Origin of the sequence: Pseudomonas nunensis, from assembly GCF_024296925.1 — a bacterium.
In the GTDB taxonomy this organism is placed as follows: Bacteria; Pseudomonadota; Gammaproteobacteria; order Pseudomonadales; family Pseudomonadaceae; genus Aquipseudomonas; species Aquipseudomonas nunensis.
Genome location: NZ_CP101125.1, coordinates 6,378,573 through 6,836,438 on the forward strand (window position 1 = coordinate 6,378,573; position 457,866 = coordinate 6,836,438).

The 457,866-nt window shown below is 59.9% G+C and carries 415 protein-coding genes, 1 other RNA gene, 9 pseudogenes and 1 riboswitch (1 of these 426 cut by a window edge); of the genes and pseudogenes, 243 read left to right on the forward strand and 182 right to left on the reverse strand.

Translation table 11 applies throughout. The annotated features are described in order from the left end of the window. Window positions 1–11: 11 nt before the first annotated feature. From tssE to NK667_RS28145, 21 genes and pseudogenes are all read left to right on the forward strand, one after another. Window positions 12–419, forward strand: a complete 408-nt coding sequence (tssE, locus tag NK667_RS28045) for a type VI secretion system baseplate subunit TssE (RefSeq protein WP_054048360.1) — start codon at window positions 12–14, stop codon at window positions 417–419. A gap of 10 nt (window positions 420–429) precedes the next feature. Then, window positions 430–723 (forward strand): annotated as a pseudogene (locus NK667_RS28050) (PAAR domain-containing protein); the annotation flags it as partial. A gap of 1,144 nt (window positions 724–1,867) precedes the next feature. Next, window positions 1,868–2,251, forward strand: coding sequence for a hypothetical protein (locus tag NK667_RS28055; RefSeq protein WP_054617063.1), 384 nt, complete (start codon window positions 1,868–1,870; stop codon window positions 2,249–2,251). Between the two features lie 11 nt (window positions 2,252–2,262). Continuing rightward, window positions 2,263–2,667, forward strand: coding sequence for a hypothetical protein (locus NK667_RS28060; RefSeq protein WP_054617062.1), 405 nt, complete (start codon window positions 2,263–2,265; stop codon window positions 2,665–2,667). A gap of 29 nt (window positions 2,668–2,696) precedes the next feature. After that, window positions 2,697–3,113: a hypothetical protein gene (locus tag NK667_RS28065; protein WP_054048368.1), complete on the forward strand. Its 417-nt coding sequence runs from the start codon at window positions 2,697–2,699 to the stop codon at window positions 3,111–3,113. Window positions 3,114–3,137: 24 nt separating this feature from the next. Continuing rightward, entirely contained in the window at window positions 3,138–4,925 is a 1,788-nt protein-coding gene (gene tssF, locus NK667_RS28070; protein ID WP_054617061.1) for a type VI secretion system baseplate subunit TssF, read from the forward strand. After that, the gene (gene tssG, locus NK667_RS28075; RefSeq protein ID WP_054617060.1) at window positions 4,889–5,896 is read left to right on the forward strand and encodes a type VI secretion system baseplate subunit TssG; all 1,008 of its coding nucleotides are present in this window, start codon (window positions 4,889–4,891) and stop codon (window positions 5,894–5,896) included. The genes tssF and tssG overlap by 37 nt, the downstream gene beginning before the upstream one ends. Window positions 5,897–5,909: 13 nt before the next feature. Beyond that, a complete protein-coding gene (gene tssH, locus NK667_RS28080; RefSeq protein WP_054617059.1) occupies window positions 5,910–8,564 on the forward strand; it encodes a type VI secretion system ATPase TssH in 2,655 nt (884 codons plus the stop codon). 10 nt (window positions 8,565–8,574) lie between these two features. Continuing rightward, on the forward strand, window positions 8,575–10,095 hold the full coding sequence (locus tag NK667_RS28085) for a sigma-54 interaction domain-containing protein (RefSeq protein ID WP_054617058.1): 1,521 nt from the start codon (window positions 8,575–8,577) through the stop codon (window positions 10,093–10,095). A gap of 297 nt (window positions 10,096–10,392) precedes the next feature. Then, window positions 10,393–10,533, forward strand: a complete 141-nt coding sequence (locus tag NK667_RS28090) for a hypothetical protein (RefSeq protein ID WP_008030659.1) — start codon at window positions 10,393–10,395, stop codon at window positions 10,531–10,533. Between the two features lie 17 nt (window positions 10,534–10,550). Continuing rightward, a complete protein-coding gene (tagH, locus tag NK667_RS28095) occupies window positions 10,551–11,747 on the forward strand; it encodes a type VI secretion system-associated FHA domain protein TagH (protein ID WP_054048378.1) in 1,197 nt (398 codons plus the stop codon). 5 nt (window positions 11,748–11,752) lie between these two features. After that, entirely contained in the window at window positions 11,753–12,253 is a 501-nt protein-coding gene (tssJ, locus tag NK667_RS28100; protein WP_054048380.1) for a type VI secretion system lipoprotein TssJ, read from the forward strand. Window positions 12,254–12,255: 2 nt separating this feature from the next. Further along, entirely contained in the window at window positions 12,256–13,587 is a 1,332-nt protein-coding gene (gene tssK / locus NK667_RS28105; RefSeq protein ID WP_054048381.1) for a type VI secretion system baseplate subunit TssK, read from the forward strand. A 5-nt stretch (window positions 13,588–13,592) separates the two neighbouring features. Further along, complete coding sequence (gene icmH, locus NK667_RS28110) at window positions 13,593–14,468, forward strand: type IVB secretion system protein IcmH/DotU (protein ID WP_054048383.1); 876 nt, start codon at window positions 13,593–13,595, stop codon at window positions 14,466–14,468. Window positions 14,469–14,481: 13 nt separating this feature from the next. Next, window positions 14,482–18,021, forward strand: coding sequence for a type VI secretion system membrane subunit TssM (tssM, locus tag NK667_RS28115; protein WP_054617057.1), 3,540 nt, complete (start codon window positions 14,482–14,484; stop codon window positions 18,019–18,021). Beyond that, on the forward strand, window positions 18,021–18,749 hold the full coding sequence (locus tag NK667_RS28120; protein WP_054048387.1) for a PP2C family protein-serine/threonine phosphatase: 729 nt from the start codon (window positions 18,021–18,023) through the stop codon (window positions 18,747–18,749). Before tssM ends, NK667_RS28120 begins: the two co-directional genes overlap by 1 nt. Further along, on the forward strand, window positions 18,746–19,747 hold the full coding sequence (locus NK667_RS28125; RefSeq protein ID WP_054617056.1) for a serine/threonine-protein kinase: 1,002 nt from the start codon (window positions 18,746–18,748) through the stop codon (window positions 19,745–19,747). Before NK667_RS28120 ends, NK667_RS28125 begins: the two co-directional genes overlap by 4 nt. Before the next feature lie 28 nt (window positions 19,748–19,775). Continuing rightward, window positions 19,776–21,818, forward strand: coding sequence for a type VI secretion system Vgr family protein (locus NK667_RS28130; RefSeq protein WP_054617055.1), 2,043 nt, complete (start codon window positions 19,776–19,778; stop codon window positions 21,816–21,818). A gap of 50 nt (window positions 21,819–21,868) precedes the next feature. Next, window positions 21,869–24,703, forward strand: coding sequence for an SH3 domain-containing protein (locus NK667_RS28135; protein ID WP_254744506.1), 2,835 nt, complete (start codon window positions 21,869–21,871; stop codon window positions 24,701–24,703). Then, window positions 24,696–25,553: a tetratricopeptide repeat protein gene (locus tag NK667_RS28140; RefSeq protein ID WP_054617053.1), complete on the forward strand. Its 858-nt coding sequence runs from the start codon at window positions 24,696–24,698 to the stop codon at window positions 25,551–25,553. Before NK667_RS28135 ends, NK667_RS28140 begins: the two co-directional genes overlap by 8 nt. A gap of 100 nt (window positions 25,554–25,653) precedes the next feature. Beyond that, window positions 25,654–26,415 carry a lysozyme inhibitor LprI family protein gene (locus tag NK667_RS28145; protein WP_236708654.1) on the forward strand — a complete coding sequence of 254 codons (762 nt, stop codon included), beginning with the start codon at window positions 25,654–25,656 and terminating at the stop codon, window positions 26,413–26,415. A gap of 81 nt (window positions 26,416–26,496) precedes the next feature. Here NK667_RS28145 and NK667_RS28150 read toward each other — a convergent pair whose 3' ends face one another. After that, the gene (locus NK667_RS28150) at window positions 26,497–26,886 is read right to left on the reverse strand and encodes a DUF6124 family protein (RefSeq protein ID WP_054617052.1); all 390 of its coding nucleotides are present in this window, start codon (window positions 26,884–26,886) and stop codon (window positions 26,497–26,499) included. Between the two features lie 387 nt (window positions 26,887–27,273). On the opposite strand from NK667_RS28150, the gene NK667_RS28155 reads away from it, so the two are divergent. The 10 genes from NK667_RS28155 (at window position 27,274) to NK667_RS28200 (ending at window position 39,894) form a co-directional block, all read left to right on the forward strand. Then, window positions 27,274–28,551 carry a hypothetical protein gene (locus NK667_RS28155; protein ID WP_054617051.1) on the forward strand — a complete coding sequence of 426 codons (1,278 nt, stop codon included), beginning with the start codon at window positions 27,274–27,276 and terminating at the stop codon, window positions 28,549–28,551. Between the two features lie 109 nt (window positions 28,552–28,660). After that, window positions 28,661–29,146: a hypothetical protein gene (locus NK667_RS28160; protein ID WP_054617050.1), complete on the forward strand. Its 486-nt coding sequence runs from the start codon at window positions 28,661–28,663 to the stop codon at window positions 29,144–29,146. Further along, window positions 29,139–30,581: a TIGR01777 family oxidoreductase gene (locus tag NK667_RS28165; RefSeq protein ID WP_054617049.1), complete on the forward strand. Its 1,443-nt coding sequence runs from the start codon at window positions 29,139–29,141 to the stop codon at window positions 30,579–30,581. The genes NK667_RS28160 and NK667_RS28165 overlap by 8 nt, the downstream gene beginning before the upstream one ends. A 10-nt stretch (window positions 30,582–30,591) precedes the next feature. After that, on the forward strand, window positions 30,592–33,027 hold the full coding sequence (locus NK667_RS28170) for a PEP-utilizing enzyme (RefSeq protein WP_054617048.1): 2,436 nt from the start codon (window positions 30,592–30,594) through the stop codon (window positions 33,025–33,027). Window positions 33,028–33,051: 24 nt separating this feature from the next. Further along, window positions 33,052–35,016: a tetratricopeptide repeat protein gene (locus NK667_RS28175; RefSeq protein ID WP_249574179.1), complete on the forward strand. Its 1,965-nt coding sequence runs from the start codon at window positions 33,052–33,054 to the stop codon at window positions 35,014–35,016. Window positions 35,017–35,050: 34 nt separating this feature from the next. Beyond that, window positions 35,051–35,599, forward strand: a complete 549-nt coding sequence (locus NK667_RS28180; RefSeq protein WP_054048414.1) for a hypothetical protein — start codon at window positions 35,051–35,053, stop codon at window positions 35,597–35,599. Beyond that, window positions 35,586–36,071, forward strand: a complete 486-nt coding sequence (locus NK667_RS28185) for a hypothetical protein (protein ID WP_330220022.1) — start codon at window positions 35,586–35,588, stop codon at window positions 36,069–36,071. Before NK667_RS28180 ends, NK667_RS28185 begins: the two co-directional genes overlap by 14 nt. Beyond that, the gene (locus NK667_RS28190; RefSeq protein WP_236708652.1) at window positions 36,068–37,786 is read left to right on the forward strand and encodes a tetratricopeptide repeat protein; all 1,719 of its coding nucleotides are present in this window, start codon (window positions 36,068–36,070) and stop codon (window positions 37,784–37,786) included. The genes NK667_RS28185 and NK667_RS28190 overlap by 4 nt, the downstream gene beginning before the upstream one ends. Window positions 37,787–37,984: 198 nt before the next feature. Next, window positions 37,985–38,371 (forward strand): hypothetical protein, encoded by a 387-nt coding sequence (locus tag NK667_RS28195; RefSeq protein WP_054048418.1) that lies wholly within the window; start codon window positions 37,985–37,987, stop codon window positions 38,369–38,371. A gap of 149 nt (window positions 38,372–38,520) precedes the next feature. Next, on the forward strand, window positions 38,521–39,894 hold the full coding sequence (locus NK667_RS28200; protein ID WP_054617047.1) for a delta-60 repeat domain-containing protein: 1,374 nt from the start codon (window positions 38,521–38,523) through the stop codon (window positions 39,892–39,894). 113 nt (window positions 39,895–40,007) lie between these two features. Here NK667_RS28200 and NK667_RS28205 read toward each other — a convergent pair whose 3' ends face one another. The 6 genes from NK667_RS28205 to exbB all read right to left on the reverse strand — a co-directional run bounded on the left by NK667_RS28205 (window position 40,008) and on the right by exbB (window position 46,913). Further along, the gene (locus NK667_RS28205; RefSeq protein WP_054048422.1) at window positions 40,008–41,408 is read right to left on the reverse strand and encodes an aminoacyl-tRNA deacylase and HDOD domain-containing protein; all 1,401 of its coding nucleotides are present in this window, start codon (window positions 41,406–41,408) and stop codon (window positions 40,008–40,010) included. Window positions 41,409–41,486: 78 nt separating this feature from the next. Continuing rightward, complete coding sequence (gene recG, locus NK667_RS28210; RefSeq protein ID WP_054617046.1) at window positions 41,487–43,562, reverse strand: ATP-dependent DNA helicase RecG; 2,076 nt, start codon at window positions 43,560–43,562, stop codon at window positions 41,487–41,489. 9 nt (window positions 43,563–43,571) lie between these two features. Further along, window positions 43,572–44,501, reverse strand: a complete 930-nt coding sequence (locus tag NK667_RS28215) for a hydrogen peroxide-inducible genes activator (protein ID WP_054048426.1) — start codon at window positions 44,499–44,501, stop codon at window positions 43,572–43,574. Window positions 44,502–44,766: 265 nt separating this feature from the next. Then, complete coding sequence (locus NK667_RS28220; RefSeq protein WP_054048428.1) at window positions 44,767–45,513, reverse strand: TonB family protein; 747 nt, start codon at window positions 45,511–45,513, stop codon at window positions 44,767–44,769. After that, window positions 45,510–45,938 carry a TonB system transport protein ExbD gene (gene exbD, locus NK667_RS28225; RefSeq protein WP_008150131.1) on the reverse strand — a complete coding sequence of 143 codons (429 nt, stop codon included), beginning with the start codon at window positions 45,936–45,938 and terminating at the stop codon, window positions 45,510–45,512. Before exbD ends, NK667_RS28220 begins: the two co-directional genes overlap by 4 nt. A gap of 6 nt (window positions 45,939–45,944) precedes the next feature. Next, window positions 45,945–46,913 carry a tonB-system energizer ExbB gene (gene exbB / locus NK667_RS28230; RefSeq protein ID WP_054617045.1) on the reverse strand — a complete coding sequence of 323 codons (969 nt, stop codon included), beginning with the start codon at window positions 46,911–46,913 and terminating at the stop codon, window positions 45,945–45,947. A 189-nt stretch (window positions 46,914–47,102) separates the two neighbouring features. Here exbB and NK667_RS28235 point away from each other — a divergent pair, with 189 nt between their 5' ends. After that, the gene (locus NK667_RS28235) at window positions 47,103–47,960 is read left to right on the forward strand and encodes an SDR family oxidoreductase (RefSeq protein WP_054617044.1); all 858 of its coding nucleotides are present in this window, start codon (window positions 47,103–47,105) and stop codon (window positions 47,958–47,960) included. Between the two features lie 140 nt (window positions 47,961–48,100). Here the strand turns inward: NK667_RS28235 and NK667_RS28240 are convergent, their stop codons facing one another. From NK667_RS28240 to NK667_RS28265, 6 genes are all read right to left on the reverse strand, one after another. Next, window positions 48,101–48,841 carry a putative periplasmic lipoprotein gene (locus NK667_RS28240; protein ID WP_054048434.1) on the reverse strand — a complete coding sequence of 247 codons (741 nt, stop codon included), beginning with the start codon at window positions 48,839–48,841 and terminating at the stop codon, window positions 48,101–48,103. Between the two features lie 56 nt (window positions 48,842–48,897). After that, a complete protein-coding gene (locus NK667_RS28245) occupies window positions 48,898–49,278 on the reverse strand; it encodes a RidA family protein (RefSeq protein ID WP_003229509.1) in 381 nt (126 codons plus the stop codon). A 24-nt stretch (window positions 49,279–49,302) separates the two neighbouring features. After that, the gene (gene spoT, locus NK667_RS28250) at window positions 49,303–51,408 is read right to left on the reverse strand and encodes a bifunctional GTP diphosphokinase/guanosine-3',5'-bis pyrophosphate 3'-pyrophosphohydrolase (protein WP_054617043.1); all 2,106 of its coding nucleotides are present in this window, start codon (window positions 51,406–51,408) and stop codon (window positions 49,303–49,305) included. 57 nt (window positions 51,409–51,465) lie between these two features. Next, window positions 51,466–51,729, reverse strand: coding sequence for a DNA-directed RNA polymerase subunit omega (rpoZ, locus tag NK667_RS28255; RefSeq protein WP_007894670.1), 264 nt, complete (start codon window positions 51,727–51,729; stop codon window positions 51,466–51,468). Between the two features lie 167 nt (window positions 51,730–51,896). Beyond that, window positions 51,897–52,517, reverse strand: coding sequence for a guanylate kinase (gene gmk / locus NK667_RS28260; protein WP_054048438.1), 621 nt, complete (start codon window positions 52,515–52,517; stop codon window positions 51,897–51,899). A 12-nt stretch (window positions 52,518–52,529) separates the two neighbouring features. After that, window positions 52,530–53,393 (reverse strand): YicC/YloC family endoribonuclease, encoded by an 864-nt coding sequence (locus NK667_RS28265; protein WP_054048440.1) that lies wholly within the window; start codon window positions 53,391–53,393, stop codon window positions 52,530–52,532. 269 nt (window positions 53,394–53,662) lie between these two features. Between NK667_RS28265 and rph the strand changes: the two genes are divergently transcribed. Continuing rightward, window positions 53,663–54,385: a ribonuclease PH gene (gene rph, locus NK667_RS28270; RefSeq protein ID WP_054048442.1), complete on the forward strand. Its 723-nt coding sequence runs from the start codon at window positions 53,663–53,665 to the stop codon at window positions 54,383–54,385. A 30-nt stretch (window positions 54,386–54,415) separates the two neighbouring features. Next, the gene (locus NK667_RS28275) at window positions 54,416–54,784 is read left to right on the forward strand and encodes a DUF4870 domain-containing protein (protein ID WP_054048444.1); all 369 of its coding nucleotides are present in this window, start codon (window positions 54,416–54,418) and stop codon (window positions 54,782–54,784) included. A gap of 167 nt (window positions 54,785–54,951) precedes the next feature. Here the strand turns inward: NK667_RS28275 and NK667_RS28280 are convergent. After that, window positions 54,952–55,364, reverse strand: a pseudogene (locus NK667_RS28280) (endonuclease/exonuclease/phosphatase family protein). A 374-nt stretch (window positions 55,365–55,738) separates the two neighbouring features. On the opposite strand from NK667_RS28280, the gene NK667_RS28285 reads away from it, so the two are divergent. Continuing rightward, window positions 55,739–56,119 carry a hypothetical protein gene (locus tag NK667_RS28285; RefSeq protein WP_152981138.1) on the forward strand — a complete coding sequence of 127 codons (381 nt, stop codon included), beginning with the start codon at window positions 55,739–55,741 and terminating at the stop codon, window positions 56,117–56,119. Between the two features lie 138 nt (window positions 56,120–56,257). Here NK667_RS28285 and NK667_RS28290 read toward each other — a convergent pair whose 3' ends face one another. Next, entirely contained in the window at window positions 56,258–57,037 is a 780-nt protein-coding gene (locus NK667_RS28290; RefSeq protein ID WP_003176915.1) for an exodeoxyribonuclease III, read from the reverse strand. Window positions 57,038–57,119: 82 nt separating this feature from the next. Here NK667_RS28290 and pyrE point away from each other — a divergent pair, with 82 nt between their 5' ends. After that, window positions 57,120–57,764 carry an orotate phosphoribosyltransferase gene (pyrE, locus tag NK667_RS28295; protein ID WP_054048446.1) on the forward strand — a complete coding sequence of 215 codons (645 nt, stop codon included), beginning with the start codon at window positions 57,120–57,122 and terminating at the stop codon, window positions 57,762–57,764. A gap of 267 nt (window positions 57,765–58,031) precedes the next feature. Here the strand turns inward: pyrE and NK667_RS28300 are convergent, their stop codons facing one another. The 7 genes and pseudogenes from NK667_RS28300 to coaBC all read right to left on the reverse strand — a co-directional run bounded on the left by NK667_RS28300 (window position 58,032) and on the right by coaBC (window position 63,722). Further along, on the reverse strand, window positions 58,032–58,415 hold the full coding sequence (locus NK667_RS28300; protein ID WP_054617042.1) for a hypothetical protein: 384 nt from the start codon (window positions 58,413–58,415) through the stop codon (window positions 58,032–58,034). Beyond that, on the reverse strand, window positions 58,402–58,974 hold the full coding sequence (locus tag NK667_RS28305) for a hypothetical protein (protein WP_054048450.1): 573 nt from the start codon (window positions 58,972–58,974) through the stop codon (window positions 58,402–58,404). The genes NK667_RS28300 and NK667_RS28305 overlap by 14 nt, the downstream gene beginning before the upstream one ends. A gap of 17 nt (window positions 58,975–58,991) precedes the next feature. After that, window positions 58,992–59,204: a hypothetical protein gene (locus NK667_RS28310; protein ID WP_054048452.1), complete on the reverse strand. Its 213-nt coding sequence runs from the start codon at window positions 59,202–59,204 to the stop codon at window positions 58,992–58,994. 191 nt (window positions 59,205–59,395) lie between these two features. Further along, window positions 59,396–60,301: an acetylglutamate kinase gene (gene argB, locus NK667_RS28315; protein WP_054048454.1), complete on the reverse strand. Its 906-nt coding sequence runs from the start codon at window positions 60,299–60,301 to the stop codon at window positions 59,396–59,398. Window positions 60,302–60,326: 25 nt separating this feature from the next. Then, a pseudogene (locus NK667_RS28320) lies at window positions 60,327–61,703 on the reverse strand (phosphomannomutase/phosphoglucomutase); the annotation flags it as partial. A gap of 349 nt (window positions 61,704–62,052) precedes the next feature. Further along, window positions 62,053–62,508, reverse strand: coding sequence for a dUTP diphosphatase (dut, locus tag NK667_RS28325; protein WP_054048458.1), 456 nt, complete (start codon window positions 62,506–62,508; stop codon window positions 62,053–62,055). 5 nt (window positions 62,509–62,513) lie between these two features. Continuing rightward, entirely contained in the window at window positions 62,514–63,722 is a 1,209-nt protein-coding gene (coaBC, locus tag NK667_RS28330; RefSeq protein ID WP_054048460.1) for a bifunctional phosphopantothenoylcysteine decarboxylase/phosphopantothenate--cysteine ligase CoaBC, read from the reverse strand. A 135-nt stretch (window positions 63,723–63,857) separates the two neighbouring features. Here coaBC and radC point away from each other — a divergent pair, with 135 nt between their 5' ends. Continuing rightward, window positions 63,858–64,532 (forward strand): RadC family protein, encoded by a 675-nt coding sequence (radC, locus tag NK667_RS28335; protein WP_054048462.1) that lies wholly within the window; start codon window positions 63,858–63,860, stop codon window positions 64,530–64,532. A gap of 130 nt (window positions 64,533–64,662) precedes the next feature. Here the strand turns inward: radC and NK667_RS28340 are convergent, their stop codons facing one another. Beyond that, complete coding sequence (locus NK667_RS28340; RefSeq protein ID WP_054617040.1) at window positions 64,663–66,249, reverse strand: ABC transporter substrate-binding protein; 1,587 nt, start codon at window positions 66,247–66,249, stop codon at window positions 64,663–64,665. A 445-nt stretch (window positions 66,250–66,694) separates the two neighbouring features. On the opposite strand from NK667_RS28340, the gene rpmB reads away from it, so the two are divergent. Both rpmB and rpmG read left to right on the forward strand, forming a co-directional pair. Beyond that, window positions 66,695–66,928: a 50S ribosomal protein L28 gene (rpmB, locus tag NK667_RS28345; protein ID WP_007894701.1), complete on the forward strand. Its 234-nt coding sequence runs from the start codon at window positions 66,695–66,697 to the stop codon at window positions 66,926–66,928. A gap of 11 nt (window positions 66,929–66,939) precedes the next feature. Continuing rightward, window positions 66,940–67,095, forward strand: a complete 156-nt coding sequence (rpmG, locus tag NK667_RS28350; protein ID WP_007894709.1) for a 50S ribosomal protein L33 — start codon at window positions 66,940–66,942, stop codon at window positions 67,093–67,095. Window positions 67,096–67,284: 189 nt separating this feature from the next. Here the strand turns inward: rpmG and NK667_RS28355 are convergent, their stop codons facing one another. After that, on the reverse strand, window positions 67,285–67,647 hold the full coding sequence (locus tag NK667_RS28355) for a cupin domain-containing protein (protein ID WP_054617039.1): 363 nt from the start codon (window positions 67,645–67,647) through the stop codon (window positions 67,285–67,287). Window positions 67,648–67,884: 237 nt separating this feature from the next. Between NK667_RS28355 and NK667_RS28360 the strand changes: the two genes are divergently transcribed. Both NK667_RS28360 and NK667_RS28365 read left to right on the forward strand, forming a co-directional pair. Beyond that, the gene (locus NK667_RS28360; RefSeq protein ID WP_054048467.1) at window positions 67,885–69,378 is read left to right on the forward strand and encodes an aldehyde dehydrogenase; all 1,494 of its coding nucleotides are present in this window, start codon (window positions 67,885–67,887) and stop codon (window positions 69,376–69,378) included. 163 nt (window positions 69,379–69,541) lie between these two features. Beyond that, window positions 69,542–70,687, forward strand: a complete 1,146-nt coding sequence (locus NK667_RS28365) for an MFS transporter (protein WP_054617038.1) — start codon at window positions 69,542–69,544, stop codon at window positions 70,685–70,687. A gap of 172 nt (window positions 70,688–70,859) precedes the next feature. On the opposite strand, the gene NK667_RS28370 is transcribed toward NK667_RS28365, so the two are convergent. Further along, on the reverse strand, window positions 70,860–72,428 hold the full coding sequence (locus tag NK667_RS28370; protein WP_054617230.1) for a phospholipase D family protein: 1,569 nt from the start codon (window positions 72,426–72,428) through the stop codon (window positions 70,860–70,862). 282 nt (window positions 72,429–72,710) lie between these two features. On the opposite strand from NK667_RS28370, the gene NK667_RS28375 reads away from it, so the two are divergent. The 3 genes from NK667_RS28375 to NK667_RS28385 all read left to right on the forward strand — a co-directional run bounded on the left by NK667_RS28375 (window position 72,711) and on the right by NK667_RS28385 (window position 76,662). Continuing rightward, window positions 72,711–73,361, forward strand: a complete 651-nt coding sequence (locus NK667_RS28375; protein ID WP_054617037.1) for a DUF1120 domain-containing protein — start codon at window positions 72,711–72,713, stop codon at window positions 73,359–73,361. A 176-nt stretch (window positions 73,362–73,537) separates the two neighbouring features. Next, window positions 73,538–74,242 carry a fimbria/pilus chaperone family protein gene (locus NK667_RS28380; RefSeq protein ID WP_054617036.1) on the forward strand — a complete coding sequence of 235 codons (705 nt, stop codon included), beginning with the start codon at window positions 73,538–73,540 and terminating at the stop codon, window positions 74,240–74,242. Further along, window positions 74,242–76,662, forward strand: a complete 2,421-nt coding sequence (locus NK667_RS28385; protein ID WP_236708651.1) for a fimbria/pilus outer membrane usher protein — start codon at window positions 74,242–74,244, stop codon at window positions 76,660–76,662. Before NK667_RS28380 ends, NK667_RS28385 begins: the two co-directional genes overlap by 1 nt. Here the strand turns inward: NK667_RS28385 and NK667_RS28390 are convergent. Then, window positions 76,659–78,089, reverse strand: a complete 1,431-nt coding sequence (locus NK667_RS28390) for an aminotransferase-like domain-containing protein (protein ID WP_054617035.1) — start codon at window positions 78,087–78,089, stop codon at window positions 76,659–76,661. The genes NK667_RS28385 and NK667_RS28390 overlap by 4 nt on opposite strands. Before the next feature lie 179 nt (window positions 78,090–78,268). Here NK667_RS28390 and NK667_RS28395 point away from each other — a divergent pair, with 179 nt between their 5' ends. After that, on the forward strand, window positions 78,269–78,514 hold the full coding sequence (locus NK667_RS28395) for a DUF1127 domain-containing protein (protein WP_054048478.1): 246 nt from the start codon (window positions 78,269–78,271) through the stop codon (window positions 78,512–78,514). A gap of 134 nt (window positions 78,515–78,648) precedes the next feature. Here NK667_RS28395 and NK667_RS28400 read toward each other — a convergent pair whose 3' ends face one another. Next, window positions 78,649–79,941, reverse strand: a complete 1,293-nt coding sequence (locus NK667_RS28400; protein ID WP_054617034.1) for an NAD(P)/FAD-dependent oxidoreductase — start codon at window positions 79,939–79,941, stop codon at window positions 78,649–78,651. A gap of 147 nt (window positions 79,942–80,088) precedes the next feature. Between NK667_RS28400 and NK667_RS28405 the strand changes: the two genes are divergently transcribed. Further along, window positions 80,089–80,442, forward strand: a complete 354-nt coding sequence (locus NK667_RS28405; RefSeq protein ID WP_007947437.1) for a YkgJ family cysteine cluster protein — start codon at window positions 80,089–80,091, stop codon at window positions 80,440–80,442. A gap of 124 nt (window positions 80,443–80,566) precedes the next feature. Here the strand turns inward: NK667_RS28405 and NK667_RS28410 are convergent, their stop codons facing one another. Further along, entirely contained in the window at window positions 80,567–81,055 is a 489-nt protein-coding gene (locus NK667_RS28410) for an Lrp/AsnC ligand binding domain-containing protein (RefSeq protein WP_003177284.1), read from the reverse strand. Window positions 81,056–81,211: 156 nt separating this feature from the next. Between NK667_RS28410 and dadA the strand changes: the two genes are divergently transcribed. The 6 genes from dadA (at window position 81,212) to NK667_RS28440 (ending at window position 87,358) form a co-directional block, all read left to right on the forward strand. Then, the gene (gene dadA, locus NK667_RS28415; protein ID WP_054048753.1) at window positions 81,212–82,516 is read left to right on the forward strand and encodes a D-amino acid dehydrogenase; all 1,305 of its coding nucleotides are present in this window, start codon (window positions 81,212–81,214) and stop codon (window positions 82,514–82,516) included. After that, the gene (locus tag NK667_RS28420; protein ID WP_054048481.1) at window positions 82,488–82,841 is read left to right on the forward strand and encodes a RidA family protein; all 354 of its coding nucleotides are present in this window, start codon (window positions 82,488–82,490) and stop codon (window positions 82,839–82,841) included. The genes dadA and NK667_RS28420 overlap by 29 nt, the downstream gene beginning before the upstream one ends. Window positions 82,842–82,951: 110 nt before the next feature. Further along, window positions 82,952–84,028 carry an alanine racemase gene (gene alr / locus NK667_RS28425; protein WP_054617033.1) on the forward strand — a complete coding sequence of 359 codons (1,077 nt, stop codon included), beginning with the start codon at window positions 82,952–82,954 and terminating at the stop codon, window positions 84,026–84,028. Window positions 84,029–84,156: 128 nt separating this feature from the next. After that, a complete protein-coding gene (locus NK667_RS28430; RefSeq protein WP_047226150.1) occupies window positions 84,157–84,705 on the forward strand; it encodes a cupin domain-containing protein in 549 nt (182 codons plus the stop codon). Between the two features lie 181 nt (window positions 84,706–84,886). Beyond that, complete coding sequence (locus tag NK667_RS28435) at window positions 84,887–85,300, forward strand: c-type cytochrome (protein ID WP_305728988.1); 414 nt, start codon at window positions 84,887–84,889, stop codon at window positions 85,298–85,300. A 135-nt stretch (window positions 85,301–85,435) separates the two neighbouring features. Continuing rightward, the gene (locus NK667_RS28440; RefSeq protein WP_054617032.1) at window positions 85,436–87,358 is read left to right on the forward strand and encodes an acetyl-CoA hydrolase/transferase C-terminal domain-containing protein; all 1,923 of its coding nucleotides are present in this window, start codon (window positions 85,436–85,438) and stop codon (window positions 87,356–87,358) included. A gap of 128 nt (window positions 87,359–87,486) precedes the next feature. On the opposite strand, the gene NK667_RS28445 is transcribed toward NK667_RS28440, so the two are convergent. Beyond that, on the reverse strand, window positions 87,487–88,059 hold the full coding sequence (locus NK667_RS28445; protein WP_008439415.1) for a xanthine phosphoribosyltransferase: 573 nt from the start codon (window positions 88,057–88,059) through the stop codon (window positions 87,487–87,489). 56 nt (window positions 88,060–88,115) lie between these two features. Next, a complete protein-coding gene (rep, locus tag NK667_RS28450) occupies window positions 88,116–90,125 on the reverse strand; it encodes a DNA helicase Rep (protein ID WP_054048492.1) in 2,010 nt (669 codons plus the stop codon). Window positions 90,126–90,388: 263 nt separating this feature from the next. Here rep and NK667_RS28455 point away from each other — a divergent pair, with 263 nt between their 5' ends. Further along, complete coding sequence (locus NK667_RS28455; RefSeq protein ID WP_054617031.1) at window positions 90,389–92,062, forward strand: putative bifunctional diguanylate cyclase/phosphodiesterase; 1,674 nt, start codon at window positions 90,389–90,391, stop codon at window positions 92,060–92,062. Between the two features lie 149 nt (window positions 92,063–92,211). On the opposite strand, the gene NK667_RS28460 is transcribed toward NK667_RS28455, so the two are convergent. Beyond that, complete coding sequence (locus NK667_RS28460) at window positions 92,212–93,606, reverse strand: NorM family multidrug efflux MATE transporter (RefSeq protein WP_054617228.1); 1,395 nt, start codon at window positions 93,604–93,606, stop codon at window positions 92,212–92,214. A 158-nt stretch (window positions 93,607–93,764) separates the two neighbouring features. Here NK667_RS28460 and NK667_RS28465 point away from each other — a divergent pair, with 158 nt between their 5' ends. From NK667_RS28465 to NK667_RS28475, 4 genes and pseudogenes are all read left to right on the forward strand, one after another. After that, complete coding sequence (locus NK667_RS28465) at window positions 93,765–94,685, forward strand: LysR substrate-binding domain-containing protein (protein WP_054617030.1); 921 nt, start codon at window positions 93,765–93,767, stop codon at window positions 94,683–94,685. A 174-nt stretch (window positions 94,686–94,859) separates the two neighbouring features. Further along, window positions 94,860–95,933, forward strand: a pseudogene (locus NK667_RS32955) (Cache 3/Cache 2 fusion domain-containing protein); the annotation flags it as partial. Between the two features lie 180 nt (window positions 95,934–96,113). After that, complete coding sequence (locus NK667_RS32960) at window positions 96,114–96,836, forward strand: methyl-accepting chemotaxis protein (protein WP_430624340.1); 723 nt, start codon at window positions 96,114–96,116, stop codon at window positions 96,834–96,836. Window positions 96,837–97,100: 264 nt separating this feature from the next. Continuing rightward, window positions 97,101–98,315 (forward strand): aldose 1-epimerase family protein, encoded by a 1,215-nt coding sequence (locus tag NK667_RS28475; RefSeq protein WP_054617029.1) that lies wholly within the window; start codon window positions 97,101–97,103, stop codon window positions 98,313–98,315. 52 nt (window positions 98,316–98,367) lie between these two features. On the opposite strand, the gene NK667_RS28480 is transcribed toward NK667_RS28475, so the two are convergent. From NK667_RS28480 to NK667_RS28490, 3 genes are all read right to left on the reverse strand, one after another. Next, window positions 98,368–98,670 carry a hypothetical protein gene (locus NK667_RS28480; protein WP_054048502.1) on the reverse strand — a complete coding sequence of 101 codons (303 nt, stop codon included), beginning with the start codon at window positions 98,668–98,670 and terminating at the stop codon, window positions 98,368–98,370. A gap of 50 nt (window positions 98,671–98,720) precedes the next feature. After that, window positions 98,721–100,214, reverse strand: a complete 1,494-nt coding sequence (locus NK667_RS28485; protein WP_054617028.1) for a YifB family Mg chelatase-like AAA ATPase — start codon at window positions 100,212–100,214, stop codon at window positions 98,721–98,723. 375 nt (window positions 100,215–100,589) lie between these two features. Continuing rightward, on the reverse strand, window positions 100,590–100,760 hold the full coding sequence (locus NK667_RS28490) for a hypothetical protein (protein WP_177331480.1): 171 nt from the start codon (window positions 100,758–100,760) through the stop codon (window positions 100,590–100,592). Between the two features lie 249 nt (window positions 100,761–101,009). Here NK667_RS28490 and NK667_RS28495 point away from each other — a divergent pair, with 249 nt between their 5' ends. Next, window positions 101,010–101,288 carry a type II toxin-antitoxin system RelE/ParE family toxin gene (locus NK667_RS28495; protein WP_054617026.1) on the forward strand — a complete coding sequence of 93 codons (279 nt, stop codon included), beginning with the start codon at window positions 101,010–101,012 and terminating at the stop codon, window positions 101,286–101,288. A gap of 8 nt (window positions 101,289–101,296) precedes the next feature. Next, complete coding sequence (locus NK667_RS28500) at window positions 101,297–101,602, forward strand: HigA family addiction module antitoxin (RefSeq protein WP_054617025.1); 306 nt, start codon at window positions 101,297–101,299, stop codon at window positions 101,600–101,602. 53 nt (window positions 101,603–101,655) lie between these two features. Here the strand turns inward: NK667_RS28500 and NK667_RS28505 are convergent, their stop codons facing one another. Together NK667_RS28505 and NK667_RS28510 are read right to left on the reverse strand one after the other, a co-directional pair. Continuing rightward, window positions 101,656–102,183: a BRO-N domain-containing protein gene (locus tag NK667_RS28505; RefSeq protein WP_054617024.1), complete on the reverse strand. Its 528-nt coding sequence runs from the start codon at window positions 102,181–102,183 to the stop codon at window positions 101,656–101,658. Window positions 102,184–102,626: 443 nt separating this feature from the next. Next, a complete protein-coding gene (locus NK667_RS28510; protein ID WP_054048512.1) occupies window positions 102,627–102,887 on the reverse strand; it encodes an accessory factor UbiK family protein in 261 nt (86 codons plus the stop codon). Window positions 102,888–103,302: 415 nt separating this feature from the next. Here NK667_RS28510 and glnK point away from each other — a divergent pair, with 415 nt between their 5' ends. From glnK to sutA, 4 genes are all read left to right on the forward strand, one after another. Continuing rightward, entirely contained in the window at window positions 103,303–103,641 is a 339-nt protein-coding gene (gene glnK / locus NK667_RS28515; RefSeq protein ID WP_002555808.1) for a P-II family nitrogen regulator, read from the forward strand. A gap of 35 nt (window positions 103,642–103,676) precedes the next feature. Next, window positions 103,677–105,014, forward strand: a complete 1,338-nt coding sequence (locus NK667_RS28520; RefSeq protein ID WP_054048514.1) for an ammonium transporter — start codon at window positions 103,677–103,679, stop codon at window positions 105,012–105,014. Between the two features lie 213 nt (window positions 105,015–105,227). Next, window positions 105,228–105,653, forward strand: a complete 426-nt coding sequence (locus NK667_RS28525) for a secondary thiamine-phosphate synthase enzyme YjbQ (RefSeq protein WP_054048516.1) — start codon at window positions 105,228–105,230, stop codon at window positions 105,651–105,653. A gap of 102 nt (window positions 105,654–105,755) precedes the next feature. Then, on the forward strand, window positions 105,756–106,079 hold the full coding sequence (gene sutA, locus NK667_RS28530; RefSeq protein WP_054617023.1) for a transcriptional regulator SutA: 324 nt from the start codon (window positions 105,756–105,758) through the stop codon (window positions 106,077–106,079). A 324-nt stretch (window positions 106,080–106,403) separates the two neighbouring features. Here the strand turns inward: sutA and NK667_RS28535 are convergent, their stop codons facing one another. Genes NK667_RS28535 through lptM form a run of 6 tightly spaced genes read right to left on the reverse strand, consistent with a single transcriptional unit; the run spans window position 106,404 to window position 111,017 of the window. Next, window positions 106,404–107,111 carry an HAD family hydrolase gene (locus tag NK667_RS28535; protein WP_054617022.1) on the reverse strand — a complete coding sequence of 236 codons (708 nt, stop codon included), beginning with the start codon at window positions 107,109–107,111 and terminating at the stop codon, window positions 106,404–106,406. Further along, a complete protein-coding gene (xerC, locus tag NK667_RS28540) occupies window positions 107,108–108,007 on the reverse strand; it encodes a tyrosine recombinase XerC (protein WP_054048521.1) in 900 nt (299 codons plus the stop codon). The genes NK667_RS28535 and xerC overlap by 4 nt, the downstream gene beginning before the upstream one ends. 2 nt (window positions 108,008–108,009) lie before the next feature. Further along, a complete protein-coding gene (locus NK667_RS28545; RefSeq protein WP_054048523.1) occupies window positions 108,010–108,735 on the reverse strand; it encodes a DUF484 family protein in 726 nt (241 codons plus the stop codon). A gap of 13 nt (window positions 108,736–108,748) precedes the next feature. After that, window positions 108,749–109,579 (reverse strand): diaminopimelate epimerase, encoded by an 831-nt coding sequence (gene dapF, locus NK667_RS28550; protein ID WP_054048525.1) that lies wholly within the window; start codon window positions 109,577–109,579, stop codon window positions 108,749–108,751. 4 nt (window positions 109,580–109,583) lie between these two features. After that, window positions 109,584–110,831, reverse strand: a complete 1,248-nt coding sequence (lysA, locus tag NK667_RS28555) for a diaminopimelate decarboxylase (protein WP_054617021.1) — start codon at window positions 110,829–110,831, stop codon at window positions 109,584–109,586. A 12-nt stretch (window positions 110,832–110,843) separates the two neighbouring features. Continuing rightward, window positions 110,844–111,017, reverse strand: a complete 174-nt coding sequence (gene lptM, locus NK667_RS28560; protein ID WP_010465096.1) for an LPS translocon maturation chaperone LptM — start codon at window positions 111,015–111,017, stop codon at window positions 110,844–110,846. 328 nt (window positions 111,018–111,345) lie between these two features. Between lptM and cyaY the strand changes: the two genes are divergently transcribed. From cyaY to rnk, 3 genes are all read left to right on the forward strand, one after another. After that, complete coding sequence (cyaY, locus tag NK667_RS28565) at window positions 111,346–111,678, forward strand: iron donor protein CyaY (RefSeq protein ID WP_017341439.1); 333 nt, start codon at window positions 111,346–111,348, stop codon at window positions 111,676–111,678. A gap of 4 nt (window positions 111,679–111,682) precedes the next feature. Further along, window positions 111,683–111,901: a DUF1289 domain-containing protein gene (locus NK667_RS28570; protein WP_082356654.1), complete on the forward strand. Its 219-nt coding sequence runs from the start codon at window positions 111,683–111,685 to the stop codon at window positions 111,899–111,901. Between the two features lie 294 nt (window positions 111,902–112,195). Beyond that, a complete protein-coding gene (rnk, locus tag NK667_RS28575) occupies window positions 112,196–112,606 on the forward strand; it encodes a nucleoside diphosphate kinase regulator (protein ID WP_054048529.1) in 411 nt (136 codons plus the stop codon). Between the two features lie 6 nt (window positions 112,607–112,612). Here the strand turns inward: rnk and NK667_RS28580 are convergent, their stop codons facing one another. The 3 genes from NK667_RS28580 to NK667_RS28590 form a co-directional block, all read right to left on the reverse strand. Beyond that, window positions 112,613–115,459: a class I adenylate cyclase gene (locus NK667_RS28580; protein WP_054617020.1), complete on the reverse strand. Its 2,847-nt coding sequence runs from the start codon at window positions 115,457–115,459 to the stop codon at window positions 112,613–112,615. A 193-nt stretch (window positions 115,460–115,652) separates the two neighbouring features. Continuing rightward, complete coding sequence (locus tag NK667_RS28585; protein ID WP_054048532.1) at window positions 115,653–115,898, reverse strand: TIGR02647 family protein; 246 nt, start codon at window positions 115,896–115,898, stop codon at window positions 115,653–115,655. A gap of 313 nt (window positions 115,899–116,211) precedes the next feature. Further along, entirely contained in the window at window positions 116,212–116,496 is a 285-nt protein-coding gene (locus tag NK667_RS28590) for a hypothetical protein (RefSeq protein WP_007894899.1), read from the reverse strand. 124 nt (window positions 116,497–116,620) lie between these two features. Here NK667_RS28590 and NK667_RS28595 point away from each other — a divergent pair, with 124 nt between their 5' ends. Then, window positions 116,621–117,280, forward strand: coding sequence for a glutathione S-transferase family protein (locus NK667_RS28595; protein WP_054048534.1), 660 nt, complete (start codon window positions 116,621–116,623; stop codon window positions 117,278–117,280). A 93-nt stretch (window positions 117,281–117,373) separates the two neighbouring features. Here NK667_RS28595 and argH read toward each other — a convergent pair whose 3' ends face one another. Further along, window positions 117,374–118,768, reverse strand: coding sequence for an argininosuccinate lyase (gene argH, locus NK667_RS28600; protein WP_054617019.1), 1,395 nt, complete (start codon window positions 118,766–118,768; stop codon window positions 117,374–117,376). Between the two features lie 460 nt (window positions 118,769–119,228). Here argH and NK667_RS28605 point away from each other — a divergent pair, with 460 nt between their 5' ends. From NK667_RS28605 to NK667_RS28635, 7 genes are all read left to right on the forward strand, one after another. Continuing rightward, window positions 119,229–119,975 carry a LytR/AlgR family response regulator transcription factor gene (locus NK667_RS28605; protein ID WP_054048538.1) on the forward strand — a complete coding sequence of 249 codons (747 nt, stop codon included), beginning with the start codon at window positions 119,229–119,231 and terminating at the stop codon, window positions 119,973–119,975. A 138-nt stretch (window positions 119,976–120,113) separates the two neighbouring features. Further along, the gene (gene hemC, locus NK667_RS28610) at window positions 120,114–121,055 is read left to right on the forward strand and encodes a hydroxymethylbilane synthase (RefSeq protein ID WP_054617018.1); all 942 of its coding nucleotides are present in this window, start codon (window positions 120,114–120,116) and stop codon (window positions 121,053–121,055) included. After that, entirely contained in the window at window positions 121,052–121,819 is a 768-nt protein-coding gene (locus NK667_RS28615; protein ID WP_054617017.1) for a uroporphyrinogen-III synthase, read from the forward strand. Before hemC ends, NK667_RS28615 begins: the two co-directional genes overlap by 4 nt. A 16-nt stretch (window positions 121,820–121,835) precedes the next feature. Beyond that, a complete protein-coding gene (locus tag NK667_RS28620) occupies window positions 121,836–122,978 on the forward strand; it encodes a uroporphyrinogen-III C-methyltransferase (protein ID WP_054048543.1) in 1,143 nt (380 codons plus the stop codon). Beyond that, window positions 122,975–124,213, forward strand: coding sequence for a heme biosynthesis protein HemY (locus NK667_RS28625; RefSeq protein ID WP_054617016.1), 1,239 nt, complete (start codon window positions 122,975–122,977; stop codon window positions 124,211–124,213). Before NK667_RS28620 ends, NK667_RS28625 begins: the two co-directional genes overlap by 4 nt. Window positions 124,214–124,618: 405 nt before the next feature. Beyond that, window positions 124,619–125,170, forward strand: coding sequence for a disulfide bond formation protein B (locus NK667_RS28630; RefSeq protein WP_054617015.1), 552 nt, complete (start codon window positions 124,619–124,621; stop codon window positions 125,168–125,170). 177 nt (window positions 125,171–125,347) lie between these two features. Next, window positions 125,348–125,806, forward strand: a complete 459-nt coding sequence (locus NK667_RS28635) for an Rsd/AlgQ family anti-sigma factor (protein WP_007899333.1) — start codon at window positions 125,348–125,350, stop codon at window positions 125,804–125,806. A 62-nt stretch (window positions 125,807–125,868) separates the two neighbouring features. Here NK667_RS28635 and NK667_RS28640 read toward each other — a convergent pair whose 3' ends face one another. Further along, entirely contained in the window at window positions 125,869–126,534 is a 666-nt protein-coding gene (locus NK667_RS28640; protein WP_054617014.1) for an FKBP-type peptidyl-prolyl cis-trans isomerase, read from the reverse strand. Window positions 126,535–126,726: 192 nt separating this feature from the next. Between NK667_RS28640 and NK667_RS28645 the strand changes: the two genes are divergently transcribed. Then, window positions 126,727–127,944 (forward strand): AlgP family protein, encoded by a 1,218-nt coding sequence (locus tag NK667_RS28645; protein WP_054044700.1) that lies wholly within the window; start codon window positions 126,727–126,729, stop codon window positions 127,942–127,944. Here the strand turns inward: NK667_RS28645 and NK667_RS28650 are convergent. After that, window positions 127,941–128,405, reverse strand: a complete 465-nt coding sequence (locus tag NK667_RS28650) for a TIGR02444 family protein (RefSeq protein ID WP_054617013.1) — start codon at window positions 128,403–128,405, stop codon at window positions 127,941–127,943. The genes NK667_RS28645 and NK667_RS28650 overlap by 4 nt on opposite strands. A 50-nt stretch (window positions 128,406–128,455) precedes the next feature. Between NK667_RS28650 and NK667_RS28655 the strand changes: the two genes are divergently transcribed. From NK667_RS28655 to NK667_RS28665, 3 genes are all read left to right on the forward strand, one after another. Further along, on the forward strand, window positions 128,456–130,366 hold the full coding sequence (locus tag NK667_RS28655; protein WP_054617012.1) for an ATP-binding cassette domain-containing protein: 1,911 nt from the start codon (window positions 128,456–128,458) through the stop codon (window positions 130,364–130,366). Beyond that, window positions 130,366–130,947, forward strand: coding sequence for a mechanosensitive ion channel family protein (locus tag NK667_RS28660; RefSeq protein ID WP_054617011.1), 582 nt, complete (start codon window positions 130,366–130,368; stop codon window positions 130,945–130,947). The genes NK667_RS28655 and NK667_RS28660 overlap by 1 nt, the downstream gene beginning before the upstream one ends. A 238-nt stretch (window positions 130,948–131,185) precedes the next feature. Continuing rightward, window positions 131,186–131,818, forward strand: a complete 633-nt coding sequence (locus tag NK667_RS28665) for a LysE family transporter (protein WP_054044690.1) — start codon at window positions 131,186–131,188, stop codon at window positions 131,816–131,818. A gap of 177 nt (window positions 131,819–131,995) precedes the next feature. On the opposite strand, the gene NK667_RS28670 is transcribed toward NK667_RS28665, so the two are convergent. The 5 genes from NK667_RS28670 to NK667_RS28690 all read right to left on the reverse strand — a co-directional run bounded on the left by NK667_RS28670 (window position 131,996) and on the right by NK667_RS28690 (window position 136,754). After that, on the reverse strand, window positions 131,996–132,739 hold the full coding sequence (locus NK667_RS28670) for a hypothetical protein (protein ID WP_054617010.1): 744 nt from the start codon (window positions 132,737–132,739) through the stop codon (window positions 131,996–131,998). A gap of 3 nt (window positions 132,740–132,742) precedes the next feature. Then, window positions 132,743–133,330 (reverse strand): penicillin-binding protein activator LpoB, encoded by a 588-nt coding sequence (gene lpoB, locus NK667_RS28675; RefSeq protein ID WP_054044687.1) that lies wholly within the window; start codon window positions 133,328–133,330, stop codon window positions 132,743–132,745. A 36-nt stretch (window positions 133,331–133,366) separates the two neighbouring features. Then, a complete protein-coding gene (locus tag NK667_RS28680) occupies window positions 133,367–133,738 on the reverse strand; it encodes a YcfL family putative periplasmic lipoprotein (RefSeq protein WP_054044685.1) in 372 nt (123 codons plus the stop codon). Between the two features lie 15 nt (window positions 133,739–133,753). After that, entirely contained in the window at window positions 133,754–135,148 is a 1,395-nt protein-coding gene (locus NK667_RS28685; protein WP_054617009.1) for a COG3014 family protein, read from the reverse strand. Window positions 135,149–135,353: 205 nt separating this feature from the next. After that, a complete protein-coding gene (locus tag NK667_RS28690) occupies window positions 135,354–136,754 on the reverse strand; it encodes a COG3014 family protein (protein ID WP_054617008.1) in 1,401 nt (466 codons plus the stop codon). 153 nt (window positions 136,755–136,907) lie between these two features. Here NK667_RS28690 and NK667_RS28695 point away from each other — a divergent pair, with 153 nt between their 5' ends. Beyond that, window positions 136,908–138,806, forward strand: a complete 1,899-nt coding sequence (locus tag NK667_RS28695; RefSeq protein ID WP_054617007.1) for an FTR1 family protein — start codon at window positions 136,908–136,910, stop codon at window positions 138,804–138,806. A gap of 123 nt (window positions 138,807–138,929) precedes the next feature. After that, window positions 138,930–139,385 carry a YaiI/YqxD family protein gene (locus tag NK667_RS28700; protein WP_028623832.1) on the forward strand — a complete coding sequence of 152 codons (456 nt, stop codon included), beginning with the start codon at window positions 138,930–138,932 and terminating at the stop codon, window positions 139,383–139,385. Window positions 139,386–139,504: 119 nt separating this feature from the next. On the opposite strand, the gene elbB is transcribed toward NK667_RS28700, so the two are convergent. Then, window positions 139,505–140,173 carry an isoprenoid biosynthesis glyoxalase ElbB gene (gene elbB / locus NK667_RS28705; protein WP_054617006.1) on the reverse strand — a complete coding sequence of 223 codons (669 nt, stop codon included), beginning with the start codon at window positions 140,171–140,173 and terminating at the stop codon, window positions 139,505–139,507. A gap of 115 nt (window positions 140,174–140,288) precedes the next feature. Here elbB and NK667_RS28710 point away from each other — a divergent pair, with 115 nt between their 5' ends. Then, complete coding sequence (locus NK667_RS28710; RefSeq protein WP_054617005.1) at window positions 140,289–141,524, forward strand: sterol desaturase family protein; 1,236 nt, start codon at window positions 140,289–140,291, stop codon at window positions 141,522–141,524. Here NK667_RS28710 and NK667_RS28715 read toward each other — a convergent pair. Beyond that, window positions 141,505–142,137, reverse strand: a complete 633-nt coding sequence (locus tag NK667_RS28715; RefSeq protein ID WP_054044671.1) for a DedA family protein — start codon at window positions 142,135–142,137, stop codon at window positions 141,505–141,507. The genes NK667_RS28710 and NK667_RS28715 overlap by 20 nt on opposite strands. Before the next feature lie 208 nt (window positions 142,138–142,345). Between NK667_RS28715 and hemB the strand changes: the two genes are divergently transcribed. After that, entirely contained in the window at window positions 142,346–143,359 is a 1,014-nt protein-coding gene (gene hemB, locus NK667_RS28720) for a porphobilinogen synthase (protein WP_054044669.1), read from the forward strand. Between the two features lie 18 nt (window positions 143,360–143,377). Then, window positions 143,378–145,600: a polyphosphate kinase 1 gene (gene ppk1, locus NK667_RS28725; protein ID WP_054044666.1), complete on the forward strand. Its 2,223-nt coding sequence runs from the start codon at window positions 143,378–143,380 to the stop codon at window positions 145,598–145,600. Between the two features lie 171 nt (window positions 145,601–145,771). On the opposite strand, the gene ppx is transcribed toward ppk1, so the two are convergent. The 5 genes from ppx to NK667_RS28750 form a co-directional block, all read right to left on the reverse strand. Next, window positions 145,772–147,274 carry an exopolyphosphatase gene (gene ppx, locus NK667_RS28730; protein WP_054044664.1) on the reverse strand — a complete coding sequence of 501 codons (1,503 nt, stop codon included), beginning with the start codon at window positions 147,272–147,274 and terminating at the stop codon, window positions 145,772–145,774. A gap of 235 nt (window positions 147,275–147,509) precedes the next feature. Next, the gene (locus NK667_RS28735) at window positions 147,510–148,247 is read right to left on the reverse strand and encodes an amino acid ABC transporter ATP-binding protein (protein WP_054617004.1); all 738 of its coding nucleotides are present in this window, start codon (window positions 148,245–148,247) and stop codon (window positions 147,510–147,512) included. Continuing rightward, window positions 148,234–148,884 (reverse strand): amino acid ABC transporter permease, encoded by a 651-nt coding sequence (locus NK667_RS28740; protein WP_054044660.1) that lies wholly within the window; start codon window positions 148,882–148,884, stop codon window positions 148,234–148,236. The genes NK667_RS28735 and NK667_RS28740 overlap by 14 nt, the downstream gene beginning before the upstream one ends. Beyond that, window positions 148,881–149,549: an amino acid ABC transporter permease gene (locus tag NK667_RS28745; RefSeq protein WP_054044658.1), complete on the reverse strand. Its 669-nt coding sequence runs from the start codon at window positions 149,547–149,549 to the stop codon at window positions 148,881–148,883. The genes NK667_RS28740 and NK667_RS28745 overlap by 4 nt, the downstream gene beginning before the upstream one ends. Window positions 149,550–149,570: 21 nt before the next feature. Continuing rightward, on the reverse strand, window positions 149,571–150,356 hold the full coding sequence (locus NK667_RS28750; RefSeq protein WP_054617003.1) for a transporter substrate-binding domain-containing protein: 786 nt from the start codon (window positions 150,354–150,356) through the stop codon (window positions 149,571–149,573). A 256-nt stretch (window positions 150,357–150,612) separates the two neighbouring features. On the opposite strand from NK667_RS28750, the gene NK667_RS28755 reads away from it, so the two are divergent. The 7 genes and pseudogenes from NK667_RS28755 (at window position 150,613) to NK667_RS28785 (ending at window position 158,807) form a co-directional block, all read left to right on the forward strand. Next, the gene (locus NK667_RS28755; RefSeq protein WP_054044654.1) at window positions 150,613–151,320 is read left to right on the forward strand and encodes a FadR/GntR family transcriptional regulator; all 708 of its coding nucleotides are present in this window, start codon (window positions 150,613–150,615) and stop codon (window positions 151,318–151,320) included. 120 nt (window positions 151,321–151,440) lie between these two features. Beyond that, window positions 151,441–151,770: a thioredoxin TrxA gene (gene trxA / locus NK667_RS28760; protein ID WP_003177349.1), complete on the forward strand. Its 330-nt coding sequence runs from the start codon at window positions 151,441–151,443 to the stop codon at window positions 151,768–151,770. 242 nt (window positions 151,771–152,012) lie between these two features. Then, the gene (gene rho, locus NK667_RS28765; RefSeq protein WP_007942421.1) at window positions 152,013–153,272 is read left to right on the forward strand and encodes a transcription termination factor Rho; all 1,260 of its coding nucleotides are present in this window, start codon (window positions 152,013–152,015) and stop codon (window positions 153,270–153,272) included. A 148-nt stretch (window positions 153,273–153,420) separates the two neighbouring features. Next, window positions 153,421–155,424, forward strand: a complete 2,004-nt coding sequence (locus NK667_RS28770) for an acyltransferase family protein (RefSeq protein WP_054617002.1) — start codon at window positions 153,421–153,423, stop codon at window positions 155,422–155,424. A gap of 69 nt (window positions 155,425–155,493) precedes the next feature. Beyond that, window positions 155,494–156,960, forward strand: coding sequence for a 4-hydroxy-3-polyprenylbenzoate decarboxylase (ubiD, locus tag NK667_RS28775; protein WP_054044650.1), 1,467 nt, complete (start codon window positions 155,494–155,496; stop codon window positions 156,958–156,960). Then, window positions 156,960–157,928 carry a CDP-6-deoxy-delta-3,4-glucoseen reductase gene (locus tag NK667_RS28780; protein ID WP_054044648.1) on the forward strand — a complete coding sequence of 323 codons (969 nt, stop codon included), beginning with the start codon at window positions 156,960–156,962 and terminating at the stop codon, window positions 157,926–157,928. Before ubiD ends, NK667_RS28780 begins: the two co-directional genes overlap by 1 nt. A 209-nt stretch (window positions 157,929–158,137) precedes the next feature. Further along, window positions 158,138–158,807, forward strand: a pseudogene (locus NK667_RS28785) (gamma-glutamylcyclotransferase). On the opposite strand, the gene glpT reads toward NK667_RS28785, so the two are convergent. Next, on the reverse strand, window positions 158,783–160,132 hold the full coding sequence (gene glpT, locus NK667_RS28790) for a glycerol-3-phosphate transporter (protein WP_054044644.1): 1,350 nt from the start codon (window positions 160,130–160,132) through the stop codon (window positions 158,783–158,785). The pseudogene NK667_RS28785 and the gene glpT overlap by 25 nt on opposite strands. 286 nt (window positions 160,133–160,418) lie before the next feature. Continuing rightward, a complete protein-coding gene (locus tag NK667_RS28795) occupies window positions 160,419–161,396 on the reverse strand; it encodes an NADPH:quinone oxidoreductase family protein (RefSeq protein ID WP_054044635.1) in 978 nt (325 codons plus the stop codon). 150 nt (window positions 161,397–161,546) lie between these two features. Between NK667_RS28795 and NK667_RS28800 the strand changes: the two genes are divergently transcribed. After that, on the forward strand, window positions 161,547–161,957 hold the full coding sequence (locus NK667_RS28800; protein ID WP_054044634.1) for a flagellar basal body-associated protein FliL: 411 nt from the start codon (window positions 161,547–161,549) through the stop codon (window positions 161,955–161,957). Window positions 161,958–162,071: 114 nt separating this feature from the next. On the opposite strand, the gene NK667_RS28805 is transcribed toward NK667_RS28800, so the two are convergent. Continuing rightward, window positions 162,072–162,524: an EVE domain-containing protein gene (locus NK667_RS28805; RefSeq protein WP_054617001.1), complete on the reverse strand. Its 453-nt coding sequence runs from the start codon at window positions 162,522–162,524 to the stop codon at window positions 162,072–162,074. A 195-nt stretch (window positions 162,525–162,719) separates the two neighbouring features. On the opposite strand from NK667_RS28805, the gene NK667_RS28810 reads away from it, so the two are divergent. Beyond that, window positions 162,720–162,872 carry a hypothetical protein gene (locus NK667_RS28810; RefSeq protein ID WP_008024268.1) on the forward strand — a complete coding sequence of 51 codons (153 nt, stop codon included), beginning with the start codon at window positions 162,720–162,722 and terminating at the stop codon, window positions 162,870–162,872. A gap of 34 nt (window positions 162,873–162,906) precedes the next feature. On the opposite strand, the gene NK667_RS28815 is transcribed toward NK667_RS28810, so the two are convergent. The 4 genes from NK667_RS28815 to NK667_RS28830 form a co-directional block, all read right to left on the reverse strand. Then, on the reverse strand, window positions 162,907–163,512 hold the full coding sequence (locus NK667_RS28815) for a 5-formyltetrahydrofolate cyclo-ligase (RefSeq protein ID WP_054617000.1): 606 nt from the start codon (window positions 163,510–163,512) through the stop codon (window positions 162,907–162,909). 85 nt (window positions 163,513–163,597) lie between these two features. Further along, window positions 163,598–163,776, reverse strand: a non-coding RNA gene (gene ssrS / locus NK667_RS28820) — 6S RNA. A gap of 30 nt (window positions 163,777–163,806) precedes the next feature. Beyond that, the gene (locus NK667_RS28825) at window positions 163,807–164,124 is read right to left on the reverse strand and encodes a cell division protein ZapA (protein ID WP_007942435.1); all 318 of its coding nucleotides are present in this window, start codon (window positions 164,122–164,124) and stop codon (window positions 163,807–163,809) included. Next, window positions 164,121–164,330, reverse strand: coding sequence for a TIGR02449 family protein (locus NK667_RS28830; protein ID WP_007942437.1), 210 nt, complete (start codon window positions 164,328–164,330; stop codon window positions 164,121–164,123). The genes NK667_RS28825 and NK667_RS28830 overlap by 4 nt, the downstream gene beginning before the upstream one ends. Before the next feature lie 128 nt (window positions 164,331–164,458). On the opposite strand from NK667_RS28830, the gene NK667_RS28835 reads away from it, so the two are divergent. From NK667_RS28835 to gcvH, 9 genes are all read left to right on the forward strand, one after another. Beyond that, entirely contained in the window at window positions 164,459–165,016 is a 558-nt protein-coding gene (locus NK667_RS28835; protein ID WP_054044628.1) for a YecA/YgfB family protein, read from the forward strand. Window positions 165,017–165,043: 27 nt separating this feature from the next. Continuing rightward, window positions 165,044–166,378, forward strand: a complete 1,335-nt coding sequence (gene pepP, locus NK667_RS28840) for a Xaa-Pro aminopeptidase (protein ID WP_054616999.1) — start codon at window positions 165,044–165,046, stop codon at window positions 166,376–166,378. Further along, window positions 166,375–167,562, forward strand: coding sequence for a 2-octaprenyl-6-methoxyphenyl hydroxylase (ubiH, locus tag NK667_RS28845; protein WP_054616998.1), 1,188 nt, complete (start codon window positions 166,375–166,377; stop codon window positions 167,560–167,562). Before pepP ends, ubiH begins: the two co-directional genes overlap by 4 nt. Beyond that, window positions 167,555–168,040, forward strand: coding sequence for a DUF4442 domain-containing protein (locus NK667_RS28850; protein ID WP_054616997.1), 486 nt, complete (start codon window positions 167,555–167,557; stop codon window positions 168,038–168,040). Before ubiH ends, NK667_RS28850 begins: the two co-directional genes overlap by 8 nt. Window positions 168,041–168,049: 9 nt before the next feature. Further along, window positions 168,050–169,267, forward strand: coding sequence for a 2-octaprenyl-3-methyl-6-methoxy-1,4-benzoquinol hydroxylase (locus NK667_RS28855; RefSeq protein WP_254744646.1), 1,218 nt, complete (start codon window positions 168,050–168,052; stop codon window positions 169,265–169,267). A 217-nt stretch (window positions 169,268–169,484) separates the two neighbouring features. Continuing rightward, the gene (locus tag NK667_RS28860; protein WP_054044618.1) at window positions 169,485–170,489 is read left to right on the forward strand and encodes an extracellular solute-binding protein; all 1,005 of its coding nucleotides are present in this window, start codon (window positions 169,485–169,487) and stop codon (window positions 170,487–170,489) included. 144 nt (window positions 170,490–170,633) lie between these two features. After that, window positions 170,634–172,250: an ABC transporter permease gene (locus NK667_RS28865; protein ID WP_054616995.1), complete on the forward strand. Its 1,617-nt coding sequence runs from the start codon at window positions 170,634–170,636 to the stop codon at window positions 172,248–172,250. Between the two features lie 156 nt (window positions 172,251–172,406). Continuing rightward, complete coding sequence (gcvT, locus tag NK667_RS28870; protein ID WP_054616994.1) at window positions 172,407–173,489, forward strand: glycine cleavage system aminomethyltransferase GcvT; 1,083 nt, start codon at window positions 172,407–172,409, stop codon at window positions 173,487–173,489. Between the two features lie 51 nt (window positions 173,490–173,540). After that, entirely contained in the window at window positions 173,541–173,924 is a 384-nt protein-coding gene (gene gcvH / locus NK667_RS28875) for a glycine cleavage system protein GcvH (RefSeq protein ID WP_054044613.1), read from the forward strand. 117 nt (window positions 173,925–174,041) lie between these two features. On the opposite strand, the gene NK667_RS28880 is transcribed toward gcvH, so the two are convergent. Then, the gene (locus NK667_RS28880) at window positions 174,042–175,181 is read right to left on the reverse strand and encodes a DegT/DnrJ/EryC1/StrS family aminotransferase (RefSeq protein ID WP_054616993.1); all 1,140 of its coding nucleotides are present in this window, start codon (window positions 175,179–175,181) and stop codon (window positions 174,042–174,044) included. Between the two features lie 154 nt (window positions 175,182–175,335). Here NK667_RS28880 and gcvP point away from each other — a divergent pair, with 154 nt between their 5' ends. Continuing rightward, window positions 175,336–178,209, forward strand: coding sequence for an aminomethyl-transferring glycine dehydrogenase (gcvP, locus tag NK667_RS28885; RefSeq protein ID WP_054616992.1), 2,874 nt, complete (start codon window positions 175,336–175,338; stop codon window positions 178,207–178,209). A gap of 178 nt (window positions 178,210–178,387) precedes the next feature. Here the strand turns inward: gcvP and NK667_RS28890 are convergent, their stop codons facing one another. The 5 genes from NK667_RS28890 to NK667_RS28910 form a co-directional block, all read right to left on the reverse strand. Then, on the reverse strand, window positions 178,388–178,708 hold the full coding sequence (locus tag NK667_RS28890; RefSeq protein WP_169843014.1) for a DUF2388 domain-containing protein: 321 nt from the start codon (window positions 178,706–178,708) through the stop codon (window positions 178,388–178,390). Between the two features lie 66 nt (window positions 178,709–178,774). Beyond that, the gene (locus NK667_RS28895) at window positions 178,775–179,224 is read right to left on the reverse strand and encodes an NfeD family protein (protein ID WP_054616991.1); all 450 of its coding nucleotides are present in this window, start codon (window positions 179,222–179,224) and stop codon (window positions 178,775–178,777) included. Between the two features lie 8 nt (window positions 179,225–179,232). Then, window positions 179,233–180,153, reverse strand: a complete 921-nt coding sequence (locus NK667_RS28900; RefSeq protein ID WP_054044604.1) for an SPFH domain-containing protein — start codon at window positions 180,151–180,153, stop codon at window positions 179,233–179,235. Window positions 180,154–180,497: 344 nt separating this feature from the next. Further along, window positions 180,498–182,282, reverse strand: a complete 1,785-nt coding sequence (gene tfpB, locus NK667_RS28905; RefSeq protein ID WP_054044602.1) for a type IV pilus assembly ATPase TfpB — start codon at window positions 182,280–182,282, stop codon at window positions 180,498–180,500. A gap of 114 nt (window positions 182,283–182,396) precedes the next feature. Next, on the reverse strand, window positions 182,397–182,735 hold the full coding sequence (locus NK667_RS28910; RefSeq protein ID WP_054616990.1) for a hypothetical protein: 339 nt from the start codon (window positions 182,733–182,735) through the stop codon (window positions 182,397–182,399). A 126-nt stretch (window positions 182,736–182,861) separates the two neighbouring features. Between NK667_RS28910 and NK667_RS28915 the strand changes: the two genes are divergently transcribed. Then, window positions 182,862–183,332 carry an Lrp/AsnC family transcriptional regulator gene (locus tag NK667_RS28915; RefSeq protein WP_054616989.1) on the forward strand — a complete coding sequence of 157 codons (471 nt, stop codon included), beginning with the start codon at window positions 182,862–182,864 and terminating at the stop codon, window positions 183,330–183,332. Window positions 183,333–183,489: 157 nt separating this feature from the next. On the opposite strand, the gene NK667_RS28920 is transcribed toward NK667_RS28915, so the two are convergent. After that, the gene (locus NK667_RS28920; RefSeq protein WP_054044596.1) at window positions 183,490–184,857 is read right to left on the reverse strand and encodes a CYTH domain-containing protein; all 1,368 of its coding nucleotides are present in this window, start codon (window positions 184,855–184,857) and stop codon (window positions 183,490–183,492) included. Window positions 184,858–185,013: 156 nt separating this feature from the next. On the opposite strand from NK667_RS28920, the gene argE reads away from it, so the two are divergent. After that, the gene (gene argE, locus NK667_RS28925; RefSeq protein WP_054616988.1) at window positions 185,014–186,183 is read left to right on the forward strand and encodes an acetylornithine deacetylase; all 1,170 of its coding nucleotides are present in this window, start codon (window positions 185,014–185,016) and stop codon (window positions 186,181–186,183) included. 269 nt (window positions 186,184–186,452) lie between these two features. Then, window positions 186,453–187,751: an amino-acid N-acetyltransferase gene (gene argA / locus NK667_RS28930; RefSeq protein ID WP_054044593.1), complete on the forward strand. Its 1,299-nt coding sequence runs from the start codon at window positions 186,453–186,455 to the stop codon at window positions 187,749–187,751. A 132-nt stretch (window positions 187,752–187,883) separates the two neighbouring features. On the opposite strand, the gene tauA is transcribed toward argA, so the two are convergent. Next, window positions 187,884–188,870 carry a taurine ABC transporter substrate-binding protein gene (tauA, locus tag NK667_RS28935; protein ID WP_054616987.1) on the reverse strand — a complete coding sequence of 329 codons (987 nt, stop codon included), beginning with the start codon at window positions 188,868–188,870 and terminating at the stop codon, window positions 187,884–187,886. 366 nt (window positions 188,871–189,236) lie between these two features. On the opposite strand from tauA, the gene NK667_RS28940 reads away from it, so the two are divergent. The 8 genes and pseudogenes from NK667_RS28940 (at window position 189,237) to NK667_RS28975 (ending at window position 196,531) form a co-directional block, all read left to right on the forward strand. Continuing rightward, window positions 189,237–190,598, forward strand: a complete 1,362-nt coding sequence (locus NK667_RS28940; RefSeq protein ID WP_054616986.1) for an OprD family porin — start codon at window positions 189,237–189,239, stop codon at window positions 190,596–190,598. Between the two features lie 298 nt (window positions 190,599–190,896). Beyond that, window positions 190,897–191,535, forward strand: coding sequence for a peroxiredoxin (locus NK667_RS28945; protein WP_054616985.1), 639 nt, complete (start codon window positions 190,897–190,899; stop codon window positions 191,533–191,535). A 319-nt stretch (window positions 191,536–191,854) separates the two neighbouring features. Further along, window positions 191,855–192,448 carry an NADPH-dependent FMN reductase gene (gene ssuE, locus NK667_RS28950; RefSeq protein WP_054044585.1) on the forward strand — a complete coding sequence of 198 codons (594 nt, stop codon included), beginning with the start codon at window positions 191,855–191,857 and terminating at the stop codon, window positions 192,446–192,448. Window positions 192,449–192,549: 101 nt separating this feature from the next. Further along, window positions 192,550–193,515, forward strand: coding sequence for a sulfonate ABC transporter substrate-binding protein (locus NK667_RS28955; RefSeq protein ID WP_054044583.1), 966 nt, complete (start codon window positions 192,550–192,552; stop codon window positions 193,513–193,515). 25 nt (window positions 193,516–193,540) lie between these two features. Then, window positions 193,541–194,686 (forward strand): annotated as a pseudogene (gene ssuD / locus NK667_RS28960) (FMNH2-dependent alkanesulfonate monooxygenase); the annotation flags it as partial. A 12-nt stretch (window positions 194,687–194,698) separates the two neighbouring features. Next, the gene (gene ssuC, locus NK667_RS28965; RefSeq protein WP_054044580.1) at window positions 194,699–195,481 is read left to right on the forward strand and encodes an aliphatic sulfonate ABC transporter permease SsuC; all 783 of its coding nucleotides are present in this window, start codon (window positions 194,699–194,701) and stop codon (window positions 195,479–195,481) included. Beyond that, window positions 195,478–196,281, forward strand: coding sequence for an aliphatic sulfonates ABC transporter ATP-binding protein (gene ssuB / locus NK667_RS28970; RefSeq protein ID WP_054044578.1), 804 nt, complete (start codon window positions 195,478–195,480; stop codon window positions 196,279–196,281). Before ssuC ends, ssuB begins: the two co-directional genes overlap by 4 nt. Before the next feature lie 34 nt (window positions 196,282–196,315). After that, window positions 196,316–196,531 carry a TOBE domain-containing protein gene (locus NK667_RS28975; RefSeq protein WP_003229256.1) on the forward strand — a complete coding sequence of 72 codons (216 nt, stop codon included), beginning with the start codon at window positions 196,316–196,318 and terminating at the stop codon, window positions 196,529–196,531. Window positions 196,532–196,735: 204 nt separating this feature from the next. Here the strand turns inward: NK667_RS28975 and NK667_RS28980 are convergent, their stop codons facing one another. Together NK667_RS28980 and NK667_RS28985 are read right to left on the reverse strand one after the other, a co-directional pair. Further along, on the reverse strand, window positions 196,736–197,374 hold the full coding sequence (locus tag NK667_RS28980; RefSeq protein WP_054616984.1) for a TetR/AcrR family transcriptional regulator: 639 nt from the start codon (window positions 197,372–197,374) through the stop codon (window positions 196,736–196,738). Window positions 197,375–197,601: 227 nt separating this feature from the next. Beyond that, complete coding sequence (locus tag NK667_RS28985; protein ID WP_054616983.1) at window positions 197,602–198,978, reverse strand: glutamine synthetase family protein; 1,377 nt, start codon at window positions 198,976–198,978, stop codon at window positions 197,602–197,604. Between the two features lie 278 nt (window positions 198,979–199,256). On the opposite strand from NK667_RS28985, the pseudogene NK667_RS28990 reads away from it, so the two are divergent. From NK667_RS28990 to NK667_RS29025, 8 genes and pseudogenes are all read left to right on the forward strand, one after another. Next, window positions 199,257–199,574: pseudogene (locus NK667_RS28990) on the forward strand (gamma-glutamyl-gamma-aminobutyrate hydrolase family protein); the annotation flags it as partial. 99 nt (window positions 199,575–199,673) lie between these two features. Next, window positions 199,674–201,032, forward strand: a complete 1,359-nt coding sequence (locus tag NK667_RS28995; RefSeq protein WP_054616981.1) for a glutamine synthetase family protein — start codon at window positions 199,674–199,676, stop codon at window positions 201,030–201,032. A 58-nt stretch (window positions 201,033–201,090) separates the two neighbouring features. After that, complete coding sequence (locus NK667_RS29000) at window positions 201,091–202,455, forward strand: aspartate aminotransferase family protein (protein ID WP_054044568.1); 1,365 nt, start codon at window positions 201,091–201,093, stop codon at window positions 202,453–202,455. A 184-nt stretch (window positions 202,456–202,639) separates the two neighbouring features. Further along, complete coding sequence (locus NK667_RS29005; RefSeq protein WP_054044566.1) at window positions 202,640–203,734, forward strand: polyamine ABC transporter substrate-binding protein; 1,095 nt, start codon at window positions 202,640–202,642, stop codon at window positions 203,732–203,734. Between the two features lie 244 nt (window positions 203,735–203,978). Then, complete coding sequence (locus NK667_RS29010; protein ID WP_054044564.1) at window positions 203,979–205,076, forward strand: polyamine ABC transporter substrate-binding protein; 1,098 nt, start codon at window positions 203,979–203,981, stop codon at window positions 205,074–205,076. 74 nt (window positions 205,077–205,150) lie between these two features. Continuing rightward, complete coding sequence (locus NK667_RS29015) at window positions 205,151–206,293, forward strand: ABC transporter ATP-binding protein (RefSeq protein WP_054044563.1); 1,143 nt, start codon at window positions 205,151–205,153, stop codon at window positions 206,291–206,293. A 35-nt stretch (window positions 206,294–206,328) separates the two neighbouring features. Next, a complete protein-coding gene (locus NK667_RS29020; RefSeq protein ID WP_177331485.1) occupies window positions 206,329–207,210 on the forward strand; it encodes an ABC transporter permease subunit in 882 nt (293 codons plus the stop codon). After that, window positions 207,207–208,100 carry an ABC transporter permease subunit gene (locus NK667_RS29025; RefSeq protein WP_054044560.1) on the forward strand — a complete coding sequence of 298 codons (894 nt, stop codon included), beginning with the start codon at window positions 207,207–207,209 and terminating at the stop codon, window positions 208,098–208,100. Before NK667_RS29020 ends, NK667_RS29025 begins: the two co-directional genes overlap by 4 nt. A 139-nt stretch (window positions 208,101–208,239) precedes the next feature. Here NK667_RS29025 and NK667_RS29030 read toward each other — a convergent pair whose 3' ends face one another. Beyond that, entirely contained in the window at window positions 208,240–208,881 is a 642-nt protein-coding gene (locus tag NK667_RS29030) for an HD domain-containing protein (RefSeq protein WP_054616980.1), read from the reverse strand. Window positions 208,882–209,259: 378 nt separating this feature from the next. On the opposite strand from NK667_RS29030, the gene NK667_RS29035 reads away from it, so the two are divergent. After that, complete coding sequence (locus NK667_RS29035) at window positions 209,260–210,225, forward strand: GlxA family transcriptional regulator (RefSeq protein ID WP_054616979.1); 966 nt, start codon at window positions 209,260–209,262, stop codon at window positions 210,223–210,225. Between the two features lie 128 nt (window positions 210,226–210,353). On the opposite strand, the gene NK667_RS29040 is transcribed toward NK667_RS29035, so the two are convergent. Next, window positions 210,354–210,695 carry a carboxymuconolactone decarboxylase family protein gene (locus NK667_RS29040; protein WP_054616978.1) on the reverse strand — a complete coding sequence of 114 codons (342 nt, stop codon included), beginning with the start codon at window positions 210,693–210,695 and terminating at the stop codon, window positions 210,354–210,356. Window positions 210,696–210,805: 110 nt separating this feature from the next. On the opposite strand from NK667_RS29040, the gene NK667_RS29045 reads away from it, so the two are divergent. Then, window positions 210,806–211,711 carry an AraC family transcriptional regulator gene (locus tag NK667_RS29045; RefSeq protein ID WP_054616977.1) on the forward strand — a complete coding sequence of 302 codons (906 nt, stop codon included), beginning with the start codon at window positions 210,806–210,808 and terminating at the stop codon, window positions 211,709–211,711. A 113-nt stretch (window positions 211,712–211,824) separates the two neighbouring features. Here the strand turns inward: NK667_RS29045 and NK667_RS29050 are convergent, their stop codons facing one another. Then, window positions 211,825–214,227 carry a penicillin acylase family protein gene (locus NK667_RS29050; RefSeq protein ID WP_054616976.1) on the reverse strand — a complete coding sequence of 801 codons (2,403 nt, stop codon included), beginning with the start codon at window positions 214,225–214,227 and terminating at the stop codon, window positions 211,825–211,827. A 103-nt stretch (window positions 214,228–214,330) separates the two neighbouring features. After that, window positions 214,331–214,909 (reverse strand): DUF6436 domain-containing protein, encoded by a 579-nt coding sequence (locus tag NK667_RS29055; protein WP_054616975.1) that lies wholly within the window; start codon window positions 214,907–214,909, stop codon window positions 214,331–214,333. A 96-nt stretch (window positions 214,910–215,005) separates the two neighbouring features. Here NK667_RS29055 and bipL point away from each other — a divergent pair, with 96 nt between their 5' ends. Further along, on the forward strand, window positions 215,006–215,953 hold the full coding sequence (bipL, locus tag NK667_RS29060) for a phospholipase BipL (protein WP_054616974.1): 948 nt from the start codon (window positions 215,006–215,008) through the stop codon (window positions 215,951–215,953). 105 nt (window positions 215,954–216,058) lie between these two features. On the opposite strand, the gene NK667_RS29065 is transcribed toward bipL, so the two are convergent. Next, window positions 216,059–216,802 carry a DUF2059 domain-containing protein gene (locus tag NK667_RS29065; RefSeq protein WP_054616973.1) on the reverse strand — a complete coding sequence of 248 codons (744 nt, stop codon included), beginning with the start codon at window positions 216,800–216,802 and terminating at the stop codon, window positions 216,059–216,061. A 108-nt stretch (window positions 216,803–216,910) separates the two neighbouring features. Here NK667_RS29065 and NK667_RS29070 point away from each other — a divergent pair, with 108 nt between their 5' ends. Both NK667_RS29070 and NK667_RS29075 read left to right on the forward strand, forming a co-directional pair. Next, on the forward strand, window positions 216,911–217,543 hold the full coding sequence (locus tag NK667_RS29070; protein WP_054044541.1) for a 2OG-Fe(II) oxygenase: 633 nt from the start codon (window positions 216,911–216,913) through the stop codon (window positions 217,541–217,543). Window positions 217,544–217,545: 2 nt separating this feature from the next. Beyond that, on the forward strand, window positions 217,546–218,031 hold the full coding sequence (locus NK667_RS29075; protein ID WP_054616972.1) for a 2-thiouracil desulfurase family protein: 486 nt from the start codon (window positions 217,546–217,548) through the stop codon (window positions 218,029–218,031). Between the two features lie 142 nt (window positions 218,032–218,173). On the opposite strand, the gene NK667_RS29080 is transcribed toward NK667_RS29075, so the two are convergent. After that, entirely contained in the window at window positions 218,174–218,758 is a 585-nt protein-coding gene (locus tag NK667_RS29080; protein ID WP_054616971.1) for a transporter substrate-binding domain-containing protein, read from the reverse strand. 135 nt (window positions 218,759–218,893) lie between these two features. Here NK667_RS29080 and NK667_RS29085 point away from each other — a divergent pair, with 135 nt between their 5' ends. Beyond that, window positions 218,894–219,319: a DUF4399 domain-containing protein gene (locus NK667_RS29085; RefSeq protein WP_054044530.1), complete on the forward strand. Its 426-nt coding sequence runs from the start codon at window positions 218,894–218,896 to the stop codon at window positions 219,317–219,319. Between the two features lie 62 nt (window positions 219,320–219,381). On the opposite strand, the gene serA is transcribed toward NK667_RS29085, so the two are convergent. After that, a complete protein-coding gene (gene serA / locus NK667_RS29090; RefSeq protein ID WP_054044528.1) occupies window positions 219,382–220,611 on the reverse strand; it encodes a phosphoglycerate dehydrogenase in 1,230 nt (409 codons plus the stop codon). A 204-nt stretch (window positions 220,612–220,815) separates the two neighbouring features. On the opposite strand from serA, the gene NK667_RS29095 reads away from it, so the two are divergent. The 6 genes from NK667_RS29095 (at window position 220,816) to NK667_RS29120 (ending at window position 226,442) form a co-directional block, all read left to right on the forward strand. Then, window positions 220,816–222,210 carry an FAD-binding oxidoreductase gene (locus NK667_RS29095; protein WP_054616970.1) on the forward strand — a complete coding sequence of 465 codons (1,395 nt, stop codon included), beginning with the start codon at window positions 220,816–220,818 and terminating at the stop codon, window positions 222,208–222,210. Between the two features lie 38 nt (window positions 222,211–222,248). Then, window positions 222,249–222,926, forward strand: coding sequence for a fumarylacetoacetate hydrolase family protein (locus NK667_RS29100; protein ID WP_254744514.1), 678 nt, complete (start codon window positions 222,249–222,251; stop codon window positions 222,924–222,926). 155 nt (window positions 222,927–223,081) lie between these two features. Further along, window positions 223,082–223,384: a transposase gene (locus NK667_RS29105; protein ID WP_054055342.1), complete on the forward strand. Its 303-nt coding sequence runs from the start codon at window positions 223,082–223,084 to the stop codon at window positions 223,382–223,384. A gap of 8 nt (window positions 223,385–223,392) precedes the next feature. Beyond that, window positions 223,393–224,217 carry an IS3 family transposase gene (locus tag NK667_RS29110; protein WP_236708662.1) on the forward strand — a complete coding sequence of 275 codons (825 nt, stop codon included), beginning with the start codon at window positions 223,393–223,395 and terminating at the stop codon, window positions 224,215–224,217. 200 nt (window positions 224,218–224,417) lie between these two features. Continuing rightward, window positions 224,418–225,347 (forward strand): SdiA-regulated domain-containing protein, encoded by a 930-nt coding sequence (locus NK667_RS29115; RefSeq protein ID WP_054616968.1) that lies wholly within the window; start codon window positions 224,418–224,420, stop codon window positions 225,345–225,347. Window positions 225,348–225,524: 177 nt separating this feature from the next. Further along, window positions 225,525–226,442, forward strand: a complete 918-nt coding sequence (locus NK667_RS29120; protein ID WP_054616967.1) for an SdiA-regulated domain-containing protein — start codon at window positions 225,525–225,527, stop codon at window positions 226,440–226,442. Between the two features lie 127 nt (window positions 226,443–226,569). On the opposite strand, the gene rpiA is transcribed toward NK667_RS29120, so the two are convergent. Then, window positions 226,570–227,244 (reverse strand): ribose-5-phosphate isomerase RpiA, encoded by a 675-nt coding sequence (rpiA, locus tag NK667_RS29130; RefSeq protein ID WP_054044518.1) that lies wholly within the window; start codon window positions 227,242–227,244, stop codon window positions 226,570–226,572. A 302-nt stretch (window positions 227,245–227,546) separates the two neighbouring features. On the opposite strand from rpiA, the gene ilvA reads away from it, so the two are divergent. Both ilvA and NK667_RS29140 read left to right on the forward strand, forming a co-directional pair. Next, the gene (ilvA, locus tag NK667_RS29135) at window positions 227,547–229,061 is read left to right on the forward strand and encodes a threonine ammonia-lyase, biosynthetic (protein WP_054616966.1); all 1,515 of its coding nucleotides are present in this window, start codon (window positions 227,547–227,549) and stop codon (window positions 229,059–229,061) included. Window positions 229,062–229,100: 39 nt separating this feature from the next. Beyond that, window positions 229,101–229,526: a DUF2269 family protein gene (locus NK667_RS29140; protein ID WP_054616965.1), complete on the forward strand. Its 426-nt coding sequence runs from the start codon at window positions 229,101–229,103 to the stop codon at window positions 229,524–229,526. A 122-nt stretch (window positions 229,527–229,648) separates the two neighbouring features. On the opposite strand, the gene NK667_RS29145 is transcribed toward NK667_RS29140, so the two are convergent. Continuing rightward, window positions 229,649–230,305: a histidinol-phosphatase gene (locus tag NK667_RS29145; protein ID WP_054044512.1), complete on the reverse strand. Its 657-nt coding sequence runs from the start codon at window positions 230,303–230,305 to the stop codon at window positions 229,649–229,651. Window positions 230,306–230,448: 143 nt separating this feature from the next. Here NK667_RS29145 and NK667_RS29150 point away from each other — a divergent pair, with 143 nt between their 5' ends. After that, window positions 230,449–230,928, forward strand: a complete 480-nt coding sequence (locus NK667_RS29150; protein ID WP_007945562.1) for an RNA pyrophosphohydrolase — start codon at window positions 230,449–230,451, stop codon at window positions 230,926–230,928. A 22-nt stretch (window positions 230,929–230,950) separates the two neighbouring features. Beyond that, window positions 230,951–233,230, forward strand: coding sequence for a phosphoenolpyruvate--protein phosphotransferase (gene ptsP / locus NK667_RS29155; RefSeq protein ID WP_054616964.1), 2,280 nt, complete (start codon window positions 230,951–230,953; stop codon window positions 233,228–233,230). A gap of 160 nt (window positions 233,231–233,390) precedes the next feature. Here ptsP and NK667_RS29160 read toward each other — a convergent pair whose 3' ends face one another. Next, window positions 233,391–234,137, reverse strand: a complete 747-nt coding sequence (locus tag NK667_RS29160) for an NRDE family protein (RefSeq protein WP_054616963.1) — start codon at window positions 234,135–234,137, stop codon at window positions 233,391–233,393. 133 nt (window positions 234,138–234,270) lie between these two features. On the opposite strand from NK667_RS29160, the gene NK667_RS29165 reads away from it, so the two are divergent. The 3 genes from NK667_RS29165 to NK667_RS29175 all read left to right on the forward strand — a co-directional run bounded on the left by NK667_RS29165 (window position 234,271) and on the right by NK667_RS29175 (window position 236,970). Next, a complete protein-coding gene (locus tag NK667_RS29165; protein WP_054044506.1) occupies window positions 234,271–235,053 on the forward strand; it encodes a sulfite exporter TauE/SafE family protein in 783 nt (260 codons plus the stop codon). Window positions 235,054–235,135: 82 nt separating this feature from the next. Beyond that, window positions 235,136–235,948 carry a prolipoprotein diacylglyceryl transferase gene (gene lgt, locus NK667_RS29170; RefSeq protein WP_054044504.1) on the forward strand — a complete coding sequence of 271 codons (813 nt, stop codon included), beginning with the start codon at window positions 235,136–235,138 and terminating at the stop codon, window positions 235,946–235,948. A gap of 50 nt (window positions 235,949–235,998) precedes the next feature. Further along, complete coding sequence (locus NK667_RS29175) at window positions 235,999–236,970, forward strand: thymidylate synthase (protein ID WP_054616962.1); 972 nt, start codon at window positions 235,999–236,001, stop codon at window positions 236,968–236,970. 126 nt (window positions 236,971–237,096) lie between these two features. Here NK667_RS29175 and cadR read toward each other — a convergent pair whose 3' ends face one another. Beyond that, entirely contained in the window at window positions 237,097–237,546 is a 450-nt protein-coding gene (gene cadR / locus NK667_RS29180) for a Cd(II)/Pb(II)-responsive transcriptional regulator (protein WP_054044502.1), read from the reverse strand. A gap of 85 nt (window positions 237,547–237,631) precedes the next feature. On the opposite strand from cadR, the gene NK667_RS29185 reads away from it, so the two are divergent. The 10 genes and pseudogenes from NK667_RS29185 (at window position 237,632) to NK667_RS29230 (ending at window position 248,532) form a co-directional block, all read left to right on the forward strand. Continuing rightward, a complete protein-coding gene (locus tag NK667_RS29185) occupies window positions 237,632–239,911 on the forward strand; it encodes a heavy metal translocating P-type ATPase (protein WP_054616961.1) in 2,280 nt (759 codons plus the stop codon). Window positions 239,912–239,927: 16 nt separating this feature from the next. Then, window positions 239,928–240,791, forward strand: a complete 864-nt coding sequence (locus NK667_RS29190; RefSeq protein WP_008026094.1) for a LysR family transcriptional regulator — start codon at window positions 239,928–239,930, stop codon at window positions 240,789–240,791. Window positions 240,792–241,067: 276 nt separating this feature from the next. After that, complete coding sequence (locus NK667_RS29195; protein WP_054616960.1) at window positions 241,068–242,144, forward strand: putative 2-aminoethylphosphonate ABC transporter ATP-binding protein; 1,077 nt, start codon at window positions 241,068–241,070, stop codon at window positions 242,142–242,144. Then, window positions 242,144–242,662, forward strand: a pseudogene (locus NK667_RS29200) (putative 2-aminoethylphosphonate ABC transporter permease subunit); the annotation flags it as partial. The gene NK667_RS29195 and the pseudogene NK667_RS29200, both read left to right, overlap by 1 nt. Before the next feature lie 46 nt (window positions 242,663–242,708). Further along, complete coding sequence (locus NK667_RS29205; RefSeq protein WP_054616958.1) at window positions 242,709–244,379, forward strand: recombinase family protein; 1,671 nt, start codon at window positions 242,709–242,711, stop codon at window positions 244,377–244,379. Between the two features lie 730 nt (window positions 244,380–245,109). Then, window positions 245,110–245,520: a hypothetical protein gene (locus NK667_RS29210; protein ID WP_152981132.1), complete on the forward strand. Its 411-nt coding sequence runs from the start codon at window positions 245,110–245,112 to the stop codon at window positions 245,518–245,520. A 165-nt stretch (window positions 245,521–245,685) separates the two neighbouring features. After that, the gene (locus NK667_RS29215) at window positions 245,686–245,889 is read left to right on the forward strand and encodes a hypothetical protein (RefSeq protein WP_054616957.1); all 204 of its coding nucleotides are present in this window, start codon (window positions 245,686–245,688) and stop codon (window positions 245,887–245,889) included. Continuing rightward, entirely contained in the window at window positions 245,886–246,131 is a 246-nt protein-coding gene (locus NK667_RS29220) for a hypothetical protein (RefSeq protein WP_054616956.1), read from the forward strand. Before NK667_RS29215 ends, NK667_RS29220 begins: the two co-directional genes overlap by 4 nt. After that, window positions 246,131–246,619, forward strand: coding sequence for a hypothetical protein (locus NK667_RS29225; protein ID WP_054616955.1), 489 nt, complete (start codon window positions 246,131–246,133; stop codon window positions 246,617–246,619). The genes NK667_RS29220 and NK667_RS29225 overlap by 1 nt, the downstream gene beginning before the upstream one ends. A gap of 1,358 nt (window positions 246,620–247,977) precedes the next feature. Beyond that, the gene (locus NK667_RS29230; RefSeq protein WP_054616954.1) at window positions 247,978–248,532 is read left to right on the forward strand and encodes a tyrosine-type recombinase/integrase; all 555 of its coding nucleotides are present in this window, start codon (window positions 247,978–247,980) and stop codon (window positions 248,530–248,532) included. Between the two features lie 338 nt (window positions 248,533–248,870). Here NK667_RS29230 and NK667_RS29235 read toward each other — a convergent pair whose 3' ends face one another. Continuing rightward, window positions 248,871–249,191, reverse strand: coding sequence for a hypothetical protein (locus tag NK667_RS29235; RefSeq protein WP_054616953.1), 321 nt, complete (start codon window positions 249,189–249,191; stop codon window positions 248,871–248,873). Between the two features lie 226 nt (window positions 249,192–249,417). Between NK667_RS29235 and NK667_RS29240 the strand changes: the two are divergent. The 6 genes and pseudogenes from NK667_RS29240 to NK667_RS29265 all read left to right on the forward strand — a co-directional run. Then, window positions 249,418–250,635 (forward strand): annotated as a pseudogene (locus NK667_RS29240) (ABC transporter permease subunit); the annotation flags it as partial. A 52-nt stretch (window positions 250,636–250,687) separates the two neighbouring features. After that, entirely contained in the window at window positions 250,688–251,713 is a 1,026-nt protein-coding gene (locus NK667_RS29245; RefSeq protein WP_054044493.1) for a putative 2-aminoethylphosphonate ABC transporter substrate-binding protein, read from the forward strand. Window positions 251,714–251,830: 117 nt separating this feature from the next. Next, window positions 251,831–252,964, forward strand: a complete 1,134-nt coding sequence (locus tag NK667_RS29250; protein WP_054616952.1) for a TIGR03364 family FAD-dependent oxidoreductase — start codon at window positions 251,831–251,833, stop codon at window positions 252,962–252,964. Then, the gene (locus tag NK667_RS29255) at window positions 252,964–253,518 is read left to right on the forward strand and encodes a phosphonate degradation HD-domain oxygenase (protein WP_054616951.1); all 555 of its coding nucleotides are present in this window, start codon (window positions 252,964–252,966) and stop codon (window positions 253,516–253,518) included. Before NK667_RS29250 ends, NK667_RS29255 begins: the two co-directional genes overlap by 1 nt. A 96-nt stretch (window positions 253,519–253,614) precedes the next feature. Next, on the forward strand, window positions 253,615–254,148 hold the full coding sequence (locus tag NK667_RS29260) for a hypothetical protein (protein ID WP_054044487.1): 534 nt from the start codon (window positions 253,615–253,617) through the stop codon (window positions 254,146–254,148). After that, window positions 254,139–254,579 (forward strand): hypothetical protein, encoded by a 441-nt coding sequence (locus NK667_RS29265; protein WP_054044485.1) that lies wholly within the window; start codon window positions 254,139–254,141, stop codon window positions 254,577–254,579. Before NK667_RS29260 ends, NK667_RS29265 begins: the two co-directional genes overlap by 10 nt. A gap of 133 nt (window positions 254,580–254,712) precedes the next feature. Here the strand turns inward: NK667_RS29265 and NK667_RS29270 are convergent, their stop codons facing one another. Next, a complete protein-coding gene (locus NK667_RS29270) occupies window positions 254,713–256,077 on the reverse strand; it encodes a GTPase/DUF3482 domain-containing protein (RefSeq protein WP_054616950.1) in 1,365 nt (454 codons plus the stop codon). After that, entirely contained in the window at window positions 256,070–257,440 is a 1,371-nt protein-coding gene (locus NK667_RS29275; RefSeq protein WP_054616949.1) for a DUF2868 domain-containing protein, read from the reverse strand. Before NK667_RS29275 ends, NK667_RS29270 begins: the two co-directional genes overlap by 8 nt. A gap of 85 nt (window positions 257,441–257,525) precedes the next feature. Between NK667_RS29275 and NK667_RS29280 the strand changes: the two genes are divergently transcribed. Continuing rightward, on the forward strand, window positions 257,526–258,038 hold the full coding sequence (locus NK667_RS29280; RefSeq protein WP_054616948.1) for a dihydrofolate reductase: 513 nt from the start codon (window positions 257,526–257,528) through the stop codon (window positions 258,036–258,038). Window positions 258,039–258,143: 105 nt separating this feature from the next. Here NK667_RS29280 and NK667_RS29285 read toward each other — a convergent pair whose 3' ends face one another. Continuing rightward, window positions 258,144–259,535 (reverse strand): L-cystine transporter, encoded by a 1,392-nt coding sequence (locus NK667_RS29285; RefSeq protein ID WP_054616947.1) that lies wholly within the window; start codon window positions 259,533–259,535, stop codon window positions 258,144–258,146. A gap of 250 nt (window positions 259,536–259,785) precedes the next feature. Here NK667_RS29285 and NK667_RS29290 point away from each other — a divergent pair, with 250 nt between their 5' ends. Next, window positions 259,786–260,841, forward strand: a complete 1,056-nt coding sequence (locus tag NK667_RS29290; RefSeq protein WP_054616946.1) for an HAD family hydrolase — start codon at window positions 259,786–259,788, stop codon at window positions 260,839–260,841. A gap of 213 nt (window positions 260,842–261,054) precedes the next feature. On the opposite strand, the gene ilvD is transcribed toward NK667_RS29290, so the two are convergent. The 5 genes from ilvD to NK667_RS29320 form a co-directional block, all read right to left on the reverse strand. Next, complete coding sequence (gene ilvD / locus NK667_RS29300) at window positions 261,055–262,896, reverse strand: dihydroxy-acid dehydratase (protein ID WP_054044474.1); 1,842 nt, start codon at window positions 262,894–262,896, stop codon at window positions 261,055–261,057. Window positions 262,897–263,153: 257 nt separating this feature from the next. Next, a complete protein-coding gene (locus NK667_RS29305) occupies window positions 263,154–264,359 on the reverse strand; it encodes an MFS transporter (RefSeq protein WP_054616945.1) in 1,206 nt (401 codons plus the stop codon). Continuing rightward, window positions 264,352–265,317, reverse strand: a complete 966-nt coding sequence (locus NK667_RS29310) for a diiron oxygenase (RefSeq protein WP_054616944.1) — start codon at window positions 265,315–265,317, stop codon at window positions 264,352–264,354. The genes NK667_RS29305 and NK667_RS29310 overlap by 8 nt, the downstream gene beginning before the upstream one ends. Continuing rightward, on the reverse strand, window positions 265,314–266,390 hold the full coding sequence (locus NK667_RS29315; RefSeq protein WP_054617227.1) for a SagB family peptide dehydrogenase: 1,077 nt from the start codon (window positions 266,388–266,390) through the stop codon (window positions 265,314–265,316). Before NK667_RS29315 ends, NK667_RS29310 begins: the two co-directional genes overlap by 4 nt. Window positions 266,391–266,828: 438 nt before the next feature. Then, on the reverse strand, window positions 266,829–268,025 hold the full coding sequence (locus NK667_RS29320) for a class I SAM-dependent rRNA methyltransferase (RefSeq protein ID WP_054044466.1): 1,197 nt from the start codon (window positions 268,023–268,025) through the stop codon (window positions 266,829–266,831). A gap of 339 nt (window positions 268,026–268,364) precedes the next feature. On the opposite strand from NK667_RS29320, the gene NK667_RS29325 reads away from it, so the two are divergent. From NK667_RS29325 to NK667_RS29335, 3 genes are read left to right on the forward strand one after another with little or no spacing between them, the layout of a single operon-like run. Further along, complete coding sequence (locus tag NK667_RS29325) at window positions 268,365–269,180, forward strand: HDOD domain-containing protein (protein WP_161807689.1); 816 nt, start codon at window positions 268,365–268,367, stop codon at window positions 269,178–269,180. Window positions 269,181–269,205: 25 nt separating this feature from the next. Beyond that, window positions 269,206–270,018, forward strand: a complete 813-nt coding sequence (mutM, locus tag NK667_RS29330; protein WP_054044464.1) for a bifunctional DNA-formamidopyrimidine glycosylase/DNA-(apurinic or apyrimidinic site) lyase — start codon at window positions 269,206–269,208, stop codon at window positions 270,016–270,018. Window positions 270,019–270,072: 54 nt separating this feature from the next. Then, window positions 270,073–270,396: a hypothetical protein gene (locus tag NK667_RS29335; RefSeq protein ID WP_054616943.1), complete on the forward strand. Its 324-nt coding sequence runs from the start codon at window positions 270,073–270,075 to the stop codon at window positions 270,394–270,396. A 161-nt stretch (window positions 270,397–270,557) separates the two neighbouring features. Here the strand turns inward: NK667_RS29335 and NK667_RS29340 are convergent, their stop codons facing one another. The 5 genes from NK667_RS29340 to NK667_RS29360 form a co-directional block, all read right to left on the reverse strand. Then, entirely contained in the window at window positions 270,558–270,809 is a 252-nt protein-coding gene (locus NK667_RS29340; protein ID WP_054044460.1) for a YfhL family 4Fe-4S dicluster ferredoxin, read from the reverse strand. Window positions 270,810–270,911: 102 nt separating this feature from the next. Further along, entirely contained in the window at window positions 270,912–271,391 is a 480-nt protein-coding gene (gene coaD / locus NK667_RS29345) for a pantetheine-phosphate adenylyltransferase (protein ID WP_007945531.1), read from the reverse strand. A gap of 115 nt (window positions 271,392–271,506) precedes the next feature. After that, window positions 271,507–273,102 carry a GMC family oxidoreductase gene (locus tag NK667_RS29350; RefSeq protein WP_054616942.1) on the reverse strand — a complete coding sequence of 532 codons (1,596 nt, stop codon included), beginning with the start codon at window positions 273,100–273,102 and terminating at the stop codon, window positions 271,507–271,509. A gap of 133 nt (window positions 273,103–273,235) precedes the next feature. After that, window positions 273,236–273,781, reverse strand: coding sequence for a hypothetical protein (locus tag NK667_RS29355; RefSeq protein ID WP_054616941.1), 546 nt, complete (start codon window positions 273,779–273,781; stop codon window positions 273,236–273,238). Between the two features lie 28 nt (window positions 273,782–273,809). Then, window positions 273,810–275,240: a coniferyl aldehyde dehydrogenase gene (locus NK667_RS29360; RefSeq protein WP_054616940.1), complete on the reverse strand. Its 1,431-nt coding sequence runs from the start codon at window positions 275,238–275,240 to the stop codon at window positions 273,810–273,812. A gap of 146 nt (window positions 275,241–275,386) precedes the next feature. Between NK667_RS29360 and NK667_RS29365 the strand changes: the two genes are divergently transcribed. Next, window positions 275,387–276,058 carry a TetR/AcrR family transcriptional regulator gene (locus NK667_RS29365; RefSeq protein WP_054044453.1) on the forward strand — a complete coding sequence of 224 codons (672 nt, stop codon included), beginning with the start codon at window positions 275,387–275,389 and terminating at the stop codon, window positions 276,056–276,058. 33 nt (window positions 276,059–276,091) lie between these two features. After that, complete coding sequence (locus NK667_RS29370; RefSeq protein WP_054616939.1) at window positions 276,092–276,946, forward strand: sulfurtransferase; 855 nt, start codon at window positions 276,092–276,094, stop codon at window positions 276,944–276,946. A gap of 130 nt (window positions 276,947–277,076) precedes the next feature. On the opposite strand, the gene NK667_RS29375 is transcribed toward NK667_RS29370, so the two are convergent. Genes NK667_RS29375 through NK667_RS29395 form a run of 5 tightly spaced genes read right to left on the reverse strand, consistent with a single transcriptional unit; the run spans window position 277,077 to window position 282,431 of the window. Further along, the gene (locus tag NK667_RS29375; protein ID WP_054616938.1) at window positions 277,077–277,916 is read right to left on the reverse strand and encodes an AraC family transcriptional regulator; all 840 of its coding nucleotides are present in this window, start codon (window positions 277,914–277,916) and stop codon (window positions 277,077–277,079) included. Between the two features lie 4 nt (window positions 277,917–277,920). After that, the gene (locus tag NK667_RS29380; RefSeq protein WP_054616937.1) at window positions 277,921–278,919 is read right to left on the reverse strand and encodes a hydrolase; all 999 of its coding nucleotides are present in this window, start codon (window positions 278,917–278,919) and stop codon (window positions 277,921–277,923) included. Window positions 278,920–278,975: 56 nt separating this feature from the next. Further along, window positions 278,976–279,593 (reverse strand): 16S rRNA (guanine(966)-N(2))-methyltransferase RsmD, encoded by a 618-nt coding sequence (rsmD, locus tag NK667_RS29385; protein ID WP_054616936.1) that lies wholly within the window; start codon window positions 279,591–279,593, stop codon window positions 278,976–278,978. After that, complete coding sequence (locus tag NK667_RS29390; RefSeq protein ID WP_054616935.1) at window positions 279,593–281,083, reverse strand: M16 family metallopeptidase; 1,491 nt, start codon at window positions 281,081–281,083, stop codon at window positions 279,593–279,595. Before NK667_RS29390 ends, rsmD begins: the two co-directional genes overlap by 1 nt. Then, on the reverse strand, window positions 281,076–282,431 hold the full coding sequence (locus NK667_RS29395) for a M16 family metallopeptidase (protein ID WP_054616934.1): 1,356 nt from the start codon (window positions 282,429–282,431) through the stop codon (window positions 281,076–281,078). Before NK667_RS29395 ends, NK667_RS29390 begins: the two co-directional genes overlap by 8 nt. Window positions 282,432–282,774: 343 nt before the next feature. Between NK667_RS29395 and ftsY the strand changes: the two genes are divergently transcribed. The 4 genes from ftsY to rpoH all read left to right on the forward strand — a co-directional run bounded on the left by ftsY (window position 282,775) and on the right by rpoH (window position 286,965). Then, a complete protein-coding gene (gene ftsY, locus NK667_RS29400) occupies window positions 282,775–284,310 on the forward strand; it encodes a signal recognition particle-docking protein FtsY (RefSeq protein WP_054616933.1) in 1,536 nt (511 codons plus the stop codon). Continuing rightward, the gene (gene ftsE, locus NK667_RS29405) at window positions 284,307–284,978 is read left to right on the forward strand and encodes a cell division ATP-binding protein FtsE (RefSeq protein WP_054044439.1); all 672 of its coding nucleotides are present in this window, start codon (window positions 284,307–284,309) and stop codon (window positions 284,976–284,978) included. Before ftsY ends, ftsE begins: the two co-directional genes overlap by 4 nt. Next, window positions 284,975–285,997, forward strand: a complete 1,023-nt coding sequence (ftsX, locus tag NK667_RS29410) for a permease-like cell division protein FtsX (RefSeq protein ID WP_054044437.1) — start codon at window positions 284,975–284,977, stop codon at window positions 285,995–285,997. The genes ftsE and ftsX overlap by 4 nt, the downstream gene beginning before the upstream one ends. Before the next feature lie 113 nt (window positions 285,998–286,110). Further along, complete coding sequence (gene rpoH, locus NK667_RS29415; protein WP_003176698.1) at window positions 286,111–286,965, forward strand: RNA polymerase sigma factor RpoH; 855 nt, start codon at window positions 286,111–286,113, stop codon at window positions 286,963–286,965. Window positions 286,966–287,147: 182 nt separating this feature from the next. Here rpoH and mtgA read toward each other — a convergent pair whose 3' ends face one another. Then, window positions 287,148–287,870: a monofunctional biosynthetic peptidoglycan transglycosylase gene (mtgA, locus tag NK667_RS29420; protein ID WP_054044435.1), complete on the reverse strand. Its 723-nt coding sequence runs from the start codon at window positions 287,868–287,870 to the stop codon at window positions 287,148–287,150. A 74-nt stretch (window positions 287,871–287,944) separates the two neighbouring features. Between mtgA and NK667_RS29425 the strand changes: the two genes are divergently transcribed. The 4 genes from NK667_RS29425 (at window position 287,945) to trmB (ending at window position 290,288) form a co-directional block, all read left to right on the forward strand. Further along, window positions 287,945–288,316 (forward strand): DUF423 domain-containing protein, encoded by a 372-nt coding sequence (locus NK667_RS29425; protein ID WP_054616932.1) that lies wholly within the window; start codon window positions 287,945–287,947, stop codon window positions 288,314–288,316. Window positions 288,317–288,497: 181 nt separating this feature from the next. Then, the gene (gene thiS, locus NK667_RS29430; protein WP_054044430.1) at window positions 288,498–288,698 is read left to right on the forward strand and encodes a sulfur carrier protein ThiS; all 201 of its coding nucleotides are present in this window, start codon (window positions 288,498–288,500) and stop codon (window positions 288,696–288,698) included. A 60-nt stretch (window positions 288,699–288,758) separates the two neighbouring features. Beyond that, complete coding sequence (locus tag NK667_RS29435; RefSeq protein ID WP_008068101.1) at window positions 288,759–289,553, forward strand: thiazole synthase; 795 nt, start codon at window positions 288,759–288,761, stop codon at window positions 289,551–289,553. Window positions 289,554–289,562: 9 nt separating this feature from the next. Further along, window positions 289,563–290,288 carry a tRNA (guanosine(46)-N7)-methyltransferase TrmB gene (gene trmB, locus NK667_RS29440; RefSeq protein WP_054616931.1) on the forward strand — a complete coding sequence of 242 codons (726 nt, stop codon included), beginning with the start codon at window positions 289,563–289,565 and terminating at the stop codon, window positions 290,286–290,288. 133 nt (window positions 290,289–290,421) lie between these two features. Here the strand turns inward: trmB and NK667_RS29445 are convergent, their stop codons facing one another. From NK667_RS29445 to NK667_RS29485, 9 genes are all read right to left on the reverse strand, one after another. Next, window positions 290,422–290,745: a DUF3392 domain-containing protein gene (locus tag NK667_RS29445; protein ID WP_054044425.1), complete on the reverse strand. Its 324-nt coding sequence runs from the start codon at window positions 290,743–290,745 to the stop codon at window positions 290,422–290,424. A gap of 22 nt (window positions 290,746–290,767) precedes the next feature. After that, window positions 290,768–291,973, reverse strand: coding sequence for a radical SAM family heme chaperone HemW (gene hemW, locus NK667_RS29450; RefSeq protein ID WP_054616930.1), 1,206 nt, complete (start codon window positions 291,971–291,973; stop codon window positions 290,768–290,770). Continuing rightward, complete coding sequence (rdgB, locus tag NK667_RS29455) at window positions 291,970–292,566, reverse strand: RdgB/HAM1 family non-canonical purine NTP pyrophosphatase (RefSeq protein WP_054616929.1); 597 nt, start codon at window positions 292,564–292,566, stop codon at window positions 291,970–291,972. The genes hemW and rdgB overlap by 4 nt, the downstream gene beginning before the upstream one ends. Continuing rightward, window positions 292,563–292,997 (reverse strand): DUF4426 domain-containing protein, encoded by a 435-nt coding sequence (locus tag NK667_RS29460; protein WP_054044419.1) that lies wholly within the window; start codon window positions 292,995–292,997, stop codon window positions 292,563–292,565. The genes rdgB and NK667_RS29460 overlap by 4 nt, the downstream gene beginning before the upstream one ends. Window positions 292,998–293,023: 26 nt before the next feature. After that, on the reverse strand, window positions 293,024–293,644 hold the full coding sequence (gene metW / locus NK667_RS29465; RefSeq protein ID WP_054044417.1) for a methionine biosynthesis protein MetW: 621 nt from the start codon (window positions 293,642–293,644) through the stop codon (window positions 293,024–293,026). A gap of 7 nt (window positions 293,645–293,651) precedes the next feature. Further along, complete coding sequence (gene metX / locus NK667_RS29470; protein ID WP_054044416.1) at window positions 293,652–294,791, reverse strand: homoserine O-succinyltransferase MetX; 1,140 nt, start codon at window positions 294,789–294,791, stop codon at window positions 293,652–293,654. Between the two features lie 197 nt (window positions 294,792–294,988). Then, complete coding sequence (locus tag NK667_RS29475; protein WP_054044414.1) at window positions 294,989–295,576, reverse strand: YggT family protein; 588 nt, start codon at window positions 295,574–295,576, stop codon at window positions 294,989–294,991. Window positions 295,577–295,600: 24 nt separating this feature from the next. Continuing rightward, a complete protein-coding gene (proC, locus tag NK667_RS29480; protein WP_054616928.1) occupies window positions 295,601–296,419 on the reverse strand; it encodes a pyrroline-5-carboxylate reductase in 819 nt (272 codons plus the stop codon). A 35-nt stretch (window positions 296,420–296,454) separates the two neighbouring features. Beyond that, window positions 296,455–297,153 carry a YggS family pyridoxal phosphate-dependent enzyme gene (locus NK667_RS29485; protein ID WP_054616927.1) on the reverse strand — a complete coding sequence of 233 codons (699 nt, stop codon included), beginning with the start codon at window positions 297,151–297,153 and terminating at the stop codon, window positions 296,455–296,457. Between the two features lie 195 nt (window positions 297,154–297,348). Between NK667_RS29485 and NK667_RS29490 the strand changes: the two genes are divergently transcribed. Next, entirely contained in the window at window positions 297,349–298,383 is a 1,035-nt protein-coding gene (locus NK667_RS29490) for a type IV pilus twitching motility protein PilT (protein WP_054616926.1), read from the forward strand. A gap of 129 nt (window positions 298,384–298,512) precedes the next feature. Here NK667_RS29490 and NK667_RS29495 read toward each other — a convergent pair whose 3' ends face one another. Next, on the reverse strand, window positions 298,513–299,133 hold the full coding sequence (locus NK667_RS29495) for a C40 family peptidase (protein ID WP_054044406.1): 621 nt from the start codon (window positions 299,131–299,133) through the stop codon (window positions 298,513–298,515). A gap of 250 nt (window positions 299,134–299,383) precedes the next feature. Here NK667_RS29495 and NK667_RS29500 point away from each other — a divergent pair, with 250 nt between their 5' ends. After that, a complete protein-coding gene (locus NK667_RS29500; RefSeq protein WP_054044405.1) occupies window positions 299,384–299,818 on the forward strand; it encodes an NINE protein in 435 nt (144 codons plus the stop codon). Window positions 299,819–299,922: 104 nt separating this feature from the next. Here the strand turns inward: NK667_RS29500 and NK667_RS29505 are convergent, their stop codons facing one another. The 7 genes from NK667_RS29505 to gshB all read right to left on the reverse strand — a co-directional run bounded on the left by NK667_RS29505 (window position 299,923) and on the right by gshB (window position 305,978). Continuing rightward, on the reverse strand, window positions 299,923–301,194 hold the full coding sequence (locus NK667_RS29505) for a dihydroorotase (protein ID WP_054616925.1): 1,272 nt from the start codon (window positions 301,192–301,194) through the stop codon (window positions 299,923–299,925). Beyond that, a complete protein-coding gene (locus NK667_RS29510; protein WP_007897943.1) occupies window positions 301,191–302,195 on the reverse strand; it encodes an aspartate carbamoyltransferase catalytic subunit in 1,005 nt (334 codons plus the stop codon). Before NK667_RS29510 ends, NK667_RS29505 begins: the two co-directional genes overlap by 4 nt. Before the next feature lie 27 nt (window positions 302,196–302,222). Then, window positions 302,223–302,729, reverse strand: coding sequence for a bifunctional pyr operon transcriptional regulator/uracil phosphoribosyltransferase PyrR (gene pyrR, locus NK667_RS29515; protein WP_054044401.1), 507 nt, complete (start codon window positions 302,727–302,729; stop codon window positions 302,223–302,225). A gap of 81 nt (window positions 302,730–302,810) precedes the next feature. Further along, window positions 302,811–303,248, reverse strand: a complete 438-nt coding sequence (gene ruvX / locus NK667_RS29520) for a Holliday junction resolvase RuvX (protein ID WP_005792259.1) — start codon at window positions 303,246–303,248, stop codon at window positions 302,811–302,813. Then, window positions 303,248–303,820, reverse strand: a complete 573-nt coding sequence (locus NK667_RS29525; RefSeq protein ID WP_054044400.1) for a YqgE/AlgH family protein — start codon at window positions 303,818–303,820, stop codon at window positions 303,248–303,250. Before NK667_RS29525 ends, ruvX begins: the two co-directional genes overlap by 1 nt. Before the next feature lie 181 nt (window positions 303,821–304,001). Further along, window positions 304,002–304,901 (reverse strand): energy transducer TonB, encoded by a 900-nt coding sequence (locus NK667_RS29530; RefSeq protein WP_054616924.1) that lies wholly within the window; start codon window positions 304,899–304,901, stop codon window positions 304,002–304,004. A 105-nt stretch (window positions 304,902–305,006) separates the two neighbouring features. Then, the gene (gshB, locus tag NK667_RS29535; protein ID WP_054616923.1) at window positions 305,007–305,978 is read right to left on the reverse strand and encodes a glutathione synthase; all 972 of its coding nucleotides are present in this window, start codon (window positions 305,976–305,978) and stop codon (window positions 305,007–305,009) included. A gap of 225 nt (window positions 305,979–306,203) precedes the next feature. Between gshB and pilG the strand changes: the two genes are divergently transcribed. From pilG to NK667_RS29570, 6 genes are all read left to right on the forward strand, one after another. Continuing rightward, window positions 306,204–306,608 (forward strand): twitching motility response regulator PilG, encoded by a 405-nt coding sequence (pilG, locus tag NK667_RS29540; RefSeq protein ID WP_008152601.1) that lies wholly within the window; start codon window positions 306,204–306,206, stop codon window positions 306,606–306,608. A 57-nt stretch (window positions 306,609–306,665) separates the two neighbouring features. Continuing rightward, complete coding sequence (gene pilH, locus NK667_RS29545; RefSeq protein ID WP_007897961.1) at window positions 306,666–307,031, forward strand: twitching motility response regulator PilH; 366 nt, start codon at window positions 306,666–306,668, stop codon at window positions 307,029–307,031. A gap of 10 nt (window positions 307,032–307,041) precedes the next feature. Continuing rightward, complete coding sequence (locus NK667_RS29550; protein WP_054044395.1) at window positions 307,042–307,596, forward strand: chemotaxis protein CheW; 555 nt, start codon at window positions 307,042–307,044, stop codon at window positions 307,594–307,596. Window positions 307,597–307,753: 157 nt separating this feature from the next. Beyond that, window positions 307,754–309,811, forward strand: a complete 2,058-nt coding sequence (locus NK667_RS29560; RefSeq protein ID WP_054044393.1) for a methyl-accepting chemotaxis protein — start codon at window positions 307,754–307,756, stop codon at window positions 309,809–309,811. Between the two features lie 51 nt (window positions 309,812–309,862). Then, on the forward strand, window positions 309,863–315,757 hold the full coding sequence (locus tag NK667_RS29565; protein WP_054616922.1) for an Hpt domain-containing protein: 5,895 nt from the start codon (window positions 309,863–309,865) through the stop codon (window positions 315,755–315,757). Further along, complete coding sequence (locus tag NK667_RS29570; protein ID WP_054616921.1) at window positions 315,750–316,205, forward strand: chemotaxis protein CheW; 456 nt, start codon at window positions 315,750–315,752, stop codon at window positions 316,203–316,205. The genes NK667_RS29565 and NK667_RS29570 overlap by 8 nt, the downstream gene beginning before the upstream one ends. A gap of 133 nt (window positions 316,206–316,338) precedes the next feature. Here NK667_RS29570 and NK667_RS29575 read toward each other — a convergent pair whose 3' ends face one another. Further along, complete coding sequence (locus tag NK667_RS29575) at window positions 316,339–316,710, reverse strand: DUF6124 family protein (RefSeq protein ID WP_054044387.1); 372 nt, start codon at window positions 316,708–316,710, stop codon at window positions 316,339–316,341. 587 nt (window positions 316,711–317,297) lie between these two features. Between NK667_RS29575 and NK667_RS29580 the strand changes: the two genes are divergently transcribed. The 11 genes from NK667_RS29580 (at window position 317,298) to madM (ending at window position 325,757) form a co-directional block, all read left to right on the forward strand. Continuing rightward, complete coding sequence (locus NK667_RS29580) at window positions 317,298–317,927, forward strand: nucleotidyltransferase domain-containing protein (RefSeq protein ID WP_054617226.1); 630 nt, start codon at window positions 317,298–317,300, stop codon at window positions 317,925–317,927. After that, window positions 317,890–318,315: a hypothetical protein gene (locus tag NK667_RS29585; RefSeq protein WP_054616920.1), complete on the forward strand. Its 426-nt coding sequence runs from the start codon at window positions 317,890–317,892 to the stop codon at window positions 318,313–318,315. The genes NK667_RS29580 and NK667_RS29585 overlap by 38 nt, the downstream gene beginning before the upstream one ends. Before the next feature lie 228 nt (window positions 318,316–318,543). Continuing rightward, on the forward strand, window positions 318,544–320,214 hold the full coding sequence (gene mdcA / locus NK667_RS29590; RefSeq protein WP_054044381.1) for a malonate decarboxylase subunit alpha: 1,671 nt from the start codon (window positions 318,544–318,546) through the stop codon (window positions 320,212–320,214). After that, a complete protein-coding gene (locus tag NK667_RS29595) occupies window positions 320,215–321,066 on the forward strand; it encodes a triphosphoribosyl-dephospho-CoA synthase (RefSeq protein ID WP_054616919.1) in 852 nt (283 codons plus the stop codon). Next, window positions 321,066–321,365, forward strand: coding sequence for a malonate decarboxylase subunit delta (locus NK667_RS29600; protein ID WP_054044377.1), 300 nt, complete (start codon window positions 321,066–321,068; stop codon window positions 321,363–321,365). The genes NK667_RS29595 and NK667_RS29600 overlap by 1 nt, the downstream gene beginning before the upstream one ends. Further along, window positions 321,358–322,200, forward strand: a complete 843-nt coding sequence (locus NK667_RS29605; protein WP_054616918.1) for a biotin-independent malonate decarboxylase subunit beta — start codon at window positions 321,358–321,360, stop codon at window positions 322,198–322,200. The genes NK667_RS29600 and NK667_RS29605 overlap by 8 nt, the downstream gene beginning before the upstream one ends. Continuing rightward, window positions 322,197–322,985, forward strand: coding sequence for a biotin-independent malonate decarboxylase subunit gamma (mdcE, locus tag NK667_RS29610; protein WP_054616917.1), 789 nt, complete (start codon window positions 322,197–322,199; stop codon window positions 322,983–322,985). Before NK667_RS29605 ends, mdcE begins: the two co-directional genes overlap by 4 nt. Beyond that, window positions 322,979–323,599: a malonate decarboxylase holo-ACP synthase gene (locus tag NK667_RS29615; protein WP_054616916.1), complete on the forward strand. Its 621-nt coding sequence runs from the start codon at window positions 322,979–322,981 to the stop codon at window positions 323,597–323,599. The genes mdcE and NK667_RS29615 overlap by 7 nt, the downstream gene beginning before the upstream one ends. Further along, entirely contained in the window at window positions 323,596–324,507 is a 912-nt protein-coding gene (mdcH, locus tag NK667_RS29620) for a malonate decarboxylase subunit epsilon (protein WP_054616915.1), read from the forward strand. Before NK667_RS29615 ends, mdcH begins: the two co-directional genes overlap by 4 nt. Before the next feature lie 67 nt (window positions 324,508–324,574). Continuing rightward, a complete protein-coding gene (madL, locus tag NK667_RS29625; RefSeq protein ID WP_054044368.1) occupies window positions 324,575–324,991 on the forward strand; it encodes a malonate transporter subunit MadL in 417 nt (138 codons plus the stop codon). A 1-nt stretch (window position 324,992) separates the two neighbouring features. Further along, window positions 324,993–325,757: a malonate transporter subunit MadM gene (gene madM, locus NK667_RS29630; protein ID WP_054616914.1), complete on the forward strand. Its 765-nt coding sequence runs from the start codon at window positions 324,993–324,995 to the stop codon at window positions 325,755–325,757. 137 nt (window positions 325,758–325,894) lie between these two features. Here the strand turns inward: madM and NK667_RS29635 are convergent, their stop codons facing one another. After that, the gene (locus NK667_RS29635) at window positions 325,895–326,809 is read right to left on the reverse strand and encodes a LysR family transcriptional regulator (protein WP_054616913.1); all 915 of its coding nucleotides are present in this window, start codon (window positions 326,807–326,809) and stop codon (window positions 325,895–325,897) included. Window positions 326,810–327,034: 225 nt separating this feature from the next. Between NK667_RS29635 and trhA the strand changes: the two genes are divergently transcribed. Further along, complete coding sequence (trhA, locus tag NK667_RS29640) at window positions 327,035–327,652, forward strand: PAQR family membrane homeostasis protein TrhA (protein ID WP_054044362.1); 618 nt, start codon at window positions 327,035–327,037, stop codon at window positions 327,650–327,652. Here the strand turns inward: trhA and NK667_RS29645 are convergent. Further along, a complete protein-coding gene (locus NK667_RS29645; protein ID WP_054616912.1) occupies window positions 327,640–328,593 on the reverse strand; it encodes a LysR family transcriptional regulator in 954 nt (317 codons plus the stop codon). The two genes, trhA and NK667_RS29645, sit on opposite strands and share 13 nt — an antisense overlap. Before the next feature lie 107 nt (window positions 328,594–328,700). On the opposite strand from NK667_RS29645, the gene NK667_RS29650 reads away from it, so the two are divergent. The 3 genes from NK667_RS29650 to NK667_RS29660 are packed head-to-tail and all read left to right on the forward strand — an operon-like array spanning window position 328,701 to window position 331,247. Next, a complete protein-coding gene (locus tag NK667_RS29650) occupies window positions 328,701–329,942 on the forward strand; it encodes a D-amino acid dehydrogenase (protein WP_054616911.1) in 1,242 nt (413 codons plus the stop codon). A 24-nt stretch (window positions 329,943–329,966) separates the two neighbouring features. After that, the gene (locus NK667_RS29655; protein WP_054616910.1) at window positions 329,967–330,317 is read left to right on the forward strand and encodes a RidA family protein; all 351 of its coding nucleotides are present in this window, start codon (window positions 329,967–329,969) and stop codon (window positions 330,315–330,317) included. A gap of 27 nt (window positions 330,318–330,344) precedes the next feature. Then, window positions 330,345–331,247 (forward strand): transporter substrate-binding domain-containing protein, encoded by a 903-nt coding sequence (locus NK667_RS29660; protein WP_249574159.1) that lies wholly within the window; start codon window positions 330,345–330,347, stop codon window positions 331,245–331,247. Between the two features lie 131 nt (window positions 331,248–331,378). Here the strand turns inward: NK667_RS29660 and NK667_RS29665 are convergent, their stop codons facing one another. Then, a complete protein-coding gene (locus NK667_RS29665) occupies window positions 331,379–332,098 on the reverse strand; it encodes a 16S rRNA (uracil(1498)-N(3))-methyltransferase (protein ID WP_054044356.1) in 720 nt (239 codons plus the stop codon). 154 nt (window positions 332,099–332,252) lie between these two features. Next, on the reverse strand, window positions 332,253–333,659 hold the full coding sequence (locus NK667_RS29670) for an adenosylmethionine--8-amino-7-oxononanoate transaminase (RefSeq protein ID WP_054616908.1): 1,407 nt from the start codon (window positions 333,657–333,659) through the stop codon (window positions 332,253–332,255). 221 nt (window positions 333,660–333,880) lie between these two features. On the opposite strand from NK667_RS29670, the gene NK667_RS29675 reads away from it, so the two are divergent. From NK667_RS29675 to NK667_RS29685, 3 genes are all read left to right on the forward strand, one after another. Next, the gene (locus NK667_RS29675) at window positions 333,881–335,647 is read left to right on the forward strand and encodes a flavin monoamine oxidase family protein (RefSeq protein WP_054616907.1); all 1,767 of its coding nucleotides are present in this window, start codon (window positions 333,881–333,883) and stop codon (window positions 335,645–335,647) included. 267 nt (window positions 335,648–335,914) lie between these two features. After that, window positions 335,915–336,466, forward strand: a complete 552-nt coding sequence (locus tag NK667_RS29680) for a cytochrome b (protein WP_054044351.1) — start codon at window positions 335,915–335,917, stop codon at window positions 336,464–336,466. Window positions 336,467–336,498: 32 nt separating this feature from the next. Further along, window positions 336,499–337,092, forward strand: a complete 594-nt coding sequence (locus NK667_RS29685; RefSeq protein WP_054044349.1) for a YceI family protein — start codon at window positions 336,499–336,501, stop codon at window positions 337,090–337,092. A gap of 390 nt (window positions 337,093–337,482) precedes the next feature. Here NK667_RS29685 and NK667_RS29695 read toward each other — a convergent pair whose 3' ends face one another. The 4 genes from NK667_RS29695 to ahcY form a co-directional block, all read right to left on the reverse strand. Continuing rightward, window positions 337,483–339,366, reverse strand: a complete 1,884-nt coding sequence (locus NK667_RS29695) for an RNA helicase RhlE2 (RefSeq protein WP_054616906.1) — start codon at window positions 339,364–339,366, stop codon at window positions 337,483–337,485. Between the two features lie 223 nt (window positions 339,367–339,589). Continuing rightward, entirely contained in the window at window positions 339,590–340,405 is an 816-nt protein-coding gene (locus NK667_RS29700; protein ID WP_054616905.1) for a substrate-binding periplasmic protein, read from the reverse strand. A 193-nt stretch (window positions 340,406–340,598) separates the two neighbouring features. Further along, window positions 340,599–341,444 carry a methylenetetrahydrofolate reductase [NAD(P)H] gene (gene metF / locus NK667_RS29705; RefSeq protein WP_054044345.1) on the reverse strand — a complete coding sequence of 282 codons (846 nt, stop codon included), beginning with the start codon at window positions 341,442–341,444 and terminating at the stop codon, window positions 340,599–340,601. A gap of 159 nt (window positions 341,445–341,603) precedes the next feature. Further along, window positions 341,604–343,013, reverse strand: coding sequence for an adenosylhomocysteinase (gene ahcY / locus NK667_RS29710; protein ID WP_054616904.1), 1,410 nt, complete (start codon window positions 343,011–343,013; stop codon window positions 341,604–341,606). A 23-nt stretch (window positions 343,014–343,036) separates the two neighbouring features. Continuing rightward, window positions 343,037–343,138, reverse strand: a riboswitch (S-adenosyl-L-homocysteine riboswitch). Window positions 343,139–343,336: 198 nt separating this feature from the next. Between ahcY and NK667_RS29715 the strand changes: the two genes are divergently transcribed. Continuing rightward, window positions 343,337–343,741 (forward strand): acyl-CoA thioesterase, encoded by a 405-nt coding sequence (locus NK667_RS29715; RefSeq protein WP_054044341.1) that lies wholly within the window; start codon window positions 343,337–343,339, stop codon window positions 343,739–343,741. A gap of 181 nt (window positions 343,742–343,922) precedes the next feature. Further along, a complete protein-coding gene (locus NK667_RS29720; protein ID WP_054616903.1) occupies window positions 343,923–344,804 on the forward strand; it encodes a formate/nitrite transporter family protein in 882 nt (293 codons plus the stop codon). Here the strand turns inward: NK667_RS29720 and NK667_RS29725 are convergent, their stop codons facing one another. Continuing rightward, complete coding sequence (locus NK667_RS29725; protein ID WP_054616902.1) at window positions 344,805–346,070, reverse strand: cation:proton antiporter; 1,266 nt, start codon at window positions 346,068–346,070, stop codon at window positions 344,805–344,807. Window positions 346,071–346,225: 155 nt separating this feature from the next. Continuing rightward, the gene (locus tag NK667_RS29730) at window positions 346,226–347,395 is read right to left on the reverse strand and encodes an MFS transporter (RefSeq protein WP_054616901.1); all 1,170 of its coding nucleotides are present in this window, start codon (window positions 347,393–347,395) and stop codon (window positions 346,226–346,228) included. A 284-nt stretch (window positions 347,396–347,679) separates the two neighbouring features. Here NK667_RS29730 and NK667_RS29735 point away from each other — a divergent pair, with 284 nt between their 5' ends. Both NK667_RS29735 and NK667_RS29740 read left to right on the forward strand, forming a co-directional pair. Continuing rightward, entirely contained in the window at window positions 347,680–348,513 is an 834-nt protein-coding gene (locus NK667_RS29735) for an EamA family transporter (protein WP_054616900.1), read from the forward strand. 40 nt (window positions 348,514–348,553) lie between these two features. After that, the gene (locus NK667_RS29740; protein WP_054044268.1) at window positions 348,554–348,937 is read left to right on the forward strand and encodes an MAPEG family protein; all 384 of its coding nucleotides are present in this window, start codon (window positions 348,554–348,556) and stop codon (window positions 348,935–348,937) included. A gap of 128 nt (window positions 348,938–349,065) precedes the next feature. Here NK667_RS29740 and mltA read toward each other — a convergent pair whose 3' ends face one another. Further along, entirely contained in the window at window positions 349,066–350,244 is a 1,179-nt protein-coding gene (gene mltA, locus NK667_RS29745; RefSeq protein ID WP_054616899.1) for a murein transglycosylase A, read from the reverse strand. Window positions 350,245–350,372: 128 nt separating this feature from the next. On the opposite strand from mltA, the gene NK667_RS29750 reads away from it, so the two are divergent. Next, on the forward strand, window positions 350,373–350,822 hold the full coding sequence (locus tag NK667_RS29750) for a c-type cytochrome (protein WP_054044264.1): 450 nt from the start codon (window positions 350,373–350,375) through the stop codon (window positions 350,820–350,822). A gap of 130 nt (window positions 350,823–350,952) precedes the next feature. Here the strand turns inward: NK667_RS29750 and NK667_RS29755 are convergent, their stop codons facing one another. From NK667_RS29755 to NK667_RS29770, 4 genes are all read right to left on the reverse strand, one after another. Continuing rightward, the gene (locus NK667_RS29755) at window positions 350,953–351,348 is read right to left on the reverse strand and encodes a DUF1090 domain-containing protein (protein ID WP_054044261.1); all 396 of its coding nucleotides are present in this window, start codon (window positions 351,346–351,348) and stop codon (window positions 350,953–350,955) included. 99 nt (window positions 351,349–351,447) lie between these two features. Next, window positions 351,448–353,121, reverse strand: coding sequence for an NAD-dependent DNA ligase LigB (ligB, locus tag NK667_RS29760; RefSeq protein WP_054616898.1), 1,674 nt, complete (start codon window positions 353,119–353,121; stop codon window positions 351,448–351,450). A 202-nt stretch (window positions 353,122–353,323) separates the two neighbouring features. Then, window positions 353,324–354,514, reverse strand: a complete 1,191-nt coding sequence (gene metK, locus NK667_RS29765) for a methionine adenosyltransferase (RefSeq protein WP_054616897.1) — start codon at window positions 354,512–354,514, stop codon at window positions 353,324–353,326. Window positions 354,515–354,532: 18 nt separating this feature from the next. Beyond that, a complete protein-coding gene (locus NK667_RS29770; RefSeq protein WP_054616896.1) occupies window positions 354,533–355,528 on the reverse strand; it encodes an ArsR/SmtB family transcription factor in 996 nt (331 codons plus the stop codon). A 273-nt stretch (window positions 355,529–355,801) separates the two neighbouring features. Between NK667_RS29770 and tkt the strand changes: the two genes are divergently transcribed. The 7 genes from tkt (at window position 355,802) to NK667_RS29805 (ending at window position 362,962) form a co-directional block, all read left to right on the forward strand. Then, entirely contained in the window at window positions 355,802–357,799 is a 1,998-nt protein-coding gene (gene tkt / locus NK667_RS29775) for a transketolase (protein ID WP_054616895.1), read from the forward strand. 196 nt (window positions 357,800–357,995) lie between these two features. Then, window positions 357,996–359,060 carry an erythrose-4-phosphate dehydrogenase gene (gene epd, locus NK667_RS29780; protein ID WP_054044253.1) on the forward strand — a complete coding sequence of 355 codons (1,065 nt, stop codon included), beginning with the start codon at window positions 357,996–357,998 and terminating at the stop codon, window positions 359,058–359,060. Window positions 359,061–359,077: 17 nt separating this feature from the next. After that, entirely contained in the window at window positions 359,078–360,241 is a 1,164-nt protein-coding gene (locus NK667_RS29785; RefSeq protein ID WP_033060390.1) for a phosphoglycerate kinase, read from the forward strand. A 34-nt stretch (window positions 360,242–360,275) separates the two neighbouring features. Then, window positions 360,276–360,500, forward strand: a complete 225-nt coding sequence (locus NK667_RS29790; RefSeq protein ID WP_054616894.1) for a hypothetical protein — start codon at window positions 360,276–360,278, stop codon at window positions 360,498–360,500. A 56-nt stretch (window positions 360,501–360,556) separates the two neighbouring features. Continuing rightward, window positions 360,557–360,889 carry an MliC family protein gene (locus tag NK667_RS29795; protein WP_054616893.1) on the forward strand — a complete coding sequence of 111 codons (333 nt, stop codon included), beginning with the start codon at window positions 360,557–360,559 and terminating at the stop codon, window positions 360,887–360,889. Between the two features lie 269 nt (window positions 360,890–361,158). Then, window positions 361,159–362,223, forward strand: a complete 1,065-nt coding sequence (gene fba, locus NK667_RS29800) for a class II fructose-bisphosphate aldolase (protein WP_054044249.1) — start codon at window positions 361,159–361,161, stop codon at window positions 362,221–362,223. A 328-nt stretch (window positions 362,224–362,551) separates the two neighbouring features. Then, window positions 362,552–362,962 carry a hypothetical protein gene (locus tag NK667_RS29805; protein WP_249574160.1) on the forward strand — a complete coding sequence of 137 codons (411 nt, stop codon included), beginning with the start codon at window positions 362,552–362,554 and terminating at the stop codon, window positions 362,960–362,962. A gap of 174 nt (window positions 362,963–363,136) precedes the next feature. Here the strand turns inward: NK667_RS29805 and NK667_RS29810 are convergent, their stop codons facing one another. Next, entirely contained in the window at window positions 363,137–363,805 is a 669-nt protein-coding gene (locus tag NK667_RS29810) for a polysaccharide lyase family 7 protein (RefSeq protein WP_054044247.1), read from the reverse strand. Window positions 363,806–364,127: 322 nt separating this feature from the next. On the opposite strand from NK667_RS29810, the gene NK667_RS29815 reads away from it, so the two are divergent. Genes NK667_RS29815 through NK667_RS29825 form a run of 3 tightly spaced genes read left to right on the forward strand, consistent with a single transcriptional unit; the run spans window position 364,128 to window position 367,096 of the window. Further along, the gene (locus NK667_RS29815) at window positions 364,128–366,251 is read left to right on the forward strand and encodes a putative bifunctional diguanylate cyclase/phosphodiesterase (protein WP_054616892.1); all 2,124 of its coding nucleotides are present in this window, start codon (window positions 364,128–364,130) and stop codon (window positions 366,249–366,251) included. A 45-nt stretch (window positions 366,252–366,296) separates the two neighbouring features. Further along, window positions 366,297–366,788, forward strand: a complete 492-nt coding sequence (locus tag NK667_RS29820; protein WP_054044717.1) for a M48 metallopeptidase family protein — start codon at window positions 366,297–366,299, stop codon at window positions 366,786–366,788. Window positions 366,789–366,799: 11 nt separating this feature from the next. After that, window positions 366,800–367,096, forward strand: a complete 297-nt coding sequence (locus NK667_RS29825) for a winged helix-turn-helix domain-containing protein (protein ID WP_054044245.1) — start codon at window positions 366,800–366,802, stop codon at window positions 367,094–367,096. A 124-nt stretch (window positions 367,097–367,220) separates the two neighbouring features. Here NK667_RS29825 and NK667_RS29830 read toward each other — a convergent pair whose 3' ends face one another. After that, entirely contained in the window at window positions 367,221–367,673 is a 453-nt protein-coding gene (locus NK667_RS29830) for a GNAT family N-acetyltransferase (protein ID WP_054616891.1), read from the reverse strand. 257 nt (window positions 367,674–367,930) lie between these two features. On the opposite strand from NK667_RS29830, the gene NK667_RS29835 reads away from it, so the two are divergent. Next, complete coding sequence (locus NK667_RS29835) at window positions 367,931–368,668, forward strand: substrate-binding periplasmic protein (RefSeq protein ID WP_054044243.1); 738 nt, start codon at window positions 367,931–367,933, stop codon at window positions 368,666–368,668. A gap of 182 nt (window positions 368,669–368,850) precedes the next feature. Here the strand turns inward: NK667_RS29835 and yccS are convergent, their stop codons facing one another. The 9 genes from yccS to betI form a co-directional block, all read right to left on the reverse strand. Next, window positions 368,851–371,034, reverse strand: a complete 2,184-nt coding sequence (gene yccS, locus NK667_RS29840; RefSeq protein WP_054616890.1) for a YccS family putative transporter — start codon at window positions 371,032–371,034, stop codon at window positions 368,851–368,853. A gap of 266 nt (window positions 371,035–371,300) precedes the next feature. Then, complete coding sequence (locus NK667_RS29845; protein ID WP_054616889.1) at window positions 371,301–372,479, reverse strand: BaiN/RdsA family NAD(P)/FAD-dependent oxidoreductase; 1,179 nt, start codon at window positions 372,477–372,479, stop codon at window positions 371,301–371,303. A 159-nt stretch (window positions 372,480–372,638) separates the two neighbouring features. Beyond that, window positions 372,639–374,024 carry an ATP-dependent RNA helicase DbpA gene (gene dbpA, locus NK667_RS29850; RefSeq protein WP_054044240.1) on the reverse strand — a complete coding sequence of 462 codons (1,386 nt, stop codon included), beginning with the start codon at window positions 374,022–374,024 and terminating at the stop codon, window positions 372,639–372,641. 407 nt (window positions 374,025–374,431) lie between these two features. Continuing rightward, on the reverse strand, window positions 374,432–375,859 hold the full coding sequence (gene mdtD / locus NK667_RS29855; RefSeq protein WP_054616888.1) for a multidrug transporter subunit MdtD: 1,428 nt from the start codon (window positions 375,857–375,859) through the stop codon (window positions 374,432–374,434). A gap of 155 nt (window positions 375,860–376,014) precedes the next feature. Continuing rightward, complete coding sequence (locus tag NK667_RS29860; protein WP_054616887.1) at window positions 376,015–377,352, reverse strand: TldD/PmbA family protein; 1,338 nt, start codon at window positions 377,350–377,352, stop codon at window positions 376,015–376,017. Next, window positions 377,352–378,794: a TldD/PmbA family protein gene (locus tag NK667_RS29865; protein ID WP_054616886.1), complete on the reverse strand. Its 1,443-nt coding sequence runs from the start codon at window positions 378,792–378,794 to the stop codon at window positions 377,352–377,354. Before NK667_RS29865 ends, NK667_RS29860 begins: the two co-directional genes overlap by 1 nt. A 257-nt stretch (window positions 378,795–379,051) precedes the next feature. Beyond that, window positions 379,052–380,755 (reverse strand): choline dehydrogenase, encoded by a 1,704-nt coding sequence (betA, locus tag NK667_RS29870; RefSeq protein WP_054616885.1) that lies wholly within the window; start codon window positions 380,753–380,755, stop codon window positions 379,052–379,054. Window positions 380,756–380,910: 155 nt separating this feature from the next. Further along, window positions 380,911–382,383 (reverse strand): betaine-aldehyde dehydrogenase, encoded by a 1,473-nt coding sequence (gene betB / locus NK667_RS29875; RefSeq protein ID WP_054616884.1) that lies wholly within the window; start codon window positions 382,381–382,383, stop codon window positions 380,911–380,913. A 108-nt stretch (window positions 382,384–382,491) separates the two neighbouring features. Beyond that, the gene (betI, locus tag NK667_RS29880; protein WP_054616883.1) at window positions 382,492–383,085 is read right to left on the reverse strand and encodes a transcriptional regulator BetI; all 594 of its coding nucleotides are present in this window, start codon (window positions 383,083–383,085) and stop codon (window positions 382,492–382,494) included. 379 nt (window positions 383,086–383,464) lie between these two features. On the opposite strand from betI, the gene NK667_RS29885 reads away from it, so the two are divergent. Then, window positions 383,465–385,414 carry a BCCT family transporter gene (locus tag NK667_RS29885; RefSeq protein ID WP_236708660.1) on the forward strand — a complete coding sequence of 650 codons (1,950 nt, stop codon included), beginning with the start codon at window positions 383,465–383,467 and terminating at the stop codon, window positions 385,412–385,414. Window positions 385,415–385,626: 212 nt separating this feature from the next. Here NK667_RS29885 and choV read toward each other — a convergent pair whose 3' ends face one another. The 3 genes from choV to NK667_RS29900 all read right to left on the reverse strand — a co-directional run bounded on the left by choV (window position 385,627) and on the right by NK667_RS29900 (window position 388,661). Further along, a complete protein-coding gene (gene choV / locus NK667_RS29890; RefSeq protein ID WP_054044233.1) occupies window positions 385,627–386,805 on the reverse strand; it encodes a choline ABC transporter ATP-binding protein in 1,179 nt (392 codons plus the stop codon). After that, complete coding sequence (choW, locus tag NK667_RS29895) at window positions 386,802–387,647, reverse strand: choline ABC transporter permease subunit (protein WP_054044232.1); 846 nt, start codon at window positions 387,645–387,647, stop codon at window positions 386,802–386,804. Before choW ends, choV begins: the two co-directional genes overlap by 4 nt. Window positions 387,648–387,713: 66 nt before the next feature. Then, complete coding sequence (locus NK667_RS29900; protein ID WP_054044231.1) at window positions 387,714–388,661, reverse strand: choline ABC transporter substrate-binding protein; 948 nt, start codon at window positions 388,659–388,661, stop codon at window positions 387,714–387,716. Between the two features lie 435 nt (window positions 388,662–389,096). Here NK667_RS29900 and NK667_RS29905 point away from each other — a divergent pair, with 435 nt between their 5' ends. Beyond that, window positions 389,097–390,473 carry an L-serine ammonia-lyase gene (locus NK667_RS29905; RefSeq protein ID WP_054616881.1) on the forward strand — a complete coding sequence of 459 codons (1,377 nt, stop codon included), beginning with the start codon at window positions 389,097–389,099 and terminating at the stop codon, window positions 390,471–390,473. Between the two features lie 517 nt (window positions 390,474–390,990). Next, window positions 390,991–392,094 (forward strand): choline metabolism transcriptional regulator GbdR, encoded by a 1,104-nt coding sequence (gbdR, locus tag NK667_RS29910; RefSeq protein WP_017341204.1) that lies wholly within the window; start codon window positions 390,991–390,993, stop codon window positions 392,092–392,094. A gap of 100 nt (window positions 392,095–392,194) precedes the next feature. On the opposite strand, the gene NK667_RS29915 is transcribed toward gbdR, so the two are convergent. The 6 genes from NK667_RS29915 to choX form a co-directional block, all read right to left on the reverse strand. Further along, the gene (locus NK667_RS29915; RefSeq protein ID WP_054044229.1) at window positions 392,195–392,458 is read right to left on the reverse strand and encodes a hypothetical protein; all 264 of its coding nucleotides are present in this window, start codon (window positions 392,456–392,458) and stop codon (window positions 392,195–392,197) included. 371 nt (window positions 392,459–392,829) lie between these two features. Beyond that, complete coding sequence (locus NK667_RS29920; RefSeq protein WP_054616880.1) at window positions 392,830–393,993, reverse strand: gamma-butyrobetaine dioxygenase; 1,164 nt, start codon at window positions 393,991–393,993, stop codon at window positions 392,830–392,832. A gap of 13 nt (window positions 393,994–394,006) precedes the next feature. Continuing rightward, window positions 394,007–394,483 carry a thioesterase family protein gene (locus NK667_RS29925; RefSeq protein WP_054616879.1) on the reverse strand — a complete coding sequence of 159 codons (477 nt, stop codon included), beginning with the start codon at window positions 394,481–394,483 and terminating at the stop codon, window positions 394,007–394,009. 124 nt (window positions 394,484–394,607) lie between these two features. Next, window positions 394,608–395,573: an L-carnitine dehydrogenase gene (locus NK667_RS29930; protein WP_054616878.1), complete on the reverse strand. Its 966-nt coding sequence runs from the start codon at window positions 395,571–395,573 to the stop codon at window positions 394,608–394,610. Between the two features lie 141 nt (window positions 395,574–395,714). After that, on the reverse strand, window positions 395,715–396,602 hold the full coding sequence (cdhC, locus tag NK667_RS29935; RefSeq protein ID WP_054616877.1) for a 3-dehydrocarnitine:acetyl-CoA trimethylamine transferase CdhC: 888 nt from the start codon (window positions 396,600–396,602) through the stop codon (window positions 395,715–395,717). An 86-nt stretch (window positions 396,603–396,688) separates the two neighbouring features. Further along, window positions 396,689–397,633: a choline ABC transporter substrate-binding protein gene (choX, locus tag NK667_RS29940; protein WP_054616876.1), complete on the reverse strand. Its 945-nt coding sequence runs from the start codon at window positions 397,631–397,633 to the stop codon at window positions 396,689–396,691. 210 nt (window positions 397,634–397,843) lie between these two features. On the opposite strand from choX, the gene NK667_RS29945 reads away from it, so the two are divergent. Continuing rightward, entirely contained in the window at window positions 397,844–398,788 is a 945-nt protein-coding gene (locus tag NK667_RS29945) for a GlxA family transcriptional regulator (protein WP_054044222.1), read from the forward strand. Window positions 398,789–398,915: 127 nt separating this feature from the next. Here the strand turns inward: NK667_RS29945 and NK667_RS29950 are convergent, their stop codons facing one another. Both NK667_RS29950 and NK667_RS29955 read right to left on the reverse strand, forming a co-directional pair. Further along, window positions 398,916–399,332, reverse strand: a complete 417-nt coding sequence (locus NK667_RS29950; protein WP_054044221.1) for a DUF3010 family protein — start codon at window positions 399,330–399,332, stop codon at window positions 398,916–398,918. Window positions 399,333–399,394: 62 nt separating this feature from the next. Then, window positions 399,395–399,796, reverse strand: coding sequence for a lysozyme inhibitor LprI family protein (locus NK667_RS29955; protein ID WP_054044220.1), 402 nt, complete (start codon window positions 399,794–399,796; stop codon window positions 399,395–399,397). Window positions 399,797–400,027: 231 nt separating this feature from the next. Between NK667_RS29955 and NK667_RS29960 the strand changes: the two genes are divergently transcribed. The 10 genes from NK667_RS29960 to NK667_RS30010 all read left to right on the forward strand — a co-directional run bounded on the left by NK667_RS29960 (window position 400,028) and on the right by NK667_RS30010 (window position 416,591). Further along, window positions 400,028–401,005, forward strand: a complete 978-nt coding sequence (locus NK667_RS29960) for a dipeptidase (protein WP_008033250.1) — start codon at window positions 400,028–400,030, stop codon at window positions 401,003–401,005. A gap of 161 nt (window positions 401,006–401,166) precedes the next feature. Further along, the gene (locus NK667_RS29965) at window positions 401,167–401,697 is read left to right on the forward strand and encodes a DUF5943 domain-containing protein (RefSeq protein ID WP_008083165.1); all 531 of its coding nucleotides are present in this window, start codon (window positions 401,167–401,169) and stop codon (window positions 401,695–401,697) included. A 15-nt stretch (window positions 401,698–401,712) separates the two neighbouring features. Next, entirely contained in the window at window positions 401,713–403,773 is a 2,061-nt protein-coding gene (dgcA, locus tag NK667_RS29970; RefSeq protein WP_054616875.1) for a dimethylglycine demethylation protein DgcA, read from the forward strand. A gap of 163 nt (window positions 403,774–403,936) precedes the next feature. Beyond that, window positions 403,937–405,886, forward strand: a complete 1,950-nt coding sequence (gene dgcB / locus NK667_RS29980; protein WP_054616874.1) for a dimethylglycine demethylation protein DgcB — start codon at window positions 403,937–403,939, stop codon at window positions 405,884–405,886. After that, window positions 405,886–407,106, forward strand: a complete 1,221-nt coding sequence (gene etfA / locus NK667_RS29985; RefSeq protein WP_054616873.1) for an electron transfer flavoprotein subunit alpha — start codon at window positions 405,886–405,888, stop codon at window positions 407,104–407,106. Before dgcB ends, etfA begins: the two co-directional genes overlap by 1 nt. Before the next feature lie 15 nt (window positions 407,107–407,121). After that, on the forward strand, window positions 407,122–407,892 hold the full coding sequence (etfB, locus tag NK667_RS29990; protein WP_054044216.1) for an electron transfer flavoprotein subunit beta: 771 nt from the start codon (window positions 407,122–407,124) through the stop codon (window positions 407,890–407,892). Between the two features lie 142 nt (window positions 407,893–408,034). Next, window positions 408,035–408,601 (forward strand): GNAT family N-acetyltransferase, encoded by a 567-nt coding sequence (locus NK667_RS29995; protein ID WP_054616872.1) that lies wholly within the window; start codon window positions 408,035–408,037, stop codon window positions 408,599–408,601. Window positions 408,602–409,833: 1,232 nt separating this feature from the next. Continuing rightward, window positions 409,834–413,286, forward strand: a complete 3,453-nt coding sequence (locus NK667_RS30000) for a GMC family oxidoreductase N-terminal domain-containing protein (protein WP_054616871.1) — start codon at window positions 409,834–409,836, stop codon at window positions 413,284–413,286. A 158-nt stretch (window positions 413,287–413,444) separates the two neighbouring features. Beyond that, complete coding sequence (locus NK667_RS30005) at window positions 413,445–415,313, forward strand: c-type cytochrome (RefSeq protein WP_054616870.1); 1,869 nt, start codon at window positions 413,445–413,447, stop codon at window positions 415,311–415,313. 27 nt (window positions 415,314–415,340) lie between these two features. Beyond that, window positions 415,341–416,591, forward strand: coding sequence for a metallophosphoesterase family protein (locus tag NK667_RS30010; RefSeq protein WP_054616869.1), 1,251 nt, complete (start codon window positions 415,341–415,343; stop codon window positions 416,589–416,591). A 100-nt stretch (window positions 416,592–416,691) separates the two neighbouring features. On the opposite strand, the gene gbcA is transcribed toward NK667_RS30010, so the two are convergent. Next, window positions 416,692–417,987 carry a glycine-betaine demethylase subunit GbcA gene (gene gbcA, locus NK667_RS30015; RefSeq protein ID WP_054616868.1) on the reverse strand — a complete coding sequence of 432 codons (1,296 nt, stop codon included), beginning with the start codon at window positions 417,985–417,987 and terminating at the stop codon, window positions 416,692–416,694. Window positions 417,988–418,283: 296 nt separating this feature from the next. On the opposite strand from gbcA, the gene gbcB reads away from it, so the two are divergent. Next, window positions 418,284–419,384, forward strand: coding sequence for a glycine-betaine demethylase subunit GbcB (gene gbcB, locus NK667_RS30020; RefSeq protein WP_054044210.1), 1,101 nt, complete (start codon window positions 418,284–418,286; stop codon window positions 419,382–419,384). 179 nt (window positions 419,385–419,563) lie between these two features. Here gbcB and NK667_RS30025 read toward each other — a convergent pair whose 3' ends face one another. Together NK667_RS30025 and NK667_RS30030 are read right to left on the reverse strand one after the other, a co-directional pair. Continuing rightward, on the reverse strand, window positions 419,564–420,388 hold the full coding sequence (locus NK667_RS30025) for an SDR family oxidoreductase (protein WP_054616867.1): 825 nt from the start codon (window positions 420,386–420,388) through the stop codon (window positions 419,564–419,566). Window positions 420,389–420,590: 202 nt separating this feature from the next. Then, the gene (locus NK667_RS30030; RefSeq protein ID WP_054616866.1) at window positions 420,591–421,631 is read right to left on the reverse strand and encodes a threonine aldolase family protein; all 1,041 of its coding nucleotides are present in this window, start codon (window positions 421,629–421,631) and stop codon (window positions 420,591–420,593) included. Between the two features lie 131 nt (window positions 421,632–421,762). Between NK667_RS30030 and NK667_RS30035 the strand changes: the two genes are divergently transcribed. The 8 genes from NK667_RS30035 to fdhA all read left to right on the forward strand — a co-directional run bounded on the left by NK667_RS30035 (window position 421,763) and on the right by fdhA (window position 431,870). Continuing rightward, window positions 421,763–422,479, forward strand: a complete 717-nt coding sequence (locus NK667_RS30035) for a TraX family protein (RefSeq protein WP_054616865.1) — start codon at window positions 421,763–421,765, stop codon at window positions 422,477–422,479. A 277-nt stretch (window positions 422,480–422,756) separates the two neighbouring features. Then, complete coding sequence (gene glyA, locus NK667_RS30040; RefSeq protein WP_054616864.1) at window positions 422,757–424,010, forward strand: serine hydroxymethyltransferase; 1,254 nt, start codon at window positions 422,757–422,759, stop codon at window positions 424,008–424,010. Between the two features lie 23 nt (window positions 424,011–424,033). Beyond that, window positions 424,034–425,284 carry a sarcosine oxidase subunit beta gene (locus tag NK667_RS30045; protein WP_007947735.1) on the forward strand — a complete coding sequence of 417 codons (1,251 nt, stop codon included), beginning with the start codon at window positions 424,034–424,036 and terminating at the stop codon, window positions 425,282–425,284. 14 nt (window positions 425,285–425,298) lie between these two features. Continuing rightward, window positions 425,299–425,628 carry a sarcosine oxidase subunit delta gene (locus tag NK667_RS30050; protein WP_054044205.1) on the forward strand — a complete coding sequence of 110 codons (330 nt, stop codon included), beginning with the start codon at window positions 425,299–425,301 and terminating at the stop codon, window positions 425,626–425,628. Then, window positions 425,625–428,642, forward strand: coding sequence for a sarcosine oxidase subunit alpha (locus NK667_RS30055; protein ID WP_054044204.1), 3,018 nt, complete (start codon window positions 425,625–425,627; stop codon window positions 428,640–428,642). Before NK667_RS30050 ends, NK667_RS30055 begins: the two co-directional genes overlap by 4 nt. A gap of 190 nt (window positions 428,643–428,832) precedes the next feature. After that, complete coding sequence (locus tag NK667_RS30060) at window positions 428,833–429,465, forward strand: sarcosine oxidase subunit gamma (RefSeq protein ID WP_054044203.1); 633 nt, start codon at window positions 428,833–428,835, stop codon at window positions 429,463–429,465. Window positions 429,466–429,604: 139 nt separating this feature from the next. Then, window positions 429,605–430,462 (forward strand): formyltetrahydrofolate deformylase, encoded by an 858-nt coding sequence (purU, locus tag NK667_RS30065; protein WP_054044202.1) that lies wholly within the window; start codon window positions 429,605–429,607, stop codon window positions 430,460–430,462. 208 nt (window positions 430,463–430,670) lie between these two features. After that, complete coding sequence (gene fdhA / locus NK667_RS30070; RefSeq protein WP_054044201.1) at window positions 430,671–431,870, forward strand: formaldehyde dehydrogenase, glutathione-independent; 1,200 nt, start codon at window positions 430,671–430,673, stop codon at window positions 431,868–431,870. Between the two features lie 214 nt (window positions 431,871–432,084). Here the strand turns inward: fdhA and NK667_RS30075 are convergent, their stop codons facing one another. Then, window positions 432,085–432,759: an anti-sigma factor gene (locus tag NK667_RS30075; RefSeq protein ID WP_054616863.1), complete on the reverse strand. Its 675-nt coding sequence runs from the start codon at window positions 432,757–432,759 to the stop codon at window positions 432,085–432,087. Then, the gene (locus tag NK667_RS30080; protein ID WP_054616862.1) at window positions 432,756–433,430 is read right to left on the reverse strand and encodes a sigma-70 family RNA polymerase sigma factor; all 675 of its coding nucleotides are present in this window, start codon (window positions 433,428–433,430) and stop codon (window positions 432,756–432,758) included. The genes NK667_RS30075 and NK667_RS30080 overlap by 4 nt, the downstream gene beginning before the upstream one ends. Before the next feature lie 236 nt (window positions 433,431–433,666). On the opposite strand from NK667_RS30080, the gene NK667_RS30085 reads away from it, so the two are divergent. Then, the gene (locus NK667_RS30085; RefSeq protein WP_054044199.1) at window positions 433,667–434,224 is read left to right on the forward strand and encodes a DUF2780 domain-containing protein; all 558 of its coding nucleotides are present in this window, start codon (window positions 433,667–433,669) and stop codon (window positions 434,222–434,224) included. 1 nt (window position 434,225) lies between these two features. Here the strand turns inward: NK667_RS30085 and NK667_RS30090 are convergent, their stop codons facing one another. After that, window positions 434,226–435,113, reverse strand: coding sequence for an acyltransferase (locus NK667_RS30090; RefSeq protein WP_054616861.1), 888 nt, complete (start codon window positions 435,111–435,113; stop codon window positions 434,226–434,228). Between the two features lie 299 nt (window positions 435,114–435,412). On the opposite strand from NK667_RS30090, the gene rloA2 reads away from it, so the two are divergent. From rloA2 to creC, 3 genes are read left to right on the forward strand one after another with little or no spacing between them, the layout of a single operon-like run. After that, window positions 435,413–435,919 (forward strand): retropepsin-like aspartic peptidase RloA2, encoded by a 507-nt coding sequence (gene rloA2 / locus NK667_RS30095; protein WP_054044197.1) that lies wholly within the window; start codon window positions 435,413–435,415, stop codon window positions 435,917–435,919. Window positions 435,920–435,978: 59 nt separating this feature from the next. Next, a complete protein-coding gene (gene creB / locus NK667_RS30100) occupies window positions 435,979–436,659 on the forward strand; it encodes a two-component system response regulator CreB (RefSeq protein WP_054616860.1) in 681 nt (226 codons plus the stop codon). Next, window positions 436,659–438,077: a two-component system sensor histidine kinase CreC gene (gene creC / locus NK667_RS30105; protein WP_054616859.1), complete on the forward strand. Its 1,419-nt coding sequence runs from the start codon at window positions 436,659–436,661 to the stop codon at window positions 438,075–438,077. The genes creB and creC overlap by 1 nt, the downstream gene beginning before the upstream one ends. Here the strand turns inward: creC and NK667_RS30110 are convergent. Next, window positions 438,074–439,093 carry an acyltransferase family protein gene (locus tag NK667_RS30110; protein WP_054616858.1) on the reverse strand — a complete coding sequence of 340 codons (1,020 nt, stop codon included), beginning with the start codon at window positions 439,091–439,093 and terminating at the stop codon, window positions 438,074–438,076. The genes creC and NK667_RS30110 overlap by 4 nt on opposite strands. Before the next feature lie 237 nt (window positions 439,094–439,330). Here NK667_RS30110 and creD point away from each other — a divergent pair, with 237 nt between their 5' ends. Next, complete coding sequence (gene creD, locus NK667_RS30115; protein WP_054616857.1) at window positions 439,331–440,701, forward strand: cell envelope integrity protein CreD; 1,371 nt, start codon at window positions 439,331–439,333, stop codon at window positions 440,699–440,701. A gap of 193 nt (window positions 440,702–440,894) precedes the next feature. Here creD and NK667_RS30120 read toward each other — a convergent pair whose 3' ends face one another. From NK667_RS30120 to NK667_RS30160, 8 genes are all read right to left on the reverse strand, one after another. Continuing rightward, window positions 440,895–441,524 (reverse strand): glutathione S-transferase, encoded by a 630-nt coding sequence (locus NK667_RS30120; protein ID WP_054044712.1) that lies wholly within the window; start codon window positions 441,522–441,524, stop codon window positions 440,895–440,897. A gap of 193 nt (window positions 441,525–441,717) precedes the next feature. Beyond that, window positions 441,718–441,897, reverse strand: coding sequence for a hypothetical protein (locus NK667_RS30130; protein ID WP_054044191.1), 180 nt, complete (start codon window positions 441,895–441,897; stop codon window positions 441,718–441,720). After that, window positions 441,894–443,024 carry a PepSY-associated TM helix domain-containing protein gene (locus tag NK667_RS30135; RefSeq protein WP_054617225.1) on the reverse strand — a complete coding sequence of 377 codons (1,131 nt, stop codon included), beginning with the start codon at window positions 443,022–443,024 and terminating at the stop codon, window positions 441,894–441,896. The genes NK667_RS30130 and NK667_RS30135 overlap by 4 nt, the downstream gene beginning before the upstream one ends. Before the next feature lie 72 nt (window positions 443,025–443,096). Further along, the gene (locus NK667_RS30140; RefSeq protein ID WP_054616855.1) at window positions 443,097–445,535 is read right to left on the reverse strand and encodes a TonB-dependent siderophore receptor; all 2,439 of its coding nucleotides are present in this window, start codon (window positions 445,533–445,535) and stop codon (window positions 443,097–443,099) included. Between the two features lie 226 nt (window positions 445,536–445,761). Beyond that, window positions 445,762–446,733, reverse strand: coding sequence for a FecR domain-containing protein (locus tag NK667_RS30145; protein WP_054616854.1), 972 nt, complete (start codon window positions 446,731–446,733; stop codon window positions 445,762–445,764). Next, on the reverse strand, window positions 446,730–447,248 hold the full coding sequence (locus NK667_RS30150; RefSeq protein ID WP_054616853.1) for an RNA polymerase sigma factor: 519 nt from the start codon (window positions 447,246–447,248) through the stop codon (window positions 446,730–446,732). The genes NK667_RS30145 and NK667_RS30150 overlap by 4 nt, the downstream gene beginning before the upstream one ends. Window positions 447,249–447,526: 278 nt before the next feature. Beyond that, window positions 447,527–448,234 (reverse strand): 3'-5' exonuclease, encoded by a 708-nt coding sequence (locus NK667_RS30155; RefSeq protein ID WP_054616852.1) that lies wholly within the window; start codon window positions 448,232–448,234, stop codon window positions 447,527–447,529. Further along, window positions 448,231–450,165, reverse strand: coding sequence for a DUF294 nucleotidyltransferase-like domain-containing protein (locus NK667_RS30160; protein WP_283777136.1), 1,935 nt, complete (start codon window positions 450,163–450,165; stop codon window positions 448,231–448,233). Before NK667_RS30160 ends, NK667_RS30155 begins: the two co-directional genes overlap by 4 nt. 259 nt (window positions 450,166–450,424) lie before the next feature. Here NK667_RS30160 and NK667_RS30165 point away from each other — a divergent pair, with 259 nt between their 5' ends. Continuing rightward, window positions 450,425–450,871 carry a response regulator gene (locus NK667_RS30165; protein ID WP_054044186.1) on the forward strand — a complete coding sequence of 149 codons (447 nt, stop codon included), beginning with the start codon at window positions 450,425–450,427 and terminating at the stop codon, window positions 450,869–450,871. A 191-nt stretch (window positions 450,872–451,062) separates the two neighbouring features. On the opposite strand, the gene NK667_RS30170 is transcribed toward NK667_RS30165, so the two are convergent. After that, window positions 451,063–453,240, reverse strand: coding sequence for a malate synthase G (locus tag NK667_RS30170; protein WP_054616851.1), 2,178 nt, complete (start codon window positions 453,238–453,240; stop codon window positions 451,063–451,065). 591 nt (window positions 453,241–453,831) lie between these two features. On the opposite strand from NK667_RS30170, the gene NK667_RS30175 reads away from it, so the two are divergent. Further along, entirely contained in the window at window positions 453,832–454,350 is a 519-nt protein-coding gene (locus NK667_RS30175; RefSeq protein ID WP_054044184.1) for a glycine cleavage system transcriptional repressor, read from the forward strand. Between the two features lie 216 nt (window positions 454,351–454,566). On the opposite strand, the gene rarD is transcribed toward NK667_RS30175, so the two are convergent. From rarD to NK667_RS30190, 3 genes are all read right to left on the reverse strand, one after another. After that, window positions 454,567–455,454 (reverse strand): EamA family transporter RarD, encoded by an 888-nt coding sequence (rarD, locus tag NK667_RS30180; protein WP_054044183.1) that lies wholly within the window; start codon window positions 455,452–455,454, stop codon window positions 454,567–454,569. 177 nt (window positions 455,455–455,631) lie between these two features. Further along, window positions 455,632–456,606, reverse strand: a complete 975-nt coding sequence (locus NK667_RS30185; protein ID WP_054616850.1) for a serine/threonine protein kinase — start codon at window positions 456,604–456,606, stop codon at window positions 455,632–455,634. Window positions 456,607–456,769: 163 nt separating this feature from the next. Further along, window positions 456,770–457,866: the 3' portion of a PhoX family protein gene (locus NK667_RS30190; protein WP_054616849.1), read on the reverse strand. It continues 805 nt past the right edge of the window; only the last 1,097 of its 1,902 coding nucleotides appear in the window; the start codon falls outside the window, past its right edge; its stop codon occupies window positions 456,770–456,772.

A 457,866-nucleotide genomic window follows, 5' to 3' on the forward strand; every position in this document is an offset into this window, starting at 1 on the left:
GAGCCTAACTCATGACTGGATACGGCAGCCTTTTCGAACGCCTGGGTGGCGACGCGGAAAAACGCGTCGGCTGGAGCCGCGAGGTCTCCGCCATGGCGTCCGTGGCTGCCCATCTGGCCAAGATGCTCAGCACCCGTGCGGGCAGCGTGCAAACGCTGTCCGATTACGGGCTACCCGATCTCAATGACATGCGTCTGAGCCTGCACGACTCTCTGAGTCAGGCCCGTCTGGCCATCGAAAATTTCATCGAAGCCTACGAGCCGCGCCTGAGCAATGTGCGTGTCATCTCCCTGCCGCGTGATCACGATCAGCTTCGCCTGTCCTTCAGCATCGAAGGCCTGCTGGAAGTTGATGGTTTCAAGCGTCAGGTCAGTTTCGCCGCGCGCCTGGATGGCAGCGGTCAAGTGAAGGTCAACTAAGGAGATCCGTATGCCTGGCAAACCCGCAGCACGTGTATCCGACCCGACCGCTTGCCCGCTCCCCGGCCACGGCACCAACCCGATCGCTGCCGGTTCCGGCGACGTGTTCTTCGACGGCCTCCCGGCCGCCCGCCAAGGCGATGCCTCGGCGTGTGGTGGTGCGATGGTCGGCGGGTTGGCGACGACCGTGTTGATTAACGGTAAAGCGGCGGCGACCGTGGATTCCGTCGGGACCCATGGCAACAAGGTTACGGCGGGTTCCGGGACGGTGATTATCGGGAATTCGCATTCGGCGGCACCGTTCTCCGGGATTATCGCGAGCGCCCTTGGGGCTGTAGTCGCGGCACTGGTTCCGGAAGCCAGCGCCGATGAAAAGAAACTCGATTACCGGCTGAAGCTGAAGTCCGGCGGCAACTCGATCCTGACGCCGCTGGAGGTCCCGGATTACGATGAAATCAAAAGCGGCGCCACGAAAAACCGTGAGCTGATCGACTTCGTTATCGACAACCGCAAGGCTGCGGCCGACACCGTGAAGCTGGAAGTGCTGGACGGTGAAAAACTGATCTACGCCGAAGCCAACACTGCGCCGTTCCTGCCGAGCGGGGAGCATCCATGGCAGTGGGACGGCTACGACACTGCCGGCATTCTCGATACCCGCGTACTGAAAAGCCCGAACCTGAAAGTGCGTCTGACTGCGACTCAGGGCGGCGAACAACAGGTCACCGATCTGAAGCTTGAGTGTTCGGCGCAAGAAGTGAAGTGGGTGGATGTGCGGGTTGATCGGAATGCGAAAACGGTTGATGTGGTGTTGCGGCCCAAGTTTTCCGATGGTGGTTCGACAGGTTCTGTCGCGGGCGCACCGCACACACCGTATGCAACCCTGGAAGGCTTTGCCAAAGAAGGCATTGAGCGTTACTGGTCGCGCGATGGCAGCCGAGGGCAGGGCATCTCAAGCGGTATCACAACTGGCAAGGGTGTTTACAAGGTCAAGGTGAAGGCTGACGTTAATGCCCAGCCTGCGGCCGGCAACTTTCCTCTCGTCGACAACTTGTCGAAAGAGGGTGGTCGCTCTACCAGTCTGGCGCTGTTTCGCAAGATTCATCACAACATGGGCATGTACTACGCGGCCGCTGTAAACAGCGGACTGAGCGGTATCGCCTCTGCCACGAGCACCGCTAACGACGACTTCAAATACACCGCCGCGCATGAGTTTGGGCATTTCATCCTGAACGAATATGGCGGTGGCGTGATCCCGATGTATTCCTGGACCCATAAGGATTCTTCGACGCTGGGGCAAAGCATTAAGCCCGATCATCCTGAGCCGACGTCCGGTGAAATCGATGTCATGAACTACTACAGCGGTTATCGCTCCGTTGATTTCTTCAGCCGCGTTGCTGCTGCCGAACAAGACGTAAAAAGCCTGCTGTGGCTGGCCAGGGTCGAATTCGATGATTAATTTCGCCGGCTCCAGCCTGCTTTTTGTCTCAATGACCAGCTACGCGGCACAACAGGTTTACAACAACCATGTGTATGTCGAGAACCGCTGCGGTCAGCCCTTGGAAATGAAAATTTCCAACAGCTCCAACATGCATTCGCTGGAACGCAACGTGACATCCGCCGCGGGTTCCCGGGCGCTGGTTGCGAGCTTCGCCTCTTATGGCGAAGACGTGATCGAGCAAATCCCGGCCAACTATTCGCTGAAAATCACCGATACCGTCGGCAGCAAAGTGATTGACGGCGCTCAGTTGAAACAGCGCTTGAACGGCGTGGAAAAAATCAGTGACGGCACTCAGCGTGAGTGGACGATCAACGATCCGTCGGTGTGCCCATGAAACTGCCAGGGATGATCAAGTACACCGGCTGCGCCGCCCTGCTGTTCCCGCTGACGGCTTGCACTTCGCAGCAGCTCTACCGTGACGAAATCTATCTGCAGAACAGCTGCGCCACCCCGCTGACGCTAAAGGTTTCGCACTTTTCAAACTGGGGGCCGGCTGTTGGCGATTACGTAACGCCGGTCGGCGCCCGGCAAATTATCGGCAGCTATATCTCGTACGAAAAAGAATCAGTGGTACGGATTGCCGATGACTACGAACTGCTGATCAACACCACTCATGGCTCGAAAGTCATTCATGCGCCGGCATTAAGAACGGCGCTGGAAGGCAAAACACCGGTGAGACAAGGTGATGTCAGTTCATGGACGATCGCTGACGGTTCTTTTTGCCCAACCGCACAGCAGGGCAATCAGTAAATGACGAGCCCCTCCAAAGGTGTTTTTCAGTGATCAGCCCGAACCGTCGCCAATTCCTGGTGATCGCCCTCTGGGTTCCGCTAGCCATTATCGTCCTCGGGGCGCTGATTGATCAGGCGTACGGCCGCACGACAGTGCTGTTGTTTGAAACGTACGCGTTGGTCTACGGCATTCCCGCCTACTTCGTTTTTGCCCTGTTGCAAATGCGTGGCCTCGGCGGCAAAACCGAACAGCAGTTGCTCAAGCGCGTCTGGCTTGGCCCTTTGGTACTCAGCCCTTTCTACCTCTTTGCGTGGGTGCCCTACGGGTTGGTACAGATGATCGGCGGCGCCTCCGATGGTGTTGCAACGATGTTCATCGGGCTGAATTTTTTGCCGTTCCTGCTCATCGCGGGTTACGTGGTTGCTGGCTTGACGGTCGCGCTCTACAGGACAGTTTTTTCATGAGATTTCATACCAGGCAGGTAACCCGTGTCCTTTAACCACTACTACCAAAGCGAACTCACCGCACTTCGCCAGTTGGGTCGTCGATTCGCCGAGCGTAGCCCGGCGTTGGCGCCTTTCCTGGGTCAGGCCGGGCGGGATCCGGACGTGGAGCGGTTGCTTGAGGGCTTCGCCTTCCTGACCGGGCGCCTGCGCCAGAAGCTTGATGATGAGTTGCCGGAACTCAGCCATTCGCTGATGCACCTGTTGTGGCCCAACTACATGCGGCCGCTGCCGGCGTTCAGCATTTTGCAGTTCGACCCATTGAAGCGCTCGGGTCCTGCGTTAATGGTCGAGCGCGATACGCCGGTAGAAAGCGTGCCGATCGACGACGTGCGCTGCCGTTTCCGCACCTGCTACCCGACCGAAGTCTTGCCGCTGGATTTGGCCGCGCTGAATTACTCGGTGAAGGGCGACGGTTCGCTGTTGAGCCTGCGTCTGGAAATGAGCGCCGACGGTCACCTCGGCGAGCTGGAGCTGAGTCGCTTGCGTCTGCATTTTGCCGGCGAGCGCTACATCAGCCAGATGCTCTATCTGAGTCTGCTGCGCAACCTGGAAGGCATCGAGCTGATCCCGCTGGACGGCGCCGGCAAGCCGATCAAAGGCGTCAACGGCACGCCAATGGCGTTCAAGATGCCCGGCGACCGCGTGCAGCCAGTGGGTTTTGCCGAAGAAGAAGCGTTGATTCCGTATCCGCTGAACACCTTCCGTGGCTATCGCTACTTGCAGGAATATTTCGCCTTCCAGGACAAATTCCTGTTCGTCGATATCAACGGTCTGGACCTTCTCAAGGCCTTGCCGGAAGACACCCTCAAGCAAGTGCGCGGTCTCGAATTGCGCTTCGACATTCGCAAGAGCGGCATCCAGCGCCTGCGTCCGACCCTGGACAACGTGAAGCTCTACTGCACGCCCATCGTGAACCTGTTCAAGCACGATGCACTGCCGATCCGCCTCGACGGCAAACAGGATGAATACCTGCTGCTGCCAGCGGAGTTCGATCTGGAAAACTGCGGCGTGTTCTCCGTGGAAACGGTGACGGGCTGGAAGCCGGGCGGTCTCGGTTATCAGGAATACGTGCCGTTCGAATCCTTCGAGCACGACCCGAGTTTCGACGTGCCCAACAGCCGTCCGCACTACAGCATCCGCCAGCGTTCGTCTTCGTTGCATGACGGCCTCGACACCTACCTGAGCTTCGGCATCCGCCACACCGAAGCCCACGAAACCCTGTCGATCGAGCTGATGTGCACCAACCAGAACCTGCCGCGCAAGCTCAAGCTCGGCGACATCAGCCAGGCCTGCGAAGAGACGCCGGAGTTCCTGAGTTTCCGCAACATCACCCCGGCCACGCCGAGCTACGCGCCACCGCTGAACCGTGACTTCCTCTGGAAGCTGATCAGCAACATGTCGCTTAACTATCTGTCCCTGGCCGACGTCAACGCGTTGAAGGTGATTCTCGAAACCTACGACTTGCCGCGCTACTACGACCAACACGCTGAAAAAGTCAGCAAGCGCCTGCTGGGCGGGCTCAAGTCGATCAAGCACCAGCACGTCGATCGACTGCACCGAGGGTTGCCGGTACGCGGCTTGCGCACCGAGCTGACCATCGACCCGGAAGGGTATATCGGCGAGGGCGACCTGTTCGTTTTCGCTTCGGTTCTTAACGAGTTTTTCGCGCTTTACGCCAGTCTCAATTCGTACCACGAGTTGCGCGTAAAAAGCACACAGGGAGAGGTGTACCAATGGACACCACGTATGGGCCTTCAGCCGCTGCTTTAAGCGGACTGACCCGAGGAATACGCGAGTACTCGCTGTTTCAGGCCGTGCTGCTGGTGGTTGACCGGCTGCGCGAGGCCCACCCGCACCTGAGCCAGGACGATTTGTACGACCAGCTGGAATTCCAGGCCAACCCGAGCCTGGGTTTCCCTGGCAGTGACGTCGATCGCGTGGAGTTTTTCACCGAGCACGGGCACCTGCGCGCGCGTATGCGTTTCAACCTGATCGGCCTGGTCGGTTCCGGTTCGCCGCTGCCGGCGTTCTACGGTGAACAAGCCCTGGGCGACAGCGAAGACGGCAATCCGACGCGACACTTCCTCGACCTGTTCCACCATCGCCTGCAACGGCTGATGCTGCCGATCTGGCGCAAGTACCGCTACCGCGCCAGCTTCGAGAGCGGCGCGCTTGATCCGTTCTCGGCGCAGTTGTTTGCGCTGATTGGCCTGGGCGGCGAAGAGATCCGCAAGGCCCAGGAACTGAACTGGAAACGCCTGCTGCCGTACCTCGGCCTGCTCAGCTTGCGGGCGCACTCGGCGGCACTGATCGAAGCGGTGCTGCGTTACTACTTCAAGCACGCTGAACTGACCATCGAGCAGTGCATCGAGCGTCGTGTGGAAATCCTCGACGAGCAGCGCAATCGTTTGGGCCGCTCCAACAGCATGCTCGGTGAAGACCTGGTGCTCGGCGAACACGTCCGCGACCGCAGCGGCAAGTTCCGGATTCACATCCGCGAACTCGACTGGCTGCGCTTTCACGAATTCCTGCCGATCGGTTTCGGCTACCAGCCGCTGTGCGCGCTGGTGCGGTTCACCCTGCGTGACCCGCTTGATTACGACATTCGCCTGGTGCTGCGCCAGGAAGAAATCCGCGAACTGCGAATCGGTGAGCAGAACGCCTGTCGCCTGGGATGGACCAGTTGGCTCGGCCGCGAAAAAGCGGACGGCGTGGTAACCCTGGGCAGCAAAATTCATTAAGGACAGATGACCAATGAGCAACGTAGACCTGCAACAACTGATTCAGGCGCTGGACGCCGAAACCCGTCGCGACCTGGAAAGCTCGGCCGAGCGCTGCGTCGCCCGTGGCGGCAGCAAAATCCTCGTCGAAGACTTGCTGCTGGGCTTGCTGGAGCGCCCGAATGGTCTGCTCGCACGCGCGCTGCAAGATGCTGAAGTGGACGCCGGCGAACTGAGCGCCGCCCTGCAATCGCGGGTTGAGCACAGCGCTTCGCGCAACCCGGTGTTTGCCCCGGAACTGGTGCAATGGCTGCAAGACGCCTTGCTGGTGGCCAACCTTGAACTGGGCCAGACCCAGGTCGAACAAGCCGCGCTGATTCTCGCCCTGTTGCGCAACCCGATGCGCTACGCCGGCAGCCGCTACCAGGCGTTGCTGGCCAAGCTGAACATCGAGCGCCTGAAAGAATTTGCCCTGTCGCAGAAAGAGCAACCGGCCACTGGCAAATCCGCCGTGCAGGGTGAATCCCTGCTGGAGCGCTTCACCCACAACCTGACCCAACAGGCCCGCGACGGCAAACTCGACCCGGTGCTGTGCCGCGATGGCGCGATCCGCCAGATGGTCGACATCCTCGCCCGTCGCCGCAAAAACAACCCGATCGTGGTTGGTGAAGCCGGTGTCGGTAAAACCGCCATCGTCGAAGGCCTGGCCTCGCGCATCGCCGCCGGTGAAGTGCCGCAAGTCTTGAAAGGCGTTGAATTGCTGTCGCTGGACATGGGCCTGTTGCAGGCCGGTGCCAGCGTCAAAGGTGAATTCGAGCGTCGCCTCAAAGGCGTGATCGACGAGGTCAAAGCCTCGCCAAAACCGATCATCCTGTTCATCGACGAAGCCCACACGTTGATTGGCGCGGGCGGCAATGCCGGCGGCTCCGACGCGGCCAACCTGCTCAAGCCAGCCCTGGCCCGTGGCGAGTTGCGCACCATCGCCGCCACCACTTGGGCGGAGTACAAGAAATACTTCGAAAAAGACCCGGCCCTGGCCCGTCGTTTCCAACCGGTGCAACTGCACGAACCGACCGTCAGCGAAGCGGTGACCATCCTGCGTGGCCTGGCCCAGGTCTACGAGAAGAGCCACGGCATCTACCTGCGCGATGACGCGGTGGTCGCCGCTGCCGAATTGTCGGCGCGTTACCTCGCCGGTCGCCAACTGCCGGACAAAGCCGTCGACGTGCTCGACACCGCGTGCGCCCGCGTACGCATCAGCCTCGCCGCCGCCCCGGAAAGCCTGGAGCGCCTGCGCGGTGAACTGGCTGAAGGTGGCCGTCAGCGTACGGCTCTGCGTCGCGATGCCGAGGCCGGTTTGCTGATCGATCACGAAGCGCTGGATGCATTGGAAGCGCGTCTGGAAGCAGCCGAAGACGAAAGCGTTGCCCTGGAAGCCCTCTGGACCGAACAGAAAGAACTCGCCGAGCGTCTGCTGGACCTGCGTCAGCAACTGGCCAAGGCCCGAGTAGCGGTCGCCGTCGAACCAACCGTCACGGTTGAAGAAGACGCCGAAGGCACCGTGATCGAAACCCTCGAAGCGCCTGTCGACGAAACCCAAACCGTCGAAGCGCTGGAAACCGCACTCAACGAAACCCACAAAACCCTGACGGCGCTGCAAGTCAAAGAACGTCTGGTGAGCTTCGAAGTCTGCCCGCGTCTGGTGGCTGAAGTGATCAGCGCCTGGACCGGTGTGCCATTGGCGCAACTGGCCCGTGAGCACAACGCCAAGGTTGCGAGCTTCGCCACCGACCTGCGCGTGCGCATCCGTGGTCAGGAACAAGCGGTTCACGCACTGGATCGCTCGATGCGCGCCACGGCTGCCGGCCTGAACAAACCGGATGCGCCGGTCGGTGTATTCCTGCTGGTCGGCCCGAGCGGCGTCGGCAAGACCGAAACCGCACTGGCCCTCGCGGACTTGCTGTACGGCGGTGATCGTTTTATCACCACCATCAACATGTCCGAGTTCCAGGAGAAACACACCGTCTCGCGCCTGATCGGTGCGCCGCCGGGCTACGTCGGTTATGGCGAGGGCGGCATGCTCACCGAAGCCGTGCGCCAGAAGCCGTACTCCGTCGTGCTGCTCGATGAAGTCGAAAAAGCCGACCCGGACGTGCTCAACCTGTTCTACCAAATCTTCGATAAAGGCGTGGCCAACGACGGGGAAGGGCGCGAGATCGACTTCCGCAACACGTTGATCCTGATGACCTCGAACCTGGGCAGCGACCTGATCGCCGAACTCTGCGAAAACGGCGAGCGGCCGAGCGCCGAAGTCCTCGAAGAAACCATTCGCCCAGTGCTGAGCAAACACTTCAAACCGGCGTTGTTGGCGCGGATGCGCGTGATTCCATACTTCCCGGTCGGTGGCCCGGTATTGCGCGAGCTGATCGAGATCAAACTCGGTCGTTTGGGCGAGCGCCTGAACCGTCGTCAACTGGAATTCACCTGGTGCCAGAACCTCGTCGATCACCTGTCTGAGCGCTGCACCCAAAGCGACAGCGGCGCGCGCCTGATCGACCACTTGCTGGACCTGCACGTGCTGCCGCTGGTGGCCGACCGCTTGCTCGATGCAATGGCCACCGGTGAAAGCCTCAAGCGCGTTCACGCAACGCTCGATGGCAACGCCAGCGTGATCTGCGAGTTTGCCTGAGGTGGGTGTGATGTTCACTCAAGTGCCGCAACCACTGGTCTACGCCGAAGCCTTGCTGGCGCAATTCGCCAGCCTGTCGCGGGCGGCGGACGGTGCTGCGCTGCTGGGTGACTTCGTGCGCGGCCTGGCCGAACTCAGCGGTTGCGAGTTGACACAGTTGTACCTGCTGGACGCGACTCACACGTGCCTGGGAATGAACGCCGAGTGCCTCAACGGCATCCTGCAACCCCGGGAAGCGGAGAGCCTGCCGGCGGATTTCAACGGTGAACAACTGCTGCAGTTTGCCTTGTGCCAGAACCGCGTGGTGTGCCTCGGTGAATTGAGCGGAAGCCTGCACGAAACCAGTTTCCTGCCGCCCCAGCTAAAGCCCTGGCAATCGCTGCTGTGCGTGCCACTGGTCAATCAGCAGAAGGCCGTCGAAGGCTTGTTGCTGTGCGCGAGCCACCGGCATATCGACTTGCAAGGCTTTGCTGATTCCCTCGGGCAACTGGGGTCGTTCGTGCTTGGCCAATTGCATCTGCTGCAACGGTTGCGCCGGCCGGTGGGCCAGTCATTACCGACACCGGCCAGCGTCCCGAGCGTCAGTGGCTATGGGCTGATCGGCAAGAGTTCGGCGATGCGCCAGACGTATTCGCTGATCAGCAAAGTCCTGCACAGCCCGTACACCGTGCTGCTGCGCGGCGAAACCGGCACCGGCAAGGAAGTCGTGGCCCGGGCGATTCACGATTGTGGCCCGCGCCGCTCCCAGGCGTTCATCGTGCAAAACTGCGCGGCGTTCCCCGAGAACCTGCTGGAAAGCGAACTGTTCGGCTATCGCAAAGGCGCCTTCACCGGCGCGGATCGCGACCGTGCCGGGCTGTTCGATGCGGCCAATGGCGGCACCTTGTTGCTCGATGAAATCGGCGACATGCCGTTGTCCCTGCAAGCCAAGCTGTTGCGGGTGTTGCAAGAAGGCGAGATCCGCCCGTTGGGTTCCAACGACACGCACAAGATCGACGTGCGCATCATCGCCGCGACGCACCGGGATTTGGCGGTGCTGGTCAGCGAAGGCAAATTCCGCGAGGACTTGTACTACCGCCTCGCGCAGTTCCCGATCGAGTTGCCGGCCCTGCGCCAGCGCGAAGGCGACATCCTCGACCTGGCCCGGCACTTCGCGGAAAAGGCTTGCTCGTTCTTGCAACGGGACGCGGTGCGTTGGTCCGACGCGGCGCTGGATCACCTGGCCGGCTACAACTACCCCGGCAACGTACGGGAACTCAAAGGCCTGGTCGAACGCGCAGTGCTGTTGTGCGAGGGCGGTGAGTTACTGGCCGAGCATTTTTCCCTCCGCATGGAAGCCATGCCGGAAGACACCAGCGGCCTGAATCTGCGCGAACGCCTCGAGCAAGTCGAACGCAGCCTGCTGGTCGATTGCCTGCGCAAAAACGACGGCAACCAGACCCTCGCCGCCCGCGAACTCGGGCTGCCACGCCGCACCCTGCTGTACCGCCTCGGGCGCCTGAATATCAATTTGGGTGATTTCGATGGCTGATCTCAATTTCCGCATTCTGATTGGAATGCCACCTGTGGCCAGCGAATTCCCTGTGGCGAGGGAGCTTGCTCCCGCTGGGATGCGCAGCAGCCCCAAAAACCTGCGCCGCGGTGTTTCAGTTAAACCGCATTTGCTGTTTTACGACTGCTTCGCAGCCGGGCGGGAGCAAGCTCCCTCGCCACAGGGATTTGCGTCAAGGCCTCTGGCTAGAGCGCTTATACCCACCTCATTCGCTTCTAACAGCGCCGCCCGAAAGGGTCGGCGCTTTGTGCTTTGTCTACCCATGGAGACCCTCTGATGTCTGTTCGTCACTGGCAAGCCGTCCTGCTGACCCTCGTCGTTCTATGCGGCCTCGGCGGCTGCAGCGGCAATTACAAATTCAACGACAACACCTATCGCCCATTGGGTGATCCGCAGGCGGTCAATCGCGGCAAGTGACCGCAAGGAGCATCATCATGGAACTGGTTTTCGAAATGCTGAACACCAAGCAGTTCGTGCCCACGGATTTGTGCCAGAAGACCTTCAAACAGGCTGGCGGCGTGATTGGCCGGGGTGAGGATTGCGACTGGATCATTCCGGACCGCAAGCGTCACCTGTCCAACCACCACGCGTTGATCAGCTACCGCGAAGGCACGTTTTACCTGACCGATACCAGCAGCAACGGTATCCAGGACAGCGAAAGCGGCGCGCGCCTGCGCAAGGGCGAAGCCATGCGTATCGAACACGGCAGCGTGTACGTGCTGGGTGACTTCGAGATTCGTGCGCGACTGGTGCGCGACCCGGCGACCTTCGACGTCGAAGTCGGCCGTCCGCAGGCGGCGGGCAGCATCATTCCTGATGATGCGTTCCTCGACCTCGACCCGCTGAACGCCCTCGATCAGCAAGAGCGCGTGTACTCGGAAATCGACGAGTTGATCTCCCCGCGCGCGGCGCCTGAAGACACCCGTCAACGCGCCGACTACGCACGCATCGACATGGAAAGCCTGATGGTCCCGGAGCTGATCGAAGCCCCGGCCGAACCTGCGCCAGCGCCGCCGCCGAAAGCCGTCGAGCGTCAGAGCGAAGGCTTCTGGGAGCACTTCGGTGCCGCCCTCGGCGTAGACCTCAAAGGCCTCGACCACGACGCCCGCGAAGCCCTGGCACTGAACGCCGCGCGCCTGCTCAAGCAAAGCGTCGGCGGTTTGCAGCAGAGCCTGCGCACCCGCAGCGAGTTGAAAAACGAACTGCGCCTGGCCCAAACGATCGTTCAGGGCACCAACAAAAACCCGCTGCGCTTTGCGGTGGATGCTGGTGAAGCGCTGGGCATTTTGCTGCAGCCGAACAAGCCGGGGCAGTTGCCGGCGGAGCAGGCAATCGCCCGTTCGTTCCGCGATTTGCAGGCGCACCAAGTGGCCTTGCTGACCGCCAGCCGCGCTGCGGTTCGCGGCACGCTGGAGCACTTTTCGCCCGAGCAATTGACCTTGCGTTTCGAGCGCGACAACAAGCCGATCCTGGCCACTTCCGGCAGCCGCTGGAGAGCCTACGGCCGTTATCACCAGGCCCTGCGTCAGGACGATGACTGGAGCGAGCGCCTGCTGGCCCGCGACTTCGCCCAGGCCTACGAAGAACAGATCCGCCTGATTTCCTCCCTTCACAACGACCACCAAGGATGATGCGCATGTCTCGCTGCTCGACCGCTTTTTTCAAGACGCTGACAGCGCTCACAGCCCTGGTGCTGCTGGCTGGCTGCTCGTCGCTGTCGCCGTACTCCCATGTGACAAAACTCAACCTGAAGCTGACCGCCAGCGATCAACTGAACCCGGACCTTAACGGTCGTCCGTCGCCAATCGTCGTGCGCCTGTTCGAACTCAAGCACCCGGTGGCCTTCGAGAACGCTGACTTCTTCAGCCTGTACGAGCGCGCCAAGGAATCCCTGGCCCCGGACATGGTAGCCACCGAAGAACTGGAGCTGCGTCCGGGCGAAACCGTCGAGCTCAAGCTCAGCGTGGAGGAGGGCAGCCGCTACGTTGGCGTCCTCGCCGCCTACCGCGACCTGCCGGAAACCAAGTGGCGCTACACGGTGCAAGTCACCCCGGTGGAAGTCACCGAGGCTGACCTGACACTCGACCAGTCCGGCATCCGCAACACCAATGAAACGCTCGCCAAGGCGGTTGACTGATCATGAACTCCCATAAAGTCATTTGGCAGGAAGGCATGCTGCTGCGTCCGCAGCACTTCCAGCACAACGATCGCTACTACGAACACCAGATGAAGACCCGCACCCAGTTGCTGGGCAGCTACACCTGGGGCTTCCTGAACCTGGACATCGACTTGCAGTTCCTCAATATGGGCAAACTGGTGATCAGCCAGGCCTCGGGGATTTTGCCGGACGGCAGCCTGTTCGAACTGGGCGGCAACACCGAGCCATTGGCCCTGGACGTACCGCCGAACACCGGCAATACGCCAATCTACCTGGCGCTGCCGCTGGTCACGGGCAACCACATCGAAGCCCGTCGCCCGGAGCAATCCGACGTGCTGGCGCGCTACACCGCGTATGAATCGGAAGTCGCTGACTCCAACGCGGGCGATGATTCGTCCAGCCAGGTCAGCTGCGCGCGCCCGGACTTCAAACTGTTGCTCGGCGAGCAGCAGAGCGACCAGGCCTACGTGAAGCTGAAGATCTGCGAAGTGCTCGACACCACGCCGGACGGCGTGATCAGCCTCGACCCGGACTTCGTGCCGACCTACATCCAGGCGCATTCCTCCAGCTATTTGCTGTCGTGCCTCAAGGAAGTGATCAGCATGCTCGGCCACCGGGGCGATACGATCGCCGACCGGATCCGTTCCAACGGCAAGGTCGGTGGCGCGGAAGTCGGCGACTTCATGATGCTGCAACTGATCAACCGCACCGAACTGCTGCTGCGTCACTACCTCGGCCTGGAGCAGGTTCACCCGGAAGAGTTGTACCGCACGCTGCTGACCATGCTCGGTGATTTGGCGACGTTCTCCAGCGACAGCAAACGCCCGCGCCTGGACAGCCGTTATCAGCACAGCGATCAGGGCGCGAGCTTCCGCAAACTGATGGAAGCGATTCGTCAGGTGCTGTCGATGGTGCTCGAACAGCACGCCATCGAACTGGTGCTGCAGGCGCGTCAGTACGGGATCATCGTGTCGCCGTTGCACGACCACAAACTGCTGGGCTCGGCCTCGTTCGTGCTCGCGGCCAGTGCCAACTGCGATTCCGAAGAACTGCGCCACCGCTTGCCGGCGCACCTCAAGGTCGGCCCGGTGGAGCGCATCCGCCAACTGGTCAACCTGCATCTGCCTGGCATCAAGGTCAAACCGTTGCCGGTGGCCCCGCGGCAGATCGCGTTCCACTCCAACAAAACCTATTTCATCCTCGAACTCAGTTCCGAAGACCTGGCACAACTCGAGCGCTCCGGCGGCTTCGCGTTCCATGTGTCCGGCGAATTTGCCGAGCTTGAACTGAAATTCTGGGCCATCAGGAACTGACCGACATGATCAAGGACACGGAATACAACCAGGACGACAAAACCGTCCTGCTCGACCGCCAGGGCCACGGCCCGGCGCAGAGTCCACTGACAGACTTCGCTGCACCGCCGCGTTTCGAACAGCTCGAAGAACGCATGATCTACGCCGCGCGTTTGCGTCCGGCCGAAGCGTTCAACATCAGTCTCAATTCGCTGGTGGCCGCAGGCTCTGACCTGTTGTCGGAAGTGGTTCGCCTCAAGCACAGCGACACCCGCGAAGATATGTACGCGCTCAACGAGCGACTGACCTCCGCGCTGAAGCTGTTTGAAGTGCGCGCGCTGCACAACGGCGCCGAAAGCAGCCAGGTGATGGCCGCCCGTTACGTGCTCTGCACCGTGGTCGACGAAGCCGTCGTGACCACGCCGTGGGGCAACGAAAGCGAGTGGTCGCAGATGAGCCTGCTCAGCAGCTTCCACAACGAAACCTTCGGCGGCGAGAAGTTCTTCCAGCTGCTGGATCGCCTGTCGAAAAACCCGGTCAAGCACCTGCCGATGCTGGAGCTGATGTACCTGTGCCTGTCCCTGGGCTTCGAAGGCAAGTACCGGGTGCAAGCCCGCGGCATGCTCGAGCTCGAAGGTATCCGCGACGCCTTGTATCGCCAGATTCGTCAACTGCGCGGCGACGTGCCTCGCGAACTGTCGCCGCATTGGGAAGGCTTGAACGATCAGCGCCGCAGCCTGGTGCGCATCGTGCCGGCGTGGATGGTGGTGCTGTTCACGTTGGTGTGCCTGGTGGTGATGTATTCGGGTTTTGCCTGGGTATTGGGCGAGCAACGCGAAACCGTTCTGCAACCTTATCAGCAGCTAGATCCGGCCGCGGTCCAGCCGCAGTCGCAGCCGTAAACAGGGACGTGTGATGAAAAAGTTTTTCAAGAAAGTCGGCGCATTCTTGCGCAAGACCTGGGTCTGGACCCTGCTGGTGGTGTTGTTCCTCGCGCTGCTGGTGTGGTTCGTCGGGCCGCTGCTGGCCGTAGATGACTACAAGTTCTGGGAAGGTTCGACCTCCCGCCTGCTGACCATCAGTGTGCTGTTCCTGATCTGGGGCCTGACCATGGTCTTCGTCAGCTGGCGCGCGGGTGTTCGCAAGAAAGCCATCGAAGACACCGAAGACGGCCAGGATCGTATCCGCCGTGAAGAGCTGATCGACGAAGAGCAGAAAGAACTGAAAGTGCGTTTCAAGGACGCGCTGAAAACCCTCAAGACTTCGAGCCTGTATCGCGGTCGCAGCGAGCGCTGGCGCAGTGATTTGCCCTGGTACTTGCTGATCGGTCCACAGGGCAGCGGCAAGACCAGTTTGCTGGACTTCTCGGGCCTTGAGTTTCCAATCAACAAGATCGACCGCAAACTGACCCGCGACACCCTCGGCACCCGTCATTGCGACTGGTACTTCGCCGACCATGGCGTCCTGATCGACACCGCTGGCCGTTACCTGACCCAGCCGGATGCCGAAGTCGATGGCAGCGCCTGGAGCACTTTGCTCGACCTGCTGCGCAAGCGTCGCCGCAACCGTCCGTTGAACGGCGTGCTGGTGACCATTCCGGTGGAAACCCTGCTGGGCGGCAGCGAGCAAGACCTCGACACCCTGGCACGCCAGGTCCGTGCGCGTTTGCAGGATGTGCATCAAAAGCTGCACGTCGATGTGCCGGTTTACCTGGTGTTGAGCAAGGCTGATCGCCTGCTCGGCTTCGACGAGTTCTTCGATCAACTGACCCGCGAAGAAAGCGATCAGGTGCTCGGCACCAGTTTCCGCAAAGAGCAAAGCGGCACCGACGTGGCGGTATTGCGCGCCGAGTTCGAAGAGCTGCTGCGTCGCCTGAACAGCCAAGTGATCATGCGCATGCACCAGGAGCGCGACACCCAGCGCCGTGGCCGCATCCTCGACTTCCCGCATCAACTGGGGCAGATCGGCGAGCGCCTGTGCCTGTTCGTCGACATGGCGTTCACCGGCAACCGCTATCAGCGTGTCAGCCAGTTGCGTGGTTTCTACCTGACCAGCGCACCGCACCTGACTCAAGAGATGGACCAGACCACCGCCGGCATCGGCGCCAATCTGGGCATCAACTCTGGCGTGCTGCCGACCCTGCGCAGTGGTCGTTCGCGCTTCATTCACCATTTGCTCAGCCGCGTGATTTTCCCGGAAGCCGATCTGGCTGGCCTGGACAAGCGCGAACGCAGCCGCATCCACTGGGGCCAGCGTGCCTTGTACGTGGGCGCACTGGCGGCGTTGGCACTGTTCGGCATGCTCTGGGCTGGCGGTTTCTCCGCTAACTACGAGCGTCTGGAAAACCTGCGGACCCTGGCACAAAACTGGACCCAATCACGCTCGGCACTGACCCCGCGTGATGATTCCATGGCAGTGCTGAAAACCCTCGACAGCAGCTACGCGGCGACTCAGGTGTTCCCGAAAAAGGGCGACGTGAGTTACCACGAACGTGGCGGTCTGTATCAGGGCGAAGAGTCTAACCCGGTGGTCAAGGCCGCCTACGAGCGTGAGCTTCAAGCGCAGCTGTTGCCACGGGTCGCGACCCTGCTGGAAGGGCAGATCCGCGCCAACATGCAGGACCGCGAGCGCTTGCTCAACAGCCTGCGTGCGTACCTGATGCTGAACATGAAGGATCGCCGCGACGCCGGTTGGCTCAAGGATTGGGTCGCCACCGAGTGGTCCCAGCGTTACACCGGCAACACTGCGGTGCAGAACGGCTTGAACACGCACTTCGAGCGTTTGCTGGAGCAGCCGTTTATCTACCCGCTGAACGATCAACTGGTGGCCCAGGCGCGTCAGGTCTTGCGCAGCGAGTCCCTGGCCAACGTGGTTTACCGGATGCTCCGCGAGCAGGCCCGCAACCTGCCGGAATACCGTTTGAGCCAACACATGGGGCCGCAGGCTTCGTTGTTTGTCGGTACTGACTATGTGATCCCGGGGTTCTACACCCAACAGGGTTATCAGCAGTACTTCTCGGTGCAGGGCGCTACGCTGGTCAGCGATATGCTGCGTGACAACTGGGTGCTGGGCGAAGGCTCGGGCATCAGCGGCATGGACTTGCGTCGCCTGATGGTCGAACTGGAACAACTGTATTTCCGCGACTACGCCAACTTCTGGAGCGAAGCCGTGGGCCAGGTTGCCTTGCCGGCGATCAGCGACTTCAGCGAGGGCGCCGAGCAACTGGCGGGCCTGACCTCGGCCAACTCCCCAGTCCTGCAACTGCTGGTGGAAGTGCGCGAGAACACCCGGTTCCCGGCAGATGCCGAGCCGGTTGATCAAGCCGCTGACGCCGCTGGCGCGCTGGCCGATCAGAAAGGCAAGTTGGGCAAGGTTGGCAAACTGGCGTCCGCCGTGGCGGACAAGGCGTCCGACATGGCCGCCGCCAAGAACCTGCCGGACACCGCGAAGAAATCCCTGCAACGGCGCTTCGAACCACTGCACCGTCTGCTGGATGACAACAACGGCCCGGCTGCTGATCTGACCCCGGCACTGACCGCGCTCAACGACCTGCAACTGCAAGTCGCAAGCCTGGCCCGCGCCAGTTCGCCGGAACAGGCTGCTTTCGAAATGGCCAAGACCCGCATGGGCGCCCAGCGTGATGCGCTGAGCAACTTGCGCAATGCGTCCAACCGTTTGCCGCGTCCAGTCAGTGTCTGGTTCAACGTGTTGGCCGAAGACACCTGGCGTCTGGTGCTCAACGATTCCTACCAGTACCTGAACCAGCGCTACCAAAGCGAGCTGTACGGTTTCTATGGCAAGGCGATCAACAAGCGCTATCCGTTCAGCGCCCACAGCACCAGTGATGTGGCGATCAGCGACTTCCGCGAGTTCTTCAAGGCCCAGGGCATCGTCGATCGCTTCTTCGACACCTACATGCGTCCCTTCGTCAGCGGCGATCCGGGCAACTACCGCATGCGCAGCGTCGATGGTCACAGCCTGCCGATCTCCAAGGTCTACCTCGACCAGATGGCCGCGGCGCAAACCATTCGCCAGAGCTTCTTCGCCGAGAACCCGGCCGAGCCGCAAGTGCAGTTCAAACTGGAGCCGTACACCCTCGACCCGGCCGTCAGCCGTTCCGAGTTCAAGTTTGGCGACAAGACCATGGAATACCGTCACGGTCCGATCCTGCCGATGGCCTTCAAATGGCCGACCGATGCTGAAGACGGTCGCACCAGCCTGGTCCTCGACAAAATGGTCGGTCGCCCGATCGGTATCGAGAAGAACACCGGCCCATGGTCGCTGTTCCGTCTGTTCGACCTGATGCAGACCGAGTACCTGAACGGTCGCGATGTGCTGGTCCTGAAAGCGGACGTGGGTGGCCTGCGCGCCAACTACCTGCTGTCGAGCCAACGCACGCCGAACCCGTTCGACATGGGCGTGCTGCGTACCTTCCGTATGCCGGTGCAACTCTGATGCTGGTTGCCAGTCCCTGGCGCAGCGCTGCGCGTACCGATCCGGGCAAGGTTCGGGCGCGCAACGAAGATGCTTTCCTCGACGCTCCACAGCACGGGCTGTGGGTGGTCGCGGACGGCATGGGCGGTCATCAGGGTGGCGACATCGCCAGCCAGTTGATCGTCGCCAGCCTGGCGGAATTGCCGGTGCAGGAAGACTTCGACGAACGACTCAAAGGCATTCGCCAGTGCTTGCACTGGATCAATCGCCGCTTGGGCCAGGAGTTGACCGTCACCGCCGGGCGCCACGACAGCATCATGGGCAGCACCGTGGTGGCGCTGCTGGTGGAAGGCAGTCGCGCGGCCTGCATCTGGGCCGGCGACAGCCGTTGCTATATGTGGCGTGGCCAGCGCTTGTATCAGCTGTCCAAGGACCATTCGCTGCAACAGCAACTGATCGACGAGCAAAACATGAGTGTCGAAGACGCCCGCGCCCATCCATCGGCCCATGCCCTGACCCGTGCGGTCGGGGCGGCCGATGTGCTGACGCTGGACGTGCTCGAACTCGAGGTTTACCCCGGCGATACGTTCCTGTTGTGCAGCGACGGTTTGTACCAAGGGCTCAGCAGCGATGCCCTGGGCAACGCCCTGAGCCTGACCGCGCCGCACGTTGCGCTGGAGCGTCTGTTCGACGGCGCTTTGCGTGGCTCGGCCCGGGACAACCTGACTGCCGTGGTGATCCGCCAATGACTGAACTCATGCGACCGATCGACGACCTGCTGGTGAGCGAAGAGCAGGACAACAACCTGACCTACTTCGCGTTCGCCAAGCCCAATCCGGCTTCACCCGCGCTGGCGCCGACCCGGGCCAGCGTCGGTGAATTGCCCGACGTGCTGGCGGGCCGTTACCGCATCGAGCGCCTGCTCGGTGCCGGTGGCATGGGCGCGGTTTACCGCGCACGGGACTTGCTGAGCGAACAGTTCGGCGATCCCGACCCTTACATCGCGCTGAAAATCCTCAGCGAAGAATTTGCCGAATCGCCGGACGCCAGTGCCTTGCTCTACAGCGAGTTCGCCCTGACCCGACGCCTGCGCCACGACAACGTGCTGCGCTTTCACACCTTTGAAGTCGACACCGACTGCCAGCGCGCCTTCATCACCATGGAACTCATGCGTGGGCTGACCCTGGACAAATTACTCTGCGAGCGGCCCCTGGGCCTGCCGTGGAAAGAACTGCGCGACATCGCGCTGCCGCTGCTCGACGCGCTGGCCTACGCCCACGCTCGCGGCGTGCTGCACGGTGACATGAAGCCGAGCAACGTGATGCTCAGCGAAGAAGGCGTGCGCCTGTTCGACTTCGGCCTCGGCCAGGCTGAAGAGGGCATCCTGCCCGGCCTGCCGCACCTGAGCCGCAGCCGCTTCAACGCCTGGACCCCAGGCTACGCCGCCCCGGAATTGCTCGAAGGCCAGCCACTGACCGCCAGCGCTGACGTTTACGGCGTGGCGTGCGTGCTCTACGAACTGGCCGGCGGCAAACACCCGTTCCGCCGCTTGCCTTCGACCCAGGCCCGCGACGAACGCCTGGAGCGCGAACTGCACGCCCCCCGCAATCTACCGAAACACTGCTGGCCAGCCTTGCGCAAAGCGCTGACCTTCAACGCGGCTGATCGAACCATCAGCGCCGCCCAATTACGTAGCGCCATGGGCGCCACTTCGTCTTTGCTGCAACGCCTGCGACTGCGGGCGTAACGGATGACTGCCGAACAGGGAGCAAACAATGTTCAACCCCGCTAACGAAACGCACTTCAGCCTCACGGTCGAAGATTACGTGGGCGACCTGCAAGTGCTGTCGTTCACCGGCACCGAAGGCATCAGCCAGCCGTATCGCTTCGACCTCGAACTGGTCAGCGAAAACCCGGACCTGGACCTGGAAAAACTCCTGCACAAACAGGCCTTCCTCGCCCTCGACCCGCAAGGCTCCGGCATCCACGGCCAGATCTACCGCGTCGCCCAAGGCGATGCCGGCAAACGCCTGACCCGCTACAAAATCTCCCTGGTGCCGCAACTGCAATACCTGCACCACCGCACCAACCAGCGCATCTACCAGCAAATGTCGGCGCCGAAAATCATCGCGCTGATCCTCGACGAGCACGGCATCAAGGCCAATGCCTACAGCTTCCAGCTCAGCGTCGTATGCCCGGACCGCGACTACTGCGTGCAGTACGACGAAACCGACCTGCATTTCGTGCAGCGTTTGTGCGAAGAAGAAGGCATTCACTACCACTTCCAGCACAGCGAAAAAGCTCATTTGCTGGTATTCGGCGACGACCAGACCGTGTTCCCGAAACTCGGCCAGCCCACCGCGTATGTGCAAGGCAGCGGTTTGGTCGCAGATGAGCCGGTGATCAAAGGCTTCAAGCTACGCCTGGAAACCCGCACCAGCCGCACGACCCGTCGCGACTACGACTTTGAGAAGCCGCGCCTGCAACTTGAAGCAGCGTACAAACCCGACGGCGAAAGCACCGAACCGGACCTGGAAGACTATGACTACCCGGGCCGCTTCATCGACCGCGCGCGCGGCAAATTCCTCAGCCAACGCGCCCTCGAACGCCATCGCGCCGACTACCAACAAGCCGAAGGCTGGGGCGACCAGACACGTTTGATCAGCGGCCACTTCCTGGAAATGTCCGACCACCCGCGTACCGAGTGGAACGACCTCTGGCTGCTCACCGAAATATTCCACGAAGGCAAACAGCCGCAAGTGCTGGAAGAATCGGTGCCCAGCGACACCACCGACAACAAAGACGACTTCCACCAGGGCTACCGCAACCGCTTCCTCGCCACGCCGTGGGCCGTGTTCTACCGCCCGGCGCTGGAACATCCGAAACCCCGCGTCCTCGGCAGCCAAACGGCGATGGTCACCGGCCCCAAAGGCGAAGAAATCCACTGCGACCAATACGGCCGCATCAAAGTGCAATTCCACTGGGACCGCGAAGGCCAGGCCGACGACAAAACCAGCTGCTGGATGCGCGTCTCCTCAAGCTGGGCCGGCGACCGCTACGGCGCGATCGCCATCCCGCGCATCGGCATGGAAGTCCTCGTCACCTTCCTCGAAGGCGACCCCGATCAACCGCTGGTGACCGGGTGCCTGTACCACAAGGAAAACCTCGTCCCCTACGAACTGCCGGTGAACAAAACCCGCACCGTGTTCAAAACCCTCAGCTCACCGGGCGGCGGTGGATACAACGAACTGCGGATCGAAGACAAAAAAGGCGCGGAACAGATCTACCTGCATGCCCAGCGCGATTGGGATGAAAACATTGAGCATGATCAGAAAATTCGCGTGGGAAATGAACGTCACGACACGGTGGAGAAGAACACCTACACCGAGCTAAAGGCGGAAGAACATCGCACCACGATTTCGGATCGCAAGACTGAGACGCGGATGGATGACCACCTGACGATTGGGCAGAACCAGCATGTGAAGTTGGGGACTGCGCAGCTGACGAGTGTCGGGAAAGAGATACATCTGAAGGCTGGGGACAAGATTGTTATTGAGGCTGGGATGGAGCTCACCGTGAAGGCGGGTGGGAGCTTTATCAAGCTGGATGCGGGTGGGATTACGGTTGTTGGGCCCGTTATCAAAATCAACGCTGGTGGGTCGGCTGGGTCTGGCACGGGGATCGGGATTAAACCGCCGGTGCTGCCGGGGGCTGCGGATCAGGATAAGGCGGGGAGTTTGATGGATCAGGCGTTGATGAATGCGCAGGAAGAACAGGTCAAACGCAAGCCGCACAGAATGTTCAATTTTTCTGGCTGATAGATACTAACGGCGCATGCCTCCAGGGATCAGGGTTCAGGTAATTAGCAATGACTGAGACAACTAGCAAAGTAGAAAAATGGTCGTATCCCTTGAGAATGGCGGCCGCAGAAGGGACTGATCCACAGCAGTTTTATATGGCGTTGGCGAAGGCTAAAGATGGTTACTACCCCATAGGTGCCAACGGTATTTGGCATGGTGGCATTCACTTTGACGAAGATACTGGTTTGGCGAAGGACTTGACTGAGGTCAAATGCATTGCTGATGGTGAGGTCGTGGCTTATCGAATTGATGAGTCTTACCCAAAGTCCGACTACGGATCGACGCAATCAATTTATTCAACTGGGTTTGTGTTGGTTAAGCACCGACTTGAAGTCCCCGCACCTCCCGTACCACCTCCGGCGCAGGGTGCGGCGCCCGGTGCATCGCCAGCAACTGGGCCGAGCCTAACTTTTTATAGCTTGTATATGCACTTGCTCGATTGGGATAACTATAAGAAAAATCCGACGTTGACGCCTCCAGGCTTCTGGGGGAAAGGCCTATATAAGGTTAAGGCGAGTGCGCCAGACAAAGCCTTAGGCCTCCGGGTACGTAGCGGCAACTCTGGGCAGCACCCAGTCGTGGCGGTATTGCCGCGTGGAACTATTGTGTTGACTCAACCTGCACCAGCCTCTGAAAAGTGGGTGAAGATTGTCAGCGTCACCCCTGAAGTCGCTGGATTACCCGCCGACACAGGCTGGGTATTTAAGGGACAACTCACAAACCAGGGAGATGACAAATACCTCGTAGGTAATGACGCCCCAGACTCGGTGCCCGGAGGCGCACAGCATGGCGCCAACGTACGTAGTGCCCACACAGCCGGACTGCCTCTCAGTCATCTTCCTCCGGGTACGCAAATAAGACTCGGTGATGACGCAACGCCGAATAATTTTAAAAAATTAGTAGAGATTGTAAGTGGTTCATCGAACCCTGCTTTGACGCTAGGTACGGATGGAAAATTACCTGGTTTCGTTTGGTCGGGATCGCTTGAGCCAATGAGTGCACCTCATAGTCCAATTGGAAGCGTCATTTCCTTGAGTGCGCCATTCAAGATAAAGGCCGGCCAAGTTTTGGGGCATATAGGGAAGTATCAGAGTCATTCAGATGCGTCGCCAAAAAACTTGCTGCATTTCGAAGTCTTTTGTTGTGAGGACATTCCCTCCTTCGTTACTCAAAGCCAAAGCAAAGCTGGAGCCATGTCTGCGGATCAGAAAAATCTGATGAAGGCTTATAAGGGCACCAAACTTATTACCCACCGTGCTGACATCACTAGCAGTAATCCGCCCAAGGTCAATGATGATGGGGTGTTGATTGGTTATGATCTGGTTATACCCGCCAGCGTGCTGGAGGCAATGCCAGCCCAAAAGAAAATCAAGGAAGGAGCCATCCGGTGGTGGCACCTAGAAGGCTTGCTGGGCGACGACCAAGGTAATCCCATCAGCGGGTGGCTGCGTGAACAAGATTTGATGACTACTCGCCACAATCCGTGGGAATGGGAAGGCTTCGAATTTGTTGAGGAAAAATCTAGCAATACTGATCATCTGGCGGCCTATTACCACGATCTAAACCTGCTTACTGATGACGAAAAGGTTACGTTTGTCCCCAAGGTCAGCGCGTCCACTAATGGACCTGTCAAGGAAAGGCTGTACAGCATTATTGATACCGATAAGAACGAAAAACTTACCGTCAACGAGATTCGTGCGGCATTGGCCAAACCTTGGTTTGCGCAATCTATTTCAATGCTAGCAACGAAATATGAAAGTGAGTGGCTCTTTAAAGCCGAGAAGTGGGATGCGCTAGATGAATTGATGGGACATACAGCCGCCCACCCCAATCTGAATTGGGTTGCTGAGAAGAAACGGATTGAGACGTTGGCTTGGTGGAATGATCTTGCAGGAAAGGAGGGGCTTAGTGCGGACGGAAGGATTTGGCATATACATGGAATAGGGTTAATAGCAAATTTTGATCGGAAAAAACGATGTGATTGTAATCCCACCGTGAAGGTTACACGTTGGAAAACACATTATGGACCTATCGTATTTGGAGAGGGGAAGTTGGGTGATTGCCCCCAATGGAGTGCTCTTGAAAGTTCTGGGCAAGTAACAGCATCTGAGAAAAAAATTATTTCTGTTATGTGCGAAAACGAAGGGGCGATAAATTCCGTGCAGGCTTATGATAGCGAAATCGTAAGTGCAGGCGCGATGCAAAAAACGATGAGTCCGGATGGTGCAGGTGAGTTCCCCACTCAGGTCGAAAGATTAAAAAATCTTTACCCCGATGAGTATTTGGAACTGTTTGAAAGTCAAGGTTGGTATGTCTATAACGCATCAGGCGTGTCAAAAATGTACTATCAAAATCCGCAGTTTTCAGGCGGAGAAAAGCTTGAAGGAGACACTCTTAGAGAAACGCTACGCCTAGGCTGCAACGAAGGGACTTTCGGGGGGGTAGTTCAATGCAAACCAATGTCGGCTCTGTCTTGCGCTGTAGGCTCTCCTTCATTTGTTGAAGTTCAAATTTTAGATTTTATAGACCGCTTGAGAGGAGTTCTTCTCCTCGTACCCAAAACATATCACTTTACGGTTGGCCAGCTTTTTCTATCCGAGCTTGGCCGCGCTACGGCTCTGGATGAACGGGTCAATAGGCCTGGTAATGTAGTTAGAAATATTAGACGAGCTTTAGATAAATTTTTCAAGCTGAATCCAAGTGTTAGTAAGGATGTTTCAACTTGGGGTGATAACCATGCAGCATATGAATCTAAAATTGTAGAGATTTACGGTAAGGATCGTCCCGAAATGACTGAGCCGGAAGATAGGTACCAAAAAATAAAGGACGCTCTAAATGTTTGATAAATATAAAGTTGTGTCATTATTGTTTTTGTTGGTTGTTCGTCCGTGTTCTGCGGGTGAGGAATCTTTGGTTATTGATGGAGTTCAGCAAAGCTCGTTGATGTTTAGAAGTTTTGACAAAAAATATGGAGGCTGGAGCGACATCGAATATAAAGGAAGCGGCGGAACATTCAGGTTATACGCGCTTCCAAATAAAACGGGGCCATCAGAGGAGGGGGTCGTAGGTAACTCCGACGTTGATATGGTTTCCCCTGATAAAAAATATGTGATAGTGCAACGAACAAATGCCGGAGAGACTGTTGATGAACAAGGTAAGAATATAATCTCCGAACAAGCATACTGTGATGTAGTGTCTCTTGAAAGCGGATGTGTAGAGAACATTGGCTCGGTAAATCAATGTGATGGTGCATGGCAGGGGCAGAACTGGAAAGTTGCGGAAGGAGAAATTTTTAATTTTTCTAAAGGAGGAGTTTCTCCTCGACAGTTGATATCAAAAGTCTCTAATTTATCCTCCGATGAGTTCCGGGCAAGCTCGTTGCGAGATTGGATTTTTATGGGTGTCCCTTCCTATATGGCATGCTACCCGCCAGAAAAAAATATCTCCGAATATAATGATATTGGGTTCTATTTTGCCCAGGGCGGTGAACATCTATTGGCGATGCAAATTTACAATAAGTTGTTAAGTTTTGCTCCTGATCGTGTTCCATTAAAGCTTAATATTGCTGACTCTCTTTGGGCTTTGGGTAAGAAGGAAGAGGCTATATCATTTTATGCAGACTATAGAGACTCCATGCTAAAGAAAGGGAATGAAAAAAAGGTTCCCGCGCGCGTTGAGGAGCGATTGCATTAATTGTTGATGGGCGCTCTGGCCGTAGTTAAGTTTTTTCTGGGCAGATTTATTTACTTCTAAAAATAAATCTGTCCCAATTTCCTAAATTAGAGACTGAAACGTGAAATCATTCAGTGGATTTGGGGTACTCATAATCGGACTCCTAGCGACTTCAGTCGTTTTTTCCGAAGAAGATTGCAAGGTCATCACCGCGAGCGCACAGGTCGATAAATGTGCCGCAATCGCCCGCAAAACCGCTGATGAGAAACTCAATACCAGCTACAAAAAATTGCTAGTGCGGCTTGAATCTCAGCAAAAGGCGGACCCCGAGCAAGGGAAGGCCTTCATGGCCTTGGCCAAAGACGCCCAACGTGCCTGGATCAAATTGCGGGACACCAATTGCCCGCTCGAAGCCACGAATATCGAGTCCGGCGTAGCGGCGCATACCACGACGATTAATAACTGCATTACCAGAATGAGTCAGGAGCGCTCGGCTTATCTGGACGGGATTGTGACTGATGGTTCGGGCGATGAGATCAACTTCACCAAGGTTTCAAGCGCCGGTATCAGTCGCTTCGGTGACGTGGTGTCTCGTTATGTAAATATCCTCGGTAGCCCGTGCCTCAACGTCCAGATCCTTGCACCTGACGGAGGGTGGAGGGTGCTGTCGTCCGCCCGTTTTTGCAGCTTTGATGGCAAGTCGTTTTGGGACGGTTATGCCGATGCTGGGTTTGATGGGTATGTGTTTGCTGCTGATGGGCTGCACCTGACGCTAAGCCTCACGGAACTTCGTGGAAATGGCGAGGAACACCGCGAATGTGTAATCCCGATTCAGGGTTCGGCAATCAAAGAGCTGAAATGCAGCGCGCCGAAACGTGCGTGAGCTGGACTGGAATGCGGTTTACCGAACCCGTCTAGATACTTATCAAAGAGCGCGCCGTTTAAGCGCGCTCTTCTGTTGCGTTTACGCCTTAGCTTGGCGCGACCCCGGATCCGGCGAATCAATCTGATCCAGTGCTCGTTCCACCATCAGATGCACCCCATCTGCCAATCGACTCAGCGCCAACGCTACCGAGCGGCGTGTGCCTTCCACGTCGTCGGCCAGATCTGCAGCGATGGCGCTGATGGATAGCAGGTCTTCGGATGCATTGGCCAATAGTGTTTCGGTTTGGTGGTCGGAGGAGGCGGTGAATAGGGCGCCTTTGCGGGGCTTGGGCTTGGTTTTCGTTTCGGGGTTTGGGCCGAGGTGGTAGTCGAGGGCGCGTTCGGCGGCTTCGTGAAGTTTTCTGGAATCGAGGGATTCGTAGGGGGATGTGGATAAGTCGTCGGGTGGGTTTGGTGTTGGTTTGATCATTAATGGCACCGATTTTTTGAGCTATCACCATTCGCTCGCACTTCGAATGGGGTGGCAGCTGTGTATAGGTGTGCAAGACCGGAATCGGTAAACCGGCAGACCCGAAGGTCTCCCACACACAGCCGCCATAACGATTCGCGAGCATAAGAAAACGCTCGATGAATAGCCATAACCGATGTGTACCAATTCCGGACTTGCACGTCTGGGTCACCGTTTTTTGCGATGACGAGAAGAGGTTATCGGTGAACGCAAACGACGCCTAGTTCACGAACACCCCCGCGTATCGAAGGAAATATCCGATGGTTTTGCAGGCAATGTAAGCGGATGATCCAACACTTTTAAACGCAACCAGCGCACCGCTTAAACAAGGGCTTTCGAGTGATCGACATGGATTGTTTTTTGAAACAGCGTGGCTTCGGCGCAGCGCTGAAGGCTGCTTTTGTACTGAGCCTGTTCCTGGGTGGCGCGAATGCATTCGCTGAAGACCAACCTTGCCCGTTCGATGTCCCGCAAACAGACCTGAAAGTCGCAAGCTGCGTGCAGGAAGGGAACGTGAACATCCTGAAACTCGTGCCCCGCAACGAACCCGGGTCCACCAACGACTTCGACAACCTCCCCACCTACGTCGTCTCCGGGAAAAACCTGCAGGATATTTTGGCGGTTGTCGGAATCGACAGTGCACGGCGCTACAACAAGCTGATCGAAGTGCCTCATGCTGAGGAACTCAAAGAGTTTTCGGACGCTGCGCCCACCGCAAAAGCGTTAATGAAGCAGCGAGGCTGGACGCTGTTGGACATGAAAAACGTTATCTACCCTGGCCCGGATGATGTTGAGGGGTTTTCATTAACCTGCAACACACTTCAAGCAGAAACAGCCCAGGGTTTTGTCGTGGTTTCGCAGTGCAACACCTTTTATGAAGAAGGCGTTTCCGACTTGAAAAAACTCCTGGCCCGAATCACCTGCGAACCCCCAAAAAGCGAAGCCTTCCCAGCGCTGAACACCGACTCAGGCACCATCGTTTTCAACTACACCAAACTGCCCGAAAACGAGTCCCAAGACCCCGATGACGTGGCCATCGACGTCGATTTTGTGAATTGTGCTGACGGCGCTAAAAAGAACATCGCGGGGCTACCATTTTTGGCGGCCACGGGCGCGGTCAAAGCCGCTTTCTTAGCCACGACCAAACCCGGTGCAGAACCCGAGCTAATCATCATTCACGCGGTCGGAATCAGAGCCGATACCGGCGTTAATTACTTGGGCGATTACTACACCGTTCACGTCTACGCCAACGCGCCAGCGGGTTACGTCAGAGATGAGCGACTGTCGACCTACTTCGGCAATGGCGACGATATTGCGCGCGATGCCGAGTCTGAGGAGTTGGTCTACACGTTCCCCTACAAAACCGCCGATGCCATCGTCGCCAAGCTCAACTCCGCCGCCTACAAACACTGGGCAGCGGGCGACGAGGTGAAGCTCACGATCAATAAAAAGACCTCGATTTACAGTTCGCCGGTTTTAGCCGAGGTGACGAAGATGTATCTGATCAATGGCGATTCGGTCTTGCAGGAAGGGGCTGAGGCCGGGTTCCTGAAAATCATGTTCAAAACGCCGAAGGGGAAAGCTATTCGCGGCTGGGTTCTGTGCGGTGATGCCGACGGTTGTTAGTCGAGGCCCCGGTTCCACGGTCTGAGGCGAAACGGGCTCGGTGATTCATCACTAAGCCTTGCGTTTTCCTTTAGACTTGCGCCCCTCAAGGAAGACCTCAGGACACGGAATGCCAGTCCCTTCAAACACGCTTCGCAAAGCCCTGGTTGCCTGGCTGTCCGCCGCGGCCTTGGTGCATTTGTTCGTCAGCATCATCCTGACCTGGGTCGGCCCTTCAGGATGGCTCGACGTCTACCTGCAAAACGTCGACTTCGCCTTCTGGACGGACCTGCCACCGCGCGCCGCCCGCGAGCAACAACTCTGGTGGCTCGCCGTGTTCGGTGCGACGCTGCAAAGCTATTCCCTCTACATGTTCGCCCTCGTGCGCATCGGCAATCGCCTGAAAACTCCGATGGCGTGGGGTTGGTTGATCGCCGGCATCGTGATCTGGGCGCCGCAAGACATGTGGTTTTCCCTGACGGCGCAGCTCTGGGTGAACTTGTGGATTGACGGTTTCGCACTGCTGACTTTATTGCCGCCGCTGTTCTGGCTCTATTGCCACGACCGCCGCACCGCCTCTTCAAACATCACACCGAGTGACGCCGACCATGCCTGATTTTTCTCTTCTGGATTGGGCGGTCGCGCTGCTGATTGCCCAGGCGATTCTGGGTGCGCTGGACACTATTTATCACCACGAACTGACGGTCGCGCTGCCGTATCGGCACAGTGCGCGGCTGGAGTTGTCGATCCATGCGCTGCGGTCGTGTTTCTACGGGATTCTGTTTCTCGGCATGGCGCATCTGGCGTTTCAGGGCACATGGGCGATTGTGATTGCGCTGCTGTTTGCCCTGGAAATTTGCCTGACGCTGTGGGATTTCGTGGTCGAGGATCGCAGCCGCAAACTGCCGGCCATCGAGCGGATCATGCACACCGTGTTGGCGGTGAATGGCGGGGCGTTTTTCGCGTTGTATGGCGTGCAACTGGCGCAGTGGGCGAGTCTGCCGACGGGCCTGTCCGCGATTGATCTCGGCTGGCGTGGCTGGTTGCTGACGTTGTTCGCCGTCGGTGTTACCGCGTCGGGAATTCGCGATGGCTTGGCGGCGTTGCGCATGCAGCGCGAGGGCAAACCTTCTAACCCGTTCGCGGGTGGTGCTTATAAACGCGTGCTGGTGACCGGCGGCACCGGGTTTATCGGCGAAGTGCTGGTCAATCAATTGCTCGATGCTGGCCACACGGTCAGCGTGTTGGCGCGTGATCCGTTGAAGGCCGCGTACCTGTTCGACGGGCGCGCCCGGTGCGTTCGATCGCTGAGCAAACTTGGCTATGACGAAACCTTCGATGTGGTGATCAACCTCGCGGGCGCGCCGGTCGCCGGGCCGCGTTGGAGTGCCAAGCGTCAGGCGCAATTGATCGCCAGTCGGGTCAATACCACCGAAGCGCTGATGAGTTGGTTGAAGAACGCCAAACATAAACCGGCGCTGTGGGTGCAGGCCTCGGCCATCGGCTATTACGGCGTGCGTGATGCCAGCGAAAGCCTGGATGAAGGCGCGAGCAAGGGCGACGGTTTCATGGCCGAGTTGTGCGCCCAGTGGGAAGCCGCTGCACAACCGGCGACCGGGTTCGGCGTGCGTCAGGTGGTGTTGCGGCTGGGCGTGGTGTTCGGCCCGGGCGGCGCATTGTTGCCGTTGCTGATTCCGTTTCGTTTGGGCTTCGGCGGACGCATGGGCGATGGTCAGCAGATCATGAGTTGGGTGCACCGCGATGATGTGATGCAGGTGATCGCTCGAACCTTCAACGACAACAGTCTGAGCGGCACGTACAACCTGGTGGCGCCGGATGCGATAAGCCAAGGCGTGTTCGCCGAGCGCGTCGGCAAAGCCCTGAAGCGTCCGGTGTGGTTCCACATTCCCGCAGCGCCGGTGCGCGCGCTGGCCGGTGAGATGGCGCAGTTGTTTTTCGACGGTCAACGGGTGGTGCCGAGCCGATTGACCGAGGCGGGCTACACCTTCCGTTACCCGACCCTCGACGCTGCCCTGCGCGATCTGGCTTGAGGATTTGTTCATGAACAAGCCTGTGATGTACCTGCTGGCCGGCAACGGTGGCGCCGCTGATTGGTGGGATGACGCGCTGCCGCACTTTCAGCGTTATCAGGTGGTGCCGCTCGAATTGCCGGGCTTCGGCGACAATCCACAGGCGCCCTGCGAAGACCTCGCGGCGTACGCTCAGGCGTTGCTGGCGATGACGGTTCAGGGCAGCGCGATCATGGCGGTCGGGGTCAACGCGCTGCTGGTGCTGCATGCGCTGCAACGTCAGCCAGGGCACTTTTGCCGCAGCGTGTTGCTGGCGCCGGTCGGGGCATTTTTGTGGCAGCGACGGTTGCCGGCGCTGATGTCGCCGCTGCCGATTCGCAAGACCATTCATTGGCTGCTGGCGAATAAACCTGCGCTGTTCAAACACAAATTCTCTAACCAGACCTGGACGCCCGCGCAGTATCAGCGCATGGGCGCCGGGTATGCCCGTTGTCGCGCGTTTGTGCCGCATTGGGACTTGGTGCGGGCCGACACGGCGTTGCCGCTGCTGGAGTGGATCACCGATCCGGTCGAGTTGGTGTGGGGCGATCAGGACAACGTGCTCGGCATCGCCCAGGCTGCGGCGTGGTCGGCGATTCTGGCGCGTGCTGATCTGACTGTCTGCCTGAAAACCGGCTGGGGTCATTACCCGTGGATCGACTCGCCCGCCGAGTTCGCCGCGTGGTTGGAGTCGGGCGAGCGCGGATTCGTCGCGCACACCAAGGGAGGTCGCTTGCGTCTGGCCGAGTTGGCCGGGCAAGCGGTGCCGCCAGCGCTGTCACTCAACGATGCTCTCGATTCGCGGTTGCCTGCGTTCCTTGCCAGCCAACCGGACGCCACGTGGGCGGTGCGTTCTTCCAGTTATGGTGAGGACCAGGCCGACGCGGCGAATGCAGGGTTGAGCACCACGTTCCTGCGCGAACTGACGACCAACGTGCCGGCGCGCATTACCGAGTTGAGCGAGGCGGGCGTGGAAGAAGTGGTGGTGCAGCGCTTCATCACGCCCAAGGTGTCCGGGATCGGGTTTGTGCGGCATCTGTCGGTGGAACTGGAGTGGGTCGAAGGCCATCTCGAATCCTTGGCCGATGGCCAGGTGAGTCCCGAGCGCTCGATCATTTCGCGCCTCGGTGAATCGTGGAGCAGCGACACGTTCAAGCCCTCCCACGGTCTGACGGCGGACCTGTTGTGGCGCTTCCTGCAAGGCGTATTGCGGGTCTTTCACTACGTGCCCGGCGACGTCGAATGGGCCTGGGACGGCCAGCAGCTCTGGCTGCTGCAATACCGGCCGATCAGCGATTACGGCTGGCGCCGGCACCTGACCGCCGCCCACATCGCCGAGATCCTGCCGCCGCAACCGAGCGTGTTCGTGGAGTACGCCCAGCGGCGTGCGGCGGCGAGTATTCCGGCGATCATGGCGCGTTGGGATTCGCGGGTGTTGCAGGACAACGAGCCATTCACCGCGGTGTTTGGCGGCGCTTCGTATATCAACAATGATCTGTTTCTGGCGCGGCTGGCGGACTGGGGGATTTCTGCCAGCAGCTATGCCGGTGAAGTCGGCGGTGCGACGCCACATCTGCCTTGGCGACCATTGCGAATGCTGCGTTCGTTGCCCTTGTTTCTACGGATGCAACGCATTGCGCGCGGGCATTTGCTGACACTGGAAAGGGGGTTGCAACGCTTCGATCAGGAACTGTCTGAGCTGATCGCACAAGGCGCCGACGGTCAGCAACTCGCCGATTGGTTCACCCGGTTTTATGTGTTCGTGGTGCAGGGCAATTTGTGCATCGCTACCTCGTTGGCCAGCAGTGGCGGTGATCTGTTGGGGCGGCCGCCAACGGCGTATGACGATCTTGAAAACAGCCCGCATCGATTGCCGTGGGAGACCGATCCAGGCACGCCGCGTCCAACGTCGACTGATCTTCCGTTGCAGGCCTTCCCGCAATGGTCGGGGCTGATCCGTGTGGTTCATTCGACCGGCCTGCCGGGCCTGCGCGGTTACTACCTGCAAGTGCGCGAGTGGTATCGCGACAACCTGATGCGAATCTTCTTTCGCCTGCACCATGCGATGCCGGCGGCTGATCGAGCGCACTGGTTCGCGCCGCATCCCGACATTCGCAGCCGCGACGGCAGCTTCTGGCAGGACGGTCGCGAAGGCACCGAACACGCGACGGGATTCATGATTTATCCAGGGCAAGTGCAGGGCATTTTGGGCGATGACATTTTGCTCGAAGACACCCTGGACCCCGGTCGCCACGCGCACTATCAGGCTGCGCGGGCGGTGATTGCGCGCATGGGTGGGCGCTTGTCCCACGGCTCGACCTTGTTGCGTGAACTGCGCAAACCTTCGGCGGTGCTGCCTCAGGTCGATGTGGCGTGGCTGGGGTGTGAGGTGCTGTATCGCGATGGTGAACTGACGTTGGTGAAGTAGTTTTTGATGAAAAGGAATTCTCTTGTGGCGGGTTTGAAGCGTGGGTGCCTGGCGCTGGTGGCGGCGGTGATGTCGTCGGCGGCGTTCGCGACGGAGCCGGTTGCGGTGCAATGCCCCAGCGCTAATTTTGCGGAGTTCGTCACCGCGTTTACGGCGAATGCTGACACTCAGCCAGCCTTTATCGCTTCTCCGGTGATTGAGTTGTCAGTGGTTTCCACCGGGTCGAAACCCCGGGTGGTGCAACGCCAAGTGCCGATGCTGAGCCCGCGATCATTGGTCGAACTGTCTGCGGATTACATCGCCAAATCCGGGCTGAGCCTGCAGGTTCAGTTGCCCAACTATGTGTTCGTCCGCGACCGCAAAGGCGAAGTGCTGAAGGTCCTCACGTTCAAGTTCGGCGACTGCTGGAAATTGGTGCGGGTCGAAGACTGGTCACTGGAAAAAGTGCTGTCCGCGCAACAAGGGGAACTGCGCGCTGCGCCGGGTGCCCGCGCCCTCAAGCGAGGCGCGCTGTATGACGCGCTGACGAACGAGTCGGGGTATCCGGCTGATGTGCAATTGTATATTTCGTCCCTGGACAGTTATCTGGACGGTGCCGCCCAAGGTAACGATCAGGCCGCGTATGCCGCCGCGTCGGTCAGCCTTTCAGGGCAGGCGCCGCGTCTGGACAACAGCAAAATCCTCGAACTTTATATTCAAGGTTCCCGAACGCTCGCGCAGGCCAGCCATGCACTTTCCGGGTTTTATTGCGACGAAGGCGAGTATGGCGACCCGCGCCCCTGCGCCGACCCGGCAAAGTCCCTGGCGGCGTTGAAAAGGTCCGCTGCGCAAGGTGCGCCCTATGCGCTCAACGACCTCGGCAGCGCCTTTCAGCGCGGCACGCTGGGCATTCAGGATTCGCAACGGGCATTGGCCTGTTACCTGGCGGCGGCCAACATGGGGCAGGAAGGTTCGCGCACCAACGCGGAACAACTAATTGCTCAGGGCATAACGGTCGACGCGGCCAAGCCGTGCCTGGCGCAAGAACCTGCTGAGGAACCCCAGGCATTGGCCTGCCCGTCGAAGAATTTCGAGGCGTTTTTAGCCGACTTCATGGAAAGCCCAGCCATTCAAAAAGCCTTCACCCACGTCCCGATGAAGAAGCAGATCACGGTGGACGCCGAGCCTGAGCCGAAGCAGGTCAGTACGTTGCTGGATCGCAGCGAGCTGGTATTTCCGCTGATCCCGGAGGCGAAGGCGCGCGAGACGCAAGGGCTGACGCTGCAGGTCGTGGACAAGAGCGACACGTCAGCGACGGTGAAACTGCAAAAGCCGGATACGGGTTATCAGGTTATTTACCGGTTCAGTTTTGATGGGTGTTGGGGACTGGACGAAGTGCAGGATTTCTCGATTGAATGCCGGGGTCTCGAATGGCAAGCAGTACGACTTTTCTCACAACTGGAGTATCGACTTTTCTCCGGAGAAGGGATGCCAATGGGAACAGTGAATTTACTCAGGAGTTACAGCATGAAAGGACTTTCGATTTTATTGGGTTGCGTCCTGACGAGTGTCGCCTCTTTGTCTTTCGCCGCCGATCCATCCTTCAAGGACTTCAACGTCACCCAAGTGTTTGCCGGTCCAAACCACGCCCTGGCGCCCCAGGAAAACAGCAACCAATGGATGGATGAAGCACGAGCACAAGCCCTCGCCGGCAAGGTCAATTTCGCCGGGCACTACGTTCTGCACAAGGTTGGCTGTGGCGGCAGCACGATGTGTGTCGAGGTGCTGGACGCACAGACGGGCGAGGTCGCGGCAGGTTTGCCCAATGCGTACGACGGCAACTTGCTGACACTGTCTTACCAGCCCGACAGCAACTTGATCATCGTCTCCGGCATCACTGTCGACACCAAAGAAGACCTGAAGGGTAAACGGCTGAAGAATCGTGACCGGATTCGCTATTACGAGTTTGTGAGCAACGAATTCCGGCTGTTGAAAATCAAGGACGAATAAACGATTCGGCGAATGCTAGAACAGGGGCTTTTTCATGATTAAGCGTTTTTGCGTGGGTAGCGTTTCGGCGCTGTTCGCAATGTCAGTCTGCGCCGCCTCAACGGATGCCTACACCCAGCGCGACGTCATGCAATGCGGTGGCGTCGAAGTGGCATTGGTTTCGTCTTGCCAGTCGGTGACGGTGCAAGAGGGGCAGGACCAGGTGATTCCGGTGTGCTCCGACCAGACCATCAACATCAACGGCAAAGTGCTCAGACGCGACATCGGCAAGGTCTCCCAATTGACCACGGACGGCACCACTGTCTCGATGTTGGAAAATGTGGTGGTGGCGATGGATTGCATTAAAGGCGCCAAGGGCAGTCTGGTCGCGATTGGTGGTTACGGCGGTTGTGGTGCTTGCCCTGAATGGCATGGCTATTACTCAACGGCGGGCAAGTTGGAAATGTACTCCTACAGCAATGCTTACCGCTCGTTTGGCTCCAAGGGCTCATCTGAAGCGTTGATCAAAGCCTACGGCGTGACCGCGAAAGACCTTCGCGGGGAAAGCCTGGAAATAAAAAGGATTACCTATGGGCAGCCTTGATCTGGCTGGACGCAAGGGTGCGGGACTAGTCAAAACAAGGGAGTTGTCTTTGAAAAAGTTATTGATGCTGATGTTGCTGGCCTTCCCCGCATTCGCTCACAGCGAAGTGGAAACGGAAATCGACTGTTTTCAATCCCTGGAAGGCAAAGACATAAAGTTGGAGTTCAGGATCTACCGTGATGAAGCCGCCAAGTGGAGCGGGGCGGGCGCCAGGTATGGGACGTCCAAAGAGTCGATCCCGCTGGTATTCAAAAGTACTGAGCAAGAAGAAATGTCCGAGGGCCGGCCTTTTCAATTCACCACCACGTGGGTGGAAGTCGTTGGCGGCGCCGTCACGGGTGAATACGTCATGGTTCGCCAAGGTGCGCTGATTTACGGCATGTCGTACACAAACGCTAAAAGCAAAAAGCGGTATGCGTTTGATCACCACCCGTTGATTGAGTCTTCTGCTGAGAAGGGGTGTCAGTGGTGAAGCTGTTTACCTTGAAGATTTCAATGCTCCTGATGGCGCTATTGAGCTTTGGCGCGGGTGCCGCTGAGTTGGTTTTCCCCCACGCCACGATCTGTGAGCCTTATAGCAAGGCGCCCGGTAGTTGTTCGGTTGCCTTGAATTCAGACGGCTTTATTTTAGATGCCGGCTCAGGAAAGCGACTGCTCGACGCCCCGGAAGACGCGGGCTCGATATTAACAAACGCGCTGTATCGATCCGGCAGCCAATACATCCTGGACAGTGAAAATTACTCTTCCGCCAAGTCGCGCCGTTGGGTGGTCTTCAGTTATGACGGTAAAGAGATCGTCCTGAAGCATGTCTACATTTTTTCATTAGCGATCTCCATGCAGGTTGGCCCCTACTGGCATGGCTATGACTGCCGTCCGGTCAATGCGAAGTTGGTCCGTGCGGGGGGACTGTTGGAGTCGTCCCTGGAGACGCTCTGCAAGGATGTCGAAGCCAACGTGGTAACGATTGCGGATCATGCCCCCGCACCTTCGGTCGCGGGTTCGTTGGCGGTCAGTGTGCCGGTGTACAGCGACGGGCAACGCAATGGCGCGGCAACTTACCTGTTTGAAGGGACGGATGAGCCTGAGTTTTTGAAGATGGCGTGTGACGCCGGCTGCGCGCTTCCCTTGAAAGAAACGGCTTCGCTGAGTACGGGGGAGGCAGTGCAACCGAGTGCCAACGCTAACCCGCCAACGGTGATCAAACAGCAGCAGGCCAGCTTATTGGGCGATGCATCCCGTCAAAACGTGTCTGTACTGTCCGGCGCCACCGGGGCAGACTTCCGCCGTCTGCAGATCACACCCGAACACGGCACTGGCGACGACATCCTGCTGGATACCTCCAATGCTTTGCCATTGATCAAGAGCCAATACTCGTCGGCCATGAGCGATGTCTTCGGCGTCAACATAATCAGCAACCCGGCAGGCGTGCTTAAGATCATCGATATACAAGGTGACTCCGTATCGGTCAAACAGTCTTCTGCCGAAGCCGGGAGCGCCCTTGTACTGGTCAGCAGCGAAGAAGATAACGCCGTTTATAACTTCAACCTGGTGTTTCGCTACAACAAAAACTCCAGGCAATTTGAGCTGAAAAACGTGTTGCAGGTAACGAACAATGAGGCCTGCGATCACTCGATTGTCGGTGTTCGAGAAATGCCTCTGGGCGTGATCGGCGAAAAGTCATTGGCGTCTTTCGATGGGCGCAGGGCGTTTGAGCAGCTGTCTGACTTGCACCCTAAGTCTGCCGACTACAAGAAATTGATGATGACTGACGTCGCGGAAAAGCTCGACAAGGCGTTGGCGCTGCATCGAAAAGGGCAGACCGAGGCGGTCCGGGAGTTGATGGGAAGCTTCCTGATGTACAACAACGCAGGCCAATGCGACCCAGAAGGCTACATCGCTTCAAAGTATGACTTCCCTCAGTTGCCCGGTTGGTCTAACGACTTGGGGTTTCTATTGGGTGAAACCGGTTATTACCAAGAATCCGTCGAGTTGTTGAACGCCGTGATTGCCCGAAATCCCGGCCGGACCGTGGCCTATCTAAACCTCGCGGACAGTTACTGGGGACTGAAAGATAAAGTGCGGGCTGCACAGGCTTACAAGCAGTACGCCTCGTTGATGACTGACGCGGATAAGGCGTTGAAGATTCCCGCGCGAGTGGCAGAGCGCAGCAATGAGACGGTGGAGTGATTAGGAGCTTGAAGATCAAAAGATCGCAGCCTTCGGCAAGCTCCTACATGGATATGTTTTGTCAGACGATTTGTGTGACTTGGCAGTCATTGACGCCAAAAAGCGCTACATCTTCTTCCAACGTAACCCGATAGTGTCGTTATCCCCCAAACTCGCTACACTCCGCCAGCCGTTCATTTTCCTTTTGAGGCTGCACGCATGAAATTTCGTTTTCTTCTGTGGATGCTGGGTTTGTTGATGGGTAAGGCCAGTCGGACTAATCCTGCATTTCAACAGCAGTTGGGTGACAAGGAATTGGTGTTTCAGCTACAGACCCTGGACGGGAAAGTGGCGCGGCATTTCTTTGTGAAGGATCAGCGTATTACCAGCAAGTCTGGCGTGTATGCCGAGCCGGCGTTTGCGATTGCCTTTAAAGATGCGGCGTATGGCTTTGCCACGATGCAGGCGAAGAACAAGCAGTTGGCGTTTATGCAGGGGATTCAGGACAAGTCGATTCAGATCAAGGGTAACCCGGCGCTGGTGATCTGGTTCCAGGGGTTGACTAAATATCTGAAGCCGAAGAAAAAGCCTTCTGTTTCGCGGTAGGGGAGAGGTCTCGGCCTGGAAAGCCATTAATCTGGCTTTTAAAGATTGCAAAACTGTCAGTTATGACAGGTCTCAGCATTTTTGGCGCCGTGTTTCACTGTGGCTGTCGTCCCTGCGGGGGCTGATTTAAACCACCATGGAGTGCGGTCATGAGTCAGGTAAAAGCAACAGCTGCGGGGACTTTAGACCCTAATTTCGGTGCTGAAGGTATCGTTTCTCAGCCATTCAAAGACGTTGCGGGTCTTGCTACCGCAGTACTTCCACTGGCGCAAAATAAGTTACTCCTTGTGCTGAACTTGACAAAATCGGATGCTTCGGCTGCCAAGGTGGCAAAACTGCTTGAAGATGGCTCGCTCGATATGTCGTTCGGGCAAAACGGTATTGTCGAAATCCCTTTCACAGACGACACCTGGTTTTCGCCGAGCCGTTTGCGTCCAGCGGCAAATGGTGGATGGTTGATCACCGGAACGGCCGAGCATCCGGTTCGCGGCGTGGAACTGGCGGTTGTGCGACAGCTTCAGGATGGTCGGCTGGACAACACATTTGGCAAGAATAAAGACGGCAAAGTGCTTATTAATATTGCCGAGCTTTTAGGGCTTCGGCCGGGGGACGATGCCAAGCTCCTGACTCGCCGCCATGATCGCAATCTTGATGAAAATAAAACCGATAGTGCAGAGAGTGGCGGCGTTTCAGTCACAGACCAAGCGGACGGCAAAATTCTCTTGGTCACAACGATTCAATACGCCTTCGATAATCTGCGCGGGCTGGTAATACGGCTCAATCCGGATGGCTCGCTGGACGAAACCTTCAATGGCAAGGGGGTTGTTCAGGTCGAATTGCCAGACATCAACCATCGATGGAATTACGCTTCCGGCGTGGCCGTTCAGGAGGACGGGAAGGTGCTGGTAAGTGGTGATTTCAGTCGTGAGAGTTCGCATGAATCGCCGGATGCTTATGTGATTCGCTATCACCAGAATGGCGAGATTGATCGTCAGTACGGCGATAGCAAAAACGGTGTCGTGACGATCACTGACACCAGTCGATGGTTGGTTCTTGGTTCGATCACCCTGAAGCCAGACGGCGGAATCATTGCGACGGGCTCCGCCGAAGATGACTTCAGGCGTGCAGGACTGATTGTTGCGCTGAATCCCACGGGCAGTTTCAACATAGTGTTCAATAATGGTCGCCCGTTGCTCACCAACCTTCTGGAGCAAGGGGAGTCATGGCGCCGCAGTGCCTTGCAAAAAGATGCTTCGGGCAACGTCCTGGCCATTATCGTCTCAGGGCAAGGCAGCAGCAGTTTGATGGATGAGCGAAACTCGCTGGTGACGGCGCGATACCTTCTTAATGGCTCGCTGGATAAGGCGTTTGGTGGAGGCGGCTGGGTTGAGTTCAATGACGATAGCGCGATTGATCTATTCAGGGACAGCGCGGTGACGGCGGATAACAACATCGTTGTTTGCGGTTTTGTCTCCTTCGGTCCTCTTCCGCCGCGGGGCAACGTCCTGCGTTATCTGGGCTAGAGCGGCTGCGCGATATGAGACTCGAGGTGAATTGCGAGCCACGCTCCCACAGGGGATTGCCTAAGTCCCTGTAGGAGCGAGCGGTGCGACGATTCGACTTGCCCGCGAAGCTTTTAGGCTTGGGTAAATTGCGAAGCCAGTTCGCGCAGCAGCACTTCAGCCTCAAGCACTTTGCTGACCACATCATTGGCCTTGTCGCGGGTCAAACCAAGCCGCTCCAGCAACGCATCCGGAATATCCTCGTCCGGCCCGGACCCAATCCCGCGGCTGCGCAGCAAACGCACTGCCAGGCACACAAGGTTCGGGTATTCGGAGTACGCGTCGTCATAGCTCGGGTCGTGCTGGAAGCGCAGCGCCGTGGCCAGTTCGTCCGGCATGTCCCAGTAACGCATCAGCCACGAGCCGATCTGTTCGCGGCTGATACCCAGCAAGTGTTGCTCGACGTAGCTGTGGCACAGGTGCGGGTTGACCTCCAGGTGGCGGCAGATCAGCGAGAAGTGCGGCGGGAAGACGTGGGCCAGCAACAGGTAGCCGAAGTTGTGCAGCAGACCGGCGAGGTAGGTCAGGCCGGCTTCCGGGCGCTGGGCGCGGGGCATGGCGCGGGTCAGGCCTTCGATGACGGCGGCGGTGTAGATCGATTGCTGCCAGTACGGCGTGGTGTGTTGCGGATGGTCTTTCGGCAGGCTCAAGGTCTTGCCGAGGGCCAGGCCCAGTGCGAGGTTGATCACCAAGTCGAAACCCAACACGCGGACGATTGCGTCTTCCACTGAGCGAATCTTGCCCGGCGAGGCGTAGTACGGCGATGCCGCCCAGCTCACGACTTGCGCGGCCAGGGCCGGGTCGGTTTCGACGACGCCGGTGATGTCGTCGATGGTAGCGTTGGGGTCCACGCGCAGTTTGATGATCTTCTGCGCGGTTTCGGCCAGCGGTGGAATCTCGATGGTTGCTTCCAGACGTTGCTGGATGCGCCGCGCGGTGAACGCTTGAACGGCCTGGGTGATTTCCTCGCGGTCATCGTCCGGGCGGTCGAGGTTCGGGCGGATGCTGGTCAGGGCTTCGCCGAAGTTGGCGGCGCTGGCCTTGGTCAGCATGCTTTTGAAATCGTCGCTGGAGATTTCCAGCAGCACGTTCGGCTCACCGGAGTTGATCAGCAACTTCGGCTCGCGCAGCAGGCTTTCTTCGTAGAGGCACGGCGAACTGGTGAGCGCCGGCAGGCCGGGCAACAGGCTCAGATTGTGTTTGCCGAGCATCTTCTCCAGACGCTCGGTCGACACGGCGGTCAGTCGGCGGCCAGTCAGTTCGGCGAGGCGATTGAGGTCCAGCAACTGGCTCTGCGGGAACAGCACCATGAGCGCGCCGACCGCATCGTCGAGCAAAACCGCCTGCACTTTACGCGCGGCGTTCAGGCCGTGATGGTCGAGGACTTCTTCGTAGGCGATGCCCAGTTTGCCGAGCAGCAGCCGAATAACAGACGGAGCGTGCGGGGTTTCAGGGGCGAGGGCAGCTTCAGTCATGGTCTGTATCCGTTTGCAAACAATGGCAGGAGTATAACCACCTTGTTTAAAACCATGGTCCAGAAACTGCGACGGTGCTCACACTTGGCCGTATTGCTGCCCATGGCGCAGCCAACGATCAAGTAATGGGCTGACGTGATCCGGCCAGCGTTCCAGCAAGGCTTGGGCTGCATCGCGCACGGCGGGCAGTAAATCTGCGTCGCGCATCAGGTCCGCGACTTTGAATTGAAGCAGACCGGTCTGGCGCGTGCCGAGCATTTCGCCGGGGCCGCGCAGTTCGAGGTCTTTTTCGGCGATGACAAAACCGTCGTTGGTTTCGCGCATGATGCCCAAGCGCTGACGGCCGATCTGTGACAGCGGCGGATGGTAGAGCAGCACGCAATGGCTGGCGGCGCTGCCACGACCGACGCGGCCGCGCAATTGGTGCAATTGCGCGAGGCCGAGGCGTTCGGGGTTTTCGATGATCATCAGGCTGGCGTTCGGTACGTCGACGCCGACTTCGATCACCGTGGTGGCGACCAGCAGTTGCAGGTTGCCGGCCTTGAACTCGGCCATGACTGCGGCTTTCTTGACAGGCTTCATGCGCCCGTGGATCAGCCCGACCTTCAACTCGCCGAGGGCGGCGGTGAGGTCTTCGTAAGTCGTTTCGGCGGCCTGACAGGTCAGCTCTTCGGATTCTTCAATCAGCGTGCAGACCCAATAAGCCTGACGCCCTTCGGCACAGGCACCGCGCACCCGTTCGATGACTTCGACGCGCCGGGTGTCGGTGACCAGCACGGTGTTCACAGGTGTTCGGCCGGGCGGCAGCTCGTCGAGGATCGAGGTGTCGAGGTCGGCGTAGGCGCTCATGGCCAGCGTCCGAGGAATCGGCGTGGCGGTCATGATCAACTGGTGCGGGCACATCCGCCCGCCGACGCCTTTCTGCCGCAACGCGAGGCGCTGCTGGACGCCGAAACGGTGTTGTTCGTCGATGATCGCCAGCGCCAGGTTCTTGAACTGCACTTCTTCCTGGAACAAGGCGTGAGTGCCGACCACCATCGGCGCACCGTTGGCGATCTGCTCGAGCGCGGCGACGCGGTTCTTGCCCTTGAGCTTGCCAGCCAGCCACGCGACTTCGATGCCCAGCGGTTCGAGCCAGCGCTTGAAGGTGATGAAGTGCTGCTCGGCAAGAATCTCGGTCGGCGCCATCAATGCGACCTGATAACCGGCCTCCAGCGCTTGCAGTGCGGCCAGGGCGGCGACCACGGTTTTACCCGCGCCAACGTCACCCTGAATCAACCGTAGCATCGGTTCGTGCTGACTAAGGTCGTAGGCGATTTCGTTGCCGACCCGTTGCTGGGCGCCGGTCGGCGTAAAGCCGAGGTTGGCCAGGTATTTGGCCGGCAGCTTGGTGGCTTTCGGCATCGCCGGGGCGCGCAGGGAACGCATGCTTTCGCGCAGACGCTGCTGGGATAATTGGTGGGTCAGCAGTTCTTCGAAAGCCAAGCGATGCTGGGCCCAGTGATGGCCGAGGGCGAGTTCATCGACGTCGGCATCGGCGGGCGGGTGATGCAGGTAGCGGATCGCATCGGCCAGCGGCGCGAGTTGATAGTCCCGGGCCAGTTCGGTCGGCAGCCAGTCGGGCAGGCTGGTCGGGCCGAGCAGGGTCAGGGTTTGCATGCACAGTTGGCGCAGGCGTTGCTGGGTCAGGCCTTCGGTGAGCGGGTAGACCGGCGTCAGGGTTTCATCCACCGGCGGCGGCTCGTCGCCCGTGATGGCGCGGTATTCCGGGTGGTAGATCTCCAGCCCCGATGCACCGGGCCGCGCTTCGCCGTAGCAGCGAATCCGCGTGCCGCGTTTCAGGCCTTCTTTCTGGGCATTGCTGAAATGGTAGAAGCGCAGGCTGAGCCCGCCGGTGCCGTCCTGTATCCGCACCACCAGGCTACGGCGTCGGCCCATGACCACGTCGGCGCCGCTGACGGTGCCTTCGATCACCGCATCCTGGCCGGGTCGCAAGTGGCCGATCGGGACCACGCGAGTGCGGTCCTGGTAGCGTAACGGCAGGTGAAACAGTACGTCCTGGAGATTCTCCAGGCCGACCTTGGCCAATTTCTCGGCCATGGCTTCACCGACACCCTTGAGTGCCGTTACCGACACTTGCGACAACTCGGTCATGGCAGCGACTTAACCGGCCACCACCGGCGCTTGTGGCTTGGCCACCGAGCACAGGCGAATGGAGTCAGCGAGGATTTCTATCGCCTTCGGCCGCGGGAAGCTCGCGCGCCAGGCGATGGCCACCGTGCGGAATGGCACTGGCGGCGACAGCGGACGCACGGCAATCACGCCGGGCGCGTAGTGGTGGCTGTCCACCGCCGACAGCGGCAGGATCGAAATGCCGAGGCCGGAGGCGACCATGTGGCGGATGGTTTCCAGGGAGCTGGATTCCACCGTGGTGTGCTTGGCGCCGTCGTTGCCTTTGCCCAGGGTCGGGCAGGCTTCCAGCACTTGATCGCGGAAGCAGTGGCCTTCGCCGAGCAGCAGCAGGCTCTTGTCATTGAGCAGGCCGGCGTCGATGGTTTCTTTCTGGGTCCACGGGTGCTGGGCCGGCATCAAGACGTAGAACGGCTCGTCGTAGAGCGGCAGGGTCAGCACGTCGGCTTCGTTGAACGGCAGCGCGATGATGATCGCGTCGAGCTCGCCGTTGCGCAGTTTGTCGCGCAGCACGTGGGTGAAGTTTTCTTCGATGTACAACGGCATCTGCGGGGCGACCCGGTGCAGTTGCGGAATCAGGTGCGGAAACAGGTACGGGCCGACGGTGTAGATCGCGCCGACTTTCAGCGGGGCGGTCAGTTGGTTCTTGCCGGCCTGAGCCAGTTCGCGGATGCCTTGGGCCTGTTCCAGGACTTTTTGTGCCTGGGCCACGATGCCTTCGCCGACCGGGGTCAGGCGCACGGCGCTCTTGCTGCGCTCGAAAATCAGCACACCGAGTTCGTCTTCAAGCTTTTTCACGCCCACCGACAGGGTCGGCTGGCTGACGTGGCAACGCTCGGCCGCGTGGCCGAAGTGCTGCTCTTGGGCGAGGGTAACGATGTAGCGTAATTCTGTAAGAGTCATAGCAAGCGTCCATGAAGTTGCGGGCCAAGCATACCGGCTGCAATCGATAGACGCACGTTATCAGAGAGAGTGTGTTGAGTGACACAGGGCAATGCGCGTTTGCCGCTGGTGGATATGCAAAAGGCAGCTTTCGGTGCCTTTTTGGCTGTTGCATAACCTGTAGGAGCAGAGCTTGCTCGCGAAAGCGGTGTGTCAGCCAACGTGGATGTTGGAGGTGATGGCCTCTTCGCGAGCAAGCCCGCTCCCACATGGGACTTGCGGTGTCTTATCGACGGCGTTCCAGCGAGTAAACGAACGGTGCGACGATTTCGATCGAGCCGTTGTTCAGCATGTCGGCCGGTGGCTTAGGCAGCGGCTGGGCGCGCTTGATCATTTCCAGGGTGGCCCGGTCCAGATCGGCGTTGCCGGAGCGGCCCACCAGTTCGAACGACAACACATTGCCTTCGCCATCGACCACGAAGCGCAGGCGGTTCAAACCTTCCTTGCCCCGGGATTGCGCACTGGCTGGGTACTTTTTGTACTTGGCCAGGTGAGCGAGCAGGGTGCCTTGCCAACTGGCCTTGGCGGCCTGTTGCGCGGGCGAAGGACCCGGCGCTGGCTGCGCGGACTTCTCAGTCGGTGCCTGGGTCGGTTGCGCGTCGCTCGGTTTGGCCTCGGACGGTTTCTCCTTCGGCGGCTCCGGCTTTTTCTCTACAGGCTTGGGCGGTTGCGGCTTGGGCTTGGGTTTGACCGGTTTCGGCACGGCAATTTCTGCCTTCGGCACTTCAGCCAGTTTCGGGATCGGCAGCTCTTCCACCGGGGCCGGTGGTTGCGGCGGTGTAATCACCTTGGGCGGTGCCGGCGGTGGCGGGGCCGGAACCGGCGCCAGTTCCACCATCATCGCCTGCGGTGGCAGCTCGATGGGCGGGCGCGCGGTCCAGTTCACCGCCAGCGCGATGGCCAGCGCATGCACGCCCAGCACCACGGCCAGGCTCCCGCTGTAACGCGTCAGCTTATGGCGCGTCGTGATCATTTCTTGACTGCCGTCTCAAGCCCGACAAGACCGACTTTCAGGTAACCGGCGGAGCGCAGGTTGTCCATCACGCTCATCAGGTCGCCGTAGTCCACGCCTTTGTCGGCCTGGAAGAAGATCGTCGTGTCTTTCTTGCCCTTGGTCCGGGCGTCGAGTGTGGCGCCGAGTGCTTCGGCCTTCACTTCGTCTTCGCCGAGGAACAGGCGCTGGTCAGCTTTTACGCTGAGGAACACCGGTTTCTCTGGCCGTGGCGCCGGTTTGGCGCTGGAAGCAGGCAGGTCGACCTTGATGTCCACGGTAGCCAACGGCGCGGCCACCATGAAGATGATCAACAGCACCAGCATCACGTCGATAAACGGCGTGACGTTGATTTCGTGGTTCTCGGCCAGATCGTCGTCCGCGCCTTCTTTCAAATGCAAGCCCATGGCTGATTACCCTACTTTGACCACGTGGGGTTGCGTGGAGCGCTCAGCGGTCGGCAGGTGATCCAGATCACGGCTGACCAGCAACAGGACTTCAGCAGAGGCGTCCGACACCTGCGCCTTGTAACCGGCGATGGAGCGGGCGAAGACGTTGTAGATCACTACGGCAGGAATCGCCGCAACCAGACCCAGCGCAGTAGCCAGCAGGGCTTCGGCAATACCCGGAGCCACAACAGCGAGGTTGGTGGTCTGGGTTTTGGCGATGCCGATGAAGCTGTTCATGATGCCCCACACGGTGCCGAACAGACCTACGAACGGCGCGGTGGAACCGATGGTGGCGAGCACGCCGGTGCCGCTGCTCATGTTGCGACCGCACGCTGCAACCAGGCGCTCGAGGCGGAAAGCGACACGTTCCTTGATGCCTTCTTTTTCGCGGCTGTTGACCGACAAGCGCATCTCTTCCAGCGCATCGTGAACCAGCAAATTGGCGAGGGTGCCTTGCTTGGTCGCGGTGGCGCTGGCTTCTTTAAGGGTGGTGGCTTTCTTCAGGTGCACGATTTCGTTACGCAGACGACGCTTGGCGCCCATCAGCTCGAAGCCTTTGGCGATCCAGATGGTCCAGGTGATGATCGAGGCAATGGCCAGGCCGATCATCACGATTTTCACGATAATATCGGCGTTCTGGTACATGCCCCATGGCGACAGGTCGTGGGCCATGCCCAGGGTGTTGTCGGGTTCGAGGACTTCAGGTGCGTCGTCTGCAGCAGTGGCGTCAACAGCCTGGACCGGATCGGTTGCGGCCGGTGCAGCGGCGTGATCAGCAGGGGCTGGAGCGGTCGCAGCGGCTGGGGTGGCGGGTGCTGTTGCATCAGCGAACGCGGCGGTTGGCGCCAGCATCAGGCTGAGCAGCAGGGCGGCCACAGCGCTCCAGGCGCGAGGTCGTTTGGTTGGCGAAGCGGGGAATTGATTGCGTGTCATGCTGGCCGGACCTGAGAGAAAAATAGGGTGAATGTTCTTCCAGGCCTCGTAAGGCCGAGAACAAAAGTGGCCGGCATTATTGCAAGTAATTCTTGTTAACAGAAGTAATAGAGTCTCTTTTTTTCTTCCATTGCTAGCCGCTCGTCCTTTAAGGGCGCTAGTCTGTACCTTTCCTGAGGGAGTTTTCTGATGTCTGCGCCATCTGTTTTGATCGCCGGCTGCGGTGATGTCGGCAGTCGTCTGGCCACGCAATTACTGGCTTCGGGTTGGGAAGTTCACGGCTTGCGGCGTGACGTCTCGCGCCTGCCCGAAGGGGTGATTGGCGTTGCCGGCGACTTGTTCAATAAAGACTGTCCGGAAACCTGGCCAATCGGAGCGGTGGACTACCTGGTGTATTGCGCGGCGGCCACTGATCACGATGAGGCGGGTTACCGCGCCGCTTACATTCAGGGTTTGCAGCACGTGCTGGAATGGCTGGGCGATTACGGGCAGGTGCCGAATCGGCTGCTGTTCGTGTCCAGCAGTAGTGTTTATGGCCAGCAGGAGGGCGAATGGGTCGACGAGACTTCGCCAACCGTGGCAGCGGGCTATTCCGGGCAAGTGATGCTGGAGGCCGAGCAAATTGCCCTGAATAGCGGCATCCCTGCGAGCATCGTGCGTTTGACCGGGATCTACGGTCCGGGCCGAGAGTTTCTGCTGACTCAGGTTCGGCGCGGTTATCGCGTGGCAATTGATCCGCCGCTGTACGGCAACCGCATTCACTCGGATGACGCGGCGGGATTGATGGCGTACCTGCTGGAGGCTGATCAGCGAGGGGTTGCGCTGGATAACGTCTATATAGGTGTCGACGATGCGCCTGCGCCATTGGCTGACGTGGTGGGCTGGTTGCGTGAGTATCTGGGCGTGACCGAGTGGGCCGAGAACGAGAGTGTGCGCAGGACTGGCAGCAAACGTTGCAGCAATGCGCGGGCGAAAGCGCTGGGCTGGGAGCCGAAGTACCCGAGTTATCGCGAAGGCTATGCTGCGATTCTTGAAGGGCGCAGCTGACCCTTAGTCACCACAAACCAAATGTGGGAGCGGGCTTGCTCGCGAAAGCGGTGTAACAGTCAACGATGATGTTGAATGTTACTGCCTCTTCGCGAGCAAGCCCGCTCCCACATTGGTTATGTATTAGCCTTGAGGCCAGATCACTGCTTCTCGAGCAACCACTGCCGCTGGCCCGGCGTAAACGAAGGCATTTCATCCGCCTGCGCGGTGTTCACAGCCTGGAAGATTTCCAGCTCTTTACCCTTGCGCGCAAAGATCCAGGTGTTGCCCTGGCCGTTCTGTTGCAACCACATATTGTCATTGCCGCCGCTCATCGACGCGCAATCGCCCGCGAGACACAGCGCATAACGATCCGCACCCGGCAGGCCGGCCACTTGGCCATCCGCCTGGAATTGCACGGTTTCGCCTTCACCCTGGCCGTTGACGATTTTCCAGCTGCCGCCCATATAAGCCGTGTACAGCGCGCGCTCGAAGCTCGCACCGATCGGCGCGCCTTCCGGGACCGGAATCAACGCGCGGTCGAAGACTTGCGCGGGTTCGTTGTCGTTCGCGACCTGGCTGAGTTGCTTGCCGTCGCGTCGCAACTCGCTGGCGGAGCTGCCATAGAAGTCGACTTTCCAGGCGCCGGACTCATCGGCCAGCAGCTTGCCTTCGACATTTTCAAAGCCGTTGGTGTAGCGGGCCTGGCCGGCCTTGGTGTTGACGTCCCATTCCAGGTTCGGACCGTAAGCCTGGAGCGCTTCGCGCAGGGGACCGCCCTTGGCGGCAGCATCGATGGCCACCTGGTTGATCCAGGTGCCGCTGATGTCACGATCGGCAGGATTGCTGGCGCAGCCGCCGAGGAAAACGGCGAGCAAGGAGAGGGCAAGCGCTTTGCGCATGGTGGAATCCTTTCAAAACGAAAACGGCGCAGCCTGTAGAGGCTGCGCCGGTTGTATTACTCGATGACCAGAATGGCGTCCATTTCTACCTGCGAACCCTTTGGCAGGGCTGCTACGCCGATGGCGGCGCGGGCAGGGTAGGGCTGGTCAAAGTATTTGCCCATGATCTCGTTGACCTTGGCGAAGTGGCTCAGGTCGGTGAGGAATATGTTCAGTTTGACGATGTCCTTGAACGAGCCGCCGGCAGCTTCGGCCACGGCTTTCAGGTTCTCGAACACCTGGACGGTCTGGGCTTCGAAGCCTTCGACCAGTTCCATGGTTTTTGGGTCCAGGGGAATCTGACCCGACATGTAAACGGTATTGCCAGCCTTGATCGCCTGGGAATAAGTACCGATGGCGGCCGGGGCCTTGTCGCTGGTGATAACTGTCTTGGTCATGAATGACTCCTTGTAATGGGTGGGCTACGCACGCATGCGGGTGATGCGAATCACCCCGGTCAAGGCGCGCAGTTTCTTGATCACGCGGGCCAGGTGCACACGGTCGTGCACGCTGACCACCAGTTGGACCACGCTGATGCGACCATCGCGTTCGTCCATGCTGATTTTTTCGATATTGCCGTCGGCCGCGTTGACGCTGCTGGCCAGCAGGGCGATCAAGCCGCGCTGATGTTCCAGTTCGACGCGCAGCTCGACGTTGAATTCGCCGGTGACATCCTTGGCCCACGAGAGCTGGATGCATTTTTCCGGGTTGTGGCGGATTTCGCTGATGTTGCGGCAGTTGTCCAGGTGCACGACCATGCCTTTGCCCGCGGACAGGTGACCGACAATCGGGTCGCCCGGGATCGGCGTGCAGCACTTGGCGTAGCTCAGCACCAGGCCTTCGGTGCCGCGAATCGCCAGCGGACCTTCGGCGCTCGGCAGTTGTTCGCCTTCGCCCAGCAGGCGGCGGGCGACCACATAGGCCATGCGATTGCCCAGACCGATGTCTTCGAGCAGGTCTTCGATCAGTTCCAGGCGATATTCGGTGAGCATCGCCTTGACGCGCTCGCCCGGGATTTTGTCCAGGGTGCTGTCGAAACCGTTCAGAACCTTGTTCAACAGGCGTTCGCCAAGGCTGATGGATTCGGAACGGCGTTGCAGTTTCAGCGCGTGGCGGATGTGGGTCCGCGCCTTGCCGGTGACCACGAAGTTTAGCCACGCCGGATTTGGCCGCGCGCCGGGGGCGCTGACGATCTCGACCGTGGAGCCGCTTTGCAGCGGTTCGGACAGCGGTGCGAGTCGGCGGTTGATCCGGCAGGCGATGCAGCTGTTGCCGACGTCGGTGTGCACCGCGTAAGCGAAGTCCACCGCCGTGGAGCCTTTGGGCAGCTCCATGATCCGGCCTTTAGGCGTGAACACGTAGACCTCGTCCGGGAACAGGTCGATCTTCACGCTTTCGATGAATTCCAGCGAGTTGCCGGCGCGTTGCTGCATTTCCAGCACGCCTTTGACCCACTGGCGGGCACGGGCATGAGTGCCTTTCGGTTGCTCGTCGCCGCTGGATTTGTACAGCCAATGGGCGGCGATGCCGTTGTTGGCCATCTCTTCCATTTCACGGGTGCGGATCTGGATCTCGATCGGTACACCGTGCATGCCGAACAACGTGGTGTGCAGCGACTGATAGCCGTTGGCCTTGGGGATCGCGATGTAATCCTTGAAGCGACCCGGCAACGGTTTGTACAAATTATGCACAGCACCCAGCACGCGGTAGCAGGTATCGACCTTGTCGACGATGATCCGGAACGCGTAGACGTCCATGATCTCGTTGAAGGCCCGACGCTTGCCGCGCATTTTCTTGTAGATGCCGTAGAGGTGTTTCTGGCGCCCGCTGACTTCGCCCTGGATTTCATCAATCGCCAGACAATGACTGAGGGACTCCTCGATCTTGTTGACGATTTCCTTGCGGTTGCCCCGGGCGCGTTTGACGGCCTGGTTGATCCGCGCGGAACGCATCGGGTGCATGGCCTTGAAGCCGAGGTCTTCGAATTCTATGCGGATGGCGTGCATGCCCAGCCGATTGGCGATGGGCGCATAGATTTCCAGGGTTTCCTTGGCGATGCGTCGGCGTTTTTCGCCGGACAGCACTTCCAGCGTGCGCATGTTGTGCAGGCGGTCGGCCAGCTTGACCAGGATCACGCGAATGTCGCGGGCCATGGCCATGGCCATTTTCTGGAAGTTTTCAGCCTGGGCTTCGGCCTTGGTCTCGAAGTTCATCTGGGTCAGTTTGCTGACCCCGTCGACCAGTTCGGCCACGGTTTCACCGAACTGCGCTTGCAGCGCTTCTTTGGCAATCCCGGTGTCTTCGATCACGTCATGCAGCATGGCCGCCATCAAACTCTGATGGTCCATATGCATGTCGGCAAGAATATTCGCCACCGCAAGAGGATGCGTGACGTACGCCTCGCCACTGCGGCGGCGTTGGCCGTCGTGGGCTTGTTCGGCGTAGAAATACGCTCGGCGGACCAGGTTGACCTGGTCCTTGCCGAGGTAGGCCGATAAGCGATCGGCGAGGGCGTCTATGCTCGGCATGATGACTCCTGCCGTTCGCTGTGACCCCGCGCCGTGCTACGTCGACCAGGCATAGGCTTAGACGGCCTCGTTGGACTCGTCCTCGAACGCTGCGAACAGCGGTTCGTCTTCGACGATTTCAGCATTGGCGATGAACTCATAGCTCATCAGGCCTTCAGCGATTTCACGCAGCGCTACAACGGTAGGCTTGTCGTTTTCCCACTGAACCAGTGGCTCTTTGCCGCCGGTGGCCAGTTGACGGGCACGTTTGGTGGACAGCATGACCAGCTCAAAACGGTTTTCCACGTGGTTCAGGCAGTCTTCAACGGTTACGCGGGCCATGGTATTCCTCGGAGCGAATGCAATATGCGCGCTGCCCGGTTGGGCGAGCGGACTCAACAGTTTAAAAAATCACCAGCGATTAGGGAAGCGCTGATTTTTTGACCAAGCCCTTCAACGCGCTGCAAGTGCCAATGTAAAGCCCTGGCAGCGGTTTTGGGAAGAGCTGTTTAGCCGAGCAATTCGGCCAAAAGTTTTCCATTACGTTGCTGCTGGCGTTTCTGATGTAGCTGATTGGCGCGGAAAATCGCCTTCAGATCGTGCAGCGCATGGGCGAAATCGTCGTTGATGATCAGGTAGTCGTAGTCGACGTAATGGCTCATCTCGCTGACGGCTTCACGCATCCGGCCATCAATGATCTCGTCGCTGTCCTGGCCGCGATTGGTCAGGCGCTGGTGCAAGGCCTGTAACGACGGCGGCAGAATGAAGATCGAGCGTGCTTGCGGCATCAACTTGCGCACTTGCTCGGCGCCCTGCCAGTCGATTTCCAGGATCAGGTCGTGGCCCGCGTCCAGGGTCTGCTGCAAGTGGCTTTGCGAGGTGCCGTAGAGATTGCCGAACACTTCGGCGCGCTCCAGGAAGTCACCGTGTTCGCCCATCTTCACAAACGCTTCGCGGGAGACGAAGTGATAGTTCACGCCATCCACTTCACCGGGGCGCATGGCGCGGGTGGTGTGGGAAACCGAGACGCGAATGTCCTGGTCGGAGTCGGTCAGGGCCTTGACCAGGCTGCTCTTGCCCGCGCCCGATGGGGCGGAAATGATGTACAGGGTGCCGGTGCTATGGGTCATGTCGGGTTTGCCTTACTCAATATTCTGCACTTGTTCGCGCATCTGCTCGATCAACACTTTGAGGTTGACCGCAGCCGTGGTGCTGCGCGGGTCGAAGGCTTTGGAGCCCAGTGTATTGGCTTCGCGGTTGAGCTCCTGCATCAGGAAGTCCAGGCGCCGACCGGCCGCACCGCCGGACTTGAGCACCCGGCGAACTTCAATGATGTGCGTGCTCAGGCGATCCAGTTCTTCGGCGACGTCGCTCTTTTGCGCGAGCATGACCATTTCCTGTTCCAGGCGCTGCGGGTCCATCTCGGCTTTCATGTCGGCAAAGCGGTCGAGGACTTTCTGGCGCTGGGTGGCGAGCATCTGCGGAACCAGTTCACGCAGGGTCACGACGTCTTCTTCAATAGACGTCAGGCGCTCATTGATCAGGCGTGCCAGCTCCGCGCCTTCGCGCTCGCGGCCTGCCTTCAGTTCTTTGAGGCCTTGAGTGAACAGCGCCAGCGCCTCGGCATTCAGGGCTTGCGGGTCAGTCGCGTCGCCCACCAGCACACCGGGCCAGGCCAGCACTTCCAGCGGGTTCAACGCCGCCGGGTTCTTGATCAGGCCGGCGATCGTTTCAGCGGCAGCGACCAGTTGCGCGGCGCGCTCGCGGTCCACTTGCAGCGGTTTGCCAGTGCTTTCTTCGGTGAAGCGCAGGGTGCATTCCAGTTTGCCCCGGGACAAACCCTGGCGCAGGGCTTCGCGGACTGCGCCTTCGAGGTCGCGAAACGATTCCGGCAGGCGCAGGTGCGGCTCCAGGTAGCGGCTGTTGACCGAGCGCAGCTCCCAGCTCAAGGTGCCTTGGGCGCCGGCTTTTTCGACGCGGGCGAAGGCGGTCATGCTGTGCACCATGGAGGTACCTCGCAATGCAGGCCGGCGCGAAACCCTTGGGCTTCGCGGACCCGATATCAATGAATGTAAGCCGACTGGCAGCAAAGGCGCAGGATTGTAGCGCAGTGGGGCGGATGCGCCCAAACACACGCTGTGACAAAGGGCTGCAGGCCGTCGGTTATGTGCTTTGCGCGCCTTCAGCCGTCGGCCGGATTTTTTAGAAGTGCCCAGTCGTGGCTGGCGGCTCTATAATGCTCCGCAGTTTTCCGTCCCCAGTACAGGTATTCCCTATGAAACGTCCAAGTGGTCGCGTTGCCGATCAGCTCCGCTCGATCCGCATTACCCGCAACTACACCAAACACGCCGAGGGATCTGTGCTGGTCGAGTTTGGTGATACCAAAGTCATCTGCACCGTCAGCGTCGAGAACGGCGTGCCACGTTTCCTCAAAGGTCAGGGCCAAGGCTGGTTGACCGCTGAATACGGCATGCTGCCGCGTGCCACCGGCGAGCGTAACCAGCGTGAAGCGAGCCGCGGCAAGCAAGGCGGCCGCACCCTGGAAATCCAGCGTCTGATCGGCCGTTCCCTGCGCGCCTCGCTGGACATGTCAAAGTTGGGCGATGTGACCCTGTACGTCGATTGCGACGTGATCCAGGCTGACGGCGGCACTCGCACTGCCTCCATCACTGGCGCCATGGTTGCGTTGGTCGATGCCTTGAAAGTGATCAAGAAGCGCGGCGGCCTGAAAGGCGGCGACCCGCTCAAGCAAATGATCGCGGCCGTTTCGGTCGGCATGTACCAGGGCGAGCCTGTGCTTGACCTCGACTACCTGGAAGACTCGGCTGCCGAGACCGACCTGAACGTCGTGATGACCAGCACTGGCGGCTTCATCGAAGTCCAGGGCACTGCCGAAGGCGCCCCGTTCCAGCCTGAAGAGCTGAACGCCATGCTCGAACTGGCGAAGAAAGGCATGAGCGAGATCTTCGAACTGCAAAAGGCTGCACTGGCTGACTGATCGTTTCTACGTCCGGCAAAGGAGAGCGCCATGAGTGATGAACAGCAGTTGCTTCCCACCCCGAGCCCCGAGGTTCGTCAGTGGGCGATGTTTTGTCATCTCTCGGCGTTTCTCGGTGTCTGGCTGCCCTTCGGTCACCTCGTCGGGCCGCTGATTCTCTGGCAGTGGAAACGGGAAACCGATCCGTTCATCGATGCCCAAGGTAAAGAAGCGTTGAACTTCCAGATCACCGTGGCCCTGGTCTCGGGCATCTGTTATCTGCTGATGCTGGTGTTGATCGGTTTTGCGCTGCTGCCGTTGGTGCTGATCGTGGCGATGGTGCTGTCGATCATTGCCGGGCTCAAGGCCAATGATGGGGTGCCTTATCGCTATCCCTTCACTTGGCGGTTGATCAAATAATCACCGCGTCCCCTGTAGGAGCGAGGCTTGCCCGCGAAGAGGCCGGCACATCCAACACACGTGTTGGGTGTTAAATCGCCTTCGCGGGCAAGCCTCGCTCCTACAGGAATGAAGCGCACAAAAAAGCCGACAGCGATGTCGGCTTTTTTGTATCTGCGAAACGACGCTTAGATGGTCAGCGTCCAGTCGTAGTCCACGATCAGCGGTGCGTGTTGCGAGAACCGTGGCTGACGTGGCAGGCGTGCGCTACGTACAAAGCGGCGCAGAACTGTTGTCAGCAACTGGTAGTCAAAACGCAAGACCAGGTAACGCCCGTAGCGGTAGGATGTCTCGAAACCGAGACTGCTGATGACTGCTTCGGTTGCAGCCGCGATTACAAAGCCACGCCACCTTGGGCGGGAACTTCGGCTTTGCAGGCATAAAGGAAGTATCCATCCAGTTGGAAGACTGGATCGTCCAGTTCAAAGGCGGAGGCGCGGGTGTCCTGCAGGCAGATCACGTCGGCATTCTATGTTTGTAGCCAGCAGAGCAAACCTCGCTCGACTTCAGCCTGAATACCATTGGTGTTCACAATGGTAATGCGGAAAGTTTATATAAAAGACGCAACTCCTTCCAAAATTGGTTCAGGCTCTAATCCAATCTGAAGATATTTTTAACGCTGCTTTGACTAGTTGCAAGTGGCCTTCCTGCAGTGAGGTCAACTGATTTATCAAAGATCAGGCATATAAATTTTTCATAATATTTTTAAACTTTTAAGACCCTGGCTTGGTTCTGTTTGTGCGTGTTGTGGTTCTCGTTATCGCGAAAAAATATTAAATACTGCTAATTCTTACAGGTGACCAAGCAGCTAGCGAAGCCATATATTTAAATGGTGATAGTGAGGTGGAGTGTTGATGAGCTTTTTGACATGCCATCTACTATTTATTTCCCATCGGATTTGCGGAAGGTGCTGACATGTCAAACTCTAGTATGAAAGCCGTTTATTTTTCGTATCCCTCTGGATTCTTATTCTCAGTTGATACGATGAATGAGAATTCTGGGCGGTTTTCTGGGCAGTTTCAAAAGAGAAATAATAATGTTGAATTGGTAAGTGGAGGGTTTAATTTTTATAACAGCCAAAACCGTACGGATCTCGTATTTTCAAGTAATACGGATGACTGGTCTTTGACCGCGCCCTATAGCAATGGTGCTCCATTTTTTGAAAGTTGGAGCGTGAGGCGGACATCAAAATCAAACGCTGCTGATTTTACGGATATGGAATTTAATATGGATTTGTCTGGGCAGGGCGGAAGTTGGTTCGGCTCTACTGATTGGTGGGGGACCGGTAAATTTTAGATGTTACAAATATGAAATCAGGGCGGTTTTTATTTTTAATAACGCGCATAAAAATGCCCGCTTCTTGCGAGGCGGGCATTTTCAGTCTGTTGGTGACGTTAAGTTCCCCTAAAGTCATAACAACGCCAGAGAAAAGACTCAGATCGTCAGCGTCCAGTCGTAGTCCACGATCAGCGGTGCGTGTTGCGAGAACCGTGGCTGACGTGGCAGGCGTGCGCTGCGTACAAAGCGGCGCAGGCCCGGGGTCAGCAACTGGTAGTCGAAACGCCAGCCCAGGTTGAGCATCTCAGCCTGTTCGTTGTCCGGCCACCAGCTGTACTGGTCGCCTTCACGGCTGACTTCGCGCAGGGCATCGACATAACCCATGTTGCCGACAATCTCGTCCATCCAGGCACGCTCAGGCGCCAGGAAGCCCGGGGATTGCTGGCTGTCGCGCCAGTTCTTGATATCCAGCTTCTGTTGCGCCACGTACAGCGAGCCACAATAAATGTACTCGCGACGTTTGCGTCGCTGTTTATCCAGATAACGGGCGAAGTCGTCCATTAGCTTGAACTTCTGGTTCAAGTCTTCATCGCCATTCTGCCCCGAAGGGAGCAGTAAGGTCGCGATGCTGACCTTATCGAAATCGGCTTGCAGGTAGCGCCCGTAGCGGTCGGCCGTCTCGAAACCGAGACCGCTGATGACTGCCTTCGGTTGCAGCCGCGAATACAAAGCCACACCACCTTGGGCGGGAACTTCGGCATCGCAGGCATAAAGGAAGTAGCCATCCAGTTGGAAGGCTGGATCGTCCAGTTCAAAGGCGGAGGCGCGGGTGTCCTGCAGGCAGATGACGTCGGCATTCTGTGCTTGCAGCCAACTGAGCAAACCTCGCTCGACTGCAGCCTGAATACCATTGACGTTCACACTGATGATCCGCATAAATGGCCCCAAAAATCGCGTGCGTGTATGATACACGGCGTCAACCTAATTAGCTAAATCCGTGGTATTTGGGGTTTTTTTCATGCAAGCGTATCAGCGCGATTTCATTCGTTTTGCCATCGATCGCGGCGTTTTGCGCTTCGGTGAGTTCACCCTGAAGTCCGGGCGCACCAGTCCTTACTTCTTCAATGCCGGCCTGTTCAACAGCGGTTCGGCCCTGGCGCAACTGGGTCGTTTCTACGCGGCAGCCATTGTCGAAAGCGGCATTTCCTTCGACGTTCTGTTTGGTCCGGCGTACAAAGGCATCCCGTTGGCGGCGACTACCGCAGTGGCGTTGGCTGAACATCATGAGCGTGACCTGCCATGGTGCTTCAACCGCAAGGAAGCCAAGGCTCACGGCGAAGGCGGCAGCCTGGTTGGCGCACCGCTGACCGGCGATGTGCTGATCATCGACGACGTGATCACCGCCGGCACCGCGATTCGCGAAGTGATGCAGATCATCGCTTCCCAGGACGGCGCGAAGGCCGCCGGCGTGCTGATCGCCTTGAATCGTCAGGAGCGTGGCAACGGCGAGTTGTCGGCGATCCAGGAAGTGGAGCGCGACTTCGGGATCCCGGTGATCAGCATTGTTTCGCTGAACCAGGTGCTCGAATTCCTGGCAGACGATCCGCAGCTCAAGCAGCACTTGCCGGCCGTAGAAGCCTACCGCGCCCAGTTCGGCGTGTAACACCCATCCCTGTCGGACGGGCCCGTGTGGCGAGGGAGCTTGCTCCCGCTTGAGTGCGCAGCGCTCACAAGATACTTGGGTCTGCTGCGCAGACCAGCGGGCGCAAGCTCCCTCGCCACAAGTAAGTGTCTCCCGCCCAATCTGGTGCCTGACACCTCGGACCTGTAGGAGCGAGGCTTGCCCGCGAAGAGGCCATCACATTCAACATCCTTGTTGACTGATACACCGCTTTCGCGGGCGAGCCTCGCTCCTACAGGGATTGCGTCGTTAGTGCAGTCTTTGCCATTTCCCTACCAGTTTTAGCGCCAACCCCAGGTTGAATAGCGCAAAAACCAGCAGTGCCACGACGACTAAACCGTAAAGCGTTCGGTCCACGTCGAAGTCCCACAGATCCAGTGTGCTGGTGCTCATGATCCTCACGGCGGCAGGCAAGTTGACGTAAAACAGCGCCATAAACGCCACCGTCAGCGGAAGGGCGCAGCCGAACAAAACGTTCATCACCTTTGTCCTGCTGCGTTTCCTCGCCAGCGGCCCTAACTGTTTTTCATCCAGATCCAGCGCTTCATGCAGCCTGGGCCACGCCAGGTTGAACATGAAAGTGGTCAGGGTCAGTAGCAAGCCACTGACCGCCACAATGTCACTGAACGGCATTGATCCCCAGGGTCGCACACAGCAAGTCATGGGAATCCTCGCTGATCTCGAACTGCCCGGCGCTGCCTTTGCGCTTGGTGATGGGTTTGAAGGTCGGCTCGTTTTGAGTGATCAGCATGTTCAGCTCATCACGGATGACATCGGAGCTGATCACCACCAGATACACCGTCTGCGCGTGCTCTGCAGACGCGATCACCGCTCGCATGCTGTGCTGCAATATCTCGTCCAGCTGATTGCGAAAGCGTGAAACCGTGTTTTTCAGCAGGGTTTTACTTTGGCTTTGGGTGAGCTGGAAAATCGTCGATATCTGCGATTCGGTCGGCAAGGTCTGCCCGAAGTAGTTTTGAATCAGATACAGCAAGCGATCCTGTTTCGCTTCATCCGCCCGGCTGGGCATTCCGCCCTCGACCAGCATTTTCAGGTATTCGGTCAGGCTTGCCTTGGCGATACGCTGTAGCGCATGGGCGATTTCGCCGTCGGAAATCCTCAGGGTTTTCTTGACCGGCTCCTTTTGCTCCTGTTCGAAAGCCTGGGCGTCGATCGTGAACGAGATCTGCATGGCTCAGTCCTCCGCGATTACTTGCCGGACTTCTTCGGGTAGGGGTCTTCCTCTGCGTCACCTTGGCCAGTCAGGATTTTCCAGCCGTTTTTCAAGTGCACGGAATCCAGGCGTTGCGGGCAAGGAGGCAAGGATTTTTTCGATTGATTGGAATATTCGTAACCGCAATCGGCGCATTCGTACGTGCCTGCGGACACGTCGCTTCCATTGGGTGCGTAAACTTTTTGCATGGGGAAGATCTCCTGTGGGGTACACGGAAGATCCTAGGCAGATTCCTTCTTTGGCGATGTCGGACGCTTCCCGCGCCAGCGTCAGGCATTTCCTATAAGCAAAAAAAGATCGCAGCCTCCGTCAGTTCCTACAAGGCGTTGAGTACACCTGCAGGAGCTGCCGAAGGCTGCGATATTTTGTTTTTCTGGAATCAGGGGCGCTTGCGATTGCTGATCAAAGTACCCACACCGGTATCGGTGAAGATCTCCAGCAGAATCGCATTCGGCACCCGGCCATCAATGATCAGGGCGCTTCCCACGCCGCCCTGAACCGCTTCCAGCGCGCAACGGATCTTCGGCAGCATGCCGCCGTAGATCGTGCCGTCGGCGATCAGGTCGTCGACTTGCTGGGTGGTCAGGCCGGTGAGGACCGTGCCTTGCTTGTCCATCAGGCCGGCGATGTTGGTCAGCAGCATCAGCTTTTCAGCTTTCAGCGCTTCAGCCACTTTACCGGCCACCAAGTCAGCGTTGATGTTGTACGACTCGCCGTTGGCGCCCACGCCGATCGGCGCGATCACCGGAATGAAGTCGCCTTTTACCAGCAAGTTCAGCAAATCGGTGTTGATGCCGACCACTTCGCCTACTTGGCCGATGTCGATGATTTCCGGTTGGGTCATCTCCGGCGTCTGGCGCGTCACGGTGAGCTTTTTCGCACGAATCAGCTCGGCGTCTTTACCGGTCAGGCCGATGGCGCTGCCGCCATGACGGTTGATCAGGTTGACGATGTCCTTGTTGACCTGGCCGCCGAGGACCATTTCCACCACGTCCATGGTCTGCGCGTCAGTCACGCGCATGCCATCGATGAAGTGGCTCTCGATCGACAGGCGCTTGAGCAAGTCGCCGATCTGCGGACCGCCACCGTGAACCACCACCGGGTTGATGCCCACGGCTTTCATCATCACGATGTCGCGGGCGAAGCCGGTTTTCAGCTCCTCGCTTTCCATCGCGTTGCCGCCGTATTTGATCACCAGCGTCTTGCCGACATAGCGGCGGATGTAAGGCAGCGCTTCGGACAGGACCTTGGCGGTGTTGGCGGCGGCTTCGCGTTCGAGGGTCATTCAGGGCTCCGGGTGGATCGTTCAATCAAAACGGTAGTTGGAGATCAGGTGCAACACGCTTCAACTGGACTTTGAAAACGTCCTTGATGCGCTGCAATTCAGCCTCGTCATCAGCCTCGAAACGCAGGACCAGCACCGGTGTGGTGTTGGACGCGCGCACCAGGCCCCAGCCTTTGGCGTAGTCGACTCGCACGCCGTCAATGGTGGTCAGGTCAGCGCCTTCGCCCCACTTCGCGTCGTGCAATGCATCAATGATGCTGAATTTGCTCTCTTCGGTCACATGGATATTGATTTCAGGCGTAGAAATATCGTTCGGGAAGGTCGCAAACAGCTCTTCCGCAGTGGATTTTTCCTTGCTGAGGATCTCCAGCAGCCGCGCGGCGCTGTAAATACCATCGTCGAAACCGAACCAGCGCTCCTTGAAGAAGATGTGCCCGCTCATTTCGCCGGCCAACAGGGCGCCGGTTTGTTTCATTTTCTTTTTGATCAACGAGTGACCGGTCTTCCACATTAGCGGGCGACCGCCGTATTCCTTGATCAATGGCGTGAGGCGACGGGTGCATTTGACGTCGAAGATGATCTCGGCGTCCGGGTTGCGCTCCAGCACGTCGCGGGCGAACAGCATCAGCAGGCGGTCGGGGAAGACGATGCTGCCGGTGTTGGTCACCACGCCGACGCGGTCGCCGTCGCCGTCGAAGGCCAGGCCCAGGTCAGCGTTGGTTTCCTTGACCTTGGCGATCAGGTCGACGAGATTTTCAGGCTTGCCCGGGTCCGGGTGATGGTTCGGGAAGTTGCCGTCGACGTCGCAGAACAGCGGGATGACTTCGCAGTTCAGCGCTTCGATCAGTTGCGGGGCGATTACGCCGGCCGCGCCGTTACCGCAATCGACTACCACTTTCAGGCGGCGGGCGAGTTTGATGTCCTGGACGATTTCGGTGTTGTAGCGATCGAGGATCTCGACCTTGGTGATGCTGCCCTTGCCGCTGCTCAGGTTGTTGGTCTTGAGGCGTTCGTGCAGGGCCTGGATCTGTTCGTTGGCCAGGGTATCGCCAGCGATGACGATCTTGAAGCCGTTGTAGTTCGACGGGTTGTGGCTGCCGGTCAGCATCACACCAGACTTGCCGGCCAATACGTTGGCGGCGTAGTACAGCGCAGGCGTAGGCACCAGGCCGACGTCGCTGACGTGGCAACCGCTGTCGGCCAGGCCCTGGATCAGGCGCTCGACCAGTTCCGGGCCAGACAGGCGACCGTCACGGCCAACGGAAACGTTCGGTTCGTTTTGGGCCAGACTTTGGGCGCCGATGGCGCGGCCGAGCCAGTAAGCGGTTTCACCGTTCAAGAATTCCGGGACGGTGCCGCGAATATCGTAGGCGCGGAAGATGCTGTCGGGGAACTTGGGTGCGACTTGGGCTGGGCTGTTCATCTGTGGAAATGCTCCATTTCGAAAGTGACTGGACCTGTCCGGGAATAACTCGTTGGCAGGCACAAACTGAAGGGTATGACGGCGTTTTCCACAGAGAGTTCGTGGTGTGCAAAGGCCATGACCCCGGTTTCAGCGCGCACTTGACCGGCCAATCCCTTGATTTTCAGTGGTAAACCTTCCAGATGACGGCTGTGCAATTTCGAGCATATAAAGCACTTGTGGCGAGGGAGCTTGCTCCCGCTTGAGTGCGCAGCACTCACCGAAATTTGGGGCCGCTACGCAGCCCAGCGCGAGCAAGCTCGCTCGCCACAAAGGTGTATTTATCGGATCAATGGCTACCCGAATGACCGAAACCGCCGGCACCGCGCTCGGTTTCGACGAACTCTTCGACCATCTCGAAGTGCGCCTGAACCACGGGTACCAGAACCAGCTGAGCCAGACGCTCGCCCACTTCCAGGGTGAAATCCTTGTCGCTGCGGTTCCAGCACGAAACCATGAGCGGGCCTTGATAATCGGAGTCGATCAAACCGACCAGATTGCCCAGCACGATGCCGTGTTTATGGCCCAGGCCGGAGCGCGGCAGGATCAGCGCCGCCAGGCCCGGATCGCCGATGTAGACCGACAGGCCGGTGGGGATCAGCAGGGTTTCGCCCGGCTTGATCACGGTGTCTTTTTCCAGCATGGCGCGCAGGTCGAGGCCGGCGGAGCCAGGGGTGGCGTACTGCGGCAGCGGAAAGTCGGTACCGATGCGGGGGTCGAGGATCTTGGCTTGCAAAGCGTGCATGTAAATTAAACCTGGTTCAGACGGTCGGCGATAAAAGTGATCAGCTGGCGAGCAATCTTGCTCTTGCTGGTCTGGGCGAAAACGGTGGCGTGGAGCTGGCGGTCGATCACGCTGCAGGCGTTTTCTTCGCTGTTGAAGCCAATACTCGGGTTGGCGACGTCGTTGGCGACGATCAAATCGAGGTTTTTGTCTTTCAGCTTGCGCGCTGCGTAATCGAGCAGGTGTTCGGTTTCGGCGGCGAAACCGACACTGAACGGACGATCAGGGCGTGTGGCGATGGTGGCCAGAATGTCTGGGTTACGCACCATTTGCAGGACAAAGCCGTCGCCGCTCGTAGGGTCTTTCTTCAATTTTTGCGGGGCGACGACTTCCGGACGGTAGTCCGCAACCGCTGCCGAGGAAATGAACACGTCGCACGGGATCGCGGCTTCACACGCGGCGAGCATGTCGCGGGCACTGACCACGTCGATGCGCGTGACGCGATCCGGGGTCGGCAAGTGCACCGGGCCGCTGATCAGGGTCACGCGGGCGCCGGCTTCCACTGCCGCTTCGGCCAGGGCAAAGCCCATTTTCCCGGAGCTGTGGTTGGTGATGTAGCGCACCGGGTCGATGTTTTCCTGGGTCGGGCCGGCGGTGATGACCACGTGCTTGCCGGTCAGCGCCTGACGCTGGAAGCAGTCGGCGGCGCACTGGGCGAGGTCGGTGGCTTCCATCATGCGGCCCATGCCGACGTCGCCGCAGGCCTGGCTGCCGGAGGCTGGGCCGAAGGACTTGATGCCGCGACTTTCGAGGAGTTGCAGGTTGGCTTGGGTGGCCGGGTCGCGCCACATGGCCTGATTCATGGCCGGGGCCACGGCGACTACGGCGTCGGTGGCCAGCACCAGCGTGGTCAGCAGGTCATTGGCGATACCTTGGGCCAGACGTGCGATCAAGTCCGCGGTGGCAGGGGCGATCAGCACTAGGTCGGCCCATTTGGCCAGCTCGATGTGGCCCATGGCAGCTTCGGCCGCCGGGTCCAGCAGGTCGAGGTGAACCGGGTGGCCGGACAAGGCCTGCATGGTCAGCGGGGTGATGAACTCGCTGCCGCCACGGGTCATGACCACGCGCACTTCGGCGCCCTGGTCGATCAGGCGGCGAACCAGGTCGGCGCTCTTGTAGGCAGCAATACCGCCGCCGACGCCCAGAACGATGCGTTTCCGATACAGCCGCTGCATAGGTCTGCCTTTCATTTCGTTGATGACTGCAAGGCGAACCCCCTCCCCAGGAGTGAAATCGCCCGCAAAAAAGATGGGCTACGATATCACAGCGACCGCTACGGAACAGCGGCGCCCACAGACCAGGGAGGTGTTATGAGTATTCGTGATTGGCCGGCGGCGGAACGGCCGCGGGAGAGGTTGCTAGAGTTGGGCTCGGCGAGTCTTTCGGACGCCGAGTTACTGGCGATTTTTTTACGTACAGGCGTCTCCGGCAAAAGCGCGGTAGACCTGGCACGACACTTGTTAAGTCAGTTTGGCAGCCTGCGTTCGTTGCTGGAGGCTGATCAAAAAACATTCAGCGAACAATTAGGGCTCGGGCCCGCAAAGTTCGCTCAATTGCAGGCGGCCCAGGAAATGGGTCGACGGCATTTGGCGGAGCATTCGCGGCAGAAGTCGGCGTTGGAAAACCCGCAGGCTGTTCGTGATTACCTCAAGGCAATGCTGCGCCATGAGCCCCATGAGGTGTTCGGCTGTCTGTTTCTGGATTCCAAGCATCGGGTACTGGCGTTTGAAGCGCTATTTCGCGGTTCCATCGACAGCACCAGCGTTTATCCACGGCAGGTGGTCAAACGCGCCCTGGCGCACAACGCCGCTGCGCTGATCCTGTGCCACAACCACCCGTCGGGCAACACCGACCCCAGCCAGGCCGACCGAATGCTGACCAAGCGCTTGCAAGAAGCGTTGGAGCTGGTCGATGTGCGGGTGCTTGATCACTTCATCGTCGGGGATGGTGAGCCGCTGTCGATGGCGGAGTATGGGTGGATGTAAGCCTTAGCAAGCCTTCTCCCCCGTAGGAGCTGTCGAGTGAAACGAGGCTGCGATCTTTTGACTTTGATTTTTCAAGATCAAAAGATCGCAGCCTCGTTTCACTCGACAGCTCCTACGGGAGGTGGGGCGGTTACTTCAGGCTGACCTTCGAGTAGTCCTGGCGGCCAAACGGACTCACCGAGTAACCCTCGACATCCTTGCGCGTCAACGCGAACGCCGTTGGGTGCGCCAGCGGCAGCCACAGTGCCTGTTGCTGGATCTGCGCCTGAGCCTGTTCATACAGCTTGGTACGCACGCCTTGCTCGCTGGTGGTCTTGCCGGCGCTGATCAGCTTGTCCAGGTCCTGGTTGCAGTAACGGGCGAAGTTGGTGCCGGACTTGACTGCGGCGCAGGAAAACTGCGGCGTGAGGAAGTTGTCCGGGTCGCCGTTGTCGCCGGCCCAGCCCATGAACAGCAGGTCATGCTCGCCAGCCTTGGCGCGACGGATCAGCTCGCCCCATTCAATCACGCGGATTTCGGCCTGGATGCCGATTTCCGCCAGATCAGACTGCAGCAGTTGGGCGCCGAGGCTTGGGTTGGGGTTCAGCAAACTGCCGGAAGGGCGGGTCCAGATGGTGGTCTGGAAGCCATCCTTGAGCCCGGCCTTGGCCATCAATGCCTTGGCCTTCGCTACGTCGTGCGGGTAACCCGGCAAGCCTTTGTTGTAGCTCCAGGTGTTCGGCGGGTAAGGGCCGTTGGCCGCTTCGGCGGTGTCTTCGAACACAGCCTTGATGTAGTTGGCTTTGTCGAAGGCGAGGTTGATCGCCTGGCGTACTTCCGGCTTGTCCAGCGGCGGATGCTGACTGTTGATGCCGACGAAAGCGGTCATGAAGGCGTCAGTCTTTTCTACTTTCAGCGTCGATTCCTGCTTGGCGGCCACCACGTCCAGCGGCTTCGGCGAAAGGGCGATCTGGCACTCGTTGCGACGCAACTTCTGCAAACGCACGTTGGCGTCCGGGGTGATGGCGAAGATCAACGGGTCCACTGACGGCTTGCCGCCGAAATAGTCCGGGTTGGCCTTGTAGCGAATCGACGCGTCTTTCTGGAACCGCGTAAAAACGAATGGACCGCTGCCGATCGGCTGGCTGTTGAGCTTCTCCGGAGTACCGGCCTTCAGCAGTTTGTCGGCGTATTCAGCCGAATAAATCGAGGCGAAGCCCATGCTCAGCGTGGCGAGGAAGGTCGAGTCCGGGTGATCGAGGGTGAAGCGCACGGTCAGCGGATCGAGGGCGTCGATCTTCTTGATCAGCGCCGGCAGCTGCATCGACTGGGCGTGGGGGAAGCCGCTCTGGGCGACTTTGTGCCACGGGTGGGCCGGGTCGAGCATGCGGTCGAAGCTGAACTTGACGTCTTCGGCGCTCAAATCGCGGGTCGGGCTGAAGTACTCGGTCTTGTGGAATTTCACCTGTGGGTGAAGTTTGAAGACATAAGTCAGGCCGTCGGGCGTCACTTCCCAGCTGTCCGCGAGGCTGGCGACCACCTTGCCGCTGGTGGTATCGAAGTCCACCAGGCGATTCATCAACACATCGGCCGAGGCGTTGGTGGTGGTCAGCGAGTTGTATTGCACCACGTCGAACCCTTCAGGGCTGGCCTCGGTGCAGACGGTCAGGGCGGCGGCATGGGCCAGAGGGCTCAGCAGCAGTGGGGCAAGCAGCAGCGGTAGGGCAGCGAGGCGCATGGTCGGATTCCTTTACAGATCGAAGGCCCATCTGCAAGTGCAGTCTGGAAAAGGCTTACCCTAGTGGGCTCTTTTGCAAATGACTATCCCCTTTTTCATTTTGGGGCGACTATAGGCGCCTTATTTGGGTGTGCGCGGTTTCACAAAGCCCCGGATTGGCGTGTTGGCCGATGCTCTGCGACGAGCGGTCGCCATCGACGACAGCCTTTGTCCAAGGCGCTCGTAGCCCGAAAAACGGGGTTTTTGTGAATTCATCGCACACTGAATGTTGTTGCTCTGAGGTCTTTCTGGTATAAAGCAGCGCTCTTTTCTAGGGGCCCGGTTCCTTCACTGTAGGTGTAGCCGGTAAGACCTCTAAAGAAACGCGGCGCCTGGCGCCAAATGACTGAGAGATTAAGCGGCCAACCCATGCCGGGTTGGGCATGTGGTTTTAGAGGGCTGAGGCATGTCGAGAGTATGTCAAGTTACCGGTAAGGGTCCGGTGACTGGGAATAACATTTCCCACGCAAACAACAAAACCCGTCGTCGTTTCCTGCCGAACCTGCAGCATCACCGCTTCTGGGTTGAAGAAGAGAAACGTTTCGTGCGTCTGCGCGTATCTGCCAAAGGCATGCGTATCATCGACAAGCGTGGCATCACTGTCGTGCTGGCCGAAATCCGCAAAGCTGGCAAGATCTAAGGGAGCTAATCATGCGTGAATTGATTCGTTTGATTTCGAGCGCCGGTACTGGTCACTTCTACACTACCGACAAGAACAAGCGTACTACCCCGGACAAAATCGAGATCAAGAAATTTGATCCGGTTGTTCGCAAGCACGTGATCTACAAGGAAGGCAAAATCAAGTAATTGATTTTTCCGACTTATGAAAAAGGCCCGTATCGCGAGATACGGGCCTTTTTTATTGCCTGCGGGTTATGTGTTGCCTGCCAGGATGCCTTCGCGGGCAAGCCTCGCTCCTACAGGGATCGCTATCTACTGTAGGAGCGAGGCTTGCCCGCGAAGAGGCCGGCCCAGACAACCAAAATCCACAAACCCTCAAGCCTTCTGTTCAAACACCACATAAATCTTGCGGCACGCCTCCAGCACTTCCCAAGTCCCTCTGAAGCCCGCTGGAATAACAAAGCGATCACCCACCCGCAAGGTCTTGCTGTTGCCATCGTTATCGCGCAGTACCGACACGCCCTGAACGATTTCGCAGTATTCATGCTCGGTGTAATTCACCAGCCACTGGCCGATTTCGCCTTCCCACACACCGGCGCTCATCTGGCCGCACGGGCTGTTGTAGTGGTTGTACACCGCTTGCTCGGGGTCGCCCTTGAGGACTTTGGCCGGGTCTGGCCGATAGCGATCGGGCTGGGTGGCGGCCTGGCTGAAGTCGACGACGTCCTGGATGTTCATTTTGTTGTAATCCCCCGTGATTGCGGCGCGATGACTGGAAAGGCCAAAGTCTATGTTTATTAAAATGAACACCGCAAGGCCGTTTACCGACCTTGTGTCAAATATATTGAAACAACCCCGGCCACTGGTTTAGGGTGGCAGGTGCCTCGGGCCGATAGCAGGCTGGCCGGGCAGAATTCCTGACAGCACCCGCGAAAAACGCGGGGCACTCGTATTCAACAAGAGGAGGACACTCGTATGACCACCCTGACTCGTGCCGACTGGGAACAGCGGGCTCGCGACCTGAAGATCGAAGGCCGCGCCTACATCAATGGCGAATACACCGATGCTGTCTCCAGCGAGACCTTCGAGTGCATCAGCCCGGTCGATGGCCGTCTGCTGGGCAAGATTGCCAGCTGTGACGCCGCCGACGCCCAGCGCGCTGTGGAAAATGCGCGCGCCACCTTCAATTCCGGTGTGTGGTCGCGCCTGGCGCCGACCAAACGCAAAGCCACCATGATTCGTTTCGCCGGCCTGCTCAAACAGCACGCCGAAGAACTGGCCCTGCTTGAAACCCTGGACATGGGCAAGCCGATCAGCGACTCCCTGTACATCGACGTTCCTGGCGCGGCGCAAGCCCTGAGCTGGAGCGGCGAAGCCATCGACAAGATCTACGACGAAGTCGCTGCCACCCCGCACGATCAACTGGGCCTGGTCACTCGCGAGCCGGTTGGCGTGGTTGGCGCCATCGTGCCGTGGAACTTCCCGTTGATGATGGCGTGCTGGAAACTCGGCCCGGCGCTGTCCACCGGTAACTCGGTGATCCTCAAACCGTCGGAAAAATCGCCGCTGACCGCCATTCGCATCGCTGCGCTGGCCGTTGAAGCCGGGATTCCGAAAGGCGTGCTGAACGTCCTGCCAGGCTACGGCCACACCGTCGGCAAGGCCCTGGCCCTGCACAACGATGTGGACACCCTGGTGTTCACCGGTTCGACCAAGATCGCCAAGCAACTGCTGATCTACTCCGGCGAATCGAACATGAAGCGCGTCTGGCTCGAAGCCGGCGGCAAGAGCCCGAACATCGTGTTCGCCGATGCTCCGGACCTGCAAGCCGCTGCTGAATCCGCCGCCAGCGCCATTGCCTTCAACCAGGGCGAAGTCTGCACCGCCGGTTCGCGTCTGCTGGTCGAGCGTTCGATCAAGGACACCTTCCTGCCGCTGGTGATCGAAGCGCTGAAAACCTGGAAGCCAGGCAATCCGCTGGATCCGGCGACCAACGTCGGTGCGCTGGTGGATACCCAGCAGATGAATACCGTGCTGTCCTACATCGAGTCCGGTCACACCGACGGCGCCAAACTGGTGGCCGGCGGCAAGCGCATTCTTCAGGAAACCGGTGGCACCTACGTTGAGCCGACGATTTTCGACGGCGTGAACAACGCGATGAAAATCGCCCAGGAAGAAATCTTTGGCCCGGTGTTGTCGGTCATCGCTTTCGACACCGCCGAAGAAGCCATCGCGATTGCCAACGACACGCCGTATGGCTTGGCCGCTGCGGTATGGACCAAGGACATCTCCAAGGCACACCTGACCGCCAAGGCACTGCGTGCCGGTAGCGTGTGGGTCAACCAGTACGACGGCGGCGACATGACTGCACCGTTCGGCGGTTTCAAACAATCGGGCAACGGCCGCGACAAGTCGCTGCACGCGTTCGACAAGTACACCGAGCTGAAGGCGACCTGGATCAAGTTGTAAGTCGGTTTCCTTAACGACGTAGATCCCTTGTGGGAGCGGGCTTGCTCGCGAAGGCGCCGTAACAGCCAACGATGATGTTGGATGTGCTGGCCTCTTCGCGAGCAAGCCCGCTCCCACATTTGTTTTGTGCCGTCTGAAAATAATATCCACAGGAGCGTGGAACATGCGTTGGGCGACTTATTTCGCCGTGTTGGCGTCTGTCTTGAGTGTCGGCCTGGCCCTGGGCGTCAGCATGCCGCTGGTGTCGTTTCGCCTGGAAAGCTGGGGTTATGGCTCGTTTGCGATTGGCGTGATGGCGGCGATGCCGGCCATTGGCGTGCTGCTGGGGGCGAAGATTTCCAGCCATCTGGCGGCGCGTTTCGGCACGGCCAATCTGATGCGCCTGTGCCTGTGGGGCGGCGCGGTGTCCATTGGGTTGTTGGCGCTGTTGCCGAGTTACCCGATCTGGCTGGTATTGCGGCTGATGATCGGAGTGATCCTGACCTTGGTGTTCATCCTCGGCGAAAGCTGGATCAACCAACTGGTGGTCGAGCAATGGCGCGGGCGCTTGGTGGCGCTGTATGGCAGCAGTTATGCGCTGAGCCAACTGGGCGGGCCGTTGCTGCTGGGGGCGTTGGGCACCGAGCATGATTACGGCTTCTGGGTTGGCGTCGGCTTGCTGCTGACCGCACCGTTGCTGTTGCTCGGCCGTAGCGGCGCACCGAGCAGTGAAGCCAGCAGCGTGACCTTTGGCGATTTATGGACCTTCTGCCGAGGCCTGCCCGCGATTGCCTGGGCGGTGTCGCTGTTCGCTGCGTTCGAAGCGATGATCCTGACCCTGTTGCCGGTGTACTGCCTGCGCCAAGGGTTCACTGCCGAGATCGCCCTGGCGATGGTGAGTACGGTGGTGGTCGGCGATGCACTGTTGCAACTGCCCATCGGCGCTTTAGCGGATCGACTGTCACGGCGCAGTTTGTTCACCGGGTGCGCCGTGGTCCTGCTGGTTTCGAGCCTGGCGATTCCGCTGCTGCTCGATACGTTGCTGATCTGGCCGTTGTGGGTGCTGTTCGGGGCGAGTGCCGGTGGCTTGTTCACCTTGTCGCTGATCCTGATCGGCGAGCGCTATCGCGACGATGCACTGGTGCGGGCCAATGCGCATATCGCGCAGCTGTGGGGGATTGGTTGTCTGGTCGGGCCGTTGGCGGCCGGGGCCGGCAGTCAGTGGATCAGCGGGCATGCACTGCCGTTGCTGATGGCGGCGGGGGCGTTGGGGTTGGTGATTCTGTTGATGCGCCAAGGCGCGTTTGGCGCAGTGGCCGAGCCGGCCTAAAACCTGTGGGAGCGGGCTTGTGTGGCGAGGGGGCTTGCCCCCGTTCGGCTGCGCAGCAGTCGTAAAACCATTCAGCGCGACCTAACTGATAGATCATGTCGTTAACTTTGGGGCTGCTTCGCAGCCCAACGGGGGCAAGCCCCCTCGCCACAGTTAATCAGTGAATATCTGATTACAACATCCGCTCCAATCCTACAGTGGTGCTCATCCACGCATTAAACCGGCGCCACCAACTCCCCGGTTCCTTGGTCAGCGTGTGCATCTGGCCGTTGTCTTCGGTCACCCAGACAATCTGCCCATTCTGCAGTTTCGCCTCATAACTCAGCGGTGGCGCCATGCCTTGCAGGGCCAGTTCGCGCACGTGCGCGGCCAGCTCGGGGCTGTCGACCAGGACGCCGACTTCGGTGTTCCACAGCACCGAGCGCGGGTCGAAGTTGAAGGAGCCGATAAAGGATTTCTGCTGATCGAAAATCATCGCCTTGCTGTGCAGGCTCGAATCCGAGCCTTGATAGGCCGAGCGCCGGAATAGGTGCGGGCCACTGCCGCTCCCCGCGCCGGGCTGGCGCCGCAGTTCGAACAGCTTCACGCCATGTTCCAGCAAAGCCTTGCGATACGGCGCATAACCGCCATGCACCGCCGGCACATCGGTGGCTTCCAGTGCGTTGGTCAGCAGACTGACCGAGACACCCGCATCGGCACGTCCGGTGAGGTACACCAGCCCCGGTTGGCCGGGCACAAAGTAGGCGGAAATCATGATCAGTTCTTTGCTGACCCCGTTCAGTTCCGGCGCCAGTTGCGTGGTCAGCAATAACTGCGGGTCGAGTTCGCCCTTTGACAGCACCTTGCTCGGCGCATCCCACAACGCCTGGTTCCAGGCCCAGATCAGCTCTCGGCGCCAGATGTCCAGGCGCGGGTGTTTGTCGTAAATCATCAGCTGTTGATACAGCGCGTGGTTCTGCTTGCGGGTTTCCTCCAGGGATTCTTCAAGGCGCGTGCGAGTGTTTTGCAGGTCCTTGGCGGTCGGTTTACTGGAGAGGAATTCGTCGATCGGCTTGCTCAGGGCGCTGTTCCAGTACTGGTCGAAACTGTGTCCGAGCTGCTCGGCGACCGGCCCGACGCTGAGCATGTCGATGTCAGTGAAGTTCAGGTTGGGCTCGGCATCGAAATACTCGTCGCCCAGGTTGCGTCCACCGACGATGGCCACGCTGTTGTCCGCCAGCCACAGCTTGTTGTGCATGCGCCGGTGTTGCAGCGACAGGTCGAACAAGCGGCCCATGGTCCGCGTCACGCCGGTGCTGCGGCCCAAGTGCAACGGGTTGAATAGACGAATCTGAATCTGTGGATGGGCCGCCAGGGTGGCGATGACCTGGTCGAGGCCATCGCTGGTGGTGTCATCGAGCAGGATCCGCACTCGCACGCCGCGATCGGCAGCCTTGAGCAATTCTTCCACCAGCATCCGCGTGCTGATGCCGTCATGGACGATGTAGTACTGCAAGTCGAGACTGGTTTGCGCGTTGCGGATCAGCTCGGCCCGGGCCATGAAGGCTTCGGTGCTGTTGGAGAGCAGGCGAAAGCCCGATTGCCCCTGATGGGGCGCGGCCTGTGCCTGGATCGAGCGACCGAACGCCGAGCTCGCCGCCGGCAATGCCTGGCTGGGCTCACGGGGGACGTCGAGGCTCGCACAGCCATTGAGCAGCAAGGCGAGCAACAGAGCGAAGGGCAGGGCCGGGCTGACTCTCAAATCGGATCGTCTCAGGTGATTGCAAAGGCCGAAGTATGGCACGTCACAGGGATTCATCGCGTTTGCAGGGCGTGAAGTCTCCTGGTTGTCGGACGGTTCTCCATGAAGCTTCAGGAACTACAAAGCCTGTAGATAAAACCCGTCGATTTGCCTTCTTTTCCTACATAAAAGTCCTACAAAACCCGGAATGATGGCGGGGAATTGGACCCGTTGGCAGGCTGTGGCTTTTTCCTGGCACAGCCTGGGCGTCCATGTTTCCAACAATTTCACAGGTACGTGATTATGAATAAGTTGTATTGGGTAAGCGTTTTCGCCGCTGCACTGACACCGATGGCGGTGCAGGCAGCGAGCGTTGATCTGACAGTCTCCGGCACGGTTATACCGACCTCATGCATTCCGGCCTTTGCCGGCGGCAGTAATGTCGATCTGGGGCGAATCTTTTCCGCCACCTTAAGCCCCGCCGCGCAAAACAACCTGCCTACAAGGGACATCACCCTGAAGATTGCGTGCGATGCGCCGGCAGCGGTGGAAATCGCCGTCACTGATAATCGTGGCGCGACCAAGGTGCCCGGTCTCGCGTTCAATGGCCGGAACAATGATGCGCTTTACTTCGGCTTGGGCAGTACCCAGGGCGTCGGCATCGGTGGTTTCGGCCTGTTGACCGGTCAACCATTGACCGATGGCAACCCGCAAATGTTCCTGGTGCGTTCGCCGAACAATCCGGCATGGCGTGTTCCGGTAAGCGGATTGGTATCCAATGCGCCGATCTCTTACTCATGGGGGCCAAACGCGTCAGCAGGCCCGGCCGCAGCACGTCTGCACACTTTCCCGATGAAAGTGGCAGCGGCCATTCGCGCCACCTCCGAGCTGCCACCGACCACCGATGAGTTCCTGCTCGATGGTTCGGTCACGTTTGACGTGTACTACCTCTGAGCCGGCGCAACCCCTGCGTCACTGTGCTCTGAACCTGCCTGATTGACGGGGTTTGCCTGGTGCAAATCCGGGCGGCGGCTCGCCTGAAAAACCGTCATCAACAGACGTCATTGCATCACCGGGTATTGGCCGACGCTGACTGCAACAGCGTCGGCCGCTGCCTTCTGGAGCCTTTCATGTATCCCTTCAAATCTTTCAAGGCGCTTGGCGCTGTCGCTGCTGTGTGCCTGTCGTTCACGATTCCGAGCGCGCAGGCCGCCGGGATGATCCCCGAAACCCCCGTGGTAGTGGTCGACCAGGCGTTGGGCGAGTCGACCCTGAACGTCAGGAATTCCGACGATCAGCCCGCGCTGTTGTACAGCTCCATCGAGCATATCGCCGAGGACGACGAGCCACTGTTGTTTCTGAACCCGCCAGTGGCACGGGTCGAACCGGGCCAGAGCCAGCAAGTGCGATTCATCCTGCACAGCGCCAAACCCCTGAAAACCGAGCGGCTCAAGCGTGTGGTGCTGGAAGGCATCAAGCCCGTACAGGATACGAGTGGCGCACACGTCAACCTGGGGATCCGGCAGAACATTCCGGTCATCCTGCGTCCGGCCAATCTTCCGGTTGAACGCATGCCCTGGAAGCGCTTGGTCTGGACGGGGGCCGGCAACCAGGTACAGGTCAGTAATCCCAGCCCCTATGTGGTACGGCTGGCCAGGTCGGTGAACCTGATTCCCGGTGGGGCGACGCTGGACCTGGGACGCACTTATATCCTGCCGGGGGAAGTGCTGAGCCTCCCTGCGCCGTCGCTCCTGGCCACCCATGTACGGTTGTTTCCCGCGACAACCTACGGCTTTGCCGTCGGTAACTACGATGCGCCGCTGAGCTTGCAGTAGTGAGTCATAGCCGCGGTTGGAATCAGGCCGGCGGCTTTGCGCTGGTCATGTTGGCGATGGAAACTACCTGGGGCGAGGCGCTCACCGAGTTCGATCAATCAGTGCTCAAGGCGCGTGGCATCGATCCGAAAGTCGCCAGGCATTTTGCTCACGCGCCACGCTTTGCTGCGGGACGAACTCGCGTGGCGTTGCAGGTTAATGGCGCACCTTCAGGGCTCGTCATGGCGACGTTCGATGAAGCGGGACAGTTGTGCTTCGATGCGAATCTGCTTGATCAGGCCGCGATTGCCGCGCCATCGGAGTTGCCCGCGATTGCTGACGCTGCGCAGTGCGTAAGGAGCATCGAAGGTCTGGAGGGTGCACAGGTGCAGCTCGACCCGGGCAAGCAACAAGTGAAATTGTTGGTGCCAACCGACCTGTTGCTGCCGTCAGTGCCACACCCGCGAACCTGGTCCACGGGCGGAATGGCCGGGTTGTTCAACTACGACGCGCTGCTGCTCGCCAGTTCTGCTGCCGGACAATCCAGCCAATTCCGCAGCCTCGGCACCGAACTGGGTTTCAACGCCGGCGACTGGGTGGTGCGCAGCCGACACAACTACACCTCGTTTCAGGGCGTGGAGCGTTTCGAAACGCTGTACACCCAGGCCTCGCGTACCTGGGAGCGTTTTCAGGCCAACGTGCAACTGGGCCAACTCAACATGCATTCATCGCTGTTTGCCGGGGAAGCCTTCACCGGCTTGCAGATACTCCCGGAAATGGCCCTCGCATTGCGCAACGGCGAAGGCCTGGGCGCCGGGACGGCGGTGCAAGGGGTGGCTTATTCTCCGGCGCGGGTCGAGGTGCGCCAGAGTGGCATGGTGATCTACACCACGCTCGTCCCCAGCGGGCCGTTCACCCTGCGCGACCTGCCGTTGCTCAGCAATCGACTGGATCTTGAAGTCAGCGTCTTTGAAGAGAACGGCGAGCAGCGTGATTTTCGCGTACCGGCGGCCAACGTACGCCCGATCAGTATCGGAGCGTTACCGGGTTATGGAATTGCCGCAGGCAAGGTGCGGCGGTTTGACGGGGACGAGCGCGAGGCGCCGTCATTCTTTGCGGTGAGCAAGGACTGGCAGTGGGGAGCTGCGACTCAGTTGAGCAGCGGATTGATGGGGGCTGGTCAATACCAATCCTTGGGCTGGGGTTTGCAGCAAGCCTTGACGCGAAGCTCGGCGGTGAGTTTCCAGCAACTGAGTTCGCGTACGCCACAAAGTGCTCATGGCCGCGAACTGCAAGCCACGTTCAGCACGGCATTGAGCCTAGGATTAGCCGCCAGCCTGACGGCGAGTCAGCGCAGTCGAGGGTTTCGCCACTTGGCTGATACTGGATTGGAGGCGATTGCCGATGAGTCCGGTAGTCGTTCTGAACGTCAGTGGGGCGCGTCGTTGAGCCATTCGGACCTGCGATGGGGAGCGCTTTTCGGCTCGTTGACACGCTACACCGTGGCAGGCGGGCAGGACCGCTCGCGCATCAGCACCTCGTGGTCACGTGCGTTCAGTGGTGCGAACCTTTCGTTGAGTGTGCAGCGCGACAGCGGTGATATCGCCCGTGGCACGGGCCTGTATGCCAACCTCAGCGTGCCCCTTGGGCGTAACCGAAGCCTCAATACTTACGCGCGCCATGATCAGCGAAGCGGACTGCGCAGTGGCGCTCGATACACCGAACAGCTCAGCGACACCTTGGGCTACAGCCTCGGCGCAGACCGTTCAGACACGGGCCAGACTGATTTCAACGGGCGGCTCAATGCCTTGCCCCGTTACACCAGTGTTGATCTTGGTTATTCACGCAGCGGTTCGGGCGCCAGCAGTTACGACCTCACCCTGCGCGGCGGCGTGGCGATCCATGAAAAAGGGCTGACGGCATCGCCTTATCCGCTGCGCGACACCTTCGGCCTGCTCAAGGTGGGCGAGGCGGCCGGGGTCAAGGTCAGCACGCCCCAAGGCCCGGTCTGGACCGATGGCGGTGGGCGGGCGGTGGCGGCGAGCCTGCCGGCCTACCAGACCAGCCGGATCGAAATCGACACCGTCAGCCTGCCGCGCCACCTGGACGTGCTCAACGGTTATCAGGAAGTCGAAGCCGGACGCGGCGCAGTGCCGCGACTCGATTTCAGCGTGGGCTCGGTGCGCCGGTTGATGCTGCATGTGCGCACGGCCGAGGGCGATTGGGTGCCCAAAGGCGCTTCGGTGCATGACTCTCAGGGCGAGTACCTGACCAGCGTGGTGGACGCCGGCCTGGTCTACTTGGCCGATGCGCCGGATGACGTTCGACTGCAGGTGATGCTGCCGGATAATCGGCCCTGTCAGCTTGAACTCGACGCTACCCGGCTGCCCGGATCGTCCCTGTCTTACGCCACCGCTGAGGTGGTTTGTCGGGCGGGTTAGCGGTCGCTTTCCGTCTCTGCCAACAGTTTGATTGCCGCCGCGCCGACCTTGCGCACCGCCTCTTCAATTTGTGCCGTTGGCTTGGCAGCGTAGTTCATCCGCAGGCAATTACGATACTTGCCCGAGGCCGAAAAGATGCTGCCCACGGCAATCTGTACGCCCTGGTCGTGCAAGGCACGATTCAGTTTCAAGGTATCGAAGCCTTCTGGCAGCTCGACCCACAACATGAAACTGCCTTGAGGACGACTGGCACGGGTGCCGGCCGGGAAGTAGCGCGTTACCCAGTCGATCATCATGTCGCGATTGCGCTGGTACTGGGTGCGCATCCGCCGCAAATGCGGTTCGAAGTGCCCGCCCTTGAGGAAGTCGGCGATGGCGATCTGCGCTTGCGGCGCGGTGGAGCCGGTGCTGATGTATTTCATGTGCAGCACCCTTTCCAGATAGCGGCCCGGCGCTACCCAGCCGATGCGCAGCCCCGGTGCCAGGGTCTTGGAAAAGGAACTGCAGAGCAGCACGCGGCCGTCTTCGTCGAAGGATTTGATCGTGCGCGGACGCGGGTAGGTGTAGGCCAGTTCGCCATACACATCGTCCTCGATGATCGCCACGTCGAAGCGCTGTGCCAGGTTCAATAACGCGCGTTTGCGCGCCTCCGGCATGATGTAGCCCAAGGGATTGTTGCAGTTGGGGGTCAACTGTATGGCCTTGATCGGCCATTGTTCCAGGGCCAGTTCGAGCGCATCGAGGCTGATGCCGGTGATCGGATCGGTAGGAATTTCCAGGGCTTTCAGGCCCAGGCCCTTGAGGGTCTGCATGGCGCCGTGAAAGCTCGGCGAGTCCACGGCGACGATGTCACCGGGTTCGCAGATGGAGCGGATGCTGGTGGACAGCGCTTCGTGGCAACCGGTGGTCACCACCAGATCGGCGGCGCTCAACTGGCAGCCGGAATCGAGCATCAGCCGGGCGATCTGTTCGCGCAGTTCGAGGTTGCCGTGGATGTTGTCGTAATACAGGCCGGGCATGTCCTGGCGCCGACTGATCTGCGCCAGCCCGCGCAGCAGCGGTTTCATGGTCGGCGTGGTGACATCCGGCATGCCGCGACCCAGTTGCACCACGTCTTTGCGTGGCACGGCGCGAATCAGCTCCAGCACCTGATCCCACTGGGAAATATCCACCGGGCGCTGCGCAGGCCGGCCGACGGCGGGCAGCTCCGGCAGCTCGCGGCTGACCGGCACGAAGTAGCCGGATTTCGGTTTCGGCGTGGCCAATCCGCTGTCTTCCAGCACCCGATAAGCCTGCTGCACGGTGCTCAGGCTGACGCCGTGTTCGACACTCAACGCCCGCACTGACGGCAGCCGATCACCTGGGCGATAGAAGCCCTGTTCGATACGCGTGCCGAGCAATTCGGCGAGATTGACGTAAAGGGTCATGAAGCTGCCTCGGTGCAGGTGATTCGGTTAACCAGTACAGATGGGGCAAAAATACAGGATTCAGAGCTTTTGGCGGTGAATCTGTATGGAAATAATACATTCTGTTTGAATCTGTAATGCTTTTCGCCGTCCGCGCATGATGAAACCTCTGGCTACCCAAGTAAACAGGAGCAATCAAAATGAACGGCTTGAGCGATGTGCGGCTGACGTTACACAGTCAGGAACTGGCAGCAGGGCAGAACCACGGCACCCGTGAGGCGCGCATGCGTAACGCGCCGTCCTGCCTGAATCGCTGGGATCTGTTCTGGCATCGTCTGCACACGCGCAAGGCGTTGCTGAACCTGACCCCGGAGCAACTGCGGGATGTGGGGTTGAGTCGGGAGGACGCGCTGGAGGAGGGGCTTAAACCTTTCTGGCGGATCTGAAGTCTGTGGTGTTCTTTAGGTCCATTCGCGGGCAAGCCTCGCTCCTACAGGTTAGCGTTGATCCAACGAACGACGCGTGACCTGTAGGAGCGAGGCTTGCCCGCGAAGGCGTCCCCACAGACGCCAAAAATCCTTCAAACCAACTCCTTAAGCCGATGCCACAACATCCCCAATGCCAACAACGGCGAACGCAAATGCCGGCCACCGGGGAAGGTGATGTGCGGCACCTGTGCAAACAGATCAAACCCACCACTGTGCTGCCCACTGATGGCCTCGGCCAACAACTTGCCCGCCAGGTGCGTGGCATTCACCCCGTGACCTGAATACGCCTGGGCGTAATACACATTCGGCTGGTCCTTGAGCCGGCCGATCTGCGGCAAGCGGTTAGCGCCGATGCCGATCATGCCGCCCCATTGATAGTCGATTTTCACCCCGGCCAGTTGCGGGAACACTTCCAGCATCTTCGGCCGCATATACGCGGCGATGTCTTTCGGGTCCCGGCCTGAATAGTGGCAAGCGCCCCCGAACAGCAAGCGCCGATCCGCCGAGAGCCGGTAGTAATCCAGGGCCACGCGCTGGTCGCAGACCGCCATGTTCTGCGGCAACAGGGTGTGGGCCTGTTCTTCGCTCAACGGCTCGGTGGCGATGATGTAGCTGCCGGCGGGCAGCACTTTGCCGCTGAGTTCGGGATTGAGGTTATTGAGATAAGCGTTGCAACCCAGCACCAGGGTCTTGGCGCGGACCGTGCCCTGGGCGGTATGGACCTTCACTTCGGTACCGTAATCGATGCGGGTGACCGCCGACTGTTCGAACAGCTTCACACCCAGTTGCTGCGCGGCCGCCGCTTCACCCAGCGCCAGGTTCAGCGGATGCAAATGCCCGGAGCCCATGTCGATCAAGCCGCCGACGTAACGGTCGGAGCCGACCACCGAATGCATTTCGTTGGCTTGCAGCAGGCGGGTTTCGTAGCGATAACCGAGGCCGCGCAGTTCTTCGGCGTCTTCGGCGAAACCTTCGAGATCCCGAGGTTTGTTGGCGAGGTCGCAATAACCCCAGGTCAGGTCGCAGGCAATCTGAAAACGCTCAACTCGCTGTCGGACGATTTCCACCGCTTCCAGACCCATGAGTTTCATCTGATGCACGCCGTCGGCACCGATGACATTGGCGAACTGATCGAGGCCATGACCGACCCCGCGAATCAATTGCCCGCCATTGCGACCGCTGGCGCCCCAACCGATCTTGTGCGCTTCCAGCAGCACCACGCTGAGTCCGCGCTCAGCCAGTTCGAGCGCCGTGTTCAACCCGGAAAACCCGCCACCGACCACGCACACGTCCGCAATCAATTCGCCCCGGAGCACCGGGTGATCGGGCTGCGGCAAGCTGCTGGCGGCGTAGTAAGAGTCGGTGTGCCGGGCAGGGGCATTCATGCGTGAGTTCCTGATTCTGGTGTTTGAAAAAGTTGACGGAGCATAAGCCGGACCTTCCGGCGCGGGCAACATTGGTCGGGCGGCGCTGTCTGGATCGCGGCTTTTGCGTCAGAATCGCGCTCTATTCCGCTTTTGGTCACCGCTTCGATGAGCTGCAACAGTCAGAAAATTCGCACCCTGCGGCAGCAGATTCCCTCGTTCGAGTGCGTGCCCGGCTGCCATGACTGCTGCGGTCCGGTGACGACTTCGCCGGAAGAAATGTCGCGCCTGCCGCGCAAGACCCGCGCCGAGCAGGATGCGGCGATGGACGAGCTCAATTGCGTACACCTGGGGCCCAATGGCTGCACCGTGTATGACGAGCGGCCGCTGATCTGTCGGCTGTTCGGCACCACCAAAACCTTGCCATGCCCCAACGGGCGCGGGCCGGTGGAGCTGATTCATCCGCGGGTGGAGAAGCAGATTCATGAGTACATGGCTTCGACCCGGCAGGTGTTGGTTTAAATCCGGTATTCATTCAGTTGGACCGAGGCGCGGCCTTCGCGAGCAAGCCCGCTCCCACAGGGGAACGCATTTCAATGTGGGAGCGGGCTTGCTCGCGAAGACGTCCGCCCAGGCACCGCTGAACTCAATCCGGAATCGGCAGACTCAAGCTCTCTTTCACTTCTTCCATCACGATATAGCTCTTGGATTCGCGCACATGCGGCAGTTTGAGCAAAATATCGCCGAGCAATTTGCGATATGAAGCCATCTCGGAAATCCGCGCCTTCACCAGGTAGTCGAAATCCCCTGACACCAAATGGCACTCCAGCACGTGGGGCAGTTTCAGCACCGCGCGTCGGAACTCTTCAAAAGTATCGCCGGATTTGTAGTCGAGGCTGATCTCGACGAACACCAGCAGACTACCCTTGAGATGCTGCGGGTTGAGCCGGGCGTTGTAACCCATGATGATCCCTTCGCGTTCCAGGCGCCGGACCCGCTCAGTGCAAGGCGTGGTCGACAGACCGACCTTTTCCCCCAGCTCGGTGAAGGAGATGCGCCCGTCCGCTTGCAGGATCCGCAGGATGTTGCGGTCGATCTTGTCCAGCTCACGTTTGGTCTGAGTGTTGGTACGCATAGTGGATGCGCCTCCGTGAAAAGGGTTTTTGCCGAGAATTGTCGCCAAATATAGGCACTTATATAGTGAAATGCACTGGCTAATCTTTTTTAAACTGCCCACATCTTCGGTCTGCACAACACACGTCAGCGGTAAGCCGCGATGAGGGATATGAAAATGCGCGTTATGGTCTTGGGTAGCGGCGTCATCGGTACCGCCAGTGCTTACTATCTGGCGCGTGCCGGGTTTGAAGTGGTGGTCGTGGACCGGCAGCCGGCTGCGGCCATGGAGACCAGTTTCGCCAACGCCGGGCAAGTGTCGCCGGGCTATGCCTCACCGTGGGCGGCGCCGGGTGTGCCGCTCAAGGCCATCAAGTGGCTGCTGCAACGCCACGCGCCGCTGGCGATCAAGGCCACCGCCGACATCGACCAATACCTGTGGATGGCGCAGATGCTGCGCAACTGCACCGCCAACCGCTATGCAGTGAACAAAGAGCGCATGGTCCGTCTGTCCGAGTACAGCCGTGACTGCCTCGACGAATTGCGCGCCGAAACCGGGATTGCCTACGAAGGCCGCAGCCTCGGTACTACGCAGCTCTTCCGCACTCAGGCTCAACTCGATGGCGCCGCGAAAGACATCGCCGTGCTGAAAGAGTCTGGCGTGCCGTTCGAACTGCTCGACCGCGCCGGCATTGCTCGGGTTGAACCGGCCCTGGCCGCTGTCACCGACATCCTCGCCGGTGCCCTGCGCCTGCCAAACGACCAGACTGGTGACTGCCAGATCTTCACCACTCGCCTGGCTGAAATGGCGGTGAAACTGGGTGTGGAATTCCGTTACGGCCAGGACATCCAGAAACTCGACTTCGCCGGTGATCGCATCAACGGCGTGTGGATCGACGGCAAGCTGGAAACCGCTGACCGTTACGTCCTGGCACTCGGCAGCTACTCACCACAATTGCTCAAGCCGCTGGGCATCAAGGCCCCGGTGTATCCGCTCAAGGGTTACTCCCTGACGGTGCCGATCACCAACCCGGCGATGGCCCCGACATCGACCATTCTCGACGAAACCTACAAGGTCGCGATCACCCGTTTCGACAACCGCATCCGCGTTGGCGGCATGGCTGAAATAGCCGGTTTTGACCTGTCGCTGAACCCGCGTCGGCGCGAAACCCTGGAGATGATCGTCAACGACCTTTATCCTCAGGGCGGTGATCTGGCCCAGGCGAGTTTCTGGACCGGCCTGCGTCCGACCACCCCGGACGGCACGCCGATCGTTGGCGCAACCAAATTCAGCAACCTGTTCTTGAACACTGGCCACGGCACGCTCGGTTGGACCATGGCTTGTGGTTCCGGTCGCTTGCTGGCTGACCTAATGGCGAAGAAAACCCCGCAGATCAGCGCCGAAGGCCTCGATATTTCCCGTTATGGCCGCAAAATCCAGGAGTCCGCAAAACATGGCAATCCAGCGCCAGCTCACCAATGAGCGCATGAGTCAGATCGTCGCTCACAACGGAACGGTGTATCTGGCAGGGCAGGTCGGCGATGACATGAGCGCCGGGATTGAACAGCAGACCCGTGAAACGCTTGCCAACATCGAGCGTTTGCTCGATCTGGCCGGCACCGACAAGCACCACTTGCTGTCGGTGACGATTTACCTGAAAGACATCGACGCGCATTTCGAAGGCATGAATGCGGTCTGGGACAAGTGGCTGCCAAAAGGCGTCGCGCCAGCCCGTGCCACCGTCGAGTCGAAGTTGTGCGAACCGGAAATCCTGGTTGAGTTGTCGGTAGTTGCCGCGCTGCCGTAAAGCGCCGCAACGACCTGTTGGAAACGATCCCTCTCCCGGTGCTGTTGGCGGTTCACGCCGTCAGCCAGCGCCGGTTTTTTATTCCCATGACCGCCTAGAAGTCTGCCGCCATGCGTCCTGCCCGTGCCCTGATTGACCTTCAAGCCCTGCGTCACAACTACCAAGTCGCCCGTGAAGTCACGGCGGGGGCCAAGGCCCTTGCGGTGATCAAGGCCGATGCCTACGGCCATGGTGCGGTGCGATGCGCCCAGGCGCTGGAAGCCGAGGCGGACGGGTTTGCAGTGGCCTGCATCGAAGAGGCCTTGGAACTGCGCGCCGCAGGCATTCGGGCGCCGGTGTTGCTGCTGGAAGGGTTTTTCGAAGCCGATGAACTGTCGCTGATCGTCGAACATGACTTCTGGTGCGTGGTGCATTCGCTGTGGCAGCTCGAAGCGATCGAGAAGGCTACGCTGAGCAAGCCGATCACGGTCTGGCTCAAGCTCGATTCCGGTATGCACCGGGTTGGCTTGCATCCGAAGGATTATCAGGCGGCCTATCAACGGCTGCTGGCCAGCGGCAAAGTGGCGAAAATCGTCTTGATGAGCCACTTCGCCCGGGCCGATGAGCTGCACGAGCAGGCCAGCGCCGAGCAGGTGGCGGTGTTCGAAGCGGCGCGCCAGGGCTTGGCCGCCGAGGTCAGCCTGCGCAACTCGCCAGCGGTGCTCGGTTGGCCGCAGATCCCGAGCGATTGGGTGCGTCCGGGCATCATGCTCTACGGCGCAACGCCTTTCGAAGAAGCCAACGCCGTGGCCTCGCGACTGCAACCGGTGATGACCCTCGAATCCAAAGTGATTTGCGTGCGCGAACTGCCGGCCGGCGAGCCTGTTGGCTATGGTGCGAAGTTCATCACCCAAAAGCCGATGCGCATTGGCGTGGTGGCGATGGGGTATGCCGACGGCTACCCGCGTCACGCGCCGACCGGTACGCCAGTGTTGGTCGCCGGTCAGCGCAGCCAATTGCTCGGCCGGGTGTCGATGGACATGCTCTGCATTGACCTGACCGATGTGCCGCAAGCCGGCCTCGGTTCGACCGTCGAGTTGTGGGGTAAAAACGTGCTGGCCAGCGAAGTGGCCATGGCTGCGGACACGATTCCTTACCAGATCTTCTGCAACCTGCGCCGGGTGCCGCTGCTCTATTCCGGGGCTTGACCCGGAACACCCTGTGCCGGAAGTCGCCTCGCTGAACAGGATTCAGGCCAAAGTGTTGTAAATACTGAACGCTGTCGCCATGATAACGCTCAATATTCCTACAACCTGAATCCCTGGAGGCTCCAGCATTGGACGTCGGTGAACGACTGCAATCCATCCGTAAGCTCAAAGGTCTTTCGCAGCGTGAACTCGCCAAGCGCGCGGGCGTCACCAACAGCACCATTTCGATGATCGAGAAGAACAGCGTCAGCCCCTCGATCAGTTCGCTGCGCAAGGTTCTGGGCGGGATTCCCATGTCCATGGTCGAGTTCTTTTCCGAAGAGATCCTGCAGGAAAAACCGACTCAGATCGTCTACAAAGCCAACGAGCTGATCGATATTTCCGATGGTGCCGTGACCATGAAACTGGTCGGTCGGGCGCACCCGAGCCGGGCCATCGCATTCCTCAATGAAATCTACCCGCCGGGCGCCGATACCGGTGACGAGATGCTCACCCATGAGGGCGAGGAAACCGGGATTTTGGTCGAAGGGCGACTGGAGTTGGTGGTCGGCGCAGAAACTTTTGTGCTCGAAGCCGGCGACAGCTACTACTTTGAAAGTACCAAGCCGCACCGTTTCCGGAATCCGTTCGACGCACCGGCGCGACTAATCAGCGCAGCCACGCCGGCGAATTTCTAAGAAAAGAGGCGTCCTGCCAGTACCGCCGAGGCGCCCGAGCTGTTTTCCACCGCACAACAAGACCCCTTCGACTTTGGGGTTGTTTCAGTGTGGCGGGCTTGCCGTTATACTTGCGCCCGCCTGCGAACCGTGGCCGCGGGCGTGAATAGCCACCATTGAGGGTGAACGCGTGAACCTAATTATGAAAATGCTGGCTGCACCAGCAACTGTATTGGCCCTTTGGGCTGTGAGCGCACAAGCTGCGACGAACGACGATATTGCCAAACGCCTTGAGCCAGTCGGCCAGGTTTGTGTAACGGGTCAGGAATGCAAGGGGATGGAAGTCGCTGCTTCGGCTGGCGGCGGTGGAGCCAAGACCCCGGATGAAGTGATTGCAAAACATTGCAACGCTTGCCACGGTACCGGCCTGCTGGGCTCGCCGAAAATCGGCGACGCGGCTGACTGGGGCAAACGTGCCAAAGAACAAGGTGGTGTTGACGGCCTGCTCGCCAAAGCGATCTCGGGCATCAACTCCATGCCGCCAAAAGGCACCTGTGCCGACTGCTCGGATGACGAGCTGAAAGGCGCGATCTCGAAGATGTCCGGCCTGAAATAAGCCTTCATCTTCAGCGAAAAAGCCGCTTGCGAGCGGCTTTTTTGTGCCTGCGATTTGCCTGCGCGACTATTCTTTGCAGCAAAGACCCGGCAAGCTCGGTCCAACCCCAATTCACGGAACGTGCGGGAGGATCAGATGGTGCAGTTGTGTTCAATCGAACAAGCGGTCGATGACGTACTGGCGCGGTTGCCGGCGCATATTCACATGGGCCTGCCCCTGGGCCTGGGCAAACCCAACCACTTCGTCAACGCGCTGTTCCAACGCATCGCGCAACTGCCCGAGCGGCGGCTGACGATCTACACCGCTCTGTGCCTTGGCCGTCCGTCCTTGGGCGATGGTTTGCAAAAGCGCTTCCTCGAACCCTTCATCGAGCGGGTCTTCGGCGATTATCCGGAACTGGAATTTCTCGCCGAACTGCAAAAAGACAACCTGCCGCCGAACATCCACATCCAGCAATTCTTCATGCAGCCCGGCAGTCTGTTGCACAGCGCCCAGGCTCAGCAGGATTACGTCAGCAGCAACTACAGCCATGCTGCGCGGGACATCAATGCCGCAGGCTTGAATCTTGTTGCGCAACTGGTGGCCAGCCATGCCGATCACCCGGATCGCCTGAGCCTGAGTTGCAACCCGGACATCACCCTCGACCTGTTCCCGATGATCGCCAAGCGCCGCGAAGCAGGGGAGACCATTCTGGTCGTCGGCCAAGTGCACAACGATTTGCCCTACATGCCCGGCGATGCGGAAGTCGGCATGGACGCGTTCGACCTGCTGATCGACGCGAAGGACAACACCACGCTGTTTTCCACGCCGAATATGCCAGTGGGTTTCCAGGATCATTTCATCGGCCTGCACGCCAGCACTCTTGTGCGCGATGGCGGCACGTTGCAGATCGGCATCGGCTCCATGGGCGACGCGTTGACCGCGGCATTGCTGGCGCGCCAGGCGGATAACGCCGGCTACAAAGCGTTGTTGGCGGACTTGAATCTGAGCCAGTGGGCGCAGTTGATCGAGCGCGAAGGTGGCGTCGAACCGTTCGCCAAGGGCCTGTACGGTTGCAGCGAAATGTTCGTCAACGGGTTGCTGGTGCTGGCGGATGCCGGGATCGTGCGGCGCAAGGTCTACCCGGACGTACCGACCCAGCAGCAGGCCAACGACGGCACCCTCGACGAGGCGGCGCAAACCGACGGCATCTCGGTGCACGGCGGGTTTTTCCTCGGGCCGCGCAGTTTCTATGAGCGCCTGCGCGAGTTGCCCCAGAGCAAGCGGCTCGAATTCAACATGACCCGCATCAGCTACATCAACGAGCTCTACGGCCAGGAAGAGCTCAAGCGTTTGCAGCGCCTCGATGCACGGTTTATCAACACCGTGTTCACCATGACTCTGATGGGCGCTGGTGTGGCGGATCAACTGGAAGACGGGCGTGTGCTCAGTGGCGTGGGCGGGCAATACAACTTCGTCGCCCAGGGCCATGCGCTGGAAGGCGCGCGTTCGGTGCTGATCCTGCGTAGCTGGCGCGAGGCGGGCGGTGAAGTCAGTTCGAACATCGTCTGGGAATATGGCCACTGTACGATTCCACGGCATTTGCGGGACATCGTGGTCACCGAATACGGCATCGCCGACTTGCGGGGCAAGACCGATGCGGCGGTGATCGAGGCTTTGCTGAACATCAGCGATTCACGCTTCCAGCCGGGACTGATCGAACAGGCTCAGGCGGTCGGCAAGTTGCCGAAGAGTTTCCGCATTGATCCACGGTTTGCCGACAACCATCCACAGCGTTTGCAGGACATCAAGGCGCGGCACCCGAACCTGTTTCCGGAGTATCCGTTGGGTTGTGATTTCACCGAGGTGGAGCGGGACGTGTTGCGAGCGCTGAACTGGTTGAAGAGCAAGTTCAAGCTGAGCGAGATTCTGGAACTGGGCAAGGCTGCGCTGGATGCACCGGAGGCTGCGCAATACCCGGAACATCTGGAGCGGATGCAACTGACCAATCCGGAAGGGCTGAAGGAGGATTTATTTCAGCGGTTGTTGCTCGCCGGCCTCAAAGCCACCGCCATTTAATTGCCAACAGAATCAACTGTGGGAGCGGGCTTGCTCGCGAAGACGGTGTGTCAGTCGACATCAACAGTGACTGACACACCGTCTTCGCGAGCAAGCCCGCTCCCACATTGGTTTTGCGGTGTTGCGGGTTATTCGATGAAGGTCACAACGCCGCCGGCCAGCGACTGAACGCGAGCCAACGATTCAACCCGATACCCCTGCGCATCCAGTTCCGCACGCCCGCCCTGGAACGACTTCTCGATAACAATCCCCAAACCGGCCACGGTCGCGCCGGCCTGTTTGATGATCGAGATCAGCGCCTGCGATGCCTTACCGTTGGCCAAAAAGTCATCGATGATCAGCACGCGATCGCTGCTGGTCAGGTGGCGCGGGGAGATCGCCACGGTGCTTTCGGTCTTCTTGGTGAACGAGTAAACGGTCGCCGACAGCAGGTTTTCAGTCAGGGTCAGGGACTGCTGCTTGCGGGCGAAGATCACCGGCACGCCGAGGTTCAGGCCGGTCATGATCGCCGGGGCGATGCCCGAGGCTTCGATCGTGACGATCTTGGTGATGCCCGAATCCTTGAACAACGCAGCGAATTCGTCGCCGATCAGCTTCATCAGGGCCGGGTCGATCTGGTGGTTCAGAAAGGCGTCGACTTTCAGGACCTGATCGGAAAGCACGATGCCTTCTTCGCGAATTTTCTTGTGCAGTGCTTCCATGAAGCTTTCCTCTAAGGACGGCTGTGCGTCTAAGGCTGGTTAAAAAGTAGTCGATTCTAGCGCTTTAACATCGCGCGTATATCCGCCAATGCGGTATTGCCGCGAACGGCTTTGACTTCAACGGGTGTGTCGTCGTTGCCTTCCCACGCCAAGTCGTCCGGCGGCAGTTCATCGAGGAAGCGGCTGGGCGCGCAGTCGATGATCTCGCCGTATTGCTTGCGCTTGGCGGCGAAGGTGAACGCCAGAGTCTGACGCGCGCGGGTAATCCCGACGTAGGCCAGGCGGCGTTCTTCTTCGATGGTGTCGGCTTCGATGCTGGAACGGTGCGGGAGGATTTCCTCTTCCATGCCCATGATGAACACGTAGGGGAATTCCAGGCCCTTGGAGGCGTGCAAGGTCATCATCTGCACACCTTCGGCGCCGTCTTCCTCTTCCTGTTGACGTTCCAGCATGTCGCGCAAGACGAGTTTGCCGATGGCGTCTTCGACGGTCATCTCGCCTTCTTCGTCTTTCTCCAGGGTGTTTTTCAACGCCTCGATCAGGAACCAGACGTTACCCATGCGGTAATCGGCGGCCTTGTCGCTGGAGCTGTTGGTGCGCAGCCAGTTCTCGTAATCGATGTCCATGACCATGCTGCGCAGGGCCGAGATCGGGTCTTCGCCGGCGCACTGCTCGCGGACCTTGTCCATGAAGCGCTTGAAGCGCGACAGGCGATCGGTGAAGCGCGTGTCCAGATGCTCGCCCAGGCCGATTTCGTCGGTGGCGGCGTACATCGAGATTTTGCGTTCAGTGGCGTAGTTGCCGAGCTTTTCCAGGGTTGTCGAGCCGATTTCCCGGCGCGGCACGTTGATCACCCGCAGGAAGGCGTTGTCGTCGTCCGGGTTCACGATCAAGCGGAAGTAAGCCATCAGGTCTTTCACTTCCTGACGTCCGAAAAAGCTGTTGCCGCCGGAAAGTCGGTAAGGAATCTGATGGTGTTGCAGCTTCAGCTCGATCAGCTTGGCCTGGTAGTTGCCGCGATACAGGATCGCAAAGTCACTGTACGGCCGGTCGGTGCGCAAGTGCAGGGTCAGCAGTTCCACGGCCACGCGCTCGGCTTCGGCGTCTTCGTTGCGGCAGCGGATCACGCGGATTTCATCGCCGTGACCCATCTCGCTCCACAGTTGTTTTTCAAACTCGTGGGGATTGTTCGAGATCAGCACGTTGGCGCAACGCAGGATGCGGCTGGTGGAGCGGTAGTTTTGTTCGAGCATGACGACTTTCAGGGACGGGTAATCGTCCTTGAGCAGCATCAGGTTTTCCGGCCGGGCGCCGCGCCAGGCGTAGATCGACTGGTCATCGTCGCCTACCACGGTGAACTGGTTCCGCGTGCCGATCAGCAGTTTCACCAGCAAATACTGGCTGGCGTTGGTGTCCTGGTATTCGTCCACCAGCAGGTAGCGGACTTTGTTCTGCCACTTTTCGAGGATGTCGGCGTGTTCCTGGAACAGCTTCACCGGCAGCAGGATCAGGTCGTCGAAGTCCACCGCGTTGAACGCTTTAAGCGTGCGCTGATAGTGGGTGTAGACGATGGCTGCGGTCTGTTCCTTGGGATTGCGCGCGTTTTCCAGGGCTTCGGGCGGCAGGATCAGGTCGTTTTTCCAGGAGCCGATCATGTTCTTGATCTCGTCGACGCCGTCGTCGCCCGAGTATTCCTTCTGCATGATGTCGGTCATCAAGGCTTTGACGTCGGTCTCGTCGAAGATCGAGAAGCCCGGTTTGTAGCCCAGCCGCACGTGTTCCTTGCGGATGATGTTCAGGCCCAGGTTGTGGAAGGTGCACACCGTCAGGCCACGGCCTTCGCCGCCCTTGAGCAGGGTGCCGACCCGCTCCTTCATCTCGCGCGCGGCCTTGTTGGTAAAGGTCATGGCGACGATGTACTGGGCACGGATGCCGCAGTTCTGGATCAAGTGCGCGATCTTGCGCGTGATCACGCTGGTCTTGCCGGAGCCTGCACCGGCGAGCACCAATAGAGGGCCGCCGACGTAGTTCACGGCTTCTTGCTGCCGGGGATTGAGTCGGGACATACAGGATCAGGGAGTCATTTGCGAAATGGGCCGGCATTTTAACAGGCTCAGCGAATTGTGCTGCTCTCTCCGACTTGTGACGCAGCACGCGATCTCTAATTGCCGGTTTTGTTACTTTCACGCAGGATGCGCGGAGAATTTGCGGCTAATGTACGTAATTCCGGATACACAGCCGTGTTTGATAACCGATGTCATTTGGTCATTGGTTACCGGCGCGGCATAATGCCCGCCGCCTACATCATTGCAGAGTCTAGGGAGCTAGCTTGTCTACGCCTGTCGAACCCTTGCGTTTGCTGCTACTGGCCGAAGAGCCGGCGTGGGCAGCGTTGTTGCGCGAGTGTCTGGCTCCAATGGGGAGCTCGGCAGTGCTGATCAGCGCGCCGAGCTGGGAGTCGGTCAGCAGTCTGTTCGAAGACAACCGCAGCGCGGTGTTGTTGACGATCCCGGCCCTTCAGCCGGCGCCTGGCCGTTGCAGCCTGCCGACGGTGTTGCTGCTCGAACATGAGCCGCCGACCCCGCCCGACGGTGTGAGTGACTGGTTGGTGCGCGATGTGCTCGACCCCGGCATGCTACGCCGCTGCCTGCGCCATGTGCGCGAGCGCGGCGTGCTGGAAAACACCCTGCAACGCCTGGCCGAGCAAGACCCGCTGACCGGCATCGCCAACCGCCAGGGTTTTCAGACCCTGCTGGCGGCGCGCCTGGCGGAACACGACGGCCGTGGCCTGGCTCTCGGTCACCTCGACCTCGACAACTTCCGGCACGCCAACGATGCCCTCGGCCATCAGGCCGGCGACCGCTTGATCCTGCAAGTGGTCGCGCGGCTGAAAAGCCAGCTCGAGGCCGGCGATCAACTGGCGCGCCTCGGCAGCGATGAGTTCGCCCTGCTGATCGACACCCGCCGCGCGCCGCAACGCGCCGAATGGATGGCCGAACGCATTACCGAAGCGCTGTCCGAGCCTTACTGGGTCGATGGCGAAAGCCTGTTGATCGGCTCCAGCCTCGGGATTGCCCATGCGCGGGCCCAGGCCGGCGCCGACCCGTTGATGTGGCACGCGCACATCGCCATGCAGCAGGCCAAAAGCACCCAGGGCTGCACCTTTCACATCTTCAACGAACGCATCAACCGCAATGCCCGCAGCGTCGCCGATCTGGAAAGCGAACTGCGCCGGGCCTTGCGCCGTGATGAGCTGGAACTGCATTACCAGCCGCGCCTGAACCTTGAAGACGGCAAGATCGTCGGCCTCGAAGCGCTGGTGCGTTGGCGCCATGCCGAGCGCGGCTTGCTGCCGCCGAGCGAGTTCGTGCCGCTGGCCGAGCAAAGCGGCTTGATCGTGCCGTTGGGTTACTGGGTGATTTCCCGGGCCCTGCGCGACATGCAGGCGTTGCGCGAACGGGGTTTGCCGGCGTTGCACATGGCGATCAACCTGTCGTTCCGCCAATTTCAGGACAGCCAGTTGCTTTCGACCCTGAGTCGTCTGATTGCCGAACGTGGCGTCGAAGCGCAATGGCTGGAGTTCGAACTGACCGAAACTGCCGTGATGCGCCGCAGCGACCTGGTCAAGCAGACCATGGACGCCCTCGGTCGCCTCGGGGTGCGCTTCTCTCTCGACGATTTCGGCACCGGCTTCTCATCGTTCGTGCACCTCAACAGCCTGCCGATTACCTTGCTCAAGGTCGACAAGAGCTTCGTCGGCGGCATGGAAGAGCGCGAAGAGAACCGCAAACTGGTGCACGCCATGATCAACCTGGCGCACAACCTCAATCTGGAAGTGGTGGCCGAAGGCGTGGAAACCCCGGAGCAGCTGGATTTGTTGCGTGGGTTTGGCTGTGATCAGGTGCAGGGATATTTGATCAGCAGGCCGTTGCCGTTGCCGGGGCTGGTTGAATATTTGACGTTTGGCAGCAGCCAACAGCCTGCCATGGAAGTCGTGAGCTAACCCAGAACCACAATGTGGAACTGGGCTTTTTGTGGCGAGGGAGCTTGCTCCCGTTGGGTCGCGAAGCGGCCCCAAAATCTTTGCGACTGCTTCACAGCCGAGCGGGAGCAAGCTCCCTCGCCACACAAGCCTCGCTCCTACAGGGGATCTCAGTCGGTCTGAGGAATCTGGAAGCTTTTCCCTGACGGCTCCCGCCGAATCACCCGCTTCATCTTCCACTCAAACGCCAGCGTCAGACTCACCGCCGCGCACGCCAGCCCCAGCGCCAAACCCCACCAGACGCCCGTCGGCCCCAAATTCAAGTTGAAGGCCATCATCCACGCGGCCGGCGCGCCGATCAGCCAGTAGCAACCGAGCCCGACCAGGAACGTGGTCTTGGCATCCTTGAGCCCGCGAATGCAGCCCATGGCGATGGTTTGCGTGCCGTCGAACAGCTCGAACCATGCGGCCACCGCCAACAGGCTTACAGCCAAGTCGATGACCGGGCGAAACGCCGGGTCGTTATGGTCCAGGAACAAGCCGATCAACTGATTCGGCAGCAACCAGAAGACCATGGCGAACGCCAGCATCGAAGCGCCGCCAAACGCGATCCCGACCCGACCGGACAGACGTGCATCGAGCAACTGCCCGGCACCGTAGTGCTTGCCGATGCGCATGGTGATCGCATACGAAAGCCCCGCCGGCACCATGAACGCCACCGAAACGATCTGCAGGGCAATCTGATGCGCCGCCAATTGCGTGCTGCCCATGGTGCCCATGCACAGCGCCGCGAAGGCGAACAACCCGACTTCCACCGCATAGGTGCCGCCAATCGGCAGGCCCAGCCGCCACAGTTCTTTCAGGTATTGGCGATTTGGCCGCGACAGGCCCTGGCGCAATGGGTAAGCGTCATAAGCCGGATGCCGCCGAATGTGCAGCGCCAGCGCCACGGCCATCAGGTTGGCGACAATCGCGGTGACCAGACCAATCCCCACCAGGCCCATTTTGGGCAAGCCGAACATCCCGGTGATGAACGCGTAGTTGAGGACGAAGTTGGCCACGGTGCCGCCCAGGCTGATCACCATCACTGGCGTCGCCCGGCCGATCGCACTGGTGAAACCGCGCAGGGCCATGAAACTCAGGTAGCCGGGCAGGGCGAACGGCAGGAACGTCAAGAACAGCCCGGCAGAGTGGACGTTGGTTTCGGTCTGGCCAAACATCAACAACACCGGTTTGAGGTTCCACAACAGCAACCCCGCCACCAGCGCCATCAACCAGGCCAGCCACAATCCGGCCTGGGTCAGCCGCGCCGCGCCGACGATATCGCCCGCGCCCTGACGGATCGCGACCAACGTGCCGACCGCCGCAATCACGCCGATGCAGAAAATTGACACAAACGAGTAAGTCGCCGCGCCCAGGCCGCCGCCGGCCAGCGCCTCGGGGCTCAGGCGCGCCATCATCAAGGTGTCGGTGAGGACCATCAACATGTGCGCCAACTGCGAGGCAATCAACGGCCCCGCCAGCCGCAGGATGGCCCAGAGTTCGGTACGTGCTGGATGCTGCATGGTCATCACGCTCCATGATCAGAGTGAACGGGAAAGGCTCGATTCTCGGCGCTTGGCGGGGTTTGCACAAAGGGATAAAAAGGATGGGTGGCATGATTAAAACTCATCCAGCGGACTTTCTGATAAGTTGGCCTCATCCCGCTATAGGAGCTTTGCGCATGTCTCGTCGGCTTCCTCCGTTGTATGCCCTGCGCGCATTTGAAGCGGCGGCGCGGCACAGCTCCTTTACCCGTGCCGCGGAAGAACTGTCGATTACCCAAAGTGCGGTCAGTCGGCATATTCGTACGCTCGAAGAGCATTTCGCCTGTCGGCTGTTTCACCGCAGCGGGCGCAACCTGCAACTAACTGATTCGGCGCGGTTGATCCTGCCCGGCATCCGCGAGGGGTTTACGGCCCTGGAACGTGCCTGCAACACGCTGCGCGCCGAAGACGACATCCTGCGCATGAAAGCCCCGTCGACCCTGACCATGCGCTGGTTGCTGGCGCGACTCAGCCGCTTTCGCCACTTGCAACCGGGCAACGAGGTGCAACTGACCAGTGCCTGGATGGACATCGACACCGTGGACTTCAACCACGAACCGTTTGATTGCGCGGTGATCCTCAGCAACGGAAATTTCCCACCGGACTGGGAGACGACCTTGTTGTTTCCGGAAGAGTTGATTCCGGTGGGCGCCCCCAACCTGCTGGACGACCAGCCCTGGGATGTTGCGCGACTCGCAAGCACTGAGCTGCTGCACCCGGCACCGGATCGCCGCGACTGGCGCAGTTGGCTGGAACGCATGGGGTTGGCTGATCAGATATCGCTCAAGGGCGGGCAGGTCTTCGACACGCTGGAGCTGGGGATGATCGCGGCCGCCCGAGGTTACGGCGTGTCGATGGGGGATTTGCTGATGGTGGCGGAAGACGTGGCGCAGGGTCGTCTGAGTTTGCCGTGGCCGACTGCCGTCGCCAGCGGTGAGAAATATTACCTGGTCTGGCCGAAAACCCGTCCCGGCGGTGAGCGCATGCGCCGGCTCAGCGATTTCCTGCAAGGGGAAGTCCGGGCCATGGAACTGCCGGATGTTGAACGTCTGAGCTGAAACGATATAGTGGCCATGCGCTATAACCGGGTTAATAACTCAAGTATTCAGGTTTGCCGCCGAAAATCTGCAGGTGGAACCTTCGTGCAGGTTTCATGTGAGTCCCATTATTCGAAATTTTGCTGAGCGTCGAGCCGGATCAAGGAGGATCCGGTCGCTCGGCCAGGAGCTGTCATGTCTCAACCCCGTGCCCGGATCGCCTCACAGCTTGGTCTTGCGCTTGCCGTGATACTGGCGATTGTCATCAGCGGCAGCACAGTGTTCGCCTTGCGCTCGCTGGACACCGCCAACCTCGCCACCCGCGAAGAGCATCTGGCGAGTGAGGCCAGGTTGCTGGCGGATCAGCTCAGTACATTCCACGGCACGCTGCGGGAAAGTACCCAGCGCCTCAGTGGTCTGTTCGAGAAGCGCTTCAGCGCGGGCATCAGCGTGCACCCGGACGAGCCGGTGACGGTGGCGGGCGTGCAGACCCCGGGCCTGCACTTGGGCAGCGAAGTGTTGAACAACAACTTCAAGGAAGTCGACGAGTTCAAGCAGATGACCGCCGGCGTGGCCACGTTGTTTGTGCGCAGCGGCGAAGACTTTGTGCGTGTCAGCACGTCCCTGAGTAAACAGGACGGCAGCCGCGCCATCGGCACCATGCTCGATCACGCCCACCCGGCCTATGCGCGCTTGATCGCGGGGCAGAGCTACGTCGGGCGCGCGTTGCTGTTCGAACGTTCCTACATGACCCAGTACACCCCCGTACGCGATAGCAGCGGCAAGGTGATTGCCGTGCTGTTCGTAGGATTCGATTACACCGACGCGCAGAACGCGCAGTTCGAGAACTTGAAACGCTTCCGCATCGGCAAGACCGGTTCTTTGGCGTTGCTGGATGAGCAAAGCAAATGGCTGGTGCCGATTGCTGGCGTACAAGCGCTGGACAAGGCAGTCCCGACCATTGCTGCGTTGGCGAAGAAGCCGGGTAAAGGCGAGTTCTGGAGCGACACCTCGGAAGACTTCTACAGCCTGGCCGTACCCTTCGAAGGCGGGCCGTGGTCGGTGGTCGCGAGCATGCCGAAAGCGGAAATCAGCGCAGTGACCTGGAGCGTCGGCATTCAACTGGCCATCGGCAGTCTGCTGGCGATGTTGATCGCAGTGGGTTCGGCGGTCTGGTTGCTGCGTAGCAAACTGGCGCCGTTGGGCGATCTGGTGCGTCAGGCCGAAGCCTTGGGCGCCGGTGATTTGAGCGTGCGCCTGAACGTGTCGAGCAATGATGAAATCGGTCAGTTGGCCCGGGCTTTCAACCAGATGAGCCAGGCCCTGTCGACCATGGTCGAGCACATTCGCAAGGCTTCTGCCGAGGTCAACAGCCGTGCCCAAGCCTTATCCGGTCTGTCCGGCGGTGCTTATGAAGGGATGGAGCAGCAGTCCGGCGAAATCACCAGCATGGCCGGCGCCGTAGAAGAATTCAGCGCCACCTCGCTGAACATTGCTGACAACATGAGCAATACCCAGCGCATGGCGCAGGAAAACGCACAGCAAACTCAGATCGGTCGTACATCGATGCAGGAAGCGTCCTCCTCGCTGGAGCAGATCGCCGGCGCGTTGAACAGCACCGCGACCGTGATCAACACCCTCGGCCAGCGCTCCCAGGAAATCGGCGGCATTGTCGGGGTGATTACCGCGATTGCCGATCAGACCAACTTGCTGGCGCTGAACGCCGCCATCGAAGCCGCCCGTGCCGGCGAGCAGGGCCGCGGTTTTGCGGTGGTGGCCGATGAAGTGCGCAACCTCGCTTCGCGTACCCGTGAAGCGACGGATGAAATCTCCGGGATGATCCAGAGCATCCAGCAGGAAACCGGCAACGCCATCAGCACCATGGAGCAGGGCAACGTGCTGATGCAGGAAGGCTTGTCGCGCAATGCCAACGTTGCTTCGGCATTGGCGCGGATCGATGAGCAGAGTCGTTCGGCGGGCCAGCAATTTGCGGCGATCACCACCGCGACTCAGGAGCAGAGCAGCACGGCGACGTTGCTCAGCAGCAACCTGCAAAGCATTGCGCTGGCCAACAGCGAACAGCGTGAAGTTGTTTCCAATCTGGCCATCACCGCCAAAGAACTGGAATCGCTGGCGGCGGACCTGCGGCATGAGGTTGACCGGTTTCGTTGAGGCGCCGCTGAAATAGCCTTCGCGAGCAAGCCCGCTCCCACATGTGATCTCGGGTGTTCACAAAATCTGGGTTCACCGCCGAACTCATGTGGGAGCGGGCTTGCTCGCGAAGGGATCACCCTGATTTTCGTTTTAATCCCCTCCTTCGCATCAACCCACTCCTAGCCCCACAGCAGCAATTCTTGCGATATCTCCATTTTTAAGCTTGATGAATCGTTTCAGCAAGACTATAAAAATGACACAACTCCAAGAAAGGCTTCTCCCATGACTCCGCTCAAACTCCTCGTTGCCCTCAGCGCACTGTCCGCTGCCTCCCACGCCATGGCTTGGGATTACGTCCTGCTCGACACCGACAAAGCTGCTCAGAACTGGCAAATCACCAGCCAACAACTGGGCGTGAAGACCGACCAACCTTTCTCCGTGACCCTGCGCACCCTGCACGGCGGTCGGCAGGAGGGTGTCAGCATCGTCGACATCGATAACGGCAAGATGAAACTCTCGGTGGTGCCGACCCGTGGGATGAACGTCCTACAAGCGTCTGTAGGCAATGTGCGCATGGGTTGGGATTCGCCGGTCAAGGACGTGGTCAATCCGTCCTTCATCGAACTCAACGGTCGCGGTGGCCTGGGTTGGCTTGAAGGCTTCAACGAACTCGTCGCCCGCTGCGGTTACGAATGGGTCGGCCATCCGGGCATGGACAACGGCGAACTGCTGACACTCCACGGTCGCGCTGCCAACATCCCGGCCAGCAAAGTCACCCTGCACATCGACGAAAAACCACCGTACGCCATCAGCCTGCGCGGCGAGCTGAAAGAGCAAGCGTTTAAGAAAGTCGACTTCTCGGTGCAGACTGAATTGGTCACCGAACCCGGCAGCGTCGCGTTCGCCCTCAACGATATGCTGACCAACAACGGCGACTATCCGAAGGAATACCAAGCGCTGTACCACAGCAACTTCAGCACCCCGTTCCTGGAACAGGGCGCCCGTTTTGCTGCACCGGTGAAACAGGTTTCGCCGTTCAACGATAAAGCCAAGGGCGACTTGCCGGACTGGCAGACCTACCGCGCACCAACCAAGGATTACGACGAGACCGTTTACAACGTCGTGCCATATGGCGACGCCAAGGGCGATACGCTGACCGTGCTGCATAACAAGGCGGGCAGCCTCGGGGTTTCGGTCGGTTTCAACACCCAGCAATTGCCGGTGTTCTCGTTGTGGAAAAACACCGATACCCAAGGTCAGGGCTATGTCACCGGTCTGGAGCCAGGGACGAGTTTTTCCTACAACCGCCGGTATCAACGGCCACTCGGCTTGGTGCCGACGATTGGGGTGAAAGAGCAGAAGCAGTTCCAGATCCACTACAGCTTGTTGGCAGATAAAGGGGCTGTGGATAAGGCGTTGGCGCGGGTCAGTGAGATTCAGGGTGGGCGGGCGACTGAGGTTAGGCAGGCGCCGTTGGTGGATTTGACCAAGGAGTAAGCAGCCTTACGAAATGAGCAGTGGAAGTCTTTGTTCACTGCTCATCAGAAGGCTAAAAGGGAAGTCTCATTTCTGATGCTTGGGCCGCATCAAATAAACGCCGGATGAAATCGAAGTCGTTCCAGGTTTGGTTGGTATAAAACCGGTGTTCCTTATTTCCGATCTCATCTATGTAATAGATGACGTACTCCGCATATTTCTCATCGGCATTGAAGCTGTAACGCAATGAAAGAGAAAATTCCTTCTCCTTGAGTTTCACAAACGAGTTGTTGTCGTCGTAACTCCAGGAAAATTCACCCCGCTCGGTTCTCGCGGTGAGTGCTTTGATGAAATCGAAAAATCTAGGCGGTAGCATATTGGCGCCCTCTGGCTGGGTTAACCTTTTCTAGGTTTTCTTTGATGTTTTCATGCTGAGGCAGGGCGATATTGCAACGCCTCTGCCAGATGCTCGCGGGTGATCCCGTCGACCTGCTCGAGATCCGCCAAGGTACGGGCAACTTTCAGCAGTCGATGGGCTGCTCGCAATGACAGCGTCAGCCGTTCGCAGGCGGATTCGAGCCAGCTTTCATCGGCTGTGGATAACTTGCAGTGCCGACGCAGTCCTGGCAGATCAAGGAATGCGTTGGCGCAGCCTTGGCGTTTGTGTTGCCGCTCCCTTGCGTCGGCAACCAGTGCAGCGGCGGTGGTTGTGTCGTCGCCGGGTTTGGGCAAAGGATTCAACGCTGTGGCTTCCCGGGCGACGGTCAGGTGCAGGTCGATGCGATCGAGCAGCGGCCCGGAGAGTTTGTTGCGGTAACGCTGGACCATGTCCGGTGTACAACTGCATTTGCCGCTGGGTTCGCCAAGATATCCACAGGGGCACGGGTTCATCGCGGCGACCAGTTGGAAGCGTGCCGGGAAACGCACGCGGTCCTTGGCGCGGGATATCACAATGTGGCCGGATTCCATCGGCTCTCGCAAAACTTCCAGGACCTTTCGATCAAATTCCGGTAGTTCATCAAGGAACAGCACGCCGTGGTGGGCGAGGGTGATTTCTCCGGGTTGCGGTTTTGAGCCACCGCCCACCAATGCCGGACCGGATGCAGAGTGGTGGGGTTGGCGAAACGGTCGTTGTGGCCAGTGGCTCAGCGGCACGCAACTGGAGACCGATTGAATCGCCGCTACTTCCAGTGCCTCATTCTCGGCCAGCGGTGGCAAGAGCCCGGGCAATCGGCTCGCCAGCAGGGTTTTCCCTGTCCCCGGTGGTCCGCTGAACAACAAATTGTGTGCGCCTGCTGCCGCAATCAGCAGCGCACGCTTAGCTGACATTTGGCCCTGCACCTCATTCAAATCGGGATAAGGCATGCTGGCGTACAGCAAGCCATTGGATACGTAAGGCTCGATAGGTGTGTGTCCGTTGAAGTGCGCGACCGCCTGAAGCAAATGATCCACTGCAATCACCTTCAACCCTGACGCCAGGCACGCCTCCTCGGCATTCTCTCGCGGCACCACCAGTATCCGACCGGCCTTGCGTGCTGCCAGCGCTGCGGGGAGTACACCGCGAACGGCCCGGACCGCGCCGGATAACGCCAGTTCGCCAAGGCATTCCACATCATCCAGGGTCAACGTCGGCACCTGCACGCTGGCGGACAAAATCCCCAATGCAATCGCCAGATCGAACCGCCCGCCGTCCTTCGGCAAATCCGCAGGCGCGAGATTCAACGTGATGCGCCGCGCCGGAAATTGCAGGCCGGAATTGATGATCGCGCTGCGTACCCGGTCCTTGCTTTCTTTCACCGCAGCCTCCGGCAAACCGACCATGGTCAGGGAGGGAAGACCGTTGGCCAGATGGACTTCGACGGTAACGGCGGGCGCATCTACACCAATCTGGGCGCGGCTATGGACGATGGAGAGGGACATGTTCGTTCCTTGAGCTTCACGGGAACCGCTTCCTGCGGTTTGTGAAGGGTAGCCGGGTCGTGCGGCGGCGCAGGTGCCAAACTTTCGCAGGATGTTGCGAGTGTCTTTCAGGTGGGGGAAAGCTTAAGGGCGTGGGGATTGCCGACGTAATCAGTCGCGGGATGAGGTTGTTGTAGGACGTTGCCTAGAGTGATGAAGGATGTCGGCGAAAGCTGAATCGGAGGCGAAAAAAAACCGCCTTGAGGAGGCGGTTTTTTGTTTGCAGGCTTCGGTCAGGCCGAGGCCTGCACTTCCTCAATGAACACACTCACGGTGGGAAGCCTATTCAAATTTGATCAGCCAGGCAAGCGTGGACTCTGCCCGGCGCAGCGGGGCTCAGGCTCTCACACCGGCAAGCAGGCCCGGAGGCTCAAGTTCTTTGCCGCGAGCTGTGCCTACTTCAAGAAAGCGCCGTTGATTCGCAGACACGTTACCGGCTAAACGGCGCGCCTCAGCATGAAATCCAGCGATGAGTACCAGTTTGGTTTTTCGATTGCCGGGTTTCATAGCGACCTCTTTTGGATCTGAAGTTTGTTTTTCAGGTCGGTCAGCTTAAGAGGTGAGTGCGGTAGTGATGCAATGAGAAATGGTGCTTCTTTTTGTAGGAAACGTCTGTGTTTTGAAGGCGTCTTGAAAGCCCTGGGTAGTCCTTTTCCTAAAATTTTGAAGGGATGCCAAAGAGTCACCCTGGCGCATTTGCGCAAGTGAGTTCAGGCTATACACTCAAGCTTAATGCATAACGTTAAGCTTTAAATTATGATCGTTAGCTTTAAGTGTTCTGAGACCGAGTACCTGTTTCGCAACGGTAAGACCCGTATGTGGTCAGCCCTTCTGAATGTCGTGGAACGAAAGCTGACGATGCTTGATGCTGCTGCCGTTCTGATGGACCTTCGATCACCGCCGGGCAATCGCTTGGAGGCGTTGGAGGGGAGTCGAAAAGGTCAGTACAGCATCCGAATCAACGCTCAATGGCGAATTTGCTTTGTATGGGGTCTTAGCGGGCCAGAGAATGTCGAAATCGTCGATTATCACTGAGGTGAGTAATGACTAAAAACGGTATGCGCCCGGTCCACCCCGGCGAGATCCTCAAAGAGGAATACCTTGAGCCACTGAGCCTTACAGCGGCGGCTTTGGCCAGGGCATTGAGCGTTTCGACACCGACGGTGAATGACATCGTGCTTCAGCGTCGAGGCGTCAGTGCTGATATGGCTCTCAGATTATCTATCTGCCTGGACACGACTCCCGAGTTCTGGCTGAACCTGCAATCGACTTACGATTTACGCAAAGCCGAAATTGAACGAGGAGCTGCGATTCGGGATCAGGTTGAGCGTCTTGCGCACTGCGCCTGATTCTCTGCTCTAGAACGAACCCCACGCTGCAAACGTGGGGTTTTTTGTGTCGTTCAGAATGCCTGGAGCATTCGCGATGCACGCTTCCACCAAGGCGCATTCACCGCACGCCTTGGCTGTTCACCCTCCAACAGCATATGCGGCACATCCTGTAACCGAATCCACGGCTGGTTATTCCAGTGCAGCAAGCTCAACGACATCTCTGGCCAGTTCAGCAGGCTCAATATCGGGCGTTCGGTCGAGGTCGGTTGCTGGGCGTCTCTGAGGGCTGGCACCACGTCGTGGGTCAGCCATTCGCGCAGGCCTCGGTATTCGGGGCAGTAGTGGTAGACCAATAGGGCGTAGACGCCGGATTCGCTGATGAGCAGGGTGTTTTCCACGCTGCCGTGGATGAGCATCTGCGCAGTTTGATGTTGGTCGGGGTCGAGTTTGCGGACGGCGCGCTCGTCGAGGAACAGGCGCAGGAGTCGGCCCAGGTCACGGGCGCTGAACCAGGGTTGGTTCTCGAGGAGGAGGGCGTGGAGGTAGAGTTTGTGGCGGGTGAAGATGTGTGGAATTAGATATGTGTCATCGCTATTCATTGATACAGCTCCTTTTGCTAAAGAGGCTGCCGTCAATCGTCGCCAAACAATTGGGTGGCAGCTGTACGCGGGTTGGCGAACCGGAGCAAAAGGAACCCGGCAGACCCGAAGGTCTCCCACGCACAGCCGCCATGATTCGATGTGGCGGAGGTGAACCCGCCGTCGATGGTCGTCGTACGCCTTAAGCTTCCAGGTCGCCAAACCCAGTGCTGAACATTCAGCAGAAGGTGAGCTTAGGAGCCTGGACTTCACGGCGCTATCGGACGGCGGTGGTGATCTTTGTAGGACGTTGCCGAGATGTTTGCAGGGCTGAGGATCAAAAGATCGCAGCCTTCGGCAGCTCCTACAGGAGGTGGTCTTTACAGTGTGGGAGGGCTGGGTGACCGAGGCGACTCATTCGCGGGCAAGCCTTGCTCCTACAGGGGATCGCATTTTTAGCAGGGTTACTCGGTCGGCGGATTGAGCTTTGCTTCCAGCTCCGCGACCTTCGCCTCAAGGCTTTCCAGCCGTGCCCGAGTGCGTGCGAGCACGACCATCTGGCTATCAAACTCTTCCCGGCTCACCAGATCCAGCTTGCTGAAGCCGCTTTGCAGCAAAGCCTTGAACTGGCTTTCGATTTCGCTTTTCGGCAGCGGGGTTTCGCCGCTGAAGAGGCGGGAGGCGGTGCCGCTCAGGGCGTCGAGGAAGTCTTTGGGCGCGAGCATGGGAAAGGTCCTGGAAACAATGGCGGGCAGTGTATCACGCAGTGTCTATAGTCAAATCCGCAGGCACGGATGCACGCTTTTCGCGCAGGCGGACGGACGGCCGCGCACTGTTGTTGTGCGTAATGTCATCGGCAGATGTGGGAAGTGGCTTGCAGCAGCGGCCAAAGGATTGAATTCAGTGGGTTTTGGCGAGATGGCAAGCTTTCTGCTTAGTCGCTAGTGACCCATGCACTGATGCAGTCGCTGTGACGAATGCAGTGCGCCACGCGGAACGGGGAAGTTTCGCACGGAGTGGTTAGCTGGCGTCGGACGGGCAGGTTAGGCCGACGATGCGTTACAAAGCCAGGCACTGCGCTTAGACTTGAGACGGGTTTGTTTTCCTGGGGCAAGTCCACCAATTCGGGAGAGAGTTTTCATGAAGCTAGTCACTGCCATCATCAAGCCGTTCAAACTGGACGATGTACGCGAGTCGTTGTCCGAGATCGGCGTGCAGGGCATTACCGTTACTGAGGTCAAAGGCTTCGGTCGGCAGAAGGGTCACACCGAGCTGTATCGCGGCGCGGAGTACGTGGTCGATTTTCTGCCCAAGGTGAAGATTGATGTCGCCATCGACGACAAGGATCTTGACCGGGTTATCGAGGCGATAACCAAGGCAGCCAACACCGGCAAGATCGGTGACGGCAAGATCTTCGTGGTCAATCTGGAACAGGCGATTCGCATCCGTACCGGCGAAACCGATACCGACGCAATCTAAGCCGCCACAAACCCAACGCCCCAGGAGAAAACAATATGACTCTGCGTAAATTCGCAGGGCTAGGAGCCCTGTTGTCCCTCGTAATGCCCAGCCTGGCTATGGCGGCAGACGAAGTGGCGGCCCCAGTCCTCAATTCCGGCGATACCGCCTGGATGCTGACCTCGACAGCCCTCGTGCTGTTCATGACCATTCCCGGCCTCGCGCTGTTCTACGGCGGCATGGTTCGCTCCAAAAACATTCTTTCCGTGATGATGCAGTGCTTCGCCATTACCGGTCTGATCAGCATCCTGTGGGTCATTTATGGCTACAGCATTGCGTTCGACACCACGGGCATGGAACAGGGCGTCATCAACTTCAACTCGTTCTTCGGCGGCATGGGCAAGGCGTTCCTCGCCGGCATCACGCCAGCCAGCCTGACCGGTCCGGCCGCGCTGTTTCCTGAAGCGGTGTTCGTGACCTTCCAGATGACCTTCGCCATCATCACCCCGGCGCTGATCGTCGGTGCCTTCGCCGAGCGCATGAAGTTCTCCGCGATGCTGGTGTTCATGGGCATCTGGTTCACCCTGGTTTACGCACCGATTGCGCACATGGTCTGGTCCGGTAACGGCGGCCTGTTGTGGGACTGGGGCGTGCTGGACTTCGCGGGCGGCACCGTGGTGCACATCAACGCCGGTGTGGCTGGCTTGATCTGCTGCCTGGTACTGGGCAAACGCAAAGGCTTCCCGACCACCCCGATGGCACCGCATAACCTCGGTTATACCCTGATGGGCGCGGCCATGCTGTGGGTCGGCTGGTTCGGCTTCAACGCCGGTTCCGCCGCTGCGGCCAACGGCACTGCCGGTATGGCGATGCTGGTCACCCAGATTGCAACCGCCGCCGCTGCACTGGGCTGGATGTTCGCCGAGTGGATCACTCACGGCAAACCAAGTGCACTGGGTATCGCGTCTGGTGTGGTCGCCGGTCTGGTGGCAATTACCCCGGCTGCTGGCACCGTGGGCCCGATGGGCGCGCTGGTTATCGGCCTGGCGGCTGGCGTGGTGTGCTTCTTCTGCGCCACCACCCTGAAACGCAAACTCGGTTATGACGATTCCCTGGACGCCTTCGGCGTACACGGTATCGGCGGTATCCTCGGCGCGATCCTGACCGGTGTGTTCGCAGCACCGTCCCTGGGTGGCTTCGGCACCGTCACCGACATCGCCGCACAAGTCTGGATTCAAACCAAAGGCGTGGGCTTCACGGTGATCTACACCGCGATCGTCACCTTCATCATCCTCAAGGTTCTGGACGCCGTCATGGGTCTGCGTGTGACCGAGGAAGAAGAAGCGGTTGGCCTCGATCTGGCACAACACAACGAACGCGGCTACAACTTGTAAGACGCGCAGAAAAAACTTGCCCGGCTCGCCGGGCATTTTTTTGTCCGGGTTTTGTCATTTAAGCGGTAGCTGAAAGGTTTTTTCCTACGGCTTTTGTCGTGTTTACGGCGAGCGTTTTTCTGAGGCGAAAAACTTACAGCAATGCAGGAATATTAGGGCCTTTGTTTTTTCCCAGAGCGCGCTAGAATGCGCCCCGAACGTGCGGAGAACTGTATGTGGCAACAGACTCTGATTACCCTGCGGGCAAGGCCCCGGGGCTTTCATCTGGTAACGGACGAGTTACTCGCTGGTCTGCCTGAACTCAAGGCGTGCCGGGTCGGTCTGTTGCATTTGTGGCTGCAGCATACCTCGGCGTCGTTGACCATCAACGAGAACGCCGATCCGGCGGTACGTCGCGACTTCGAACGATTTTTCAATCGTCTGATCCCACAAGGAACAGATGACTATGAGCATAACGACGAAGGCCTGGACGACCTCCCGGCGCACTTCAAGGCCAGCGTGCTTGGCTGTCAGCTCAGTTTGCCGATTTCGGCAGGCCGACTGGCGTTAGGGACCTGGCAAGGCGTTTATCTGGGCGAGCACCGTGATTTTGGCGGTGCCCGTAAAGTCCTCGCCACCGTGCACGGTGAAGGGGCATAAGTCGCTGGTTGCCAGCGGCTGTTGATTTTTTTCCGGCGGCCTTCGACAGATGGCGAAGCTGGGCTATAACTAATCTGCTTTTCGCAAGTCATGAGGTAGAACATGAGCGACGATGATCTGGAAAACGACGACCTCGAAGTAGGCGACGAAGACGAGGCCGAAGAGGGCCTGGAAGCAGCAGCGGAAGACGTTGCTGACGACGACGGCGGTGAAACGCCGGTTCCGACCGCTAAAGGCAAGGCCAAGGCTGCTGTGTCAGTCGATGAGCTGCCAAGCGTCGAAGCCAAAAACAAGGAGCGCGACGCCCTGGCCAAGGCCATGGAAGAGTTCCTGGCCAAAGGTGGCAAGGTGCAGGAAGTGGAGGCTAATGTGGTCGCCGATCCGCCCAAGAAGCCTGACAACAAGTACGGCAGCCGGCCTATCTAAGCGCCTGTTACTGGCTTGCTGAAAAAGCCCGCCGTCGCTGCGGGCTTTTTCATGGGCGTAATAAAAGTCGCCTGCACAACACAACCCCTGTGGGAGCGGGCTTGCTCGCGAAAGAGGTGTGTCAGTCGATATCAATGTTGACGGATACGGCCTCTTCGCGAGCAAGCCCGCTCCCACATTTGATTGTTGGCGTTCACAAAATCTGTGTTCGAAACAGGTCCCCCTGTAGGAGCGAGGCTTGCCCGCGAAGAGGCCACAACATTCAGCATATGTGGTGGCTGACACCCCGCTTTCGCGAGCAGGCTCACTCCCATAGGGTTTGTGTCAGGCCGAGGCCGCGTTCCAACGGGCTAAAAGCGCCGGCAGATCGGTCAGGCTGCGAATCTCCGCATCCGGCAGACGATCCGCTTCCCAGGCCTTGCCCGTCGGGTTGAACCAGATTGCGCGCAAGCCTGCCTGTTGGGCGCCAGCGATGTCATCGCCGGGATGATCGCCAATGTGCACCGCCGTCTCGGCCGTCGCACCGCCACGCTGCAAGGCCTCGTGAAACAGCCGCGCATCGGGTTTGGCGATGCCGATGTCTTCGGCGCACAGCGCAAACTTGAAGTAATCCGCCAGGCCCAAACGACGGACATCGGCGTTGCCATTGGTGACCACGCCGAGGGCGTAATGGTTGGCCAGGGTTTCCAGGGTCGGCTGCACTTCCGGGAAGATTTGCAATTGATGCCGGGCATGCAAAAACACTTCGAAGCTCTGATCCGCCAGGTCTGAAGCCTGGCCGTGGTCGTAACCGGCCTCTTCCAACGCATGGAACAGCACCCGCCGGCGCAGAGCACTGATGCGGTGCTTGAGGCCCGGTTCGTTGTTCAGCACCCGCTCACGAATGGCCCACAAATGCTCCACCGGCACCGCGCCCAGGTTCGGTGCATGCTCGGTAAGCCATTCACGCAAGGTCGCTTCGGCACTGACGATCACCGGGGCGGTGTCCCACAGGGTGTCGTCGAGGTCGAAGGTGATCAACTGGATTCTCATGACTCATCGCCTTTGATTCGTTTGGCCCGCGGATGGGCACTGTCGTAGACCGTTGCCAGGTGCTGGAAGTCCAGGTGGGTGTAGATCTGGGTGGTCTTGATGTCCGAGTGGCCGAGCAGTTCCTGCACTGCGCGCAGGTCTTGGGAAGATTCGAGCAAGTGGCTGGCGAAGGAGTGCCGCAGCATGTGCGGGTGCAGGTTTTGCCCCAGTTCGCGCTCACCGGCGGCTTTGACCCGCACCTGAATCGCCCGTGGGCCAAGGCGCCGGCCTTGCTGGCTGACAAACACTGCGTCGTCTGCCGGGTTGGTCATGGCGCGCATTGGCAGCCACAGCTCCAGGGCTTCGCGGGCCTTTTTGCCGACCGGCAGCAGACGCGTTTTGCTGCCCTTGCCGAGCACCTGGACCATGCCGTCAGCCAGGTCGAGTTGATCCAGATTCAGCCCGGTCAGCTCCGAAAGCCGCAAGCCCGAGGAATAAAACAGCTCCAAAATCGCCTGATCCCGGCGCGCCAGGAAGTCATCCTCGACCGCGCCTTCCAGCAGTTGCAGCGCGCGGTCGGTGTCGAGGGTTTTCGGCAAGCGACGTTCGCCTTTGGGCGGCGCGAGGCCGTTGGCCGGGTCGTGATCGCACAGGCCTTCGCGATTCAGGTAGTGATAGAGCCCACGCACCGCCGACAGCAGACGCGCCAGGCTGCGGGACGATTGACCTTGTGAATGCAGGCGCGCGATCAGGCTGCGCAGGCGCTGGATATCCAGCGCGGCCCAACTGCTGATGTTCTGTTTGACGCACCAGCCCAGCACTTTATCGAGGTCGCGGCGGTAGGCGTACAGCGTGTGCGGCGACACCTGCCGCTCACTGCGCAGGTGTTCGCAGTAAGCGTCCAGTTGCCGTTCCACGATCAGCGTACCGAGCGCAGGGAGTTATTGACCCGTGGCAGCACTCGGCCCATGACTTCGGCGATGTAGCTCAAGAACAGCGTGCCCACCGAACTCTTGTAGTGCTGCGGGTCGCGACTGGCGATGGCCAAAACACCGTGGATGCCTTGATGGCTGATGGCGACAACGGCGGTGGAGCCGATCTGTTTGCGTTGTTCTTCGCCGAACAGGAAGTCGAGTTCGTGCTCACGCAGGCTGCCACTGACGCTTTTGTCTTCCGAAAGCAGGCCGCCAATCGCCGTTTGCGCTTCGGCGTGAGTGGCCCAGCGACCCACCGGCATGGGGTTGTCGCCCAGCAGGATGAGGCTGACGAAAGGCACCTGGAAGTCCTGGCGCAGGCTGTCTTCGACGCTGATTACCACGTCTTCCAGGCTGGCGGCATCCATCAGCGCGAGAATCAGGCGGCGGGTCTTGTCGAACAGGCGATCGTTATCGCGAGCGACGTCCATCAAGTGCGACAAACGATGACGCAACTCGATGTTGCGGTCGCGCAGGATGGTCATCTGGCGTTCCACCAGCGACACGGTATCGCCGCGCTGGTGGGGGATGCGCAAGGCCGGGAGCAATTCTTCGTGCTCGACGAAGAAATCCGGATGAGCCTCCAGGTACGCGGCAATCGCCGCCGCCTCAAGGCTTTCGGAAGGGGATTCGTCGGGCTGTAGGGCGGGGACCTGGGGCTTATCTTTCATGGATTTGGCTCTCTCAAAGACGCACTTGTCCTTCATATACGCGCACTGCCGGGCCGGTCATCATGACCGGTTGGCCTGGGCCTGCCCATTCAATGGACAGGCGCCCGCCGGGCAGGTCGATCAATAGCGGCGAATCCATCCACCCCTGGCTGATCGCGGCCACTGCAGCAGCGCAGGCGCCGGTGCCGCAGGCCTGGGTTTCCCCGGCTCCACGTTCCCAGACGCGTAGCTGCGCACGGTTCCGGTCGATGACCTGCAGAAAACCGACATTGACCCGCGCCGGGAAGCGCGGGTGGTGTTCGATTTTCGGGCCCAGTTCATGCACCGGTGCGTTATTGATGTCGTTGACCCGCAGCACGGCATGGGGGTTGCCCATGGACACTGCCGCCAGTTCCACCGTGGAGCCGTCGACTTCGAGCTGATAGCTCAGGGCCTGGCCTTCGGCTTCGAACGGGATGTCGGCCGGCACCAGGCGCGGAGCGCCCATATCGACGCTGATCTGGCCGTCGCTGCGGATATCCAGCTCGATGATGCCGCTTTTGGTCTCGACGCGAATCTGCCGCTTGGCGGTCAGGCGCTTGTCGAGCACGAAGCGGGCGAAGCAGCGCGCACCGTTGCCGCACTGCTCCACTTCGGAACCGTCGGAGTTGAAGATCCGGTAACGGAAATCCACGTCCGGGTTGCTCGGCGCTTCGACGATCAGCAACTGGTCGAAACCGATGCCAGTGTGCCGATCGCCCCATTGCTTGGCGTGCTTGGGCAGGATGTGCGCGTGCTGGCTGACCAGGTCGAGGACCATGAAGTCATTGCCCAGGCCGTGCATCTTGGTAAAACGCAGCAGCATGGTTTTACTCCGGCAGCAGGCTTTCGCCAGCAAACAACTCGGCTACCGTCTCACGGCGACGCACTTCAAATGCCTGATCACCGTCCACCAACACTTCGGCGGTACGACCGCGGGTGTTGTAGTTGGAACTCATGACAAACCCGTAGGCACCGGCCGAATGCACGGCCAGCAGGTCGCCTTCTTTCAGGGCCAGTTGACGCTCCTTGGCCAGGAAATCGCCGGTTTCGCAGATCGGCCCGACGATGTCGTAGGCGCGAGCTTCGGTATCACGCGGGCGCACGGCGGAGACGTCCATCCAGGCCTGGTACAGCGCCGGGCGGATCAGGTCGTTCATGGCCGCATCGACGATGGCGAAGTCTTTGTATTCGGTGTGCTTGAGGTACTCGACCTGGGTCAGCAGTACGCCGGCATTGGCAACGATGTAGCGACCCGGCTCGAATACCAGCGTCAGGTCGCGACCGTCGCAGCGCTCGCGCACAGCTTTGATGTAGTCGGCCACCAGCGGCGGCTCTTCATCGCGATAACGTACGCCGACGCCGCCACCGAGGTCGATGTGACGCAGGTAAATGCCGCATTCGCCAAGACGATCGATCAAGCCCAGCAGGCGATCGAGGGCGTCGAGGAAGGGTGGCAGGCTGGTCAGTTGCGAACCGATGTGGCAATCGACGCCGAGCACTTCCAGGTTTGGCAGTTGCGCGGCGCGGATGTACACGTCTTCGGCGTCGGCGATGGCGATGCCGAACTTGTTCTCTTTAAGACCGGTGGAGATGTACGGGTGGGTGCCGGCATCGACGTCCGGGTTCACGCGCAACGAGATCGGGGCACGAACGCCCAGCTCGGCGGCGACCACCTGCAAGCGTTCCAGCTCATCGGTGGACTCGACGTTGAAGCAATGCACGCCGACTTCCAGGGCGCGACGCATGTCTTCACGGGTCTTGCCGACACCGGAGAACACGATCTTGTCGGCACTGCCGCCAGCGGCCAGGACGCGTTCCAGTTCGCCACGGGAGACGATGTCGAAACCGGCGCCGAGACGGGCCAGGACATTCAGTACACCCAGGTTGGAGTTGGCCTTGACTGCAAAGCACACCAGGTGCGGCACGCCGGCCAGCGCATCGGCATACGCCAGGTACTGGGCTTCGATGTGGGCGCGGGAGTAGACGTAGGTCGGTGTACCAAAGCGTTCAGCGATGGCGGACAGGGCAACACCTTCCGCGAACAGCTCACCGTCACGGTAATTAAAAGCGTCCATGGCGTTCCCTTATTATTGGTAGACGTCGTGCTTGTGTGCTTTGGACGGCTGCTTTTGCGAGGACTGAGCCTGCTCGGCAGGATCCTGAGAGTCGTCAGGCAGGTACAACGGGCCTTTTTGACCACAGGCCGACACAAGACAGGCAACCGCGACGAGCGCGGCAAGGGAAGAGATCAGGCGCTTCATGGCGAAATCCTTGAAAATGCGTTAATTGCGCCGGAGTATACCGGCCACCCGGCAGCTTGCCTATGTAACGCGGCTCCCGTCCGGCGGGCCTTGGATGACGCCGGTAAGTTGGGCGCGATCCATTGTGGGAGCGGGCTTGCTCGCGAAGGCGGTGGTTCAGTCGACAAAAATGTCGGATGGGCCGGCCCCTTCGCGAGCAAGCCCGCTCCCACAGGGCCGCGTTTGATGTATCGATATCGACGCTTGGTCGTTATCCTTTGCAATCACCGGGGCTCGCCCGTATCTTGCGGCGCTTGAGCGTGATCAGACACTTTTTGAGGTTCCTGCAATGAGTTTGACCGAAGCCCGTTTCCACGACCTGGTCGATGCCACCCAGCAATCGCTGGAAGATATTTTCGACGAGAGTGACCTGGATATCGATCTGGAGAGCTCGGCCGGTGTGCTCACCGTCAAGTTCGAAAATGGCAGCCAGTTGATCTTCAGCCGCCAGGAGCCGTTGCGTCAGCTGTGGCTGGCCGCTGTGTCCGGCGGCTTCCACTTCGACTATGACGAAGAGAGCGAGCGCTGGATGTGCGACAAGAGCGAAGAGCAACTGGGTGAAATGCTTGAGCGCATCGTCAAGCAGCAAGCCGGCGCAGAATTCGATTTCGAAGGCCTGTGAGATCGTGACCGAGCCTGCACCTGTTCGTCCGCCCAAGCCGCTCTACAGCAATGTCAGCCCGGCGGTACCTTCGCCGTGCAGCGGCGTGTGCCGGCTGGATGAGCAGAAGGTGTGCCTGGGCTGCTTTCGCCATGTCGAAGACATCCGCGAATGGCGCTCGGCGGACGATGAGCGACGGCGGGTGATCTGCGTCCAGGCTGCACAACGCAAGACAGTCACCTGAGACTTCACACGACCTGTAGCAGCTGGCGAAGCCTGCGTCCGGCTGCGCAGCAGTCGTGAAATCAGGCGCCGAGACGTATCAGGAATACCGAGCACTCAGGTTTTACGACTGCTGCGCAGCCGGACGCAGGCTTCGCCAGCTGCTACAACGGTGCGTGGTCGGTGCTGGCTTGTATATTTATTGAGCTGTGATAGTGTCCGGGAACGCCTCAACCCATCGAGGCTCGTGAAAACCCCGCCTTTTTCTGGCGGGGTTTTGCTTTTTTTGTGCAGAAGAAAGGAGTCTGCCCGGATCATGACCGTACCTTCCATCACCCTTACCCGTCTGGACGTACAACGTCTGGAGCGCCTGATCGACAGCCTGGATGACACGCTGCCGGGCGTTATCGCGCTGCAAACCGAACTGGATCGCGCCGATACACTGGTCGGTCACGATGAAGTGCCCGCCGATGTCGTGACCATGAATTCGCGCGTACATTGCCGCGAAGAAATCAGCGGCAAGGACTACCACCTGACGCTGGTTTATCCCAAGGATGCCAATGCCGACGAAGGCAAGATTTCTATTCTCGCGCCAGTGGGCAGTGCCTTGCTCGGCCTGAAAGTCGGTCAGCACATAGACTGGCCGGCACCGGGTGGCAAGACCCTGAAACTGACCCTGCTGGAAGTTGAATCGCAGCCGGCCCATGGCGGCGATTTCCCGGAATAAACCCCCTCAGACCTGCTCGAGCGCTTCGTTCAATGCGCGCTCCAGGTCAGCCTTGTAGCGCAAATACAGATTGCTTGAACTCTGTCCATCACCGAGCAGGCCCGAGAGGTCCAGGTCGGTGATGTAGCAGCGGTAGCGTTCCGTCTCGCGGCGCTGATCGATGATCTCCCGGGCGACCACGCTAAACAGCTGATCGCCAAACTCCAGCTCCGAAAACTCCCGCTGATTGCAATACAACGTGACCTGCACCTGGCCCGGTGCGGCTTTGCCGATGATCGCCTGAACGTCGTAGAACGGTTTGTTGACCGGTGTTTGCGGCGCTGGCCGCGCTTCGACCCGACGTGCGCGCCCGGGGCCGGACGGCAATAGTTGGTAATACAAAGTATCGAGGCTCAACGGCTGGGCAGCTTCCATCGGCAGCAAGGCGTCCCGGCGATACAGGATCGATTGCAGGAAACGTTGCAGCGGCACCAGCAGGCTTTGTTCGTCGTGATACGGCAGGCGCTGCTGCCACAGCGCGTTGAATTCATCCAGCACATACAGATCAGCCTGTTGCTCGGTGATCCGGTAGAACACCTGAATGCACTCGGGCTGGCCCATCGGCAACAGCAACGCGAGGTCCTGCTCTTCGAGGGCCATCGGGTCCAGGTGCAGCGGGCTGTAGCTGGCCTGCTCTTCGCCCAGGTAATCGAACAGTGCCGGCAGGGTAGCGAGGGCGATATGGTTGACCTGACCGGGCACCAGTTCCAGCACGTGGTAATGCTGCTGCACCTGAATCAGATAGCGATGGTTGAGTTTGCTCAACAGCAGGTTCTGCGCGGTATCGATGATTTCTTCGACCCGCCGGGCGATGAACTGTGCGCGGTTGTGGCAGAAGCAGCGCACTCGCAAGCGCGGCTGATCCAAGCCCTTTGGCAGGTTGTTGAGGTAGTCGCGCAGGCAATCGAGCAGCGCATGCGGCCCGTCGTAACGGCTGACCAGCACTTCGTTCCAACTGTTGAGCGTGACCTGATCCAGGGTCAGCACGAGGTTTTCCCGCACGCCGGCGTAACTCAGTGAATCGGTGCGCTCGGTGGTCATCAGAATGTTCAGGTCGCGATGATGCTTGAGCGGATCGACGCCGACGTTCACCAGGATCAGCACTTCGCCGGGCATGGCGGCGCGCAGTAATGGCTCCTCGGCAACGGTGGTCAGGGGCAGGGCGACGGTTTGTTGCAGGCTGCCGAGCAGATTGAACAGTTCGAACTCGCTCAAGTCGCTGCTGCCGGGGTGCAAAGCCAGGCGAGTGCTGCTGTCGATCACGCCGTTGCGGTGGCTCCAGGTCAGCAGTTCGAGCAATTGGCGGCTGCGTTTGATCGGCGCGAAATGCTCCCATTCGTGGGCGTTCAGGCTACCGTTGTACAAACCCCATTGGGTTTGCCCGGGTTCTTTCTTGTTTGGCGCCTGCACCAGGGTCAGGGTGTCTTCGGCCAAGTCCGGGGCGATGCCGGGGTTGATGAACTCGACCTTGTCGGCCTTGCGCTCGAACGCCGCGTACAGCCGCCGGCCAAGCACGTTGAGGTCGCGCTTGTTGATCAGGCTGACGGTTTGTTCGGTGCGGGCGAACTGGGTCAGGAAGCGATAGCTGTAATTCAGTTCGTTGACCAAGGCCCGGCGCTCGGCGCTGACCTGACGGACTTTCCACTGGCTGCGGCTGTCGAGCAGCGCCAGTTGCCGCTGATCCCAGTGCCATTCGCTGGCCAGGCGTTCCAGCAGCGAGCGCTGCCAACTCACGGTGCGACTGTTGCTGCCGGTGAGCTTGCGATTGACCTTCAGGTACAGCGCGCGGCGTACCAGTTCCAGGCGCTCCGGTTCGCCACGGGCGGTCAGGTATTCCTCGATGCGCCGGTAGACCACGATGTACGGGTCCAGCTCATCGAGGTCCAGCTGATTGGCGAAAACGGCCTGTTTGAAGCGCAGGCTCAGGCAGTGGACCTTGGGGTGTTCGCTGGCGTAGACCTCGATCAGCAACAGCTTGAGCACCGACTTGTAGGGCGATTCGATGCCCTTGAACAACTGCCAGAGCCCGGCACCGATAAACTCTCCCGGCGGAATGTGCGCCAGGTGTCCCAGGTCCAGGGTTTCGTCGGCGCGGATGAAGCGCTTGGAAATCAGCGTGTGGGTGTACTGAAGGTAACCGGCTTCTTCGTAGGTTGGCACCAGCCACCAGATCGGTGTGCGCCCGGCCAGCCAGATCGCAGTGCGATAAAACTCATCCAGCAGCAAATAATGCTGCGTGGTCCCGCAGTCCTCCGAACTCAGTTGCGTATCGCGCTCGCCGTGCATGAAGCGGGTCGGGTCGATCAGGAAGAAATGCGCCTCGGCACCCTGGCTCGCGGCCCAGGTTTCGAGCAACTGACACTTCTTGCGCAACTCGCTGAGTTCGCTTTCGCTCAAGTCCGGACCGTGGCACACCCACACGTCCATATCGCTCTGGTCGGCCTGGGCCAAGGTGCCGAGGCTGCCCATCAGGAACAGGCCATGAATCGGTCGCGGCGGATTGCTGCCGTGGCGTGGCTTGTAGGAAAACGAACGGGTCAGGCGCTGAGCTTCAGCGAGGGTGTTGGTGTCGGGTTCGTAATTCGACAGCCCGGCCGGCGTGCTGCCGGAAACATAGCCCGGCAGAAGCGGATGATTGACGTGGAAAAACAGCGGCAGCAGGGTCAACACCCCTTGCTGGCGCGTTGACAAACCTTCCATGGCGCGGGCCATGCGGCCTTCGTTGAGTTTCAGAAAACGGGCGCGCAGCTGACTGAGAACCTTGCGGTCGATTCCCTCGTCCAGATCGGGGCGGATTTCATGGGTGCGGGTCATGTCAGCTCAAACCGGCTCGCGAAGCTCGGACGTGGGGTCTGCGGATGAGGGGCAGTTTAGCGCCTCGGCCCCGGGACTTTTAAGCTGTATTTGTATTTCTGGCGTCAGATTTCTATCACCAGGCGACGGCAGGCAGCCAAGAGTGCCCGCGGAAATCCCGTAACAGGGGTTTCCGTGGGCGATGCAGGGGGATTCAGGCTGTTTCTTGTACGGTCAGAATGGTCAGCACGGTTTGCACATTTTGCGCGGCGTCACGGCCCAGGCTGGTCAGATAACCGCCATCGGGCTGGGTGATCAGTTCTTTGTCGAACAGGCGTTGGGCGGCGGCAATGGCCTTAGGGGCAGCGGTCTGATGAATTTTCAAACCTTCCTGGGAACTGTCCAGGTTGAAGAGGGCAAGGATTTCCAGTTCGGCAACCAACTCAGGGGTAAGCGACATAAGGACTCCAGACTTTCTAGGAATTAGACGACAGCGTCCCTAAGGTGAGCCCACTCGTGCGGCATGTCCAGTGCTGGCAGCAGGGTTTTTTCGCCTCGGGAAACATTCCCCGGCGGGTGGAGCGGCGGCGGGGTGTTACCAGTGTAGACAGGGTCTGGAGAAAGGCAGGAAGGATGGGTGACAAATTGTGTTTGTGGCGAGGGAGCTTGCTCCCGTTCGGCTGCGAAGCAGTCGCAAAGTTTTTGGGGCCGCTGCGCGACCCAGCGGGAGCAAGCTCCCTCGCCACAGAAGCCCCCGCCCATCGGGTTTGGGCTTACTTCTTCTCTGGCGGCAACTCTGGTAATGCGCGCAACGCGGTTTCGTACCATTCGGTGTTGAACGCACGGTCTTCTTCGAGGATCGCGTCGATTTCCACTGCCAGCACGTGGGCCATCAGGTTGAGGATTTCTTCACGCTCGTAACCCACCAGGGTCAGCTTGTTGAACGTCGCTTTGGCGGCCGGCGGGTTGTCGCTTTCGATCTGGTTTTCAATCGCTTCGATCAGGGTGTTCTCGGCGAATTCTTCTTCGTCGATCTCGATGTCTGTTGGCTCGCTCATGGCAGGCTCCTCAAGTTAAGGCGGCCAGTTTACCTGCATTCAGCGCTGTGATGCTGCTGGCAAGAAACGCCCGGGCGTTCTATAAACAGGCACTGCCCACCCCGCACGGCCTGGAGGCTTTGTGATGCTCAAGCTTTATGGATTTTCCGTCAGCAACTACTACAACATGGTGAAACTGGCGTTGCTGGAAAAGGGACTGCCATTCGAAGAAGTGGTGTTTTACCCGGGGCCGAGCCCCGAAGCATTGGCCATCAGCCCGCGCGGCAAGGTGCCGGTGCTGGGCGTCGATCAAGGCTTTATCAACGAAACCAGCGTGATCCTCGAATACCTCGAGCAAAGCCAGAAAGGCACGCCGCTGCTGTCGAGCGAGCCCTTTGAGCGAGCGCAGGCCCTGGCGCTGGCCAAGGAAATCGAGCTGTACATCGAACTGCCGGGCCGCGCCTGCTACGCCGAAGCCTTCTTCGGCATGACCTTGCCGGACGCGATCAAGGACAAGACTAAAGCCGAGTTGCTGCTGGGTTTTGCCTCGCTGGGCCGGCACGGCAAATTCGCCCCGTATGTCGCGGGTGACAGCCTGAGCATTGCGGATCTGTATTTCCTCTACAGCGTGCCACTGGCCTGTGCGGTCGGGCAGAAGCTGTTCGGGATCGATCTGTTGGCCGAGATGCCGGCGGCCAAGGCGTTGCTGGAACGTCTGGAGCAGAACCCGCATGTGCAGCGGATTGCAGCGGACAAGGAAGCGGCGATGCCAGCGTTTTTGGCGATGGTCGCTTCCAAGAAGTGAGTTTTGTAGTGTTCTGAAGTCAGTCATCGCGAGCAAGCTCGCTCCCACAGGGTTAGCGCAATCCTTGTGGGAGCGAGCTTGCTCGCGATGCTTTTAGCGGCTGGCGAGCAGCGCCTGACCGCGAGCCACTGCCTGCTTGACCTGTGCCGGCGCAGTCCCGCCGATATGGTCACGGGCATTCACCGAGCCTTCCAGGGTCAGCACGGCAAACACGTCCTGATCGATCTGGTCGCTGAATTTGCGCAGTTCTTCCAGGCTCATTTCCGCCAGGTCCTTGCCGCTTTCCACGCCGTACTTCACCGCGTGGCCAACGATTTCGTGGCAGTCACGGAACGGCAGGCCACGGCGCACCAGGTAGTCCGCCAGGTCGGTGGCGGTGGAGAAACCGCGCAGCGCCGCTTCGCGCATCATCGCGTGCTTTGGCTTGATCGCCGGGATCATGTCGGCAAAGGCGCGCAGCGAGTCGCGCAGAGTATCGGCGGCGTCGAACAGCGGCTCTTTGTCTTCCTGGTTGTCCTTGTTGTAGGCCAGCGGTTGGCCCTTCATCAAGGTCAGCAGCCCCATCAATGCGCCGAAAACACGACCGGTCTTGCCGCGAACCAGCTCAGGCACGTCCGGGTTTTTCTTTTGCGGCATGATCGAGCTGCCGGTGCAGAAGCGGTCCGGCAGATCGATGAACTGGAATTGCGCGCTGGTCCACAGCACCAGTTCTTCGGAGAAACGCGACAAGTGCATCATCGCGATGCTCGCGGCCGAGCAGAATTCGATAGCGAAGTCACGATCGGACACGTTGTCCAGGGAGTTGCCGCCGACGGCGTCGAAGCCCAGCAACTGCGCGGTGAACTCGCGGTCGATCGGGTAAGTGGTGCCCGCCAGCGCGGCGCTGCCCAGTGGCATGCGGTTGGTGCGCTTGCGGCAGTCCACCAGGCGCTCATAGTCGCGGCTGAGCATTTCGAACCAGGCCAGCATGTGGTGCCCGAAGGTCACCGGCTGCGCGGTTTGCAGGTGGGTGAAGCCCGGCATGATGCTGCCGGCTTCGCGCTCGGCCTGCTCCAGCAGACCTTTTTGCAGGCGGGTGATTTCCGCCAGGATCAAGTCGATCTCGTCACGCAGCCACAGGCGGATGTCGGTGGCCACCTGGTCGTTACGGCTACGCCCGGTGTGCAGCTTTTTGCCGGTCACGCCGATGCGGTCGGTCAGGCGCGCCTCGATGTTCATGTGCACGTCTTCGAGGTCGATGCGCCAGTCGAACTGGCCGGCCTCGATTTCACCCTGGATGGTCTTCAGGCCATCGGTGATGCTGTCGCGCTCGGCATCGGTCAGCACGCCGACCTTGGCCAGCATGGTGGCGTGGGCGATCGAGCCCATGATGTCGTGGCGATACAGGCGCTGGTCGAAAGTGACGGAGGCGGTGAAGCGGGCGACGAAGGCGTCGACGGGTTCACTGAAGCGGCCGCCCCAGGACTGATTGGTCTTGTCAGTGCTCATGAATTCGCTCGTATCGGCTTGAAGAAAGTTGGCGTTGAACGCTGGGGCGGATAATAACAGGGTTGCCAATCCTGTCGCTGACACTGGTCGATACGTTTTTTTCTCATGTGCCGGCCCATACTTGCGGCAATGTCAGAAGTGATTGCGCAACGATATTTTTCATTTGAGCAATATCGCGCCGCCAACCGTCTACAGTTGGACAGTAGGAACAACGCACTTCTGTGCGTTGCCGCTGCCTATAAAAAGAGGGGGTGTTCATATTGTGTATCAGCAAACCCTACGGCGATGCCTCGCCAACGCGGGCCTGGGCCGCCAATCGCCCCGCAGATGAAAATTTAGCCGCCGGTCTCGCGGCACTTTTTGGCCCTCGCGCCAGTCTTAGCGTGGATCGCGGTGACGGATGTCACTTCACCTGTCTACGCTATCCTTGTGCGAGACTCACGCAGGAATCCAGCGCAATATGAATGTCCTGATCGTTGATGACGAACCCCTAGCCCGCGAGCGCCTGAGCCGAATGGTCGGCGAACTCGAGGGATACAGTGTCATGGAGCCCGGCGCCACGAACGGCGAAGAGGCGTTGGCGCTGATCGACAGCCACAAGCCGGATATCGTGTTACTCGATGTCCGCATGCCGGGCCTCGATGGCCTGCAAGTGGCTGCACGATTGTGCGAGCGCGAAACACCGCCCGCCGTGGTGTTTTGTACTGGCCCCGATGAATTCGCCGTGGAAGCCTTGCAGGCCAGCGGTGTGGGTTATCTGGTCAAGCCGGTGCGCACCGAGCTGTTGCTCGAAGCCTTGAAGAAGGCCGAGCGGCCCAATCGGGTCCAGCTCGCCGCCCTGACTCGCCCGGCTGCCGAAACCGGCAGCGGCCCACGCAGCCACATCAGTGCCCGTACCCGTAAAGGTATTGAGCTGATCCCGTTGGGTCAGGTGGTCTACTTCATTGCCGACCACAAATACGTGACCTTGCGCCACGAAGGCGGCGAAGTGCTGCTGGACGAACCGCTCAAGGCCCTTGAAGACGAATTCGGCGACCGTTTCGTGCGGATCCACCGCAACGCCCTGGTCGCCCGCGAACGCATCGAACGCCTGCAACGCACGCCGCTGGGGCATTTCCAACTGTTCCTCAAAGGCCTGAATGGCGATGCGCTGATTGTCAGCCGCCGTCATGTGGCGGGCGTGCGCAAGATGATGCAACAGCTTTAATCCGCCGTTCACAGGCGGATCCCGCACCCGATTGCCGGACGTTGAAGGCCAGGGAGGCCGAGCAGTTCCTGATACAAGTCAAAGTGGATTTGGCTGAGCTGTTATTATCCGCCGTATCTATTCAGTACGGATTGATCCATGTCCTCTCGCGAAATCCGCATCGCCACCCGTAAAAGTGCGTTGGCCCTCTGGCAGGCCGAATACGTCAAAGCTCGCCTGGAACAAGCCCATCCGGGCTTGCTGGTAACGCTGGTGCCCATGGTCAGTCGCGGCGACAAGCTGCTCGACTCGCCACTCTCGAAAATCGGCGGCAAGGGCCTGTTCGTCAAGGAACTGGAAACCGCGCTGCTGGAAAACGAAGCCGACATCGCCGTGCACTCGATGAAAGACGTGCCGATGGATTTCCCCGAAGGCCTCGGTCTGTTCTGCATCTGCGAGCGTGAAGACCCGCGTGATGCTTTCGTTTCCAACAACTACGCCAGCCTCGATGAGTTGCCCCAAGGCAGCATCGTCGGCACGTCCAGCCTGCGCCGTCAGGCCCAGTTGCTAACCCGTCGCCCGGACCTGGAAATCCGTTTCCTGCGTGGCAACGTCAACACGCGCCTGGCCAAGCTCGACGCCGGCGAATACGACGCCATCATCCTCGCGGCGGCGGGTTTGATTCGCCTGGGCTTCGAAGACCGCATCACCTCGGCGATCAGCGTTGATGACAGCCTGCCGGCCGGTGGCCAGGGCGCGGTCGGGATCGAATGCCGCAGCGTCGACAGCGAAATCCACGCCTTGCTGGCGCCACTGCATCACCAGGACACCGCCACCCGTGTCACCGCCGAACGTGCCCTCAACAAACATCTGAATGGCGGCTGCCAGGTGCCGATCGCTTGCTACGCCGTGCTTGAAGGCGAGCAGATCTGGTTGCGTGGTCTGGTAGGCGATCCGAGCGGCGGCCTGCTGCTCAATGCCGAAGCCCGCGCGCCGCGCAGTGACGCCGAATCCCTGGGTGTGCAGGTCGCCGAAGACCTGTTGAACCAGGGCGCCGGTGACATTCTGAAAGCGGTCTACGGCGAGGCAGGTCACGAGTGACTGGCTGGCGACTGCTGCTGACGCGCCCCGCAGATGAGTCGGCGGCGCTGAGCAGTGTGTTGGCCGAGAGCGGGATTTTCAGCAGCTGCCTGCCGCTTTTGGAGATCGAGCCAATTGCCGCCTCTGACACAATGCGTGGAGTGATCCGGGAACTGGATCGCTACTGTGCGGTGATTGTGGTGAGCAAACCGGCTGCACGGTTCGGCATCGATCTGCTCCGCCAGCAATGGCCGCAGCCTCCGTCGTTGAAATGGTTCACTGTGGGCGCCGCGACCGCGCAAATCCTCGAGGATTTCGGGCTCGATGTGAGCTTCCCGGTGGATGGCGATGACAGCGAAGCCTTGCTTGATCTTCCCGTGTTGCGCGAGGCTATCGCCCGGCCTGATCCGCGCGTATTGATCATGCGCGGGGAGGGCGGCCGCGAGTTGCTGGCTGAGCGTTTGCGTGAGCTTGGTGCTAGTGTCGAGTATCTGGAGTTATACCGTCGCGCACTGCCGCAGTACGCGACAACTGCACTGCCGGACCGGATTGAAGCGGAACGCTTGAACGGGCTGGTGGTCAGCAGTGGACAGGGTTTCGAGCACCTGCACCAGTTGGCCGGCGATGCCTGGCCGCGTTTGGCGCAGTTGCCGTTGTTTGTTCCAAGCCCAAGGGTCGCCGAGCTGGCACGTGCCGCCGGGGCTCAAACAGTTGTGGATTGTCGTGGCGCGAATGCCACGGCTTTGCTGACGGCGTTACGGGAGCAACCCGTACCCGTTCTCTAATGCAAAGGATGGATACGTGAGCGAAACAGTCTTGCCTAAAGATGACGTGCAACCGGTGCTCGATGCACCTGTTGAAACTCCACCACCTGCTGCTGTGCAGCGCAGAGGCAATGGACTCGCAATCGTCGCCCTGTTGCTGGGCGCTGCCGGCGTTGCCGTCGGCGGTTGGGGTGTCTGGCAGGTGCGTCACCTGCAGGCCAGTACCCAGCAGCAATTGAGCGAAGTCCAGGCGCTGAACGATCAGGCGCAGAGCCTCAAGCTCAATGATCAACGCCTGACCGCGCGCCTCGAACAACTGCCGGCCGCCGATGAGCTGGAAGACCGTCGCCGTCTGGTGACGCAGTTGCAGGGCGATCAGCAACGCTTGAATCAGAAACTGGAAACCGTCCTCGGCGCCAGCCGCAAGGATTGGCGTCTGGCCGAGGCCGAGCATCTGCTGCGTCTGGCCAGCCTGCGTCTGTCGGCGCTGCAAGACATCAGCAGCGCTCAAGCCCTGGTGCAGGGCGCCGACGAGATTCTGCGTGAACAGAACGACCCCGGCGCTTTCGCCGCTCGCGAGCAAGTGGCCAAGACCCTGCTGGCCTTGCGTAGCACCGCGCAGCCGGACCGTACCGGGTTGTTCCTGAAACTGGGTGCCTTGCGCGACCAAGTGATCAACCTCACCGAGCTGGCGCCGGAGTACAAGGACCGTGGCGAATCCCTGCTGGGCCTGACCGCCGATGGCGATGGCGCCAGTCGCTGGGCGCAATGGTGGGACGAGGTCTCGCGCTACATCCGCATCGACTTCAATGCCGATAAGAATGTTCGTCCGTTGTTGGCCGGGCAGAGCCTGAGCCAGGTGCGTCTGGCCTTGAGCCTGGCGCTGGAGCAGGCGCAGTGGGCCGCGCTGAATGGCCAGGCGTCGGTGTATACCCAAGCGCTGACCGAGGCGCGGGATGTGCTCAAGGGTAATTTCAACCCGGACAACCCGCAGAGCAAAGTGATGCTTGAACAGGTTGCCGATCTGGGCACGCAACCGGTCACCGTCGTCACGCCGGACCTGACTGGCACGTTGAGCGCGGTCCAGGCGTATCTGGAGCGGCGCAATGTCAGCGCCGAGGATTCGATCAAACCGCTGGCCAAACCTGCCGCGAACACTGCGCAGGAGGCCACGCCATGAAACGCCTCTATGTGATCCTGTTCCTGGTCATCGCTGCCGCCGCAGTGCTGGGGCTGGCGATTGCCGAGCATTCCGGCTACGTGCTGATCGCCTACAAGAGCTTCCGCTACGAGTCGAGCCTGTGGGCGACCCTGGCCTTGGTGGCGGTGCTATGGCTTGTGTTCTGGGGCATCAAGGCGTTGATCGAGTTGGTCACGACGTCCGGCGGTGTGGTCAATCCGTGGTCCCGACGCAATCGCAGTCGCCGGGTGCAAGTGGCGATCGAGCATGGTCAGTTGGATTTGGCCGAGGGCCGTTGGGCCAGTGCCCAGCGTCATTTGCATCGGGCGGCTGAAGCCGAGCGCCAGCCGCTGCTGTACTACCTCGGCGCGGCCCGCGCTGCCAACGAACAAGGTCACTACGAGGAATGCGACAAGTTGCTGGAGCGTGCGCTTGATCGCCAGCCTCAGGCCGAGTTGGCGATTGCCCTGAGTCACGCGCAGTTGCAGACCGATCGCGGCGATACAGACGGCGCCCTGGCGACCCTGGAAGCCATGCACGAGCGTCATCCGCACAACGTGCAGACTCTGCGTCAATTGCAGCGCCTGCATCAGCAGCGGGGCGACTGGTCGGCAGTGATTCGCCTGCTCCCGGAGCTGCGCAAGGACAAGGTCCTGCCTGCGGCGGAACTGATTGAACTGGAGCGTCGCGCCTGGGGCGAAAACCTCAGTCTGGCGGCGCATCGCGAAGAAGACGGCACGGTCGGGTTGCAGTCACTCACCCGCGCCTGGCAGCAACTCAGCAATGCGCAGCGCCAGGAACCACAACTGGTGTTGGCCTATGCCGAGCAACTGCGGCAGTTGGGAGCGCAGGCCGAAGCCGAAGAAATTCTGCGTGCAGCGCTCAAGCGCAAGTACGACAGTCATCTTGCGCGCCTTTACGGCCTGGTACGCGGCAGCGATCCGGCGCGGCAGCTGCAAACCGCCGAGGGCTGGCTCAAGGATCACCCGGCTGATCCGAGTCTGCTCCTGACCCTGGGTCGCCTGTGCCTGCAAAGCAGCCTGTGGGGCAAGGCCCGGGATTATCTGGAAAGCAGCCTGCGGCTGCAGCGCAACCCGGAAGCCTGTGCGGAGCTGGCCAGGTTGCTGGCGCAACTGGGCGATACCGAGCGCAGTAACCAGTTGTTCCAGGAAGGCCTTGGCCTGCTGGACGAACGCCTGTTGGCGGCGCCGTTGCCGGTACCCGCCCGAGTCTGAGCCGACTTTTGAGGCCTGGGTTTGTAGCAACTGCCGAGCCTGCGAGGCTGCGTTCGGCTGCGAAGCAGTCGTCAAACCTGAACACGCGGTCTTCCTGAAACACCGCGTCGGCTGATTTCACGACTGCTGCGCAGCCGAACGCAGCCTCGCAGGCTCGGCAGCTGCTACAAGCCTGGCGCGGGCTTCGGCAGCTGTAGTTTTAGCGGTGAGCCGGTCGGCTAACTTGCTGAATGTTTAGCTTTGTAGTCCCTGGTCGGCATAGTCCTACAAGGGGCTACATCGAATCCTCTCGCTCCTGTCGGGAATTCCCTACACTTCTGGTGAAGTGTCCGTGGTGGGCCGTCTTGAAAGGCTGGCGCGCTTTCCTCTACCGTAACCGCCTGTCTCTACTGTTACGGATTAGCCATGTCTTTGGCCTGCTCACGCTCCTTGTTTTTCATGGCTTTCACCGCAGGTGCCCTGGCCTTGGGCGTTTCCTATTACCTGGAATATGCGGTCGGGCTCAAACCTTGCGGGTTGTGTTTATTGCAGCGGTTTTGCCTGGCGCTGCTCATGGTCGTCTGCCTGGCGGCTTCGATACATGGCCCGCGCCGATTCGGTTCTTTCGTCTATTGGCTATTGGGATTGTCCGCGAGCCTGGGCGGCACGGTCGCGGCGTGGCGGCAGGTGTTGTTGCAGAGCGATCCGCAGCTGCAACTCTCGGGCTGTTCGCCCAATCTGGATGGCTTGTTCGAGAGCATGCCTTGGGCATGCGCCGTTCAACGGCTGTTCAAGGGCGCCGCCGACTGCGCCGAGATCTCCTGGACCCTGTTCGACCTGAGCATCCCGGAATGGAGCCTGCTGTTCTTTGTCGCGATGCTGATCCTGGGGATTTATCAGTTGCTGCGCCATGTCTGGATCGCATGTCTGCGACCGCCCAGCGGCGAGTCGTCGCACCGGGCCATGGCCGGCGATTAAACACTTGTATGAACTTTATCTCCTGCGTACCTTGAAGCCATTGTCGTGCGGGCATAATCTGGCCCGCACGTGTCATTGGATTTATGTTGCTCGATGACGCTCTGCCTGGCCGATTCTTGACCTTCAAGGGTGCGACAGGTGTGGAGCAGCATGACCCACAAGGGAAGAGAGATCACCATGCTCGAAAGTTGTCAGAATGCTCAGGAACGCTGGGGTGGAGTGCATCTGCTGATCGACCGCTGGTTGCAGGAGCGTCACGAACTGGTTCGGGCCTATGATGCTCTCGGCGCCAAGCCTGAGGCTCTGGGCGAGAATCGCAAACCGTTGCAGGAATTCTGCGGCGTGCTGGTCGATTACGTATCGGCGGGGCATTTCGAGATCTACGAACAACTCACTGGTGAAGCCAAAGCCTTTGGCGACACGCGTGGTCTTGAGCTGGCCGAGACGATCTACCCGCGCATCGACGTCATCACCGAGAAGCTGCTCGCGTTCAACGATCTGTGCGATGCCGGCAAGTGCGTTGCGGAAAAATTCAAGGAACTGGGCGGCCTGTTGCATGAACGCTTCGAACTGGAAGATTGCCTGATCGAAGTACTGCACACCGCTCACAAGGAAGAGGATTCGGTGCAGGCCTGAGCCTCTCCTTCGCAAGACCCAAAAAACGGTGCGCTATGCGCGCCGTTTTTCGTTTCCGCGATTCAGCTTGTGGCACCACGCAATTCGACTTCGAACACCAGCGGTGTGAACGGCGCGATCAGGTCGCCGGCGCCATCGGCACCATAGGCCTGGGCCGATGGAATTACCAAGCGCCACTTCGCACCCACCGGCATGTTTTGCAGCGCAATGCGCCAGCCAGTGATCACGCTATCGAGACTGAACCATTGCGGTTGGCTGTTCTGATCGAACACCGTGCCGTCGGGCAGGCGACCGATGTACAACACCTGGACCTTGCCGTTCGGTCCGGCCTTGGCACCGTTGCCAGGGGTCAGCTCCGTCAGCAAAATTCCATCGTCCAATTCGCGAACCCCGGGCCGGGATTTTTCCTGGGTAAGAAAACGCTGCTCTTTTTCCAGGGCTTCTTCGGTTTGCGGCGCCGGCGTTTGCAAGGCGACCTGGGCTTCGTGGTCGGCAAGGATCTGTTCGATCTGTGCGTCTTTCAGCGCGAGAGGTTTGCCTTGATAGGCTTGCTGCAATCCTTCAACCAGCGCCTGAAGTTGCAGGTCCGGAACCTCTTGGCGCAAGCGTTCGCCCAGGCTTGCCCCCAGGCTGTAAGCGAGATCGTGAGCGTCATTTCCAGCGGTTTTTTCCGCGGCTTGAGCAACGGAAAAACACACCAGCAAGGATAAAAAAAGGTAACGCGACATGGGCACTCTCCGACCTGAGATGCGGAGGATTATGCCAGTGAGAATGCGTTAAACGGTGAACTGCTTTTGCGCAGATGCAGAACATTTTCGATTCGTTGCAACGTAGTGCTTTGGATACTGTCAACATGGCCTAGCGGCGGTGTCAGCAGAGGTCTAGTATGAGCCGCATTCACGTCAGCCAGGAGGTAAACCATGTCGGCCACCAAGAAGCCTGTAAATACTCCGTTGCACTTACTCCAACAACTCTCGGGCAGCCTGCTCGAGCATTTGGAAACCGCTTGTTCCCAAGCCTTGGCTGATGCTGAAAAACTGCTCGCCAAACTGGAAAAGCAACGCGGAAAAGCGCAGGAAAAACTGCACAAATCCCGTACCAAATTGCAGGACGCTGCGTCCGCCGGTAAGGCCAAGGCACAAGCCAAGGCGAAGGACGGCGTCAAGCAACTCGAAGACCTGCTCGATGCCCTGAAGGATCGTCAGTCCGAGACCCGTGCTTACATTCTGCAACTCAAGCGTGACGCTCAAGAAAGCCTGAAACTGGCCCAGGGCGTTGGTCGCGTACAAGAGGCTGTCAGCAAGGCGTTGTCCCTGCGTTCGGCCAAGCCTGCTGCGGCACCTGCCAAGAAAGCCGCTGCCAAACCGGTTGCCGCGAAAGCAGCCGCCAAGCCTGCTGCCAAACCGGCTGCTAAAGCGCCGGCCAAAGCCGCAGCAAAACCTGCAGCAAAACCTGCAGCGAAAAAACCAGTCGCGGCCAGTGCTGCGAAACCAGCTGCTAAAGCGACTGCTGCCAAGCCAGCTGCCGCCAAACCAGCCGCTGCAAAAACCGCTGCTGCCAAACCGGCTGCCGCGAAAACTGCCGCTGCAAAACCAGCTGCAAAAGCGGCCGCTAAACCAGCTGCCAAACCAGTCGCCAAAACCGCAGCAGCGAAACCGGCTGCCAAGCCAGCCGCGAAGCCAGTAGCTGCAAAAGCCGCTGCAAAACCAGCCGCCAAGTCGGCAGCAAAACCAGCAGCAAAACCGGCGGCTAAAACCGCAGCCGCCAAACCTGCTGCCAAGCCTGCCGCTGCAAAACCTGCTGCTGCAAAAACCGCTGCTGCTAAACCGGCCGCCAAACCTGCCGCTGCCAAACCAGCTGCCGCTAAACCGGCTACTGCGAGCGCTGCAAAACCTGCCGCTGCCAAGCCGGCTGCTGCAAAACCAGCTGCCGCTAAACCAGCTGCAAAACCAGCGGTGAAAAAACCAGCCGCCGCAAAACCAGTCGCGGCTAAACCGGCAACCGCGCCAGTCGCCAAGCCTGCCACCCCGGCTCCGGCAGCATCGCCTGCCCCAGCCGCAACCGCTTCGACAGCGACCGCTGCGCCAACCCCGGCTGCCGTGTCGAGCACTGGCACCACCCCAACCAGCGCTTCCTAAGTGCCGGTTACCGCGACGCGCAGCTGATGCAGCGCGTCGCGGTCCAGGTTGGCGGCGCCTGCCGCCACACCTTCCAGCCAGGCCGATCGATCGGTCGTCTCGCCTTGCGGCCAACTTTGGGCCGTGCGCTCCAGTTGCAACAGCAGATGCCGTTCCGATTCCAGCTCCAGAGTTTTCACTTGCTCGCGTAATGCGTTAAGTCCGACGTCATCCGCAGCGGCGGCTTTCCACTGCTGACGCAATGTGCGCAACGGCCGCACGACGTTCACTTCCCACGGACCCGCCACCTGCAAAAGTTGCTGCAAGCGTTGCTCGTCGCAGCTTACCCCCCGTTGTTCCAGCCACAGCCCACACAGCAAAAGGCAGACATTCGCCCCTGCCGACTGCATTTGCAGGCACAGATCTTCAACGCCAGGGTGGGCGTAAGTGCCAAGGGAAAAGCTCCACAGGTCAGAGGACATAGTGCTACTCGCGCCAGTTGCGAGCGAAGCTGGTAGACTCCGCCGCCATTATGATTCGACTTCAGAACCTGACTTTACAGCGTGGCCCGCAACGTCTGCTAGAAGACGCCGAGCTGACCCTGCACGCCGGCCACAAAGCCGGCCTCATCGGTGCCAACGGCGCCGGCAAATCGAGCCTGTTCGCCTTGCTCCTGGGCGATCTGCACCCGGACTCGGGTGATTGCTTCTTGCCGGCGGACTGGCGCATCGCCCACATGCGCCAGGAGATCGACACCCTCGATCGCATCGCGGTCGACTACGTGCTCGATGGCGACCTGCGCCTGCGTGAGGTGCAACGAGACCTCGCTGCGGCCGAAGCGGCGCATGACGGTGCCGCTCAGGCCCGCCTGCACGCCGAACTCGACAGCGCCGACGGTTATACCGCCGATGCCCGGGCGCGCAAGTTGCTCGCGGGCCTGGGGTTCACCAACGATCAGATGGATCGTCAGGTAGGAGATTTCTCCGGTGGCTGGAGGATGCGTCTGAATCTGGCGCAGGCATTGATGTGCCCTTCGGATCTGTTGCTGCTCGACGAACCGACCAACCACTTGGACCTCGACGCCATCATCTGGCTGGAAGAATGGCTCAAGAGCTATCCCGGCACCTTGATGCTGATTTCCCACGACCGGGACTTCCTCGATGCCGTGGTCGATCACGTGGCTCACGTCGATCAGCGCAAGATCACCCTGTATCGCGGTGGCTACAGCGCCTTCGAACGTGCGCGTGCCGAGCGTCTGGCCCAGCAACAGCAGGCTTACGAGAAGCAGCAGGCGCAACGTGCGCACATGGAAAGCTACATCGCCCGCTTCAAGGCCCAGGCCACCAAGGCCCGTCAGGCCCAGAGCCGGATCAAGGCGCTGGAGCGGATGGAAGAACTGTCCGCCGCCCACGTCGATTCGCCGTTCGACTTCGTGTTCCGCGAATCGCACAAAATCTCCAGCCCGCTGATTGATATCTCCGACGCCCGATTGGGTTACGGCGAGCGCGCTGTGCTGGAGAAGGTCAAGCTGCAACTGACCCCCGGCGCACGCATCGGCTTGCTCGGTCCGAACGGCGCGGGTAAATCGACCCTGATCAAAAACCTCGCCGGTGAACTCGCGCCGTTGTCCGGTCGCCTGACCCGTGGCGAGAACACCGTGGTCGGCTACTTTGCCCAGCATCAGCTGGACTCGCTGGACTCCAAGGCCAGCCCGTTGCTGCACATGCAGCGCCTGGCGCCGACCGAGCGCGAGCAAACGTTGCGCGATTTCCTCGGTGGTTTCGACTTCCGTGGGGCGCGCATCGATGAGCCAGTGCTGAATTTCTCCGGTGGCGAAAAGGCCCGACTGGCACTGGCGTTGATCGCCTGGGGCCGACCGAACCTGCTGCTGCTCGACGAACCGACTAACCACCTGGACCTGGAAATGCGCCTGGCGCTGACCATGGCGTTGCAGGAGTTCAGCGGTGCGGTATTGGTGGTCTCCCACGATCGCCATTTGCTCAAGAGCACTACCGACAATTTCTATCTGGTGGCGGACGGCAAGGTCGAAGAGTTCGACGGCGACCTGGAAGACTACACCCGCTGGCTGGTGGACTATCGCCAGCGCAACGCCCCGGTCAGCAACACCCCGGTGAACCCGGACAAGACCGACAAGAAGGCTCAGCGTCAGGCCGCTGCTGCATTGCGTCAGCAACTGGCACCGCACAAGCGCGAAGCCGACAAGCTCGAAGCCGAGCTGGGCAAGCTGCACGAGAAACTGGCGAAGATCGACGCCAGCCTCGGCGACAGCGATATCTACGAACCAGCGCGCAAGAACGAACTGCGTGACCTGCTGGCCGAGCAGGCCAAGCTCAAGGTGCGTGAAGCGGAGCTGGAAGAGTCCTGGATGGAAGCCCTGGAACTGCTGGAAAGCATGCAGGCGGAGCTGGAGGCGCTGTCCTGATGGATGCCTTCAAGCTGCCGCTGCCGGCAATGTGGGCCGAGCCGATCTGGCTCGGCGTGCAAATCCTGCTGATCCTGCTGGTCGGTTACCTCGCCCAACGCTTCGTTGCCAAAGGCCTGACGCGCCTGGGCGAGCGTTATCCGTTTCCGCCGCAACTGCTGATGCCACTGCGCGGTGGCTTGCGCTGGCTGATCATGGGCAGCGCGTTGATCTTTGTGCTGGAACGCCTCGGCGTCTCGGCCACGGTGCTCTGGACCGCGTTGTCGGGGTTCGTGGCGGTGGCGGCGGTGGCGTTCTTCGCCATGTGGAGCGTGCTCTCCAACCTGCTGTGCGCGATTCTGATCTTCACTGTCGGTCCGTTCCGCATCGGTGATGTGGTCGAGTTGGTGGACACCCTCGACAAGCCTGGCGTCAAAGGCCGGGTGGTGGCGATCAATCTGCTGTTTACCACGCTGATCGAAGCCGAAGAGGCCGGGACTGGCAGTGCCATGGTGCAAGTGCCGAACAGCCTGTTCTTCCAGCGCTCGGTTCGGCGGTGGCGGGGGACTGATGTGTTTCCTTCCAGCGGGTTTGAAAAGTAAGACTTCTGTTGCCTGACCCATTGCCTTCGCGAGCAAGCTCGCTCCCACAGTGGATCAATGTTGTTCACCTATTGGGTGTTCGCTGAAGATCCCATGTGGGAGCGGGCTTGCTCGCGAAGAGGCCCTCACAGCCGCAAACACTGGTCGCCTGTCCCCCTGTCCTACAAAAAATCGGTAGTCATCCGCCCAAAGCCGCATTAGCTTAGACGTCTGTCACGAGTCTGAGTCGAGGTGTGCGATGGTGCTTCAAACATGGCTGGCGTTTTTTGCCGCCTGCTGGGTGATCAGCTTGTCTCCCGGTGCCGGCGCGATTGCGTCGATGTCCAGCGGCTTGCGCTATGGTTTTTGGCGCGGTTACTGGAACGCCCTAGGCCTGCAACTGGGCCTGGCGGTGCAGATTGCGATTGTCGGCTTGGGCGTGGGAGCGATTCTCACGGCTTCGGCGACGGCGTTCTATGCGATCAAATGGTTCGGTGTGGCGTATCTGGTTTACCTGGCGGTCAAGCAATGGCGGGCACTGCCCAGCGACATGAGCGACGACGGGGCGGTGCGACAGATTGGCAAGCCGTTGGCCCTGGTGTTCCGGGGTTTCCTGGTGAACATCAGCAACCCCAAGGCATTGGTGTTCATGCTGGCGGTGTTGCCGCAGTTCATTGACCCCCATGCGCCGCTGCTGGCCCAGTACCTGATCATTGGCGTCACCATGGTCTGTGTCGACCTGATCGTCATGGCCGGTTACACCGGGCTGGCGGCCAAAGTGCTGCGACTGTTGCGCACGCCCAAACAGCAGAAACGCATGAACCGCACGTTTGCCGGGTTGTTCATTGGCGCTGCGGCGTTCATGGCGACGCTGCGTAAAGCGGTGGTGTAAAACCGCCAGGCACAAAAAAGGCGACCTCTACAGGTCGCCTTTTTCATTGCTGCGAGCGAACTCCCGTGGCGAGGGGGCTTGCCCCCGTTGAGGTGCGAAGCGCCTCCAAAATGGGACCGCTACGCAGTCCAACGGGGGCAAGCCCCCTCACCACAGAAGCCCCTCACCACATTGGTATCAGCGCAGAATTACCGGCGCCGTATCCCTTGGCAGGTTGTTGCGTTGCGGGGCTTGCCCCGGCTGTTCGTAGCTAGGACCACCCAGCTGTTGGCTCAGTTGCCCGGCCACGTCTTCGCCCAACGCCTTGGACACATCACGCACCACCCGAGGGCGGTTCAGCGAGATCTTGATGTCCCGGCCATTCACCAGTTTGGTGTCCTGGCCTTCACCCATCGCCGTGAAGGCCGAGGTGATTTCGAAGGTCTTGGTGTTGATCAGGCTGAAATCCGCCACCAGGGTCAGCGCCAGCACCGCCGAATAGCTGTCGGAGTTGGCCAGCTCGTTCATGTCCTGGGTGAAGTCGATGTCCGACACTGTGCCGAACAGCACATAGTCCGCGCCCTTGAAGTTGCCAGCCTTGATCCGCTTGATCACATCGTAGATGTCACCCTTGGATGAAGCCGTGTAAGGCGTGCCCTGAATCAGCTGGAACATGCCGGTGCGCAGGATTTCACCCTTGATGTCGCCGGTGAATTTACGCAGCTCGGCCTGTTCGATATAGCTGGTGGTGGCTTCGATCTCGTTGTAGTTCGACGAACCGCTGGAGCTGTAATAGCCCTCACGGTAATTGTTCTGCGCCGAGACGATGTGGATGTATTGCTCCACCCGCTCCTGGTACGCCAGATCCGTGACCGCAACTTTCGGGGCCGCTTGCACGCTGAACGCGCAAGCCAGAGCCATCATGCCAATCCATGTGCGCATTGATTAACGCTCCGTGGTTTTGCGGATCTCTTTTTCGTCCATCCACTCGGCCAGACCGCTTTCAACGTCGATCAGTTGCAGGCTGAATTTGTAGAAGACGTCCTTGTAGTCGGCGCTGCGCTTGACGATCGAGCTGATCGAACCTTCGATGCGGTACTTGGCAGCAATCATGTTGCCGGTCTTGGCGACAGTGCTTTTCTTGTACAGGCCGCTCTGGTTTTGCAGCTTGAGCTGGTCAACCTGGCTCTGCATCGCGTTGTTGTCGCTGGCGAAGCGCGCAACACCGGTTTTCATCAGCTGGGTCTTGATGCTGGTGGTGATTTCGCGGGTATCGATGTACTCGCTGGTCTTGTTCTTCACGTCGTAGACCTGAACCACCGGACGGCCCTGCATGATGCCGGACTGGGCCAGGGAGCGGGTCATGGACTCGGCGATCATCTGCAGGTCGGTGGAACCGAACTCGTTGGTCACGGTTTCTACAGCCTTGGTGTCACCGTAGCTGATGTTCTTGCTGCCCAGGGTCGGCGAAGTGTTGGCGCAGCCGCTGGCCAGGAGGGCGAGAACGGCGATGAACGAAAAGCGTGCAAACATGGGAATGCTCTCTAGAACTGAACGAATAGGGTCGGGTTAAGGCGTCTTGATTTCGAGTCGGAAATCCACGGCTTTGGCGGTCGGTGCGATGGCCTGGATGAAACTGGTCTGCTCGCCGTACATCATCTGGCTTTTCCAGGTTTCTTCTTCCGCGATCGGGAAGCCTTCAGGACCGAGCCAGGCAAAACGGTAGTAGAAGGTCTTGTTGTTGAAGCTGGTGTTGCTCAGCTGCACATTGACCGTCTGGAAGCCGTTTTCCCGGGCGACGCGCATGGCGCCGACCACGATGTTCTTGAGCTTGCCCATGGCCACGACTTTGCTGGCAGCGCTGCCCGGCTCTGGTGGTGGCGGGGTGGCGCACCCGGCCAACAAGGCCAGGGCGACAACGGCGATGAGTTTGAAGCGCATGCAAAGACTCCGTTCTTAAGGTTGTTTGAAGCTGGCCACGGCGGTCGGGTTGGCACTCGTGATCACGTGTGCAGCCAGGCCGCTGGCGAATACCTGATTACCCACGGCGCGCAGGCTGATGACCTGATAACGCTGATCCACGGTGATCTTGACCACCGAGCCGCCCACGGCGCTCGGCAGGGTGACTTGGTGTTCACCTTTCTTCAAGCGCAGACGCACCACTTGGGTGTTGTCCGGCAGGGTGCGCCACGTACGGGTATCGGCACCTTCCAGAACAGCTGAAGAAATACCCACCGCCAGGCCGGCCAGCGGGTTGGTTTCGTTGATCTTCTTCTGGGCCACGCCTTTGGTCACGGCGCGCACGGTGGTGCGCAGGATGATGCCCGGCATGTCGTCACGCAATGCGCGGCGCGACATGGCAGTGGTGCTGTTGAGCTGGGTCAGGTTCAACTGCTGACCGTCCACGCCGATCTGGGCGAAGGCCGGGGTCGAGGTGTCCGGCTTGATGATCGGGAATGACAGCGGGGTGATCACGAGCTGATTGCTGATAGGCAATGGCAGCGGAATGCGGATCGAGTCACGGGACGGCGCCAGGCCGCTCTGCACCACGATCAGGATGTCGCTGTCGTCAGTCTTGGCCGGCTTGTCGAGGTTGACCAGTGCCTGTTCCAGCAGCGGGGTGTTTGGGCGCAGTTCAGCGGCTTTGCGGTAACCCGGCGCGGCGAGGTCTTTTTCACCCAGGGCTTCGTAGACGTAACCGGCCAGGTAATGGCTGAAGGCACTCTGGTAGCTGTTTTTCAGGCTGACCACGTCCGGCGCGTCGAGGCTGGCGACCGGATAACCCTGCAGGTCTTTGTACTGGGTCTTGATGCCTTCTTTCTCGGCCTCGTTTTCGCTCTTGAGGTATTCCTTGTCGCGCAGATCGGCGATCACCGCTTCGCGTTCGTGGGTCTTCTTGATCGACATGCGCGCGCCGTCGAAGTCGTTCACCGCCAGCAGGTTCAGGGCCATCTGGGTTGTCAGCATGACTTTTTCGTAGTCGTAGCCTTCGTAGCGACGGACCTTGTCGTTGACCAGGAAGCTGCCGAACTGCGCCAGGTACTTGTCGGTATCAAGCTTGACCGAGTCTTCCCACTTGCCCACCACCTGATCGGCGCTGGTCCAGGCATTCTGGCTGCCGGAGAGGTCGCCCTTGGCGCGCAGCAGTTCACCCTTCTCGAAGTAATAGAGCAGGTCTTTGTCCGGGCCGGAGTTGTTCTTTTCCAGCATCGTCAGCGCCGCGTCGACATTGCCGGCGGCCAGTTGCTGGTTGGTTTGCGCGAGTTCGGAGTCGTAGTTGCGAAAGGCGGAACAGCCGGAGAGCAAGGTGACTGCACTGAGTGCGATCGAGGTAAGGGCGCGAGAGGCCATAGGGGTACTTCTTCCCTGAGTAGAAGCAGCCGCGCGTGCTGGTCGGGCTGTTGGGACCTATCAGCAGGGAGACTGGCGTCCTGCCAATTCCTCAAAAAGAGGAGCTTAAAATGCCGCAGCGCAATCGCGAGGGCGCGGCATTATAAGCTCGGATGCTGGCGATGTAATGGCTTTTTAATTACATATTTTCACAACGTGCCACTACTTATTTCAGACCTGATACCACGGTGCTGTCTGGCGCAGAGGAAGGTTCGAAAGCCACGCCGTTGCTGAAGATCCGCCCACCCAGTGCTCGCAGGCCGATGACTTGATGGTTCTGATCGATGCGGATTTTCAGCGGCGCGGCGCCCGGAGCGTTGGGCAAGCTGATCAGGTGCTCGCCTTTTTTCAGGTGCAGACGCACCACTTGGGTGATGTTGGGCAAGGTGCGCCAAGTCCGGGTGTCCGCGTGCTCAAAGCCATCATGCTGCGTCACGTAGGAGGCTTTGCTTGGGTCGCGCCGGTTATCGGTACCCTGAACGTCAGCCGCCAGGAAGGCGCGATAGGCGGTGCGCTGAATAATGCCGGGCATGTCGTCGCGCAATGTCCGCAGCGACATGTCGGTGATGCTGTTGACGAGGATCAGTGGCTGTTTGCGTCCATCGACGGTTATCTGTGTGAATGCCGGGGTCGAGGTGTCGGGCACCATCACCGGAAACGAAACGTTGGCGACGATGACCTGGCCGTCTTGCAGGCGAACCGGATAGGGCACCCGAACCGAACTGCGCGCCGGCGCCAGGCCGCTTTGAACAATGATCAACACATCACTTTCATTGGCTTTGATCGCGGGTTTGTCGAGTTCGCGCAAGGCCTGTTGAAAGAAGGGCAGGTCGGGTCGCAACTCGATGGCCTGGCGATAACCGGGTGCCGCGAGGTCACGCTCGCCCAGCGCTTCATAGGTAAACCCGGCCAGGTAGTGGCTGAACGCGCTCTGATAGCCGTTCTTCAGCGCGATGACTGAGGGCGCATCGAGAGTGGCCACGGGGTAGCCCTGAAGATCCTTGTAGTGCACGCGAACGCCCTGGGCCTTGGCTTGTTCCTCGACTTGCTCGTATTGTTTTTCCCATTGGCGTGCGATCAGTGCTTCGCGCTCGTTGGTTTTCTTGATATCGGCGCGGGCACCATTGAAGTCATTCACGACCAACTGGTTCAGGGCCATTTGCGTGGTCAGCATGACCTTTTCATAGTCGTAGCCATCGTAGCGACGCAGTTTGTCATTGATGATGCTGCCCCAATGCTCGCCCATCGCAGAAAGAAGTTGAGTGCCGGTGGATTCAACGGTGTCCTGGCGCTGAATCACCATTTGCTCCGCGCTGCGCCAGGCCACCTGACTTTGCGCAATCTCGCCGGCGGCACTCAGGACGGCACCTTTTTCGAAGTAATAGAGCAGATCCCGATCTTCTTGCGGGTTGTGCAGTTCCAGCAATTGGAGAGCGCCCTGCGGATTTCCAGCTTTCAACTGGTCAGTCGTTTGCGCCAGTTCCAGGTCGTAGTTGCGATAGGCGGCGCAACCGGTCAGTTGCAGTGCAAGGCTGAGCAGCAGCGAGAAAAACAGGTGTGAGCGCATAAACGATCATTCTTCCCTGAACGGATATCGCGAGGAGGTGGCGATTCGCCGCTGAATTTATACGCAGCCGTGCAGGAAACGCCAACAAAGCTTGAGTGAAAGCCATTGGAAGTTAACAATGTGTTACTTCGTATTTCCCCTTGAGATTCATTCATGACTGCCTCCTCCCGTTTTCTGGCGTGGCTAGTGCTGCCGGTTATTGCGTTCTGCAGCCTCAATGCGCTGGCCGACACCGCCGAAGGCGCGCCCAAAGCGCTGCATTTGCTCGACTACATTGGCGCCGACTACCCGGCAACGGTCGAGGCTGGCAAGGTCATCGATGAGTCTGAATACCGCGAACAGCTGGAATTCCTCGGCGTCCTCAAAGGGTTGATCGCTGAATTGCCGGCCAAGCCTGAGCAAGCCGAGCTGGAGCAGGGCGTCAGCAGCCTCGGCGCCGCTATTGCAGCTCGCAAGGACAGCGCCGACGTCGTGCGCCAGGCACGGCAGCTCGGTGCGAAGCTGGCGGTGGCCTATGAAGTCAGCCAGGCGCCGGTGATTACCCCGGACCCGACTCGCGGTGCACCGCTGTACGCACAGCAATGCTCGGTGTGCCACGGCGATGCGGGCGCTGGCGATGGCCCGGCAGGCGTGGGCATGACGCCGCCGCCGGCCAATCTGCGCGATGCGACGCGCCTCGATCGCCTGAGCCTCTACGGGATCTACAACACCTTGGGTCAAGGTGTCGAAGGCACCGACATGCCGTCCTTCGCCGATCAACTGGATGATCGTCAGCGTTGGGACCTGGCGACCTATATCGCCGGCTTCAGCGCCGACCCGGCGGCAGCGAAATCCGAAAAAACCTACAACATCGCCGACCTGGCCCGTCAGACACCGGCCGAAGTGCTGGCCGCCGAAGGCCCGCAAGCGGTGGCGACCTTCCGCGCACAACGGGCGCAGCCGCCGCAGGTCAAGCGTGGCCCGGCGCAGTTGCTCGATTACACCGCCGCGACGTTGGACAAGAGCATCGCCGCTTACCGTGCTGGCGAGCACGATCAGGCTTACGACCTGTCGGTCGCGGCGTATCTGGAAGGCTTCGAACTGGTCGAAAGCTCACTGGATAACGTCGACGCCAACGTGCGCAAAGACACTGAAAAATCCCTGATGGCGTACCGTCAGTCGTTGCAGGACGGTTTGCCGGTGGCTCAGGTTGAACAGCGCCTGGACGCGGCCAAGTCCAAGTTGAAGGAATCTGCCGGTCTGCTGGGCAGCGATGGCTTGAGCTGGTCCTTGAGCTACATCTCCGGTCTGTTGATTCTGCTGCGCGAAGGCCTGGAAGCGATTCTGGTACTGGCGGCGATCCTCGCGTTCCTGCGCAATACCGGCCAGCAATCGGCGGTGCGCAGCGTCAACGTCGGTTGGGGTTTGGCGCTGGTGGCCGGTTTGGCGACTTGGGCGTTGGCGGCGTATGTGATCGATGTCAGCGGCGCCCAGCGTGAACTGCTGGAAGGTTGCACGGCGTTGTTCGCCAGCGTCATGGTCCTGTGGCTAGGCGTGTGGATGCACGACCGTCGCCACGCCGCAGCCTGGCAGGATTACATCAAGAGCAGCCTGGTGGGCGGCGGTGGGCGTTTCGGCTTTGCGATCCTCGCGTTTTTCTCGGTGTACCGCGAACTGTTCGAAGTGATTCTGTTCTACGAAACCCTGTGGTTGCAGGCCGGTCCTGCCGGGCATAACGCGGTATTGGCGGGCGGCGCCACGGCGCTGGTGCTGTTGATTGGTTTGGCCTGGGTGATCCTGCGCGGTTCGGCCAAGCTGCCGCTGGCGCTGTTCTTCGGCATCAATGCCGGGTTGCTCTGTGCCTTGTCGGTGGTGTTTGCCGGGCATGGCGTGAAGGCGTTGCAGGAAGCCGGGATCTTCGGCACCCGGCCGGTACCGTTCTTTGACTTCGACTGGCTGGGGATTCATGCGGATGCGTATTCGTTGAGTGCGCAGGCGGTGGCGATCATTGCGATTGTTGTGCTGTACAGCCGCAGCCGGATGGCGGAGAAGCAACGGGTGCGGGTTTCTTAAAAAGCATTCGCTTCGCTCATATTCGCGGGCAAGCCTCGCTCCTACAGGATTCATGCGCCGGTCGCGTATAACCTGTGTAGGAGCGAGGCTTGCCCGCGAAGCTTTTTAAAAGAGGTAAACACAATGCGTGTCTGGATCGATGCCGACGCCTGCCCACGGGCGGCCAAGGATCTGGTGGTGAAGTTCGCCCTCAAGCGCCAGTTCGAAGTGGTGCTGGTGGCCGGTCAGCCGCAGATCAAGCCAGGCCTGGCCTTGGTGAAGCTGATCGTGGTGCCCAGCGGCCCGGACGCGGCTGACGATTACCTGGTGGAACACGCCGTGCCCGGTGAGCTGGTGATTTGCAGCGATGTGCCGCTGGCGGATCGCCTGGTGAAGAAAGGCGTCTCGGCCCTCGACCCGCGCGGCAAAGAGTTCGATGCGCAGAACATGGGCGACCGGCTGGCGGTACGGAATCTGTTCACCGACCTGCGCGAGCAAGGCCAGATGAGCGGCGGCCCCGCGCCGTTTGGTGAGCGAGAGAAACAGGCGTTTGCGAATGCGCTGGACCGGATTCTCACCCGGCTAACCCGAAAATCCTGAGCCACACCCAAAACCCCTGTGGGAGCGGGCTTGCTCGCGAAAGCGGACTGACATTCAACATTAATGTTGGCTGACACACCGCTTTCGCGAGCAAGCCCGCTCCCACATTTTGGTCCGTGTTACACGTCGTTTTCGTGGGTCAGTTCGAGGACGCGGTCGACCAGTTTGTTGATCCCGGAAGCCGCTTCGCTAATCGTCTGGGCCAGCATATACGCCGGTGTACTCACCAATTTGCGCGCCTTGTCTTCAACAATGTCGCCCACGGCGCATTCAGTGTGGGTGGCGCCCATCTTGTTCATGGCCGCCGCGGTGTCGGCGTCGTTGCCGATGGTGCAGGTCACGCCCGGGCCGTAGATCTTGGCCGCCAGCGCTGGCGAGATGCAGATCAACCCCACCGGCTTACCCGCTTCGGCAAACGCCTCGGCCAACGCCAGGACTTCCGGTTGCACCGTGCAGCCGGCGCCTTCGACCGCGAAGTTGGAGAGGTTCTTGGCCGCGCCAAAACCGCCGGGCACGATCAACGCATCGAAGTCTTCGACGCTGGCCTCGCGCAGGTCCTTGATATTGCCCCGGGCGATGCGCGCCGATTCCACCAGGACATTGCGCGACTCGGGCATTTCTTCGCCGGTCAGGTGGTTGATCACATGCAGTTGCGCGATGTTCGGTGCAAAGCACTGCACCTGGGCACCGCGCTGGTCCAGGCGCAGCAGGGTGATCACGCTTTCGTGGATCTCGGCGCCGTCGTACACGCCACAGCCGGAAAGGATCACTGCAATTTTTTTGCTCATGGGCTTTTCTCCAGATTCATGGCGTTAAATGTCCACTAATTTGTCACTCGTTGCCATAGGGTTAATTCGCGGCTACACCTAGGATCTGTCATCACGATTCCGATCAGGGCGCGTCATGGACTTCATTCTGTATGCGGTGCCGTTTTTCTTTGTGCTGATTGCCGTCGAACTGCTGGCCGACCGTTGGCGCGGGGTCAGCAATTATCGTCTGGCCGACGCGATCAACAGCATCAGCACCGGCGTGCTGTCCACCACCACCGGCCTGTTGACCAAGGGCGTGGGGCTGCTGACGTATGCGTTTGCCCTCGACCATGTGGCGTTGTTCAAACTCTCGGGCGACAGCGTCTGGGTCTGGGTTTTCGCCTTTGTCCTCTACGACTTTTGCTACTACTGGCTGCACCGCATGGGCCATGAACGCAACATCCTCTGGGCCGCGCATTCGGTGCATCACCAGAGCGAGGACTACAACCTCTCCACGGCCTTGCGCCAGACCAGCACCGGGTTTCTGCTGAGCTGGATTTTCTACCTGCCCATGGCCGTGCTCGGCGTGCCGTTGCTGGTGTTCGTCAGCGTCGCGGCGCTGAACTTGCTGTATCAATTCTGGGTGCACACCAAACACATTCCCAAGCTCGGCTGGTTCGAGTGGTTCTTCGTCACGCCGTCCAATCATCGGGCCCACCATGCACAGAACGCTCTCTACATGGATCGCAACTACGGCGGGGTGTTCATTATTTGGGACCGTCTATTTGGCTCGTTCCAGGAAGAGGACGACAACGAACCGGTGATTTTCGGCGTGACCACGCCACTGGCGAGCTGGAATCCGTTGTGGGCCAACGTGCAGTTCTATGCGCAATTGTGGGATGACGCGAAGCGGGCGCAGAGCAAGTGGGACAAGCTGCGGATCTGGTTCATGCGCACCGGTTGGCGGCCAGCGGACGTGGCGGCCAAGTACCCGATGAACAAGCCCGACCTGAGCCAGTTCCGCAAATTCGAAGTACCGCTGGATGGGCGCCAGCAGATTTATGTGGCGCTGCAGTTCTGCGTCTACATCGCCTTGGGCAGTTTTTTGATGAACCTCGAACGCAGCCTGCCGACCGGCGCGCTGGTGCTCGGCCGGGGGGCGGTGGCGCTGGGGTTGTTTACGTTGGGCGTGGCCCTGGAGAATCGTCCGTGGACGTTGAAGCTGGAGCTTGTGCGGCTGGCGTCGAACCTGCCGCTGATGTGGCTGGCGCCGCTGGTCGGGCTGTGGCCGGCCAGCGCAGTGGGCTGGGTCGGGCTGCTCAGTTACAGCCTGCTCAGCGGGATCGGTCTCTACTGCTGCAGAAATCGATTCACTCGACTGGCGTCTTAGGTTCGCTGATTCGCGCTTGTTCGGCTTTAAGGGCTTGCTCGTCGGCGTAGATCTTCTTCGCCAGGCGAGCATTCTTGAAGCGCCGGCGCAGCCACAGGCCCAGGCCCAGCAACAACAGTGCGCCGAGCACCCACAGCTCATACTTCTTGACGCTGCCGAGCATGCCTTCGAGCACCGCACCGAAGTGATAGGCCGCCGCCGCCAGGGCGCTGGCCCAGATCGCGGCACCAATCCCGTTCAGCAGCAGGTAGCGTCCCGGCGGATAACCCGACAGGCCGATCGCCACCGGCATCACCGTGCGCAGGCCATAGACAAAGCGGAAGCTCAGGACCCAGATGTCCGGGTGCTTGCGGATATGCTCCAGCGCCCGGTCGCCCATCAACTGCCAGCGCGGTTTGCGCGCGAGTAATTTGCGGCCGTGCTTGCGCCCCAGGAAGTACCACAGCTGATCGCCGGCATAACTGCCGAAGAACGCCACGACGACGACCAGGTTGATGTCCATGTATCCGCGAAACGCGAGGAAGCCCGCGAGCACCAGGATGGTTTCGCCTTCGAAGAACGTGCCGAGAAAAAGGGCAAAGTAGCCGAAGTCATGCAGAAATTGTTGGAGCATTGTCTGGGTGCTGGCGAAATGAACGCGCAGCCTAACCCTTCGTGCACATTCATGAAAGTGTCCAAATGTGTCTCGACGTGAACAATTCCTACAAGGACAATGGAATGCGGCTACGTGTCACGGGGGTAAGCACAACTGTCATCTGTTCGTCATAATGGCCGCTTATAACTGTCACGCTCGCCTGCCAGCGCGGGCTCAGGAGTCTGCCGTGAGCTTTACCCCCGCCAACCGTTTGTTCCCTGCAACCCGCCTGCGTCGCAACCGCCGTGATGATTTTTCGCGTCGACTGGTCCGTGAAAACGTTTTGACCGTCGATGACCTGATCCTGCCGGTGTTCGTGCTGGACGGTGAAAACCGTCGCGAAGCGGTGGCGTCGATGCCGGGCGTCGAACGCCTGACCATCGATCTGTTGCTCGAAGAAGCGGCCAAGTGGGTTGAACTAGGGATTCCGGCCGTGGCGCTGTTCCCGGTGACGCCGCCAGAGCTCAAATCGCTGGACGCCGCCGAAGCCTGGAATCCCGAGGGCATTGCCCAGCGCGCCACCCGCGCCCTGCGTGATCGCTTCCCGGAACTCGGTGTGATCACCGACGTCGCCCTGGACCCGTTCACCACTCATGGCCAGGACGGTATCCTCGACGAAGAAGGCTACGTGCAGAACGACATTACCGTCGACGCACTGGTTAAGCAGGCCCTGTCCCACGCCGCAGCCGGTGCTCAGGTAGTGGCCCCGTCGGACATGATGGACGGTCGCATCCAGGCGATCCGCGAAGCCCTTGAGCTGGCCGATCACGTGAATGTGCGGATCATGGCTTACTCGGCCAAATACGCCAGCGCCTATTACGGCCCGTTCCGCGATGCGGTGGGTTCGGCGCTGAACCTGGGCAAGGCCAACAAGGCCTCCTATCAGATGGACCCGGCCAACGGCAACGAAGCCCTGCACGAAGTGGCGGCGGACTTGTCAGAAGGCGCGGACATGGTCATGGTCAAGCCAGGCATGCCGTATCTGGACATCCTTTACCGGGTCAAAGAAGAATTCAAAGTGCCGACGTTTGTTTACCAAGTCAGCGGCGAATACGCCATGCACATGGCGGCGATCCAGAATGGCTGGTTGAGCGAAGGGGTTATCCTCGAATCCCTGACCGCTTTTAAACGTGCAGGCGCAGATGGCATCCTGACTTATTTTGCCGTGCGCGCTGCCCAATTGTTACGAGAGCAAAAATAGCCCTCCCAGGAACATTCGATGAATACCGAAGGACTCTCTGAAGTTGCAGTAAAGGAAGCTCAAGCCGTGGTCGAGCAAATCGCCGAAACACCGCCGGAGCTGGAGCCTACTCCACCCGCGGTGGTCATCGAGGCTGCGCCCGCAGTCCCGGCGATTGCCATTCCCGGCCTGGATGACAGCAGCCTGTACATCCATCGCGAGCTCTCGCAACTGCAGTTCAACATCCGCGTGCTGGAACAGGCGCTGGATGAGTCCTACCCGTTGCTGGAACGGCTGAAATTCCTGCTGATCTTCTCCAGCAACCTGGACGAGTTCTTCGAGATTCGCGTGGCCGGCCTGAAGAAGCAGATCACCTTCGCCCGTGAACAGGCTGGCGCCGATGGCCTGCAACCGCATCAGGCCTTGGCCCGCATCAGCGAGCTGGTGCACGGTTATGTGGACCGCCAGTACGCGATCCTCAACGACATTCTGTTGCCGGAACTGGAGAAACATCAGGTCCGCTTCATCCGTCGCCGTCACTGGACGACCAAGATCAAAACCTGGGTGCGCCGCTATTTCCGCGACGAGATCGCGCCGATCATCACCCCGATCGGCCTCGACCCGACGCACCCGTTCCCGTTGTTGGTGAACAAGAGCCTGAACTTCATCGTCGAGCTCGAAGGCATCGACGCCTTCGGTCGCGACTCCGGCCTGGCGATCATCCCGGCGCCGCGTCTGCTGCCGCGTGTGATCAAGGTTCCGGAAGAAGTCGGTGGCCCTGGCGACAACTATGTATTCCTGTCGTCGATGATCCACGCCCACGCCGATGACCTGTTCCAGGGCATGAAGGTGAAAGGCTGCTACCAGTTCCGCCTGACTCGAAACGCCGACCTGGCGGTCGATACCGAAGACGTGGAAGACCTGGCCCGCGCCCTGCGCGGCGAGTTGTTCTCGCGTCGCTACGGCGATGCGGTGCGTCTGGAAGTCGCCGACACCTGCCCGAAACACCTGTCCGACTACTTGCTCAAGCAGTTCAACCTGCACGAGACCGAGCTGTATCAGGTCAACGGCCCGGTCAACCTGACCCGTCTGTTCAGCATCACCGGCCTGGACAGTCAGCGTGCGTTGCAATACCTGCCGTTCACGCCGCAGATCCCGAAACTGCTGCAGAACAGCGAGAACATTTTCAGCGTGATCAGCAAGCAGGACATCCTGCTGCTGCACCCGTTCGAGTCGTTCACCCCGGTGGTCGATTTGCTGCGTCAGGCTGCCAAGGACCCGCATGTATTGGCGGTGCGCCAGACGTTGTACCGTTCCGGCGCCAACTCGGAAATCGTCGATGCGCTGGTGGATGCCGCGCGTAACGGCAAGGAAGTCACGGCGGTGATCGAGTTGCGGGCACGGTTCGACGAAGAGTCCAACCTGCAACTGGCCAGCCGTCTGCAAGCGGCCGGTGCGGTGGTGATCTACGGCGTGGTCGGCTTCAAGACCCACGCCAAGATGATGCTGATCCTGCGTCGTGAGGCTGGCGAGATCGTCCGCTACGCGCACTTGGGCACCGGCAACTACCACGCGGCCAACGCCCGTCTGTACACCGACTACAGCTTGCTGACCTCGGATGACGCGTTGTGCGAAGACGTCGGCAAACTGTTCAGCCAGTTGATCGGCATGGGCAAGACCCTGCGCATGAAGAAGCTGCTGCACGCGCCGTTCACGCTGAAGAAGGGCATGCTCGACATGATTGCCCGGGAGACGCAGTTCGCCCTCGAGGGCAAACCGGCGCACATCATCGCCAAGTTCAACTCGCTGACCGATCCGAAGATCATCCGCGCGCTGTACAAGGCCAGTCAGTCCGGGGTGCGTATCGATCTGGTGGTGCGCGGCATGTGCTGCCTGCGTCCGGGCATTCCGGGGGTGTCCCACAACATCCACGTGCGCTCGATCATCGGCCGCTTCCTGGAACACACCCGGGTCTTCTACTTCCTCAACGGTGGCGAAGAGCAGATGTTCCTTTCCAGTGCGGACTGGATGGAACGCAACCTCGACAAGCGCGTCGAGACTTGCTTCCCGGTAGAAGGCAAGAAGCTGATCATGCGGGTCAAGAAAGAGCTGGAGCTTTATCTGACCGACAACACCCACAGCTGGAGCCTGCAGTCGGACGGTCGCTACATCCGCAACACCCCGACCGGCAACCAGAACCCGCGCAGTGCCCAGGCAACCTTGCTGGAGCGGTTGGGTAGCCCGATCCTGGCCGTGCGTTAACACGCAACCCCATGTGGGAGCGGGCTTGCTCGCGAATGCAGTGTGTCAGTCGACATTAATATTGACTGACACTCCGCTTTCGCGAGCAAGCCCGCTCCCACAAGGGGAATTGCATTGCCCGCTGAATCGCGGGCATAAAAAAGGCCTTCCGAAGAAGGCCTTTTTTCGTTTTCAGCGGACGTTAAGCGTGAACCCAACCCGCGTCAGCCATTCCGCTTCCAGCGCGAAGTCGGCCTGGGTCAGTTGGTTCTCGTCCAGCCAGTTGGCCGGGAACAGCACGTCCAGGCTGTCGCCGTTGGCACGCAAGGTGACCTGGGGCATTTCCTGGGTGCCGCGGATGTGGTGGAACAGGATCGCAAAGCGCAGCAGCACGCACAGGCGAATCAGCTTGCTGCCATCACTGCCGAAATCGGCAAACTTGTCCCGGGGAATATTGCGGCGGTGACCACGCACCAGCAGCGCGAGCATTTGCTGGTCCTCGCGGGAGAAACCGGCCAGGTCCGAGTGCTCGATCAGGTAGGCGCCGTGCTTGTGGTAGTGATAGTGGGCGATGTCGAGGCCCACTTCATGCACCTTGGCGGCCCAGCCCAGCAGCTCGCGCCAGACGCCGTCGTCGAGGTCCCAGTCCTCAGCCACTTGATCGAAGGCATGCAGCGCTTTGCGTTCAACCCGCGCTGCTTGTTCCAGATCGACGTGGTAACGCTCCATCAGCGAGCTGAGGGTGCGCTCACGCACGTCTTCGTGATGATGACGGCCCAGCAGGTCGTAGAGCACGCCTTCGCGCAGGGCGCCTTCACAGTGATCCATACGTTGCAGTTCGAGTGCATCGAAGATCGCTTCGAGAATCGCCAGGCCCGCCGGGAAGATCGCGCGACGGTCAGGCTTGATGCCTTCGAAGTCGATTTTCTCGACATCACCGAGCTTGATCAGCTTGCGCTTGAGCCAGGCCAGGCCAGTCGCATTCACTTCGCCGGTGCCGTGTCCGCCGGCCTTCAGCGCCAGGCCGATGGCGCGGATGGTGCCGGAGGAGCCGATGGCTTCATCCCAGGTCAGGCGATGCAGGGCATGCTCGATGCTCATGATCTCCAGCCGCGCTGCCGTGTACGCCTGGGCGTAACGGGCCGGGGTGACCTTGCCGTCCTTGAAATAGCGTTGGGTGTAGCTGACGCAGCCCATTTGCAGGCTTTCGCGCAGCAGCGGCTCGAAGCGTTGGCCAATGATGAATTCGGTACTGCCACCGCCGATGTCGGCCACCAGGCGCTTGCCCGGGGTGTCGGCGAGGGTGTGGGAGACGCCCAGGTAGATCAGGCGCGCTTCTTCACGGCCGGAGATGACTTCCACGGGATGGCCGAGGATTTCTTCGGCGCGGCGGATGAATTCGGCGCGGTTACGCGCTTCACGCAGGGCGTTGGTGCCGACGATCCGTACGGCGCCGGGTGGCATACCGTTGATCAGTTGGGCAAAGCGCTTCAGGCAATCGAGCCCGCGCTGCATGGATTCTTCGTTCAACTGGCGCTCATCGTCGATGCCGGCGGCCAGTTGGACCTTTTCGCCGAGGCGCTCAAGAATACGGATTTCGCCGTTCTGGGCCTTGGCCACGACCATGTGAAAGCTGTTGGAGCCCAGGTCGATTGCGGCGATCAGGGACAGATTCTTGGCTTGGGATTGCGGCATGGTCTGGGGGTCTCGGTCGATAACCCGGACATCGTGCCACGATCAAAGGCTGGCGCCAACGCGTAGGAGCTGCCGAAGGCTGCGATCTTTTACCGCGGGAATATTTGCGGTGCTGCCGATGGCCTCTTCGCGAGCAAGCCCGCTCCCACATTTAACCGAGTACCTCAGGAAGAACGCGGCCCACTGTGGGAGCGGGCTTGCTCGCGAAGGCGGCCTTCCAGTCACCGGAGATCCTTCAGCCCGCCGCCTCAACCGTCCCGATAAAATTCGCCAACTCCACCGTCTGCGGATTCGCGAACAGAATCTTCGGATCCCCCACCTCATGCACCTTGCCCTGATGCATGAACACCAACTTATCCCCAACCTCCCGGGCAAACCTCATCTCATGGGTAACCATGATCAGCGTCATCCCTTCCTTGGCCAGCTGCCGAACCACGCTCAGCACTTCGTTGACCAGTTCCGGGTCCAGCGCCGAGGTGATCTCGTCGCACAGCAACACCTTCGGCGACATCGCCAGGGCCCGGGCAATCGCCACGCGCTGTTGTTGGCCGCCGGACAAGCGATCGGGGAACGCATCGAACTTTTCCCCCAGTCCAACCCGCTCCAGCATCTGCCGCGCAAGCTCCGCCGCTTTCGCCTTGGGCACTTTCTGCACCACTTGCGGCGCCAGCATCACGTTCTCGCCCACGGTCAGGTGCGGGAACAGGTTGAACTGCTGGAACACCATTCCGACTTTCTGCCGCAGGCTGCGCAGGTCGGCGCGGGCGGCGTCGAGGTATTCGCCATCGACTTCGATCACGCCATCGTTGATCGACTCCAGGCCATTGAGGGTGCGCAGCAAGGTGGATTTGCCTGAGCCGCTGCGGCCGATGATCGCCACGACCTGGCCTTCCTCGACACTCAGGTCGATGCCTTTGAGCACATGGTGGTCGCCGTAATATTTATGCAGGGCCGAAATTCTAAGCAGAGGCATGCAGTCTCCTTTCCAGGTAGCGCGCACTGAGGGACAAGGGGTAGCAGAGCAGGAAGTAACCGAGGGCGACGAGGCCGTAGACCATGAACGGTTCGAAGGTCGCGTTGGCGAGCATGCCGCCGGTCTTGGTCAGTTCGGTGAAGCCGATGATCGAGGTGACGGCGGTGCCTTTGACCACTTGCACCGAGAAGCCCACGGTCGGCGCCACGGCGATGCGCAGGGCTTGCGGCAGGATCACGTAGCGCAACTGCTCCAGCGGGTTGAGCGCCAGGCTCGACGAAGCTTCCCACTGACCGTTGGGGATCGAATCGACGCAACCGCGCCAGATCTCCGCCAGGTAAGCGCTGGTGAACAGCGTCAGCGCCACTGCCGCGGCCATCCACGGTGAAATCTCCACGCCGGCCAACGCCACGCCGAAGAACACCAGGAACAACTGCATCAGCAGCGGCGTGCCCTGGAACAGTTCGATGTAGGTCCGGGCAAAGCTGCGGGGGAAGGTCTTTTTCGAAATGCGCATGACCATGATCAGCAAACCGATCACGCCACCGCCGATAAACGCCACCAGCGACAGCGCCAGGGTCCATTGCAGGCCCGTGAGCAGGTTGCGCAGGATGTCCCAAAAAGTGAAATCGCTCATTGGCTGCTCCGCGAAATGTAGCGCCGGCCGATCCAGTTCAGCAGTTGGCGGATCATCAGCGCCATGCACAGGTAGATCAGCGTGGTCAGCGCGTAGGTTTCAAAGGCGCGGAAGTTGCGCGACTGGATGAAGTTGGCGGCGAAGCTCAACTCTTCGGTGGCGATCTGCGAGCAGACCGCCGAGCCGAGCATGACGATGATGATCTGGCTGCTCAGAGCCGGCCAGACCTTGCCCAGCGCCGGCAGCAAGACCACGTGACGGAAGGCTTCGAAACGGCTCATCGCCAGCGCGGCGGCGGCTTCCAGCTGACCCCTGGGGATCGCCTGGATGCCGGCACGGATGATCTCGGTCGAATAAGCCCCGAGGTTGATCACCATCGCCAGCACCGCTGCCTGCCATTCGGAAATCTGCACGCCCAGGGACGGCAGGCCGAAGAAGATGAAGAACAACTGCACCAGGAACGGCGTGTTGCGGATCAGCTCGACGTAGACGCCGAAGATCGCCGAGAACGGGCGGATGTTCCACGCCCGCACCAGCGCTCCGACGATGCCCAGGCCCACCCCGAACACCGCACCGATAGCCGTCAGTTCAAGGGTGAACAGCGCACCGCGCAACAGCAGGTCGGTGTTTTGCACCACCGGAAGAAAATCGAACTGGTAAGCCATAAATAGTCTCCTGCGCGACGATCAGAGATCGGCCGGCAGCGGCTCTTTCAGCCAGGTCAGGGCGTTTTTCTCCAGCGAACCGTCGGTCTTGGCGGTGGCGAGGATCTGGTTGACCTTGTCCAGCAGCGCCGGCTCGTTCTTGTTCACGCCGATGTAGACCGGCGAATCCTTGAGCTTCACTTTCAGCGCCGGCACGCGTTTCGGATTTTTCTCGCTGATGGCGACCATCACCACGTTACCGCTGGCGATCAGGTCAACCTGGCCGGCGAGGTAGGCGGCGATGGTCGAGTTGTTGTCTTCGAAGCGCTTGATGGTCGCGCCTTCCGGAGCGACTTTGGTCAGCTCGATGTCTTCGATGGCGCCACGGGTGACGCTGATGGTTTTGCCCTTGAGGTCGTCCAGGCCCTTGATCGCGGCGTCTGGCGGACCGAACACGGCGAGGTAGAACGGTGCGTAGGCGCGGGAGAAGTCGATGACTTTTTCGCGCTCAGGGTTTTTGCCTAGGCTGGAAATCACCAGGTCGACCTTGCCGGTGGTCAGGAATGGAATGCGGTTGGTGCTGTTGACCGGGGTCAGTTCGAGTTTGACCTTGAGCTGGTCGGCAAGCAGCTTGGCGGTGTCGATGTCCAGGCCGCGAGGTTTCATGTCCGGGCCGACCGAGCCGAACGGCGGGAAGTCCTGGGGCACGGCGACCTTGAGGGTGCCGCGCTTGACCACATCCTCCAGACCGTCGGCGTGGGCGGGTGCCTGGCTCAGCATCAGGCTGGCAAACAGGGCAGCGAGGAGGGCGCTGTAACGCTGGATCATGGCAAATCTCCGAATCGGCGAGAAGTGATTTCTGCGGTTCGACAGAGCACGGGCCATGCCAACATAGGGATTACGCGGCGGCAGGCCACGGTTTTGCTGGTTTTGATCGGTCTTACTGGTCTGAACAGTCAGGTCACATTTCGCACCTCGATAGCGCATCGCGTTGAAGCACCGAACCCCCGTGGGGCACGACTTGCCGGACGCGGCGAATAGCTTTACAACTAGCCGTTCATTGGCCTGGTTCGTCTGAAAAACCATGAATTCGATCTCTCGCGCCGTACCTGAAGTGGCGCTGCAAGCTATCCGCAAACTGATTACCGAGCAGGGCTTCGGGCCGGGGGATGCCTTGCCTTCGCAACGGGACCTGGCGGTGCAATTGGGGGTCAGCCGGGCGTCATTGCGCGAGGCGTTGTCGTCCCTGAGTGCGCTGGGGGTGATCAGCATCCAGCCGGGTAAAGGTGTGTTCGTGCAGTCGCCGGTGGATTTGCCTCGGGGCGATGCGGCGGCGAGTTGGCCGTTCGCGGCTCAGGCGTCGCCGCTGGATATCTTTCAATTGCGCTATGCCCTGGAAGGTTTCGCTGCGGGCCTGGCGGCAGTGACTCTGACTACTGACGAGCTTGATGCGCTGGAAGACAACGTGGCCGCCATGCGCAACGAACTGAAGGCCGGCGACTTCGACGCGGCGGCGCGGCTGGACTTCGAATTTCACCGGCGCATCCTGTTGGCCAGCGGTAATCAGGCGATGTTGAGCATCCTGACGGCGCGCTCCGACATTTTTCTGGAGAGTCAGAAGCTACCGTTCATCCGGGCCGAGCGGGCCATGGAAACCTGGCAGGAACACCGCAAAATCCTCCGCGCACTGGCGCGACGCTCGTCCGCCGCCGCGCAGAAGGCGATGCAGGAACATGTGCGCAATGCGGCGCTGCGCACCGGAATTGCCTTCGTCGCTCCCGCCACCTCGTGACTTGAGCTATACCCAAACTCATGGACCACCATAGCGAGACTCAATCATCTGCACCTTCCTGAACGAGGGAAGGGCGGCTATGATGGGCCACGTTTTTTTGCTTACAACCTGGAGACTTCCATGAGCAGCGATCTTATCAAACACGTTAGCGACGCTAGCTTCGAGGCCGACGTACTCAAGGCCGAAGGCGCTGTACTGGTCGACTACTGGGCTGAATGGTGCGGCCCTTGCAAAATGATCGCTCCTGTTCTGGACGAAATTGCAGAGACTTACAAAGGCAAGCTGACCATTGCCAAACTGAACATCGACGAAAACCAGGAAACCCCGGCCAAGCATGGCGTGCGTGGTATTCCTACCCTGATGCTGTTCAAGAACGGCAACGTGGAAGCGACCAAGGTTGGCGCGCTGTCCAAGTCGCAACTGGCTGCATTCCTCGACGCCAACATCTAAGTCGGCGACGTTGTAAAAAAAGCCCCGCATATTGCGGGGCTTTTTGCATATTCAGGGCTAGACGCTCCGAAACTCAGGTGGTACATTCGGCCCCGCACTGGTTTCTCCACTGCCCCCTGCTAGCCGTCGCCGACGCACTCCTTTTCGAATAAGTACGCGATCCTGTCGCCTTCTCTGCGGCGCGGCCTCATTAAGCCAAAAGCTTAATTTCCCCCCTCCATAAATGATTACGTCATTCCTATATGAATCTGACTGAACTCAAGCAAAAGCCGATTACCGAACTGCTCGAATTGGCCGAACAGATGGGCATAGAAAATATGGCCCGTTCGCGCAAGCAGGACGTGATTTTCTCCCTGCTCAAAAAGCACGCGAAAAGCGGCGAGGAAATCTCCGGTGATGGCGTGCTGGAGATTCTCCAGGACGGCTTCGGCTTCCTGCGCTCCGCTGACGCTTCCTATCTCGCCGGCCCGGACGATATCTACGTCTCGCCGAGCCAGATCCGCCGCTTCAACTTGCGTACCGGTGACACCATCGTTGGCAAGATCCGCCCTCCAAAGGAAGGCGAGCGTTATTTCGCGCTGCTCAAGGTCGACACGATCAACTACGATCGTCCCGAGAATGCGAAAAACAAGATTCTCTTCGAGAACCTGACCCCGCTGTTCCCGACCGTGCGCATGAAGATGGAAGCCGGCAACGGTTCCACCGAAGACTTGACCGGTCGTGTCATCGACCTGTGCGCCCCGATCGGCAAAGGCCAGCGCGGTCTGATCGTTGCACCGCCGAAAGCCGGTAAAACGATCATGCTGCAGAACATTGCAGCGAACATCGCACGTAACAATCCTGAAGTTCACCTGATCGTATTGCTGATCGATGAACGTCCGGAAGAAGTAACCGAAATGCAGCGCACCGTGCGCGGCGAAGTGGTTGCCTCGACGTTCGATGAGCCGCCAACCCGCCACGTGCAGGTTGCCGAAATGGTGATCGAGAAGGCCAAGCGCCTGGTCGAACACAAGAAAGACGTGGTGATCCTGCTTGACTCCATCACCCGTCTGGCTCGCGCCTACAACACCGTGATCCCGAGCTCCGGCAAGGTACTGACCGGTGGTGTCGATGCCCACGCCCTGGAGAAACCGAAACGTTTCTTCGGCGCTGCACGGAACATCGAAGAAGGCGGCTCGCTGACCATCATCGCCACCGCGCTGGTTGAAACCGGCTCGAAGATGGACGAAGTGATCTACGAGGAATTCAAAGGCACGGGCAACATGGAACTGCCTTTGGATCGCCGCATCGCTGAAAAACGCGTTTTCCCGGCCATCAACATCAACCGTTCCGGCACCCGTCGCGAAGAGTTGCTGACCGCCGACGACGAGTTGCAGCGCATGTGGATCCTGCGCAAGCTGCTGCACCCGATGGACGAAATCGCTGCCATCGAGTTCCTGGTCGACAAGCTGAAAACGACCAAGACCAACGACGAGTTCTTCTTGTCGATGAAGCGCAAGTAAGACGGTTTTCCAACCGCTAAAAATGGCGTCCTTCGGGGCGCCATTTTTTTTTGCAAAAAAAGGGGAGGTTTACGACTAGGGTTGGTCTGTAAACAAACGAAATGGGCCGACGAGCCCAGAACTTTAATCTGACTGGCATTTTCTGTTTATGAGCACACTTGCTTATCGAAGGGATATCGACGGCTTGCGGGCAATCGCCGTGATCGCGGTGGTGTTGTTCCATTTTGGCGTTCCTGGCTTTACCGGCGGCTTTGTCGGTGTTGATGTTTTCTTCGTGATTTCCGGCTACTTGATCACTTCGATCATCTGGAACCAGCGTCAGGCCGGGCGCTTCAGCTTTGTCGATTTCTGGGCTCGGCGTGCCCGGCGGATCCTGCCAGCGCTATTTGTGATGATTCTCGCGGTACTGGCGGTGGGTTGGTTCCTGCTGGCGCCCAAGGACTATGAGGAACTGGGGCGTTCGGTGCGCTACCAGGTGATGTTCGTCTCCAACATCCTGTTCATGCGCCAGGATGGTTATTTCGATGTGGCTTCCGACCTCAAGCCGTTGCTGCACACCTGGTCGCTGGCGGTTGAAGAGCAGTTCTACATTGTCTTCCCGCTGCTGCTGACGGTGCTGTCGAGTCGCCTCAAACATTGGCGGCTGGCATTGTTCGGTGCGCTGCTGGTGTCGTTCGGGCTTAGCGTCTGGGCCGTGGCGCACCACCCGGAAAAAGCCTTTTTCCTGTTACCGATGCGCGCCTGGGAGCTGTTGGCCGGCGCCATGTTGGCGGTTGCGCCAAGAAGCCACTGGCGCCTCACGGCGGCCGGTGCCCAGGCTGTCAGCCTGTTCGGCTTCGGGCTGATTCTGTTGGCGGTGTTTGCCTACGACAACAGCACGCCATTCCCCGGCGCCGCTGCGCTGTTGCCGACCCTCGGCGTGGTCGCGTTGATCTGGGCCAACGGTCATCGGCAGACGCTGGTCGGTGGGATGCTGGCCAGTCGCGTGCTGGTGGGCTTGGGGTTGATTTCCTATTCCTGGTACCTGTGGCATTGGCCGGTGTTTGTGTTCGCCAGTTATGCCAGCGTTGATGAGTCGGGGCCGGTGGAGATTGCAGGCCTGATTCTGCTCACGCTGGTGCTCGGTTATCTGTCGTGGCGCTTTGTCGAGACGCCGTTCCGCGAGCGCCGGTTGTTGGCGGGACGTCGACAGATCCTGATGGCGGCCGGTTGCGGCGTGCTGGTGCTCGGCCTGGCCGGTCAGGCATTGCGCTGGACTGATGGATTGCCTTCGCGCTTGTCGGATGAGGCGCTGCAGTACGCCAAGGGCAAGGAGTGGCGGCCTGAACTGATGCGCTGTCTGGCGGACGACAAGACCCCTGACGACAAGCTGTTTTGTCATTACGGAACGTCAGCGCCGACAACCGCAAAAGCCTTGGTCTGGGGCGACAGTCATGCCACGGCGCTGATCCCGGTCTTCGACGATGGCGCGCAACAGCATGGGGTCAGCGTGATCCTCGCCAGTTCCCCGGGCTGCATTCCGGTCGAAGGGCTTGAGCACGATCAGCAATGCGCCCGTTTCAATCGCCGGGTCGAGAAGGCGTTGAAGCCCCAGTCGGTAGCTGATGTGGTGCTGGTTGCGCGCTGGAGCCTGTATCTGTATGGCGATGTGAAAGGTGATCTGGGCCATGCGCTGCGTGACTCCCATGGCCGATATGAGCGTCCCGTCGCCGAGCAACGTTTAGCTGAAGGCTTGCAGGCGACGATCCGGCAACTGCGCAATGACGGGCATCGCGTCTGGCTGGTCAAGGAAGCACCGCTGCAACAATTTAGCCCGCCATATCGCCTGACGCGCCTGGCCATGTTGCATCGCCCGACCGATGACGTTGGTTTGGCAGTAACCGAGCACTTCAAGCGCCAGGCCTTTATCAGCCAACTGTTCGCGCAACTGGCTGCTGCCAATCCAGGGGTGACCGTGGTGGATCCGGCGCCGCTGCTGTGTGGTGACGCGGGCCTGTGCCGGGTCGAGCTCGACGGGCATTCGCTGTATACCGACGACAATCACCTGTCGGAGATTGGCGCACGTCTCGTGGCGCCGGTGCTTGAGCCACTGTTCAGGCGCTTGCAGGCCCAAGCCACAGTCGGCAATGGCAACGTGAATGCGGCGAAGTAAGCAGCGATAAGCTGCCAGCGGCCGGCAGAGCAGGTAGGATGTACGCCTATTTTACGGGTGCCATCATCAATGAAATTCAAGGATCTTCGGGATTTCGTGCAGCAGCTTGAGCAGCGCGGAGAGTTGAAACGCATCCATGTCCCTGTCTCTCCAGTGCTGGAGATGACCGAGGTCTGTGATCGCACGCTGCGGGCCAAAGGCCCGGCGTTGCTGTTCGAGAACCCGACCGGCTACGACATCCCGGTCCTCGGCAACCTGTTCGGCACCCCCGAGCGGGTGGCCATGGGCATGGGCGCCGAAGCGGTCAGCGAGCTGCGCGAAATCGGCAAGTTGCTGGCGTTCCTCAAGGAACCCGAGCCGCCGAAGGGCTTGAAAGATGCCTGGTCCAAGCTGCCGATCTTCCGCAAGATCATCGCCATGGCGCCGAAAGTCGTCAAAGACGCGGTGTGCCAGGAAGTGGTCATTGAAGGCGACGACGTCGATCTGGCGATGCTGCCGGTGCAAACCTGCTGGCCTGGCGACGTCGGCCCGCTGATCACTTGGGGCCTGACCGTCACCAAAGGCCCGAACAAGGACCGCCAGAACCTCGGTATCTACCGTCAGCAAGTGATCGGCCGCAACAAGGTCATCATGCGCTGGCTGAGTCACCGTGGCGGCGCGCTGGATTATCGCGAGTGGTGCGAGAAGCATCCCGGCCAGCCATTCCCGGTGTCCGTGGCCCTCGGTGCCGACCCGGCGACCATCCTCGGCGCCGTGACACCGGTGCCGGACAGCCTGTCCGAATACGCTTTCGCCGGTCTGCTGCGCGGTAACCGCACCGAACTGGTGAAGTGCCGTGGCAATGATCTGCAAGTGCCGGCCACCGCCGAGATCATCCTCGAAGGCGTGATCCACCCGGGCGAAATGGCCGACGAAGGTCCGTACGGGGATCACACCGGTTATTACAACGAAGTCGACAGCTTCCCGGTGTTCACCGTCGAGCGCATTACCCACCGGATCAAACCGATCTACCACAGCACCTACACCGGCCGTCCACCGGATGAACCGGCGATTCTCGGTGTGGCGCTGAACGAAGTGTTCGTGCCGATCCTGCAGAAGCAGTTCCCGGAGATCACCGACTTCTACCTGCCGCCCGAAGGCTGCTCGTACCGCATGGCCATCGTGACCATGAAGAAGTCGTATCCCGGTCATGCCAAGCGGGTAATGCTCGGTGTCTGGTCGTTTTTGCGACAGTTCATGTACACCAAGTTCGTTATCGTCACTGACGACGATATCAACGCGCGAGACTGGAACGACGTGGTCTGGGCCATCACCACGCGCATGGACCCAAAGCGCGACACGGTGATGATCGACAACACGCCGATCGATTACCTCGACTTCGCCTCGCCGGTGTCTGGCCTGGGGTCGAAGATGGGACTCGATGCCACGCATAAATGGCCCGGCGAAACCACTCGCGAGTGGGGCCGGGTGATCGTCAAGGATGAAGCCGTGACCAAACGGATCGATGCCATCTGGAATCAGTTAGGAATAGATTGATGCGTGTAACCTTGCAGCCCTCCGGAGCAGTGCTTGAGATATTGCCCGGCGAGCGGATTCTCGATGGCGCGCGGCGGCTGGGCTATGAATGCCCGCAAAGCTGCCGCAACGGCAATTGCCACGTCTGCGCGGCGTTGCTGGTGGAAGGCCGGGTCGAACAGGCCGGTAATGTGCGTGACCACGGCGAGTTCTACACTTGCATAGCAGAGCCGCTTGAAGACTGCATCGTGCTGTGGGATGGCGTGCTCGCGCTGGGAGAACTGCCGGTGCGCAGCTTGTCGTGTCAGGTCATTGAATGCAGGGACGTTGGTGGGGATACCTTTCGGGTGCACCTGCGGGCACCGGCCGGCAAGCCACCGCGCTATCACGCCGGTCAGTATTTGATGATTGAGCGCGAGAACGGTGAAAAGTCTGCGTTCTCCCTGGCTTCGGCACCGCATGCCGGGCGCGACCTGGAAATCCATGTGCTGGCGCGCGAAAGCAGTGCGCTGAGCCTGATCGACCAGTTGCAACGCAACGCCATGGTGCGCATCGAAATGCCATTCGGCGATACCCACTTGGCCGAGTTGCCGGACGGTCCGCTGGTGTTGATCGCCGCCGGCACCGGCATGGGCCAGATCCACAGCCTGATCGAACATTGCCGCGCCACCGGCTTCAAGCATCCGGTGCATCTGTATTGGGGCGTGCGCCGCCCTGAAGACTTTTATGAAATCGAACATTGGGACGAATGGCTGAAACTGCCCAATCTGTTCCTGCATAAAGTCGTCAGCGATCAATGCGGTTGGGAAGGGCGCTGCGGCATGCTGCATGAGGCGGTGTGCGAGGATTTTGCCGATCTGAAATCGCTGCATGTCTACGCCAGTGGCTCACCGGCCATGGTCTACGGCACGCTGGATGCGTTGGTCGAGGCGGGGATGGATGCGCATCAAATGCGCGCGGACGTGTTTGCTTACGCGCCGCGATCTTGATCCTCGGTCCTGAATCGTTATAACTCCCTATATAGCCGATCGGTATTTATAGATTTATATAAATGCCGGTAGGTTATATGTCATATAGGCAATTATTTAAGAACTGTGCCATGGCACTTAAATTGCCTTAAAACTTATGTGCCTTATTGTTACAGCGGTGCGTTCTATTAAGTAATTCTTTATCCGCGGGGAGCTGAACGCTATTCGCCATGAGCGCCATTGAATCTGCTTTTCTGAACCTGGCTTACCCTCCGCGGCTCGATCTTGGGCCGCAGCTTTACGCACGAACAATTGCTCAGCTCGATGCAATCGACCATGGCGCGCCACAAGGGTGGGCCGGTCTGGCTGTTCGCTTACGGGTCGCTGATCTGGCGTCCTGAATGCCCGGCGGTGGAGCGTGTTCGCGGTCGAGTGCACGGCTATCATCGCGGTTTGTACCTGTGGTCCCACGAACATCGCGGCACGCCGGAAGTGCCGGGCCTGGTGTTTGGCCTGGATCGCGGCGGCTCTTGCAGCGGTTTTGCTTATCGCCTTCCCGAAGAACAACTCGAAGCGTCGCTTTATGCCTTGTGGCAGCGCGAAATGCCATTCCCGTCCTATCGCCCACACTGGCTCAACTGCCGTCTTGAAGACGGAAGTCAGGTTCAGGCATTGGGATTTGTGTTGGAGCGGCACCTGCCCAGCTATGCCGGCAATTTGCCGGATCACGTGCTGAGCCAGGTATTCGAAAGCGCTTGCGGACGTTACGGCACCACTCGCGATTATGTCGAGCAGACCGCCAACGCCCTGCGTAGCCACGCCATGCCAGACAAGAATCTGGAGGCGCGGCTCAAGCGTTGCAAATCAAAAGACGATCAGGCGATCGCCTCGCGGCTTTGACTGGCGACGTTCTTGTGACCCAGCGTGGGTGCCAGGAACGCCATCGCCAGCAGGCAGGCAACGACCAGCAGGATGAAGCCGCCATCCCAGCCGAAATAGTCCACGGTGTAACCCATCAGGGCGCTGGCCGCGACTGAACCACCCAGGTAACCGAACAGACCGGTAAAGCCTGCGGCGGTGCCGGCAGCCTTCTTCGGCACCAATTCCAGCGCTTGCAAGCCCACCAGCATTACCGGGCCGTAGATCAGGAAGCCGATCGCGAACAGCGAGATCATGTCGATCATCGGGTTACCCGGCGGATTCAGCCAATACACGATCGTTGCAACAGTCACCAACGCCATGAACACCATGCCGGTCAGGCCACGGTTGCCACGGAAGACTTTGTCCGACATCCAGCCGCACAGCAGCGTGCCTGGAATACCGGCCCACTCGTACAGGAAGTAAGCCCACGAGGTCTTGTCGAAATCGAAGTGCTTGACCTCCTTGAGGTAGGTCGGTGCCCAGTCCAGGATGCCGTAGCGCAACAGGTAGACGAAGACGTTGGCCAAGGCGATGAACCAGAGCATTTTGTTGCGCAGCACGTATTTGACGAAGATGTCCTTGGCGCTGAATTCGTCTTCGTGGCTGGCGTCGTAGCCTTCCGGGTAATCGTTCTTGTACTTCTCGATCGGCGGCAGGCCGGTCGATTGCGGGGTGTCGCGCATCACAATGAAGGCAAACACGGCAACCAGCAGCGCCACGGCGGCCGGTACATAGAACTTGCTGTGCCAGTCGTTGAACCAGCCCATACCGAGAATCGCCAACGGACCAATCAAGCCGCCGCCAACGTTATGCGCGGTGTTCCAGACCGATACCACGCCACCGCGTTCTTTCTGCGACCACCAGTGCACCATGGTCCGCCCGCTCGGTGGCCAGCCCATGCCTTGCGCCCAGCCGTTGATGAACAACAGGATGAACATCATGGTCACGCTGGACGTCGCCCACGGTGCGAAACCGAAAACGAACATCACCCCGGCAGACACCACCAGGCCAAAGGGCAGGAAGTAACGCGGGTTGGAACGGTCGGACACGATGCCCATCAGGAATTTGGACAGACCGTAGGCAATCGCAATCGCCGACATCGCCACACCCAGTTGACCCTTTGTATAGCCTTGGGCAATCAGGTCCGGGAACGCCAGGGTGAAGTTCTTGCGCAGCAGGTAGTAACCCGCGTAGCCAATGAAAATCCCGGCGAAGATCTGCCAGCGAAGGCGTCGGTAGGTGCTGTCTATTTTTTCTTCAGGCAATGGAGCCTGATGTGCGGCAGGACGAAAGAAAGCAAACATTCAAGAGCTCCAGATTTCTTGTTTTGACTGCGGATGCGAATGTTACAGTTTCGTTACCGAAAATAGCACCGGTTCGCATTGGCAAAACAGCGGAAATGTTGGAGATCGCGTGTTCCTTTATGAACATGTCGCTCAGGTGTAAGTGAAGGGCGGTGTGGGAAAGGTTACCAATAGGGCTTCGTGCGGCTAGCGGCTCGAAATAGCACGGCTTTTGTGGAAACGTCCTTCATATAAAGAAGAAGCGATCCAGCCAGTAGCGTCTACCGGCCAGATCGCTGCATCAGGCTTAGCGAACCTGCACCACCACTTTCCCGACCGCCTTGCGCTGCCCAAGATCATTAATCGCCTGCGCCGCATTACTCAGCGGATACACCTGCGACACCAGCGGCTTCAACTTGCCTTCGGCAAACCAGCCAAATAATTGCTGGAAGTTCGCTGCGTTGTCCTGGGGCTGGCGCTGGGCGAAAGAGCCCCAGAACACGCCGACCACCGCTGCGCCTTTGAGCAGGGCGAGGTTGACCGGGAATTCGGGGATGCGTCCGCTGGCGAAACCCACTACCAGCAGGCGGCCGTTCCAGGCGATGGCGCGCACGGCTTGGTCGAACAGGTCGCCGCCGACCGGGTCGTAGATCACGTCGGCACCCTGGCCGTCGGTCAGGCGCTTGATTTCGTCCTTGAGGCTGGTTTCGCTGTAGTTGATCAGTTCATCGGCGCCAGCGGCCTTGGCCACGGCGAGTTTTTCCGCGCTGCTGGCGGCGGCGATCACCCGGGCGCCCATGGCTTTGCCGATTTCCACGGCGGCCAGGCCGACACCGCCGGATGCGCCGAGCACCAACAGGGTTTCGCCCGGTTGCAGGTTGGCGCGTTGCTTGAGGGCGTGCATCGAGGTGCCGTAGGTCATGCTGAAGGCGGCGGCGGTGTTGAAGTCCATCGACGGCGGGATCGGCAGCACGTTGTAGCCCGGCACGGCGACCTGTTCGGCGAAGCTGCCCCAACCGGTCAGGGCCATGACCCGGTCACCGACCTTGAGGTGGCTGACCTTTTCGCCCACGGCACTGACCACACCCGCCGCTTCACCGCCCGGGGAAAACGGGAAGGGCGGTTTGAATTGGTATTTGCCCTCGATGATCAGCGTGTCCGGAAAGTTGACCCCGGCGGCGTGCACGTCCAGCAGGATTTCGTTCTTCTTTGCGACAGGACTGGCGACGTCTTCCAGCACCAGCGATTCGGCGGGGCCGAAGGCTTTGCATAGCACGGCTTTCATCAGGGCTATTCCTTTGGGAGTGATGGCCGATAAGTGTAGGTGTGTGAATCGTTGGGTCAACGAGCATGCCCGGCCCTGATAACCAGCCATAAGCTTGTGCTTGCGCGGCGGGTCGATATGCTAGGCCGCAAACCGGATAAGGAGCGAATTGTGAAAGCGTGGATCATGTTGATGCTGGCCCTGTCTCTGCCCATGGCAGCGATGGCCGAAGAAGCCGCCAAAGAAGGCGAAGCCCCGAAAGTCAGCTACCTGACCCTGAGCCCGCCATTCGTGGGTAACTATGGGTTGGACGGCACGCCGAAGCTGAAGGTGTTCAAGGCTGATGTGGCGTTGCGCGTGACCGGTGAAGAAGCGACCAAACTGGTGAAGGCCAATGAGCCGTTGATTCGCAATCAACTGGTGGCGTTGTTCACCCAGCAAACCACCGAGGCGATGAACACCGTCGAGGGCAAGGAAAAGCTGCGTCAGGAAGCGTTGAAGCAGACCCAGCAAGTGATGAATGACGAAACGGGTAAGCCGGTGGTTGAGGATTTGTTGTTTAACAACTTGATCATTCAGTAAGACTCTCGCTGTCCGGGCGGACCTCTTCGCGAGCAAGCCCGCTCCCACAGGGGAACGCATTCCAATGTGGGAGCGGGCTTGCTCGCGAAGGCATTTACCCAGTCGCTGCGAGGCTCAAGCCCTTAACGCAATCACCGCCGCCCACTGTTCGGCGGTCACCGGCATCACCGACAACCGCGACCCTTTCTGCACCAGTGGCATCTCGGCCAACGCAGTCTGCTGCTTCAGATAATCCAGCTTCAACACTCTGGAAAACGTCTCGACATGCGCGACATCAATCGCGCTCCAGGCGTTTTTCTCGGCAGTAGCCTTCGGATCGTAGTAATGACTCTCAGGCTCCAGCGCCGTCGGGTCCGGATAGGCCGCTTCAACTATTTTGCCGATCCCGGCAATCCCGGGCTCCGGGCAGCTGGAGTGATAGAAGAAGAACTCGTCACCCACCGCCATCGCCCGCAGGAAATTACGTGCCTGATAGTTGCGAACCCCGTCCCAGCGCGCTTTGCCCAGCTTCGCAAGGTCGTTGATCGAGAGCTCGTCGGGCTCGGATTTCATCAGCCAATAAGCCATGGTTTTTGCTCCTTGCGAGGTGAGTGGGCAAGTTGTCGGGCAATTTTATGACAAACCGACAGTCGGTTGACGCCAGTGTTTGCGTGTCGGTTCACGTTGTCGCAAAATGCCGGCCTTCTAAGCTTGACGCTGCTGCACGGCCTACAACGGAAACCGCTGCTGTCATCGTGTTGATGTGCCTTTGGGGGGCAATCGATGAAACGCAAACCGGATTTACTATGGATTTTGGTTATTTTGTTCGGCCTCGGCGTCGTGACCACCGGCTATGCCCAAAGCTTGTGGAGCAACAAGACGGATGCGCCGATCGAAATCGCGCAGCAACAACAGCCGTCCGCCTTCAAGCGCTGAATCTGTCTTCCGGACGCCGCTGATTCCAGTGGCGTCAGCCTGCGAAATACCACGCCTTGTCGGTCACCGTTCCTTGCAACGGCACATCCCAGCTCGCTTGAGCCAATCGTTCGACCTTCTGACATTCATGGGCCAGCCCCAACAGCGTCGGCTTGCGCCAGGTTTTGCGCCGCGCCAGATACGCCAGGCTGCGGTCGTAGAAACCACCGCCCATGCCCAGGCGCCCGCCGACATCGTCAAAACCCACCAATGGCAACAGCACCAGATCGAGCGCCCAGACTTTGCGTTGCCGGGCGACGTTGTGCCGTGGTTCGAGAATGCGGAAGCGGTTGGGTTTGAGTTTTTCGCCGGGGCGAATTCGCTGGAACACCATTTTGGTTCGCGGCCAGGCGCTGAGCACCGGCAGATAAGTCGCCTTGCCCCGGCGTTGCGCGGCACGCAGCAACACGCGCGGATCGATTTCACCGTCAGTGGGCAGATACAGAGAGATATGTTTTGCGCGGCGAAACTGTGGATGCTGGGCCAGCTGCTTATATAGCCCGCGAGCGGCCTGGCGCTGTTGACTGGGTGTCAGGGCGCGGCGGGCCTTGCGCAGCATGCGTCGAAGTTGCGGGCGGGGAAGCAGCGCAGGTTCGGTCATGAATTCAGCTTCGGCAGGACGAATACGTAAAGCGTACCCGTAAAAAAGCCGATGCCGGTATTTAAACCGGCATCGGACTGGAATCAGGCTCCCCGGATGAACCGCTGCTGACTTAGCCCTTGAACCCGAAAGTTCAAGGTGGAAGATGCAGTAGGCTTTAAGGCTTTCCGTCTAGCGGACATGCACACCAGCCCAACGTGCAGCCTCCAGGGTAGTGCGAATCGGCTCAGGGACGTGGTCAACTGGCAAGCACCCCAGGGAGTGACGCGAGTATACCCCAAGCGGTTTCGCGTTTCAGCCCTTGGTGACGTCCGGATCGGTTGCGAGCACCAGATCGACGCGATCGAGCAGGTCGCGAACCTGCTCACGGGTCGAACCGCTGGCCTGTACGTCCGGGCGTTCTTCCTTGTGCAGCAGGTCGTGGGTAATGTTCAGCGCGGCCATCACGGCGATACGGTCGGCACCGATGACTTTGCCGCTGCTGCGGATTTCGCGCATCTTGCCGTCCAGGTAACGGGCGGCACTCACCAGGTTGCTGCGCTCTTCCTGGGGGCAGATGATCGAATATTCTTTGTCGAGGATCTGCACGGTAACGCTATTGCTTGAACTCATGAGTCTTGCTCCAGGGCTTTGAGGCGCGAAATCATCGATTCGACCTTACGCCGGGCGATTTCGTTTTTTTCAATGAGGTGCGCGCGTTCCTCGCGCCAGGTTTTTTCCTGCGCTAATAGGAGTCCGTTTTGGCTCTTTAGTTGCTCGACTCGGCTAATTAGCAGCTCAAGTCTTGCCATCAGCGCTTGCAGATCGGTGTCTTCCATTGTGTCCACTGAATTTGTGTCTGATGGGGGAAAGCTGCTGGACAGCCTTTAATAGTCTTGGCGAGTCTGTCGATGTAGGATACAAGGCCTTCATTCTAGACATAGCGCCGTCTGGCGCCTAGCTGCCCATGCCCATTCAGAATTCCCCGTACCAAGCCTTCGCCTCCCTGCTGACTTCCAGCGGTCATAACGTCTCGCCTGCCGAACTGCACGGCCTGTTGCTCGGTCGCAGTTGCGCCGGTGCGGGCTTTGAAGCCGACAGCTGGCTGTCCGACGCTGGCGAGCTGCTCGAAGGCGAGCCGCAAGACAACGTTCGCAACGCCTTGATCGGCCTGCAAGAGATGGTCAAGGGCGAGCTGACCGGCGACGACATGACCGTCGTCCTGCTGCTGCCAACCGACGATGCGCCGCTGGCGGACCGCGCTGCCGCGCTGGGCCAATGGTGCCAGGGCTTCCTCGCCGGTTTCGGCCTGACTTACCGCGACAATGCGCTGAGCACTGAAGCGACCGAGGTCCTGCAGGACCTGGCCGCCATCGCCCAGGTGCAAGACGCCCTGGAAGAGTCCGACGACGGCGAAAGCGACTACATGGAAGTCATGGAGTACCTGCGCGTCGCGCCGCTGCTGCTGTTCACCGAAACCAAGAAACCTGCCGAGCCGGCTGCCGCCAAACCGTCGTTGCATTAATCGTCTGCCAGGGAAAGCCATCTGCCCATGATTCATATCCCGAAATCGGAATACAGTCGTCGCCGCAAGGCCTTGATGGCGCAGATGGAACCCAACAGCATCGCGATCCTGCCCGCCGCCGCGGTAGCCATCCGCAACCGCGACGTCGAGCACGTTTACCGTCAGGACAGCGACTTCCAGTACCTCAGCGGTTTCCCCGAGCCTCAAGCCGTCATCGTTTTGATGCCCGGCCGTGAGCACGGCGAATACCTGCTGTTTTGCCGTGAGCGCAACGCCGAGCGCGAACTGTGGGACGGCCTGCGCGCCGGCCAGGAAGGCGCGATTCGCGACTTCGGTGCCGACGACGCGTTCCCGATCACTGACATCGACGACATCCTGCCGGGCCTGATCGAAGGGCGCGACCGGGTGTATTCGGCCATGGGCAGCAACCCTGAATTCGACCGGCACTTGATGGACTGGATCAATGTGATCCGCTCTAAAGCGCACCTCGGCGCCCAGCCGCCGAACGAATTCGTTGCCCTGGATCATCTGCTGCACGACATGCGCCTGTATAAATCGGCGGCAGAAGTGAAGGTGATGCGTGAAGCCGCACGGATTTCCGCCCAGGCGCATATCCGCGCGATGCAGGCCAGCCGCGCCGGGTTGCATGAGTTCAGCCTGGAAGCCGAGCTTGATTACGAGTTCCGCAAGGGCGGGGCGAAGATGCCGGCTTATGGCTCGATCGTCGCGTCGGGGCGCAACAGCTGCATCCTGCATTACCAGCAGAATGACGCGGTGCTCAAGGACGGTGACCTGGTGCTGATCGATGCCGGTTGCGAGATCGATTGCTACGCCAGCGACATCACCCGCACCTGGCCGGTCAGCGGCAAGTATTCAGCCGAGCAGAAGGCGATCTACGAGTTGGTGCTGGCCTCGCAAGAAGCGGCGTTCGCCGAGATCGCGCCGAACAAACACTGGAATCAGGCACACGAAGCCACGGTCCGGGTGATTACCACCGGGCTGGTGAAACTGGGCCTGTTGCAGGGCGATGTCGACGAGTTGATCGCCAGCGAAGCTTATAAAGCGTTTTACATGCACCGCGCCGGCCACTGGCTGGGCATGGATGTGCACGACGTCGGCGAGTACAAGGTCGGCGGCGAATGGCGCGTGCTGGAAGTCGGCATGGCGCTGACGGTGGAGCCGGGGATCTACATCTCCCCCGACAACCCGAACGTGGCGAAGAAATGGCGCGGCATTGGCGTGCGCATTGAGGACGATGTAGTCGTGACTAAAACCGGTTGTGAAATCCTGACGAAAGGCGTGCCGAAAACGGTCGCCGAGATCGAGGCCTTGATGGCGCAAGCACGGACACAAGCGGCATGAGTCGAGTCAATCTTGCAATCATCGGTGGGGGCCTGGTCGGCGCCAGTCTGGCGTTGGCGTTGCAAGCCGGGGCCAAGGCGCGCGGCTGGAAGATCGTGCTGATCGAACCGTTCGCCCCCGGTGACACCTATCAGCCGAGCTACGACGCCCGTTCTTCGGCGCTGTCCTATGGCGCCAAGCAGATTTATCAACGGTTGGGCGTGTGGCAGGAAATCTCCCGCCGCGCCGAGCCGATCAAGCAGATTCATGTCTCCGACCGTGGGCGTTTTTCCACGGCGCGACTGTCGGCGATGGAAGAGGGCGTTCCGGCGCTGGGTTATGTGGTGGAAAACGCCTGGCTCGGCCAATGCCTCTGGCAAGGCCTGGACAAGGAAGTGGTCAGTTGGCGCTGCCCGGCGGAAGTCACCCGCATGGAACCGCTGACCGATGGCTATCGCTTGACCCTCAATGACGAAACCACGCTGGAATGCGACCTCGCGGTGCTCGCCGATGGCGGCCGTTCCGGTCTGCGCGAGCAACTGGGGATCGGCATCAAAAAGCGCCCGTACAACCAGAGCGCGCTGATCGCTAACATCACCCCGAGCGAATCCCACAACGGCATGGCGTTCGAGCGCTTCACCGATGAAGGCCCGATGGCGCTGTTGCCGCTGCCGGACAATCGCTGCGCGTTGGTCTGGACCCGTCTGGGCATGGACGCGCAACGGCTGGCGGCCCTCGACGAAAAGAGCTTCCTCAGCGAATTGCAGGGCGTGTTCGGTTATCGCCTGGGCACGTTGAAACAGGTTGGCGCGCGGCATTTGTACCCGCTGACCTTGATCGAGGCCGAAGAGCAGGTGCGTCCGCATCTGGCGATTCTCGGCAACGCCGCTCACAGCTTGCATCCGATCGCGGGGCAGGGCTTCAACCTGTCCTTGCGCGATGCCCAGGCCTTGGCCGATGCGTTGCTGGCCAGCGAAACCTCGCCCGGCGACTTTGCGACGTTGCAGGCTTATCGCGAACGCCAGCGCATGGATCAGAACCTGACCGTGGGCTTCTCCGATCAGGTCACGCGCCTGTTTGGCAGCACCCAGCCGTTGGTGTCCCTGGGCCGCAACATCGGCCTGCTCGGTCTCGACCTGTTGCCGCCGGCCAAACGCTGGTTCGCCCGGCAGGCCATGGGTTTGGGTACTCGCCCGGATGCTTAAGTGGCTGACTGCAAAATTCGGCAAGGCGCGCTTGATGCGTTGGGTCATGACGTTCTACCCGCCGTACCTCGGCGCCGGTGTCCGAGTGCGGCACATCAGCGATGACTTTCGGGACATCAAGGTGTCCATGGGCCTGGGCTGGTACAACCGCAATTACGTCGGCACCCAGTTCGGTGGCAGCCTGTATTCGATGGTCGATCCGTTCTACATGCTGATGCTGATGGAAAACCTTGGGCACCGGTACATCGTCTGGGACAAGGCCGCCGACATCGATTTCATTGCGCCGGGCAAAGGCCCGGTGTTCGCCCGTTTCAACATCGACGAGACCTTGCTCGACGAAATCCGCCGGCAGACGGCGAGTGGCGAAAAATACCTGCCGCAGTTGCAGGTCGATATTCACGACGGCGCCGGCACCTTGGTGGCGCGGGTCGAAAAAACCCTTTACGTGCGGCTCAAGCCGCAAGCGAGACAGGCTTAAAGCATGGAAATGCGCGCAGATCTGCTGATTGTCGGGGCCGGAATGGTCGGTAGCGCCCTGGCGCTGGCGTTGCAGGACAGCGGGCTGGAAGTCCTGCTGCTGGACGGCAGCCCCATGAGCGTCAAACCCTTCGACGCCCAAGCGACATTCGAGCCGCGAGTCAGCGCCTTGTCCGCCGCCAGCCAGCGCATTCTTGAGCGCCTCGGCGTGTGGGACGGCATCGCCAGCCGGCGCAGCAGCCCCTACACCGACATGCACGTCTGGGACGGCAGCGGCACCGGGCAAATCCACTTTTCGGCGGCCAGTGTGCACGCCGACGTGTTGGGCCATATCGTCGAAAACCGCGTGGTTCAGGACGCCTTGCTCGACCGTTTGCACGACTGCGACCTCGGCATGCTGGCCAATGCGCGCCTGGAGCAGATGCGCCGCTCCGGCGATGACTGGCTGCTGACCCTGGCCGATGGCCGCACCTTGCGCGCGCCGTTGGTGATCGCGGCGGATGGCGCCAACTCGGCGGTGCGACGCCTGACCGGTGTCGCGACCCGCGAATGGGACTACATGCATCACGCGATCGTGACCAGCGTGCGCAGCTTCAAACCGCATCAGATGACCGCTTGGCAGCGGTTTACCGATAACGGTCCGCTGGCGTTTCTGCCGCTGGAGCGGGACGGTCAACAGGATTGGTGTTCGATCGTCTGGTCCACCACGCCGAGTGAAGCCGAACGCCTGATGGCGCTGGATGACCAAGGTTTCTGCCGCGAGCTGGAACGAGCCTTCGAGGGGCGTTTGGGTACAGTGCTCAGCGCTGATCCGCGTGTGTGCGTGCCGCTACGTCAGCGGCATGCCAAGCGTTACGTGGCGGAAGGTCTGGCGCTGATCGGCGATGCGGCGCACACCATCCACCCGTTGGCCGGGCAGGGCGTGAACCTCGGTTTCCTGGATGCGGCGGTGTTGGCTGAAGTGTTGCTGCAAGCGGCGGAACGCGGTGAGCGCCTGGCGGATGTGAAAGTCCTCAGCCGTTACGAGCGTCGGCGCATGCCGCACAACCTGGCGCTGATGGCGGCGATGGAAGGTTTCGAGCGCCTGTTTCAGGCCGATCCGCTGCCGGTGCGCTGGTTGCGTAATGCCGGGTTGAAGATCGTCGAGCAGTTGCCGGAGGCCAAGGCGTTGTTTGTGCGTGAAGCGCTGGGGTTGACTGGGGATTTGCCGGCGCTCGCCAAGGCCTGAGATTTTCGCTGGGGCTGATGGCCTCTTCGCGGGCAAGCCTCGCTCCTACAGGGTTTAGGTGATCCGTAGGAGCGAGGCTTGCCCGCGAAGGCGTCGGAACATCCAACGCACATTCCAACCTGTGCAACATCTGGTAACTCACCCGCAAACTGTTCGATTGAGCTGGCAAATGTGAGTCCTTATCATTTGGCCTCATTTATCAATCGAGACCGCTCCCATGTTGGCACCGAAGCGTCTATTGACCGCGCTGGCCCTGACCCTGATCGGCAGCACCGCCGCCCAGGCCGCCGACGAGGTGGTGGTTTACTCTTCACGCATCGACGAGCTGATCAAGCCAGTCTTCGATGCCTACACCGCGAAAACCGGTGTGCAGGTGAAGTTCATCACCGACAAGGAAGCGCCGCTGATGCAGCGCATCAAGGCCGAGGGTGAAAACGCCACCGCCGACCTGCTGCTGACCGTTGATGCCGGCAACCTCTGGCAGGCCGAGCAGATGGGCATTCTCCAGCCGTTCACTTCCAAGACCATCGACGCGAACATTCCTTTGCAATATCGCGCCGCGTCCCACGCCTGGACCGGCCTGAGCCTGCGTGCGCGGACCATCGCCTATTCCACTGACCGCGTGAAACCCGGTGAACTGACCACCTACGAAGGTCTGGCCGACAAGCAATGGGAAGGCCGCCTGTGCCTGCGCACGGCGAAGAAGGTCTACAACCAGTCGCTGACCGCCACCATGATCGAAGTCCACGGCGCCGATAAGACCGAGAAGATCCTCAAGGGTTGGGTGAGCAACCTGTCCACCGACGTGTTCTCCGATGACATCGCGGTGCTGGAAGCGATCAACGCTGGCCAGTGCGACGTCGGTATCGTCAACACCTATTACTACGGCCGCCTGCACAAGCAGAAACCGGACCTGGCAGTGAAGCTGTTCTGGCCGAACCAGGGCGACCGTGGCGTGCACGTCAATCTGTCGGGTATCGGCCTGACCAAACATGCGCCGCACCCGGAAGCGGCCAAGGCACTGGTGGAGTGGATGACCACGCCGGAAGCGCAGAAGATCTTCGCCGATGTGAACCAGGAATTCCCGGCCAACCCGGCGGTACAGCCATCGGCTGAAGTAGCGAGCTGGGGCAAGTTTGTTGCGGATACCTTGCCGGTGGAAATTGCTGGCAAGCGTCAGGCCGAAGCGATTCGCATGATGGATCGCGCTGGCTGGAACTGAAGATCAAAAGATCGCAGCCTCGTTTCACTCGACAGCTCCTACATTGGGATCGCGTACCCCTGTAGGAGCTGTCGAGTGAAACGAGGCTGCGATCTTTTTGCGGTGTACATACACTTCTGCTGATTCACCCCTGAGAGCTTTTCCTTGGCCCACCCCGCCCAACGCCGCTGGTACCCCCTGGTCTTCGCCATCGCCGCGTTGGTCCTGCTGCCCCTGAGCGTGCTGTTCTTCTGCTGGCAAACCATCGATCAACAAATCTGGTCCCACCTTTGGGACACGCAGATGCCACGGCTGTTGGGCAACACCCTGACCCTGGTGCTCGGCGTCGGTGTCGGCGTGACGCTGTTGGGCGTGAGCCTGGCCTGGCTCACCAGCCTTTGCGAATTCCCCGGTCGGCGCTGGCTGGACTGGGCGTTGATGCTGCCGTTCGCGATTCCCGCCTACGTGCTGGCGTTCGTCTTCGTCGGCCTGTTGGATTTCGCGGGCCCCGTGCAAACCCTGATGCGCGATTGGTTCGGTACTGGGCTGCGATTGCCGCGCGTGCGTTCCACCGGTGGCGTGATCCTCGTGCTGGTGCTGGTGTTCTACCCCTACGTTTACCTGTTGGCGCGCACCGCGTTCCTCGCTCAGGGCAAAGGCCTGATGGAAGCCGCCCGAGTCCTCGGACAATCGCCATGGCAAGCGTTCTGGCGTGTCGCATTGCCCATGGCACGTCCGGCTATCGGTGCCGGTGTGGCGTTGGCTCTGATGGAAACCCTGGCGGATTTCGGCGCGGTGTCGGTGTTCAACTTCGACACCTTCACCACCGCGATCTACAAAACCTGGTACGGCTTCTTCAGCCTCTCGACCGCCGCGCAACTGGCCAGCCTGTTGTTGCTGGTGGTGATGGTCGTGTTGTACGGCGAGCGCCGCGCCCGGGGCGCCAATCGAGCGAGCAACGAGCGACCACGGGTCAAGGCGCTGTATCACCTGCGCGGCATCAAGGCGTTGGCGGCGATGAGTTGGTGCGGGCTGGTGTTCGCCTGCGCCTTCGTGATTCCGATGCTGCAACTGCTCGTTTGGTTTTGGCAGCGCGGACGCTTCGATCTGGATGAGCGTTACGCCGGACTGATCGTCCACACCCTGTACCTCGGCGGTATGGCCGCGCTGATCACCGTCAGCGTCGCCTTGCTGCTGGCGTTTGCCCGACGCCTGGCGCCGACCCGGGCGATTCGTTCCGGCGTCAGCCTGGCCAATCTCGGCTACGCCTTGCCCGGCTCGGTGTTGGCGGTGTCGATCATGCTGGCGTTCAGTTATCTGGATCGCGAATTGGTGATCCCGCTGTCGGGCTGGCTCGGCGGCGGGGGCAAGCCGTTGCTATTGGGCAGCCTGTCGGCGCTGATATTGGCCTATCTGGTGCGTTTCATTGCGGTGGCTTATGGGCCGCTGGAAAGCAGTCTGGCGCGAATACGGCCTTCTTTGCCCGAAGCGGCACGTAGCCTTGGGGTCAGTGGGCCACGACTGTTTTTCAAAGTGTATCTGCCGCTTTTGCTGCCCGGCACTTTGAGCGCGGCGTTGCTGGTGTTCGTCGATGTGCTCAAGGAAATGCCCGCGACCTTGCTGATGCGCCCGTTTGGCTGGGACACGCTGGCAGTTCGCATCTTTGAAATGACCAGCGAAGGAGAGTGGGCGAGGGCATCGTTGCCGGCGCTGACCCTGGTTTTGGTCGGACTGTTACCGGTCATCGGATTGATTCGACGTTCGGCGCATCGAAACGCCTAGGTGCCAGTCCTACACCTTGCGGCTACAATGCGCGGCATTCGGTGCGGTCCGTCTGATAGATCAGGTAGCTGAAATCGGCTGTAGGCCTTCTAATTCAAGGCTTTCAACCCATGCAGTGCTTGTCCGCACCTTCGCCACGCCCGGAAGGAGAAACCCATGGGACAGCGTACGCCTCTGTATGACCTTCATCTCGCCCTCGGCGCGAAGATGGTCGATTTTGGCGGTTGGGATATGCCACTGCATTACGGCTCGCAGGTCGAGGAACACCATCAGGTGCGCCGCGATTGCGGGGTTTTCGATGTATCCCACATGACCGTGATCGATGTCGACGGCCCCCAGGCCAAGGCCTGGCTCCAGCACTTGCTGGCCAATGACGTCGAACGCCTGCACAGCCCCGGCCGTGCCTTGTACAGCACCATGCTTAACGAGCGCGGCGGCATCGTCGACGACATGCTCGTCTACCGTCTCGAAGACGGCTATCGGCTGGTGGTCAACGCCTCCACCCGCGATCAGGATCTGGCCTGGATGCAGGCGCATCTCGACGGCTTCGATGTGCGCCTGCTTGAGCGCTCCGAGTTGGCGATGCTGGCCATTCAAGGTCCCCACGCGCGGCACAAGATCGCCGAGCTGGTCACGCAGTCCCGTGGCAATCTCATCCAGATACTCAAACCTTTCGAAGGTCAGTTCGACGGCGACTGGTTTATCGCGCGCACCGGTTACACCGGCGAAGATGGCCTGGAAATCGTGTTGCCGGCCAATCAGGCGCCGGGTTTCTTCAACGATCTGGTAGGCGCGGGCATTTCACCCATTGGTCTTGGCGCCCGGGATACCTTGCGCGTCGAAGCCGGGATGAACCTCTACGGTCAGGACATTCATCAAGATGTCTCACCGTTGGCCTCCAATATGGCCTGGAGCATTGCCTGGGAACCGGCCACGCGCCAGTTCATCGGGCGTGCGGCCCTTGAAGCCGAGAAGGCCAACGGTGTGCAGCACAAACTGGTTGGTCTGGTGCTTGAGGAGCGTGGAGTTTTGCGCGCTCATCAAGTCGTCCGTATCGCCAATGTTGGCGAAGGGGAGATCACCAGTGGTAGTTTCTCTCCTACGCTTAGCAAGTCGATTGCACTGGCGCGCGTGCCGATGGCGACCGCCGACCGCGCAGAAGTGGAAATCCGTGGCAAGTGGTACCCGGTCCGAGTGGTCAAACCGACCTTCGTACGCCATGGCAAAACCTTGATCTAAACCTTTTCTGGCGGGCAACGACCGCTGACATTTTTCTTGAGGACACAGAACATGAGCGATATCCCTGCCGACCTGCGTTTTGCCGAAAGTCACGAATGGGCGCGTCTGGAAGCCGATGGCACGGTCACCGTGGGCATCAGCGATCACGCTCAGGAAGCCTTGGGCGACGTGGTGTTCGTTGAACTGACCGAAGTCGGCAAAGTGTTTGCTGCCGGCGATCAATCCGGTGTGGTTGAGTCGGTTAAAGCCGCCTCCGATATCTACTCGCCGATTGGCGGTGAAGTGATCGCGATCAATGAAGACCTGAGCGGTTCGCCTGAAGCGCTGAACACCGATCCGTACGGTGCCTGGATCTTCAAACTCAAGCCAAGTAACCCGGCTGAGCTGGACAAACTGCTAGACGCTGCAGGCTACAAAGCCGCTATCGGCGAATAACCTTCGCCCTGCAAAATCCCCATGTGGGAGCGGGCTTGCTCGCGAAGGCGGTGTATCAGGCAACATGATTGCGACTGATACACCGCTTTCGCGAGCAAGCCCGCTCCCACAAGTTTTTTATGGCTTCAGAACGGCTTTGACCGCTGCCACCGACCGCTCGACATCCGCCTTGGTCATGCTCGTAAACATCGGCAGCGAAACAATCAGGCGACCGACCCGTTCGGCCACTGGAAACATGCCTTCCTTGAAACCGCGCTCGCGGTAAAGACTCAGCAGGTGGATCGGCGGGTAGTGATAACCGATGCCGACGCCCAGTGCCTGCATCTGCTCCATGAACGTGGCCCGCGCCGGTTGGCCGTCCTTGCGCTCTGGCAGCACCAGTTGGAACAAGTGCCAGTTGCTGTTCTCGAAATCCGTCGGCGGCAATTGCGCACCGTACTGCGCTTCGAAATCCGCACCGAAACACGCGAAATAGTGCCGCGCCAGCTCACGCCGATGAGCCGTGATCGCCTCGATATGCGCAAACTGCCCCAGGCCAATCGCCGCCGCGACATCGGTCATGTTGAACTTGCCGCCCAGCACATCCACGTCCAGGCCATCAAAACCATTTCGGGTGACGCCCTGCAGACGATACTTCTCCGCCAGCCGCACTTCCTCAGGCGTGTTCAGCACCAGGCAACCGCCCTCCGAAGAGGTGACGTTCTTGTTCGCCTGGAAACTGAACGACACGAAGTCGCCAGTGGCACCGATACGTTGGCCATTCCAGCTCGAACCCAAGGCCTGGGCGGCGTCTTCGACAATCCGCAAACCGTGCTTTTTGGCGATCGCATACAGCCGACTCATATCCACTGGCAATCCGGCGAGGTACACCGGAATGATCGCCTTGGTGCGCGGGGTGATCGCGGCTTCCAACTGATCCAGATCGATATTGCGAGTGACCGGGTCGATATCGGCAAACACTGGCGTGGCGCCGACTTCCAGAATCACGTTAGCGGTGGCGACCCAGGAAATCGGCGTGGTGATCACCTCATCGCCCGGTCCGATACCGGCAATGCGCAAGGCGATTTCCATGGTGCAGGTGCCGGAATTGAAGGTGCGCACCGGGCGCCCGCCGAAGAATTCCGAGAGTTGCGCTTCAAACGCCTGGACCTTGGGGCCGCTGGTGATCCAGCCCGAACGCAGCACGTCACCGACCGCGGTAATCGTGGCTTCATCAATGACGGGTTTGGAAAACGGCAGAAATGGCAGTTGGCTCATAAACGATAGACACCCGATAGCGGACGTTAAGTAGGCGCCGAACATGATGCTCGGGATTGAGCGAAGCCGCCACGCCATCCGCTCGGGTATCGGCTGCTATGCTGGTTTGACCGTGTTGCATCGACGTTGAGCGCCAGTCAAGAGAGAGCCCGTCATGTCCCAGTTGCCGTCCCTGAGCCAGTTACGCGATCCGAATGCCTTCCTGCGCCGCCACTTGGGCCCCGATGCCGCCGAGCAGCAGGCGATGCTCGATAGCCTCGGCCTTGGCAGTCGGGTCGAATTGATCGAGCAGACCGTGCCGCCGGGCATTCGCCTTAACCGCGAACTGGATTTGCCGCCCGCCCTTGATGAAGAAGCCGCACTGGCCAAACTGCGCGGCTATGCCGAACAGAACCAGGTCTGGACCAGCCTGATCGGCATGGGTTATCACGGCACCCTGACGCCAACCGTCATCCTGCGCAATGTGCTGGAAAATCCCGGTTGGTACACCGCGTACACGCCTTATCAGCCGGAGATTGCCCAAGGCCGGCTCGAAGCGCTGCTCAACTTCCAGCAACTGACCATCGACCTCACGGGCCTGGAACTGGCCAACGCCTCGCTGCTGGATGAAGCCACGGCGGCGGCGGAAGCCATGGCCTTGGCCAAGCGAGTCGCCAAGTCCAAGAGCAATCTGTTTTTCGTCGATGAGAACTGCCATCCACAGACCATTTCCGTCGTCCGGACCCGGGCCGACGGCTTCGGTTTCGAGCTGATCATCGACACTGTGGATAACTTGAAACAGCACCAGGTGTTCGGCGCCTTGTTGCAGTACCCCGACACCCACGGCGAGATTCGCGATCTGCGGCCATTGATCGATCACCTGCATTCGCAGCAAGCGCTGGCCTGCGTCGCGACCGATCTGCTGAGCCTGTTGTTGCTGACTCCGCCGGGAGAGTTGGGTGCTGACGTGGTGTTCGGTTCATCGCAACGTTTCGGCGTGCCGATGGGCTATGGCGGACCTCATGCGGCGTTTTTTGCCAGCCGCGATGAGTACAAACGGGCGATTCCGGGGCGGATCATCGGCGTGTCGAAAGATGCGCGCGGTAACGTCGCCCTGCGCATGGCCCTGCAAACCCGTGAGCAACATATCCGCCGGGAGAAGGCCAACTCGAACATCTGCACCGCCCAAGTCTTGCTGGCCAATATCGCCAGTTTCTACGCGGTGTACCACGGCCCGGAAGGGCTGAAACGGATTGCCCAGCGCGTGCATCGGCTGACCTGCATCCTCGCCGCCGGCCTCGAACGCCACGGCATTACCCGGCTCAACAAACAATTCTTCGACACCCTGACCCTTGAAGTCGGCGGCGCGCAAACCGCGATCATCGAAAGCGCCCAGGCAGCGCGGATCAATTTGCGCATTCTTGGACGCGGGCAACTGGGCCTGAGCCTGGATGAAACCTGTGACGAAACCACCGTGGCGAAATTGTTCGATGTGTTCCTCGGTGCCGATCATGGGCTGAACGTCGACGAACTCGACGCCGAAACCCTGGCTTCCAGCATCCCTGACAGCTTGCTGCGCACCACGCCTTACCTGCGTCACCCGGTGTTCAGCGCCCATCACAGCGAAACCGAGATGCTGCGCTACCTCAAACAGCTGGAGAACAAGGACCTGGCGCTGAACCAGTCAATGATCCCGCTGGGCTCCTGCACCATGAAACTCAACGCCACCAGCGAGATGATCCCGATCACCTGGCCGCAATTCGCCAACCTGCACCCGTTCGTGCCGAAAGAGCAGGCCGTGGGGTATGCATTGATGATCGAAGAACTGGAGCGCTGGCTCTGCGCGATTACCGGTTTCGATGCGATCTGCATGCAGCCCAACTCTGGTGCCCAAGGCGAATACGCCGGGCTGTTGGCGATCCGTAAATACCACGAGAGCCGCCACGAAGGTGCGCGGGATATTTGTTTGATTCCATCCTCGGCCCACGGCACTAACCCGGCCTCGGCGCAAATGGCCGGGATGCGCGTGGTGATCGTCGAGTGCGACGAGGCGGGCAACGTCGATCTGGAGGACTTGAAGGACAAAGCTTCGGCGGCGGGGGACAAACTCGCCTGCCTGATGGCGACGTATCCTTCGACCCACGGCGTGTACGAGGAAGGCATCAGCGAAATCTGTGAAGTTATCCACAGCCATGGCGGCCAGGTGTACATGGATGGCGCCAACCTGAATGCTCAGGTCGGATTGGCGCGACCGGCGGACATCGGCGCCGACGTGTCGCACATGAACCTGCACAAAACCTTCTGCATTCCCCACGGCGGTGGCGGGCCGGGCATGGGGCCGATTGGTGTGCGTTCGCATCTGGCGCCATTCGTGGCCAATCATCCCGTGGTGCCAATTGACGGCCCGCAACCGCAGAACGGTGCCGTCAGTGCCGCGCCTTGGGGCAGTGCGAGCATTTTACCGATCAGCTGGATGTACATCGCCATGATGGGCCCGCAACTGGCGGATGCCAGCGAGGTGGCAATTCTGGCGGCGAATTACCTCGCTCAGCATTTGTCCGGGGCCTTCCCGGTGCTCTATACCGGGCGTAACGAGCGGGTAGCCCACGAATGCATCCTGGATTTGCGGCCGCTCAAGGTGCTGACTGGCATCAGCGAAGAGGACGTGGCCAAGCGCCTGATGGATTACGGTTTCCATGCGCCGACCATGTCGTTCCCGGTGCCGGGGACGTTGATGGTCGAACCGACCGAGAGCGAATCCAAGGCTGAGCTGGACCATTTTATCGGGGCGATGCTGAATATTCGTGCGGAAATCACCGAAGTGCAAAACGGTAACTGGGACCCTGAAGACAACCCACTGAAACGCGCGCCGCACACCCTGGCCGATATCACCGGCGTTTGGGAGCGGCCTTACAGCATCGAGCAAGCAGTGACGCCGGACGCGCACACCAAGGCGCATAAATATTGGCCGGCGGTGAACCGCGTGGATAACGTCTACGGCGACCGCAACCTGTTTTGCGCGTGTGTGCCGGTGGATGATTACCGCTGATGTACCGAGCAACACCCGTAACCCCTGTGGGAGCGGGCTTGCTCGCGAAGGGGCCGTGTCAGTCGACATTTGTACCGACTGACACACAGCTTTCGCGAGCAAGCCCGCTCCCACAGGGTTTCGCTTCGGGCAAAAAAAATGCCGCTCATATGAGCGGCATTTTTGTTCAGCAAAAAGCTTATTCCGAAGCGACGGCATTCTTCGCCAGGATCGCATTCGCCAGTTCCATGTCCGTGGCTTGCAGGCCCGGGTTGTCGGCGCGGACTTTCTGCATTGCGGCTTCCAGGTAAGGACCGCGGATGCCGCCGTCACTGGCGACGAAGCTGCCGGCATCATCCTGCGCCGCGACGATCAGTTTGTGATCCTTGAACGTCAGGTAGGTCGAACCGGTGGTTGCACCGGATGAAATGACGTTACGCCAAAAGCTGTCGGCCATCGCTGAACCAACGGGCAGGGACAGCAAGGCAAGGGTAGCGACAGCAAGTTTGAGACGCATGATGGAGACTCCACTGGGGGTTAACTACGGAGTTGGATCGTCATTTACCCAATCGAGTTCCGTGACCGCTCAGTCAGCCGGTTCTACCAGCAGAATCGCCCCTTGCTGACTGACCACACGAACGCGGCTGCCGAGCGCGGCGTCTGGCCCGCGCGCCATCCACACACCATCGGCAACTTTGATCTTGCCGCGACCATCCACAATCGCTTCATGCACCACAAAGGTTTTGCCGATCAATTCCTGACCGCGCAGATTCAGGTTTGGCTGATCGCTCTCTCGTACGGCACTGCGCTGGCGTCGCCACCAATACAGCGCGGTGGCGATCGAGAGCAGGCCGAACAGCAGGAACTGCAGCTCCCATGACAGGCCGGGCAGCACAAAAGTCAGCACACCAACCGCTGCCGCCGCCATGCCGATCCACAGCAGATAGCCGCCGGCACCGAACACTTCAAGAATCAGCAGCACCGTGCCGAAGGCCAGCCAGTCCCAGAACGATAAATGTTGCAGAAATGCCCACATGGCGCGCCTCAGGCTTTCTTGTTGTCGAACGTGGCCTTGACGATTTCGCCGATGCCGCCGACAGCGCCGATCATCGAGCTGGCCTCAAGCGGCATCAGGATCACTTTGCTGTTGTTGGCCGAGGCCAGTTTGCCTAGGGCATCGATGTATTTCTGCGCGACAAAGTAGTTCACCGCCTGCACGTTGCCGTTGGCGATGGCTTCAGACACCACTTTGGTGGCCTGGGCTTCTGCTTCAGCCTGACGTTCCCGGGCTTCGGATTCGAGGAAAGCGGCCTGACGACCACCTTCCGCTTCCAGGATCTGCGCCTGCTTCTTGCCTTCGGCGGTCAGGATCGCGGCAGCCCGCAGGCCTTCTGCTTCGAGGATTTGCGCACGCTTGATCCGCTCGGCTTTCATCTGGCCGGACATGGCGGCCATCAGGTCCGCTGGCGGGCTGATGTCCTTGATCTCGATCCGGGTGATCTTGATGCCCCACGGCGCCGTGGCTTCATCCACCGTGCGCAGCAGTTTTTCGTTGATGTTGTCGCGCTGGCTGAGCATCGCGTCCAGCTCCATGGAGCCGAGCACGGTACGGATATTGGTTTGCAGCAGGTTGCGCACGGCGTGTTCGAGGTTGTTCACCTCGTAGGCGGCCTGGGCAGTGTTGACCACCTGGAAGAAACACACGGCATCGATCTGTACCGTGGCGTTATCGGCGGTGATGACTTCCTGCGGCGGAATATCCAGCACGCTTTCCATCACGTTGATCTTGCGACCGATGCGGTCCATCACTGGAATGATGATGTTCAGGCCAGGCTTGAGGGTGTTGGTATAGCGCCCGAAACGCTCGACCGTCCATTGATAGCCCTGGGGCACAACCTTGAAACCCATGAACAAAATGGCCACGACCAGCCCGACGAAGAGTAAAAGCACACTACCGATCTGCATAACGATTCCCTGTTTATGTATTGGCGATGGCAGGAGTGTAAGGCAAAAGACTTGCAGGATCGTGTTTGCGCAAATTCAACTACCGCAAAATCTAACCATGTCTGACAAGCCGAAACGCGATCTGTAGCAGCTGGCGAAGCCTGCGTTCGGCTGCGAAGCAGTCGTGAAACCTGTACGCGAAGTCTTCCTGAAGCACCGCGTCGGCTGATTTCGCGACTGCTCCGCAGCCGAACGCAGGCTTCGCCAGCTGCTACAAAAGAGCACGTTTGTGTGATGGCGAAGATTGGGAATTGAGAACGGAGCAAATCCCGGCCTTGTTTATGTCAGCCATCTGAGCCAATTAGCTACTTCTGCTCGCTCTGCGGCGTCACCCGCAACACCTCCTCAATCGTTGTCAGACCCGCCGCTACTTTCTGCGCGCCGGACAGTCGCAAGCTGCGCATGCCTTCCTTGAACGCCTGGCGCCGAATCGCCAGTAGGTCCGTATCCGGGGTGATCAGCGCCTTGACGCTGTCGGTCAGTTGCATGATTTCGTAGACCCCGGCGCGGCCTCGGTAGCCGGTGTCGCGGCATTCCAGGCAGCCGATGGCGCGGTGGGCGTTGTTGGGGAGCGGTGCCTGCCAGGGGCGGGTCAGGGTTTGCCAGTCCTCTTCGCCCAGGGTAAGCGGCGCCTTGCAGTGCGGGCACAAGGTGCGGACCAGACGCTGGGCCATGACCCCAAGTACCGTGGCTTTGATCAGATAATGCGGCACGCCGAGTTCCAGCAAACGGCTGATGGCGCTCGGTGCGTCGTTGGTGTGCAGGGTCGAAAGCACCAAGTGACCGGTGAGTGCGGCCTGGATCGCCATTTCGGCGGTTTCGAGGTCGCGGATCTCTCCGATCATGATGATGTCCGGGTCTTGCCGCATCAACGCGCGCACCCCGGCGGCGAAGGTCAGGTCGATGTTGTGCTGGACCTGCATCTGGTTGAAGGCCGGCTCGACCATTTCGATCGGGTCCTCGATGGTGCAGAGGTTGACCTCCGGCGTCGCCAGTTTTTTCAGGGTGGTATAGAGCGTGGTGGTCTTGCCCGAACCGGTCGGTCCTGTCACCAGAATGATGCCGTTGGGCTGGCGGGTCATGTCCTGCCAGCGGCGCAGGTCATCGGCGGAGAAACCCAGTTGATCGAAATCCTTGAGCAGCACTTCCGGGTCGAAGATCCGCATGACCATTTTTTCGCCAAACGCGGTAGGCAGGGTCGACAGCCGCAGTTCGACTTCGCCGCCATCCGGGGTCTTGGTCTTGACCCGGCCGTCCTGGGGTTTGCGTTTTTCCGCGACGTTCATCCGGCCCAGGCTTTTCAGGCGACTGACGATGGCCATGGTCACCTGGGGCGGGAATTGATAGACGTTGTGCAGCACGCCGTCGATGCGAAACCGCACGGTGCCTTGCTCGCGGCGCGGTTCGATGTGGATATCACTGGCCCGCTGCTGGAACGCGTACTGGAACAGCCAGTCGACGATGTTGACGATATGCGCGTCGTTGGCGTCCGGCTCCTGGTCGCTGGCGCCGAGGTTGAGCAGTTGTTCGAAGTTGCCCAGGGTGCTGGTCTGTTGATCGGCATTGGTCGCGCCGGTGACCGATTTGGCCAGGCGAAAAAACTCCACGCTGAAGCGCTGGATGTCCGCCGGGTTGGCCACAACGCGCTTGATCGGCAGCTTCAATACGTGGGTCAGATCAGCTTCCCAACCCGTGACGTAGGGCTGGGCGCTGGCCACGGTCACGGCGTCGCGGTCGATGGAGACGGCGAGAATCTTGTGGCGCTGGGCGAAGGCGTAGGACATCAACGGCGTGATGGCCGCGACGTTGATTTTCAGCGGGTCGATACGCAAGTAAGGCTGACCGGCCTGTTGCGACAACCACAGGGTCAGGCTTTCCAGGTCCAGGTGTTTACCGGGACGGCTGAGGTCGTCGAGGTGTTGGCTGGCAATAAACTCCAACGGGTGCAACTGGCCATTGGCGGCATGCCGGCGTCGGGCATTGAGCGCGAGTTCGGCCGAATCCTGGTTAATAAAGCCTTGGGCGACCAGCTCTCGCAGCAAATCATTGAGATCCAGCCAGCGGTCCTGTGTGGCAAGTTGAACGGACATGCGGGTTCCTTTTGAACAATCCTGCAAACAGCGATCTAGACCGCAGTGTGCAAAGGATAGTCGCGGAGCCGCTGACCGTTGGGCCACTACCCGACGAAGCCGTTTCCAGTTCCTTCAGCCGGCCGCTTGGGCCTGCTCGTCCCACGCCGCATCAGCGCTTTGCAGGTTCACCGAGCAGACGCTGATCAGGTTACGAAGTTTTTCCGCGATCACTTCGGCGCGGTGCCAGCACAGGCCGTCGATCACGATGTCGATCGACAGCAGATCGTCCATACGCTGCACGTTGACCTGCTCCGGGGTCAGGAACTGCAAGGCGAACAGGTTGAGTGCGCGGCACAGCACATCCGGTTCGGCCTCGGCCAGCAGTTGGTATTGCACGCGGCAATGGGCGTTGCTGACGTTCCACACATCGGCGCGGGTCGCTGGGGTATTCACGGCTTCTAAATGCGGCATGCTCGATCTCCAAAATCACTGGAGGAATTTTTACATTCGGTGCGGGGCATTTCTTGGCTATGATCGGGCGTATTGGCGATTTATCGAATCGTTTGATTCAATAAGTGATCATTCAAGGGTTTTTCTATGCAAGCCGAGCTGGATGGCTACGACCGCAAGATTCTCGCGTTGCTGCAAGAGGACGCTTCGCTTTCCAGTGCGCAGATCGCCGAACAGGTCGGGCTGTCGCAGTCGCCGTGCTGGCGGCGGATCCAGCGCATGAAGGAGGAAGGGATCATTCGCGGGCAGGTGACGTTGCTCGATCGCAAGAAGATCGGCTTGAACACGCAGATTTTTGCCGAGATCAAACTCAACGCCCACGGCCGTTCGAACTTCACTGAGTTCACCGAGGCGATTCGCGGCTTTCCCGAAGTACTGGAGTGTTATGTGCTGATGGGGTCGGTGGATTTTTTGCTGCGGATTGTGACGGCGGACATCGAGGCGTATGAGCGCTTCTTCTTCGAGAAGCTGTCGATGGTGCCGGGGATTCAGGAGGTGAATTCGATTGTGGCGTTGTCGGAGATCAAGTCCACGACGAGTTTGCCGGTGATGCGCTGATCATTGTGACAGAGGGCTTTTGTGGCGAGGGGGCTTGCCCCCGTTGGAGTCCGAAGGACTCCCAAAACCAGCCAACGCGTTGAGTCAGATATAACGCGTTGGCTGATTTACGACTGCTTCGCAGCCGAACGGGGGCAAGCCCCCTCGCCACAGGGTGTTACATGCGCAACAACATTTTCCAGGCACGATTCTGATACACGGCGATCGCCTGCTGCTTACGCGCATCCAGGGCTTCGTCGGTGATCGGCTCGTTGGCCAGTTGCGCCAGTTTGTTCAGTTCACCGTACAGGCGATCCATTTCCGGGATGTCCAGCACGCCACGGGCGTGGTGCATCCATGCCTGGATGCGTTCGATGCGCGGCAGTTGCTCGGCCAGGTCTTCCGGCTGTTGCTGATAACGCTGCAATTGCAGGGACGTGGCTTCTTCGCCCAGCAGGCGCGGCAACCAGTTGGCCAATTGTGCAGCGCCTTGGCGATTGCCACGCACGTTGCGATCGGCAGCCCAGGTGCGCGCCAGCAACCAGCGCGAAGTGTTCAGCGAGAACAAGCCCCAACGCGGGTCTTCCAGTTCTTCGAGGAACTGCTCCGGCGCGGCTTTGCGCACGTCTTCATCGTCCAGACCGGCTTGAACCAGCGGACGCCAGTCTTCCAGCAAAGCGTCCAGCGCAAGGCGCAGGTCGTGAGTCGACTGACGCGGTGCGGCTTGGCCGAGGCTGCTCAGCAACGCGCGCAGTTCACCGAGGTTTTCGACCCAGTCCTGCAGCAAACGCCAGTGACCATTGAAGCGATACTGTTCAGCCAGACGCTGGCTGCTGCCCAGCAAGTGCCAGCTCAGCGCAGCGAAAGCGTCGTCCAGCGGCATTTCAGCGGTGATCTGCGGCGCCGGCAGGCTCAGCGAGTAGCTGTTGGCGTCGTACAAACGGTAACCGCGCTCGGCCTTGCTGATGTCACATGGCATCAGGGGCAGGGTCGCGGCCAGTTCGGCGGCCAGTTCCAGCAGCGCGGCGGGTTCGCCTTCGCGCAGTTCCAGTTCCAGCTCGCAGATTTCTTCTTTCTGCTTGCCGACCACGACGTGGCCGAAGTCCAGCGCGGCTTCGATAACCACCTTGGTCTTGCCACGGCCCCAGGCGATTTCCGCGCGTTCGCGCACGAAATCGGTGGTGAAGATGGCTTTCAGGGTTTTCTTGTCCAGCTCCGCCAGCTCTTCAGGCCAACATTCGCCGTCGAGTTTCTTCACGTCGAGCTTGGCTTTGGGCAGGTTCCAGTCGTATTCGTTACGCTCGGACAGACCTGCAACGCTCTGGCCACGGGTCTTGAGCGTTTGAATAACTTCTTCGCCATCGCGGCGCAGGCGCAGGGCAACCTTGGCGCGGGCCAGGTCGCGCTCAGGCGTGTCGAAGTACTGGTTCATCAACTCACGGCGTTCCCAGCCACTTTTGTTGCGTTTTTTCAGGAGCGGGTGCTCACGCAGAGCGGCGAGGGTTTCGCGGCTGACGCGGAGTTTGATTTCGGTTTCTTTCTGCATGGCCGGAAAATCCAGGATCGGGAGCGCAGCCGGGGGAATGTGTGGCTGCCAAGGTCGTGCAGTGTACAGGAGTGAACGTTCCTACGTGCCGCGGCGGTTTATTCCTGTCGCCGGATGGTTCTATGATGGACCTCAATTCGGGAGTTGGAGTCAGCGATGCCTTTGCCGTCCATGAAAGATCAGTTCGCTGCGCTGATCGCTGCGCCGTCCGTCAGCTGTACCCAGCCGAGCCTCGATCAGACCAACCGGCCGGTGATCGATCTGCTGGCAACATGGCTTGGCGATCTGGGTTTTGCCTGCGATATCCAGCAGGTCAGCCCCGGCAAATTCAATTTGCTCGCCAGTTTCGGTTCCGGCCCTGGCGGCCTGGTGCTGGCCGGGCACAGCGACACCGTGCCGTTCGATGGCGCCTTGTGGCAGACCGATCCCTTGAAGCTGACAGAAGTCGACGGCCGCTGGGTCGGTCTCGGCAGTTGCGACATGAAGGGCTTTTTCGCCCTGGCCATCGAAGCGGTCATCCCGTTGCTCGACAAACCGTTCAAGCAACCGTTGCTGATCCTCGCCACTTGCGACGAAGAGAGCTCGATGTCAGGGGCTCGCGCCTTGGCCGAAGCTGGACGTCCGCTGGGCCGGGCGGCGGTGATCGGCGAGCCGACCGGGCTCAAGCCGATCCGCATGCACAAAGGCATCATGATGGAGCGCATCGACATCCTCGGGCAGAGCGGCCATTCCTCTGACCCGCGCCTGGGCCACAGCGCCCTCGAAGCGATGCACGACGCCATTGGCGAACTGCGTGGCTTGCGCCTGTTGTGGCAGCGTGAATTCCGCAATCCGCAGTTCGGCGTACCGACCCCGACGATGAATTTCGGCTGCATCCATGGCGGCGACAACCCCAACCGTATCTGCGGCCAGTGTTCGCTGGAATTCGACCTGCGACCGCTGCCGGGCATGGACCCTAAAGTCCTGCGTGCGGAAATTCTGGCGAGGCTCAAACCGGTTGCCGAACGGCATCAGGTGAAGATCGATTACGCGCCGCTGTTCCCTGAAGTGCCGCCGTTCGAGCAGGCCGAGGACGCCGAATTGGTCCGGGTTGCGGAAAAGCTCACTGGTCATCGCGCCGAAGCAGTGGCGTTCGGCACGGAAGCGCCTTATCTTCAGCGCCTTGGCTGCGAAACACTGGTGCTCGGCCCGGGCGATATCGCCTGCGCTCACCAACCGGGGGAATACCTCGAAATGTCACGTTTGCAGCCTACCGTGCATCTATTACGTCAATTGATTGAACATTACTGCCTGACACCGGCCAAAGCCTCGATGCCAGTCAGCTAAGCGAAACCCCATGTGGGAGCGGGCTTGCTCGCGAAAGCGGTGTATCAGTTAGCATCGATGTCGACTGTTACACCGCATTCGCGAGCAAGCCCGCTCCCACAGGGTTTTGTGTGTTGATTGACCAAGCGGTATAAATTGCCGGTATCCCAACCCGTATTCATGAGGAGAGCTCGCGTGTCGCCAAGCCTGTTCCGACGATAACCACCAGCCCGTTGTGCGTTTTATGGTTCACCCATTTTTTGGCTGCTATTTATTACAGGCCCAGGTTCATGCCCGAATACGTTAATTGGCTTCGTCACGCTTCTCCTTATATCAATGCCCACCGCGACTGCACCTTCGTCGTCATGCTGCCCGGCGACGGTGTGGAGCATCCGAACTTCGGCAATATCGTCCACGACCTGGTGCTGTTGCACAGCCTGGGTGTGCGACTGGTGCTGGTTCACGGTTCCCGTCCGCAAATTGAAACCCGTCTCGCTGCACGCGGCCTGATCCCGCATTACCACCACGGCATGCGCATCACCGATGCTGCGACCCTGGAGTGCGTGATCGACGCGGTCGGCCACCTGCGCATCGCCATCGAAGCGCGGTTGTCCATGGACATGGCCTCCTCGCCGATGCAGGGATCGCGTCTGCGGGTGGCCAGCGGCAACCTGGTGACGGCACGGCCGATCGGCGTGCTCGAAGGCGTCGACTATCACCACACCGGCGAAGTGCGCCGGGTCGATCGCAAGGGCATCAATCGCCTGCTGGACGAGCGCTCCATCGTGCTGTTGTCGCCGCTGGGCTACTCGCCGACCGGTGAGATTTTCAACCTCGCCTGCGAAGACGTCGCCACCCGCGCGGCCATCGACCTGGGCGCGGATAAATTGCTGTTGTTCGGCGCCGACCTGGGCTTGATCGATGAAAACGGTCGACTGGTCCGTGAATTGCGCCCGCAACAAGTGCCGGCGCATCTGCAACGCCTGGGCAGCAACTATCAGGGCGAACTGCTGGATGCGGCGGCGGAAGCCTGCCGTGGCGGCGTGGCGCGCAGCCACATCGTCAGCTATGCCGAAGACGGCGCGCTGCTGACCGAACTGTTCACCCGTGACGGTGGCGGTACGCTGGTGGCCCAGGAACAATTCGAATTGGTGCGCGAAGCGGCGATTGAAGACGTCGGCGGTTTGCTGGATTTGATCAGCCCACTGGAAGAGCAGGGGATTCTGGTGCGTCGCTCGCGGGAAGTGCTGGAGCGCGAGATCGAGCAGTTCAGTGTGGTCGAGCGCGAAGGCATGATCATCGCCTGCGCGGCGCTGTATCAGATTGCCGATTCGGATGCGGGGGAGTTGGCCTGTCTGGCGGTTAACCCGGAATATCGCCATGGCGGTCGCGGCGATGAATTGCTCGAGCGCATCGAAACCCGTGCCCGTGCCCAGGGGCTGAAGACCTTGTTCGTGCTGACGACCCGAACGGCGCACTGGTTCCGCGAGCGTGGTTTCGAGCCAAGCAGCGTCGAGCGCCTGCCGTCGGCGCGAGCGTCGCTGTACAACTATCAGCGTAATTCGAAGATCTTCGAAAAAACCCTGTAATCCTGTGGCGAGGGGGCTTGCCCCCGTTGGGCTGCGAAGCGGCCCTAAAGTCCGCCGGACCGAGCCGTCTGGTTTTGCCGCCGCTTCGCGACCGAACGGGGGCAAGCCCCCTCGCCACATGGGTTTTGCGTGTTATTCGGTGACGAACTTCGCGCTCACATACGGCGAGTAATCCGGCAGCACCGTTTCAACCTTGCCTTGCTCCTTCAAGAACTTCGCCGTCTCGCCGATGGCTTTGGCCGTGCCGCCGTCGAGCAGTGCGGTGGTCTGTTGGGCCTTGGCGTCCGGGAAGGTCGAGCCGGCCAGTAATTCCGGCACATCGACGGCGTTGGCACCGGTCAGTTTGGCGATTTTCTGTACAGGCACCGAGTCGGCGGTCCAGCTGTCTTTATGGGCGGCGTAGTCGGCAAAGGAGTCCAGGGTGACCTTGGCGAATTTGGCTACCACCTCGGGATGCTTCTCGGCGTAATCCTTGCGGGCGACCCAGACTTCAAAGGTCGGCGCACCCCATTGGCCAACCTGGGCGGCATCGGTCAAGGTCTTGCCAGTCTTGCGAATTTCACCCAGGGCCGGCGACCAGACAAACGCGCCGTCGATGTCGCCGCGCTTCCAGGCGGCAGCGATTTCCGCCGGTTGCAGGTTCACCACTTTGACTTTCGAGGCATCCAGGCCCCAGTGCTTCAGCGCGCCAAGCAGGCTGTAATGGGAGGTCGAAACGAAGGGTGTGGCGATGGTCTTGCCGATCAGATCTTCCGGTTTATCGATGCCGCTGCCATTGCGCACGACCAAGGCTTCGGCGGCGTTGATCTGGGCGGACACGATGAAAGCCACGATTGGGAGGTTGCGCGAAGCGGCTGCGGCAAGAGGGCTGGAGCCGAGGTTGCCAATCTGCACGTCGCCGGAGGCAATGGCAGTGACGACTTCCGGGCCACTGTTGAAGCGGCGCCAGTCGATTTTCTGGCCAATGGTTTTCTCGTAGACGCCATCGGCTTGGGGCACTTTGCTGGGGTCAATACCGGTCTGATAGCCCACCGTGAGGTTGGCCGCCTGAGCACCAAAAGAAAATAAAACCGATACACAAACTGTAACAATTTGACTGGATAGTGCGCGTTTGGCCATGATGGCGTCGCCTTTTCGATAGGGATTGACGTATGTAAGATGCGTCAAAGCTAATCGATCTAAAAAAAGGCTAACAAATACCATTTAGTAATTAGCTTATGAGCCGATACCTGATATCCCGGTGCGGTTTTGGGTGAAAGTCTATATTCCATTGCGGTATGAAAAAGAATGAAATAATTCTTTTTGGGTTTATGAGGAATTCATTACCCTGCAGGGACCAAATCAATGCGGTTAGACCTTGGTCGTAGACGCACAAGGTTACGATTGACTTGTCAGTCACGGTCTGGCGCTAATCGCGCATCTTAGGATCCAGGGCATTCGACCCGGGACCAGGAACACAAGAATTAGAAAAGAGAGGAGCGAAACATGAATAAGTCCACCTTGGCCCTGGCTGTGGCCGTAGGGGTTTTGGCGCAGCAGGCAGGCGCCGCGGGGTTCATCGAAGACAGCAAGGCTACCTTGGGTCTGCGTAACTTCTACATCAACACGGACAACCGTGATTCGGCTGCCAAGACGGCTGCCGGCGTTCAAAACAAAAACGAAGAATGGGGCCAAGGCTTTGACCTGCGCTTCATCTCCGGCTACACCCAAGGCACCGTCGGCTTCGGTATCGATGCCATCGGCCTGCTGGGCATTCGCCTGGATTCGGGCGGCGGCACCAACGGCGCCACTGCTACTTCGTACGGCGGCACGGTTTTCCCAAGCAAGTCCAACGGCGAAGCGGTTGATAACTTCTCCAGCCTGGGCCTGACTGCCAAAGCCAAGATCTCCCAGACCGAACTGAAGCTGGGTACTCTGCAGCCAAAGAACCCGGTTATCGTGACCAACGACGGTCGTCTGCTGCCACAAACCTGGCAGGGTGGCCAGATCACTTCCGGCGAGATCAAAGACCTGACACTGGTTGGCGGTCAGATCGAAGCGGTTAAAGGTCGTAACTCCAGCAACAACGAGCAACTGTCGATTGGCGGCGCGAACAGCCCGACTGTCAGCGGTCGCGACAGCAACAAGTTCCTCTACGCTGGTGGTGACTACAAAATCACCAAAGACCTGACTGCCCAGTACTACTACGGCAACCTGGAAGATTTCTACAAGCAGCACTTCCTGGGTCTGGTTCACAACTGGGCTATCGGCCCGGGCGTATTGAAGTCTGACCTGCGCTACTTCAACAGCTCCGACGACGGTGCCAACGGCAACACCCCTGCTTACTACAGCACCGGTAACTACACCGGTACTGCCAGCGGTCGCGGTAAAGTCGACAACAACCTGTACAGCGGCCTGTTCCTGTACTCGGTGGCCGGTCACACCTTCGGTGGCGGTTACCAGGTCAGCAACGGTAGCAGCGACTTCCCTTGGTTGAACCAGGGCGACGGTTCGTCGAACTACACCATCACCGACATGCAGATCCAGAAGTTCGGCCGTGCCGGCGAGAAAACCTGGCAAGCACGCTACTCGTATGACTTCGCCAAGGTTGGCCTGCCAGGCGCAACCGCTGGTGTTGTTTACCTGCGTGGCGACAACATCGACACCGTGGGCGCCAACGGCCGCGAGAACGGTTCCGGCCGCTCCGAGTGGGAACGCGACCTGACCCTGGCTTACGTTGTGCCAGAAGGCCCGCTGAAAAACCTGGGCTTCATGTGGAAAAACGCCATGTGGCGCAACGACATCCCAGGCCAGCGCGACCAGGACGAAAACCGTCTGATCGTCAGCTACTCGATCCCGCTGTTGTAATAGCGCGCTCCAGTAGGCCTGCGTAAATAAAGCCCCGCCCGGCACCTCGCCGGGCGGGGCTTTTGCGTTTTCAAGGCGGAGTCACCCCCGTAATCCCGCCCTGAAATTGCCCCTCTTTTGCAGCTACTCAAGGCCTTCTCGAACCTTGTGGGCGATGTTCGTCGCGATGGCCCGGCAGGTCCAGTGAACAGATCTTTAATATTCACTTATGATCTAAATAAATCGATATTTATTCTTTTTAATTCAATCGGAATGCAGGCACAGTTGAGCTCAACAAGCACTCACCAGGAGCAGCACCATGAGCCTCAGACTTGGCGATATCGCCCCCGATTTCGAACAGGATTCCAGCGCCGGCACCATCCGTTTCCACGAATGGCTCGGCGATAGCTGGGGCGTGCTGTTTTCCCATCCGGCGGACTTCACCCCGGTGTGCACCACTGAACTGGGCTTCACCGCCAAGCTCAAGGATGAATTTTCCAACCGTGGCGTCAAAGCCATCGCCCTGTCGGTTGACCCGGTGGACTCGCACCACAAGTGGATCGAGGACATCAACGAGAGCCAGAACACCCTCGTCAACTTCCCGATCCTGGCCGATGCTGATCGCAAGGTCTCGGATCTGTACGACCTGATTCACCCGAACGCCAACGACACCCTGACCGTGCGCTCGCTGTTCGTGATCGACCCGAACAAGAAGGTTCGGCTGACCATCACCTACCCGGCCAGCACCGGTCGCAACTTTCATGAAATCCTGCGGGTGATCGACTCGCTGCAACTCACCGACAACTACAAAGTCGCCACCCCGGCCAACTGGCAGGACGGTGATGAAGTGGTGATCGTGCCGTCGCTCAAGGACGAAGACGAAATCAAGAAACGCTTTCCGAAAGGTTATCGCGCGGTGAAGCCGTACCTGCGCCTGACGCCACAACCGAACCGTTGATTTGAAATGCCGCCCCTGTAGGAGCGAGGCTTGCCCGCGAAGAGGCCATCACGTCTGACGCCAATGTTGGCCATGACAACGCCTTCGCGGGCAAGCCTCGCTCCTACAAGGGCGGTGAAACGCATCCACAAAGCAGGGGATTTCAGGCCGTTCTTACGGCCTATTTTTTTGCCTGGAAAATGATTATTCGCATAGATCTAAAAAGAATAACCAAATGAATAAATATGATTTATGGATATATAAATCACCTGTTAAGGTCACTCCATCGAAGCGAGATCGCGCACTGCGAATCGCCCATAACGCTCAAGGAATCACCTGAATGCTGGTCGTCTCACTCGGTGGCAGCCCCAGCCAACGCTCTCGTTCCGGGGTGCTGCTGGAGCGTTCTCAACGCTGGTTGCAAGAACAAGGAGTGGAAGTGGTGAGTTACCAGGTACGGGACTTCCCGGCCGAAGACTTGCTGCACGCACGTTTTGACAGCCCGAAGGTGATCGACCTGTTGCAACAGATTGAAAACGCCGATGGCCTGCTGATTGCCACGCCGGTCTACAAGGCATCGTTCTCCGGTGCGTTGAAAACCGTACTGGACTTGCTGCCTGAGCGCGCCCTGGCCCACAAAGTTGTATTGCCCATGGCCACCGGCGGCAGCATCGCCCACATGCTGGCGGTGGATTACGCGCTCAAGCCGGTGCTGTCGGCACTCAAGGCCCAGGAAATGCTCCACGGGATCTTCGCCGTGGACAGCCAGATCGCTTACGGCGAAGGCAGTGCCCAGGCGCAATTGGCGCCGGAGCTGGAACAACGACTGAATGAATCGCTGGAACTGTTTTTCAGCGCCATGGCGCGACGGCCCAAGCCGATCGACCCGCACCTGTTGAACGAACGTTTGTTGAGTGCGCGCTGGAGCATATAAGCCAGCACTCAAACCACATCTGAATTTGAAGTACTCACCTTACTCAGCCGCTAACGGCCAAGCAGGTGCAGCCAAAACCCAACAGCAAATAGGAGAGCGCTATGCGCACTGTCATTTTGCGTCGTGGTCTGGTCGCTCTGTTTGTGGCGGCTGTGTCCTTCGGCGTTATTTCCCAAGCACAAGCCGAGACATTGCGCATCGGCTATCAAAAGTACGGCACCCTGGTGCTGCTCAAAGCCAAGGGCACGTTGGAAAAACGCCTCGCCGCCCAAGGCGTGGACGTGCAATGGACTGAATTCCCCGGCGGCCCGCAGCTGCTCGAAGGCCTGAACGTCGGCTCGATCGACTTCGGCGTCACCGGCGAAACACCACCGGTATTCGCCCAAGCGGCTGGCGCCGATCTGCTTTATGTCGCCTACGAACCACCAGCGCCGCACAGCGAAGCGATCCTGGTGCCGAAGGACTCGACGATCAAATCCGTCGCGGACCTCAAGGGCAAGAAAGTCGTCCTGAACAAAGGCTCCAACGTGCACTACCTGCTGGTACGTGCGCTTGAAGATGCCGGCCTCAAATACACCGACATCCAGACCGTATTCCTGCCACCCGCCGATGCCCGCGCCGCGTTCGAGCGTGGCAGCGTGGATGCCTGGGTGATCTGGGACCCGTACCAGGCCGCTGCCGAACAACAACTGCAAGCCCGCACCCTGCGTGACGGCCAAGGCATCGTCGACAACCATCAGTTCTACCTCGCGACCAAGCCTTACGCGCAGAAAAATCCCGAGGTGATCAAGACCCTCGTCGAAGAAGTGCGCGCAGTCGGCGAATGGTCCAAGGCCAACCCGGAAGACGTGACCAAGCAGGTTTCGCCACTGCTCGGCTTGCCAGCGGACATCACCCTGACATCGGTAAAACGCCAGGGTTACGGCGCACTGTTCCTCACGCCTGAAGTGGTCGCCGCGCAACAGAAAATCGCCGACAGCTTCTATCAGCTCAAGCTGATTCCCAAGCCACTCAGCATCAAAGACGTGATCTGGACGCCACCGGCGGCCGTTGCCAAAGCGCAGTAATTCGAATCCCCAAGGAGACCACTCCATGAGCCTCAATATTTTCTGGTTCCTGCCTACCCACGGCGACGGCCATTACCTTGGCACCGCCGAAGGCGCTCGCGCCGTTGACCACGGTTACCTGCAACAGATTGCCCAGGCAGCGGATCGCCTGGGTTTCGGCGGGGTATTGATCCCCACCGGTCGCTCCTGCGAAGACTCGTGGCTGGTGGCCGCGTCGCTGATCCCGGTAACCCAGCGTCTGAAGTTCCTCGTTGCCCTGCGCCCCGGGATCATTTCCCCGACGGTCGCGGCGCGGCAGGCGGCGACCCTGGATCGTTTGTCCGGCGGTCGTGCGCTGTTCAACCTGGTAACCGGCGGTGATCCGGATGAATTGGCCGGCGACGGTTTGTTTCTCAGCCACGAAGAGCGTTATCAAGCCTCGGTGGAATTCACCCGTATCTGGCGCCGCGTGCTCGAAGGCGAAACCGTGGATTACGACGGTCAGCACATCAGCGTGAAAGGCGCGAAGTTGCTCTATCCGCCGATCCAGCAACCGCGTCCGCCGTTGTACTTCGGTGGCTCGTCGGAGGCCGCTCAAGACTTGGCCGCCGAACAGGTGGAAATGGTCCTGACCTGGGGCGAACCACCGGCCGCCGTCGCCGAGAAAATTGCACAAGTGCGGGCCAAAGCCGCGAAGCTCGGTCGCACCGTGCGCTTCGGCATTCGCTTGCATGTGATCGTGCGCGAAACCAACGAAGAAGCATGGGCAGCGGCGGATCGACTGATCTCCCATGTGGACGATGAAACCATCGCCCGAGCCCAGGCTTCGCTGTCGCGTTTCGATTCGGTCGGCCAGCAACGCATGGCCGCGCTGCACGGCGGCAGTCGCGACAATCTGGAAGTCAGCCCTAACCTGTGGGCCGGTGTCGGCCTGGTGCGTGGCGGTGCCGGTACGGCGCTGGTGGGCGACGGTCCGACCGTTGCTGCGCGCATGAAGGAATACGCGGACCTGGGCATCGACACGTTTATCTTCTCCGGTTATCCACACCTGGAAGAGGCGTATCGCGTTGCCGAACTGCTGTTCCCGCACATTGACGTGCAGCGTCCGGAACAGCCTCAAGGCGCGAACTTCGTCAGCCCGTTCGGCGAGATGGTGGCCAACGACATCCTTCCCAAAGCCGCGTCCCAGAGCCGAGGCGCCGCCATGAAGAGAATTATCCACAACCTCGCGCCTTGGGCGTTGCCGGTGTTATTGCTGGCGGTGTGGCAGTTGTCGGTGTCGGCGGGCTGGTTGTCGACACGGATTCTGCCGGCACCGATTGCGGTGATCGAAGCCGGGGTCAGTTTGGTACGCAGCGGTGAAATCTGGACTCACCTGGCCATCAGTGGCTGGCGTGCAGCGTTGGGTTTCTCCATCGGCGGCGGTATCGGTCTGGTACTGGGTTTCATCACCGGACTGTCGAAATGGGGCGAACGCCTGCTCGACAGTTCGGTGCAGATGATCCGTAACGTGCCGCACCTGGCGCTGATTCCACTGGTGATCCTGTGGTTCGGCATCGATGAGTCGGCGAAGATTTTCCTGGTAGCGCTGGGCACATTGTTCCCGATCTACCTGAACACTTATCACGGCATCCGCAACGTCGATCCAGCATTGGTGGAGATGGCGCGCAGTTATGGCTTGTCCGGTTTCAGCCTGTTTCGCCAAGTGATCCTGCCGGGTGCGCTGCCTTCGATTCTGGTCGGTGTGCGATTCGCCCTTGGCTTTATGTGGCTGACGCTGATCGTGGCCGAAACCATTTCCGCCAGCTCCGGCATCGGCTACCTGGCGATGAATGCCCGGGAGTTCTTGCAGACTGACGTGGTGGTGCTGGCGATTCTGTTGTACGCGGTGCTCGGCAAACTGGCCGACCTCGCGGCCCGTGGACTTGAACGGGTATGGCTGCGCTGGCATCCGGCTTATCAAGTTGCCAAGGGAGGTGCCGCATGACCGCTCAACCTCCACGCCTGCTGCGCGGAATTCCGCTGGCGGTGCGCAAGCTGCAAAAGACTTTCGGTACGCGGCAAGTACTGCGCGAGATCGACCTGCACATTCCCGCCGGCCAGTTTGTAGCCGTCGTCGGCCGCAGTGGCTGCGGAAAAAGTACTTTGCTGCGCTTGCTTGCCGGGCTCGACAAACCCACGGGTGGCGAATTGCTCGCCGGTTCTGCACCGCTGAGCGACGCCCGGGAAGACACGCGATTGATGTTCCAGGAAGCGCGTCTGCTGCCGTGGAAAAAGGTCATCGACAACGTCGGCCTCGGGCTCAAGGGCAACTGGCGGCCACAAGCCCTGGAAGCGCTGGAGTCGGTGGGCCTGGCAGATCGCGCCAATGAGTGGCCAGCCGCGCTGTCCGGTGGGCAGAAGCAACGTGTGGCCCTGGCCCGCGCGCTGATCCACCAACCGCGCTTGCTGCTGCTGGACGAACCCCTGGGCGCTCTGGATGCCCTGACCCGAATTGAAATGCAGCAACTGATCGAACGGCTCTGGCAAAAGCACGGCTTCACCGTGTTGCTGGTGACCCACGACGTCAGTGAAGCGGTGGCGATTGCCGATCGGGTGATCCTGATCGAAGACGGCGAAGTCGGCCTCGACCTGCAAGTGGAACTGCCGCGCCCTCGGGTCCGCGGCTCCCACCGGCTGGCGGCGCTGGAAACCGAAGTCCTCAACCGCGTGCTGTCACTGCCCGGCCAACCGCCGGAACCGGAACCCGTTTCACCATTGCCTACGCAACTGCGTTGGGCTCAATAACTCACGCCTCACCTCAACTGACAGGAATCAAATCATGACTATCAAAGCCATCAACGTTCGTAACCAGTTCAAAGGCTCGATCAAGGAAATCGTGCTGGGTGACGTGCTGTCGGAAATCGACGTTCAGACCGCGTCCGGCATCGTGACTTCAGTGATCACCACCCGTTCGGTGAAAGAGCTGGAACTGGTGGTCGGCAGCGAAGTGATCGCCTTCGTGAAATCCACCGAGGTGTCGATCGCCAAGTTGTAAGCGTGCGCGCAAACAACAACCCCGAAGGGTTTAAGCCCTTCGGGGTTTTTTTATGCGTGTGATTCAGTAAGTTCGGCGGTGCGGCCTTCGCGAGCAAGCCCGCTCCCACAGGGAGTTTGTGCTGAACACAAATCCCATGCTCACCGAAGATCCACTGTGGGAGCGGGCTTGCTCGCGAAGAGGCCAGTGAGGTCAGCACAGATCTCAGGCTGAAAGGGCGCGCTTGGGCAAGTACGGCGGCAGATAGAGTCCCAGATACGCATCAAACACTCGCATCCCTTCTTCAGCCATGCGCGGCGTGATCTGCCCGTGCTGCTGCACCGAGCGCGCATAGACGCGGTCGCCCAATTCCATGGCCAACGCAAACACATCGACGTCCATCGGCAGCCTCGGCAGTTCGAAGTGATGATCGAACAACGTGTGCATCAGGTCGCCCAGCTCGAGGTCATGTTGACGGTCGGCCTGGGTCACTTCGGTCAGTCCGTGTTGCGCGAGGATCAACTGGCGCGCGGCGGCGTCTTCGTCATAGATATCGAGCATGCGTTGCTCAACCAGTCGTGACAGGTCGCGCCAGTCGCGGAGCGCGTCGTGATCGATGGGTTCTTGCAGGCAGGCGCGGAACGCGGCGTGGACATCCGCGGTCAGCCCTTCGAGCAACGCCGGGACACTGGCGAAGAAGTGGTAGACCGAGGACGGTGGGATTTCCGCGCGCTCGGCGACGCTGTAGATCGACAGGCTGGCCACGCCCTCGGCGGCCAGCAGCGTGCGGGCGGCATCGAGGATCGAATCGATTCGCGCCTGACTGCGTGCGCGGGGTTTGCGAATAGGGGCGGGGCGCGTCATTTGAGTCTCCTGCGGGGCAGGGGGCATTGTACGAGGCGGGCATCTATGTTGTCTGCCCGGACGCCATCGCGAGCAAGCTCGCTCCCACAGGGATTTTCTGCGTACGCAAAATTTATGTTCGCTGAAGATCAACTGTGGGAGCGAGCTTGCTCGCGATCCGCCGCAGGCGGCCATAAAAAAACGCCGCAAGCTGTGAGGCCTGCGGCGTTCCTTCTTACTGCAACCATTTAAACGGTATGCAGATACCAGTTGTACTCAAGGTCGGAGATGGAGTGTTCGAACTCTTCCAGCTCACTTTCCTTACAGGCCACGAAGATATCGATGTATTTCGGATCGATGTACTTGGCCATGACTTCGCTGTCGTCCAGCTCACGCAATGCATCGCGCAGGTTGTTCGGCAGGCTTTGCTCGTTCTGCTCGTAGGAGTTGCCTTCCACGGGCGCGCCCGGCTCAATCTTGTTGGTCAGGCCGTGATGCACGCCTGCCAGGACCGAAGCCATCAGCAGGTACGGGTTGGCGTCGGCACCGGCTACACGATGCTCGATACGCACGGCATCGGAGGAACCGGTCGGCACGCGAATCGCCACGGTACGGTTGTCTAAGCCCCAGCACGGCGAGTTCGGCACGTAGAACTGTGCGCCGAAACGACGGTACGAGTTGACGTTCGGGCAGAGGAAAGCCATCTGCGCCGGCAGGGTCTCGAGCACACCGCCGATCGCGTGACGCAGTGCGGCGTTCTGCTCGGGATCCTCGCTGGCAAAAATATTCTTGCCGTCGCGGTCGAGAATCGAAATGTGGACATGCAGCCCGTTACCCGCCTGGCCTGGGTAAGGCTTGGCCATGAAGGTGGTGTCCATCTCATGGTCGTAGGCGATGTTTTTGATCAGGCGCTTGAGCAGTACCGCGTAGTCGCAAGCCTTGATCGGGTCGGCCACGTGGTGCAGGTTCACTTCGAACTGCGCCGGGGCACTTTCCTTGACGATGGCGTCGGCCGGGATGCCTTGCTCTTTCGCACCTTCCAGAATGTCCTGGAGGCAGTCGACGTATTCGTCGAGATCGTCGATCAGGTAGACCTGTGTCGAATGCGGACGTTTGCCGGAGATCGGCGAGCGCGGCGGTTGTGGACGACCGTTCACGTTCTCCTGGTCGATCAGGTAGAACTCAAGTTCGAATGCGGCGCAGATGGTCAGGCCCATCTCGTCAAACTTGGTAACAACTTGACGCAGCACTTCACGGGGATCCGCGAAGAAAGGTTCACCTTCGAGTTCGTGCATGGTCATTAACAGTTGCGCGGTAGGGCGCTTCTGCCAAGGCTCATTGCAGAGGGTGTCGGGGATTGGATAGCAGATTCGGTCAGCATCGCCGATGTCCAGGCCCAGGCCGGTGCTTTCCACCGTCGAGCCATTGATATCCAGAGCAAATAGAGAGGCCGGCAGGTTGATGCCTTTCTCGTAAACCTTGTGGAGACTGGTGCGTTCAATGCGCTTGCCGCGCACCACACCATTCATATCCGCAATCAGAAGGTCAACGTACAGAACCTCAGGATGTTCCTTAAGGAACGCGTTCGCTTCGTTAAGCTGAACGGCACGCGGGGGTACCGACATGATGCAACACCTTTGTTGTTAAAAATATCAATCATTGATCTCTTCGGATTCCAGTCAACCCGAACGGCATGCCGAAGTCAAGCGAGGCCTTTTTTGCCCTAAAAAAGCGCTCGTGAGGCTTTTTTGAGGCACTTTGGGGCGTTTTTATGCCTTTGAGCACTTTGGCGCCCGCGAGTTTGAGCGGGCCGTGTTGTATTTTTTACGGGGGTGTTGTGTAAAAAAATGAACAAGGCTAAGCTCGATTCAAACCCATAACAGCAATAATACCGGGGTGCTTCATGTCTCGCCTGCCGTTAATCGGCGTCGCCGTCTGCTCTGGGCAGAACGGTCTGCATGCTTATCACATCAGTGGCGATCGTTGCGTTCACGCCAAGGCTCATATTGCCAAAGGCGTGCCGTCGACTCTTCCTTCCCCGGTGGCCTCGCTGGCCCCGTCCGATATTCTGGACGGTCTGCACGACATTCTCTTTACCGACCTTACTCCCAATATAGAACCGTTTCACTTCAGTGGCCCGACCCATGTGTCGAGCCCTGCTCATGATTCTGCACGCCAGTCTACGCTCTTCCTCACCCACGCCCTGGTCGCGGCGGGTGTTTGTGCGCGGCCCTTGCAGTGGCAATCTGTAACACGCGACGCCGATGCGTCAAACAACGCCTGACTTATAAGAGTCAGGACACTCAGCCCAGAGGCATTTATGAGTAACAACCTCGACCAGCTCACCGATTGGTTGAAAGACCACAAGATCACAGAAGTCGAATGCATGATCGCCGACTTGACCGGGATCACCCGGGGCAAGATTTCGCCGACCAACAAGTTCATCGCCGAAAAAGGCATGCGCCTGCCCGAGAGCGTTCTGTTGCAGACCGTGACCGGCGACTATGTCGAAGACGACATCTATTACGAACTGCTCGACCCGGCCGACATCGACATGATCTGCCGTCCGGACTCGAACGCGGTGTTCCTGGTGCCTTGGTCCATCGAGCCGACCGCCCAGGTGATCCACGACACCTACGACAAGCAAGGCAACCCGATCGAACTGTCGCCGCGCAACGTGCTCAAGAAGGTCCTGAAACTCTATGCCGACAAGGGCTGGCAGCCGATCGTGGCGCCGGAAATGGAGTTTTACCTGACCAAGCGTTGCGAAGACCCGGACTTCCCGCTGCAACCGCCGATTGGCCGTTCCGGTCGCCCGGAAACCGGTCGCCAGTCGTTCTCGATTGAAGCAGCGAACGAATTCGACCCGTTGTTCGAAGACGTCTACGACTGGTGCGAGTTGCAGGAGCTGGACCTCGATACCCTGATCCACGAGGACGGCACGGCGCAGATGGAAATCAACTTCCGTCACGGCGATGCCCTGTCCCTGGCCGACCAGATCCTGGTGTTCAAACGCACCATGCGCGAAGCCGCGCTCAAGCACGACGTGGCGGCGACTTTCATGGCCAAGCCCATGACCGGCGAGCCGGGCAGTGCGATGCATATCCACCAGAGCATCATCGACCTCGAGACCGGCAAGAACGTCTTCTCTAATGAAGACGGGACCATGAGCCAGTTGTTCCTGCACCACATCGGTGGCCTGCAGAAACTCATTCCCGAATTGCTGCCGCTGTTCGCACCGAACGTCAACTCGTTCCGCCGCTTCCTGCCGGATACCTCGGCGCCAGTGAACGTGGAGTGGGGCGAAGAGAACCGCACTGTGGGCCTGCGGGTGCCGGATGCCGGGCCGCAAAACCGTCGGGTGGAAAACCGCCTGCCGGGCGCCGACGCCAACCCGTACCTGGCGATTGCCGCGAGCCTGCTCTGCGGCTACATCGGCATGGTCGAAGGTTTGAACCCGAGTGCGCCGGTGGTGGGCCGTGGCTATGAACGCCGCAACCTGCGCCTGCCACTGACCATCGAAGACGCGCTGGATCGCATGGAAAACAGCGCGACCATCGAGAAATACCTGGGCAAAAAATTCATCACTGGCTACGTCGCGGTCAAGCGGGCCGAGCATGAAAACTTCAAGCGCGTGATCAGTTCGTGGGAGCGGGAATTCCTGCTCTTCGCCGTCTGATACGCCGGGCGCCGCTGTACTTGGCGGCGCCCTCTACTGGAATCTTAGGAGAATTCGCATGACCAGCAACAACCCGCAAACCCGTGAATGGCAAGCCCTGAGCAGCGATCACCACCTGGCCCCGTTCAGCGATTTCAAGCAGCTTAAAGAGAAAGGCCCGCGCATCATTACCAGCGCCAAGGGCGTTTACCTCTGGGACAGCGAAGGCAACAAGATCCTCGACGGCATGGCCGGCCTGTGGTGCGTAGCGATCGGTTACGGTCGTGATGAACTGGCTGACGCCGCCGCCAAACAGATGCGCGAACTGCCTTACTACAACCTGTTCTTCCAGACCGCTCACCCACCGGTATTGGAACTGGCCAAAGCCATTTCCGACATCGCGCCGGAAGGCATGAACCACGTGTTCTTCACTGGTTCCGGCTCGGAAGGCAACGACACCATGCTGCGTATGGTCCGCCACTACTGGGCGATCAAGGGCCAGCCGAACAAGAAAGTCATCATCAGCCGCAAGAACGGTTATCACGGTTCCACCGTGGCCGGCGCGAGCCTGGGCGGCATGACTTATATGCACGAGCAAGGCGACTTGCCGATCCCGGGTATCGTCCACATCGCCCAGCCTTACTGGTTCGGTGAAGGTGGCGACATGAGCCCGGAAGAGTTCGGTATCTGGGCCGCGAATCAGCTGGAAGAGAAGATTCTGGAAGTCGGCGTGGACAACGTCGGTGCCTTTATTGCCGAGCCGATCCAGGGTGCCGGTGGCGTGATCGTGCCGCCAGACAGCTACTGGCCGCGCATCAAGGAAATCCTCGCCAAGTACGACATCCTGTTCGTGGCTGATGAAGTGATCTGCGGTTTCGGCCGTACCGGTGAGTGGTTCGGTACCGATCATTACGATCTGAAACCCGACATGATGACCATCGCCAAAGGCCTGACGTCCGGCTACATCCCGATGGGTGGCCTGATCGTGCGTGACGACGTGGTGGCGGTGCTCAACGAGGGCGGCGATTTCAACCACGGCTTCACCTATTCCGGGCACCCGGTGGCGGCTGCGGTAGCGTTGGAAAACATCCGCATCCTGCGCGAAGAAAAAATTATCGAGCGCGTCCATGCCGAAACGGCACCCTATTTGCAAAAGCGTCTACGGGAACTGAGCGATCACCCGTTGGTGGGGGAAGTACGCGGTGTAGGCATGTTGGGGGCCATCGAACTGGTCCAGGACAAGGCCACTCGCAAACGTTACGAAGGCAAGGGCGTCGGCATGATTTGCCGCACCTTCTGCTTCGACAACGGCCTGATCATGCGTGCCGTGGGCGACACCATGATCATTTCCCCGCCACTGGTGATTACACCGGCGGAAATCGATGAGTTGGTGACCAAGGCACGCAAGTGCCTGGACCTGACCCTGAGTGCGTTGCAGGGCTAAGTGCTAGGCTCTGGGCGAGGTGTGCGGTCGGCACTTCGTCCAGTGCAAATAAAGGAGGGGTCTTTCCTTGAAAGCCTGCCTCGGAACTTGCCAGACTACCGGTTGTTCGGATGCCCAGTAACAGGCCGCTGAGCTCGTGGTTAAAAAGAAAAATTGGAGCATTACCCACATGAAGGCATTAGGTATGAAGATAGCTGGCAAGACCCTCCTCGCCATGTCCCTGATGGGCGTGATGGCGGGTGCAGTACAGGCCGATGACAAGGTGCTGCACGTGTACAACTGGTCCGACTACATTGCACCGGACACCATCGCGAACTTCGAGAAAGAGTCCGGGATCAAGGTGGTGTACGACGTTTTCGACAGCAACGAAACCCTGGAAGCCAAGTTGCTGGCAGGCAAGTCCGGCTACGACGTGGTCGTGCCGTCGAACAACTTTCTCGCCAAGCAGATCAAGGCCGGTGTTTACCAGGAGCTGGACAAGTCCAAGCTGTCCAACTACGGCAACCTGAACAAATCGCTGCTTAAAGCGGTTTCCGTCAGCGACCCGGACAACAAACACGCCTTCCCTTACATGTGGGGTTCGATTGGCATCGGCTACAACCCGGAGAAAGTCAAAGCCGCGTTGGGCGTCGACACCATCGATTCCTGGGACACCCTGTTCAAGCCTGAAAACATCGCCAAGCTCAAGGGCTGCGGTGTGAGCTTCCTCGATTCGCCGACCGAAATGATTCCGGTCGCGCTGCATTACCTGGGCCTGCCAACCGACAGCCAGAAGAAAGACGACATCAAGAAAGCCGAGGAACTGTTCCTCAAGATTCGTCCTTCTGTGACCTACTTCCACTCGTCCAAGTACATCTCCGACCTGGCCAACGGCAACATCTGCGTAGCGGTCGGCTACTCGGGTGACGTGCAACAGGCCAAGTCCCGCGCTGCTGAAGCCGGTGACAAGGTCAAAGTCAGCTACGCGATTCCGAAAGAAGGCGCTGGCAGCTTCTACGACATGGTCGCGATTCCGAAAGATGCGGAAAACGTCGACGGTGCCTACAAGTTCATGAACTACCTGTTGCAGCCGAAAGTGATGGCCGACATCACCAACGCCGTGCGTTTCCCTAACGGTAACGCCGAAGCGACCCAGTTCGTGAGCAAGGACATCACCTCGGACCCGGGCATCTACCCGACGGCCGACGTGCAGGCCAAGTTGTATGCGATCGCCGATTTGCCGGCGGCCACCCAGCGTGACCTGACTCGCAGCTGGACCAAGATCAAATCCGGTAAGTAAGTGGTAAACCCTGTAGCAGCTGCCGCAGGCTGCGTTCAACTGCGAAGCAGTTGTGCTCTTGAAAACGCGGGAAGGTCCTTCGGACTTTAACGCAGCCTTCGGCAGCTGCTACAGGTATCTGCATAAAAGTTTTGCTGGAATGGTTTATCGAGGGTAAGTTGCGCGCCGGTTTTGTTGCCAGGCAGCTACGGCTGTCATGTCACGCGGGGCAACTTGGGCCCAACTAATTTTAGAGGACCTCCACTTGCCTATTTTTTCTTTGTTGCGCAATGCCATGCTGGCCGGCGTGGGGCTGACACTTGCTGTCAGCGTCCAGGCGGCCCCCACTGTGCATATTTATAACTGGTCGGACTACATCGGTTCGACCACCCTGGCCGACTTCCAGAAAGAAACCGGCATCAAGCCGGTGTACGACGTGTTCGACTCCAACGAAACCCTGGAAGGCAAGTTGCTGGCGGGGCGTACCGGGTATGACGTGGTCGTGCCGTCCAACCACTTCCTCGGCAAGCAGATCAAGGCTGGCGCGTTCCAGAAGCTCGACCGCAAGTTGCTGACCAACTACGCCAACCTCGACCCGGTGCTGCTCAAGCGCCTGGAACAGAACGATCCGGGCAACCAGTACGCCGTGCCGTATCTGTGGGGCACTAACGGCATCGGCTACAACGTCGACAAGATCAAGGAAGTGCTTGGCGTCGACAAGATTGATTCCTGGGCTGCGGTATTCGAGCCGGAGAACATCAAGAAGCTGCACAGCTGTGGTGTAGCGTTCCTCGATTCCGCCGATGAAATGATGCCGACGGTCCTCAACTACATGGGCCTGAATGCCAACAGCACCAACCCCGAAGACTACAAAAAGGCCGAAGCTAAGTTGCTCGCGGTGCGGCCTTATGTGACGTACTTCCACTCGTCCAAATACATCGCGGACCTGGCCAACGGCGACATCTGCATCGCGATCGGCTTCTCTGGCGACATGTTCCAGGCCAAGGCCCGCGCCGCTGAAGCGGGCAAAGGAATGAACATCGCCTACACGATTCCGAAAGAGGGCGGCGCGCTCTGGTTCGACATGCTGGCGATTCCCAAGGATGCGGCCAACGTCAAGGAAGCCCACGCCTTCATCAACTACCTGCTCAAACCCGAGGTGATTGCACAGGTCAGTGATTCCGTTGGCTATGCGAACCCGAACCCCGGCTCGGACAAATTGATGGAACAGTCCATCCGCACCGACGCCTCGGTTTATCCACCGCAAGCTGTCCTCGACAAGACCTACGTGTCGGTCGAGTTACCACCGAATATTCAACGTTTGATGACCCGCAGCTGGACCAAGGTCAAGTCGGGTAAATAGCTTCAAAGGCTCAAACTATCCAAGGTTGGCTCACCTTGAGCGAACTGCACTCTTTTTTTCTGGGAGTTTCGTAAATGGCAGTTGCCTCCGGCGCCTATAAGAAAGCCCTCGAGGGCGACCAATCACCGAAACAGGTGTTGGTCAAAATCGACCGGGTCACGAAGAAGTTCGACGAGACGATTGCCGTGGACGATGTGTCCCTGGAAATCAAGAAGGGCGAGATCTTCGCCCTGCTCGGCGGTTCGGGATCGGGCAAATCCACCTTGCTGCGGATGCTGGCAGGTTTCGAACGGCCCACGGAGGGGCGCATTTACCTCGACGGCGTCGACATCACCGAGATGCCGCCGTACGAGCGACCGATCAACATGATGTTCCAGTCCTACGCCTTGTTCCCGCACATGACCGTGGCGCAGAACATCGCCTTCGGCCTCAAGCAGGACAAGATCCCGGCCTCGGAAGTCGATGCCCGCGTGACCGAAATGCTCAAGCTGGTGCAGATGAGCCAGTACGCCAAGCGCAAGCCGCACCAGTTGTCCGGTGGCCAGCGTCAGCGTGTGGCCCTGGCCCGTTCGCTGGCCAAGCGCCCGAAGCTGTTGCTGCTCGACGAGCCGATGGGTGCACTGGATAAAAAACTGCGTTCGCAAATGCAGCTGGAGCTGGTCGAGATCATCGAGCGCGTCGGCGTAACCTGCGTCATGGTGACCCACGATCAGGAAGAGGCCATGACCATGGCCGAGCGCATCGCGATCATGCACCTGGGCTGGATCGCCCAGATCGGCAGCCCGATCGACATCTACGAAACCCCGACCAGCCGCCTGGTCTGCGAATTCATCGGCAACGTCAACATCTTCGAAGGCGAAGTGATCGACGACGCCGAAGGCCACGCGACCATTACCTGCAAGGACCTGGATCGCCAGATCTACGTCGGCCACGGCATCAGCACCTCGGTGCAGGACAAGTCGGTCACCTACGCGATCCGTCCGGAAAAACTGCTGGTCACCGCCGAAATGCCAACCTGCGAATACAACTGGTCCAGCGGCAAGGTGCATGACATCGCCTACCTCGGCGGGCATTCGGTGTTCTACGTCGAATTGCCGAGCGGCAAACTGGTGCAGTCCTTCGTCGCCAACGCCGAGCGCCGTGGCCAGCGTCCGACCTGGGGCGATCAGGTCTACGTGTGGTGGGAAGACGACAGCGGCGTGGTACTTCGCTCATGAACATGCGCAAATTCAAACGCCGCCTCAATCGAATAATTCCCGGTGGCCGCCAACTGGTCATCGGGGTTCCGTTCATCTGGCTGTTCATGTTCTTCATGCTGCCGTTCTTCATCGTCTTGAAGATCAGCTTCGCCGAAGCCGACGTGGCCATCCCGCCGTACACCGAGATCTACAGCTTCATCGACCAGAAGCTCCAGGTGCTGTTGAACCTGGGCAACTACGCGATGCTCGGCGACGACGAGTTGTACATCGCCGCCTACCTCGGCTCGCTGAAGATGGCGCTGATCAGCACCGTGCTTTGCCTGCTGATCGGCTACCCGATGGCCTACGCCATCGCCAGCGCCCGTAAAGAGCTGCAAACGGTGCTGGTGCTGTTGATCATGATGCCGACCTGGACCGCGATCCTGATCCGCGTTTACGCGTGGATGGGCATCCTCAGCAACAACGGCCTGCTTAACGGTTTCCTGATGACCATGGGCTGGATCGACGAACCGCTGCAGATCCTCAACACCAACCTCGCGGTCTATATTGGGGTTGTTTACTCCTATCTGCCGTTCATGATCTTGCCGCTCTACGCCAACTTGGTGAAGCACGACAACAGCCTGCTGGAAGCCGCCTCCGACCTGGGTTCGAGCACCTTCAACAGCTTCTGGAAGATCACCATTCCGCTGTCCAAGAACGGCATCGTCGCCGGCTGCATGCTGGTGTTCATTCCGGTGGTGGGCGAGTTCGTGATCCCGGAACTGCTTGGCGGTCCGGAAACCCTGATGATCGGTAAAGTGCTGTGGCAAGAGTTCTTCAACAACCGTGACTGGCCGGTGGCGTCCGCCCTGGCGGTGGTGATGCTAGCGATCCTGATTGTGCCGATCATCCTGTTCAACCGCAGTCAGGCCAAGGAAATGGAGGGCAAAGAATGAAGAACTTCCGTTTCTCTAGCCTGATGCTAGTGCTGGGTCTGCTGTTCATCTACGCACCGATGCTGATCCTGGTGATCTACTCGTTCAACGCCTCGAAACTGGTGACGGTGTGGGGCGGCTGGTCGATCAAGTGGTACGTCGGCCTGCTCGACAACACCCAACTGATGGGCTCGGTGGTGCGCTCGCTGGAAATCGCCTGCTACACCGCGATAGCGGCGGTAGCGCTGGGGACCTTGGCGGCGTTCGTGCTGACTCGGATTACGCGCTTCAAGGGCCGCACGCTGTTCGGTGGTTTGGTCACTGCGCCGTTGGTCATGCCGGAAGTGATCACCGGTCTGTCGCTGTTGCTGTTGTTCGTGGCGATGGCGCAGATGATCGGTTGGCCACAGGAACGTGGCATCGTCACCATCTGGATTGCCCACACCACGTTCTGTGCGGCGTATGTGGCGGTGGTGGTGTCGGCGCGCTTGCGTGAGCTGGACCTGTCCATTGAAGAAGCGGCCATGGACCTCGGTGCGCGGCCGTGGAAGGTGTTCTTCCTGATCACCATTCCAATGATCGCGCCATCGTTGGCGGCGGGCGGGATGATGTCTTTCGCGCTGTCGCTGGATGACTTGGTGCTGGCGAGCTTCGTATCCGGGCCGGGTTCCACGACCCTGCCGATGGAAGTGTTCTCGGCGGTACGCCTGGGCGTGAAGCCGGAGATCAATGCGGTGGCCAGTCTGATTCTGCTGGCGGTGTCGATCGTGACCTTCCTGGTCTGGTTCTTCAGCCGTCGCGCCGAAGAAAGCCGCAAACGTGCGATCCAGCAAGCCATCGAAGAAGGCGCTGCCGACTCCTGGAAGCAACCGGACGTGCGCCGGGCGCAACAGGCGCCGGAAGCGGCTTGAAGTGTCGGGTTGGCCACAAACACGTGGCCAACCACAAATCCCCTGTGGGAGCGGGCTTGCTCGCGAAAGCGGTGTGTCAGTCGATGGAGATGTCGACTGAGAGTCCGTATTCGCGAGCAAGCCCGCTCCCACAGTTGTTTTAGGCAATCCAAGGGGATTTGCGGATGATCTCGACGAAGTTCATCGGCTTGAACCCTGGCTCGCTGTCCACCAGCACATCGGCATTCACCGTGCCGAACGTGGTGTCAGGCTTGTGCTTGAAGCCATTGGCGAACGCACACAGGATGCATTCCTTGAACCCTTCGCCACGCGGGTGCGCATGCACCACAGCTTCGCGCTGCGCGGTCGGGAACGCTGCGTAATCGATGCCCAGCACATCCATCTCAACTCCAGCAGTAACCAGCGCCACGTTCGGCCGCAGGTGTTGCGGCACGCCCGGCGTGGTGTGCAGTGCGATCGACAACCACACCTGTTCGATATCGTCGTCGCTCAACCCGTAAGGCTTGAGAAACGCTTTTGCGGCGTTGGCACTGTCGACTTCAAAACGCTCATTGTCGCTACGCTGACCTTCCACCAGACCCAGGTCATGGAACATCGCGCCGACGTAGAGCAATTCCGGGTTGTAGGCCAGTTGCTTGCGTTCACCGCTCAACGCGCCGAACAGGAATACCCGGCGTGAGTGGTGAAACAGCAGGTCGGATTCGACGTCGCGAATGTATTCAGTGGTGGCCTTGGCCAATGCGCTGTCGGGGATTTTGATACCGGCAATGATGCTGCTCATGGTGATTTCCTCGTGGGGAACGCCGTGGCGGCGCTGATGGGTAAAGTCTGTTCCCGCACCCGAAACCGGACAATCGATCCATGGCTGCGATCCCGGCCAATGAGCATACATATCGCGCCAACCTCGCTTGTTGGGCCCGGATTGGCTAGGGTTGTCGGTGATTTCCCGAAAAGATCGCAGCCCTGTAGCAGCTGTCGAGCGGAGCGAGGCAGCGTTCGGCGACGAAGTCGTCGTGAAATCAGGCACCGCGGTTCTTCAGGTAAACCGCATTCGCAGGTTTTGCGACGGCTTCGCCGCCGAACGCTGCCTCGCTCCGCTCGACAGCTGCTACAAGGGATCGGCTGCAGTTCTTGCCAATGCCATAGAGGCGTTTCGACCATGCAAAAAACCGTCGCCATCGTGGTGTTTTCCGGCGTGCAGTCCTTGGACGTCACCGGCCCCATGGATGTGTTTTCCGAAGCCAATCGCTTCCTCGCGCCGCAAGATCATTACCGGCTGGAGGTGATCGGCATCGAGCGTGGGGTGATGCCGTGTTCCAACGGTCTGTCGCTGAATGCTCACCTGCATTTCAGCGAAGCACTGGAGGCTTATGACTTGCTGCTGGTGGCCGGTGGGCCGCAGTTGCCGTTCCTGAATTTCGGCCCGACGTTCGATGCCTGGCTACGGGATGCCTGCGTGCGGGCGCAGCGCTTTGGTTCGATCTGCAACGGCGCGTTCATGCTGGCTCGGGCGGGTTTGCTCGATGGCCGGACCGTCACCACCCATTGGGGCGATGCCACGGCGTTGGCGGCGTTGTGTCCGTCGACGCAGGTCGAGGCGGATCGTTTGTACGTGCAGGACGGCGAGCTCTACACCTCGGCCGGGGTGACGGCGGGGATCGATCTGTCGCTGTACTTGCTGGGTCGCGATTACGGTCCGGAAGTCGCGCTCAGTGTCGCCAAGCGTTTGGTGGTATTCACTCAGCGTTCGGGCGGGCAATCGCAGTTCAGTCCGTTCCTCACGCCCCACGCCGAACCGACCTCGGCGGTGGCGCTGGTGCAGCTCTACGTGCTCGCCAACCTCACCGGCGACTTGACCCTCGCCGACCTGGCCAACGCCGCCAACATGAGCGCGCGCAACTTTTCCCGGGTGTTCGCCAAGGAAGCCAAAGTCACCCCGGCGGAGTTTGTCGAGCGGGCGCGAGTGGATGCGGCGCGGGTGCTGCTGGAAAGCACGCGCTCGCCGCTGAAAACGGTGGCGTATCAGTGCGGGTTCCGCGATGCCCAGCATATGCGCAGCGTGTTCAACCGCCGGCTGGGGGTGACGCCGCAGCAGTTCAGGCTGAACTTTGCTGCGATGGTTTGAGCAACCACTAAGTTAAGACATGCACATTGTGGGAGCGAGCCTGCTCGCGAAAGCGGTTTATCAGTTGACATAAAAGTTGATTGATAGGCCGCCTTCGCGAGCAGGCTCGCTCCCACAGGTTTTGCATTTCAGTTTTTCAGACTGTCATACGCCTCCAGCGTGCGCAGCGAGTAGATGTACGCCGCGCCGGCATTCAGCGAAATCGCTGTGGCCAATGTCGCGGCGACTTCTTCGCGGCTGGCGCCGGCCTTGATCGCCGCATCGGTGTGCGCCGCGATACAACCATCGCAACGGGTGGTAATCGCCACCGCGATGGAAATCAGTTCGCGGGTCTTGGCATCCAACACATCATTTTCCGCAGCGGCTTCGCCGAGGGCCATGTAGGCCTTGACCATTTTCGGGTTGCTCTTGCCCAGTGCGCCAAAGGCTTTCTGGATGGTGGGCAGCAGTTCGGACCAGTTATTGAACATTGCATTAACTCCTGAGCGGGTTGGGTGTACTGTTTCGACACGCTCAGTTTTGTCCTTTGGCGCGGTTCGGGTTTGTCCGATCCGCTCAGTCATTTCCTCGATGCGCTCAAATGAATCCGATCGATAAACTCATCACCCTGGCCAACGTGCGCGGCAGTCTGGATTTGCGCTGCCAGTTTCAGGGCGACTGGGCGCTGGCCCACGAGCAACAGGCGCTGGGGATGGCGCCTTATCACATCGTCCTGGCTGGCGACTGCCGTGTGGAATTCCCCGACGGCCAGCGCCTGCCCATGCGTGCCGGCGACATTCTGCTGCTGCCCGGCGGCACCCCCCACGTGATCCACAGTCCCGGAAAAACCGTCGCGCCGACAGCGCAGAAAATCATCCGAGGTGGTGCGTTGCCGGTGCATCGCATTGGTGGCGCCAGCGCGGATCTGGACATGCTCTGCGGGACGTTCCATTACAACCGCGCCTCGCTGCTGTTTGCTTCGTTGCCTGATTATCTGGTGATTCCCAGCGGCGCATTGCCCGCCGATGGACCGTTGCCGGCGTTGGTCGCGGTATTGCGCGGTGAAGCGGAAGGCAATCAGGCCGGGGCGAAGTTCTTGCTCGACGCGTTGTCCCAGGCGTTGTTCACCCTGATGCTGCGCGCGCACCTGGCCACGCTGGGCCCGGCCAGCGGCACCTTGGCGCTGCTTGGCGATAAACGCCTGGGCCGCGCCTGGCAGGCGATGCTGGCGGATCCGGCCCATGAGTGGACCATCGAAAGCCTGGCCGAAACCGCGAGCATGTCCCGGGCGACGTTTATGCGCGCCTTTGTGAAAGTGGCCGGGGTGTCGCCGTGGGTGTTGCTGACGCAGGTGCGGATGGAATTGGCGTTCAGTTTGTTGAGCCAGTCGCATTTGGGTTTGAGTGATATTGCGTTGCAGGTGGGGTATCAATCGCAAGCGGCGTTCAGCAAGAAATTCAAGGAGATTTATGGGGAGGCGCCGGGGAGGGTGCGGCGGGGGATTTAGATGGGTGGTGTTTGTGCCGGCCTCTTCGCGAGCAAGCCCGCTCCCACATTGGAATGCATTTCAAATGTGGGAGCGGGCTTGCCCGCGAAGGCGTCGGCCCGGTCAACAAAAATCTACCGCGACGGCAACAGCTTCAACGTACTCCGCGTATTCGCCGTCACTTCTTCATCACTGAAATGCGCCTGCACGTACGTCCCTTCGATATACGCCTCAGCCTGATCGTCATAGTGACTGTCGAACGGCACACCGCTCTGGCCGACCGGGTTGATGGTCAGGCTATGGGCCGGGTCGGCGAAGTCGATCAGGCGTCGGGTCGAGGGACCGTAAGTCACCGGCCACGGCGCCGGGCCGATCCTGGCCGAGAGGTTGTTCGGCACTTCGTGGGTGCCGGGCGCATCGAATGGACCGACATTGAAAATCCGATCCAACGGCTTCTGCATCCCCAGCGGATGACCGTGGGTCAACGTGTGCACCTTGCCCCACTGCCACTGGGTGAAATCGGCACCCATGGTGGTTTTCAGATGCGCGATGCTCGCCTGCCACGCGACCTTGACCGTGTCGGCACGAGTCTCCTTGGCCGGGGTGTTGCGGTTGTCCCACCACGGCGAATCAGCACTGGCGGCCAGGCGCGGTAATGCGGCATCGATCACTCGGGTCGAGAGCAAGGTGTCGAAGAAATCATTGCCCAACTCATCGCGCATCGTCGCGTCGGTCAGGTTGAACAGGAACTGGTTGAACACTGTGGCGCTGATGGAACTGAGCGGGTAATCGCCCGACCATTGCGCCAGTTGCTCGACCAATTTGCGTTCCGCCGGATCGCTCACCACTTCACGTAATACCGGCAGCAACGGCGCCAGCAAGCGCGGGCCGTAGGCGGTGGTGGTGCCCAGTTGCAGCTTCTGGTTGGCGTCGTTGTCCCACTTCACGTTCTTGTCGCTGATCTGACGATTGAGCTGCTGACCGCGATCAGCGAGGTTGTAGTAACCGGGAATCTCCATGCCAGTCGGCGAAACCGGCTGGAAGTTCGCCGAGACGATATAGCCCCGCGCCGGGTTCTCTTCTTGGGGGTTGGCGCTAAATGGATAGAAGCCTTCCTTGTCCGCCTGATTGCTGCTGCCGTCGAGGATGAAACCGGGCTTCACCCCGGCCGGACGCTTGGGCAGCAAGGCTGAGGCCCACCAACCGATATCGCCCTTGGTATTGGCATACACGATGTTCAGCCCCGGCGCCTGCACCTTGGCCGCTGCGGCGCGGGCCTTGGCCAGGGTGTCGGCGCGGTTGAGCTGATAGAAACCTTCGAGAATCGGATTCGGCGTTTCAAGGAATGCCCACCACATGGCGATCGGCGTCTTGCCCGCCGCCGTGCCGAGCGCATCGTTGATGATCGGGCCGTGGGGCGACTGGCGCAGGATCAGCGTGACCGGCGGCTGGCCCTTCACGGCGATCTGCTGCTCGGTGTTGAGCATGTCCACCCACTTGCCGCGATACCAGACCTGATTCGGGTTGTCCGGGTTGACCTTCTCTGCGATCAGGTCCAGGTCGTCGTTCTGGAACATGGTCAGGCTCCAGCCGAAATCCAGGTTGTGCCCGAGAAAGGCAAACGGCACCAGCGCCTGATGATGACCGTACAGCTCGAAACCTGGCGCCGACAGTTGCGCCTCGTACCACACCGACGGCACCGAGAAGCGAATGTGCGGGTCACCGGCCAGCAGTGGCTTGCCGCTTTTGCTGTGATTGCCGGAGATGACCCAGGCGTTGCTGCCTTCGAACTGTGGCAGCCCGTTGTCGGCCAGGGCTTGTTCGCTGAGGCGGGCGAGGGCGTTCAGGTCTTTCCAGTCGCCTGCGGCCAGGGCCGGACCGGTCTTGGCGTGCCCCTTGGCCAATACGCCTTTGGGCTGCCAGTCGAGGTCGAAGATGTTCAAGTAGTCGGGGCCGAGCTGATCGCGCACATAGGTCATCAAGGGTTCGGTGCGAAACGCCGCGGCAAAGCTGTAGGCCATGTAGCCGGCGACGCTGATGCTGTCTTCGGCGGTGAAGGTGCGCTTGTGGATGCCCAGCACGTCGAACTCGATGGGCGCGGCGTGGGTGTCCTGATATTGGTTGATCCCGTCCAGATAGGCTTGCAGGGCCTTCCACGCCGGTGACTGGCGATCCAGCGAGGCCACGTAACTCTCGGCACGCTCGCGGATGCGCAGGCTGCGGAACAGTTTGTCGGTGTCCAGTAGTTTCGGTCCGAGGATTTCCGCCAGTTCGCCACGGGCGAGGCGGCGCATGGCTTCCATCTGGAACAGGCGGTCCTGGGCGTGCACGTAGCCGAGGGCGCGATAGAGATCGGTTTCGTTGTCGGCGCGAATGTGCGGCACGCCGCGCTCGTCGTAGCGCACGGTCACCGAACCTTGCAGATGTTGCAGCTCCACCTGGCCCTGGCGCGTCGGCTGCTTGCTGTAGACATACCCGCCAACCCCGATGGCGAGCACGACGATCAGCAAGGCAAGTACGGTCAGGACGCGTTTCATGGTGACTCCTTGTTCTTCTTCGATTGCCGCCCGTGCGGGCTGCAAACATGTAGCACAGACCTCCTGTGCCGGGCACTGCCGTCCTCGAATAGTCCGGAATGCCTTACTGCACTTCCACCGGCCACGGGCAGTAGCAACCCACCGCCAGCGTGTGCGTCGCGCTGACCGCGCGGCCTTCGTTCAGCGCTTGCAGGATCGGTTCGATAAAGCTGTTGCTCGAATTGCAGGTCAGGCCTTCGCTGTACGGGCCGAAGTATGCGAGCTTGCCGGCGCGGTCCCAGATCGCCACCGCCGGGCTGGCGGGGATCTGCTCGGAGCCGGGCAGCACGGTGATGGTTTTCAGGTTGCTCAAGGTGCTCGGCAACTGGCCGTGGCTGCCGGGTTTTTGTACCGCATAAAACTCGACGCCCTGCGGCACATAGTGCTCGACCAGTTCGGTGAGGTGCTGTTGATTGCCGACGTTGCACGGGCAGGCCGGGTCCCAGAAATGCACGAGGCGGATGGCGCCGGGGCCGGCGAGGTCGTCGGGCAGCAGCAACGGATCGCCGGAAAACACCGCCGTGTGTTCGCTGAACGCCCGCAGGTAACGCCCCTGAAACCAGTCGTAAGCCGCCCACAGCACGCCGGCGCACACGAGGGCGAGCAGGCTGGCAAGTAGAGTGGTGCGGTAGGCCGGACGCATGGGTTTCAATCCTCGAAGGTCGCCCAGCTTGCCATGCTTGCCGCGACAGATGAATATCGCAGGCCCATAAAGTCTGTTTCGCGTTCTGGAATAACCATGCCTGCCACTTTCGACCCCGATCATTTGCGCGCCAGCCTGCGGCCATTGGCCGAGTGGCAGCCGTTGTCGACGGAGGGCCTGGCCTATCAAGCTTTTTATCGACTGGATTTCCCCGGCCGCACGCTGCGCCATGGTCTGGGGCGTTTTCAGGTCGATGGTTATGAGGTGGTCAGCCAGGTCTGGTGGCCGGAGCGGGCGAAGGCAACGCTGTTTCTGTTTCACGGTTTCTACGATCACACCGGGCTGTACCGGCATGTGATCGAGTGGGCGCTGGATCAGGATTTTGCCGTGATCGCCTGCGACTTGCCGGGGCATGGACTGTCCAGCGGCGAACGCGCGAGCATCAAGGATTTCGCCGAGTATCAGGACACCCTGCAAGGCTTGTTCGCTGAGGCGCAGTCGCTGGAGTTGCCGCAGCCGTGGCACTTGTGCGGGCAGAGCACCGGCGGGGCGATCGTGGTTGATCATGTGCTTAACCAAGGGGCGAGCAGCCCGGCTCAAGGTCAGATCATTTTGTTGTCGCCGCTGGTTCGACCTCGTGCCTGGGGTTGGTCGCAGCTGAGTTATTACCTGCTCAGGCCTTTCGTCAAAGGCATCGCCCGGCGCTTCAGCGAGAACTCCAATGACCCGGCGTTTTTGCCGTTCCTGCAGGCCGATCCGTTGCAGCCGCTGCGCTTGCCGACCGCGTGGGTGGGTGCGTTGGGGCGCTGGATCAAGCGGATCGAGTCGGCGGCGCACAGTCCACGACGGCCACTGATCGTGCAAGGGCAGGCGGACATGACGGTGGATTGGGAACACAACCTTGAGGTGTTGAAAGCCAAGTTTGATCGGCCGCAGGTGTTGATGCTGCCGGAGGCGCGGCATCATTTGGCGAATGAGACTGAGGCGTTGCGGGAGGAGTATTTCGGGTTTTTGACGAAGCGGATCAAGGGCCGGAATCTTTAGCGAACATTAGGGCCTCTTCGCGGGCAAGCCTCGCTCCTACATTTGGAATGCATACCGCTGTAGGAGCGAGGCTTGCCCGCGAAGGCGATTTAACAGGCACCGAAATTACTGAAGGTTCGTCTGCCCCACCGCCAACCCCGCCCGAATCGCCGCCAGCGCTGCCTGGTAATACGCCTTGCCTTCCGCCGACTCGGCAAACGTGGCGAATTCTTCCAGTTCGGTATCCGACAAGTCGCGATACACGTAGAGCAGCGTGTTGTTGAGGTCGGCGCCGATCTGATCCATCAGGCGCTGGCGCTGCCCATTCAACATCCCCGGTGCCTGACCGCCACCGAGCAAACCGGGGATCATCGAACTCAAGCTGTCCGCCGCGACGCCGGCAATCGCCAGGGTCACTTCGGCGCCGGCCTCGCGGGCGGGCAATGCCTGGGCCAGGTGGCCGATGATCAGCAGGCGGGTGTCGCTGGCTTCAATCTTGGGCAAGCCCTTGGCATTTTTCGCCAGTTGATCGCGGCGGGTCGCCAGCAATTCGGCGGCGACGATTTTCTTGCCCAGCGGGGTCTGGAAGAACGCGAGAGCCGGTTTCGGGTCGGCGAGGGTCTTGCGCAGTTGTGCTTCGGCGCGCTGGTCCATGGCCTGGGGAGCGAAGCGCTGGTTGCTGTTGTTCACCAGTGCCTGAAACACGGCGGGCGGCAGGCTGTTCTGGTAGCGCTGCTGGGCGGCAGAGAGGGCGTCGTTGAAATGCGCGCGTTGATCTGGCCAACCGGCGACCTTGTACAACTGGTCGTGGCCGTCTGCCCAAGCGGGCAAAACACAGAACATCAACAGTGAAAAAAGCAAACGGCGCATAGGGACTCCTGTCGGCAGGCGACTATTCTCCGTGCGGTACAAGAACTTGTCGAGAATTCGTATCGGCCCGCTGCGCGGCTCTGTCGGATTTGTGGGCACAGGAATACTATGCGCGCCATGCAAATACCCTCTGATCACCCGCTGCTGTTACGTATCGTCGACGACTTGGCCGAACAGGGCTGGTCGCAGCAGAATATTTTCCTGCCTCTGGGTCTGACCCGGGAACTGGCGGCTGAGTGCCGTAAACGTGCGGCCGAGGGTGAATTGGCCCCGGCGGCGGTGGGCCGTGGGCCGACATCAGAAATTCGCGAAGGCATTCGGGGTGATCACATCCAGTGGCTCGAACCCGGCGAAACCGAGGCCTGTGACAGTTACCTGAGCTTGATGGACAGCCTGCGCGAGGCGATGAATCGCGGGTTGTTCCTCGGCCTGGAAGATTTCGAAAGCCATTTCGCCCTGTACCCGCCCGGCGCGTTCTACCTCAAGCATGTGGACCGTTTTCGCGACGATGACCGACGGATGGTTTCGGCCGTGATCTACCTCAATGACGGCTGGCTGCCCGAACACGGCGGCGAACTGCGCATGTACCTCAAGAACGGCGTCGAGCACAATGTGGTGCCTACCGGCGGTTGCCTGGTGGTGTTCCTGTCGGGCGAAGTGCCCCACGAAGTCCTGCCCGCCACCCGGGATCGCCTGTCGTTGACCGGCTGGTTCCGCCGTCGCGGTAACGAGCCGTTCTGATCATGCACAAGATTCTGGTGAGCCGCTGCCTGCTGGGCCATCGCGTACGTTACGACGGCGGCGCGAGCGGGCCGTTTGATCTGCTGAACCAATGGATCGCCGAGGGGCGCGTGGTGCCTTTGTGCCCGGAAGTGGCGGGTGGCTTGCCGACGCCGAGGGCGGCGGCGGAGATTCCGGGCGGGCAGGGTGGAGGTGTGCTGGATGGCCAGGCGCCGGTGATCACTACCGAGGGCGAGGACGTCAGTGCGGCGTTTCTGTCGGGGGCTTATCAGGCGCTGGAATTGGTGCAGAAGCACGGCATCCGGATTGCGGTGTTGAAGGCCAACAGTCCGTCGTGCGGGAATTTACTGACTTATGACGGCAGCTTCAGCGGTGTGAAGGTCAGTGGCGAAGGCGTGACGGCAGCGTTGCTCAAGCGTCATGGGGTGAAAGTGTTCAGTGAGCTGGAATTGCCCGAAGCAGCTGCTGCATTGGCAACCCTAGACTAACGCCCCACCCAAATCCCCCGTAGGAGCTGTCGAGTGAAACGAGGCTGCGATCTTTTGATCTTGCTTTTAAAAAGATCAAGATCAAAAGATCGCAGCCTCGTTTCACTCGACAGCTCCTACAGGGTTATTCATCAGCCTGAAATCAGGGCTTGGGCTCCACACTCGTATCCGCCCCAAACCACTTCTGCGTCAACGCCTCCAATCGTCCATCCGCCTTGATCCGCTGCAACGCGTTGTCGAGGCTGGCGTGGAACGCCGGGTTGCCTTTCTGAAACGGAATCGCCAGGGTCACCGGCTGACTCTCCTTCGGCACCGCTTCCTTGAGCGACTGCACCAACAGCATCGACTGCGGCTCTTCTTTCTGCACGATCAATTGCGCGTCGGTGTGGCTGTAGGGCTCGCTGAAGTCGAAACGATCCTTCAGATCCGCGGTCATTGCTATGTGGTTGATCGCCACGTCGTACTTGCCGGTTTCAACGCCTGGCAGCAGATCGCTGGTGTCGGTGATGACGAAGTCGGCGCGCACATCCAGTTCGTTGGCCAGCAGTTGGCCCAGCTCGACTTCGAACCCGGTCAGTTTGCCGTCGTCCTTGAAATTGAAGGGCGGTGTATTAGCCTCAAGAGCAATACGCAATTCGCCGCGGTCAAATACATCGTCAATCAATTCGGCATGAGCCAAAGGGCTCAAAAGGGGTAGCAGGCAGATCAGGCCAGGCAAAAAACGCATGGTCACTCCTTTGAATTCATTATCGCGATGCTCTGGTTCAGGCTCGCTTTGCTATGGTTGTCGAGGTCCTTCGACAACGAATGGCCGTTAAGTTGTCTCGGCCACGCGGATTTTACGGAAAAACTGGAGAAGAGAATGAAAACGTTTATGCCACGAGCAGCATTGGCTGGCCTGTTGATGGGTGTGTCGGTGCTGGCCAGCGCCGCGACTCCGGCGCCTAAAGGTGCGGAAGTGTTTATCGTATCTCCCGAAGACGGCGCCACCATCGAGCAAACCTCCATCGTCAAATTCGGCGTCAAGGATGTTTCGCTGGCACCGGCCGGTGATGTCACCAAGAACACGGGTCACCATCACTTGCTGATTGATGTCGACAAACTGCCCGCCGCCGGCGCGCCGATTCCGCTGGACGCCAACCACATGCACTTCGGCAAGGCGCAGACCCAGGCCGAAATCAAACTGACCCCGGGCAAGCACACCTTGCAACTGGAGCTGGGTGACAGCGGCCACATGCCGTTCGATCCACCGATCGTTTCGAAGAAGATCACCGTCAACGTTAAATGACAGTGTAGTGCCCATGAAAAAGGAGACCCGAAGGTCTCCTTTTTTTGTCGCTCAAATCGCTATCAGAACAGCACGCGGCAACGAATGGTGCCGTTGATGTGCTGCAGTTTCTCTTGGGCGATTTCCGAGTAGTCGGCATCGACGTCGATAACCACGTAGCCGACTTTCTCGTTGGTCTGCAGGAACTGACCGGAGATGTTGATCCCGTTTTCGGCGAAGACCTTGTTGATCTCGCTCATCACACCCGGGATGTTCTCGTGGATGTGCAGCAGACGGTGCTTGCCAGGGTGAGCCGGCAGGGCCACTTCCGGGAAGTTCACCGACGATACGGACGTACCGTTGTCGCTGTACTTGACCAGTTTTTCTGCCACTTCCAGACCGATGTTGGCTTGCGCTTCAGCGGTGGAACCACCGATGTGCGGGGTCAGGATCACGTTGTCCAGGCCACGCAGCGGGCTTTCGAACTCTTCGTCGTTGGAGCGTGGCTCCACCGGGAACACGTCGATTGCGGCGCCGATCAGGTGCTTGTCCTTGATCGCGTCAGCCAGGGCTTGCAGCTCAACCACGGTGCCGCGAGCGGCGTTGATCAGAATGCCGCCCTTCTTGATGGCGCGGATTTCCTTCTCGCCGATCATCCACTGGGTGGCGGCGGTTTCCGGAACGTGCAGGGTGACGATGTCAGACATGCCCAGCAGGTCGGTCAGGCTGCCGACCTGAGTCGCGTTGCCCAATGGCAGCTTGGTCACGGTGTCGTAGAAATACACCTGCATGCCCAGGCCTTCCGCCAGGACCGACAGCTGCGTACCGATCGAGCCGTAACCGACGATGCCGAGCTTCTTGCCACGGATTTCGAAGGAGTTGGCCGCGCTCTTGATCCAGCCGCCACGGTGGCAGGAAGCGTTCTTCTCAGGGATGCCGCGCAGCAACAGGATCGCTTCGGCCAGCACCAGCTCAGCCACGGAGCGAGTGTTGGAGTACGGCGCGTTGAACACCGCGATACCGCGTTCGCGGGCAGCGTTCAGGTCAACCTGGTTGGTGCCGATGCAGAAACACCCTACAGCCACGAGCTTCTTCGCGTGATCGAAGATCTCTTCGGTCAGTTGAGTGCGGGAGCGAATGCCGATGAAGTGCGCATCAGCGATCTTTTCCTTCAGCTGGGCTTCCGGCAGAGAACCCGTGAGGTACTCAATGCTGGTGTAGCCCGCCGACTTGAGAACGTCGACAGCCGATTGGTGGACGCCTTCGAGAAGAAGGAACTTGATCTTGCTCTTATCGAGAGAAGTCTTGCTCATCTGCGTAAACCTGTATCCCGGAGAAAAATGGCAGGAAATAGCCAGCAGACGCTGACCCGGACGGCAAGAAAGCCGTCACCGCAGAATAGCCTTTGGGCACTACTCTGCGGGGTCGGTATGCTAGCATACGCACCCCGCTAAACACTCATTCCTGCGACGTGAAGCGTTCTCAGGATGACCATGAATTGTTCGAGAGTTCTGTCGATGACCAATCCTGCCCTGATTGAAGAGCTGAAGACCCTGGTTGAGCCTGGCAAGGTCCTGACCGATGCCGACTCCCTGAATGCTTACGGTAAGGATTGGACCAAGCATTTCGCCCCGGCCCCTACGGCCATCGTGTTTCCCAAGACCACCGAGCAAGTCCAGGCCATCGTGCGCTGGGCCAACGCGCACAAGGTTGCGCTGGTGCCGTCCGGCGGTCGTACCGGGCTGTCCGCCGCTGCGGTGGCCGCGAATGGCGAAGTGGTCGTGTCGTTCGACTACATGAACCAGATTCTCGATGTGAACCTCACCGATCGCACCGCTGTTTGTCAGCCAGGCGTGGTCACCGAGCATTTGCAGAACGTCGCTGAAGAGAAAGGCCTGTACTACCCGGTGGACTTCGCTTCCGCCGGTTCGAGCCAGATTGGCGGCAATATCGGCACCAATGCCGGCGGGATCAAGGTGATTCGCTACGGCATGACCCGCAACTGGGTGGCCGGCATGAAAGTCGTCACCGGCAAGGGCGATGTGATGGAACTGAACCGCGACCTGATCAAGAACGCCACCGGCTACGACCTGCGTCAGCTGTTCATCGGCGCTGAAGGCACCCTCGGTTTTGTCGTCGAAGCCACCATGCGCCTCGACCGTGCGCCGAAAAACCTCACCGCCATGGTCCTCGGTACCACCGATTTCGACTCGATCATGCCGGTATTGCACGCGTTCCAAAGCAAACTCGACTTGACCGCGTTCGAATTTTTCTCCGACAAAGCCCTGGCCAAAGTCATGGGCCGCGGCGATGTACCGGCGCCGTTCGAAACCGATTGCCCGTTCTACGCTCTGCTGGAATTCGAAGCGACCACTGAAGAAGTGGCCAACCACGCCCTGGAAACTTTCGAGCACTGCGTTGAGCAGGGCTGGGTGCTGGACGGTGTGATGAGCCAGAGCGAAACCCAGCTGCAGAATCTGTGGAAGCTGCGCGAGTACATCTCCGAAACCATCTCCCACTGGACGCCGTACAAGAACGACATTTCGGTCACCGTATCGAAAGTCCCGGCGTTCCTGAAGGAAATCGACGCGATCGTCGGCGAACACTACCCGGACTTCGAAATCGTCTGGTTCGGCCACATCGGCGACGGCAACCTGCACTTGAACATCCTCAAGCCGGAAAACCTGAGCAAGGATGAGTTCTTTGCCAAGTGCGCTACGGTGAACAAATGGGTGTTCGAAACCGTCGAGAAGTACAACGGTTCGATTTCCGCCGAACACGGCGTGGGCATGACCAAGCGTGACTACTTGACCTACAGCCGCTCGCCGGTTGAGATCGAGTACATGAAAGCCGTCAAGGCAGTGTTCGACCCGAATGGCATCATGAACCCGGGCAAAATCTTCGCGGTGTGAGCCGCGAACTTCACGAATTCACCAGGCAGGAGTCGGTAATGAGCTATCAGCACCAGTATGTCGACGGTACGCGTATTCACTTCCCGCTCGGGAAAGTGGTGTGCATCGGCCGTAACTATGCCGAGCACGCCAAGGAACTGGATAACCCGGTCCCTACCGAGCCGTTGTTGTTCATCAAACCGGGCAGTTGCGTGGTGCCGCTGGAAGGCGGTTTTGCCATTCCGACCGAGCGCGGCGGCGTGCACTACGAAGCTGAAATCGCCGTGTTGATCGGCAAGCCGCTGTCGACCAAACCGAGCCGCGAAGAAGTGCTGGATGCGATCTCCGGTTTCGCCCCGGCCCTGGACCTGACCCTGCGGGACAAGCAGTCCGAGCTGAAAGCCAAGGGCCTGCCTTGGGAAATCGCCAAGTCGTTTGATGGCGCGGCAGTGATTGCACCGTTCGTGGTAGGCAGCACTTTTGCCGACCTGACCGACATCGGCATCCGCCTGACCATCAACGGCGAAGTCCGCCAGGATGGCAACAGCAAGGACATGCTCAACCCGATCGTGCCGATGATCCAGTACATGGCCGGCTGCTTCTCGCTGCAGGCCGGTGATGTGATCCTGACCGGCACACCGGTGGGCGTTGGTCCGCTGAATGTCGGTGATGAGATCGTGCTGGAATTGCCGGGCGCCAGCAAGCTTCACCAGCAGCGTTCGCTGATTCACGCATAACCCTCCTGTGGGAGCGGGCTTGCTCGCGAATACGGTGTGTCATTCAACGATGATGTTGACTGATCCACCGCATTCGCGAGCAAGCTGATCAGGCCTAATGATTTTGGACACTTCAATCGGGCGTTATGATGGCGCCCAAATCTGAGGTGTTTGGTATGCGTACTTCTTATTCAACTGAATTCAAACTCAAGGCTGTCGGCATGGTGCTGGACGAGGGGATATCGGTTCCCGAGGTCTGTGCCAGTTTAGATATTGGCCCTACGGCCTTGCGTCGCTGGGTCGACCAGGTGCGTAAAGAACGCCAGGGTTCGACGCCGGTGGGAGCCAAAGCGATCACCGCTGACCAGCGAGAAATCCAGGAACTTAAAGCCTTGCTCAGGCAAAAAGACCGGGATATCGAAATCCTAAAAAAGGCCAGTGCTCTCCTGCTGTTGGACGCCAAAGATCATTCTCACTGATCAATGAGCTGGGCGAGCGATACGGCGTTAACGACTGCTGCCGGGTGTTTGAAGTCAGCCGCAGCAGTTTTTATGCCTGGCGTCAGCGCCAAGGCAAGGTGAACCCTGAGCGGGAGAAACTCAAAGCCATGCTGGTCGAGCATCACAAGGAATCCAGAGCGTCCGCGGGGGCGCGCACCCTCTCCAGGGAGCTGAAAGCCAAGGGGCATCGCGTCGGGCGGCACTTGGCTCGCAGCTTGATGCGAGAAGCCGGCGTGGTCAGTCGTCAGCGCCGGCGTCACAAATACAAGTCATCGGGTGTTGAAGCCTTGGTGGCGCCGCACGTGCTCAAGCGCGAGTTTGATGTCACGGCGATCAACCAAGTGTGGTGCGCGGACGTGACGTACATCAGGGTCGGCACGCGGTGGATGTATTTTGCAGCGGTTCTGGATCTGTTCGCCCGCCGTCTCGTGGGCTGGGCGTTTTCGATGATCTCGGATGCGGAGCTGACCTGCGAGGCCCTACGGATGGCGGTTGAGCTGCGAGGAAAACCCAAAGACGTGCTGTTTCACTCCGATCAAGGCTGCCAGTACACCAGCCATAAGTTCAGGAATGAGTTGCTGGCGAATGGGCTGCGGCAAAGCATGAGTCGTAAAGGCGAATGCTGGGATAACGCCCCGATGGAGCGTTTCTTTGGAAGTCTGAAATCAGAGTGGGTGCCTGAAGCCGGTTACCGCTCGGAGTATGAAGCCCGAGCTGATTTGCAGCGCTACGTGATGCGCTACAACAACGTCAGGCTTCATAGCTACAACGATTACCGGTCACCGGTCGCCATGGAGAAAATGGCGGCGTGAAAAAACCGTAACGGGTGTCCAGAATTACTTGACCAGTTCAAGCCCGCTCCCACATTGGTTTTTGGGATGTCCTGAAAAGGGCTTTCCCGCCATTTCCCGTTTTTTTCACATTCTGTCTGGATAATTCCGCGGTTCCTGGCGTCTGAGCCGGCTCGTTTGTGCTATTACCCTTAGCCTGAATTTCTGGAACGCATCCCCTGATGGCCACGCAACCGCTCCCGACTCTGCAAACCCCTCGTCGTCCACGATTCCTGATGCGCTGGTATTACTGGCTGTTGCTGGTGATTGCGGCGGGTTATGGCCTGGCGTTTGCCATGCATTGGGATGACCGCGGCGTGCTTTGGTTGCGCGAGCGTCTGGAAACTCCTGCCGAGCGTCAGCAGAGTGTCTGGCTCCCGGATTACCGGGCGGTGATCGATGCCAAGCTGCTGCCGGGCATGGAAAAGGACGAGGCGTCGGACCTGTCCTACGACCCGCAGACCAAAACCCTGTTCTCGGTAATGGGCAAAAACCCGTTCCTGGTTGAACTGACCCTGCAGGGCGAAGTGTTGCGCAAAATGCCGCTGGTGGGCTGGACCAATCCGGAAGGCGTGACGACCATGGGCAATGGCTTGATCGCCATCACCGATGAGCGCGAGCACATGCTGTCGATCATCAAGGTCGATGCGTCCACTCGCGAACTACGCCGCGAAGACTTCCCGAAATACGACCTGGGTCCGTCGAAAGACCAGAACAAAGCGTTCGAAGCCATCGTCTGGGACCCGCGCAACCAGCAACTGTTGCTGGGTGAAGAGCGCCCGCCAGCGCTGTTCAGCTGGAAAAGCGATGGCAGTCAGACCCTCAAGGGTGACAAGCAGAAACTCGCCAGTAACGAACTGGACATCCGCAACCTGTCGGCCCTGGCCATCGACCCGCGCACCGGCCACACCCTGGTGTTGTCCGCCGACTCGCACCTGTTGCTGGAGCTGGACGAGAAGGGCGAGCAAGTCAGCTTCATGACCCTGCTGGGCGGTTTCAACGGCCTGAAGAAAACCATTCCCCGCGCTGAAGGCGTGACCATGGACGAAGCGGGCACGTTGTACATGGTCAGCGAGCCGAATCTGTTTTATCGCTTCGAAAAACAGAAATAACCGATCGCTACGTGAAACACACCTGTAGGAGCACTGCTTGCCGGCGAAGGCGTCCTTGAGGTCGCCATCGCGAGCAGGCTCGCTCCCACAGTTGTGGTCGAAGGCCACTGGCCATTAAGCTTGAATTCAGATGGCCGTGGTATTTCATCCGCCCGCCCTGTTTTCGAGCTTGCCTGAATGCGTCGACTTGCCCGTCCCAAACCCCTGATTTTGATCCTGTCGGTGATTGCGTTGATCGTGCTCGTCGCGCTCGGCCAGTACCTGCGCTTGTTCGAGCGCGCCTGGTTCAATCTGCACACGTTATGGCAGCCGGCAGGTGAGCATTCCATTGGCCTGGACCATTATCGGGTGGTGATCGAGGCGCAAGTGATCGACGGCCTGGACGATGACGTCTCGGCGCTGACCTACGATCCGGTGCGCAAAAGCCTGTTCACGGTGACCAACAAAAATGCCGAACTGATCGAGTTGTCCCTGGATGGCAAGATCTTGCGGCGGATCTCTCTGATCGGCTTCGGCGACCCGGAAGCGGTGGAGTTCATCAGCGCCGACACCTACGTGGTCACCGATGAAAGCCAGCAGCGCTTGATCAAGATTCATCTGGAGAAAGACACCACATTTCTCGACGCCGCCGACGCTGAGCAAATGACCCTCGGTGTGCACATGAGCGGCAACAAGGGTTTCGAAGGCCTGGCGTACGACTCGGTGGGCAAGCGCCTGTTCGTCGCCAAGGAGCGCGACCCGATGCTGATCTACGAAGTGCAGGGCTTCCCTCATTACAACCCGGAAAAATCCTACGCCGTACACGTCGTCAACAACCCCAAGCGCGATGCCGGGATGTTTGTGCGGGACCTGTCGAGCCTGCAATACGACGAGCGCAGCGGCCACTTGATGGCGCTGTCCGACGAGTCACGGCTGATCATGGAACTGGATGTGGATGGGCGACCGCTGAGCACGATGTCCCTGAACAAGGGGCGCCAGGGCCTGCAAAAGACTGTGCCGCAGGCGGAAGGGATTGCGATGGATGACGACGGTACGTTGTACCTGGTGAGCGAACCGAACCTGTTCTACACCTTCAAAAAACCAGCACAACCCTGACCAACACCCCAAAATAACTGTGGGAGCGGGCTTGCTCGCGAAGGCGGTGGATCAGTCAACATCATCGTTGAATGACACACCGCTTTCGCGAGCAAGCCCGCTCCCACAGGTTTATCTGCGTGGCGGGTTACTCGGCGCGCAGGGTTTTGACGCCTTCGCTGGTGCCCAACAACAGCAAATCCGCCGGACGCGCCGCGAACAAGCCGTTGGTGACCACGCCGACGATCGCATTGATCTGAGTCTCCAGCTCCACCGGGTTGGTGATCTGCATGTTGAACACGTCGAGGATGATGTTGCCGTTGTCGGTCAGTACGCCTTCACGGTAAACCGGGTCGCCGCCCAGTTTCACCAGCTCGCGGGCCACGTGGCTGCGGGCCATCGGGATCACTTCCACTGGCAACGGGAACGCGCCGAGCACCGGCACCAATTTGCTGCCATCGGCGATGCAGATGAAAGTCTTGGCCACGGCCGCGACGATCTTCTCGCGGGTCAGGGCTGCGCCGCCGCCCTTGATCAGGTTCAGGTGCGCGTCGCTTTCATCGGCGCCATCGACGTAAAACTCCAGGTCGCTGACGGTATTCAGCTCATACACCGGAATCCCGTGGCCCTTGAGGCGCGCGGCGGTGGCTTCGGAACTGGCGACGGCGCCATCGAACGCACCCTTGTGCTTGGCCAGTGCATCGATGAAGCAGTTGGCAGTGGAGCCGGTGCCGACACCGACGACGCTCTTGTCGTCGAGTTTCGGAAGGATGAAGTCGACGGCGGCCTGGGCCACTGCCTGTTTGAGTTGATCCTGGGTCATGCGGGCTCCGAAGCGGGCAAGGGGAGAACGGAAAGGCCGGCATTATAGGCTTCGGGGCGGGGAAGGGGGAAACACTCCTGTGGCGAGGGGGCTCGCCCCCGTTCGGCTGCGAAGCAGTCGCAAAACCTGCCTGCGCGGTATGTCTGAAAGAATGCAGGGGACCGCTTCGCGCTCCAGCGGGAGCAAGCTCCCTCGCCACAAGGGTTCAATGGTGTCTAAAACCACCTGTTTAGTGTGGTCGCCCGCCCGAAAGCCGGGTTAGACTCCTTGGCCCTGCCCAACCCGCTCAGTGATGCTTTCCGATGCTCGAACAGTACGTGAAAAAGATCCTCACCTCGCGCGTTTATGACGTTGCCGTAGAAACCCCATTGCAGACTGCTCGCCAGCTCTCCGAGCGGCTGGGCAACAATATTTGGCTCAAGCGCGAAGACTTGCAGCCGGTGTTCTCGTTCAAGATTCGCGGCGCTTACAACAAGCTGACCCAGCTGAGCGATGAAGAACGTGCGCGCGGCGTGGTCACCGCCTCGGCGGGCAACCATGCGCAAGGCCTGGCCCTGGCGGCCAAGGTGTTGGGCGTGAAAGCGACCATCGTCATGCCCAAGACCACCCCCGAAATCAAAGTCGAAGGCGTGCGCTCGCGTGGCGGCAAAGTGGTGCTGCACGGCGATTCGTTCCCGGAAGCCCTGGCTTACTCGCTGAAACTGGTCGACGAAAAAGGCTACGTCTACATCCACCCGTATGACGATCCCCACACCATTGCCGGGCAGGGCACGGTGGCCATGGAGATTCTGCGCCAACACCCTGGCCGTCTCGATGCGATTTTCGTCCCGGTGGGCGGCGGCGGTTTGATCGCCGGCATCGCGGCGTACGTGAAATACCTGCGCCCGGAAATCAAGATCATCGGCGTCGAGCCGGACGATTCAAACTGCCTGCAAGCCGCGATGGCCGCCGGCGAGCGCGTGATTCTGCCGACCGTGGGTATCTTCGCCGACGGCGTGGCAGTAGCGCAGATCGGCCAGCACACCTTCGATATCTGCAAAGACTACGTCGATGAAGTGATCACCGTCAGCACCGATGAAATCTGCGCGGCAATCAAGGATATCTACGACGATACCCGCTCGATCACCGAGCCTGCCGGCGCTCTGGGCGTGGCCGGGATCAAAAAGTACGTCGACCTGAATGGCGTCACCGGTCACACCTTCGTGGCCATCGACTCCGGCGCCAACGTCAACTTCGATCGCCTGCGCCATGTCGCCGAACGCGCCGAACTGGGTGAAGGTCGCGAAGCCATCATTGCCGTGACCATCCCGGAGAAACCGGGCAGCTTCAAAGCGTTCTGCGAAGCCATCGGCAAACGCCAGATCACCGAATTCAACTACCGCTACAACACCGGCAGCGAAGCGCACATCTTCGTTGGCGTGCAGACACACCCGGACAACGACCCGCGCAGTGCACTGATCGCCAGTCTCAGCGAGCAAGGTTTCCCGGTGCTCGACTTGACCGACAACGAATTGGCCAAGCTGCACATCCGCCATATGGTCGGTGGTCGCGCGGCGCACGTGGTCGACGAAGTGATTTTGCGCTTCGAATTTCCGGAGCGTCCGGGCGCGCTGTTCAACTTCCTTAATAAGCTGGGCGGGCGCTGGAACATCTCGATGTTCCACTACCGTAACCACGGCGCTGCGGACGGGCGTGTGGTGGCCGGCCTGCAAGTGCCTCACGATGAACGTCATCTGGTGCCCGCAGCACTGGAAGAAATCGGCTACCCGTACTGGGATGAAAGCGACAACCCGGCCTACAAACTGTTTCTCGGCTGAGCGGCTACGCTGATGGGCACGTCATAAGGAAATCGAACCATGGAAACGTTAACCGCCCTGAAAGTGGCGCATGTGGTGGCAACGGTGTTGCTGCTGGCCAGCGCCCTGGGTCTGGCGATATGGGTCGGACTTGCGCGGCGCAAGGGTGATGCGACGGCGGGAAGCCGTACGTTGCAACGGCCGTGTGTGTTTGTCTGGTTGCTGATGGGCCTGGCGTTGCTGAGCATGCCGTTCACCGGCTGGTGGATGGTGCATCTGGTGGGCTGGCCGCTGGGGCAGACGTGGATTCTGGCGTCGAGCGTGCTGTACACCGTGGCGGCGCTGGCGTGGTTCTGGTTGCTGGTGCGTCTTAACAAGCTGCGCACGGCGCCGGGTGGCGTAGGGAAATTTACCTTTGCGTTGGCGTTGTTCAGTTTTGTCTGCTTGATCGCGATTGCAGGGTTGATGGGCGCCAAGCCGGTTTGACACGAATCAATATGTAGCAGCTGCCGAGGTACGAGGCTGCGTTGCGTGTCCGCAGGACCGCCCTCGGGGGCCGCTGCGCAGCCCGACGCAGCCTCGTGCCTCGGCAGCTGCTACAAAGGGTTTCAGTCGCGCAGAGTCATCACCGGCCAGCCACGCTTCTCGGCTTCGGCGCGTAAATTTGGATCTGGGTCCACAGCCACCGGATTCGCCACCTGCTCCAGCAACGGCAAATCATTCATCGAATCGCTATAGAAATAACTGTCTTCGAGCGAATACCCGGTCTCTTCCAGCCAACGATTCAGCCGCGTGACCTTGCCTTCCTTGAAGCACGGAACGTCGGTGCTGCGCCCGCTGTAGCGGCCGTCGACCATTTCGCATTCGGTGGCAATCAGGGTTTCAACCCCCAGGCGCCGGGCAATCGGTCCGGTGACGAAGCGGTTGGTGGCGGTGATGATCACCAGTTTGTCGCCGGCTTCGCGGTGCTTGGCCAGCAGTTCGAGGGCCTTGGGCAGTACGATCGGCTCGATGCAGTCGCGCATGTAGTCCAGATGCCATTGATCCAGCGTGGCCATCTCGGTGCGGCCGAGAATTTCCAGGCAGAAGTTCAGGTATTCGGCGTTATCCAGCTTGCCCGCCAGGTAGTCCTGATAGAACTCATCGTTGCGTGCCTTGTAGGTCACGGCGTCGAGAAAGCCGCGTTCGCACAGGTAATCGCCCCAAGCGTGGTCACTGTCGCCGCCCAAAAGCGTGTTGTCCAAGTCGAATAAAGCCAGCCGCATTGCAGTTACTCGCTGAAAAGTCTGTAGAAAGGTCCCCAGAATACGTACTTTTCACAAGAGTGCACATAAGGTGGGCCGGCTCGTTGCTGCCTTCACAACCTTTGTGGAACAATGCGGCGACATGCGTTTGCGAGGTTGTTGCCGTGATCGACCCCGATGGTTTCCGCCCCAATGTCGGGATCATTCTCACGAATGATGCCGGCCAGGTGCTATGGGCTCGCCGTATCAATCAAGATGCCTGGCAGTTTCCACAGGGAGGGATCAACCCCCAGGAGACGCCGGAAGACGCCTTGTACCGCGAGTTGAACGAAGAAGTCGGCCTGGAGCGCGAAGATGTTGAAATTCTCGCCTGCACCCGGGGCTGGTTGCGCTATCGTTTGCCGCAACGTCTGGTCCGTACCCACAGCCAACCGCTGTGTATCGGCCAGAAACAGAAATGGTTTCTCCTGCGCCTGATCTCCAACGAGCAGCGGGTGCGGATGGATTTGACCGGTAAACCGGAATTCGATGGCTGGCGCTGGGTCAGTTATTGGTATCCGTTGGGCCAGGTGGTGACATTCAAGCGCGAGGTGTATCGACGCGCTCTCAAAGAGCTTGCCCCGCGCCTTTTAACGCGCGACTGACGACGGAGTTCGACCCCGAGCCATGCTCAATACGCTGCGCAAGATCGTCCAGGAAGTTAACTCCGCCAAGGATCTCAAGGCGGCGTTGGGGATTATTGTGTTGCGCGTCAAAGAGGCCATGGGCAGCCAGGTCTGCTCGGTCTACCTGCTTGACCCGGAAACCAACCGCTTCGTGCTGATGGCCACCGAGGGCTTGAACAAGCGCTCGATCGGCAAAGTCAGCATGGCACCCAACGAAGGTCTGGTTGGCCTGGTCGGCACGCGTGAAGAACCCCTGAACCTCGAAAACGCCGCGGATCACCCGCGCTATCGTTACTTCGCCGAGACCGGTGAAGAACGCTACGCCTCATTCCTCGGGGCGCCGATCATTCACCACCGTCGCGTCGTCGGCGTGTTGGTCATTCAGCAAAAAGAACGCCGCCAGTTCGATGAAGGTGAAGAAGCCTTCCTCGTGACCATGAGCGCGCAACTGGCCGGCGTTATCGCCCACGCCGAGGCCACCGGTTCGATCCGTGGCCTGGGCCGTCAGGGCAAAGGCATCCAGGAAGCCAAGTTCGTCGGCGTACCGGGTTCGCCGGGTGCGGCAGTCGGTACGGCCGTGGTCATGTTGCCGCCCGCCGACCTGGACGTGGTGCCGGACAAGACCATCACCGACATCGACGCTGAACTGGCGTTGTTCAAGACCGCCATCGAAGGCGTGCGCGCCGACATGCGCGCGCTGTCGGCCAAACTGGCGACCCAGCTGCGCCCGGAAGAGCGCGCGCTGTTCGACGTCTACCTGATGATGCTCGACGATGCAGCGCTGGGCAGCGAAGTCACCACCGTGATCAAGACCGGCCAGTGGGCCCAGGGCGCGTTGCGCCAAGTGGTGACCGATCACGTCAATCGCTTCGAGTTGATGGACGATGCTTACCTGCGTGAGCGCGCCTCGGACGTCAAGGACCTTGGCCGCCGTTTGCTCGCCTACCTGCAGGAAGAGCGCCAGCAGAACCTGGTCTACCCGGAAAAAACCATTCTGGTCAGCGAAGAACTGACGCCGGCGATGCTCGGCGAGGTGCCGGAAGGCACGCTGGTCGGTCTGGTTTCGGTCCTCGGTTCAGGCAACTCCCACGTCGCGATTCTCGCTCGGGCGATGGGCATCCCGACGGTGATGGGCCTGGTTGATCTGCCGTATGCCAAGGTCGACGGCATCGAATTGATCGTCGATGGTAATCGCGGCGAGGTCTACACCAACCCCAGCGACGTGCTGCGCAAGCAGTTCGCCGAAGTGGTGGAAGAAGAGAAACAACTGGCGCTCGGTCTCGACTCCCTGCGCGACTTGCCGTGCGTGACCCTCGATGGTCACCGCATGCCGCTGTGGGTCAACACCGGCTTGCTGGCGGACGTGGCGCGGGCGCAGAAGCGTGGCGCCGAGGGCGTTGGTCTGTACCGCACCGAAGTGCCGTTCATGATCAACCAGCGCTTCCCGAGTGAAAAAGAGCAGTTGGCGATCTATCGCGAGCAGCTCGCTGCGTTCCATCCGCAACCGGTGACCATGCGCAGCCTGGACATCGGCGGTGACAAATCGCTGTCGTACTTCCCGATCAAGGAAGACAACCCGTTTCTCGGCTGGCGCGGTATTCGCGTCACCCTCGACCACCCGGAAATCTTCCTGGTCCAGACTCGCGCGATGCTCAAGGCCAGCGAAGGCTTGAACAACCTGCGGATCCTGCTGCCGATGATCTCCGGCACTCACGAACTCGAAGAGGCCCTGCACCTGATTCACCGGGCCTGGGGCGAAGTCCGCGACGAAGGCACCGACGTGCCGATGCCGCCGATTGGCGTGATGATCGAGATTCCGGCGGCTGTTTATCAGACCAAGGAACTGGCGCGGCAAGTGGACTTCCTGTCGGTCGGCTCCAACGACCTGACCCAGTATCTGTTGGCCGTGGACCGCAACAACCCGCGAGTGGCCGATCTCTACGACTACCTGCACCCGGCGGTGCTGCAAGCCTTGCAGAACGTGGTGCGTGATGCGCATGCCGAAGGCAAGCCAGTGAGTATCTGCGGCGAAATGGCCGGCGACCCGGCAGCGGCAGTGCTGTTGATGGCGATGGGCTTCGACAGCCTGTCGATGAACGCCACCAACTTGCCGAAGGTGAAGTGGATGTTGCGTCAGGTCAACTTGAGCATGGCCAAGGAATTGCTGGCGGAGCTGATGACCATCGACAACCCGCAAGTTATCCACAGTTCGCTGCAATTGGCGCTGAAGAACCTTGGGTTGGCGCGGATGGTTAATCCGGCTTCGGCCAAGACACTCTAAACGCTGCTGGCCCTGTGGCGAGGGAGCTTGCTCCCGCTGGAGTGCGAAGCGCTCCCAATCCGGCCAATGCGTTCTTTCAGAAAGTTCGCATTGACCGGTTTACGACTGCTCCGCAGCCGGACGGGAGCAAGCTCCCTCGCCACAATTTACATCCTGGCCTTTAAATCCTGATCTCCACTTCCCCTAGATGCCCGCCATACGGCCCGAAACTCCTTTCGACCATATGCCGCGTCCCGTCCGCCCGGACAATCAATGCGGTACTCGCCCGCGTCCCATAAGTCGGGCTGGCAATAAACACACTCGACAACAACGTCTCGGTAGCCAATCCAACCCCGGTATCCGGCAGCTCCGTCAGCGGCGCCGTCTGTGAATCACGCAAAATCGCCAGCAACGCCTCGGGCTGCGGGTCGTCCAGCAGTTCACTCAACGCAGCCTTGGCTTTGAGTACTTTCGGCCACGGCGTATCCAGCCCAGCGTTCGACAACCCATAGACCCCAGGCGCCAGCATCACCGCTTCGCTGTCCCGGGCGTTGAAGTGCCACAGCTCATTGGAATTACCGACCAGCAGGTTAAACCCGGCATATTCCCGTGAACGGCTGACAACGTCGGCTAAATAGTCATCAATTGACCTCTCGCCGCTCAAAAAGCCTGCCACCAGTTCACCGCGTGATCGAGGCGACGGTGGCTGATGTGGATCGCGGATATTGGTCAGGGCAGCGAAGCGCCCGTTTGCGCCGACGCCGAGCCAGGTGCCGCCCGCTTCCAGGTCCCGACCGGCATGCACATGGGGCGCATGCGGCCACTGCGCCAGGGGCTGGGTAGGCCGAGCATAGAATTCGTCGCGGTTGGCCGCCACGATCAGCGGCTGGGCATGCCCCGGTCGCCAAGCGAAAATAATCAGGCACATAAGGTGGTCCTTGTGTGTTTTTTGCTCACTCTACGCAGACATTGCCCGCGCATCCATCGCCATCCAGTAGAGCTGGAGGCCATGCATCCGTTACCATGCCGCTCCTATTTTCGCGACGTGTGGAACAACGGCCATGGAATTTCTGCTCTATCTGGCGCTGGGCGCCTGTGCAGGTGTGCTGGCCGGGCTGTTCGGGGTCGGTGGCGGGATTATCATCGTCCCGGTGCTGGTGTTCAGTTTCAAGCTGCAGGGCTTCGATCCGTCGATCCTCACGCACCTGGCCGTCGGTACGTCCCTGGCAACAATCATTTTTACCTCGGTGAATGCGATCCGCGAGCATCACCGCCGTGGCGCCGTGCGTTGGCCGATTTTTGCCTGGATGACCCTCGGTATTCTGATCGGTGCCGGTTTCGGCGCGCTGACCGCCGAGGCGATCTCCGGCCCGCATTTGCAGAAGATCATCGGCGTATTCGCGCTGATCGTCGCGGTTCAGCTCGCATTGGACTTCAAACCCAAGGCCAGCCGAACGGTGCCGGGCAAAGTCGGTCTGACCGTGGCCGGCAGTGTGATTGGCTGGGCTTCGGCGATTTTCGGGATCGGCGGTGGTTCGTTGACCGTGCCGTTCCTGACCTGGCGCAGTGTGCCGATGCAGCAAGCGGTGGCGACTTCATCGGCCTGCGGCTTGCCGATTGCCGTGTCCAGTGCATTATTTTTCATGATTCTGGGCTGGCACGATCCGTTGTTGCCGGCCCATAGTCTCGGTTTTGTTTATTTGCCGGCGTTGCTGGGGATTGCCCTGACCAGCATGTTCTTCGCTCGCTTCGGTGCGCGACTGGCGCACAACTTGTCGCCGCGCTTGCTCAAAAGACTGTTCGCCGCTTTGCTGTTCTGCGTGGGGCTGAATTTCCTGCTCTGACGCAACCGCAATCCTGGCTTAATCCTGAGGTGGCAGCGTCCCCCGGGAATTTTGAAGGTTTCAACTCTAACGAGGAGTCGCAATGCTGCCTTACCCGCAGATCGACCCGGTGGCCCTGGCCATCGGTCCGCTGAAAATCCACTGGTACGGTCTGATGTACCTGATCGGCATCGGCGGCGCCTGGCTGCTGGCGTCCCGTCGGCTGAACCGCTTCGACCCGACCTGGACCAAGGAGAAACTCTCCGACATGGTCTTCTGGATGTCGATGGGGGTCATTGTCGGCGGCCGCCTGGGCTACGTGTTGTTCTACGATCTGAGTGCGTACCTGGCCAACCCGACGCTGATTTTCGAAGTGTGGAAGGGCGGCATGTCGTTCCACGGCGGGTTTATCGGTGTGATGCTGGCGGCGTTGTGGTTCGGTAAAAAGAACAACAAGTCGTTTTTCCAGTTGATGGACTTCGTCGCACCGATGGTGCCGATCGGCTTGGGTGCCGGGCGTATCGGTAACTTCATCAACGCCGAATTGTGGGGCAAGCCGACCGACGTGCCGTGGGCGATGATCTTCCCGCCGTTCAGCGATCCGTCGCAGTTGCCGCGTCACCCGTCGCAGCTGTATCAGTTTGCGCTTGAGGGCGTCGCGCTGTTCCTGATCTTGTGGCTGTTCTCGCGCAAGCCGCGGCCAACCATGGCAGTGTCCGGCATGTTCACGCTGTTCTACGGCATCTTCCGTTTCATCGTCGAATTCGTCCGCGTACCGGACGCGCAACTGGGCTATCTGGCCTGGGGCTGGCTGACCATGGGTCAGGTGCTGTGCGTACCGATGGTGCTCGCCGGTCTGTTCCTGATCTGGCTGGCGTATCATCGCGCTCCGGCGGCGCCAGCGGCGGCGGTATAAATTCGAATCCCGGGGGCGACGGCTCCCGGGTTCAAGGACACAGGTAACTCATGAAGCAATATCTCGATCTGGTGGCCCACGTCATCAAGAACGGCACCAAGCAAGCCAACCGCACTGGCGTCAACACCATCAGCTTCCCTGGCGCGATGCTGCGTTACGACCTGAAGGAAGGTTTCCCGGCGATCACTACGCGCAAGATGGCCTTCAAATCCGCCATCGGCGAGATGTGCGGTTTCCTGCGGGGCGTGAACAACGCCGCCGAATTCCGTGCCCTGGGCTGCAAGGTCTGGGACCAGAACGCCAACGAAAACGCGCAGTGGCTGGCCAACCCGTTCCGTCAGGGCGAAGACGACCTCGGCGAAATCTACGGCGTGCAATGGCGCAAATGGCCGGCGTACAAGCAGATCCCGGTCAGCAACAAAGCCGCCATCGAGCAGACTTTGAGCCAAGGCTATCGCCAGATCGCTGAAGGCGAAGAAGACGGCCAGGCCTACGTGGTGCTGTACAAGGCGATCGACCAGATCCGCCAGTGCGTCGACACCATCATCAAGGACCCGGGCAGCCGCCGCATCCTGTTCCACGGCTGGAACGTCGCGCAACTCGATGAAATGGCCCTGCCGCCGTGCCATCTGCTGTACCAGTTCCACCCGAATGTCGAGACGAAGGAAATCTCCCTGACCCTCTACATCCGCTCCAACGATTTGGGCCTGGGCACGCCGTTCAACCTCACCGAAGGCGCGGCGCTGCTGAGCCTGATCGGGCGCCTGACCGGCTACACGCCGCGCTGGTTCACCTATTTCATCGGCGATGCGCACGTTTACGAAAACCATTTGGACATGCTGAATGAACAGCTCACCCGCGAGCCGTTCCCGATGCCGAAACTGGTGATCAGTGAGCGTGTGCCGGAGTTTGCCAAGACCGGTGTTTATCAGCCGGAATGGCTGGAGTTGATCGAACCGAGCGATTTTTCGCTTGAGGGTTATCAGCACCATGCGCCGATGACCGCGCCGATGGCGGTTTAAGCCTCAACACAGAACAAAATGTGGGAGCGGGCTTGCTCGCGAAAGCGGTGTGTCAGTCGATAGAAATGTTGCCTGACACACCGTATTCGCGAGCAAGCCCGCTCCCACATTGGTTATTGGGTGGTTTTAATGGCCGTGGCTGCGGCCTACATGGGAATGCTCCACCTCCGTCGCCACAACCCCGCCACTCACTTCCAACCGCTGCAAAATCCCGCATTGATCGATATCCGGCCCTTCGCCGCAGCGTTGGCGCAGGTCGAGCAGTTGTGTCTGCAAGGCCAGCAAACCATCGATCCGTGCCTTGACGTGGTGGATGTGTTCGTCGATCAGCGCGTTGACGCTTTGGCACTGGTCCTGCGGGCTGTCGCGCAGGGTCAGCAAACTGCGGATTTCCTCGAGGGTCATGTCGAGGGTGCGGCAGTTGCGGATAAACGTCAGGCGCTCGGCATGGGCCTGGGTGTAGACGCGGTAGTTGCCATCGCTGCGGGCCGGCTCTGGCAGCAGGCTTTCGCGCTCGTAATAGCGGATGGTTTCCACGGCGCAGTCGGTCAGTTTGGCCAGTTCTCCGATCTTCATCGCGACAATCTCCAAAAGGTTGCTTGACCCTATAGTGGCTACAGGGTCTTTACTTGGCAACAGGCACCTTTATGGACGCAACCCGATGAGCGATTCCCTTCACACCCACAAACCCGAAGACGGGCACGATCACGATCATGCTGATCACAGCCACAAGCTGCAGCCTGTGCAGAAGAAGCATGACCACGGCGGTCATGGGGATTCCTGCTGTGCTTCGAAAGTGGCGGCGCCGTCGCTGATCAAGTTGAGCGACAAGCCGACCGACGGTGCGCAGCTGAGCAGTTTCCGCATCGACGCGATGGACTGCCCGACCGAGCAGACGCTGATCCAGAACAAACTGGGCAAGCTGACGGGTGTGCAGCAGCTGGAATTCAACCTGATCAACCGCGTGTTGGGCGTGACCCACGACCTGCCGAGCACGGCGCCGATCATCGAGGCGATCAAGTCGCTGGGCATGGTGGCCGAGCCTTTGGAGCAGGGCGTTGAAGCCCCTGCACCCGTCGCCGAGAAAAAACACTGGTGGCCCTTGGCGCTGTCCGGCGTGGGGGCGCTCGCCGCCGAAGTGATCCATTTCACCAACGCCGCGCCGACCTGGGTGGTGGCAATCATCGCGCTGATTTCGATCCTCAGCGGTGGCCTGACTACCTACAAGAAAGGCTGGATCGCCCTCAAGAACCTCAACCTGAACATCAACGCGCTGATGAGCATCGCGGTGACGGGCGCGATCCTGATCGGGCAGTGGCCGGAAGCGGCGATGGTGATGTTCCTGTTCACCGTGGCCGAGTTGATCGAAGCCAAGTCCCTCGACCGCGCGCGCAACGCCATCGGCGGGCTGATGCAGATGACCCCGGAACAGGCCACGGTGCAGCAGGCTGACGGCAGTTGGGTCGAACAGGAGGTCAGAAGCATCGAATTGGGCGCCCGAGTGCGTGTGCGGCCGGGCGAACGGATCGGCCTCGACGGTGAAGTCGTGTCCGGTACATCCACCATCGATCAGGCGCCGATCACCGGCGAAAGCCTGCCGATCGAGAAGACCGTGGGCGATAAAGTCTTCGCCGGCACCATCAACCAGGCGGGCTCGCTGGAATACAGCGTGACTGCTGCGGCCAATAACTCGACTTTGGCGCGGATTATCCATGCAGTGGAACAGGCCCAAGGGGCGCGGGCACCGACCCAGCGCTTCGTGGACCAGTTCTCGAAAATCTATACCCCGGCGGTATTCGTGCTGGCCTTGGCGATCGCCGTGATTCCACCGCTGTTCATGGGCGCCGTATGGTTCGACTGGATCTACCGGGCGCTGGTATTGCTGGTGGTCGCCTGCCCATGTGCCTTGGTGATTTCCACCCCGGTGACCATCGTCAGCGGCCTCGCGGCGGCGGCGCGCAAAGGGATTCTGGTCAAGGGCGGCGTTTATCTGGAGGGCGGTTACAAGCTCGATTACCTGGCCCTCGACAAGACCGGCACCATCACCCACGGCAAACCGGTACAAACCGATTATCTGTCCCTTGACCCGACCGCCGATGCCACAGCGCCCGCGATTGCAGCGGCACTGGCCGGCCGCTCCGATCACCCGGTGTCGCTGGCCATCGCCAACGCGGCTGTGGATAAACACTTTGCGCCGCTGGTTGTGGATAACTTCGAAGCCCTGGCCGGTCGCGGTGTGCGCGGCGAGATCAACGGCCAGGTCTACCACTTGGGCAACCATCGCCTGGTTGAAGAGCTGAACCTGTGCTCGCCCGAGTTGGAAGAGAAGCTGTTCGCGCTGGAGAAACAGGGCAAATCCGTAGTGCTGCTGCTCGACAAGTCCGGTCCGCTGGCATTATTCGCCGTGGCCGACACGGTCAAAGAATCCAGCCGCGAAGCGATCCAGCAGCTGCATGACCTGGGCATCAAAACCCTGATGCTCACCGGCGACAACGTCCACACCGCCCAGGCAATTGCCGCACAAGTCGGCATCGACGAGGCCAAGGGCGACCTGTTGCCGACCGACAAACTGCAAGCCATCGAAGCGCTTTATGCACAGGGCCACAACGTCGGCATGGTCGGCGACGGCATCAACGACGCCCCGGCACTGGCGCGGGCGGAGATCGGTTTTGCCATGGCGGCTGCCGGCACCGATACCGCCATCGAGACCGCCGATGTCGCCCTGATGGACGACGATCTGCGCAAGATTCCGACCTTCATTCGCTTGTCGCGCCAGACGTCGAGCATCCTCAAGCAGAACATCGCCCTCGCTTTGGTCATCAAGGTGATCTTTCTTGGGGTAACCTTCGCCGGGATCGCCACCATGTGGATGGCGGTGTTCGCCGACATGGGCGTGAGCCTGTTGGTGGTGTTCAACGGTTTGCGCCTGTTGCGCAAATAAGCGATGAGGAACGGGTGTGCTGAGTGCCGAGCTGAAGGCGTTTTACATGGTGGCCCGCCTGGGCAGCATTACCCTGGCGGCGAAGAAACTCGGCCTGAGCCAGCCCACCGTGACGACGCAGATTCGCAACCTGGAAAGCCAGTACTCGGTTGAACTGTTCTACCGTGGCGGCCGCCGTCTCAGCGTCAGCGACGAAGGTGCGCGGTTGTTGCCGATGGTCAAGACGCTGTTGCAGCAGGAAGCCGACATCGAGTTTTTCCTGCGCAACAGCGGCCAGGTCCAAGGCACGTTGCGCATCGCCGCTACGGCGCCGTATTACATCCTCGACCTGGTGAAGACCTTCCGCGAGCGTCTGCCGCAGGTGGAAGTGTCGGTGGAAATCGGCAACTCCCAGCAAGTGCTCGAAGCGTTGGAGGATTACCGGGTCGATGTCGCCGCGTCCTCGCAATTGCTCGACGATGCGCGGCTGATCCGCCGGGTGCTCGGCAGCGATCCGCTGGTGCTGGCGGTGCATCGCAATCATCCGTTGGCGGTGCACGACCATGTGCCGCTGAGCGCGTTGGCCGGGCATACGTTGTTGATGCGCGAATCGGGCTCGACCACGCGGCGGCTGACTGAGGAATTGCTGGCCAGTGCGGGCGTGAGTTTCGGGCCGTTGCTGGAGATTGGCAGCCGTGAGTCGATTCGCGAAGCGGTGCTGCGCAATATCGGGATCAGCATCATTGCCCGGCAGGAAGTGCCCCATGATCCGCAGTTGCGGGTGCTGACCATCGAGAATGCGCCGCAGATTCCGGAATACCTGTATTGCCTGAAGGAACGCAAAGGCGCGCGGTTGCCGGCTGCGTTTCTGGGGTTGGCGCAGGAAATGGCCCCGGCCTAGATTCCTGTGGCGAGGGGGCTTGCCCCCGTTCGGCTGCGCAGCAGTCGTAAATCCATTGAATGCGGTATGCCTGAAAAAACACCCTCGCAGGTTTGGGGGTCGCTTCGCGACCCAGCAGGGGCAAGCCCCCTCGCCACATTTTTATCCTGAATAAGACTGTGGATTTCCCCCAACCAAAATCCCCAAATACCACTATCAACCGTTTTTGCCTCACTGCCACATGACCGACGCATTACAAACCTAGGATGGCCCTCATCTGCTTGATGAGGTCTGTCCATGAACCACTCGATCGCAACTGCCCTGACCAACCCCGGCGCGCCCATGAAGGTGCGTGGCGTGCAGAAACGCTTCGGCGCTTTCACCGCGCTGGATAACGTCTCCCTCGACGTCGCGGCCGGTGAGCTGGTGTGTCTGCTCGGCCCGTCGGGCTGTGGCAAAACCACCTTGCTGCGCTGCATCGCCGGTCTGGAGAAACAGGACAGCGGCGAGTTGTACCTCGGCGAGCGCGACGTTTCCCACTTGGCGCCGCAAGCCCGGGACTACGGAATCCTGTTCCAGTCCTACGCGCTGTTCCCCAATCTGACCGTCGAAGCGAACATTGCCTACGGCCTCGCCGGCAGCGGACGCGACGAAGTGCGCAAGCGAGTCGGTGAGATGCTGGAACTGGTCGGCCTGATCGGCAGTGAGAAAAAGTACCCCGGCCAACTGTCCGGTGGTCAGCAGCAACGTGTCGCCCTGGCCCGCGCTCTGGCCCCGGCGCCATCGTTGTTGTTGCTGGATGAACCGATGTCGGCCCTCGACGCCCGGGTTCGCGAGCACTTGTGCACCGAGCTGCGCCAATTGCAGCGCAACCTCGGCATCACCACGTTGATGGTCACGCACAATCAGGACGAAGCGATGCTGATGGCTGACCGCATCGCCGTGATGAACAACGGCAAGGTCGAGCAATACGCCACGCCGCAGGAAATCTACGATCGCCCGGCCACGCCGTTTGTGGCGGAGTTTGTCGGCCAGGGCAACTGGTTGCCGTTCCGTCGCAGCAGCGACAGCCACGCCCAGGTCGGCGGGATGAACATGCGCCTGGCCGACGGCAGTGCGAAAACCGCGTCCGGCCGTTTGTTCTGCCGCCCAGAGGCGATCAACGTCAACCCGCCGGTGCATGAAGAAAACCTGTTTCCGGCCAAGGTTCGCGAGATCACCTTCCTCGGCAACCGCTGCCGCATGAGCTTCGAACTCGATCAACTGCCGGGCCATGCCTTGCTCGCGGAGCTGGCGCCTGAAGCCATGCCACGCCTCGGCGCGCAGCAGATCATGGTCGCCTTGCCGCCACGCAGCCTGCAGGTGTTCGCCTGATGAGCGCGAACCTCGCGCTGCCGATACCGCACAAGCAGGTTCGGCAGACTTCCCGTGCCGAGATCGGCGACCGGGTGTTCGTGGTCGGCGGCAAAGTGCTGTTGCTGGTGTTGCTCGGCATCGCAGTGTTGATGCCGTTACTGGCGATCTTCTGGCGCGGGTTCAGCTCCGAAGCCGGGCAGGGCGGTGGTCTGATCGCCGCCCGTGAATTGGTGACCAGCGAGAATTTCCACTGGTTGCTTGGCAACAGCCTGAAAGTTTCCCTCAGTGTTGCGGCCATTGTCGTACCGCTGGCCTACCTGTTTGCCTACGCCCTGCAACGCACGTTGATTCCCGGCAAAGGGATCTGGCGCGGCATGTCACTGTTGCCACTGATGGCGCCGTCGATGCTGCCGGGCATCGCGCTGGTTTACCTGTTCGGCAACCAAGGCATGTTGCGTGGGTTGCTCTCGGACAATATCTACGGCTTCTGGGGCATTGTGCTCGGTGAGGTGATCTACACCTTCCCCCAGCAACTCTGAATGATACACTTCCAGCTTTCCACCGAAACGCTGGTGACACCTCATGCCCAAGGCAATCAGTTACATTCGCTTCTCCACAGGTAAGCAGGCGCGTGGCTCAAGTCATGAACGCCAGAAACAAGCGGTAGACCGGTGGGTGATTGCCAACCCTGATTACATACCATCTGACCTGTCGTTTGCTGACATTGGTAAGTCTGGTTACCACGGTGACCACATCAAGCTTGGCGGCGGTTGGGCAAAACTTCTGATAGCTGTAGAAGCTGGTCACATCCAATCTGGTGACGTTGTTTTGGTCGAAGCAATGGACCGTACAGGCAGATTACCACCGCTTGATATGATTGATATCATCAAACCAGTGTTAAAAGCTGGTGTTGCAATCATTACTTTGGATGATGGTAATAGGTTTGATGAAGAAAGTTTGAATGGTCCTCAAATTTACTTGCTGGTTGCCAAGATTCAGGCCGCACATGGTTACTCCAAGACACTGAGCGAACGAGTGACAGCTAGTTATGAAAGTCGCAGAACAAAAGCAAGAAACGGTGAAGGTGTAAAGCGGTTAGCTGTTGCATGGTTAACGACAGATGGTGAACTGAAACAACATCTTGTACACCACATCAAAGAAGTTTTTGACCTGTACATTAGTGGTGTCGGTAAACATACCATTGCTAATCGGCTGCGCGCATCTGGTGTGGCTGAGTTTGCCACTTGCTCTGGCCCAACTGTTGATATGTGGCTCAAGAGTAAATCAGCGATTGGTTATTGGAATGACATTCCTAATGTTTACACGCCAGTTGTAACACCCGAAGTATTCATGCTTGCACAACAGCGGCAAAAGGAAATGAAAACCACTCGTCAAAGTTATACATCCAAAAACTTCTTAGTCGGAATGATTAAGTGTGGAACGTGCGGTGCCAACTACATACTACACAGGAAAGATAGCAGGCCACATAATATGCGGTGTATTACCCATCATCGTCTAAAAGATGCTGGATGTGTAAACAAGGAAACAATCCCTTACCAAGTCATTCACTTTATGTATCTGTCAACTGCACCAGCATGGATTGATAGAGCGTTAAAGGTTATACAACTAACCGACAATGCAAAGCGTAAGCTTACCCTTACCACTGAGCGTGACGAAGTGACAGCTTCAATCAAAAGACTGGCAAAGTTGTTAGCAAAAGCAAAGTCGGATTCACCAGAGTTAGAAGCTGAGTATGATTTACTGAATGAACGCCGTACATCAATCGACAGTGAGTTAGAAATACTGGCACGTAAAGCAGACGATGGTGTGGATTCTAAATCTACATCTACCTTTATTGGTTATGAAGCAACAGTAGAGCATGATCGTCTTGCTTTCAATGACCCAGTACAACTTACCGCATTGCTCAAACAAGCAGGGTATTCGATAACTGTGCAACCGGGACGTAAGTTGTATTTAGCTAATTCAGATACACCATGGGTTTACACTGGTGTTGTCCGCAAAGGTAATATGACACTTGGTTATCGGATTCAAGATGATGAGTGGGAACACACCATTTCCAATGTCATACCTGAAGCGGTTGATGTACAGGCATACGAAAACAAACCAGATGGCGAGTTAGCGCATACGATGGAACGATCATACAAACATGTTAAATCGCCTCGACCACTTAATCAGGCAGGCAAGAGAAATACCAAGGGTATGACAATTGAGAAAGTTGATGTAACTGTCTAATTTAGTTTGGACGCATATTGACAAATACGATTAATTAGTGTTATTATTCTCTTATGTGGAGTTGATAACAACACTGCGACTATTTCAGTGTAGCCCTCCCACTGAAGTGCTCTCACAAACCTTTTGCCTTCCTTCTCAAGGTTTGTAGTTTGTTGTTGTCCTCCCGCTAATTCATCTAAAGCCATTTCCTTAACCGGTGTGGCTTTTTTCTTTTCCTGTCATAAACACTTACAGACACTTTCTAATTATCAGAGGTAAATCCTATGACGTACTGCCGTGCGTGCAATTCCCCATTGTTAAACCGACGTGCACATGCAACAACCTGTAATTCAGCTTGCCGCAATAAAGCGTGGAGAAAATCACGCATTACTATGTTGCCAGTACAACTGATGCTCAGCATTGCCAATCACTCATTCTTTACTAAAGCTGCTAATGCAGTTGGCGTACCAATTGACCAGTATCTGTATGATCGCATCATTCAAACTACGGAGTTCGCACAATGAAAATCTTTCTCAACGAGAAAGCTGTATTCCAACTGCAAGAACTCATGCATAGGGTTGGACATAAAAACCTGCAACATACCCTACAGGTTCTGATTAGTACCTGTTCAAACAATGTTCGTCGGAATGACGCAGCAAAGAAAGCTGCAACCATCTAATACCTATCAACCCTAAAATACTTTAAATCTACAAAGTAGAGGATAGAGCATATAGTATAAAAGGAATAGCAAATGAATACATACATCGTACTGCATCGTGGTTCAAACTTGGTTATCAATGTCACGAATCAAACTGAGAAACCATCTGACACCGTAACGCACAGATTCATTCCCGCCAGTGACAAGTCACTTAAACACCTGCTCTTAATGTCACGCCGTCAAAACTCCACCCTCGTTGATATCGGTGACTTGATGTTACGATCTGGCTACATTGCAGACCAAGTGAGTAATGGCAAAGTCGGCAAATCCAAACCGGTAACCACTCGCCACGTCAATGAGCGTGAATCAACTATGCCAACTGATCGGGAATCAACCATCCGGCATTGGGTAGAAAATAATCCAGACGCCAATCATCACGACCTGTCGGAAGTATTCTTTACCGGTACGCTGGTAGCAAAGGCGTATCTAAGCAGATACCGATAGAACCTCCTGTAGTGCGATTGTACGCGAGGTAATGTGTACCCTGGCTACCCTATGTCATGACGTTTTAACACGTCTGTAAGCCACGTTATACAAGGGCTGAGTTTGCCAGATCAGTCATATGTCAGGTGTCGTCCAACACAAACAAACAAAAAGGAATATATAGCAATGAACACAGTTAATGAAATTACAACACCGATGTTAGAACGTCACCTTGCCGTTGCTCAGATAAAGCACTACTTCCATATGCAACAATCCGCGATTGCCGTTAGCGACCATCGTGAATGTCGTCGTGTCACTACACAGCTTGACCGATTGGTTAACGAATATGGCGTTAGTGCTTTGATCGAAGCTCAGGATGACTTGCCATGAGTAATAGTTTAGATCGTTTCATTCTCGGGTTAACGCGGGCAAATGAACGACGTGCAAAGGCACAGCAACAAGCCAAGCAAATCGTAGAGAAACCTCATGGAGATAGTGATGCAATCATCACCAAGACAACCAACGTCACCAGTATAAACACTGACATACTCAGTACTGATGAAGAGCGTTACCGCACATCCCTTATCACCAACATGATTCAACTCATTCAAAGCAAAAGGAAACCAGTATAATGACCAGCAAAACAAACGACCGCATAACAATCCAAGGTACAGCCCCAAAGTTTGATGCCACAGTATTGCAGCAACTGACAGAAGCTCGACATAGTGCTTATGACCAAACTGATGAATGTACTGCGCTTGTACGTGGTGAAATTCCAATCCAGTTTCTGAGCAATCTCATCGATCATCACACCAAAGGTTATACATTAAGAACGAACTACCCAGTATCTATTGGTTTTGGTAGCTATAGTTGCCGTATGGAAAAACCTGAGTCAATCCAGACTGCTGACAAAATCGCGCTTGCCGCTCAAGTTAAACTTGAATATATCGCATGGCTAGAAAGCGAACATGAAAGGTACAAACAACTTCTTACTGCTCAATTGCTGCAAGCATCAGAGTTGAAGGAAGCTGAGAAAATTGAGAAAGCCAAAGCGAAGTTGCTTGCTGACATCCAGAAAGAAGTGGATGCAACATTCTCACACCTTGTGATTCCCGAGTAACCGCGTGATCCACTGGCCGACTGCGATACAGACACAAGCAAACCATCTGTAACGCCCCACAAAGCGCTGTGAGACATTTCCTCATGCAACCCTACCCATCATCGCCCCGACAGCCTTGTTAAGGCTGTGCGGGGCTTTTGTTTGCGTGTAGGAAAGGTGGAAATGTTATCGTATGGTGAATCTTTCACCACATATCCCAATTCGATAACATGTCGCTTTTACGACATCATATGGCGTGTATGCCTCTATACAAAAACCGTGCCAGCGCGTACAATGGAGCTTAGGCGAACGAGTGATAACGAGTGAGCATAAGATCAAAAGCTTTATATTAAAGATCAAGAGCTTTATATTAGAAGATGTATATTATCTCGTATACGAGATAGTAGTTATATAAGAGTAGTAAGAGAAAGAGAGATGTAAGACATCTCAAAAAAACAAAGATATTATCTTTAAAGAATAATATTACAAGGTAACTACCTTGTATAAACTATTAAGGATAACTCTTCTGAGTAAACTCAGGGTAAGATCAAAAGCGAGATGGCTTCGCTACTCATCTCTCTCTGAAAAGCATTCGCTGACGCTCACTGGCGGACATGTCTTTCTATTGATAGTAGTTAAACTCTAGATACCATCACTGATTGTCAATCAGAACATATCAGCATCTTCTGTGTCTCACACAGAAATCATTTTAAGAACATTCAGGCAAGGAGGAACGAAGTGGAACCAAACACCAGACATTCACCTCCCACCGTTCACGGTGAATACAATATTCTCATCAATCATACTCTTGAAGGTTTACCATCGTCATTTGATGATAGCTGTAACACTCCATAGTCACGCCTGAGAGCCTTTACGCTCAATTCAATACCAGCACCAAGCCTGCTGGCCTCTGACTGCTCACGCAGCGTCAGGGGCTTTTTTGTGGACGATGATATTTCACTGACCAATCAGTTATCAGGAACGTATCAGGATTACCACTACAGCATCTAACTTGAATTTGCGCACCCATCTCCGCTACAGGTGGCATTTCATAAGGGCTTGATCCAAATTGGGTTAAGCACGTTTAACAATCCCTCCCGATTTCCTCACAGGTTGAATGCAATTCCACTGAATTCTGGAATAAAACCGGCGATAACCCAGCGACAGGCGTTCGCCAGAACAAACCATCGAGAATATTTCCAGATCATGGCAAGCCATCCAGTCACCACCAGATTGAACGATGGTAGCCATAAGACATCACGTCTAATTGACACAATACTATTGTGTAAATAAGCAAACCCTTGGAAACCCTTGCTATAGCGTAGCGACCCATGTTCTAATTGACACATTCAGGCGATTTAACACGGAGTGTCAACTAGATGAACATTGTAGAAGCAGTGAAGACAACCGGTGAAGCAGAGACAATCTCCCGCAAGCTTTCACTCAATGCCAAAGGTAATCCTCTGTACGCAGACATCTGGCGTTTCGGTGTGAACACTGCACTCCGTATCAGTGACTTACTAAGCCTGACCTTTGACGATGTGAAAGGTGACATCCTGACCATCAAAGAGAGCAAGACCGGTAAGACTCGGTACATTGATTTGAATACTTCAGCCAAGGCGATCATTGAACGTCGTAGGAAGGCACAGCCGGATCACACCTTCTTGTTTCAGGTGGATAGCAACCGGGCAAAGGGAAAGGCTGTCAGCCGTGCTGCTGTAGGCGCTGCATTCAAGGCCGTGGGTGATGAGATGAGTCTTCAACTGGGTACGCACTCAATGCGTAAAACCCGTGGTTGGTTGATGTACAACGGTGGTGTTTCAATTGAGATGATCTGCAAGACACTGAACCATTCCAGTCCAGCGGTAACAATGGCGTACATCGGTATCACCCGCGCAGAAGTTGCCGCCATGTACCATGAATTTGTATTCTGACTTTTCCGTAACGCTCACAGACCAACGATAACGCCAAGGCTGTGCGTGCCACTCATATCAAGTTAAAACAGCCCCAGCACCATCCTGCGCAGTGTCAGACACCATCAGGCAATCAGCCGAACATCACCCCTACGGATTTCCCTTTTTTGTAGGTCGGGTGCCTTGCATATATCGAATACCCATCAAACGCTGAAGACCCATATCCAAACACACCCGACGGATTTCAGAACCACGCGCATGCAAAGTTTTACCAGATTGCCGATTCTGAATTTCAGGGAATTGTGGTGGTGCGGCAGACGTGGTCAACGCCCGCCGAAACGAACCATTCGCAACAACCATTACCAATCCTTCACCAATGATATCGGTTTTCCAGCGGCATAGGTCTCAAGAGTGAAGGAATCGAATGGCCCATCGACATGAATACATACCCCAGAGGTCTTATCAACATTAGATGTCCCGCCGATAACAGCCTGGCCATTCCGCAACACAGATTTTCCCTGCTCCTTGAAGGACTCGGCAATTTTCGTGGCTACCAAACCCTGCACATAGCCAGACTCGAACTGCATACCTTTCAGAACCACCACCTCTCCTATTATCAGCTCGTCATCGTAGTAGTATCGGTAGGTCAGACTTACGTGCTTTTCAGTTGGGTCTACCACTTGATGTCTCCTTGGCTTGTGCTGCTGATGGAATGCCGCCCAAAAGATAGCACAGTGCCACACAATAGATGATTTACAAAACCATGAAGGACAGTCCGCGTGTACGTGAAATCTGCTGATCACTGATCCACACCGTTTCTCACAATCCAAACAGGAGCGCGTGTGCGTCGGCGTCGGCGACACCATCTGATGGAAATAGTGGCGGTGTAACAAATTCAATGAGTGCCCACACGCCTTGATGATTCTTCTGTCGGCGCTTTCCTTGGCGGATGCGCGACTGTTCGACGCGGCGTCGAGCATGGGCGCCAGTCCGGCGAAAGCCTTTCGCAGCATCACTTGGCCGGCGACTCGTCAGGCGGTGTTCGCCGCGTTCTGTCTGGTGTTTACGTTGACCATCACCGACTTCGGTGTGCCCGTGGTGGTCGGTGGCGACTATCAAGTGCTGGCGCTGGAAGCCTACAAAGCCGTGGTCGGCCAGCAACAATTCGGTCGCGGTGCGTTGATCGGCATGGTCCTGCTGCTGCCGGCACTGTTCAGCTTCGGCGTCGATGCCTGGTTGCGTCGGCGTCACGGCGACTCCATGAGCGGCCGGGCACAAGTGTTCAAACCAGCACCGTCGAAACTGCGGGACGGCTGCTACCTGGCCATCGTGCTGCTGATCTGCGCGGTGTTGCTGCTGGTGTTCGGCATGGCGGTGTTCTCGTCGCTGGTGAAATTCTGGCCGTACAACCTGTCGTTGTCGCTCAACCATTACCAGTTCAACGACACCGCTGGCGGCGGCTGGCTGGCCTACGGCAACAGCGTGAAGATGGCGTTGTGCACGGCGTTGATCGGCAGCGTGCTGATCTTCACCGGCGCCTACCTGATGGAAAAAACCAAGGGTCAGCGCGGACTGAACCTGACGTTGCGCATGCTCAGTTTCGTGCCGATGGCGGTGCCGGGTCTGGTGCTGGGCCTGGGTTACGTCTTCTTCTTCAACCTCAACGGCAACCCGCTGCACGTGCTCTACGGGACCATGACCCTGCTGGTGGTCTGCACCATTGCTCACTATTTGACCACTGCGCAAATGACCGCCACCACCGCGCTGCGCCAGCTCGACGCCGAGTTCGAAGCCGCCGCGCTGTCGCTCAAGGCGCCGCTGTATCGGCATTACCTGCGGGTCACCGTGCCGATCTGCCTGCCGGCGCTGCTGGACATCGTGCGCTACCTGTTCGTCTCGGCCATGACCACCGTCTCGGCGGCGATCTTCCTCTACAGCCCCGACACCATCCTCGCGGCGGTGGCGGTGCTGAACATGGACGACGCCGGCAACGTCGGCGGCGCGGCGGCGATGTCGACCCTGATTCTGTTCACCTCGGCGGGCGTGTCCCTGCTGCTGGCCTGGGCCTCGCGCGGTTTGCTGCGCCGCTCACAGGCCTGGCGGCAGACCGCGCCCGGCAATTGATTCGCTGCTCCTGAAAACCGAAAGCCCCTCAACTCAAAGACAGGAAAAGATCATGTTCAAGCCCCTGGCCCTGGCCGCTGCTGTCCTCACCGCTTTCAGCCTGAACGCCTTCGCGGCGAAAACCGAGTTGACGGTGTACACCGCCCTCGAAGCCGAACAACTGAAGACCTACAAGGATGCTTTCGAAAAGGCCAACCCGGACGTCGAGATCAAGTGGGTGCGTGACTCCACCGGGATCATCACCGCCAAGCTGCTGGCCGAGAAAGAGCGTCCACAAGCCGACGCCGTCTGGGGCCTGGCCGCGTCGAGCCTGGCGATTCTTGATCAGCAGGGCATGCTGCAAAGCTACGCGCCGAAGGACCTGGGCAAGATCGGCGGCAACTACCGTGACGCCGCCAACCCGCCAGCCTGGGTTGGCATGGACGTGTGGGCCGCGACCATTTGCTTCAACACTGTCGAAGCCGAGAAACAGGGCCTGACCAAACCGGTGAGCTGGCAAGACCTGACCAAGCCTGAGTACAAAGGCAAGATCGTCATGCCCAACCCGGCCTCGTCCGGCACCGGTTTCCTCGACGTCAGCGCCTGGCTGCAAACCTTCGGCGAGAAGCAGGGCTGGGCCTACATGGACGGCTTGCACCAGAACATCGGCCAGTATGTTCACTCCGGTTCCAAGCCTTGCAAACTTGCGGCGTCTGGTGAATTCCCGATCGGCATTTCCTTTGAATACCCGGCGGTCCAGTTGAAACGCCAGGGCGCGCCGCTGGACATCATCCTGCCGAAAGAAGGCCTGGGCTGGGAGATCGAAGCGACCGCCGTGATCAAGGGCACAGCCCATGAAGACGCGGCGAAGAAACTGGCGGACTTCTCGGCGAGCCCGGCGGCGATGGAGCTTTATAAAGAGAACTTCGCGGTGCTCGCGCAACCAGGGATTGCCAAGCCGCAGACCGAATTGCCGGCGGATTATGAACAGCGTTTGATCAAGAACGACTTTGCCTGGGCTTCGAAGAATCGCGACGAGATTTTGGCTGAGTGGCGTAAGCGTTATGACGGTAAGTCCGAGAAAGTGGTCGCCAAGTAAGACCTTCATCGGCTGACGGGCCTCTTCGCGAGCAAGCCCGCTCCCACATTTGGAATGCGTTCCCCTGTGGGAGCGGGCTTGCTCGCGAAAGCGGTCTGTCATTCAGGACAATACCCAATGACACAACACAACGACATGCTCATCGTCGGCGCCGGCATCTTGGGCCTGTCCCACGCCTACGCCGCCGCCAGACGCGGCTTGAAGGTCACGGTTTTCGAACGCAGCGAAACCCCGTTAGGCGCCTCGGTGCGCAACTTCGGCCAGGCCCTCGTCACCGGCCAACCCCCGGGCCCGATGCTCGAACTGGCCAAGGCCAGCCGCGAGATCTGGGCTCAGTGGGCGCAACTCGCCGGCCTGCACCTCAAGCGCAACGGCTCATACCTGTTCGCCCGCACCGAAGCCGAAGAACACCTGCTGCAAGCCTTTTGCAACGGTCGCGCCGTGGAGCACAGCTACAACGTTGAATTGCTACGCGGCGCGGCGTTGCGGGATTTGTACGGCGGCCAGTTCAGCCATCATCGCGCCGCGTTGCATGGCATGGACGATCAGCAACTGTATTCCCGCGAAGCGATTCCGGCGTTGATCGACTACCTGCGCCGCGAACTCGGCGTCGAGTTCCACTTCTCCACCCTGGTGCGCGACATCGAGCCGGGCCGTTTGCACAGCACCGCCGGCAGCTTCAGCGCCGGGCAGATCATCGTCTGCTCCGGCCACGATTATCAGACCCTGCTGGCCGAGCCGATTGCCGAGCTCAACCCGCAGATCTGTCGCCTGCAAATGCTCCGCGCCCGGCCGCAGGTCAATTTGAATCTGCAACACGCGTTGCTCACCGGATTGAGTTGCGTGCATTACGGCGCGTTCGCCGATCTGCCGGAAGCCGCAGCGGTGCAGGCGCAAATCCTGCGCGATGCGCCGCACTTGCATGACAACGGCATTCACCTGCTGATCAGCCCGACGCCGCACGGCGAGTTGATCATCGGCGACTCGCACCATTACGGCCGCGATCCATCGCCGTTCAACGCCGAGCAAGTGGACGACTGGATGATCGAACTGGCGGAGCAGACCTTGGGTTGTCGGATTCAGGTGATCGAGCGTTGGCAGGGCATCTATGGTTCGAAGGGGCCGGGACCGTTCTCGTTCTTGCGTCCGCAACCCGGCGTGAGCGTGGCACTGATGCACACCGGCGTCGGCATGAGCGTCGGCCCGGCGATGGCCGAGCGCAACGTCGCCCTGTTGCTGGGAGAAGCATGATGGCGAGTGCGGAGCGAGTGGTCGACGAGGTGTTCGCGCTGTACGAACGTTTTGGCGACTGCGATTACATCGGCGAACCGGTGTCGCAGATCGAGCACATGTCCCAGGCCGCCGAACTGGCCATGGCCGAAGGCTACGACGATGAAGTGGTGCTGGCGGCGTTCTTTCACGACATCGGGCATATCTGCGCCGAGAGCACCGAGAACATGGGCGGCTTCGGCGTGGTCAGCCATGAACGCCTCGGCGCGGATTACCTGCGCCGCGCCGGCTTCAGCGAACGCATGGCACGTCTGGTGGAATACCACGTGCAGGCCAAGCGTTATCTGACGCTGAAAGAGCCGGGGTACTACGAGCGACTCAGCGAAGCCAGCCGCCGAACCCTGGAATATCAGGGTGGGGTGATGACGGCGGCGGAGGCCGAAGCGTTCGAGCGGGATCCGTTGTGTGTGGTCAGCTTGCGCATGCGGCAATGGGATGAGCAGGCCAAGGAACTGTGGGTGCCGGTGATTGATCTTGAGGTGCTGAAGGCGAAGGCGGTTGCCCTACTGGTTTAGACGAATTTCCCTACGGCTTGCGGCGAAGTCACGCCATGGATGCAGCGGGCTGGAGTCGCTAGTGTTTGAGCTTCTCTTATATGGCTAGGAACGCTCATGCGCTATTTGAAAGTCACGGTTCAGGACCGAATCGGCAACGGCCGGGCGGACTCGGTTTTACTGCAGTTCTATGAAACGGCCTGTACACCGGGCGACGACATTTTGCTCAACAAAGCCTTTGCTCTGGATTTCGATGCCGATGGCAACGTCGATTACAAAATGGGTGATGTCACCAACAACGGCGTGGAAAACAACACTGATCAGCGCCTGCTGAAGACCTTCGCCAATGCGTGTCTGAAACTCAACTGGTTCAACCCCGGTGCCTCCACCAAGCGTTATCTGAAAATGTTCACCGAGGACTCCGCCGGGGATGGCAGCCCGGATACCGTGCGCCTGCACTTTCACGAAGGCACCGGGAAACCGACTGACAAAACCCTGGCCTACACCGCTGCGGCCTACGATACGGACAACAACGGCACGCTGGACTGGATGCTTCACTTTGATACCGATAACGATGGCGATACCGACGCAACGGATCAGGAACTGGTGGCATTGCTCAGTGGCACCTACCTGAAATTCAAATGGAGGTAAGCCTGTTCACGCGTTATTTGAAGGTGATCGCGCAGGACTCCACCGGACAAGGACACGCCGATACCGTGCTTTACCGGTTTATCGAGAATGAGCATTTACAGCGTGAGGCGACGGCTACTGAGCTGCGGCGGCTCAAGGTGTTTGGCAAAACCTATCTGAAATGTGCCTGGTTCAATGCCGGGGAAGGTGAGGAACGTTATCTGCGGATCTTCTCGCAGAATCTTTCTGGCGACGGCACACCTGAAATCGTCCACCTGCATTTTCGTGAGGGGCCGGTGATTGTCTATAAGGCCGCGGCTCAGGATCTGGATAACGATGGTGGGCTGGAGCTGATACTGGCGTCGGATGTAGACAATGACGGGCGTTCGGATCGTACGGATCGGAGTCGGGTGACGGCGTTGGTGAAGCAGTTTTTGAAGGTGGGTTGGTAGCGTCCATTCAGTGAATCCGAGTTGCGGCCTTCGCGAGCAAGTCGAATCGTCGCACCGCCGCTCCCACATTTGAAATGCATTCCCCTGTGGGAGCGGGCTTGCTCGCGAAGACGCCGGTCCCGGCACAGCCAATCTAAAGCTGCTGCGCCAACCCCTCAACCTGCTCCTGCCGTTCCGCCTGACTCAACTTCGCCTGTGGATTAAGCGACGACCACTGCGGGTGCGCCCGCGCCTTGTTCAGTGCCTCGGGCAGTTTGCCTTCGCGCCAGGTCTTGTCCTGGGGCGTGGCCACCTGGATGCTGTCCATCGCTGCGTGCCCGCGCTGGTTCAGGGCTTGCACCAACTGCCGCTGACGTAAAGCCAACAACCGCAACACGCTGTCATCGACGGTCAGTTCACGCTGACCCTTGATCTTGCCCAGCAAGCGACTGCCGTAACTGCGGGCGGTTTGCAGCGCGCCGCCGGCAATGGCTCCGGCGAGCGCCGCTACGCCGAGGGTCAGGCCGCCGACCAGCAGGTCCACGCCAGCACCCGCCGCTGCTCCCGCCGCAATACCGCCGCCCACTCGAACCCCGAGTTGCTTGAGGGTTTCGGGGTTGAACAGATCATCGCCCCAGCGCCCATCAAGCAGCGGCAAATCGCTGGCCGCAGCATCTTGGGGGCGGAAGGCATAGAGCTTGAGCAAGGCTTCGACGCAACGCTGTTCCCGTTGGCGCACGGCTTTGCGCAGTTCGCTGATTGCTTGCTGTTCCTGTTCGGCCTCGCTGATCACGCTGCGGCGGCACGCGGCACAATCGATCAATAATTCCGCAATCAGCCGCGCCGCACTTTGCTGGCGAGCCAGTCGCTGGGCCTGTTGATCGTTGATCAGGCGCTCCAGTTGCGGCCGGGCATTTTCCAGCAGCAATGCGAGGCTTTCATACAGCCGGCGTTCGCCATCTTCCGGCGGGGCCACGCTGTCGAAACGCACCAGCGCATGCAACCCGAGACGCGCCAACGCTTCACGCCAATCCGGCTCGCGATGATTGGCGCTGCTGACGAAATTCAGCACCGGCAGCAACGGTTTGCCGCAACTGGCCAACACTTCCAGTTCATCGCGGTACTTGGCCAGCACCGGTTCCCTTGCGTCGATCACATACAGGCCAGCGTCCGAGGCCAGCAGTTGGCGCAGCACCTTGGCTTCTTGTTCGAAGCGTTGTCGGGCTTCGCTGCCCTCAAGGAATCGCGTCAGCCGTGCCGGGCCGTCGAGGCGTTCGCCCGGTCGTTCCAGGCGTTCGAGGTAATCGAGCAGGGCGATGGCGTCTTCCAGGCCCGGCGTGTCGTAGAGATCGAGTAGCGGCTCGCCGTCCACCGACAGCCGTGCACCTTCGACGTGTCTTGTGGTGCTGGGCCGATGGGACACCTCACCGAAACCGACGTCCCGGGTCAGGGTACGCAGCAACGATGTCTTGCCGACGTTGGTGTGGCCGACGACCGCGAGCTTCAAAGGCTTAATCATGACCGGTCTCCAGCCAGTTCATCGGCGCGCAATCGGCGAAGGGCAGTTCCAGTTGTTGCAGCGCCACGTGCCAATCGCCGAGACGCGCAGCATCCAGCGCTTCGCCGGGCGGCGCTTGCAGCAGCCAGATCCGGGTGGCCGTGGCATTGCGCGCCAGTTCGGCGATCAACGCCAGGCTGCCGCGATCCGGCGAGCGGCGCGGATCGCAAGCTATGGCGAGGCGTGCCGGGGGAAAGCGGCTGAGTTGTTCGAGGAGCTTGTGACGGGACTCGCGGCTGTCGAGGATGCCGGCGTCGCTCACGGATTTTGGCAGTGGCGGCGGCCATGGACGTTGATTGTCCAGTTCGATGGCCACCAGCAGCGCACCTTCGCTGTGCAGGTCACTGACGCTGCTTTCGACGCGGTGAAGCTGATCCGGGGCGGCATCGCTGATGCCCAGGCGTTCGCTGGTGGGCATCAAGCGTTCGCGCAATTGCGCGTAACCGGGCAGGTTCAGGTCCAGGCGCAATCCAGCCTGACCGGTTTTCCAGCGCCACAGGCAAAACAGCGCCAGCAGCAGGCGCGGCAGTACGCCGTAAACCACCAGCACACCGACCAGCCATGTTGCCCAGGCCTGGCGCGCGCTTTCGATATTGAGCGCGGTGTCGCCGCTGGCGCGGATCATCTCTATGGTCGGCACGTTGAAACCGAGCAGTGCTGGCAGAGCGCCGAGGGCTTGGGTCATCGCGACAAAGGTGTCAGCGCTTAGCAAGGTTGTTTCCCAGACGAAGCCGTAACGCCGGGTCGCCATCAGCGTCAGCAGAATCGCCAGCGCGCTGAGCATCGCCAGCAACCACAGGCTATTGACCAGCACACCAACCGCCCAGCGATTGAGTTTGTGCCGTTGCAGCAACAGCAACAGGGCCGGGGCCAGTTGCGCGGCTTTGGCGTCACGGGCGAGTTTTTCGCTGAGCCACAGCCACAGTCGCCCGAGGGTGGCGCCGTGTTCACCGGCGAACATCAAGCCCAAGGCCCAACTCAATAGCAGAATCAGGTTAAGCCCGAGCAGACTGCCCAAGGCCCAGAACACATTCACCGAAACCTGTCCGTCACCCAGCGCGGCAAATGCCAGTCCGGCGCCGCTGACCACGGCTAGTATCGCGAGCAGCAACAGCGCCAGTCGTGCACCTTGCAGCCAGTGTTTGAGGGCGTTGGTCATTCCGTCGCGTTCGGCCAGCCACAAGGCCCGGCGTTGTATGCGGCTCGACAGGTCACCGCCAGCGGTGCGGGCCAGTCGGTTGGCTTCCAGATCGTCCAGAGGGCCGGCGTGTTCTTCGCGCAGGCGAATGGTTTCCGTCAGCCAGAGGTTATTCAGTTCAGTCACGCGGCATCCCGTCGCTCAAATGAACGGTGAGCATAACCGCTGTGGCGCTTATCGGGGAAAGGGAGGCTCTGGTATCCTCGCCGGCATGACTAAATCACTCCCCCTCAGCCTGATCGCAGCCCTCGGTGAAAACCGTGTGATCGGCGTCGACAACAGCATGCCCTGGCACTTGCCGGGGGACTTCAAATACTTCAAGGCCACCACCCTGGGCAAGCCGATCATCATGGGTCGCAAGACATGGGATTCCCTCGGCCGTCCGCTGCCGGGACGCTTGAACATCGTGGTCAGCCGTCAGGCGGATCTGGTGCTGGAAGGCGCGGAGGTTTATCCGTCGCTGGAGGCTGCAGTCGTTCGCGCCGAAGCCTGGGCGAAAGAGCAGGGCGTCGATGAGTTGATGCTGATTGGTGGGGCGCAGTTGTATGGCCAAGGGTTGGCTCAGGCCGATCGGCTGTATTTGACGCGGGTGGCGCTTAGCCCGGAGGGGGATGCGTGGTTTCCGGAGTTTGATTTGAACGAGTGGAAGCTGGTTTCCAATACCCCGAATCCAGCCGTCGATGACAAGCCTGCGTACAACTTTGAGGTATGGGAAAAAGCTTAAAAGCTTCGCGGGCAAGCCTCGCTCCTACAGGGTTGGCGCAATTTGGCGCATAACCCGTAGGAGCGAGGCTTGCCCGCGAAGGGGCCCGCTCAGTCGCTAAAAATCTTAAGCCTGAGCCAACTCCGCATGCTCATCCGCATCCAGCAGCTCTTTATCCGTCTGCTGCATGATCTGGCTGGTAATCGCCCCCGCCGTAATCGACCCGCTGACGTTCAACGCCGTGCGGCCCATATCAATCAGCGGCTCGACCGAAATCAGCAACGCCACCAGTGACACCGGCAAGCCCATGGCCGGCAGCACGATCAACGCGGCAAACGTCGCGCCGCCACCCACCCCCGCCACACCGGCCGAACTCAGGGTCACAATCGCCACCAGCGTCGCGATCCACAGCGGATCCAGCGGGTTGATGCCCACGGTCGGCGCAACCATCACCGCCAACATCGCCGGGTACAGGCCGGCACAACCGTTCTGGCCAATGGTCGCGCCGAACGAAGCGGCGAAACTGGCGATGGACTGTGGAATGCCCAAACGGCTGGTCTGGGCTTCGATGCTCAGCGGAATGGTCGCGGCGCTGGAGCGGCTGGTGAAGGCAAACGTCAGCACTGGCCAGATTTTGCGGAAGAACCGCAGCGGGTTGATCCCGGCCGCCGACACCAACACACCGTGGATCACAAACATCAGGCCCAGGCCGATGTACGACACCACGACGAAACTGCCGAGTTTGATGATGTCTTGCAGATTGGAGCCGGCGACCACTTTGGTCATCAGCGCCAATACGCCGTAAGGGGTCAGCTTCATTACCAGACGCACCAGACGCATCACCCAGGCTTGCAGGGTGTCGATGGCGTTGATCACTTTCTGACCTTTCTCGACGTCATCTTTCAGCAATTGCAACGCGGCGACCCCGAGGAACGCGGCGAAGATCACCACACTGATAATCGAGGTCGGCTTGGCGCGCGCCAGGTCGGCGAACGGGTTTTGCGGGATGAACGACAGCAGCAACTGCGGCACATTCAGGTCCGCGACTTTGCCCGCATAGTCGGTCTGGATGGTTTGCAGGCGCGCCATTTCCTGGGTGCCGGCGACCAGGCCTTCGGCAGTCAGGCCGAACAGGTTGGTCAGGCCGATACCGATCAGCGCCGCGATGGCGGTGGTGAACAGCAGCGTGCCGATGGTCAGGAAGCTGATTTTGCCCAGGGACGACGCGTTGTGCAGACGGGCCACGGCGCTGAGGATCGAAGCGAACACCAGCGGGATCACGATCATTTGCAGCAGCTGCACGTAGCCATTGCCGACCAGATCGAACCAGCCGATCGAAGCTTTCAGCACCGGGTTGCCGGCACCGTAAATCGTGTGCAACGCCACGCCGAAGACCACGCCCAATACCAGCGCGAGCAGGACTTTCTTGGCTAAGCTCCAAGAGGTGTGACGGGTTTGCGCCAGGCCAAAGAGCAGGGCGAGGAACACCAGCAGATTGAGAATCAGCGGCAGATTCATAAAGACTCCATAGACTTGTGCCAGCCACCTTCTTGTGTGACTGCGAACCGGCAAGCCTAACAGCTTGATATCTAATGAATTAATACCAAAAACAGAGGTGAACTGTCGTTTTTGGAATAAGCCGGTGTCGCTGGCAGGGATGCAGCTGGCGCGATGTGGATGCAAGCGGTCGCGGGCAGACGGGAACTGTCACAGTTTTTTGTTAGCGTCGATGTCTTTGAATCAGGTCTATTTATAAGGAAGCATGCAGATGAAGTTCGCACCGAAAATGCTGGCTGCTGCACTCTGCCTCGGCCTCGCCGGCCAGGTATTCGCCACGGATTTGAAGCATTGGCCAGCCGATCAGGCCAAGGCGCTGGACGCGATGATCGCGGCCAATGCCAACAAGGGTAACTTTGCGGTGTTCGACATGGACAACACCAGTTACCGCTACGACCTCGAAGAGTCGTTGCTGCCGTTCATGGAAAACAAGGGCCTGATCACCCGCGAGAAGCTCGACCCTTCTCTGAAACTGATTCCGTTCAAAGACACCGCCGACCACAAGGAAAGCCTGTTCAGCTACTACTACCGTCTCTGCGAAATCGACGACATGGTGTGCTATCCATGGGTCGCCCAAGTGTTCTCCGGCTTCACGCTTAAAGAACTCAAGGGCTACGTCGACGAGCTGATGGCTTCCGGCAAACCAGTGCCGAGCACCTATTACGACGGCGATGTGGTCAAGACCATCGACGTGCAGCCGCCGAAAGTTTTCACCGGCCAGGCCGAGCTGTACAACAAACTGATGGAGAACGGCATCGAGGTCTACGTGATGACCGCCGCCTCCGAAGAACTGGTGCGCATGGTCGCGGCCGATCCGAAGTATGGCTACAACGTCAAACCGCAGAACGTGATCGGCGTGACCACGCTGCTCAAGGACCGCAAGACTGGCGAACTGACCACCGCGCGCAAGCAAATCACCGCCGGCAAGTATGACGAGAAAGCCAACCTCGACCTCGAATTGACCCCGTACCTGTGGACGCCAGCGACCTGGATGGCCGGCAAGCAAGCGGCGATCCTGACCTACATCGATGAATGGAAAAAACCGGTGCTGGTGGGCGGCGACACCCCGAGCAGCGACGGCTACATGCTGTTCCACAGCGTCGACGTGGCCAAGGGCGGCATCCACTTGTGGGTCAACCGCAAAGACAAATACATGACCCAGATTAACGGCATGATGGCCAAGCACGCAGCGGCCCAGGCCAAAGAAGGGTTACCGGTGACGGCGGACAAAAACTGGGTGATCGTGAAGCCTGAAGAGATTCAATAAGGGCAACACAGGAACTGTGTAAGGCCACACTCTTGTGATCAACACAAATCCCCTGTGGGAGCGGGCTTGCTCGCGAAGGCGGTGTGTCAGGCAGCATTGATCTCGACTGACAATCCCTCTTCGCGAGCAAGCCCGCTCCCACATTTGACTGAGTTGGACGCAAAAAAAATGCCCCGCACTTGGCGGGGCATTTTTTATGACGACGACTAAGGCTTACAGCCCATCAAGCATCGCTTTGTTACGCACGGCACCCTTGTCGGCACTGGTGGCCAGCAGGGCGTAGGCTTTCAGCGCGGTGGTCACTTTGCGAGGGCGCTTCTCGACTGGCTTCCAGCCTTTCTGATCCTGCTCGACCCGGCGTGCCGCCAGTTCTTCATCGCTGATCAACAGATTGATCGAACGGTTCGGAATGTCGATCAGTACCTTGTCGCCATCCTGCACCAGACCAATCGCGCCGCCAGCAGCGGCTTCTGGCGAAGCGTGACCGATGGACAGACCCGAGGTGCCACCGGAGAAACGACCGTCGGTGAGCAGGGCGCAGGCTTTGCCCAGGCCTTTGGATTTCAGGTAGGACGTCGGGTACAGCATTTCTTGCATGCCCGGGCCGCCTTTCGGGCCTTCGTAACGGATGATCACGATGTCGCCGGCCTTCACTTCGTCAGCGAGGATGCCGCGTACGGCGCTGTCCTGGCTTTCGAAGATCTTCGCGTTGCCTTCGAACACGTGGATCGACTCGTCCACGCCAGCAGTTTTCACTACGCAACCGTCGAGGGCGATGTTGCCGTAGAGAACGGCCAGGCCGCCTTCTTGCGAGTAAGCGTGTTCGACACTGCGGATGCAGCCGTTTTCACGGTCGTCGTCCAGGGTTTCCCAACGGGTCGACTGGCTGAACGCAGTTTGCGTCGGGATGCCCGCAGGACCGGCCTTGAAGAAGTGATGCACGGCTTCGTCGGTGGTCTGGGTGATGTCCCACTTGGCGATGCCTTCGGCCATGCTCTTGCTGTGCACGGTCGGCAGCTCGGTGTGCAGCAGGCCGCCACGGGCCAGCGATCCGAGGATGCTGAAGATGCCGCCGGCACGGTGCACGTCTTCCATGTGGTACTTCTGGATGTTCGGCGCGACTTTGCACAGTTGCGGTACGTGGCGCGAGAGGCGGTCGATGTCCTTCAGGTCGAAGTCGATCTCGGCTTCCTGGGCGGCGGCCAGCAAGTGCAGGATGGTGTTGGTGGAACCGCCCATGGCGATGTCCAGGGTCATGGCGTTTTCGAACGCCTTGAAGTTGGCGATGTTGCGCGGCAATACCGACTCATCGTTGTCGCCGTAGTAACGCTTGCACAGATCGACGATAGTGCGGCCGGCCTGCAGGAACAGCTGTTCGCGGTCGCTGTGGGTTGCCAGGGTCGAACCGTTGCCCGGCAAGGCCAGGCCCAGGGCTTCAACCAGGCAGTTCATCGAGTTGGCGGTGAACATGCCGGAGCACGAGCCGCACGTCGGGCAAGCGCTGCGCTCGTACTCAGCGACTTTCTCGTCAGAAGCGCTGGAGTCGGCGGCGATCACCATGGCATCGACCAGGTCGAGGCCGTGGCTGGCGAGTTTGGTCTTGCCGGCTTCCATCGGGCCGCCGGAAACGAAGATCACCGGGATGTTCAGGCGCAGAGCGGCCATCAGCATGCCAGGGGTGATCTTGTCGCAGTTGGAGATGCAGACGATGGCGTCGGCGCAGTGGGCGTTGACCATGTATTCGACGGAGTCGGCGATGATCTCGCGGCTCGGCAGCGAATACAGCATGCCGTCGTGGCCCATGGCGATGCCGTCATCCACGGCGATGGTGTTGAATTCTTTCGCTACACCGCCGGCGCGTTCGATCTCGCGGGCGACCAGTTGGCCCAGGTCCTTGAGGTGGACGTGGCCCGGTACGAACTGGGTGAACGAGTTGGCAATGGCGATGATCGGCTTCTTGAAGTCGTCATCTTTCATCCCCGTGGCGCGCCACAGTGCGCGGGCACCGGCCATGTTGCGGCCGTGGGTGGATGTTTTCGAGCGGTAATCAGGCATGGAGCACTCCGGGCGGCTAATCAGGTATCAAAGGGGAGTGAGCTTCTATTGACGTCTGGAACACTCAGAAATGGCCGTGTGTCCGGAAGTTGCCGATGACTTTGCGGGATCGCCGCTTGCCTCAGCCTGAGCTCATAAACCCGCCGGGGGATGAATGGCGATGAATCCCGCGATTCTACACCGCTGGCGTCAGGAGGGAATGCCGGAAAGTGTTGATCCAGCGCTGACGCAGCATGTGGGATGACGACCGGCAGCGTTCACCCGACCGACAGCACCCGGTGACGCCGGGTAATCAGCGCATTCAGGCCGATACCGAAGGCGCTTAACAGGAGAAAACTGAGGGCCAGGGTCGTCTGCAAGTCGGTGCTGCTCAGGTTGATCAAAGCGCTGATCAGCCCGCCGAAGATGAACACCAGCGTGTTGCCCGCTGCCGCCGACGTGCCTGCCTTGTCCGGAAACACCTCCATGGCTTTGGAGGTCGCGACAGGGCGGGCAATGGTGGTGCCAGCCGTGCAGATGATCATCGGGACCAACACGGTCAGGGTCGAAAGCCCCAGCCATGTTGAAAGCATGAGCATCATCAGGCCCGCAAAGAAGATCAGGCCCAGGCCCACGATGATTTGTGTGTTGGGGGCGATCCTGCCGCCGATAAGCCGGGCGATGATGCCGCCGATGATGTACGCCAAGCCGTAGAGTAGCAGCGTCAGCGAGAACGCATAGGGCGAGAGCTGCAACTGGTCCATGAAGATCAACGGCGAAATGACAATGAAAGAGAAATGGCAGGCGAAGGCAATCGAGGCAATCAGCCAATAGCCCAGAAAACCGGCATCGCGGTAGACCACGCGGTATGACTGGACGATGCCCTGGCGTATGACGTTGGTCGGGCGCTGGTTTTCCAGAAAGAAGCACGCTTTCAGGAACACGGCGCCAGCCAGCGCGATAAAGGCCACAAAGCTGCCGGGCCAGTCCAAGGCTTGTTGCAGCAAGGTCCCGGCCAGGGGCGAAATGGAAATGAAGATCCCACTGGCCGTGACCATGAGAATCCTCAGGCGGTCCCGCTCCTTGCCTTCGAACAGGTCTTGAACCAAGGCTTGAGTGAGCACAAAACAACCGCAGCCAATGGCCTGGACCAGCCGGAACACCAGGAACCAGGGATACTCGGTGGATAACAGGCAACCCGTCGCGCCGATGATCGACACCGCCATGCCCGCCAGCAGCAGCCCTTTACGTCCGATGCGGTCCGACAGCGGCCCGATCAACAGTTGGGACACGGAGATACCGACGGCGAACAGGCTGATGGAAAACGCGATGTCCGCGGGGGTGGTCCGAAAATGTTCCGCCAGTGCCGGAAAAGAAGGCAGCAGGACATCCAGCGGAAAGACCCCAAGCAACACCATGGTCATCAGCAGGATGACGGCGGCACGGCGTTTTTTGAGGCTGACAGCCGGTTTTCCTTCATCCATCGACAAGTCCTGCCTGCATGAAAAGTTGCTGATTGCTGCGCAGGTCGAAGAACCCGGCATTGCGTAAGGCCTGGAGCGTAGCACCCGCCCCTGAGCGAGTCCGCTGGACTACGGCTGGCGAACCTGCCAGCCCGCCAAGAATCTCAGCAACACAGGTGCTATTCAGCCCCGCGCTGTTCAGGCTTTCCTTGAGCCAGCGCTCATCGACTTCAAAGAACACCAGAATGATCTCCACCAGCCATTTGGCGGCGAACGTGCGTTGACTGCTGGTCAGGGTCAGCCATAGATAATGGAATACCTCTGAGAAATAGCGACTGTGACGCGCCTCGTCAGTGAGGTGGTCCCTGAGCATTTCCTGGACGCTGGACACCAGAGTGTCGCGACAAACCTCGAGCAGTTCCCGGGCGATGATCGTCTCCGAGACGAAGCCGACCAGAAACCAGGCCAGCGTCTTGTACCGGTCCGGGGTTTGCTCGAGCAGGGCGTTCAACCGGGTTATCCGGTGTGGCATCACCGGACGCTGGGTGATGCCGTAATGACTGGCAATCTGCTCGGCGAGGCTGTTGGAAAACAGCGCGTGAAAACCCTCGTCGGTGTAGAGCTGCAAAGCGGCGGTTTTCATTCGCTGCGGAATGCTGATCCCCAGTTCACCGTGGGCGATGGTTTCCACCGAGCGGTTGACGATGCGGTGCTCCAGCAGCGTGGTGTAGTCGAGGAAATACACCAGGTGATTGGCCGATAAACGATGGATGACCGGTTGACCTGCTGCCTTGATACTCGGGTGGCTCAGATAGGGCAGAAAGGCTGGGGGGAACCAGTGTCGCGTTTCCAATTGCTGTTCCAGGTCTGAAGGCAACAGGTAGGAGTGTTCGCTGGCCCGGACCGAGGCTCGGGTATTCCAGTCGCTCAGGGTGAAACGCTGGGCCCAGAAATCCGGGAGAGAGGAGGCGCTGGTCATTGTGGCGGGCCCTCGTTCAGCAGCGCTTTCAATTCCTTGCACATCGCTTGCCCGTCGCTCAGGCCGCAGCCGACAAAAAACAGCGGTTGTTCCGCGCTGTCCTCAAGCCCTAGTAGGGTTTCAACCTGATCGTCCGTGAGCGCTCCCGTCAGCCAGGTGCCCAGGCCCAGTGCGGTGGCTACCAGTTGGAAGGTCTGGGAAATATGACCCGCCTCGACGTAGGCCATCCGGTAAGCCCGGGAGTGTTGGTATTTCCACCACAACTTGTCGAACCGTGCGGTGATGAACAGGCCGACGGGCAGGTTGTTGATGAAATGTTGCCCACACAGCAACTGGCCCAAGGGCGAGGTTGGCAGCGTGCTGACGAAGCTCAACGCATGATCAGCCGGATGGTAGGCATAGAGCCCAGGCTCCAGGCCGCTGACGTTTTGTACATGCAGGAAACCTTCACAGGCATTCAAACCTCCGCCCGAAGGGCTGCTGCGGCGTGCGGTCAAACCTTCGGCGACCGTCTCGTCGATATCGTCCTCGCGCTCCTTCAGGTAGCCGAGAGACAGATAGAGCAACGTACTGATATCGCCGAGGGACACTGCTGCGCCGGTGAAAGAGCGGCAGGTCTTACGCTTCACCAGCGCATCGGCCAAGCTGTCGGCCGGTAACCCTGCGGGCGCGGGCAGGCTGATCAGCTCGCTGGTCGGCCGGTGCACGAAATTGGTGTCAGGTGCACTGGAGGTCAATACGTCGTTGCAATGGTCCAGATAATGTCTCGACCATTCATAAATATTCTGTGGGGTATATTCGCAAGGTATGTTCTTGGTGCCGATGTGAAATATCTTTGATAGTTCATCCCAGCCCCATACGTTAGTGTTTTGTATTGAAGTTGTCAGTATTCCAGTGTTCAGGAATTGAGTGTCTATTATATTGAGAGTATCGAACGATTCAGGATTGTCGATCAGTTGTGCAAGTCGGGTTGAATACTCAAGATTCAGTTCGAATTGTTTGTGGCTTCGGTAATCCCAGACGATTTGGCCGGGCGTGCGAGGCAGTATGAATAGATGCGGGTTTATATGCATGGCGGGGCGGTTCACTCTGGACTGGGCCATAGAAAACGCTGGGTAAGCCGGCACTCCCCAGCGTCTCAATTACTTAGCGGGCTTTGGGTGCGACCAGAAAAGCCAGGTTAGCGATTTTGTTGGTTTCCAGAGTAATTGCTTTCATGTGTTGAACTCCTTGTAAGTGATAGTGAGTGCCACTCCTTGGTGACAACTCAATCATAGTTTGTAATGAGTTCTTATCAAGGGGGAATTCAGTAGGAATGTTCCAGTAATTTTGTGGGAGCGATCTTCGAGTCTAAGTTAACTTGTAGGGCTTATTCTTTAGAATCTAAGATGCAGAGAAACTTCCTGCGCGTCAGTAGGACGGCAAGTGTAAGAAATAGAAGAATTCAGGGGAGGTAATCGTCGTTGGAAAGCAAACGGGGAGCCTGCTGGCTCCCCGTCAAACCCGCGTCATCAGCTGTTTGGCAGCAGGCGGCAGGTTATGCTCTTGATATAGCGGGTTTCGGCGATGGCCGGGTGCACCGGGTGATCCGGGCCTTGACCGCCACGTTCCAGCATCTGGATGTTGCGATCCAGGTGACGGGCGCTGGTCAGCAGGATGTTCTGCAGGTCATCTTCCGGCAGGTGCATCGAGCACGAAGCGCTGACCAGGATGCCGTCCTTGCTGAGCAGGCGCATGGCTTGCTCGTTCAGGCGACGGTAGGCGCCTTCACCGTTTTTCATGTCTTTCTTGCGTTTGATGAACGCCGGCGGGTCGGCCACGATCACGTCGAAACGCTCTTCGCTGGCTTTCAGCTCTTTCAGGGCTTCGAACACGTCGCCTTCGATGCAGGTCATTTTCTCGGCGACGCCGTTCAGCGCGGCGTTGCGCTCGACACCGTCGAGGGCGAAGGCCGACGCGTCGACGCAGAACACTTCACTGGCGCCGAACGCGGCGGCTTGCACGCCCCAGCCGCCGATGTAGCTGTATAGGTCGAGGACGCGTTTGCCTTTGGCGTAAGGAGCCAGGCGCGCGCGGTTCATGCGGTGGTCGTAGAACCAGCCGGTTTTCTGGCCCTGGATGACCGGTGCTTCGAATTTCACGCCGTTCTCTTCCAGTGCTACCCACTCCGGCACCAGGCCGAATACGGTTTCGACGTAGCGATTGAGGCCTTCGGCATCACGGGCGGCGGAGTCGTTCTTGAACAGAATGCCGCTTGGCTTGAGCACTTGGGTCAGCGCAGCGATCACGTCTTCTTTATGCGCTTCCATGGTCGCCGAAGCGATCTGTACCACCAGGATGTCGCCGAAACGGTCGACAACCAGGCCAGGCAGCAAGTCGGAATCACCGTAGACCAGACGATAGAACGGCTTGTCGAACAGGCGATCACGCAGGGACAGGGCGACGTTCAGGCGATGCACCAGCAGCGATTTGTCCAGCGGCAACTTGATGTCGCGCGACAGCAGGCGGGCGCAGATCAGGTTGTTCGGGCTCATGGCAACGATGCCCAGCGGTTTGCCGCTGGCGGCTTCGAGGATCGCCTGGTCACCGGCCTGAAAGCCGTGCAACGGGGTGGCGGCCACGTCGATTTCGTTGCTGTAGACCCACAAGTGGCCGTTTCGCAGGCGTCGGTCGGCGTTGGCTTTAAGGCGCAGGCTAGGCAGGGACATGACGTCGCTCCGGAAAAAAGAGCGGGAGTATAGCGTGTTGCGCAAGGCCCCGGCTCGGCAGATAGACCTGTGGCGAGGGAGCTTGCTCACGCTCGGCTGCGCAGCAGTCGTGATTTTGGGCCGGCTTCGCCGTCCAGCGGGAGCAAGCTCCCTCGCCACAGAAGGTCGCGCATCAGCCCCAGGAATGACTGGGCAATAGATGAAATTTTCGCCGATCTGCCGGCCACGGTGTCGGATCCAACTTCATAAGGGTTAGAATCGGCGCCTGTCCCAGAGTGTGTACTTATGTCCCAAGAGCTGACTTCCGAACAGATTCAACAGTCCCTGCAAGGCATCAGCGTGCCGGCCCAGCCGCAGATCATGGTGGATCTGCAGATGGAGCAGTACATGCCAGATCCGGACCTGGAAGTGATCGCGAAGCTGATTGCCCAGGACCCGGGCCTCTCCGGGGCATTGCTGAAGATCGTCAACTCGCCGTATTACGGCTTGAGTAACAAGATCGCCTCGATCCAGCGTGCGGTGAACCTGCTGGGCAGCCGTTCGATCATCAACCTGATCAACGCGCAGTCGATCAAAGGCGAGATGAACGACGACACCATCGTCACCCTGAACCGGTTCTGGGACACGGCCCAGGATGTGGCGATGACTTGCCTGACCCTGGCCAAGCGCATCGGCTCCCAGGCCGGCGACGAGGCGTATGCATTAGGTTTGTTCCACGATTGTGGCGTGCCGCTGATGCTCAAGCGCTTTCCCGATTACATGAAAACCCTGGAACAGGCCTACGCCAGCGCGAGTGCCGAATGCCGGGTCGTGGACACCGAGAACAAGGTCTACAACACCAATCACGCCGTGGTCGGTTACTACACCGCCAAGTCCTGGCGCCTGCCGGAACACATCAGCGCGGCCATCGCCAATCACCACAATGCGTTGGCGATCTTCACTGACGAGTCTTCGCGCAACAGTCAGCTGAAAAACCTGCTGTCGATCCTGAAAATGGCCGAGCACATTTGTGCGTCCTATCGGGTGCTGGGCAACCAGACCGAGGACCACGAGTGGAACAGCATCGGGCCTTTGGTGCTCGATTATGTCGGCCTCTCGGATTACGATTTCGAGACCCTCAAACAAACGATTCGTGACCTCGGCGCTCATCACTGAGTGCCCGGTATTTCCTGAGAACAGCATGCCTGAACTGCCAGAAGTCGAAACCACCCGCCGGGGCATCGCCCCGCACCTGGAAGGCCAACGGGTCAGCCGGGTCATCGTGCGTGAGCGGCGTCTGCGCTGGCCGATTCCCGAAGACCTGGACGTGCGTCTGTCCGGCCAGCGCATTGTGCTGGTGGAGCGTCGCGCCAAGTACCTGTTGATCAATGCCGAGGTCGGCACGTTGATCAGCCATTTGGGCATGTCGGGCAATTTGCGTCTGGTGGAAGTCGGCACGCCGGCGGCCAAGCATGAGCATGTGGACATCGAACTCGAGTCCGGTCTGGCGTTGCGTTACACCGATCCGAGACGGTTTGGTGCGATGCTCTGGAGCCTCGACCCGCTCAATCACGAATTGCTGCTTCGCCTGGGGCCGGAGCCGTTGACCGACCTGTTCGACGGCGAGCGCTTGTTCCAGCAATCCCGTGGGCGTTCCATGGCGGTCAAGCCGTTCATCATGGACAACGCGGTGGTGGTGGGTGTCGGCAATATCTATGCGACCGAAGCGCTGTTCGCCGCAGGCATCGACCCGCGCCGCGAGGCCAAGAGCATTTCCCGGGCGCGCTACCTGAAACTGGCGATCGAGATCAAACGCATCCTCGCCCATGCCATCGAGCGCGGCGGCACGACGTTGCGCGACTTTATCGGTGGCGACGGCCAGCCGGGCTATTTCCAGCAGGAATTGTTCGTCTACGGCCGGGGCAGCGAGCCGTGCAAAGTCTGCGGCACGGAGTTGCGCAGTGTGACCCTGGGCCAGCGCGCCAGCGTCTTTTGCCCGCGCTGCCAGAGCTGAGACGTCCGACGGTCTATAGTCAGTGTTCTCACTGCCTAGCCGAAGGACCGTGCCATGAATTCGTTTCGAACCTTTGCCGTTGTCATGCTGCTGAGCGTTGCTGTGCCGACGCTGGCGGCTGAAAACGGCAGCGGCAACCCGCGTTACACCATTCAGAACCCACCGGCCTACGCCATGATCGGCGATTTGCTGATTGCCCGACCTTTGCTGGTGGCGGCAACGGTGATCGGTGCGGGGGTGTTTGTGGTGTCGTTGCCGTTTACCGCACTGGGTGGCGGCGTGGGCGATGCGGGGCAGGCGTTGGTGGTCGATCCGGCGAAAGCCGCGTTTGTGCGGTGCCTGGGGTGTATCGGGGAAGGGTTTGAGCAGCGGGAGTGAAGGCAGTTAGATTTCAGGTGTGGCGGATGGCCTCATCGCGAGCAAGCTCGCTCCCACATGGGATCTGCTGTGTTCACACACTCTGATTAACAACCCAGATCAAATGTGGGAGCGGGTTTGCTCGCGAAGAGGCCCGCAAACACGCCGCAAAACCATCAGGCTCAAACCTTACCGGTAATGATCCGGTACTTCTCCATCAACTGTTCTTCAGTCTCCGGATGCGCCTCGTCCAGTGGAATGCAATCCACCGGGCAGACTTGCTGGCACTGCGGCTCGTCGTAGTGGCCGACACACTGGGTGCACAGGTTCGGGTCGATCACGTAGATCTCTTCGCCTTGGGAAATGGCGGCGTTCGGGCACTCGGGTTCGCAGACGTCGCAGTTGATGCAATCGTCGGTGATGATCAGGGACATGCTAACTCCAGCCGGGGCGGCAGGCCCGGGCGCAATAAACCAATGCGCGCAATTGTGCCGCATTGGCGCCCGCAGTGCACGCGGGCGCCGCTTGAGCGGTCGTTACTTCTTGAAGCGTTCGGTGAGGGCGTCCGCCACCGCAGGGTGGACAAACTTGGTGATATCGCCGCCCAGGGCTGCGATTTCACGGACCAGCGTCGAGGAAATGAACGAATAACGCTCGGACGGGGTAAGAAACAGGCTTTCCACATCCGGCGCCAACTGGCGGTTCATGTTGGCCAGCTGGAATTCGTATTCGAAGTCCGACACTGCGCGCAAACCACGCAGGAACACGTTGGCATTCTTCTCTTTGGCGAAGTGCGCGAGCAGCGTCGAGAAGCCGACGACTTCAACGTTGGGCAGATGTTTAGTGACCTCGCGGGCCAGCTCCACACGCTGTTCCAGGGGAAACAACGGGTTTTTCTTCGGGCTGGCAGCGACGGCGATGATCACGTGATCGAACAGGCGCGCGGCGCGTTCGACCAGATCGCCATGGCCCTTGGTAATAGGGTCGAAGGTACCTGGGTACAACACTCGGTTCATCGCGTCGTCCTGGCGGGAGTCCGTTGGGGACTCGGATGGTATCGCAGCCTTCCCGGTCGGGAAAGTCGCCTGTTAGGTAAGAAAGCACTATAGACGATGGGAATATTGCGATTTTTCATGGGTTTTTCAGGCGATCGACCAACGCTGTCGCCAGTTGCGCGGTCAGCCCGTACACCGATAATTGCGGGTTTGCGCCAATGCTGGTGGGGAACAGCGAGCCATCGTGGATCGACAGATTGCTGATCTGATGATGTCGGCCGAGGCTGTCGGTCACCGCGTTTTTCGGGTCTTCACCCATCGCGCAACCGCCCATCACATGGGCGCTGCCCAGGCGTGTGCGATACAGCTCAAGGCTCAATCCGTCGATCAACGTGCGGGCTTCGGCGAGGGTTTTCACGTAACGCGCGTCGGCGTGCATCGGCATCACCGCTTTGGCGCCGCCGGCAAACTGGATCTCGGCCATGCTGTGGAACGCCCGACGCAAACCGTCCCAGGCGTAAGGTGAAACCTGATAATCGAGCACTGGCGTGGTATCGCCGCGCAACTCGACGTTACCGCCAGGGCTGTCCGGGTGGAAACCGTCGCGCAGCAACGCCAGCATGGCATGGGTGTGCGGCAGGTTTTCCATGTGCTGCGAGTTTTCCTGGCCGAAGCCGCCGAGTAGGGTCGCCGCCAGCGCCGGTTGCAGCGGCGGGACTTCGAGCTTGTAGGACATTTTGCCGGTGGTGCCGTCCTGCCACTGGAAATGGTCGGAATAGATCGACTGCGGCGCCCCGTAGAACGGGTTGATCACCTCGTCGAACAGCCCGGCGGACATGTTCACCAAGTGCAGGAAAGTTCGGGTGCCCAGGCGTTTGTGCGGGTCGGGCGCGTCGGAACGCAACAGCAGCGCCGGGCTATTGATCCCGCCACCGGCCAGCACGTAATGCCGTGCCTTGACCGTGATGCGGCGACCGGTAGGCGCGACGCAACGCTCGTCCATCGCCACGCAATCCAGGCCGGTGACCTTGCCATCCTTGATCGACAGTTTCTCGGCGCGCGCCAGATAAAGCAGCTCGCCACCCTTTTCCAGGGTCGCCGGAATGGTCGTCACCATCATCGATTGCTTGGCGTTGGTCGGGCAGCCCATGCCGCAGTAGCCGAGGTTCCAGCAGCCGCGCACATTGCGCGGGATCACGTGCCAGCTGTAGCCGAGTTGCTCGCAGCCCTTGCGGATCACGTCGTTGTTGGCGTTGGGCGGAACCATCCACGGTGCGACGCCGAGGCGTTGTTCCATTTTCTCGAACCACGGCGCCATGTCGGCGGGACTATGACCTTTGACGTTGTGTTCCTTGGCCCAGTGTTCCAGGGTCGGGTCCGGGGTGCGAAAGCTTGAAGTCCAGTTGATTAGCGTAGTACCGCCGACTGCCCGGCCCTGCAGGATGGTGATCGCGCCGTCCTTGCTCATGCGGCCGATTCCTTCCTGATAGAGGCTGGCGTAGGCCTGGTCTTCGAGCATCTTGAAGTCGCTGCTGGTCTTTAGCGGGCCTTCTTCGATCAGCAACACCTTGTAGCCGGCGGCGCTGAGGATTTCCGCCGTGGTCCCGCCGCCGGCGCCGCTGCCGATGATGGCTACGTCGGCTTCCAGGGTCAGGTCCTGAGTCAATTGCGAACCGTTGTAGGTTTTCCAGCCACGGGCCAGGCCTTCGCGGAACGGATCGGGTACGGGCATCTCTGGGTTCTCTTATAGTTATTTTTGAGGGCTGTGGTGAGTCGGCTGGCGCCTTCGCGGGCAAGCCTCACTCCTACAGGAACGCGCAGCCTTTGTAGGAGCGAGGCTTGCCCGCGAAGGGGTCGCCACGGATTCAAACCGTGGGAGGCCCCGGATACCCGCAATGCGCCCAAGACTCCGCCCGGCTGTACCACGCCATCATCACCAGTTGCAGCAATGAGCTATGCCCCATGCGCAGCAAACTCAACGAACTGTTTTCCCAGCGATCGAGGAAATGCCGGATCTCATCGGCGGAAGCGTTTTCCCAACTGCCCCAAATCCCGGTCAGCGGCCCGCGAGTCACGGCCATTCCGAGCACATCGAACAACTGCCGGGTCAGCTTGAGCATTTCCGGCGAGAGATGATTGAGGCCGTTATCCAGGGTTTTCAGGGTGCCATCGACCGCCGCCGGCATTTTCTCGGTGGCCACGGCGCCGTCGAGCATCACCGGGATCAGCGCCCGCAAAAACAGCAGGTCGCCGCTGCGCAGAATTGCAAAACCGTCAGCGGAAATACTCGACGAGCAACCACTGAGGCTCGCCCCCAACCCGGCCGTGGCCAGGAAGGCGCTGGCACCGAGGCTGAATTTCAGCAGGCCGCGCCGTGACAGCGCGGGTGTATCGGACAGGCTTGGGCTCATTATTGTTATTACCCGGCGGTGAGGAGCGTTAGCGGATAAACAGCTTCTGAATCAGTTTCTGGATCGCTTTGCCGTACGGCGGGTAGATCAACTTCGCCGCGTTGAAGCGCTGTTTGATCAGCACACCCTTGGCCTTGCTGAAGGTCAGGAAACCTTCGTGTCCATGGTAATGGCCCATGCCTGAAGCGCCGATGCCGCCGAACGGCATGTCGTCCTGGGCCACATGCAGCAGCGTGTCGTTCAGGCACACGCCGCCGGAATGGGTTTCGTGGAGTACGCGATTCTGTTCGCGCTTGTCGTAGCCGAAGTAGTACAGCGCCAGTGGGCGAGGGCGTTGATTGATGTAGGCAAATGCCTGATCCAGATCGCTGTACGGCACGATCGGCAACAGCGGGCCGAAGATTTCGTCCTGCATCACCGTCATGTCGTCACTGACATTCAACAGCAGGCTATGGCCCATGCGCCGGCCCTGGCCCTGGTCGAACAACGGAATCAGCAACGCGCCCTTGCTGGTGGCATCGCTGAGATAACCGTTGAGCCGCGCCAGTTGTCGGTCATTGATGATCGCGGTGTAGTCCGGGTTGTCGGCGAGTGTCGGATAAAACCCGCGAACTGCCTGGCGATAGGCTTCGACAAAGGAACCGACACGCTCTTCCGGCACCAGCACGTAGTCCGGGGCGACACAGGTTTGCCCGGCGTTGAGGGTCTTGCCGAAAGCGATGCGCTCGGCGGCGTCCTTGAGCGGCACGTCCCGGGAAACGATGGCAGGGGACTTGCCGCCCAGTTCGAGGGTCACCGGAGTCAGGTTTTCCGCCGCCGCGCGCATCACGTGTTTGCCGATGCTGGTGGCGCCGGTGAACAACAAGTGATCAAACTTCAGCCGCGAGAACGCGACGCCGATATCCGCTTCGCCGAGCACTACGCAGACCAGGTCTTGCGGGAAGACCCGGGTGAGCAACTCCTTGAGCAGCAACCCGGTGGCCGGTGTGGATTCGCTGAGTTTGAGCATCACCCGATTACCCGCCGACAACGCGCCCACCAGCGGCCCGATGGCCAGGTACAACGGGTAATTCCAGGGCACGATCACGCCGACCACGCCCAGCGGTTGATAAACCACTTTGGCTGACGCCGGTTGGAAAGCGATGCCGACCTTGCGCCGCGACGGTCTCATCCAGCCCTTGAGGTGCTGACTGGCGTAGTGGATGCCATGCAGGCTCGGCATCAGCTCGGCGAGCAGGGTTTCGTCGGCGCTGCGATGGCTGAAATCCTGGCTGATTGCATCGATCAATGCCTGCCGTTCATTGCTCAACAGTTCGCGCAATGTCTTGAGCCATTGTTGGCGCTGGGCGGCCGGTGGCATCGGGTTGGCGGCGTAGGCGACGCGTTGCGCCTCGAACAAAGTCTGGAGCTCGTCCAACGGCTGCTGTAGGTTCTGCAGATAAGCAATGTCGGCGGACATGGTCGGCTCCGGATTTATTATAATTAGGCACTTTTTAGAGTCTATGCTCTATAAAGTCAAATGACTTCCTGACGCACCTTTGTTTTATCCACTCCCGGATAGGTCGTAAGATGCCCGTCATCGCACTCTGAATTAAAGCTCAAGCCATGGCCCCACGGATCAAAACCAGCGAGCGCATCGTGCAGAACAGCCTGGAGCTGTTCAATCAACAGGGCGAGCGCAGCATTAGCACCAACCATATCGCTGCCCACATGGAAATTTCCCCGGGCAACCTGTACTACCACTTCCCCAACAAGCAGGCGATCATCGCCGTGTTGTTCAGTGAGTACGAAACCCTGGTGGACAGCTTCCTGCGCCCACCCCAGGGGCGCGCCGCCACGGTGGAAGACAAGCGCTACTACCTCAAGGAGCTGCTGTCGGCGATGTGGCGCTACCGGTTCCTGCATCGCGACCTCGAACATTTGCTCGAGAGCGACCCGGACCTGGCCGCTCGTTACCGGCGCTTTTCCCAGCGCTGCGTGATCCAGGGCACGGCCATCTATGTCGGGTTCGTCGAGGCTGGCATCCTCAACATGGACCGCGTGCAGATTGAATCCCTGACGATCAATGCCTGGATCATCCTCACGTCATGGGTGCGTTTCCTGTGCACCACGCGGGAAAACTCCAATCACTTGAGCGAGCAGGCGATCAAGCGCGGGGTCTATCAGGTGTTGGTGCTGGAAGCCGGGTTTGTCACCGATCAGGCGCGCGCCGAGGTCAATGCACTGTTCGAAGAGTTTTACGTGCCGCTGGCCCAAGCCCTGGAAGATGTGAAGTAGGATCAAGCACCGACTTAAGCACAGGAGCCCGTTATGCCCATTGCGCAACTGATCAGCCCTCAAGCGTTGGACCTGAAAAAGGAGCAGCCGGGGCTGGTGATTCTGGATTGTCGTTTTGCCCTCGAAGACCCGGACTACGGTCAGCGCAGTTATGCCGAAGGTCATATCGCCGGGTCGAGCTTTGCCGATCTGGAGCGGGATCTGAGCGGGACTATCGTCAAAGGCGTTACCGGGCGTCATCCGTTGCCGGAACCCGATGACCTGATCGAACGCTTGCAAGCCTGGGGCATCAACGCCGACAGCGAAGTGGTTTTGTACGACGATGGCCCCGGTGCTTTCGCGGCGCGGGCGTGGTGGTTGCTGGCCTGGCTGGGCAAACGCGATGGCGTGTTCATCCTCGATGGCGGGCTCAAGGCCTGGCACGCGGCCGGGTTGCCGTTGAGCCTCGATGCGCCTTCGGTTGTACGTGGCACCTTCAACGGCACGCCGGATGTTTCAGTGGTGCTCAGCGCCGAACAACTCCAGCAGCGTCTCGGCCAACCGGCACTGACCCTGCTTGATGCCCGCGCCTTGCCGCGCTTCAAGGGCGAAGTGGAACCGATCGATCCGATTGCCGGGCACATCCCCGGCGCGCAGTGTGCGGCGTTCACGGAAAACCTGGGCGGCGATGGGCGCTTCCTGCCGGCTGATCAGCTCAAGCAGCGCTATGCGGCGAAACTCGGTGATCGTTCGCCTACAGAACTGGTGGCGTATTGCGGATCTGGCGTGACGGCGTGCCACAACCTGTTTGCGTTGTGCCTCGCGGGATATCCGTTGGGGTCGTTGTATGCCGGGTCGTGGAGTGAGTGGATCAACGAGCCGGCGCGGGGCATCGCTACCGGCGAATAACCCCCACACACAGAAGATCCCCTGTGGGAGCGGGCTTGCTCGCGAATGCGGTGTGTCATTCAGCAAAGATGTTGACTGACACACCGCATTCGCGAGCAAGCCCGCTCCCACATTAGGTTCTGTGTCGGGCTCAATCTTCGGGTAACTGCCGAGCACTGCGATACGCCCCCGGCCCCACCCCGTAAACCTGCTTGAACTGCCGGCTCAGATGACTCTGATCGGCAAACCCCAACTGCGTAGCCACTTCCAAAGGCAAACACCCACCCTGTAACAACGCCCGCGCCCGGGCGATGCGTTGCTGCATCAGCCAGGTGTGCGGCGGCATGCCGGTGGCGCGGCGGAATACGCGGGCGAAATGGAAGGGCGACAAGTTCACCGCACTCGCCAGCTCTTCCAGCGAAGGCGGCGCCGCCAGTTGCGATTGCAGCAGGTCCTTGGCCAGGGTCACCGCCCGGTGTTCCTTGCCGGGTTTGCCGGCAATCGGCACCGCAGCATGCCGTTGCAGCAGCGACAGCATCATTTCTCGCCAGACCGTTTGCTGTTGCAGTGCCGTGGACGGGCTCTCCAACAAGCGGTGCAACTGGCAGAAACCCTTCACCAGATCCGGATCGCGATACAGCGTGGCACCGAACGCCGGCAAATCGGTGGTCGGCAATTCAAGCTCGGCCAACAACGACAGAATCTGTCCGCTGTCCGGATAAAACGCCCGGTACAACCAGCCGTCCTCCGTGCCTTTATGCCCGGTGTGCAGCTCATCGGGGTTGATCAGCACCAGCGTGCCGCTGCCCGCCAGATGCTCGGCGCCGCGATAGCGATAACGCTGGGCGCCGGCCATGATCATGCCGATGACGTAGCCGTCATGCACATGGGGCGCGAAGCGGTGTTCGATGTAGCGCGCGGATAACAGTTCGACCCCGGCCAGTGGTGCCGTTTGCCAGAAACGAATCGACTCGCCCTGATCGGTGTCCATGGTCCTACTGGCGCCCCGCAGCGGTCAGCCATTGAGGAATGCGGCGTTCCAGGTAGTAACTTGGTTGTCGGAACGATCCGTCGACAAATCCCACATGTCCGCCTTTGGCCTGCAATTCGAATTGAGTGCAAGCGGACAATTCATCGGCCTGCGGCAAGCTCTGAGGGAATACGAACGGATCGTCAGCCGCCTGAATGATCAGGGTCGGCGTGCGAATTTCCCCCAGGAAATAACGACTCGAGGCGCGGCGATAATAATCCTCGGCGTCGGTAAAGCCGTTTAATGGCGCAGTGACCCGTCCATCGAAATCCCAGAAGGTGCGCATGTTTTCCAGGGAGCCCAGTGCAGCCAGCGCGGCCAGGCCATCCTCACGCCCGTCATGCTGGAACTGACGCTGTTTGTTCTTGATGTAGGCCACCATCTCGCGCATGAAATGCGCCTGATAGACCTTGGAAAACCCCTGCCCAATACGATCGGCGCACTGGTCCAGGCGAAACGGCACCGACACTGCCACTGCACCGAGCACGCCGCTGTCGCTGCCGGTTTCGCCCAAATGCTTGAGCAGCACGTTGCCGCCCAATGAGTAACCCACCGCATACAACGGCGCGAGCGGTCGCTTGGCTTTCAGGTGCTGGATGGCTTCGGCCAGGTCTTCACTGGCACCGGAGTGGTAGCTGCGCGGCAACAGATTCGGTTCGCCCGAACAGCCGCGCCAGTTCAGCGCAACGCTGGCCCAACCTTGATCCCCGAGGACTTTTTGCAAGCCCGCCACGTAAGGCGAGTTCGACGAACCGGTCAGCCCGTGTAACACCAGCACCAACGGTGCCGTGGCGGTGTGCGGACCGTGCCAGTCGAGGTCGAGGAAGTCGCCATCCTCGAGCCACAGGCGTTCACGTTCACGTTCGATATGCGTGGTTTTGCGCCATAGCGGTCCCCACAAGGTTTGCAAGTGCGGGTTACTGAGCCCGAAGGCCGGGGTGAAGCGTTCTGGCGGATGGGGCACGATTGCTCTCGATGCAGCGGTGCGCAACCGGTGCGCACCTTTATCAGGCTAGTCGATTATTCAGCGATCTTCGCCGTACGCTGCCACAACGCGTAGTAAACCCGACCGGATTTCTGTTCCCGGTGCAGGCGCCAGTTACCTGGCAAGCCCAGTGCTGATGGGGCGTTTTCGCTTTCGGTGTAGACCCAGGCGTCATCGGCCAGCCACTGACGCTCTTCGAGCAAGGCGCAAACGCCCGGCAACAGGTCTTGGTTGAACGGCGGGTCGAGGAACACCACGTCATACGCCGTCGCAGTCTGGGTTTCCAGGTAGCGCAAAGCGTCGGCAGTCTGTACCTGGCCGGTGGTGCAGCGCAGGGTGCCGAGGTGTTCCTTGATGCTGGACACCGCGATGTTGCTCGCATCCAGCGCCTGGCCCATGGCGGCACCACGGGACAAGGCTTCGAGGAACAGCGCGCCGCTGCCGGCAAACGGATCCAGCACCTTGGCTCCGGCGATGTACGGCGCGAGCCAGTTGAACAGGGTTTCACGCACCCGGTCCGGGGTCGGGCGCAGGCCCGGCGCATCGGGGAAGCTCAGCTTTCGGCTGCCCCATTCACCGCCGATGATGCGCAGTTGGTTCACGCCGTTATGCACGTTGTGAACAGGTTTTTTAGGACGCGATGGACTGGCCATTAATGCTCCGGAACCCCGAGCGGCTGCTCGGTGGGTTTATCAGATGGGGCCGGTAACGGCTTTTGCGGCACGGTCGGGCCAGCGGTGACGATGACCATTTTGTCCGTGCTCAGGTGTTTGTTCAGTGCGGCTTTCACCTGCTCGACGGTCAGGCTCTGGGACTGCTGCATGAAATCTTCAAGATAATTCAGCGGCAAGTTGTAGAAACCCATGGCGCCGAGCTGGCCGACGATATCGGCGTTGCTGGCGGTGGACAGCGGGAAGCTGCCGGCGAGTTCACGCTTGGCGTCGTCGAGTTCTTTCTGGGTCGGGCCGGTTTTAAGGTAGTCGGCGAGCACGTCCTGCACCAGTTTCAGCGTGCCCTCGCTCATTTCGGCGCGGGTCTGCAGGTTGATCATGAACGGACCGCGGGCCTGCATCGGGGTGAAGCCCGAGTAGACGCCGTAGGCCAGGCCGCGCTTCTCGCGCACTTCGCTCATCAAGCGAGTGCCGAAACCGCCGCCACCAAGGATCTGGTTGCCCAGGGACAGCGCCGCGTAGTCCGGGTCATCACGGTCGATGCCCAGTTGCGCGAGCATCAGGTTGGTCTGCTTGGACGGGAACTCGATGTGGCCGATGCTCGCCTGGGGCTCGACCGGTTGCGGGATTTTCGCCAGGGCCGGGCCTTTCGGCAGGGCGCTGGAGACTTGCGCGGCAATCGCCTCGGCCTCGGCGCGGGACAGGTCACCGACCAGTGCAATCACCACGTTGCCGGCTGCGTAAGCTTTCTCGTGGAAAGCGCGCAACTGCGCCAGAGTGATCGCCGGAACGGTTTTCGCCGTGCCGTCGCTGGAGTTGGCGTAAGGATGATCGCCGTACAAGCGCTTCATAAGCTCAAGGCCCGCCAGTTTGCCGGGGTTCTGCTTCTGGTATTCGAAACCGGCGAGCATCTGGTTCTTGATGCGTGCGAACGAGTCGGCGGGAAAGGTCGGCTTGCCGATGACTTCAGAGAACAACTGCAAGGCCGGCTCGCGTTTGTCCACGGCGCTTAAACTGCGCAGCGACGCGACCGCCATGTCCTTGTAAGCACCGTTGCCGAAGTCCGCGCCCAGGCCTTCGAAGCCTTGGGCGATGGCACCGACGTCTTTGCCAGCCACGCCTTCGTTGAGCATGGCGTTGGTCAGCAGCGCGAGACCGGGTGCGTTGCCGTCCTGGCTGCTGCCGGCGGCGAAGATCAGGCGCATGTCGAACATCGGCAGCTCACGCGCCTCGACGAACAACACCTTGGCGCCTTCGGCCGTGGTCCAGCTCTGCACATTCATGTTGCGATGGCTCGGGGCTTTGCCGTCGAGCTCAGCCAGCGATTGCAGCTTCTGGCTGGACTTGGCTTTGTCGAGGGCTTCGCTGGCCTTGGAATCATCAGGGCGCAACAGGTAGACCGTCGCCGAACCGATCAATGCCACCAGGATCAGCCCGATCAGCGCCAGGCGTGGTTTTTTACGCTCACTCATGAGTCGTCTCCAGTGGAAGTACATGGGCGACGCTGAGACGTTCGCGGGTGAAATACAGCTTGGCGGCTTTCTGGATGTCTTCTGGGGTGACGCTTTCCAGGTCGGCCAGTTCGGTGTCCATCAATTTCCACGACAGGCCGACGGTTTCCAGTTGGCCGATAGCGGTGGCCTGGCTGGTGATCGAGTCACGCTCGTAGACCAGGCCGGCAATCACCTGAGCCCGCACGCGCTCCAGCTCTTCAGCCGAAGGCGCGGTGGTTTTCAGCTGCTCAAGCAACTTCCACAGACCGGCTTCGGCCTGGGCCATGGTTTTGTTCTTTTGCGTGTTCGGGCTGGCGGACAGGGTGAACAGGCTGTCGCCACGGGTGTAGGCGTCGTAGCTCGACGAACCGCCGGACACCAGCTCTTCGCCGCGCTCCAGTTGCGTCGGGATACGTCCGCTGTAACCGCCATCGAGCAGGGCGGAGATCAGGCGCAAGGCGTTCACCGAGCGCTTGTCTTCGGCGGTGGCGATGCTCGGCACGTTGAAGGCCAGCATCAGGCTCGGCAGTTGGGTTTGCACGTGCAGGGTGATCTGCCGTTCGCCGGGTTCGGCCAGTTCCAGCGGGATTTTCGCCGGTGGCACATCGCGCTTGGCAATCGGGCCGAAGTAACGCTGGGCCAGGGCTTTGACTTCATCCGGGGTCACATCGCCTACCACCACAAGTGTGGCGTTGTTCGGCACGTACCAGGATTTGTACCAGTGGCGCAATTCTTCGACCTTCATGCGGTCCAGGTCAGCCATCCAGCCGATGGTCGGCGTGTGATAGCCGCTGGCCGGGTAGGCCATGGCCTTGAAACGTTCGTAGGCCTTGGACATCGGCTTGTCGTCGGTGCGCAGGCGACGTTCTTCCTTAATAACCTCGATCTCGCGGCTGAACTCGTCGGCCGGCAGTTTCAGGTTGGCCATGCGGTCGGCTTCAAGCTCGAAAGCCACGCCTAGGCGGTCGCGGGCCAGAACCTGGTAATAGGCCGTGAAATCGTCGCTGGTGAATGCGTTCTCTTCGGCGCCAAGGTCGCGCAGGATCAGCGACGCTTCGCCAGGGCCGACTTTATCGCTGCCCTTGAACATCATGTGTTCCAAGGCATGCGACAGACCGGTCTGGCCCGGGGTCTCGTAACTGGAACCAACCTTGTACCAGACCTGGGAAACCACCACCGGCGCACGATGGTCTTCGCGCACGACGACCTTCAAGCCGTTGTCGAGGGTGAATTCGTGGGTGGGTTGCGGATCGGCAGCCAGGGCCGAGAGGGGCAGACAAACTGTGCTGAGCAGCAGGCCTGCAGCGCGGCGGGCTAGAGCATTCATACGTTTTTAAACCTGTTGAGCTGCCCGCTTGTTCTTAGCGTCAGCGGGCGAGAGGGTGCTAGGATACTGATCCGTTTTACTGGCGGCCACGCCTGTGAGCCTTTTATCGGCGCGCAGGTTGTATGGGTTCTCGGCAGAAGCTTTGAGTTTGTCAGCTAGACTCTGCGTTTTCGCCGACGATGCCGGTCCAGTCCTTCGTATTAGTCGACCTTTGAGGTGCCGTTGGCACTTCGATAAATTGTTGCGCGTGAACAAGCTGGGTCAATCGCAGTCTGTTCTGCATCGAATATTTATTTGCCGGGGCGCCCTTTGGCGCGTCGCTACCGTGAGATAGCCGTCCTCCATGTTTGGTTCCAACGACGACAAGAAGACCCCAGCTGCGGCTGGCGAGAAGAAAAGCCTGTTCGGATGGCTGCGCAAAAAGCCGCAGGAACCCGTCGTCGAACAGCCACAGCCCACTCCTGAGCCCATTCCAGCGCCGGTAATAGAAGAAGAGCCGACGCCGATCGTTCTGCCGAGCGTAGAGCCGGTATTGCAACCGGCTGAGCCTGAGCCCGAGCCTCAAGTCGACGTCGCGGCCGAGTTGCCGCTGACGCCAGTCGCTGAGCCATGGCTGACATTGCCGGTGGCGGAAGAACCGGTGGCGTTGGTCGAAGACGAACAGGCGCCGCACGTTACTCCACCGATTCCAGCACCGATTGCGTTTACGCCTGAGCCGGTTCATGTGCCAGTGGTTGAGCCGGTCATCGTGGCCGAGCCTGCACCGGTGATTTCAGAGCCTGTGGTGCCGGCATTCGTTGCGCCTGTTGCGCCGATTGTTCAGGCGCCAGAGCCTGCACCTGCACCTGCACCTGCACCTGCACCTGCACCTGCACCTGCACCTGTCGTCGCTGCACCTGTCGCCATCATCGAAACCCCAGCCGAGCCGCCGCGCACCGAAGAAACCAAAGCCGGTTTCTTCGCCCGCCTCAAGCAAGGCCTGTCCAAGACCAGCGCCAGTATCGGCGAAGGCATGGCCAGCCTGTTTCTTGGCAAGAAGATCATCGATGACGAACTGCTTGAAGACATCGAAACCCGTCTGCTGACCGCCGACGTTGGTGTCGAGGCGACGTCGGTGATCATTCAGCGGCTGACCCAGAAAGTCGCGCGCAAAGAATTGGCTGATGCCGACGCGCTGTACAAATCCTTGCAGGCGGAGCTGGCAGCAATGCTCAAGCCCGTCGAGCAACCCCTGAAAATCCACTCGCAGAACAAGCCGTTCGTGATTCTGGTGGTCGGCGTCAACGGCGCCGGCAAAACCACCACCATCGGCAAACTGGCGAAGAAGCTGCAACTGGAAGGCAAGAAAGTCATGCTCGCCGCCGGTGACACCTTCCGCGCCGCTGCGGTGGAGCAATTGCAGGTCTGGGGTGAGCGCAACAAGATCCCGGTGATCGCCCAGCACACCGGCGCCGACTCGGCTTCGGTTATCTTCGATGCCGTGCAAGCCGCCAAGGCCCGTGGCATTGACGTGCTGATCGCCGACACCGCCGGTCGTCTGCACACCAAAGACAACCTGATGGAAGAACTGAAAAAGGTTCGCCGGGTCATCAGCAAACTCGACGTCGACGCGCCGCACGAGGTGCTGTTGGTACTCGACGCCGGTACTGGCCAGAACGCCATCAGCCAGGCCAAACAGTTCAACCAGACCGTGCAGTTGACGGGCCTGGCGTTGACCAAACTCGACGGCACCGCCAAGGGCGGGGTGATTTTCGCCCTGGCCAAGCAGTTTGGCTTGCCCATCCGCTACATCGGCGTCGGTGAAGGCATCGATGACTTGCGTACCTTTGAAGCAGAACCCTTTGTCCAGGCATTGTTTGCCGAGCGGGAGCGTTCATGATTCGTTTCGAACAGGTCGGTAAACGCTACCCGAACGGTCACGTCGGCTTGCATGAGCTGAGCTTTCGAGTCCGTCGGGGTGAATTCTTGTTTGTCACCGGCCATTCCGGCGCCGGTAAAAGCACCTTGTTGCGGCTGTTGCTGGCCATGGAACGTCCGACCACCGGCAAATTGCTGTTGGCCGGGCAAGACCTCGGCACCATCAGCAACGCACAGATTCCTTATCTGCGACGGCAGATCGGCGTGGTGTTCCAGAACCACCAGTTGCTGTTCGATCGCACGGTGTTCAACAACGTCGCGCTGCCGTTGCAGATCCTCGGCCTGTCCAAGCCCGAGATCGCCAAGCGAGTGGATTCGGCCCTGGAGCGCGTGGCGCTCTCGGACAAGACCGATCTGTACCCCGGCGACCTGTCCACCGGTCAGCAACAGCGCGTCGGCATTGCCCGCGCCATCGTGCATCGCCCGGCCTTGCTGCTGGCGGACGAACCGACCGGTAACCTCGACCCGCGCCTTGCGGCAGAGATCATGGGCGTGTTTGAAGACATCAACCGTCTGGGCACCAGCGTGCTTATCGCCAGTCACGACCTGGCCCTGATTGCCCGCATGCGCCACCGCATGCTGACCTTGCAACGCGGTCGCTTGATCGGCGACGGGGAGGCCGGCGTATGAGTGCGACACGCAGCCCCAAGGTTTCCGAGCGTGTGGCCCCGAAGGCCGCCGACCCGCAACCGCAAAAGAAAAAACGTGACGATGACGACGGCCCTGACTTCGCCACGCTGGTGCGCGCCTGGATCGAAAGCCATCGCGCCAGCCTGCTCGACAGCCTGCGTCGGTTGGGCAAACAGCCGATCGGCAGCTTCTTCACCTGCATGGTGATGGCGGTGGCTCTGAGTTTGCCCATGGGGCTGTCACTTTTGCTGAATAACGTCGAGCGACTGGGCGGTTCCTGGCAGCGTGCGGCGCAGATCTCCCTTTATCTGGAATTGAACGCCAGTCCGGAACAGGGCGAGTCGTTGCGCGAGCAGATCAAAGGCATGCCCGGCGTCGCGGATGCTGAATACGTCGGCCGTGATCAGGCGCTGGAAGAGTTCCAGCAGCAGTCCGGTCTGGGCGAGGCGCTCAAGGAACTGCCGGAAAACCCGCTGCCAGGCGTGGTGCTGGTGACGCCGAACGAGGTCGACAAGCCCACGCTTGAAGCATTACGACAAAAACTTTCCGAGCTGCCGAAGGTACAGCAGGCACAACTTGATCTAGTCTGGGTCGAGCGTCTGGCCGCCATCCTCAAGCTGGGCGACCGGTTTGTCTTCGGTCTGACCGTGCTTTTGGTGTCTGCATTACTTTTGGTGATAGGCAATACCATTCGTCTTCATATTGAAAACCGCCGCACAGAGATAGAAGTGATTAAACTCGTCGGCGGCACGGACAGCTATGTACGCAGGCCCTTTCTGTATATGGGCGCGCTATATGGCTTCGGTGCGGGGATTCTGTCCTGGGGCGTCTTGGCGTTCGGCCTGAACTGGCTGAACGACGCAGTGGTTGGTTTGGCCGGCTTGTACGGCAGTAATTTTGCGCTGGCCGGAGTGCCAGTTGCCGATGGTCTGTCGCTCTTGCTTGGCGCGGTGCTGTTGGGTTATATCGGTGCATGGATTGCAGTCGCACGTCATCTCAGGGAGTTGGCGCCGAAGTAGTATCTTTTTGCGCGTATTGACCTTTCGGATTTTATGGGAACTTGTCCTTTGGTTTCCGGTCAATTTTCGCAGTGCTGAACTGCACGAGTTATGTAAGTCGGAGGTTTTTTCGTATGACCACTTCTTTGCAACCTGCTTATGCTCTGGTTCCAGGCGCAAACCTGGAGGCCTATGTGCACACGGTGAACAGCATTCCATTGCTGACGCCGGAGCAGGAGCGTGAACTGGCCGAGAGTCTCTATTATGAGCAGGATTTGGGGGCGGCTCGGCAGATGGTGCTCGCCCACCTGCGTTTTGTCGTACACATTGCCCGTAGCTATTCCGGCTACGGCCTGGCTCAGGCTGACCTGATCCAGGAAGGTAACGTCGGCCTGATGAAGGCTGTTAAGCGTTTCAACCCGGAAATGGGTGTGCGCCTGGTTTCGTTCGCTGTGCACTGGATCAAGGCGGAAATTCACGAGTTCATCCTGCGCAACTGGCGCATTGTGAAAGTCGCGACCACCAAGGCCCAGCGCAAGCTGTTCTTCAACCTGCGCAGCCAGAAGAAACGTCTGGCGTGGCTGAACAACGAGGAAGTCCACCGTGTGGCAGAAAGCCTCGGTGTAGAGCCGCGCGAAGTGCGCGAGATGGAAAGTCGTCTGACCGGCCATGACATGGCCTTCGACCCGGCCGCAGAAGCGGACGACGACAGCGCTTTCCAATCGCCGGCCAACTATCTGGAAGACCACCGGTACGACCCGGCCCGTCAACTGGAAGATGCCGACTGGAGCGACAACTCCAACCACAACCTGCACGAAGCGCTGGAAGTGCTGGACGACCGCAGCCGTGACATCCTCTACCAGCGCTGGCTGGCAGAAGAAAAAGCCACGCTGCACGACCTGGCGCAGAAGTACAACGTGTCGGCCGAGCGTATTCGTCAGCTTGAGAAGAGCGCGATGAACAAGCTCAAGTTGTCGATCGCCGCCTAACCGGCGAACCGCCAATAAAAAACGCCCCGATCAGTGATGATCGGGGCGTTTTTGTTTCTGTGCTCAACACATAACCCCTGTGGGAGCGGGCTTGCTCGCGAATGCGTCGTGTCATCCAGCAATGATGTTGGCTGATGCACCGCATTCGCGAGCAAGCCCGCTCCCACAGGGGATTTGCGGCGTTATTGGGCCCAGGGCGCTCGCCGTGAATCATTGAGTCCTACAAGGTAGCTATCACCACCGAGTTGACTCATCTGCTGACGAATCCATCCGGCCCGCCGTGCAACATAATTGGTTGGGTGGCTAGCACTCCATACCCTCGGGTTTGGCAGTACAGCGGCCAGCAAGCTCGATTGCTGACGGCTAAGACCTTTGGCGCTCACGCCAAAGTGATGCCGGGCCGCCGCTTCGGCGCCAAACACCCCGTCATCCCATTCGACGCTGTTCAGGTACACCTCAAGAATCCGCTGCTTGGGCCACAACACTTCGATCAACCCGGTGAACCAGGCTTCCAGGCCTTTGCGCAGCCAGCTGCGGCCGGACCACAAAAACAGATTCTTCGACACCTGCTGGCTCAACGTACTCGCACCGCGAATCGTGCCGCCGCGTTCGTTATGGGCAAACGCCGCCTGGATTGCGCCGAAATCAAAGCCCCAGTGCTCAGAGAACTTTTGGTCTTCGCCGGCAATCACCGCGACTTTCAGGTCGTCGGAGATTTCATCCCAGGGTTTCCAGGTGCGTTGCAGATCGATGGGCTCGCCATCGAACCAGGATTCGACCTTGCGCTCGACCATCAGCGCCGTGCCCGGTGGCGGCACTACGCGAAAAATCAGAACCAACAACACGCTGCCGCCCGCGAACCAGAGCAGGGCCTTTGTGAATCGTCGCAAAATTAAACGCAGCATAGAGATGGCTTGGCCGAACCCGTTGAGCGGGCCATTATACAGACCCTGTTGATCGAGTCTGACTGGAGTTCTTCATGCTGCGTGGCTTTCTGATGCTGGCCGCTTTCTTCGGCTTCACCGGCGTTGCCCTTGGCGCGTTCGCCGCACACGGCTTGAAAAACCGTCTGACGCCGGAATACCTCGCAATTTTCCACACTGGCGTTACCTACCAACTGGTACACACCCTGGCGCTGCTGGGCGTGGCGTTGCTGGCAACGCAGATTCCGGGGCGCTTGATCACCTGGGCCGGCGCGTCGTTTGCCATCGGCATTCTGCTGTTTTCCGGCAGTTTGTATCTGCTGACGATCACTTGCGTGAGCAAGCTCGGCATCATCACCCCCTTCGGCGGCCTGGCATTTCTGATCGGCTGGTTCTGCCTGGGCCTCGCCGCCTGGCGGTTAAGCTGACTTGTAGGAGCGAGGCTTGCCCGCGAAAGCGTCGTAACAGCCGCCACCATCATCGACTGATACGACGCCTTCGCGGGCAAGCCTCGCTCCTACAGAGATCGTGTTTCAAGACGAATGGCTTGGGTCAGTCTGACCGATCGGGCTAGAATGCCTGCCCCTAAAAATGATGGCGGCTTCTTGCATGCGCATTCAGTTGAACGGCGAATCCCTTGAACTGCCCGACGGTGAAACCGTTGCGGCCCTGCTGACCCGTCTGGATCTGACCGGACGCCGGGTGGCGGTCGAACTCAATCTGGATATCGTCCCGCGCAGCCAGCATGCCGACACCACGCTGAACGACGGCGACAGTGTCGAAGTGGTGCACGCCATCGGCGGCGGCTAGTCGCCCGGCCCGCAAGGGCACAAAATTCTGCAAGAACCTCACCCCTACAGAGGATTTCCCATGAGCATCGTTCGTAGCGACAAGCCCTTCGTCCTGGCCGGTCGTACTTACCAGTCGCGTTTGCTGGTAGGTACCGGCAAGTACCGCGACATGGAAGAAACCCGCCTGGCCATCGAAGCCTCGGGTGCCGAGATCGTCACCTTCGCCGTGCGTCGCACCAACCTGGGCCAGAACCCGGGCGAACCGAACCTGCTCGAAGTCCTGTCGCCGGATCGCTACACCTTCCTGCCGAACACCGCCGGTTGCTTCGACGCGACCGAGGCCGTGCGCACCTGCCGCCTGGCCCGTGAGCTGCTCGGTGGCCACAACCTGGTGAAGCTGGAAGTGCTGGCGGACCAGAAAACCCTGTTCCCTAACGTGATCGAAACCCTCAAGGCCGCCGAAGTGCTGGTCAAGGAAGGCTTCGACGTGATGGTCTACACCAGCGATGACCCGATCATCGCCCGTCAACTGGCGGAAATAGGCGTTATCGCAGTCATGCCGCTGGCCGGCCTAATCGGCACCGGTCTTGGGATCTGCAACCCGTACAACCTGCAGATCATCCTCGAAGAAGCCAAAATTCCAGTGTTGGTGGATGCCGGTGTCGGCACCGCCTCCGACGCCACCATCGCCATGGAACTGGGTTGCGAAGCGGTGCTGATGAACTCGGCCATCGCCCACGCCCAGCAGCCAATCATGATGGCCGAAGCCATGAAACATGCGATCGTTGCAGGTCGCCTGGCCTACCTCGCCGGCCGCATGCCGAAAAAACTCTATGCCAGCGCTTCCTCGCCGCTGGATGGTCTGATCAAGTAAGAGCCATTGATGACTGAATCGAACGAAACGCCTATCCAGCCGGAAGAAGGCGAAGAGCGCCAACACCGCCGCATCAAGAGTTTCGTGATGCGCGCCGGGCGCATGACCGAAGGCCAGCAAAAAGGCCTGGAGCAGGGCACGCCGCTGTTCGTCCTGCCGTTGGCCGATGCGCCGGTGGACTTCGACCAGGTGTTCGGCCGCTCGGCGCCGCGTTCGCTGGAAATCGGCTTCGGCATGGGCCATTCGCTGCTGGAAATGGCCGCGGCTTCGCCTGAGCAGGATTTCATCGGTGTGGAAGTTCACCGTCCGGGTGTCGGCGCGCTGCTCAATGGCGTGCTGACCCAAGGCCTGACCAACTTGCGGGTCTACGATTGCGACGCGATCGAAGTGCTCAACCATTGCATCGCCGACAACAGCCTCGATCGCCTGATGCTGTTTTTCCCGGACCCGTGGCACAAGAGCCGTCACCACAAGCGCCGTATCGTTCAGGCGTCGTTTGCTGAACTGGTGCGCAGCAAGTTGAAGGTCGGCGGCATTCTGCACATGGCCACCGACTGGGAACCGTACGCCGAGTACATGCTGGAAGTGATGAACGTCGCGCCGGGCTACCGCAACCTCGCCGAAGACGGCAAATGCGTGCCGCGCCCGACCGAACGCCCGATCACCAAGTTCGAACGCCGCGGCGAACGACTTGGACATGGCGTGTGGGACCTGAAGTTCGAAAAACAGTCCTAAGCCGTAACGCAACACCCCATGTGGGAGCGGGCTTGCTCGCGAAGGCGTCGTGTCATTCAACTTTAATGTCGAATGACACACCGCCTTCGCGAGCAAGCCCGCTCCCACATTTGTTTTGTGGTGTGTTCGGAATTCAGCGGCGGTCAGCCACTACGCCGATCAGCACCAGCACCACCAACAACACCGGCGCGAGGCTGTAGTTGTTGAACTGGCTGAGGCCTTTGATGATCCACGGCGTGGCGTAGATCAGTGCGACGCCGCTGCCGACCATGCACAGCAGGGACATCAGCGGGACGCGCAAGGCGCCGGCGATGCCGCCCAGGCGTTGTTCGACCCAGCCTTTGATGTCTGCGCCGAACAGCACCAGCAAGCAGCCCACCAAGGCCAGAGAGATTTCCGACAGGTTGCTGCGGCTCCAGCGGGACACGGTGGCGAGCAGGTCGAGGATCAAATCCATTGGTTTTCCCTTAAGGCTGAAATCAGCTCAGAAATGTCTGCAGCAAGTCGTTGAGGAACAGTTGTCCGCGCTCGGTGGCCGCCAGACGTGACGGTTCGACCTGCAACAGGCCGCTTTGTTCGGCTTCCCGGCGCCCTTCGGCGAGGCTTTCCAAGGGCAGCCCGGTGCGTTCCGGATACAGGCGCGATTCGACGCCGTCGGTCAGGCGCAGGGCGTTCATCAGGAAGTCGAACGGCAACTCGTCATTGGTCAGGGCCTTCTCGCCAGCCTTGAAGCTTTTGGCCGGGTTGAGGTAATCCTTCGGCAAGCGGGTCTTCCAGGTGCGCACGATACGCCCGTCCGGGTGGCTGAGCTTGCCGTGGGCGCCGGCACCGATGCCGATGAAGTCGCCGAAACTCCAATAGTTGAGGTTATGCCGAGCGGGACGACCGGGCTGGGCATAAGCCGAAACTTCGTATTGCGCGTAACCGTGCTCGGCCAGCAGCGCTTGCCCGGCTTCCTGAATGTCCCACAACGTGTCGTCTTCCGGCAGCGTCGGCGGCTGGTTCCAGAACACCGTGTTCGGCTCCAGGGTCAGCTGATACCAGGACAAGTGAGTCGGCTTCAGGGCGATGGCCTGGCGCAGGTCGCTCAGCGCATCGTCCAAGGACTGATCGGGCAAACCGTGCATGAGGTCCAGGTTGAAGTTGTCGAACCCGGCCTGACGGGCCATGCCGGCGGCTCGGACCGCTTCGTCACCGTTGTGAATCCGTCCCAGGGCCTTGAGTTTCTCTTCCTGGAAGCTCTGGATGCCGATCGACAGGCGATTGATGCCCAGCGCGCGGTAGGCGACAAACTTCTCTTGTTCGAAGGTTCCGGGATTGGCTTCCAGGGTGATTTCGATGTCGCTGGCAAACGGGATGCGCTGTTCCACACCTTTGAGCAAACGGCCCAGCGCCTCGGCGCTGAACAGGCTCGGCGTGCCGCCGCCGAAGAAGATCGAGCTCAGCTCGCGGCCGTAGACCGCGTGCAAATCCTGATCGAGGTCGGCCAGCAATGCGTCGACATACTCTTCTTCCGGCAGCACGGGGCTGGCAGTGTGGGAGTTGAAGTCGCAATAAGGGCATTTGCGCACACACCACGGGATGTGGATGTACAGCGCCAGGGGCGGCAGCGTAGGCAGCGCGGCCCGAGGCGATTGTGCGGCGCCACCGAAGATCAGTGGCGACGCGGATGAGTCGTGGGTCATATCAAGCCTAGACGCTGGCGCAGCAGATCCATTGCACGGGCGCGGTGGCTGATGAGGTTCTTTTCGCTTGGGCTCAACTCGGCGCTGGAGCAATCGCGAGAGGGCACCCAGAACAGCGGGTCGTAGCCAAAACCGTGTTCACCGCTGGCCGCAGTCAGTATGCGCCCGTGCCACAGGCCTTCGCACAGGATCGGCAGCGGATCGTCGGCATGCCGCACCAGCGCCAGGACGCAAACGAACTGCGCGCCGCGCTCGGCTTCAGGCACGTCTTTCATAGCTTCTAGCAGCTTGGCGTTGTTCGCCGCATCGCCCTTGCCGTCGGCATAACGAGCGGAGTAAATCCCCGGCGCGCCACCAAGGAAATCCACCGCCAGCCCCGAATCATCGGCCAGTGCCGGCAGGCCGGAGATGCGCGCGGCGTTGCGGGCCTTGAGGATGGCGTTTTCGACGAACGACAGGCCGGTTTCTTCAGGCTCGATGCTGCTGAACTCGCCGATCGAGCGCAGTTGCACCGATGCGCCGAGCATGGCCTGAAGTTCCTTGAGTTTGCCGGCGTTATGGCTGGCCAGTACGAGTTGCGTGAAGTTCATCATTCGCCGGGGAAAAGCTCTTGGTTGAAGTTGATGGTGTTGATTTTGTCGCCGTTCTGCACCTTGATTTCAAAGGTGCGGACTTCCTGCTGTTCAACCGGATATTGCGCGATGTAATAAACCGCGCCTTGTTCGGTGATCTGTTTGAATTTCAGTGGCACGCTTTGGCTGGTGAGGTCTTTGATCGTGCCGTTGACCTGGGCGATCAGCGGCTTGCCGTCCTTGATCACCGAAATGTTGATCACGCCCTGGTTCTTGCTGCGCACCAGTTCCGCCGCTTTGGCGATGTCCGGTGTCAGGAACGTGGAGTTGAAGGTGTTGTAATGCACCGTCACGTCGCCAAAGGTTTCCTGGCGCTCGCCCTTGATGATGTCGGCGGCCATGGCAGTGACGCTCAGGCAGGCAGTAAGTAGAAACAGCGCTAGACGACCCATGATCGTTCTCCTTGAAATGGCGTGGTTCAGACCGCGACCTTGTGGTCTTGCAGCCCTGGGCTGCTGACGCGGTAGATACCGATCTCACCTAATAGATTAGGCCATAGCTTACTGGCCCACCCGTGTCGGTGCTGTTGATCCACGGCAAGCCGATCAATGACCTTCGCTTCACGTTCGCGGCACAACTCTTCAAAGTCGCCGAAAGTGCAGAAGTGGATGTTCGGCGTGTTGTACCAGGTGTACGGCAGGAACTCGGACACCGGCATCCGGCCCTTGCTCGCCAGGTACCAGCGGCAGCGCCAGTGACCGAAATTGGGGAACGTGATGATGCACTGGCGACCGACCCGCAGCATTTCGTCGAGGATCCTGTCCGGGTAATGCACGGCTTGCAGGGCCTGGGTCATGACCACGATGTCGAAACTGTTGCTGGCAAAGTTGCCGAGGCCCTTGTCCAGGTCCTGCTCGATCACGTTGATGCCCTTGGCCACGCACTCGGCGATGTTGTCCGCGTCGTTTTCCAGGCCATAGCCGGTGACTTGCTTGTTGTCCCGCAGCCAGGTCAGCAGTTCGCCGTCGCCGCAACCGAGGTCGAGCACGCGGCTACCGGCGGGAATCCATTCCTGGATGATTTCCAGATCAGCTCTCATGGCTTACTCACAAACTAATTCGGTTCATGTAATTGCTGAACGCCTGCAGATAGCGCGGGATCGGAATCAGGAAGGCGTCGTGGCCTTGCGGAGCGTCGATCTCGAGGTAGCACACGTCTTTTTTGGCCGCCATCAGCGCGTCCACCAGTTCCCGGGAGCGGGCAGGGGAGAAGCGCCAGTCGGTGGTGAAGGACATCACGCAGAACTTGGACGTGGCGCCAGCGAAGGTTTTCGCCAAGTCATCGTCGAAATTCGCCGCCGGGTCGAAGTAATCCAGCGCCTTGGTCATCAGCAGGTACGTGTTGGCGTCGAAACGCCCGGAGAACTCTTCGCCCTGATAACGCAGGTAGCTCTCGACCTGGAACTCGACGCTGTGGAAGTCGTAGTTGAGCTTTTCGCTCTTCAGGCCACGGCCGAATTTCTCGCCCATGGAATCGTCGGACAGGTAGGTGATGTGCCCGACCATCCGCGCCAGCATCAAGCCGCGCTTGGGGATCACGCCGGCTTCCTGGAACGAACCGCCGTGGAACTCGGGGTCGGTGAGGATCGCCTGGCGCGCCACTTCGTTGAATGCGATGTTCTGCGCCGACAGTTTCGGCGCCGAGGCGATGGCCAGGCAATGCCGCACGCGGTCGGGGTAAGTGATGGTCCACTGCAAGGCCTGCATGCCGCCGAGACTGCCGCCGATCACCGCCGCCCACTGGCTGATGCCGAGCAGGTCGGACAGGCGTGCCTGGCTGTGGACCCAGTCTTCCACGGTCAGCACCGGGAAGTCGGCGCCGAATGGCTTGCCGGTCTCCGGATTGATGCTGCTCGGGCCGGTCGAACCGTTGCAGCCGCCGAGATTGTTCAGGCTGACCACGAAGAACTTGCTGGTGTCGATCGGTTTACCGGGGCCGATGCAGCTGTCCCACCAACCGGGTTTGCGGTCGTCGGGGCTGTGGAAACCGGCAGCGTGATGGTGTCCGGACAAGGCGTGGCAGATCAGCACGGCGTTGCTCGCCGTGGCGTTCAGCGTGCCGTAGGTTTCGTAGATCAGGTCATAAGCTGGGAGCGAACGGCCACAGGCCAGGGCCAGGGGTTCACTGAAGTGCGCCACTTGCGGCGTCACCAGACCAACAGAATCGGCGGGAAAGGCAGTTGGCATCGACCCTGCTCTCGTTGAAATGAGGCGTAAGTCTAAAGACCGCTGCCCTTAGCAGCAAGCGAACGGCAGGCCTGATTTCATTCAGTTGGACCGAGGTGCGGCATTCGCGGGCAAGCCTCGCTCCTACAGGGAATCGCATAGGTCCTGTAGGAGCGAGGCTTGCCCGCGAAGAACGATAACGCGGTCAGCGCTCTGGATCAGATCAGCCCAAGCAAACCCTGCGGCATGAACGCAAAGTACGCCAGGCGCGGGATCAGCCAGCTCTGCAGCAACTGGATCACGATAAACGCGAAGATCGGCGAGATATCCAAACCGCCCAGGTTCGGAATGATCCGGCGGAACGGGGCGAGTACCGGTTCAGTAATCTGAGCCACCAGTTCGGCGCCAGGATTGTGGCTGCCCGGGGCGACCCAGGACAGGATCACGCTGATGATCATCGCGTAGAAAATGATGTTCAAGAACAGCGAGAACAGCGCGATCAGTGCCCAAGGCACCAACAGCACCCAGTCGACCATGAAGCCTTTGAGCAGCAGGATCACCGCGATCAGCAGCATTTGAATGATCAGCGCCAACACCAGCGACGACATGTCCAGCCCGAACATGCTCGGGATGACCCGGCGCAGCGGCTTGAGCAGCGGTTGAGTGGCTTTGACGATGAACTGGCAGAGCGGGTTATAGAAGTTCGCCCGAACCAATTGCAGGATGAAGCGCAACAGCACGATCAGCAGGTACAGGCTGCCCAGCGTCTTGATGATAAAAACGGCAGCGTCATTGAGTCCGAGCATCATTGATTCCTTTGTAAGAGCTGATTAGCGACCCAGTTGTTCGGCCATCTCGGCCGAGCGATGTGCAGCGGCGCCGAGTGCCGTTTCGACCAGGGCTTCGAAGCCCCCGGCCTGGAACGACTTGATCGCTGCTTCCGTGGTGCCCGCAGGCGAGGTCACGCGGCGACGCAGTTCCGCAGCGTCCACGTCACTGGCAACCGCCATGTGTGCGGCGCCCAGGGCGGTTTGCACGGTCAGTTGCGCGGCGACGTCCGCCGGCAGGCCGAGTTTCACACCGGCCGCAGTCATGGCTTCGATCAACAGGAAGAAGTACGCCGGGCCACTGCCGGAAACGGCGGTCACCGCATCCAGTTGCTGTTCTTCGTCCAGCCACAGCGCGATGCCGACGGCGGACAGCAGCTCTTGGGCCTGCTGGCGTTGCTCGGCCGTTACTTCGGCCGTGGCGAACAAACCGCTCACGCCCTGACGCAGCAGCGCCGGGGTGTTGGGCATGCAGCGCACGATTGGCTGGGCGCCGAGCCAGTTGTTCATGCTGGCGCAGGTGATGCCGGCGGCGATGGACACCACCAATTGATGCGGTTTGAGGCTTGGGCGAATGGCTTCGCACACGGCTTTCATTGCCTGGGGTTTGACCGCCAGCACGACCACGTCGGCGTCCTGAATGGCGTCGGCGTTGTCGGCGAATACTTCGATGCCGTGCTCGGCGCTCACGCGAGCGCGGGTGTCAGCGCCGGGATCGCTGGCGCGGATGTGGGCCGCGTCCAGACCTTTGGCGCGCAGGCCACCGATCAGGCTGGCGGCCATGTTGCCGGCACCGATAAAGGCAATACGAGTCTTGCTCATGTCAGGTCCTTATAAAGAGAGGAGTCAGCCATTGTTCAAGGCTGGCCATGCATTTGTTGAGAGCCGCGAGCGCCAAACAGGGCTGTACCGATGCGGACCCACGTGGCGCCCATGGCGATGGCCGACTCGAGGTCGTGGCTCATGCCCATGGAAAGCGTGTCGAGCGGCAGTTCGAGGCTGGCTTGCAGGTGCTGCACGGCAGCAAAAGCGGCGTCCTGGGCGGCGCGATCTTCAGTCGGCTCGGGGATCGCCATCAGCCCGCGCAACTTCAGGCGCGGCAATTCGCTGATGGCCTTGGCCAGGGCTGGCAGGTCGGCCGGGGTGCAGCCGGACTTGCTGTCCTCGCCGCTGACGTTGACCTGGATGCAGATGTTCAGCGGCGGCAGATCGGCAGGACGTTGTTCGGACAGGCGTTGTGCGATTTTCAAACGATCCACGGAATGCACCCAAGCGAAGTGCTCGGCGATAGCGCGAGTCTTGTTCGATTGAATGGGGCCGATGAAGTGCCAGATCAAGGGCAGGTCGGCCAATTCGAGCTGTTTGCCCAAGGCTTCCTGCAGATAGTTCTCGCCAAAGTCCCGCAGCCCGGCGGCGTAGGCTTCACGCAGAGCTTGGGCGGGCTTGGTCTTGCTCACAGCCAGCAGCTGGACGCTGTGCTCGTCGCGGTGGGCAGCAACTGTTGCCGCATGTATGCGCGAACTAACCTGGAGAATGTTGTCTGCTATCGTGGACATCAAATCCTGCCTGAAAAGTGCCTGCACTCGATCATGCGGCGTTAAAAGTCGGCTCAGAATGCTCATTGACTGACGTCAACTCCGCTTCTTCGCCAACTTTTGTCTTGCCTGATCATCGCTCGGCGACTTTTCAGGCGAGGATTCGGCGCCGGCGGTCTGAAGGTTCGCGGCATTCTACTGGAATTGAGGAGCGCTATGGATATCACTGAGCTGCTGGCATTCAGCGCCAAACAGGGTGCGTCCGACTTGCACCTGTCTGCCGGCCTGCCACCGATGATTCGCGTCGATGGCGATGTGCGGCGCATCAACCTGCCGGCCCTGGACCATAAACAGGTGCACGAGCTGATCTACGACATCATGAACGACACCCAGCGGGTGGACTTCGAGAAACACCTCGAAACTGACTTCTCCTTCGAAGTGCCGGGCGTGGCGCGCTTCCGGGTCAACGCGTTCAACCAGAATCGCGGCGCCGGCGCGGTGTTCCGGACCATTCCGTCGAAGGTCCTGAGCATGGACGACCTCGGCATGGGCGAAGTGTTTCGCAAGATTACCGAAGCCCCCCGTGGCCTGGTGCTGGTGACGGGTCCGACCGGTTCCGGCAAGTCCACCACCCTGGCAGCGATGATCGATTACCTGAACAACCATCGCCATCACCACATCCTCACCATCGAAGATCCAATCGAGTTCGTCCACGAATCACGCAAATGCCTGATCAATCAGCGCGAAGTCCATCGCGATACCCGCAGTTTCGCTACCGCGCTGCGCTCGGCGTTGCGCGAAGACCCGGATGTGATTCTGGTGGGCGAGATGCGCGATCTGGAAACCATTCGCCTGGCATTGACCGCAGCCGAGACCGGCCACTTGGTGTTCGGCACGCTGCACACCACGTCGGCGGCGAAGACGATCGACCGGGTGGTGGACGTGTTTCCGGGGGACGAGAAGTCGATGGTGCGCTCGATGCTGTCCGAGTCGTTGCTGGCGGTGGTGTCGCAGACGCTGGTGAAGAAGATCGGCGGCGGACGGATTGCGGCGCACGAAATCATGCTCGGTACGTCAGCGATCCGTAACCTGATCCGCGAGGACAAGGTGGCGCAGATGTACTCGTCGATTCAGACCGGGGGCAACCTGGGGATGCAGACACTGGATATGTGTCTGAAGGAACTGGTGGCCAAGGGTTTGATCAGCCGCGAGCATGCGCGGGAGAAGGCGCGGTCACCGGATAATTTTTGATCGGTCCAGAAACGTCTTCGCGGGCAAGCCTCGCTCCTACAGGATGGTATGTGCCGCGAAAATGGCGCATGACCTGTAGGAGCGAGGCTTGCCCGCGAAGGGGGCCTCAAGAACGATGAAAGCCGCTAATCAGCGCTGAACAACGCGCATCTGGTTCGGTTCTTTCGGCAGAACCCGCTTGGCCACCACATAGTGGCTTTCCCAATACGGCTTCTTCAGCGTATCGATGGACACCGCTTTGCCACGGCGTGGCGCGTGGATGAAGCGATCGTTGCCCAGGTAAATGGCAACGTGATTGACCCGGCGGCTCTTGATGTTGAAGAAAATCAGATCGCCCGGCTTCAGATCCGCGCGATCGACTTTCTGGCCATGACCGCTGGCCATAGCGTTCGAGGTGCGTGGCAGGTCGAAAGTCGCGTCGTTAAACGCGTATTTCACCAGACCACTGCAATCGAACCCTTTACTTGGGCTGCTGCCGCCCCAACGGTATGGAGTACCGAGGACGTTGACTGCACGACTCAACACGTTGCTGCTTTGCTTGGTCGCCATCGGTGGCACCAGCTTGGTGTTGGCGGTGGCCAGCGTGGTGGAGCGTTTTGCAGTTTGCTTGTTTTTGCTCGAAGGAGCAGAAACATGGGATTTCGGGGTGTAACCATTAACGTTAGGAAGACGTTGCTCACGATTGGTGGCGTGGGCGGCCAGTGGCATCAAAAGGCAAATGGTTAGCCATGTCTTGAAAAATGGACGCATTAGGCAAGGCTCATATGGGTTAGCGCGCAACTTTATAACAGCTTTTTTGACCCTTCCGAGGCCGTTGGTCGATTGGACCTTGGGGTCAACGGAACCAAATAAGCAGCGAGTTGACGCAATTGTCGGACAGAGTGCTTGTACTACAAGGCTTTGGCGGGAGTGAAGGTAGCATTTGCCATACGTCGGACGCCTGTAAAAAAGTCACAAAGAATTCAACAATATTTATCTATCGTGTGAATCGAGGACCCTCATGAACACCTATCAACACCCCGTGGCCTATCAAGACACGCACAGCAAACTGATCGGTTACCTGCTGTGGATTTTCGGTTTTACCGGGGCTCACCGCTTCTATTACGGCAAGCCGGTGACCGGGACGATCTGGTTCTTCACTTTTGGTTTGCTGGGCATCGGCTGGCTGATCGACCTGTTCCTGATCCCGTCCATGGACCGTGAGGCCGACCTGCGCTTTGAGGCCGGGCCGATCGAATACAGCGTGGCGTGGATTCTGCTGACGTTCCTTGGGGTATTCGGCGTACACCGGATGTATCAGGGCAAGTGGATCAGCGGTTTGCTGTACCTGGTGACGGGCGGGGTGTTCTTTCTGGGAGTGTTGTTTGACTTCTGGACGCTCAATACCCAGGTGTCCGTGGTGAACACCATCAGTAACCGGGCTGCCTCTCGCTAAAAAAGAGGTGTCTATCAGTAAGCCTTCGCGAGCAAGCCCGCTCCCACAGGATCGATGCGGTCCTTGTGGGAGCGGGCTTGCTCGCGAATGCAGGCGACGCGGTCTTAAGCCTGGTGGCTAATCCGCCCATCCACCAACGTATACCGCACCACACTCGGCAAGCTGTGGCCAATAAACGGGCAGTTTTCGCCTTTGGATAGCCAGGTTTCCCCGGCAACGGTCGAGGCCGTCGGGTCGAACAGCACGATATCCGCCGCGCCACCCACCGCCAGCTTGCCCGCCGGCAGGCGTAAAGCCTCGGCAGGGCCGGCACTCAGGCGCGAAAGCAGCGTCGGCAGATCGAGCAGACCATCCTCAACCAACGTCATCGCCAATGGCAGCAGCAGTTCAACACTGCTGATGCCCGGTTCAGTCGCGCCGAACGGTGCCAGTTTGGCGTCTCGTTCGTGGGGCTGGTGATGGCTGGAGATGGCCGAAACTACGCCGGACTTCACCGCCTCACGCAGGCCATCGCGGTCGGCGCGGGTGCGCAGCGGCGGCTGGACGTGATAGAGGCTGCTGAAGTCGATCAGCGCTTCGTCGGTCAGGATCAGCTGATACAACGCCACATCGGCGGTCACCGGCAGTCCACGGGCCTGGGCCTGAGCGATCAGGGCCACACCGCGAGCGCTGGTGAGTTGGCTGAAGTGCGCACGCACGCCGCTTTGCTCGACCAGCAGCAGGTCCCGGGCCAGGGCTACGGTTTCGGCGGTTTCCGGGATGCCTGGCAAGCCAAGGAAACTCGCGGTCGGGCCTTCGTGGGCCAGGCCACCTTCGGCCAGGTCGTGGTCCTGGGAGTTGAAAATCACTGTCAGGTCGAAGGTCGCCGCGTATTCCAGCGCCCGGCACAGGGTGCGGGTGTTGCGGAAGCTCTCCAGACCGTTGCCGAACGCTACGCAACCGGCATCGCGCAGGGCGACGAGCTCTGCCAGCTGCTCGCCGTCCAGGCCTTTGCTCAGGGCGCCAATCGGGAAGACTTTGGTGTTGCCGGCCTCGCGGGCGCGGTCGAGGATCAGTTCGGCCACAGCCGAGGTGTCCAGCACCGGTTTGGTTTTCGGCGGGCAGCACAGGCTGGTCACGCCACCGGCAGCGGCTGCGCGGGTTTCGCTGGCAATCGAACCTTTACGGCTGTAACCCGGTTCGCGCAGGGCGACGTTCAGGTCAACCAGGCCGGGTGCTGCGACCAAGCCTTTGGCATCGATGGTCTCGACCGGAACAAAACCGGCCGGAGCGGCACCGAAGGCGACAATCTTGCAGGCTTCAACATGAATATCGGTAACTTGATCCAGACCCGAGGTTGGATCGATGACGCGGGCGCCGAGAATGCTGAGCTTCACTGGGCGTTCTCCTGCTCGAATTGGCGCTGGGCAGTCTGCCCGCTCATGGCCATGGACAGCACGGCCATACGAATCGCAATACCGTAGGTGACCTGGTTGAGGATCACCGAGTGCGGGCCGTCGGCCACCGCCGACTCAATCTCCACTCCACGGTTGATCGGCCCCGGGTGCATGACGATGCAATCCGGCTTGGCCCCGGCCAGGCGCGCGGTGGTCAGGCCGAACAGGCGGTAGAACTCGCCTTCGCTCGGCAGCAGGCCGCCGGTCATGCGCTCACGCTGCAGGCGCAGCATGATCACTACGTCGACGTCTTTCAAGCCTTCGGTCATGTCGGTGTAAACCTTCACGCCGTATTGCTCGATGCCGATCGGCAGCAGGGTTTTCGGCGCGATCACGCGGATGTCCGGGCAACCGAGGGTTTTCAGCGCGAGCATGTTCGAGCGCGCGACGCGCGAGTGCAGGATGTCGCCGACGATGGCCACCGAGAGGTTTTCGAAGCCGCCCTTGTGCCGACGAATCGTCAGCATGTCGAGCATGCCCTGGGTCGGGTGCGCGTGACGGCCGTCGCCGCCGTTGATGATCGCCACTTGCGGGCACACGTGCTCGGCGATGAAGTGCGCGGCGCCGGAATCACCGTGGCGCACGACGAACATGTCGGCGGCCATGGCTTCCAGGTTGCGCAAGGTGTCGAGCAGGGTTTCGCCCTTGCTCGCCGAGGACGTGGACACGTTCAGGGTGATCACGTCCGCCGACAGGCGCTGGGCCGCCAATTCGAAAGTGGTACGGGTGCGGGTCGAGTTCTCGAAGAACACGTTGCACACGGTCTTGCCGCGCAGCAACGGGACCTTCTTCACCGCCCGGGCGCCGACTTCTAGGAACGAGTCAGCGGTGTCGAGGATTTCCGTCAGCAACTCGCGGCGCAAACCGTCGAGCGAGAGGAAGTGGCGCAGCTGGCCCTGATCATTGAGCTGCAGCGGGCGCTTGGTTTCTAGAGGCGTCATCGCGAGGGGGACTCTCAATAGGGCGAATTAAAGGGCGAGGTCTTGCAGTTCAAGTACGAGCGGCGAAGGGCCGGACAGCTTCACCCGTTCGTGGGCGGCCAGCTCCAGCGTCGCGCCGACCACGTTCGGGCGGATCGGTAGCTCGCCGGCGTCCAGGTCCAGCAGGCAGACCAGCGTTACGCTGGCCGGGCGGCCGTAGTCGAACAATTCGTTCATGGCGGCGCGGATGGTGCGGCCACTCATCAGCACGTCGTCGATCAGCACCAGGTCCTGGCCTTCGATCTCGAACGGCAGGGCCGACGGGCGCACTTGCGGGTGCAGGCCGTTCTGGCTGAAGTCGTCGCGGTAGAAGGAAACGTCCAATGTGCCGAGCGGCGAGTCGCTGCCCAGTTCATCGAGCAACGCCTGGGCGACCCAGACGCCGCCGGTACGGATACCGATGTAGCGCGGTTCGCTGATGCCACGGTGTTCCAGGTGTGCCTTGAGACGGATCGCCATCTGGCTGATCAGTTCGGCGGGATTGGGCAGGCTCATGGTTGCTCCTTCTTGGGCCCGAGCCGGTGCGTGCGGGGTTTGGCTCGGGTTGTCGCTATAGAGAGACGTGGTGACGACTCTTCAGGATTCGAACAGTGCGGTGTTTTCGTCGAGCCAGCCTTGCAGCAGCAGGGCGGCGGCGATGGCATCGACCGGGTTGTCGCGGTAACTGCCTTTTTGCCCGCCACGATCACGCCGCTCGCCTTTGGCTTCAAAGGTGGTCAGGCGCTCGTCGTGGGTATAGAAGGGCAGGTTGTAGCGGCCGTTGAGGCGGCGGGCGAACTTCTCGGCCCGCAGGCACATGTCGCTGGGCGTTCCGTCCATGTTCAGCGGCAGGCCAACCACCACGGCGTCGGGTTTCCATTCCTTGATCAGGGCTTCGACCTGATTCCAGTCGGGAATACCGTTTTGTGCCTTCAAGGTGCACAGCTCGCGGGCCTGGCCGGTAATCACCTGGCCGACCGCTACGCCGATCTGTTTGGTGCCGTAGTCAAAACCCAGAATCAGTCGCAGGGCCATCAGGCGTGGCCCGCCTGGCTGGTCAGCAGGCTGAGGTTGATCCCCAGGTGCCGGGCCGCCGCTTCGAGGCGCGATTCGCTGCTGGTGTTGAACAGGATGTCGGCGTCGTAAGGGCAGGTCAGCCAGGCGTTATCGGCCAGTTCGGCTTCCAACTGTCCAGCTTCCCAGCCTGCATAACCGAGGGTGATCACGCTTTTGGCCGGGCCGACGCCGTCAGCGATGGCGAACAGCACGTCCTGGGAGGTGGACAAGGACAGCTCGCCTTCCAGATCAACGGTCGCCTGGAAGGTTTTTCCCGACGGGTGCAGGACAAAGCCACGATCTGTTTGCACCGGGCCGCCGATAAAGATCGGCACGTGCTGGCAGAGCAGGGGTGGCTCGATGTCAGGACGCAATTGCTCGAGGATATCGGCCAGGTTCAGGTCTTGCGGACGGTTGACCACCAGCCCCATGGCGCCATTGGCCGTGTGCTCGACGATGTAGGTCAAGGTGTGCGCAAAGTTCGGGTCGGCCATGTGAGGCATGGCGATCAGGAAGTGATGCTTGAGGTAGCTGGGGCTGACGTTCTTCATGAGCGCTAGTGTGGCGTTGGAGGGGCGAACTGACAAGCTGGGGATGCCGCAATTTGGCAGTCGACGCGGAACAAATGTGGGAGCGGGCTTGCTCGCGAATACGGTGTGTCAGTCGATATGAATGTTGAATGACACTCCGCATTCGCGAGCAAGCCCGCTCCCACAGGGGATTTTTGGGGTGTCAGTTACTAGAGAGCTTGTCGCCGCGAGCGAATTTCCAGGTGCGGATGATTTCCAGTCGGTCGATATCCGACAAATCCCCGGTAAACGGCGAGAACGGTGCCGCCAGCCGCACAATCCGCTGTGCCGCCTGATCCAGCAACGGTTGCCCGGAGGACTCCAGCACCAGCACTTCATACAGCGAGCCGTCGCGGTTGATCGAGACCATCAAACGCAAATTGCCGTAGATCTGCTTGCGCCGTGCTTCGTCGGGGTAATTGAGGTTGCCGATGCGCTCGACCTTCTTGCGCCATTCGTCCTTATACCAGGCGCCCTTGTCGCGCATGGTCGAGGCCGCGCTCAAGCGGTGAATCCGCGGGCGCTTGGCGTACAGCTGTTGTTCGTTGGCCAGTTCCGCCTCCAGGCTGGCGATGTCGCTGGACAGCTGCGAGCTGTCGAATGTCGGCGCGGCTATGGCCGGTTTGGGTTCAGTTTTGGGTTCTTCGTTTTTGGCGGCGGCTTTTTTCGGCTTTGGCGCGACGGTGGTCACGGCTGCCTTGGGTGCGGCTTCCTGCACTTCAGGCTTGGCGGCCGGCGGCGGGGTGACTTTCTGCACCTTGTTGTCCTGGAACGGCGCGACCTCGGTGGTCTTGGGAATCGCCTTTTTATCCAGGGTGCCGCTGCCTTCCTGATTCTCTTGAGCAAGAAAATCGGCTTTTTTAGGCTTGGTTTCGCTTTTGAAAGTGGCGAGGGTGATTTCCAGGGTTTTGCTGATCTGCTTGGGTTCGACCATCGAAAAGCCGACGCCCAACAGCAAGGCCAGGTGAATCAACACCGCAAGAAACAGGGTAAAACCGAGGCGATCGGCCGGGCGCACGCCACGATGGGCGAGTTCAGCGGGCAGATCGGACGGGAGCGTCATAACAAAAAACCAACATCACGTTTTTCCGGGCTCGGCATGATAACGCAATGTTGGTTTTTAGCTTCAGGCTTCAAGCGGCAAGCGACAAGCTGTCTGTCGCGCGCTTCAAGCTTGCGGCTTGAGGCTTGCAGCTTGCAGCTTCTTCTCTATGGCATCCATCAAAAGGCCACCAATGTCGGTGCCGAAGGCGTTATCAATCTCGCGAATGCAAGTCGGGCTGGTGACGTTGATTTCGGTCAGGTGCTCGCCGATCACATCCAGGCCAACGAACAGCAGGCCTTTCTCACGCAGGGTCGGGCCGACTTGTGCGGCGATCCAGCGATCCTTGTCGCTCAGCGGACGGGCTTCGCCACGACCACCGGCCGCGAGGTTGCCACGGGTTTCGCCAGCCGCCGGAATCCGCGCCAGGCAGTAATCCACCGGCTCGCCGTCGATCATCAGGATGCGTTTGTCGCCATCCTTGATCGCCGGCAGATAGGCCTGGCCCATGATCTGCTGGGTGCCCAGCGCGGTCAGGGTTTCCAGAATCACCGACAGGTTCGGATCGCCCGCGCGGTGACGGAAGATCGAGGTACCGCCCATGCCATCCAGCGGCTTGAGGATCACATCGCCGTGCTTGGCGGCGAATTCACGCAACACGTCGGCGCGGCGGCTGACCACGGTCGGCGGCGTGCACTGCGGGAACAGCGTGGCGAACAGCTTTTCGTTGCAGTCGCGCAGGCTCTGCGGCTTGTTGACCACCAGCACGCCGGCGCGCTCGGCTTGCTCCAGCAGGTACGTGGAGTAAACGAATTCCATGTCGAACGGCGGATCCTTGCGCATCAGGATCACGTCTAGATCGCTGAGCAGCGCGTCGGTCTCGGCTTCCAGTTCGAACCACTTCTCAGGGTTGGCGAAGACTTTCAGCGGTCGCATCCGCGCCCGTGCTTCACCTTCGCCCTGGTACAAATCCTTCTGTTCCATATAGAACAGTTCCCAGCCGCGCTTCTGCGCAGCCAGCAGCATGGCCAGCGAGCTATCCTTTTTATAGGAAATGCTGGCGATAGGGTCCATGACAATCCCGACGCGAACGCTCATGGGTTTTTCCTCGAAATGGGGTGGTCCGAATGGACACGAAAAAGTGGCGTCAGAGTGGCGCTGAGTGTGTTCCCGGTCAAGGAAAAACCTCTGCGCGGGTCGGCCGATAGATTGGTTATTGAGACTGTGCTAAAAAGGTCGCCATGTCGCGCTGGCCCTTCAGTATCAAGGGTTTCGAGCCGTCAAACGGACAAATTGTTTCTCAAAGGCGACGGTAGAGCATTTATGGAACAGCATTCCAGCGCCTTGAAGGTCATGGTGATCGATGATTCGAAGACGATCCGCCGCACCGCCGAAACGCTGCTGAAAAACGTAGGCTGTGAAGTCATCACGGCCATCGACGGTTTCGATGCGCTGGCCAAGATTGCCGACAATCATCCGGGCATTATCTTTGTCGACATCATGATGCCGCGTCTGGATGGTTATCAGACCTGCGCTTTAATCAAGAACAACAGTGCGTTCAAGTCCACGCCAGTGATTATGCTGTCGTCCAAGGACGGGCTGTTCGACAAGGCCAAGGGGCGCATCGTCGGCTCCGACCAGTTTTTGACCAAGCCTTTCAGCAAGGAAGAACTGCTGAACGCGATTCAGGCCCATGTTCCGGGCTTCGCCGCCGTTTTGCCGCAGTAGGACACGCACAGTGACGCTCGGCCAGCGGGCCCGGCGTTGACAAGAATGGGGAAGACCATGGCACGTATTCTGATCGTCGATGATTCGCCGACTGAAATGTACAAACTGACCGGCATGCTGGAAAAGCACGGTCATGAAGTGTTGAAAGCCGAAAACGGCGCCGACGGCGTGGCCCTGGCCCGCCAGGAAAAACCCGACGCCGTGCTGATGGACATCGTCATGCCCGGTCTCAACGGTTTCCAGGCCACCCGCCAGTTGACCAAAGACCCGGAAACCGGGCACATCCCGGTGATCATCATCACCACCAAGGATCAGGAAACCGACAAGGTCTGGGGCACGCGCCAGGGCGCCAAGGACTACCTGACCAAACCGGTCGATGAAGACACCCTGATCAAAACCCTGAACAACGTGCTGGCCGGTTGATCCCCCGGCCATGACCGAGTCGCTGACGGCTTTCGAACTGCTGTTGCAGATCGACCAGCGTTGTCGCGTGCTGGCGGCGGATTTGCCGTCCCAGCCAACCCGCCAGGACAGCTGGAGCGGCATCGGTTTTCGCCTGGGCGAGCACTGGTACGTCGCGCCGATGGGCGAAGTCAGCGAAGTCCTGCATGAACCGCGCTGCACCCAACTGCCCGGCGTCAAACCCTGGGTCAAGGGCGTGGCCAACCTGCGCGGGCGGTTGCTGCCGATCATGGATATCTGCGCCTTCTTTTCGGATAAAGAGCTCGGGCATGAGTTGTCGGGGGGGCGCAAGCAACGGCGGGTGCTGGTGGTGGAATACAAAGACGTGTTTGCCGGGTTGATGGTCGATGAAGTCTACGGCTTGCAGCACTTTGCCCAGGACAGCCTGGAGGCGGTGCCGTCGAACGAGTTGAACGGCGCGATTGGTGCGTTCGTCCAGGGCCGGTTCCAGCGCGAGCAGAGCTGGCAAGTGTTCAGCCCGTTTGCGTTGGCGCAGTCCCAGGATTTCATGCATGTCGCGGTGTAACCGGCCCAACACCCATCCAATGTGGGAGCGGGCTTGCTCGCGAAGGCGGTGTACCAGTCGACATCAATGCTGAATGACACACCGCCTTCGCGAGCAAGCCCGCTCCCACAAGGGGATCTACGGCGGGTTCTAAAGGTTGGTTAACAGGCGAGGACCGATGACAAAAGCAAAAACAGGCAAGCCAGAAGGGTCGCGCAGCCGTTCGCAGATCATCGTGCTGTTTATCGCGCTGATCATCTTCATCATGCTGCTGTTCGCCAACTTCGCTTACCTCAATACCCAGGCCACCTACGACAAACAGTACATCGGCCACGCCGGTGAGCTGCGCGTGTTGTCCCAGCGTATCGCCAAGAACGCCACCGAAGCCGCCGCCGGCAAGGCTGCCGCGTTCAAGTTGCTCAGCGACGCGCGCAACGATTTCGCCCAGCGCTGGGGTTACCTGAAGAAGGGCGACCCGAGCACCGGTCTGCCGCCCGCACCGTCCACCGTGCGCCCGGAAATGCGCGCCGTGCAACTGGACTGGGAACGCCTGCTGAAAAACACCGACGCCATTCTCTCCAGCGAACAGACCGTGCTGTCCCTGCATCAGGTCGCCGCGACCCTGGCCGAAACCGTGCCGCAGTTGCAGGTCGAGTACGAAAAAGTCGTCGAAATCCTCCTTCAACGTGGCGCTCCGGCGGCCCAAGTGGCGATGGCCCAGCGTCAGTCGTTGCTGGCGGAACGGATTCTCGGCGCAGTAAATACCGTGCTGTCCGGCGACGAAAACTCCCAGCAAGCCGCCGACGCCTTCGGCCGCGATGCCGCACGTTTCGGCCAAGTGTTAACCGGCATGCTCCAGGGCAACCCGGCACTGAAAGTCAGCCAGGTCGAAGACAAGGACGCACGCGCACGTTTGACCGAAATCTCCGAACTGTTCGAATTCGTCTCCGGTTCGGTGGATGAAATCCTCGAAACCTCGCCCGAGCTGTTCAAGGTCCGCGAGTCGGCGACCAGCATCTTCACCCTGTCGCAAACCCTGCTCGACGAAGCCTCGCACCTGGCCACCGGCTTCGAAAACCTGGCCGGCGGGCGCAACACCGACACCATCGGCGGCTACGTGCTGGGCTTGCTGGCGTTGATGTCGATCATCCTCATCGGTCTGGTGATGGTCCGTGAAACCAATCGCCAACTTCAGGAAACCGCCGAGAAGAACGAGCGCAACCAGAACGCGATCATGCGTCTGCTCGACGAAATCGAAGACCTCGCCGACGGCGACCTGACTGTGACCGCCTCGGTGACCGAAGACTTCACCGGCACCATCGCCGACTCGATCAACTATTCCGTCGATCAACTGCGCGATCTGGTGGCGACCATCAACCTCACCGCCGGGCAAGTCGCCGCCGCCGTGCAGGAAACCCAGGCCACCGCGATGCATCTGGCCCAGGCCTCGGAACATCAGGCTCAACAGATCAGCGAAGCCTCGACGGCGATCAACGACATGGCCCAGTCCATCGATCAGGTCTCGGCCAACGCCGCCGAATCCTCTGCGGTGGCTGAGCGTTCGGTGGAAATCGCCAACAAGGGCAACGAGGTGGTGCACAACACCATCCACGGCATGGACAACATTCGCGAACAGATCCAGGACACCGCCAAACGCATCAAGCGTCTTGGCGAGTCTTCCCAGGAAATCGGCGACATCGTCAGCCTGATCGACGACATTGCCGACCAGACCAACATCCTCGCGCTCAACGCGGCAATCCAGGCCTCCATGGCCGGTGACGCCGGGCGCGGGTTTGCCGTGGTGGCCGACGAAGTGCAGCGGCTGGCCGAGCGCTCGTCCGCCGCGACCCGACAAATTGAAACCCTGGTCCGGGCGATCCAGACTGATACCAATGAGGCGGTGATCTCCATGGAGCAGACCACCACCGAAGTGGTGCGCGGCGCGCGGCTGGCGCAGGATGCCGGTGTGGCCCTGGAAGAAATCGAAGGCGTGTCGAAGACTCTCGCGGCGCTGATCCAGAGCATTTCCAACGCGGCGCAGCAACAGACGTCGTCGGCCGGGCAGATTTCCCTGACCATGAACGTGATCCAGCAGATCACCACGCAGACGTCGTCCGGCTCCACGGCGACCGCCGAAAGCATCGGCAACCTGGCGAAAATGGCCAGTCAGTTGCGGCGCTCGGTCTCGGGCTTCACCTTGCCGACCGAGCCCAAGCAGGCCACGGACAACGCGTGAACGCCTGCGGGCGTATGAATTGCTGCGGTAGAAATAGAGAGCGGAGTGGTTATGGGTGATCGGCACGACTATGTGGCCCTCGAGTGGGTCAAAGGCGAGATTGCCGAAACGCTGAAGCAGGCTCATCAAGCGTTGGAACAACTGCTGGATGACCCGCAGGCGACGCACGCGCTGAGTGAGTGCCTGGCGTGCATCCATCAGGTTCACGGCAGTTTGCAGATGGTCGAGTTCTACGGCGCGGCGCTGCTCGCCGAAGAGATGGAGCAACTGACCGCTGCCCTGCAACAAAACCGCGTCAGTCATCGCGATGAAGCCATTCATCTGTTAAGACAGGCACTGGGGCAACTGCCGATCTACCTCGACCGGGTGCAAGGCGCACGCCGGGATTTGCCGCTGGTGGTGCTGCCGCTGATCAACGATTTGCGCAGCGCACGCGGCGAAAGCCTGTTGTCGGAAACCAGCCTGTTCAGCCCGCAATTGCCGGAGTTGTCGCCCCTGGACGACGCAGAACTGGCGCGGCTTGAGCCGGCAGACTTGCCCAATGTGCTGCGCAAGTTGCGGCAAATGTTGCAGATGGCCTTGGTCGGTTTGCTTCGCGAGCAGGATGGCGAAACCAATCTGGATTACCTGACCAAAGTCTTCGCCCGGCTCGAAGCGTTGTGCGGTAACGCGCCGCTGAGCCCGTTGTGGCAGGTCGCTTCGGCGCTGGTCGAAGGCCTGCAAAAAGGCGCGATAGCCAACAGCCCGGCGCTGCGCAGCCTGTTCAAGGACGCCGACAAGGAACTCAAACGCTTGCTGGAACAGGGCATGGCCGGCGTCAATCAGGCGCCGCCGCCCGAGCTGCTGAAAAGCTTGTTGTTCTACATTGCCAAAGCCGAACATCCCACCGGGCAGATGCTGACCATGAAAGATCGCTACGGACTGGACGATGCGCTGCCCGACAGCGCGATGGTCGACGAAGAACGCGCACGCCTCGCCGGCCCCGACCGCGATGCCATGCGCTCGGTGCTCGCCGCGCTGTGCGAAGAACTGGTGCGGGTCAAGGAACGCCTGGACCTGTTCGTGCGCAGCGACCGCCAGCACACCTCGGACCTCGAAAGCCTGCTCGCGCCCCTGCGGCAAATCGCCGACACGTTGGCGGTGCTCGGTTTCGGCCAGCCGCGCAAGGTCATCATCGATCAACTGGCGGTGGTGCTGAGCCTCGCCCAGGGCCAGCGCGAACCCAACGACGCGATCCTGATGGACGTGGCCGGCGCCTTGCTCTACGTCGAAGCAACGCTGGCCGGAATGGTCGGCACCGTGGAGCCGGAAAGCCAGGAAGAAAGCCGCCTGCCCACCACCGACCTGACCCAGATTCACCAGATCGTGATTCGCGAAGCGCGGATCTGCCTGCAACAAGCCAAGGACATGATCGTCGACTACATCGACGCCGATTGGGATCGCCAGCAACTGCAACCGTTGCCGGCGTTGCTGACCCAAGTGCGCGGAGCATTGGCGATGATTCCGCTGACCCGTGCCGCGAGCCTGATCGAAGCCTGCAACGGCTTTATCCGCGAACACCTGCTGGTGGATACCGATCATCCCGGCTGGCAGCAACTCGACAACCTGGCCGACGTCATCACCAGCATCGAGTACTACCTGGAACGTCTGAATGACGATCCGCAAGAGGCGGACGAACAACTGCTCGACGTCGCTGAAAACAGCCTCGCCTCACTCGGGTTTTTCCCCAGCGAAAAACTCGTGCCGGTGCTCGAAGACGTACTCAGCCCCAACGAAGCCCAGGTCATGCAGGACCTGCAAGAACTGGACGATCCCGAAACCGTGCAATCCCTGGCCGCGGTGTTGGCCAGCCCGGTTTCCGCCGTCAACCCGCCCGCCCTGAACACCCCGGGCAGCCTGTTGCCGCCGCCGTTCGGCGAAGAACCGGTGGACGATGAACTGCGGGAAGTCTTCCTCGAAGAAACCGACGAAGTCTTGGAAGTGCTGCACGAATACCTGCCGCGCTGGTCGGCCAACGTTGACGACGCCGCTGCGTTGAGCGAACTGCGCCGCGCCTTTCACACCTTGAAAGGCAGTGGCCGGATGGTCCGCGCATTAGTGCTGGGCGAAATGGCCTGGGCCATGGAAAACCTGCTCAATCGGGTGCTGGAACACAGCGTTAAGCCTGGGCTCGCGGTGCAACAACTGCTGACCGATGCACTGAATCTGTTGCCGGAACTCATCAGCGAATTCGCCGCCAATGCCCAGCGCCAGCGCGACGACGTGGACCGCTTGGCTGCCCGCGCGCATGCCTTGGCCAAGGGCGATGAATCGCTGTCCGACGAGGACACTCAAGACGTCGCCGCACTCGATCCGTTGTTGCTGGAGATCTTCCGCAACGAGGCCGAAACCCACCTCACCAGCCTCAATCGCTTCCTTGATCAAGCCGCCGAACACGTGCCGCTGCAAGCCAGCGACGAGTTGCAACGCGCCTTGCACACCCTCAAGGGCAGCGCCTCGATGGCTGGCGTATTGCCAATTGCCGAGCTGGCCGCGCCGCTGGATCAATTGGCCCGCGAGTACAAGGCGCACTTGATTGCTCTGGACCTGGATGAAGTCGAATTGCTGCTGGAAGCCGAAGGGCTGTTTCGCCTCGGTTTGCGTCAGCTCAAGACCGATCCGCTCGCGGAGATTCCCGACGCCCGCTCGCTGATCGAACGCACCCATGCGCTGCTGGACGAACGCCTGCAAGCCGTCCTCAGCGCGCCAAACCGGGCGTTGCGGGTCAAGCGCGATCCGCAACTGATCAACAACTTTCTGGCCCAGGGCATGGACATCCTGCTCGACGCCGAAAGCCTGTTGCAGCGTTGGCAGCAGCACCCCGGCGAGCGCCAGGAACTCAGCGCGTTGCTCGACGAACTGACCACCCTTGGCGAAGGCGCGCACCTCGCCGATCTGCACCCGGTGGATGAGCTCTGCGAAGCCTTGCTCGACCTGTATGGCGCGGTGGAAGAGAGCAGCCTGGCGGTCAGCGACGCGTTTTTCCATGAGGCGCAAAGTGCCCACGAAGCGCTGATCAACATGCTCGACGAACTGGCCGCCGGCCAGGAAGTCAGCCCGCAACCGGAACGTGTGCGGGCCTTGCGCGGGTTGCTCGATACCAGCCTCGACCCGTCGGCCATGGGCCTGATTCGCAGCGATGGCAGTCGCACCCTGAGCATTCGCGAACTCGGTAGCGCCACCGCTGAGCTTTCGCACACCGCGACGCAGATTGAACGCGACGACGAGATCGTTTCGATCTTCCTCGAAGAAGCCGTGGATATCCTCGAAAGCGCCGGCCAGGCCTTGCAGCGCTGGTTGAGCGACCCGGACAACGCCGCGCCGCTGTCGTCCTTGCAGCGAGATTTGCACACCCTCAAGGGCGGCGCGCGGATGGCCGAGGTCGAGGCGGTCGGTGACCTCGCTCATGAGTTGGAAAACCTTTACGAAGGTTTGGTGGACCGTCGTTACAGCCACAGCGAAACCCTGGCGCGGCTGCTGCAAACCAGTCACGACCGCTTGGCGGTGCTGCTTGAGCAACTGCAAAACCAGAAAGCGCTGGGTGATCCGGACGAGCTGATCGCGGCGATTCGCGAGTTTCGCCAGGGCAATACCGTCACCGCTGAAACCGTCGAACCGGCCCACGGACATGATTCACCGGGGCATGACCCGGAACTGTTGGAAATCTTCCTCGAAGAAGGTTTCGACATCATCGAAAACTCTGGCGCGGCGCTGGTGCGCTGGCAGGCCGAGCCGTCGAACCGTCAGGAAGTCGAAACCCTGCTGCGGGATCTGCACACGCTGAAGGGCGGCGCGCGGATGGTGGAAATCGCCCCGATCGGCGATTTGGCCCATGAGCTGGAATTCCTCTACGAAGGCCTGTCGGCGGGCGTGCTGCAACCGACGGCGGCGCTGTTCACGCTATTGCAAAGCAGCCACGACCGCTTGGCGCAGATGCTCGACGCCACCCGCGCCGGCCAGCCTTGCCCGCCAGCGGATCGACTGATCGATGCGATCAAAAACTTCAGCCATCCAGTCGTTCCCGAAGCCCCGGTCGTCGCGCCGGTGGCTGCCAAGATTGAAGTGCCGGCGCCTGACGCTGGCGCCGACATGGTCAAGGTCTCGGCCGAACTGCTCGACGATCTGGTCAACCTTGCCGGGGAAACCTCGATCTTCCGTGGACGCATCGAACAGCAGGTCAACGATGCCCGCGTCGCGCTGAGCGAAATGGAAACCACCATTGAGCGGATGCGCGACCAGTTGCGCCGCCTCGACACCGAAACACAGGGCCGGATTCTCAGCCGTCAGCAAGTCGAAGCCGAACGCCTGGGCTACGAAGAATTCGATCCGCTGGAAATGGACCGCCACTCGCAATTGCAGCAACTGTCCCGGGCGCTGTTCGAATCCGCCTCCGATTTGCTCGACCTCAAGGAAACCCTCGACCGGACCAATCAGGACGCGGAAAACCTGCTGCAACAGCAGGGCCGCATCAACACCGAATTGCAGGAAGGCCTGATGCGCACGCGCATGGTGCCGTTCGAACGGATGCTGCCGCGCTTGAAACGCATCGTCCGTCAGGTGTCCAGCGAGTTGGGCAAGGACGTGGAGTTCGTAGTCGGCAACGCCGAAGGCGAGATGGATCGCAACGTGCTGGAGCGCATGGCCGCGCCGCTGGAGCACATGCTGCGCAACGCTGTGGATCACGGTTTGGAATCCGCTGAAGTGCGGGTCGCGGCGGGGAAACCGGCGCAGGGTCGTATTACGCTGGACCTCGCGCGCGAGGGCGGCGACATCATTTTCGACATCCGCGATGACGGCGCCGGCGTGCCGCTGGACGCGGTGCGGCGCAAGGCAATCAAGCGCGGCATGCTCGCGCCGGACAGCGACATCAGCGACCGCGACGTGCTGCAGTTCATCCTGCAACCGGGGTTCTCCACCGCCGAGAAAATCACCCAGATTTCCGGGCGCGGCGTCGGCATGGACGTGGTGCATGAAGAAGTGCGGCAGCTCGGTGGCAGCATGTTTATCGATTCTGTGCCGGGGCAGGGTGTGCATTTCCGCATTCGTTTGCCGTTTACCGTGTCGGTCAACCGGGCGCTGATGGTGCAATGCGGTGAGGATCAATACGCGATCCCGTTGAACACCATCGACGGCATCGTCCGCGTGCTGCCCAACGAACTCGAAGGCCATTACCGCCTCGATCCGCCGACCTACAAATACGCCGGGCAGCACTATGAACTGTGCTACCTCGGCGAACTGCTGAAAACCAGCACCCGCCCGAAACTGCTGGGCCAGAGCCTGCCGTTGCCGGTGTTGCTGGTGCAATGCAACGAACGGCACATCGCGGTGCAGGTTGATTCGATGGCCGGCACGCGCGAGATCGTGGTCAAAAGCCTCGGCCCGCAATTTGCGGCGGTGCAGGGCTTGTCCGGGGCGACGATTCTCGGCGATGGCCGGGTGGTGCTGATTCTGGATTTGCTGGCGCCGATCCGTGCCATGCAAACCCGCGTGCCGCAACGGCCGGTGACCCAGGATGTCGAGGCTGAGCCGCACAAGCCATTGCTGGTGTTGGTGGTGGACGACTCGGTGACCGTGCGCAAAGTCACCAGCCGTTTGCTCGAACGCCACGGCATGAACGTGCTGACCGCCAAGGACGGGGTCGACGCCATGCTGCTGCTCGAAGATCACCTGCCCGACGTGATGCTGCTGGACATCGAAATGCCGCGCATGGACGGCTTCGAAGTCGCCACCCAAGTGCGCGCCGACGAACGTTTGCAGCACCTGCCGATCATCATGATCACCTCGCGCACCGGCCAGAAACACCGCGACCGCGCCATGGCCATCGGCGTCAACGACTACCTCGGCAAGCCGTACCAGGAATCGGTGCTGCTCGAAAGCATCGCCCTGTGGAGCAAAACCCATGCTTGAGCATCGCACCAGCAACCTCACAGGGCTGTTGCTGCCCCTGGCGGACCGCAACTTGATCCTGCCCAACGTCGCCGTCGCGGAGTTGATCGACTATCAGGCGGCCGCTTTCGATCTTGATACGCCGCCGTGGTATCTGGGTTTGGTGACGTGGCGGGATCGGCAGATTCCGTTGCTCAGCTTTGAGTCGGCGTGTGGCAACAAAGTGGTGATTGGCGAGCGCGTGCGCATCGTCATCCTCAATGCCCTCGGTGGGCGGCCGGAGTTGAAATTCATTGCGCTGCTGGTGCAGGGGATTCCTCGGTCTTACAAACTGGATAGCCAGTTGAGCTATGTGGATGTGCCGTTGTGTCCGTTGGAACAAGCGGCGGTGCAGGTGGGGGAGCAAGTGGCCAAAGTGCCGGATTTGCTGGCGCTGGAAGAGTTGCTTGTGAGTGCGGGATTGGTCTGACCCAATCCCTGTGGCGAGGGGGCTTGCCCCCGTTCGACTGCGCAGCAGACGCAAAATAATCGGCGCGCTGGAGATCTTGGGGCCGCTTCGCGACCCAACGGGGGCAAGCCCCCTCGCCACAAAGGGTACTGCGTTAGACCTTACCCTCAGCCATCGCCTCATGGTAATTCAGCACCCGCTCCACCAATAACTGCACACCATCACTCAAACGGCTGATCGCCAGGACGACCGAACGGCGTGAACCTTCCACATCGTCCGCCAGGCCAGCCGCAATTGCGCTGATGGACATCAAATCTTCGGAAGCATTGGCCAGCATGGCCTCGGGGTCGTTGACACCTTGGGCGACGGCGAAGAGGTGGTATTTACGGTGGCTGGATCGTTTTTCTTCAGCCGGGGGGAAGTAATGGGCGAAGGCGCGGTCGGCGGCTTCTTTCATTTTTTCTGCATCGAGGGATGCTTGGGAATCGGTGCCGGATTCCGGGGGGTTAGGGGTAGCTTTGAACATAGTGAGTCTCCGTGCATGGTTGAAGCTGGCCCATTCGGTTTCCAGGCGAAGGGGTGGCAGCTGTACGCGGCTGGAAACCCGGGGTAACGGAGAAACCCGGCAGACATTTAAGTCTCCCGCGCACAGCCGCCATAACGGAGTGCACACAATAAAGGTGCGCAAGCATACGTTATGAAGGACGCTTTTGCGCCCCGTTACTCTCGGGGTTTCCAGCCCCGATCGCTGAATTGTCAGCGACCCCCAAACGATAACGATCAACGCAAAACCCCACCAGTCAGCGGCTTCCCGCATTGCTGTAGGCAACAACGCCAGACCACGTAGCCGTTCACCCCTCCTGCGGCGCAACTTTTAAACACAAATCCCCATGCGATCGAAACATCCTGTGGCGAGGGAGCTTGCTCCCGCTGGGTCGCGAAGCGACCCCAAAACCTGCAATCGAGGTGTATCAGGTACACCGAGTGCAACGGTTTACGACTGCTGCGCAGTCGAGCGGGAGCAAGCTCCCTCGCCACAGGATTTGTGTTGTACCTTGATAAGTCCCAAAAAGGGACCTATCGTTCCCTTTTTGGGACTCTTCGGTGGACACTGTGAAAAACCTTTCCCTCAGCGAAGCCTTGTTCACCACCACCCAGCAAAAAGTCCTGGGCTTGTTGTTCGGCAAACCCGACCAAAGTTTTTACGCCAACGAAATCGCCCGCTGGGCTCAAGTGGGTAAAGGCAGCCTGATGCGTGAGCTGGATCGGTTGCAGCAGGCCGGCGTGCTGACCCTGACCCGCCAGGGCAACCAGACCCACTACCAGGCCAATCCCGACTGCCCGATCTATGCCGAATTGCTGGGCATCGCCCGCAAAACCTTCGGCATCGCCGAGCCCCTGCGCCAGGCGCTGCAACCCTTTGCCGAACAGATCACCTGGGCCTTTGTGTACGGCTCCATCGCCAAGGATTCGGCAAACGCATCCAGTGACATTGATCTCATGCTGATCGGCGAAGGCCTGCACTACAGTGAAGTGATGGAGCGGCTCATGCCCCTGGAGGAGCAACTGGGCCGCGTCCTCAACCCGACGCTCTACACCCCCGGCGACTGGGCCACCAAACTGGCGGCCGAAAACAGTTTTGTCGTGCGTGTGGCGCAGCAGGACAAGATCAATCTGATGGGGCAAAACCCTTTGGAGTCCAAGGATGGGCAGCAACGAGAATCTGGAAAACCTGTTACGTAGCGGAGGACTGAAAGCCGAACCGCCGGATCGCAAGGAATGCGAAGGGTTGATGCGTTCGGCGGTGGATCGATTGAAAGATGCGCAAACGGCTTCGCTGTCCTTCGCGAGCCGATTCGACCTGGCTTACAACGCTGCCCATGCCTTGGCTCTGACGGCACTTCGCTTGTGTGGCTACCGTTCGGATAAGCGATATCTGGTGTTTCAGTGCCTGGTTCACACGGCGGATATTGGCAAGGTGCAGGTGCGGTTGTTTGCCTTGTGTCACGAGCGACGGAACCTGGCGGAGTACGAAGGTTATATGGATGAAGACCCGGCGTTGTTGGCGCAGTTGTTGGAAAGTGCTGAGCAGCTTTTGATTCGGGTGCAGGAGCAGATAACCGGGCTGTGATTCTGAAATTACGGTGATTGCTCCGGCCCTTTCGCGAGCAAGCCCGCTCCCACAGGGGAATGCATTCCAACTGTGGGAGCGGGCTTGCTCGCGAAGGCGTCAGCACTGGCAGCCGACCTCTTGAGCGAATCGTTACTCCAGCCGTAACGATCCGTCGCTCTGCTTGATTGATGCCCCACACCCAACCCTCCTAAGGTGACCCCACGACAGCGAACCCGTGGAGTGGTCATGACAACAACAATATCCCCCGACGCGCGATGGACGCGGCGGCGCAGCGAGAAGCAGCGGCGTCTTGAGTTGGTCAAAGGCCTGGCCGACGGTGTGGTGTTGCCCACCGAGAACATCGTTGCGGCGCTGGAGGCGTTGATTCTGCCCGGCGACCGTGTGGTGCTGGAGGGCAATAACCAGAAGCAGGCGGATTTCCTTTCGCGCTCCCTGGCCAAGGCCGATCCGGCCAAGTTGCACGACCTGCACATGATCATGCCCAGCGTCGGTCGCTCCGAGCACCTCGATTTGTTTGAGCGCGGCATCGCCCGCAAGCTCGATTTCTCCTTCGCCGGCACCCAGAGCCTGCGCATCAGCCAGTTGCTGGAAGATGGCCTGCTGGAAATCGGCGCGATCCACACCTACATCGAACTCTATGCGCGGCTGGTGGTGGACCTGATCCCCAACGTCGTGCTCTCCGCCGGTTTCATGGCCGACCGCGCCGGCAATATCTACACCGGCCCGAGCACTGAAGACACTCCAGCGCTGATCGAACCGGCCGCGTTCAGCGACGGTATCGTCATCGTCCAGGTCAACCAATTGGTGGACGACGTCACCGACCTGCCTCGCGTCGATATCCCCGCGTCCTGGGTCGATTTCGTCGTGGTGGCGGACAAGCCGTTCTACATCGAACCGCTGTTCACCCGCGACCCACGCCACATCAAGCCTGTGCACGTGTTGATGGCGATGATGGCGATTCGCGGGATCTACGAAAAACACAACGTTCAGTCGCTGAACCACGGCATCGGTTTCAACACCGCCGCGATCGAATTGATCCTGCCGACCTACGGCGAATCCCTCGGCCTCAAAGGCAAAATCTGCCGCAACTGGACGCTCAATCCGCACCCAACCTTGATCCCGGCGATTGAAAGCGGTTGGGTCGAAAGTGTGCATTGTTTCGGCACTGAACTGGGGATGGAAAACTACATCGCCGCCCGGCCCGACGTGTTCTTCACCGGCCGGGACGGCTCGCTGCGCTCCAACCGGATGTTCTGCCAATTGGCCGGGCAATACGCGGTGGACCTGTTTATCGGCGCGACCCTGCAAGTCGATGGCGACGGTCATTCCTCCACCGTGACCCGTGGACGCCTCGCCGGTTTCGGTGGTGCGCCGAACATGGGCCACGACCCGCGCGGTCGCCGCCACGGCACGCCGGCCTGGCTCGACATGCGCCATGACGATGCGCCGGAAGCCTTGCTCGAACGCGGCAAAAAACTCGTGGTGCAAATGGTCGAGACGTTCCAGGAGGGCGGTAAACCGACCTTTGTCGAAACCCTCGACGCGGTGGAAGTGGCGCGCAAAAGCGGCATGCCGCTGGCGCCGATCATGATCTACGGCGACGACGTCACGCACCTGCTGACCGAAGAAGGCATCGCCTATCTGTACAAGGCGCGCTCGCTGGAAGAACGCCAGGCGATGATCGCGGCGGTCGCGGGTGTCACGGTGATCGGCATGCGCCACAACCCGAAAGACACCGCGCGCATGCGCCGCGAAGGCTTGATCGCCTTGCCCGAAGACCTCGGCATCCGCCGCACCGACGCCACCCGTGAACTGCTCGCGGCGAAAAGCGTGGCCGATCTGGTGGAGTGGTCCGGTGGCCTCTACAACCCGCCCGCCAAGTTCAGGAGCTGGTAAATGCACGCACTTAACCTGCAACCCAAAACACTGACCCTGGCTGATCGGCTGGCGGATCTGGCGGTGGACGCACTGATCGATGAAGCGGACCTGTCGCCGAAACCGGCGCTGGTGGACCGTCGCGGCAATGGCGCCCATACCGATTTGCACCTCGGGCTTATGCACGCTTCGGCGCTGTCTCTGTGGCCGGCGTTCAAGGAAATGGCGGAAGCTGCTATCGAATTTGGCGAGGTTGGATTGCCGTTGCGCGAAGCCCTCGGGCGGATCGGCCGGGAAGGGGAGCAAGCGATGCTCGCCACTACCAGCGGTGTGAATACTCATCGCGGGGCGATTTGGGCTTTGGGGCTGTTGGTCGCAGCGGCCGCACTTGAAAACACCAACGCCAGCGCCGTCACTCTGTACGCCGCACGTCTGGCTTTGCTCGACGACCGTTTCGCTCCACGTCCTCTAAGCCACGGCGCCCAAGTCGCCCAACGCTACGGCGCACGCGGCGCCCGTGAAGAAGCGCAGCTTGGTTTCCCTTCCGTGCTGCATCGCGCACTGCCCCAACTCCATCGCAGCCGCGCCCTGGGCCACGGCGAACAGAACGCGCGCCTCGATGCCTTGCTCGCGATCATGACCCAACTGGCGGACACCTGTGTGCTCTACCGCGCCGGCGAACAAGGCCTGCAAACCATGCAACGCGGCGCACAAGCCGTGCTCGACGCGGGCGGCAGTGCCAGCCTCGGCGGTCGTCGGCGTTTGCATGAACTGGACGAACAATTAATCGCGTTGAACGCCTCGCCGGGCGGCGCTGCTGATTTGCTCGCCGCTTGCCTGTTCATCGACCGCATCGAATCCGGAGCTTTCTGATGGAAACCTTATCCTTTGAATTCCCCGCCGGGCAGCCGCCCCGGGGCCGGACGCTGGTGGGCTGTGTCGGCTCGGGCGATCTGGAAGTGCTGATCGAACCGGGTCAGGCCGGCAAGCTGACCATCCAGGTGCAGACCTCGGTGAATGGCGCCGAACAACGCTGGCAGCATCTGTTTGCGCGGATGTTCGACGGGCAGACCCCGCCGGCGATGGCGATTGATATCCACGACTTCGGCGCGACGCCGGGCGTGGTGCGCTTGCGTCTGGAACAAGGCTTTGAGGAGATTGGCCATGACTGATCTCCTAAACAAACACAGCTTCGTCGAACTCGGCGCCCGGCAACGGGCGAAAGCCTTGCTCGACGCCGGCACCTTCCGCGAATTGCTCGATCCGTTTCAGCGAATCATGTCGCCATGGCTCTCGCGCCAAGGCGTGGTGCCGCAAGCCGATGACGGCGTAGTGATCGCCAAGGGCAGCATCGGCGGATTGCCGGTGGTGATCGCCGCGATTGAAGGTTCGTTTCAGGGCGGCAGCCTCGGCGAAGTCGGCGGGGCGAAGATGGCCGGTGCGCTGGAACTGGCAGCGGAAGACAACCGCAAAGGCATTCCGACCCGCGCCGTGCTGTTGCTGGAAACCGGTGGCGTGCGCTTGCAGGAAGCCAATCTCGGGTTGGCGGCGATTGCGGATATTCACGCGGCGATTGTCGATCTGCGTCAGTACCAACCGGTGGTTGGCGTGGTGGCGGGCAGCGTCGGTTGCTTTGGCGGGATGTCGATTGCCGCCGGGTTGTGCAGTTATTTGCTGGTGACCCAGGAAGCGCGGCTTGGTTTGAACGGCCCGCAGGTGATCGAGCAGGAAGCCGGGATTGAGGAATACGACTCCCGGGATCGTCCTTTCATCTGGAGCCTGACCGGTGGCGAGCAACGCTTTGCCAGTGGTTTGGTGGATCGGTATGCCGCCGATGATGTGGCAGAGATTCAGCAGCAGGTCAGCGAATTGCTCAAGCAAGGCGTGCCCGCGAAGCAGCGTAGCCAACAATCCGAACTGTTCCTGCAACGCTTGGCGCGTCTGGATGCCGAGCCGCAAATCGAGCCGTCGGTGGTTCGCGATCTGTATCAAGGAGAGGGCGCATGAGAGGTTTGAACTGGTTCAATGCTTTGAGTGCTGGCGCCAAACCAGTCGAGGGTTTGCCGGCTTCTTTGAAGGTTGCCGACGGCGTGTTGGGCGACCAATCGGTGCGCTTTATTGCGGTGGTAACTGACCCCGACAACCGCTTCGCTCGCGCTCGCAATGGCGAGGTCGGATTGCTCGAAGGTTGGGGTTTGGCCAAAGCCGTGGATGAAGTCATTGCTGCCGACAGCGATAAAACGCGAAAGCGCGCCTTGATCGCCATCGTCGATGTACCGAGCCAAGCCTATGGCCGTCGCGAGGAAGCTCTCGGGATTCATCAGGCGTTGGCGGGAGCGGCGGACAGTTACGCTCGTGCACGTTTGGCCGGTCACGCGGTGATTGGTCTGCTGGTGGGCAAGGCGATGTCCGGGGCGTTTCTCGCTCACGGGTATCAGGCCAATCGCCTGATCGCCCTGCGCGATCCGGGCGTGATGGTGCATGCGATGGGCAAGGCTTCAGCGGCGCGGGTGACCTTGCGCAGCGTTGAAGAACTCGAAGCCCTGGCCGCCAGCGTGCCGCCGATGGCGTATGACATCGACAGCTACGCGAGCCTCGGTTTGCTTTGGGAAACCTTGTCGGTGGAGAAGATCGAACAGCCGACGGCGCAGGATCTTTCCCGCGTGACGGAATGCCTGAATCAGGCGATCAGCGATGTCGCCGCAAGCGGTCGCGACCTGAGCAGTCGCTTGGGCGCCAGCAACCGCGCGGCATCAAGCAAGGTTCGCGAACTGTTGAGAGCGCAGTGGTGAATACGTTTCTGGCGCACGACTTGCTCTGGGGCATGACCCCGGCGCAGTTGCCTGCGGATGCGCCGTTGTGGGCGATTCAGTCGCTTGGCTCCGGTCAGCCTGTGGTGGTTCGGCGTGCGTTGAGCGCGCCGGGTCAGGTCGCGGTCGGAGTGCGTGGGCCATTGCGCGAGCAGCGTTATGCGACGGTGATGTCGGTGGATTCGATTCAGCGTCGGGTCACACCGGAAGAGATTTGCCATGCCTCGATTGATCGGGATCTGCCGGCCTTGCGCGCCTTGTCGCAACTGCGGGCGATGCTGGATGCCAGCGGTTGGATTTGGGGCATCAGCGGTAGCGCCGGGTTCGAATTGGCCAGCGGTGTTGAAGCACTGCATGAGCGCAGCGATCTCGACTTGATCCTGCGCACACCGCAACCGCTGGACCGTGAACAAGCTCGGGAGTGGGTGAGGATTTTTGATACCTGCGCCTGCCAAGTGGACATGCAATTACAAACGCCTTTGGGTGCGGTTGCCTTACGTGAATGGGCCAGCCCTGCACGTCGGGTGCTGCTGAAAAATGCCCGCGAAGCCTGCCTGGTGATCGATCCGTGGAACCCACAGGAGCAAGCCGCATGAGCAGCCTGCTGGTGTTCCCCGGCCAGGGCGCGCAGCAGCCGGGCATGCTGCAGCGTTTGCCTCGGGAAACGCTGAACGAGGCGAGTGAGGTCCTGGGCGAAGACGCGTTGCTGCTGGATTCTGCCGAGGCGCTGAAGTCGACGCGGGCGGTTCAGCTGTGCTTGCTGATCGCTGGCGTCGCGGCTTCACGGCAATTGCAGGCACCAGCGGATTACGTGGCGGGATTGTCCATAGGCGCGTATCCGGCGGCGGTGGTCGCTGGCGCGTTGAGCTTCAGCGATGCGCTGCATCTGGTCAGCCTGCGCGGTGAACTGATGCAGCAGGCTTATCCACAGGGCTATGGCATGACTGCGATCATCGGTCTGGATTTATCCACCGTGGAAGCATTGCTGGCGCAGGTTCACAGCGACGAAACACCCGTGTACCTGGCCAATATCAACGCCGATAACCAGGTGGTGATTGCCGGCAGTGACGAAGGGATGAAAGCCGTGGCGCTGTTGGCGAAAAGTCGCGGTGCCGGGTTGGCCAAACGCTTGGCGGTCAGCGTGCCGTCGCACTGTCCTTTGTTGGACGCCCCGGCCAAAACCCTGGCCGAAGCCTTCGCCAAAGTGACACTCAAAACACCGACGATGGGTTACCTGAGCGGCAGTCGCGCCCGGCCCATCGTCAACATCGAAGCCCTGCGCGATGACCTCGCTTTCAACATGTGCCGCGTCGTCGATTGGCGCGGCACGGTGCAAAGCGCCTACGAGCGTGGCGTGCGTTTACACATCGAACTGCCGCCCGGTGCGGTGTTGACCGGGCTGGCGCGCCGGGTGTTCGAGCAGGGCACCGTGATTGCCTTCGACGGTGCTCGGCTGGATACCTTGCAAGCGCTGTTGCGTGAGGAGGGAAGCCGCCAACTTTAGAACACCGACTCAGGCTTGCGAAGCACAAAAACAACAACTTCGACGATGCACTTTGAGGACTACAACAATGATTATTTACGGTGTGGCGCTGTTGGCGATCTGTACGCTGGCAGGGGTGATCATGGGCGATGCCCTAGGCATGTTATTGGGCGTGAAGTCTAACGTCGGCGGGGTCGGGATCGCGATGATCCTGTTGATCTGCGCGCGGTTGTACATGCAAAAACGCGGCGGCATGACCAAGGATTGCGAGATGGGCGTCGGCTTCTGGGGCGCGATGTATATTCCAGTCGTCGTAGCGATGGCGGCGCAACAGAACGTCGTGACCGCGTTGCACGGTGGCCCGGTTGCCGTGTTGGCAGCCATCGGTTCGGTGGTGATTTGCGGCTGCACCATTGCGCTGATCAGCCGGACTCACAAAGGCGAACCTTTGCCCGATGAACCGGCGGAAGTGACCCCGCTCGGCACCCCAGTAGGAGGTCGCTGATATGTGGGAACTCATTGATAAAGGCCTGACCGCCAATGGTCTGGTCACCGCATTCGCATTCGTCGGCATCATCATGTGGGTGTCGGTGGTGTTGTCCAAACGCCTGACCTACGGGCGGATTCACGGCTCGGCGATTGCCATCGTCATCGGCCTGGTGCTGGCCTGGGTCGGCGGCACCATGACCGGCGGGCAAAAAGGTTTGGCGGATCTGTCGTTGTTCTCCGGCATCGGTTTGATGGGCGGCGCCATGCTGCGGGATTTCGCCATCGTCGCCACGGCGTTCGAAGTGCAAGCCACCGAAGCGAAAAAGGCCGGGTTGGTCGGCGCGATTGCGCTGCTGCTCGGCACGGTGCTGCCGTTCATTGTCGGCGCGAGCATTGCCTGGGCCTTCGGTTATCGCGATGCGATCAGCATGACCACCATCGGCGCGGGCGCGGTGACGTACATCGTCGGGCCGGTGACCGGGGCGGCGATTGGTGCCAGTTCGGATGTGGTGGCGTTGTCGATTGCTACCGGGTTGATCAAGGCGATTCTGGTAATGGTCGGCACGCCGATGGCGGCGAAATGGATGGGCCTGGATAACCCGCGTTCGGCGATGGTGTTTGGCGGGTTGGCCGGGACCGTGAGTGGTGTGACGGCGGGGCTGGCGGCGACGGATCGGCGGTTGGTGCCTTATGGGGCGTTGACGGCGACTTTCCATACCGGGCTTGGGTGCCTGCTTGGGCCTTCGTTGTTGTACTTCATTGTTCGCGGGATTGTGGGGTAGGGCTTTAGTTCTTTGTTGAATGTGCTGGCGCGTTCGCGGGCAAGCCTCGCTCCTACAGGTTGTGTGTTGTGGCCCAATCCATGGCACTCCCCAATCCCGTAGGAGCGAGGCTTGCCCGCGAAGGGCGCGCCACGGTCTCAAGCCTGGCGATTGGCATACATCCGACACTCCGCTAACAACGCCAGCAAATTCGGATCGCGCTCCTTGGCCTTCAGGAACACCACGCCAATGTGCTGCTGCAACCGGTACTTTTCCTGCAACGGAATCAGCTTCACCCGGTTCTCATACACCGCCGCAATCCTCCCCGGCAGCAACGCATAACCCACCCCCGAGCTGACCATGCTCAGCAGGGTGAAGATGTCGTTGACCTGCATCGCCACTTTTGGCTCGAACCCCGCCTGCTTGAACACTCGGATCCCGTCCTGGTGCGTGGCGAAGCCCTGGGTCAGGGTGATGAAAGTTTCGTCGCGCACTTCCGCGAGGTCGACTTCGGCCCGTTGGGCAAACTTCGAATCCGCCGGGGTGGCGAGGAAGATGTCGTCGGAGAACAGTTGGATATGCTCGCAGTCCGGGTCGTTGATGCTGTCGTCCAGGGACACCAGGATCGCGTCGACCTCCATGTTCTTCAGTTTGTAGAGCAGATCGATGTTCGAGCCGAGGATCAGGTCGATATTGAGTTCGCTGCGGCGGATTTTCAGGCCCATGATCAGCTGCGGCACGGTCTTCACCGTCAACGAATACAGCGATCCAAGTTTGAAGCGTTCCGCCGAGAACCCGGCAGCTTCGCGGGTCAGGCGCACGCTTTCGACCACGTCCTGAATCAGCTTCTGCGCCCGCTCTTCCAGTACATACGCACTTTCCAGCGGCGTCAGGTTGCGGCCTTCGTGCTTGAAAAGCGGGCAGCGCAGGGCACTTTCCAGGGAATGGATGGCGCGGTGCACGCTGACATTGCTGGTCTGCAACTCGGCGGCGGCACGGGCCAGATTGCCGGTGCGCATGAAGGCAAGGAACACCTCGAGTTTTTTCAGGGTCAACTCTTCGTCGATCAGCATCGTGCGGACTCTTTTTGGAATGACCTGATTGTGCACGTAAGTGGGTTCTTGTAGGAGCTGTGTAGGAGCTGTGTAGGAGCTGTCGAGTGAAACGAGGCTGCGATCTTTTGATCTTCGGCATATCCAAGGGCGCCATAAATCAAGGTCAAAAGATCGCAGCCTCGTTTCACTCGACAGCTCCTACGCCTTGCGCCATGTTGTAACGAATTTTGAGGAAAGCGATTCATGTATCACGGGGAAAGATTGAACGCCTGGACGCATTTGGTCGGGGCGGTGGCGGCGACGGTCGGGGTGGTGTGGATGCTGGTGATCGCCAGCATGGACGGCAGCCCGTGGAAGATTGTCAGCGTGGCGATTTACGGATTTACGTTGATGGTGCTCTACAGCGCCTCGACCGTGTACCACAGCGTGCGCGGGCGCAAGAAAGAGATCATGCAGAAGGTTGATCACTTTTCGATCTATCTGCTGATCGCCGGCAGCTACACGCCATTCTGCCTGGTGACCCTGCGCGGGCCGTGGGGCTGGACGTTGTTCGGGATTGTCTGGGGGCTGGCGCTGATCGGCATCCTGCAAGAGATCAAGCCGCGTTCGGAAGCGCGGATTTTGTCGATCGTGATCTACGCGGTGATGGGCTGGATCGTGCTGGTGGCGGTCAAGCCGCTGCTGGCGGCACTCGGCAGCACAGGTTTTGCGTGGCTGGCGTCGGGCGGGGTGTTGTACACCGTGGGGATTATCTTTTTCGCCCTGGACCATCGCCTGCGGCATGCCCATGGGATCTGGCATTTGTTCGTGATTGCGGGGAGCTTGCTGCACTTTGTGGCGATATTGTTTTATGTCTTGTAGACCGCGTTGTGGCCATTCGCGGGCAAGCCCGCTCCCACAATCAAGCGATCCAGCTGCGCCTGCGCCCGTCGGCTGAAGACCTGCAACAAGTCGCTTAAGGTGTGGGGCGGCGGTTCGTCGGCTCGGGTCACGGCGTACAGGATGATCGGCAGCGCCGGCGCCAGGGGGCGAATCGCGGTGGTGGCGGGGGAGGCCCCGAGCGCGGTGAACGGGTCGATGACGGCTAACCCGGCTCCGGACTCCACCATCGCTCGTGCCAGCGAATAGGTCTGCACGGCGATGCGCACCCGGGGTGGCGGATCGACTGCTTCAAGGTAGCTGTCGAGCCTGGCGGCCAGCGGGTCGGCGCTGGACAGGCCGATCAGTGGCGCACCAGCCAGCTCAATCAATGGCAACGGTTGGCCGTGGCTGGCGACGGGCCAATAGCCCAGCGGCGCCAGCGCCACCAGCATTCCACTGGCCAGGGTTTGCGCCTTCAACCCCGGATGATCCGGCGGCTGCAACGTCAGGGCGACATCCACTTCGCGCATCAACAGGTTCTGCATCAGCTCACGGCTATGGGCACTGGACAGTTCGCAAACAATGTCCGGGTAACGTTGCGTCCACTCGTTGATCGCCGGTGGCAGCAGCGACAGCGCCAACGCCGGGATCGCGCCGATCCGCAGGCTGTGGCCCGGCTCACGGCGCAGGCTCTGGGCCAGGCGCCGCACGCCTTGCAGGCTTTCGGTGACTTTATCGACCTCGCGCTCAAGCTCCAGCGCTTCGGGCGTGGCCTGCAATTTACCGCGCACCCGCAGAAACAACGCAAAGCCCAATTGCTGTTCGGCGTGTTGCAGCACTTTGCTCACTGCCGGCTGCGAGACGTGCAGCAACTGTGCGGCGCCACTGACCGACCCGGTCTGGCGAATGGCTTGGAAAATCTCGATGTGGCGCAGGCGCATGGCAAGTCCATAACCTTTGTTTATGGGTCAGGCATCTTTATGCATTGTTCAACGGCTGTCACCTGGTCCTAACCTGAGGCCTGATTCAACAACGGTTAAGGACAGACATGGCTCAGCGGGTTTGCATCATCGGCGGCGGCGTCATCGGGCTGACAACGGCTTACGCACTGGTTCGCGACGGTATTGACGTGACGCTGGTCGAGGCCCGGGACTCGCTGGCCAGCGAAACCAGTTTCGCCAACGGCGGCCAGTTGTCCTACCGTTACGTCGCGCCATTGGCCGATGCTGGCGTGCCGCTGCAAGCCATTGGCTGGATGCTGCGCGGTGACTCGCCCCTGAAGCTGCGCCCAAGGCTGGACCCGGCGCAATGGCGCTGGATGGCCTCCTTTCTGGCGGCCTGCCGGCGTTCGGTGAACCAGCGCAACAGCGCGCATTTGCTGCGCCTGGCGCTGTTGAGCCAAGCCACGCTGCAAGGCTGGCGCGACGAAGATCGCCTGGGCGGTTTCGACTGGCGGCGCAACGGCAAACTGGTGACGTTTCGTGAAGCCGCGAGTTTCGAGCATGCACGCCACGGTCTGGCGGATCCGCAACAGCAACAGGTGTTGTCCCGGACCGAATGCGCTCAACTCGAGCCCGCCCTCGCCGAAGCGCCGTTTGTGGGCGCGATTTACACCCCCGATGAAGAAGTCGCCGACTGCCACGGGTTCTGCCAGCAACTGGTGGCCCGGCTCAAGGCGTCGGGGCGTTGCGAGTTTTTGCTGGGTCAACAGGTCACCGGCATTCGCCAAACGGGCGGCGCGGTGCAGGCCATCGAAATGGGTTCACAAGTGCTGCCGGTCGAGCAACTGGTGATCGCGGCCGGGCATCGCAGCCCGGCGCTGGCGTTGCCCGGTATGAACCTGCCGCTGTATCCGCTCAAGGGCTATAGCCTGACCGCGCCGATTCGCGCCGAACATCGCGCGCCGGACCTGAGCATCACCGATTACAACCGCAAGATCGTCTACGCGCGCATCGGTGCTCAACTGCGCGTGGCCGCGATGGTCGACATTGTCGGCTTCGATCCGGCGCTCGATCCCAAGCGCCTGGCGCTGATCAAACGCCAGGCCCAGGGCACCTTGCCTAATGCCGGCGACTACGACGCTGCCATCGAATGGGCCGGCATGCGCCCAGCCACGCCCAGTGGCGTGCCGCTGATTGGCGCCACGGCGTACCGCAACCTTTGGCTCAACCTCGGCCATGGCGCGCTGGGTTTCACCTTGGCCTGCGGCAGCGCGCGGCTGCTCAGCGATTTGATGACGCAGCGCGCACCTTCGATTGAAATGCAGGGCCTCGCGCCTCGCGTCGCCTGACTTGACCTTGATAAGGAAGAAACGATGAGCATCAACCGAATCAACAGCAACAGCCGACTCTCTGCCGCCCTGACCTTTGGCGAACTGGTGTTTCTCTCGGGGCAGGTGCCCGGCGACAGCCGCGACGTCAGCGGCCAGACCGCCGAGGTGCTGGCGAAAATCGATACGCTGCTGGCCGAGGCGGGCAGCGACAAGGATCACCTGCTCAGCGCGACCATTTACTTGAGCGACATTGGCCGCGATTTCGCCGCCATGAACGAGGTCTGGTCACACTGGTTGTCGCCGGGCAAGGCGCCGACCCGTACCACATTGCAAGCGCAACTGGCCCGTCCAGAAGTGCTGGTGGAAATTACCGTGATCGCCGCCCGCTGCTAATCGCCCCACCCACAACGGAGAGTAACAATGCAAAAAATCACGTTGATCGGCTGCACCCTCGGCTTGCTGCTCACCAGTCAGGCCCACGCCAGTGAAGCGCCGCTGACCGGCACGCTGAACAAGGTCGCCAATGCCAAGAGCATCACCCTGGGCTATCGCGATGCGTCGGTGCCGTTCTCGTATGTGGGTGATCAATCGGGGCAGCCGATGGGCTATTCGGTGGATCTGGCGAGCAAGATTGTCGAGCGCATCAAGCAAAAACTCGATCAGCCGAACCTGCAGGTGAAGTACAACCTGGTGACCTCGCAAACCCGTATTCCGCTGGTGCAGAACGGTACGGTCGATCTTGAGTGCGGCTCCACCGGGGTGACGGCCGAGCGCATGCAACAAGTGGCGTTTTCCTACGGGTTTATTTATGTGAAGGGGCAGTTGCTCACAGCCAGGGACAGCGGCATCAAAAGCTTCGCCGACTTGCGCGGCAAGAACGTCGTGACCACCGCCGGCACCACCAATGAGCGATTTTTGAAGAGCTACAACGTCGATCACAAGATCGACATGTTCGTGATCAGCGCCAAGGATCACGGCGAAGCGTTCCAGATGTTGCAGTCCGGAAGGGCGGCGGCGTTTTACATGGACGATGCGCTGCTCTACGGCGAGCGGGCCAAGGCTCGCGATCCGCATAACTGGGTCGTGGTCGGCGAGGAACAATCGCGGGAAATCTACAGCTGCATGGTGCGCAAGGGCGACCCGCAATTTCTCGAGTTGGTGAACTCGACGCTTGCCGATCTTTACAGCTCAGGGGAAATCAACGGCATCTACAACCGCTGGTTCCAGCAGCCGATTCCGCCTAAAGGGCTGAACCTGGAGTTTCCGATGACCAGCGAGTTGAAAGCGATTATCGCCAAACCGGTGAGTGATCCGGTGCAATAAGATCAAAAGATCTGTAGACCGTGTCGCGGCCATTCGCGAGCAAGCCCGCTCCCACATTGGATCGGTGTGTTGCTGAAGATTTGTGATCAGCACAAATTCCCTGTGGGAGCGGGCTTGCTCGCGAAGAGGCCCTAGAAATCACCCCAAAGCTGTTGAGCCACCGCCAACGCCACAACCGGTGCGGTCTCGGTGCGCAACACTCGAGGCCCAAGCCGGGCGGCATGGAAACCAGCGCCTTTGGCCTGATCCACTTCAGCATCTGACAACCCACCCTCCGGGCCAATCAGAAACGCCAGAGTCTGCGGTTTCGCATGACTCACCAACGGCTCTGCCACCGGATGCAGCACCAGTTTCAATTCTGCTTCGGTCTGCTTCAACCAATCCGCCAACAGCAGCGGCGGATGAATCACCGGCACCCGTGAACGCCCGCATTGCTCGCAGGCGCTGATCGCCACTTGGCGCCAGTGCATCAGGCGTTTGTCGGCGCGTTCGTCCTTGAGGCGGACTTCGCAGCGGTCGGTGAAGATCGGGGTGATTTCCGTGACGCCCAGTTCGGTGGCTTTCTGAATCGCCCAGTCCATCCGCTCGCCACGGGACAAGCCTTGACCGAGATGGATCTGCAACGGCGACTCGACCTGCCCGATGAAGCTTTCATCGAGCTGCACCACGACGCGCTTTTTGCCGACTTCCACCAGCGAACCGCGAAACTCATGGCCCGAGCCGTCGAACAGTTGCACCGCATCACCCTCGGCCATGCGCAGCACGCGGCTGATGTAATGGGCCTGGGCCTCGGGCAGTTCGTGCTCGCCGGTGCTCAGGGGGGCGTCGATAAAGAAGCGGGACAGTCTCATCTTGGGTCTCTGGAAAGGGTGTGAATCATCTGGATTTGTGTCGACTTCATTCGCGAGCAAGCCCGCTCCCACAGGGGAATGCATTCCAAATGTGGGAGCGGGCTTGCTCGCGAAGGCGGCGGCCCAGTCACCACAGCAGTTCAAGCAGGTTCGATCAGCCCGGATCACGGAAGCCCGGGTGAAAATCTTCCGGCACCGACACGCTGACGCTATTGCGTGTCGCGATGTCGATCCCTTCGCTGGCCACTTCCGCCAGGAAATCGATCTGCTCCGGGGTAATCACGTAAGGCGGCAGGAAGTACACCACGCTGCCCAACGGACGAAGTAAAGCACCTCGCTCCAACGCATGCTTGAACACTTTCAAGCCACGCCGCTCCTGCCACGGATAGGCTTCCTTGGTCGCTTTGTCCTTGACCATCTCGATGGCCAGGACCATGCCGGTCTGGCGCACTTCCGCGACGTTCGGGTGATCGACCAAGTGTGCAGTGGCGGTGGCCATGCGTTGGGCCAGGGCCTTGTTGTTCTCGATGACGTTGTCTTCTTCGAAGATATCCAAAGTCGCCAATGCCGCCGCGCACGCCAGCGGATTGCCGGTGTAGCTGTGGGAATGCAGGAAGGCGCGCAGGGTCGGGTAGTCGTCGTAGAAGGCGCTGTAGACGTCGTCGGTGGTCAGCACCGCCGCCAGCGGCAGGTAGCCGCCGGTCAGGGCTTTGGACAGGCAAAGGAAGTCCGGGCGGATGCCGGCCTGTTCACAGGCGAACATGGTGCCGGTGCGGCCAAAGCCGACGGCGATTTCGTCGTGGATCAGGTGCACGCCATAACGGTCGCACGCTTCGCGCAGCAGCTTGAGGTACACCGGGTGATACATGCGCATGCCGCCGGCGCCCTGGATCAACGGCTCCAGAATCACCGCGGCAACAGTGTCGTGGTTCTCGGCGAGGGTCTGTTCCATGGCGGCGAACATGTTGCGCGAGTGTTCTTCCCAGCTCATGCCTTCGGGGCGCAGGTAGCAATCCGGGCTTGGCACCTTGATGGTGTCCATCAGCAGGGCTTTATAGGTTTCGGTGAACAACGGCACATCGCCGACTGCCATCGCCGCCATGGTTTCGCCGTGGTAGCCGTTGGTCAGGGTGACGAAGCGCTTCTTGTTCGGCTGGCCGCGATTGAGCCAGTAGTGAAAGCTCATTTTCAGCGCGACTTCGATGCAGGACGAGCCGTTATCGGCGTAGAAGCATCGGGTCAAGCCTTCCGGGGTCATCTTCACCAGGCGTTCGGACAGCTCGATCACCGGTTGATGGCTGAAACCGGCGAGGATCACGTGTTCCAGTTGATCGACCTGGTCCTTGATGCGCTGGTTGATCCGCGGGTTGGCGTGGCCGAACACGTTGACCCACCAGGAGCTGACGGCGTCGAGGTAGCGCTTGCCTTCGAAGTCTTCCAGCCAGATGCCTTCACCGCGCTTGATCGGGATCAGCGGCAGCTGTTCGTGGTCTTTCATCTGGGTGCAGGGGTGCCATAACACGGCCAGATCCCGTTGCATCCACTGATTATTCAGGCCCATTTACAGTCTCCTCGAGGCGGTCCGCGGCGGGCGCGGGCAAACAATCGCGCAAGCCTATGCAATGCATCGCGCGGGGACAACCCATTGTGTCGATTGAGCTACTTTGTATGGGGCGATAGACGTCGCTGGCGGCGTTTTGATGGCTGACGTATTCTTCGCGGTTCTTTGAGTCGTCTGGCTCGCAAAATCGCTTTTTCTCGTGTATTTCCGGAGTTCGCTGAATGTCTGCTGGTTGGCTGCGCGCCTGTGCGCTGGTGATGTTGGGGCTGTTCAGCGTTTCGGCGCTGGCCAAAGATAAAACGGCGATCGTGATCGGCGGCGGGCTTTCGGGCCTCACCGCGGCCTACGAGCTGCAAAACAAAGGCTGGCAGGTGACCCTGCTGGAAGCCAAGCCAAGCCTGGGCGGTCGCTCCGGCATGGCCACCAGCGAGTGGATCGGCAACGACAAGGCCCAGCCGGTACTGAACAAGTACGTATCGACGTTCAAGCTTGGCACCACGCCAGCGCCTGAATTCGTGCGTACGCCGGGCTACCTGATCGACGGCGTGTATTTCACTGCTGCTGACCTGGCTACCAAGGACCCGGTGACAGCCGAAGCGCTCAAGCGCTACGAAAAAACCGTGGATGACCTGGCAAGCTCGATCGAAGATCCACAAAACCCGGCAGCCAACAACACGCTGCATGCCCTGGATCAGATCAACGTCTCCAACTGGCTCGACCGTCTGGCATTGCCTGCCACGGCTCGCCAACTGGTCAACCAGGAGATTCGTACCCATTACGACGAACCTTCGCGCCTGTCGCTGCTGTATTTCGCACAGCAGAACCGGGTTTACCGGGGTGTTTCCGACCGAGACCTGCGCGCTTCGCGCCTGATCGGTGGTAGCCCGGTGTTGGCCCAGGCTTTCGTCAAGCAACTGAAAACCATCAAGACCAGCTCGCCGGTTTCGTCCATTACCCAGGACAAGGACAGCGTGACCGTCAAAGTCGGCAGCGTGGGCTACCAGGCTGACTACGTGGTGGTTGCGGTGCCGTTGCGCGCACTCAGCAAAATCGTCATGACCCCGTCGCTGGATGCCCAGCACATGGGCGCGATCAAGGGCACCAACTACGGCTGGCGCGACCAGATCATGCTGAAGTTCAAGACGCCAGTGTGGGAAAGCAAGGCGCGGATGTCCGGCGAGATCTACAGCAACGCCGGTCTGGGCATGTTGTGGGTAGAACCGGCGCTGAAGGGCGGCGCCAACGTGGTGATCAACCTGTCCGGCGACAACGCCCGGGTAATGCAGGCCTTCGGCGACAAGCAGATGGCCGATCAGGTGCTGATTCGTCTGCACGCGTTTTATCCACAGGCCCGTGGTTCGTTCACCGGCTATGAAATCCGCCGCTACAGCACCGACCCATCGATGGGTGGCGCTTACCTGGCCTTCGGCCCGGGCCAGATCAGCAAATACTGGCGCCTGTGGGAACGTCCGCTGCAACGTGTAGCGTTCGCCGGCGAACATACCGACACCCTGTACCCAGGCACCCTGGAAGGCGCATTGCGCACCGGTCAGCGTGCAGCCGGTCAGGTTGAAGACCTGGCGGCCGGCAAGTCGTTTGAGCCGGTGAAAGTTGTTCCAGCAGCCACCGCAGCAGCGGCCGGCGCAGTGGCAGCGAAGAAAGGTAACTTCTTCACCAACCTGTTCGGTGGCTCGTCGGATGACGACAAGAAACCAGAACCGGTCAAGGCACCAGAACCAGTAGCTCCGCCAGCACCGGCGCCTGCTCCAGTGCCAACCCCGGCCCCTGCGCCAGTGGAAGCACCGAAGCCTGCGGCCCCGGTCAAAGCCGAGCCAGCGAAAAAAGCGACCAAGCCTGCGGCGAAGAAACCTGCGGCGAAAACCGATGCCAAAAAGGCACCGGCCAAGAAAGCTGAACCGGCGAAGAAGCCAGCGGCCAAGAAACCCGCAGCAACGACACCGGCGGCAACCGATACCAAAGCGCAGTAAGGCTTTGAGTTGATAAAAAACGCGGCAGTGATGCCGCGCTTTTTTTATGCCCAAAGAAAGTCGTTATCAAGAATCGAATAAACCTTGTGGCGGAGGTGTTCTTTGATTGGACGTCTTTTCTTTTCACACATTGGGTCTTTAATCTTTCCTTAACTGATGCATTACAGACTCTTGATCGTATTTCTCGATATTTCAAAGCGAAATTTTCCGCTTTAAATCGATAGATAACTCGATAGTCTTGGTCGCAGTTCTCACGGGATATGGGCAATGCAGCTACGTAACTCTTCTTCTCGCTACGGTTGGGTCAGCGTTTTACTGCACTGGGGCGTGGCGTTGGTGGTCTTCGGGCTGTTCGCGTTGGGCCTGTGGATGGTTGGCCTGGATTACTACAGCACCTGGCGCAAAGACGCGCCGGACCTGCACAAAAGCATTGGCCTGACGCTGTTCGCCATCATGCTGCTGCGGGTGTTGTGGCGTTTCATCAGTCCGCCGCCGCCAGCATTGCAGAGCTATAGCCGCATGACGCGCCTTGGCGCCAAGTTCGGCCATGCGTTCCTGTACATCAGTCTGTTCGCTGTGATGATTGCCGGTTACCTGATTTCCACCGCAGACGGTGTCGGTATTCCGGTGTTTGGCCTGTTTGAGATTCCTGCGCTGGTGTCCGGACTACCGGATCAGGCAGATACCGCCGGTGTGATTCATCTGTATCTGGCGTGGCTACTGGTAATTTTTTCCGGTCTCCATGCGTTGGCAGCATTGAAGCACCACTTTATCGACCGTGATGCGACGCTGATGCGAATGCTCGGCCGCAAAGCTTGAAGTTCAACCTCGACTCCAAAGGAATAGAAAGCATGTTGAAAAAGACTCTCGCCGCTCTGGCAATCGGTTCTGCTCTGCTGTCGGCTAACGTGATGGCTGCTGACTACACCGTCGACAAAGAAGGCCAGCACGCCTTCGTCGACTTCAAGATCAGCCACTTGGGCTACAGCTTCATCACCGGTACTTTCAAGGATATCGACGGCAAGTTCAGCTTCGACGCTGCCAAGCCGGAAGACAGCAAGATCGAGTTCAATGTGAACACTTCCAGTGTGTTCACCAACAACGCTGAGCGTGACAAGCACATCGCCAGCGCTGACTTCCTGAACGCGAGCAAGTTTGCTAAAGCCACCTTCGTCTCCACCGCAGTCAAATCCACCGGCAAAAACGCCGCTGGCAAAGACACTGCTGACGTGACCGGCGACCTGACGATTGCTGGCGTGACCAAGCCAGTCGTGGTCAAGGCGACTTTCCTGGGTGAAGGCAAGGATCCATGGGGCGGCTACCGTGCAGGCTTCGAAGGTACTACCAACCTGAAGCGTTCCGATTTCGGCAAGCAGAAAGACCTGGGCCCATCGTCCGATGCGGTCGAGCTGTACATCTCGTTTGAAGGTGTGAAAGCGAAGTAACTTTCGCCGCTTCAACAAAACGCCCCCGATCTCGCGATCCGGGGCGTTTTTTATGGCCTGCCAAAATCCGCACCGCACCGCCAGTCCCCTGTGGGAGCGGGCTTGCTCGCGAAGGCGTCGTTCCAGACAACATCTCGGTTAACTGACAGACCGCATTCGCGAGCAAGCCCGCTCCCACATTTGGTCCCTGCCGTACACAAAACTTGTATTCACTGAAGAACCCTGTGGGAGCGAGCTTGCTCGCGATGAGGCCTTCACATTCAAAATACTTGCTGACTGATCCACCGCTATCGCGAGCAAGCTCGCTCCCACAGGGGATGGGGTTTATCTCTGGAAACAAAAATGCCCCGGATCTCGCGATCCGGGGCATTTTTTGTTTACTTCAAAAACTCAGCGATTGCGGGTCAGCAAGGCTGGTTTTTCGCCGCGCGGGCGACCTGGCAGTTGATCCAGTTGCTCAGGAGTCGGGAACCGATCGGTTTTCGACTCTTTATGGATGATCTTCGGTGCCGGGCCACGCGGGTTCTGCACGGCCGGTTCCGAACGAGGCTGGTCGTCACGGGCCGGGCGGCGGTTGCGGGACTCTTCGCGACGGGCCTGACCGTCACGTGGAGCGCCGTTGCGTGGGCCGCTGCGCTTGGCTGGCGGGGTGCCGGTGGTGGCGCCGTCACTGCTGCGTGGACCGCTTTGGCGACCCTGAGGCTTGCCGCCGGTACGTGGAGCACCTGCGCCAGCGCCAGCTGCCGCACCTTGTGCCGGAGCACCTGGACGACGACCACGACCCTGGGCCGGTTTGGCCTGAGGCACGTAGTCAACGCGGTTACCGAAGTTATCCACGTCGTCGTCCAGGAACTCGTCTGGAGCACGATCAGCAGCGGCAGCGCGTGGCGCCGGACGCTGTTGCTCGCGAGCCGGGGTGCCTTCGCGTGGTTTGTGTTCACGGGCCGGGCGATCGCCACGGCCAGTGGCAGCAGGTTTTTCCTTGCCGCCCTTGTCCTTGCCTTTGTCTTTACGACCGCCGCCACCGCCAGTGCCGGTCGGACCGTCGCCGCGCGGGCCACGTGGGTTGCGCGGGTTACGCACATCCGGACGCTCGCGGACTTCTGGTTTCTCGGCTTCTACAGCGCTGGAGTCGAAGCCCATCAGGTTGCCGTCGGCAATCTTCTGCTTGGTCATGCGCTCGATGCTTTTCAGCAGTTTTTCTTCGTCCGGGGCCACCAGCGAGATCGCCTCGCCCGAGCGACCGGCACGGCCAGTACGGCCGATACGGTGCACGTAGTCTTCATCGACGTTCGGCAGTTCGAAGTTGACCACGTGTGGCAACTGGTCGATGTCGAGGCCGCGAGCGGCGATGTCGGTGGCGACCAGGATACGCACTTCACCGGCCTTGAAGTCGGCCAGGGCTTTGGTGCGAGCGTTCTGGCTCTTGTTACCGTGGATGGCAACGGCGCTCAGGCCGTGTTTGTCCAGGTACTCGGCCAGGCGGTTGGCGCCGTGCTTGGTGCGGGTGAAGACCAGAACCTGTTCCCAGGCGCCGGCGGTAATCAGGTGCGCCAGCAGCGAACGCTTGTGGCTGGCGGCCAGGCGGAACACACGCTGTTCGATACGCTCGACCGTGGTGTTCGGCGGCGTGACTTCGATGCGTTCCGGATTGTGCAGCAGCTTGCCGGCGAGGTCGGTGATGTCTTTGGAGAACGTCGCCGAGAACAGCAGGTTCTGGCGTTTGTTCGGCAGACGGGCGAGGACCTTTTTCACGTCATGGACAAAGCCCATGTCGAGCATGCGGTCGGCTTCGTCCAGCACGAGGATTTCCACGTGGGACAAATCGACGCTGCCTTGGCCGGCGAGGTCGAGCAGGCGGCCAGGGCAGGCCACCAGCACGTCAACACCGCGGGACATGGCTTGAACTTGTGGGTTCATGCCGACGCCGCCGAAGATGCAGGCGCTGACGAACTTCAGGTCACGGGCATAGACCTTGAAGCTCTCGTGTACTTGAGCCGCGAGTTCGCGGGTAGGGGTCAGGACCAGTACGCGCGGTTGGCGCGGGCCGTGACGCTGGGATTTGTCCGGGTGACCGTTGGGGAACAACCGCTCCAGAATCGGAAGGGCGAAGCCGCCGGTTTTACCAGTACCTGTCTGAGCCGCGACCATCAGGTCGCGACCTTGCAACACGGCGGGAATGGCCCGCTGTTGCACCGGAGTAGGCTCGGTATAGCCCGCTGCCTCGATGGCGCGGACTAAAGCCTCGGAGAGACCGAGGGAAGCAAAGGACATGAGTAATCCTGTTTTAGTTAGGGCTTGGCCCAATGGGAGTCTTGCCTGGCGCGAATGGCGTTTAAGAGGAACGCAATCCCGTCCGGTCCTGCTGGGTTTCGAAGGCTCGTCTGGAGCGCTCGCGCGGGCTGAAAAGCTGCGCTGTAGCGGGGTCGAGATGCCTTGAACGATTCCGAGCGTCCGGGCGTGAGCCTGGCGGGAAGGCCGGAGTATAACAGAGCAATCACTGCGCGCCGCTTTCCTGCTGCTCAACGGTTTTCTCGCGGACGGCGGTGACGCTTGTGGCTTTGATATCGGGGCCCGGACTCGCGCCATAACGGGCGCTCAGCTCCGCATACGCGGGCTCGCGCTTGAAACGCTTGAGTTCGGCACCGAAACGTTGCACCAGCAAATCCATGCCGGCGTTGCGCCGAACCGCCAGAAATTGGCTCTGGTGGCTGATGATCGTGGGGTTTTCGGTGATTTGATCGCGGATCTTCAGCTCATCCAGCAAATGTTGGCCGACCCGGCGATCAGTGATCAGCAGGTCGATCCGTCCGCGCAGCAGTTTGCCGAAGTTGGCTTCGTGGGTCGGCGCGGGCTCGCGGGTAAACAGGGTCGAGCCGCTGAAGTCCTCGCTATAGAGGTAACCCGGCGAGGTGCCGATGGTCAGGCCTTTCAAATCATTGAGGGTGCTGAACGGATGCGGCCGCTCGTTGGCGTAGAACATCACGAACTCGACTTCGGAGAGCGGTTCGCTGGGGTAGAGCAGGGTGGCGTCACGCTCGTCGCTGTGGAAAATATCCAGCGCGCCGTCGGCCTGGCCGGTGTCGAGCATCGACAGGCAGCGCTTCCACGGCAGGAACTGCCAATCCACTTCGATCCCCAGGCGTTTGAAGACAATGGCCGTGGTTTCGTAGTCCAGGCCCAGGGATTTGCCGTTTTCCTCGTATACGTAGGGTGCCCACGGCTCCGTGACAATGCGCAATTTCTCGCCCCGAGCGGCAAAGCTCAGGCAAGTGAAAAGAAGCAAGGTCAGGAGCTGTGTGATCAAAGGCATGGCTTGAGATTACGACGAGAAACCGTAAAGAGCCAGAAACTGGCCGCAGAAGCTCTACCTCAGTGTGTTGCCGCACAATAAAAGGGCATTGAAAGCAAAAGATCGCAGGCTTCGCCAGCTCCTACAGGGATTACATAAACCCAATGTAGGAGTTGCCGAAGGCTGCGATCTTTTGATCTTGCTTGTACGACTTTTACCGCGGCAACTTCAGGTTATTCCACACCGCCAGACTCGGTTCAGCCTGGTTCAACGTGTAGAAGTGCAACCCTGGCGCACCACCTTGCAGCAGGCGTTCGCACATCTCGGTGATGACTTGCTCACCAAAGCCTTGAATGCTCTGGGTGTCGTCGCCGTAGGCTTCCAGTTGCTTGCGGATCCAGCGCGGGATTTCCGCACCGCAGGCATCGGAGAAACGCGCGAGTTTGCTGTAGTTGGTGATCGGCATGATCCCCGGCACGATCGGGATGTTCACGCCCATCGCCCGTACACGCTCGACGAAGTAGAAGTAGCTGTCGGCGTTGAAGAAGTACTGGGTGATTGCACTGTCGGCGCCAGCGTTGGCCTTGCGCACGAAGTTGTTCAGATCGTCTTCGAAATTGCGCGCTTGCGGATGCATTTCCGGGTAGGCGGCGACTTCGATGTGGAAATGATCGCCGGTTTCTTCACGAATGAATTCAACCAGGTCGTTGGCGTGGCGCAGTTCACCGCTGGCCATGCCCATGCCCGAAGGCAGGTCACCGCGCAGGGCAACGATGCGGGTAATGCCGGCGGCCTTGTATTGCGTCAGCAGGCCACGCAGGTCGTCCTTGCTGTCGCCCACGCAAGACAGATGCGGTGCGGCAGGGACTTTGACTTCGCTTTCGAGCTGCAACACGGTGTTGATGGTGCGATCACGGGTCGAACCGCCAGCGCCATAGGTGCAGGAAAAGAAATCGGGGTTGTAAGTTGCCAACTGACGAGCAGTGGCGAGTAGCTTTTCATGCCCAGCGTCGGTCTTCGTAGGGAAGAACTCGAAGCTGTAGCGACGGTCTTGGGACATGGTCATATCCTTGGAAACGCTTAAGCCAGAGGCTTGCTCATCCCAATGTGGGAGCGGGCTTGCTCGCGAATGCGGTGGGTCAGACGACATTAATGTTGAATGATGAACCGCCTTCGCGAGCAAGCCCGCTCCCACAAGGGAGAGCAGGCTGCAGGTCGATCAGTAGCGGTATGCGTGCGGCTTGAACGGACCTTCGACGGTCACGCCGATGTAGTCGGCCTGGGTCTTGGTCAGTTGAGTCACGACGCCGCCGAAACCGCGGACCATTTCCAGGGCCACTTCTTCGTCGAGTTTCTTCGGCAGTACTTCAACCGTCAGGCGCTCGGCTTTCTGGGATGGCGACAGGTCGGCGTACTTCTGGCCGAACAGGAAGATCTGAGCCAGAACCTGGTTGGCGAACGAGCCGTCCATGATGCGGCTTGGGTGACCGGTGGCGTTACCCAGGTTAACCAGACGGCCTTCGGCCAGCAGGATCAGGTAGTCGTCGTTCTGGGCATCGAATGCGCCAGGACCGGTACGGTGGATCTTGTGAACCTGTGGCTTCACTTCTTCCCATGCCCAGTTCTTGCGCATGAAAGCGGTGTCGATTTCATTGTCGAAGTGGCCGATGTTGCAGACAACAGCGCGCTTCTTCAGGGCTTTGAGCATGTTCGAGTCGCAAACATTGACGTTGCCGGTGGTGGTCACGATCAGGTCGATCTTGCCCAGCAGTGCTTTGTCGATGCTTTCTTCGGTGCCGGTGTTGATCCCGTCGATGAACGGCGAAACCAGTTCGAAACCGTCCATGCAGGCTTGCATGGCGCAGATCGGGTCGACTTCGGAGACTTTAACGATCATGCCTTCCTGACGCAGGGACTGGGCCGAGCCCTTGCCCACGTCACCGTAACCGATGACCAGCGCTTGCTTGCCGGACAGCAGGTGGTCGGTACCGCGCTTGATGGCATCGTTCAGGCTGTGACGGCAGCCGTACTTGTTGTCGTTCTTGCTCTTGGTGACCGAGTCGTTGACGTTGATGGCCGGGATTTTCAGCTCGCCCTTGGCCAGCATGTCCAGCAGGCGGTGAACGCCAGTGGTGGTTTCTTCGGTGACGCCGTGGACGCGGTCCAGGATCGCCGGGTATTTCTTGTGCAGCAGCTCGGTCAGGTCGCCGCCGTCGTCGAGGATCATGTTGGCATCCCATGGAGCGCCATCTTTCAGGATGGTTTGCTCAAGGCACCACTCGTACTCTTCTTCTGTTTCGCCTTTCCAGGCGTAAACAGCGATGCCGGCAGCGGCGATGGCAGCAGCGGCCTGGTCTTGAGTCGAGAAAATGTTGCAGGACGACCAGCGAACTTCGGCACCCAGGGCAACCAGGGTTTCGATCAGCACGGCAGTCTGAATGGTCATGTGGATGCAGCCGAGAATCTTGGCGCCTTTGAGCGGTTGCTCACCGGCGTACTTGCGGCGCAGACCCATCAGGGCTGGCATTTCGGATTCGGCGATGATGGTTTCGCGACGACCCCAGGCAGCCAGGGACATGTCGGCAACTTTGTAATCGGTAAAACCTGCAGGCGTGATAACAGCGCTCATGATGAGCCTCCATTCGTAATGTATGCGAATGGGCGCCGTTGTGCGTTTAGTGTCCGGTCGATGAGACCAGGCAACGCCCCATCCGAGCCTGACAGGTTTGACCTGCTGCAGCGCCCCTCGGACAGGTGGCGGGAAAACGGTATCAAAGGATCGTTACCGTTCTGAAACGGTGGCGATTATAGCGGGCTATTCTTATCTTCCAAAGCCTTTCTGCAGGTCAATGTCTGAACGGTAATCGAACCCATAGTCGATGCCTGATAGAGCTCTAGGTCGGGCTCTGCCATGATGGCGCCCATCATTCGGCAAGACGCTCAGGAGTGAATATGAATTTCCACACACGCAAATGGGTAAAACCCGAAGACCTCAACCCCAACGGCACGTTGTTCGGCGGCAGCCTGTTGCGCTGGATCGACGAAGAAGCGGCGATCTACGCCATCGTCCAGTTGGGCAACCAGCGCGTGGTCACCAAGTACATTTCCGAAATCAACTTCGTCAGCGCCTCGCGCCAGGGCGACATCATCGAGCTGGGCATCACCGCCACCGAGTTCGGCCGCACCTCGATCACCCTGACGTGCGAAGTGCGCAACAAGATCACGCGCAAAAGCATCCTCACGGTAGAGCGCATGGTCTTCGTCAACCTGGGCGAAGACGGTTTGCCGGCGCCGCACGGGCGGACCGAGATCCTGTACGTCAAAGACCAGTTCAAGGATGAAGTCGTCAGCGATTGATGCGAGCCCTGTAGGAGCGAAGCTTGCTCGCGAAGGCGTCCTTTGCGTCACCACCAAAACCGAGGTGGACCCTTCGCGGGCAAGCCTCGCTCCTACAGAGCAGGTTTCGTCGGCGGTCCAGTGAACAGCTCCGAACCCCGCGTGTCGTACGTACATGACACGCCACCGGTTCCGGAGCTCCATGGACACTCAAAAAGACGGCAAGACCCCGAACCTCTCGGCTGAAGAACAGCACGACGTCGAAAAGAACCAGCCGCCCCGTGCGGCGGTGCTGCATGAAATCATCCGCACCCAGGGTGATCAGGAACTCGAGCGCAGCGTCGCCGCCCTCTGGTGGTCGGCCCTCGCAGCGGGCCTGACCATGGGCCTGTCGCTGATGGCCATGGGGTTGCTCAACTCGCGTCTGCCGGACGGTGAAGGCTTCAAGGTCATCGCCAGTTTCGGCTACTGCGCGGGTTTCCTCGCGGTGATCCTGGCGCGCCAGCAACTGTTCACCGAAAACACCCTGACCGCCGTGCTGCCGGTCATGACCAAGCCCACGCTGAATAATTTCGGTCGGTTGATCCGCCTGTGGGGCGTCGTGCTGTTTGGCAACCTGTGCGGCACGTTGCTGGTGGCCTACGTGATGCTGCACCTGCCGATCTTCGATACCAAGACCGACCTGGCCTTCCTCGATATCGGGCGCAAGATCATGGAAAACAGCGCCAGCCAGATGTTCGCCAAAGGCATCATCTCCGGCTGGATGATCGCCACCATGGTCTGGATGATTCCGTCCATGGAGAGCGCCAAGATGTGGATCATCATCCTCATCACCTACCTGATGGCGCTGGGGGATTTCACCCACATCGTGGTCGGTTCGGCCGAGGTGTCATATCTGGTGTTTGCCGGCGAGCTGCCGTGGAAGGACTTCTGGCTGGTATTCGCCGGGCCGACGCTGGCGGGCAACATCATCGGCGGCAGCTGCATCTTTGCGCTGATCAGTCATGCGCAGATCCGCAGCGAAAGCGGGCCGCCGAAGCTGGGCACGGATCAGCAGGCCGATCCGCGCAAGCTCAAGAAGTAATCAGTGATGCTCGGCCTGTGCCGTTGGCGCAGGCTCATCCTTGGTCACGTGCTTGACCAGTTTGCCGATGCTTAAACCCTGCAACAGGATCGACGACAACACCACGATGTAGGTGATGCTCAAGATCAGATCGCGCTCCGGGCCCAGCGGCAACGCCAGGGCCAGCGCCACCGAAACTCCGCCGCGCAAACCACCCCACGTCAGAATCCGGATCGTCCCGCGCGGAACCGTGCGCCAGCGCCGTAGGAGCAGAATGGCCGGGGCCACTGTCAGCAGGCGCGACAGCAGAATGGCCAGCGCCAGCAAGCTTGCGGCCAGCACGTGCAGCCAGTTGAACGGCAGCAGCAACAGCTCCATGCCGATCAGCGCGAACAGCAGAGCATTGAGCATGTCATCGAGCAATTCCCAGAAACCGTCCAGGTACTTTCGGGTCATGTCGTTCATTGCCAGGTTGCGCCCCAGGTTGCCGATGATCAGGCCGGCAACCACCATCGCGATCGGTGCGGAAACGTGCAGCTCAGAGGCCATGGCCGAACCGCCGATCACCAACGCCAGGGTCAGCATCACCTCGATCTGATGCTGCTCGATGCTCTTGATCATCAGGTACACCAGGTAACCGATCAGCCCGCCAAACAGCACACCACCAATTGCCTCGTGGACGAACAGCATGGCCGTGGCGCCGACAGTCGGGGTTTCACCCAGTTGCGCGATGCCGAGCAACACGGTGAACACCACCACCGCCGTGCCGTCATTGAACAGCGACTCGCCGACGATCGTGGTTTTCAGCGGCTTGGACGCGTTGGCGGTCCGCAGCACGCCGAGTACCGCGATCGGGTCAGTAGGGGAAATCAGCGCGCCGAACAGCAGGCAATAGAGGAAGCTCACGTGCCAGCCGAACAGGGCAAAAATGTAATAGGCGAGGCTGCCGATCACTGCGGTGGCGATCAATACGCCGAACGTCGCCAGCAGACCGATGGGCCAGCGGTAACTGCGCAGGTCGTTCAAGTTGACGTGCAGCGCGCCGGCGAACAGCAGGAACGACAGCATCCAGTTCATCAGCAGATCACCGAAGTCGATCTGGCCGATCAGTTGCTGCACGCGTTCTTCGAGACCGGGATAGCCGATGAAGCTCAGTCCTTGCAGCAGCAGGGAAAACATCAGCGCGGTGACCATCACGCCGATGGTCGGGGGCAGGCCGATGAAACGGAAATTCACGTAGGTGAGGAGGGAGGTGAGGCAGATAAACGCAGCGACAAGCTCAAGCATCCGGGGTCCTTTGGATGAGGGGTGAGAAATGGGGGTTGAGGCAATTGGGCCGAGTTGGATTCTTCGCGGGCAAGCCTCGCTCCTACAGGGGATTGTGTAAATCCTGTAGGAGCGAGGCTTGCCCGAGAAAGCAATCTCAGAAGCAACTCAATGATTCAGCCGGACACATTGACCGCAGTTGCGCCACGACGTTGCAGGTAGATATAGAAAAGCGCCGTGAGCACCGTCAGGCCACTGACCAGCGCACCGGTCCAAGGCAAGTCGGCCAGATCCGCGCCGCTGGCAACCACCAGCCCGCCAATCCACGCGCCGGCGGCATTGCCGAGATTGAATGCACTCTGGTTCAACGTCGAACCCAGATTCGGCGCTTCATGCGCCTGATCGATGATCAGCAGTTGCAGGATCGGGCACAGGGCAAACGCAAAGATCCCCCACAACACCAGCGTAATCGCCGCCGGAATCACCGAATGGCTGGTCTGGCTGAACGCCGCCAGCACTACCATGACCGCCAGCGCCATGCCCACTAGCGAAGGCAGCAAGCGACTGTCTGCCAGCCGACCGCCAAGCATGCTGCCTGCCGTAAGGCCGACGCCGAACAACAGCAACATGATGGTCACGCCATGCGGACTAACACCGGTGATGTCTTGCAGGATCGGCGCGATATACGTGAACACGCTGAACAGACTGGTGGACGCCAGCACGCTCATCCCCAGGGCCAACAACACATTGACCTTGCCCAGCACCTTGAACTCACTGGCCAGGTTGGCCTTGTCCATGGCGATGTCCTTCGGCAGCCAGACCCACTGGGCAATGGCCGCGATCACACCAATCACCGAAACGGCCCAGAACGTTGAGCGCCAACCGGCGTACTGCCCAAGCGCGGTGCCCAGTGGCACGCCGAGCACATTCGCCAGGGTCAGGCCGGTGAACATCATGGCAATCGCCTGGGCGCGTTTGTTTGGAGCGACCAAACCTGCCGCGACCACCGAGCCGATGCCGAAGAACGCGCCGTGGCACAGCGCGGTGACCACCCGGGCGGCCATCAGCGTCGCGTAATTCGGCGCCAGTGCACACAGTATGTTGCCGAGGATAAACATCAACGTCATCCCCAATAGCGTGGCTTTGCGTGGCATGTTGGCGGTGCCGATCGCCAGGATCGGCGCGCCGAACACTACGCCCAGGGCGTAGCCGGTGATCAGCAGGCCGGCGTGGGGAATGCTCACGGCGAGGTCGCGGGCGACATCGGGCAGTAAGCCCATGATGACGAATTCAGTGGTGCCGATGCCGAACGCGGCAACAGCGAGGGCAAGCAAGGCGAGTGGCATGCGCAAGGTCTCTGTCGGTAGTCTTGACGCTCTGATCAGGCATACGCAGGCCAACGACCGTTCTCGAGGAGGACGGGCGGGGGCAGAAATTATTGGAATTAGTCTGTGCGCAACTGAGTGCGGCGTGCTCGCTTGCAGTATAAACAGCTGCGGACATATGGCGAATCAATTATCTGCCCCGCTTCTGGTGGGAGCACGGCTTGCCGGCGAAGGCGTTCTTGAGATTGCTTTCGCGGGCAAGCCTCGCTCCTACAGGGCGGAGGGGACAAAATAAGGAGTGGGCCGTGCTTGCAACAGCACTGGTGTTGGTAGCTGCGCTGTTGCATGCGGCGTGGAATACCCTGATCAAATTCAGCGCCGAGCGGTTGCTGGTGGTGGCTTGCATGGACAGCGTGGCGATGTTGTTTGTCGCGGTGATGCTGCCGTTCGTGAACCTGCCGCCCATGGATATATGGCCATGGATTCTGGCGTCGGCGGCGTTCGAGTTGCTGTATCGCTACCTGTTGATCCAGGCCTATCGGGTCGGTGACTTGGGGCTGGTCTATCCGTTGATGCGTGGGTTGTCGCCACTGGTGGTGCTGGCGCTGACGCTGATCTTCGCCGGGGAAGTGCTGACGCATCAGCAGATCTTCGGCATTTTGCTGATCCCGTTCGGCATGCTGTGCCTGCTGTGGCAGGGCGGTGGCGGTGCACGTTTGCCGTGGTCGATGCTGCCGGTGGTGGCGCTGATCGGCCTGTGCATCGGCTGCTACACCTTCATCGATGGCCAGGCCTTGCGGCGCTGGTCTCATCCGCTGGATTACCTGGTCTGGGTCACGTTGCTCAGTGCCTGGCCGTTCCCGTTGCTGGCGCTGGTGCGCAAACGACCGGCGTTCATGCTGTTCTGGCGTGAGCAGTGGCGACTGGGGCTGGCGGTCGGGTTTTGCGTGTTGTTCAGCTACGCTCTGGTGCTATGGGCCATGCAGCTGGGCTCGATTGCCGAAGCGGCGGCGCTGCGCGAGATCAGCGTGATCCTGGTGGTGTTGTTCGGCATGCGCTACTTGAAAGAACCTTTCGGCCGGCCACGGCTCTTAGCCTGTGGGCTGGTGCTGATCGGCATGCTGGTGATGAAGTTTTGACTGGCCCCCGAATTTTTTAAATTGAAGAAGGGACTGCTTTATGACGGTTGCTCTGTGGTGCGTTTTGATCGCGATTTTCCTGCCGTATATCTGCACGGCCGTTGCCAAGGCAAGTGGCGGATACCGGTTGCAAGACAACCATGATCCCCGTGATTTTCTTGAGTCGCTAAATGGTTTCGCCAGACGGGCGCATGCGGCGCAGTTGAACAGTTTTGAGGTGATGCCGGCGTTTGCGATCGCGGTGATCGTGGCGCATCTGGTGGGCACGGCGCAGTTGGTGACGGTCAACGTGCTGGCGGTGCTGTTTATCACCAGTCGGTTGCTGTACATCATTTGTTATCTGGCGGACTGGGCGATCTTGCGGTCGCTAGTGTGGTTTGTGGGGATGGGGTTGATTGCGAGTTTCTTTTTTGTGTCGGTCTGAGGCTGGTCATTGAGTTTTTCGGCGTTATTGAGGGCCTCTTCGCGAGCAAGCCCGCTCCCACATTGGAACGCATTCCAATTGTGGGAGCGGGCTTGCTCGCGAAGGCTACCTAACAGCCAATAGATGACTCAAGGCTTCACCGCATCAGCCACCTGAGGAACTGTCGGCAACGCCGCACCCTTAGGCCACAACATCCAGATTTGCCCCTGCTGTTTCATGTCCCCGGCCAGTTGCCCGGCCGCTTCGCCGGTGCCCCAGAACAGGTCCGCACGCACTTCGCCGGCAATCGCGCCGCCCGTGTCCTGAGCGGCTACCGGGCGAACCAGTGCGCTACCGTCCGGTTTGGTGGTCGACAACCACAACAGACTGCCCAACGGAATCACTTTGCGATCCACCGCCGCGCTGTAGCCAGCCGTGAGCGGAACGTTCAGCGAGCCGCGCGGCCCTTCGTTGCTGTCCGGGTTTTGGGTGAAAAACACGTAGCTTGGGTTGCTGCCGAGCAGTTGCGGAATACGCGACGGATTCGCCTTGGCCCAGGCGCTGATCGCGCCCATGGTCACGTCTTCCTTCTTCAGCTCACCCTGATCCACCAGCCAGCGGCCGATGGGGCGGTACGGATGGCCGTTCTGATCGGCATAAGCGATGCGCAGTTGCCGGCCACTGTCGAGTTGGATGCGCCCGGAACCCTGGATTTGCAAGAACTGCAGGTTCATCGGATCGGTCAGCCAGGCAACCACCGGTGCCTTGACCCCTTTGCTCTCAATGGTGGCGGCGTCGTCATACGGCTTGAGCACGCGACCTTCAAGTCGACCGCGCAGGCGCTTGCCCTTGAGTTCCGGGTAAATACTGTCCAGGGACACGATGATCATGTCTTCGGGCACGCCGTAAACCGGAATGTTCGCCACCTCAGTTTGGGTCAGGCTGCCGGGGTACACCGGCTCGTAGTAACCGGTGATCAGGCCGTTGGGATTGTCGTTGGCGGCGCGCAGGCCGTAGACGTCGAGGTTCTTTTTGAGGAAGCCGCGAATCTCACCGGCGGTTTGCGGCACATTCGCAGACGCCGCGCAGGTCGAACCCCAGACCGGGTCGGCCTTGAGTCGGGTGCAAGCGCTGCGCCAGGAACCGAAGCCCGCCACCAGGTCGCTATCGGACACGGCCGGCAATGCTTCCCAGGTTGCGCTGGAATATGTGGCCAGGGCGTGGGTTTTCGGGGTGTTGTTTTCGCCACCGGTGCAGCCCGCGAGCACGGCTACCATCGGAAGGGTCCAGGCGAGGCGGGGGCGCCATGCCTTGAAACGGCTGTTCATGGAGAATTTCCTTTGACGGTTGCCTGAGTGCTCCATGCGCTCAAACAACCCTTATTGATAATAGGGCTATTGGTCTTTAACGATGACGCGAGGATACTGGCCGCCGTTCCCCGTGACCTGAAGCCACCATGACTCTTAAAAGACTTTCTGTTGTATTGCTGGCCTGCCTGACCTTGTCTGCCTGCGGCGGTGTTGACCCGAACTCTCCGCTGGGTCAGCGCAAGGCGATTTTCAAGCAAATGCTCAAGACCGGCGAAGACCTGGGTGGCATGTTGCGTGGTCGTATTCCGTTTGATGGTCCGAAGTTCGCTGAAGGCGCGACGAAACTCGATGCCTTGTCTCATGAGCCATGGAAACATTTCCCGCAGGTGCGCGAAGAAGATCACACCAGCGCGAAGGACAACGTGTGGCAGCAACAGGCACGCTTCCAGGAAATGGCCCGCACCCTTGAAAGCGCCACCGGTGAATTGGTGATCGCCAGCCAGGTCCAGCCGTACAAGGCCAGTAACCTTGGGCCGGCGGTGCAGAAAGTCGAAGATGCCTGCAGTGCGTGCCATAAACAGTTTCGGGATCATTGATTTGCGGTGTTCTGGCTGACGTCTTCGCGAGCAAGCCCGCTCCCACAGTTGATCGCATTCCCCTGTGGGAGCGGGCTTGCTCGCGAAGGCTGCCTTGAGATCAACACAAAACTCTTATTCTTGCCTCTTCTTACTTATCCAACTCATCCAGCGCTTCCTGCAATTCCTTGCGGGATTCGGCGAGTTTGTCTTTGCGTTTGTTGATCTTCTCGGCATCGCCCTTGCTCATGGCCTTGTCGAGGTCGGCCTGACGTTTGCTGACTTCATGCTTGGCGTCGAGCACCTTGTTCTCGCGTTCCTTTTTCAAGGAGGCGTCGGTGCAGTGGGCGGTGACTTCGTCGAGGGCGGTCTGGAGACCTGCCTGCTGATCGGCATTGCCGTGGCTCTTGGCCAACTCGATCTGGTTGACGATGCCTTGTTTCTTGGCGGCGCAGCCGGTCAGTTCCGGAATTTCTTCGGCGGCCATCAGTGGGGTGGCCAGCACGCCACAAATGGCCAGCAGGGCGAGCGGTGAAAGAAGTTTCATAAAAGCTCCATGCGCAAAGGCAATCGGGTCGATGTGGCAATGGGCTGTTTGAGCGCAGCGCCACCATTGGGTTCCCAGGCTGACAGGCATTGTTGGTGACTAAAAACCGTCGATGCCTGCAACACGTAATGTTTCACTCAAGGCCAGGACCTGCGGGTCGCGGAAAAACGCGCTCAATTGCGCTGCGCGTCCCGGGCCGATGCCTGCTTCGGCTTGCCATTGTTCGTTGCTGCGTTGAGCCAGGACCTGCCACGAATCGGCGAGCTGCGCCTGACCCGTCGGTGGCAAGCCCAACGCTTTTAGCCAGCGAGCGAAAGGACGTCGCCGGGCACTTTCAAAACTGTTTAAAAGACGAGCGCTGCTGCGCTCGCCGAAGCCATCAATGTTAGCAAGCTCTCGGGCATCGAGGGTCAACCAATCCAGCAGGCTGTTCAGGCGGCCTGTTTCGAAAAGTTTCTCCCAGGTGCCAGGGCCGACGTGGGGCAGGGCTAGTCCCTGTTTGCCGCTGAGCCAGGTCAGGCGCGCGAGAAACTGACTTTCACACCCCTCTGTCGGCTGCCAGCAACTCAAGTGGTGAAAGTCCGCCGCCAGCGGCGCGTTCACTTCAGGGCGTTCGGTGCTGCGCAGCACCACATCATCGAGCCTTGGAATGGTCAGGCCCGCGAGGCTGATGGCGACCTGATCGCCGGGGCGAATATCCAACTGCTCCCAGCGTTGCAGGGAGCTGACGCTCACACGCTTGATCTGGCGGTCATCGAGTTTTACCGGCGCAAGCTCCAGCACCGGCGTGATCCGCCCGGTCCGACCAATCTTGAAATTGACTTTGCGCACCTCGGCCAGCGCCTGGGCAAAAGGGTATTTCCAGGCGACGCTCCAATAGGGCGGCCGAGCTTGCCAGCGCTCGGCGGACGGGCGCTGATCCTGGCGCAGGACGATACCGTCGCTGGCGAAGGGCTGCGGGGAGCGATACCAGTGATCACGCCAACGTTCAGCGTCGGCGAAGGTACTGATCGGCTGACTGAAGGCCTCGGTGGTGGGGAAGCCCAACTCACTCAGCACCGCTACCCTGGCAGGCAAACTGGCCGGGCCTTGCGGCCAATCCCAGACAAACAGATCGATTCCGGCAGCCTGCTCGGCACTCAGCGTTTTGCGCGCCATCAATCCCGCAACGGTTGCACGGGCGTTGAGGCTGCCGGCCTGGGCTTGCACGTGATCGCTCAGGCGCCAATAGAGTTCGCCCTGCACCAACAAGTCCAGCGGTCGGGCCAGTTGCCGAGGAATGGCGGCGATCTGGTGGGCAGAAACCGTCCAGTCCTGGCCGTTGATTCCATCGCCCCGACTGATCGCCTGATGCAGCAAGCCGTTGCGATAAATCAGTGACACGGCCACGCCATCGACCTTGGGTTGAATCCAGACGTCCTTGCGCTCACGCAGCCATTTTTCGACGCCGCGCCCATCGTGGAGTTTTTCCTGGCCAGTGTGGGCTATCGGATGAGGCACCTTGCCGCCCGCCGTTCGTAGCGGCTCGGCAGTGGCGCCGAGATTGAAGCAGGTGCGCCATTGCGTCAGACGGGCGCGGGACTGGTCGTAGAGTTCGTCGGCAATCAGTGATCGACCGTTGCGGTGGTAGCTCTCGTCCCACGAGTCGATTTGTTGTTGGGCAGAGTCGATCTCGGCCAGGGCACGGGCGGGTGGCCAGTTGGGGCAGTCGGTGGCGCTGGCGGTCAGCGATGTCAGCAGGAGGGCGAAAAACAGGCGCAGGTTGGGGAGCATCGAGAGCGTCCTTGCTCGTTGGGATGCTTGAAGGCTAGGTCAGTATTGGGTGGTGCGCAGGGTGGGTGTTTTACTGGATGTGGCAGGGTGACTCGACCGGCCTCTTCGCGAGCAAGCTCGCTCCCACAGGGGAATGCGGCAGCCAATAAAAAGCCCCGCACGGCGCGAACCGTGCGGGGCTTTTGGTACCGCCGGGGAAGTCTTACAGGCCGGCAGCAGCGCGCAAGGAATCGGCACGGTCGGTCTTTTCCCAAGTGAAGGTGGTGAAAGTATCGTCACCCAGAGTCTTGGTTTGCGGGGTGCGACCGAAGTGGCCGTACGCAGCGGTTTCCTGGTACATCGGGTGCAGCAGGTCGAGCATGGTGGTGATGGCGTATGGACGCAGGTCGAACACTTCACGAACCAGTTTGACGATTTTGTCGTCGCTGATTTTGCCGGTGCCGAAGGTGTTCAACGAGATCGACGTAGGCTGGGCCACACCGATCGCGTAGGAAACCTGAATCTCGCAACGCTCGGCCAGGCCGGCCGCGACGATGTTCTTCGCGACATAACGACCAGCGTAGGCAGCCGAACGGTCAACCTTCGATGGATCCTTGCCGGAGAATGCGCCGCCGCCGTGACGGGCCATGCCGCCGTAGCTGTCGACGATGATCTTGCGACCGGTCAGGCCGCAGTCGCCAACCGGGCCACCGATGATGAACTGGCCAGTCGGGTTGATGTGGAACTGGGTGTCTTTGGTCAGCAGTTCGGCAGGCAGCACGTGCTTGACGATCAGCTCCATCACGCCTTCGCGCAGGTCGTTGTAGGACACGTCCGGGTTGTGTTGGGTCGACAGCACAACGGCGTCGATACCGACAACCTTGCCGCCTTCGTAACGGCAAGTCACTTGCGACTTGGCGTCCGGGCGCAGCCAAGGCAGCAGGCCGGATTTACGGGCTTCGGCTTGCCTTTGCACAAGCTGGTGCGAGAACGTGATCGGTGCTGGCATCAGCACGTCGGTTTCGTTGCTGGCGTAGCCGAACATCAGGCCTTGGTCGCCGGCGCCCTGATCTTCAGGCTTGGCACGGTCAACACCCTGGTTGATGTCAGGGGACTGCTTGCCGATGATGTTCATCACGCCGCAAGTGGCGCCGTCGAAGCCGACATCGGAGCTGTTGTAGCCGATGTCCAGGATGACGTTACGCACGATTTCTTCCAGATCGACCCAAGCCGACGTGGTGACTTCACCTGCGATGATTGCCACGCCGGTTTTGACCAGAGTCTCGCACGCCACACGGGCGAACTTGTCTTCAGCAATGATGGCGTCCAGCACCGCATCGGAAATCTGGTCGGCGATTTTGTCCGGATGCCCTTCAGACACGGACTCGGAGGTGAAGAGGGAGTATTCGCTCATCTCGATGTTTTCCTGAATTTACCGATGGTGAGTGTCGCCAGTCGGCCGCTGAAAATGGCGGACCTGGATCTGGAAACCATTGCGTAAGCCTACATAGAGGCTTTCCCCGGGAACGAGTCCCGCAGCGGTGGCCCAACGGGCCAAATCGTCCTGTTCAAACCCCAACCACAGATCACCGCAGGCCTCCCTGGCCCAACTCTGGTTGTGGCTACATAACTCTGTCACGAGCAGGCTACCGCCCGGTTGCAGCAAACCGGCCATGTGCTTGAGCGCTTCGGCCGGCGCGGCAAAATGGTGCAGCACCATGTTCAGTACAACGCAATCGGCGGTAAGGCTCACACCGTTCAGTGCATCGGCCAATTGCAGGCTGACATTAGTCAACGTTTCACGTTCGCAGACCTGGCGCGCCAGTTCGAGCATCGCCGGGCTGTTGTCCAGCGCCGTGACCTGGGTGAAGCGGCGCGCCAGTTCCGGCAGGAAACCGCCGTCGCCGGGGCCGACTTCAATCGCCGTGGCGCCTGCGCTGAAACTCAGCTTGTCGAGCAGCGCCACCACGCTTTCGCGGTACTGCGGCAGGCCGGCGATCAAGTCTTGCTGGGCGCGAAACTTCTCCGCCACCCGTGAGAAAAAGTCCTGGCTTGCCGCTGCCCGTTGCCCATGGACCTGACCGATCCGCGACTGCACATCCGCCGGCAGGGTCAGGTTATCTACTTCTTCGAGCAAGGCCGCGTGCAGCTTGCCGCCCAGCAGATCGGTGTGGGGCAGGGCGCGACGGTAGAAGATCGCATTGCCTTCACGCCGGGTCGCCACCAGGTCGGCCTGGGCCAGGACCTTGAGGTGATGACTCATTCCCGACTGGCCGATGCCGAAGATCTGCGCCAGTTCCAGCACGCCGAACGAATCGTTGGCCAGCGCGCGCAATACATTCAGCCGCAGAGGATCACCGCCGGCCTTGCACAGGGCCGCCAGCTCATCGCAATCGTCATGTTGAATGGAAGGCACGCGTAAATTCATAAGGCCAGCAGTCTAGTGATGGTCAGAAAACCCCGCAAGAGCAATATCAAAAAGTTTTGATATTGCTCGATAGATGGCACTTCTCGACGTTAGGTTCAGTCAACAAACGAACTGCGGAAAGGTTTCATCAGTCGAAACCTCCGTTATCCAATGGAAAAACGTCTCCAGATGCTTATCTGTCATTGCCCCGAGGCGGGTCGGTGAGGGAAAATGCTCGCCTTTTTTCCGATTCGTTTTATTCACTCTCGATACAGAACCCGTAGGAGAACAGCGATGCCAAGCCGTCGTGAGCGTGCCAACGCCATTCGTGCCCTCAGCATGGATGCCGTGCAAAAGGCCAACAGCGGCCATCCCGGTGCCCCCATGGGTATGGCGGATATCGCCGAAGTACTGTGGCGTGACTACATGAAGCACAACCCGAGCAATCCATCGTTCGCCGACCGTGACCGCTTCGTGCTGTCCAACGGCCACGGCTCGATGCTGATCTACTCGCTGCTGCACCTGACCGGCTACGACCTGTCGATCGAAGACCTGAAAAACTTCCGCCAGCTGCACAGCCGCACTCCGGGTCATCCGGAATTCGGCTACACCCCGGGCGTTGAAACCACCACCGGTCCACTCGGCCAAGGCCTGGCCAACGCCGTCGGTTTTGCCCTGGCAGAAAAAGTCCTGGCGGCGCAGTTCAACCGTCCGGGTCACAATATCGTTGACCACCACACCTACGTGTTCCTGGGTGATGGCTGCATGATGGAAGGCATTTCCCACGAAGTCGGCTCCCTGGCCGGCACCTTGGGCCTGGGCAAACTGATCGCCTTCTACGATGACAACGGCATCTCCATCGATGGCGAAGTCGAAGGCTGGTTCACCGACGACACGCCGAAGCGTTTCGAAGCCTACAACTGGCAGGTGATCCGCAATGTTGACGGTCACGACCCGGAAGAAATCAAGACTGCGATCGAGACTGCACGCAAAAGCGAGCTACCGACTCTGATCTGCTGCAAGACCACCATCGGTTTCGGTTCGCCGAACAAGCAAGGCAAGGAAGATTGCCACGGTGCCCCGTTGGGTGACGCGGAAATCGCCCTGACCCGCAAGGCGCTGAACTGGAATCACGGTCCGTTTGAAATCCCGGCCGACATCTATGCCGAGTGGGATGCCAAGGAAAAAGGTCGCGCTGCTGAAGCCGAGTGGGATCAGCGTTTCGCTGCTTACTCCGCGGCGTTCCCGACCGAAGCCAACGAACTGGTGCGTCGCCTGAGCGGTGAATTGCCAGCCGACTTCGCGGAAAAAGCCTCGGCTTATATCGCTGAAGTTGCGGCCAAGGGCGAAACCATCGCCAGCCGTAAAGCCAGCCAGAACGCATTGAATGCCTACGGCCCGCTGTTGCCGGAACTGCTGGGCGGCTCCGCTGACCTGGCCGGTTCCAACCTGACCCTGTGGAAAGGTTGCAAAGGTGTCTCGGCTGAAGACGCCAGCGGTAACTACATGTACTACGGCGTTCGCGAGTTCGGCATGAGCGCGATCATGAACGGCGTGTCCCTGCACGGCGGCTTGGTGCCTTACGGCGCGACTTTCCTGATGTTCATGGAATACGCACGCAACGCAGTACGCATGGCTTCGCTGATGAAGAAACGCGTAGTGTTCGTCTACACCCACGACTCCATCGGTCTGGGCGAAGACGGCCCGACGCACCAGCCGGTCGAGCAACTGACCAGCCTGCGCAGCACGCCAAACCTCAACACCTGGCGTCCAGCCGATGCGGTTGAATCGGCGGTGTGCTGGAAACTGGCGATCGAGCGTAAGGACGGCCCTTCGGCGCTGATCTTCTCGCGTCAGAACCTGCAACATCAGGAGCGTGATGCCGGCCAGATCGCCGACATCGCCCGTGGCGGTTATGTGTTGAAGGATTGCGCAGGCGAGCCTGAGCTGATCCTGATCTCCACCGGTTCGGAAGTTGGCCTGGCGGTTCAGGCTTACGACAAGCTGACCGAGCAAGGTCGCAAGGTTCGCGTCGTTTCGATGCCGTGCACCAGCGTGTTCGACGCGCAAGACGCAGGCTACAAGCAAGACGTCCTGCCACTGCAAGTCGGCGCGCGTATCGCGATCGAAGCTGCTCACGCGGACTACTGGTACAAATACGTGGGCCTGGAAGGCCGCGTGATCGGCATGACCACCTACGGCGAGTCGGCGCCTGCGCCAGCCTTGTTCGAAGAGTTCGGCTTCACCCTGGAAAACATCCTGGGTCAGGCTGAAGAGCTGCTGGAAGACTAAAACACAACGCGGTGGCCCTGGCTGCCGCGGTCCCTGTAGGAGCTGTCGAGAGAAACGAGGCTGCGATCTTTTGATCTTGTTTTTAAGATCAGGATCAAAAGATCGCAGCCTCGTTTCACTCGACAGCTCCTACACAGCTCCTACGCGGGCTGTGTTGTTAACGAGAATTCGTCTGCCTGCGTCCATCGAGAACCCCATGCCTCAACCGCGTCCCTACAAAGTTGCACTCAACGGCTACGGCCGGATTGGTCGTTGCGTCTTGCGTGCGTTGTTTGAGCGAGGCGAGAAGGCCGGGTTTGAAATTGTCGCGATCAACGATCTGGCAGACATGGCCAGCATCGAATACCTGACACGCTTCGACTCCACTCACGGGCGTTTTCCCGGCGAAGTGCGGGTTGAGGACGATTGTCTGCATATTAATGGCGACTGCGTGAAGGTCCTGCGCAGTGCCACCCCCGAAGGCATCGATTGGGCGTCCCTGGGCGTCGATCTGGTGCTGGAGTGCTCCGGCGCTTATCACACTCGTGCAGATGGCCAGCGCTTCCTCGATGCTGGCGCGCCGCGTGTGCTGTTTTCCCAGCCGATGGCCAGCGAGGCGGATGTCGACGCCACCATCGTCTACGGCGTGAACCAGGATTGCCTGACCGGCGACGAGCTGCTGGTGTCCAACGCGTCCTGCACCACCAACTGCGGCGTGCCGCTTTTGCGCCTGCTGGATCAGGCCATTGGTCTGGAATACGTGTCGATCACCACCATCCACTCGGCGATGAACGATCAGCCGGTGATCGACGCCTATCACCACGAAGACCTGCGCCGCACCCGTTCGGCGTTCCAGTCGGTGATCCCGGTGTCCACTGGTCTGGCGCGCGGCATCGAACGCCTGCTGCCGGAACTTGCCGGGCGAATTCAGGCCAAAGCCGTACGTGTACCGACGGTGAACGTGTCGTGCCTCGACATTACGATGCAAACCGTCAGCGATACCGACGCCACCGAGGTCAACCGGATCCTGCGCGAGGCCGCCACCAGCGGTCCGCTCAAAGGCCTGCTGGCCTACACTGAATTGCCTCACGCCAGTTGTGATTTCAACCACGACCCACATTCGGCCATCGTCGATGCCAGTCAGACCCGCGTTTCCGGCCCTCGGCTGGTGAACATCCTGGCCTGGTTCGACAACGAATGGGGGTTTGCCAACCGAATGCTGGACGTTGCAGAGCACTACCTGCAAATAGCCGCTCCACTTTCTGTCTCTAAAAAACCGTAACTCAGGAATTGCGACCCATGACCGTGTTGAAGATGACCGACCTCGATCTGCAAGGTAAGCGCGTACTGATCCGCGAAGACCTCAACGTCCCAGTCAAGGACGGTGTTGTCACCAGCGATGCGCGTATCCTGGCTTCGCTGCCGACCATCAAGCTGGCCCTGGAAAAAGGCGCGGCCGTGATGGTCTGCTCGCACCTTGGCCGTCCGACCGAAGGCGAGTTCTCGGCCGAGAACAGCCTCAAGCCAGTCGCTGACTACCTGAGCAAGGCCCTGGGCCGTGAAGTGCCGCTGGTGGCCGATTACCTGGGCGGCGTTGACGTCAAGGCCGGCGACATCGTGCTGTTCGAAAACGTACGCTTCAACAAAGGCGAGAAAAAGAACGCTGACGAATTGGCCCAGCAGTACGCCGCCCTGTGCGACGTGTTTGTGATGGACGCCTTCGGCACCGCTCACCGTGCCGAGGGTTCGACCCACGGCGTGGCCAAGTTCGCCAAAGTCGCTGCTGCTGGCCCGTTGCTGGCCGCCGAACTGGACGCACTGGGCAAAGCCCTCGGCGCTCCGGCCCAGCCAATGGCTGCAATCGTTGCCGGCTCCAAGGTGTCGACCAAACTCGACGTACTCAACAGCCTGAGCCAGATCTGCAACCAGTTGATCGTCGGTGGCGGTATTGCCAACACCTTCCTGGCCGCTGCCGGTCACCCGGTTGGCAAGTCGCTGTACGAGCCAGACCTGCTGGACACCGCCCGCGCCATCGCCGCTAAAGTCAGCGTGCCGCTGCCGGTCGACGTGGTGGTTGCCAAGGAATTCGCTGAAAGCGCTACCGCTACCGTCAAACTGATCGCCGACGTGGCTGCAGACGACATGATCCTGGACATCGGCCCACAGACTGCGGCGAATTTCGCCGAGCTGCTGAAGTCGTCCAAGACCATCCTGTGGAACGGTCCGGTGGGCGTGTTCGAATTCGACCAGTTCGGCAACGGCACCAAAGTCCTGGCCCAGGCTATCGCGGAAAGCTCGGCATTCTCGATTGCTGGTGGTGGCGACACCCTGGCGGCCATCGATAAATATGGCGTTGCTGATCAGATCTCCTACATTTCCACCGGTGGTGGCGCGTTCCTTGAGTTCGTCGAAGGCAAGGTGCTGCCGGCCGTCGAGGTCCTGGAAAGCCGGGCCAAGGCCTGAGGCGACCCATTTGACCAGGCAAAGGAGTGTTCACATGGTCAAGACGATAGCGCTGTTGATCGTCGCGGCTTCGCTGGCGGCTTGCGGGAGTAACCCGAAAGCCAAACCGGAGCCCGCGCCGTCTGCGCCGGCTGATAAAGGCTGTTACCAGGCCGACTGGCAGGCCGAAACCAACCCGGTGCTCAACAAGCGTTCCGGGCCGGATGGCCTGGACAAATACGAGACACAGACCCCGGCCAAGGAACATGGCTGCCCTTGACGGGTCTGACTCTTTACTCAAGGCCGGCAGCGTGCGCCGTCGGTCGAGGAACACGGATGAAAGGTTTTATCGCCGTCATGGCGCTGGCACTGCTGGCAGGTTGTTCGAATTTCAACCTGTTCGACTCGTCGGCACCGGCGGACAACTGGACCACCTGGACCTGCGACAGCCAGGCGAAAGTGCTCTGGCGCTACACCGACGACAGCCGCAAGGAAGTCGACGTGCGCCTCGGCGGGGCCGATCAGGTCTACCGCTTGAAGCTTGAGCCGGGCGCCGAAGGTTCGCTGTACAGCAACGACATGCTGGCGTTTCACGTAAAAGGTGAGGAAGGCCTGGTGTACTGGGTCGCCACCAATGATTTGATTGGCCGCGGTTGTAAAGCGCAGTAATCGATACGCCACGGACCTAATGTGGAAGCAGGCCCAAATGTGGGAGCGGGCTTGCTCGCGAAAGCGGTAGGTCAGCTTGCATCATCGTTGAATGTTAATCCGCATTCGCGAGCAAGCCCGCTCCCACAGTGGATCTGTGTAGTTCTCAAGATTTAGGCAATACCGAATGAGCGGACCGGACCAACCCCCGATCTGCAATAACTTGAATAGCCGCCGCCGCTACGGCAGGCTGGCACGATTAACGACCCAAACCGGGAGAGACACACACAATGGCACTTATCAGCATGCGCCAGATGTTGGACCACGCAGCCGAATTCGGCTACGGCGTTCCAGCCTTCAACGTCAACAACCTTGAGCAGATGCGCGCCATCATGGAAGCCGCTGACAAGACTGACTCCCCGGTGATCGTCCAGGCTTCGGCCGGTGCTCGCAAATACGCAGGCGCCCCGTTCCTGCGTCACCTGATCCTCGCGGCAATCGAAGAATTCCCGCACATTCCGGTGTGCATGCACCAGGACCACGGCACCAGCCCTGACGTCTGCCAGCGCTCCATCCAACTGGGCTTCAGCTCGGTAATGATGGACGGTTCCCTGGGCGAAGACGGCAAGACCCCGACCGACTACGACTACAACATCCGCGTTACCCAACAAACCGTGGCCATGGCTCACGCCTGCGGCGTTTCGGTAGAAGGCGAGCTGGGCTGCCTGGGTTCGCTGGAAACCGGCATGGCCGGTGAAGAAGACGGCATCGGCGCCGAAGGCGTTCTGGATCACAGCCAAATGCTGACCGACCCGGAAGAAGCCGCTGACTTCGTCAAACGTACCCAGGTTGATGCCTTGGCCATCGCCATCGGCACCAGCCACGGCGCGTACAAGTTCACCAAGCCGCCTACCGGCGACGTGTTGGCCATCGACCGCATCAAAGAAATCCACAAACGCATCCCGAACACCCACCTGGTGATGCACGGTTCTTCTTCGGTGCCACAAGACTGGTTGGCGATCATCAACCAGTACGGCGGCGACATCAAAGAAACCTACGGCGTCCCGGTTGAAGAAATCGTCGAAGGCATCAAGCACGGCGTACGCAAGGTCAACATCGACACTGACCTGCGCCTGGCATCCACCGGCGCAATGCGTCGCCTGATGGCCACCAACCCGAGCGAGTTCGACCCGCGCAAGTTCTTCGGCGCGACCGTAACCGCCATGCGCGACGTGTGTATCGCTCGCTACGAAGCGTTCGGCACTGCCGGCAATGCTTCGAAGATCAAGCCGATCTCGTTGGAAGCGATGTATCAGCGTTACCTGAAAGGTGAGTTGAACGCCAAGGTCAACTAAGCCTGAGCGTTACACAGCGTTGATGAAAAACCCGCCGAGAGGCGGGTTTTTTTGTGAGCGTCATTTGCATTATCAAGCCGGGGCGACGTAGTGAAGACAATCAGGATTAAAGCCTTAAAACTTCTATGTAAGTGACATTTATGCTGTTGAATAATCCAAAATTACTTCTTTCATGACAATTCAATAATTGCTTAAGTCAGTTGTTTTTTTTGTTGCTGGATAGCGATTGTTAATTGCGAAAAGATATAAATACCTGTCAGATATTACAGGTGTGCTAGTGCTGGCAGAAGCCTACTCTTTGAACTCACTTACTTGCCGGATGAAAAAAATGAAAATTGAAAATAGCGTCAGTAGCCAAGTTTCAGGTGAGCTGCAAGTTGTATTCAAACATCAAGACTATGGTGATCACACATTGAAGCTTGAGGGGCAGGGCCATATGTTTAGTGAGCACGGGGTCTTTCATATTACTCCAAAGTATAGGGAGCTAGACGGGCACCGTTATTATATGGCTATTAAGTTTAGAACGGATATTGAGGTTGGAAAGACTTACACATTAGATCGAAATGATGAGCCCGTTAGAGCGCATTTGGAGATTGATGGTATTAATGGTGATAAATATGCCAGTGGTACGTTTCGTCTGTCAAAGGGTGGGCAATATCCCGAGGGCGAATTCAAACTCTTTGAGGAAGGGGTCTTTTCAGCAGAGGGAACATTCGCAACATTCGCGTTAAAGGCGTGAGTTGGCTGCAATAACCCTTGTGGCGAGGGGGCTTGCCCCCGTTCGGTGGCGCAGCCGCCGCAAAACCGAGCGCTACGATGTGGCTGCAGGAACACGGTGGCAGGGTTTAGGGCTGCTGCGCAGCCCAACGGGGGCAAGCCCCCCTCGCCACAAAGGTTAGCGTCAGCCAACGATTTATTTATCGTGATCAATATCCAGCTTGCTGAACGTCACTTTCCCGCCTTCGCTCGTATACCCGGTGTGATCCTGCACATATACGCCTGCCTTGAAATACAGCGGCTTGTCGCGCCACGTGGCGCTGATGTTCGAGTCCCACTGATAACCCGCCGCGCTGATACCCAACTGTCCGCCAGGGCTCAGGTGAAGGAGGTAGGAAAACTCCTGATCCAGCTTCACGCCCGTGGCGATGGTGATCACCCGGCCTTCGCCGTCATCGGGGTGCATGCGCACTTTGGCGACGATGTTGCCTGTCTGGGTGCCGGTCTTGAATTGGTATTCAAGCTTGATCAGGGGCTTCTGGCTTTCATAGGCGTGGATCTGGCCGATGACGATCTTGCCCGAGCTCGGCACCTGATTGACTGCCAGGGTCGCGCGCAGGGAATTGTCGGCGTCCGGGTAGAGCCAGTTGCGCAGGGTGCCGTTGCTGTAGGTTTCGCGAAGTTCGGTGCGGGGGTATTTGGCGTTTGCGGTTTTGGAGCCGGTGACCGGGGACCAGAAGAACAGGGTTCCGGTGTCAGAGTGGAAGTATTGGTCCTTGAAACCGTTCACCAGTTTGGCTGTTTCGACGGTGTACGGCGGATTGCCGACAGGAACACTCAGGTTCCATGTTGCGAGATCGATCATAGACAAAGCTTCCACAAATTCATGCTGCACGCCCGTGCCAGAAGCTCTAACACGGGCCTTGGAGGGCGGTCTTTATAAGCGTAGCGGGCATCTTTGTTAATGCCCGCTTGGCAGATGATTGACGTCAACATCCTGTCAAAAAGCCATCTTTCCCGGTTTCAGGGGGCTGTAGAGCTGACCGTTAGTCGGCTTATGGACGCTTTGGTTAAATGATGGCGTGATGACACCTACTGCTTTTGCGGATCCGGGTCTAGAGTGAAGGCGTAGAATTTGTCCGGTTTTCACGAGAAACCGGCCTGTCGCCCCGAACAAGAGAAGCAGCATGGAATGCGCGCAACCCACGCCAGGTGAAGGCAACTCTGTCCTATTAGTCGTTGATGATTACCCTGAAAACCTGATCAGCATGCGCGCCTTGTTACAGCGCCAGGACTGGCAGGTCATGACCGCCGCCTCGGGCTTCGAGGCCCTCAGTTTGCTCCTGGAACATGAAATCGACCTGGTGCTGCTGGATGTGCAGATGCCCGGCATGGACGGCTTCGAAGTCGCGCGGTTGATGCGCGGCAGTCAACGCACCCGCCTGACCCCAATCATATTCCTCACCGCCAACGAACAATCCCAGGACGCCGTGATCAAGGGCTACGCCAGTGGCGCGGTGGATTACCTGTTCAAACCCTTCGATCCGCAGATTCTCAAGCCCAAAGTCCAGGCGTTGCTTGAGCATCAACGCAATCGTCGGGCCTTGCAGCGCCTGAGCCACGATCTGGAGGTTGCCAGGGCTTTCAATGCGTCGGTGCTCGACAACGCCGCCGAAGGCATCCTGGTGGTGGGAGAGGACGGCCTGATTCGATTTGCCAACCCGGCGATGTCGCGGCTGCTCAATGCCACGGTCAAGGATTTGCAGGGCAAGGAGTTCTTGGATTTCCTGCAAAAACCGCACATTCCGGTCTGGGCCGATTCCGATCTTTATAACGGCTACAAGCGCGGCGAGACCTCGCGTCTGCACGATGCGCTGTTGCGTACAGCGCCGGGCCAGCAAGTGCCGGTAGCGTTGTCCTGCGCGCCATTGCCGTCCGAGCAACACGCGATGGTGGTGACGGTGCTGGACATGTCGGTGGTGCGCCATCTGCATCAGCAGCTGGAGTTCCAGGCTGTCACCGATCCGCTGACCGGATTGCTCAACCGGCGCGGCTTTCACCAGACCGTGGAAAACCTGCTGCTGCGCGGCGAACGTTCCGACAGCGCCTGGGTGCTGATGTATCTCGATCTGGACGGCTTCAAACGGGTCAATGATTCCCTCGGTCACGATGCCGGCGACCGAGTGCTGCGCTGGGTCTCCGAGCAGTTGAAGGCTTGCCTGCGGCCCTTCGACATTCTGGCGCGGATGGGCGGCGATGAATTCACGGCGCTGCTGGACCTGGAGTTCCCCGAGCAGGCGGCGAAGATTGCCGAGAAACTGATTGAGCGGGTGTCGATCTGTCAGCAGATCGAAGGCCTGGACATCGCCCTGGGCGCCAGCATCGGCATTGCCACTTACCCGGATTGCGGCTCCAACCTCGACGGTTTACTGCGCGCGTCCGACATCGCGATGTACGAAGCCAAGCGCGCCGGGCGTCAGCAATATCGCTTTTACGATCACGAAATGAACGGCCGGGCGCGCTCGCGGCTGATGCTCGAAGAGAGCGTGCGCACGGCCATCGAGAACCGCGATTTCAATCTGGTCTATCAACCGCAAGTCGCAATCGATGGCGGGCAGATTCGCGGTTTCGAAGCGTTGCTGCGCTGGCAGCACCCGAGTGTCGGCGATGTGCCGCCGGGGCTGTTTTTACCGTTGCTGGAGGAGGCTCGGTTGATCAGTCGCCTGGGCAGCTGGATTTACCATCGCAGCGCCAAGCAGCGTAAAGCCTGGGAAACCTTGTTTGCCGAGGATCTGGTATTGGGAGTGAGTCTGAGCAGCACCCAGTTCGGCATGCCCAACCTGGTCACCGAATTACGCCAGGTGCTGGAACGCCATGAATTGAAGCCGTGCCAGATCGAAGTCGAGGTCACCGAAGAAGCGCTGATGATTAACCCCGAGGAAACCCGCAAGCAGCTGCGCTTGCTGCACAACCTGGGAGTGAGGGTGGCGCTGGATGACTTCGGCTCCGGCTCGTGTTCGCTGGCGCATCTGCGGGATCTGGAACTGGACACCCTGAAACTCGACCGGCATCTGATCGCGCGGCTGCCCGAGTCGTCGCGGGACGCGGCGTTGGTGCGCACGGTGATCGATCTGTGCAAGCAATACGGTTTGCTGGTGATTGCCGAAGGGGTGGAAACCCCGGCGCAGTATGAGTGGCTACAGGCCAACGGCTGCGAGTATGTGCAGGGCTTCCTGGTCGCGCGGCCGATGATGGCCGAGGATGCCGGCGCCTTCGTGCAGCCCTTCGACTGGAGCGCGCTGCCCCGCTGAATTCGCTACACTGGCGACCTTTTCATGCTGCATGTTGCCCGCCCAATGACCGCGTTGAAATACCTCCAGGCTTATCCCGCTGCATTGCAGGATCAGGTGCGCCAGCTGATCGCCGACGGTCGGCTGGGCGACTACCTGAGCCAGCGTTACCCGCAAAAGCACGACGTGCAAAGTGACAAGGCGTTGTACACCTACGCCCTGGACCTGAAGCAGGAATACCTGCGCAACGCTCCGGCCATCGACAAAGTGTTGTTCGACAACCGCCTGGACCTGACCCACCGCGCCCTCGGCCTGCACACCACGATTTCCCGGGTGCAGGGCGGCAAGCTCAAGGCCAAGAAAGAAATCCGCGTCGCCTCACTGTTCAAGGAAGCGCCGTCGGAATTTCTGAAAATGATCGTGGTGCATGAGTTGGCGCACTTCAAAGAGTCGGATCACAACAAGGCGTTCTACAAGTTGTGCGAACACATGTTGCCGGGGTATCACCAGGTGGAGTTTGATCTGCGGGTGTATCTGACTTGGCGGGATATGCAATAAAGGAGCGTTTGATGGACGTCAGCAAGACCAAAAGCAGCTTCTACCGCCGGTTGTACGTGGCGTACCTGATCGACAGCGGGCTGGCCAGCAGCGTCCCGACCCTGACCGAAGTCACCGGCATGCCTCGGCGCACAGCCCAAGACACCATCGCGGCGTTGGCGGATCTGGATATCGTGTGTGAATTCGAGCAGGAAGACGGCGCGCGTAATCATGCCGGGCACTATCGGATTCGGGATTGGGGTGCGATTGACCGGGGGTGGATCGAGCGCAATTTGCGGCAGATTAAAGCGGTGCTTGAGTACCCTTGAAGTTTGTGGCGCCTGTACTGGCGCCTTCGCGGGCAAGCCTCGCTCCTACAGGATTTGGGTTGTCCGCATCATTTGTGGACACCGCGAATAATTGTAGGAGCGAGGCTTGCCCGCGAAGAGGCCCTTAAGACCGACGCATCCCGATATGCGGAATGCCATCCTCGACATACTCCTCACCCGCCACCACAAAGCCGTATCGCCCGTAATACCCCTGCAAATGCGCCTGGGCCGACAGATAAATCGGCATGTCAGGCCAGCGTTTCTCAGCCTGTCTCAACGCCTGTTCCATCATTGCATGCCCCAGCCCCTGGCCACGACCTTCAGGCGCGGTCACGACCCGGCCGATCACCACATCGCCGCCCTGCAGTTCCGGGTCGAGCAAACGCAGGTACGCGACCAGACGCTCGCCATCCCAGCCCATCAAATGGCTGGTGTCACCTTCCAGATCCTGGCCATCGATATCCTGGTAGACACATTGCTGCTCGACGACAAACACCTCGGCGCGCAATTTCAAAATGGCATACAGCTGCTCTTTACCCAGATCGCTGTGATGTTTGCAGACCCACTCGATTGTCATCTTCACATTCCTTGAACAACGTCCTCCCGATACTAAGCGTCCCGGCGAAAGATGTCTTGATGGCTGAGAAATCTGTGACAAAGGCCAAAATGCCATCATTCATTTCTCGCGGCGTTGTCTTCTTTGTGTAATCTGCAATCAAGCGCTGTGCAGTGGCTTCAATGAGCTAAGGTTTAGTACCGGCAGGCCGGTACTCGAGTCTTGGAGTTTTGGCTGAAAAACACGCCGGGCAGCCCGCCCGCTAAGGATTTTCTAGCATGCCGCGATTGCATCGAGCTCTTGCTTTGATTGGATTGCTGTTGCTGACACAGAACGCGGTGGCGGAAAAGCTGCGCCTGGTGGCCGATGCCTGGCCGCCCTTTACTGATGCCACGCTGGTCAACGGTGGCTTGGCCACCGACATCGTCAGCACCGCGCTGGCCCGGGCCGGCTATGCCAGTGATTTCGAGCAGGTGCCTTGGGCGCGCGCCTTGCTCGGCGTAGGCGAAGGCCGCTACGACGTGTTGGTCAACGCCTGGTACAACGACGAGCGCACCAAGCTCGGGCAATTCTCCAGCGAATACCTGCTCAACCGCGTGCGCTTCATCAAGCGCAAAGACGCGCCCATCGAATACAACAACCTGCAGCAACTGCACACCTACCCGATCGCCGTGGTGCGCGGGTACGCCTACTCTCCGGAATTCGATGAAGATGCGGCGCTACAGAAAATCCCGGTGCATAACTTCGCGATGGCCGTACGCATGCTGGCGGCTGATCGGGTCCAACTGACCCTGGAAGATGAGTTTGTCGCTCGTTACTACCTGGCCCGGGAATCGTCCAAAGTGCGCAACTCAGTCGAATTCCTGCCCAAGCCGCTGAGTGAAAACAGCCTGCACATTCTGGTCAGCCTGAAGAACCCGCAGCATGAGCAGATTGTGGCGGGGTTTGATCGGGAGATTGCGGCGATGAAGGCGGATGGGAGTTATGAGCGGTTGATGAAGCAGCATGGGATGTAGAAGGGCAGCGGTAAGTTTCAAGCTTCAAGCGGCAAGTTGATCGGCGGTGTTGCTGCTGACGTCTTCGCGAGCAAGCCCGCTCCCACAGGGGGTTTGTGTGGTGTCCAGAATTGCAGACACACCCTCAATCCAATGTGGGAGCGAGCCTGCTCGCGAAGGGGCCCGCCCGTCCACCACAACACTCAATCCTCGCTCGTATCCTTGATCAAATGCGCCGCCAACGTCCGCAACGGCCCCAACTGCCGGCAGATCAACGCCAACTGCGTCTGCACCAGCCGCTGACCCTCATCGATCTCATCCGGCATCTGCTCCAGCTCATTGGCCAGCGCCTCTTCCGCATCACTCTGAATCGCAATCGGCAGTTTGCTCGCCAAACCCTGGGCGATCTCATCGATGCTCGCCGCCAGGCTCACCCCGGCGCCGTCGATCAAATGCTCGCGCACATCTTGCGGCAACTGCGTTTCACGGTGCGCGCCGAGGCCTGACAAGTAGCTCAGCAACGTGTGGGACAACACCAGGAAACGGAAACCGACGTCCGCTTCCTTCCTGAAATGCCCCGGCTCCATCAGCATGTTCGCCAGCGTGGTCGACAGCGCCGCATCGGCGTTGTGCGCGTTGCGTCGGGCCAGGCGATAAGCCAGGTCGTCGCTTTTGCCAGCGGCGTATTGCTGCATGATCTGGCGCAGGTAAATGCTGTTGCAGGTCAGTGTATTGGCCAGCACTTTGTTCAGGCGCCGACCCTGCCAGTCCGGCAGAAAGAGGAATACCGCCAGTCCGGCGATCAGGCTGCCGAGCAAGGTATCGAACAGGCGCGGCAGGAACAGCCCGTAACCGTCGCCCACCTGGTTGAAGCAGAACAACACCATCAAGGTAATCGCCGCTGTCGCCAGGGTGTAGCGGGTGGTGCGGTTGATAAAGAACACCACCCCGGCAGCAATGGCGAAACCCGACTGGACCAACGGGTTCGGGAACAGGTCGAACAGCGCCCAGGCCAGGGTCAGGCCGATGGCGGTGCCGATGATCCGCTGCCCGAGTTTGCGCCGGGTTGCGCCGTAGTTCGGTTGGCAGACAAACAGCGTGGTGAGGATGATCCAGTAACCCTGGGACGGGTGGATCATATGCACCATGCCGTAGCCGATGCTCAGCGCCAGAGGCAAACGCAGGGCGTGGCGGAACAGCAGCGAGGTCGGCGTCAGCTGCGTGCGCAAGCGCAGCCACACATCCTTGAGGTTGCGCGGCGAGCGGTCGAGCAGGCTGCTGTCGGTGGCGTCGGCGAGGGCATCTGGGTTGCTCGCGTCGCTGAGCAAGCGGTCGAGGGTGCCAAGGTTGGCCGCCAGTGCGCGCAAGGAACGCAGCAGTCCGCGCCAGGCCGGGTTGCTCTGGATGCGCAGGTGTTCGAGGGAGGCGTGCAGGTCGCCCAGGGCTTCGGCGAAGCTGGCGTCATACACGAAGGGCTGGCGCATCTGGATCGATTCCGCCAGCGCCCGACAGGCTTTGCCTTGCTGGCGCAGCAGGCGCTGGCAGCGGAACATTACGTCGCTGTGGAAGAACGCGTCGGCCAGGGCGTTGTAAGGGTAGTGCGAGGAACTGGCGCGCTCGTGGATGTCCTGGGCGAGGAAGTACAGCTTGAGGTAACGACTGACTTTCGAGCCCGGCCGACCATTACCAACCCGGTGCAGAATGATTTCCTTGGCGACGTTCAGCGCCGCCACCACCCGGCCGTTTTGCTGGGCCAGTTCCAGGCGCCGCGCTTCCACGTCCATCTGCCGGATCGGTTCGAACAGCGACGATTTGAGTTTCAGGTACAAACCCAGTTCACGGAACAATCGCGCCAGGCTCTGCTGCACCGGCTGGTTGGAAAACATCGCCTGCCACAGCACCGAAAGCAATCCGTACCAGGCCGCACCGGCCACCAGCAGCACCGGTTCGTGCCAGAAATCGGTTACCGCGCCACCGCGCTGGTCCACGCCGATCATGGTGTAGACCGACAGGATCAGCGTCGCCGAGGCAATCGCGCCATAGCGTTCGCCAAGGGCGCCGAGCATGGTCAGGCCGAAGGCGGCCAACGCCAGGGCGACGATAAAGATGATGGGGTAGGGGAAGAGCAATTCGACCGAGAACGCGGCAACGCTGAAACACACCAGCGTCACGGCCAGCGCGTTGAGGCGGCCCTGCCAACTGTCGTCGGTCTCGGCCAGGGCGCTGGCGATGATGCCCAGGAACAACGGGATCAACAGGCCCATTTCATCCTGATACCAACAAACGGCCATGCTGCCGGTCAGGGCGATGAACACCCGCACGCTGTAGCTGAATTTATCCAGCGCCCAGAGGCGACGCAGAGACTGACTAAAAGGGGTCGATGACATGAAGTGCGAGGGCCTTCCGAGGCGATGACGCTAAATTGAGCCAGTAATGACGCCGACGCAATGGCGCCGATCACATCTGACAGCAAAATCTGTTCCTTGAGTGGTGAACATGGGGTTATCACCTTGAAATGAAATCCCCTGTAGGAGCTGTCGAGTGAAACGAGGCTGCGATCTTTTGATTTTGATTTTTTAAAGATCAGGATCAAAAGATCGCAGCCTCGTTTCACTCGACAGCTCCTACACAGCTCCTGCACCGAGTGGTGGGGTCAGGCGTATTGTGCGGCGGCGTAGCCCGAGGCCCAGGCCCACTGGAAGTTGAAGCCGCCCAAGTGCCCGGTGACGTCGAGCACTTCGCCGATGAAGTACAGGCCGGGGCTTTTCAGGGATTCCATGGTTTTGGACGACACTTCATGGGTGTCGACGCCGCCCAGGGTCACTTCGGCGGTGCGGTAGCCTTCGGTGCCGGCGGGGACGACTTTCCAGCTCGCGAGTTTTTCGGCGATGTCGGCGATTTCCGCGTGGGTGTATTGCTTCATCGGTTTGGAGACGAACCAGTTGTCCGCCAGCAGGTTGGCCATCTTCTTGGTGAAGATTTCCCCCAGTAAGGTTTTCAATTCGCTGTTCGGGCGTTCGGCTTGCTGCTGTTGCAGCCAGGTCGGTACGTCGTGGTCCGGCATCAGGTTGATTTCCACCGTGTCGCCGGATTCCCAGAACGACGAGATCTGCAAAATCGCCGGGCCGCTGAGACCGCGGTGAGTGAACAGGATGTTCTCGCGGAAGCTCTGCTCGTTGCAGCTCACCAGGCAATCCACCGACGTACCGGACAGCTCGGTGCAGAGTTCTTTGAGCTGATCGGTGATGGTGAACGGCACCAGGCCGGCGCGGGTTGGCAACAAATCGTGGCCGAATTGCTTGGCCACTTGGTAACCGAAGCCGGTGGCGCCCAGGGTCGGGATCGACAAACCGCCGGTGGCGATCACCAGCGATTCGCAGGTCAACTGACCGAGGGTGGTGTCCAGCAGGTAACCGCTTTCGAGTTTCTCGATGGTCTGGATCGAAGTGTCCAGGTGCAGGCTGACGCCGACCTGATCGCACTCGTTGAGCAGCATTTCGAGGATGTCGCTTGATTTGTTATCGCAGAACAACTGGCCGAGTTTCTTCTCGTGGTACGGCACACCGTGTTTGGCGACCATGCCGATGAAATCCCACTGGGTGTAGCGCGCCAGCGCGGATTTGCAGAAGTGTTCGTTCTGCGAGAGGAAATTGCCCGGTTCGGTGTACATGTTGGTGAAATTGCAGCGGCCACCGCCCGACATCAGGATTTTCTTGCCGGCCTTGTTGGCGTGGTCGAGCAACATCACCTTGCGCCCGCGCCCGGCGGCGGTCAGCGCACACATCAACCCTGCGGCGCCAGCGCCAATGATCACGACTTCGGTAGAGCGCAAAACGGTGTCCTCACACAAAATTCAGATTCACCGACAAACCAATGTGGGAGCGGGCTTGCTCGCGAAGAGGCCAGCACATTCAACACAGATGTTGTTTGTCAGTCCGTCTTCGCGAGCAAGCCCGCTCCCACATTTGATCTCTGTCAGCCAGAAGATCTCTTACAGAATACGCACGCGCAACGAACGGCCTTTGATCTTGCCGTCGTTCAGGCGCTGCAGCGCCTGCTTGGCAATCCCGCGTTCCACAGCCACATACGCCTGGAAGTCGAAGATCGCGATCTTGCCGACCTGGGCGCCCGGAATACCGGCGTCGCCAGTCAGTGCACCCAGAATGTCGCCCGGGCGAACCTTGTCTTTACGACCCGCGCCGATGCACAGCGTGCTCATCACCGGTAGCAGCGGTGCGCCGCCCTGGGAGGTGAGGTTGTCGATTTGATCCCAGCTCAACGGCGATTGCTGCAGCTTCTCGATGGCCTGGGCGCGGTGCGCTTCGGACGGGGCGACGAGGCTGATCGCAATACCCTTCTCACCAGCGCGACCGGTACGGCCAACACGGTGAATGTGGATTTCCGAGTCACGGGCCAGTTCGACGTTGATCACCATGTCCAGCGCATCGATATCGAGACCGCGCGCGGCGACGTCGGTGGCAACCAGTACCGACGTACTGCGGTTGGAGAACATCGCCAGCACCTGGTCGCGGTCACGCTGTTCCAGATCGCCGTGCAGGCCGACGGCGGAGATGCCTTTGGAGGTCAGGTGATCAACGGTTTCCTGGACTTGCTGCTTGGTGAAGCAGAACGCCACGGTGGACGCCGGACGGAAGTGGCCGAGGACCTTGGTCACCGCGCTCATGCGTTCTTCCGGGGAAATTTCGTAGAAGCGCTGCTCGATCTGCGTGTCGTCGTGGAACGCCTCGGCCTTGACGATCTGCGGGTTGCGCATGAACTTCGCGGCCAGTTGCTTGATGCCCGTCGGGTAAGTGGCGGAGAACAACAGGGTCTGGCGGCGTTCCGGGGTCTGGGCAATGATTTCTTCGATGGAATCGTAGAAACCCATGTCGAGCATGCGGTCGGCTTCGTCGAGGATCAGCGTGTTCAGGCCATGCAGCACCAGCGAACCTTTGCGCAAATGCTGCTGAATGCGACCCGGGGTGCCGACGATGATGTGCGCGCCGTGCTCCAGCGAGCCGATTTGCGGGCCGAAGGACACGCCGCCACACAGGGTCAGGACCTTGATGTTGTCTTCGGCACGGGCCAGACGACGGATTTCCTTGGCGACCTGATCCGCGAGCTCACGCGTCGGGCAGATGACCAGCGCCTGGCAACCGAAGAAGCGCGGATTGATCGGGTTCAGCAGGCCGATGCCGAAGGCAGCCGTCTTGCCGCTGCCGGTCTTGGCTTGCGCGATCAGGTCCATCCCCTTGAGGATCACCGGCAAGCTTTGCGCCTGGATCGGCGTCATCTGGGCATAACCGAGGGAGTCGAGGTTAGCCAGCATGGCGGCGGACAGCGGCAAAGTATTAAAAGCGGTGGCGATGGTGGTCACGGGACTGGCCTGCAAAACAAAATGTCGCGCAGTGTATCAGGCCTGCGTGTTGCACCTGCAAATTCTGGACGAGAAGCATGTAGCAGCCCCCGAGGGCGGTCCCGCAGACGCGCAACTCCGCCTCGTATTTGTAGCAGCTGCCGAGGCACGAGGCCGCGTCGGGCTGCGAAGCAGCCCCAAGTGCGGTCCCGCAAGCGCGCAACGCAGCCTCGTTTTTGTAGCAGCTGCCGAGGTACGAGGCTGCGTTGGGCTGCGAAGCGGCCCCCGAGGGCGGTCCTTCGGACGCGCAACGCAGCCTCGTATTTGTAGCAGCTGCCGAGGCACGAGGCTGCGTCGGGCTGCGAAGCGGCCCCCGAGGGCGGTCCTTCGGACGCGCAACGCAGCCTCGTGCCTCGACAGCTGCTACATCAGTGTTCTATGTCGTGTTCGCGACTGACCACCCGTCGACCATCATTTGGTGAAAGCTGGGAGAAGATCGTCGCGGCCAGCATCGCCATGATTCCGACCGTTACGAACGTCAGTTGGAACGCGCCCAGCACCGTTTCCACACCATCGTTGCCGATTTCCGCCGTAAACCCGCCGAGCAGCGCACCGGCGCACGCTACGCCGAGGCTCAAGGACAATTGCGCCACCACCGACAGCAAACTGTTGCCGCTGCTGGCACTGGCGTCGTCGAGGTCGATCAGGGTCACGGTGTTCATCGCGGTGAATTGCAAGGAGTTGATCGCGCCGGCAATCGCCAGCATCACCAGCAGCAGCCAGTACGGCGTCTGCTCGCTGACCAGGCCCATGGCCGCCAGCATGACGCCCAGCGCCAGGGTGTTGCCGGTCAGCACGATGCGGTAACCCAGGCGTTCGATCAGCGGCCGCGCCACGGACTTGGCGAACATCGCCGCTGCAGCCAGCGGCAACATGCTCATCCCGGCCTGGGACGGCGAATAACCCAATGCCACTTGCAGCAACAACGGCACAAGGAACGGTAGGGCGCCGCTGCCCAGGCGGGCGAACAGATTGCCGAGGATACCGACGGCGAACGTCCGGGTCTTGAACAACGACGGCGCGAACAGCGGATTGTCGATCCTCCCGGCCCGCAGCCAATACGCCGCCAGGCACGCCAAACCGCCGAACAGCAGCAACATGACGCGAAGGTGCGGCAGGTGCAGTTCGCCGAGGCCTTCCATGGCGATGGTGATCAGCACCATCGCCGCGCCGAACAGCAAGAAGCCCCAGCTATCGAACCGCGTACGCTCGCTGCCGCGCAGGTCGGGGATGAATTTCCACACGGCGTAGCAACCGATCACGCCGACCGGCAGGTTGATCAAAAAGATCCAGTGCCACGACAGGTACTGAACCATCCAGCCGCCGGTGGTCGGACCCAGCAACGGGCCGAGCAATCCGGGAATGGTGATGAAACCCATGATCCGCACCAGCTCCGAACGCGGGTAGGCGCGCAGCACCACCAGCCTGCCGACCGGCAACATCAAGGCACCGCCCAAGCCTTGAATGATTCGGGCACCGATCAGCATGGTCAGGGTGCTCGACAGCGCGCAGAGCAGTGAGCCGATGCTGAACAGCAGGATCGCGCCGAAGAAGATCTTCTTGGTGCCGAAGCGGTCGGCGATCCAGCCCGAAGCGGGGATCAGTAGGGCGACGGTGAGCATGTAGGCAATGATCACGCCTTGCATGCGCAGCGGGTTTTCCGCCAGGTCCTGGGCCATGGCGGGCAGGGCGGTGTTGAGGATCGTCCCGTCGAGGGATTGCATGAAGAAAGCAATGGCAACGACCCACGGCAACCAGCGGGCGGTGACAGGGTCGAGAGGTGGGCGGTTGGGCATGGGACCTCTTGCGGGAAAAAGGTGAATGCAATGTGATGGTAGGTCGCAATCCCTGTGGGAGCGGGCTTGCTCGCGAAAGCGGTGGACCAGTCAACATCGATGTTGAATTTGACGGCCTCTTCGCGAGCAAGCCCGCTCCCACAGGGTTTTTGTGTTTACAGGGTCAAGGTCAATCGGCTGACGAGCGCCCCCGGCAACAACGCCGACGCCGTCGCCCGCTGGCTATAGGTACTCGCCGACAGCAGCAACTCGCGCTCCTCGGTCAACGCTTCCAGTTGCGAACCGAGCAGGCTGTAGGCGCTGTCATCAAACCGCATGGTGCTCACCGGCGCCTGAATCTCGCCATTCTCGACCCAGAACGTCGCAAACCGCGTCATGCCGGTCAGGCGCGCCGCCGGTTGGTCCGAGTAGTTCAGGTACCAGAGGTTGCTGATGTACAGCCCCGTGCCCAGTTGCTTGAGAATCTCGGCTTGCGGCAACTCGCCGGCCGCCATGTTCAGCGCGCTCGGCATTTCACCGCCGCCCGCGCCATTCGCCGTCAGACCATACTCGGCGGCACTGCGTGAACTGACCATTTGCGCGCCGGCCTTGCCTTCGACAATCAAGCCCAAATCGCTGCGCGGATACCCTTCGCCGGAAAACGCCGGGCTCAGGGAGCCGCTGACTTTCTCATCGACAGACACCAACGGGCTGAACGACTGATCCCCGGCGTAGAGCTTCTGCAACGGGCTGTTCTTGCTGGCAATCGACTGCGCCGAGAAACCGCCCCAGCCCAGCATGTCCATGATTTCTTCCATGGCGGCCGGCGCGAGGTAAGCGCGGTACTGACCCGGCGCCAGGGTGCGCAACGGCCGACCGAGAAACGCCAGTTGCTCGCGCGCCAAGGCAAAGCGTTTTGCAAAACCTTCGCTGTTCCAGTCGTGCCCGGCGTAACTGGCCTTCACGGCTTGGCCGTTGTCATGGAACAAACTGAAATCGAAGTTGAAGCTGTTGGCCTGATGCCAGCCGAACGCACCCGAGGAACTGGCAAAGCCGCGACTGATCGGCCCGGCGGCGTAGAACCCCACCAGGTCCAGCCCTTCGGCAGCCTGGGTGATTTCGGCGACGACCTGCTCGGTGTCCGGCAGCGGGTGATCCTGCAGGTTCTTGCTCTGCCAGCCATTGTGATTGAGCAGCAGGTACGGGTCCGCTGGCAGCAGTGGCAGGGTTTCGCGCAGTTGTTGCAGACCTTCGGCCAGGCGTTGGATATCGGTTTCCGCATCGCCGGAGAGGGTGATGTTCAGGTCGGCGTGGCGACCCTCGTCGATCAGTTTGAAACCGACGCTCGCCTGCTGCACCTGCCCGGCCTGACGGACCTTGGCGTGGTTGAAGCGCACGAAGGCCGAGGATTCTGCGGCGTAGCTGAGGGTGAATTGTTCTGGCTCGCGAATCGCTTCGCTCAGCCATTGGACCAAAGCTTTGAAAGCGTCGGCCTGATTTTTCGACGTAGTCATCAGGCGTCTCCCCCAAACACATCAACGTTGCTGAACACGCAGGCCGGCGACGCATGGCCGACGCGGATCACCTGGTTCGGTTCGCCCTTGCCGCAGTTCGGCGTGCCCAGAACCTTGAAAGTATTGGCATCGCCGACTGCGCTGAGGCTTTTCCAGAAATGTGCGGAAATCGCCCGGTAGTTCGGGTTTTTCACCACGCCTTTGAGTTCGCCGTTTTCAATCAACTGGCCCCATTCGCAGCCGAACTGGAACTTGTTGCGCGCATCGTCGATGGACCAGGAACGGTTGGTGCTCATCAAGATGCCGTTCTCGATTCCGCCGATCAGTTTTTCCAGCGGCTGATCGCCGGGCTCGATGTTCAGGTTGGCCATGCGGTCGATCGGCGGACGGTTCCAGCCGCACGCGCGGCTGTTGGCCACGCCGTCCATGCCGGCGCGGAATTGCGACAGCGCGCCGCCCAATGGACGCAGCAGCACACCTTCTTTGATCAGGAATTGCTTGCTCGCGGCGGTGCCGTCGTCGTCATGCCCATAGCTGGCGAGTTGTTCGGGAATGTCCGGGTCGAAGGTCACGTTGAGCAGTTTGGAGCCGTATTGCAGGCTGCCGAAGTCTTCAGCCTTGACGAAACTGGTGCCGGCGTAATTGCGCTCATCGCCGAGGATGCGGTCGAGTTCCAGTGGGTGACCGATGGATTCGTGGATCTGCAGCATCATCTGGTCCGGCATCAACAGCAGGTCGCGCGGGCCTTGCGGGGTGTTCGGTGCCAGCAGCAATTGCAGCGCCTGATCGGCGATTTTCGGGCCGGCGCCGACCAGGCCGCAGCGGCTGATCACATCGAAGCCGCCCTGTTGGCCGAAGTTCTCGCGGCCCAGGGTGCGGGTCTGGCTGTCGTTGCCGTCGTAGGCGGTGACTTCCAGGCTTGGGTAGACGAAACGCTGGGCCTGGCGCAGTTCGGCGCCAGCGCTGCTGAGGTAAATCTGTTCGACGTTGGTGATGCCGATGCTCACCTGCCAGTTCACCAGGCGCTCGTCCTTGGGCACGGCGGCGGATTCGGCACCGAGCAGTTGGTAGCAGTCGCTCAGGGACGGGAAGGGCTGGTCGAAGTTCGGTGACAGGTAGTCGGCGCGGTCGCTGGAAACACGTTGCGCGCTCAGGTCGAGCAAGGCGTGGGGCTTTAGGCGGCGGGCTTGTTGCTCGGCTTTTTCCAGCGCGGCTTGCAGGCCTTGTTGCGACAGGTCGTTGGTCGCGGCATAGGCTTCGACACCGTTGACCCGAACGGTCAGCATCGCGCCCTCGTCACGGCTCAGGCTCGGCGGTTCGGCGACGTTCTTGCGTACAGACAGGTATTGGCCGGACTCGCGTACATATCGCAGCGAAAAGAATTCAGCGCCCGTGCGCAAGGCAGCAAAGCGCTGCTTGAGCTGGGGGTGGAAATCGAACATTCGAAAACCTCCTTGGAATGGAGAAGCGGCGTATCGGTACGGCGAGGGGGGTGAAACGTTTGCGTGGCGCTAGATTAGGCCTGCGCGGGGGGTAGGATCAAGGGCGAAGCGGTGTAGGAAGGGATTACTGAGGGGTGTCAGAGGGTTGTGTGTTGTTTGTGAGGGCCCCTTCGCGGGCAAGCCTCGCTCCTACAGGAGAATGCGATTCCTTGTAGGAGCGAGGCTTGCCCGCGAAGGCCGCGCCTCGGTATTACGCCTTACTGAGCAGTAGGGCTCACATCCCGCATCGGCTTGCCACGCACCGGTGCATCACCGGCGACGAAGTAAGCAGCCTTGCTGCGCGGCAATGGCTGACGACCACGGATCTTGTCGGCGATTTTCTCGGCGATCATGATCGTTGGCGCGTTCAGGTTGCCGGTAGTGATGATCGGCATGATCGAAGCATCGACCACTCGCAGGCTCTGCATGCCATGCACACGGCCTTCAGCGTCAACTACGGCCATCTCGTCGGTGCCCATTTTGCAGGAGCAGGACGGGTGGAACGCGGTTTCAGCGTGTTCGCGGATGAACTGATCGAGCTGCTCATCGGTTTGCACGTCGATGCCCGGGCTGATTTCGCGGCCACGGAAGGCGTCCAGTGCAGGCTGTTGCATGATTTCACGGGTCAGGCGGATGCCGTCACGGAATTCCTGCCAGTCCTGCTCGGTGGCCATGTAATTGAACAGGATGCTCGGGTACTCGCGAGGATCCTTCGACTTGGCCTGGATGCGACCACGACTTGGCGAACGCATGGAACCCATGTGTGCCTGGAAACCGTGTTCTTTCACGCCGTTGCTGCCGTTGTAGTTAATCGCGACCGGCAGGAAGTGGTACTGGATGTTCGGCCAATCGAATTCTTCGCGGGTGCGGATGAAACCGCCGGCTTCGAACTGATTGCTGGCGCCGATGCCGGTGCCGTTGAACAGCCACTCGGCGCCGATGGCCGGTTGGTTGTACCAGAGCAGCGACGGGTACAGCGACACCGGTTGGGTGCAGGCGTATTGCAGGTACAACTCAAGGTGATCCTGCAGGTTTTCGCCGACGCCTGGCAGGTCGTGGACCACCGGGATATCGAGTTTATTCAGCAGTTCGGCCGGGCCGACGCCGGAGCGTTGCAGGATCTGCGGCGAAGCGATGGCGCCGGAGCACAGCAGCACTTCCTTGCGAGCCTTGGCTTCAACGCGCTCTTCAGCGGCGCCGATCAAATAACGCACGCCGACCGCACGCTTGCCTTCGAACAGGATCTTGTCGGTCAGGGCGTGGGTGACGATGGTTAGGGTCGAGCGCTTCTTGGCGATGTCCAGATAACCGCGAGCGGTGCTGGCGCGACGGCCGTTCGGCGTCACGGTACGGTCCATCGGGCCGAAACCTTCCTGCTGGTAACCGTTCAGGTCTTCGGTGCGCGGGTAACCGGCTTGCACGCCTGCTTCAACCATCGCGTGGAACAGCGGGTTGTTGCCGGCTTTTGGCGTGGTCACGCTGACCGGACCGTCGCCACCGTGATAGTCGTTCGGGCCGATGTCGCGGGTTTCAGCCTTGCGGAAATACGGCAGGCAGTCGAGGTAGGTCCAGTTTTCCAGACCTGGCAGTTTCGACCAGTTGTCATAATCCATCGCGTTGCCACGGATGTAGCACATGCCGTTGATCAGCGAAGAGCCGCCGAGGCCCTTGCCGCGACCGCATTCCATCCGGCGACCGTCCATGTGTGGCTCTGGATCGGTTTCGTAGGCCCAGTTGTAGCGACGACCTTGCAGCGGGAACGCCAGTGCGGCCGGCATTTGCGTGCGGAAGTCGAGACGGTAATCCGGGCCGCCGGCTTCAAGCAGCAGGACGGTGACGCCTTCGTCTTCAGTCAGACGGGTCGCCAGGGTGTTACCGGCCGAGCCGGCACCGATGATGATGTAATCGTATTCTTGGGACATTAAATGCACCCTCTTTGAAGTTGGTCAGGTCGCCTGTAGCAGCTGCCGAGGTACGAGGCTGCGTTGGGTCGCGCAGCGGCCCTCTGAGGGCGGTCCTGCGGACGCGCAACGCAGCCTCGTGCCTCGACAGCTGCTACAGGTTTTGCGGGTGTGCCTTAGAACACCGAGGCGTAATCGCCCAGTTCGACCTGTACCGATTTGATGCGTGTGAAGTTGTTCAGCGAAGTGATGCCGTTCTCACGGCCCACGCCCGACTGCTTGTAGCCGCCAACCGGCATTTTCGCGTCGGACTCGCCCCAGGCGTTGATCCAGCAGATACCGGCTTCCAGTTGATGAATCACACGGTGAGCGCGGTTCAGGTCCTTGGTGACGATACCGGCGGCCAGGCCGAACTCGGTGTCGTTGGCGCGACGGATCACTTCTTCTTCGGTGTCGTAGGTCAGGATCGCCATGACCGGGCCGAAGATTTCTTCGCGAACGATGGTCATTTCGTCGGTGCAGTCGGTGAACACGGTCGGTGCCACGAATGCGCCTTTGGCCAGGTCGCCTTCGGTCAGACGGGAGCCGCCGCACAGTACGCGAGCGCCTTCTTCCTTACCTTTGGCGATGTAGCCGAGCACGCTTTCCATGTGGGCGAAGCTGACCAGCGGGCCGAAGTTGGTGTTCTCGTCTTCCGGGTTGCCGATGCGGATGCGCGCAACGCGCTCAGCGATCTTGGCTTCGAAAGCGGCTTTCAGGTGCGTCGGTACGAACACGCGAGTGCCGTTGGTGCAGACCTGACCGGAGCTGTAGAAGTTGGCCATCATCGCGGTGTCGGCGGCGCGATCGAGGTCGGCGTCGTCGAAAATGATCAGCGGGGATTTGCCGCCCAGTTCCATGGTGACTTCTTTGAGCGAAGAGCTCGAAGCGCTGGCCATGACCTTCTTGCCGGTGTCGGTGCCGCCGGTGAAGGAGATTTTTTCGATGCGTGGGTGCTCGGTCAGCCAGGTGCCGACTTCACGGCCGCTGCCGGTCAGCACGTTGAACACGCCTGCCGGAACGCCGGCTTCGGTGTAGATCTCGGCCAGTTTCAGGGTGGTCAGCGAAGTGACTTCGCTTGGCTTGAAGATCATCGCGTTGCCGGCCGCCAGGGCTGGTGCGGATTTCCACAGGGCGATCTGGATCGGGTAGTTCCACGCGCCGATACCGGCCACGACGCCCAGCGGCTCGCGACGGGTGTAGACGAAGGAAGTGGTGCGCAGCGGGATTTGCTCGCCTTCGATGGCAGGCACCAGGCCGGCGTAGTACTCCAGCACGTCAGCACCGGTCACGATGTCGACGTATTTGGTTTCGGAGAACGACTTGCCGGTGTCCAGGGTTTCCAGGGCGGCCAGTTCATCGTTGCGCTCGCGCAGGATGTCCACGGCGCGACGCAGGATGCGCGAACGCTCCATGGCGGTCATGGCGGCCCAGATTTTCTGGCCCTTTTCGGCGCTGACCACAGCGCGTTCGACGTCTTCTTTCGTCGCACGCTGTACTTTTGCGAGGACTTCACCGTTAGCCGGGTTGATGGCTTCGAAGGTGGCGTCGCTGCTGGCGTCGGAGTAGCCGCCATCGATGTAGAGTTTTTGCAGTTCGAAACGGGCCATAGTGTCCTCGCAAGTGCATAAGTGGTTGGCGTTGGTCACTGGGCGTGCCGTGTCGCATTGGCGACGCTGATCAGTGACGGTTCAGGGGCTGAGCGATTTATGTGTGCTCTAGCTCACCTGCTTGGCCAATTGGAAATCCATGTATTCGTAAGCGATCTGTTGCGCCTGCCCGGTGTCGAAAGCATCTCCCGACAGCGCGCCGCGCAACCACAAGCCATCAATGAGGGCTGCCAGGCCTCGAGCGGCGCTGCGCGCTTCAACGAGCGGCAACACACGGCGGAACTGGCAGCACAGGTTGGAATACAGACGGTGATCGTTGATCCGCTGCAACCTGTGCAAAGACGGCTGGTGCATGCTGGTGGCCCAGAAGGCCAGCCAGGTTTTCATTGCCGGGCCATTGACCTGGCTGGCGTCGAAGTTGCCTTCGATAATCACCTGCAAATGAGCCCGTGGGCTGTCATCTGCCAGCGCCTGGCGGCGCGCGGTGACGCTCTCGCTGAGGACGCTCATCAGATACCGCATCGTGGCGGCGATCAGGCCATTCTTGTCCTGAAAATAGTGACTGATGATGCCATTCGAGACACCGGCCAAACGGGCGATCAGCGCAATGCTGGCGTCCCCCATTCCGACCTGATCGACAGCCTGCAATGTGGCTTCGATCAATTGCTGGCGGCGGATGGGTTGCATACCGACCTTGGGCATCGTGCACATCTCCTTAGGCCTTCCGACGGACGAAAAACGTCTATCGGATTGAGAGCCAGTCTATTTTGTTTTGATTGAGCGTTCAATCAACAAAGAATAAGATCTGCGACAATTCGTCGCTGCCTACAGGTTTTTCCTACGTGTAGTCGGCGGAAAAACGACATCTGAAACCGCTCGAAACCCCCGCGCACTGGCGCTCAAAGGCTTCGGGCTTTTTTCGGGCTGTCTTTATATCACCCGCCGGTCGGCTGCCAACTAACCGATTGGTCGGGTAACGCGTTGCCTTGTGTTCTTCTCCCGCACTGCCCGGAGCATCTGTGCCATGAGTTCTGCCTCTCTTATAAAGACCCCACCCGAGAAGGTGACGGTCAACGGTTGGGTGTTCTACACCTCTACCGCGTTGATCCTGTTGTTGACCGCCATTCTGATCATCGCCCCGCAAGAGGCGGGCAGATTGCTCGGCATCGCTCAGGCCTGGTTGTCCCGCAGCTTCGGCTGGTACTACATGGTGGTGATCGCCGCCTATCTGGTATTCGTCGTCGGCCTGGCGTTTTCGTCGTACGGCAAACTCAAACTGGGCAGCAAGGACGACACCCCGGACTTCAGCTACGGCGCCTGGGCGGGGATGCTGTTCTCGTCGGGTATCGGCATCTCGCTGCTGTACTTCGGTGCTTCCGAGCCGCTGGACCACTATTTCAATCCGCCGGAAGGCGTGGCCGCCAGCAACATGGCCGCGCGTCAGGCTGTGCAATTGACGTTCCTGCACTGGGGCCTGCATGGCTGGGCGATCTACGCACTGGTCGGCCTGGCCGTGGCGTACTTTGCTTACCGTCATAACCAACCGCTGGCGCTGCGTTCGGCGCTGTATCCGCTGGTGGGCGAGCGTTGGGTCAAGGGCGCGGCAGGGCATGCGGTGGACGGCTTCGGCATGTTCGTGACCCTGCTGGGGCTGGTGACGAACCTGGGGATTGGTTCGCTGCAAGTGTCGTCGGGGCTGGAAAACCTGTTTGGCATGGAGCACAGCAACACCAACCTGCTGATCGTGATCATCGTGATGAGCACCGTGGCGACCATCGCGGCGGTGTCCGGCGTGGAAAACGGCATTCGCCGTCTGTCCAACCTGAACATCGTGCTGTTCAGCGGTCTGCTGATTTTCGTGCTGCTGTTCGGCCCGACGTTGCACCTGCTCAACGGCTTCGTGCAGAACATCGGTGACTACCTGAACGGCGTGGTGCTGAAGACTTTCGACCTGTACGTGTACGAAGGCGACAGTGAGAAGTCCGACCGCTGGTTGGGCCTGTGGACCCTGTTCTACTGGGCGTGGTGGATTTCCTGGGCCCCGTTCGTGGGCATGTTTATCGCGCGTATTTCCCGTGGTCGTACCGTGCGTGAACTGGTGGCCGGCGTGCTGCTGATCCCGCTGGGTTTCACCCTGGCGTGGCTGTCGATCTTCGGTAATTCGGCCCTGGACCTGGTGATGAACCATGGGGCGGTGGAACTCGGGAAGACGGCGTTGGAACAGCCGTCCATGGCGATCTATCAACTGCTTGAGCATTACCCGGCGTCGAAGATTGTGATCGGCGTGTCGATCTTCGTCGGTTTCGTGTTGTTCCTGACCCCGGCGGATTCCGGCGCGGTGATGATGGCCAACCTTTCCTGCAAGGGCGGCAACGTTGACGAAGATGCGCCGCACTGGCTGCGGATCTTCTGGTCGGCGGTGATTACCCTGGTGACGATCGGCCTGCTGTTCGCCGGTAACTTCGAAGCCATGCAAACCATGGTGGTGCTGGCCGGTCTGCCGTTCTCGGTGGTGCTGGTGTTCTTCATGTTCGGCTTGCACAAGGCGATGCGCCAGGACGTGCAGATCGAACAGGAGCAAGCGGAGCTGGCAGCGCGCGGTCGTCGTGGTTTCAGCGAGCGTCTGACCCAACTGGATCTGCAGCCGAACCAGTCGATCGTGCAGCGCTTCATGGACAAGCAAGTCAGCCCGGCGCTGGAAGATGCGGCGGTGCAATTGCGCGCTCAGGGCCTGGACGTGCAAACGTTGCTGGGCAAGTCCAAGCGTTGCATGGGCGTGCGCATCGAGATGGAAGAGGGCAACCCTTTTGTCTACGAAGTGAGCCTGGATGGCTACCTGGCGGCGGCGAGCGAGACGGTGTCGGCGGAAAGCGCTGATGAACCGCGTGCGCGCTACTACCGCGCCGAGGTGTACCTGCACAACGGCAGCCAGGACTATGACTTGATGGGCTTCACTCAGGATCAGATCACCCGTGACGTGCTCGATCAGTTTGAAAGCCATCGGCAGCTCCTTGGCCGTGTCTATAGCTAAATGCTGAGGGCGCGGTGCAGTCAATGCACCGCAGATCAATTGTGGCGAGGGAGCTTGCTCCCGCTGGGTTGCGAAGCGACCCCGAGAATTTGTGAGTGCTGCGCACTCAAGCGGGAGCAAGCTCCCTCGCCACAGTGGTCCGCGTTTACAGCCAAATATCTGCACTAACAAAAACGCCGCGATCCTCTCGCGGCGTTTTTGTGTGTGTTGCCTTAGCCCAGGTTCTTGCCGAGCAGCGCGTGATACAGCTCGCTGTCGCCGAGAATCCCGACCACTTTGTTGTTGTCGTGCAGCACCAGTTTGTTGCCGGTCTGGTAACGAATCTGCAGCGCATCGCGCATGCCGATGTTGGAGTCCACCAGCGTTGGCCGACGACCCAAACCTTCAACCGCTTGCCCAGGCACCCAGTTCTGCAGGTCGAGGGCCGCGCCGTTCTGGCGTGCACCCTTGATGGTGTTGCCTTCCGCCAGGTCCAGCCACGAATCGCCGCCCGGATCCAGGCACACCGAACCGTTGATGCGTTTGCAGTTGTCGAGGGTGCGCATCAGGCTGCGACCGCACAGCACGTTCAGCGGATTGGTGTGGGCCACGAAGGTCCGCACGTAATCGTCTGCAGGGTTCAGCACGATCTCTTCCGGCACGCTGTACTGCACGATGCGCCCGTCTTTCATGATCGCGATGCGGCTACCGAGTTTCAGCGCTTCATCAAGGTCGTGGCTCACGAAAACGATGGTTTTGTTGAGCTTGCTTTGCAGTTCCAGCAGTTCGTCTTGCAGGCCTTGGCGGATCAACGGGTCGAGGGCCGAGAACGGTTCATCCATCAGCAGAATGTCGGCGTCCATCGCCAGCGCGCGGGCCAGGCCCACACGTTGCTGCATACCGCCGGAGAGTTCGTCAGGCTTCTTGTTGCGCCACTGGGTCAGGCCCACCAGCTCAAGCTTGTCGTCCACCAGTTTGCGCCGTTCTTTCTCGGGGCGACCCTGCATTTCCAGACCGAAACTGATGTTCTCGCGCACCGTCAGCCAAGGCATCAGGGCGAACTTCTGGAACACCATCGCAATGCGCTTGGTGCGCATCATTTTCAGTTCTGCGGGGGTGCAGGACGCGATATCGATCTGCTTGCCTTCGTGCTCGACGAACAACTTGCCACGGCTGACGGTGTTGAGGCCGTTGATACAGCGCAGCAGGCTGGATTTGCCGGAGCCGGACAGGCCCATCAATACGCAGATTTCACCTTTCTCGATGTCCAGGCTGGCTTTTTCAACGCCGACGATCTGCCCGGTTTTTTTCAAAATCTGATCGCGGGTCATGCCTTGGTCGAGGAGTTTGAGCGCCTCGCGTGGATCTTTGGAGAAGATCACGTCGACGTCTTCGAAGCGAATAATGCTCATGCGTCACCCCCTACTTTAGCGTCGGGTTGTTTGCAGATACGGTCGAGCATGATCGCCAGCAGTACGATTGCCAACCCGGCTTCGAAGCCCAGGGCGATATCGGCGGTGTTCAGTGCGTTGACCACGGGTTTGCCCAGGCCGTCGGCGCCCACCAGTGCGGCAATCACTACCATCGACAATGACAGCATGATGCACTGGGTGATACCGGCCGCGATGCTTGGCATGGCGTGGGGCAGTTCAATACGCGAGAGCAGTTGACGGCGCGAGCAGCCGAAGGCTTTGCCGGCGTCCATCAGTTCTGCGGGAACATCACGGATGCCCAGGTAAGTCAGGCGGATCGGCGCGGCAATCGCGAACACCACCGTCGAGATCAGGCCCGGGACCACACCCAGCCCGAAGAGGGTCAGGGTAGGAATGAGGTACACGAAGGTCGGCACGGTCTGCATCAGATCGAGCACCGGACGCATCAGTGTGTAGAACATCGGTTTGTGCGCGGCGACGATGCCCAACGGCACGCCGATAATCACGCAGACGAAGGTGGCAAACAGCACCTGGGCAAGGGTTTCCATGGTTTCCTGCCAGTACCCCAGATTGAGGATCAGCAGGAAGGAGGCGATGACGAAAACGGTCAGCCCCCACTTTCGTTGAATGAAGTGTGCCAGTAGCGCGATGAGGCCGATCAATGCCAGCGGGTTGAACCAGGTCAGCGCGAACGTCACGCCGTGGATCATCGTTTCCAGTGTCACGGCGATTGCGTCGAAGGTGTTGGCGCCGTGTTGCGTCAACCATTCAACGAAGCCCGCGATGTACTGGCCTAGGGGGATTTTCTGATCAATCAGCATGGTAGTGAACGTCCGCATGCAAGGAAATAAACAGCCCGGACGGCCGAAGCCGTCCGGCGTAAGCGATTACTGTGCGAGCTTGGCTTTCACGGCCTCCAGGCCTGGTTTACCGTCAATGGTGGTCACGCCAGCGAGCCAGGTATCGAGCACCTGTGGATTCTTTTTCAGCCAGGCCTTGGCTGCTGCGTCAGGCTTCATCTTGTCGTCCAGGATGTTGCCCATCAGCGCGCTTTCCATGTCTACGGTGAATTCCAGGTTTTTCAGCAGAGTGCCGACGTTGCTGCATTCCTGGACGTAGCCCTTACGGGTGTTGGTGGCTACCGTGGCGGCACCGAAGTCCGCGCCGAAGAAGTCATCACCACCGGTCAGGTATTGAATCTTGAAGCGTTTGTTCATCGGGTGCGGTGCCCAGCCGAGGAAGACCACGGCGGTATCGCGTTTCTGCGCGCGGTCGACCTGGGACAGCATCCCCGCTTCGCTGGACTCGACGACTTTGAAGCCAGCGTCTTTGAGACCGAAGGCGTTCTTCTCGATCATGCTCTGGATCAGGCGGTTGCCGTCGTTGCCTGGCTCGATGCCGTAGATCTTGCCGTCGAGTTCTTTCTTGAATTTGGCGATGTCGGCGAAGTCATGCAGCCCTTTGTCGTACAGCGCTTGCGGCACGGCGAGGGTGTACTTGGCGCCGGTGAGGTTGGTGCGCACGACGTCAACGGTGCCCGCATCGCGGTAGGCCTTGATGTCGTTTTCCATGGTCGGCATCCAGTTACCGAGGAACACGTCCATGTTCTTGCCGTCGGCCAGGGACTTGTAGGTCACGGGCACGGAAATCATGGTGGTCTTGGTTTTGTAGCCGAGAGCGTCGAGGACAACGCTGGTGGTCGCGGTAGTCGCGGTGATGTCGGTCCAGCCGACATCAGAGAAGTTTACGGTGCTGCACTGAGCGGGTTCTGCGGCTTGAGCCAGTAACGGCAGACTCAGCATGGCGGCCAACAACAACGACGGGGAACCTTTCATGGATGGACTCCTTGGTGTTTTTTTTGGCAGTGTTCCGACTGGACCACCGCACTTATAGGTTGCGGTTGGATGGCGTTTTGGAGACAGCTCTACCACGGCGCCTTGCAATCGAGTCGATACGATCATGTACCAGTGAAAATCTGACGCCTACAGGGTGCGTCGTAACCAGTACAGGGATGGTCGCATCCAGTGTCGGTGACGTCGTTTACAGATTTTTTCAGCCCCTTTTGTCCCTCTGATCCGCTAAAAAACGGCGAAAACGCAGCGTCAAAGACCCGCGGCGTTGGTGGACATGAGTGCGTCGGTGTGAGACGTCGAACGACACCACAAAAGCCTGATGATGCAGCCAATCTGGCGGATTGCAGCTTGAGCGTAGCAGCTCCGTCACTGGGCGCTTTTGCGTCTGGAGTAGGCACATCCAGGAGTTCGGCAGTAATGGCTATCAGCGTTTTCGACCTGTTCAAAATCGGCATTGGCCCTTCCAGTTCGCACACGGTCGGCCCTATGCGGGCCGCGGCGCTGTTCGTGCAAGGTTTGCGTGAGCAGGGTCTTTTGGAACAAGTAAGGCGGGTCGAAGTTCAGCTCTACGGGTCGTTATCGGCCACCGGCATCGGTCACGGCAGCGATAACGCCGTGATCATGGGGCTGATGGGCGAGTGGCCGGATGCGATTGATCCGTCGCAAATCGGCCTGCATATCGCCACCCTGCGTGAAACCGACACCTTGTTGCTCGACGGTCGTTTATCGGTGCCATTCATCTGGGCTCGCGACATGCGCCTGATCGACGAGAACCTGCCATTCCACCCGAATGCCATGACATTAATTGTAGAAGGCGATCACGGTGAGTTGCACCGCGACACCTACTATTCGATTGGCGGCGGTTTTGTGGTGGATGAGGCGCAAGCGTCCAGCGGCGTGGTAGATCTGGATCGCACCGTGTTGCCCTATGACTTCTCCAGTGCGGTGGAACTGCTTGAGCTGTGCCAGAAGCACAACCTGCGCGTGGCCGAGCTGATGATGGCCAACGAAAAGGTCTGGCGCAGCGAGGACGATATTCGTGCGGGCCTGATGAAACTCTGGCGCGCCATGCAGGATTGCGTCGATCAGGGCCTCAAGCACGAAGGCATTCTGCCCGGCGGACTTAACGTGCGCCGGCGTGCAGCCAAGTTGCATCGCAGCCTGCAAGAGCTGGGCAAGCCCAACGTGATTGGCTCGACGTTGAGTGCCATGGAATGGGTCAATCTGTTCGCCCTGGCGGTCAACGAAGAGAACGCGGCCGGTGGGCGCATGGTCACGGCACCGACCAACGGCGCGGCGGGGATCATCCCGGCGGTGCTGCATTACTTCATGAAGTTCAGCGAGGCGGTGACCGACGCCAACGTGGTGGACTATTTCCTCAGCGCTGCGGCGGTAGGGATCCTGTGCAAGAAGAACGCGTCGATCTCCGGTGCCGAAGTCGGCTGTCAGGGTGAAGTCGGTTCGGCCTGCGCCATGGCGGCGGCGGGGTTGGCGGAGATTCTCGGCGCGACGCCGGAGCAACTGTGCAACGCCGCGGAAATCGGCCTGGAACACAACCTGGGCCTGACCTGCGATCCGGTGGGCGGCCTGGTGCAAGTGCCGTGCATCGAGCGCAATGCGATTGCCGCAGTGAAAGCGATCAACGCGGCGCAGATGGCGTTGCGTGGCGATGGCCAGCACTTTATCTCGCTGGATCGGGTGATCCGCACCATGCGTGATACCGGCGCTGATATGCATGACAAATATAAAGAGACATCGCGCGGTGGGTTGGCGGTGAGCGCGGTGGAGTGCTGAGACCGAGTTGACCCTATTCGCGGGCGAGCCTCGCTCCTACATGGGCAATACAAAACCTGTAGGAGCGAGGCTTGCCCGCGAAGAGGCCAGACCAGTCAAAACTGCGCGCTAAGTGAACACCGCCACAAAATCACGCCACCTTTTAGCGCGTCGTAATCAGACAAGCGCACTTCCCGAGATCCGGGATCCAGTCTGGCCATTACCGCCTGTCACCTGTGCTTGTGGTGACACTCTTCTCCAGCAGCTCGCAGCCCCTGTTCCCACAAGTGCTACCGATTTGCTCACACCCTGCAACACAGAGCATTTGCTCGTCCTGATGGCACTTATAACCCCCACTCTGCGCACGGCTTATATAGACACGCCGCGACGTCGTTTTCAGGAGTTATTGAATGACCATTCAACTTTAGGCATGGCAATTGCTCTGTCATTACAAAGCCCGTCTCCCACGCGAGAACGATGGCAATAACAAGAGCCTCCGCCTGAGGCCATCACCCGCTTTGTGTGAGGAGATACCGCGATGACGACGTTCAACTCCGGGGCTCAACCCCAGAACCGTGCGCCTCAATCCATCGGCTTTCTGCTGCTGGACAATTTCACGCTTATTTCTCTGGCCTCCGCAGTAGAACCCCTGCGCATGGCCAACCAATTGTCCGGCCGCGAGCTGTATCGCTGGACCACCCTCACCGTTGACGGTGGCCAGGTCTGGGCCAGTGACGGTCTGCAAATCACCCCCGACGCCTCCATGCACAAAGCGCCGTCCATGGACACCATCATTGTCTGCGGCGGTATCGGCATTCAGCGCACTGTTACCCGTGAACACGTGTCATGGCTGCAGAGTCAGGCGCGTCAATCCAAGCGTCTGGGCGCGGTCTGCACGGGTAGCTGGGCCCTGGCCTGCGCCGGCCTGCTGGACGGTTTTGATTGCAGCGTGCACTGGGAATGCCTGGCTGCCATGCAGGAAGCGTTTCCGCGCGTGGCCATGAGCACCCGCTTGTTCACTCTCGACCGTAACCGCTTCACCAGCTCCGGCGGCACCGCGCCGCTGGACATGATGCTGCACCTGATCAGCCGCGATCATGGTCGTGAGCTGTCGGCTGCGATCTCGGAGATGTTTGTCTACGAGCGCATCCGCAACGAACAGGATCACCAGCGCGTGCCGCTCAAGCACATGCTTGGCACCAACCAGCCGAAGTTGCAGGAAATCGTCGCGCTGATGGAAGCCAATCTCGAAGAGCCGATCGACCTCGACGAACTGGCGGTGTACGTCGCCGTTTCGCGTCGTCAGCTGGAGCGGCTGTTCCAGAAATACCTGCACTGTTCGCCGTCGCGCTACTACCTCAAGCTGCGCCTGATCCGCGCGCGGCAGTTGCTCAAGCAAACGCCGATGTCGATCATCGAAGTGGCGTCGGTGTGCGGTTTCGTGTCCACGCCGCACTTCTCCAAGTGCTACCGCGAATACTTCGGCATTCCGCCGCGTGACGAGCGCGTAGGTTCCAACACCACGCAACAGGTCGCGATGATGCCGTTGCCGCAAGCGTTGGTGCTGTCGCCGCTGTCCGGGCCGTTGTCGGCGTTGAGTCAGGCGCGGAATGAGTCGACGTTTGCTAGCGTAAGGCTCTAGGCCGAGGGGCTTTCATTCGCGGGCAAGCCTCGCTCCTACATTGGATTTGTGAACTCCGCAGATCCAGTGTGGGAGCGGGCTTGCTCGCGAAGGCGTCCTCTTAGGCGCTACGACTCTGCTGATACTCCGCCAGCGCCGGCAACAATTGCCTGTCGATCGCTTGGCGCACCGCCGGCAGGATGGTCGCGCTGCTGGTGTACATCTGCTTGACCATCGTGCGCAGCACTATCGCCCGCTCATCGTTCAAACCCCGCACGGCACACTCGCACGCCTGCTCGGCCGTGGCGCCGGTCGGAATTGGAAAGCCCAATGATTTCAGCTGGCCCAACAGGTCTTCCTGGTCAATCAAATCGGCGTACATCATGACGCAATCCTTCTTCAGGGAACGGTGTCGTGGCTCGATTCTCGTAGGGGTACGGGATGGCGGCAAGGACGATTTGTCGCAATGGCCGCAATACCTATGAACAGGTCGTTTTCGGCTAACTTGCCAAGGAGGGGAGTGGGCACACTGGATTCAGCTGGCTACACGATGGTTTGGTCACCCTCGCGCAACGGCTCCTCAACAGTACCTTGTGCCTCGATCCTGTCACGGCTTGATCGGGGCTTTTTTTTGTCTGTGGGTCAGGTGGTTTTGTGTTGATTGATAGACCGCATTCGCGAGCAAGCCCGCTCCCACATGGGCTCACCGTGAACCCTGTGGGAGCGGGCTTGCTCGCGAATGAACGATGACGCGGTTTACCGTTGCAACACCAAAATCCGCGACAACAACTCATCCCGATCCACATAACATCCCTGGAAATGCCGGGCACCCGTGGCCGGATCAAACGCATTGCGCGCATGCAAGGTGCGGCGGTTATCGAAGCACCACAACTCCCCCGGATTAAGCCGCGTCATCACCCGGAACCGCGCTTCGCGGGTCATGGCAATAAACCGCCGATACGCCCGATAGAGCTTGGGCATGTCGTCGATCGAAGCATCAAACGGCCCGCGCAGAAAGTTCGCCATGCGAATTTCCGACACCTGCCCCAGCGCATCCAGTGCGATGATCGGCGCCAGGCAGCGGTAGTCGCTGTGGCGGTCCTTGTTGCGGAATTCCACGGGGATTTCACACAAGGCCTGGAACGACTCCGGACTTTCCACCCGTAACGCCTCGGCGATGGCAAAACCGTCGACGAAAATACTCTCGCCACCCTCGGCGTCATTGACCAGGCAATGCAGGAATTGCAGCCCCGGTTGCAACTCTCGGGTCGGCAAATCGCTGTGCAGCGGCAAGTTGAATGCGGTATAGGCGTTGCTGTCGGCGTCGGCCTTGGATTGCACGTTGAACAGCACGCCAAAGTTGCTCTCGCGGATAAAGGAAATCCGTTGCGCGATCAGCTTCAGCGAGCCGGGTTCGGTGGGTACGCCGCGAACCTGGGTCAGGCCGATATCCCGCACTGCCAGCAACCATTGCAGCAAGGCGTGGTTGTCGTTCATCAGGGCCTGATAGTCGAACACCGGCAACTGCAAATCGCTTTTCCACAGCAGGGATTTCGGTTTGGCCGCACGCCGTTCGGCGCGGGATTCGTCGTCGTAGGCATGCGCTCGCAACCAGCCGGGATCGAAGCGGCTGAGGTGACCGTCCTGCCAGTCAACGTGCAGGCAACCGTCGGCTTCGAGATGCGCGGCGCTGGGTGTCAGGTCTTCAGCGACATCGACGATTTCCAGCACTTGTTCGCGGGTCACGCTGTAGACACACAACGGGCACGGGCAGTTGTCCCGCAGCCATTGGTGATGAAAGGGACTGACGCGACCATCGGCCCACGTCACTTGAACTTGATCGGCCAAGGTTTGCACGGCGGTTAACGCGCTGATCAACGGATAGGTGCGGAAGTCGGCAAATGCGGCGGCGGTGTTCATGGCGATCTCCTTATTATTTTTTTGGGGGCAGTGCGATCACTCGGCCAACGTAGTCGGGGGTAGGCAGGTCGGTTTGTTCGGCGACGATGGCTTGCAGCTTGCTCAAGGTGTCTTCGCTGAACGGCGCTGAGCGCGGCCCGGCGAGGTCGACGTGCAGCAGCATTTGCTCGTTGCCGGCTAACTCTTTGTCACCGCCCACCAGGTGCAGGCTGTGGTAGAGGTGCAGGCGTTTGCTGTCGTGGGCGATGATTTGCGTGTGTACCTCGACGTCGGCGTCGAGCTTCACTTCGTGCAGGTAGTTGAGGTGCAGTTCGAGGGTGAACAGCGAGTTGCCGCTGGCTTCGCGGTTGTTGCTGTCCATGCCCAGGCGATCCATCAGGGCGTCGGTGGCGTAGCTGAAAATCAGCAGGTAGAAGGCATCGCGCAGGTGTCCGTTGTAATCGACCCAGTCGGGGATGATTTTGGTTTGGTAGGTGGTGAGGGTGGGCATGGTTCTGGTTCCGATGATGGTGGTGACTGGGCTGCCGCTTTCGCGAGCAAGCCCGCTCCCACAGGTGACCGTATTCCAATGTGGGAGCGGGCTTGCTCGCGAAGGGGCCAGACCGGCTGACGCGTTACTCGCTGAACGCCATCCCATGCTTCTCTTTGGTGGTTTTCACCGCTTCCAGCACCGCCAGCAGGCAATCATCACGATAGCGTTCCAGCGCTGAAATGCTATGCGTCCCCAACTGATCGCTGGTGCCATCCACCACATCATCAATCAATTTGTCAGTCAGTTCCGGGGCTGGCAAATAGGTCCAAGGTAACTGCAACGCCGGGCCGAATTGCGCCATGAAGTGCCGCATACCCGCATCACCACCGGCCAGGGTGTAGGTCAGGAAAGTGCCCATGAACGACCAGCGCAGACCCGCGCCAAAGCGAATCGCATCGTCGATTTCGCCAGTAGTTGCCACGCCGTCGTTGACCAGGTGCAGCGCCTCACGCCACAGCGCTTCGAGCAAACGGTCGGCGATAAATCCTGGCACTTCCTTGCGCACGTGCAACGGACGCATCCCTAGGGATTCATAGACTTTGATCGCCGCTTGAATGGCCTCCGGCGCGGTGTTCTTGCCACCGACCACTTCCACCAATGGCAGCAAGTAAACCGGGTTGAACGGGTGCCCGACCACGCAGCGTTCCGGGTGGGTCGACCCTTCGTAGAACTCGCTCGGCAACAGCCCCGAGGTGCTGGAGCCGATCAGCGCATTGGGCTTAGCCGCCGCGCTGATTTTTGCGTGCAGTTCGAGTTTGAGTTCGAGGCGTTCCGGGGCGCTTTCCTGGATGAAATCCGCATCGCGCACGCATTCTTCGATGGTCGCGACAAAGCGCAGGCGATCTTGTGAAGCGCCGGGCGCCAGGCCTTGTTTCTCCAGCGCACCCCAGGCATTCGCAACCCGCTTGCGCAGCGCCGCTTCGGCGCCGGGCGCCGGGTCCCAAGCCACCACATCGAGGCCATGGGCGAGGGCGCGGGAGACCCAACCGCTGCCGATGACACCGCTGCCCAGCGCGGCGAAGGTTTTGATTTCGGTGATAAAGCTCATGGCGACTTCCTGAATGAATTTGGTGAACCCTTGTGGGAGCGGGCTTGCTCGCGAAAGCGGAGTGTCAGTCGACAACGGTGTCGGATGTGACGGCCCCTTCGCGAGCAAGCCCGCTCCCACAGGTGAAGTGTGTGGTGTGGGTCAGCCGCGCTTGGTCAGGCCCATTTTTGCCCGGCCTTCGGCTGGGGTCAGGACGCGGGCACCGAGTCGGCTGAGGATTTCGCTGGCGCGTTCGACCAGTTGGCCGTTGGTCGCCAGTACGCCTTTATCCAGCCACAGGTTGTCTTCCAGACCGACCCGTACGTTGCCGCCCAGCAGCACCGCTTGCGCGGCCATCGGCATTTGCATGCGGCCGATGCCGAACCCGGCCCAGACCGCGTCGGCTGGCAGGTTGTCGACCATGGCTTTCATGGTGGTGGTGTCGGCCGGCGCGCCCCACGGGATGCCCAGGCACAGTTGGAACAGCGGGTTGTCGAGCAGGCCTTCCTTGATCATCTGCTTGGCGAACCACAGGTGACCGGTGTCGAAGATTTCCAGCTCGGCTTTCACGCCCAGCTCTTGAATGCGTTTGGCGCCAGCGCGCAGTTGCGCCGGGGTGGACACGTAAATCGTGTCGCCATCGCCGAAGTTCAGGGTGCCGCAATCCAGGGTACAGATCTCCGGCAGCAATTCTTCAACGTGGGCCAGACGGGTCAGTGGGCCGACCAGGTCAGTGTTCGGTCCGAACTCCATCGGGTTCTCGCCCGCGCCGATTTCCAGGTCGCCGCCCATGCCGGCGGTGAGGTTGACGATGATGTCTACGTCCGCCTCGCGGATGCGCTCCATCACTTCGCGGTACAGCGCGACGTCACGGCTGAACTTGCCGGTTTCGGGATCACGAACGTGGCAGTGGACCACGGTGGCGCCAGCCTTGGCGGCTTCCACGGCGGCCGCGGCGATTTGTTTCGGGGTGACCGGCACATGTGGGCTTCTGGCGGTCGTGTCGCCAGCACCGGTGAGTGCGCAGGTGATGATGACGTCGTGGTTCATTAGGCGGGTTCCTTACAGGCTTGATTTTGGGCGTGGGAATTCCGTTCGCAGCCCTCGTGGGCTGCGATTCGGTGGTTCAATCGGGTTTATTTACTGGTCAATTGCAGGTTTTCAGCCGCTGGCTTGCCATCGAACGTGGTCACACCTTCGAGCCAGCGTTGCTTGTCTTGCGGGTGATCCTTGAGCCATTGCTTGGCGGATTCGAAGGCGTCCTTGTGATCCAGCAGCGGCTGCATCATCCGGCTCTCATCTTCGGCGGTGTAGGTCAGGTTGCTGAGCAAGCGGCTGACGTTCGGGCATTGCTGTGCGTAGTTCGGCGCGGTGACGGTCCAGACCGTGGCCATGCCTTCGTTCGGGCCCAGGGCGTCTTCGCTGCCGGTGAGGTAGGTCATCTTCACGTTGACGTTCATCGGGTGCGGCGCCCAGCCGAAGAACACGATCGCCTCGTTGCGCTTGGTGGCGCGGGTCACGGCCGAGAGCATCCCTGCTTCGCTGGACTCGACCAACTGGAACTTGCCGAGGCCAAACTGGTTCTTGGCGATCATGTCTTTGATTTGGGTGTTGGCGCCCGAGCCAGGCTCGATGCCGTAGATCTTGCCGCCCAGTTCTTTTTCGAACTTGGCGATGTCGGCGAAGGTTTTCAGGCCCTTGTCGGCGAGGTAAGTCGGCACGGCGAGGGTGGCGCGGGCGTCTTTCAGGCTTGGCGCTTCAAGCACTTTGACTTGCTTGCCATCGACGAACGGGGTGATGGTCTGCGTCATCAGCGGGTTCCAGTAGCCGAGGAACATGTCCAGGCGCTGGTCGCGGATCCCGGCGAAGATGATTTGCTGGGACGCGCTGGTTTGTTTGGTGTTGTAGCCGAGGCCATCGAGCAATACCTGAGTCATGGCGCTGGTGGCGATCACATCGGTCCAGTTCACTACGCCCATGCGCACGTTCTGGCACGCGGCGGGGTCGGCGGCCATGACATTGGCGCTCAACAAAGCGGTACCGCTGAGTGCAAGAACACAGCTGCTGATCAGTCGTTTCATGGTGGGTTCCTCGGCAGGTCGTTATTGTGGGTCCCGACATCTTCGTGCGCCGGTGATGACCAAGTTACGCACCAATGCCCCCGCTAAAGCGCACTGCGGCGACCAGCTCTTGCACTGCAGCGACCTGCCCCCTTGAATGCCATCGACAAGTGGCGTATCAACGTCCACACGCTACCCGCCCTCACGTTCCCCGCCAGTCGAGTGCGCTCCATGTCCCAGGATTTCTACTTCATGTTGATGCCGGGTTTCTCGGCCATCGGTTTTATCTCGGCCATCGAGCCGCTGCGGGTCGCCAATCGCTTTCGCGGCGAGTTGTATCGCTGGCACGTGTTGAGTGCCGATGGCGGGGCGGTTTTGGCCAGTAACGGCATGTCTGTCAACGCCGATGCGGCACTGGAACCGCTGAAGAAAGGTGCGACGCTATTGGTCGTGGCCGGTTTCGAACCGCTGAAATTCGCCACGCCCGCGCTGGAGCACTGGCTGCGCCGCCTCGACAACGAAGGCGTGACCCTCGGCGCCATCGACACCGGCAGCTTCGTCCTCGCCGAAGCCGGCCTGCTCGACGGCCATCGCCTGACCCTGCACTGGGAAGCCATCGACGCGTTCAAGGAGTCTTATCCACAGCTCAGCGTCACCCAGGAACTGTTCGAAATCGACCGCCGCCGCATCACCTCGGCCGGCGGCACTGCTTCCATCGACCTGATGCTCGACCTGATCGGCCAGGCCCACGGCCCGGAACTGGCGATCCAGGTCAGCGAACAATTCGTACTCGGGCGCATCCGCCCACGCAAAGACCACCAGCGCATGGAAGTCGCCACGCGCTATGGCATCAGCAACAAGAAGCTGGTGCATGTAATTGGTGAGATGGAACAGCACAGCGAACCGCCGCTGAGTACGCTGGAATTGGCGGAATCGATCAAGGTGACACGGCGGCAGTTGGAGCGGTTGTTTCGGTTGCACCTGAACGACACACCGAGCAATTTCTACCTGCGCTTAAGGCTGGAGAAGGCCCGGCAGTTGTTGCGTCAGACCGACATGAGCGTGCTGGAAGTGAGCATTGCGTGCGGGTTTGAATCACCGTCGTATTTCACCCGCAGCTATCGAGCGCGGTTTGAGCGGTGTCCGCGAGAGGATCGGCGTACCGCCAAGGTCTGAGTCAGACACAAAACCAATGTGGGAGCGGGCTTGCTCGCGAAGGCGGTGTATCAGTCGATATCATTATTGACTGACCCTGCGCTTTCGCGAGCAAGCCCGCTCCCACAGGTGGGATCTGTTTGCGCTGTTATTTCTTCACCAGGGCAGAACAGGCCGCTTTATAAGCCTCATGCTGATACTTGTTCAGCGTCCCCGGCAGTTCGAAGTTGTGCTTTTTAGCCTGGGCATTGATCGTCTGCGGCGACAACAGCGTCACCTCGCAATTCTCCAGCAACTGAAAAACACCCTCTATCTTGAACGTCGTCGGCCCGCCAGCAAACTCACCCTTCTTGCTGCGCTTCTTGATCGCAATCCGGTCAATGGAATTCTCCCGCACAAACGAAGCGACCTGCGCGGCGAACACCTTGACGTTGGCAGCCTCGTCGTCATCGTCCAGGGCGATTTTCTTGGTGGCCAGGGCGACGTGGCTCAAGGCCTGACCGTCAAGAGCGGCCACGGCGATGATCGCTTCGCTGCCTTTGATTTCGATGCCGCAGATGTTCATTGGATATTCCTTAACGAGCTGATGGTGTGCAGCTTACAGCTCAAAACGACTGGTGTTCGCCTTCACTCCTGCGAAATCGACTCCAAAAACTCCGACCGCTCATCACTCATCCGCGCCACGCAGTCATTCTGCGCAATGGTGAACGCCTTGCTACCGCTCGTCGCCGGAAAGGCTTCCACTGCGCAATCCGCATCGCGGGTCTTCAACCATTGCTGCTGGGCAACCTTGAGCTTTTCCGTGATGTCGCTCAATTGCGCCTTGTTCTTGCCGTACACCGACTGCAAGCGTTCATTCAGGCCCTGGTAGTTCTCTTTGAGCAGTTGTTCGGCAGTGGTTCTGCTGTAGGCCGAGCATTCCAGGGTCTGGACGTCGTTTTCGACGGCATCGCAGGGGTTGTTGTCGGACTCTTCAGCCGCCTGTACGCCGGTCGCTATCAGTGCCAAAGCCAGGAAGATCGATTTCATTGCGTCGCCCTAAATCCAGTAAGCATCCATTGATGCGCCGAATTCTGGCCCATGCGCAGGCCCTTGAACAGGTGCGTGATCGGTCGCGGCGACGACCCTTTGTCGCGGATTGACGCTTTCGGCAAACCCCCTGTCGTTTTTGCACCCGGCTGCCCCGGTCCTCAGGCATATGCTGGCCCCAAAGCGCCGGCACACGATTCGGCGCATGAATCGCTAATAGGGGACAGCCTGATGAGCCCAGCCGAATTGCACGCCGACAGCATCGTTATCGACGGGCTGATTATCGCCAAGTGGAACCGCGAGCTGTTTGAAGACATGCGCAAGGGCGGTCTGACCGCGGCCAACTGCACCGTGTCGGTGTGGGAGGGCTTCCAGGCCACCGTCAACAACATCGCTGCCAGCCAGAAGCTGATCCGCGAGAACAGCGACCTGGTGATTCCAGTGCGCACCACCGCCGATATCCGCAAGGCGAAGGAGCAGGGCAAGACCGGCATCCTCTTCGGCTTCCAGAATGCCCACGCCTTTGAAGACCAGATCGGCTATGTCGAGGTGTTCAAGCAGCTCGGCGTCGGTATCGTGCAGATGTGCTACAACACCCAGAATCTGGTCGGCACCGGTTGCTACGAGCGCGACGGCGGCCTGTCGGGCTTCGGTCGTGAAATCGTCGCCGAGATGAACCGCGTCGGCGTCATGTGCGACCTGTCCCACGTGGGTTCGAAAACTTCCGAGGAAGTCATCCTCGAATCCAAGAAACCAGTGTGCTACTCCCACTGCCTGCCGTCGGGCCTGAAAATTCACCCGCGCAACAAATCCGATGAAGAACTGAAGTTCATCGCCGATCACGGCGGTTTCGTCGGCGTGACCATGTTTGCGCCGTTCCTGGCCAAGGGCATCGATTCGACCATCGACGACTACGCCGAAGCCATCGAATACACCATGAACATCGTCGGCGAAGACGCCATCGGCATCGGCACCGACTTTACCCAGGGCCATGGCCAGGATTTCTTCGAATACCTGACCCATGACAAGGGCTACGCCCGCCGCCTGACCAGCTTCGGCAAGATCATCAACCCGCTGGGCATCCGCACCGTCGGCGAGTTCCCGAACCTGACCGAAACCCTGCTCAAGCGCGGCCACTCCGAGCGCGTGGTCCGCAAGATCATGGGCGAGAACTGGGTCAACGTCCTCAAGGACGTCTGGGGCGAATAAATAACGATCCCTTGTAGCAGCTGCCGAGGCACGAGGCTGCGTTGCGGTCCGCAGGACCGCCCTCGGGGCCGCTTCGCAGCCCAACGCAGCCTCGCAGGCTCGGCAGCTGCTACGGATGCTACGGCACACCAACATAACGAATTTTCTGGAGTTAAGTTTCCATGGCCAAGATCGCCCCGCAATTGCCAATCGAAGTCGACAGCGAAACCGGTGTCTGGACCTCCGACGCCCTGCCGATGCTGTATGTACCGCGTCACTTCTTTGTCAACAACCACATGGGCATCGAGGAAGTGCTGGGCGCCGAAGCCTACGCCGAGATCCTCTACAAGGCTGGCTACAAATCCGCCTGGCACTGGTGTGAGAAAGAAGCTGAATGCCACGGTCTGGAAGGCGTCGCGGTGTTCGAGCACTACATGAAGCGCCTGTCGCAACGCGGCTGGGGACTGTTCAAGATCCAGGACATCGACCTCGACAAAGGCACCGCCAGCGTCAAGCTCGAACACTCGGCGTTCGTCTACGTGTACGGCAAGGTCGGGCGCAAGGTCGACTACATGTTCACCGGTTGGTTTGCCGGCGCCATGGACCAGATTCTTGAGGCTCGCGGCAGCAAGATTCGCACGGTTGCCGAGCAAGTCTACGGTGGCTCCGAAGAAGGCCACGACGACGGCCTGTTCACCGTCAAGCCGTTGTAAGTCGAGGAACCCGCCATGGCTTTCGAAGCAATGTTCCAGCCGATCCAAATCGGCAAACTGACCATCCGCAACCGCGTGCTCAGCACCGCGCACGCCGAGGTGTATGCCACCGACGGCGGCATGACCACCGACCGGTACGTCAAGTATTACGAAGAGAAAGCCAAGGGCGGGATCGGCTTGGCGATTTGCGGCGGTTCCTCCAGCGTGGCCATCGACAGCCCGCAAGGCTGGTGGAAGTCGGTCAACCTGGCCGATGACCGGATCATCCCGCACTTCCAGAACCTGGCCGATGCCATGCACAAGCATGGCGCCAAGATCATGATCCAGATTACCCACATGGGCCGACGCTCGCGTTGGGACGGCGAGCATTGGCCAACCCTGTTGTCGCCATCGGGCATCCGTGAACCGGTGCACCGCGCGACCTGCAAAACCATCGAGCCGGAAGAAATCTGGCGGGTGATCGGTAACTACGCCAGCGCAGCAGCGCGGGCCAAGGCCGGTGGCCTGGACGGCGTTGAACTGTCGGCCGTGCACCAGCACATGATCGACCAGTTCTGGAGCCCGCGAGTCAACAAACGTACCGACGAATGGGGCGGCAGCTTCGAGAACCGCATGCGCTTCGGCCTGGAAGTGCTGAAGGCTGTGCGGGCGGAAGTCGGCCCGGATTTCTGCGTCGGCATCCGTCTGTGCGGTGATGAGTTCCACCCGGACGGCTTGTCCCACGAAGACATGAAACAGATCGCCAAGTATTACGACGACACCGGCATGATCGACTTCATCGGCGTGGTTGGTTCGGGTTGCGACACCCACAACACCCTGGCCAACGTTATCCCGAACATGAGTTATCCACCGGAGCCGTTCCTGCATTTGGCCGCCGGTATCAAGGAAGTGGTGAAGGCCCCGGTGCTGCACGCGCAGAACATCAAGGACCCGAACCAGGCGACCCGCATTCTGGAAGGCGGCTACGTGGACATGGTCGGCATGACCCGCGCCCACATCGCCGACCCGCACCTGATCGCCAAGATCAAAATGGGCCAGGTGGACCAGATCAAACAATGCGTCGGCGCCAACTACTGCATCGACCGTCAGTACCAAGGCCTGGACGTGCTGTGCATCCAGAACGCCGCGACTTCCCGTGAATACATGGGCGTGCCGCACATCATCGAGAAATCGACCGGTGTGAAACGCAAAGTCGTGGTGGTCGGTGCCGGTCCTGCGGGGATGGAAGCTGCTCGCGTGTCCGCCGAACGTGGCCACGACGTGACCCTGTTCGAGAAGAAAGAATTCATTGGCGGGCAGATCACCACAGCCTCGAAAGCCCCGCAACGGGACCAGATTGCCGGTATCACTCGCTGGTTCCAGCTTGAGCTGGCGCGTCTGAAAGTCGACCTGCGCCTAGGCGTGGCGGCCGACGCGGCGACCATTCTCGACCTGCGTCCCGATGTTGTGGTGCTCGCGGTTGGCGGTCATCCATTCCTGGAGCAGAACGAACACTGGGGCGCAGCAGAAGGCCTGGTGGTCAGCAGTTGGGACATCCTTGACGGCAAGGTTGCGCCGGGCAAGAACGTGCTGGTCTACGACACCATTTGCGAATTCACCGGGATGTCCACCGCGGACTTCCTCGCCGACAAGGGCAGCCAGGTCGAGATCGTCACCGACGACATCAAGCCGGGCGTGGCGATTGGCGGTACCTCGTTCCCGACCTACTACCGCAGCATGTACCCGAAAGAAGTGATCATGACCGGCGACATGATGCTGGAGAAGGTCTACCGCGAAGGCGACAAGTTGGTGGCGGTGCTGGAAAACGAATACACCGGCGCCAAAGAGGAGCGGGTGGTGGACCAGGTCGTCGTTGAAAACGGCGTGCGTCCGGACGAAGAAATCTATTACGCGCTGAAGGACGCGTCGCGCAACAAGGGCCAGATGGACATCGAAGCCCTGTTCGCGATCAAGCCGCAGCCATCGCTGAGCCAGGCGGGTGACGGCTACTTGCTGTTCCGCATCGGCGACTGTGTGGCCCAGCGCAACACCCACGCGGCGATCTATGACGCGTTGCGGTTGTGCAAGGATTTCTAACGGCTTGTGGATAACCCTGTGGGAGCGGGCTTGCTCGCGAAAGCGGCGGGTCAGTCGACATCGATGTTGAATGTCAGCCCGCCTTCGCGAGCAAGCCCGCTCCCACAGGAATCGAGCAAGGCATCTAGACCTGCAAGACCCCAGGTCTTTGGGAGCAACACCTATGTTGAACACCCTTCTTCCAATCCTGTTGTTCGCAGCCCTGGGCCTCGCTGTCCTCGGCGCGTTGCGGCGGGTGGCTATGTGGCGCCGGGGCCGTGCCTCGAAGGTCGACCTGATCGGCGGCCTGTTCGCCATGCCCAAGCGCTACATGGTCGATTTGCACCACGTCGTCGCGCGGGACAAATACATCGCCAACACCCACGTGGCCACGGCCGGTGGTGCGGTGGCGTCGATTGTGCTGGCGATCCTGGTTCACGGTTTCGGCCTGCACAATCGCATTCTCGGCTTCGCCCTGTTGATCGCCTCGGCGGTGATGTTCGTCGGTGCGATTTTCATGTTCTTGCGTCGTCGCAATCCCCCGGCTCGCCTTTCCAAAGGGCCGTGGATGCGTTTACCGAAAAGCCTTTTGGCGTTCTCTGCGAGCTTCTTCCTCTTGACCCTGCCGGTCGCCGGCATCCTCCCGGAAAACTTCGGTGGCTGGGTGGTGGCGGCGATTTTGGGCGTCGGTGTGTTGTGGGGCGTTAGCGAGTTGTTCTTCGGCATGACCTGGGGCGGGCCGATGAAGCACGCCTTCGCCGGTGCTTTGCACTTGGCCTGGCACCGTCGCGCCGAACGTTTTGGCGGTGGTCGTTCCACCGGTTTGAAACCTCTCGACCTCAACGATCCAACCGCGCCATTGGGTGTGGAAAAACCCAAGGATTTCACCTGGAACCAACTGCTCGGCTTCGACGCCTGCGTGCAGTGCGGTAAATGCGAAGCCGCCTGCCCGGCCTTCGCCGCCGGCCAGCCGCTGAACCCGAAAAAACTGATTCAAGACATGGTGGTCGGCCTCGCTGGCGGCACCGACGCCAAGTTCGCTGGCAGTCCGTACCCCGGAAAGGCGATTGGCGAACACGCCGGCAATCCGCATCAACCGATCGTCAACGGTCTGGTGGATGCGGAAACCCTGTGGTCCTGCACCACTTGCCGCGCCTGCGTCGAGGAATGCCCGATGATGATCGAGCACGTCGATGCCATCGTCGACATGCGCCGTCACCTGACCCTGGAAAAAGGCGCCACGCCGAACAAGGGCGCCGAAGTCCTGGAAAACCTGATCGCCACCGACAACCCGGGCGGCTTTGCGCCGGGCGGGCGGATGAACTGGGCGGCGGATTTGAACCTGAATCTGATGAGCGAGAAGAAGTCCGTCGACGTGCTGTTCTGGGTCGGCGACGGTGCCTTCGACATGCGCAACCAGCGCACCCTGCGCGCCTTCGTCAAAGTGCTGAAAGCGGCCAAGGTCGACTTCGCGGTGCTCGGTCTTGAAGAACGCGACAGCGGTGACGTGGCCCGACGCCTGGGCGATGAAGCAACCTTCCAGCTGTTGGCCAAACGCAACATCCAGACCCTGGCCAAGTACAGCTTCAACCGCATCGTCACCTGCGACCCGCACAGTTTCCATGTGCTGAAAAACGAGTACGGCGCCTTCGACGGCAACTACCTCGTGCAGCACCACAGCACCTACATGGCCGAGATCATCGGCGCTGGCGCCCTCAACCTTGGCCAGCACAAAGGCAGCAGCGTGACTTATCACGATCCGTGCTACCTCGGTCGCTACAACGGCGAATACGAGGCGCCGCGTGAAGTGTTGCGTGCACTCGGGATTGAAGTGAAGGAAATGCAACGCTCCGGTTTCCGCTCGCGCTGCTGCGGCGGTGGCGGCGGCGCGCCGATCACCGACATTCCGGGCAAGCAACGGATCCCCGACATGCGCATGGACGACATCCGTGAAACCGGCGCCGAACTGGTGGCCGTGGGTTGCCCACAATGCACCGCGATGCTCGAAGGCGTGGTCGAACCGCGTCCGCTGATCAAGGACATCGCCGAACTGGTGGCCGACGCGTTGCTCGAAGACGCTGCACCGAGCAAGCCAAACACCCCGGCCAAACGTGAACCTGCGGAGGCCCACTGATGAGCGACATTATCCGCCGCGACCCCCGCGCCGAATGGATTGCCCGTAACCGCTTGCACCCGCTGCACGCGGCCATGCAACCGGCGCAGCACAGCTGGATGGGGCCGAACGGCGTCATCCGCAAAAACCTGCATGGCATCGGTTTTATCGGCCCTAACGGCATCAAACGCATCGACCGCAGTGGCGCACAGCAGGGCGGGGCGACCAAACGCTCGGCCGCTGTTGAAGTGCAATTGCCGCTGCATCAAGTGGCCGCACCGGCCTTCTACATCAGCGTCGTACCGGACATGGTCGGCGGCCGCTTGAGCAGCCACGACCGCGACTTGCTCGGCCTGGCGCATCAACTGGCCGGCAAGGACGGCGCCGTGCTGGCCGTGGTCTTCGGCGAACACAAGGAAAACGCCTTCGCTACTGCGGGCGTCGATCGCTTGCTGGTACTTGAGGGCGATCAATTCAACGGTTATGCACCGGAGCAACGGGTCCAGGGCCTGCGGGCTGTGGATAACCAGTTCAACCCGCGTCACTGGTTGCTGCCGGACAGCCGCAGCGGCGGCGGTGAACTCGGTCGGCGCTTCGCCGCTGCACTGGGCGAACGCCCGGCCACACGGGTCTGGCAGGTCAAGGATCAGGAATGCATCGGCCGCGCCGGTGCTGGGCTGCAAGACCTTGCCCGTCCGGTTGCACGTTTGATCCTGGCTGCCGTCGAGTGCGCCGAGCCGGTCAGCGAAACCCGTCACGAAGCCTTGCCGGTTGAGTTATCCACAGCCGTGGTGCGCAGTCTGTCGCGCATCGAGGATTTGGGCGCGGTGGCAGTGGACCCGGCGGCGATTCCGATGGCCGAAGCGGAGTTCATTTTCTCCGGCGGCAACGGGGTCAAGGACTGGGGACTTTTCCACAGGACCGCCGAAGCCTTGGGCGCCACCGAAGGTGCGTCTCGGGTGGCGGTGGATGATGGGTTCATGGCGCGGGACCGTCAGGTCGGCGCGTCCGGCACCTGGGTTACCGCGCGGGTCTACGTGGCCGTGGGGATTTCCGGGGCGATCCAGCACCTGCAAGGCATCGGCGCCTGCGACAAGGTGGTGGCGATCAACCTTGATCCGGGCTGCGACATGATCAAACGGGCCGACCTGTCGGTGATCGGCGAGAGTGCCGAGATTCTTCAAGCCTTGATCGATGCGATGGCGGCTTATCGCAACGACGCCAAGCGCGATGCGGCTTAAGGGAAGGAAAAGCTCATGAGTACGAACGTCATCAGCCTGGTGTCCATCGGCGCCCACCCGACCTCCGGCCGGCCACGCCGCGCCGAGCAGGATGCACGCGCTGTGGAACTGGGCCTGCAACTGGCTGGGGATAACCTGCAAGTGCTGCATGCCGGCGACGTTGCGGAACCGGCGCTGCGTGCCTATCTGGGCATGGGACTCGAACAACTGCATGTGCTCGAACAACCGGAAGGCGCCGACGCATTGCCGGCGTTGACCGCTTATTTGCGCGACGCCGGGGCTCAAGTGGTGCTCACTGGCAGCCAGGCGGAAACCGGTGAAGGCTCGGGGATGTTGCCGTTTCTGCTGGCGGAAAGCCTCGGTTGGCCGCTGGTGGTGGGGTTGGCTCAGGTCGAATCCATCGACGGCAATTCAGCCCTGGTGCTGCAAGCCTTGCCCCGTGGTCAGCGTCGTCGCTTGAAGGTCCGGTTGCCGTTTCTGGCGACTGTGGATAACGCGGCGCCGAAGCCTCGGCAAAGTGCTTATGGCCCGGCTCGACGCGGGGTGTTGCAGGCGGATGAAGTCGAAGTTATCGACGATGAATTGCTGGCGGTCGCGACCCTGCAACCGGCCAAGCCTCGGCCTAAACGCCTGAAAGTGATCAAGGCCAAGAGCGGCGCGGACCGCATGAAAGCCGCGACGGCCAAGGCCAGTGGCGGCGGTGGGCAAGTGCTCAAAGGCGTGACGGCGCAGGCGGGGGCTGAAGCGATTCTCAAGTTGCTGATTGAAGAAGGCGTGGTCCGCTAACCGAAAACCAGCACACATCTAAAAAATGTGGGAGCGGGCTTGCTCGCGAAAGCGGTCATTCATTCAACATTTTTGTCGACTGACACACCGCCTTCGCGAGCAAGTCGAATCGTCGCACCGCCGCTCCCACAGGGGGGAAACAATGGCAGTTGAATTTCGTTCGGCCCTGCGCTCGGATGCGCGGGAGATTGCTCGCTTGTTTCAGATTTCATCAGAAGGCGCGGCGGATTACATCTGGAGTCAACTGGCCCAGCCTGGCCAGGATCTGCTGGAGGTCGGCGCCAGTCGCTACGCCCGTGACGATGTAGATTTCTCTTACCAGAACTGCCTGATCGCCGAGGCCGAGGGCAACGTGGTCGGCATGCTGCACAGCTACGTGATGCGCCATGATCCCGAGGCCGCTCCCGTGACCGATCCGGTGCTGGCACCGTACGCCACGATGGAAATTCCCGACACCCTGTATATCTCGAGCCTCGCCCTGCACGAAGGCTGGCGCAATCAGGGCCTGGGCCAGCAATTCCTCGCCTACGCCTACGACCGCGCCAATCAACTGGGGCTCAATGGCCTGAGCCTGATCGACTACGCCGCCAACACCGGTGCGCGGCGGTTCTATGAGCGGCATGGGTTCCGGGTTGTGGATACCTGCCAGATCACGCCGCATCCGATGATTCGGGTGACGGGGGAGGCCTATCTGATGTACCGCCCGTAAAGCCGAACCAAACCCCTGTAGGAGCAAAGCTTGCTCGCGAAGAGGCCATCACGTTCAACATTGATGTCGCCCGATTTACCGCTATCGCGAGCAAGCTCGCTCCCACAATGGACAGGCGGTGTGCACACCATTTGTGATCGACATAGAACCCCTGTGGGAGCGAAGCTTGTTCGCGATGACGGACAGACATTCAACATCATTGTTGCCTGATATACCGCTTTCGCGAGCAAGCTTCGCTCCTACAGGGACTTTTACGATTTATGCACAATCCCTGTTATCACTTCTGTGGATAACATGTTCACCCCTCGCTACACCCCATACAAACCAAGCCCTGCAAGCCTTCGTACAAAAAACAACCAGCCTAACCCACGGTTTTTTCGAGCTTTTTCCCGAGGATAACTTTGCTCGTGAGCCAATACTTGCCCCCAATCTCTGTTGGCGCTTCTGTGGATAAGATGTTCGCTGTCCGCTACAGGCCATACAAACCGGGCTTATCAGGCGGCTGATCAAAAAACACTCAAATCACCGTTTTACTCCAACAAACCTCTCGAAAACCCCGATTTATCAAGCCTCCCCACGGTTTTCCACAGTTACACCAAAGTTGCCCCCAAAGTCTGTTGGCGCTTCTGTGGATAAACTGTTCGCCATCCTCTACAGACCATATAAACCGTGCCTCACAAGCATCTGATCAAAAAACACTCAATCACTCTTGCAAACCCTGCTTCTGGATAAGTCACGGTTTTTCTTGATTATTTATCATCAACTTTTCGTAAAAACCCATAGTTGTCCCCATTAGCTGTGGGTGGAGGTGTGGATAACTTGTTCGCTAAACGCTGCAGGCCACGCCGTTTATAGCGCCGAACGCAATAGATCAGATTTCATACAGTTCTAAGGCACTTCCTTGACTTCAAACTGCCGCGTGTCTTCACTAACCAGTTACCAAGGACAGCCGCAACTTATCCACATCTGGTTCAGGGAGAACGTGTGATGGATAGCCAGACACACCGCTCGAACCCCATTCCCTGCACGACCTGCGTCCCGACCGTCGCGACTTCGCTGCGCAAGCGAATCCATCGCCGCGCCGCCAATCAGCGTGCGCGTCTATAGCGCCTGACTCTTTTCAATAAAACCGCTGGCTGCCGCCGAATCCGTTCGGTGGCCAGGTACTCGTTCGTCCGTTGAAAGCAGGCAACCGCAGAGTTGCCCCATCTGCCTGATAGAGGGAAAGACCCATGACCCGGATAGCTACGCCCATCAGCGACATCAAGGAACATTACGACGTGATCGTCATCGGCTCCGGCTATGGCGGCGGGATCGCGGCTTCGCGCCTGTCCCGGGCCGGCAAGCGCGTTTGCCTGCTGGAGCGTGGCCGGGAGATGCAGCCCGGCGAGTACCCGAACACCATGATCGCGGCCACCGAGGAATTGCAGGTGCATGACCCGGACGGCCACATCGGTTCGCGCACCGGGTTGTTCGACCTGCACGTCAATGCCCAGCAAAACGTGGTGGTCGGCTGTGGGCTCGGCGGTACGTCGCTGATCAACGCCAACGTCGCCCTGGAACCTGAACCCGGTGTGTTCGACGACCCGCGCTGGCCGCTGGCGGTGCGGGAACACCGTGACACTTTGCTCAAGGACGGTTACGCCCGGGCCCGGGAGATGCTCAAGCCCAATCCGTACCCGAACACGTCGCCGGTGCTGCCGAAACTCGAAGCCAACAAGAAGTCGGCGGAATACCTCAAGCAAGGCGCGCATTTCTACCGGCCGCCGATCAACGTGACCTTCGACAAACTGCCGAACAACCTCAACCACGTCGGCGTCGAGCAACTGCCGTGCAACCAGTGTGGCGACTGCGTCTCTGGCTGTAACAACAAGGCCAAGAACACCACGCTGATGAACTACCTGCCGGACGCCTGGAACCACGGCGCGGAGATTTTCTGCCAGGCCGAAGTGCGGCATCTGGAGCGCGACGGCGATGGCTGGATCGTGCACTTCCAATACCTGGACAGCGGCCGCGAGAAGTTCTCGGCGCCGACGCTGTTTGTGAAAGCCGACATTGTGGTGGTGTCCGCCGGCACCTTGGGCTCCACCGAAATCCTCCTGCGCTCGCGGGACAAAGGCTTGTCCACGTCCAACCAGCTCGGCGAGAACATGAGCGGCAACGGTGACATCCTCGGCTTCGGTCATAACTGCGAACAGCCCATCAACGGCATCGGTTTCGGCGCGCATCCGGCCAAGGAATTGCAGCCAGTCGGCCCGTGCATCACCTCGATCATCGACATGCGCACCGAAGGCGACTGGCGCAGCCGTATGGTCATCGAAGAAGGCTCGATCCCCGGCGCCCTTGGCCGGCCGATGGTGCCGAGCATGGCCGGGTTCGCTGAACTGATCGGCAAAGCCACCGACGACAGCTTCACCGGCCAGTTGAAGTACAAGGAACGCGAAGCTGAAAGCTTCCTGCGCGGCCCGTATTACGGCGCGCTGCACAACATGCAGACGTACCTGATCATGAGCCACGACGACGGCAAGGGCCGCATGGTGCTCGACAGCAAGGATCAGCTGCGCATCGATTGGCCGGGCGTCGGCGAGCAGGAAAACGTCAAGCTTGGCAATGAGCGTCTGCATCTCAGCACCAAGGCGTTGGGTGGGGTCTGGGTCGAGAATCCGATCTGGACCAAACTGCTCAAGCACAGCATCGTTTCCGTCCACCCGTTGGGCGGTTGCGTGATGGGCGAGGACGCGGGGCAGGGCGTGGTCAACCACAAGGGCCAGGTGTTCAGTGGTGCCAGCGGCACTGACGTGTACGCCGGTTTGTACGTGACTGACGGCGCGGTGATCCCGACGTCCCTGGCGGTCAATCCGCTGCTGACTATCTCGGCGGTGAGCGAGCGCAACATGGGGTTACTGGCGGCTGATCGCGGTTGGACGATTGATTACACGCTGCCATCGGCACCGCGCAAACAAGTGGCGCCGCCGACCCTTGGCGTGCAGTTCACCGAAACCATGAAGGGTTTCTTTTCCAAGGATTTCACCCAGCCCCAAGGCACCGATCTCCCACTGTATGAAGCAGCGGCCACCCGTGGCGAATCGGAAAACTCGCCGATCGAATTCACCCTGACCATCACCGCCAACGACCTCAACCGCATGATCAAGGAACCGGCCCACGCTGCGACCCTGGTCGGCACACTGAACGCGCCGGGCCTGTCGCCGCAGCCGCTGACCGCCAGCAACGGTGTGTTCAACCTGTTCGAGCAGTACGAAGAACAGGTCGGCGTGCGCCACATGAAGTACGACATGAAACTGACCGCCGAGGACGGTCACGACTACTTCTTCAGCGCTTTCAAAACCGTGCCCGAAGACAACGGCGTGCTGAATATCTGGCACGACACCAGCACCCTCTACGTCACGTTGTATAACGGGCCGGACAAGACCGGCGCGGTGATCGGCTCCGGCGTGATGCATATCCACCCGACCGACTTCGCCAAGCAAATGACCACGATGAAGGTGCTCAATGCGCGTAACGAGCGCGAGCGCATCGAAGGGCTGGCGCGCTTCGGCAAGTTCTTCGCCGGCATTCTCTGGGAGAGCTACGGCGGGGTGTTCGCCGGCGATATCTACTTCAATCCGGATGCGCCGCCACGGCTGAAACGGCCGCTGGATGCGCCACCGCCAAGCGTGCATTTCTTCCAGACCGAGGACAACGTCGAACTGCGCCTGACCCGTTATCAGGGTGGCACTAAAGGCCCGGTGATGCTGGTGCACGGCCTGGGCGTGGGCTCGAACATTTTCTCCACCGACACCATTCAGACCAACCTGCTGGAATTCCTGTGCAAGCATGAGTACGACGTGTGGCTGCTGGATTTGCGGGTGAGCATCCTGCTGCCGGCGAGCAAGAAGGAATGGAACGGCGACCAGATCGCCCAGTACGATTTCAAGGCCGCCATCGCGCAGATCCAGCAAGCGACCCAGGCAAAAGACGTGCAATGCGTGGTGCATTGCTACGGCGCGACGACGTTCTTCATGTCGCTGCTGGCTGGGTTGCAAGGTGTGCGCTCGGTGGTCTGTTCGCAGATTGCGGCGGATACCGTCGTGGCCACTGCGACAGGCCTGAAGGCCGGTTTGCATTTGCCGGGGATGCTCGATGCGATCGGGGTGAAATCCCTCACGGCTTACGCCGACAACAAGGAAAACTGGTTCAACAAACTCTACGACAAAGCCCTCAACGGCTATGCGCGGATCGAGGCGCAGGGCTACTGCACCAACCCGGTGTGCCACCGCATCACCTTCATGTATGCGTCGCTGTATCGCCACGACACCCTCAACGAAACCCTGCACGACAACCTGCATGAATTGTTCGGCGAATCGAACATGCAGACCTTCGAGCACCTGGCGCTGATCGTGCGCAAAGGGCATCTGGTGAACTTCAAGGGCGAGGACGTCTACATGTCGCATTTCGATCGGCTGAGCATGCCGATCTGCTTTATCAGCGGTGCGGACAACCAGTGCTACCTGCCGGAAAGCACGCTCAAGACCTATGAGCGGGTGTGCAAGGTCCACGGGCCGGAAAACTACAGCCGGCAAGTGGTGCCGGGCTACGGCCACATCGACTGCATGTTCGGCAAGGATGCAGTGGTCGATGTGTACCCGATCATCCTGCAACACCTGGAGAAAACCGCTATCGGCTAACACAAGTCCCCTGTGGGAGCGGGCTTGCTCGCGAAAGCGGTGGGTCAGTCAACAGTGATGTTGAAGCTGACGGCCCCTTCGCGAGCAAGCCCGCTCCCACAAGGATTGTGTGCACTCCACTGCTTGCGGTGTTCCGGAATAAAAAGGAAATGGATGATATGGACAGTTACATCCGCTGGTTTCAACGCTTCATCTGGCTCGGCATCGTGATGAATATGTTCTTCGCGCTGCCAGCCCTGTTCGCCCCGGCGTTGCTGACGTCGATGCTCGGCCTGCCGCCGCAACTCTCCGATCCGTGGCTGGAAAACGCCGGCATGTTGCTGGTCGGCATCAGTGTTTTCTACATGCCGTCGGGCTTTAACGCGCCTCGCTTCGTGGTGCATTCGTGGTTATGCGTATTGTCGCGGCTGATCGCCGTGGCGTTCTGGATCTACCTGATCAACACCAGCAACCAGGCCACGGTGTTTGTGCCGATGTTCCTCGGTGATTTGAGCATGTTCCTGATCCTCGGGATCCTGCTGTACCTCGGCACCACGCCGGCCACGCGGCCCTTGGCGTTGCTCTGCGACGGCTGGCGGGAATGGCGCGCGGGCTGGGCGCTGCGCTGGCAAAGCCACGGCTTCAAGGTCGGCACGCTGATCGTGGTGCTGCTGGTCGGATTCATCGGTTACGAAACCTGGTACCAGATGCTGCGGGTGGTGCCGGCGGAGAAGTACGCATCCGACGAAGACCACTACAAATACGCCGCCATCGGCCTCGGTATCGAAGCGCGGATCCCGTATTACCTGTTCGCTGTGCTGCCGCAGATGTGCCCGGAAAAACTGCCGAAACCCGGCGGCTACGAGGTCTTCGGCTTCCTCTTCGAAAACGGCAAGGACCTGCCGATCGGCATGGCCAAGCGGCAGATCGGCTACCCTACCGTGGAGCCGAATTGCGCCCTGTGCCACACCGGTTCCTACCGCGCGAATGCCGGCGAAGTCGCCACGCCGGTGGCCACCGCGCCGGCCAATACCCTGCAACTGCAAGCCTTCCAGTGGTTCGCCTACGATTGCGCCAGCGACCCGAAATTCACCACCGACGCGGTGATGACGGCGATCAACGGCAAGTTCCAGCTCGGGTTTTTCGAGCGCTTGTACAACCGCTACCTGATCATCCCGATGGCCAAGAGCGCGCTGCTCGCGCAGAAACAGGCCTATGCCTGGCAGAAGCTGCGTCCACCTCAAGGACCGGGGCGAACCGACACGTTCAACCCGACGAAAATGGTGGTGTTCGGCTTCCCGGATGACTCGACCATCGGCACCGTGGACTTGCCGCAAGTCTGGAACCAGAAACCCCGGGAGTCGCTGTACCTGCACTGGGACGGCAACAACAACGACATCCACGAACGCAACTACGCAGCGGCCATGGCCGTGGGCGCGACGCCGGAATCGGTGCTGCCGGAAAGCTTCAACCGCGTGACCAACTGGCTGCTCGGCACCAAACCACCGGCTTGGCCGTGGGGACTGGATCAGACCAAGGTCGCCCAGGGTAAACCGATCTGGGACAAAAACTGCGCCGGTTGCCATGAGTTCGGCCGCACCGACACCGGCCAGGTCACCACCAACATCGAGGAACTGGGCACCGATCCCCATCGCCTGGACTCGTTCACCACCGGTCTGGTGACCGCGTTCCACGGCTTCAAGAAACCGCCGTTCGACTTCAACGCCTACCGCAAGACCCAGAGTTACAGCAACACCCCCACCGACGGCATCTGGATGCGCGCGCCGTACTTGCACAACGGTTCGGTGCCGACGCTGTGGGATTTGCTGCAACCACTGGAACAGCGGCCACAGGTGTTCTTCACCGGCTCCGACGTCTACGACCAGGACAAGGTCGGCTTCGTCACCAGCGGCGCCCAGGCCAAGGCTTCGGCGGACTTCAAATACGACACGCGATTGGAAGGCAACCACAACAGCGGCCATCTGTATGGCACGCAGCTGTCGGACATCGATAAACGGGCGCTCATCGAATTCATGAAAACCCTGTGATCCCACTACGGATGGAGGAATACCAACATGTCACTGGTCAGTCATTGGGAGCATGAGTACGACAAGGTCAAAGTGCGCCTGCACGGGCTGTACACGCGGCTGGAGATGTCATGGAAAAAACTCATCAGCGAGCTGGAACCCGAGGAGTTCCAGGCCATTGTCGCGCTGCTGCAACGCGGTCACGACCAGGCGCAATACGTGCTCAAGCACGGCGACCTGCCGGACGATGAACCGAGCGTGCCGTGGGAGTTGTCCCACGGCTTGTCGATCCTGCACATCGGCAACGCCACGCCGTTACCGCAATCCACCGACGACTTGCAAACCCGGGTGCTCAAGGACGGCAGTTTGCTCGGTTGTCGCAAATGGGAACTGCTGGATCTGCTGTGGAGCGAGGCGCTGCTCAAGTGGATTGAAAATCTTCGGCATCACGCGCCGTTTGCGACCACTCCGGCGCTGATGAAAATGGACAGCGATGTGATCCTGGCGATTGCCGGCGACTGGGGCACCGGACCCTTCGACAGCCATGCCCCGGCGGTGGCGGTGGCCAACCAGATGCAACTGGCCCAGGCGGATTTCACCGTTCACCTGGGGGACGTGTACTACGCCGGCACCCACTCCCAAGAAGACGTCGACATGGTCGGCTGGCCGATGGGCAAGCACGGCTCGTTCACGCTCAATTCCAACCACGAGATGTACAGCGGCGCCCACGGCTATTTCAAGGAACTCGCCAAGCGTTTCCCGACGCAGCAGGGCACCAGTTATTTCGCGTTGTACAACGATGATTGGGTTGTGATCGGGCTCGACAGCGCCTACGCCTCAGACGCGATCAACCTGTACATGGACGGCACGCTGAACCAGGAACAGATCGCCTGGATGAAAGAACTGCCCCAGCGCAAGAAGATCATGGTGCTCAGTCATCACCAGGGCTTTGATATCTCAGGGCACAACACCACGCCGTTGTTCAAAACGGTGTGTGATGCCTTGGGGCGTGAGCCGGATTATTGGTATTGGGGGCATTTGCACAACGGCATCTGCTACGCCGCTCAGGGGCGGTTGCATGCGCGGTGCGCCGGGCACGGGGCGATTCCGTATGGCAATGCCAGTGAGCTGGATGGGCATTCGCGGGTGTTGTGGTCGGAGACGCAGAATGCGGGGGATGAGGCGTATCCGCTGCGAGTGTTGAATGGTTATGTGAAGGTGAGGTTGGTGGGGGAGAACATCGAGGAGACGTTTATCGGGGAGGATGGGTCGGTGCGGTGGTCTTCATCAGCCCAATGATCTTGGGTGAATGAAAGATCGCTTTCGCGGGCAAGCCTCGCTCCTACAGGAGATCGTATTTCCCCTGTAGGAGCGAGGCTTGCCCGCGAAGCTTTTGCTGTTAGCCCTGAACCGGAACGCCTTTGAGGTACGGCGCAGGCTCAGCCCCCAAATTGCTCAGCAACCGCTCGCTGTACCAATCCACAAAGTTCACCACGCCAAACTCATAGGTCTTGGAGTAAGGCCCAGGCTGGTAAGCAGTGGAGTTGATCCCGCGCTGGTTCTCTTCGGCCAGGCGACGGTCCTGGTCGTTGGTCGCGTCCCAGACCTGACGCATGCGGTCCACGTCGTAGTCCACGCCTTCAACCGCGTCCTTGTGCACGATCCACTTGGTGGTGACCATGGTTTCCTGAGCGCTGATCGGCCACACCGTGAAGACGATGATGTGGTCGCCCATGCAGTGGTTCCACGAGTGCGGCAGGTGCAGGATGCGCATCGAACCGAGGTCCGGGTTCTTGATCCGGCCCATGAGTTTGGCGCAGCCCTGTTTGCCGTCGAGGGTCATCGACACGGTGCCCTTGAGCAGCGGCATGCGCACGATGCGGTTACGCAGGCCGAAACTGGCGTGGGCGTAAGGAATCTTCTCGGCTTCCCAGGCAGCAGCGGATGCGGCGACGTGGTCCTTGAACGCCTGGTCGGCGCGCGGGTCGGTGACGTCGTCCCATTCCAGCAGGGTTTTCAACAGTTCCGGGTGCGAGGCGTTGCAGTGGTAGCACTCGCGGTTATTTTCCAGCACCAGTTTCCAGTTGGCCTTTTCCATCAAGGTGGTGGTAATCGCCACCTTGGTGTTCTCCATGTCGTACGGTTCCATGTAATGGTTCAGCGTCGACAGGAAGTCATCAATGGCCGGCGGGTTCTCCGACAGGCTGATGAAGATGTAGCCGCCAGCGGTTTTCACGTTCACGGGTTTGAGGCCGTATTGCTTCATGTCGAAGTCGGCGCCCATTTCGGTGCCGGCGAACAGCAGGCGACCGTCCAGCTCATACGTCCACTGGTGGTAATGGCAGACCAGTTTGGCGACTTTGCCTTTTTCGCTGGTGCACAGACGCGAGCCACGGTGGCGGCAAACGTTGTGGAACGCATGGATCACGCCTTCGGCGCCGCGAATCACGATGATCGGGTTCTTGCCGACCTGCAGGGTCAAGTAGTTGCCCTTGGTCGGGATTTCACAGGCCATGCCGGCGATCAGCCACTCTTTCTGGAAGATCTCCTGCATATCGATATCAAACAGCCGCTCGTCAGAGTAAAACGGCTGCGGCAGCGAGTAAGTACGCTCGCGTTCTTGCAGCATCTGCGCGGTGGCCTTGCGTGCGGGTTCCAGCGGATCGCCCAGGCTGATTTTTGCGGTGACGTCCATCGATTTGATCCTCAAGGCCATTCTGTGTGGCCGGCGAAAAGTGGCTAATCAGGTTTGCTACGCAAGGTGTAAAGCCAGGTGTAAGGAATGTGTCTTGGTATGGGGCGAGTGTGGGGCCGCCGCATACCAGAACCTTATCCATGGGCGACATGGCCCAATCTGTTCCCGACGCGCAACCCCCGGTAGTTGGGGGCTGGTCGCGATAAGTATGTGAATGTCGCAGATAGGTAAATGGGTGGCTCGCGCTATACGCAGAATCTCCAACATAAGGCCGACCATCGGCGGTGGAGAACAGCATGTCCAACAGCTTCCTGAATCCGGTAACTACCCAGACCTGGGCCAATGGTCGACATATCGTCCGTTGCGTCAAAGTCATCCAGGAAACCTGGGACGTGCGCACCTTCTGCTTTATGGCCGATCAGCCGATCCTGTTCTTCTTCAAGCCCGGGCAATTCGTGACCCTGGAGCTGGAAATCGAAGGCGTGCCGATCATGCGCTCCTACACCATTTCCAGCTCGCCGTCGGTGCCGTACAGCTTTTCGGTGACGATCAAGCGCGTGCCGGGCGGCAAGGTTTCCAACTGGCTGCACGACACCCTGCATGAAGGCCAGGAGCTGGCGGTGCACGGGCCGGTCGGGCTGTTCAACGCCATGGACTTCACCGCGCCGAAAGTCTTGTACCTCAGCGGCGGCGTCGGCATCACGCCAGTCATGTCCATGGCGCGCTGGTTCTACGACACCAACGGCAACGTCGACATGGTGTTTATCCACAGCGCCCGCTCGCCGAAAGACATCATTTACCACCGTGAGCTGGAACACATGGCGTCGCGGATCGACAACTTCAGCCTGCACCTGATCTGCGAGAAGCACGGTCTGGGCGAACCGTGGGCCGGTTATCGCGGTTACCTGAACCACAAGATGCTCGAACTGATGTCCCCGGACTTCATGGAGCGCGAAGTGTTCTGCTGCGGCCCGACGCCGTACATGAACGCGGTCAAGCGCATGCTCGAAGCGGCCGGCTTCGACATGTCCCGCTATCACGAGGAATCCTTCGGCGCCACGCCACCGGAAGCCCGCGCCGATGCGGTGGAACAAGCGGAAATCGCGGCGGATGCGCCGGAAGTCGATCTGGCGGACCTGCATCAGGTCGAATTTATCTCGTCCGGTAAGAGCATTCGCGTGGCCCCGGGTGAAACCGTGCACGCGGCGGCGGCCAAGCTGGGTTTGCTGATTCCGAAGGCCTGCGGGATGGGGATTTGCGGGACGTGCAAGGTGTTGAAGCTGGGCGGCGAAGTCGAGATGGACCACAACGGCGGGATTACCGAGGAAGACGAAGCCGAGGGTTACATCCTGTCGTGCTGCAGCGTGCCGAAGGGCGATGTGCGGATCGAGTTCTGATAGCCGCCCAATAACCCCGTAGGAACTGTGTAGGAGCTGCGTAGGAGCTGTCGAGTGAAACGAGGCTGCGATCTTTTGACTTTGATTTTTTTAAAACAAGATCAAAAGATCGCAGCCTCGTTTCACTCGACAGCTCCTACACAGCTCCTACACAGCTCCTACAGGGCGGTTGTGAATACTCAGTCGACAAACAAGTCTGGCATCAGCTTGTCATCGGTGCCGGGCTCAAAGCGGTAGTGATCGAATTCGATCACCCCACGCTCCCGCAGAATCTCCTCATCAATCAACAACCGCCCGGTAATGCTGCGACCGCTGCTGTCCAGAATGATGTGCGCGGCATCCGCCATAATTGCCGGCGTTCGCGCATGTTTAAAGGATTCCCGCGAGCCAAGTTGAAACTCGATGGCAGCGGTGGCGATCATCGTCTGCGGCCATAGCGAATTAACGCTGATGCCGTAATTGGCAAACTCCTCGCTCATCCCCAGCGTGAGCATGCTCATGCCGTATTTGGTCACGGTGTAGGGACTGTATTGCGCGAACCATTTCGTCGCCAGATTCAGCGGCGGCGACAGGTTGAGAATATGACCCTGGGATTTTTTCAGATAAGGCAGGGCCGCCTGACTGCACAGCAACACCGCTCGGGTGTTGATCTGGTGCATCAGGTCGAAACGCTTGAGCTCGATGTGCTGAACCCCGGTCAACTTGATCGCCCCGGCGTTATTGATCAGCGCATCAATCCCGCCGAAGTGCTCATTGGCCTGGGCCAGCGCTTCCCGCACCGCGACTTCATCGCGCACATCCACCTGCAACGCCAGCGCCTTGCCACCCGCGTCTTCGACTTCTTTCGCCACACTGAAAATCGTGCCCGGCAGCTTGGGATGCGCCTCGGCACTCTTGGCCGCAATCACAATATTGGCCCCGTCCCGCGCGGCCCGCAGCGCAATCTCACGCCCAATGCCACGGCTGGCACCAGTGATGAACAGGGTTTTGCCTTGTAAAGACATGCGTGCGCTCCTGATTATTGTTATGTGAGCGGGAGGCTCGACAAACAATGTAGACCCGTAGGAGCTGTCGAGTGAAACGAGGCTGCGATCTTTTGATGTTGTCTTTTTAGAGCAAGATCAAAAGATCGCAGCCTTGTTTCACTCGACAGCTCCTACGGGGGCTACGGGTCTTACGGGACCTACAGGGGCGGGTTGAGGGGGCTTAGGCGCTCATGACTTCGCGGATGTCTGCGGCCAATTCGCGTACGCGCTCTTCTTCGGTGTCCCACGAGCACATGAAGCGGGCGCCGCCGTTGCCGATGAAGGTGTAGAAGCGCCAGCCCTTGGCGGTCAAGGCGGCGATGGCCGGTTCGGAGAGTTGCAGGAATACGCCGTTGGCTTGCACCGGGAACATCAGTTCCACGCCCTGGATGTCGCTGACCAGTTCGGCCAGCAGCTGCGCGCAGTGGTTGGCGTGTTTGGCGTATTTGAGCCAGGCGTGGTTTTCCAGGATGCCGACCCACGGGGCCGAGAGGAAGCGCATTTTCGAGGCCAGTTGCCCGGCCTGTTTGCAGCGGTAATCGAAGTCTTCGGCCAGTTTGTGGTTGAAGAACAGGATCGCCTCGCCCACGGCCATGCCGTTTTTCGTGCCGCCGAAGCACAGCACGTCGACCCCGGCCTTCCAGGTCAGGTCAGCCGGAGTGCAGCCGAGGAACGCGCAGGCATTGGAGAAGCGCGCGCCGTCCATGTGCAGGTTCAGGCCCAGCTCTTTACAGGTGATGCTGATGGCGCGGATTTCTTCCGGGGTGTAGACGCTGCCGACTTCCGTGGCCTGGGTCAGGGTCACGACGCGAGGTTTCGGGTAGTGGATGTCCTGGCGCTTGAGCGCGACTTCGCGGATCGATTCCGGGGTCAGCTTGCCGTTTTCAGTGCGAGCGACCAGCAGTTTGGAGCCGTTGGAAAAAAATTCCGGCGCGCCGCATTCGTCGGTTTCGACGTGGGCGGTTTCCGAGCAGATCACGCTGTGGTAACTCTGGCACAGCGACGACAGGGCCAGCGAGTTGGCCGCGGTGCCGTTGAACGCGAAGAACACTTCGCAGTCGGTTTCAAACAGTTTGCGGAAATCGTCGGACGCGCGAGCGGTCCATTCATCGTCGCCGTAAGCGCGCTGGTGGCCGTGGTTGGCCTGTTCCATGGCTGCCCAGGCTTCAGGGCAGATACCGGAATAGTTGTCGCTGGCAAATTGTTGGCTCTTATCGGTCATGGCCTGATTCCGTGTTCAAAACCCCTATGGTGAGGAGTCTTGTGGTCAATGATGGTGCGCACTTTACCGAAGATCGTCCGGGGAGCACACGCGGTGATGCTGTCAGAAAATTACACAATTGACGGGCAATTATGCACATGACGAAGAGGGACGGCGCGCTGGATTTGCTCAAGTGGTTGGCGCTGCTGAGCATGGTGCTCGATCACCTGCGATATGTCGGTTACTCCGTCGATTTTCTGTATGTGCCGGGGCGGCTGGCGTTTCCGTGGTTCTGCCTGGCGATGGCGGCAAATCTGTCTCGGGCGAGCGCCGGGCCGGCCGGCAATCAGTGGCGATATCTGGGATGGTTGATGCTGTTTAGCGCTATCAGCGAAATTCCCTATCGGTTGTTTATTCCTGATCCCGACACGTTAAACGTGATGCCCACGTTGGTGCTCGGCCTATTGGTGGCGCGTGGTTGGCAACAACCGACGCTGCCATCGCGCCTGCTGGCGGTGGGCGCCGTGTTGCTTGCTGTGCTATTCCCGGATCGACTGATGTTTGGTTTCTTTGGGGTTTTGTTGCCGCTGGCGATGCTGTTGGTGATTCGTCGGCCCTGGTATTTCAGCCTGCTGCCGGGGTTGGTGTGTCTGGCGGCGAATCAGTGGAGTGTGTTGTATGCCGCTGCGCGGATGGGCAATGGCGCGGCGATTTTCGGGATGGCCGCTTGTCTGGTTGCGCCACTGGCGGGTGTGCTCCTGTTGCGACATGCCGGTCGCCTCAAGCCGCCACCGATGCGGCGCTGGGCGTATGCGCTTTATCCCATGCACTTCTTACTGCTGCTCGCAGTACGTCAGATCATCGCCTAACCCCCCTGTGGGAGCGGGCTTGCTCGCGAATGCGCCGGGTCAGTCAACATCAGTGTCGGATGACCCACCGCATTCGCGAGCAAGCCCGCTCCCACAGGGGATCTCTGTCTGTTCGGGGAAGCCATTTCAACCCATGTCGTAAACGCACCTTTGCGTGGCGTCCATAGGCATTTGACCTGTCTGCGCCGGTCATACCATCGCATCCAAAGGGCACTGCCGAAAGGTACGTGCCTCACCGAGACGAAAGGCGCACAAAGCCGCCGCTGGGAGAGACGCGATGTTCAGCAAGCAAGACCAGATCAAGGGCTACGACGATGCACTGCTGGCGGCGATGAATGCCGAGGAGCAACGCCAGGAAGATCACATCGAGCTGATCGCGTCAGAGAACTACACCAGCAAACGCGTCATGGAAGCGCAAGGCAGTGGCCTGACCAACAAATACGCCGAAGGCTATCCGGGCAAGCGCTACTACGGTGGCTGCGAGCACGTGGACAAGGTCGAAGCCCTGGCCATCGAACGCGCCAAGCAATTGTTCGGCGCCGATTACGCCAACGTCCAGCCGCACTCCGGTTCTTCGGCGAACAGCGCCGTTTACCTGGCCCTGATCCAGGCAGGCGACACCATTCTGGGCATGAGCCTGGCCCACGGTGGCCACCTGACCCACGGCGCGAAAGTGTCGTCCTCGGGCAAGCTCTATAACGCCGTGCAGTACGGCATCGACACCAAGACCGGTTTGATCGACTACGACGAAGTCGAGCGTCTGGCCGTCGAGTGCAAACCGAAAATGATCGTCGCCGGCTTCTCGGCTTACTCCAAGACCCTCGACTTCCCGCGTTTCCGCCAGATTGCCGACAAGGTCGGTGCGCTGCTGTTCGTCGACATGGCCCACGTTGCCGGTCTGGTCGCCGCTGGCCTGTACCCGAACCCGCTGCCGTACGCCGACGTGGTCACCACCACCACCCACAAGACCCTGCGCGGTCCACGTGGCGGCCTGATCCTGTGCAAGGCCAACGAAGAGATCGAGAAAAAACTCAACTCCGCCGTATTCCCCGGCGCACAGGGCGGCCCGCTGATGCACGTGATCGCTGGTAAAGCGGTGTGCTTCAAGGAAGCGTTGGAACCTGGTTTCAAGGCTTATCAACAACAAGTGATCGACAACGCCCAGGCCATGGCCGGCGTGTTTATCAAACGCGGCTACGATGTAGTGTCCGGCGGGACTGACAACCACCTGTTCCTGGTCAGCCTGATCCGTCAGGGCCTCACCGGCAAAGACGCGGACGCCGCCCTTGGTCGCGCCCACATCACCGTGAACAAGAACGCTGTACCGAACGATCCACAGTCGCCGTTCGTGACCTCGGGCCTGCGCATCGGCACCCCGGCGGTGACCACTCGCGGCTTCAAGGTTTCCCAGTGCGTCACGCTGGCCGGCTGGATCTGCGACATCCTCGACAACCTCGGCGATGCCGACGTCGAGGCGAATGTCGCCCAGCAAGTGGCAGCCCTGTGCGCGGACTTCCCGGTTTATCGCTGAGCGCGGTTTTGGAGTAAATGACTATGCAACGCTATTCGGGCTTCGGCCTCTTCAAACACTCCCTCAGCCATCACGAAAACTGGCAGAAAATGTGGCGCACGCCGACCCCGAAAAAGGTCTATGACGTGGTCATCGTCGGCGGTGGCGGGCATGGTCTGGCGACCGCCTACTACCTGGCCAAGGAACACGGCATCACCAACGTGGCCGTGGTCGAGAAAGGCTGGCTGGGCGGCGGTAACACCGCACGCAACACCACCATCGTTCGCTCCAACTACCTGTGGGACGAATCGGCTCACCTGTACGAACACGCGATGAAACTGTGGGAAGGCCTGTCCCAGGACCTGAACTACAACGTGATGTTCTCCCAGCGCGGCGTCTACAACCTGTGCCACACGCTTCAAGACATCCGTGATTCCGAGCGTCGGGTCAGCGCCAACCGCCTCAACGGCGTGGACGGCGAATTGCTCGATGCCAAGCAAGTGGCCGACGAGATTCCGTACCTCGACTGCTCCAAGAACACTCGCTACCCGGTGATGGGCGCCACCGTCCAGCGTCGCGGCGGCGTGGCCCGTCACGATGCCGTGGCCTGGGGCTTTGCCCGTGCCGCTGACGCACTGGGCGTGGACCTGATCCAGCAGACCGAAGTGATCGGTTTCCGCAAGGAAAACGGCGTGTGCATCGGTGTGGAAACCAACAAGGGCTTCATCGGCGCCAAGCGCGTCGGTGTGGTGACCGCCGGTAACTCCGGGCACATGGCCAAACTCGCCGGTTTCCGCCTGCCGATCGAATCCCACCCGCTGCAAGCGCTGGTGTCCGAGCCGATCAAGCCGATTATCGACAGCGTGATCATGTCCAACGCCGTGCACGGTTACATCAGCCAGTCCGACAAGGGCGACCTGGTGATCGGCGCCGGTATCGACGGCTACAACGGCTACGGCCAGCGTGGTTCGTACCCGGTGATCGAGCACACCATCCAGGCCATCGTCGAGATGTTCCCGGTACTGTCCCGCGTTCGCATGAACCGGCAGTGGGGCGGCATCGTCGACACCACGCCGGACGCCTGCCCGATCATCTCGAAAACTCCGGTACCGAACATGTTCTTCAACTGCGGTTGGGGCACCGGTGGCTTCAAGGCAACACCTGGCTCGGGCAACGTATTTGCCGCGAGTCTGGCCAAGGGTGAAATGCACCCATTGGCCGCACCTTTCTCCATCGACCGTTTCCACAACGGTGCGTTGATCGATGAACACGGCGCTGCTGCGGTTGCCCACTAACAGGAGAAATCCCCATGTTGCATATCTTCTGTCCTCACTGCGGCGAGCTGCGCTCCGAAGAGGAATTCCACGCATCCGGCCAGGCGCACATCCCGCGTCCACTGGACCCGACTTCCTGCACCGACGAGGAGTGGGGCGACTACATGTTCTTCCGCGATAACCCTCGCGGTCTGCACCACGAACTGTGGATCCACGCCGCCGGTTGCCGTCAGTACTTCAACGCGACCCGCGACACCGTGACCTACGAGATTCTCGAAACCTACAAGATCGGCACCAAGCCACAATTCACCGACAAGACCGATAGCTCGAAAGCGGCTACGACGGCTCTGGGAGAGAAGGTATGAGCCAGATCAATCGCCTGTCCAACGGCGGACGGATCGACCGCAACAAAGTGCTGAGCTTCACCTTCAACGGCCAGGTCTACAAAGGCTTTGAAGGCGACTCGCTGGCCGCTGCCTTGCTGGCCAACGGTGTCGACATTATCGGTCGCAGCTTCAAGTATTCCCGTCCGCGCGGCATCTTCGCCGCCGGTGCCGAAGAGCCGAACGCGGTGCTGCAGATCGGCGCTACCGAAGCCACGCAAATCCCGAACGTGCGTGCCACGCAACAGGCGCTGTATCAAGGTTTGGTCGCCACCAGCACCAACGGCTGGCCGAGCGTGAACAACGACATGATGGGGATTCTCGGCAAGGTCGGCGGCAAGCTGATGCCGCCGGGTTTCTACTACAAAACCTTCATGTACCCGCAATCGTTCTGGATGACTTACGAGAAGTACATTCGTAAGGCCGCCGGTCTTGGCCGCTCGCCGACCGAGAACGATCCGGACACCTACGACTACATGAACCAGCACTGCGACGTGCTGATCGTCGGCGCCGGCCCTGCTGGCCTGGCCGCTGCATTGGCCGCTGCACGCAGCGGTGCTCGTGTGATCCTGGCCGATGAGCAGGAAGAGTTCGGCGGCAGCCTGCTCGACTCTCGCGAAAGCCTCGACGGCAAACCGGCCACCGAATGGGTTGCCAGCGTCATCGCCGAACTGAAAGACACCCCGGACGTGTTGCTGTTGCCGCGCGCCACAGTCAACGGCTACCACGACCATAACTTCCTGACCATTCACGAGCGCCTGACCGATCACCTCGGCGACCGCGCGCCGATTGGCCAGGTGCGTCAGCGCATCCACCGGGTTCGCGCCAAGCGTGTGGTGCTGGCGACCGGCGCTTGCGAACGTCCACTGGTCTACGGCAACAACGACGTGCCGGGCAACATGCTGGCCGGCGCAGTCTCGACTTACGTGCGCCGTTACGGCGTGGCGCCAGGCAAGAAACTGGTGCTGTCGACCAACAACGACCATGCCTACCGCGTGGCTCTGGATTGGCTCGATGCCAGCCTGCAAGTTGTCGCTATCGCTGACGCCCGCAGCAACCCGCGCGGTGCGCTGGTGGAGGAGGCTCGCGCCAAAGGCATCCGCATCCTGACCGGCAGTGCCGTGATCGAGGCTCGCGGTACCAAGCGCGTAACTGCTGCGCGAATCGCGGCGATTGATGTCAAAGGCCACGCTGTCACCAGCCCTGGCGAGTGGCTGGATTGCGACCTCGTCGCGACGTCCGGCGGTTACAGCCCGGTGGTGCACTTGGCTTCGCACTTGGGCGGCAAACCGACCTGGCGTGAAGACATCCTCGGTTTCGTACCGGGCGAAGCACCGCAGAAGCGCGTGTGCGTCGGTGGCATCAACGGCGTCTATGGCCTCGGCGATTCGTTGGCCGATGGTTTTGAAGGCGGCGCTCGCGCGGCCAGCGAAGCCGGTTTCAGCGTGGTCGAAGGCACCTTGCCGAAAGCCCTGAGCCGTCTCGAAGAGCCGACCCTGGCGCTGTTCCAGGTGCCGCATGAAAAGAACACCGCACGGGCGCCGAAGCAATTCGTCGACCTGCAAAACGACGTCACCGCCGCCGCCATCGAACTGGCGACCCGCGAAGGCTTCGAGTCGGTCGAGCACGTCAAACGCTACACCGCGCTGGGCTTCGGCACCGATCAGGGCAAGCTCGGCAACGTCAACGGTCTGGCGATTGCCGCCCGTTCGCTGAACGTGACCATCCCGCAGATGGGCACCACGATGTTCCGCCCGAACTACACGCCGGTGACCTTCGGCGCCGTGGCCGGCCGTCACTGTGGGCACATCTTCGAACCGGTACGTTTCACCGCGCTGCATCACTGGCACGTGAAAAACGGTGCGGAATTCGAAGACGTCGGTCAGTGGAAACGTCCTTGGTACTTCCCGAAAAACGGTGAAGACCTGCACACCGCGGTAAAACGCGAATGCAAAGCCGTGCGCGACAGCGTCGGCCTGCTGGACGCTTCGACCCTCGGCAAAATCGACATTCAAGGCCCGGATGCCCGGGAGTTCCTGAACCGCATCTACACCAACGCCTGGACCAAGCTCGACGTGGGCAAGGCGCGTTATGGCCTGATGTGCAAAGAAGACGGCATGGTCTTCGACGACGGCGTAACCGCTTGTCTCGCCGACAACCATTTCGTGATGACCACCACCACTGGCGGCGCTGCACGCGTGCTGCAATGGCTGGAAATCTACCAGCAGACCGAATGGCCAGACCTGAAGGTGTACTTCACCTCCGTGACGGATCACTGGGCAACCATGACCCTGTCCGGGCCGAACAGCCGCAAGCTGCTCAGCGAAGTCACCGACATCGATCTGACCAACGAAGCGTTCCCGTTCATGACCTGGAAAGAAGGCCTGGTCGGCGGTGTGCCGGCGCGGGTGTTCCGGATTTCGTTTACCGGTGAGCTGTCGTACGAAGTCAACGTGCAGGCCGACTATGCGATGGGCGTGCTCGAGAAAATCGTCGCGGCTGGCAAACAGTACAACCTGACTCCGTACGGCACCGAAACCATGCACGTACTGCGGGCCGAGAAGGGTTTCATCATCGTTGGCCAGGACACCGACGGCTCGATGACCCCGGACGACTTGAACATGGGCTGGTGTGTCGGTCGCACTAAACCGTTCTCGTGGATCGGCCAGCGCGGGATGAATCGTGAAGACTGCGTGCGTGATCAACGCAAACAGTTGGTCGGCCTGAAGCCGATCGATCCGACCAAATGGCTGCCGGAAGGGGCGCAACTGGTGTTCAACACCAAACAAACCATCCCGATGACCATGGTCGGCCACGTGACTTCGAGCTACGCGCACAACTCCCTCGGCTATTCGTTTGCCATGGGTGTGGTCAAGGGCGGCTTGAAGCGCATGGGTGAGCGGGTGTTCGCACCGCTGGCCGATGGCAGCGTGATCGAGGCGGAGATTGTTTCTTCGGTGTTCTTCGATCCGAAGGGTGATCGCCAGAACATCTGATGACCTCGGTTCCTGTGGTGGGCTGGCTGGCGCTTTCGCGAGCAAGCCCGCTCCCACAGGGTCGCAGGCGTTATGAGAATTTGAGTCAGGCATCAATCAATGTGGGAGCGGGCTTGCTCGCGAAGACGGCAGCCCAGTCACCACAAGGGTTGAGACCAACCGCACAACAGAATTCAGGAACAGGTGCTTTATGACCGCAGCCAATGTGTACCAACAACGCCCAACCACCGGGGCCAAGGCCGAGTCGTCGCTGCATCATGCCGACCTCGCCAGCCTGGTGGGCAAGGGCCGCAAAAACGCCGGCGTGATCGTGCGTGAGAAAAAACTCCTCGGCCACCTGACCATTCGTGGCGACGGCCACGACGCCGCGTTCAGCGCTGGCGTGCACAAGGCCCTCGGCATCGAATTGCCGGGCGCGCTGAGCGTCATCGTCAAAGGCGAAACCAGCCTGCAATGGATGGGGCCGGATGAATGGCTGCTGATCGTGCCGAGCGGTGAAGAGTTCGCCGCCGAGCAGAAACTCCGTGAAGCGCTGGGCGACCTGCACATCCAGATCGTCAACGTCAGCGGCGGCCAGCAGATCCTCGAGCTGAGCGGCCCGAACGTGCGCCAGGTGCTGATGAAATCCACCAGCTACGACGTGCATCCCAACAGCTTCCCGGTGGGTAAAGCGGTCGGCACGGTGTTCGCCAAGTCGCAACTGGTGATCCGCCATACCGCCGAAGACACCTGGGAACTGCTGATCCGCCGCAGCTTCTCGGATTACTGGTGGTTGTGGTTGCAGGATGCGGCGGCTGAGTACGGGCTTAGCGTCCAGGCTTGAGATTGCCTTCGCGGGCAAGCCTCGCTCCTACAGAACCGTGTCGTGTGAATTTCTCGCGAACGACACAAAACTGTAGGAGCGAGGCTTGCCCGCGAACAACCGCGAAGCGGTTGCCCATAACAACAGGAGTCACCGCACTATGAGCCGCGCCCCAGACACATGGATTCTGACCGCCGATTGCCCAAGCGTCCTCGGCACCGTGGATGCGGTGACCCGCTTTCTGTTCGAGCAGGGCTGCTACGTCACCGAGCACCATTCCTTCGATGACCGGCTCTCGGGTCGTTTCTTCATTCGCGTGGAGTTCCGCCAGCCTGACGGCTTCGACGAACAGGCCTTCCGCGCCGGGCTCGAAGAACGCGGCGCGCATTTCGGGATGATCTTCGAACTGACCGCACCGAATTACCGGCCAAAAGTGGTGATCATGGTCTCCAAGGCCGATCACTGTCTCAACGATTTGCTCTACCGCCAGCGCATCGGCCAGTTGTCGATGGACGTCGCCGCCGTGGTCTCCAACCACCCGGACCTCAAGCCCTTGGCGGACTGGCACCAGATTCCGTACTACCACTTCCCCCTGGACCCGAACGACAAACCGTCGCAAGAGCGCCAGGTGTTGCAGGTGATCGAAGAGTCCGGCGCCGAACTGGTGATCCTTGCCCGTTACATGCAAGTCCTGTCGCCGGAGCTGTGCCGCAAACTCGACGGCAAGGCGATCAATATCCATCACTCCCTGCTGCCGGGTTTCAAGGGCGCCAAGCCGTATCACCAGGCCTACAACAAGGGCGTGAAACTGGTCGGCGCCACGGCGCACTACATCAACAACGACCTGGACGAAGGCCCGATCATCGCCCAGGGCGTGGAGGTGGTGGACCACAGTCACTACCCGGAAGATCTGATCGCCAAGGGGCGGGATATTGAAGGGCTGACGTTGGCGCGGGCGGTTGGTTATCACATTGAGCGCAGGGTTTTCCTCAACGCCAACAGAACCGTCGTTCTTTAGATTGCTATCGCGAGCAAGCTCGCTCCCACAGGGATTTGTGTCTGCCCACAGATCTCGGTCACACCAACGGTCAACTGTGGGAGCGAGCTTGCTCGCGATGGCGGCATGACAAACAACACAAGACACACAGGCAATAACCCGAGCAATCAACGCGCCGCCGCTGTCTGGCGACGCGACCGCTACATAAAAACAACAGCGAGGTGAAAGCATGTCTGGCAATCGTGGTGTGGTGTATCTCGGCGCTGGCAAGGTCGAAGTACAGAAAATCGACTATCCGAAAATGCAGGACCCGCGTGGCAGGAAGATCAATCACGCTGTGATCCTGCGCGTGGTGTCTACCAACATCTGTGGTTCCGATCAGCACATGGTGCGCGGTCGTACCACCGCTCAAACCGGCCTGGTCCTGGGCCATGAAATTACCGGTGAAGTGATCGAGAAGGGCAGCGACGTCGAGAACCTGCAAATCGGCGACCTGGTCTCTGTTCCGTTCAACGTGGCTTGCGGGCGCTGCCGTTCCTGCAAGGAAATGCACACTGGCGTCTGCCTGAGCGTTAACCCGGCTCGTCCTGGTGGCGCTTACGGTTACGTCGACATGGGCGACTGGACCGGCGGCCAGGCTGAATACGCGTTGGTGCCTTATGCGGATTTCAACCTGCTGAAACTGCCGGACCGTGATCGCGCGATGGAAAAAATCCGCGACCTGACCTGCCTCTCCGACATCCTGCCAACCGGCTACCACGGCGCAGTGACGGCCGGCGTTGGCCCGGGCAGCACCGTGTACATCGCGGGCGCGGGTCCGGTCGGTCTGGCCGCTGCTGCATCCGCTCGCCTGCTGGGCGCGGCGGTGGTGATCATCGGTGACGTCAACCCAATTCGCCTGGCGCACGCCAAGGCTCAGGGTTTCGAAATCGCTGACCTGTCCCTCGACACCCCGCTGCATGAACAAATCGCCGCGCTGCTGGGCGAGCCAGAAGTGGATTGCGCCGTCGACGCCGTAGGTTTCGAAGCGCGCGGTCACGGGCATGACGGGGTGAAACACGAAGCGCCAGCCACCGTGCTCAACTCCCTGATGGGCGTGGTTCGCGTGGCGGGCAAAATCGGGATTCCGGGCCTGTACGTGACGGAAGATCCGGGTGCGGTGGACGCTGCCGCGAAAATGGGCAGCCTGAGCATTCGCTTCGGTCTGGGCTGGGCCAAATCCCACAGCTTCCACACCGGCCAGACGCCGGTGATGAAGTACAACCGCCAGCTGATGCAGGCGATCATGTGGGACCGCATCCACATCGCCGACATCGTCGGTGTGGAAGTCATCAGCCTGGATGACGCACCACGTGGCTACGGCGAGTTCGATGCCGGCGTACCGAAGAAGTTTGTGATCGATCCGCACAAGTTGTTCAGCGCGGCGTAAGGCTTCACGCAATGCAAAACGGCGACCTTCGGGTCGCCGTTTTTGTTGGAGAGAACACAACCCCTGTGGCGAGGGGGTTTACCCCCGTTGGGGCGCGAAGCGGCCCTAAAACCATCCACAGAGATGAATCAGTTCTAACGCGGTGATCGGTTGACGACTGCTGCGCAGCCGAGCGGGAGCAAGCTCCCTCGCCACAAAAAGCTCATCAGCGCGTTCAAAGCGCCACCAACGCCCCTTGATACAGCACCGGGCCCGTCGGTTGCCCGGTCGGCGAGCCGCCCTTCGACTCCAGACTCACCGCCAACGCAATCGGCTTGCCGATCAACGCCTGCTGCGCCTCGTTCAGCTCAACCTTGCCCTTGCCGCCGCGCGGAATCACGCCGAGGGAAATCGGTTTGCCATCCGCCGGTATCGCCCACAACTCCAGGCTTTGCTCCGGTGTGACGGCGGCCAATGTCAGCGGTTCAACGTTCAGGTAATTCTCATGCGCCTCAACTTTCAGCGCCGGCTGTGCATCGGCGCTCATCAGGGTGGCGCTGTAGCGCGCATCGTCGCGGTTGTAGAGCGTGCTCAGGAACACGACCACCACCAACGAGCACAACGCAACCGTCACCCGTATCCAGTTCCAGAACGAACGCTTCTCGGGCACATGCAGATGCTGCGGTTCGATCCGCGCAGTGATCGCTTCCCACACACGCTCCGGCACCGGCTGTTCGGGCAACGCTTCGGTCAGGCTGACGAGGCTGTCCTGCCAATGCGCCAATTCTGCGCGTAACGACGCGTCTTCCAGCAACAACTGTTCAAAACGTCGACGAGCCGCCGCGGGCATCAAGCCAATCGCATAATCAGCAGCAAGGGCGCGGCGCAGGGTCGGGGTCTGGTAGTTCATGATTCAAGGCACCTGCGCAGGCGCTCCATGCCACGGCGAATCCAGGATTTGACCGAGCCCAGCGGCGCGGCCAGGTGTTCGGCCAGTTCAGAGCAGGACAGCCCTTGAAAATAGGCGACGGTGATCGATTGACGCTGCATGCCGTCGAGGCTTTCCAGGCAGCGGTTCAAGGCGCTGGCTTCGCGGGTACGGTTCAGCAACTCGTGGGCCGATGGGCTTTCATCCACCAGCGCCAGTTCCTCCAGATCGGTCAACGGCCGGTCGCGGTGTTTGCGCAACTGGTCGATGGCCTGGTTGCGGGTGATGTTGATCATCCAGGTCAGCGGCGCCGAGAGATGCGATTCATAGCGCGAGGCGTTGTTCCAGATACGCACGAAGCTCTCCTGCAGCACCTCTTCGGCCAAGTCATGGCGGCCCATGAAACGCAGGGCGACGCCGTACAAGCGCGGGCCGACGCTGCGATAAAGCGTCTCGAACGCGCGACGGTTCCCTAGTGAGCACTGGGCGAGAAGCTGTCGGAGCTGATCGGTGTCGGCGATGGCAATAACGGTTCTCCAGGCAATCAAAGGAGCGGCGGTGAGCTGCGAAGAGGTTAGTTCACTGCGCGCGGTTGTTCCTGTCCGTGTTTGATATACGTGCGTGGGGCTAGACTGGATGCAGCACGCAGGCATTCTTTTTTGATTGTGGCGAGGGGGCTTGCCCCCGTTGGGTCGCGAAGAGGCCCCGCTTTTTCGCAGACCGTATGAACAGACTGACGACTGCTTCGCAGCCGAACGGGGGCGAGCCCCCTCGCCACAAAGCCCGCTCCCACAGGGGAGGATTGGGAACAATCCTCCGGGATGTCAGTCGAACGCACAGTTTTTCGCCGCCCATCGGTGGGTGGTTTATGCCTAAAGAGGTTGTCTCGATGAAGATTTCACGCGGTTTTGTACTGGCTTCGCTTATGACTTTGGCGGCCAGCCCGGTCTTCGCCGGGTTCAGCCTGGACGATGTGACCAAAGCGGCTTCGAGCATGCAGGGCGGTAACGCCGCGACTGCCGCCGCCCCGACGCAGGAAACCGCCGGTCTGCTCGGCGCGCTGACGTCGCAGTTGAATGTAAAACCCGAGCAGGCCGTTGGTGGCACTGCGGCGATGCTGGGATTGGCGAAGAATCAACTGAGCTCCACCGACTACTCGCAACTGGCCAAAAGCGTGCCGGGGCTGGACAAACTCTCGGGTGGCGGTCAACTGGGTGCCCTGAGCGGGTTGCTCGGCTCGTCCGGTAAATCCGCTGGCCTGGAAAATGCCTTGGGCAACGTGAAGAACACCAATGACCTGAACACTGCGTTCAGCGCGTTGGGCATGGACAGCGGGATGGTCGGCCAATTCGCCCCGGTGATCCTCCAATACCTCGGTGGCCAAGGCGTTGGCGGCCCGCTGCTGGAAAGCCTGGGCGGGATCTGGGGCGCCGGTTCCGGTAGCTGATTCAGCGGCGCTCGGCGCGCAACGCGTCGATGCGCCGATCCTTCTCGATCCAGAGCTGGTTGACCCAGTTCTGGACCGTTTCGCGAAACACCGGATCGTTTTCGTAATCCCCCTGCCACAACGCCGGGTCCAGTTCGCGGGTCTGGATGTCGATGATCACCTTCAGCACGTTGCCGCTGATCAGATCCCAGAATCCCGGAATCTTTTGCTGCGGATACACCACCGTCACATCGAGAATGGCGTCGAGCTGTTCGCCCATCGCCGCCAGTACAAACGCCACGCCGCCAGCCTTGGGCTTGAGCAGGTGGGTGAACGGTGACTGCTGCTGAGCGCTTTTTGCCGCCGTGAAACGAGTGCCTTCCAGGTAATTCACCACCGTCACCGGCTGACGCTTGAACAACTCGCAGGCCGCTTTGGTGATCTCCAGATCCTTGCCGGCCAACTCGGGATGCTTCGCCAGGAACGCCTTGGTGTAGCGCTTCATGAACGGGTAATCCAGCGCCCACCAGGCGAGGCCGAGGAACGGCACCCAGATCAATTCTTTCTTGAGGAAGAATTTGAAGAACGGCGTGCGCCGGTTCAGGGTCTGGATCAGCGCCGGGATATCGACCCAGGATTGGTGGTTGCTGATCACCAGATACGAGGTGTCGCCGCGCAGGTCCGCGCCGCCGCGAATGTCCCATTGGGTGGGGATGCACAGGCGAAAGATCAGTTTGTCGATTTCGGCCCAGGTCTCGGCAATCCACATCACCGACCACGAGGCATAGTCGCGAAAGCGTCCGGGCAGGATCAGTTTGAGCAAGGCGAACACCATCAGCGGCCCGAACAGGACCAGGGTGTTGAGCAACAGCAGCAGGGTAACGAAACAGCCGGTGAGCAGGCGGCGCATAAGTAACTCTTGGAAGCGTTTGGGCGCGCCATGATAAGCAGCTTCGGGCGACAGGCCAAATCGGCGGTGACGAATGTTTCACCTTTAAACGGTTATGCTCCCTGCCTGATGGAGATCCCTGTGGCGAGGGAGCTTGCTCCCGCTGGGCTGCGAAGCGGCCCCAAATATTTTATGAGCGCTGCGCACTCGAGCGGGAGCAAGCTCCCTCGCCACAAAGGTTTGCGTTGGTCCAACTATCGTTGTGTTTTGCGGTCTAGAATTTGGCCTCTGCGCCCCTATTTCCCAAGGAAGCCCATTACGTGAAATCCCTCCTTGCACTGCTGACCCTCGTGGCCCTGCCGGTCATGGCCGCCGAGCCGACCCTGTACGGGCGCTACGAATACATCGCGCTGCCAGAAATCGGTGGTGAAGTCCTCAAGGCGAAAATGGACACCGGCGCCCTGACCGCGTCGCTGTCGGCCAAGGACATTGAAATGTTCACCCGTGACGGCGACGACTGGGTGCGTTTCCGCCTCGGCACCAAGGACGCGAGCAACAAGGTCTACGAGCACAAAATCTCGCGGATCAGCAAGATCAAGACCCGCTCCGAAGAGGACGAGGACGACAAGGACGAGGCCGCCCCCACCAAGCGTCCAGTCGTCGATCTGGAGCTGTGCCTGGGCAACGTCAAGCGCACGGTCGAGGTCAACCTCACTGACCGCAGCAGCTTCAACTATCCGCTGCTGATCGGCGCCAAGGCCTTGCGCGAATTCGGTGCGGCGGTGAACCCGGCACGCCGCTTTACCGCGGACAAACCCGACTGCTGATTGACGGGATGAGAGGCTTGGGCCACCGTTGCGCAACTTAACTGCCGTGCTCGGACACCATGCCTCATATCCTGATAGTCGAAGACGAAGCGGCCATTGCCGACACGTTGATTTTTGCCTTGCAGGGCGAAGGCTTCACCACCACTTGGGTGAGCCTCGGCGCGGCTGCGCTTGAGCATCAGCGCCAGACCCCGGCCGACCTGATCATTCTTGACATCGGCCTGCCGGACATCAGCGGCTTCGAGACCTGCAAGCAATTGCGTCGTTTCAGCGAGGTGCCGGTGATTTTTCTCAGCGCCCGTGATGGTGAAATCGACCGCGTTGTAGGCCTGGAAATCGGCGCCGACGACTACGTGGTCAAGCCGTTCAGCCCACGGGAAGTGGCGGCGCGGGTCCGGGCGATCCTCAAACGCATGGCGCCCCGCGCGGCACCTGAGGCGGCATCGACGCTGTTTCGCATCGACAGCGAACGGGTTCAGATCACCTATCGCGGCCAAACCCTGAGCCTGACCCGCCACGAATTCCGCCTGCTGCAATGCCTGCTCGAACAACCCGAACGGGTGTTCAGCCGCGAGCAACTGCTCGATGCCCTGGGCGTGGCCGCCGACGCCGGTTATGAACGCAGCATCGACAGCCACATCAAGAGCGTGCGCGCCAAACTGCGGTTGGTGCAGGCCGACGCCGAACCGATCCAGACCCATCGCGGCCTCGGCTACAGCTACAGCCCGGGGCATAGCTGATGGCGTTGGGCATCCGCATCTTCCTGGTCTACGTGCTGTTTATCGGCCTGACCGGTTACTTCGTGCTCAACACCGTGATGCAGGAAATCCGTCCCGGTGTGCGCCAGTCCACCGAAGAAACCCTGGTGGACACCGCCAACCTGATGGCGGAAATCCTGCGCGACGACTTCAAGGCCGGCACCCTCAACCAGAATCACTGGCCACAACTGCTCAAGGCGTACGGCGAGCGGCAACCGAAGGCGAGTATCTGGGGCTTGCCGAAGAATCAGGTCAGCCACCGCATCTACGTTACCGACGCCAAAGGCATCGTGGTGCTGGACTCCAGCGGCGTGGCGGTGGGCCAGGATTATTCGCGCTGGAACGATGTCTACCTGACCCTGCGTGGCGAGTACGGCGCGCGTTCGAGCCGCAGTGATCCCAACGATGCGAGCTCCTCGGTGATGCACGTCGGCGCGCCGATTCGCGACAACGGCCAGATCATCGGCGTGGTCACCGTGGCCAAACCCAACAGCTCCTTGCAGCCCTACGTCGATCGCACGGAACGCCGATTATTCGCTTACGGCGCCGGGTTGATCGGCCTCGGCCTGTTGTTCGGCGCGCTGCTGTCGTGGTGGCTGAGCGCGGCGCTGCGACGGTTGACCGCTTATGCCCAAGCCGTCAGCGAAGGCCGCCGGGTCGAAGTGCCGCATTATCGTGGCGGCGAGCTGGAACAACTGGCGACGGCGGTGGAGCAGATGCGCACGCAACTGGAAGGCAAGGCCTACGTCGAGCGCTACGTGCACACCCTGACCCATGAATTGAAAAGCCCGTTGGCGGCGATTCGCGGCGCGGCGGAACTGCTGCAAGGCGAGATGCCGCTGGCCCAGCAGCAGCGTTTCGTCAGCAACATCGACAGCGAAAGTGCGCGGATGCAGCAGTTGATCGAACGGCTTCTGAATTTGGCGCAGGTCGAACAGCGCCAAGGTCTGGAAGAGCGGGTTGAAGTGCCGTTGGCTGCTTTGGTGAACGAATTACTGGACGCTCAGGCAGCGCGAATCGAAGGCAAGCAGTTGCGGGTCGAGCAGACGATTGCGGCGGATCTGGCCTTGGTCGGCGAGCCGTTTTTGTTGCGTCAGGCGTTGGGCAATCTGCTGGAAAATGCCTTGGACTTCACGCCTGCCCAAGGTGTTTTGCGATTTAGCGCGGAGCGGGTTGGCGAGTGGATTGAGTTCAGCTTGTTCAACCAGGCGGAGGCGATTCCCGACTATGCGCTGCCGCGGTTGAGCGAGCGGTTCTACTCGCTGCCGAGGCCGGACAGTGGGCGTAAAAGTACGGGGTTGGGGCTTAACTTCGTTGAAGAGGTGGTTAAGTTGCATGGCGGCCAACTGTGGGTCGCCAATGTGCAAGGTGGCGTTGAGGCGCGGGTCAGGTTGTCCTAAGGTACTTGGGAGACCTGCGGTGCGGGCACCGATTTGCGAGGCGTGTTTCGATGCGCCAAAGCAAGCGCTGGCTGCTCGATGATCAACCATGAAAGTGTTGCCAGGCCAACGACGATGAGCGCCGAAACAGCCATCGAGGGAAAAAAGCCCAGTTGCGTTTTATTGATGATCAATTGCTGGACGGGAAAGGCGTACAGGTAGATGCCATAGGAGATGTCGAAGCGTCCCCTGATGGTTTTATCAACGTACAACAAACCCAGGCTGATGGTCGCCAGGCTGATCCCCAGCGTTGCCAGAACCCAGGCCGCCGAAGTACCCAGAGAAACAAACACTATAAGACTGGCAACTGCCAGGACGATGAACTTTGTCCGCGCCCTATCGAAGTGCTGTTTATAGAAAGCGATCAACGATCCGGAGAAAAACGCGATGCCGGCGGCGCAATACACCAGAAGCTTCTGCGCCAGTGCATTCATGGGGAAGTTGCCCAGAACATAGGTCGCGATGCAAAACAGCAGTAGCAGTGCCCAAGGCATCAAGGCGCTGCGATAAAGGGTCAAGACCAGCGCCAGCAGAATATAAAAAGCAAATTCAATCTTTAGCGTCCAGAGGCTTCCGTTGAAGGATTCGCTAAATATGAAGTCGTGGGTCACTTCATCAATAGTTGCCCGCCCGAACACTGAAATTCGCAGAAAGTCGATGAAGGCGCTCGTCCCCGAAACATAGTCGCTGGCAAAAAAAGCCCCGGCCACATAAGTCATAACGAATGAGCAAATGATGAGTGCGGGAAAGATCCGTGCAACGCGCTTCAGCAAGTAATTTTGAAGGCTGGCGGTATTCAGATAACTGAGCGTAATCAACAACCCGGAAATCGAAAAAAAACAAAGAACCGCTATACCACCCAGCGAGTTGTAACCTTGGATGGCGGGCTCGCTCATACCTGCCAGCACATAGTGATGGCTGACCAGGACCATAAGCGCGGCGAGGTGCCTGATCAGATCAAACGAATTGTTACGCAATGCAGCACTCCTTGCCTGACCTGGTTGGAGCAATCCAACGGCCATAATCCTTGGTTGTAAGTGTCTGAAAATGATCTCCCCGGGAGATCAAATAATCGGAGTCAGCCTTGAAGCCGCGCAGTGTGCCAAGGCGCAAACGACTTTTACAGGCATTTCCACGCAATCTCCACACAGCCTCCACAAAACCCCCACACACCAAACCCAGACTCTCCCTCATTCGAACAGGGAGAGACCCACATGAACCGCAACCTGACCATCAAACTCGGGGCGATTGCCCTGCTGATTCTGTTATTGCTGATCCCGTTGCTGATGATCAACGGCGTAATCCAGGACCGTCAGCAACTGCGCGATGGCGTGCTTGAAGACATCGCCCGCAGTTCCAGTTACAGCCAGCAATTGAGCGGGCCGCTGATGGTGGTGCCGTACCGCAAAGTGGTGCGCAGCTGGAAGCTCAACGAAAAAACCAACGAGCGTTATCAGGATGTCGGTGAAGAGCGGGGGCGTTTGTACTTCCTGCCGGAACGCTTTGAACTGGATGGCAACGTCCAGACCGAACTGCGTTCCCGGGGCATTTATGAAGCGCGGCTGTTCCATGCCGACAATCGCATCAGCGGGCATTTCTCGATCCCTGAACAACTGGGCATCAAGGAAGACTTCGCCGACTATCAGTTCGACCAGCCATTCCTGGCCGTCGGCATCAGCGATATTCGCGGCATCGAGAACGCACTGAAACTGGAACTCGATGGCCAGCGCCTGGACTTCGTTCCGGGTAGCCAGGTCGGGTTTTTGGGCGAAGGCGTGCATGTGATGTTGCCGGCGCTGGATGCAAAAAAAGCCACGGAATTGGCCTTCGGTTTCGACCTTCGTTTGCAGGGCACCGGTCAGTTGCAAGTGCTGCCAGTGGGCAAGACCAGCAAGGTGTCGTTCGCTGCCAATTGGCCGCACCCAAGCTTCATCGGCAACTACCTGCCGACCCAGCGTGAAGTCAGCGATCAGGGCTTCTCCGCCAATTGGCAGACCTCGTTTTTCTCCACCAACCTGCAAGAAGCGTTGAGCAGTTGCGCGGCCGGCGCCGGTTGCGAAGCGTTCAACGCCCGCAGCTTCGGCGTGAGCTTCATCGACCCGGTGGACCAGTACCTGAAAAGTGATCGGGCGATCAAATACGCGCTGCTGTTTATCGTGCTGACGTTCGCCGGTTTCTTCCTCTTCGAAGTGCTGAAAAGCTTGGCAGTGCACCCGGTGCAATACGCACTGGTTGGCGTGGCCCTGGCGTTCTTCTACTTGTTGCTGCTGTCGTTGTCCGAGCACATTGGCTTTGCCTTGGCGTACCTGTTGTCGGCGAGCGGTTGTGTGTTGCTGATCGGCTTCTATGTCTGCCACGTGCTGCGCAGCGTGCGCCATGGCTTGAGTTTTTCGGCGGGGTTGGCGGCGTTGTACGGTCTGCTTTATGGCTTGCTGAGCGCCGAGGATTACGCGCTGTTGATGGGCTCGCTGTTGCTGTTCGGGCTGCTGGGTGTGTTCATGGTGCTGACCCGCAAACTGGACTGGTACGGGATCGGGGCGAAGACGGCCAAGCCATTGGAGTTTGATATGGGAGCGGTGGAATGAGCCGGTCGCTGGGGTTGCGCGAGGATCAGCGCTGGAGGGAAAACCTGGTGACACGGATTGTCGAGTTCTTGCCAGTTGAACCGCGCTGGTGCTTTCGCGAGCAAGCCCGCTCCCACAGGGGATTGTATGAACAACATAAAACCAATGTGGGAGCGGGCTTGCTCGCGAAGAGGCCCGAACAGTCAGCGAAGCTCTAAACCTTAGGCATCGTCGCCAACATCGAAGCCCGCTGACTCACCTCGAAAAACCACTCGGCCAGTTTCGGATTCGCTGCGCGCCAGTCCAGGTCAGGATGGCGAAAGTCGAGGTAACCCAGGGCACACGCCACGCTGATCGCCGCCACATCGAAATGGCTGGTCAACTCGGCAATCGCGTCCGCTTCGAGCAGAACCAAGGCGCGGCGGATCTTCTCGCGCTGGCCGTCGAGCCACTGGTCCCAGTGTTTTTCCGGGGCGCGCAGGGCTTGTTCGTAGCGAATCATCACCGCCGCGTCCATGATCCCGTCGGCCAGGGAGGCCAGGGTCAGGCGACGCCAGCGGGCCGGACCGTCGCGCGGGATCAGCGGATTGCCGACGTGCTGATGATCGAGGTAGTCGAGGACCACCCGGCTGTCATGGATCACGTTGCCATCGGCCAGGCGCAGGGCCGGGATCTTGCCCAGCGGGTTGTCTTCGCAGAGCGCCAGGTCCGGGCTGACCGGCGTCGGTTGGCTGAGTTGCAGGGCTACGCGCTGGGTTTGGCCGGTCTCGTGCAGCAGCACCATGACTTTGCGGGCGAAGGGTGAAGCGGTGTTGTAGAACAGGGTCATGCTCGGGGCGGACATGGCAGCGTCTCGGTCGGTGGCAATGCGGGGCAGCATAGCGCGTTGGTTCGATAGCTCAAGATCAGAAATGCACACGGAACCCCCTGTGGGAGCGGGCTTGCTCGCGAAGGCGTCGTGTCAGTCAACATTGATGCTGAATGACACACCGCTTTCGCGAGCAAGCCCGCTCCCACAGGGGTTGTGGTGTTTTTGGTTAATGGCGTTGCAGTAAACCGCGCAGGGCGAGGGCGGCGGGGATGCCCAGGCCCAGCCAGCTCAAGGCATCCCAAATTCCATCCCCCAGCAATGCCGAGAACAACCCGGCGGCACTCAGCAGTGCAATCACCGTCGGCGTAGCAAACACTTTCCAGAAATTCGACTGCCTCGGCTTCATGCCGTTTGCTCCACTTTGGCGGGCACAGGCTTCGCCGCTCTACGCCGAACCACCCACAAATAAACCCCGCTGCCGAGCACGATGATGGTCAGCACATCCAACGTCGCCCAGAGGATTTTCATTGGCATGCCGCCGTAGTCACCAAAGTGCAGCGGCTGTGACATGCCCATCGCGTCCATGTACCACGGACGCTCGGCCACGGCGGTGACCTTCAGGGTGCTGGCGTCGATCAGCACCGGAGTCAGCAAGTGCGAGGTCAGATGTGTGCTGCCTTTCATGAACACCGCGTAATGATGCTCGCTGGAGAAGCGCGTGCCGGGGAAGGCGATGAAGTCCGGCTGCATACCCGGCGCGACGTCCTTGGCGATGTCGAGCAAACGGGTGGCGGGGGCCAATTGTGTCAGTGGCGGCGCATCGCGGTAGGGCGCGACCATCGCGCTCAAGCTGTCGTTGCGCCACGCGGCGATCAAAAGATCGGCGCAAGCACTAATCACGCCGGTCACGCCGACCACCAGCGCCCAGGTCAGGGTCACTACGCCAATCAGGTTGTGCAGGTCGAGCCAGCGCAATCGGGTGGATTTGTCCTGGCGCACGGTGGCGAATTTCAAACGGCGCATGAACGGCAGGTACAGCACCGCGCCCGAGATGATCGCCAACACGAACATGATCCCCATGAACGCCAGCAGCAACTTGCCCGGCAGCCCGGCGAACATGTCCACGTGCAATCGCAACATGACCATCATCAACCCGCCATTGGCCGACGGCATCTCCAGCGCTTCGCCGGTGCGGGCGTCGAGCATGAAGGTGTGGGACGAGTTGGGCTCGGTGCCGGCGGTTTTGGCCATGATCGCGATCATGCCGTTGGGGTCTTCATCGTCGTAGCCGAAGTACTGCATGACTTCGCCGGGACGATGTTTTTCAGCGGCCGCCACCAATTGCTGCAAATTCAGCTGCGGCGTATCGGCCGGCATGACCTTCAACTCGGCAGCGTCGCCCAGCAAATGGTCGATCTCGTGGTGGAAGATCAACGGCAGGCCGGTCAGTGCCAGCATCAGCAGGAACACCGTGCAGATCAGGCTGGTCCAGGTGTGGATGCAGGACCAGCGGCGAATTGTTTTACTTTTCATTTCGTGGCCTTCAGAAATACCAAAGCCGTCCACGAAGGACGGCTTGGTCATAGCGCGTGTCAGGTCAGGCGATTACCACTTGTAAGTGGCGCTGGCGACGACGCTGCGTTGGTCGCCGTAGTAGCAGTAGAAACTGTCGCAAGTGGAGATGTAGTCCTTGTCGAACAGGTTGGTGGCATTCAGTGCCAGCGATGCGCCTTTCAGGCTGTTATCCAGACGACCCAAGTCGTAATGCACCGCGGCGTCGAACACCGTGTAGGCGTCAGCCTTGCCCAGCCAGGTGTTGCCCTGGTCGCCATAAGTGTTGCCGGTGTAGCGCACGCCGCCGCCGATGCCGAAGCCGTCCAGCACGCCGGTGTGCCAGGTGTAATCGGTCCACAGCGAGGCTTGCTGGTTCGGCATCAGTTGCAGGCGATTGCCTTTGAAATCGCCTTTTTGCACTTCGGACTTGGCCAGGGTGTAGGCGGCGATGACCTTGAGGTTGTCGGTCACGTCGGAAACGGCTTCCAGCTCCAGGCCCTTGACCTTCACTTCGCCGGATTGGCTGGTGATCGGTACGTTACCGACGGTTGTGGTGACCGCTACGTTTTTCTGGGTCAGGTCATACACCGCTGCGCTGAGCAGGGTTTTGCTTCCCGGTGGCTGGTACTTGACGCCCAGTTCCCACTGTTTGCCTTCGGTCGGCTTGAACGAGTCGGTTGGCGAGGCGGTGGCGTTGCTGGTGGGTTGGAACGACTCGGCGTAAGACAGATAAGGCACGAAGCCCGAGTCAAACACATAGCTGATCGCTGCGTTGCCGCTGAACGCCTTGTCACGTTCGGTGTTGGTGGCATCGCCCTTATTGAAGAACTTGGTGCCGGTATGGACCCAGTCCTCACGCCCGCCCAAGGTCAGGCGCCATTGGTCGAGCGCCATCTGGTCCTGCACATACACACCGGTTTGCCGGGTTTTCTGATCGTAGTCATAGAACGCGGTGGAACGGTCCGGGCGAGTGATCGGCAATCCATAAACCGGATTGTTGACGTTGACGTCCGGCGCGGTGCCGAAGATCGACAGGTAATTGGTGTTATTGCGTTGGTGATCCAGACCGATCAGCAAAGTATGACGAATATCGCCCGTAGCGAAGTCGCCCTGGAAGTTGTTATCCACGGCGAACTGGCTGATGTCCTCGTCAACATTGGTCGTGCCACGCCCTGTGTTGCCCTGATCATCAACGGAGAAGCCGGCAAATTGCGGGCTGTAGCTGTTGACGGTAATTGCCTGGAAGGACAGGTCCGACTTGGTGTAGCGCAGGTTTTGCTTGAACTGCCAGACATCGTTCAGGCGATGTTCGAAGGCATATCCCAGCGAGTAATTGGTGCGGTCGTAATACTCGTAGTTCGGGTCGCCCAAATTCTTGTGATGGGAGATGTCGCCGAACGGCATATCGATCTTGGTGCCCTGGATCGAGTGGAACTGGCTGGTGATCCCGGTATCGTCTCGGGTGAACTGCGTGAGCAACGTGAGCTTGGTGTCTTCGTCGATGTTCCAGGTCAGGCTGGGCGCGATGTTGTAGCGCTTGTCATCGATATGATCGATTTGGGTGCCACTGTCGCGAATCACGCCGCTGACGCCATAGAGGAACTGCCCGGCGTCATCGATCTTGCCGGTGCTGGCGAAGTTGATCTGGCGGTGGTTATCGCTGCCGTATTGCACCTGGATTTCGTTGCTTGCCACGTCGCTTGGACGGCGACTGACCATGTCCAGCAAACCGCCGGGGGGTGTCTGGCCATAGACCGAGGAGGCAGGGCCGCGTAGCAGGGCCAGGCGATCGAGGTTCCAGGTTTCCTGTTTCGGGTTGGCATACACGCCTTTTGGCAGCGGCAAACCGTCGAGGAACTGGGTCGGTTCAAAGCCGCGCACGCGCAACCAATCGGCGCGGGTGTCGCTGCCGAAGCTGCTGGCGGTGATGCCAGGCATGTAACGCACGGCGTCATCCAGGCTGTGCACGCTGCGGTCGTCCATCTGCTGGCGGGTAGCGACAGAGATCGAACGCGGTGCTTCGACCAGTGCGGTGTCGGTCTTGGTGCCGGCAGCAGTGCGCGTGGCGACGTAGCCTTCAACTGGACTCCACGCGGTTTCAGCGTTTTCCACACCAATGACCGCGGTTTCCGGCAGGGCCATCACGCCGTCGGGTACGGCCACCAGGCTGTAGGTGCCGGTGCTGCTTTGTTCCAGTTGCAAACCGGTGCCGCGCAAGGCTTCACGCAGGGCGCCCGTGGCGTCGAACTGGCCGTTGACCGGGGCGGAGGTCTTGCCCGCCGCCAGGGACGGATTCAGTGACAGCGCCAGGCCGGCCAGGCTGGCGATCTGGTTCAGGGTGCTGGCCAACGGCGCGGCCGGCAGGTTGTAGGCGCGAACGCTGGACGCCTGTTCAGCGGCGATCAGTTGGCTGCTGGCCAGAGGGGCACAGAGGGCAATGGCGACCGCCAGCAAACTGGGGCGCAACAAGGTGTCGAGCGAACGGGACATACAGAGGCTCCTGAATGGAAATATTTCTCAATTGCCTAGGTGCCGAACGAGAATGCAAAAGTGATAGGGCTGGATGAAAATAATTTTGATTCGTGATTCGTGATTCGTGATTTGCGGGGTGGCTGCTGGCCTCTTCGCGGGCAAGCCTCGCTCCTACAGGGGGAACGTATTTCTAATGTAGGAGCGAGGCTTGCCCGCGAAGGCGTCCGCCCAGACACCGTAAATCTCAGGGTTTGACGTCAGCCTTCGCCACGGTCACCCACCACGGCGTGTGCTGTTCGATCTGCACCGGCAAAGTCGGCAGCAGCGCGCTCAACGCCTTGTCGGTGTCGTGCAGCGGGAAGCTGCCGGTGATCCGCAAATCGGCAATCTCCGGCGCCACGCCCAGATACCCCCGGCGGTAGCGGCCGAGTTCATGCACCAAATCTTCCAGGCGCGCGTTGTCCACAACCAGCATGCCTCGGGTCCAGGCATCGGCGCCGAGGTTGAGCGCGACGATTGGCCCCAAACCGTTGCTGCGCATCAGCACTTGCTGGCCTTCGCGCAGGATTTGTTCTTCCGGGCTCGACTCCGGATGAGCCGCCACCGCCGATTTCAATACGCTCAACCGCGTGCCTTCGTCCTCGCGCTTGACCAGGAACCGCGTCCCGAGTGCGCGCATGCTGCCTTCGCGGGTTTCGACGATAAACGGCCGGGCATCGCCATGACCGGTTTCGACGAGGATTTCGCCTTCCTGAAGAATGATCCGCCGCTGCTTGTCATCGAAACGCACATCCACGGCGCTGTGGGTGTTGAGGTTTATCACGGTGCCGTCGGCCAAGCGCAGGGTGCGCTGTTCACCGGTGGCGGTGCGCTGATCGGCCAGCCAGTAATCGATGGGCAGGTAACGATCACCAGCGAACAGCGCCAACCCGATCACCGCGACAACACTGGTCAAGCCACTGCCGAGTTTGCGCACCCGGCGGCGGATGCTCTCGCGTGATTGCAGCAACGCCGTGCGGGCCGGGCCGCTGGCGACGCTGAAGCGCTGGTCGAGCATGCCCAGTTGGCGCCAGGCGCGGGCATGTTCTTCGTGGGCGGCGTGCCATTTGGCGAATTCTTCGCGCTCGATTGGGCTGCCGGAATCCAGCGACAATTGCCAGGCAATCGCGGCGTCCAGCACCTGTGCCGACACCGGTTTGGAACTGGCCGGACTCATACCGGTTCACCGTACAGGGCGATGTAACACTGACGAATGCCCTGGGCCAGGTACTGACGCACTCGCGGTACCGACACCCCGAGTTTCTCGGCGATTTCGCCGTGGCTCAGGCCGTCGAGACGGTTATACAGAAACGCCGCCCGGGCCTTGGACGAGAGTTTGCCGAGCAGACGGTCGATGGCTTTGAGGTCTTCGAGGATCATTTGCTGTTCTTCCACCGACGGTTGCTCGCCTTCGGGAATCAGCATCAGTTCGGTGAGGTAGGCCTGTTCCAGCGCGGCGCGGCGGAAATAGTCGAACAGCAGACCCTTGGCGATAGCCACCAGAAATGCCCGGGGTTCACGCGGTTCCTTGAGTTCGTCACGATCGAGCAAGCGGACAAAGGTGTCCTGGCTCAGGTCCTCGGCCCGTTGCGGACAGGCCACATTGCGCCGCAGCCAAGCCAATAGCCAACCGCGATGGTCGCGATATAACGCACCGACGAGCTCGCTGTGGGGGCCTTGGACTGACGACACGTAGCATCACCGATTGGGAAGTGTTAACTAACGAGAATTGTTCGCGATTGTGGCAGAGGCGGGGGAGGTAAGCAATTAACGCTGGTCGGGTGGTTATCGGGCTATGCGGTATGAAGTCGAACAACATTCTGTGGCGAGGGGGCTTGCCCCCGTTCGGCTGCGTAGCAGTCGTCACCCGGTGAATGCGATCTGTCTGCAAAATGCCGGGGCCGCTGCGCGCCCCAACGGGGGCAAGCCCCCTCGCCACAAATCAACCTGCCACAAAATTCATGCAAGGTTTAAAACGAAGGCGCCCGCTGCCGCCGTTTCCACTGGCTGATCCGCTGCTGCAGATTCAACGGGCTATGAATCTGCTGCTGCCGCGCCCGGCTGAACAGAATCAACGCAAGTTCCGCCGTGGCCAACGCATCGGCGCTGGCGTTATGGCGCTCGAAGACTTCAAGCTTGAACCACTCAATCCACTCATCCAGCCCGGCCTCGCGAATGTTCGCCTGCGGGCAGAGCAGCGGGGCGATGTCCGCCACATCCAGAAACGGATGCTGCAACTTGTAGCCCAGATGATCTTTCAACGCGCGCCCGAGCATGTGCTGATCGAACGGCGCATGAAACGCCAGCACCGGGCTGTCGCCCAGAAACTCCATGAACTCCAGCAGCGCCTCGGCCGGATCGCTGCCGGCGGCGATCGCACTGGGCCCCAGGCCATGGATCAACATGCTCGGTGCCAGTTTCATATCGACGCATTGCAGGGTGCGTTCGAATTGCTGGCTGAAAGCGATCGCGCCATCCTCGATCACCACGGCGCCAATGGACAACACCCGATCCTTGTTCAGGTTCAGCCCGGTGGTTTCCAGGTCCAGCACCACCCAACGCTGCTCGCGCAGGCTGCATTCGCTCAGTCCGGCGCCGACCGGCAATTGCTGCAGCCGTTGTTGCAGAGCCTCGGGTAGCAGAGGGGTCGCCGGGCGCAACCATGAAAACAGGCTCATAGCTGATACCGCAGGGCCAGGCTGCTTTGCAGGCGTTGGGCCTGGCGCAGGGATTCACGCAGGATGCGCCGGTCCAGATGATTGAGGATGTCGGGATCGACGCGGTTGGAGTAGGGCAAGTTCTCCCGGGTCTGTAGCTGATGTTGCTGCATGCGCGTTTGCTGAATGAAGTGATAGGCCTCTTCGTACGCCGCACCGTCCAGCGGATCAATGACTTCTTTATCCACCAGTTGCCGAAAGCGTTCCTGAGTGTTGTTGGCTTCGATGCCATTCGCCAGCGCGAGCAATCGGGCGCCATCCACGAACGGCGTCAGGCCTTGGACTTTCAGGTCCAGCGTGGCTTTCTCACCATTCTTGCGCGCCAATACGAACTCACGGAATCGTCCTACGGGTGGACGGTTGCGCAACGCGTTCTCGGCCATCATCCGCTGGAACAAACGGTTGTCCGCCACCTGATCGAGAATCCCTCGACGCAGTTGCTCGCAGCCCAGTTCGTCGCCCCAGACCACCCGCAAGTCGAAATAAATGCTCGATCCCAGCAAGTTCTCCGGCGTCGCCTCGCGGATAAACGCCGCGAACCGCCGCGCCCATTCGGCCCGGGACAAACACAGCTCGGGGTTGCCGGCCATGATGTTGCCCTTGCACAGGGTGAAGCCGCAAAGCGCCAGGCTGTGGTTGATCTGTTGGGCGATGGGCAACAGCTTGCCGCGAAGCTCGGCGGCATGCGCCGCGTCCCGCGCTTCGAACAGAATGCCGTTGTCCTGATCGGTGTGCAGTGTTTGCTCGCGGCGGCCTTCGCTGCCGAAACACAGCCAACTGAACGGCACGCCGGGGTCGCCTTTCTCGGCGAGAGTCAGTTCGATCACCCGGCACACGGTGTGGTCGTTGAGCAGCGTAATGATGTGAGTGATCTGGGTCGAAGACGCGCCGTGGGCGAGCATGCGCTCCACCAATTGGCCGATTTCGCCGCGCAGTGCCACCAGGTTTTCGACTTTCTGTGCGCTGCGGATGGTCCGCGCCAGGTGCACCAGATCGACCCGTTGCAGGGAAAACAGATCGCGCTCGGACACCACGCCGCACAGTCGCTGGTCCTTGACCAGGCAGACGTGGGCGATGTGCCGTTCAGTCATGGCAATCGCCGCGTCGAAAGCGCTGTGATCCGGCGTCAGGAAAAACGGCGCCCGGGTCATGTGGCGCTCGATGGCTTCGTTGAAATCATTGATGCCTTGCGCCACCACATGGCGCAGGTCGCGCAGGGTGAAAATCCCCAGCGGAGCTTTCCGTTCGTCGACGATCACGATGCTGCCGACCTGCTGCTCGTGCATCAGGGTCACGGCTTCGCGCAGGGGCGTGGCCGGGCTGCAGGTCACCGGGTGCCGCATGGCCAGTTCGCCCAACCGGGTGTTCAAGGAATATTGCGTGCCGAGAGTTTCCACGGCTTTTTGCTGGACCTGCTGGTTGACCTGATCCAGCAGGCTGCTGACCCCGCGCAGGGCGAAGTCGCGAAAGGTATTGGAGAGGGCGAACAGCTTGATGAAGGCCAGTTTGTTCAGTTGCAGGCAGAAGGTGTCTTCGGCGGCCAGGTGTTCGGTTCGGGTCGCGCGTTCACCGAGCAACGCGGCAAGGGGGAAACACTCGCCGGTGGTGATTTCGAAGGTGGTTTCGGTGCCGCCCTTGGCCGTGTGCGGGCGTTCGCCGACGACTCGGCCTTGTTTGACGATGTAAAAATGCTCAACCGGGCCGTCGGCCGGTTTGATGATGCTGTCGCCGGGCGCATAGAAACGCAGCTGACATTGCTCCACCAGGTAGGCCAGGTGCGCATGTTCCATTTGATTGAAGGGCGGGAAACGCTGGAGGAATTGCAACGTGCCCTGGATGTTTTGCAATACCGCGGTTTTCCCTGCCTGGGTGAAGGCGTCCGCTTTACTCATCACTATTACCGCAGTCTTTTTTGAATTGTTGTTGTCGGATTGTTCAGCCATGGTCGGCCCCTGTGCGCAGGGTGCCCATTGGACGTAAGTCTAGGTAGCCGGTGGATATGCCTATATTTCGGATATGCCCTATGCACATTGTGGGAAAACGTCTCATTTTTCCTCTAGGCAAAATATCCGACGAAGTGCACATTGAAGCTCTGCTTAGCGATGTCTGACCACTGTGCTAGGGGATTGAATAGAAAACGTAGAGAAAGCCATGTCCGACCACGATATTTTGAGTGACGCCGAGCGCGAGGCGCTCAGTGCGATCATGCTGGAGCCTGATCTTCCGCCGCAGCGGGTGCTGATTGTCGATGACGACAAAGATGCCCGGGAGCTGCTATCGGAGATTCTTGGTCTGGACGGTATTCGCTGCATGACCGCTGCCAGCGGTGAGACCGCACTCAAAATGCTGGACGAGAAACCCTCGATCGGACTGGTGATTACCGATCTGCGCATGGGGCATGTGGATGGCCTGGAATTGATTCGCCAGGTGCGTGAATCGGTCCGGGCGGCGATGCCGATCATCATTGTGTCTGGCGATGCCGACGTGGGGGACGCGATTGCCGCCATGCATTTGAGCGTGGTGGATTTCCTGCTCAAGCCGATCGATACCGGCAAGTTGCTGGCGTTGGTCAAGCATGAGCTGGGGATGGAGCCTTAGTTCAACCCTGTGAACGCTGCACATCCCCTGTGGGAGCGGGCTTGCTCGCGAAGGCGGAGTGTCAGTAAACATTTATTCGACAGACACTCCCTCTTCGCGAGCAAGCTCGCTCCCACAGGGGAATGCGTTCACAAATAAAAAGGCCCTGATCCGAAGAACAGGGCCTTTTTTTGTGCGTCATCAGCGCTCAGTTACAGGCCATTGGCAGCCTTGAACTCGCGACGACGACGGTGCAGGACCGGCTCGGTGTAGCCGTTCGGCTGCTTGGTACCTTCGATCACCAATTCGACCGCCGCCTGGAAGGCGATGTTGCTGTCGAAGTTCGGTGCCAGCGGACGGTACAGCGGGTCATTGGCGTTCTGGCGATCAACCACCGGCGCCATGCGCTTGAGGCTTTCCAGGACCTGATCTTCAGTAACGATGCCATGACGCAGCCAGTTGGCGATGTGCTGGCTGGAGATACGCAGCGTCGCACGGTCTTCCATCAGGCCGACATCATTGATGTCCGGCACTTTCGAACAACCCACGCCTTGGTCGATCCAGCGCACCACATAACCAAGAATGCCCTGGGCGTTGTTGTCCAGTTCGTTCTTGATCTGCTCTGCGGTCCAGCTCGGGTTCACGGCCAGCGGGATGGTCAGGATGTCGTCCACCGAGGCGCGCGCACGTTTGGCCAGTTCGGCCTGACGGGCGAACACATCGACCTTGTGGTAATGCAGCGCGTGCAGCGCAGCGGCGGTCGGCGAGGGTACCCAAGCGGTGTTGGCGCCGGCCAATGGGTGAGCGATTTTCTGTTCGAGCATCGCCGCCATCAGATCGGGCATCGCCCACATGCCTTTACCGATCTGGGCGCGACCTTGCAGGCCGGTGCTCAGGCCGATATCGACGTTCCAGTTTTCGTAGGCGCCGATCCACTTCTCAGCCTTCATGTCGGCCTTGCGCACCATCGGGCCGGCTTCCATGGAGGTGTGGATTTCATCGCCGGTGCGGTCGAGGAAGCCGGTGTTGATGAACACCACGCGCTCGCTGGCAGCCTTGATGCAGGCCTTGAGGTTGACCGTGGTACGGCGTTCCTCGTCCATGATCCCGACTTTCAGGGTGTTGCGCGGCAGGTCGAGCACGTCTTCGATGCGCCCGAACAGCTCGTTGGTGAACGCGGCTTCTTCCGGGCCGTGCATCTTCGGCTTCACGATGTAGACCGAGCCGGTGCGGCTGTTCTTGCGCGAGCTGGTGCCGTTGAGGCTGTGGATCGCCGCGAGGCAGGTCACCAGACCGTCGAGAATGCCTTCCGGCACTTCGTTGCCATCTTTGTCGAGGATCGCGTCGATGGTCATCAAGTGGCCAACGTTGCGCACGAACAGCAGCGAACGACCGTGCAGGCTCAGTTCCTTACCATCCACGCCGGTGTAGGTGCGGTCGGCGTTCATGGTGCGGGTAAAAGTCTGACCGCCCTTGGAGACTTCTTCCGACAGATCGCCCTTCATCAGGCCGAGCCAGTTGCGGTAGATCACCACTTTGTCATCGGCATCGACGGCGGCAACGGAGTCTTCGCAGTCCATGATGGTGGTCAGTGCGGCTTCCATCAGGATGTCTTTGATGCCGGCTGCGTCGGTCTGGCCGACCGGGGTGCTGGCATCGACCTGGATTTCGAAATGCAGGCCGTTGTTTTTCAGCAGGATCGCGGTCGGTGCGGCGGCGTCGCCGTGGAAACCGATCAACTGAGCGTCGTTGCGCAGGCCGGTGTTGCTGCCGCCTTTAAGGGCGACCACCAGTTTGCCGTCAACGATCTTGTAGCTGGTGGAGTCGACGTGGGAGCCGGCGGCCAATGGCGCCGCTTCGTCGAGGAAGGCGCGGGCGAAGGCGATGACCTTGTCGCCGCGAACCTTGTTGTAGCCTTTGCCTTTTTCCGCGCCGTCAGCCTCGCTGATGGCGTCGGTGCCGTAGAGCGCGTCATACAACGAACCCCAGCGGGCATTCGAGGCATTCAGCGCGAAGCGCGCGTTCATCACCGGCACCACGAGTTGCGGGCCGGCCATGCGGGCGATTTCGTCATCGACGTTTTGCGTCGTTGCCTGGAAATCGGCCGCTTCTGGCAGCAGATAACCGATGTCTTGCAAGAAGGCTTTATAAGCCACGGCGTCGTGCGCCTGACCGGCACGCGCTTGGTGCCAGCCATCGATACGAGCCTGGAAATCATCGCGTTTGGCGAGTAGGGCTTTGTTCTTCGGCGCCAGGTCATGAATGACCTTATCGGCACCGGCCCAGAACTTATCGGCGGTGAGGCCGGTACCGGGAATGGCTTCGTTGTTCACGAAGTCGAACAGGACTTTGGCGACCTGCAGGCCACCGACTTGAACGTGTTCAGTCATTGCTTGCCTCACTCTGCTCAGCTATTTCGCTTTTCAGCTCTTCAATTTTGACAATGAAGCCTCTGGCCATTTAAACCACAAACCCGTCCGCCAGTACATGCCCTTGCGGGCGGCTGGGTTCGGTCCAATCAACGGCTTGGAGGCCTTGCTGACGGGGCTTTCAGGGTTGCGAGTGTGCCGGTGGCAGACATCGATCCAACGTTATGTAGTGCGCGCTGCGGCATACTACATGATGAATTGCGCTTGTGAAAATTAGACTAATTACGTCGTTCTGCGACCCCATGACGCATTGCAGTCATGTCGGGGAACAGGATGTTCTCAAAAAAGTATTGGATTGTTCCAGTTAAATATAAAAACTTGTACACATAATCTTTGGTGCACTGCTATGGGGCCCTGTGTTTGTTGGCTGAATGCTGACCTTTTGTGGCGAGGGGGCTTGCCCCCGTTGGGGCGCGGAGCGGCCCCCAGGTTTTTCAGATCAATCAGATTTACCTATTCTGCGACTGCTTCGCAGCCGAACGGGGGCAAGCCCCCTCGCCACAAACAACCCTTGCCTATACTTCTCTTTCTATAACAAAAGAGGGCTGCGCCATGGACCACCTCGTACTCACCGTATTCGCACCGGACAAGCCAGGGCAGGTCGAGCGCATTGCCCAATGCATTGCCGAGCACGGCGGCAACTGGCTGGAAAGCCGCATGTCGCGCATGGCCGGGCAGTTCGCCGGGATTCTTCGGGTCGGCGTGCCGGCCGAAGCCTACGACGAGTTGGTCGATGCCCTACAAGCATTGTCCACCCATGGCATTCGCGTGTTGATCGCTGAAAGCGGCATCGAACAATCCTGCACCTGGAAGCCGATCGCGATGGAACTGGTGGGCAATGACCGGCCGGGGATCGTGCGCGACATCACGCGCTTGTTGAGTGAGCAGGGGGTGAACCTCGAGCGTCTGGTCACCGAGGTGCGCCCGGCGCCGATGAGCAGCGAGCCGTTGTTCCACGCCGAGGCAATTCTCGCGGTGCCGCTGACCTTATCCCTGGACGTGTTGCAAACACGCCTGGAAACCCTGGCCGATGACTTGATGGTGGAATTGGTGCTGCGCAGCGATCCCTAGAACGGGTTATCCAAGTTAAACGTGCACCTGCCTGTGGATAACCTGTAGAGACTCGCCCCCAGGCCGCGCCGGCCGGGGTTCTTCAGGATCTGATCAAAAAACCAGCAGTTTCAACAAGTTGCGCACAAACGCCGGGGATCACGTTGTGGATAACCTTGGGAAGGATTGATGCAGGCCACGAAGAACGTGGCCTGTAGAGGTTTGTACGTATTCTGATCAGCTGCGCCGGCGCATGCTGATCACCGCATCGACGCTGTAAATCGCCAGGCCCGCCCAGATAAAGATGAACGCCACCAGGGTGCTGGACGACAAGTGTTCGTCAAAAAGCAGGACGGCTTGCAGCAGCACCAATGTCGGCGCCAGGTACTGGAGAAATCCGAGGGTGGTGTAGGGCAAATGCCGTGCTGCGGCGTTGAAACATACCAACGGCACCAATGTCACCGGACCGGCCGCCACCAGCCACCAGGCTTCAGACGTGGTCCAGAACGCCGGTTGTGCACTGGCCGCCGACGGATTGAACAGCAACCACGCCACGGCAATCGGCACCAGCATCCAGGTTTCCACCACCAGCCCCGGCAATGCCTTGACCGGCGCTTGTTTGCGGATCAGCCCGTAGAAGCCGAAGGTCAGCGCCAGCACCAGCGACACCCACGGCAGACTACCGACCTGCCACACCTGTTGCGCCACGCCGACCGCCGCCAGACCCACCGCGAGCCATTGCATGCGCCGCAGCCGTTCGCCGAGGATCAGCATCCCCAGCAGCACGTTCACCAGCGGGTTGATGTAGTAACCGAGGCTGGCTTCGAGCATCCGCCCGTTGTTTACCGACCAGACGTAAGTCAGCCAGTTGGCCGCGATCAGCGTGCCGCTCAGGGCCAGGATCGCCAGGCGCTTGGGGTTGTCCCGCAACTCGCGCCACCAGCCCGGATGCTTCCAGACCATCAGCAGCAAAGCGCCGAACAGTGCCGACCAGAGCACCCGGTGGATGATGATTTCTACAGCCGGCACCGAGGCGATGGCTTTGAAGTAGATGGGGAAAAGTCCCCAGATGATGTAGGCAGTGAGACCCAGGATGTACCCGCGACGCGGGTTGGCAGCTTGCATGCAGAATCCTTGCTTAGGCAGCTAACAAAGAGGGGATTGTAAGGAGATTTGTCGGAATGGTCGCGGACCTTGTGGGAGCGGGCTTGCTCGCGAAGGCGGTGGGTCAGTCAACATATTTGCCGAATGCCCCACCTCCTTCGCGAGCAAGCCCGCTCCCACAGGGGAGATCAGGGGGTGTTAGAAGAGTTTCAGGGGTTCTTCGTTGAGCGCGGACAATTGCTCGCGCAACGCCAGCACCTGATCGCCCCAATACCGCTCGCTGCCGAACCACGGAAAACTATGCGGGAACGCCGGGTCATCCCAGCGCCGTGCGAGCCAGGCGCTGTAGTGCATCAGGCGCAACGCGCGCAACGGTTCGATCAGCGCCAGTTCCCGCGGGTCGAAGTCGTGAAACTCGTTGTAGCCGTCCATTAATTCCGACAACTGACCGAGGCATTCCTGACGATCCCCGGCGAGCATCATCCAGATGTCCTGCACTGCCGGGCCCATGCGGCAGTCGTCGAGGTCGACGATGTGGAACATTTCGTCGCGGCACATCATGTTGCCGGGGTGGCAATCGCCGTGCATGCGGATGTTCTGGTGCGGCGTGGCCTTGTAGACCTCTTCCACACGCTTGAGCAGGTCGCGGGCGACGGACTCGTAGGCCGGCAGCAGGCTCTTCGGTACGAAATTGCCTTCGAGCAAGGTGTTCAGCGAATCGTGGCCGAAGTTTTTCACGCCCAGCGCTTCACGGTGCTCGAACGGCTTGGTCGCGCCGACGGCGTGTAGGCGTCCGAGCAATTGGCCCAGGCGATACAGCTGATCCAGATTGCCTGGCTCCGGCGCGCGGCCGCCACGGCGAGGAAACAGGGTGAAGCGGAACCCGGCGTGTTCATGCAGGCTGGCGCCGTTGTGAATCATCGGCGCGACCACCGGCACATCGCATTCGGCGAGTTCGAAAGTGAACTGGTGCTCTTCGAGAATCGCTTCGTTGGTCCAGCGCTGCGGACGGTAGAACTTGGCGATCAGCGGCTCGGAGTCTTCGATGCCGACTTGGTAGACGCGGTTTTCGTAGCTGTTGAGCGCCAGAATGCGCGCGTCGCTGAGAAAGCCGATGCTTTCGACGGCATCGAGCACGAGGTCTGGGGTGAGGGTTGCAAACGGGTGGGCCATGCTGACTCCTGCGCGCAGCAGGCTGCCGCGTCCGGCCAAGCATGGTAGCGCAGACGGGGGAAGATAGGTGGTGGGTGTGCGGACGCCTTCGCGGGCAAGCCTCGCTCCTGCAGGGTTATGCAGATTCCTTGTAGGAGCGAGGCTTGCCCGCGAAGAGGCCGGATCAGGCGCCGACGATCCCGCCGTCCTCGCGGGTAATCGCCATCACCGAAGACCGTGGCTTGCCGTTCGGCAGGTGCTCAGGGAACGTCGAACCACCGTTCTCGCCCGGATGCTGAATCCCGACAAACAGGGTTTTCTGATCCGGCGAGAAGCTAATCCCCGTCACCTCACAACCAATCGGCCCGACCATGAAGCGGCGAATTTCCCCGGTTACCGGGTCGGCGCAGAGCATCTGGTTATTGCCCATGCCAGCAAAGTCCCCGGCATTGCTCGAATCGCCATCAGTCAGAATCCACAAGCGCCCAGCCTTGTCGAAACCCAGGCCGTCCGGGCTGTTGAACATGTTCTGCGGGGTGATATTCGTCGAACCGCCCTTCGGTGTGCCGGCATGCACGCCCGGATTGCCGGCGACCACGAACAAATCCCAGGCGAAGCTTTTCGAACCGTGATCATCACGGTCGGTGCGCCAGCGCAGGATCTGCCCGTAGACGTTTTTCTCCCGCGGGTTTGGCCCGCCGACCGGTTGGCCGTCTTCGCCGCGCTTGGCGTTGTTGGTCAGGGTGCAATAAACCTGGCCGTCCTTGGGGCTGACGACGATCCATTCCGGGCGGTCCATGCGCGTGGCGTTGACCACACTGGCGGCGAGGCGCGTGTGAATCAGCACTTCGGCCTGGTCGGCAAAACCGCTGCTGGCGTCGATGCCATTCTTGCCGTGGGTCAGTTCGATCCACTGGCCTTGGCCTTTCGGGTGATCGGCATTGCCGTCGCCCGCGTCGAAGCGCGCCACGTACAAGGTGCCGTGGTCCAGCAGATCGCGATTGGCTTTCGGATTCTTGTGGTTGATCTTGTCGCGGCTGACGAATTTGTAGATGAACTCGCCGCGCTCATCGTCGCCCATGTACACCACGGCGTGGCCGTCTTTGGTTTCGGCCAGGGCGGCGTTTTCATGTTTGAAACGGCCCAGTGCCGTGCGTTTGACCGGCGTCGACTTCGGGTCGAACGGATCGATTTCCACCACCCAACCATGACGATTGAGTTCGTTGGGATTCTTCGCCAGATCGAAACGCGGGTCGTGTTGGTGCCAGTTGATTTCCTTGC

Coding starts and splice junctions, on each gene's coding strand:
- tssE (WP_054048360.1), top strand. CDS start 12: ATGACTGGATACGGCAGCCTTTTCGAACGCCTGGGTGGCGACGCGGAA.
- NK667_RS28055 (WP_054617063.1), top strand. CDS start 1,868: ATGATTAATTTCGCCGGCTCCAGCCTGCTTTTTGTCTCAATGACCAGC.
- NK667_RS28060 (WP_054617062.1), top strand. CDS start 2,263: ATGATCAAGTACACCGGCTGCGCCGCCCTGCTGTTCCCGCTGACGGCT.
- tssG (WP_054617060.1), top strand. CDS start 4,889: ATGGACACCACGTATGGGCCTTCAGCCGCTGCTTTAAGCGGACTGACC.
- tssH (WP_054617059.1), top strand. CDS start 5,910: ATGAGCAACGTAGACCTGCAACAACTGATTCAGGCGCTGGACGCCGAA.
- NK667_RS28085 (WP_054617058.1), top strand. CDS start 8,575: ATGTTCACTCAAGTGCCGCAACCACTGGTCTACGCCGAAGCCTTGCTG.
- NK667_RS28090 (WP_008030659.1), top strand. CDS start 10,393: ATGTCTGTTCGTCACTGGCAAGCCGTCCTGCTGACCCTCGTCGTTCTA.
- tagH (WP_054048378.1), top strand. CDS start 10,551: ATGGAACTGGTTTTCGAAATGCTGAACACCAAGCAGTTCGTGCCCACG.
- tssJ (WP_054048380.1), top strand. CDS start 11,753: ATGTCTCGCTGCTCGACCGCTTTTTTCAAGACGCTGACAGCGCTCACA.
- tssK (WP_054048381.1), top strand. CDS start 12,256: ATGAACTCCCATAAAGTCATTTGGCAGGAAGGCATGCTGCTGCGTCCG.
- icmH (WP_054048383.1), top strand. CDS start 13,593: ATGATCAAGGACACGGAATACAACCAGGACGACAAAACCGTCCTGCTC.
- tssM (WP_054617057.1), top strand. CDS start 14,482: ATGAAAAAGTTTTTCAAGAAAGTCGGCGCATTCTTGCGCAAGACCTGG.
- NK667_RS28120 (WP_054048387.1), top strand. CDS start 18,021: ATGCTGGTTGCCAGTCCCTGGCGCAGCGCTGCGCGTACCGATCCGGGC.
- NK667_RS28125 (WP_054617056.1), top strand. CDS start 18,746: ATGACTGAACTCATGCGACCGATCGACGACCTGCTGGTGAGCGAAGAG.
- NK667_RS28130 (WP_054617055.1), top strand. CDS start 19,776: ATGTTCAACCCCGCTAACGAAACGCACTTCAGCCTCACGGTCGAAGAT.
- NK667_RS28135 (WP_254744506.1), top strand. CDS start 21,869: ATGACTGAGACAACTAGCAAAGTAGAAAAATGGTCGTATCCCTTGAGA.
- NK667_RS28140 (WP_054617053.1), top strand. CDS start 24,696: ATGTTTGATAAATATAAAGTTGTGTCATTATTGTTTTTGTTGGTTGTT.
- NK667_RS28150 (WP_054617052.1), bottom strand. CDS start 26,886: ATGATCAAACCAACACCAAACCCACCCGACGACTTATCCACATCCCCC.
- NK667_RS28155 (WP_054617051.1), top strand. CDS start 27,274: ATGGATTGTTTTTTGAAACAGCGTGGCTTCGGCGCAGCGCTGAAGGCT.
- NK667_RS28160 (WP_054617050.1), top strand. CDS start 28,661: ATGCCAGTCCCTTCAAACACGCTTCGCAAAGCCCTGGTTGCCTGGCTG.
- NK667_RS28165 (WP_054617049.1), top strand. CDS start 29,139: ATGCCTGATTTTTCTCTTCTGGATTGGGCGGTCGCGCTGCTGATTGCC.
- NK667_RS28170 (WP_054617048.1), top strand. CDS start 30,592: ATGAACAAGCCTGTGATGTACCTGCTGGCCGGCAACGGTGGCGCCGCT.
- NK667_RS28180 (WP_054048414.1), top strand. CDS start 35,051: ATGATTAAGCGTTTTTGCGTGGGTAGCGTTTCGGCGCTGTTCGCAATG.
- NK667_RS28185 (WP_330220022.1), top strand. CDS start 35,586: ATGGGCAGCCTTGATCTGGCTGGACGCAAGGGTGCGGGACTAGTCAAA.
- NK667_RS28195 (WP_054048418.1), top strand. CDS start 37,985: ATGAAATTTCGTTTTCTTCTGTGGATGCTGGGTTTGTTGATGGGTAAG.
- NK667_RS28200 (WP_054617047.1), top strand. CDS start 38,521: ATGAGTCAGGTAAAAGCAACAGCTGCGGGGACTTTAGACCCTAATTTC.
- NK667_RS28205 (WP_054048422.1), bottom strand. CDS start 41,408: ATGACTGAAGCTGCCCTCGCCCCTGAAACCCCGCACGCTCCGTCTGTT.
- recG (WP_054617046.1), bottom strand. CDS start 43,562: ATGACCGAGTTGTCGCAAGTGTCGGTAACGGCACTCAAGGGTGTCGGT.
- NK667_RS28215 (WP_054048426.1), bottom strand. CDS start 44,501: ATGACTCTTACAGAATTACGCTACATCGTTACCCTCGCCCAAGAGCAG.
- NK667_RS28220 (WP_054048428.1), bottom strand. CDS start 45,513: ATGATCACGACGCGCCATAAGCTGACGCGTTACAGCGGGAGCCTGGCC.
- exbD (WP_008150131.1), bottom strand. CDS start 45,938: ATGGGCTTGCATTTGAAAGAAGGCGCGGACGACGATCTGGCCGAGAAC.
- exbB (WP_054617045.1), bottom strand. CDS start 46,913: ATGACACGCAATCAATTCCCCGCTTCGCCAACCAAACGACCTCGCGCC.
- NK667_RS28235 (WP_054617044.1), top strand. CDS start 47,103: ATGTCTGCGCCATCTGTTTTGATCGCCGGCTGCGGTGATGTCGGCAGT.
- NK667_RS28240 (WP_054048434.1), bottom strand. CDS start 48,841: ATGCGCAAAGCGCTTGCCCTCTCCTTGCTCGCCGTTTTCCTCGGCGGC.
- NK667_RS28245 (WP_003229509.1), bottom strand. CDS start 49,278: ATGACCAAGACAGTTATCACCAGCGACAAGGCCCCGGCCGCCATCGGT.
- spoT (WP_054617043.1), bottom strand. CDS start 51,408: ATGCCGAGCATAGACGCCCTCGCCGATCGCTTATCGGCCTACCTCGGC.
- rpoZ (WP_007894670.1), bottom strand. CDS start 51,729: ATGGCCCGCGTAACCGTTGAAGACTGCCTGAACCACGTGGAAAACCGT.
- gmk (WP_054048438.1), bottom strand. CDS start 52,517: ATGACCCATAGCACCGGCACCCTGTACATCATTTCCGCCCCATCGGGC.
- NK667_RS28265 (WP_054048440.1), bottom strand. CDS start 53,393: ATGGTGCACAGCATGACCGCCTTCGCCCGCGTCGAAAAAGCCGGCGCC.
- rph (WP_054048442.1), top strand. CDS start 53,663: ATGAAACGTCCAAGTGGTCGCGTTGCCGATCAGCTCCGCTCGATCCGC.
- NK667_RS28275 (WP_054048444.1), top strand. CDS start 54,416: ATGAGTGATGAACAGCAGTTGCTTCCCACCCCGAGCCCCGAGGTTCGT.
- NK667_RS28285 (WP_152981138.1), top strand. CDS start 55,739: ATGTCAAACTCTAGTATGAAAGCCGTTTATTTTTCGTATCCCTCTGGA.
- NK667_RS28290 (WP_003176915.1), bottom strand. CDS start 57,037: ATGCGGATCATCAGTGTGAACGTCAATGGTATTCAGGCTGCAGTCGAG.
- pyrE (WP_054048446.1), top strand. CDS start 57,120: ATGCAAGCGTATCAGCGCGATTTCATTCGTTTTGCCATCGATCGCGGC.
- NK667_RS28300 (WP_054617042.1), bottom strand. CDS start 58,415: ATGCCGTTCAGTGACATTGTGGCGGTCAGTGGCTTGCTACTGACCCTG.
- NK667_RS28305 (WP_054048450.1), bottom strand. CDS start 58,974: ATGCAGATCTCGTTCACGATCGACGCCCAGGCTTTCGAACAGGAGCAA.
- NK667_RS28310 (WP_054048452.1), bottom strand. CDS start 59,204: ATGCAAAAAGTTTACGCACCCAATGGAAGCGACGTGTCCGCAGGCACG.
- argB (WP_054048454.1), bottom strand. CDS start 60,301: ATGACCCTCGAACGCGAAGCCGCCGCCAACACCGCCAAGGTCCTGTCC.
- dut (WP_054048458.1), bottom strand. CDS start 62,508: ATGCACGCTTTGCAAGCCAAGATCCTCGACCCCCGCATCGGTACCGAC.
- coaBC (WP_054048460.1), bottom strand. CDS start 63,722: ATGCAGCGGCTGTATCGGAAACGCATCGTTCTGGGCGTCGGCGGCGGT.
- radC (WP_054048462.1), top strand. CDS start 63,858: ATGAGTATTCGTGATTGGCCGGCGGCGGAACGGCCGCGGGAGAGGTTG.
- NK667_RS28340 (WP_054617040.1), bottom strand. CDS start 66,249: ATGCGCCTCGCTGCCCTACCGCTGCTGCTTGCCCCACTGCTGCTGAGC.
- rpmB (WP_007894701.1), top strand. CDS start 66,695: ATGTCGAGAGTATGTCAAGTTACCGGTAAGGGTCCGGTGACTGGGAAT.
- rpmG (WP_007894709.1), top strand. CDS start 66,940: ATGCGTGAATTGATTCGTTTGATTTCGAGCGCCGGTACTGGTCACTTC.
- NK667_RS28355 (WP_054617039.1), bottom strand. CDS start 67,647: ATGAACATCCAGGACGTCGTCGACTTCAGCCAGGCCGCCACCCAGCCC.
- NK667_RS28360 (WP_054048467.1), top strand. CDS start 67,885: ATGACCACCCTGACTCGTGCCGACTGGGAACAGCGGGCTCGCGACCTG.
- NK667_RS28365 (WP_054617038.1), top strand. CDS start 69,542: ATGCGTTGGGCGACTTATTTCGCCGTGTTGGCGTCTGTCTTGAGTGTC.
- NK667_RS28375 (WP_054617037.1), top strand. CDS start 72,711: ATGAATAAGTTGTATTGGGTAAGCGTTTTCGCCGCTGCACTGACACCG.
- NK667_RS28380 (WP_054617036.1), top strand. CDS start 73,538: ATGTATCCCTTCAAATCTTTCAAGGCGCTTGGCGCTGTCGCTGCTGTG.
- NK667_RS28390 (WP_054617035.1), bottom strand. CDS start 78,089: ATGACCCTTTACGTCAATCTCGCCGAATTGCTCGGCACGCGTATCGAA.
- NK667_RS28395 (WP_054048478.1), top strand. CDS start 78,269: ATGAACGGCTTGAGCGATGTGCGGCTGACGTTACACAGTCAGGAACTG.
- NK667_RS28400 (WP_054617034.1), bottom strand. CDS start 79,941: ATGAATGCCCCTGCCCGGCACACCGACTCTTACTACGCCGCCAGCAGC.
- NK667_RS28405 (WP_007947437.1), top strand. CDS start 80,089: ATGAGCTGCAACAGTCAGAAAATTCGCACCCTGCGGCAGCAGATTCCC.
- NK667_RS28410 (WP_003177284.1), bottom strand. CDS start 81,055: ATGCGTACCAACACTCAGACCAAACGTGAGCTGGACAAGATCGACCGC.
- dadA (WP_054048753.1), top strand. CDS start 81,212: ATGCGCGTTATGGTCTTGGGTAGCGGCGTCATCGGTACCGCCAGTGCT.
- NK667_RS28420 (WP_054048481.1), top strand. CDS start 82,488: ATGGCAATCCAGCGCCAGCTCACCAATGAGCGCATGAGTCAGATCGTC.
- alr (WP_054617033.1), top strand. CDS start 82,952: ATGCGTCCTGCCCGTGCCCTGATTGACCTTCAAGCCCTGCGTCACAAC.
- NK667_RS28435 (WP_305728988.1), top strand. CDS start 84,887: ATGAAAATGCTGGCTGCACCAGCAACTGTATTGGCCCTTTGGGCTGTG.
- NK667_RS28440 (WP_054617032.1), top strand. CDS start 85,436: ATGGTGCAGTTGTGTTCAATCGAACAAGCGGTCGATGACGTACTGGCG.
- NK667_RS28445 (WP_008439415.1), bottom strand. CDS start 88,059: ATGGAAGCACTGCACAAGAAAATTCGCGAAGAAGGCATCGTGCTTTCC.
- rep (WP_054048492.1), bottom strand. CDS start 90,125: ATGTCCCGACTCAATCCCCGGCAGCAAGAAGCCGTGAACTACGTCGGC.
- NK667_RS28460 (WP_054617228.1), bottom strand. CDS start 93,606: ATGCAGCATCCAGCACGTACCGAACTCTGGGCCATCCTGCGGCTGGCG.
- NK667_RS28465 (WP_054617030.1), top strand. CDS start 93,765: ATGTCTCGTCGGCTTCCTCCGTTGTATGCCCTGCGCGCATTTGAAGCG.
- NK667_RS32960 (WP_430624340.1), top strand. CDS start 96,114: ATGGCCGGCGCCGTAGAAGAATTCAGCGCCACCTCGCTGAACATTGCT.
- NK667_RS28475 (WP_054617029.1), top strand. CDS start 97,101: ATGACTCCGCTCAAACTCCTCGTTGCCCTCAGCGCACTGTCCGCTGCC.
- NK667_RS28480 (WP_054048502.1), bottom strand. CDS start 98,670: ATGCTACCGCCTAGATTTTTCGATTTCATCAAAGCACTCACCGCGAGA.
- NK667_RS28485 (WP_054617028.1), bottom strand. CDS start 100,214: ATGTCCCTCTCCATCGTCCATAGCCGCGCCCAGATTGGTGTAGATGCG.
- NK667_RS28490 (WP_177331480.1), bottom strand. CDS start 100,760: ATGAAACCCGGCAATCGAAAAACCAAACTGGTACTCATCGCTGGATTT.
- NK667_RS28495 (WP_054617026.1), top strand. CDS start 101,010: ATGATCGTTAGCTTTAAGTGTTCTGAGACCGAGTACCTGTTTCGCAAC.
- NK667_RS28500 (WP_054617025.1), top strand. CDS start 101,297: ATGACTAAAAACGGTATGCGCCCGGTCCACCCCGGCGAGATCCTCAAA.
- NK667_RS28505 (WP_054617024.1), bottom strand. CDS start 102,183: ATGAATAGCGATGACACATATCTAATTCCACACATCTTCACCCGCCAC.
- NK667_RS28510 (WP_054048512.1), bottom strand. CDS start 102,887: ATGCTCGCGCCCAAAGACTTCCTCGACGCCCTGAGCGGCACCGCCTCC.
- glnK (WP_002555808.1), top strand. CDS start 103,303: ATGAAGCTAGTCACTGCCATCATCAAGCCGTTCAAACTGGACGATGTA.
- NK667_RS28520 (WP_054048514.1), top strand. CDS start 103,677: ATGACTCTGCGTAAATTCGCAGGGCTAGGAGCCCTGTTGTCCCTCGTA.
- NK667_RS28525 (WP_054048516.1), top strand. CDS start 105,228: ATGTGGCAACAGACTCTGATTACCCTGCGGGCAAGGCCCCGGGGCTTT.
- sutA (WP_054617023.1), top strand. CDS start 105,756: ATGAGCGACGATGATCTGGAAAACGACGACCTCGAAGTAGGCGACGAA.
- NK667_RS28535 (WP_054617022.1), bottom strand. CDS start 107,111: ATGAGAATCCAGTTGATCACCTTCGACCTCGACGACACCCTGTGGGAC.
- NK667_RS28545 (WP_054048523.1), bottom strand. CDS start 108,735: ATGAAAGATAAGCCCCAGGTCCCCGCCCTACAGCCCGACGAATCCCCT.
- dapF (WP_054048525.1), bottom strand. CDS start 109,579: ATGCTGCTGCGTTTTACCAAGATGCACGGCCTGGGCAATGACTTCATG.
- lysA (WP_054617021.1), bottom strand. CDS start 110,831: ATGGACGCTTTTAATTACCGTGACGGTGAGCTGTTCGCGGAAGGTGTT.
- lptM (WP_010465096.1), bottom strand. CDS start 111,017: ATGAAGCGCCTGATCTCTTCCCTTGCCGCGCTCGTCGCGGTTGCCTGT.
- cyaY (WP_017341439.1), top strand. CDS start 111,346: ATGAGTTTGACCGAAGCCCGTTTCCACGACCTGGTCGATGCCACCCAG.
- rnk (WP_054048529.1), top strand. CDS start 112,196: ATGACCGTACCTTCCATCACCCTTACCCGTCTGGACGTACAACGTCTG.
- NK667_RS28580 (WP_054617020.1), bottom strand. CDS start 115,459: ATGACCCGCACCCATGAAATCCGCCCCGATCTGGACGAGGGAATCGAC.
- NK667_RS28585 (WP_054048532.1), bottom strand. CDS start 115,898: ATGTCGCTTACCCCTGAGTTGGTTGCCGAACTGGAAATCCTTGCCCTC.
- NK667_RS28590 (WP_007894899.1), bottom strand. CDS start 116,496: ATGAGCGAGCCAACAGACATCGAGATCGACGAAGAAGAATTCGCCGAG.
- NK667_RS28595 (WP_054048534.1), top strand. CDS start 116,621: ATGCTCAAGCTTTATGGATTTTCCGTCAGCAACTACTACAACATGGTG.
- argH (WP_054617019.1), bottom strand. CDS start 118,768: ATGAGCACTGACAAGACCAATCAGTCCTGGGGCGGCCGCTTCAGTGAA.
- NK667_RS28605 (WP_054048538.1), top strand. CDS start 119,229: ATGAATGTCCTGATCGTTGATGACGAACCCCTAGCCCGCGAGCGCCTG.
- hemC (WP_054617018.1), top strand. CDS start 120,114: ATGTCCTCTCGCGAAATCCGCATCGCCACCCGTAAAAGTGCGTTGGCC.
- NK667_RS28625 (WP_054617016.1), top strand. CDS start 122,975: ATGAAACGCCTCTATGTGATCCTGTTCCTGGTCATCGCTGCCGCCGCA.
- NK667_RS28630 (WP_054617015.1), top strand. CDS start 124,619: ATGTCTTTGGCCTGCTCACGCTCCTTGTTTTTCATGGCTTTCACCGCA.
- NK667_RS28635 (WP_007899333.1), top strand. CDS start 125,348: ATGCTCGAAAGTTGTCAGAATGCTCAGGAACGCTGGGGTGGAGTGCAT.
- NK667_RS28640 (WP_054617014.1), bottom strand. CDS start 126,534: ATGTCGCGTTACCTTTTTTTATCCTTGCTGGTGTGTTTTTCCGTTGCT.
- NK667_RS28645 (WP_054044700.1), top strand. CDS start 126,727: ATGTCGGCCACCAAGAAGCCTGTAAATACTCCGTTGCACTTACTCCAA.
- NK667_RS28650 (WP_054617013.1), bottom strand. CDS start 128,405: ATGTCCTCTGACCTGTGGAGCTTTTCCCTTGGCACTTACGCCCACCCT.
- NK667_RS28655 (WP_054617012.1), top strand. CDS start 128,456: ATGATTCGACTTCAGAACCTGACTTTACAGCGTGGCCCGCAACGTCTG.
- NK667_RS28660 (WP_054617011.1), top strand. CDS start 130,366: ATGGATGCCTTCAAGCTGCCGCTGCCGGCAATGTGGGCCGAGCCGATC.
- NK667_RS28665 (WP_054044690.1), top strand. CDS start 131,186: ATGGTGCTTCAAACATGGCTGGCGTTTTTTGCCGCCTGCTGGGTGATC.
- NK667_RS28670 (WP_054617010.1), bottom strand. CDS start 132,739: ATGCGCACATGGATTGGCATGATGGCTCTGGCTTGCGCGTTCAGCGTG.
- lpoB (WP_054044687.1), bottom strand. CDS start 133,330: ATGTTTGCACGCTTTTCGTTCATCGCCGTTCTCGCCCTCCTGGCCAGC.
- NK667_RS28680 (WP_054044685.1), bottom strand. CDS start 133,738: ATGCGCTTCAAACTCATCGCCGTTGTCGCCCTGGCCTTGTTGGCCGGG.
- NK667_RS28685 (WP_054617009.1), bottom strand. CDS start 135,148: ATGGCCTCTCGCGCCCTTACCTCGATCGCACTCAGTGCAGTCACCTTG.
- NK667_RS28690 (WP_054617008.1), bottom strand. CDS start 136,754: ATGCGCTCACACCTGTTTTTCTCGCTGCTGCTCAGCCTTGCACTGCAA.
- NK667_RS28695 (WP_054617007.1), top strand. CDS start 136,908: ATGACTGCCTCCTCCCGTTTTCTGGCGTGGCTAGTGCTGCCGGTTATT.
- NK667_RS28700 (WP_028623832.1), top strand. CDS start 138,930: ATGCGTGTCTGGATCGATGCCGACGCCTGCCCACGGGCGGCCAAGGAT.
- elbB (WP_054617006.1), bottom strand. CDS start 140,173: ATGAGCAAAAAAATTGCAGTGATCCTTTCCGGCTGTGGCGTGTACGAC.
- NK667_RS28710 (WP_054617005.1), top strand. CDS start 140,289: ATGGACTTCATTCTGTATGCGGTGCCGTTTTTCTTTGTGCTGATTGCC.
- NK667_RS28715 (WP_054044671.1), bottom strand. CDS start 142,137: ATGCTCCAACAATTTCTGCATGACTTCGGCTACTTTGCCCTTTTTCTC.
- ppk1 (WP_054044666.1), top strand. CDS start 143,378: ATGAATACCGAAGGACTCTCTGAAGTTGCAGTAAAGGAAGCTCAAGCC.
- ppx (WP_054044664.1), bottom strand. CDS start 147,274: ATGCCGCAATCCCAAGCCAAGAATCTGTCCCTGATCGCCGCAATCGAC.
- NK667_RS28735 (WP_054617004.1), bottom strand. CDS start 148,247: ATGCCTCTGCTTAGAATTTCGGCCCTGCATAAATATTACGGCGACCAC.
- NK667_RS28740 (WP_054044660.1), bottom strand. CDS start 148,884: ATGAGCGATTTCACTTTTTGGGACATCCTGCGCAACCTGCTCACGGGC.
- NK667_RS28745 (WP_054044658.1), bottom strand. CDS start 149,549: ATGGCTTACCAGTTCGATTTTCTTCCGGTGGTGCAAAACACCGACCTG.
- NK667_RS28750 (WP_054617003.1), bottom strand. CDS start 150,356: ATGATCCAGCGTTACAGCGCCCTCCTCGCTGCCCTGTTTGCCAGCCTG.
- NK667_RS28755 (WP_054044654.1), top strand. CDS start 150,613: ATGAATTCGATCTCTCGCGCCGTACCTGAAGTGGCGCTGCAAGCTATC.
- trxA (WP_003177349.1), top strand. CDS start 151,441: ATGAGCAGCGATCTTATCAAACACGTTAGCGACGCTAGCTTCGAGGCC.
- rho (WP_007942421.1), top strand. CDS start 152,013: ATGAATCTGACTGAACTCAAGCAAAAGCCGATTACCGAACTGCTCGAA.
- NK667_RS28770 (WP_054617002.1), top strand. CDS start 153,421: ATGAGCACACTTGCTTATCGAAGGGATATCGACGGCTTGCGGGCAATC.
- ubiD (WP_054044650.1), top strand. CDS start 155,494: ATGAAATTCAAGGATCTTCGGGATTTCGTGCAGCAGCTTGAGCAGCGC.
- NK667_RS28780 (WP_054044648.1), top strand. CDS start 156,960: ATGCGTGTAACCTTGCAGCCCTCCGGAGCAGTGCTTGAGATATTGCCC.
- glpT (WP_054044644.1), bottom strand. CDS start 160,132: ATGTTTGCTTTCTTTCGTCCTGCCGCACATCAGGCTCCATTGCCTGAA.
- NK667_RS28795 (WP_054044635.1), bottom strand. CDS start 161,396: ATGAAAGCCGTGCTATGCAAAGCCTTCGGCCCCGCCGAATCGCTGGTG.
- NK667_RS28805 (WP_054617001.1), bottom strand. CDS start 162,524: ATGGCTTATTGGCTGATGAAATCCGAGCCCGACGAGCTCTCGATCAAC.
- NK667_RS28810 (WP_008024268.1), top strand. CDS start 162,720: ATGAAACGCAAACCGGATTTACTATGGATTTTGGTTATTTTGTTCGGC.
- NK667_RS28815 (WP_054617000.1), bottom strand. CDS start 163,512: ATGACCGAACCTGCGCTGCTTCCCCGCCCGCAACTTCGACGCATGCTG.
- NK667_RS28825 (WP_007942435.1), bottom strand. CDS start 164,124: ATGAGTTCAAGCAATAGCGTTACCGTGCAGATCCTCGACAAAGAATAT.
- NK667_RS28830 (WP_007942437.1), bottom strand. CDS start 164,330: ATGGAAGACACCGATCTGCAAGCGCTGATGGCAAGACTTGAGCTGCTA.
- NK667_RS28835 (WP_054044628.1), top strand. CDS start 164,459: ATGCCCATTCAGAATTCCCCGTACCAAGCCTTCGCCTCCCTGCTGACT.
- pepP (WP_054616999.1), top strand. CDS start 165,044: ATGATTCATATCCCGAAATCGGAATACAGTCGTCGCCGCAAGGCCTTG.
- ubiH (WP_054616998.1), top strand. CDS start 166,375: ATGAGTCGAGTCAATCTTGCAATCATCGGTGGGGGCCTGGTCGGCGCC.
- NK667_RS28850 (WP_054616997.1), top strand. CDS start 167,555: ATGCTTAAGTGGCTGACTGCAAAATTCGGCAAGGCGCGCTTGATGCGT.
- NK667_RS28855 (WP_254744646.1), top strand. CDS start 168,050: ATGCGCGCAGATCTGCTGATTGTCGGGGCCGGAATGGTCGGTAGCGCC.
- NK667_RS28860 (WP_054044618.1), top strand. CDS start 169,485: ATGTTGGCACCGAAGCGTCTATTGACCGCGCTGGCCCTGACCCTGATC.
- gcvT (WP_054616994.1), top strand. CDS start 172,407: ATGGGACAGCGTACGCCTCTGTATGACCTTCATCTCGCCCTCGGCGCG.
- gcvH (WP_054044613.1), top strand. CDS start 173,541: ATGAGCGATATCCCTGCCGACCTGCGTTTTGCCGAAAGTCACGAATGG.
- NK667_RS28880 (WP_054616993.1), bottom strand. CDS start 175,181: ATGAGCCAACTGCCATTTCTGCCGTTTTCCAAACCCGTCATTGATGAA.
- gcvP (WP_054616992.1), top strand. CDS start 175,336: ATGTCCCAGTTGCCGTCCCTGAGCCAGTTACGCGATCCGAATGCCTTC.
- NK667_RS28895 (WP_054616991.1), bottom strand. CDS start 179,224: ATGTGGGCATTTCTGCAACATTTATCGTTCTGGGACTGGCTGGCCTTC.
- NK667_RS28900 (WP_054044604.1), bottom strand. CDS start 180,153: ATGCAGATCGGTAGTGTGCTTTTACTCTTCGTCGGGCTGGTCGTGGCC.
- tfpB (WP_054044602.1), bottom strand. CDS start 182,282: ATGTCCGTTCAACTTGCCACACAGGACCGCTGGCTGGATCTCAATGAT.
- NK667_RS28910 (WP_054616990.1), bottom strand. CDS start 182,735: ATGCCGCATTTAGAAGCCGTGAATACCCCAGCGACCCGCGCCGATGTG.
- NK667_RS28915 (WP_054616989.1), top strand. CDS start 182,862: ATGCAAGCCGAGCTGGATGGCTACGACCGCAAGATTCTCGCGTTGCTG.
- NK667_RS28920 (WP_054044596.1), bottom strand. CDS start 184,857: ATGCAGAAAGAAACCGAAATCAAACTCCGCGTCAGCCGCGAAACCCTC.
- argE (WP_054616988.1), top strand. CDS start 185,014: ATGCCTTTGCCGTCCATGAAAGATCAGTTCGCTGCGCTGATCGCTGCG.
- argA (WP_054044593.1), top strand. CDS start 186,453: ATGCCCGAATACGTTAATTGGCTTCGTCACGCTTCTCCTTATATCAAT.
- tauA (WP_054616987.1), bottom strand. CDS start 188,870: ATGGCCAAACGCGCACTATCCAGTCAAATTGTTACAGTTTGTGTATCG.
- NK667_RS28940 (WP_054616986.1), top strand. CDS start 189,237: ATGAATAAGTCCACCTTGGCCCTGGCTGTGGCCGTAGGGGTTTTGGCG.
- NK667_RS28945 (WP_054616985.1), top strand. CDS start 190,897: ATGAGCCTCAGACTTGGCGATATCGCCCCCGATTTCGAACAGGATTCC.
- ssuE (WP_054044585.1), top strand. CDS start 191,855: ATGCTGGTCGTCTCACTCGGTGGCAGCCCCAGCCAACGCTCTCGTTCC.
- NK667_RS28955 (WP_054044583.1), top strand. CDS start 192,550: ATGCGCACTGTCATTTTGCGTCGTGGTCTGGTCGCTCTGTTTGTGGCG.
- ssuC (WP_054044580.1), top strand. CDS start 194,699: ATGAAGAGAATTATCCACAACCTCGCGCCTTGGGCGTTGCCGGTGTTA.
- ssuB (WP_054044578.1), top strand. CDS start 195,478: ATGACCGCTCAACCTCCACGCCTGCTGCGCGGAATTCCGCTGGCGGTG.
- NK667_RS28975 (WP_003229256.1), top strand. CDS start 196,316: ATGACTATCAAAGCCATCAACGTTCGTAACCAGTTCAAAGGCTCGATC.
- NK667_RS28980 (WP_054616984.1), bottom strand. CDS start 197,374: ATGACGCGCCCCGCCCCTATTCGCAAACCCCGCGCACGCAGTCAGGCG.
- NK667_RS28985 (WP_054616983.1), bottom strand. CDS start 198,978: ATGTCGGTACCCCCGCGTGCCGTTCAGCTTAACGAAGCGAACGCGTTC.
- NK667_RS28995 (WP_054616981.1), top strand. CDS start 199,674: ATGAGTAACAACCTCGACCAGCTCACCGATTGGTTGAAAGACCACAAG.
- NK667_RS29000 (WP_054044568.1), top strand. CDS start 201,091: ATGACCAGCAACAACCCGCAAACCCGTGAATGGCAAGCCCTGAGCAGC.
- NK667_RS29005 (WP_054044566.1), top strand. CDS start 202,640: ATGAAGATAGCTGGCAAGACCCTCCTCGCCATGTCCCTGATGGGCGTG.
- NK667_RS29015 (WP_054044563.1), top strand. CDS start 205,151: ATGGCAGTTGCCTCCGGCGCCTATAAGAAAGCCCTCGAGGGCGACCAA.
- NK667_RS29025 (WP_054044560.1), top strand. CDS start 207,207: ATGAAGAACTTCCGTTTCTCTAGCCTGATGCTAGTGCTGGGTCTGCTG.
- NK667_RS29030 (WP_054616980.1), bottom strand. CDS start 208,881: ATGAGCAGCATCATTGCCGGTATCAAAATCCCCGACAGCGCATTGGCC.
- NK667_RS29035 (WP_054616979.1), top strand. CDS start 209,260: ATGCAAAAAACCGTCGCCATCGTGGTGTTTTCCGGCGTGCAGTCCTTG.
- NK667_RS29040 (WP_054616978.1), bottom strand. CDS start 210,695: ATGTTCAATAACTGGTCCGAACTGCTGCCCACCATCCAGAAAGCCTTT.
- NK667_RS29045 (WP_054616977.1), top strand. CDS start 210,806: ATGAATCCGATCGATAAACTCATCACCCTGGCCAACGTGCGCGGCAGT.
- NK667_RS29050 (WP_054616976.1), bottom strand. CDS start 214,227: ATGAAACGCGTCCTGACCGTACTTGCCTTGCTGATCGTCGTGCTCGCC.
- NK667_RS29055 (WP_054616975.1), bottom strand. CDS start 214,909: ATGCGTCCGGCCTACCGCACCACTCTACTTGCCAGCCTGCTCGCCCTC.
- bipL (WP_054616974.1), top strand. CDS start 215,006: ATGCCTGCCACTTTCGACCCCGATCATTTGCGCGCCAGCCTGCGGCCA.
- NK667_RS29065 (WP_054616973.1), bottom strand. CDS start 216,802: ATGCGCCGTTTGCTTTTTTCACTGTTGATGTTCTGTGTTTTGCCCGCT.
- NK667_RS29070 (WP_054044541.1), top strand. CDS start 216,911: ATGCGCGCCATGCAAATACCCTCTGATCACCCGCTGCTGTTACGTATC.
- NK667_RS29075 (WP_054616972.1), top strand. CDS start 217,546: ATGCACAAGATTCTGGTGAGCCGCTGCCTGCTGGGCCATCGCGTACGT.
- NK667_RS29080 (WP_054616971.1), bottom strand. CDS start 218,758: ATGCGTTTTTTGCCTGGCCTGATCTGCCTGCTACCCCTTTTGAGCCCT.
- NK667_RS29085 (WP_054044530.1), top strand. CDS start 218,894: ATGAAAACGTTTATGCCACGAGCAGCATTGGCTGGCCTGTTGATGGGT.
- serA (WP_054044528.1), bottom strand. CDS start 220,611: ATGAGCAAGACTTCTCTCGATAAGAGCAAGATCAAGTTCCTTCTTCTC.
- NK667_RS29095 (WP_054616970.1), top strand. CDS start 220,816: ATGACCAATCCTGCCCTGATTGAAGAGCTGAAGACCCTGGTTGAGCCT.
- NK667_RS29100 (WP_254744514.1), top strand. CDS start 222,249: ATGAGCTATCAGCACCAGTATGTCGACGGTACGCGTATTCACTTCCCG.
- NK667_RS29105 (WP_054055342.1), top strand. CDS start 223,082: ATGCGTACTTCTTATTCAACTGAATTCAAACTCAAGGCTGTCGGCATG.
- NK667_RS29115 (WP_054616968.1), top strand. CDS start 224,418: ATGGCCACGCAACCGCTCCCGACTCTGCAAACCCCTCGTCGTCCACGA.
- NK667_RS29120 (WP_054616967.1), top strand. CDS start 225,525: ATGCGTCGACTTGCCCGTCCCAAACCCCTGATTTTGATCCTGTCGGTG.
- rpiA (WP_054044518.1), bottom strand. CDS start 227,244: ATGACCCAGGATCAACTCAAACAGGCAGTGGCCCAGGCCGCCGTCGAC.
- ilvA (WP_054616966.1), top strand. CDS start 227,547: ATGCTCGAACAGTACGTGAAAAAGATCCTCACCTCGCGCGTTTATGAC.
- NK667_RS29140 (WP_054616965.1), top strand. CDS start 229,101: ATGGAAACGTTAACCGCCCTGAAAGTGGCGCATGTGGTGGCAACGGTG.
- NK667_RS29145 (WP_054044512.1), bottom strand. CDS start 230,305: ATGCGGCTGGCTTTATTCGACTTGGACAACACGCTTTTGGGCGGCGAC.
- ptsP (WP_054616964.1), top strand. CDS start 230,951: ATGCTCAATACGCTGCGCAAGATCGTCCAGGAAGTTAACTCCGCCAAG.
- NK667_RS29160 (WP_054616963.1), bottom strand. CDS start 234,137: ATGTGCCTGATTATTTTCGCTTGGCGACCGGGGCATGCCCAGCCGCTG.
- NK667_RS29165 (WP_054044506.1), top strand. CDS start 234,271: ATGGAATTTCTGCTCTATCTGGCGCTGGGCGCCTGTGCAGGTGTGCTG.
- lgt (WP_054044504.1), top strand. CDS start 235,136: ATGCTGCCTTACCCGCAGATCGACCCGGTGGCCCTGGCCATCGGTCCG.
- NK667_RS29175 (WP_054616962.1), top strand. CDS start 235,999: ATGAAGCAATATCTCGATCTGGTGGCCCACGTCATCAAGAACGGCACC.
- cadR (WP_054044502.1), bottom strand. CDS start 237,546: ATGAAGATCGGAGAACTGGCCAAACTGACCGACTGCGCCGTGGAAACC.
- NK667_RS29185 (WP_054616961.1), top strand. CDS start 237,632: ATGAGCGATTCCCTTCACACCCACAAACCCGAAGACGGGCACGATCAC.
- NK667_RS29195 (WP_054616960.1), top strand. CDS start 241,068: ATGAACCACTCGATCGCAACTGCCCTGACCAACCCCGGCGCGCCCATG.
- NK667_RS29205 (WP_054616958.1), top strand. CDS start 242,709: ATGCCCAAGGCAATCAGTTACATTCGCTTCTCCACAGGTAAGCAGGCG.
- NK667_RS29210 (WP_152981132.1), top strand. CDS start 245,110: ATGAATACATACATCGTACTGCATCGTGGTTCAAACTTGGTTATCAAT.
- NK667_RS29215 (WP_054616957.1), top strand. CDS start 245,686: ATGAACACAGTTAATGAAATTACAACACCGATGTTAGAACGTCACCTT.
- NK667_RS29220 (WP_054616956.1), top strand. CDS start 245,886: ATGAGTAATAGTTTAGATCGTTTCATTCTCGGGTTAACGCGGGCAAAT.
- NK667_RS29225 (WP_054616955.1), top strand. CDS start 246,131: ATGACCAGCAAAACAAACGACCGCATAACAATCCAAGGTACAGCCCCA.
- NK667_RS29230 (WP_054616954.1), top strand. CDS start 247,978: ATGAACATTGTAGAAGCAGTGAAGACAACCGGTGAAGCAGAGACAATC.
- NK667_RS29245 (WP_054044493.1), top strand. CDS start 250,688: ATGTTCAAGCCCCTGGCCCTGGCCGCTGCTGTCCTCACCGCTTTCAGC.
- NK667_RS29250 (WP_054616952.1), top strand. CDS start 251,831: ATGACACAACACAACGACATGCTCATCGTCGGCGCCGGCATCTTGGGC.
- NK667_RS29255 (WP_054616951.1), top strand. CDS start 252,964: ATGGCGAGTGCGGAGCGAGTGGTCGACGAGGTGTTCGCGCTGTACGAA.
- NK667_RS29260 (WP_054044487.1), top strand. CDS start 253,615: ATGCGCTATTTGAAAGTCACGGTTCAGGACCGAATCGGCAACGGCCGG.
- NK667_RS29265 (WP_054044485.1), top strand. CDS start 254,139: ATGGAGGTAAGCCTGTTCACGCGTTATTTGAAGGTGATCGCGCAGGAC.
- NK667_RS29270 (WP_054616950.1), bottom strand. CDS start 256,077: ATGATTAAGCCTTTGAAGCTCGCGGTCGTCGGCCACACCAACGTCGGC.
- NK667_RS29280 (WP_054616948.1), top strand. CDS start 257,526: ATGACTAAATCACTCCCCCTCAGCCTGATCGCAGCCCTCGGTGAAAAC.
- NK667_RS29285 (WP_054616947.1), bottom strand. CDS start 259,535: ATGAATCTGCCGCTGATTCTCAATCTGCTGGTGTTCCTCGCCCTGCTC.
- NK667_RS29290 (WP_054616946.1), top strand. CDS start 259,786: ATGAAGTTCGCACCGAAAATGCTGGCTGCTGCACTCTGCCTCGGCCTC.
- ilvD (WP_054044474.1), bottom strand. CDS start 262,896: ATGCCTGATTACCGCTCGAAAACATCCACCCACGGCCGCAACATGGCC.
- NK667_RS29305 (WP_054616945.1), bottom strand. CDS start 264,359: ATGGATGAAGGAAAACCGGCTGTCAGCCTCAAAAAACGCCGTGCCGCC.
- NK667_RS29310 (WP_054616944.1), bottom strand. CDS start 265,317: ATGACCAGCGCCTCCTCTCTCCCGGATTTCTGGGCCCAGCGTTTCACC.
- NK667_RS29315 (WP_054617227.1), bottom strand. CDS start 266,390: ATGCATATAAACCCGCATCTATTCATACTGCCTCGCACGCCCGGCCAA.
- NK667_RS29320 (WP_054044466.1), bottom strand. CDS start 268,025: ATGTCCCTGCCTAGCCTGCGCCTTAAAGCCAACGCCGACCGACGCCTG.
- mutM (WP_054044464.1), top strand. CDS start 269,206: ATGCCTGAACTGCCAGAAGTCGAAACCACCCGCCGGGGCATCGCCCCG.
- NK667_RS29335 (WP_054616943.1), top strand. CDS start 270,073: ATGAATTCGTTTCGAACCTTTGCCGTTGTCATGCTGCTGAGCGTTGCT.
- NK667_RS29340 (WP_054044460.1), bottom strand. CDS start 270,809: ATGTCCCTGATCATCACCGACGATTGCATCAACTGCGACGTCTGCGAA.
- coaD (WP_007945531.1), bottom strand. CDS start 271,391: ATGAACCGAGTGTTGTACCCAGGTACCTTCGACCCTATTACCAAGGGC.
- NK667_RS29350 (WP_054616942.1), bottom strand. CDS start 273,102: ATGCCCGTACCCGATCCGTTCCGCGAAGGCCTGGCCCGTGGCTGGAAA.
- NK667_RS29355 (WP_054616941.1), bottom strand. CDS start 273,781: ATGAGCCCAAGCCTGTCCGATACACCCGCGCTGTCACGGCGCGGCCTG.
- NK667_RS29360 (WP_054616940.1), bottom strand. CDS start 275,240: ATGTCCGCCGACATTGCTTATCTGCAGAACCTACAGCAGCCGTTGGAC.
- NK667_RS29365 (WP_054044453.1), top strand. CDS start 275,387: ATGGCCCCACGGATCAAAACCAGCGAGCGCATCGTGCAGAACAGCCTG.
- NK667_RS29370 (WP_054616939.1), top strand. CDS start 276,092: ATGCCCATTGCGCAACTGATCAGCCCTCAAGCGTTGGACCTGAAAAAG.
- NK667_RS29375 (WP_054616938.1), bottom strand. CDS start 277,916: ATGGACACCGATCAGGGCGAGTCGATTCGTTTCTGGCAAACGGCACCA.
- rsmD (WP_054616936.1), bottom strand. CDS start 279,593: ATGGCCAGTCCATCGCGTCCTAAAAAACCTGTTCACAACGTGCATAAC.
- NK667_RS29390 (WP_054616935.1), bottom strand. CDS start 281,083: ATGAGTGAGCGTAAAAAACCACGCCTGGCGCTGATCGGGCTGATCCTG.
- NK667_RS29395 (WP_054616934.1), bottom strand. CDS start 282,431: ATGAATGCTCTAGCCCGCCGCGCTGCAGGCCTGCTGCTCAGCACAGTT.
- ftsY (WP_054616933.1), top strand. CDS start 282,775: ATGTTTGGTTCCAACGACGACAAGAAGACCCCAGCTGCGGCTGGCGAG.
- ftsE (WP_054044439.1), top strand. CDS start 284,307: ATGATTCGTTTCGAACAGGTCGGTAAACGCTACCCGAACGGTCACGTC.
- ftsX (WP_054044437.1), top strand. CDS start 284,975: ATGAGTGCGACACGCAGCCCCAAGGTTTCCGAGCGTGTGGCCCCGAAG.
- rpoH (WP_003176698.1), top strand. CDS start 286,111: ATGACCACTTCTTTGCAACCTGCTTATGCTCTGGTTCCAGGCGCAAAC.
- mtgA (WP_054044435.1), bottom strand. CDS start 287,870: ATGCTGCGTTTAATTTTGCGACGATTCACAAAGGCCCTGCTCTGGTTC.
- NK667_RS29425 (WP_054616932.1), top strand. CDS start 287,945: ATGCTGCGTGGCTTTCTGATGCTGGCCGCTTTCTTCGGCTTCACCGGC.
- thiS (WP_054044430.1), top strand. CDS start 288,498: ATGCGCATTCAGTTGAACGGCGAATCCCTTGAACTGCCCGACGGTGAA.
- NK667_RS29435 (WP_008068101.1), top strand. CDS start 288,759: ATGAGCATCGTTCGTAGCGACAAGCCCTTCGTCCTGGCCGGTCGTACT.
- trmB (WP_054616931.1), top strand. CDS start 289,563: ATGACTGAATCGAACGAAACGCCTATCCAGCCGGAAGAAGGCGAAGAG.
- NK667_RS29445 (WP_054044425.1), bottom strand. CDS start 290,745: ATGGATTTGATCCTCGACCTGCTCGCCACCGTGTCCCGCTGGAGCCGC.
- hemW (WP_054616930.1), bottom strand. CDS start 291,973: ATGACCCACGACTCATCCGCGTCGCCACTGATCTTCGGTGGCGCCGCA.
- rdgB (WP_054616929.1), bottom strand. CDS start 292,566: ATGATGAACTTCACGCAACTCGTACTGGCCAGCCATAACGCCGGCAAA.
- NK667_RS29460 (WP_054044419.1), bottom strand. CDS start 292,997: ATGGGTCGTCTAGCGCTGTTTCTACTTACTGCCTGCCTGAGCGTCACT.
- metW (WP_054044417.1), bottom strand. CDS start 293,644: ATGAGAGCTGATCTGGAAATCATCCAGGAATGGATTCCCGCCGGTAGC.
- metX (WP_054044416.1), bottom strand. CDS start 294,791: ATGCCAACTGCCTTTCCCGCCGATTCTGTTGGTCTGGTGACGCCGCAA.
- NK667_RS29475 (WP_054044414.1), bottom strand. CDS start 295,576: ATGCTCGGACTCAATGACGCTGCCGTTTTTATCATCAAGACGCTGGGC.
- proC (WP_054616928.1), bottom strand. CDS start 296,419: ATGAGCAAGACTCGTATTGCCTTTATCGGTGCCGGCAACATGGCCGCC.
- NK667_RS29485 (WP_054616927.1), bottom strand. CDS start 297,153: ATGTCCACGATAGCAGACAACATTCTCCAGGTTAGTTCGCGCATACAT.
- NK667_RS29490 (WP_054616926.1), top strand. CDS start 297,349: ATGGATATCACTGAGCTGCTGGCATTCAGCGCCAAACAGGGTGCGTCC.
- NK667_RS29495 (WP_054044406.1), bottom strand. CDS start 299,133: ATGCGTCCATTTTTCAAGACATGGCTAACCATTTGCCTTTTGATGCCA.
- NK667_RS29500 (WP_054044405.1), top strand. CDS start 299,384: ATGAACACCTATCAACACCCCGTGGCCTATCAAGACACGCACAGCAAA.
- NK667_RS29510 (WP_007897943.1), bottom strand. CDS start 302,195: ATGACGCCTCTAGAAACCAAGCGCCCGCTGCAGCTCAATGATCAGGGC.
- pyrR (WP_054044401.1), bottom strand. CDS start 302,729: ATGAGCCTGCCCAATCCCGCCGAACTGATCAGCCAGATGGCGATCCGT.
- ruvX (WP_005792259.1), bottom strand. CDS start 303,248: ATGGCCCTGCGACTGATTCTGGGTTTTGACTACGGCACCAAACAGATC.
- NK667_RS29525 (WP_054044400.1), bottom strand. CDS start 303,820: ATGAAGAACGTCAGCCCCAGCTACCTCAAGCATCACTTCCTGATCGCC.
- NK667_RS29530 (WP_054616924.1), bottom strand. CDS start 304,901: ATGACGCTCCCGTCCGATCTGCCCGCTGAACTCGCCCATCGTGGCGTG.
- gshB (WP_054616923.1), bottom strand. CDS start 305,978: ATGAGCGTTCGCGTCGGGATTGTCATGGACCCTATCGCCAGCATTTCC.
- pilG (WP_008152601.1), top strand. CDS start 306,204: ATGGAACAGCATTCCAGCGCCTTGAAGGTCATGGTGATCGATGATTCG.
- pilH (WP_007897961.1), top strand. CDS start 306,666: ATGGCACGTATTCTGATCGTCGATGATTCGCCGACTGAAATGTACAAA.
- NK667_RS29550 (WP_054044395.1), top strand. CDS start 307,042: ATGACCGAGTCGCTGACGGCTTTCGAACTGCTGTTGCAGATCGACCAG.
- NK667_RS29560 (WP_054044393.1), top strand. CDS start 307,754: ATGACAAAAGCAAAAACAGGCAAGCCAGAAGGGTCGCGCAGCCGTTCG.
- NK667_RS29565 (WP_054616922.1), top strand. CDS start 309,863: ATGGGTGATCGGCACGACTATGTGGCCCTCGAGTGGGTCAAAGGCGAG.
- NK667_RS29570 (WP_054616921.1), top strand. CDS start 315,750: ATGCTTGAGCATCGCACCAGCAACCTCACAGGGCTGTTGCTGCCCCTG.
- NK667_RS29575 (WP_054044387.1), bottom strand. CDS start 316,710: ATGTTCAAAGCTACCCCTAACCCCCCGGAATCCGGCACCGATTCCCAA.
- NK667_RS29585 (WP_054616920.1), top strand. CDS start 317,890: ATGGGCAGCAACGAGAATCTGGAAAACCTGTTACGTAGCGGAGGACTG.
- mdcA (WP_054044381.1), top strand. CDS start 318,544: ATGACAACAACAATATCCCCCGACGCGCGATGGACGCGGCGGCGCAGC.
- NK667_RS29595 (WP_054616919.1), top strand. CDS start 320,215: ATGCACGCACTTAACCTGCAACCCAAAACACTGACCCTGGCTGATCGG.
- NK667_RS29600 (WP_054044377.1), top strand. CDS start 321,066: ATGGAAACCTTATCCTTTGAATTCCCCGCCGGGCAGCCGCCCCGGGGC.
- NK667_RS29605 (WP_054616918.1), top strand. CDS start 321,358: ATGACTGATCTCCTAAACAAACACAGCTTCGTCGAACTCGGCGCCCGG.
- mdcE (WP_054616917.1), top strand. CDS start 322,197: ATGAGAGGTTTGAACTGGTTCAATGCTTTGAGTGCTGGCGCCAAACCA.
- mdcH (WP_054616915.1), top strand. CDS start 323,596: ATGAGCAGCCTGCTGGTGTTCCCCGGCCAGGGCGCGCAGCAGCCGGGC.
- madL (WP_054044368.1), top strand. CDS start 324,575: ATGATTATTTACGGTGTGGCGCTGTTGGCGATCTGTACGCTGGCAGGG.
- madM (WP_054616914.1), top strand. CDS start 324,993: ATGTGGGAACTCATTGATAAAGGCCTGACCGCCAATGGTCTGGTCACC.
- NK667_RS29635 (WP_054616913.1), bottom strand. CDS start 326,809: ATGCTGATCGACGAAGAGTTGACCCTGAAAAAACTCGAGGTGTTCCTT.
- trhA (WP_054044362.1), top strand. CDS start 327,035: ATGTATCACGGGGAAAGATTGAACGCCTGGACGCATTTGGTCGGGGCG.
- NK667_RS29645 (WP_054616912.1), bottom strand. CDS start 328,593: ATGCGCCTGCGCCACATCGAGATTTTCCAAGCCATTCGCCAGACCGGG.
- NK667_RS29650 (WP_054616911.1), top strand. CDS start 328,701: ATGGCTCAGCGGGTTTGCATCATCGGCGGCGGCGTCATCGGGCTGACA.
- NK667_RS29655 (WP_054616910.1), top strand. CDS start 329,967: ATGAGCATCAACCGAATCAACAGCAACAGCCGACTCTCTGCCGCCCTG.
- NK667_RS29660 (WP_249574159.1), top strand. CDS start 330,345: ATGCAAAAAATCACGTTGATCGGCTGCACCCTCGGCTTGCTGCTCACC.
- NK667_RS29665 (WP_054044356.1), bottom strand. CDS start 332,098: ATGAGACTGTCCCGCTTCTTTATCGACGCCCCCCTGAGCACCGGCGAG.
- NK667_RS29670 (WP_054616908.1), bottom strand. CDS start 333,659: ATGGGCCTGAATAATCAGTGGATGCAACGGGATCTGGCCGTGTTATGG.
- NK667_RS29675 (WP_054616907.1), top strand. CDS start 333,881: ATGTCTGCTGGTTGGCTGCGCGCCTGTGCGCTGGTGATGTTGGGGCTG.
- NK667_RS29680 (WP_054044351.1), top strand. CDS start 335,915: ATGCAGCTACGTAACTCTTCTTCTCGCTACGGTTGGGTCAGCGTTTTA.
- NK667_RS29685 (WP_054044349.1), top strand. CDS start 336,499: ATGTTGAAAAAGACTCTCGCCGCTCTGGCAATCGGTTCTGCTCTGCTG.
- NK667_RS29695 (WP_054616906.1), bottom strand. CDS start 339,366: ATGTCCTTTGCTTCCCTCGGTCTCTCCGAGGCTTTAGTCCGCGCCATC.
- NK667_RS29700 (WP_054616905.1), bottom strand. CDS start 340,405: ATGCCTTTGATCACACAGCTCCTGACCTTGCTTCTTTTCACTTGCCTG.
- metF (WP_054044345.1), bottom strand. CDS start 341,444: ATGTCCCAAGACCGTCGCTACAGCTTCGAGTTCTTCCCTACGAAGACC.
- ahcY (WP_054616904.1), bottom strand. CDS start 343,013: ATGAGCGCTGTTATCACGCCTGCAGGTTTTACCGATTACAAAGTTGCC.
- NK667_RS29715 (WP_054044341.1), top strand. CDS start 343,337: ATGAATTTCCACACACGCAAATGGGTAAAACCCGAAGACCTCAACCCC.
- NK667_RS29720 (WP_054616903.1), top strand. CDS start 343,923: ATGGACACTCAAAAAGACGGCAAGACCCCGAACCTCTCGGCTGAAGAA.
- NK667_RS29725 (WP_054616902.1), bottom strand. CDS start 346,070: ATGCTTGAGCTTGTCGCTGCGTTTATCTGCCTCACCTCCCTCCTCACC.
- NK667_RS29730 (WP_054616901.1), bottom strand. CDS start 347,395: ATGCCACTCGCCTTGCTTGCCCTCGCTGTTGCCGCGTTCGGCATCGGC.
- NK667_RS29740 (WP_054044268.1), top strand. CDS start 348,554: ATGACGGTTGCTCTGTGGTGCGTTTTGATCGCGATTTTCCTGCCGTAT.
- mltA (WP_054616899.1), bottom strand. CDS start 350,244: ATGAACAGCCGTTTCAAGGCATGGCGCCCCCGCCTCGCCTGGACCCTT.
- NK667_RS29750 (WP_054044264.1), top strand. CDS start 350,373: ATGACTCTTAAAAGACTTTCTGTTGTATTGCTGGCCTGCCTGACCTTG.
- NK667_RS29755 (WP_054044261.1), bottom strand. CDS start 351,348: ATGAAACTTCTTTCACCGCTCGCCCTGCTGGCCATTTGTGGCGTGCTG.
- ligB (WP_054616898.1), bottom strand. CDS start 353,121: ATGCTCCCCAACCTGCGCCTGTTTTTCGCCCTCCTGCTGACATCGCTG.
- metK (WP_054616897.1), bottom strand. CDS start 354,514: ATGAGCGAATACTCCCTCTTCACCTCCGAGTCCGTGTCTGAAGGGCAT.
- NK667_RS29770 (WP_054616896.1), bottom strand. CDS start 355,528: ATGAATTTACGCGTGCCTTCCATTCAACATGACGATTGCGATGAGCTG.
- tkt (WP_054616895.1), top strand. CDS start 355,802: ATGCCAAGCCGTCGTGAGCGTGCCAACGCCATTCGTGCCCTCAGCATG.
- epd (WP_054044253.1), top strand. CDS start 357,996: ATGCCTCAACCGCGTCCCTACAAAGTTGCACTCAACGGCTACGGCCGG.
- NK667_RS29785 (WP_033060390.1), top strand. CDS start 359,078: ATGACCGTGTTGAAGATGACCGACCTCGATCTGCAAGGTAAGCGCGTA.
- NK667_RS29790 (WP_054616894.1), top strand. CDS start 360,276: ATGGTCAAGACGATAGCGCTGTTGATCGTCGCGGCTTCGCTGGCGGCT.
- NK667_RS29795 (WP_054616893.1), top strand. CDS start 360,557: ATGAAAGGTTTTATCGCCGTCATGGCGCTGGCACTGCTGGCAGGTTGT.
- fba (WP_054044249.1), top strand. CDS start 361,159: ATGGCACTTATCAGCATGCGCCAGATGTTGGACCACGCAGCCGAATTC.
- NK667_RS29805 (WP_249574160.1), top strand. CDS start 362,552: ATGAAAATTGAAAATAGCGTCAGTAGCCAAGTTTCAGGTGAGCTGCAA.
- NK667_RS29810 (WP_054044247.1), bottom strand. CDS start 363,805: ATGATCGATCTCGCAACATGGAACCTGAGTGTTCCTGTCGGCAATCCG.
- NK667_RS29815 (WP_054616892.1), top strand. CDS start 364,128: ATGGAATGCGCGCAACCCACGCCAGGTGAAGGCAACTCTGTCCTATTA.
- NK667_RS29820 (WP_054044717.1), top strand. CDS start 366,297: ATGACCGCGTTGAAATACCTCCAGGCTTATCCCGCTGCATTGCAGGAT.
- NK667_RS29825 (WP_054044245.1), top strand. CDS start 366,800: ATGGACGTCAGCAAGACCAAAAGCAGCTTCTACCGCCGGTTGTACGTG.
- NK667_RS29830 (WP_054616891.1), bottom strand. CDS start 367,673: ATGACAATCGAGTGGGTCTGCAAACATCACAGCGATCTGGGTAAAGAG.
- NK667_RS29835 (WP_054044243.1), top strand. CDS start 367,931: ATGCCGCGATTGCATCGAGCTCTTGCTTTGATTGGATTGCTGTTGCTG.
- yccS (WP_054616890.1), bottom strand. CDS start 371,034: ATGTCATCGACCCCTTTTAGTCAGTCTCTGCGTCGCCTCTGGGCGCTG.
- mdtD (WP_054616888.1), bottom strand. CDS start 375,859: ATGCCCAACCGCCCACCTCTCGACCCTGTCACCGCCCGCTGGTTGCCG.
- NK667_RS29860 (WP_054616887.1), bottom strand. CDS start 377,352: ATGACTACGTCGAAAAATCAGGCCGACGCTTTCAAAGCTTTGGTCCAA.
- NK667_RS29865 (WP_054616886.1), bottom strand. CDS start 378,794: ATGTTCGATTTCCACCCCCAGCTCAAGCAGCGCTTTGCTGCCTTGCGC.
- betA (WP_054616885.1), bottom strand. CDS start 380,755: ATGTCCCAAGAATACGATTACATCATCATCGGTGCCGGCTCGGCCGGT.
- betB (WP_054616884.1), bottom strand. CDS start 382,383: ATGGCCCGTTTCGAACTGCAAAAACTCTACATCGATGGCGGCTACTCC.
- betI (WP_054616883.1), bottom strand. CDS start 383,085: ATGCCCAAGGTCGGTATGCAACCCATCCGCCGCCAGCAATTGATCGAA.
- choV (WP_054044233.1), bottom strand. CDS start 386,805: ATGAGCATTATTCGCTTCGAAGACGTCGACGTGATCTTCTCCAAAGAT.
- choW (WP_054044232.1), bottom strand. CDS start 387,647: ATGCTGATTGATCAGAAAATCCCCCTAGGCCAGTACATCGCGGGCTTC.
- NK667_RS29900 (WP_054044231.1), bottom strand. CDS start 388,661: ATGAAAGGTTCCCCGTCGTTGTTGTTGGCCGCCATGCTGAGTCTGCCG.
- NK667_RS29905 (WP_054616881.1), top strand. CDS start 389,097: ATGGCTATCAGCGTTTTCGACCTGTTCAAAATCGGCATTGGCCCTTCC.
- gbdR (WP_017341204.1), top strand. CDS start 390,991: ATGACGACGTTCAACTCCGGGGCTCAACCCCAGAACCGTGCGCCTCAA.
- NK667_RS29915 (WP_054044229.1), bottom strand. CDS start 392,458: ATGATGTACGCCGATTTGATTGACCAGGAAGACCTGTTGGGCCAGCTG.
- NK667_RS29920 (WP_054616880.1), bottom strand. CDS start 393,993: ATGAACACCGCCGCCGCATTTGCCGACTTCCGCACCTATCCGTTGATC.
- NK667_RS29925 (WP_054616879.1), bottom strand. CDS start 394,483: ATGCCCACCCTCACCACCTACCAAACCAAAATCATCCCCGACTGGGTC.
- NK667_RS29930 (WP_054616878.1), bottom strand. CDS start 395,573: ATGAGCTTTATCACCGAAATCAAAACCTTCGCCGCGCTGGGCAGCGGT.
- cdhC (WP_054616877.1), bottom strand. CDS start 396,602: ATGAACCACGACGTCATCATCACCTGCGCACTCACCGGTGCTGGCGAC.
- choX (WP_054616876.1), bottom strand. CDS start 397,633: ATGAAACGACTGATCAGCAGCTGTGTTCTTGCACTCAGCGGTACCGCT.
- NK667_RS29945 (WP_054044222.1), top strand. CDS start 397,844: ATGTCCCAGGATTTCTACTTCATGTTGATGCCGGGTTTCTCGGCCATC.
- NK667_RS29950 (WP_054044221.1), bottom strand. CDS start 399,332: ATGAACATCTGCGGCATCGAAATCAAAGGCAGCGAAGCGATCATCGCC.
- NK667_RS29955 (WP_054044220.1), bottom strand. CDS start 399,796: ATGAAATCGATCTTCCTGGCTTTGGCACTGATAGCGACCGGCGTACAG.
- NK667_RS29960 (WP_008033250.1), top strand. CDS start 400,028: ATGAGCCCAGCCGAATTGCACGCCGACAGCATCGTTATCGACGGGCTG.
- NK667_RS29965 (WP_008083165.1), top strand. CDS start 401,167: ATGGCCAAGATCGCCCCGCAATTGCCAATCGAAGTCGACAGCGAAACC.
- dgcA (WP_054616875.1), top strand. CDS start 401,713: ATGGCTTTCGAAGCAATGTTCCAGCCGATCCAAATCGGCAAACTGACC.
- dgcB (WP_054616874.1), top strand. CDS start 403,937: ATGTTGAACACCCTTCTTCCAATCCTGTTGTTCGCAGCCCTGGGCCTC.
- etfA (WP_054616873.1), top strand. CDS start 405,886: ATGAGCGACATTATCCGCCGCGACCCCCGCGCCGAATGGATTGCCCGT.
- etfB (WP_054044216.1), top strand. CDS start 407,122: ATGAGTACGAACGTCATCAGCCTGGTGTCCATCGGCGCCCACCCGACC.
- NK667_RS29995 (WP_054616872.1), top strand. CDS start 408,035: ATGGCAGTTGAATTTCGTTCGGCCCTGCGCTCGGATGCGCGGGAGATT.
- NK667_RS30000 (WP_054616871.1), top strand. CDS start 409,834: ATGACCCGGATAGCTACGCCCATCAGCGACATCAAGGAACATTACGAC.
- NK667_RS30005 (WP_054616870.1), top strand. CDS start 413,445: ATGGACAGTTACATCCGCTGGTTTCAACGCTTCATCTGGCTCGGCATC.
- NK667_RS30010 (WP_054616869.1), top strand. CDS start 415,341: ATGTCACTGGTCAGTCATTGGGAGCATGAGTACGACAAGGTCAAAGTG.
- gbcA (WP_054616868.1), bottom strand. CDS start 417,987: ATGGACGTCACCGCAAAAATCAGCCTGGGCGATCCGCTGGAACCCGCA.
- gbcB (WP_054044210.1), top strand. CDS start 418,284: ATGTCCAACAGCTTCCTGAATCCGGTAACTACCCAGACCTGGGCCAAT.
- NK667_RS30025 (WP_054616867.1), bottom strand. CDS start 420,388: ATGTCTTTACAAGGCAAAACCCTGTTCATCACTGGTGCCAGCCGTGGC.
- NK667_RS30030 (WP_054616866.1), bottom strand. CDS start 421,631: ATGACCGATAAGAGCCAACAATTTGCCAGCGACAACTATTCCGGTATC.
- NK667_RS30035 (WP_054616865.1), top strand. CDS start 421,763: ATGCACATGACGAAGAGGGACGGCGCGCTGGATTTGCTCAAGTGGTTG.
- glyA (WP_054616864.1), top strand. CDS start 422,757: ATGTTCAGCAAGCAAGACCAGATCAAGGGCTACGACGATGCACTGCTG.
- NK667_RS30045 (WP_007947735.1), top strand. CDS start 424,034: ATGCAACGCTATTCGGGCTTCGGCCTCTTCAAACACTCCCTCAGCCAT.
- NK667_RS30050 (WP_054044205.1), top strand. CDS start 425,299: ATGTTGCATATCTTCTGTCCTCACTGCGGCGAGCTGCGCTCCGAAGAG.
- NK667_RS30055 (WP_054044204.1), top strand. CDS start 425,625: ATGAGCCAGATCAATCGCCTGTCCAACGGCGGACGGATCGACCGCAAC.
- NK667_RS30060 (WP_054044203.1), top strand. CDS start 428,833: ATGACCGCAGCCAATGTGTACCAACAACGCCCAACCACCGGGGCCAAG.
- purU (WP_054044202.1), top strand. CDS start 429,605: ATGAGCCGCGCCCCAGACACATGGATTCTGACCGCCGATTGCCCAAGC.
- fdhA (WP_054044201.1), top strand. CDS start 430,671: ATGTCTGGCAATCGTGGTGTGGTGTATCTCGGCGCTGGCAAGGTCGAA.
- NK667_RS30075 (WP_054616863.1), bottom strand. CDS start 432,759: ATGAACTACCAGACCCCGACCCTGCGCCGCGCCCTTGCTGCTGATTAT.
- NK667_RS30080 (WP_054616862.1), bottom strand. CDS start 433,430: ATGCCTGCGTGCTGCATCCAGTCTAGCCCCACGCACGTATATCAAACA.
- NK667_RS30085 (WP_054044199.1), top strand. CDS start 433,667: ATGAAGATTTCACGCGGTTTTGTACTGGCTTCGCTTATGACTTTGGCG.
- NK667_RS30090 (WP_054616861.1), bottom strand. CDS start 435,113: ATGCGCCGCCTGCTCACCGGCTGTTTCGTTACCCTGCTGCTGTTGCTC.
- creB (WP_054616860.1), top strand. CDS start 435,979: ATGCCTCATATCCTGATAGTCGAAGACGAAGCGGCCATTGCCGACACG.
- creC (WP_054616859.1), top strand. CDS start 436,659: ATGGCGTTGGGCATCCGCATCTTCCTGGTCTACGTGCTGTTTATCGGC.
- creD (WP_054616857.1), top strand. CDS start 439,331: ATGAACCGCAACCTGACCATCAAACTCGGGGCGATTGCCCTGCTGATT.
- NK667_RS30120 (WP_054044712.1), bottom strand. CDS start 441,524: ATGTCCGCCCCGAGCATGACCCTGTTCTACAACACCGCTTCACCCTTC.
- NK667_RS30130 (WP_054044191.1), bottom strand. CDS start 441,897: ATGAAGCCGAGGCAGTCGAATTTCTGGAAAGTGTTTGCTACGCCGACG.
- NK667_RS30135 (WP_054617225.1), bottom strand. CDS start 443,024: ATGAAAAGTAAAACAATTCGCCGCTGGTCCTGCATCCACACCTGGACC.
- NK667_RS30140 (WP_054616855.1), bottom strand. CDS start 445,535: ATGTCCCGTTCGCTCGACACCTTGTTGCGCCCCAGTTTGCTGGCGGTC.
- NK667_RS30145 (WP_054616854.1), bottom strand. CDS start 446,733: ATGAGTCCGGCCAGTTCCAAACCGGTGTCGGCACAGGTGCTGGACGCC.
- NK667_RS30155 (WP_054616852.1), bottom strand. CDS start 448,234: ATGAGCCTGTTTTCATGGTTGCGCCCGGCGACCCCTCTGCTACCCGAG.
- NK667_RS30160 (WP_283777136.1), bottom strand. CDS start 450,165: ATGAGTAAAGCGGACGCCTTCACCCAGGCAGGGAAAACCGCGGTATTG.
- NK667_RS30165 (WP_054044186.1), top strand. CDS start 450,425: ATGTCCGACCACGATATTTTGAGTGACGCCGAGCGCGAGGCGCTCAGT.
- NK667_RS30170 (WP_054616851.1), bottom strand. CDS start 453,240: ATGACTGAACACGTTCAAGTCGGTGGCCTGCAGGTCGCCAAAGTCCTG.
- NK667_RS30175 (WP_054044184.1), top strand. CDS start 453,832: ATGGACCACCTCGTACTCACCGTATTCGCACCGGACAAGCCAGGGCAG.
- rarD (WP_054044183.1), bottom strand. CDS start 455,454: ATGCAAGCTGCCAACCCGCGTCGCGGGTACATCCTGGGTCTCACTGCC.
- NK667_RS30185 (WP_054616850.1), bottom strand. CDS start 456,606: ATGGCCCACCCGTTTGCAACCCTCACCCCAGACCTCGTGCTCGATGCC.